The sequence below is a fragment of the Streptomyces gobiensis genome (assembly GCF_021216675.1).
GTDB lineage: Bacteria > Actinomycetota > Actinomycetes > Streptomycetales > Streptomycetaceae > Streptomyces > Streptomyces gobiensis.
Genome location: NZ_CP086120.1, coordinates 3,679,336 through 4,132,089 on the forward strand (window position 1 = coordinate 3,679,336; position 452,754 = coordinate 4,132,089).

434 protein-coding genes, 3 tRNA genes, 8 pseudogenes, 3 CRISPR repeat arrays and 1 riboswitch (2 of these 449 cut by a window edge) are annotated in these 452,754 nt (G+C 68.7%); of the genes and pseudogenes, 252 read left to right on the top strand and 193 right to left on the bottom strand.

Annotated features, from left to right (window positions below):
- Window positions 1-207: the 3' end of a LysR family transcriptional regulator gene (locus test1122_RS17210; protein WP_232270052.1), read on the top strand. Its footprint begins 756 nt before the window's first position; 207 of the gene's 963 nt are visible here — the last part of the coding sequence; its start codon lies off the left edge, out of view; its stop codon occupies window positions 205-207.
- Window positions 208-259: 52 nt separating this feature from the next.
- Here test1122_RS17210 and test1122_RS17215 read toward each other — a convergent pair whose 3' ends face one another.
- Window positions 260-1,012: an alpha/beta hydrolase gene (locus tag test1122_RS17215; protein ID WP_232270053.1), complete on the bottom strand. Its 753-nt coding sequence runs from the start codon at window positions 1,010-1,012 to the stop codon at window positions 260-262.
- A gap of 156 nt (window positions 1,013-1,168) precedes the next feature.
- On the opposite strand from test1122_RS17215, the gene test1122_RS17220 reads away from it, so the two are divergent.
- A complete protein-coding gene (locus test1122_RS17220; RefSeq protein WP_232270054.1) occupies window positions 1,169-2,338 on the top strand; it encodes an adenosine deaminase in 1,170 nt (389 codons plus the stop codon).
- 150 nt (window positions 2,339-2,488) lie between these two features.
- The gene (locus tag test1122_RS17225; protein WP_232270055.1) at window positions 2,489-2,839 is read left to right on the top strand and encodes an ATP-binding protein; all 351 of its coding nucleotides are present in this window, start codon (window positions 2,489-2,491) and stop codon (window positions 2,837-2,839) included.
- A gap of 492 nt (window positions 2,840-3,331) precedes the next feature.
- Here test1122_RS17225 and test1122_RS17230 read toward each other — a convergent pair whose 3' ends face one another.
- From test1122_RS17230 to afsQ1, 5 genes are all read right to left on the bottom strand, one after another.
- A complete protein-coding gene (locus test1122_RS17230) occupies window positions 3,332-3,529 on the bottom strand; it encodes a PspC domain-containing protein (RefSeq protein WP_232270056.1) in 198 nt (65 codons plus the stop codon).
- A 78-nt stretch (window positions 3,530-3,607) separates the two neighbouring features.
- Window positions 3,608-4,177, bottom strand: coding sequence for a VanZ family protein (locus test1122_RS17235; protein WP_232270057.1), 570 nt, complete (start codon window positions 4,175-4,177; stop codon window positions 3,608-3,610).
- A gap of 34 nt (window positions 4,178-4,211) precedes the next feature.
- Window positions 4,212-4,853 carry a hypothetical protein gene (locus tag test1122_RS17240; RefSeq protein ID WP_232270058.1) on the bottom strand — a complete coding sequence of 214 codons (642 nt, stop codon included), beginning with the start codon at window positions 4,851-4,853 and terminating at the stop codon, window positions 4,212-4,214.
- Window positions 4,850-6,379 carry a sensor histidine kinase gene (locus test1122_RS17245; RefSeq protein ID WP_232270059.1) on the bottom strand — a complete coding sequence of 510 codons (1,530 nt, stop codon included), beginning with the start codon at window positions 6,377-6,379 and terminating at the stop codon, window positions 4,850-4,852. Before test1122_RS17245 ends, test1122_RS17240 begins: the two co-directional genes overlap by 4 nt.
- On the bottom strand, window positions 6,376-7,053 hold the full coding sequence (gene afsQ1, locus test1122_RS17250) for a two-component system response regulator AfsQ1 (RefSeq protein WP_232270060.1): 678 nt from the start codon (window positions 7,051-7,053) through the stop codon (window positions 6,376-6,378). The genes test1122_RS17245 and afsQ1 overlap by 4 nt, the downstream gene beginning before the upstream one ends.
- Window positions 7,054-7,274: 221 nt before the next feature.
- Between afsQ1 and test1122_RS17255 the strand changes: the two genes are divergently transcribed.
- Window positions 7,275-8,066, top strand: coding sequence for a SigE family RNA polymerase sigma factor (locus test1122_RS17255; RefSeq protein ID WP_232270061.1), 792 nt, complete (start codon window positions 7,275-7,277; stop codon window positions 8,064-8,066).
- Window positions 8,067-8,241: 175 nt separating this feature from the next.
- Here the strand turns inward: test1122_RS17255 and test1122_RS17260 are convergent, their stop codons facing one another.
- Both test1122_RS17260 and test1122_RS17265 read right to left on the bottom strand, forming a co-directional pair.
- Complete coding sequence (locus tag test1122_RS17260) at window positions 8,242-9,126, bottom strand: LysR family transcriptional regulator (RefSeq protein ID WP_232270062.1); 885 nt, start codon at window positions 9,124-9,126, stop codon at window positions 8,242-8,244.
- 24 nt (window positions 9,127-9,150) lie between these two features.
- Window positions 9,151-9,774 carry a uridine kinase family protein gene (locus test1122_RS17265; protein ID WP_232270063.1) on the bottom strand — a complete coding sequence of 208 codons (624 nt, stop codon included), beginning with the start codon at window positions 9,772-9,774 and terminating at the stop codon, window positions 9,151-9,153.
- A 124-nt stretch (window positions 9,775-9,898) separates the two neighbouring features.
- On the opposite strand from test1122_RS17265, the gene test1122_RS17270 reads away from it, so the two are divergent.
- A complete protein-coding gene (locus tag test1122_RS17270) occupies window positions 9,899-10,270 on the top strand; it encodes a hypothetical protein (protein WP_232270064.1) in 372 nt (123 codons plus the stop codon).
- Between the two features lie 114 nt (window positions 10,271-10,384).
- Here test1122_RS17270 and test1122_RS17275 read toward each other — a convergent pair whose 3' ends face one another.
- The 3 genes from test1122_RS17275 to deoC are packed head-to-tail and all read right to left on the bottom strand — an operon-like array spanning window position 10,385 to window position 13,687.
- Complete coding sequence (locus test1122_RS17275) at window positions 10,385-11,269, bottom strand: aldehyde dehydrogenase family protein (RefSeq protein WP_232270065.1); 885 nt, start codon at window positions 11,267-11,269, stop codon at window positions 10,385-10,387.
- A complete protein-coding gene (locus test1122_RS17280; protein ID WP_232270066.1) occupies window positions 11,262-12,698 on the bottom strand; it encodes an aldehyde dehydrogenase family protein in 1,437 nt (478 codons plus the stop codon). Before test1122_RS17280 ends, test1122_RS17275 begins: the two co-directional genes overlap by 8 nt.
- Window positions 12,699-12,706: 8 nt before the next feature.
- Window positions 12,707-13,687: a deoxyribose-phosphate aldolase gene (gene deoC / locus test1122_RS17285; protein ID WP_232271950.1), complete on the bottom strand. Its 981-nt coding sequence runs from the start codon at window positions 13,685-13,687 to the stop codon at window positions 12,707-12,709.
- A gap of 91 nt (window positions 13,688-13,778) precedes the next feature.
- On the opposite strand from deoC, the gene test1122_RS17290 reads away from it, so the two are divergent.
- Window positions 13,779-14,411 carry a PH domain-containing protein gene (locus test1122_RS17290; protein ID WP_232270067.1) on the top strand — a complete coding sequence of 211 codons (633 nt, stop codon included), beginning with the start codon at window positions 13,779-13,781 and terminating at the stop codon, window positions 14,409-14,411.
- Here test1122_RS17290 and test1122_RS17295 read toward each other — a convergent pair.
- On the bottom strand, window positions 14,397-15,104 hold the full coding sequence (locus test1122_RS17295) for a GntR family transcriptional regulator (protein WP_232270068.1): 708 nt from the start codon (window positions 15,102-15,104) through the stop codon (window positions 14,397-14,399). The genes test1122_RS17290 and test1122_RS17295 overlap by 15 nt on opposite strands.
- A 131-nt stretch (window positions 15,105-15,235) precedes the next feature.
- Between test1122_RS17295 and test1122_RS17300 the strand changes: the two genes are divergently transcribed.
- The 5 genes from test1122_RS17300 to test1122_RS17320 all read left to right on the top strand — a co-directional run bounded on the left by test1122_RS17300 (window position 15,236) and on the right by test1122_RS17320 (window position 19,377).
- Window positions 15,236-16,495, top strand: a complete 1,260-nt coding sequence (locus test1122_RS17300) for an Nramp family divalent metal transporter (protein WP_232270069.1) — start codon at window positions 15,236-15,238, stop codon at window positions 16,493-16,495.
- A gap of 60 nt (window positions 16,496-16,555) precedes the next feature.
- On the top strand, window positions 16,556-17,365 hold the full coding sequence (locus tag test1122_RS17305) for a LamB/YcsF family protein (protein WP_232270070.1): 810 nt from the start codon (window positions 16,556-16,558) through the stop codon (window positions 17,363-17,365).
- Complete coding sequence (locus test1122_RS17310; RefSeq protein WP_232270071.1) at window positions 17,365-17,988, top strand: 5-oxoprolinase subunit B family protein; 624 nt, start codon at window positions 17,365-17,367, stop codon at window positions 17,986-17,988. Before test1122_RS17305 ends, test1122_RS17310 begins: the two co-directional genes overlap by 1 nt.
- Window positions 17,985-18,857 carry a 5-oxoprolinase subunit C family protein gene (locus test1122_RS17315; protein ID WP_232270072.1) on the top strand — a complete coding sequence of 291 codons (873 nt, stop codon included), beginning with the start codon at window positions 17,985-17,987 and terminating at the stop codon, window positions 18,855-18,857. Before test1122_RS17310 ends, test1122_RS17315 begins: the two co-directional genes overlap by 4 nt.
- A gap of 253 nt (window positions 18,858-19,110) precedes the next feature.
- A complete protein-coding gene (locus test1122_RS17320; protein WP_232270073.1) occupies window positions 19,111-19,377 on the top strand; it encodes a type II toxin-antitoxin system Phd/YefM family antitoxin in 267 nt (88 codons plus the stop codon).
- Between the two features lie 340 nt (window positions 19,378-19,717).
- Here the strand turns inward: test1122_RS17320 and test1122_RS17325 are convergent, their stop codons facing one another.
- From test1122_RS17325 to test1122_RS17335, 3 genes are all read right to left on the bottom strand, one after another.
- Entirely contained in the window at window positions 19,718-21,376 is a 1,659-nt protein-coding gene (locus test1122_RS17325) for a phospho-sugar mutase (protein WP_232270074.1), read from the bottom strand.
- Window positions 21,377-21,510: 134 nt separating this feature from the next.
- The gene (locus test1122_RS17330; RefSeq protein WP_232270075.1) at window positions 21,511-22,323 is read right to left on the bottom strand and encodes a purine-nucleoside phosphorylase; all 813 of its coding nucleotides are present in this window, start codon (window positions 22,321-22,323) and stop codon (window positions 21,511-21,513) included.
- Window positions 22,324-22,471: 148 nt separating this feature from the next.
- Window positions 22,472-22,909, bottom strand: coding sequence for a gamma-glutamylcyclotransferase family protein (locus test1122_RS17335; protein ID WP_232270076.1), 438 nt, complete (start codon window positions 22,907-22,909; stop codon window positions 22,472-22,474).
- A gap of 94 nt (window positions 22,910-23,003) precedes the next feature.
- Here test1122_RS17335 and test1122_RS17340 point away from each other — a divergent pair, with 94 nt between their 5' ends.
- A complete protein-coding gene (locus test1122_RS17340) occupies window positions 23,004-24,434 on the top strand; it encodes an NAD(P)H-quinone dehydrogenase (RefSeq protein WP_232271951.1) in 1,431 nt (476 codons plus the stop codon).
- Between the two features lie 343 nt (window positions 24,435-24,777).
- On the opposite strand, the gene test1122_RS17345 is transcribed toward test1122_RS17340, so the two are convergent.
- From test1122_RS17345 to test1122_RS17370, 6 genes are all read right to left on the bottom strand, one after another.
- Entirely contained in the window at window positions 24,778-25,611 is an 834-nt protein-coding gene (locus test1122_RS17345; protein WP_232270077.1) for a glycosyltransferase family A protein, read from the bottom strand.
- Window positions 25,612-25,689: 78 nt separating this feature from the next.
- On the bottom strand, window positions 25,690-26,466 hold the full coding sequence (locus test1122_RS17350; RefSeq protein WP_232270078.1) for an NAD-dependent epimerase/dehydratase family protein: 777 nt from the start codon (window positions 26,464-26,466) through the stop codon (window positions 25,690-25,692).
- Window positions 26,467-26,575: 109 nt separating this feature from the next.
- Window positions 26,576-27,571: an NAD-dependent epimerase/dehydratase family protein gene (locus test1122_RS17355; RefSeq protein WP_277879842.1), complete on the bottom strand. Its 996-nt coding sequence runs from the start codon at window positions 27,569-27,571 to the stop codon at window positions 26,576-26,578.
- A gap of 35 nt (window positions 27,572-27,606) precedes the next feature.
- Complete coding sequence (locus test1122_RS17360) at window positions 27,607-29,097, bottom strand: sulfotransferase family protein (protein ID WP_232270080.1); 1,491 nt, start codon at window positions 29,095-29,097, stop codon at window positions 27,607-27,609.
- Window positions 29,098-29,300: 203 nt separating this feature from the next.
- The gene (locus test1122_RS17365; protein WP_232270081.1) at window positions 29,301-29,678 is read right to left on the bottom strand and encodes a toxin Doc; all 378 of its coding nucleotides are present in this window, start codon (window positions 29,676-29,678) and stop codon (window positions 29,301-29,303) included.
- Between the two features lie 4 nt (window positions 29,679-29,682).
- On the bottom strand, window positions 29,683-29,931 hold the full coding sequence (locus tag test1122_RS17370; protein ID WP_232270082.1) for an antitoxin MazE7: 249 nt from the start codon (window positions 29,929-29,931) through the stop codon (window positions 29,683-29,685).
- Between the two features lie 446 nt (window positions 29,932-30,377).
- Here test1122_RS17370 and test1122_RS17375 point away from each other — a divergent pair, with 446 nt between their 5' ends.
- Both test1122_RS17375 and test1122_RS17380 read left to right on the top strand, forming a co-directional pair.
- Window positions 30,378-31,280, top strand: coding sequence for a TIGR01777 family oxidoreductase (locus test1122_RS17375; RefSeq protein ID WP_232270083.1), 903 nt, complete (start codon window positions 30,378-30,380; stop codon window positions 31,278-31,280).
- A 1,019-nt stretch (window positions 31,281-32,299) separates the two neighbouring features.
- Window positions 32,300-32,674: a VOC family protein gene (locus test1122_RS17380; RefSeq protein ID WP_232270084.1), complete on the top strand. Its 375-nt coding sequence runs from the start codon at window positions 32,300-32,302 to the stop codon at window positions 32,672-32,674.
- 456 nt (window positions 32,675-33,130) lie between these two features.
- Here test1122_RS17380 and test1122_RS26595 read toward each other — a convergent pair whose 3' ends face one another.
- From test1122_RS26595 to test1122_RS17410, 6 genes are all read right to left on the bottom strand, one after another.
- Window positions 33,131-33,484, bottom strand: a complete 354-nt coding sequence (locus test1122_RS26595) for an HNH endonuclease (protein ID WP_338423576.1) — start codon at window positions 33,482-33,484, stop codon at window positions 33,131-33,133.
- A 6-nt stretch (window positions 33,485-33,490) separates the two neighbouring features.
- Window positions 33,491-34,465, bottom strand: a complete 975-nt coding sequence (locus tag test1122_RS17390; protein WP_232270086.1) for a DUF222 domain-containing protein — start codon at window positions 34,463-34,465, stop codon at window positions 33,491-33,493.
- A gap of 440 nt (window positions 34,466-34,905) precedes the next feature.
- On the bottom strand, window positions 34,906-36,018 hold the full coding sequence (locus test1122_RS17395) for an ABC transporter substrate-binding protein (RefSeq protein WP_232270087.1): 1,113 nt from the start codon (window positions 36,016-36,018) through the stop codon (window positions 34,906-34,908).
- 76 nt (window positions 36,019-36,094) lie between these two features.
- On the bottom strand, window positions 36,095-36,301 hold the full coding sequence (locus test1122_RS17400) for a hypothetical protein (RefSeq protein WP_232270088.1): 207 nt from the start codon (window positions 36,299-36,301) through the stop codon (window positions 36,095-36,097).
- Between the two features lie 156 nt (window positions 36,302-36,457).
- Window positions 36,458-36,688 (bottom strand): hypothetical protein, encoded by a 231-nt coding sequence (locus tag test1122_RS17405; protein WP_232272090.1) that lies wholly within the window; start codon window positions 36,686-36,688, stop codon window positions 36,458-36,460.
- A complete protein-coding gene (locus test1122_RS17410; protein ID WP_232270089.1) occupies window positions 36,666-37,265 on the bottom strand; it encodes a TetR/AcrR family transcriptional regulator in 600 nt (199 codons plus the stop codon). The genes test1122_RS17405 and test1122_RS17410 overlap by 23 nt, the downstream gene beginning before the upstream one ends.
- A 74-nt stretch (window positions 37,266-37,339) precedes the next feature.
- Between test1122_RS17410 and test1122_RS17415 the strand changes: the two genes are divergently transcribed.
- Both test1122_RS17415 and test1122_RS17420 read left to right on the top strand, forming a co-directional pair.
- Window positions 37,340-38,170 (top strand): class I SAM-dependent methyltransferase, encoded by an 831-nt coding sequence (locus test1122_RS17415; RefSeq protein WP_232270090.1) that lies wholly within the window; start codon window positions 37,340-37,342, stop codon window positions 38,168-38,170.
- A 138-nt stretch (window positions 38,171-38,308) separates the two neighbouring features.
- Window positions 38,309-38,806, top strand: a pseudogene (locus test1122_RS17420) (type VII secretion integral membrane protein EccD); the annotation flags it as partial.
- 13 nt (window positions 38,807-38,819) lie between these two features.
- On the opposite strand, the gene test1122_RS17425 reads toward test1122_RS17420, so the two are convergent.
- On the bottom strand, window positions 38,820-40,046 hold the full coding sequence (locus tag test1122_RS17425; RefSeq protein WP_232270091.1) for a hypothetical protein: 1,227 nt from the start codon (window positions 40,044-40,046) through the stop codon (window positions 38,820-38,822).
- 603 nt (window positions 40,047-40,649) lie between these two features.
- On the opposite strand from test1122_RS17425, the gene test1122_RS17430 reads away from it, so the two are divergent.
- Window positions 40,650-41,588: a DeoR/GlpR family DNA-binding transcription regulator gene (locus test1122_RS17430; protein ID WP_277879843.1), complete on the top strand. Its 939-nt coding sequence runs from the start codon at window positions 40,650-40,652 to the stop codon at window positions 41,586-41,588.
- Window positions 41,589-41,662: 74 nt separating this feature from the next.
- Here the strand turns inward: test1122_RS17430 and test1122_RS17435 are convergent, their stop codons facing one another.
- Window positions 41,663-43,420: an acetyl/propionyl/methylcrotonyl-CoA carboxylase subunit alpha gene (locus tag test1122_RS17435; protein ID WP_232270092.1), complete on the bottom strand. Its 1,758-nt coding sequence runs from the start codon at window positions 43,418-43,420 to the stop codon at window positions 41,663-41,665.
- A 417-nt stretch (window positions 43,421-43,837) separates the two neighbouring features.
- On the opposite strand from test1122_RS17435, the gene test1122_RS17440 reads away from it, so the two are divergent.
- Entirely contained in the window at window positions 43,838-44,284 is a 447-nt protein-coding gene (locus test1122_RS17440; RefSeq protein ID WP_422396999.1) for a hypothetical protein, read from the top strand.
- Here the strand turns inward: test1122_RS17440 and test1122_RS17445 are convergent.
- From test1122_RS17445 to test1122_RS17455, 4 genes are all read right to left on the bottom strand, one after another.
- Window positions 44,281-44,919 (bottom strand): nucleoside triphosphate pyrophosphatase, encoded by a 639-nt coding sequence (locus test1122_RS17445; protein ID WP_232270093.1) that lies wholly within the window; start codon window positions 44,917-44,919, stop codon window positions 44,281-44,283. The two genes, test1122_RS17440 and test1122_RS17445, sit on opposite strands and share 4 nt — an antisense overlap.
- Window positions 44,920-44,940: 21 nt before the next feature.
- Window positions 44,941-45,069: a morphogenic membrane protein MmpB gene (mmpB, locus tag test1122_RS26600; protein WP_277879844.1), complete on the bottom strand. Its 129-nt coding sequence runs from the start codon at window positions 45,067-45,069 to the stop codon at window positions 44,941-44,943.
- A 558-nt stretch (window positions 45,070-45,627) separates the two neighbouring features.
- Window positions 45,628-45,831 (bottom strand): acyl-CoA carboxylase subunit epsilon, encoded by a 204-nt coding sequence (locus test1122_RS17450; protein ID WP_232270094.1) that lies wholly within the window; start codon window positions 45,829-45,831, stop codon window positions 45,628-45,630.
- A gap of 18 nt (window positions 45,832-45,849) precedes the next feature.
- Entirely contained in the window at window positions 45,850-47,454 is a 1,605-nt protein-coding gene (locus test1122_RS17455) for an acyl-CoA carboxylase subunit beta (protein WP_232270095.1), read from the bottom strand.
- Window positions 47,455-47,566: 112 nt separating this feature from the next.
- Here test1122_RS17455 and test1122_RS17460 point away from each other — a divergent pair, with 112 nt between their 5' ends.
- From test1122_RS17460 to hutH, 5 genes are all read left to right on the top strand, one after another.
- Window positions 47,567-48,439 (top strand): biotin--[acetyl-CoA-carboxylase] ligase, encoded by an 873-nt coding sequence (locus test1122_RS17460; protein WP_232271954.1) that lies wholly within the window; start codon window positions 47,567-47,569, stop codon window positions 48,437-48,439.
- A gap of 108 nt (window positions 48,440-48,547) precedes the next feature.
- Window positions 48,548-49,684: an adenylate/guanylate cyclase domain-containing protein gene (locus tag test1122_RS17465; RefSeq protein WP_232270096.1), complete on the top strand. Its 1,137-nt coding sequence runs from the start codon at window positions 48,548-48,550 to the stop codon at window positions 49,682-49,684.
- A 52-nt stretch (window positions 49,685-49,736) separates the two neighbouring features.
- On the top strand, window positions 49,737-50,567 hold the full coding sequence (locus test1122_RS17470) for an enoyl-CoA hydratase/isomerase family protein (RefSeq protein ID WP_232270097.1): 831 nt from the start codon (window positions 49,737-49,739) through the stop codon (window positions 50,565-50,567).
- Between the two features lie 248 nt (window positions 50,568-50,815).
- Entirely contained in the window at window positions 50,816-51,979 is a 1,164-nt protein-coding gene (locus test1122_RS17475) for a GGDEF domain-containing protein (RefSeq protein ID WP_232270098.1), read from the top strand.
- 59 nt (window positions 51,980-52,038) lie between these two features.
- A complete protein-coding gene (hutH, locus tag test1122_RS17480; protein WP_232270099.1) occupies window positions 52,039-53,592 on the top strand; it encodes a histidine ammonia-lyase in 1,554 nt (517 codons plus the stop codon).
- 356 nt (window positions 53,593-53,948) lie between these two features.
- Here the strand turns inward: hutH and test1122_RS17485 are convergent, their stop codons facing one another.
- A complete protein-coding gene (locus test1122_RS17485; protein ID WP_232270100.1) occupies window positions 53,949-54,224 on the bottom strand; it encodes an LAETG motif-containing sortase-dependent surface protein in 276 nt (91 codons plus the stop codon).
- Between the two features lie 104 nt (window positions 54,225-54,328).
- Between test1122_RS17485 and test1122_RS17490 the strand changes: the two genes are divergently transcribed.
- Both test1122_RS17490 and test1122_RS17495 read left to right on the top strand, forming a co-directional pair.
- Complete coding sequence (locus tag test1122_RS17490; RefSeq protein WP_232270101.1) at window positions 54,329-54,643, top strand: hypothetical protein; 315 nt, start codon at window positions 54,329-54,331, stop codon at window positions 54,641-54,643.
- A 219-nt stretch (window positions 54,644-54,862) separates the two neighbouring features.
- Window positions 54,863-56,107 (top strand): L,D-transpeptidase, encoded by a 1,245-nt coding sequence (locus test1122_RS17495; RefSeq protein WP_232270102.1) that lies wholly within the window; start codon window positions 54,863-54,865, stop codon window positions 56,105-56,107.
- Between the two features lie 91 nt (window positions 56,108-56,198).
- Here test1122_RS17495 and test1122_RS17500 read toward each other — a convergent pair whose 3' ends face one another.
- Complete coding sequence (locus test1122_RS17500; protein ID WP_232270103.1) at window positions 56,199-56,741, bottom strand: type 1 glutamine amidotransferase domain-containing protein; 543 nt, start codon at window positions 56,739-56,741, stop codon at window positions 56,199-56,201.
- 197 nt (window positions 56,742-56,938) lie between these two features.
- Here test1122_RS17500 and test1122_RS17505 point away from each other — a divergent pair, with 197 nt between their 5' ends.
- On the top strand, window positions 56,939-57,895 hold the full coding sequence (locus tag test1122_RS17505) for an SGNH/GDSL hydrolase family protein (protein WP_232270104.1): 957 nt from the start codon (window positions 56,939-56,941) through the stop codon (window positions 57,893-57,895).
- Between the two features lie 120 nt (window positions 57,896-58,015).
- Here test1122_RS17505 and msrA read toward each other — a convergent pair whose 3' ends face one another.
- On the bottom strand, window positions 58,016-58,681 hold the full coding sequence (gene msrA / locus test1122_RS17510) for a peptide-methionine (S)-S-oxide reductase MsrA (RefSeq protein ID WP_232270105.1): 666 nt from the start codon (window positions 58,679-58,681) through the stop codon (window positions 58,016-58,018).
- A 14-nt stretch (window positions 58,682-58,695) separates the two neighbouring features.
- Window positions 58,696-59,907 carry a hypothetical protein gene (locus test1122_RS17515; RefSeq protein WP_232270106.1) on the bottom strand — a complete coding sequence of 404 codons (1,212 nt, stop codon included), beginning with the start codon at window positions 59,905-59,907 and terminating at the stop codon, window positions 58,696-58,698.
- A gap of 32 nt (window positions 59,908-59,939) precedes the next feature.
- On the opposite strand from test1122_RS17515, the gene test1122_RS17520 reads away from it, so the two are divergent.
- Window positions 59,940-61,082, top strand: coding sequence for a cystathionine gamma-synthase (locus tag test1122_RS17520; protein ID WP_232270107.1), 1,143 nt, complete (start codon window positions 59,940-59,942; stop codon window positions 61,080-61,082).
- Window positions 61,083-61,101: 19 nt separating this feature from the next.
- Here test1122_RS17520 and test1122_RS17525 read toward each other — a convergent pair whose 3' ends face one another.
- The 3 genes from test1122_RS17525 to test1122_RS17535 form a co-directional block, all read right to left on the bottom strand.
- Window positions 61,102-61,338: a hypothetical protein gene (locus test1122_RS17525; protein ID WP_232270108.1), complete on the bottom strand. Its 237-nt coding sequence runs from the start codon at window positions 61,336-61,338 to the stop codon at window positions 61,102-61,104.
- Window positions 61,335-61,772: a sigma factor-like helix-turn-helix DNA-binding protein gene (locus test1122_RS17530; RefSeq protein ID WP_232270109.1), complete on the bottom strand. Its 438-nt coding sequence runs from the start codon at window positions 61,770-61,772 to the stop codon at window positions 61,335-61,337. Before test1122_RS17530 ends, test1122_RS17525 begins: the two co-directional genes overlap by 4 nt.
- Window positions 61,773-61,854: 82 nt before the next feature.
- Window positions 61,855-62,289 carry a MarR family winged helix-turn-helix transcriptional regulator gene (locus tag test1122_RS17535; RefSeq protein WP_232271955.1) on the bottom strand — a complete coding sequence of 145 codons (435 nt, stop codon included), beginning with the start codon at window positions 62,287-62,289 and terminating at the stop codon, window positions 61,855-61,857.
- A 255-nt stretch (window positions 62,290-62,544) separates the two neighbouring features.
- On the opposite strand from test1122_RS17535, the gene ilvA reads away from it, so the two are divergent.
- The 3 genes from ilvA (at window position 62,545) to test1122_RS17550 (ending at window position 65,734) form a co-directional block, all read left to right on the top strand.
- A complete protein-coding gene (gene ilvA, locus test1122_RS17540) occupies window positions 62,545-63,774 on the top strand; it encodes a threonine ammonia-lyase (protein ID WP_232270110.1) in 1,230 nt (409 codons plus the stop codon).
- 116 nt (window positions 63,775-63,890) lie between these two features.
- Window positions 63,891-64,880, top strand: coding sequence for an ATP-binding cassette domain-containing protein (locus test1122_RS17545; protein ID WP_232270111.1), 990 nt, complete (start codon window positions 63,891-63,893; stop codon window positions 64,878-64,880).
- Window positions 64,877-65,734: an ABC transporter permease gene (locus test1122_RS17550; RefSeq protein WP_422397001.1), complete on the top strand. Its 858-nt coding sequence runs from the start codon at window positions 64,877-64,879 to the stop codon at window positions 65,732-65,734. The genes test1122_RS17545 and test1122_RS17550 overlap by 4 nt, the downstream gene beginning before the upstream one ends.
- A gap of 513 nt (window positions 65,735-66,247) precedes the next feature.
- On the opposite strand, the gene test1122_RS17555 is transcribed toward test1122_RS17550, so the two are convergent.
- Window positions 66,248-68,305: a thioredoxin domain-containing protein gene (locus test1122_RS17555; protein WP_232270112.1), complete on the bottom strand. Its 2,058-nt coding sequence runs from the start codon at window positions 68,303-68,305 to the stop codon at window positions 66,248-66,250.
- A 161-nt stretch (window positions 68,306-68,466) separates the two neighbouring features.
- Between test1122_RS17555 and test1122_RS17560 the strand changes: the two genes are divergently transcribed.
- Window positions 68,467-71,757 carry a tetratricopeptide repeat protein gene (locus test1122_RS17560; RefSeq protein WP_232270113.1) on the top strand — a complete coding sequence of 1,097 codons (3,291 nt, stop codon included), beginning with the start codon at window positions 68,467-68,469 and terminating at the stop codon, window positions 71,755-71,757.
- A gap of 366 nt (window positions 71,758-72,123) precedes the next feature.
- On the opposite strand, the gene test1122_RS17565 is transcribed toward test1122_RS17560, so the two are convergent.
- Together test1122_RS17565 and mca are read right to left on the bottom strand one after the other, a co-directional pair.
- Entirely contained in the window at window positions 72,124-72,321 is a 198-nt protein-coding gene (locus test1122_RS17565) for a hypothetical protein (RefSeq protein WP_232270114.1), read from the bottom strand.
- Between the two features lie 4 nt (window positions 72,322-72,325).
- A complete protein-coding gene (gene mca / locus test1122_RS17570; RefSeq protein ID WP_232270115.1) occupies window positions 72,326-73,198 on the bottom strand; it encodes a mycothiol conjugate amidase Mca in 873 nt (290 codons plus the stop codon).
- Window positions 73,199-73,293: 95 nt separating this feature from the next.
- Between mca and test1122_RS17575 the strand changes: the two genes are divergently transcribed.
- From test1122_RS17575 to test1122_RS17590, 4 genes are all read left to right on the top strand, one after another.
- The gene (locus test1122_RS17575; RefSeq protein ID WP_232270116.1) at window positions 73,294-73,716 is read left to right on the top strand and encodes a DUF4307 domain-containing protein; all 423 of its coding nucleotides are present in this window, start codon (window positions 73,294-73,296) and stop codon (window positions 73,714-73,716) included.
- Window positions 73,717-73,858: 142 nt separating this feature from the next.
- Entirely contained in the window at window positions 73,859-74,356 is a 498-nt protein-coding gene (gene greA, locus test1122_RS17580) for a transcription elongation factor GreA (protein ID WP_232270117.1), read from the top strand.
- 174 nt (window positions 74,357-74,530) lie between these two features.
- Window positions 74,531-75,742 carry a pyridoxal phosphate-dependent aminotransferase gene (locus test1122_RS17585; protein ID WP_232270118.1) on the top strand — a complete coding sequence of 404 codons (1,212 nt, stop codon included), beginning with the start codon at window positions 74,531-74,533 and terminating at the stop codon, window positions 75,740-75,742.
- A 109-nt stretch (window positions 75,743-75,851) separates the two neighbouring features.
- Window positions 75,852-76,253, top strand: a complete 402-nt coding sequence (locus test1122_RS17590) for an SCO4983 family protein (RefSeq protein ID WP_232270119.1) — start codon at window positions 75,852-75,854, stop codon at window positions 76,251-76,253.
- 65 nt (window positions 76,254-76,318) lie between these two features.
- Here the strand turns inward: test1122_RS17590 and test1122_RS17595 are convergent, their stop codons facing one another.
- A complete protein-coding gene (locus test1122_RS17595) occupies window positions 76,319-78,145 on the bottom strand; it encodes a phosphoenolpyruvate carboxykinase (GTP) (RefSeq protein WP_232270120.1) in 1,827 nt (608 codons plus the stop codon).
- A gap of 301 nt (window positions 78,146-78,446) precedes the next feature.
- Here test1122_RS17595 and trhA point away from each other — a divergent pair, with 301 nt between their 5' ends.
- A complete protein-coding gene (gene trhA / locus test1122_RS17600; protein WP_232270121.1) occupies window positions 78,447-79,139 on the top strand; it encodes a PAQR family membrane homeostasis protein TrhA in 693 nt (230 codons plus the stop codon).
- Between the two features lie 121 nt (window positions 79,140-79,260).
- On the opposite strand, the gene test1122_RS17605 is transcribed toward trhA, so the two are convergent.
- Both test1122_RS17605 and test1122_RS17610 read right to left on the bottom strand, forming a co-directional pair.
- Window positions 79,261-80,826, bottom strand: a complete 1,566-nt coding sequence (locus test1122_RS17605) for an N-acyl-D-amino-acid deacylase family protein (protein ID WP_232270122.1) — start codon at window positions 80,824-80,826, stop codon at window positions 79,261-79,263.
- A 187-nt stretch (window positions 80,827-81,013) separates the two neighbouring features.
- A complete protein-coding gene (locus test1122_RS17610; RefSeq protein WP_232270123.1) occupies window positions 81,014-82,279 on the bottom strand; it encodes an alanine racemase in 1,266 nt (421 codons plus the stop codon).
- A gap of 229 nt (window positions 82,280-82,508) precedes the next feature.
- Between test1122_RS17610 and test1122_RS17615 the strand changes: the two genes are divergently transcribed.
- Window positions 82,509-83,372 (top strand): trypsin-like peptidase domain-containing protein, encoded by an 864-nt coding sequence (locus test1122_RS17615; RefSeq protein WP_232270124.1) that lies wholly within the window; start codon window positions 82,509-82,511, stop codon window positions 83,370-83,372.
- Between the two features lie 55 nt (window positions 83,373-83,427).
- On the opposite strand, the gene test1122_RS17620 is transcribed toward test1122_RS17615, so the two are convergent.
- Complete coding sequence (locus test1122_RS17620; protein WP_422397082.1) at window positions 83,428-84,477, bottom strand: chitinase; 1,050 nt, start codon at window positions 84,475-84,477, stop codon at window positions 83,428-83,430.
- 156 nt (window positions 84,478-84,633) lie between these two features.
- Here test1122_RS17620 and test1122_RS17625 point away from each other — a divergent pair, with 156 nt between their 5' ends.
- A complete protein-coding gene (locus test1122_RS17625; RefSeq protein WP_422397002.1) occupies window positions 84,634-85,932 on the top strand; it encodes an Nramp family divalent metal transporter in 1,299 nt (432 codons plus the stop codon).
- 22 nt (window positions 85,933-85,954) lie between these two features.
- On the opposite strand, the gene test1122_RS17630 is transcribed toward test1122_RS17625, so the two are convergent.
- Window positions 85,955-86,524, bottom strand: coding sequence for a hypothetical protein (locus test1122_RS17630; protein ID WP_232270125.1), 570 nt, complete (start codon window positions 86,522-86,524; stop codon window positions 85,955-85,957).
- 428 nt (window positions 86,525-86,952) lie between these two features.
- Here test1122_RS17630 and test1122_RS17635 point away from each other — a divergent pair, with 428 nt between their 5' ends.
- The 20 genes from test1122_RS17635 to test1122_RS17730 all read left to right on the top strand — a co-directional run bounded on the left by test1122_RS17635 (window position 86,953) and on the right by test1122_RS17730 (window position 105,524).
- Window positions 86,953-87,849, top strand: coding sequence for a hypothetical protein (locus test1122_RS17635; protein ID WP_232270126.1), 897 nt, complete (start codon window positions 86,953-86,955; stop codon window positions 87,847-87,849).
- Window positions 87,850-87,931: 82 nt separating this feature from the next.
- Window positions 87,932-88,630 (top strand): Flp pilus assembly protein CpaB, encoded by a 699-nt coding sequence (gene cpaB, locus test1122_RS17640; RefSeq protein ID WP_232270127.1) that lies wholly within the window; start codon window positions 87,932-87,934, stop codon window positions 88,628-88,630.
- Window positions 88,631-88,638: 8 nt separating this feature from the next.
- Window positions 88,639-89,901: a CpaE/TadZ family protein gene (locus tag test1122_RS17645; protein WP_232270128.1), complete on the top strand. Its 1,263-nt coding sequence runs from the start codon at window positions 88,639-88,641 to the stop codon at window positions 89,899-89,901.
- Between the two features lie 73 nt (window positions 89,902-89,974).
- On the top strand, window positions 89,975-90,406 hold the full coding sequence (locus test1122_RS17650) for a TadE/TadG family type IV pilus assembly protein (protein WP_232270129.1): 432 nt from the start codon (window positions 89,975-89,977) through the stop codon (window positions 90,404-90,406).
- On the top strand, window positions 90,406-90,801 hold the full coding sequence (locus test1122_RS17655) for a TadE/TadG family type IV pilus assembly protein (RefSeq protein ID WP_232270130.1): 396 nt from the start codon (window positions 90,406-90,408) through the stop codon (window positions 90,799-90,801). The genes test1122_RS17650 and test1122_RS17655 overlap by 1 nt, the downstream gene beginning before the upstream one ends.
- Window positions 90,802-90,834: 33 nt before the next feature.
- Window positions 90,835-92,172 carry a TadA family conjugal transfer-associated ATPase gene (locus test1122_RS17660; protein ID WP_232270131.1) on the top strand — a complete coding sequence of 446 codons (1,338 nt, stop codon included), beginning with the start codon at window positions 90,835-90,837 and terminating at the stop codon, window positions 92,170-92,172.
- A 54-nt stretch (window positions 92,173-92,226) separates the two neighbouring features.
- Window positions 92,227-93,168, top strand: a complete 942-nt coding sequence (locus test1122_RS17665) for a type II secretion system F family protein (protein WP_232270132.1) — start codon at window positions 92,227-92,229, stop codon at window positions 93,166-93,168.
- 14 nt (window positions 93,169-93,182) lie between these two features.
- Window positions 93,183-94,070, top strand: a complete 888-nt coding sequence (locus test1122_RS17670; RefSeq protein WP_232270133.1) for a DUF5936 domain-containing protein — start codon at window positions 93,183-93,185, stop codon at window positions 94,068-94,070.
- Window positions 94,071-94,125: 55 nt separating this feature from the next.
- Window positions 94,126-95,460, top strand: a complete 1,335-nt coding sequence (locus test1122_RS17675) for a sensor histidine kinase (RefSeq protein WP_422397003.1) — start codon at window positions 94,126-94,128, stop codon at window positions 95,458-95,460.
- A gap of 16 nt (window positions 95,461-95,476) precedes the next feature.
- Window positions 95,477-96,427 (top strand): response regulator, encoded by a 951-nt coding sequence (locus tag test1122_RS17680; RefSeq protein WP_422397004.1) that lies wholly within the window; start codon window positions 95,477-95,479, stop codon window positions 96,425-96,427.
- 236 nt (window positions 96,428-96,663) lie between these two features.
- Window positions 96,664-96,909: a hypothetical protein gene (locus test1122_RS17685; RefSeq protein WP_232270135.1), complete on the top strand. Its 246-nt coding sequence runs from the start codon at window positions 96,664-96,666 to the stop codon at window positions 96,907-96,909.
- Between the two features lie 5 nt (window positions 96,910-96,914).
- On the top strand, window positions 96,915-97,544 hold the full coding sequence (locus test1122_RS17690; RefSeq protein ID WP_277879909.1) for a pilus assembly protein TadG-related protein: 630 nt from the start codon (window positions 96,915-96,917) through the stop codon (window positions 97,542-97,544).
- A gap of 33 nt (window positions 97,545-97,577) precedes the next feature.
- Complete coding sequence (locus test1122_RS17695) at window positions 97,578-98,156, top strand: hypothetical protein (RefSeq protein ID WP_232270136.1); 579 nt, start codon at window positions 97,578-97,580, stop codon at window positions 98,154-98,156.
- Between the two features lie 5 nt (window positions 98,157-98,161).
- The gene (locus test1122_RS17700) at window positions 98,162-98,788 is read left to right on the top strand and encodes an OmpA family protein (protein ID WP_422397083.1); all 627 of its coding nucleotides are present in this window, start codon (window positions 98,162-98,164) and stop codon (window positions 98,786-98,788) included.
- 128 nt (window positions 98,789-98,916) lie between these two features.
- The gene (locus test1122_RS17705) at window positions 98,917-99,687 is read left to right on the top strand and encodes a hypothetical protein (protein WP_232270137.1); all 771 of its coding nucleotides are present in this window, start codon (window positions 98,917-98,919) and stop codon (window positions 99,685-99,687) included.
- A 535-nt stretch (window positions 99,688-100,222) separates the two neighbouring features.
- On the top strand, window positions 100,223-101,977 hold the full coding sequence (locus tag test1122_RS17710) for a Tox-REase-5 domain-containing protein (RefSeq protein ID WP_232270138.1): 1,755 nt from the start codon (window positions 100,223-100,225) through the stop codon (window positions 101,975-101,977).
- A gap of 13 nt (window positions 101,978-101,990) precedes the next feature.
- Complete coding sequence (locus test1122_RS17715) at window positions 101,991-102,719, top strand: Imm52 family immunity protein (protein WP_232270139.1); 729 nt, start codon at window positions 101,991-101,993, stop codon at window positions 102,717-102,719.
- Window positions 102,720-102,770: 51 nt separating this feature from the next.
- Window positions 102,771-103,232, top strand: a complete 462-nt coding sequence (locus test1122_RS17720) for a hypothetical protein (RefSeq protein WP_232270140.1) — start codon at window positions 102,771-102,773, stop codon at window positions 103,230-103,232.
- A 230-nt stretch (window positions 103,233-103,462) separates the two neighbouring features.
- Window positions 103,463-104,932, top strand: coding sequence for a hypothetical protein (locus tag test1122_RS17725; RefSeq protein WP_232270141.1), 1,470 nt, complete (start codon window positions 103,463-103,465; stop codon window positions 104,930-104,932).
- 16 nt (window positions 104,933-104,948) lie between these two features.
- A complete protein-coding gene (locus test1122_RS17730) occupies window positions 104,949-105,524 on the top strand; it encodes a hypothetical protein (protein ID WP_232270142.1) in 576 nt (191 codons plus the stop codon).
- 171 nt (window positions 105,525-105,695) lie between these two features.
- Window positions 105,696-106,578: direct repeats of the CRISPR family, unit length 29 nt; unit sequence GTGCTCCCCGCGCATGCGGGGATGGTCCC.
- Window positions 106,579-106,731: 153 nt separating this feature from the next.
- Here test1122_RS17730 and test1122_RS17735 read toward each other — a convergent pair.
- Both test1122_RS17735 and test1122_RS17740 read right to left on the bottom strand, forming a co-directional pair.
- Entirely contained in the window at window positions 106,732-107,052 is a 321-nt protein-coding gene (locus test1122_RS17735) for a hypothetical protein (protein ID WP_232270143.1), read from the bottom strand.
- A gap of 629 nt (window positions 107,053-107,681) precedes the next feature.
- Window positions 107,682-108,131: an ATP-binding protein gene (locus test1122_RS17740; protein ID WP_232270144.1), complete on the bottom strand. Its 450-nt coding sequence runs from the start codon at window positions 108,129-108,131 to the stop codon at window positions 107,682-107,684.
- Window positions 108,132-108,344: 213 nt separating this feature from the next.
- On the opposite strand from test1122_RS17740, the gene test1122_RS17745 reads away from it, so the two are divergent.
- The 5 genes from test1122_RS17745 to test1122_RS17765 all read left to right on the top strand — a co-directional run bounded on the left by test1122_RS17745 (window position 108,345) and on the right by test1122_RS17765 (window position 114,091).
- On the top strand, window positions 108,345-109,196 hold the full coding sequence (locus tag test1122_RS17745) for a helix-turn-helix domain-containing protein (RefSeq protein WP_277879845.1): 852 nt from the start codon (window positions 108,345-108,347) through the stop codon (window positions 109,194-109,196).
- Complete coding sequence (locus tag test1122_RS17750) at window positions 109,193-109,408, top strand: DUF397 domain-containing protein (protein ID WP_232270146.1); 216 nt, start codon at window positions 109,193-109,195, stop codon at window positions 109,406-109,408. The genes test1122_RS17745 and test1122_RS17750 overlap by 4 nt, the downstream gene beginning before the upstream one ends.
- A 125-nt stretch (window positions 109,409-109,533) precedes the next feature.
- Window positions 109,534-110,721: a CRISPR direct-repeat array (repeat unit 29 nt; unit sequence GTGCTCCCCGCGCATGCGGGGATGGTCCC).
- Between the two features lie 273 nt (window positions 110,722-110,994).
- Window positions 110,995-111,447 carry a VOC family protein gene (locus test1122_RS17755; RefSeq protein WP_232270147.1) on the top strand — a complete coding sequence of 151 codons (453 nt, stop codon included), beginning with the start codon at window positions 110,995-110,997 and terminating at the stop codon, window positions 111,445-111,447.
- Window positions 111,448-111,581: 134 nt separating this feature from the next.
- Entirely contained in the window at window positions 111,582-112,676 is a 1,095-nt protein-coding gene (locus tag test1122_RS17760; RefSeq protein WP_232270148.1) for an MBL fold metallo-hydrolase, read from the top strand.
- 191 nt (window positions 112,677-112,867) lie between these two features.
- The gene (locus test1122_RS17765) at window positions 112,868-114,091 is read left to right on the top strand and encodes a cation:proton antiporter (RefSeq protein ID WP_232270149.1); all 1,224 of its coding nucleotides are present in this window, start codon (window positions 112,868-112,870) and stop codon (window positions 114,089-114,091) included.
- A gap of 118 nt (window positions 114,092-114,209) precedes the next feature.
- Here the strand turns inward: test1122_RS17765 and test1122_RS17770 are convergent, their stop codons facing one another.
- The 3 genes from test1122_RS17770 to test1122_RS17780 form a co-directional block, all read right to left on the bottom strand.
- Window positions 114,210-114,530, bottom strand: coding sequence for a hypothetical protein (locus test1122_RS17770; protein WP_232271962.1), 321 nt, complete (start codon window positions 114,528-114,530; stop codon window positions 114,210-114,212).
- 217 nt (window positions 114,531-114,747) lie between these two features.
- Window positions 114,748-115,176 (bottom strand): VOC family protein, encoded by a 429-nt coding sequence (locus test1122_RS17775; RefSeq protein WP_232270150.1) that lies wholly within the window; start codon window positions 115,174-115,176, stop codon window positions 114,748-114,750.
- A 76-nt stretch (window positions 115,177-115,252) separates the two neighbouring features.
- The gene (locus test1122_RS17780; RefSeq protein WP_232270151.1) at window positions 115,253-115,543 is read right to left on the bottom strand and encodes a hypothetical protein; all 291 of its coding nucleotides are present in this window, start codon (window positions 115,541-115,543) and stop codon (window positions 115,253-115,255) included.
- Between the two features lie 287 nt (window positions 115,544-115,830).
- On the opposite strand from test1122_RS17780, the gene test1122_RS17785 reads away from it, so the two are divergent.
- A complete protein-coding gene (locus tag test1122_RS17785) occupies window positions 115,831-116,337 on the top strand; it encodes a DinB family protein (protein ID WP_232270152.1) in 507 nt (168 codons plus the stop codon).
- Between the two features lie 112 nt (window positions 116,338-116,449).
- Window positions 116,450-117,332: direct repeats of the CRISPR family, unit length 29 nt; unit sequence GTGCTCCCCGCGCATGCGGGGATGGTCCC.
- A 6-nt stretch (window positions 117,333-117,338) separates the two neighbouring features.
- Here the strand turns inward: test1122_RS17785 and test1122_RS17790 are convergent.
- Window positions 117,339-117,887, bottom strand: coding sequence for a CchlQ (locus test1122_RS17790; protein WP_232270153.1), 549 nt, complete (start codon window positions 117,885-117,887; stop codon window positions 117,339-117,341).
- Window positions 117,888-118,100: 213 nt separating this feature from the next.
- Between test1122_RS17790 and test1122_RS17795 the strand changes: the two genes are divergently transcribed.
- Window positions 118,101-119,081: a TIGR03557 family F420-dependent LLM class oxidoreductase gene (locus tag test1122_RS17795; protein WP_232270154.1), complete on the top strand. Its 981-nt coding sequence runs from the start codon at window positions 118,101-118,103 to the stop codon at window positions 119,079-119,081.
- A gap of 32 nt (window positions 119,082-119,113) precedes the next feature.
- Here the strand turns inward: test1122_RS17795 and test1122_RS17800 are convergent, their stop codons facing one another.
- The gene (locus test1122_RS17800; protein WP_232270155.1) at window positions 119,114-119,647 is read right to left on the bottom strand and encodes a GNAT family N-acetyltransferase; all 534 of its coding nucleotides are present in this window, start codon (window positions 119,645-119,647) and stop codon (window positions 119,114-119,116) included.
- A 213-nt stretch (window positions 119,648-119,860) separates the two neighbouring features.
- Between test1122_RS17800 and test1122_RS17805 the strand changes: the two are divergent.
- Both test1122_RS17805 and test1122_RS17810 read left to right on the top strand, forming a co-directional pair.
- Window positions 119,861-120,020: pseudogene (locus test1122_RS17805) on the top strand (cytochrome c biogenesis protein CcdA); the annotation flags it as partial.
- A gap of 85 nt (window positions 120,021-120,105) precedes the next feature.
- Complete coding sequence (locus test1122_RS17810; protein ID WP_232270156.1) at window positions 120,106-120,279, top strand: hypothetical protein; 174 nt, start codon at window positions 120,106-120,108, stop codon at window positions 120,277-120,279.
- A gap of 31 nt (window positions 120,280-120,310) precedes the next feature.
- On the opposite strand, the gene test1122_RS17815 is transcribed toward test1122_RS17810, so the two are convergent.
- A complete protein-coding gene (locus test1122_RS17815) occupies window positions 120,311-121,096 on the bottom strand; it encodes a slipin family protein (protein ID WP_232270157.1) in 786 nt (261 codons plus the stop codon).
- Window positions 121,093-122,436: an NfeD family protein gene (locus test1122_RS17820; protein WP_232270158.1), complete on the bottom strand. Its 1,344-nt coding sequence runs from the start codon at window positions 122,434-122,436 to the stop codon at window positions 121,093-121,095. The genes test1122_RS17815 and test1122_RS17820 overlap by 4 nt, the downstream gene beginning before the upstream one ends.
- A 266-nt stretch (window positions 122,437-122,702) precedes the next feature.
- On the opposite strand from test1122_RS17820, the gene test1122_RS17825 reads away from it, so the two are divergent.
- On the top strand, window positions 122,703-123,398 hold the full coding sequence (locus tag test1122_RS17825; protein WP_232270159.1) for an ester cyclase: 696 nt from the start codon (window positions 122,703-122,705) through the stop codon (window positions 123,396-123,398).
- Between the two features lie 120 nt (window positions 123,399-123,518).
- On the opposite strand, the gene test1122_RS17830 is transcribed toward test1122_RS17825, so the two are convergent.
- Entirely contained in the window at window positions 123,519-123,908 is a 390-nt protein-coding gene (locus test1122_RS17830; protein WP_232270160.1) for a nuclear transport factor 2 family protein, read from the bottom strand.
- Window positions 123,909-124,051: 143 nt separating this feature from the next.
- On the opposite strand from test1122_RS17830, the gene test1122_RS17835 reads away from it, so the two are divergent.
- Window positions 124,052-124,480 carry an OsmC family peroxiredoxin gene (locus tag test1122_RS17835; RefSeq protein ID WP_232270161.1) on the top strand — a complete coding sequence of 143 codons (429 nt, stop codon included), beginning with the start codon at window positions 124,052-124,054 and terminating at the stop codon, window positions 124,478-124,480.
- A gap of 90 nt (window positions 124,481-124,570) precedes the next feature.
- On the opposite strand, the gene test1122_RS17840 is transcribed toward test1122_RS17835, so the two are convergent.
- Window positions 124,571-125,293 (bottom strand): S1 family peptidase, encoded by a 723-nt coding sequence (locus test1122_RS17840; protein WP_232270162.1) that lies wholly within the window; start codon window positions 125,291-125,293, stop codon window positions 124,571-124,573.
- A 224-nt stretch (window positions 125,294-125,517) separates the two neighbouring features.
- Here test1122_RS17840 and test1122_RS17845 point away from each other — a divergent pair, with 224 nt between their 5' ends.
- Genes test1122_RS17845 through test1122_RS17855 form a run of 3 tightly spaced genes read left to right on the top strand, consistent with a single transcriptional unit; the run spans window position 125,518 to window position 127,903 of the window.
- The gene (locus test1122_RS17845; RefSeq protein WP_232270163.1) at window positions 125,518-126,315 is read left to right on the top strand and encodes a basic amino acid ABC transporter substrate-binding protein; all 798 of its coding nucleotides are present in this window, start codon (window positions 125,518-125,520) and stop codon (window positions 126,313-126,315) included.
- Entirely contained in the window at window positions 126,312-127,091 is a 780-nt protein-coding gene (locus test1122_RS17850) for an amino acid ABC transporter permease (protein ID WP_232270164.1), read from the top strand. Before test1122_RS17845 ends, test1122_RS17850 begins: the two co-directional genes overlap by 4 nt.
- Window positions 127,092-127,099: 8 nt before the next feature.
- Window positions 127,100-127,903 carry an amino acid ABC transporter ATP-binding protein gene (locus tag test1122_RS17855; RefSeq protein ID WP_232270165.1) on the top strand — a complete coding sequence of 268 codons (804 nt, stop codon included), beginning with the start codon at window positions 127,100-127,102 and terminating at the stop codon, window positions 127,901-127,903.
- 47 nt (window positions 127,904-127,950) lie between these two features.
- On the opposite strand, the gene test1122_RS17860 is transcribed toward test1122_RS17855, so the two are convergent.
- A complete protein-coding gene (locus test1122_RS17860) occupies window positions 127,951-128,466 on the bottom strand; it encodes a hypothetical protein (protein ID WP_232270166.1) in 516 nt (171 codons plus the stop codon).
- A gap of 150 nt (window positions 128,467-128,616) precedes the next feature.
- The gene (locus test1122_RS17865; protein ID WP_232270167.1) at window positions 128,617-128,979 is read right to left on the bottom strand and encodes a DUF192 domain-containing protein; all 363 of its coding nucleotides are present in this window, start codon (window positions 128,977-128,979) and stop codon (window positions 128,617-128,619) included.
- 118 nt (window positions 128,980-129,097) lie between these two features.
- Here test1122_RS17865 and test1122_RS17870 point away from each other — a divergent pair, with 118 nt between their 5' ends.
- Window positions 129,098-129,826 (top strand): prepilin peptidase, encoded by a 729-nt coding sequence (locus test1122_RS17870; protein WP_232270168.1) that lies wholly within the window; start codon window positions 129,098-129,100, stop codon window positions 129,824-129,826.
- 492 nt (window positions 129,827-130,318) lie between these two features.
- Here the strand turns inward: test1122_RS17870 and test1122_RS17875 are convergent, their stop codons facing one another.
- Both test1122_RS17875 and test1122_RS17880 read right to left on the bottom strand, forming a co-directional pair.
- Window positions 130,319-130,594: a hypothetical protein gene (locus tag test1122_RS17875; RefSeq protein ID WP_232270169.1), complete on the bottom strand. Its 276-nt coding sequence runs from the start codon at window positions 130,592-130,594 to the stop codon at window positions 130,319-130,321.
- A 338-nt stretch (window positions 130,595-130,932) separates the two neighbouring features.
- Entirely contained in the window at window positions 130,933-131,328 is a 396-nt protein-coding gene (locus test1122_RS17880; protein WP_232270170.1) for a hypothetical protein, read from the bottom strand.
- Between the two features lie 188 nt (window positions 131,329-131,516).
- On the opposite strand from test1122_RS17880, the gene test1122_RS17885 reads away from it, so the two are divergent.
- From test1122_RS17885 to test1122_RS17895, 3 genes are all read left to right on the top strand, one after another.
- Window positions 131,517-131,786: a winged helix-turn-helix domain-containing protein gene (locus tag test1122_RS17885; protein WP_232270171.1), complete on the top strand. Its 270-nt coding sequence runs from the start codon at window positions 131,517-131,519 to the stop codon at window positions 131,784-131,786.
- A 131-nt stretch (window positions 131,787-131,917) separates the two neighbouring features.
- A complete protein-coding gene (locus test1122_RS17890; protein WP_232270172.1) occupies window positions 131,918-132,739 on the top strand; it encodes a helix-turn-helix domain-containing protein in 822 nt (273 codons plus the stop codon).
- A complete protein-coding gene (locus test1122_RS17895; RefSeq protein WP_338423548.1) occupies window positions 132,691-132,933 on the top strand; it encodes a DUF397 domain-containing protein in 243 nt (80 codons plus the stop codon). Before test1122_RS17890 ends, test1122_RS17895 begins: the two co-directional genes overlap by 49 nt.
- Window positions 132,934-132,991: 58 nt before the next feature.
- Here the strand turns inward: test1122_RS17895 and test1122_RS26845 are convergent, their stop codons facing one another.
- The 8 genes from test1122_RS26845 to mgrA form a co-directional block, all read right to left on the bottom strand.
- Window positions 132,992-133,318, bottom strand: a complete 327-nt coding sequence (locus test1122_RS26845) for a SprT-like domain-containing protein (RefSeq protein WP_422397084.1) — start codon at window positions 133,316-133,318, stop codon at window positions 132,992-132,994.
- Window positions 133,319-133,594: 276 nt separating this feature from the next.
- Window positions 133,595-134,131 (bottom strand): hypothetical protein, encoded by a 537-nt coding sequence (locus test1122_RS17900; RefSeq protein WP_232270174.1) that lies wholly within the window; start codon window positions 134,129-134,131, stop codon window positions 133,595-133,597.
- Entirely contained in the window at window positions 134,128-134,544 is a 417-nt protein-coding gene (locus test1122_RS17905; protein ID WP_232270175.1) for a hypothetical protein, read from the bottom strand. Before test1122_RS17905 ends, test1122_RS17900 begins: the two co-directional genes overlap by 4 nt.
- Window positions 134,545-135,313: 769 nt before the next feature.
- Entirely contained in the window at window positions 135,314-136,702 is a 1,389-nt protein-coding gene (locus test1122_RS17910; protein WP_232270176.1) for an AAA family ATPase, read from the bottom strand.
- Entirely contained in the window at window positions 136,695-136,874 is a 180-nt protein-coding gene (locus test1122_RS17915) for a hypothetical protein (RefSeq protein ID WP_232270177.1), read from the bottom strand. Before test1122_RS17915 ends, test1122_RS17910 begins: the two co-directional genes overlap by 8 nt.
- 227 nt (window positions 136,875-137,101) lie before the next feature.
- The gene (locus tag test1122_RS17920) at window positions 137,102-137,341 is read right to left on the bottom strand and encodes a hypothetical protein (RefSeq protein ID WP_232270178.1); all 240 of its coding nucleotides are present in this window, start codon (window positions 137,339-137,341) and stop codon (window positions 137,102-137,104) included.
- A 281-nt stretch (window positions 137,342-137,622) separates the two neighbouring features.
- A complete protein-coding gene (locus tag test1122_RS17925) occupies window positions 137,623-139,236 on the bottom strand; it encodes a recombinase family protein (RefSeq protein ID WP_232270179.1) in 1,614 nt (537 codons plus the stop codon).
- Window positions 139,237-139,549: 313 nt separating this feature from the next.
- Window positions 139,550-140,593: an L-glyceraldehyde 3-phosphate reductase gene (gene mgrA / locus test1122_RS17930; RefSeq protein WP_232270180.1), complete on the bottom strand. Its 1,044-nt coding sequence runs from the start codon at window positions 140,591-140,593 to the stop codon at window positions 139,550-139,552.
- 176 nt (window positions 140,594-140,769) lie between these two features.
- Between mgrA and test1122_RS17935 the strand changes: the two genes are divergently transcribed.
- The 4 genes from test1122_RS17935 (at window position 140,770) to test1122_RS17950 (ending at window position 146,296) form a co-directional block, all read left to right on the top strand.
- Window positions 140,770-141,537: an isoprenyl transferase gene (locus test1122_RS17935; protein ID WP_232270181.1), complete on the top strand. Its 768-nt coding sequence runs from the start codon at window positions 140,770-140,772 to the stop codon at window positions 141,535-141,537.
- Between the two features lie 442 nt (window positions 141,538-141,979).
- Window positions 141,980-143,302 (top strand): RNA 5'-3' helicase PhoH2, encoded by a 1,323-nt coding sequence (locus test1122_RS17940; RefSeq protein WP_232270182.1) that lies wholly within the window; start codon window positions 141,980-141,982, stop codon window positions 143,300-143,302.
- A 671-nt stretch (window positions 143,303-143,973) separates the two neighbouring features.
- Window positions 143,974-144,687, top strand: coding sequence for an aggregation-promoting factor C-terminal-like domain-containing protein (locus test1122_RS17945; RefSeq protein ID WP_232270183.1), 714 nt, complete (start codon window positions 143,974-143,976; stop codon window positions 144,685-144,687).
- 166 nt (window positions 144,688-144,853) lie between these two features.
- Window positions 144,854-146,296, top strand: coding sequence for an AI-2E family transporter (locus test1122_RS17950; protein ID WP_232270184.1), 1,443 nt, complete (start codon window positions 144,854-144,856; stop codon window positions 146,294-146,296).
- Here test1122_RS17950 and test1122_RS17955 read toward each other — a convergent pair.
- Together test1122_RS17955 and test1122_RS17960 are read right to left on the bottom strand one after the other, a co-directional pair.
- Window positions 146,290-148,083 (bottom strand): alpha/beta hydrolase, encoded by a 1,794-nt coding sequence (locus tag test1122_RS17955; RefSeq protein ID WP_232270185.1) that lies wholly within the window; start codon window positions 148,081-148,083, stop codon window positions 146,290-146,292. The two genes, test1122_RS17950 and test1122_RS17955, sit on opposite strands and share 7 nt — an antisense overlap.
- A 424-nt stretch (window positions 148,084-148,507) precedes the next feature.
- Complete coding sequence (locus test1122_RS17960) at window positions 148,508-149,446, bottom strand: hydrogen peroxide-inducible genes activator (protein ID WP_232270186.1); 939 nt, start codon at window positions 149,444-149,446, stop codon at window positions 148,508-148,510.
- A gap of 160 nt (window positions 149,447-149,606) precedes the next feature.
- On the opposite strand from test1122_RS17960, the gene test1122_RS17965 reads away from it, so the two are divergent.
- Both test1122_RS17965 and test1122_RS17970 read left to right on the top strand, forming a co-directional pair.
- The gene (locus test1122_RS17965; protein WP_232270187.1) at window positions 149,607-150,161 is read left to right on the top strand and encodes a peroxiredoxin; all 555 of its coding nucleotides are present in this window, start codon (window positions 149,607-149,609) and stop codon (window positions 150,159-150,161) included.
- A gap of 6 nt (window positions 150,162-150,167) precedes the next feature.
- Entirely contained in the window at window positions 150,168-150,701 is a 534-nt protein-coding gene (locus tag test1122_RS17970; protein WP_232270188.1) for an alkyl hydroperoxide reductase, read from the top strand.
- Window positions 150,702-150,749: 48 nt separating this feature from the next.
- Here the strand turns inward: test1122_RS17970 and test1122_RS17975 are convergent, their stop codons facing one another.
- The 6 genes from test1122_RS17975 to test1122_RS18000 form a co-directional block, all read right to left on the bottom strand.
- A complete protein-coding gene (locus test1122_RS17975) occupies window positions 150,750-151,484 on the bottom strand; it encodes a 4'-phosphopantetheinyl transferase family protein (RefSeq protein ID WP_232270189.1) in 735 nt (244 codons plus the stop codon).
- A 97-nt stretch (window positions 151,485-151,581) separates the two neighbouring features.
- The gene (locus tag test1122_RS17980; RefSeq protein WP_422397005.1) at window positions 151,582-153,504 is read right to left on the bottom strand and encodes a SpoIIE family protein phosphatase; all 1,923 of its coding nucleotides are present in this window, start codon (window positions 153,502-153,504) and stop codon (window positions 151,582-151,584) included.
- Between the two features lie 13 nt (window positions 153,505-153,517).
- Window positions 153,518-154,216 carry a class I SAM-dependent methyltransferase gene (locus test1122_RS17985; protein ID WP_232270191.1) on the bottom strand — a complete coding sequence of 233 codons (699 nt, stop codon included), beginning with the start codon at window positions 154,214-154,216 and terminating at the stop codon, window positions 153,518-153,520.
- A gap of 77 nt (window positions 154,217-154,293) precedes the next feature.
- Complete coding sequence (gene fomD, locus test1122_RS17990) at window positions 154,294-155,010, bottom strand: cytidylyl-2-hydroxypropylphosphonate hydrolase (RefSeq protein ID WP_232270192.1); 717 nt, start codon at window positions 155,008-155,010, stop codon at window positions 154,294-154,296.
- A gap of 45 nt (window positions 155,011-155,055) precedes the next feature.
- Entirely contained in the window at window positions 155,056-156,450 is a 1,395-nt protein-coding gene (locus test1122_RS17995; protein ID WP_232270193.1) for a class II fumarate hydratase, read from the bottom strand.
- A 609-nt stretch (window positions 156,451-157,059) separates the two neighbouring features.
- Complete coding sequence (locus test1122_RS18000) at window positions 157,060-158,772, bottom strand: fumarate hydratase (RefSeq protein ID WP_232270194.1); 1,713 nt, start codon at window positions 158,770-158,772, stop codon at window positions 157,060-157,062.
- Window positions 158,773-158,883: 111 nt separating this feature from the next.
- Here test1122_RS18000 and test1122_RS18005 point away from each other — a divergent pair, with 111 nt between their 5' ends.
- Both test1122_RS18005 and test1122_RS18010 read left to right on the top strand, forming a co-directional pair.
- Window positions 158,884-159,492, top strand: coding sequence for a DUF1707 SHOCT-like domain-containing protein (locus tag test1122_RS18005; protein ID WP_232270195.1), 609 nt, complete (start codon window positions 158,884-158,886; stop codon window positions 159,490-159,492).
- Between the two features lie 125 nt (window positions 159,493-159,617).
- Window positions 159,618-159,971 (top strand): WhiB family transcriptional regulator, encoded by a 354-nt coding sequence (locus test1122_RS18010; RefSeq protein WP_232270196.1) that lies wholly within the window; start codon window positions 159,618-159,620, stop codon window positions 159,969-159,971.
- A 108-nt stretch (window positions 159,972-160,079) separates the two neighbouring features.
- Here test1122_RS18010 and glpX read toward each other — a convergent pair whose 3' ends face one another.
- Window positions 160,080-161,114: a class II fructose-bisphosphatase gene (gene glpX, locus test1122_RS18015; protein ID WP_232270197.1), complete on the bottom strand. Its 1,035-nt coding sequence runs from the start codon at window positions 161,112-161,114 to the stop codon at window positions 160,080-160,082.
- A gap of 201 nt (window positions 161,115-161,315) precedes the next feature.
- On the opposite strand from glpX, the gene test1122_RS18020 reads away from it, so the two are divergent.
- Window positions 161,316-161,828, top strand: coding sequence for a DUF4245 domain-containing protein (locus test1122_RS18020; RefSeq protein ID WP_338423578.1), 513 nt, complete (start codon window positions 161,316-161,318; stop codon window positions 161,826-161,828).
- 434 nt (window positions 161,829-162,262) lie between these two features.
- On the opposite strand, the gene test1122_RS18025 is transcribed toward test1122_RS18020, so the two are convergent.
- The 3 genes from test1122_RS18025 to xseA all read right to left on the bottom strand — a co-directional run bounded on the left by test1122_RS18025 (window position 162,263) and on the right by xseA (window position 164,410).
- The gene (locus test1122_RS18025; RefSeq protein WP_232270199.1) at window positions 162,263-162,856 is read right to left on the bottom strand and encodes a malonic semialdehyde reductase; all 594 of its coding nucleotides are present in this window, start codon (window positions 162,854-162,856) and stop codon (window positions 162,263-162,265) included.
- A 66-nt stretch (window positions 162,857-162,922) separates the two neighbouring features.
- Window positions 162,923-163,174, bottom strand: a complete 252-nt coding sequence (locus test1122_RS18030) for an exodeoxyribonuclease VII small subunit (protein WP_232270200.1) — start codon at window positions 163,172-163,174, stop codon at window positions 162,923-162,925.
- A gap of 21 nt (window positions 163,175-163,195) precedes the next feature.
- Complete coding sequence (xseA, locus tag test1122_RS18035) at window positions 163,196-164,410, bottom strand: exodeoxyribonuclease VII large subunit (RefSeq protein WP_232270201.1); 1,215 nt, start codon at window positions 164,408-164,410, stop codon at window positions 163,196-163,198.
- A 270-nt stretch (window positions 164,411-164,680) separates the two neighbouring features.
- Here xseA and test1122_RS18040 point away from each other — a divergent pair, with 270 nt between their 5' ends.
- The gene (locus tag test1122_RS18040) at window positions 164,681-165,667 is read left to right on the top strand and encodes a 4-hydroxy-3-methylbut-2-enyl diphosphate reductase (protein ID WP_232270202.1); all 987 of its coding nucleotides are present in this window, start codon (window positions 164,681-164,683) and stop codon (window positions 165,665-165,667) included.
- Between the two features lie 20 nt (window positions 165,668-165,687).
- Here test1122_RS18040 and test1122_RS18045 read toward each other — a convergent pair whose 3' ends face one another.
- A complete protein-coding gene (locus test1122_RS18045) occupies window positions 165,688-166,281 on the bottom strand; it encodes a DUF6542 domain-containing protein (protein ID WP_232270203.1) in 594 nt (197 codons plus the stop codon).
- Window positions 166,282-166,401: 120 nt separating this feature from the next.
- Between test1122_RS18045 and ychF the strand changes: the two genes are divergently transcribed.
- Window positions 166,402-167,490 (top strand): redox-regulated ATPase YchF, encoded by a 1,089-nt coding sequence (gene ychF, locus test1122_RS18050; RefSeq protein ID WP_232270204.1) that lies wholly within the window; start codon window positions 166,402-166,404, stop codon window positions 167,488-167,490.
- Between the two features lie 422 nt (window positions 167,491-167,912).
- Here the strand turns inward: ychF and test1122_RS26850 are convergent.
- From test1122_RS26850 to test1122_RS18070, 5 genes and pseudogenes are all read right to left on the bottom strand, one after another.
- Window positions 167,913-168,008: pseudogene (locus test1122_RS26850) on the bottom strand (RNaseH domain-containing protein); the annotation flags it as partial.
- Window positions 168,009-168,187: 179 nt separating this feature from the next.
- Window positions 168,188-169,546, bottom strand: a complete 1,359-nt coding sequence (locus tag test1122_RS18055; RefSeq protein ID WP_232270205.1) for a hypothetical protein — start codon at window positions 169,544-169,546, stop codon at window positions 168,188-168,190.
- On the bottom strand, window positions 169,543-171,534 hold the full coding sequence (locus tag test1122_RS18060; RefSeq protein ID WP_232270206.1) for a hypothetical protein: 1,992 nt from the start codon (window positions 171,532-171,534) through the stop codon (window positions 169,543-169,545). The genes test1122_RS18055 and test1122_RS18060 overlap by 4 nt, the downstream gene beginning before the upstream one ends.
- A complete protein-coding gene (locus tag test1122_RS18065; RefSeq protein WP_232270207.1) occupies window positions 171,531-172,325 on the bottom strand; it encodes a toll/interleukin-1 receptor domain-containing protein in 795 nt (264 codons plus the stop codon). The genes test1122_RS18060 and test1122_RS18065 overlap by 4 nt, the downstream gene beginning before the upstream one ends.
- A 324-nt stretch (window positions 172,326-172,649) precedes the next feature.
- Window positions 172,650-173,894 (bottom strand): helix-turn-helix domain-containing protein, encoded by a 1,245-nt coding sequence (locus tag test1122_RS18070; protein WP_232270208.1) that lies wholly within the window; start codon window positions 173,892-173,894, stop codon window positions 172,650-172,652.
- Between the two features lie 754 nt (window positions 173,895-174,648).
- Between test1122_RS18070 and test1122_RS18075 the strand changes: the two genes are divergently transcribed.
- Window positions 174,649-176,067, top strand: a complete 1,419-nt coding sequence (locus test1122_RS18075) for an ATP-binding protein (RefSeq protein WP_232270209.1) — start codon at window positions 174,649-174,651, stop codon at window positions 176,065-176,067.
- A 417-nt stretch (window positions 176,068-176,484) separates the two neighbouring features.
- Here test1122_RS18075 and test1122_RS26855 read toward each other — a convergent pair.
- Window positions 176,485-176,652: pseudogene (locus test1122_RS26855) on the bottom strand (type II toxin-antitoxin system RelE family toxin); the annotation flags it as partial.
- A gap of 180 nt (window positions 176,653-176,832) precedes the next feature.
- Between test1122_RS26855 and test1122_RS18080 the strand changes: the two are divergent.
- The 6 genes and pseudogenes from test1122_RS18080 to test1122_RS18105 form a co-directional block, all read left to right on the top strand.
- A complete protein-coding gene (locus test1122_RS18080) occupies window positions 176,833-177,570 on the top strand; it encodes a peroxiredoxin family protein (protein WP_232270210.1) in 738 nt (245 codons plus the stop codon).
- 306 nt (window positions 177,571-177,876) lie between these two features.
- Window positions 177,877-179,451, top strand: coding sequence for a S8 family peptidase (locus tag test1122_RS18085; RefSeq protein ID WP_232270211.1), 1,575 nt, complete (start codon window positions 177,877-177,879; stop codon window positions 179,449-179,451).
- 180 nt (window positions 179,452-179,631) lie between these two features.
- On the top strand, window positions 179,632-180,384 hold the full coding sequence (locus tag test1122_RS18090) for a GntR family transcriptional regulator (RefSeq protein WP_232270212.1): 753 nt from the start codon (window positions 179,632-179,634) through the stop codon (window positions 180,382-180,384).
- Window positions 180,385-180,537: 153 nt separating this feature from the next.
- Window positions 180,538-180,741: an SPOR domain-containing protein gene (locus test1122_RS18095; protein ID WP_232270213.1), complete on the top strand. Its 204-nt coding sequence runs from the start codon at window positions 180,538-180,540 to the stop codon at window positions 180,739-180,741.
- An 89-nt stretch (window positions 180,742-180,830) separates the two neighbouring features.
- On the top strand, window positions 180,831-183,278 hold the full coding sequence (locus test1122_RS18100; RefSeq protein WP_232270214.1) for a SpoIIE family protein phosphatase: 2,448 nt from the start codon (window positions 180,831-180,833) through the stop codon (window positions 183,276-183,278).
- Window positions 183,279-183,537: 259 nt separating this feature from the next.
- Window positions 183,538-185,256, top strand: a pseudogene (locus test1122_RS18105) (ATP-binding SpoIIE family protein phosphatase); the annotation flags it as partial.
- 52 nt (window positions 185,257-185,308) lie between these two features.
- Here the strand turns inward: test1122_RS18105 and test1122_RS18110 are convergent.
- From test1122_RS18110 to test1122_RS18125, 4 genes are read right to left on the bottom strand one after another with little or no spacing between them, the layout of a single operon-like run.
- Window positions 185,309-186,109, bottom strand: coding sequence for a succinate dehydrogenase/fumarate reductase iron-sulfur subunit (locus tag test1122_RS18110; RefSeq protein WP_232270215.1), 801 nt, complete (start codon window positions 186,107-186,109; stop codon window positions 185,309-185,311).
- Window positions 186,106-188,022 (bottom strand): fumarate reductase/succinate dehydrogenase flavoprotein subunit, encoded by a 1,917-nt coding sequence (locus tag test1122_RS18115; RefSeq protein ID WP_232270216.1) that lies wholly within the window; start codon window positions 188,020-188,022, stop codon window positions 186,106-186,108. Before test1122_RS18115 ends, test1122_RS18110 begins: the two co-directional genes overlap by 4 nt.
- Before the next feature lie 16 nt (window positions 188,023-188,038).
- The gene (locus test1122_RS18120) at window positions 188,039-188,860 is read right to left on the bottom strand and encodes a hypothetical protein (RefSeq protein ID WP_232270217.1); all 822 of its coding nucleotides are present in this window, start codon (window positions 188,858-188,860) and stop codon (window positions 188,039-188,041) included.
- Between the two features lie 47 nt (window positions 188,861-188,907).
- Window positions 188,908-189,195: a hypothetical protein gene (locus test1122_RS18125; protein WP_232270218.1), complete on the bottom strand. Its 288-nt coding sequence runs from the start codon at window positions 189,193-189,195 to the stop codon at window positions 188,908-188,910.
- A 269-nt stretch (window positions 189,196-189,464) separates the two neighbouring features.
- Between test1122_RS18125 and test1122_RS18130 the strand changes: the two genes are divergently transcribed.
- The 13 genes from test1122_RS18130 to test1122_RS18190 all read left to right on the top strand — a co-directional run bounded on the left by test1122_RS18130 (window position 189,465) and on the right by test1122_RS18190 (window position 207,096).
- A complete protein-coding gene (locus test1122_RS18130; protein WP_232270219.1) occupies window positions 189,465-191,567 on the top strand; it encodes an ABC transporter family substrate-binding protein in 2,103 nt (700 codons plus the stop codon).
- A 156-nt stretch (window positions 191,568-191,723) separates the two neighbouring features.
- On the top strand, window positions 191,724-193,595 hold the full coding sequence (gene typA, locus test1122_RS18135) for a translational GTPase TypA (protein WP_232270220.1): 1,872 nt from the start codon (window positions 191,724-191,726) through the stop codon (window positions 193,593-193,595).
- Between the two features lie 394 nt (window positions 193,596-193,989).
- Window positions 193,990-194,244 carry a helix-turn-helix domain-containing protein gene (locus test1122_RS18140; protein ID WP_277879848.1) on the top strand — a complete coding sequence of 85 codons (255 nt, stop codon included), beginning with the start codon at window positions 193,990-193,992 and terminating at the stop codon, window positions 194,242-194,244.
- A 425-nt stretch (window positions 194,245-194,669) separates the two neighbouring features.
- On the top strand, window positions 194,670-196,298 hold the full coding sequence (locus test1122_RS18145) for a peptide ABC transporter substrate-binding protein (protein ID WP_232270222.1): 1,629 nt from the start codon (window positions 194,670-194,672) through the stop codon (window positions 196,296-196,298).
- A 25-nt stretch (window positions 196,299-196,323) separates the two neighbouring features.
- Window positions 196,324-197,247, top strand: coding sequence for an ABC transporter permease (locus test1122_RS18150; RefSeq protein WP_232270223.1), 924 nt, complete (start codon window positions 196,324-196,326; stop codon window positions 197,245-197,247).
- Window positions 197,240-198,226 (top strand): ABC transporter permease, encoded by a 987-nt coding sequence (locus test1122_RS18155; protein ID WP_232270224.1) that lies wholly within the window; start codon window positions 197,240-197,242, stop codon window positions 198,224-198,226. The genes test1122_RS18150 and test1122_RS18155 overlap by 8 nt, the downstream gene beginning before the upstream one ends.
- Before the next feature lie 14 nt (window positions 198,227-198,240).
- Window positions 198,241-199,242, top strand: a complete 1,002-nt coding sequence (locus test1122_RS18160; RefSeq protein ID WP_232270225.1) for an ABC transporter ATP-binding protein — start codon at window positions 198,241-198,243, stop codon at window positions 199,240-199,242.
- Between the two features lie 203 nt (window positions 199,243-199,445).
- Entirely contained in the window at window positions 199,446-200,504 is a 1,059-nt protein-coding gene (locus test1122_RS18165) for an ABC transporter ATP-binding protein (protein WP_277879849.1), read from the top strand.
- A gap of 367 nt (window positions 200,505-200,871) precedes the next feature.
- Window positions 200,872-201,906, top strand: a complete 1,035-nt coding sequence (locus test1122_RS18170; RefSeq protein ID WP_232270226.1) for an ABC transporter permease — start codon at window positions 200,872-200,874, stop codon at window positions 201,904-201,906.
- Between the two features lie 99 nt (window positions 201,907-202,005).
- Window positions 202,006-203,808 (top strand): ABC transporter substrate-binding protein, encoded by a 1,803-nt coding sequence (locus test1122_RS18175; protein ID WP_232270227.1) that lies wholly within the window; start codon window positions 202,006-202,008, stop codon window positions 203,806-203,808.
- Between the two features lie 115 nt (window positions 203,809-203,923).
- Window positions 203,924-204,901, top strand: a complete 978-nt coding sequence (locus test1122_RS18180; RefSeq protein WP_232270228.1) for an ABC transporter permease — start codon at window positions 203,924-203,926, stop codon at window positions 204,899-204,901.
- A gap of 10 nt (window positions 204,902-204,911) precedes the next feature.
- Window positions 204,912-205,973 (top strand): ABC transporter ATP-binding protein, encoded by a 1,062-nt coding sequence (locus test1122_RS18185; RefSeq protein ID WP_232270229.1) that lies wholly within the window; start codon window positions 204,912-204,914, stop codon window positions 205,971-205,973.
- A gap of 13 nt (window positions 205,974-205,986) precedes the next feature.
- The gene (locus test1122_RS18190) at window positions 205,987-207,096 is read left to right on the top strand and encodes an ABC transporter ATP-binding protein (RefSeq protein ID WP_232270230.1); all 1,110 of its coding nucleotides are present in this window, start codon (window positions 205,987-205,989) and stop codon (window positions 207,094-207,096) included.
- Between the two features lie 58 nt (window positions 207,097-207,154).
- On the opposite strand, the gene test1122_RS18195 is transcribed toward test1122_RS18190, so the two are convergent.
- On the bottom strand, window positions 207,155-209,317 hold the full coding sequence (locus test1122_RS18195) for a S9 family peptidase (RefSeq protein WP_232270231.1): 2,163 nt from the start codon (window positions 209,315-209,317) through the stop codon (window positions 207,155-207,157).
- A 344-nt stretch (window positions 209,318-209,661) separates the two neighbouring features.
- Here test1122_RS18195 and test1122_RS18200 point away from each other — a divergent pair, with 344 nt between their 5' ends.
- From test1122_RS18200 to test1122_RS18215, 4 genes are all read left to right on the top strand, one after another.
- Window positions 209,662-209,856: a hypothetical protein gene (locus test1122_RS18200; protein WP_232270232.1), complete on the top strand. Its 195-nt coding sequence runs from the start codon at window positions 209,662-209,664 to the stop codon at window positions 209,854-209,856.
- 30 nt (window positions 209,857-209,886) lie between these two features.
- Window positions 209,887-210,768, top strand: coding sequence for an N-acetyl-1-D-myo-inositol-2-amino-2-deoxy-alpha-D-glucopyranoside deacetylase (mshB, locus tag test1122_RS18205; RefSeq protein WP_232270233.1), 882 nt, complete (start codon window positions 209,887-209,889; stop codon window positions 210,766-210,768).
- Window positions 210,765-211,145: a DUF6113 family protein gene (locus test1122_RS18210; RefSeq protein ID WP_232270234.1), complete on the top strand. Its 381-nt coding sequence runs from the start codon at window positions 210,765-210,767 to the stop codon at window positions 211,143-211,145. Before mshB ends, test1122_RS18210 begins: the two co-directional genes overlap by 4 nt.
- Before the next feature lie 76 nt (window positions 211,146-211,221).
- On the top strand, window positions 211,222-212,946 hold the full coding sequence (locus test1122_RS18215; protein ID WP_232270235.1) for a hypothetical protein: 1,725 nt from the start codon (window positions 211,222-211,224) through the stop codon (window positions 212,944-212,946).
- Window positions 212,947-213,533: 587 nt separating this feature from the next.
- Here the strand turns inward: test1122_RS18215 and test1122_RS18220 are convergent.
- Together test1122_RS18220 and test1122_RS18225 are read right to left on the bottom strand one after the other, a co-directional pair.
- Window positions 213,534-214,364, bottom strand: a complete 831-nt coding sequence (locus tag test1122_RS18220) for a transglutaminase family protein (RefSeq protein ID WP_232270236.1) — start codon at window positions 214,362-214,364, stop codon at window positions 213,534-213,536.
- A 60-nt stretch (window positions 214,365-214,424) separates the two neighbouring features.
- Window positions 214,425-215,435, bottom strand: coding sequence for a GNAT family N-acetyltransferase (locus tag test1122_RS18225; protein WP_232270237.1), 1,011 nt, complete (start codon window positions 215,433-215,435; stop codon window positions 214,425-214,427).
- Between the two features lie 114 nt (window positions 215,436-215,549).
- Here test1122_RS18225 and fdxA point away from each other — a divergent pair, with 114 nt between their 5' ends.
- Together fdxA and dapC are read left to right on the top strand one after the other, a co-directional pair.
- Window positions 215,550-215,876 carry a ferredoxin gene (fdxA, locus tag test1122_RS18230; protein WP_232270238.1) on the top strand — a complete coding sequence of 109 codons (327 nt, stop codon included), beginning with the start codon at window positions 215,550-215,552 and terminating at the stop codon, window positions 215,874-215,876.
- A 101-nt stretch (window positions 215,877-215,977) separates the two neighbouring features.
- Window positions 215,978-217,075: a succinyldiaminopimelate transaminase gene (gene dapC / locus test1122_RS18235; protein ID WP_232270239.1), complete on the top strand. Its 1,098-nt coding sequence runs from the start codon at window positions 215,978-215,980 to the stop codon at window positions 217,073-217,075.
- A gap of 102 nt (window positions 217,076-217,177) precedes the next feature.
- On the opposite strand, the gene test1122_RS18240 is transcribed toward dapC, so the two are convergent.
- Both test1122_RS18240 and test1122_RS18245 read right to left on the bottom strand, forming a co-directional pair.
- Window positions 217,178-217,663, bottom strand: a complete 486-nt coding sequence (locus tag test1122_RS18240; RefSeq protein ID WP_232270240.1) for an ATP-binding protein — start codon at window positions 217,661-217,663, stop codon at window positions 217,178-217,180.
- Window positions 217,664-217,962: 299 nt separating this feature from the next.
- Window positions 217,963-218,889, bottom strand: coding sequence for a VldE C-terminal domain-containing protein (locus test1122_RS18245; RefSeq protein ID WP_232270241.1), 927 nt, complete (start codon window positions 218,887-218,889; stop codon window positions 217,963-217,965).
- 38 nt (window positions 218,890-218,927) lie between these two features.
- Between test1122_RS18245 and dapE the strand changes: the two genes are divergently transcribed.
- Entirely contained in the window at window positions 218,928-220,007 is a 1,080-nt protein-coding gene (dapE, locus tag test1122_RS18250; RefSeq protein ID WP_232270242.1) for a succinyl-diaminopimelate desuccinylase, read from the top strand.
- 339 nt (window positions 220,008-220,346) lie between these two features.
- The gene (locus test1122_RS18255; protein WP_232270243.1) at window positions 220,347-221,084 is read left to right on the top strand and encodes an LOG family protein; all 738 of its coding nucleotides are present in this window, start codon (window positions 220,347-220,349) and stop codon (window positions 221,082-221,084) included.
- A 15-nt stretch (window positions 221,085-221,099) separates the two neighbouring features.
- On the opposite strand, the gene folP is transcribed toward test1122_RS18255, so the two are convergent.
- The gene (gene folP, locus test1122_RS18260) at window positions 221,100-221,960 is read right to left on the bottom strand and encodes a dihydropteroate synthase (protein ID WP_232270244.1); all 861 of its coding nucleotides are present in this window, start codon (window positions 221,958-221,960) and stop codon (window positions 221,100-221,102) included.
- 133 nt (window positions 221,961-222,093) lie between these two features.
- Between folP and test1122_RS18265 the strand changes: the two genes are divergently transcribed.
- Together test1122_RS18265 and test1122_RS18270 are read left to right on the top strand one after the other, a co-directional pair.
- Window positions 222,094-222,477, top strand: a complete 384-nt coding sequence (locus test1122_RS18265) for a DivIVA domain-containing protein (protein ID WP_232270245.1) — start codon at window positions 222,094-222,096, stop codon at window positions 222,475-222,477.
- Window positions 222,474-223,076 carry a DNA-3-methyladenine glycosylase I gene (locus test1122_RS18270; RefSeq protein WP_232270246.1) on the top strand — a complete coding sequence of 201 codons (603 nt, stop codon included), beginning with the start codon at window positions 222,474-222,476 and terminating at the stop codon, window positions 223,074-223,076. The genes test1122_RS18265 and test1122_RS18270 overlap by 4 nt, the downstream gene beginning before the upstream one ends.
- Here test1122_RS18270 and chcB read toward each other — a convergent pair.
- Window positions 223,063-223,851, bottom strand: coding sequence for a 2-cyclohexenylcarbonyl CoA isomerase (chcB, locus tag test1122_RS18275; RefSeq protein WP_232270247.1), 789 nt, complete (start codon window positions 223,849-223,851; stop codon window positions 223,063-223,065). The two genes, test1122_RS18270 and chcB, sit on opposite strands and share 14 nt — an antisense overlap.
- A gap of 268 nt (window positions 223,852-224,119) precedes the next feature.
- On the opposite strand from chcB, the gene test1122_RS18280 reads away from it, so the two are divergent.
- Entirely contained in the window at window positions 224,120-224,287 is a 168-nt protein-coding gene (locus tag test1122_RS18280; protein WP_191210935.1) for a DUF3117 domain-containing protein, read from the top strand.
- 115 nt (window positions 224,288-224,402) lie between these two features.
- On the opposite strand, the gene test1122_RS18285 is transcribed toward test1122_RS18280, so the two are convergent.
- A complete protein-coding gene (locus test1122_RS18285) occupies window positions 224,403-225,110 on the bottom strand; it encodes an O-methyltransferase (protein ID WP_232270248.1) in 708 nt (235 codons plus the stop codon).
- 152 nt (window positions 225,111-225,262) lie between these two features.
- Here test1122_RS18285 and sigE point away from each other — a divergent pair, with 152 nt between their 5' ends.
- From sigE to test1122_RS18310, 5 genes are all read left to right on the top strand, one after another.
- Window positions 225,263-226,060: an RNA polymerase sigma factor SigE gene (gene sigE, locus test1122_RS18290; protein WP_232270249.1), complete on the top strand. Its 798-nt coding sequence runs from the start codon at window positions 225,263-225,265 to the stop codon at window positions 226,058-226,060.
- Entirely contained in the window at window positions 226,057-226,875 is an 819-nt protein-coding gene (locus tag test1122_RS18295; RefSeq protein WP_232270250.1) for a zf-HC2 domain-containing protein, read from the top strand. Before sigE ends, test1122_RS18295 begins: the two co-directional genes overlap by 4 nt.
- Window positions 226,876-226,959: 84 nt before the next feature.
- Complete coding sequence (locus tag test1122_RS18300; protein ID WP_232270251.1) at window positions 226,960-228,498, top strand: S1C family serine protease; 1,539 nt, start codon at window positions 226,960-226,962, stop codon at window positions 228,496-228,498.
- Window positions 228,499-228,613: 115 nt separating this feature from the next.
- Complete coding sequence (locus test1122_RS18305; protein WP_232270252.1) at window positions 228,614-229,063, top strand: sec-independent translocase; 450 nt, start codon at window positions 228,614-228,616, stop codon at window positions 229,061-229,063.
- A 163-nt stretch (window positions 229,064-229,226) separates the two neighbouring features.
- Window positions 229,227-229,874: a hypothetical protein gene (locus test1122_RS18310; RefSeq protein ID WP_232270253.1), complete on the top strand. Its 648-nt coding sequence runs from the start codon at window positions 229,227-229,229 to the stop codon at window positions 229,872-229,874.
- A 321-nt stretch (window positions 229,875-230,195) separates the two neighbouring features.
- Here the strand turns inward: test1122_RS18310 and test1122_RS18315 are convergent, their stop codons facing one another.
- Entirely contained in the window at window positions 230,196-231,356 is a 1,161-nt protein-coding gene (locus tag test1122_RS18315) for an Mrp/NBP35 family ATP-binding protein (RefSeq protein ID WP_232270254.1), read from the bottom strand.
- Between the two features lie 157 nt (window positions 231,357-231,513).
- On the opposite strand from test1122_RS18315, the gene test1122_RS18320 reads away from it, so the two are divergent.
- Window positions 231,514-232,275 (top strand): hypothetical protein, encoded by a 762-nt coding sequence (locus tag test1122_RS18320; protein WP_232270255.1) that lies wholly within the window; start codon window positions 231,514-231,516, stop codon window positions 232,273-232,275.
- Window positions 232,276-232,290: 15 nt separating this feature from the next.
- Here test1122_RS18320 and test1122_RS18325 read toward each other — a convergent pair whose 3' ends face one another.
- Window positions 232,291-232,836 carry a ferredoxin reductase domain-containing protein gene (locus test1122_RS18325; protein WP_232270256.1) on the bottom strand — a complete coding sequence of 182 codons (546 nt, stop codon included), beginning with the start codon at window positions 232,834-232,836 and terminating at the stop codon, window positions 232,291-232,293.
- Window positions 232,837-232,964: 128 nt separating this feature from the next.
- On the opposite strand from test1122_RS18325, the gene test1122_RS18330 reads away from it, so the two are divergent.
- The 5 genes from test1122_RS18330 (at window position 232,965) to test1122_RS18350 (ending at window position 236,771) form a co-directional block, all read left to right on the top strand.
- Window positions 232,965-233,891 (top strand): DMT family transporter, encoded by a 927-nt coding sequence (locus test1122_RS18330; RefSeq protein WP_422397006.1) that lies wholly within the window; start codon window positions 232,965-232,967, stop codon window positions 233,889-233,891.
- A 9-nt stretch (window positions 233,892-233,900) separates the two neighbouring features.
- A complete protein-coding gene (locus test1122_RS18335) occupies window positions 233,901-234,497 on the top strand; it encodes a suppressor of fused domain protein (protein WP_232270257.1) in 597 nt (198 codons plus the stop codon).
- Between the two features lie 43 nt (window positions 234,498-234,540).
- A complete protein-coding gene (locus test1122_RS18340; protein WP_232270258.1) occupies window positions 234,541-235,179 on the top strand; it encodes a DUF6758 family protein in 639 nt (212 codons plus the stop codon).
- A gap of 78 nt (window positions 235,180-235,257) precedes the next feature.
- Window positions 235,258-236,103 (top strand): PHP domain-containing protein, encoded by an 846-nt coding sequence (locus test1122_RS18345; RefSeq protein WP_232271965.1) that lies wholly within the window; start codon window positions 235,258-235,260, stop codon window positions 236,101-236,103.
- 62 nt (window positions 236,104-236,165) lie between these two features.
- Window positions 236,166-236,771 (top strand): MarC family protein, encoded by a 606-nt coding sequence (locus tag test1122_RS18350; RefSeq protein ID WP_232270259.1) that lies wholly within the window; start codon window positions 236,166-236,168, stop codon window positions 236,769-236,771.
- Here the strand turns inward: test1122_RS18350 and test1122_RS18355 are convergent.
- Together test1122_RS18355 and test1122_RS18360 are read right to left on the bottom strand one after the other, a co-directional pair.
- Window positions 236,755-237,606: an alpha/beta fold hydrolase gene (locus tag test1122_RS18355; protein ID WP_232270260.1), complete on the bottom strand. Its 852-nt coding sequence runs from the start codon at window positions 237,604-237,606 to the stop codon at window positions 236,755-236,757. The two genes, test1122_RS18350 and test1122_RS18355, sit on opposite strands and share 17 nt — an antisense overlap.
- 571 nt (window positions 237,607-238,177) lie before the next feature.
- Window positions 238,178-239,584 carry a DEAD/DEAH box helicase gene (locus tag test1122_RS18360; protein ID WP_422397007.1) on the bottom strand — a complete coding sequence of 469 codons (1,407 nt, stop codon included), beginning with the start codon at window positions 239,582-239,584 and terminating at the stop codon, window positions 238,178-238,180.
- A 433-nt stretch (window positions 239,585-240,017) separates the two neighbouring features.
- Between test1122_RS18360 and test1122_RS18365 the strand changes: the two genes are divergently transcribed.
- Complete coding sequence (locus test1122_RS18365) at window positions 240,018-240,776, top strand: ferritin-like fold-containing protein (protein ID WP_422397008.1); 759 nt, start codon at window positions 240,018-240,020, stop codon at window positions 240,774-240,776.
- A gap of 7 nt (window positions 240,777-240,783) precedes the next feature.
- Here the strand turns inward: test1122_RS18365 and test1122_RS18370 are convergent, their stop codons facing one another.
- From test1122_RS18370 to test1122_RS18385, 4 genes are all read right to left on the bottom strand, one after another.
- Window positions 240,784-241,047: a hypothetical protein gene (locus test1122_RS18370; RefSeq protein ID WP_232271966.1), complete on the bottom strand. Its 264-nt coding sequence runs from the start codon at window positions 241,045-241,047 to the stop codon at window positions 240,784-240,786.
- Window positions 241,048-241,187: 140 nt separating this feature from the next.
- Window positions 241,188-241,415, bottom strand: coding sequence for a DUF3107 domain-containing protein (locus tag test1122_RS18375; RefSeq protein ID WP_232270262.1), 228 nt, complete (start codon window positions 241,413-241,415; stop codon window positions 241,188-241,190).
- A gap of 164 nt (window positions 241,416-241,579) precedes the next feature.
- Window positions 241,580-242,206 (bottom strand): TetR/AcrR family transcriptional regulator, encoded by a 627-nt coding sequence (locus test1122_RS18380; protein WP_232270263.1) that lies wholly within the window; start codon window positions 242,204-242,206, stop codon window positions 241,580-241,582.
- A gap of 121 nt (window positions 242,207-242,327) precedes the next feature.
- A complete protein-coding gene (locus tag test1122_RS18385) occupies window positions 242,328-242,567 on the bottom strand; it encodes a hypothetical protein (RefSeq protein WP_232270264.1) in 240 nt (79 codons plus the stop codon).
- 152 nt (window positions 242,568-242,719) lie between these two features.
- Between test1122_RS18385 and test1122_RS18390 the strand changes: the two genes are divergently transcribed.
- The 7 genes from test1122_RS18390 to moeZ all read left to right on the top strand — a co-directional run bounded on the left by test1122_RS18390 (window position 242,720) and on the right by moeZ (window position 251,162).
- Window positions 242,720-243,688 carry an alpha/beta fold hydrolase gene (locus tag test1122_RS18390; RefSeq protein WP_232270265.1) on the top strand — a complete coding sequence of 323 codons (969 nt, stop codon included), beginning with the start codon at window positions 242,720-242,722 and terminating at the stop codon, window positions 243,686-243,688.
- A 281-nt stretch (window positions 243,689-243,969) separates the two neighbouring features.
- Window positions 243,970-244,914 (top strand): DUF3152 domain-containing protein, encoded by a 945-nt coding sequence (locus test1122_RS18395; RefSeq protein WP_338423550.1) that lies wholly within the window; start codon window positions 243,970-243,972, stop codon window positions 244,912-244,914.
- A gap of 179 nt (window positions 244,915-245,093) precedes the next feature.
- The gene (locus tag test1122_RS18400) at window positions 245,094-246,986 is read left to right on the top strand and encodes a DUF3492 domain-containing protein (protein WP_232270267.1); all 1,893 of its coding nucleotides are present in this window, start codon (window positions 245,094-245,096) and stop codon (window positions 246,984-246,986) included.
- Window positions 246,983-248,119, top strand: coding sequence for a hypothetical protein (locus test1122_RS18405; protein WP_232270268.1), 1,137 nt, complete (start codon window positions 246,983-246,985; stop codon window positions 248,117-248,119). The genes test1122_RS18400 and test1122_RS18405 overlap by 4 nt, the downstream gene beginning before the upstream one ends.
- A 130-nt stretch (window positions 248,120-248,249) precedes the next feature.
- Window positions 248,250-249,167 (top strand): NAD-dependent epimerase/dehydratase family protein, encoded by a 918-nt coding sequence (locus test1122_RS18410; protein ID WP_232270269.1) that lies wholly within the window; start codon window positions 248,250-248,252, stop codon window positions 249,165-249,167.
- On the top strand, window positions 249,155-249,913 hold the full coding sequence (locus tag test1122_RS18415) for a spherulation-specific family 4 protein (protein ID WP_232270270.1): 759 nt from the start codon (window positions 249,155-249,157) through the stop codon (window positions 249,911-249,913). Before test1122_RS18410 ends, test1122_RS18415 begins: the two co-directional genes overlap by 13 nt.
- A gap of 70 nt (window positions 249,914-249,983) precedes the next feature.
- Window positions 249,984-251,162, top strand: coding sequence for an adenylyltransferase/sulfurtransferase MoeZ (moeZ, locus tag test1122_RS18420; protein WP_232270271.1), 1,179 nt, complete (start codon window positions 249,984-249,986; stop codon window positions 251,160-251,162).
- Window positions 251,163-251,434: 272 nt separating this feature from the next.
- Here the strand turns inward: moeZ and test1122_RS18425 are convergent, their stop codons facing one another.
- Window positions 251,435-253,045 carry an alpha/beta hydrolase gene (locus test1122_RS18425; protein ID WP_232270272.1) on the bottom strand — a complete coding sequence of 537 codons (1,611 nt, stop codon included), beginning with the start codon at window positions 253,043-253,045 and terminating at the stop codon, window positions 251,435-251,437.
- 111 nt (window positions 253,046-253,156) lie between these two features.
- Entirely contained in the window at window positions 253,157-255,838 is a 2,682-nt protein-coding gene (locus test1122_RS18430) for a flippase-like domain-containing protein (RefSeq protein WP_422397085.1), read from the bottom strand.
- A gap of 122 nt (window positions 255,839-255,960) precedes the next feature.
- Between test1122_RS18430 and test1122_RS18435 the strand changes: the two genes are divergently transcribed.
- The 5 genes from test1122_RS18435 (at window position 255,961) to nudC (ending at window position 265,041) form a co-directional block, all read left to right on the top strand.
- Complete coding sequence (locus tag test1122_RS18435; RefSeq protein ID WP_232271967.1) at window positions 255,961-256,299, top strand: MGMT family protein; 339 nt, start codon at window positions 255,961-255,963, stop codon at window positions 256,297-256,299.
- A gap of 209 nt (window positions 256,300-256,508) precedes the next feature.
- Window positions 256,509-259,766, top strand: coding sequence for an ATP-dependent helicase (locus test1122_RS18440; protein ID WP_232270274.1), 3,258 nt, complete (start codon window positions 256,509-256,511; stop codon window positions 259,764-259,766).
- Between the two features lie 47 nt (window positions 259,767-259,813).
- The gene (locus test1122_RS18445) at window positions 259,814-260,587 is read left to right on the top strand and encodes a hypothetical protein (protein ID WP_232270275.1); all 774 of its coding nucleotides are present in this window, start codon (window positions 259,814-259,816) and stop codon (window positions 260,585-260,587) included.
- 52 nt (window positions 260,588-260,639) lie between these two features.
- On the top strand, window positions 260,640-263,960 hold the full coding sequence (locus test1122_RS18450; RefSeq protein WP_232270276.1) for an ATP-dependent helicase: 3,321 nt from the start codon (window positions 260,640-260,642) through the stop codon (window positions 263,958-263,960).
- Between the two features lie 139 nt (window positions 263,961-264,099).
- Window positions 264,100-265,041, top strand: coding sequence for an NAD(+) diphosphatase (gene nudC / locus test1122_RS18455; protein WP_232270277.1), 942 nt, complete (start codon window positions 264,100-264,102; stop codon window positions 265,039-265,041).
- Window positions 265,042-265,191: 150 nt separating this feature from the next.
- Here nudC and test1122_RS18460 read toward each other — a convergent pair whose 3' ends face one another.
- From test1122_RS18460 to test1122_RS18475, 4 genes are all read right to left on the bottom strand, one after another.
- On the bottom strand, window positions 265,192-265,500 hold the full coding sequence (locus test1122_RS18460; RefSeq protein ID WP_232270278.1) for a hypothetical protein: 309 nt from the start codon (window positions 265,498-265,500) through the stop codon (window positions 265,192-265,194).
- Entirely contained in the window at window positions 265,497-265,856 is a 360-nt protein-coding gene (locus tag test1122_RS18465) for a WhiB family transcriptional regulator (RefSeq protein ID WP_277879852.1), read from the bottom strand. Before test1122_RS18465 ends, test1122_RS18460 begins: the two co-directional genes overlap by 4 nt.
- A 127-nt stretch (window positions 265,857-265,983) precedes the next feature.
- Complete coding sequence (locus tag test1122_RS18470; protein ID WP_232271969.1) at window positions 265,984-266,271, bottom strand: hypothetical protein; 288 nt, start codon at window positions 266,269-266,271, stop codon at window positions 265,984-265,986.
- 163 nt (window positions 266,272-266,434) lie between these two features.
- Window positions 266,435-268,657, bottom strand: coding sequence for an ATP-dependent DNA helicase UvrD2 (locus test1122_RS18475; protein WP_338423551.1), 2,223 nt, complete (start codon window positions 268,655-268,657; stop codon window positions 266,435-266,437).
- A 151-nt stretch (window positions 268,658-268,808) separates the two neighbouring features.
- On the opposite strand from test1122_RS18475, the gene test1122_RS18480 reads away from it, so the two are divergent.
- Window positions 268,809-269,051 carry a mycoredoxin gene (locus tag test1122_RS18480; protein ID WP_232270279.1) on the top strand — a complete coding sequence of 81 codons (243 nt, stop codon included), beginning with the start codon at window positions 268,809-268,811 and terminating at the stop codon, window positions 269,049-269,051.
- Window positions 269,052-269,085: 34 nt separating this feature from the next.
- Here test1122_RS18480 and test1122_RS18485 read toward each other — a convergent pair whose 3' ends face one another.
- Together test1122_RS18485 and test1122_RS18490 are read right to left on the bottom strand one after the other, a co-directional pair.
- Window positions 269,086-270,456 carry an ABC1 kinase family protein gene (locus test1122_RS18485; protein ID WP_232270280.1) on the bottom strand — a complete coding sequence of 457 codons (1,371 nt, stop codon included), beginning with the start codon at window positions 270,454-270,456 and terminating at the stop codon, window positions 269,086-269,088.
- 33 nt (window positions 270,457-270,489) lie between these two features.
- On the bottom strand, window positions 270,490-271,614 hold the full coding sequence (locus tag test1122_RS18490; protein ID WP_232270281.1) for a ThiF family adenylyltransferase: 1,125 nt from the start codon (window positions 271,612-271,614) through the stop codon (window positions 270,490-270,492).
- Window positions 271,615-271,819: 205 nt separating this feature from the next.
- Here test1122_RS18490 and test1122_RS18495 point away from each other — a divergent pair, with 205 nt between their 5' ends.
- From test1122_RS18495 to test1122_RS18510, 4 genes and pseudogenes are all read left to right on the top strand, one after another.
- Window positions 271,820-272,407 carry a M48 metallopeptidase family protein gene (locus test1122_RS18495; RefSeq protein ID WP_232270282.1) on the top strand — a complete coding sequence of 196 codons (588 nt, stop codon included), beginning with the start codon at window positions 271,820-271,822 and terminating at the stop codon, window positions 272,405-272,407.
- A 69-nt stretch (window positions 272,408-272,476) separates the two neighbouring features.
- Window positions 272,477-273,991: a TerD family protein gene (locus test1122_RS18500; protein WP_232270283.1), complete on the top strand. Its 1,515-nt coding sequence runs from the start codon at window positions 272,477-272,479 to the stop codon at window positions 273,989-273,991.
- Window positions 273,992-274,002: 11 nt separating this feature from the next.
- Entirely contained in the window at window positions 274,003-274,686 is a 684-nt protein-coding gene (locus test1122_RS18505) for an AIM24 family protein (protein WP_232270284.1), read from the top strand.
- Window positions 274,687-274,702: 16 nt separating this feature from the next.
- A pseudogene (locus test1122_RS18510) lies at window positions 274,703-275,452 on the top strand (AIM24 family protein); the annotation flags it as partial.
- Window positions 275,453-275,516: 64 nt separating this feature from the next.
- Here test1122_RS18510 and test1122_RS18515 read toward each other — a convergent pair.
- Together test1122_RS18515 and test1122_RS18520 are read right to left on the bottom strand one after the other, a co-directional pair.
- Window positions 275,517-276,056 carry an NUDIX hydrolase gene (locus test1122_RS18515; protein ID WP_232270285.1) on the bottom strand — a complete coding sequence of 180 codons (540 nt, stop codon included), beginning with the start codon at window positions 276,054-276,056 and terminating at the stop codon, window positions 275,517-275,519.
- Entirely contained in the window at window positions 276,053-277,498 is a 1,446-nt protein-coding gene (locus test1122_RS18520) for a zinc-dependent metalloprotease (protein ID WP_232270286.1), read from the bottom strand. The genes test1122_RS18515 and test1122_RS18520 overlap by 4 nt, the downstream gene beginning before the upstream one ends.
- Window positions 277,499-277,649: 151 nt before the next feature.
- Here test1122_RS18520 and test1122_RS18525 point away from each other — a divergent pair, with 151 nt between their 5' ends.
- From test1122_RS18525 to test1122_RS18540, 4 genes are all read left to right on the top strand, one after another.
- Window positions 277,650-278,759: an SDR family oxidoreductase gene (locus test1122_RS18525; protein ID WP_232270287.1), complete on the top strand. Its 1,110-nt coding sequence runs from the start codon at window positions 277,650-277,652 to the stop codon at window positions 278,757-278,759.
- Window positions 278,760-278,814: 55 nt separating this feature from the next.
- Window positions 278,815-279,276: a molybdenum cofactor biosynthesis protein MoaE gene (locus test1122_RS18530; RefSeq protein ID WP_232270288.1), complete on the top strand. Its 462-nt coding sequence runs from the start codon at window positions 278,815-278,817 to the stop codon at window positions 279,274-279,276.
- 194 nt (window positions 279,277-279,470) lie between these two features.
- Window positions 279,471-279,707, top strand: a complete 237-nt coding sequence (locus test1122_RS18535) for a hypothetical protein (RefSeq protein ID WP_232270289.1) — start codon at window positions 279,471-279,473, stop codon at window positions 279,705-279,707.
- 25 nt (window positions 279,708-279,732) lie between these two features.
- Window positions 279,733-280,827, top strand: coding sequence for a YlbL family protein (locus tag test1122_RS18540; RefSeq protein WP_232270290.1), 1,095 nt, complete (start codon window positions 279,733-279,735; stop codon window positions 280,825-280,827).
- 17 nt (window positions 280,828-280,844) lie between these two features.
- Here test1122_RS18540 and test1122_RS18545 read toward each other — a convergent pair whose 3' ends face one another.
- Entirely contained in the window at window positions 280,845-281,423 is a 579-nt protein-coding gene (locus test1122_RS18545) for a PPA1309 family protein (RefSeq protein ID WP_232270291.1), read from the bottom strand.
- 134 nt (window positions 281,424-281,557) lie between these two features.
- Between test1122_RS18545 and test1122_RS18550 the strand changes: the two genes are divergently transcribed.
- From test1122_RS18550 to test1122_RS18565, 4 genes are all read left to right on the top strand, one after another.
- Window positions 281,558-284,464, top strand: coding sequence for a UPF0182 family membrane protein (locus test1122_RS18550; protein WP_422397086.1), 2,907 nt, complete (start codon window positions 281,558-281,560; stop codon window positions 284,462-284,464).
- A gap of 44 nt (window positions 284,465-284,508) precedes the next feature.
- Window positions 284,509-284,582: transfer RNA gene (locus tag test1122_RS18555), tRNA-Met, on the top strand.
- Window positions 284,583-285,068: 486 nt separating this feature from the next.
- Window positions 285,069-286,796 carry a tetratricopeptide repeat protein gene (locus test1122_RS18560; protein ID WP_232270293.1) on the top strand — a complete coding sequence of 576 codons (1,728 nt, stop codon included), beginning with the start codon at window positions 285,069-285,071 and terminating at the stop codon, window positions 286,794-286,796.
- Between the two features lie 61 nt (window positions 286,797-286,857).
- Window positions 286,858-286,931 (top strand) — tRNA-Met (locus test1122_RS18565).
- Window positions 286,932-287,440: 509 nt separating this feature from the next.
- On the opposite strand, the gene test1122_RS18570 is transcribed toward test1122_RS18565, so the two are convergent.
- Window positions 287,441-287,860: a Fur family transcriptional regulator gene (locus tag test1122_RS18570; RefSeq protein ID WP_232270294.1), complete on the bottom strand. Its 420-nt coding sequence runs from the start codon at window positions 287,858-287,860 to the stop codon at window positions 287,441-287,443.
- Window positions 287,861-288,017: 157 nt separating this feature from the next.
- Between test1122_RS18570 and test1122_RS18575 the strand changes: the two genes are divergently transcribed.
- Window positions 288,018-289,484, top strand: coding sequence for a catalase (locus test1122_RS18575; protein WP_232270295.1), 1,467 nt, complete (start codon window positions 288,018-288,020; stop codon window positions 289,482-289,484).
- Window positions 289,485-289,796: 312 nt separating this feature from the next.
- Here the strand turns inward: test1122_RS18575 and test1122_RS18580 are convergent, their stop codons facing one another.
- Together test1122_RS18580 and hisN are read right to left on the bottom strand one after the other, a co-directional pair.
- Window positions 289,797-290,201 carry a CBS domain-containing protein gene (locus tag test1122_RS18580; RefSeq protein WP_232271971.1) on the bottom strand — a complete coding sequence of 135 codons (405 nt, stop codon included), beginning with the start codon at window positions 290,199-290,201 and terminating at the stop codon, window positions 289,797-289,799.
- 138 nt (window positions 290,202-290,339) lie between these two features.
- Window positions 290,340-291,134, bottom strand: coding sequence for a histidinol-phosphatase (gene hisN / locus test1122_RS18585; RefSeq protein WP_232270296.1), 795 nt, complete (start codon window positions 291,132-291,134; stop codon window positions 290,340-290,342).
- Between the two features lie 148 nt (window positions 291,135-291,282).
- Here hisN and test1122_RS18590 point away from each other — a divergent pair, with 148 nt between their 5' ends.
- Window positions 291,283-291,843: a TetR/AcrR family transcriptional regulator gene (locus tag test1122_RS18590; RefSeq protein ID WP_232270297.1), complete on the top strand. Its 561-nt coding sequence runs from the start codon at window positions 291,283-291,285 to the stop codon at window positions 291,841-291,843.
- 9 nt (window positions 291,844-291,852) lie between these two features.
- On the opposite strand, the gene rsgA is transcribed toward test1122_RS18590, so the two are convergent.
- From rsgA to test1122_RS18605, 3 genes are all read right to left on the bottom strand, one after another.
- Entirely contained in the window at window positions 291,853-292,845 is a 993-nt protein-coding gene (rsgA, locus tag test1122_RS18595) for a ribosome small subunit-dependent GTPase A (protein WP_232270298.1), read from the bottom strand.
- Window positions 292,846-292,858: 13 nt separating this feature from the next.
- Window positions 292,859-294,196 carry a 3-phosphoshikimate 1-carboxyvinyltransferase gene (gene aroA, locus test1122_RS18600; protein ID WP_232270299.1) on the bottom strand — a complete coding sequence of 446 codons (1,338 nt, stop codon included), beginning with the start codon at window positions 294,194-294,196 and terminating at the stop codon, window positions 292,859-292,861.
- A gap of 76 nt (window positions 294,197-294,272) precedes the next feature.
- Window positions 294,273-294,986 (bottom strand): M50 family metallopeptidase, encoded by a 714-nt coding sequence (locus test1122_RS18605; RefSeq protein WP_232270300.1) that lies wholly within the window; start codon window positions 294,984-294,986, stop codon window positions 294,273-294,275.
- A 405-nt stretch (window positions 294,987-295,391) separates the two neighbouring features.
- On the opposite strand from test1122_RS18605, the gene test1122_RS18610 reads away from it, so the two are divergent.
- Window positions 295,392-296,024 carry a DUF4328 domain-containing protein gene (locus test1122_RS18610; protein ID WP_232270301.1) on the top strand — a complete coding sequence of 211 codons (633 nt, stop codon included), beginning with the start codon at window positions 295,392-295,394 and terminating at the stop codon, window positions 296,022-296,024.
- 46 nt (window positions 296,025-296,070) lie between these two features.
- On the opposite strand, the gene test1122_RS18615 is transcribed toward test1122_RS18610, so the two are convergent.
- From test1122_RS18615 to test1122_RS18630, 4 genes are all read right to left on the bottom strand, one after another.
- Window positions 296,071-296,382, bottom strand: a complete 312-nt coding sequence (locus tag test1122_RS18615; protein ID WP_232270302.1) for a helix-turn-helix domain-containing protein — start codon at window positions 296,380-296,382, stop codon at window positions 296,071-296,073.
- Entirely contained in the window at window positions 296,379-296,753 is a 375-nt protein-coding gene (locus test1122_RS18620) for a type II toxin-antitoxin system RelE/ParE family toxin (RefSeq protein WP_232270303.1), read from the bottom strand. Before test1122_RS18620 ends, test1122_RS18615 begins: the two co-directional genes overlap by 4 nt.
- A 117-nt stretch (window positions 296,754-296,870) precedes the next feature.
- Window positions 296,871-297,071 carry a DUF397 domain-containing protein gene (locus tag test1122_RS18625; RefSeq protein ID WP_232270304.1) on the bottom strand — a complete coding sequence of 67 codons (201 nt, stop codon included), beginning with the start codon at window positions 297,069-297,071 and terminating at the stop codon, window positions 296,871-296,873.
- A gap of 10 nt (window positions 297,072-297,081) precedes the next feature.
- Window positions 297,082-297,933, bottom strand: coding sequence for a helix-turn-helix domain-containing protein (locus tag test1122_RS18630; RefSeq protein WP_232270305.1), 852 nt, complete (start codon window positions 297,931-297,933; stop codon window positions 297,082-297,084).
- A gap of 275 nt (window positions 297,934-298,208) precedes the next feature.
- Here test1122_RS18630 and test1122_RS18635 point away from each other — a divergent pair, with 275 nt between their 5' ends.
- From test1122_RS18635 to def, 10 genes and pseudogenes are all read left to right on the top strand, one after another.
- On the top strand, window positions 298,209-298,634 hold the full coding sequence (locus test1122_RS18635) for a hypothetical protein (protein ID WP_232270306.1): 426 nt from the start codon (window positions 298,209-298,211) through the stop codon (window positions 298,632-298,634).
- Window positions 298,621-298,803, top strand: a complete 183-nt coding sequence (locus test1122_RS18640) for a hypothetical protein (protein ID WP_232270307.1) — start codon at window positions 298,621-298,623, stop codon at window positions 298,801-298,803. Before test1122_RS18635 ends, test1122_RS18640 begins: the two co-directional genes overlap by 14 nt.
- A 30-nt stretch (window positions 298,804-298,833) precedes the next feature.
- Window positions 298,834-299,655 (top strand): SOS response-associated peptidase, encoded by an 822-nt coding sequence (locus test1122_RS18645; protein WP_232270308.1) that lies wholly within the window; start codon window positions 298,834-298,836, stop codon window positions 299,653-299,655.
- Complete coding sequence (locus tag test1122_RS18650; RefSeq protein ID WP_232270309.1) at window positions 299,655-300,290, top strand: alpha/beta hydrolase family protein; 636 nt, start codon at window positions 299,655-299,657, stop codon at window positions 300,288-300,290. Before test1122_RS18645 ends, test1122_RS18650 begins: the two co-directional genes overlap by 1 nt.
- A 236-nt stretch (window positions 300,291-300,526) precedes the next feature.
- On the top strand, window positions 300,527-301,216 hold the full coding sequence (locus test1122_RS18655) for a sigma-70 family RNA polymerase sigma factor (protein ID WP_232271972.1): 690 nt from the start codon (window positions 300,527-300,529) through the stop codon (window positions 301,214-301,216).
- A pseudogene (gene rsrA, locus test1122_RS18660) lies at window positions 301,213-301,509 on the top strand (mycothiol system anti-sigma-R factor); the annotation flags it as partial. The gene test1122_RS18655 and the pseudogene rsrA, both read left to right, overlap by 4 nt.
- 270 nt (window positions 301,510-301,779) lie before the next feature.
- Window positions 301,780-303,183: an HD-GYP domain-containing protein gene (locus test1122_RS18665; protein WP_232270311.1), complete on the top strand. Its 1,404-nt coding sequence runs from the start codon at window positions 301,780-301,782 to the stop codon at window positions 303,181-303,183.
- Between the two features lie 8 nt (window positions 303,184-303,191).
- Complete coding sequence (locus test1122_RS18670; RefSeq protein ID WP_232270312.1) at window positions 303,192-304,436, top strand: HD-GYP domain-containing protein; 1,245 nt, start codon at window positions 303,192-303,194, stop codon at window positions 304,434-304,436.
- Window positions 304,437-304,591: 155 nt separating this feature from the next.
- Entirely contained in the window at window positions 304,592-305,593 is a 1,002-nt protein-coding gene (locus test1122_RS18675; RefSeq protein ID WP_232270313.1) for a tetratricopeptide repeat protein, read from the top strand.
- A 67-nt stretch (window positions 305,594-305,660) separates the two neighbouring features.
- Entirely contained in the window at window positions 305,661-306,293 is a 633-nt protein-coding gene (gene def / locus test1122_RS18680) for a peptide deformylase (RefSeq protein ID WP_232270314.1), read from the top strand.
- Between the two features lie 6 nt (window positions 306,294-306,299).
- On the opposite strand, the gene test1122_RS18685 is transcribed toward def, so the two are convergent.
- The 7 genes from test1122_RS18685 to test1122_RS18715 all read right to left on the bottom strand — a co-directional run bounded on the left by test1122_RS18685 (window position 306,300) and on the right by test1122_RS18715 (window position 315,636).
- Window positions 306,300-307,457, bottom strand: coding sequence for a site-2 protease family protein (locus test1122_RS18685; RefSeq protein WP_232270315.1), 1,158 nt, complete (start codon window positions 307,455-307,457; stop codon window positions 306,300-306,302).
- 88 nt (window positions 307,458-307,545) lie between these two features.
- Window positions 307,546-308,571, bottom strand: a complete 1,026-nt coding sequence (locus test1122_RS18690) for a ribonucleotide-diphosphate reductase subunit beta (protein WP_232270316.1) — start codon at window positions 308,569-308,571, stop codon at window positions 307,546-307,548.
- Window positions 308,572-308,798: 227 nt separating this feature from the next.
- Complete coding sequence (locus test1122_RS18695; protein ID WP_232270317.1) at window positions 308,799-311,126, bottom strand: ribonucleoside-diphosphate reductase subunit alpha; 2,328 nt, start codon at window positions 311,124-311,126, stop codon at window positions 308,799-308,801.
- Window positions 311,127-311,251: 125 nt separating this feature from the next.
- A riboswitch (cobalamin riboswitch) is annotated at window positions 311,252-311,377 on the bottom strand.
- 54 nt (window positions 311,378-311,431) lie between these two features.
- A complete protein-coding gene (locus test1122_RS18700) occupies window positions 311,432-311,938 on the bottom strand; it encodes a GNAT family N-acetyltransferase (protein ID WP_232270318.1) in 507 nt (168 codons plus the stop codon).
- 272 nt (window positions 311,939-312,210) lie between these two features.
- Window positions 312,211-312,399, bottom strand: coding sequence for a CstA-like transporter-associated (seleno)protein (locus test1122_RS18705; RefSeq protein WP_232270319.1), 189 nt, complete (start codon window positions 312,397-312,399; stop codon window positions 312,211-312,213).
- Window positions 312,396-314,687, bottom strand: a complete 2,292-nt coding sequence (locus test1122_RS18710; RefSeq protein ID WP_277879853.1) for a carbon starvation CstA family protein — start codon at window positions 314,685-314,687, stop codon at window positions 312,396-312,398. Before test1122_RS18710 ends, test1122_RS18705 begins: the two co-directional genes overlap by 4 nt.
- A gap of 151 nt (window positions 314,688-314,838) precedes the next feature.
- A complete protein-coding gene (locus test1122_RS18715; protein WP_232270320.1) occupies window positions 314,839-315,636 on the bottom strand; it encodes a GntR family transcriptional regulator in 798 nt (265 codons plus the stop codon).
- Window positions 315,637-315,919: 283 nt separating this feature from the next.
- Here test1122_RS18715 and test1122_RS18720 point away from each other — a divergent pair, with 283 nt between their 5' ends.
- From test1122_RS18720 to test1122_RS18745, 6 genes are all read left to right on the top strand, one after another.
- Window positions 315,920-317,215: a sugar ABC transporter substrate-binding protein gene (locus test1122_RS18720; protein ID WP_232270321.1), complete on the top strand. Its 1,296-nt coding sequence runs from the start codon at window positions 315,920-315,922 to the stop codon at window positions 317,213-317,215.
- Window positions 317,216-317,429: 214 nt separating this feature from the next.
- Window positions 317,430-318,428 (top strand): carbohydrate ABC transporter permease, encoded by a 999-nt coding sequence (locus test1122_RS18725; protein WP_232270322.1) that lies wholly within the window; start codon window positions 317,430-317,432, stop codon window positions 318,426-318,428.
- Window positions 318,425-319,375, top strand: coding sequence for a carbohydrate ABC transporter permease (locus test1122_RS18730; protein WP_422397009.1), 951 nt, complete (start codon window positions 318,425-318,427; stop codon window positions 319,373-319,375). The genes test1122_RS18725 and test1122_RS18730 overlap by 4 nt, the downstream gene beginning before the upstream one ends.
- A gap of 9 nt (window positions 319,376-319,384) precedes the next feature.
- A complete protein-coding gene (locus tag test1122_RS18735) occupies window positions 319,385-320,935 on the top strand; it encodes a glycoside hydrolase family 3 protein (RefSeq protein ID WP_232270323.1) in 1,551 nt (516 codons plus the stop codon).
- Between the two features lie 45 nt (window positions 320,936-320,980).
- Entirely contained in the window at window positions 320,981-322,042 is a 1,062-nt protein-coding gene (locus test1122_RS18740; protein ID WP_232270324.1) for an SIS domain-containing protein, read from the top strand.
- An 853-nt stretch (window positions 322,043-322,895) separates the two neighbouring features.
- Complete coding sequence (locus tag test1122_RS18745; protein WP_232271975.1) at window positions 322,896-324,368, top strand: PAS domain-containing sensor histidine kinase; 1,473 nt, start codon at window positions 322,896-322,898, stop codon at window positions 324,366-324,368.
- A gap of 138 nt (window positions 324,369-324,506) precedes the next feature.
- On the opposite strand, the gene test1122_RS18750 is transcribed toward test1122_RS18745, so the two are convergent.
- Window positions 324,507-324,764, bottom strand: a complete 258-nt coding sequence (locus tag test1122_RS18750; protein ID WP_028427873.1) for a WhiB family transcriptional regulator — start codon at window positions 324,762-324,764, stop codon at window positions 324,507-324,509.
- A 317-nt stretch (window positions 324,765-325,081) separates the two neighbouring features.
- Entirely contained in the window at window positions 325,082-326,047 is a 966-nt protein-coding gene (locus test1122_RS18755) for a diacylglycerol/lipid kinase family protein (protein WP_232270325.1), read from the bottom strand.
- A gap of 96 nt (window positions 326,048-326,143) precedes the next feature.
- Between test1122_RS18755 and test1122_RS18760 the strand changes: the two genes are divergently transcribed.
- Window positions 326,144-326,578, top strand: coding sequence for a hypothetical protein (locus tag test1122_RS18760; RefSeq protein WP_232270326.1), 435 nt, complete (start codon window positions 326,144-326,146; stop codon window positions 326,576-326,578).
- Between the two features lie 18 nt (window positions 326,579-326,596).
- On the opposite strand, the gene test1122_RS18765 is transcribed toward test1122_RS18760, so the two are convergent.
- From test1122_RS18765 to test1122_RS18785, 5 genes are all read right to left on the bottom strand, one after another.
- Complete coding sequence (locus test1122_RS18765) at window positions 326,597-327,550, bottom strand: RNA polymerase sigma factor SigF (RefSeq protein ID WP_232270327.1); 954 nt, start codon at window positions 327,548-327,550, stop codon at window positions 326,597-326,599.
- A 38-nt stretch (window positions 327,551-327,588) separates the two neighbouring features.
- On the bottom strand, window positions 327,589-327,996 hold the full coding sequence (locus test1122_RS18770; RefSeq protein ID WP_232270328.1) for an ATP-binding protein: 408 nt from the start codon (window positions 327,994-327,996) through the stop codon (window positions 327,589-327,591).
- A 234-nt stretch (window positions 327,997-328,230) separates the two neighbouring features.
- Entirely contained in the window at window positions 328,231-328,725 is a 495-nt protein-coding gene (locus tag test1122_RS18775) for a GNAT family N-acetyltransferase (protein WP_232270329.1), read from the bottom strand.
- Between the two features lie 9 nt (window positions 328,726-328,734).
- On the bottom strand, window positions 328,735-329,613 hold the full coding sequence (locus test1122_RS18780) for a 1-aminocyclopropane-1-carboxylate deaminase/D-cysteine desulfhydrase (RefSeq protein ID WP_232270330.1): 879 nt from the start codon (window positions 329,611-329,613) through the stop codon (window positions 328,735-328,737).
- A gap of 31 nt (window positions 329,614-329,644) precedes the next feature.
- On the bottom strand, window positions 329,645-329,875 hold the full coding sequence (locus tag test1122_RS18785; RefSeq protein ID WP_232270331.1) for a hypothetical protein: 231 nt from the start codon (window positions 329,873-329,875) through the stop codon (window positions 329,645-329,647).
- Between the two features lie 113 nt (window positions 329,876-329,988).
- On the opposite strand from test1122_RS18785, the gene test1122_RS18790 reads away from it, so the two are divergent.
- Window positions 329,989-331,119: a methyltransferase gene (locus tag test1122_RS18790; protein ID WP_232270332.1), complete on the top strand. Its 1,131-nt coding sequence runs from the start codon at window positions 329,989-329,991 to the stop codon at window positions 331,117-331,119.
- 59 nt (window positions 331,120-331,178) lie between these two features.
- The gene (locus test1122_RS18795; RefSeq protein WP_232270333.1) at window positions 331,179-331,577 is read left to right on the top strand and encodes a four-helix bundle copper-binding protein; all 399 of its coding nucleotides are present in this window, start codon (window positions 331,179-331,181) and stop codon (window positions 331,575-331,577) included.
- Between the two features lie 33 nt (window positions 331,578-331,610).
- Here test1122_RS18795 and test1122_RS18800 read toward each other — a convergent pair whose 3' ends face one another.
- From test1122_RS18800 to sodN, 4 genes are all read right to left on the bottom strand, one after another.
- Window positions 331,611-332,054 (bottom strand): NUDIX domain-containing protein, encoded by a 444-nt coding sequence (locus tag test1122_RS18800; RefSeq protein WP_232270334.1) that lies wholly within the window; start codon window positions 332,052-332,054, stop codon window positions 331,611-331,613.
- A gap of 219 nt (window positions 332,055-332,273) precedes the next feature.
- Complete coding sequence (locus test1122_RS26860; RefSeq protein ID WP_422397087.1) at window positions 332,274-332,375, bottom strand: snapalysin family zinc-dependent metalloprotease; 102 nt, start codon at window positions 332,373-332,375, stop codon at window positions 332,274-332,276.
- Window positions 332,372-332,875: an SRPBCC family protein gene (locus test1122_RS18805; protein ID WP_232270335.1), complete on the bottom strand. Its 504-nt coding sequence runs from the start codon at window positions 332,873-332,875 to the stop codon at window positions 332,372-332,374. The genes test1122_RS26860 and test1122_RS18805 overlap by 4 nt, the downstream gene beginning before the upstream one ends.
- A 159-nt stretch (window positions 332,876-333,034) precedes the next feature.
- Complete coding sequence (sodN, locus tag test1122_RS18810) at window positions 333,035-333,430, bottom strand: superoxide dismutase, Ni (RefSeq protein ID WP_232270336.1); 396 nt, start codon at window positions 333,428-333,430, stop codon at window positions 333,035-333,037.
- A gap of 185 nt (window positions 333,431-333,615) precedes the next feature.
- Between sodN and sodX the strand changes: the two genes are divergently transcribed.
- Window positions 333,616-333,954, top strand: a complete 339-nt coding sequence (gene sodX, locus test1122_RS18815; protein ID WP_422397088.1) for a nickel-type superoxide dismutase maturation protease — start codon at window positions 333,616-333,618, stop codon at window positions 333,952-333,954.
- Here sodX and test1122_RS18820 read toward each other — a convergent pair.
- Window positions 333,876-334,487 (bottom strand): CGNR zinc finger domain-containing protein, encoded by a 612-nt coding sequence (locus tag test1122_RS18820; protein WP_232270338.1) that lies wholly within the window; start codon window positions 334,485-334,487, stop codon window positions 333,876-333,878. The genes sodX and test1122_RS18820 overlap by 79 nt on opposite strands.
- A gap of 89 nt (window positions 334,488-334,576) precedes the next feature.
- Between test1122_RS18820 and test1122_RS18825 the strand changes: the two genes are divergently transcribed.
- The gene (locus test1122_RS18825; RefSeq protein ID WP_232270339.1) at window positions 334,577-335,353 is read left to right on the top strand and encodes a class I SAM-dependent methyltransferase; all 777 of its coding nucleotides are present in this window, start codon (window positions 334,577-334,579) and stop codon (window positions 335,351-335,353) included.
- A gap of 324 nt (window positions 335,354-335,677) precedes the next feature.
- On the opposite strand, the gene test1122_RS18830 is transcribed toward test1122_RS18825, so the two are convergent.
- The gene (locus test1122_RS18830) at window positions 335,678-336,874 is read right to left on the bottom strand and encodes an NAD(P)-dependent malic enzyme (RefSeq protein ID WP_277879854.1); all 1,197 of its coding nucleotides are present in this window, start codon (window positions 336,872-336,874) and stop codon (window positions 335,678-335,680) included.
- Window positions 336,875-337,576: 702 nt separating this feature from the next.
- Between test1122_RS18830 and test1122_RS18835 the strand changes: the two genes are divergently transcribed.
- The 3 genes from test1122_RS18835 to test1122_RS18845 are packed head-to-tail and all read left to right on the top strand — an operon-like array spanning window position 337,577 to window position 340,327.
- The gene (locus test1122_RS18835) at window positions 337,577-338,512 is read left to right on the top strand and encodes an ABC transporter substrate-binding protein (protein ID WP_232270340.1); all 936 of its coding nucleotides are present in this window, start codon (window positions 337,577-337,579) and stop codon (window positions 338,510-338,512) included.
- 46 nt (window positions 338,513-338,558) lie between these two features.
- On the top strand, window positions 338,559-339,536 hold the full coding sequence (locus test1122_RS18840) for an amino acid ABC transporter permease (protein WP_422397010.1): 978 nt from the start codon (window positions 338,559-338,561) through the stop codon (window positions 339,534-339,536).
- The gene (locus tag test1122_RS18845) at window positions 339,533-340,327 is read left to right on the top strand and encodes an amino acid ABC transporter ATP-binding protein (protein WP_277879855.1); all 795 of its coding nucleotides are present in this window, start codon (window positions 339,533-339,535) and stop codon (window positions 340,325-340,327) included. Before test1122_RS18840 ends, test1122_RS18845 begins: the two co-directional genes overlap by 4 nt.
- A 65-nt stretch (window positions 340,328-340,392) precedes the next feature.
- Here test1122_RS18845 and test1122_RS18850 read toward each other — a convergent pair whose 3' ends face one another.
- The 3 genes from test1122_RS18850 to test1122_RS18860 all read right to left on the bottom strand — a co-directional run bounded on the left by test1122_RS18850 (window position 340,393) and on the right by test1122_RS18860 (window position 342,214).
- Window positions 340,393-340,803 carry a hypothetical protein gene (locus test1122_RS18850; RefSeq protein ID WP_232270341.1) on the bottom strand — a complete coding sequence of 137 codons (411 nt, stop codon included), beginning with the start codon at window positions 340,801-340,803 and terminating at the stop codon, window positions 340,393-340,395.
- Between the two features lie 326 nt (window positions 340,804-341,129).
- The gene (locus test1122_RS18855) at window positions 341,130-341,402 is read right to left on the bottom strand and encodes a DUF397 domain-containing protein (RefSeq protein ID WP_232270342.1); all 273 of its coding nucleotides are present in this window, start codon (window positions 341,400-341,402) and stop codon (window positions 341,130-341,132) included.
- Window positions 341,399-342,214, bottom strand: coding sequence for a helix-turn-helix domain-containing protein (locus test1122_RS18860; RefSeq protein WP_232270343.1), 816 nt, complete (start codon window positions 342,212-342,214; stop codon window positions 341,399-341,401). The genes test1122_RS18855 and test1122_RS18860 overlap by 4 nt, the downstream gene beginning before the upstream one ends.
- Before the next feature lie 84 nt (window positions 342,215-342,298).
- On the opposite strand from test1122_RS18860, the gene test1122_RS18865 reads away from it, so the two are divergent.
- The 7 genes from test1122_RS18865 (at window position 342,299) to test1122_RS18895 (ending at window position 350,675) form a co-directional block, all read left to right on the top strand.
- Window positions 342,299-342,598 carry a hypothetical protein gene (locus tag test1122_RS18865; RefSeq protein ID WP_232270344.1) on the top strand — a complete coding sequence of 100 codons (300 nt, stop codon included), beginning with the start codon at window positions 342,299-342,301 and terminating at the stop codon, window positions 342,596-342,598.
- Complete coding sequence (locus test1122_RS18870; RefSeq protein ID WP_232270345.1) at window positions 342,595-342,825, top strand: hypothetical protein; 231 nt, start codon at window positions 342,595-342,597, stop codon at window positions 342,823-342,825. The genes test1122_RS18865 and test1122_RS18870 overlap by 4 nt, the downstream gene beginning before the upstream one ends.
- Window positions 342,826-343,103: 278 nt before the next feature.
- Complete coding sequence (locus test1122_RS18875; protein WP_232270346.1) at window positions 343,104-343,664, top strand: phosphoesterase; 561 nt, start codon at window positions 343,104-343,106, stop codon at window positions 343,662-343,664.
- Window positions 343,661-345,214 carry an alkaline phosphatase D family protein gene (locus test1122_RS18880; protein WP_232270347.1) on the top strand — a complete coding sequence of 518 codons (1,554 nt, stop codon included), beginning with the start codon at window positions 343,661-343,663 and terminating at the stop codon, window positions 345,212-345,214. The genes test1122_RS18875 and test1122_RS18880 overlap by 4 nt, the downstream gene beginning before the upstream one ends.
- 203 nt (window positions 345,215-345,417) lie before the next feature.
- The gene (locus test1122_RS18885; protein ID WP_232270348.1) at window positions 345,418-346,380 is read left to right on the top strand and encodes a zinc-binding dehydrogenase; all 963 of its coding nucleotides are present in this window, start codon (window positions 345,418-345,420) and stop codon (window positions 346,378-346,380) included.
- Between the two features lie 150 nt (window positions 346,381-346,530).
- Window positions 346,531-347,913, top strand: coding sequence for a cellulase family glycosylhydrolase (locus test1122_RS18890; protein ID WP_422397011.1), 1,383 nt, complete (start codon window positions 346,531-346,533; stop codon window positions 347,911-347,913).
- 92 nt (window positions 347,914-348,005) lie between these two features.
- Entirely contained in the window at window positions 348,006-350,675 is a 2,670-nt protein-coding gene (locus test1122_RS18895; RefSeq protein ID WP_232270350.1) for a type 1 periplasmic-binding domain-containing protein, read from the top strand.
- Between the two features lie 8 nt (window positions 350,676-350,683).
- On the opposite strand, the gene test1122_RS18900 is transcribed toward test1122_RS18895, so the two are convergent.
- Genes test1122_RS18900 through test1122_RS18915 form a run of 4 tightly spaced genes read right to left on the bottom strand, consistent with a single transcriptional unit; the run spans window position 350,684 to window position 354,097 of the window.
- Window positions 350,684-351,742: an NAD(P)H-dependent flavin oxidoreductase gene (locus test1122_RS18900; protein WP_232270351.1), complete on the bottom strand. Its 1,059-nt coding sequence runs from the start codon at window positions 351,740-351,742 to the stop codon at window positions 350,684-350,686.
- Window positions 351,739-352,470, bottom strand: coding sequence for a CoA-transferase subunit beta (locus test1122_RS18905; protein ID WP_232270352.1), 732 nt, complete (start codon window positions 352,468-352,470; stop codon window positions 351,739-351,741). The genes test1122_RS18900 and test1122_RS18905 overlap by 4 nt, the downstream gene beginning before the upstream one ends.
- Window positions 352,467-353,336, bottom strand: coding sequence for a CoA transferase subunit A (locus test1122_RS18910; protein ID WP_232270353.1), 870 nt, complete (start codon window positions 353,334-353,336; stop codon window positions 352,467-352,469). Before test1122_RS18910 ends, test1122_RS18905 begins: the two co-directional genes overlap by 4 nt.
- Window positions 353,333-354,097 (bottom strand): enoyl-CoA hydratase family protein, encoded by a 765-nt coding sequence (locus test1122_RS18915; protein ID WP_232270354.1) that lies wholly within the window; start codon window positions 354,095-354,097, stop codon window positions 353,333-353,335. The genes test1122_RS18910 and test1122_RS18915 overlap by 4 nt, the downstream gene beginning before the upstream one ends.
- A gap of 79 nt (window positions 354,098-354,176) precedes the next feature.
- Between test1122_RS18915 and test1122_RS18920 the strand changes: the two genes are divergently transcribed.
- The 5 genes from test1122_RS18920 (at window position 354,177) to test1122_RS18940 (ending at window position 357,153) form a co-directional block, all read left to right on the top strand.
- The gene (locus test1122_RS18920) at window positions 354,177-354,920 is read left to right on the top strand and encodes an SDR family oxidoreductase (protein ID WP_232270355.1); all 744 of its coding nucleotides are present in this window, start codon (window positions 354,177-354,179) and stop codon (window positions 354,918-354,920) included.
- A gap of 67 nt (window positions 354,921-354,987) precedes the next feature.
- Window positions 354,988-355,881 carry an SDR family oxidoreductase gene (locus tag test1122_RS18925; protein ID WP_232270356.1) on the top strand — a complete coding sequence of 298 codons (894 nt, stop codon included), beginning with the start codon at window positions 354,988-354,990 and terminating at the stop codon, window positions 355,879-355,881.
- Window positions 355,882-355,981: 100 nt separating this feature from the next.
- The gene (locus test1122_RS18930) at window positions 355,982-356,257 is read left to right on the top strand and encodes a hypothetical protein (protein ID WP_232270357.1); all 276 of its coding nucleotides are present in this window, start codon (window positions 355,982-355,984) and stop codon (window positions 356,255-356,257) included.
- Entirely contained in the window at window positions 356,254-356,628 is a 375-nt protein-coding gene (locus test1122_RS18935; protein WP_232270358.1) for a fic family toxin-antitoxin system, toxin component, read from the top strand. The genes test1122_RS18930 and test1122_RS18935 overlap by 4 nt, the downstream gene beginning before the upstream one ends.
- Window positions 356,629-356,655: 27 nt before the next feature.
- Window positions 356,656-357,153 carry a GNAT family N-acetyltransferase gene (locus test1122_RS18940; protein WP_232271979.1) on the top strand — a complete coding sequence of 166 codons (498 nt, stop codon included), beginning with the start codon at window positions 356,656-356,658 and terminating at the stop codon, window positions 357,151-357,153.
- On the opposite strand, the gene test1122_RS18945 is transcribed toward test1122_RS18940, so the two are convergent.
- The 3 genes from test1122_RS18945 to test1122_RS18955 are packed head-to-tail and all read right to left on the bottom strand — an operon-like array spanning window position 357,137 to window position 359,733.
- A complete protein-coding gene (locus tag test1122_RS18945) occupies window positions 357,137-358,300 on the bottom strand; it encodes an acetyl-CoA C-acetyltransferase (protein ID WP_232270359.1) in 1,164 nt (387 codons plus the stop codon). The genes test1122_RS18940 and test1122_RS18945 overlap by 17 nt on opposite strands.
- 25 nt (window positions 358,301-358,325) lie before the next feature.
- Window positions 358,326-358,916, bottom strand: coding sequence for a TetR/AcrR family transcriptional regulator (locus tag test1122_RS18950; protein ID WP_232270360.1), 591 nt, complete (start codon window positions 358,914-358,916; stop codon window positions 358,326-358,328).
- A gap of 22 nt (window positions 358,917-358,938) precedes the next feature.
- A complete protein-coding gene (locus test1122_RS18955; protein ID WP_232270361.1) occupies window positions 358,939-359,733 on the bottom strand; it encodes an SDR family oxidoreductase in 795 nt (264 codons plus the stop codon).
- A gap of 101 nt (window positions 359,734-359,834) precedes the next feature.
- Between test1122_RS18955 and test1122_RS18960 the strand changes: the two genes are divergently transcribed.
- A complete protein-coding gene (locus test1122_RS18960) occupies window positions 359,835-360,956 on the top strand; it encodes an acyl-CoA dehydrogenase family protein (RefSeq protein WP_232270362.1) in 1,122 nt (373 codons plus the stop codon).
- Window positions 360,957-360,960: 4 nt separating this feature from the next.
- Window positions 360,961-361,908 (top strand): acyl-CoA dehydrogenase family protein, encoded by a 948-nt coding sequence (locus tag test1122_RS18965; RefSeq protein WP_232270363.1) that lies wholly within the window; start codon window positions 360,961-360,963, stop codon window positions 361,906-361,908.
- Between the two features lie 110 nt (window positions 361,909-362,018).
- Here the strand turns inward: test1122_RS18965 and test1122_RS18970 are convergent, their stop codons facing one another.
- From test1122_RS18970 to test1122_RS18990, 5 genes are all read right to left on the bottom strand, one after another.
- On the bottom strand, window positions 362,019-362,198 hold the full coding sequence (locus tag test1122_RS18970) for a DUF6104 family protein (RefSeq protein WP_232270364.1): 180 nt from the start codon (window positions 362,196-362,198) through the stop codon (window positions 362,019-362,021).
- A 105-nt stretch (window positions 362,199-362,303) separates the two neighbouring features.
- Window positions 362,304-366,143: a multifunctional oxoglutarate decarboxylase/oxoglutarate dehydrogenase thiamine pyrophosphate-binding subunit/dihydrolipoyllysine-residue succinyltransferase subunit gene (locus tag test1122_RS18975; protein ID WP_232270365.1), complete on the bottom strand. Its 3,840-nt coding sequence runs from the start codon at window positions 366,141-366,143 to the stop codon at window positions 362,304-362,306.
- A gap of 271 nt (window positions 366,144-366,414) precedes the next feature.
- The gene (locus test1122_RS18980; protein WP_232270366.1) at window positions 366,415-367,497 is read right to left on the bottom strand and encodes a HAMP domain-containing sensor histidine kinase; all 1,083 of its coding nucleotides are present in this window, start codon (window positions 367,495-367,497) and stop codon (window positions 366,415-366,417) included.
- Window positions 367,498-367,502: 5 nt separating this feature from the next.
- Window positions 367,503-368,267 carry a response regulator transcription factor gene (locus test1122_RS18985; RefSeq protein WP_232270367.1) on the bottom strand — a complete coding sequence of 255 codons (765 nt, stop codon included), beginning with the start codon at window positions 368,265-368,267 and terminating at the stop codon, window positions 367,503-367,505.
- 76 nt (window positions 368,268-368,343) lie between these two features.
- Entirely contained in the window at window positions 368,344-369,123 is a 780-nt protein-coding gene (locus tag test1122_RS18990; RefSeq protein ID WP_232270368.1) for a spermidine synthase family protein, read from the bottom strand.
- Window positions 369,124-369,262: 139 nt separating this feature from the next.
- Between test1122_RS18990 and test1122_RS18995 the strand changes: the two genes are divergently transcribed.
- A complete protein-coding gene (locus tag test1122_RS18995) occupies window positions 369,263-370,036 on the top strand; it encodes a rhomboid-like protein (protein ID WP_232270369.1) in 774 nt (257 codons plus the stop codon).
- Here test1122_RS18995 and test1122_RS19000 read toward each other — a convergent pair.
- From test1122_RS19000 to test1122_RS19020, 5 genes are read right to left on the bottom strand one after another with little or no spacing between them, the layout of a single operon-like run.
- Complete coding sequence (locus test1122_RS19000) at window positions 369,997-370,593, bottom strand: hypothetical protein (RefSeq protein WP_232270370.1); 597 nt, start codon at window positions 370,591-370,593, stop codon at window positions 369,997-369,999. The genes test1122_RS18995 and test1122_RS19000 overlap by 40 nt on opposite strands.
- Entirely contained in the window at window positions 370,590-371,990 is a 1,401-nt protein-coding gene (locus test1122_RS19005; RefSeq protein ID WP_232270371.1) for a hypothetical protein, read from the bottom strand. Before test1122_RS19005 ends, test1122_RS19000 begins: the two co-directional genes overlap by 4 nt.
- A complete protein-coding gene (locus tag test1122_RS19010; RefSeq protein WP_232270372.1) occupies window positions 371,987-372,769 on the bottom strand; it encodes an ABC transporter ATP-binding protein in 783 nt (260 codons plus the stop codon). The genes test1122_RS19005 and test1122_RS19010 overlap by 4 nt, the downstream gene beginning before the upstream one ends.
- Window positions 372,766-373,677: a zf-HC2 domain-containing protein gene (locus tag test1122_RS19015; protein ID WP_422397012.1), complete on the bottom strand. Its 912-nt coding sequence runs from the start codon at window positions 373,675-373,677 to the stop codon at window positions 372,766-372,768. The genes test1122_RS19010 and test1122_RS19015 overlap by 4 nt, the downstream gene beginning before the upstream one ends.
- Window positions 373,674-374,252 carry an RNA polymerase sigma factor gene (locus test1122_RS19020; protein WP_232270373.1) on the bottom strand — a complete coding sequence of 193 codons (579 nt, stop codon included), beginning with the start codon at window positions 374,250-374,252 and terminating at the stop codon, window positions 373,674-373,676. The genes test1122_RS19015 and test1122_RS19020 overlap by 4 nt, the downstream gene beginning before the upstream one ends.
- A 170-nt stretch (window positions 374,253-374,422) precedes the next feature.
- On the opposite strand from test1122_RS19020, the gene test1122_RS19025 reads away from it, so the two are divergent.
- Window positions 374,423-374,929 carry a MarR family winged helix-turn-helix transcriptional regulator gene (locus test1122_RS19025; protein ID WP_232270374.1) on the top strand — a complete coding sequence of 169 codons (507 nt, stop codon included), beginning with the start codon at window positions 374,423-374,425 and terminating at the stop codon, window positions 374,927-374,929.
- A 21-nt stretch (window positions 374,930-374,950) separates the two neighbouring features.
- Here test1122_RS19025 and test1122_RS19030 read toward each other — a convergent pair whose 3' ends face one another.
- Window positions 374,951-375,748: a protein phosphatase 2C domain-containing protein gene (locus test1122_RS19030; RefSeq protein ID WP_232270375.1), complete on the bottom strand. Its 798-nt coding sequence runs from the start codon at window positions 375,746-375,748 to the stop codon at window positions 374,951-374,953.
- A gap of 379 nt (window positions 375,749-376,127) precedes the next feature.
- On the opposite strand from test1122_RS19030, the gene test1122_RS19035 reads away from it, so the two are divergent.
- The 5 genes from test1122_RS19035 (at window position 376,128) to test1122_RS19055 (ending at window position 381,494) form a co-directional block, all read left to right on the top strand.
- Window positions 376,128-378,635 carry a sensor histidine kinase gene (locus tag test1122_RS19035; RefSeq protein WP_232270376.1) on the top strand — a complete coding sequence of 836 codons (2,508 nt, stop codon included), beginning with the start codon at window positions 376,128-376,130 and terminating at the stop codon, window positions 378,633-378,635.
- 76 nt (window positions 378,636-378,711) lie between these two features.
- Window positions 378,712-379,194, top strand: a complete 483-nt coding sequence (locus test1122_RS19040) for a roadblock/LC7 domain-containing protein (protein WP_232270377.1) — start codon at window positions 378,712-378,714, stop codon at window positions 379,192-379,194.
- A complete protein-coding gene (locus tag test1122_RS19045) occupies window positions 379,191-379,607 on the top strand; it encodes a DUF742 domain-containing protein (protein WP_232270378.1) in 417 nt (138 codons plus the stop codon). The genes test1122_RS19040 and test1122_RS19045 overlap by 4 nt, the downstream gene beginning before the upstream one ends.
- Entirely contained in the window at window positions 379,588-380,193 is a 606-nt protein-coding gene (locus tag test1122_RS19050) for a GTP-binding protein (RefSeq protein WP_232270379.1), read from the top strand. Before test1122_RS19045 ends, test1122_RS19050 begins: the two co-directional genes overlap by 20 nt.
- A 68-nt stretch (window positions 380,194-380,261) precedes the next feature.
- Complete coding sequence (locus test1122_RS19055) at window positions 380,262-381,494, top strand: styrene monooxygenase/indole monooxygenase family protein (RefSeq protein ID WP_232270380.1); 1,233 nt, start codon at window positions 380,262-380,264, stop codon at window positions 381,492-381,494.
- 4 nt (window positions 381,495-381,498) lie between these two features.
- On the opposite strand, the gene test1122_RS19060 is transcribed toward test1122_RS19055, so the two are convergent.
- The 6 genes and pseudogenes from test1122_RS19060 to test1122_RS19085 form a co-directional block, all read right to left on the bottom strand.
- Entirely contained in the window at window positions 381,499-382,635 is a 1,137-nt protein-coding gene (locus test1122_RS19060) for a C40 family peptidase (RefSeq protein ID WP_232270381.1), read from the bottom strand.
- Between the two features lie 176 nt (window positions 382,636-382,811).
- Window positions 382,812-383,702: a protein kinase domain-containing protein gene (locus test1122_RS19065; RefSeq protein ID WP_232270382.1), complete on the bottom strand. Its 891-nt coding sequence runs from the start codon at window positions 383,700-383,702 to the stop codon at window positions 382,812-382,814.
- 117 nt (window positions 383,703-383,819) lie between these two features.
- Window positions 383,820-384,086 carry a hypothetical protein gene (locus test1122_RS19070; RefSeq protein ID WP_232270383.1) on the bottom strand — a complete coding sequence of 89 codons (267 nt, stop codon included), beginning with the start codon at window positions 384,084-384,086 and terminating at the stop codon, window positions 383,820-383,822.
- Between the two features lie 10 nt (window positions 384,087-384,096).
- A pseudogene (locus test1122_RS19075) lies at window positions 384,097-384,204 on the bottom strand (TetR/AcrR family transcriptional regulator); the annotation flags it as partial.
- Window positions 384,205-384,412: 208 nt separating this feature from the next.
- Window positions 384,413-384,484, bottom strand: a tRNA-Arg gene (locus test1122_RS19080).
- 172 nt (window positions 384,485-384,656) lie between these two features.
- On the bottom strand, window positions 384,657-385,766 hold the full coding sequence (locus test1122_RS19085; RefSeq protein ID WP_232270384.1) for a ferritin-like domain-containing protein: 1,110 nt from the start codon (window positions 385,764-385,766) through the stop codon (window positions 384,657-384,659).
- A gap of 180 nt (window positions 385,767-385,946) precedes the next feature.
- On the opposite strand from test1122_RS19085, the gene test1122_RS19090 reads away from it, so the two are divergent.
- On the top strand, window positions 385,947-386,888 hold the full coding sequence (locus test1122_RS19090; protein WP_232270385.1) for an AurF N-oxygenase family protein: 942 nt from the start codon (window positions 385,947-385,949) through the stop codon (window positions 386,886-386,888).
- Window positions 386,889-386,946: 58 nt separating this feature from the next.
- The gene (locus test1122_RS19095; protein ID WP_232270386.1) at window positions 386,947-387,660 is read left to right on the top strand and encodes a TetR/AcrR family transcriptional regulator; all 714 of its coding nucleotides are present in this window, start codon (window positions 386,947-386,949) and stop codon (window positions 387,658-387,660) included.
- A gap of 277 nt (window positions 387,661-387,937) precedes the next feature.
- On the opposite strand, the gene test1122_RS19100 is transcribed toward test1122_RS19095, so the two are convergent.
- Together test1122_RS19100 and test1122_RS19110 are read right to left on the bottom strand one after the other, a co-directional pair.
- Window positions 387,938-388,150 carry a DUF397 domain-containing protein gene (locus tag test1122_RS19100; protein WP_232271981.1) on the bottom strand — a complete coding sequence of 71 codons (213 nt, stop codon included), beginning with the start codon at window positions 388,148-388,150 and terminating at the stop codon, window positions 387,938-387,940.
- 351 nt (window positions 388,151-388,501) lie between these two features.
- Complete coding sequence (locus test1122_RS19110) at window positions 388,502-389,041, bottom strand: bifunctional DNA primase/polymerase (RefSeq protein WP_338423579.1); 540 nt, start codon at window positions 389,039-389,041, stop codon at window positions 388,502-388,504.
- A 391-nt stretch (window positions 389,042-389,432) separates the two neighbouring features.
- Between test1122_RS19110 and test1122_RS19115 the strand changes: the two genes are divergently transcribed.
- Window positions 389,433-390,680, top strand: coding sequence for an NsdA family TPR-like regulatory protein (locus test1122_RS19115; RefSeq protein ID WP_232271982.1), 1,248 nt, complete (start codon window positions 389,433-389,435; stop codon window positions 390,678-390,680).
- Between the two features lie 6 nt (window positions 390,681-390,686).
- Here the strand turns inward: test1122_RS19115 and test1122_RS19120 are convergent, their stop codons facing one another.
- Complete coding sequence (locus test1122_RS19120; RefSeq protein WP_232270388.1) at window positions 390,687-391,610, bottom strand: aminoglycoside phosphotransferase family protein; 924 nt, start codon at window positions 391,608-391,610, stop codon at window positions 390,687-390,689.
- A gap of 181 nt (window positions 391,611-391,791) precedes the next feature.
- Between test1122_RS19120 and test1122_RS19125 the strand changes: the two genes are divergently transcribed.
- Window positions 391,792-392,055, top strand: a complete 264-nt coding sequence (locus test1122_RS19125; RefSeq protein ID WP_232270389.1) for a CopG family transcriptional regulator — start codon at window positions 391,792-391,794, stop codon at window positions 392,053-392,055.
- Window positions 392,052-392,465, top strand: coding sequence for a type II toxin-antitoxin system VapC family toxin (locus test1122_RS19130; protein ID WP_232270390.1), 414 nt, complete (start codon window positions 392,052-392,054; stop codon window positions 392,463-392,465). The genes test1122_RS19125 and test1122_RS19130 overlap by 4 nt, the downstream gene beginning before the upstream one ends.
- A gap of 35 nt (window positions 392,466-392,500) precedes the next feature.
- On the opposite strand, the gene test1122_RS19135 is transcribed toward test1122_RS19130, so the two are convergent.
- Window positions 392,501-392,962: a hypothetical protein gene (locus test1122_RS19135; protein WP_232270391.1), complete on the bottom strand. Its 462-nt coding sequence runs from the start codon at window positions 392,960-392,962 to the stop codon at window positions 392,501-392,503.
- Window positions 392,963-393,204: 242 nt separating this feature from the next.
- On the opposite strand from test1122_RS19135, the gene test1122_RS19140 reads away from it, so the two are divergent.
- Genes test1122_RS19140 through test1122_RS19175 form a run of 8 tightly spaced genes read left to right on the top strand, consistent with a single transcriptional unit; the run spans window position 393,205 to window position 401,278 of the window.
- Complete coding sequence (locus test1122_RS19140; protein ID WP_422397013.1) at window positions 393,205-393,555, top strand: NADH-quinone oxidoreductase subunit A; 351 nt, start codon at window positions 393,205-393,207, stop codon at window positions 393,553-393,555.
- Between the two features lie 2 nt (window positions 393,556-393,557).
- Window positions 393,558-394,679 carry a hypothetical protein gene (locus test1122_RS19145; RefSeq protein ID WP_232270393.1) on the top strand — a complete coding sequence of 374 codons (1,122 nt, stop codon included), beginning with the start codon at window positions 393,558-393,560 and terminating at the stop codon, window positions 394,677-394,679.
- A complete protein-coding gene (locus test1122_RS19150) occupies window positions 394,679-395,581 on the top strand; it encodes an NADH-quinone oxidoreductase subunit H (protein ID WP_232271983.1) in 903 nt (300 codons plus the stop codon). Before test1122_RS19145 ends, test1122_RS19150 begins: the two co-directional genes overlap by 1 nt.
- Window positions 395,582-395,584: 3 nt before the next feature.
- Window positions 395,585-396,157, top strand: a complete 573-nt coding sequence (locus test1122_RS19155) for an NADH-quinone oxidoreductase subunit J (protein WP_232270394.1) — start codon at window positions 395,585-395,587, stop codon at window positions 396,155-396,157.
- Window positions 396,154-396,459, top strand: coding sequence for an NADH-quinone oxidoreductase subunit NuoK (gene nuoK / locus test1122_RS19160; protein WP_232270395.1), 306 nt, complete (start codon window positions 396,154-396,156; stop codon window positions 396,457-396,459). Before test1122_RS19155 ends, nuoK begins: the two co-directional genes overlap by 4 nt.
- The gene (locus test1122_RS19165) at window positions 396,456-398,351 is read left to right on the top strand and encodes a proton-conducting transporter transmembrane domain-containing protein (RefSeq protein ID WP_232270396.1); all 1,896 of its coding nucleotides are present in this window, start codon (window positions 396,456-396,458) and stop codon (window positions 398,349-398,351) included. Before nuoK ends, test1122_RS19165 begins: the two co-directional genes overlap by 4 nt.
- 2 nt (window positions 398,352-398,353) lie before the next feature.
- A complete protein-coding gene (locus tag test1122_RS19170; protein ID WP_232271984.1) occupies window positions 398,354-399,856 on the top strand; it encodes a complex I subunit 4 family protein in 1,503 nt (500 codons plus the stop codon).
- A gap of 9 nt (window positions 399,857-399,865) precedes the next feature.
- The gene (locus test1122_RS19175; protein ID WP_232270397.1) at window positions 399,866-401,278 is read left to right on the top strand and encodes an NADH-quinone oxidoreductase subunit N; all 1,413 of its coding nucleotides are present in this window, start codon (window positions 399,866-399,868) and stop codon (window positions 401,276-401,278) included.
- 4 nt (window positions 401,279-401,282) lie between these two features.
- Here test1122_RS19175 and test1122_RS19180 read toward each other — a convergent pair whose 3' ends face one another.
- Entirely contained in the window at window positions 401,283-401,939 is a 657-nt protein-coding gene (locus tag test1122_RS19180; RefSeq protein WP_232270398.1) for an SCO family protein, read from the bottom strand.
- A 213-nt stretch (window positions 401,940-402,152) separates the two neighbouring features.
- On the opposite strand from test1122_RS19180, the gene test1122_RS19185 reads away from it, so the two are divergent.
- A complete protein-coding gene (locus test1122_RS19185) occupies window positions 402,153-402,431 on the top strand; it encodes an SHOCT domain-containing protein (protein WP_232270399.1) in 279 nt (92 codons plus the stop codon).
- Between the two features lie 119 nt (window positions 402,432-402,550).
- Here test1122_RS19185 and test1122_RS19190 read toward each other — a convergent pair whose 3' ends face one another.
- From test1122_RS19190 to test1122_RS19200, 3 genes are all read right to left on the bottom strand, one after another.
- The gene (locus tag test1122_RS19190) at window positions 402,551-403,198 is read right to left on the bottom strand and encodes a DUF305 domain-containing protein (RefSeq protein WP_422397014.1); all 648 of its coding nucleotides are present in this window, start codon (window positions 403,196-403,198) and stop codon (window positions 402,551-402,553) included.
- Window positions 403,195-403,842, bottom strand: coding sequence for a DUF3105 domain-containing protein (locus test1122_RS19195; RefSeq protein ID WP_232270400.1), 648 nt, complete (start codon window positions 403,840-403,842; stop codon window positions 403,195-403,197). The genes test1122_RS19190 and test1122_RS19195 overlap by 4 nt, the downstream gene beginning before the upstream one ends.
- A gap of 101 nt (window positions 403,843-403,943) precedes the next feature.
- Window positions 403,944-404,408: a hypothetical protein gene (locus test1122_RS19200; protein ID WP_232270401.1), complete on the bottom strand. Its 465-nt coding sequence runs from the start codon at window positions 404,406-404,408 to the stop codon at window positions 403,944-403,946.
- 189 nt (window positions 404,409-404,597) lie between these two features.
- Here test1122_RS19200 and test1122_RS19205 point away from each other — a divergent pair, with 189 nt between their 5' ends.
- Window positions 404,598-405,473 (top strand): F510_1955 family glycosylhydrolase, encoded by an 876-nt coding sequence (locus test1122_RS19205; RefSeq protein ID WP_232270402.1) that lies wholly within the window; start codon window positions 404,598-404,600, stop codon window positions 405,471-405,473.
- Window positions 405,474-405,500: 27 nt separating this feature from the next.
- Here test1122_RS19205 and test1122_RS19210 read toward each other — a convergent pair whose 3' ends face one another.
- On the bottom strand, window positions 405,501-406,502 hold the full coding sequence (locus test1122_RS19210; protein WP_232270403.1) for an acetylserotonin O-methyltransferase: 1,002 nt from the start codon (window positions 406,500-406,502) through the stop codon (window positions 405,501-405,503).
- A gap of 377 nt (window positions 406,503-406,879) precedes the next feature.
- Between test1122_RS19210 and test1122_RS19215 the strand changes: the two genes are divergently transcribed.
- The 28 genes from test1122_RS19215 (at window position 406,880) to test1122_RS19350 (ending at window position 440,262) form a co-directional block, all read left to right on the top strand.
- Window positions 406,880-413,164, top strand: a complete 6,285-nt coding sequence (locus tag test1122_RS19215; protein ID WP_232270404.1) for a non-ribosomal peptide synthetase — start codon at window positions 406,880-406,882, stop codon at window positions 413,162-413,164.
- Entirely contained in the window at window positions 413,161-413,901 is a 741-nt protein-coding gene (locus test1122_RS19220) for a thioesterase II family protein (protein ID WP_232270405.1), read from the top strand. The genes test1122_RS19215 and test1122_RS19220 overlap by 4 nt, the downstream gene beginning before the upstream one ends.
- A gap of 78 nt (window positions 413,902-413,979) precedes the next feature.
- Entirely contained in the window at window positions 413,980-414,375 is a 396-nt protein-coding gene (locus test1122_RS19225; protein WP_232270406.1) for a hypothetical protein, read from the top strand.
- A 104-nt stretch (window positions 414,376-414,479) separates the two neighbouring features.
- Window positions 414,480-414,920, top strand: a complete 441-nt coding sequence (locus test1122_RS19230) for an SPW repeat protein (RefSeq protein ID WP_232270407.1) — start codon at window positions 414,480-414,482, stop codon at window positions 414,918-414,920.
- A gap of 571 nt (window positions 414,921-415,491) precedes the next feature.
- Entirely contained in the window at window positions 415,492-415,923 is a 432-nt protein-coding gene (locus tag test1122_RS19235; protein WP_232271986.1) for a response regulator, read from the top strand.
- Between the two features lie 50 nt (window positions 415,924-415,973).
- Window positions 415,974-416,765 carry a DALR anticodon-binding domain-containing protein gene (locus test1122_RS19240; protein WP_232270408.1) on the top strand — a complete coding sequence of 264 codons (792 nt, stop codon included), beginning with the start codon at window positions 415,974-415,976 and terminating at the stop codon, window positions 416,763-416,765.
- A 16-nt stretch (window positions 416,766-416,781) separates the two neighbouring features.
- A complete protein-coding gene (gene lysA, locus test1122_RS19245) occupies window positions 416,782-418,173 on the top strand; it encodes a diaminopimelate decarboxylase (RefSeq protein WP_232270409.1) in 1,392 nt (463 codons plus the stop codon).
- Between the two features lie 104 nt (window positions 418,174-418,277).
- Window positions 418,278-419,570: a homoserine dehydrogenase gene (locus test1122_RS19250; protein ID WP_232270410.1), complete on the top strand. Its 1,293-nt coding sequence runs from the start codon at window positions 418,278-418,280 to the stop codon at window positions 419,568-419,570.
- A gap of 5 nt (window positions 419,571-419,575) precedes the next feature.
- The gene (thrC, locus tag test1122_RS19255; protein WP_232270411.1) at window positions 419,576-420,661 is read left to right on the top strand and encodes a threonine synthase; all 1,086 of its coding nucleotides are present in this window, start codon (window positions 419,576-419,578) and stop codon (window positions 420,659-420,661) included.
- Between the two features lie 270 nt (window positions 420,662-420,931).
- Complete coding sequence (gene thrB / locus test1122_RS19260; RefSeq protein ID WP_232270412.1) at window positions 420,932-421,873, top strand: homoserine kinase; 942 nt, start codon at window positions 420,932-420,934, stop codon at window positions 421,871-421,873.
- Between the two features lie 355 nt (window positions 421,874-422,228).
- Window positions 422,229-424,229: a transcription termination factor Rho gene (rho, locus tag test1122_RS19265; RefSeq protein WP_232270413.1), complete on the top strand. Its 2,001-nt coding sequence runs from the start codon at window positions 422,229-422,231 to the stop codon at window positions 424,227-424,229.
- 780 nt (window positions 424,230-425,009) lie between these two features.
- Entirely contained in the window at window positions 425,010-426,158 is a 1,149-nt protein-coding gene (locus test1122_RS19270; RefSeq protein ID WP_232270414.1) for an LCP family protein, read from the top strand.
- Between the two features lie 210 nt (window positions 426,159-426,368).
- Window positions 426,369-426,587, top strand: coding sequence for a 50S ribosomal protein L31 (gene rpmE / locus test1122_RS19275; RefSeq protein ID WP_232270415.1), 219 nt, complete (start codon window positions 426,369-426,371; stop codon window positions 426,585-426,587).
- 135 nt (window positions 426,588-426,722) lie between these two features.
- Window positions 426,723-427,793: a peptide chain release factor 1 gene (gene prfA / locus test1122_RS19280; protein WP_232270416.1), complete on the top strand. Its 1,071-nt coding sequence runs from the start codon at window positions 426,723-426,725 to the stop codon at window positions 427,791-427,793.
- Window positions 427,794-427,824: 31 nt separating this feature from the next.
- Window positions 427,825-428,706, top strand: coding sequence for a peptide chain release factor N(5)-glutamine methyltransferase (gene prmC, locus test1122_RS19285; protein WP_232270417.1), 882 nt, complete (start codon window positions 427,825-427,827; stop codon window positions 428,704-428,706).
- A 150-nt stretch (window positions 428,707-428,856) separates the two neighbouring features.
- Window positions 428,857-429,504: an L-threonylcarbamoyladenylate synthase gene (locus test1122_RS19290; protein ID WP_232270418.1), complete on the top strand. Its 648-nt coding sequence runs from the start codon at window positions 428,857-428,859 to the stop codon at window positions 429,502-429,504.
- A complete protein-coding gene (locus test1122_RS19295) occupies window positions 429,501-430,151 on the top strand; it encodes an arsenate reductase/protein-tyrosine-phosphatase family protein (protein WP_232270419.1) in 651 nt (216 codons plus the stop codon). The genes test1122_RS19290 and test1122_RS19295 overlap by 4 nt, the downstream gene beginning before the upstream one ends.
- Before the next feature lie 39 nt (window positions 430,152-430,190).
- A complete protein-coding gene (locus test1122_RS19300; RefSeq protein WP_232270420.1) occupies window positions 430,191-431,492 on the top strand; it encodes an MraY family glycosyltransferase in 1,302 nt (433 codons plus the stop codon).
- 399 nt (window positions 431,493-431,891) lie between these two features.
- Window positions 431,892-432,323, top strand: coding sequence for a Cg1360 family ATP-synthase-associated protein (locus test1122_RS19305; RefSeq protein WP_232270421.1), 432 nt, complete (start codon window positions 431,892-431,894; stop codon window positions 432,321-432,323).
- A gap of 250 nt (window positions 432,324-432,573) precedes the next feature.
- A complete protein-coding gene (gene atpB, locus test1122_RS19310) occupies window positions 432,574-433,407 on the top strand; it encodes a F0F1 ATP synthase subunit A (RefSeq protein WP_232271987.1) in 834 nt (277 codons plus the stop codon).
- A 95-nt stretch (window positions 433,408-433,502) separates the two neighbouring features.
- Complete coding sequence (gene atpE / locus test1122_RS19315) at window positions 433,503-433,736, top strand: ATP synthase F0 subunit C (RefSeq protein WP_232270422.1); 234 nt, start codon at window positions 433,503-433,505, stop codon at window positions 433,734-433,736.
- Window positions 433,737-433,778: 42 nt separating this feature from the next.
- Entirely contained in the window at window positions 433,779-434,324 is a 546-nt protein-coding gene (locus test1122_RS19320; protein WP_232271988.1) for a F0F1 ATP synthase subunit B, read from the top strand.
- Entirely contained in the window at window positions 434,321-435,145 is an 825-nt protein-coding gene (locus test1122_RS19325; protein WP_232270423.1) for a F0F1 ATP synthase subunit delta, read from the top strand. Before test1122_RS19320 ends, test1122_RS19325 begins: the two co-directional genes overlap by 4 nt.
- A gap of 94 nt (window positions 435,146-435,239) precedes the next feature.
- Window positions 435,240-436,811, top strand: a complete 1,572-nt coding sequence (gene atpA / locus test1122_RS19330; protein ID WP_232270424.1) for a F0F1 ATP synthase subunit alpha — start codon at window positions 435,240-435,242, stop codon at window positions 436,809-436,811.
- 2 nt (window positions 436,812-436,813) lie between these two features.
- Window positions 436,814-437,743, top strand: coding sequence for a F0F1 ATP synthase subunit gamma (locus tag test1122_RS19335; RefSeq protein WP_232270425.1), 930 nt, complete (start codon window positions 436,814-436,816; stop codon window positions 437,741-437,743).
- 2 nt (window positions 437,744-437,745) lie between these two features.
- A complete protein-coding gene (gene atpD, locus test1122_RS19340; RefSeq protein WP_232270426.1) occupies window positions 437,746-439,200 on the top strand; it encodes a F0F1 ATP synthase subunit beta in 1,455 nt (484 codons plus the stop codon).
- A gap of 85 nt (window positions 439,201-439,285) precedes the next feature.
- Complete coding sequence (locus tag test1122_RS19345; protein ID WP_232270427.1) at window positions 439,286-439,669, top strand: F0F1 ATP synthase subunit epsilon; 384 nt, start codon at window positions 439,286-439,288, stop codon at window positions 439,667-439,669.
- A gap of 140 nt (window positions 439,670-439,809) precedes the next feature.
- Window positions 439,810-440,262, top strand: a complete 453-nt coding sequence (locus test1122_RS19350) for a DUF2550 domain-containing protein (protein WP_232270428.1) — start codon at window positions 439,810-439,812, stop codon at window positions 440,260-440,262.
- Window positions 440,263-440,469: 207 nt separating this feature from the next.
- Here the strand turns inward: test1122_RS19350 and test1122_RS19355 are convergent, their stop codons facing one another.
- The 3 genes from test1122_RS19355 to test1122_RS19365 all read right to left on the bottom strand — a co-directional run bounded on the left by test1122_RS19355 (window position 440,470) and on the right by test1122_RS19365 (window position 444,115).
- A complete protein-coding gene (locus test1122_RS19355) occupies window positions 440,470-442,119 on the bottom strand; it encodes a glycosyl hydrolase family 18 protein (RefSeq protein ID WP_338423553.1) in 1,650 nt (549 codons plus the stop codon).
- 152 nt (window positions 442,120-442,271) lie between these two features.
- Window positions 442,272-442,880 (bottom strand): LuxR C-terminal-related transcriptional regulator, encoded by a 609-nt coding sequence (locus tag test1122_RS19360; protein WP_232271990.1) that lies wholly within the window; start codon window positions 442,878-442,880, stop codon window positions 442,272-442,274.
- On the bottom strand, window positions 442,772-444,115 hold the full coding sequence (locus tag test1122_RS19365) for a sensor histidine kinase (protein ID WP_232270429.1): 1,344 nt from the start codon (window positions 444,113-444,115) through the stop codon (window positions 442,772-442,774). Before test1122_RS19365 ends, test1122_RS19360 begins: the two co-directional genes overlap by 109 nt.
- Before the next feature lie 66 nt (window positions 444,116-444,181).
- On the opposite strand from test1122_RS19365, the gene test1122_RS19370 reads away from it, so the two are divergent.
- A complete protein-coding gene (locus tag test1122_RS19370) occupies window positions 444,182-444,958 on the top strand; it encodes an E3 ubiquitin ligase family protein (protein ID WP_232270430.1) in 777 nt (258 codons plus the stop codon).
- Window positions 444,959-445,066: 108 nt separating this feature from the next.
- On the top strand, window positions 445,067-445,609 hold the full coding sequence (locus test1122_RS19375; RefSeq protein ID WP_232270431.1) for a hypothetical protein: 543 nt from the start codon (window positions 445,067-445,069) through the stop codon (window positions 445,607-445,609).
- Between the two features lie 417 nt (window positions 445,610-446,026).
- Here test1122_RS19375 and test1122_RS19380 read toward each other — a convergent pair whose 3' ends face one another.
- Complete coding sequence (locus test1122_RS19380; RefSeq protein ID WP_232270432.1) at window positions 446,027-446,599, bottom strand: cob(I)yrinic acid a,c-diamide adenosyltransferase; 573 nt, start codon at window positions 446,597-446,599, stop codon at window positions 446,027-446,029.
- A 168-nt stretch (window positions 446,600-446,767) separates the two neighbouring features.
- Here test1122_RS19380 and test1122_RS19385 point away from each other — a divergent pair, with 168 nt between their 5' ends.
- From test1122_RS19385 to test1122_RS19395, 3 genes are all read left to right on the top strand, one after another.
- Window positions 446,768-447,616, top strand: a complete 849-nt coding sequence (locus test1122_RS19385; protein ID WP_232270433.1) for a 3-hydroxyacyl-CoA dehydrogenase family protein — start codon at window positions 446,768-446,770, stop codon at window positions 447,614-447,616.
- Between the two features lie 165 nt (window positions 447,617-447,781).
- Window positions 447,782-448,093 (top strand): STAS domain-containing protein, encoded by a 312-nt coding sequence (locus tag test1122_RS19390; RefSeq protein WP_232270434.1) that lies wholly within the window; start codon window positions 447,782-447,784, stop codon window positions 448,091-448,093.
- Window positions 448,094-448,273: 180 nt separating this feature from the next.
- Entirely contained in the window at window positions 448,274-450,766 is a 2,493-nt protein-coding gene (locus test1122_RS19395) for an ATP-binding protein (RefSeq protein ID WP_232270435.1), read from the top strand.
- 438 nt (window positions 450,767-451,204) lie between these two features.
- Here test1122_RS19395 and nucS read toward each other — a convergent pair whose 3' ends face one another.
- The gene (gene nucS / locus test1122_RS19400) at window positions 451,205-451,867 is read right to left on the bottom strand and encodes an endonuclease NucS (protein WP_232270436.1); all 663 of its coding nucleotides are present in this window, start codon (window positions 451,865-451,867) and stop codon (window positions 451,205-451,207) included.
- A 221-nt stretch (window positions 451,868-452,088) separates the two neighbouring features.
- On the opposite strand from nucS, the gene test1122_RS19405 reads away from it, so the two are divergent.
- Window positions 452,089-452,481, top strand: a complete 393-nt coding sequence (locus test1122_RS19405) for an SCO5389 family protein (RefSeq protein ID WP_232270437.1) — start codon at window positions 452,089-452,091, stop codon at window positions 452,479-452,481.
- Between the two features lie 80 nt (window positions 452,482-452,561).
- Here test1122_RS19405 and test1122_RS19410 read toward each other — a convergent pair whose 3' ends face one another.
- Window positions 452,562-452,754 carry the 3' end of an LLM class flavin-dependent oxidoreductase gene (locus test1122_RS19410; protein WP_232270438.1) on the bottom strand. Its footprint extends 872 nt past the window's final position, so 193 of the gene's 1,065 nt are visible here — the last part of the coding sequence; its start codon lies off the right edge, out of view — the gene reads right to left on this strand; it ends in the stop codon at window positions 452,562-452,564.

The following is a 452,754-nucleotide window of genomic DNA, read 5'->3' on the forward strand; positions in this document are numbered from 1 at the left end:
CTGCGGGGTCTGGTCGCCGCGGGGCTCGGCGTCGCGCTGCTCCCGCCACCCACCGTCTCCCGCCCGGGCGTGCGGGAGCTCACCGTCACCGCTCCCCGCGCGGTCCGTGAGATCGGCGTCGCCTGGCTCGACGGCCACCCCGACACGCCACCGGTCGCGGCCTTCAAGAAATTCCTGCTCAGCCGCCGTGGGCAACTGCTGGCGTGAGGAGCGGACGCTGGCGATGGCAGGCATCAAGACCCCGGCTGAGTAGGGGCCGCTAGCGCGGCCGCTGGCCGAAGCCCGCGGCCAGGGGCATGCGCAGGCCCAGCGGGGGCGGGGCTGCCAGGGCATCCTGGAGGGGACGGGAGAAGTCCCGGCCGCACAGCGTGCCCAGCACGAAGTCCATGGACAGCTCCAGGACTTCGGGGCGGCGATGGCGCAGGGCGTGCCGGTCCGTATGGACCTCAAAGCGGCAGACATCCGCGTTGATCTTCTTGGCCCGCTCCGCGAGCCGGTAGGAGAGTTCCGGGTCGGTGTGCCGGTCATCCGTGCCGTGGGCCAGCAGCACCTGGCGGCCGACGAGCTGCTCGACCGGTTCTTCCGTCGCCTCCGGGAGCCAGGGGGCCAGTGCGAGCACGGAGCTGACCGCCGGATGTCCGGCCGCTCGCAGCGCCGCCCGGGCACCCATATCCATTCCGGCCAGGCACACCGGTACGTCGCCGTAGCGCCGTACCACCTCGTCCACCGCCCAGGTGGTGTCCGCGACCGGGTGCGCCGCCTCGCCGTTCCACCCACGGCACCGGTAGTGGACGACATGGGCCAGCAGGGAGTCCTCGCCCGCCGCCCGCACCATCCGCCGGGCCAGCGGGCGGATGGCGGCCGTGGCCAGTAGCGGGGAGCCACGGCGGGTGGACTCGGGCTCACCGCCCGGGAGCAGAAGGACCACTCCGCCAACCGGGCTGTCCGCGCCGACCGTGCCTATGGGCCGCCCCAACCGTGCATCCCGAGCGGGCAACGCTTGCTGAGCCATGGGAAAACGATGGCAGAAGGGAAGGTATACGGAACGTATGAGGAGTCACTTTTTCGTATCGGTTCGTACTGCGGAAGGGGAACGCGTATGGCGGGGGGTGTCGCGTTCTCGTGAATCCTCTAGTGCGTCTACGCGCGTAGGGACTAGAGTACGGAGATGACGAGCGAGACCCTCAATACCCAGCCTTCTGAGGACCAGATCCGCCGCGCGCCCAAGGTCCTCCTGCACGATCACCTCGATGGCGGTCTGCGTCCGGCCACCATCGTCGAGCTCGCCCGCGAGACGGGCTATGACGGTCTCCCCGAGACCGACCCCGGAGCGCTTGGCGTGTGGTTCCGGGAGGCCGCGGACTCCGGCTCGCTGGAGCGCTACCTGGAGACCTTCACGCACACCTGTGCGGTGATGCAGACCCGGGATGCGCTGTTCCGGGTCGCGGCCGAGTGCGCGGAGGATCTGGCCGCCGATGGCGTCGTCTACGCCGAGGTGCGGTACGCGCCCGAGCAGCACCTGGAGAAGGGGCTGACGCTCGAAGAGGTCGTACAGGCCGTTAACGAGGGCTTCCGTGAGGGCGAGCGCCGCGCCCGGGCGGCCGGTTTCCGTATCCGGATCGGCGCGCTGCTCACCGCCATGCGGCACGCCGCCCGGGCTCTGGAGATCGCCGAGCTCGCCAACCGGTTCCGTGACAGGGGCGTCGTCGGCTTTGATATCGCGGGCGCCGAGGCGGGCTTTCCGCCCACCCGTCATCTGGACGCCTTCGAATACCTCAAGCGGGAGAACAACCACTTCACCATTCACGCCGGTGAGGCCTTCGGTCTGCCCTCCATCTGGCAGGCCCTCCAGTGGTGCGGCGCCGACCGGCTCGGTCACGGCGTCCGTATCATCGACGACATCAAGATCGCCGAAGATGGCTCGGTGGAGCTCGGCCGACTGGCCGCGTATGTGCGCGACAAGCGCATTCCACTGGAGCTGTGCCCGAGCTCCAATTTGCAGACCGGCGCGGCCTCCTCATATGCCGAACATCCCATCGGACTGCTGCGCCGTCTCCGCTTCCGGGCCACGGTCAACACCGATAACCGGCTGATGAGCGGCACCAGTATGAGCATCGAGTTCGGTCATCTGGTGCGGACCTTCCAGTACACGCTCGAAGACATGCAGTGGTTCACGGTCAATGCCATGAAGTCGGCGTTCATTCCTTTCGATGAACGTCTCGCCATGATCAATGACGTGATCAAGCCCGGCTATGCGGAACTGAAGGCCGAATGGCTCTTCCAGCAGACCGCCGCCGATCGCGCTATGACCAGCGATTCCTCCCGGTACCAGGGGTAGGGCGGGGAGAGCGCCCAAGGAAGCGAAGAAAATCGAAAAGTGGCCTGAAGTCAAAGACTTCCGACCGCGTTTCGGTGTTTGCTACTCATCCAAAAAACTGGCTACGTTCTCCGAGCTGCTCAAGCCACCACGACGAGGACGTAGCTGAAGATGAAGCAGGGAACGATCAAGACTCTCGGTGCCGCCGCCCTTGGCGCCGCCATGGCCACGGGTGCCGCGGGCACCGCTGCCGCCGCAAGCCCGGCCGACACCTTCGCGGAGATCGCGGGGCCGCAGAACATGGCCGTTGACCACAACGTCTCGGCGCTCCCTGACAGCGTCGCCCGGGGCGCTGGCGCCACGCAGGAGGTCATGGAGCAGGCCAAGGCGGCTGAGGAGACCACTGACCCGCTCTCCGAGGTCACTGGGCTGCTCGGTGGGCTTCCGACGCAGGGGCTTCAGGTCGGTGACCTTGCGCAGCTGCCGACGGACCAGCTGCCGCTTGGCGGGCTTCCCCTCTGAGTTTTTGATACGACGTTTTTGATACGACACCAACGGGCCGTATCCCCACCCTGGGGATACGGCCCGCCGGTGTGCGGCTGCGCCCGTGTGGCGGGGGCTTCGTCTGGCTGCGGGGTGCTGTGGGTGGGTTTCCCCAATTCCTGCCCCTTCCCGTAATCGGGGCTTCGCCCCGGGGCCCCGGGGTGGCCGGTGCGGGCCGGTGGCCGGGTGGCGGGTTTCCCCGTATCCCTCCCGTTTCCGGCTGTGCCGGTGTGCGGATCCATCGCGTGGCGGGGCTTCGTCTGGCTGCGGGGGTGCCGTGGGGGTTTCCCCGATCCCGCCCCTTCCCGTAATCGGGGCTTCGCCCCGGGGCCCCGGGGTTTGCCGGTGCGGGCCGGTGGGCGGGTGTTGTGCCCACCCACAGCCCCTCGCGGGGCTGCGAGTGCCCACAACAGGGGGTGGGGGTCTGGGGGCGGCAGCCCCCAGTTTCGGGGAGGGGTGGGATTGGGGCGTTTACCAGGTGGTGGGTTCCTCGTCTTGGGGGAGAAGGATCCACAGGGCGATGTACAGGATGAACTGCGGGCCCGGCAGCAGACACGAGAGGACAAAGATCACTCGCATCGCGGTCGGTGAGATTCCGAAACGGCGAGCCAGCCCGGCGCACACACCGCCGATCATCCGGCCTTCGCGAGGGCGGGAAAGTGTGGCCATGAACAACTCCTTCGCTTGACTCGAACCTCTTTCCGGCACAAATCAAACGTACGGCCTGCGGCCGCTGAAGGCCTCGGTCTAAGGGGCGATCTCGACCCTGGCGGTCCTCGGGGTACGACCCTGAGGCCGCTCCTTCGTACGGGCGGCGGTCCCGGTCCTCTGCGCCTGGTCCGCCCGGCGGAACCAGCCCCGTACCACGGGGTACAGCAGCAGATGAGCGAGCGCGACCCCGGTCACATGCAGCACCACCGAATCCACGTTGGCCATCTGTCCCGGCACCGGGGAGCGCAGTGCCGCAAGGCTCAGCGAGATCAGCCCGGCCGTGAACACCGTACGGGCGAAGGATCCGAGCCGGGAACCGAGCATCCCCGACACCATGGGCAGCAGCGCACCCAGCGGGGCGAGCAGCAGCAGATCCCCGCCGATGCTCCACAGGGCCTCGCGCGGGTCACGCGCCAGATCCGCCTGGATGGTCGCGAAGAGCTCCACATTCACCGGGTCGACCCATGGCACGGCCAGTGGCCGCAGCGTCAGCCAGCCGACGAACAGCAGATATCCGGCGAACAGTGCGAGACCTGCTGCCCGGATACGGAAGGCGGCGCGGCCGCCGGGACGATGACGCTGCACGGAGGGGAGGACGTCGCGCACCGGCGGTGCGGTTCCGTAACTTCCCTGGACGTCACTAGAACGGCACCCCGGCCGTCTCGGCCGCCTCGGTAGTGGTGCGCAGGGCGGTGCCGCACTCATAGAGCCGCAGCGATGTGGCGTCCTCGTCCGCGGGGCCGCCGAGCAGCACCTGGCGGTTCATATCGGCGAGCCGCGTCCCGGCGTAGCTGCATACGATCTGTGCGAGAGCGAAGGACGGCAGCCGGTCCGGCTGCTGGCTCAGCCGCAGCGCGCTCTTGTCGTCGCCCTCGGCGGGCTCGCTCACCCGCAGACCGTCCGGCACGGCGGTGATGAACCCCGCCTTCCGCTCCTCCTCACCGGGCTCGCGCCGCAACTCGTCGAGGAGCTTACGGGCCACCGTCAGCCGGGCCCGGGCGGAGTCGCTCCGGGGCAGCTCCACACGCCGTTCCACATCGACGACGCGCGAGCTGCACACCAGTGAGATCCGCACCTCCACCGCACCTGTGGTCTCCCCGGTCTCCCCGTTCGGCTCGGGCTGCCCGGGCTGCCTGGTTTCCGTATCCCCGCCACGCACCGCGCACGCCACCCGCGACGGTGCCGGCCCGGCGTCCACCGGCAGGCTGGTGGGCCGGATCCCGCATCCGGCAAGGGCGGCCACGGCGAGCGCGGTGGCCACCGTCATACGGGCAGTGGTCACCGTTCTTCTTCCTCCTCGTCGGAATCGGAGTCGGCGTCGTCGTTCGGTGCCACCCGCGACGCGTCGCGGGGCAGCCGCAGGGTGAAGACCGCGCCGCCCTCCGGTGCGTTACGGGCCGTGATCTCTCCGCCGTGGATATGGGCGTTCTCCAGGGCGATCGACAGACCGAGACCGCTGCCCTCCGAACGCGGCCGGGACGCGCTGGCCTTGTAGAAGCGGTCGAACACATGCGGCAGCACATCCTCCGGGATGCCCGGACCCTGGTCGGCGACCTCCACCGTCAGGCTGTCGTCCGCGGTCCGCACGGACACCCGCACCGGTGAGCCGCCGTGCTTGAGCGCGTTGCCGATGAGATTCGCCAGGATCACATCCAGCCGCCGTGGGTCGAGCCGCACCATGATCCCGCGGTCCGCGTCCAGCTCCACCGCGTCCAGCCAGGCGCGGGCATCGATACACGCCGTGATCTGGTCCGCGACATCCACATGGTCGAGCACCAGCCGGGCCGTCCCCGCGTCGAAGCGGGTGACCTCCATCAGGTTCTCCACCAGATCGTTGAGCCGACGGGTCTCGCTCACCACGAGCTGCACCGCGGGCGCGATCATCGGGTCGAGGTTGTCCTGCTCGTCCTCCAGCACCTCGGTCACCGCGGAGATCGCGGTCATCGGTGTCCGCAGCTCATGCGACATATCCGCGACAAAGCGCCGACTGGACTCCTCCCGGGTGCTGAGGTCGGCGACCCGCTCTTCCAGCGACTCCGCCGCCCGGTTGAACGTTCTGGACAGCTCGGCGAGCTCATCCGTCCCGGACACCTTCAGCCGGGTGTCCAGCTTGCCCTCACCCAGCCGCCGCGCCGCGTCGCCGAGCCGCTGTACGGGCCGTAGCACCGTCGAGGCCGCCGCCTGCGCCAGCAGCACGGAGCCGATCAGCGCCAGTCCGGTGGCGATCGCCAGCGACCAGGCCAGCGAGTTGAGGTCGTCCCGCTCCGGCTCAAGGGACTTCAGCATGTACCCGGTCGGACCGTCCCCGATGACGGTGGCGCCACCCACCAGATACGGGGTGTCACCCTGGGTGATCCGCTGCCAGTAGAGGTGGTAGGGCGCCGTATTGGCGGCATCCACCGGGCGCTCCTTGTTCACCGCCTCCTGCAGCTTCTTCGGCACCGCGGCCAGCGTGAACTTCTCACCGGAGGTCACCGCGCACGGCGCACCGTCCTCCTGCCGGTCGATGAGCACCACCTCGTAGTTCTGGGTGGTGTTCGCCATCGCCTCGGCGGCTTCCTTCAGCTGGTCGCATTCCGGCCGTGGCGGGAGGGTGCCCGCGTGATCGCCCAGCGTCTTGCGGAAGTCGTTCAACGCGGCGTTCTGCGCGCGGGTCAGCACCGCCTCACGGTTGATCCAGTACGCGATCCCCGAGGCCGCCACCGCGGCGGTCAGCGCCACCAGCGCGAAGACCACCACCAGCCGCAGCCGCAGGCTCGGCAGTATCCCGGCCAGCCAGCGCCGTACCCGGCTGGGCCGTCGGCTCACTGGGGTGTGTCCAGCCGATAACCGACCCCACGCACGGTACGGATCAGGGTCGGGGAAGAGGGCACGTCCTCGACCTTCGCGCGCAGCCGCTGGACACAGGCGTCCACCAGCCGCGAGTCACCGAGATAGTCGTGCTCCCACACCAGTCGCAGCAGCTGCTGCCGGGACAGCGCCTGACCGGGCCGTCGGCTCAGCTCCAGCAGCAACCGCAGCTCGGTGGGGGTCAGTTGCAGATCCTCGCCGTTCTTCGTCACCGTCATCGCCGAACGGTCGATGACCAGATTGCCGAACGCCGCCGCGTCATTGGACTCCCGCTCACCACGCCGCATCACCGCGCGGATGCGGGCATCGAGCACCCGGCCCTGCACGGGCTTCACCACGTAGTCGTCGGCGCCCGACTCCAGGCCCACCACCACATCGATGTCATCGCTGCGGGCGGTCAGCAGGATGATCGGCAACTGGTCCGTGCGCCGGATCCGGCGGCAGACCTCAAAGCCGTCGATTCCGGGGAGCATCACATCCAGCACGATCAGGTCGGGGCGCTGCTCACGCAGCAGTTTGAGGCCGTCCTCGCCGGACGCGGCGGTCACCACGCGGTGGCCCTGACGGGTCAGACCCATCTCCAGGGCGGTACGGACAGCGTCATCGTCCTCGATCAGCAACAGGAAAGGCACGCGCGCCATTCTGGCCCATCAGGCGGTACGGGGGCGAACCCCGCTACAGAGCAGAACCCCACATAACCCACCACCCACAGTAACCACAACGACTCTCGCCAACCCCGCAACCGGGTTCCGTGACAGCGCTGTGACAGTCGGGGGACCCAGTCATGAAACTGGCCGGGCAGTGTGTTGGTCACAAGGCAAGCGACGGGCTGGCTTTCCGAGGGAGGCGCGAGATGACCACACTGCACGGAACCAAGACCAGCGCAGTTCTGCACACGCGTCTGCACACCACTTCGGTTCCGGTCGCCCGGAGCGCGGAGAAGTCCGGTGCTGATGGGGGCACCTCCAAGCTTGGGGGAGGGCGGGGGTGCGCTCGCGGCACCGGGCGTCAGCGCCCGGCGTATATCGCCGCGGTGACCGATGGCGCAACAACGGCGGCCCGGGGGGACCGCCAGGGGGAGGGCGCGGACAGGGACGGAAGCCGCGAGGACGCGGTCTCCGAGGCGGAGTTCACCGCCTATGTACGTGAGCGCCGCGCCTCCCTGTACGCCACCGCCTACCACCTGACCGGTGACCGCTTCGAGGCCGAGGATCTGCTGCAGAGCGCGCTGTTCTCCACGTACCGCGCCTGGGACCGGATCAGCGACAAGGCGGCCGTCGGCGGCTACCTCCGCCGCACCATGACGAACCTGCACATCAGCGCATGGCGCCGCCGCAAGCTGAATGAGTACCCGACCGAGGAGCTGCCCGAGGCGCCGGCCGCCGGAGAGTACGACGCGATGCGCGGCACCGAGCTGCGCGCCGTTCTCTGGCAGGCCCTCGCGCGCCTTCCCGAGCTGCAGCGCACGATGCTGGTGCTGCGCTACTACGAGGGCCGTACGGACCCGGAGATCGCCGACATCCTCAGCATCAGCGTCGGCACCGTGAAGAGCAGCATCTGGCGCTCGCTGCGCCGGCTGCGCGATGACGAGGTACTGGCCTTCGGCCGGGACCAGGAGGAGTGCTTCGGCGAGCTGGTCGCCTGACGGCCTGCCGCACGGAGCCGGGGGAGCCGGGGGAGGAAGAAAGCGGGGCAACCCGAGGGAACAGGGGATAAGGGAATAAGGGGACAACGGGGGCGAGAGCGGGCACGGTCGGCCGGGGGGTCTGACCGGGCCCGCTCTCTCATGTATGCCTGGGCTGTCACTACGGGGCCCGCCCCTACCGGGCCGGTTCCCGGACCGGCCCGCCCAGCCGGACGTACGTGAGGAAGGCCCGCGCGTCGCGGTCCAGCGCCCGCCGGGCGTGCGCGATGCCGACCGGCCGCAGCAACGGCTGTACGAAGGACCGTATCTCCACCCGGTTCCCAAAGGCCCGTACCGCCGTATCCCGGTACCAGATCAGCGAGCCGTGCCCGGCGCTTACGGCGGTGACCCAGGCGAGCCGTTCATCCACCTCCAGCGCGGCCATCGGGCGCACCCGGAGCCGCCCGAACATCTCCTCCAGCTCCGTACGCCGCCCGGTGCCGGGCGTCGGCAGCACCAGCGGCAGCCCGTCCAGCCGGTCGAACGGCATCGGATCCGGCAGCCTGGTCCCCGTCGGCGAGATCAGCACCACCTCGCGCTCCTGCAAGGGAAAGCTGGCCAGCTCCTTGTCCACCGGCAGATCGACCAGCGCGAGCGCGCTGTCACCGTCCCGCAGCGACTGGGCCACCGCCTCCCGGCTGTCGTACTGGACCAGCCGTACCCGGACCCCCGGGTGCGCCTGGGTGAAGCCGGGCAGCAGCGCGGTCGCCAGGTCGATCGCGAGGGTGGGTGTCGCGGAGATGGACAGCGCGCCATGGCCACGCGCCGGGCTGATGTCCTCAATGGCGTCGACGGCGCTCAGCACGATCCGGGTCAGCCGCACCACCCTGGCCCCCTCCGGGGTCAGCTCCACACCACGGCCGGTACGGATCAGGAGCTCCACCCCCAGATCCCGCTCCAGGGCCTGGATCGCCCTGGAGAGCGCGGGCTGGGCGACATAGACGGCGGCGGCCGCGCCGGTGATCGAGCGGCAGTCGGCCACCGCCGCGAGATAGCGCAACTGCTGCAGGGTCGGGGACATGCGCGGAGGGTATTGCCCCGGTCGTCAAACCGTAAGCGCGCTGGCCTCCGCGATCCGGGCCAACGCCTCCTGTTTGCGACAGGGATAGGCACCCAGCGCGGCATGCCGCCGGACGATGGCCGGCTCCGCCCGCATCAGGCGCCAGCCCCGCCGCACCAGCACCGGTAGTGACTTACGCCCCTCCCGCACATCGCGGACCAGCCTTCGCCTGAAGGTCGTCGCCGGGCGCCCGCGCAGACACAGTGCGTCAGCGAGCAGCCCCAGCTCCTGGCAGCGTCCGGCGATCTCCGCGGCGAAGATCCCCTCCGCGATAAAAAGGGGCGAGCCGGCCAGCTCGATCTCGGCCCTTCCGACCCGGGCACTGGCCGCGATGTCATACACCGGCACGGTCGTACGCCCCGTCTCGCTCAGCTCCCGCACCGCCGCCACGGCGGCCTCGGCGTCCCAGGACCCGGGGGCGTCCCAGTCCGTATCGCCTCCGCCTCCGCTGCCGCTGGCTCCGCCCGCGATCCGCGGCAGCGAGGGGTCGTCCCCTTCCTTGTAGAAGTCGTCGAGGCGCAGCACGGGCAGGCCCGTACGGGCGGCGAGCGAGGACTTCCCAGAGCCGGAGGGGCCGGTCAGCAGGATCACGCGGGCGGTGTCGTTCACGAGACGCCATTGTCCCGCATTCAGCCGACCGGGTGACCCCCAGGGACTGGCGGCGTGACCTGCCGGGCGTGCTCAACTACTCTCCGAGTCCGCCCGATTACCTAGCGACCCTGGCAGGTGGCTCATGGCCTCGCACACCCGTCACGCCCGTCACACCCGTCACGCCCGCACCGGCACCCCGAAGCTGCTGCGCGCCGGACTCGCCCTCACCGCTGCGGGCGCGGCGGTCCTCGGCGGGGCCGGTGGGGCACACGCCGACATCATCAATCTCGATGACCCCGAGACCACGGTGGGCCATGCCCTCACCCCGCTGAAGCGACTGCAGCTCCACCCGCTGGCCAACACCGGCGTGGACCCCCTCGACAATGTGGTCGGCGCCCAGATCGCCGACTTCCAGCCGGTCACCAGCGGAGCGGCAACGGACCCCATCACCGGCGGCGGCACCCTGTCCGACCTCCCCCTCACCGCCGACGTAACCCGCCTGCTCCCCGGGTGACCGGGGGCACGTGCGAGCCCCGCTCCCCGGACGGCGGGGGAGCGGGGCGGTTTGTGCCGAGCACCGGCAGGACGAACGGCGTCGTAGAAGGAGCGCGTCAGTAGGAGGAGCGCGTCAGTAGGACGAGCCGGAGGCGCCCAGGCTGCCTGTGGGGTGCCAGACCGTCTTGGTCTCCAGGAAGGAGAGCATCCGGTCGGTACCCGGGTCGGCGGACCAGTCCGCGGCATGGGGCCGGACAACGCGCTTGAGGTTGTCCGCTGCCGCGATCTCCAGCTCCTTGGCCAGCTCCGGCTCCGCCCCCGCGAGGTCAATCGCGTTGACGTCCTGGTGTGCGGCCAGCGGGGCGCCGAGCTCGGCGGGCTTGCCGGACAGGATGTTGACCACGCCGCCCGGGAGATCGGAGGTGGCCAGCACCTCGCCGAGGGAGAGCGCCGGGAGAGGGGACTTCCGGCTGGGGACCACCACGGCGGTGTTGCCGGTGACGATCGCCGGGGCGATGACGGAGACCAGACCGAGGAAGGACGAGTCCTGGGGGGCCAGGACGGCGACCACGCCGGTGGGCTCCGGGGTGGAGAGGTTGAAGAACGGGCCCGCCACCGGGTTGGCGCCGCCCGCCACCTGGGCAATCTTGTCGGACCAGCCCGCGTACCAGACCCAGCGGTCAATGGCCGCGTCCACCTGGGCGGTCGCCTTGGGCTTGGACAGCCCTTCCGCGTCGGCCACTTCGGCGATGAACTGGTCGCGGCGGCCCTCCAGCATCTCGGCGACGCGGTAGAGGATCTGGCCACGGTTGTAGGCGGTGGCGCCCGCCCAGCCGCCGAAGGCCTTACGCGCGGCGACAACCGCGTCGCGGGCGTCCTTACGGGACGACAGGGGAGCGTTCGCCAGCCAGTTGCCCTTGGAGTCGGTCACCTCGTACACCCGCCCGCTCTCGGAACGGGGGAACTTGCCCCCGATGAAGAGTTTGTAGGTCTTCAGGACGCTGAGTCGGTCAGACATTGAGGTACGCCTCCAGACCATGGCGGCCGCCCTCGCGGCCGAAGCCCGACTCCTTGTAGCCGCCGAAGGGCGAGGTCGGGTCGAACTTGTTGAACGTATTGGCCCAGACGACACCCGCCCGGAGCTTGCCCGCCATCGCCAGGATGCGCGAGCCCTTCTCCGTCCAGATGCCCGCGGAGAGGCCGTAGGGGGAGTTGTTGGCCTTGGCGATCGCCTCATCGGGCGTACGGAAGGTCAGCACCGAGAGCACGGGGCCGAAGATCTCGTCGCGGGCGATCGTGTGCGCCTGTGTGACGCCGGTGAAGAGCGTGGGCGCGAACCAGTAGCCGGAGGTGGGAAGTTCGCAGGCAGGGGACCAGCGCTCGGCGCCCTCCGCCTCACCGGTCTCGGCGAGGGCCTTGATACGGGCCAGCTGCTCGGCGGAGTTGATCGCGCCGATGTCGGTGTTCTTGTCCAGCGGGTCGCCGATCCGGAGGGTCTGGAGACGGCGCTTGAGGGAGTCGAGCACTTCGTCGTGGACGGACTCCTGGACCAGTAGGCGGGAGCCCGCGCAGCAGACCTGCCCCTGGTTGAAGAAGATGCCGGTGACGATGCCCTCGACGGCCTGGTCGATGGGGGCGTCATCGAAGACGATGTTCGCGCCCTTGCCGCCCAGCTCCAGGGTGAGCTTCTTGTCCGTCCCCGCGAGCGTACGGGCGATCTCCTTGCCGACGGCCGTGGAACCGGTGAACGCCACCTTGTTGATGCCGGGGTGCGCCACCAGCTCGGCACCCGTCGAACCGTCGCCGGTGACGATGTTGACGACACCTTTCGGCAGACCCGCCTGACGGCAGATGTCCGCGAAGAACAGCGCGGAGAGCGGGGTCGTCTCGGCGGGCTTCAGAACGACCGTGTTGCCGGTCGCCAGCGCGGGGGCGATCTTCCAGGCCAGCATCAGCAGGGGGAAGTTCCAGGGGATGACCTGCCCCGCCACGCCCAGCGGCCGCGGATCCGGCCCGTAGCCCGCGTGGCCGAGCTTGTCGGCCCAGCCCGCGTGGTAGAAGAAGTGCGCGGCGACGAGCGGAAGGTCGGCGTCGCGGGTCTCGCGGATCGGCTTGCCGTTGTCCAGCGTCTCCAGGACGGCCAGCTCCCGGGAGCGCTCCTGGATGATGCGGGCGATTCGGAAGAGGTACTTGCCGCGCTCCGCGCCGGGCAGCGCCGACCACTTCTCGAAGGCCTTACGGGCGGCCTTCACCGCCGTGTCGACATCCTCCGGGCTCGCCTGGGCGACCTCGGAGAGGACCTCTTCGCTCGCGGGCGAGATGGTCTTGAAGACCTTGCCGCCGGTCGCTGCGCGGAACTCGCCGTCGATGAAGAGCCCATAGGAGGGCGCGATGTCGACGACCGCGCGGGACTCGGGTGCGGGTGCGTATTCAAAAGCCATTGCCATGGTGTGTCTCAGTCCACCGTTACGTAGTCGGGACCGGAGTAGCGGCCGGTGCGCAGCTTCTGGCGCTGCATCAACAGGTCGTTCAGCAGGCTGGAGGCGCCGAAACGGAACCATTCGTTGGTGAGCCAGTCATCGCCCAGCGTCTCGTTGACCATCACCAGGTACTTGATCGCGTCCTTGGTGGTCCGGATGCCGCCCGCGGGCTTCACCCCGATCTGGACGCCGGTCGCGGCGCGGAAGTCACGCACGGCCTCCATCATCAGCAGGGTGTTGGCGGGAGTGGCGTTCACCGCCACCTTGCCCGTGGATGTCTTGATGAAGTCGGCCCCCGCGAGCATCGCCAGCCAGGAGGCGCGGCGGATGTTGTCGTAGGTGGACAGCTCGCCGTTCTCGAAAATGACCTTCAGACGGGCCGCGTCTCCCTGCGGGCGCGCACACGCCTCCTTCACGGCCTTGATCTCCTCGAAGACCTGCATATAGCGACCGGCCAGAAAGGCGCCCCGGTCGATCACCATGTCGATCTCGTCGGCCCCGGCCTCCACCGCGTCCTTGGTGTCGGCGAGCTTGACCGGCAGCGCGGCCCGGCCCGCCGGGAAGGCGGTGGCGACAGAGGCGACCTTGACGTCCGGGCCACCGCCGCCCAGCAGGGCTTGCTTGGCGGTGGCCGCCATGTCCGGATAGACACAGATCGCGGCGACCTTGGGGGTGCCGCGGTCCGTCGGGTCCGGGTTGATCCCCTTGGCGCAGAGCGCCCGGACCTTGCCGGGCGTATCGGCCCCTTCGAGGGTGGTCAGGTCGATCATCGAGATGGCCAGGTCGATGGCGTACGCCTTCGATGTGGTCTTGATCGAGCGGGTGCCGAGGGATGCGGCGCGGGCTTCGAGGCCAACCGTGTCGACACCGGGCAGGCCGTGCAGATAGCGGCGCAGCGCGGAATCGGACGCGGTGGCGTCCGCCAGTGCGGGTACCGCCGTGGGCGTGGATGGCATGGTCACCAGCTGAGCATATCTACGCGCGTAGCGGCCTGTCATCCCCCCTGCCCTCATATCCGCATCGCCGCCGTCGGGCAGAATCGGGCGTATGACGAGTGAGCCGCCCACGTACGCCGACCGCTGCTATCGCTCCGGCGCCGCCCTGGCGGGAGGGGTACTGCTGCTCGCGCTGGCCGCCTGGCTGGGCGGTGACGCCATGATCCGTGGTGAGGGCCGTACGCCCGTAGTCGCGGCGGCGGCGATGCTCTTCGCAGTGCCGTTGGTCGTCGCCTTCACGTTGCGGCCCGCGGTCTACGCGGGCCCGGAGCGGCTGCGGATCCGTAACCCGTTCCGCACGGTCACACTGCCGTGGGCCACGGTCGACACCGTACGGGCGGGCTACTCCAGTGAGGTCATCGCGGACGGCAAGAAGTACCAGCTCTGGGCGATCCCGGTCTCCTTGCGCGACCGGAAGAAGGCGCAGCGGCACAATGAGCGGCTGGCGAGCGGGCGGCCCGGTGGGCAGCCCATGCGGGGGCTGCTCGGCATGAGGCATATCGAGGACAGCGCGACCGAGCGGAAGGCGCCGAGTGATGAGGCGGTCGCCGAGCTCCGTGAGCTTGCCGAGCGGCATGCCGACAGCACGGGCACGCCCTCCGCGCGCTGGGCGTACGAGATCCTCGCGCCGCTCGTGGTGGGCGGCATCGCCCTTGTCGTGATCCTCGCGTCAGTGCGCGGCTAGGAGCTGTTTCTCGGCGTCGTCGAGGTAGGCCGCGAGCGCGCGCTGTGCCCGGGTGACATCGTGGGCCTCCAGCAGGGTCAGGATCTCGCGGTTCCGCTTGACGTATGGCTCATGGAGCTTCCCTGGGTTCTCCACAACGTGGAAGACCAGGCGCAGTTCGGCGAGGAGCTGGCGCATGAGCTCGTCGATGCGCGGGCTCCCGGCGAGCGCGGCGATGGCCTGGTGGAACCGCACATTGGCGGTGCCGATGTCCGCTCCGCGCTGCTCGGCGGCGGCCCGTTCACCCTCCGCCACGGCCGCTCGCAGCGCGTGCAGCCGCTCGTCGCTCATCGCGTCGGCGGCACCCCCTACGGCGGCCGTCTCGATGAGCCTGCGGACCCGGAAGAGGTCGACGACGTCGGCCGTGGTCGGGGTGCGGACGAACACGCCCCGGTTGAGCTCATGTACCACGAGGCGTTCATGGGAGAGCAGCCGGAAGGCCTCGCGCAGGGTGTTCCGGGAGATGCCGAGCGCACCGCCGATGGCCTCCTCGGACAGTCGGGCGCCGGGCCGCAGCAGACCTTCGATGATCCGTGCCCGAAGGATCTCCGCGACCCGCTCGACGGTGCTGGTCCGGCCCAGCAGCGGCCGGTCGCCCGCCAGCTCGGCGAAGGCGGCTGAATCACCGGACTCCGCTGCGCGTGCTGCCACCACGGTTACCTCCCGCCGGACAGCCTACTCAAGAAAGGTTCTACGCAACCATTGCAGGATTGTTGAACGATCCTTACGTTGGGGTCTCAAAGCAGGTGCCTGGACGCGGTTTTCAACCAGTGAGGAGCCCCGCCATGAGCGAACCTGTCAGCCAAGTCAAGCCAACCGAGACGCAACGCCCCAAGCCCCGCAGGTTCGGACCGGGGCTGCTGGTCACCGCCGCCTTCATCGGCCCCGGGACGGTCACCACCGCGAGCATCGCCGGTGCCGACTTCGGCTTCGCGCTGGTGTGGGCGCTGGTGTTCTCCATCGGCGCGGCGATGGTGCTGCAGGAGATGTCGGCCCGCCTCGGGATCGTGAGCCGGGGCGGCCTCGGCGAGGCGCTGCGTACGACCTTCCGCCAACCCGTCGTGTCCTATGGCGCCATCACGCTGGTCGTGGTGGCGATCGCGTTCGGCAACGCGGCCTTCCAGACCGGCAACCTCACCGGCGCGGGCCTGGGACTTGAAGCGCTCACCGGGGCATCGCCACAGCTGTGGGCCGGGGTGGTCGGCATCACGGCCTTCGTCCTGCTGCTGACCGGCACCTACCGCCTGATCGAGGGCGCGGTGATCACCCTCGTCGTCGTGATGAGCGTGGTGTTCGTGGCGACGGCGGTGATCGTACGGCCGGATCTGACGGAGCTGTTCGGCGGGCTCGTGCCACAACTGCCCTCGGGCGCGACGCTTACGGTGATCGCGCTGATCGGCACCACCGTCGTGCCGTACAACCTGTTTCTGCACGCGAGCTCCGTACGGCAGAAGTGGACCGATGACACACCCGTCGACCGGGCGCTGACGGAGGCGCGCAGCGACACCTATCTCTCCATCGGGCTGGGCGGCCTGATCACCCTTGCGGTGATCACCACCGCGGCGACGGCCATGTTCGCCAAGGGGCTCCGCGTCGAGAGCGCCGCCGATATGGCCGCTCAGCTGGAGCCCCTGCTCGGACCGGCGGCCCAGGGCTTCTTCGCGGCCGGGCTGTTCGCCGCCGGTCTCACCAGCGCCATCACCGCACCGCTGGCGGCGGCCTTCGCGGTCAGCGGGGCGCTGGGCTGGCGGCCGGACCTGAAGTCCGCCAGGTTCCGTACGGTGTGGGCGCTGGTGATCCTCGCGGGCACGGCGTTCGCGGTGCTCGGCGAGAACCCGGTGGCCGCGATCCTCTTCGCCCAGGCGGCCAACGGGCTGTGCCTGCCGGTCATCGCGGTGTTCCTGCTGAGGGTGATGAACCGCCGCGATCTGCTCGGCGGCTACCGCAACAACCTCACCCGCAATGTGCTGGGCTGCGCCGTGGTGCTCATAGCCACCGGCCTCGGCCTCTTCAACATCCTGCGCGCACTCGGCATCGCGGGCTGACACGGGCTGACACGGGCCGACGCGGCTGCGCGGCTGACTACATCCGGAGCGAATTCCACCATGTCGAACAAGCGCGACAAGCACGATCGGCTCATCGATCGGCTCATCGATCTCAACTGCGATCTCGGGGAGGGCTTCGGCAGTTGGCGCATGGGTGACGACGACGCACTGCTGCCCCTGGTGACCAGCGCGAACGTCGCATGCGGCTTCCACGCCGGTGACCCGACCATCATGCGCCGGGTCTGTGAGCGCGCAGCCGCCGACGGGGTGACCATCGGCGCCCATGTGGGCTACCGGGACCTGGCCGGTTTCGGACGGCGGCGCATCGATGTCGACCCGGCCGAGCTCACCGACGAGATCCTCTACCAGATCGGCGCGCTCGACACATTCGCCCGGCTGGCCGGTGAACGGGTGGGATACGTCAAGCCGCACGGTGCGCTGTACAACACGGCCATGACCGATCCCGGCCAGGCAGGCGCGGTGGTGGAGGCGGTACGCCGCTACGATCCGCGCCTGCCGGTGCTCGGCCTGCCCGGCTCGGAGCTGCTGCGCGCAGCCGAGTCGGCGGGCCTCACCGGTGTGCCGGAGGCTTTCGCCGACCGCGCCTACTCCGCCGACGGGCAACTGCTCTCCCGCCGCCTCCCCGGCGCGGTCCTGCACGACCCCGAAGTGATCGCGGACCGCTGCGTACGCCTGGCCACCGAGGGGAAGATCGACGCCGTCGACGGTACGGCGCTCTCGGTGCCCGCGCGCTCCATCTGCGTACACGGCGACACACCCCAGGCCGTTGAGATCGCCCGCCGGGTGCGGCAGGGCCTGACCGACGCGGGCGTCGGGCTGGCCCCGTTCACGGGCCGGGCGGCGGCCTGATGCGCGTCCTGCCCTGCGGCGACCACGCGGCACTCGTCGAACTCGACGAGCCCCAGCAGGTCCTCAGCCTGTACACCACGCTGCGCCAGGAACCGCCCCACGGCACAACCGAGTTCGTGCCCGCGGCGCACACGGTACTCATCCGCTACGACCCGGCCCGTACCACCATCGACCGGCTGACCAGCGACGTGCGGCGCCTCGACCTGGCACATGCCGTACACACCACCGACCGGCTGGTGGAGGTCCCAGTCCGGTACGACGGCGATGACCTCGCCCAGGTCGCCCAGCTCACCGGAATGAGCCCCCGCGCCGTCATCGCCCGGCACCAAGCGAGCGACTACACCGTGGCGTTCTCCGGCTTCGCCCCCGGGTTCGCCTATCTCACCGGCCTCGACCCGGCGCTTCAGGTGCCGCGCCACGCCACCCCGCGTACCAGGGTCCCGGCCGGCGCCATCGCGCTGGCCGGGCAGTTCACGGCGGTCTACCCCCGTTCCTCACCCGGCGGCTGGCGCATCATCGGCCATACCGATCTGCCCGTCTGGAACCTCGACCACGATCCGCCGATGGCCCTCGCACCGGGCACCCGCGTCCGCTTTGTTGAGTTCGCCGGGGTGACCGCGTGATCGAGATCCTCATCCCGGGCCCGCTCACCACCATCCAGGACCTTGGCCGCCCCGGACTGGCCCACCTCGGCGTGGGCCGGTCCGGCGCCGCCGACCGGCCCAGCCTCCGCCTGGCGAACCGGCTCGTCGGCAACCCCGAGGGCGCCGCCGGGCTCGAACTCACCCACGGCGGTCTCACCGCCCGCTTCACCCGCCACACCCTTGTCGCCCTCACCGGAGCTCCCTGCCCGGCCCGCATCGACGGCCGCCCGGTGGATATGTACGCCCCGCTCTCCGCCGCCCCGGGCCAGCGGCTCCGTATCGGGCACCCGGCCCACGGACTGCGCACCTACCTGGCCATCCGGGGCGGCATCGACGTCCCGGAAGTCCTGGGCGCCCGGGCTACGGACGTACTGGCGGGTTTGGGCCCCGCCCCGCTGGAGCCCGGCCAGACCCTGCCCATCGGCACCACCGCACTCCCGCACCCCGCCATCGACCTGGCTCCCCAGTCCCCCTGGCCCGACCAGCCCGTACTACGGGTCACCCCCGGCCCCCGCGACGACTGGTTCACCCCCGGCGCCCTCACACAACTCACCTCGGCCGCCTACGAGGTCACCGAGCACAGCAACCGCGTCGGCCTCCGGCTCCGCGGCCCAGCCCTGCAACGCCGCGTCCCCCGCGAGCTGCCCCCCGAGCCGATGGTCCCCGGCGCCCTCCAAGTCCCGCCCGACGGTCAGCCTGTCCTCTTCCTCGCCGACCACCCGGTCACCGGCGGCTACCCGGTCATCGGCGTCGTCACCACCACCGACCTCCCCCTGGCCGCCCAGACCCGCCCCGGCCAGCACATCACCTTCCGGCTGTTCCGGGGACGAGGCCGAACACGCACCTGACGTCCGCCGGGCGAGGATTCCCCAATCCCGGCCCCTTCCCGAAACTGGGGGGCTGACGCCCCCCAGACCCCCGGAGCCCGGAGCCCGGGGCCGGGGTGCAAGCACCCGGTTCTGGGAAGGTGGGGACCTCCTGGGGCACCGCCCTGGGGGCACCGCCCAGCGTTAGCTGGGGGAGGTAGCTGGCCGGTAGCGGGCCTCCTGCGTACACAGGAATGCCGAGTACAGGAATGTCGAGAACTGTACAGTTCTCGACATGAGTGACACGTACTCCATGACTGAGGCTCGCGCGAACTTCGGCACGCTGGTGCGTCGGGCTGCCCATTCCCGCGAGCGCGTCGCCATCACCGACCATGGGCACATCGCGGCCATACTGATCAATCCACAGGAGCTCGCCGACCTCGAAGACAGCCTCGCTCTGGCCGAGTACCAGCTGGAGAAGACCACCGGCACGGTGACCACCGTCTCGCACGACCATGTGGTCCGCGAAGCCGAGGGCGAGCCCCGGGGCAACGCCGCGTGACCTACCGCGTCGAGTGGCGCGCGTCCGCCAAGCAAAAGATCAGACGCCGTGAACGCGCTTGCGCACAGCCCGCGTCCCACAGGTGCTCACGCGTACGGGTCACCTGACATGCTCCGCGTCCACATCGGCCGCCAACGCCTGATGTACGAGGTAGCCGATGCCGTGGTCAGCATCACCGTGATTCACATCGGCCGGATGCCCTGACACCTGAGGGACTTCCGGACCCGGGGGCTGGGGGCGACAGCCCCCAGTTTCGGGAAGGTGGGGCACCTCCTGGGGGCACCTCCCAGACGGAGTCTGGGGGAGGTAGCTGGGGGAGGGTTAGGGGAAAGCCCCGCCGTCAGATACCCGCGGCCACCGCGAAGTCGGACTTCAAGCGCGCCAGCACACCCGCCGCGCGCTCCCGCGCAGCGGAAAGCGCCCCCTCATCCGCCACCGGGACGACGACCTCCAGGTAGCACTTCAGCTTCGGCTCCGTCCCGCTCGGCCGGACGATGACCCGGGCGTCCACCTCGCCGGAGAGGCGATAGCGCAGACCGTCCGTCGGCGGCAACGCCTCGCTGCCCTCACTCAGGTCCTCCGCCGAGGTGACGGCCAGCCCGGCCAGCGAGACCGGCGGCGCCTCACGCAGCCGCCGCATCGCCGCCGCGATCAGCGACAGATCCGAGACCCGGACCGACAGCTGATCCGTCGCGTGCAGTCCGTGCTCGACGGCCAGCTCGTCCAGCAGACCGGTCAGCGACCGCCCCGCCGCCTTCAGCTCCGCCGCCAGCTCCGCGATCAGCAGTGCCGCCGTGATGCCGTCCTTGTCCCGGACGCCCTCCGGGTCGACGCAGTAGCCCAGCGCCTCCTCGTACCCGTAGCGCAGCCCCGGCACCCGGGCGATCCACTTGAAGCCGGTGAGGGTCTCCGCGTACCCCAGCCCCGCCGCTGCGGCGATCCGCCCCAGCAGCGAGGACGAGACGATCGACTCGGCGAACGTCCCCGTCGCGCCCTTACGCACCAGATGCGCCGCCAGCAGCGCGCCGACCTCGTCACCGTGCAGCATGCGCCAGCCGGTACCCGCCCCGCCGCCGTCCGGCACGGCCACCGCGCAGCGGTCCGCGTCCGGGTCGTTGGCGATGATGATGTCGGGCCGCACCGCCCGTGCCGTGGCGTACGCGAGGTCCATCGCCCCCGGCTCCTCCGGGTTCGGGAAGGCCACGGTCGGGAAGTCAGGATCGGGCTCGGCCTGCTCGGCGACGGCGACCGGCGCCGGGAACCCGGCGCGTACGAACGCAGCCGACACGGTGTCGCCGCCGACACCGTGCAGCGCGGTGTGCACCACCCGTACCTCGCGCGGCGACCCCTGAGTGAGGACGGTCTCCGCACGGGCCAGATACGCCTCGACGATCTCCTCGCCCAGGATGTCCCAGCCGCCCTCGGCCCGCGCCACATCGGCCAGCGAACCGATCGCCGCGATCTCCCCGGCGATGCCCGTATCGGCGGGGGGCACGATCTGCGAGCCATCGCCGAGATAGACCTTGTAGCCGTTATCGCGTGGCGGATTGTGGCTGGCCGTCACGGTGACGCCCGCCACCGCGCCGAGGTGGCGGATGGCGAAGGCCAGCACGGGCGTCGGCAGCGGCCGGGGCAGCAGCGCCGCCCGCAGTCCCGCGCCCACCATCACGGCGGCCGTATCGCGTGCGAAGTCCTCGCTCTTGTAGCGGGCGTCATACCCGATCACGACGAGCCCGCCGCCGTGGCCCTCCCGACGGAGGTATGCGGCCAGCCCGGCCGCGGCCCGGATGACAACGGCACGGTTCATCCGCATCGGCCCGGCGCCCAGCTCACCGCGTAGTCCGGCGGTGCCGAACTGCAGCGTGCCGGAGAAGCGGTCGGCCAGCTCGGCCGGGTCGCCCGGGTCGAGCAGCTGGGCCAGCTCCTCCCGGGTCTCCGGATCCGGGTCCTCGGCCAGCCACGCCCGGGCCTGTGCGATCACGTCATGGTGCTGCGTCACGCAATGCGCCTCTCACGAGCGGGCCCGGGTGAGCCCCGGGCCCCAGGGGGTCTGGGGGCGGAGCCCCCAGTTTCGGGAAGGGGAGGGGATTGGGGGATCGGGGAAAGGTCACCCCGCCACGGTCCAGGCGCGGCCTAGACCCGGCCGAGCACCTGCGCCAGCAGCGCCCCCATCCGCGCAGCGGAATCGCGGCCCGCCTGCAGGACCTCTTCATGGTTGAGGGGCTCGCCGGTCATCCCGGCCGCCAGGTTGGTGACCAGGGAGATCCCCAGCACCTCGGCGCCCGCCTCACGGGCGGCGATCGCCTCCAGCACGGTGGACATACCGACCAGGTCACCACCGATGGTGCGGATCATATTGATCTCGGCGGGCGTCTCATAGTGCGGGCCGGGGCACTGGACGTAGACGCCTTCCTCCAGCGACGGGTCGATCTCCCGGCACAGCGCACGCAGCCGCGGTGAGTAGAGATCCGTCAGGTCGACGAAGTTGGCACCGGCGATCGGCGAGGCGGCGGTCATATTGATGTGGTCGCTGATCAGGATCGGCTGGCCCGGCCGCATACCCTCGCGCAGACCACCGCAGCCGTTCGTCAGAACGATGGTCTTGCAGCCCGCGGCCACGGCCGTACGTACGCCGTGGGCGACAGCGGCGACACCGCGGCCCTCGTAGTAGTGGGTGCGGCCCAGAAAGACGAGTGCACGCTTGTCGCCGATCCTGTACGAGCGGATCTTGCCCGCGTGGCCCGCTACCGCGGGCGGCGGGAAGCCGGGCAGCTCGGTGACCGGAAACTCGTGCTCGGGCTCGCCCAGGGCCGCCGCGGCGGGGACCCATCCGGAGCCCATCACCAGGGCGACGTCGTGGCTCTCCGCGCCGGTGATCTCGCGCAGCCGGTCGGCCGCCGCGTCGGCGGCGCGGTGGGGGTCGGTGGGGATATCAGATGCGTTCACGCGATGAGGGTAGCCCTTTCTCGGCTACGCGCGTAGAAGGGATGCGAGAGTGCGGTGAAACCCACAAAGAAACGGCACCGCTCCTTGTGCCTTCGTACCCCGCCGCGCCCCCGCCGCGCCCCCGCCGCGCTCCCGCCGCGGGTCCCGGTCAGCAGGGCCGCTTGCGCAGCTCCATCACATAGTCGTGCGGCGCCCCCGCCGACTCCGCCGCATCGGCGATCTCGCTCAGGTAACGGGCCGAGGGCAGCCCGCCCTCGTAGCCGTTCAGGACGTAGACCCACGCCGCCTCGTCGCCGTCCAGCGTGTGCACTTTCATCCGCATTCGCCGGTAGATGTCCAGGCCGACACCTTCCCAGCGGTCCATGGATTCCTCGTCCATCGGCGCGATGTCGTACAGCGCGACAAAGACCTCCGAGCGCGGTGCCTCCACGATCGTCGCGAGCGCGCCTTCCCAGCCCATGTGCTCGCCACCGAAGGTGAGCCGCCAGTCAGTGATCCAGCCCGTGCAGCGCAGCGGGGAGTGCGGTGCACGGCGGGACATCAGCCGGGCATCGAGGTTTCCGGCGTATGCGGCGTAGAGCGACATGTGCACGAGGGTACGGGAGGGATGTACGGGTAAGGGGGTGACCGAAGTCCGCTTGCCGGGGGTCGGCGGGTGATCGAACGTTGCGTACGAGACACTGGAGTATGTGACTCGGATCGTGATTATCGGTGGCGGACCTGGCGGATACGAAGCGGCTTTGGTGGCCGCGCAGCTTGGCGCGGAAGTGACCGTCGTCGATTGTGACGGGCTGGGCGGGGCGTCGGTGCTGACCGACTGTGTGCCGTCGAAGACGCTGATCGCGACCGCCGAGGTGATGACGAACTTCGACTCCTCCTACCAGGAGCTGGGCATCACGGTCGGCGAGACCACCGCCGAGAACGGTGTGGGCGTGGACCTCGGCCGGGTCAACCGACGGGTGAAGCGGCTCGCGCTCGCCCAGTCGCACGACATCACCGCCTCCGTCACCCGCGCGGGCGCCCGGGTCATGCGCGGCCGTGGACGGCTGGAGCCGAACCAGGCGCCGGACGGTTCGCGCAGGGTTGTCGTACGGGCGGCCGACGGGACCGAGGAGACGCTGACCGCCGACGCCGTACTGGTCTGCACCGGTGGCCACCCCCGCGAGATCCCCCTCGCCCAGCCGGACGGCGACCGCATCCTCAACTGGACGCAGGTGTACGACCTCGACGAGCTCCCCGAAGAGCTCATCGTGGTCGGTTCCGGTGTCACCGGCGCCGAGTTCGCCGGGGCGTATCAGGCGCTGGGTTCCCGAGTCACCCTCGTCTCGTCCCGCGACCGCGTGCTGCCGGGCGAGGACCCCGACGCGGCGGCCGTGCTGGAGGACGTCTTCCGGCGCCGTGGCATGAACGTGATGGCGCGCTCGCGCGCCGCGTCCGCCAAGCGGGTCGGCGACCGGGTCGAGGTCACCCTCTCCGATGGCCGCGTCATCAGCGGCTCGCACTGCCTCATGGCCGTCGGCGCGATCCCCAACACCGCCCATATGGGTCTGGAGGAGGCCGGGATCAAGCTCAGGGAATCCGGGCACATCTGGACCGACAAGGTCTCCCGCACCACGGCCCCGGGCGTCTACGCCGCCGGTGACTGCACCGGCGTCCTCGCACTTGCCTCGGTCGCCGCCATGCAGGGCCGTATCGCGATGTACCACTTCCTGGGCGAGACCGTGGCCCCGCTGGACCTCAAGACGGTCTCGGCGAACATCTTCACCGACCCGGAGATCGCCACCGTCGGCTATTCGCAGGCCGATATCGACGAGGGCAAGATCGACGCCCGGGCCGTCAAGCTGCCCCTCCTGCGTAACCCGCGCGCGAAGATGCAGGGCATCCGGGACGGCTTCGTCAAGCTCTTCTGCCGTCCCGGTACGGGCATTGTGGTCGGCGGTGTCGTGGTCTCGCCCCGCGCGAGTGAGCTGATCCACCCGATCTCGATCGCCGTGGACAACAACCTGACGGTCGAGCAGATCGCCAACGCCTTCACCGTGTACCCGTCCCTGTCGGGCTCGATCGCCGAGGTGGCCCGGCAACTGCACACCCGTAAGACGGCCGCGGGCTAGGGCGGCTCCGACCCCCGACCCTCCGGCACCCCAGTTCCCCAGGGTGCCGATCCCCGTACACCAGCACCGGCCCAGGGCCGAGTGCCGGTACGGCGTTAGGTGGACGTAGCAGGTGAACGCCCTCCGAGTAGAGGCCGTACGCCGTCCTCTTCACCGAGCCATCCGGCTCGGTGAAGAGTAAGGACCCAGCACGCCTTCCGGCGTGCGGCCGTGATCGCGAAGGTTCCGCGGGTGAGCGAGCGGTCGGTGGAGCGGGAGTTGACCCGGGGGCCGGCGGCGCATGGCTGGAAGAACAGCGGTGGACTTCGCTGCGGACCAAGGCGGTAATCGCCCGGAAGTTCCTTTATTGGTTATCCAAACGGGCGTCACGAAGCTCCACAAAGGCCCTGCTATTGGAATGCCCACCCATGTAGTAATCGACAGTAGCCTGCCGACTGCACAGCACCGGTACTTCCTGTCGGACCAGCTCGCGACTGAAGGCCAGGTCCTCCGTGTAGCCAAGTCGCCGCTGCTCCCGCGAGAACCGTGTGGGGAACGGAATCCGCTCGTGAAGACTGGACCGGACCAGAAGCTCGCTCGTGTCGACCCCTCGGATCTGGTCACCGACACGAAGGGTATCCCGCATCACGCATGATCCTGGCTCGAATATCCCCAGGGCCCGTAAGCGCTCGTAGGACTGAGCGCGCTTGGCCGGCTCGCCGTACCATGGGTCTTCGCCGTCTGGGATGAGTTCCACGCCTTCCCTTGTGAGCAGGCGACGCCAGCTGTGGGCAGCCTGAGCTGCCGGGTTCGTCCACAGCACGTCCATCAGAGATCTGAGGTGGGTTGGGTGGAAGACGTTGTCATCGTCGAGATGGGCCACGTACTCCGCGTCGGCCATCTCGATTCCCCGGTTGCGTAAGTGTGCCAGACGTCCAACGACGTACTCCAGCTCCTCTTCCGGTACGTCAGCAAGATCGGATCGTCGCACATTGTGTATGGTCGCTTCAGGAAATCTGCCGCGCAACTTCTCGACATTTCTCGGATCGGCCAGGAAACGACAGTTATCTCCCAGCACAATGTGCCGGGAGGCCACGCCGACCTGGGCCTTAACCGACGCCATGGCGCGTATCAAACGGTCCGGACGGTTCTTGGTTGGCGTGACAACGCACACCTGTGGATTCTCTATCCGACCCATGAAGTCACCCTATACCACAGGGCGATTGACGACGAGTACCGCGTCATGGCGACCAGTCCGCAATAGCCGGGCCAGTCTTCATAGGTGCCGGAGCGTATATTCCGCACGGGTATGCGCGCCGCCTTGCAGAACGCTTTGGGCCGACTCTCCGTCGACCGCGATGCGGGACGCGAAGGACTCGGCATTGTCCATGGGCACATACCCCAGGTCCGCCCCGCTATCGGTGTCCCAGAACCGTCGGGTATTGGCGGAGACGGCATAGGCCGTCGCGAAGCGTACATCGCAGGCGGTGAGAGCCGCGCGGACGAAGCCAAGACCGTCGCGCGGGCTCAACCACGTGGACAGGTGTCGTCCTTCGCTCACCCGGTCCTGGAAGCTCCCGATGCGCAGGCACACCACCGACAGGCCGAACTTGTCCGCGTACAAGCGCCCGAGCGCCTCCACCGCGACCTTGCTCACCCCGTACAGACTGTCCGGACGCGTGGGCATCTCAGGTGTCACGGTCTCCAGGACCGGATAGAAGCCGGTCACATGGTTACTACTGGCGAGCACCACCCGCCGCAGCCCTTGCCGCCGCGCGCCCTCCAGCACGCTGAATGTCCCTTGGACATTGCTGTCCAGCAGATACGGCAATGGGGCTTCGTCAGGAATCCCACCCAGGTGTACCACCGCGTCCGCGCCTCGCAGGGCCGCTGTCACCGCTTCCGCGTCACGCAGGTCAAGCTTGTGAACATCTTCCGTGGGCGATTGCGCGGTGAGGCCGGCACGATCGATGAGTACCAGGCGGGACACCTCGTCGCGCAGACCGGCCCGTACCGCCGAACCGATCCGTCCGGCCGCACCGGTGACGGCCACCGTCCCAAGTCTCTTTGCCACAGAGGTCACTTTGCCGTACTTCACCTGGAACCAATCCTTCCCCCGCTGGCATCGCGGGGAAGACGGACGCCCCGCACGGACGGCCGCGCTATGAGCACAGGGCTTTGCCCGACCTGCCGGCAGACCGTTTGATCCACTCCATTTGGCGGGTCACTCCGGTCGTCAGGTCCACGCAGGGGCGCCAGGCCAGGAGCCTTCGCGCCTTGCGCGTGTCGGCCTGAGTCGTGCTCATGTCTCCTGGCTGCGGGGGCGCGGCAATGGTCCGTACCACCACCGTGGCTACTCGTTCGACGGTTTCCAGGAGCCCTTTGACGGACGTGCCGACTCCGCCACCGATGTTGATGACCTCGGCACAGGCAGGGGCTGTGGCCGCCGCCAGTGTCGCGGTGACCACGTCATCGATGTAGGTGAAGTCACGACGGTTTGATCCGTCGCCGAATATGTGCAGTGGGACCCCACTCAGCCCTGCCCGCAATGCTCTGCCGATCAGCATGTCGGTGCGCTGGCGTGGCCCGTAAACAGTGAAGTAGCGCAGTGCTACGACGCTGGTGGTGGCGGTGTGGCGCCGCGCGTAGGCGAGGCAGAGCTGTTCGGCGGCGAGTTTGGTGATCCCGTAGGGCGAGATGGGCCGGGTCGCGGTGTCTTCGCGGCAAGGGCCGTCGCCAGTCTGCCCGTAGACGCTGGAGGAGGATGCGAGGACCAGCCGGGGGACATGCTGTCTCTCGCATTCCGCCATCAGCCGCTGGGTGGCCAGCACATTGCAGTCGAGGTAGTCGGGGAAAGCCGCGCCCCAGGAAGGCCGGACACCGGGCAGCCCCGCGAGGTGGAACACGACATCCGCCCCCGCGACGGCCGGGGCCAGGTCGTGATGCAGCAGATCCGCGTGGAGGTAACGGAACGCGGGATGCCGCAGGCTGCTGCGGAGGTTGACGGCGGCGATCCCCCGGTCAGGCAGACGCCGGTCGACCCCGATGACCTGCGTGCCCTGGCGAAGCAGGGAGTCGGACACATGAGAGGCGATGAAGCCGGCAATGCCCGTGACCAAGGCGCGACGGGGCGCTTCAGGTAATGGGGCAGAGTCCATGAGTCCTCCGGTAGGTGGTGTGTACTTGGGCTCGCTCACTTCCGAGTGGCCATGTCATGGGAGGCGAGGGCGTGATTCCTGTCGGGTCTCTGCGACTGAAGGCCCATGTGGGGAAACGGGTCGGCGGGTGCTGCGCTGCCGAGGAAGGGGGCGAGCTTGTCCCATCCTTCGCCGCCGACGATGTCCAGTACGAGGAGGTCATCGGGTCGGCCGTCGAAGTAATCACGGACGGTGCCGACGTGCTCGTCGTAAACGCGCGATAGACGATCGGCGTTGAACTCGTAGCAACCGTAGACGGCCGCCTGCAGAAAGCGCCGGATTCCCATGGGGGCAGCCAGAGCACTGTCCGGCTCGCCGTAGGGCGAGCCGGACACGGAGCGGTCCCACCAGTGATTCTCGAGAGACGTCAGCCAGCTCCTCTTGTTCCGGACGGTCAGGATGAACTTCGCGCCGGGGTGGAGGGCGTCGAGTTCGCGGAAGCACGGGACGGTGGTGAGGTCGGCGAGGCCGTCGTAATGGTCCAGCAGCGGGAAGCGGCCGTCCCCCCGGGCCAGGGTGTTGAGCGAGGCCTGGTCGACGGGGTAGTGCGCGACGTCGTGGCCCAGCAGATGCAGCGCCATCCGCAGACTGCTGGTACCAGTGCGGGGCAGTCCCACGCCAAAGACCTTGCGCCGCTCCGCGCCTCGTCCCTGCGTGGGGCGGATACGTTCGCCCGCTTGCCGCACCTCTCGCATGGTCAGTGCGGGTCGTTCCGGCAGGTTCATCGCCCCGATCTCGCGGTGCGCCAGGTCCGGGAGGCTCTCGATGTACTTCTGGACCTCGGGCGCAGGTGAGCTCGGGGGAATATGTTCTCGGGCGTGCGCCACGGCGGCGCGGGCAACGTCGTAGTCCGCACCCTGGCCCCACCGCTCGATGGCCGCCTCGAATACGGGGCGGGAAGCCTCGGTACGGCTGCGGAGCTCCCGGAGGGCGATCTTGGCGAAGATGTGGTCGTAGCGCTGGAAATGATCGTGCAGGATGTGGGCGCCCCTGTACTGCACGCTGTCCTGAACACCGCGCAGTGCGAGGGACCGGCGGGTGCTCTCGGGACGCAGCATCCACCGGATGTCGTCCCTCGGCGGTTCGGTCCGCCGCATGCGCTCCACCACATCGATGCGCGTGATGTGCACTCCGCACGCAACGCGGCCCCGGAAGGGATCCTGGACATAACAGTCGACATAGGCGAGTTCGTTCGCGTCAAGAAACGGGCGCAGGTCTTCGAGGATGAGGCAGTCGGCGTCGAGAAACACCACATGTGAGGCGCCCCCGTGCCCGATCTCCAGCATCCGCTCGACGGCCCGCCAGAACGGGCGTACGTTGTCGACGATGTGCACCCGGTTCGGGCGCACATGCTTGATGGCCAGCGCGAGAGCCAGGTCGGTGGTGCGTTCCCCGACGGTGCGCAGTACGAGATTGACGCCGCGCCCACCAGAGGGCGAGAAATTGCCTTCCACGGTCCAGATCGTGCCTGTGGTCCCGGCGTTCATGCGGGCCCGCCTTCTCGTGTGACTTCCGGAAGCCTTTACCCGGGACCCCGCAGCCAACCGCCGATTTCCGGACTATCACCCCGCCCAGTCACAGCCGCCGCACAGGGGCCAGACTGCGGGTGCGACGGCCGACCCTCGCTGGCCCGGCGCCGTGCTCGGCGCCGCTGCGGCAAAGACAGACACCGCATGATTCCGGCCTGCCGCTAGGTTTTCCAGGATCTCAGGCGGTCTGCGATATCGAAAGCGGTGAGCCGCAGGGCGCGGATGTCGTTGATAAGGTCTCGCCACTGTTCGTACGACGCCTCCACGGTCTCGCCAGAGGCCTCGATGTACGCCACCGCGACGCCGTAGCCGAAGAATTCGTTGCGGGCGGGCAGCGGCCTCTGCAGGACGATTGTGTCGAGCAGCGCGGCGGCTCGCCAGTACGCGTCCGGGGCATCTACTTCCAGGCTTGGGGTATTCACCCGGTGCCGGGCGGTGGCAGCGACGAGGCCCGAGTAGTCGCGGACCGCGAGCTCCTTATGGCCGAGCAGGTCTTCCTGGCGGTCGAGGAGCCAACGGTGATCGATCAGCAATTCCACTTGATCAGGCCGCCCGGCGGGTGTTAGGGGCGGACGCGGGTGTGCCGCCGAAGTCACGGTCGAATGCGTCGGCGAAGCCGTCCCGTTCGATGGCAGTGCGGAATGCGACCGTCGCCCTGGTCAGGTGCTGCCGGTTCTCTTCTTCTCTGGACAACTCCGCAAGGAAAGAGCGCAGACTCATGCCGCGATCGGCGGCCAGAGCTGCGAGTCGGTTCTTCGTCGCTTCGTCGATTCGTACGCTGGTATCAGCCATGTGTCGAGTATGCACATCCGCATGCTTTCATGCATGCCTACCGTGGAGATTGGCACTGACCTGGCACTTTTCGATCGTTTCGCTGCTGTATTAATTGCAGTTCTGTCCACTTCGTGACGATATGGAATCCTTGCGGTGAAGGCCATGAAGTCGTGTCCTGCACTCCCAGTGTCCGCACAGCCAACGCATCGCTGAGCCGCTGAACGTGCGGGTGATGTGCGGGGCGTGGTTGTTGGTGTGGCGGCGCTGGCGTCTTCGGGAGCTGCCCGGCGAGGTGTTTGCCCGAATTAACCGGTTCCTCTTCAGGGTTCCTGAGGCAAGGCACCGGTGTCGCCCGGCAATGGCCGCCGTCATGCAGGTGTATGGCGGGTGCTCTAATGATGCGGCGATCGATCGAGCGGTGCGGGCCATCGAGCGATGCGGGCCATGGATGAGGGAGATGCGCTGTGCGGGTGGTACTTGCTGGTGGGACGGGTGCGCTGGGGCGACGTATCGCCGCCGACCTGTCCGCCCGCGGCGCCGAGACAGTGATCCTGACCCGTTCTCCCCGCCCTGGCGGTCGGTACCGGCAGGTGGCCTGGGACGGGGTCAGCGTGGGTCCGTGGGCGCGGGAGCTGGAGGGGGCGGCCTTGGTCAACCTCGCTGGCGAGCTGGTGGACCGCAGGCCGACAGCGGCCAACGTTGAACTGCTGACCCGGTCACGGGTGGAACCGACCAGGGCTCTGGCTCAGGCCGCGGCGACGCTGGACCAGCAACCCGCGGTGTGGATCCAGATGAGCACGCTGGCCATCTACGGGGACGGCGGCGATCGCGTCCTTGACGAAAGCGCGCCACCGGCTGACGACCCGCCGCAGATGGCGGGGGTCGCCCGCGCCTGGGAGGCCGCAGCAGCCGGTGTACCTACCGGCCGCCAGGTCGTGCTGCGCACTGGGATCGTCCTCGACCGGAACACCCCCGCGCTCGACCGGCTGGCCGGGCTCGTCCGCTGGGGTCTGGGCGGCCGGGTGGGCACTGGCCAGCAGTGGGTCAGCTGGCTGCACATCGCTGATCTCCTCGCCGTCATCCGCCTGTCGTTGGACGACCCCGCCCTGACCGGCATCTTCCACGCCACCAGCCCGAACCCGGTTCGCAACGCCGAGCTCATGGCTACGTTGCGGCAGGTTCTGCGCCGCCTACCGGCCCCGCCTGCACCCGCACCGCTGGTCCGTGTCGGCGCGGCCCTGCTGCGCACCGATCCGGCGCTGGCCCTGACCGGTCGCCGCTGTGTGCCCTCACGTCTGTTCGATGCCGGCTTCTCCTTCGCTCATCCCCACCTCAACCCGGCCCTGCGGGAGCTGCTGGCACCGTGAGCCCCCACCGGGGTCGCACCCGGCAAGCCCCATGCCCCCGGGTCCATGCAAGATGGCGATGGCGGCGGTGTGGGCGAGCGACGCAGTGACCGTGTCGGTGCTCAAGCCGTGCTACTCCGGCGAGCAGCCTTGTTGGACTGTCCAGTGCTGCAGATTCTCATTCCTCGATCATGACCAAAGGGACCTTCTGACTAGGCAGGTGGGGACGGAGTCCGTTCGGCTGGAGATGCAGGTGGCCTGCTCGTGGTCTCGGATCTTGGTCCATGTTCCCGCCCTGACGGTCTGGTAGACGGTCGTTGCGCTGCTGCGCTTCCAGGCGACGCGGTAGTCGATGCTGTAGGCGAAGGCGTCTACAGCGAGGCCGCTCCAGTTACCGCCGATGGACTCGCCGGGCATGAGGAGATCCGGGAACCCGCACTCGGTTCGATTCTCGTTCTCCCGAGTTCCACCGCCCCAGTTCCAGACGGTGCAGTCCCGCCCTGACGCTCCCAGGGCCGTGGTGTACCACATGTGCCGATCCTCGGCCTGGTTGTTCACACCCCCGCACAGCCACCCGGTGCAATGGTTCTTGGTGGACGCCGAGGGCTTGGCGTCCTGCGCCGACGCCGAGCTCCCCGTTACCGTCAGCCCCGCTACGAGCGCCAACGCGGCAGCCGCACCAGCTGCTCTCTTCCTGCACAGCCCCATTACGTCCCCCTTGCCTCATACCGATCTGCCGGGCGGCGCCCCCGGTATCCGCCTGATGCGGATACGGATGCCAGTGCAACTCTGGTCGCTTTCCCTCACGTTCTTCGGTGGGTGCCTGAACTCCCCTGTCTGCACGGGGACGCGATGTCTCTGCCCCTCGTATACGGGATCTACCGTGAAATTGGTTCATTTCACCCGTTGGTGTGGACGTTCTTGCGAACTGCTGAGGGATCCAGGCCCGCCGATCGCGGCGCCGGGCTCCTGAGCCCGCTTTTCCAGGCAGAGGGAATTCCGATGGACAGGCCCGGCGGGCCTGACCGATAGTGCGCCGCATGGCCTCTCTTGTACGACACCTCACCTTCGACTGCTCCAACGCCTACCGCTTGGGGCAGTTCTGGGCCACTGTCCTGGGCGGCTCGCTTGCCGCCGACGACTTCCCGGGAGACCCAGAGGCACTGGTCACGGCGCCGGGCTCAACGCTGCTGTTTGTGACGGTGCCGGATGCCAAGACTGTTAAAAACCGGGTGCATGTGGACCTGCAGCCACAGGACCGGTCGCGGGATGAGGAGGTGGAGCGCATTCTCGCGCTGGGCGCCACCGTCGTCGGAGATCACCGCAGGCCCGACGGGACCGGCTGGGTGACCCTGGCCGATCCCGAGGGCAATGAATTCTGCGTTGAGCGCAGTGCCGCCGAGCGGGCGCAGTGACCTCAAGTTGAGCTGGTACTGAGGGCAGGTTGTTCTGGTGTGCAGATGTGCGCCAGACCCTGCGCACCCCCACATAATCCGTCCGACACGACCTAGTCGGGGCGGCTTGGGTGGGGGGTTTACGTGACACGTGATGTGCCGTCTGCGGGTTTCGTGGTTGTGCGCGTGGCCTGGGGGCTGGCTACGGGAGGGGATGGGGTGGGTGGCTGTTCGGTGGTTGCGGTGTGCGGGCTGGTGGGTGGTTGAGGTTCACACCCCGGCGCCGTGGGAGTCGGGTGGGTGCCTGGTTCCGGATCTCGTGGGCACCGTGGCGGGCTGCTGCCGCGCTGTGGCTGGGGCCGGTGGGGGTCGCTCCGCTTTGTGACGGGTGCGTGGGGGTACGCCGTCCGGCTGCGGGTCTCATGGTGGGCGGGGGTGTCCGTTCTAATCGGCCAAGATCACGGTCGTGGTGGGGCTTTATGCGGCGTAGCTGTGGGGGTGGGTGGTGTAGTGGTGGCCGGTGGGGGCGGTCCAGGTGGTGTGGCCGGTGGTGGTGTCGCGTTGAACGGTCCATCCGGCGCGGTGTTTCAGGCCGTGGTGGCGGCGGCAGAGGGCGATGAGGTTTTCTGGCACGGTTTGTCCTCCTGCCTTCGGGTGGGTGTGGTTGAAGGGGTGGATGTGGTCCAGGTCGCTTCGGTGGGCGGGCATGTGGCAGGTGGGGAATTGGCAGTGCTGGTCGCGGGCGATGATGTGGCGTTCGACTTCTGCGGTGGGTTTGTAGGTGGTGGGATCGGTTTTGATGAGTTGTCCGGTTGTGGGGTGGATGAGCAGGCGGCGCTAGATGGAGCCGGGCTCGTGGGCCAGGGCGCGGGCCTGTCCGGCGGTGATGGGGCCGTAGCCCTTGAGCTCGGCGGGATCATTGCTGGCGCCGATGAGTGTGTCGAAGCTGACGGTGATCTGTAGGAGTGGTGCGGAGCGGCCTGTGGGGGCTGTCCGGTTCAACTGGACAAGATCACCGGGGGTTTGGGTGTTCCGGTTGACGAGGTCGACGAGGGCGTCGGCGCGGCGCTGGTCCAGTGTGCGTTCATCGTCTTCGGTTTTGATGGCCTGGGCGTGGGTGTCGATGGCGGCGTCCATGCGTGCGACGTCTTCGGCTGGGAGGTAGGCGTTCCACCAGGCCATGCCCTCCTCCGCCGGGGTGTGGGAGACCGCACGGTCCTCCCGTGCTCGCTGGTGGCGCTGATCGGCGCCTTCCGGGTCGGCTTTGAGTACCGCCCGGCGCAGCGCTTTGCGCGTCGCGGACACCGACTGTTCTGGCATGAGCGGGAGCGCCAGTGTTTCGACCCGCCGGGCGGCTTCCTCGGTGCAGTTGGCTGTCGTGTCGACCACGGCGTGGGCCTGCATGTAGTGAATCTTTCCTTCCTCAAGGAGATTCAGCGTGCGGTCGAAGATCCCGGTCAGTTCGCGGGCGTCACGCAGTCGGCTTGCGGCGCTGGTGTGCGAGAGCCGCAGGGCACAGGCCACGTGCTCGACGGTGGTCTCATAGTCCGCCCGCTCATCGCGGCGGCCGGGGATGCAGGGGAGGGGATCGTCCTCCAGCTGGGCCAGCACCCGTACTTGCTGGGCCTGGATCCACTCCGCGTGACGCTCAAAGGCCCGCAGCGCGTCGATCCGGCCCGCCCCGGAGAGCTGTCCGGTCTGCAGGATCGGCAGCATCGCGGCGGTCTCCGCCCCCACTGGCATCACCGCCAGATAGGCCGCCCAGTCATCGGCCGTCTCCGGATCAGCGACACCTACCGCGACAGCGCCCATGGCGCTCACCCCCCTCAACGCCAGCCCTGGGCTGGTGTATTGCTGCCTCCTATTATCTCGAACGTGACGTGAAGAACCCAGGTCATCACTCGAAAGTCACCCGAACGATAAGCTCCCTTTCCCGTCCCGGTGCCACTCGATGATCTTGTCCAGTTCACCCGGACACGTCCCTGCCAGCTGCCAGAACAGCCGCCCTGCCCGCAGTCGGACGGCGTACGGCGTCGGGGGTCAATGGAACCGTGGTTGGCGCTGAGATTGGTCTTGATGCCGGTCCGACTGCTGGCCCTCTCTGGGCTGCCCCGGGCTAGCGCCGGCTGTCGCGCGATAGTCTGAGAATGCGGTCGGGGCCCCGCCGCGAAGCTGAGACCCCGTATTAACACGTAGACAGGTAGACAGCCTCAAGTTCGGACAGATCTGGGCAGTCGGACCTCCGTGGTCTCTCAGCTGGCGTGAAGGGTCCGAAAGCGGTCGGGTTCCGCCGGATCTCGATCAACGACTTGGATTGGTGTCCAAGCCCATTGCCAAACGCTGATGCCTGGCGTGCGGGAGAACTGAATCTGCCCGCGGGTGCCTTCGACTGCAACGCGCGGCCAGGATTCGGCAGTGCGCGCCCAGTCCGCGCCGTGAGAACGCAGCACATCGGCGAGGACGGCGACCGTGTCGTAGCCCTCGAAGGCGACGAAGGAGGGCGCTTCGGCTAGCCGCTCGCGGAGGGCCGTCTCGACTCGTGCACCGAGTGGGCTGAGGCGCTCGGGCAGGTAGCGCAAGAACGGGATCGCGGCGCTGTCGTCGCCCAGCAACGTTGCCCATTCGGCGAATTCCGGTTGCCCGGCCGGAGCACCAATCATGATCTCGGCGAGGCGCTGGTCGCGGCGGACAGACTTGACGATCGACACTGCCGGCTCCGGGTGGCCGACCAGAAGAAGGAGGGCTGTCGCGCGATTGTCGACGAGTTCGTCGCACATGGCCGTGGGGGCGAGCGCGCGCATGTCGAGTTCGATGACGGTGCCGCCGCGTGGAGCGAGGTAGTCCCGCAGAATGCGGGCCCCAGATGCCCAGTAGACACTCGACTCGGCTGCTACGGCGATTCGGCTGTAGCCCGCGCTGAGGAGGAAGTCTGCGTAGATCTGCCAGCCGTGGGACTGCGCCGGGGCGAGGCGCGCAACCCATTCCGTTGGCTGTTCGGTGAGCGCGTCGAGAACCGCTGACGAGCAGAGGAACGGCAGGCCGAGGGCGTCGGCCCTGGTGGCAGCGGCGCGAGCGACGACGCTGTGATACTCCCCCGCCAAGGCAGCCACGCCCAGGCGAGCCAATTCATCTACGGCCGCCGCGGCCCTCTGTGGATCAGCCGCGGTGTCCCGGACCACCAGCTCGAGTGGTCTTCCGACGATCCCGCCGGCGTCATTGACTTCGCGAACAGCCAGCTCGAGTCCACCGAGCAAGTGTTGGCCTGCCTCGACCCAGCCAGGCCGAGTCAGCGGAACGAGAGCGCCGATCTGGACGGATGAACCGTCAGTCCGCTCCGCTCCAGGTGGCGATGGTGGCGCATTCATGCGTTGGCGTCTCCCAAGTGACGATTCGGTTGCAGCTTGCCCGGATCGCAGAGTGGCAAGGCCCGGTAGTACGCGTTCATCTCATCTCGCCGTGGCGGGCGCACCTGGGTACCATGCCGGACATTGCATCCACCACCATCGCCAACAGGCAACCGATTATTTGTTCGCTGAGCTGACAGGCTTCAAGAAGCCATCGTTTTCTGAAGATCCGGCGTTCAAGATCGAACGTCCGCGACACGCCTTCAAAAACTCCTTCAGAAACCTCGGGCTTCAACAACCCCACGGCCACCGTTTATTGAGAAGGTCCCGGGCATGAACGCGCCCCTGGAGCCCTCCGAACTCCTCACCCCCTCGCCCGCCCTGCGGAAGTCGTCCCAGGCCGGACAACCTGGGCAGGAGCTGGTGGTGGGCTTGACGTAGCCCTTCGGGAAGCGCGCCATCAGTTCACTCCGGCGGCAGCGACCGGCCGTCCCGGCGCTTGGGGATCACTGCCGGTCACGGCGGTCCCGGCACCAACCGCCGCTCGTTCCGTCTCCGCCTGTCCCGGGCGGCTGACCTTCTCCGGCTCGGGGATCAGCAGGTCGCCGATCTCGCAGTCGAAGGAGGAAGGACCCCCTGCCCGATCCCCGGACTTGCTGATGGGCCGTTCATCGCAGCGGTTCTTGCACAATGCCGGCGATGACCACAGTCACGACCTTGCGGATGGCTCCGGCCTTCGGTGGGGTGCCTTTCCGGTCGGCGAAGAGCATGTGTCCGGTCCCGATCAGCGTGGGTGCGAGGGTGTCGACGTCGGCATCCGCCGCGATGCGGCCCAGTTCGCGCTCGGCGGTGAGGTAAGAGGCGATCATGGCCGTAGCTTCCGTCAGTACCGGGATGCCGGTCGGCGTGGTCCGGCGGAGCCGGGCGCGTAGGTCATCCCGGGAGGTGACGAGGCCGACGATCGCCACGGCGACCGACCCGAACAGGTCCGTCAGGGCGCCGATGAGATTGTCAGCGACGGTGGCGGTCCCGGCGGAGTTGCGCAGGGCGGCGGCTTGGTTGTCGATCTGGGCGATACGGTCCAGCACGAGCTCGGCGAGGAAAGCGTCGAAGTCGGCGAAGTGCCGGTGCAGGACGCCCTTCGCGCAGGCTGCCTCAGTGGTGACCGCCCGGCTGGTCAGCGCGCTTGGCCCGTCCCGGAGCAGGACACGCTCGGCGGCGTCGAACAGCTGCTTGCGCACGTCGCGGATGACTACCCCCGTCGGCACCGTGCATCTCCTCCTTACTTTCCGTCGGCCCGTCCCGATTGACGAGTGGGCGCACGCCCATTCATAGTGGGCGCATGCCCACTATACCGCCGGAGCGAGCGCCTCTTTACGAACACGAGCCTCATGAACGCCGAGAGGTAGCGGAGTCGTTCGGCTCGGACGCCGAGCGCTATGACCGGGCCCGGCCCCGCTACCCCGAAGGCATGGTGGACCGGATCGTCGGCGCCAGCCCCGGCCCCGACGTCCTCGACGTCGGCTCTGGCACCGGCATCGCCGCCAGACAGTTCCAGGCGGCCGGCTGCAGGGTGCTCGGGGTAGAGCCAGACGCGCGGATGGCTGACCTGGCGCGGCAACTCGGGGGCGAGGTTGACGTAGCGACGTTCGAAGACTGGGACCCGGCCGACCGGGAATTCGATGCGGTCGTCGCCGGACAGTCCTGGCACTGGATCGACCCGGTCGCGGGAATGGCCAAGGCCGCGCAGGTGCTGCGCCCTGGCGGTCGGCTGGCGGCGTTCTGGAACATTTTCCAGTTTCCGCCCGACGTGGCGAAAGTCGTCGTTGCGGTCTGCCAGCAGGTGATGCCTGACGCGCCGTTCGACTTCCAGGCGATGACGAAGGGGTCCCTGGACGGGTACCAGGTGCTGCTCGCCAAGGCCGCCGACGGCATCCGAGAGGTGGGCGGGTTCGGTGAACCGGAGCAGTGGCGGTTCGACTGGGAGTGGACTTATACCCGGGACGCGTGGCTGGACCAGATGCCCACACAGGGCGCCTTCACCCGGCTCCCACCGGATAAGCTGGCGGAGGTGTTGGAGGGCGTCGGGGCCGCTATCGACGCGATAGGTGGCAGCTTCACGATGCGTTACGCCACGGTGGTCGTCACCGCGTCGCGAACCGGTTCCGCCTGACCCGGCTTTACGGCCTATCCACTGCTCGCCTGACTCGGCCTGCGCGGTGCCCCGCCGAGGCCCGCGCGAGGATCAACCCGGCCAGCATGTCGGTCTCGAACTACTCCAGCTCCTCCACCGAAGCCGGGACCGGTACTCACGCAGATCCCGTACGACAGCCAGCGCCAGGCGCGCCGGGGGCACGAGGTGCTGCTCGGGCTCGTTGGCGGCTGCTGCGTCGTCGTCCTCGGCGCCGTGGCCGTGCTCGGCTTCTCCGGCAGCGGCTGGGGGCAACTGCTCGCGCTCGCCGCCGGTCTGGCGATGCTGACGCGCGCCCGGCTGTTCCGCTACACGGTGCAGGTGGCCTGTGTGCTGACCGCCGGTCTGGGGGCGGTCGCCCTGCTGATCTTCGGGGTCGCGCTGGGCACACCCGCCGATGGTGCGCTGGGCATCCGTACGGTCTGGCTGGCGGTGGCCCTGGGCGGCGGGGCCGCGCTGCTCACGGCCATCGGACGGATCGTCCCGCGGGCCGGGGTGACGCCGTTCTGGGGACGGCTCCTCGATCTCGGCGAGGGGCTGCTCCTGCTGTTGCTCACACCCCTGGCGCTGGCCGTACTGGACGTTTACTCGGCCGCCCGGTCCATGACGAGCGGGTGACGCGCTGGCGCCTTCAGACTCTGGACACCGCCCCGCACTTCTCGGAGTCTTCCCCTTCCCTTTCCCCTTCTTCGAGTTCCTCCAGTTCCTCGAGCGGGCGGCTGCGGTCGTAGGGGTCCCTCGTCGGCCCGGTCGGACGGTCGCTGCCAAGCAGGTCGGAGGGGAATTCGGGATGCAGGAACCCGTCGCCGTCGTCGCAGGCGTGGTTGCCGAAATTCCCCCGGTACTCGATCAGCCAGATCTTGCCCGCCGCGCTCTGCTGCCCGGCGGGGCTCACCTGTACTTCGACGATCCTGCGGACGATCGTGCGCGTGACCTCGCCCGGATTCGCTACTTTTTCCACCGGGTAGGTGAAGGTGTAGTCGGCGCGAATGGCAGCATTGCCGCCCTCCGCCTCCTTTACCTTCATCCGGCCGCGCACCTTCACTGCCTCACCGACCAGCCGCACCTCCTCCGGGGCGAACCGGGAGACCCATGCGATCGGATCGTTCCGCTCACTCGGGTTCTTCAACGCCTCGCGCATGGAGGCGAGCTCCGGCTGCTGGGGATCGATGAGCGCCAGCGCTGCCTTGGGTCGGCCCCCGTTCAGCACGTCCGGGTCGAGGTTCGTCGCGACCAGGAACTCCTTGAACGTCTTCAGCCCCGCCTTGACCTCCGCCGCCGACACATTCCCGGTTCGCCGCGCCTTGGGCAGCTCGATCGCGTCCGCGCCGTCCGCCCAGCGCCGGGCGGGCGAACCGGCGAACGGCTCCTCCAGCGTCGGCGTATCGGGAGCCAGTTCGCCCGGCGGGGCGGTGGTCGGTGCCACGGTCTCGGCAGGCAGCGGCTCGTCCGCTCCACCAGCCAGGTTGAGCCCGTATCGCTGGTCAAGCAGCATCGTGGCGCCCCAACCGACTGCCGCCAGCGCCATGAGCCCGGCCAGCCACTTGCCCAGCCTGTGCTGCTTGCCGTTCATCTCCTGCCAGGCGGGTCCGGTCCGCCAGCCCTCCGGCTGCCAGGGCTCAGGCTCCCGCTTCCGACCCCAGCGGCGTTTGCGCTGCTGCCGCGCCACGGCCGCCTCGTCCGTCTGCCGCAGCCGTTCAGCCACCATCCGGGCCCGCGCGGAAGGCTCCTTGGGCGCGGCGGCGGCCCGTGCGCCGACCTCAAGGTCCCGCTGGAACCTCTCCCACTCCGGGTCCGGTATGGACGCTCCCTCCTCGGGGCCTTCGGACGCTCCGGACGAGGGCGGCTTGGCTGCCATGCTGTTGGTGCTCTCTCACTCTGTGCAGGTGGGCGGGTCCGGCCTCGCCGAGCGTCGAACGGACCGTCTGACCTGGCGACTTTAACCACCCGGACGTATGTGCGAGAGAACGGCTGAGTAACTCTTCGATCACCACTCCCCGTTATTCCGATGACCCTCACCAGCCTCAGAACGGGAGCGCTACCTCGGGCCCCGCGGCTGGCACCATGCCAACGGAGTCGGGAGACCAGGTGGGGAGCCGATTCGTCGTGCGAACAGAGGGCTGTGACTCGAATGGGGATCGGCAACCCCCTCGTTCGCCCTATGCAGATCCGCCGTGCGGCGGCTGGAAGACGCCGTACGGTTCCAGCTCGCCAGCCCCATCCCAGCTGCCGTCACTCGGAGTGGTTGAGGGCGACTTGGGTCAGCCCGCTGGCAGCCATGACGATGCCTTCGGCATCGCGCTGCCGACCCAGTAGCACACGACGCTTGGCTCGGCATCCCTACGGTCTGGCTGGGGTAGGTCGGTCTCGTATACCACGTTGAGGGTTCGAGTGTGAACAACTTCGGTTAATTGAGGCATTCTGCTGAAACCAGACGGTCGCTGGCGTTACTGTGAGTTTCGTGTTCGCTGCAGAACGTCGTCAGTTGATCCTCGAAATGGTGCGAGCCAACGGGGCCGTGTCGCTCCGTGAGCTCGCCCGCGTCGTCCAGACCTCCGAAGTGACCGTCCGGCGCGATGTCCGGGCGCTGGAGGCAGAAGGACTGCTTGACCGCCGGCACGGCGGTGCGGTCCTGCCGGGTGGCTTCACCCGGGAGTCCGGCTTTCCTCAGAAATCCTTGTCCGCGACCGCGGAGAAGACGGCTATCGCCGATCTAGCGGCCAGTCTCGTCGAGGAGGGTGAGGCCATTGTCGTCGGCGCCGGTACGACGACGCAGGAGCTGGCGCGGCGGCTCGCCCGGATCGCCGGGCTGACCGTTGTCACCAACTCGCTGCTGGTGGCACAGGCGTTGGCGCACGCCAACCGGGTCGAAGTCGTGATGACCGGCGGCACGCTGCGCGGCTCCAACTACGCGTTGGTCGGCAGCGGCGCTGAGCAGTCCTTGCAGGGGCTTCGCGTCTCCCGTGCCTTTATCTCCGGCAGCGGGCTCACCGCTGAGCGCGGGCTCTCCACCTCCAACATGCTGTCGGCGAGCGTCGACCGGGCGCTGGTGCAGGCGGCTGGGGAAGTGGTCATCCTGGCTGACCATACGAAGCTGGGCACCGACACGATGTTCCAGACGGTGCCCACGGATGTCATCACCCGGCTGGTGACGGATGAGCCGCCGGTTCAGGATGACCGGGCGGTGGCGGAGCTTCAGGCGTTGGCCGACCAGGGTGTCCAGATCGCGGCGGCCGGTCCCGGTCCGGTGCTGGAGGGTGGCGGGGGTGTTAACCGCCGCGAGGTTCCCCCGTTGCCGGGGCAGCGTCGTAACCATCCGCCGGGTGGGGGCGGTTCCGCGCCGCCGCTGCGGGCCGCGGCGGCGCCGGTCGCGGATCTGGCGCCCCGGCGGCGGCCGTAGGGGGTGTTTTCTCCCCTGGCTTAAAAAATCAAGCGCCGGAGGGGCTCGCAGTGAGCCCCTCCGGCGCTTGCGGGTCAGTCCTTGATCTCGCAGATCACCGTGCCGGAGGAGATCGACGCGCCGACCTCCGCGGAGAGGTCCTTGACCGTGCCCGCGCGGTGGGCGTTCAGCGGCTGCTCCATCTTCATCGCCTCCAGGACGACGATGAGTTCGCCCTCGGCGACCTCCTGGCCCTCCTCCACCGCGACCTTCACGATCGTGCCCTGCATCGGCGAGGCGAGCGCGTCACCGGACGCCGCCGAGGCGGACTTCTTCGCCGCCTTACGACGGGCCGGCTTCGCACCCCCGGCCACCGCCGCACGAGCCAGCGGCATGCCCAGGGAGGCCGGGAGGGAGACCTCCAGCCGTTTACCGCCGACCTCGACGACCACCGTCTCCCGGGTGCCCTCGTCCTCCTCTTCGGCTACGCCGGCACCGGCGAACGGCTTGATCTCGTTGACGAACTCCGTCTCGATCCACCGGGTGTGGACGCCGAACGGCTCCCGGGTGAAGGCCGGATCCTCGACCACCGTGCGGTGGAACGGGATCGCCGTCGCCATGCCCTCGACCTGGAACTCGGCCAGCGCACGGGCGGCGCGCTGCAGCGCCTGCCGCCGGGTGGCGCCGGTGATGATCAGCTTGGCCAGCAGCGAGTCCCAGGCCGGGCCGATGACCGAGCCGGTCTCCACGCCCGCGTCCAGCCGTACGCCGGGGCCCGCCGGCGGGGCGAACTTGGTGACGGTCCCCGGGGCGGGCAGGAAGTTACGGCCCGGGTCCTCGCCGTTGATACGGAACTCGATGGAGTGACCCCGCAGCGGCGGATCGTCGTAGCCCAGCTCCTCGCCATCGGCGATCCGGAACATCTCCCGGACCAGGTCGATGCCGGTGACCTCCTCGGTTACCGGGTGCTCGACCTGAAGCCGGGTGTTGACCTCCAGGAAGGAGATCGTGCCGTCCTGGCCGACCAGGAACTCACAGGTGCCCGCGCCGACATAGCCCGCTTCGCGCAGGATCGCCTTGGAGGCCCGGTACAGCTCGGCGTTCTGCTCATCGGTCAGGAAGGGGGCCGGGGCCTCCTCCACCAGCTTCTGGTGACGGCGCTGGAGCGAGCAGTCGCGGGTCGACACGACGACGACGTTGCCGTGCTGGTCGGCCAGGCACTGGGTCTCCACATGCCGGGGACGGTCGAGGTAGCGCTCGACGAAGCATTCGCCACGACCGAAGGCGGCGACCGCCTCACGTACCGCCGAGTCGTAGAGCTCCGGCACCTCTTCCAGGGTGCGCGCGACCTTCAGACCGCGGCCGCCACCGCCGAAGGCGGCCTTGATGGCGATCGGCAGCCCGTTCTCCCGCGCGAAGGTCACGACCTCCTCCGCGCCACTCACCGGGTCCTTGGTGCCCGCGACGAGCGGGGCACCAGCGCGCTGGGCGATATGCCGCGCCGCGACCTTGTCGCCGAGATCGCGGATGGCCTGCGGCGGCGGTCCGATCCAGATCAGCCCGGCGTCCAGCACGGCCTGGGCGAATTCGGCGTTCTCCGAGAGGAAGCCGTATCCAGGATGGATGGCGTCCGCCTCCGAATCGGCGGCTGCCTTCAGCACCTTGGCGACATCCAGGTAGCTAGCGGCCGGAGTGTCACCGCCCAGCGCATAAGCCTCGTCGGCGGCCCGGACATGTAGCGCGTCCCGGTCCGGCTCGGCGTAGACGGCTACGCTCGCGATCCCGGCATCCCGGCAAGCTCGGGCGACGCGGACAGCGATTTCGCCGCGGTTGGCGATGAGCACCTTGCGCACGATGACTCCCTCCTTGAAACAAGCTGAGTTTAGGTACTGGCGACACCGCACGCCGAGTCACCCAGCGGGGTGAGCTTGCCCACACGGAATGTAGCGGGACCCGCCGCCCCCTCCTCAATTCCCTTGTCGTCCCACGGTACGCCGGGTATTCGAGCCTGACTGGAGAGCCGGAATGTGGCCAAGGTCTCTGGATGCACTGACGACTGGTTCCCCCAGATTTTTGTGGAATCCCTACTAACGGGCAGAGGATTCTTTGCGGGTGGAGGGTGACCCCTCGGCGCGGTGCGGTTGACCCTCTTGCCGCTGGCATTACCCGCTAGTAACGTTCGCGGCCTGCGATACCGGCGGTAACGACGCCAGGGCGGCGTCTGGGCAAGGTCAGGGCAGCGTCAGGGCAACGTCAGGCAGGGGGGCGGGGTGGCGAACAGGAGACCGTTGGCCGTGGTGGCGGCCGTGGTGCTGATGCTCGAAGGGGTCCTCATCGCCCTGCTCAACTGGTTCCTTGGCATGGTCGTGGACAAGCAGTCCATGTCCCTGGCCGGGCTCGACCCCCATGTGATGACCCTCTCCACCTGGGTCGCCGGTGGCCTCTTCGGCGGCTATCTGGTGCTGTGCGGCCTGATCCTGCTCCGTACCGCCATACGTGACCGGGCACCGGGTGGCTTTCTCCGTACGGTGCTGGTCAGTTGTGCCGTGGTGCACGGGGTGCTCGGCGCGTTTTCGGTGGGTCTGGTGGGGTGGCTTGCCTTTGGCGCTGTGATGACTGTCCTGGGGCTGATTGTTCTGACGCTGTTGGCGTACGACAGGCCGGTCGGGACGGTCGGGGCGGTGAGGGCGGGGGCGGTTGAGCGGCTTCGTGGTTAGCACCAGAGGTCGGTGATGGATACGTCCAGGTCGGCCAGGAGGCGGCGGAGCAGGGGGAGGGAGAGGCCGATGACGTTGCCGTGGTCGCCCTCGATGCCTTCGATGAAGGGGGCCGAGCGGCCGTCGAGGGTGAAGGCGCCGGCGACGTGGAGCGGTTCGCCGGAGGCGACGTAGGCGGCGATCTCGGCGTCGGTCGGGTCGCCGAAGTGGACCGTCGTGGCGGCGGTGGCGGAGGCGCGGCGACCCGTTGCGGTGTCGATGACGCAGTGGCCGGTCTGGAGGATGCCGGAGCGGCCACGCATCGACTTCCAGCGGGCGGTGGCGTCCTCGGCGTCGACGGGCTTGCCCAGCGGTTCGCCGTCCAGCTCCAGGACCGAGTCACAGCCGATGACCAGGGCGTCGGCGGCCTCCGGGCGGGCGGCGACGGCCGCCGCTTTGGCCTCGGCCAGCGCCAGGGCCAGCTCACCCGGGGTGGGGGCGGTGAGGGCGTCCTCGTCGACGCCGCTGACGATCACTTCGGGGCGCAGACCGGCCTGCCTCAGGAGCCCGAGCCGGGCGGGGGACTGTGAGGCGAGGACGAGGCGGCGGGCGGGGGTGGGGCCGGGGGCGGGGTCAGGGACGGGGCGCGAGGTCATGGGGTCATCGTACGAGAGTGGTCACTTGACGCCGATGGCGATGGTCATCACCAGGATCATGATCGCTAGGATCCAGCCCGCTCGGCGTAGTCGCGCCTGGGCGGCGCGGAGCCGCTCCGAGGGGGTGTCGGAGGGGTCGGACCAGAGCATGTACTCAAGACTGCGACGCGTTTTGGTCGGGCGCCTGAGTACGCGTACTCAACTGGGTGCGCCGGAGGGGGCATCTCCCGCTTTCCGGTCGCACCGGTGTGCGGCTGCGCCGCGTGGCGGGGCTTCGCCTGGTTGCGGGGGTGCCGTGGGTGGGTTTCCCCAATTCCCGCCCCCTCCCGGCTGTGCCGATATGCGGCTCCGCCGCGTGGCGGGGCTTCGCCCGGCTGCCGGGGGGCCGGGGGTGGCTGTCCCCGTATCCCGCCCCTTCCCGGAAACCGGGGCTTCGCCCCGGGCCCCGGCGCTGGCCGGTGCGGGCCGGTGGCCGGTGTTGTGCCCACCCACAGCCCCTCGCGGGGCTGCGAGTGCCCACAACACCTCGGGGGCCTGGGGGCGGAGCCTCCAGTTTCGGGAAGGGGCCGGGTTAGGGGAATCCCTCCGCCGACAGCGGCGCTCAGCCACAACCACCGACGGACGGAGTCCGGCGCAGGCGGCCGAAGCTTGTGAGGCCCCCAGGGCCGAACAATGCGAGGACGCCGTCAAGAAGGGGAAGGGCGCCCCTCAGGCGGGCCAGAAGGTGGTGCGCCAGGCGTGGGGGCCCGGGTGGGGGAGGCGGCGCGGGATTACGCGGGCCGGGTCGGACCACTCGGAGGCGGGCCGGGAGCCGGGCGCCGCGGTGGCCGCCGCGGCCGCCCGCGCCTGAACCACCGCCAGTGCGGCGGCCAGCTCCTCGGGGGTCGGGTTGCCCCGGACAACCTTGATCATGTTCCGTCAGCCTCCTGGTCAGAGCGGGATGTTGCCGTGCTTCTTGGGGGGCAGCTGCTCCCGCTTGGAGCGCAGCGAACGCAGGCCGCGGATGATGTGCCGCCGGGTCTCGGCCGGCAGAACCACCGCGTCCACATAGCCGCGCTCGGCGGCGGCGTAGGGGTTGAGGAGGGTGTCCTCGTACTCCCCGGTGAGCCGTGCGCGCAGCTCCTCCTGCTGCTCCGGGGTTTCGGCGGCGGCCAGGGCCTTGCGGTGCAGGATGTTGACCGCGCCCTGGGCACCCATCACCGCGATCTGGGCCGTGGGCCAGGCGAAGTTGAGGTCAGCGCCCAGATGCTTGGAGCCCATGACGTCATACGCGCCACCGAACGCCTTACGGGTGATCACGGTGATCAGCGGCACCGTGGCCTCGGCGTAGGCGTAGATCAGCTTGGCACCGCGCCGGATGATGCCCTGGAACTCCTGCTCCGTGCCGGGCAGGAAGCCGGGTACGTCGACGAAGGTCAGAACGGGGACGTTGAAGGCATCGCAGGTACGGACGAAGCGTGCCGCCTTCTCGCTCGCGTCGATGTCCAGACAGCCCGCGAACTGCATCGGTTGGTTGGCCACGACGCCCACCGGGTTGCCCTCGACCCGGCCGAAGCCGGTGATGATGTTCGGGGCGAACAGCGCCTGGGTCTCCAGGAATTCGCCGTCGTCCAGCACATGCTCGATGGCGGTGTGCATGTCGTAGGGCTGGTTCGCCGAGTCCGGGATGAGGGTGTCGAGCTCACGGTCCCGGTCCGAGGTCTCCAGGTCCACGTCCTCCGGGAAGCCCGGGGGCTCGGAGAGGTTGTTGGAGGGGAGGTAGGACAGCAGGGCCTTGACGTAGTCGATGGCGTCCTTCTCGTCCCCGGCCATATGGTGCGCCACGCCGGAGGTGGCGTTGTGGGTGCGGGCGCCGCCCAGCTCCTCGAAGCCGACGTCCTCACCGGTCACCGTCTTGATGACATCCGGCCCGGTGATGAACATATGCGAGGTCTGGTCGACCATCACGGTGAAGTCGGTGATCGCGGGGGAGTAGACCGCGCCGCCCGCGCAGGGGCCCATGATCAGGGAGATCTGCGGGATCACGCCCGAGGCGTGCACATTCCGGCGGAAGATCTCCGCGAAGAGACCGAGGGCGACCACGCCCTCCTGGATACGGGCGCCACCGCCGTCATTGATGCCGATGACCGGGCAGCCGGTCTTCAGCGCGTAGTCCATCACCTTGACGATCTTCTCGCCGTACACCTCGCCGAGCGAGCCGCCGAAGATCGTGAAGTCCTGCGAGTAGACGCAGACCGGACGGCCGTCCACGGTGCCGTAGCCGGTGACGACGCCGTCGCCGTAGGGGCGGTTCTTCTCGATACCGAAGGCGGTCGAGCGGTGCCGGGCGAACTCGTCCAGCTCGGTGAACGACCCCTCGTCAAGCAGCAGTTCCACTCGCTCCCGGGCAGTGAGCTTGCCCTTCGCGTGCTGCTTCTCGACCGCGCGTGACGAGCCCGCGTGGGTCGCCTCCGTGGCTCGTTGCTGAAAGTCAGCGATCTTGCCCGCGGTGGTGTGGATATCTGGTGTACCTGGGGTGCTTTCCTGCTCGGACACGGGAAGCGGCTCCTACTCGTCCTCGGCGGCTACCGACTCGTAGCGTATCGGCGCGAGCACAAGTCGGCGGTGCGGCGTTGGCCACACCTAGGCTGGCGTTATGACCTCGAATATGCCTCCGAATGACGCTTCTGGCAGCCCCTGGTCCGATCTTGAGCGCCCTCCGCTGAACGCCGCCTCGCTGCGCCGCGCGCTGATCCGGCCGGAGGGCCTCTGGTCCGAGCTGGAGGTGGTCGCCGATACCGGCTCCACCAATACGGACCTGGTCGAACGGATCCGCAAGGGCCCGGTCGAAGAGGGCACCCTGCTCATCGCCGAGCAGCAGACCGCCGGGCGCGGCCGGCTGGACCGCCACTGGGACGCCCCCGCGCGCAGCGGCCTCTTCTTCTCCTTTGTACTACGGCCCGGCACGGGCATCCCGGCCCGGCGCTGGGGCTGGCTGCCGCTGCTCGCCGGGGTCGCGACGGCCACCGCGCTCGCCCGGACATCGGGCGTCGCCACGGCCCTGAAGTGGCCGAACGATCTCCTCGTCGATGTCGACGGCGAGGAGCGCAAGATCGGCGGCATTCTGACGGAGCGGATCGGGGACGCCGCGCACGGCACGGTGGTGATCGGCGTCGGGCTCAATGTCACGCTGCACGCCGATGAGCTGCCGGTCCAGAGCGCGGGCTCGCTGCTGCTGGCAGGTGCCCAGAGCACGGACCGCGATCCGCTGCTGCGCGCCGTACTGCGCTCGATCGAGGACTGGTACCGCAAGTGGCGGGACGCGGACGGTGACGCGGGGGAGTGTGGACTGCAGGAGACCTACGCGGCGGGCTGCGCGACCCTGGGCCGTACGGTACGGGCCGAACTGCCCGGCGGCCGCAGTGTGGAAGGTGAGGCGGTGGCGATCGACGGCGACGGACGGCTCGTCCTGGCGACCGGCAGCGGGGTGGAGCAGCCGGTCGACGTGGGGGACATCGTGCACCTCAGGACGCCTTCCTGACGTGAGCTAGGGCACATCTGCCGTATGGTGGAGAGCCATGGCGCGCGCGGTGGGCGCGGTGGTAGTGATCGGAAGGGCAGTGCGCAGGTACCTGGCAAGGGGCGGGCAGTGACCGCGGACGACTCGGATTTCCCGCCGAGCGAGGAGAGCGCTGAGGCCGGGGCTGACGCTGAGGCCGGGGCCGCAGCCGGAGCCGGTGCCGGAGCCGGTGGCGGGGCTGAGTCCGAAGAGGACCCGATGGCGCTCAAGGTTGAGCAGCTGATCCTCGGCTCGGAACGCCGGTACACGCCCTTCCAGGCCGCGCGGGCGGCCGATGTCCCCATGGAACTGGCGTCCCGCTTCTGGCGGGCGATGGGCTTCGCGGACATCGGCCAGGCGCGGGCGCTGACCGAGGCCGATGTGCTGGCGCTGCGGCGGCTCGCCGGTCTGGTGGAAGCCGGGCTGCTGAACGAGGCCATGGCGATCCAGGTGGCACGCTCCACGGGCCAGACGACGGCCCGGCTGGCGGAGTGGCAGATCGACTCCTTCCTGGAAGGCCTCACGGTGTCGCCGGAGCCCGGGATGAGCCGGATGGAGGTCACCTATCCGCTGGTCGAGCTGTTGCTGCCGGAGCTGGAGGAGTTCCTGATCTACGTCTGGCGGCGGCAGCTCGCGGCGGCGACCGGCCGGGTCGTACAGGCGCAGGACGACGAGGAGATGGTCGACCGGCGGCTGACGGTGGGCTTCGCTGACCTGGTGGGCTTCACCCGGCTGACGCGGCGGCTGGAGGAGGAAGAACTCGGCGAGCTGGTCGAGGCGTTCGAGACGACGGCGGCGGATCTGGTTGCCGCGCACGGCGGGCGGTTGATCAAGACCCTCGGCGATGAGGTGCTGTACGTCGCCGATGAGGTGGGTACGGCGGCCGAGATCGGCCTCCGGATGATCGAGACGCTGGAGAACGACGAGACGATGCCGGAGCTTCGGGTCGGCCTGTCCTTCGGGACGGTCACGACGCGGATGGGTGATGTCTTCGGCAATACGGTGAACCTGGCGAGCAGGCTGACGTCGATAGCGCCCAAGGACGCGGTGCTGGTGGACGGCGCCGTACGGAATGAACTGACGGCCGCCGGGGATGCGCCGGAGTCGGAGAAGGACTCCGACAGCGACGAGGGGACGTCCTACCGCTTTGCCCTTCAGCCGCTGTACCAGCGTCCGGTCCGGGGCCTGGGCATCGTCGAACCATGGCTGCTGTCCCGCCGGGCGTGAGCGTCGGCACCGCGTAGGGTGTGAGCGACCGTTAACTTGGTGGGAGGTCGCGATGACGCGGTACGGCGAGTGGGTTGAGGTCCGTAAGGGCGCGGACACGGGCACGGACGCGGAGGCGGGTACGGGCGCGGGCACATACGTGGCTGAGCTGGTGCTCGACCGGCCGAAGGCCATGAACGCCGTATCGACGGAGATGGCCCGCTGTATCGGGGAAGCGTGCGCCACGCTCGCCGAGGACCACGATGTCCGGGCCGTCGTGCTGACCTCCACCCACGAGCGGGCGTTCTGCGTGGGCGCCGATCTCAAGGAGCGCAACTCCTTCACCGACGCGGAGCTGGGCCGTCAGCGCCCGTACGCCCGCGCCGCCTACAACGGCGTACTGGAGCTGCCGGTGCCCACCGTCGCCGCCGTACACGGCTTCGCGCTCGGGGGCGGCTTTGAGCTCGCACTGTCCTGCGATGTGATTGTCGCGGACCGCACCGCGGTCGTCGGCCTGCCGGAGGTCTCCGTCGGCGTCATCCCGGGCGGCGGCGGCACCCAGCTGCTGCCGCGCCGCGTCGGCGCGGCCCGCGCCGCGGAGCTCATCTTCACCGGGCGCCGGGTGGCGGCGGCCGAGGCCCGCGAGCTGGGCCTCATCGACCAGCTGGTCGATGAGGGCGAGGACCGCGCCGAGGCGCTGGCCCTCGCGGCACGTATCGCCGCCAACTCCCCTGTGGGCCTGCGTGCCGCCAAGCGGGCGCTGCGCACCGGCTGGGGGATGGATCTGCCCGCCGGGCTGGAGGTCGAGGACGCGGCTTGGCGCACGGCGGCGTTCTCTGGTGACCGTGCGGAGGGGGTGGCGGCGTTCAACGAGAAGCGCAAGCCGGAGTGGCCGGGGGAGTAGGGGGTTCCCCTCCTCCCCTCTGCGGCTCCGCCGACTGGCGGGGCTTCGCCCCGGGGCCCGGGTGCCGGGGGTGGGTTTCCCCGTATCCCGCCCCTTCCCGGAAACCGGGGCTCCGCCCCGGGCCCCGGGGGTGGCCCGGTGCGGGCCGGTGGCCGGGTTGTGCCCACCCACAGCCCCTCGCGGGGCTGCGAGTGCCCACAACATCGCGCGTAGCGCGTAGTGGCGTTAAGGATCCTAATCTTGGGCGTATGGGAGATGACGCGCGGCTGAAGGCCGTGGTGGGTCTGGCGCAGGCCATGGCCGCCGCGCACACGCCACGCGAGGTTGCCCATGCCGCCGCGCTGGGGGCTCGGGCCGCGATAGGTGGCTCGTTCGCCGCGGTGTCCGAGTGGGACCGGGCCCGGGGGCGGCTGCGGGTGCTGGTCAATGTGGGGGAGCTGGCGCCGGGTGAGGAGACCTTCCCGGAGGATGAGTCGTATCCGGTGCACGACTTCCCGGAGATCACCGAGTTTCTGCATGAGCGCTGGGCGAACGGCGGCAGTGAGCCGCATGCCTGGGTGGAGGCATCGGAAGGGCCGGAATCAGGGGCCGGCGCGTACTTCCATCAGAGAGTGGCCGCGCTGCGCCGCCGGGGCCGGAGCAGCTGTGTGGTCGCGCCGGTCGTGCTGCATGGGCGGGCGTGGGGCGAGCTGTATGTCGCGCGTGGGCTCGGCGCTCCGGTGTTCGACCGCGACGACGCGGATTTCGCGACGGTGCTGGCCGCCGTGATCGCGGCCGGTATCGCGCAGAACGAGCGGCTGGAGGAGGTACGGCGGCTCGCCTTCACCGATCCGCTGACCGGGCTGGGCAACCGGCGGGCGGTGGATGTACGGCTCGATGAGGCGCTGGAGCGGTACCGGGCGGACGGCACCGTGGTCAGCCTGGTCGTCTGTGACATCAACGGGCTGAAGCGGGTCAACGACGAATACGGCCATGCGGCGGGCGACCGGCTGCTGGAACGCTTCGGCTCGCTGCTGTCGCTGTCCGGCGCGATGCTGCCGGGTGCGCTGGCGGCGCGGCTGGGCGGCGATGAGTTCTGTCTGCTGGCGGTGGGGCCACCGGCGGACGACGTCGTACGGGCGGTGAACGAACTGTGCCGCCGTGCGGGCAATCTGGGCCTGGGCGAGGGGGTGGCCTGCGGTGTCGCGTCGACGGGCGACCCGATCGGTCCATTGCCCTCGGCCCGGCGGCTGCTGCGGCTCGCGGATGCCGCGCAGTACCGGGCGAAGGCGGCACGGTCGGGGAAGCCGGTGGTCGCGGGGCGGGAGATCGTCCACCTCGCGGACGAGACTCCCCCGCCACCGGGCGACCGGCGCCGGTTCCGCGGGCGGGAGAGTGAGTTCCGGGGGCGTGAGGGCTGTGAGGGGCGGTAAGGGGCTGGGCCGTACGCTGCTCGTGACAGAACTAGATTCAGTGCCTAGGGTGCGTGAATATGGATATGCAGAGCACGGTGATAGTGGGGATGTCCGGAGTGAGCGCGGCGGACGTCGTCGCCGTCGCCCGTGAGGGCGCGCGGGTTGAGCTGTCGGCCGAGGCGCTGACCGCGGTCGGCGCGGCACGGCAGTTCATCGACGACCTGGCCGCCAAGCCGGACCCCGTGTACGGCGTCTCGACCGGCTTCGGCGCCCTGGCCGTCCGGCACATCAGCCCCGAGCTGCGCGCCCAGCTCCAGCGCAATATCGTGCGCTCGCACGCCGCCGGGATGGGGCCGCGGGTGGAGCGCGAGGTCGTACGGGCCCTGATGTTCCTGCGGCTCAAGACCGTCGCGTCGGGGCACACGGGAGTACGCCCCCAGGTCGTACAGACCATGGCCGATGTGCTCAACGCCGGGATCACCCCGGTGGTGCACGAGTACGGCTCGCTCGGCTGCTCCGGCGATCTCGCGCCGCTGTCGCACTGTGCGCTGACCCTGATGGGCGAGGGCGACGCGGAGGGCCCCGACGGCGCCGTACGGCCCGCTGGCGAGCTGCTGGCCGAGCATGGCATCGCGCCGGTCGAGCTGCGCGAGAAGGAGGGCCTGGCCCTGCTCAACGGCACCGACGGGATGCTCGGCATGCTCGTGATGGCCTGCGCCGATCTGGCGCGGATCTTCACCTGCGCGGACATTACGGCGGCGCTGTCGCTGGAGGCCCTGCTCGGTACGGAGAAGGTGCTCGCGCCCGAGCTGCACACGATCCGGCCGCATCCGGGGCAGGCCGTCAGCGCGGCGAACATGCTGAAGGTGCTGGCCGGGTCCGGCCTGACCGGTCACCACCAGGACGACGCGCCGCGCGTCCAGGACGCGTACTCGGTGCGTTGCGCGCCGCAGGTCGCGGGAGCCGGGCGGGACACCCTCGCGCACGCCCGGCTGGTCGCGGACCGCGAGCTGGCGGCTGCCGTCGACAACCCGGTCGTGCTGGCGGACGGCCGGGTGGAGTCGAACGGCAACTTCCATGGCGCGCCGGTGGCGTACGTACTGGACTTCCTCGCCATCGCGGCCGCCGACCTCGCGTCGATCGCCGAGCGGCGTACGGACCGGCTGCTCGACAAGAACCGCTCACATGGCCTGCCGCCGTTCCTGGCCGGCGACGCGGGCGTGGACTCCGGGCTGATGATCGCGCAGTACACGCAGGCCGCACTGGTCAGCGAGCTGAAGCGGCTGGCGGTGCCCGCGTCGGTGGACTCGATCCCGTCCTCCGCGATGCAGGAGGACCATGTCTCGATGGGCTGGTCGGCGGCGCGGAAGCTGCGTACGGCGGTGGACAACGTGACGCGGGTGGTGGCCGTGGAGCTGTATGCCGCCGCGCGGGCGGTTGAGCTGCGCGGGGAGGACGGGCTCACGCCCTCCCCGGCGGCGCGCGCGATCCTCGCGGCGGCGCGGGAGGCAGGCGTCGGGGGTGCGGGTGCGGATCGTTTCCTTGCGCCTGATTTGGCGGCGGCGGACGCGTTTGTGCGGGGCGGCGGGCTGGTGGCCGCGGCCGAGTCGGTGACGGGGCCGCTGGCCTAAGGGGGGGTGTCCCCTTATACCGCCCTTTCCGGCTGCGCCGGTGCCGTGCGTGGGTGGGGCTGGGTTTTCCCTCCGCCGCGTGGCGGGGCTTCGCCCGGGTGCGGGGGCGCCGTGGGTGGGTTTCCCCAATTCCCGCCCCTTCCCGGAAACCGGGGCTTCGCCCCGGGGCCCCGGGGTTTGCCGGTGCGGGCCGGTGGCCGGGTGTTGTGCCCACCCGTTCCGCCCCAGCGGAACGACTGCCCACAACACCGGGGGTCTGGGGGCGGCAGCCCCCAGTTTCGGGAAGGGGCTGGGTTAGGGGGATCCCTCCGCCGGCGGAGGGGCCGTCGCGGCAGCGACTGATGTCACTGACGCCGTTAAGAGGGGGAGGTGCGGCGTAGGGAGTGGGTTACCAGGCCCGCGCCCGCCGCCAGGAAGGCGATACCGCCGGTGATGTAGGGCGTCGTATCGAAGCTGCCGGTATCCGCGAGTTGCGGTCCCGTCCCGTTCTGGTCGGCGGACACGGACGTCGGGGGCGGTGTGACCTCGGTCTCCGCTTCATCCGTCGCGTTCGCGGACGGAACAAACCACAGTGCGCAGAGCAATCCCCCCGCGACAGCGGAGGTCACCAGTGGTCGGCGGTGTGCGGCCACTAGGGCCCCCTTCGTGCGGTGAAACGGCAGTGCGGAGGCCGATGTTAGCCAGCGCGGCGGGTCGTGGGGAAGTCCTGCCAGCTCTGCCGCTTACCCTCCGTGGCATGAGCGCAGAAGACACATCCCGATATGTCCGGCTTCAGGTCGAGCTGGTGCTCGAAGTCGCCGACGCCGCCGAGCTGGGCCGAGCCGCCCTTGAGCACATCGAGGGTGATGAGTTCATGCCGGATGAGGAGCGTGGTCACGCCACCACCGCGGTCAATGGTGACGCCGCCGAGGCCATCGCGTATCTCGTCGACCCTTTGGACCTGGTCAACGGTGTGCCCGGGGTCGAGCTCACCCAGGCCTCCTGGAGCAGCGAAACGATCGACTATGACCCGGACGCGGAGGACTGGCAGGTTGACGAAGATCTTCATTGAAGATCTTCATTGAAGGCCTTCAATAACGTATGAACCTGCGGATAGGCGCACATAACGCTTCTGAAATCGTGATCTCGAATGGGTGTCCTGGCCCACAGTTTTACGTAGGGTGGAACCGCGCTACCCCTCCCTCGCGTTCTCATACGTACAACTGTGACGCCACATGCCCGGTTTGCTCATGGGCTGGGGGTCGCTCGGGGAGCCAGAGCTCGGAAGCGTATGGAGAAGCGTGTGATAACGGCCAACAAGCGCCGCAAAGGCCTCGCGGTGACGGCTGCACTGCTCGGAGGCGCCATGTTCCTCACCGCCTGCGGCGGGGAGGACGGCTCCAGCAGGGGAGAGAGTTCGAACGAGGTCGACAAGGCGGCGGCCAAGAACTCCTCGGACGCGCACATATCCATTACGCCCAAAAACGGCTCCGACAACGTCGGCATCAACAATGACGTCAAGGTCACCGTCAAGGGCGGCAAGCTCCATCAGGTGACCATGACGGCCACCGAGGACGGCAAGGCCGTCGAGGGCGAGATATCCGCCGACGGCGCCTGGAAGCCTAAGGACCAGCTGGCGCGCGCGACCGAGTACAAGATCGAGGCTGCGGCCAAGGACAGCGATGGCCTTGAGACCACGCAGAACTCGACCTTCACCACCGTCTCCCCGGCCAACAGCTTCATCGGCTACTTCACCCCCGATGACGGTACGACCGTCGGCGTCGGAATGCCGGTCTCGATCAACTTCGACAAGCCGATCAAGAACAGGAAGGACGTACAGACCGCGATCGAGGTGAATACCTCCAGCGGCCAGGAGGTCGTCGGGCACTGGTTCGACGACAAGCGTCTTGACTTCCGCCCCGAGGACTACTGGAAGTCCGGCGCCAAGGTCGACGTCAAGATGGAGCTCGACGGCGTCGAGGGCGCGGACGGCATCTACGGCGTCCAGGACCGCGAATTCAGCTTTACCATCGGCCGCTCCCAGGTCAGCACCGTGGATGTGGCGGCGTACACGATGACGGTCGTCCGCGACGGCAAGACCATCAAGACCATCCCGATCTCCGCGGGCAGCAAGGAGAACCCGACCTACAACGGTCAGATGGTGATCTCCGAGAAGCACAAGGAGACCCGGATGAACGGTGCCACGGTCGGTTTCACCGATGACGACGGCAAGGGCGAGTACGACATCCCCGATGTGCCGCACGCCATGCGGCTGTCGACCTCCGGCACCTTCATCCACGGCAACTACTGGGGCGCCCCCTTCGGCTCCGGCAACACCAGTCACGGCTGTGTCGGCCTGAAGGACGTCAAGGGCGCGGACGAAAGCTCCACTCACGGCGCCTGGTTCTTCGACAACTCGATGGTCGGCGACCTGGTCGTGGTCAAGAACTCCCCGGACCGCAGCATCGCCCCGGACAACGGCCTGAACGGCTGGAACATGCCCTGGGCCGACTGGAAGGCCGGCTCGGCGGTCTGAGCTGAGCGGGCAGCGTTGTCCAAGGTTGCCCAAGTAGCTGAGCGGTGTGGGCGCCGTCTACGGACCTGGGGGTCCGGGGCGGCGCCCGCTGCTATGCGGCGATCTTGCTGAACTCCCTCAGGAATGCCTCGTCAAACGCCTTGAGGTCAGCCGGCTTCCGGCTGGTGACCAGGATATTGGGCCCGCCGTCACACACCACGACCTGCTCATTCACCCACTCGCCCCCGGCATTGCGGATGTCGGTGCGCAGGCTCGGCCATGAGGTGAGGCGGCGCCCGCGCACCACATCGGCCTCGACCAGGGTCCAGGGCGCGTGGCAGATCGCCGCGACCGGCTTGCCCACGTCAAAGAAGGCCCTGACGAAATCCACGGCATGGTTGTTCATCCGCAGCGCGTCCGGATTGGCGACCCCGCCGGGCAGCACAAGCCCGTCGTAGTCCTCTATCTGCGCCTCGGCCACCAGCCGGTCCACCGCGAAGGTGTCGGCCTTGTCGAGATGGTTGAAGGCTTGCACATCGCTGCTCTTGATGGACAGCACAGACGCCTCTCCCCCGGCTTGGGTCACGGCCGCCAGTGGATCGGTCAGCTCAATCTGTTCCACGCCTTCGTTTGCGACGAGAAAGGCAACCCGCACGTTCCTCACGTCCTTCCCGCGGCTGGCTGCTGCTCGGACCGGACAGGTTCCCCGCCTTCGTGGACGTATTCCCCCAGCTCCCGAGTAGCCACAGCGCGACCGTGTGGCGGCAGCCGGGTGGCCGGTTTCCCCCTACCGTCCTGCCCCGCTTCTGTGTTTCCTTGACGTGCCGACCTGGGGCTGTGGGGGAGTGAGTGATGAGGAAGCGCTGGCGGGGTGCGCTGCTGGCTGTATGCCTGCTGGCCCCAGCCCTGGTCCTGGCCTACGGCTGGACGCAGCCATCCACCTCGGCCCAGAGCACCCAGCCTCCCGAGGACGACCGCCCGGAGTACATCCCCAGCTCGCCCACCCTCCCGGCCTCGAAACCCTCGAAACCCTCCAAGCCCTCCAAGCCCTCCGCCGCACCGCACACGCCACGACCCAGCCGGGTGCTCTACCTGGGCGATTCCCTCGCCATGGAGTCCCAGAACGCGCTGGGCCAGTGGCTCCAGAAGTCAGGACAGACGTCGTACCGAAGCGCCCCGTACTCCGGTACGACGCTCTGCGACTATCTGGAGGGCAGACCGGCTGACTCCCTGGTGCCGGACAAGGACAAGGCGGCCGCCCTGGTCCGCACCTTCAAACCGGGAGTCATCGTGCTCCAGTTCTGGGGGAACTCCTGGGGCTACACCCCGTGCATGGACGAGACCCAGTCGGACACCCCCGCCTACTACGCCCGCTACGCGTCCGACGCGAGGGCGCTGACGGCCGAGATCGCCGCGTCCGCCAAACGGGCCGGAATTCCCCGCCCGAAGATCGTCTGGGTTCTCCAGGGCCCGGACGCCTTCAACCGGGACCGTGTCCGCAAGGTCAACGACCTCTACCGGTCACACGCCGCCGCCACCGGTGACCTCCTCGCCGACGCGGGCCGCCGGGTAAGCCCGGCGAACGACCGGTACACATACGCCCGGCAGCTCCCCTGCAACGCCTACGAGCGCACCCGGCCCGGCTACTGCACAGGCGACGTCACCCAACTCCACCGCGCCGACGACCCACTTCACTTCTGTCTGGCCCCCACCACCTCAACACCCAGGCCCTGCCCCCGCCCCTCCCCGGGCATTGACCGCTATACCAAGGCCATAGCGGACACGGTCACCGACTACCTCAGGGGATGACCAGGCGAGCGCGCTGCGGCTTGTGACACGGCTCAGCCGCCGATGGGGATGTTGACGCCGGACAGTCCGGCGCGCCGCCCAGCGGTCGCCGACTGGGCAGCGGTAAGCGTCTGTTCGCCGTCAGCCGTCTGCCGGGGCGATCCCCACCGGGCAGGAGACCCCCGTGCCGCCGATGCCGCAGTATCCGGCCGGGTTCTTGTCCAGGTACTGCTGGTGGTAGGGCTCGGCCGGGTAGAAGGGGCGGCTTTCGGCCGGGACGATTTCGGTGGTGATGTCGCTGTAGCCGTTGCCCGTCAGCATGCGCTGGTAGGCCTCGCGGGAGGCCTCGGCCTCCTTGTGCTGGGCGGGGGAGTGGGTGTAGATCGCTGAACGGTACTGGGTGCCGACGTCGTTGCCCTGGCGGAAGCCCTGGGTGGGGTCGTGGGACTCCCAGAAGAGCTTGAGCAGCTGGCCGTAGGAGACATGCGCGGGGTCATAGACGACGCGGACCGCTTCCGTGTGGCCCGTCAGACCGGAACAGACCTCCTCGTAGGTCGGGTTCAGGGTGTAGCCGCCCTGGTATCCGGCCAGGGTGGTCCAGACTCCGTCCCGCTGCCAGAACTTCCGTTCCGCCCCCCAGAAGCACCCCAGACCGAAGTCAGCGATCTGCAGGTGATCGGGGTACGGGCCGAGCAGCGGAGTGCCCAGGACCGTATGCCGGTCCGGGAGCGTGAACGTGGGGTCCGGTCGGCCCCTGAGGGCCTCCTCCAGGGAAGGGAGACGTTTCCTGTGGCTGCCGAAGATCATCGTTCCCTGCTCCCTCAGTACGCCGGAGGTGTCGCCGCCGGATTGCCACCCTGGCCCTCAAAGCCCGCTACCGCCAGCGCGCGGTAGGAGGCGTACTCCCCGGCCGGGTTGCCGCTGTTTACCCACGGTACGGCGCCGACGTAGCCGTCGACCATGCGCAGCGCCTCCATCGCCTCGTCGTAGCGCTCCGCGCGGACCAGGAAGCAGAGCAGCAGATGGACCACGTGGGGGCGTACCGGGTGGTCGTCGGCGACGCTGTCGACCGCGAACTCCGCCGCCTCGATGGCGTCCTCGACGACCTTGCTCTGGTACATCCCGCGCACCAGGTCGACCTCCGGGAGGTGGTCATAGACCGCGAAGAGGGGGAGCGCGGGAAGGAGACTGCCGGGCGGGGCACTGGCCGCCGCGCTCTGCGCGAAGCCGTAGGCCTCGTCCCGGGAGCCGTGCCATTTCTCCGACCAGTACGGCAGCGCGGCCAAGTGGGCGCCCATATGGGTCCGCGCCCGCCGGGTGACCTGGTGCCACAGGGCTTCGAAGTCCACCTTGCGGTAGCTCAGCGAGCGGGCGATGAACAGCTCGGTGATGTACGGCGTCGGGTCCGCGTCGGCCAGCCGGGCCGCCTCATGGGCGACGTTGCGGGCCTCTTCGAGGATGATCCGGTGGTCCGCCGAGCCGGGGTACGCCAGCGCCTGCCAGACCAGGAACTGCGCGTACACCTGCGCGCCGCCCGGGTCCTGCGGCTGCTCGGAGCGCCAGTTCCGCAGCCAGCGGGCGTCCTGCGGCTGTGCCCCAAGTGCCCCCTGTGCCCCCTGGGCCCCTTCCTGGGGGGCCTTGCTGAAGGAGATCCCGCTGCTGGCCGGCTCCGTGGTGTCCACGGGGACACCGGCCGCGCGGGCCTGTGCCAGCTCCATCGCCGCTGCGCCCGCCAGCGACTGCACCCGCTGCCAGCGCAGCTCGTAGTCGTCGCCGGTCAGCGCGAGCAGCTGGGCGACCGGGCGCCAGTCCTGGGTGCGCTGGGTCTCGTCCAGCGCCTCGACCAGCTCCGGGTCGGGCCCGGGCAACCGCACATCGAGCTCGTCGACCGGTACGAAACCGTACGCACGCTGGTCTTCGGACCGGCTCAGGCCCTGGGTGGCCGCCTTGACGGCCTTGCGGCGGCGCAGGTGCGGGATCACGAAGAAACCGAGGACGGCGCCGACCAGAATGAGGAACAGCAGGAACTCCATGGGTCCACGGTACGGCGCATTACGCTCGTGCCATGAGTCACCAGCATTTCGAGACCCTCGCCATTCACGCCGGACAGGAGCCGGACGCCGCCACCGGCGCCGTCGTCCCGCCCATCCACCAGGTGTCGACGTACAAACAGGACGGGGTCGGGGGGCTGCGCGGCGGCTATGAGTACAGCCGCTCCGCGAACCCGACCCGGACCGCGCTGGAGGAGAACCTGGCCGCGCTGGAGGGCGGCGGCCGTGGTCTCGCCTTCGCCTCCGGGCTGGCGGCCGAGGACTGCCTGCTGCGCACCCTGCTCACGCCGGGTGACCATGTGGTCATCCCGAATGACGCGTACGGCGGTACCTTCCGGCTCTTCGCCAAGGTCGTCGAGCGGTGGGGAGTGGAGTGGTCGGTCGCCGACACCTCCGACCCCGAGGCGGTACGGGCGGCGCTCCGGGACCGTACGAAGGTGGTCTGGGTGGAGACCCCGAGCAACCCGCTGCTCGGTATCACCGATATCGCGCAGCTCGCGGATATCGCCCGGACGGCCGGGGCCCGGCTGGTGGTGGACAACACCTTCGCCAGCCCATATCTGCAGCAGCCGCTGGCGCTGGGCGCGGATGTCGTCGTGCACTCCACGACGAAGTACATGGGCGGGCATTCGGATGTGGTGGGCGGCGCGCTGGTGACCGCGGACGCCGGGCTCGGTGAGGAGCTGGCCTTCCACCAGAACGCGATGGGTGCGATCGCCGGGCCCTTTGACTCCTGGCTGGTGCTGCGGGGCATCAAGACCCTCGCGGTGCGGATGGACCGGCACAGCGCGAACGCGGCGCGGGTCGCGGAGATGCTGGTCGCGCACGGGAAGGTGACCGAGGTCTTCTATCCCGGGCTGCCCTCGCACCCCGGGCACGAGACCGCGGCCAAGCAGATGCGGTCCTTCGGCGGCATGGTCTCCTTCCGGGTCGCGGGCGGTGAGGAGGCCGCGGTCGAGGTTTGCAACCGCGCCGAGCTCTTCACGCTGGGGGAGTCCCTGGGCGGTGTGGAGTCGCTGATCGAGCACCCGGGGCGGATGACGCACGCCTCGGCGGCGGGCTCGGCGCTTGAGGTCCCGGCGGATCTGGTGCGGCTGTCGGTCGGCATCGAGTCGGTCGACGACCTGCTGGCGGATCTGACGGCGGCGCTGCGGTAGGGGGCTCCGCCCCCGCTGGTCACCAGCTGAAGCCCGGTGGGGTCGCTGGGGCCGGTGGGGTGCGGACCGCCCAGACCGTGAGGGCGAGGACGGCCAGGCAGAGCAGGGCCCAGAGCGCGGCGCGGGCTGCGCGGCGGCGGCGCAGGAGCCGGTGGCCGCGCAGGGCCGCGCGGGCGGTCAGATCCGGGGGTACGGGCGGATGGGGGCCGTCCAGCAGGCGGCGGACCTGCTCCTCCTTACGGTCCGGCGGGCTCATCGGCTGCGCACAGTGGACACCGCCCGGGTGCACAACGTCCGGACCCGCTCGACCGGCAGCCCGAGCCCGGCGGCGGTCTGCTCCTCGGCGATGCCCTCATACAGCCGCAGCACCAGCACCAGCCGCTCCCGCGGGGTGAGCCGGCTGAGCGGCCCGCCGCGTGGACGCCGGTGCCGCCAGGCCGTACGCGCGAAGTGGGTGGCGAGCTCCTGGCGGGCGTGGTCGTACGGGTCCGCGCCACGCAGCCCGTCCCATGCCGCGTACGTACGGGACAGCGCCACCGTCAGCAGCCGCTCTGCGGCGGGGCAGGCCCGCCCGGGCGGCTCGGTCGTCAACAGCGCGGCGGCATGCAGCAGTCGGCCTGCCGCGCCCGCGACAAACGTTTCGAATTCCCGGGCGCGGCGGCAATCTTGGGCATCCCGCCGCGCTCCCACCCTGCTATAGGACGGCAGCGGACCGCAGCGGTCAAGAGGTCCCGAGGCTGGGAGGCTGCGACTCTACGACGACTCCAGGACGCTACGAAGGCGTGACCGATGACTGCAGTTCGGAGAAGGCGCTGTTGAAGCGCGTGAGGAGCGCGCAGAACGTATCGCGCTCCTCCTCCGACCAGTCCTCGGTCAGCAGCGCCATCAGCTCGCGCCGCGAGGCCCGCACCTGCTCCAGGCGGCTGGCGCCACGCGGGGAGAGCTGCAGGACGACGGCACGGCCGTCCTCCGGGTGCGAAGTCCGTTTGACCAGGCCGGAGTCGACCAGCGGTGCCACCTGGCGGGTCACCGTCGAGGAGTCGATACCCATACCGGCGGCGAGGGCTTTCACACCGGTCGGGCCATCCTGGTCCAGCCGGTTGAGCAGCAGATACGCGGCGCGGTCCATGGAGTTGCGGGCCTGGCCGACGCCGCCCAGCCGGGTCTGTTCGGCACGGCGGGCGAAGAGGGCGACTTGGTGCTGCATCGCGTCGAGAAGAGGGGCGTCCGGGCGGTCTGAGTGCTGCAGCTCGTTCTGGAGCTTGTTCTGGACCTTGTTCTGGGGGGCGTTCTGATCGATATCAGTCGTCATGTCCGGGTGCGTGGGCATGGCCGGGGTGCTCGCTTCTTTGGAAGTACGACGTGGGAACGGTTGAGAGGGTGAGGCACAGAGTACGCGGGTCGGGCCCGTCCCGTACCAGTGCTGCGAGAACCAGTGGGCCCGGGCTGCGAGACTGGCAACATGGTTGCCAGTGCCAGTGCCAGTGCCCGTGCCCTCACCGTCGACGACATCAGTCTCGCCCAGAAGACGCTCTCCGGGGTCGCCCGGATTACGGCGATGGAGGGCAGCCGCCATCTCACGCGGCTGGTCGGCGACCCGGTCCACCTCAAGTGCGAGAACCTGCAGCGCACCGGCTCCTTCAAGATCCGGGGCGCCTATGTCCGTATCGCCGCCATGTCCCCCGAGGAGCGGGCCCGCGGTGTGGTCGCCGCCAGCGCGGGGAACCACGCGCAGGGCGTCGCCCTCGCCGCTTCCCTGCTCGGGGTGAGCTCGACCGTCTTTATGCCGGTCGGCGCCCCGCTGCCGAAGCTCGCGGCCACCCAGGACTACGGCGCCGAGGTACGGCTGCACGGCCAGGTCGTGGATGAGGCGCTGCACGCCGCGCAGGAGTACGCGGCGGAGACCGGCGCGGTTTTCATCCACCCCTTTGACCACCCGGACATCGTCGCCGGGCAGGGCACGGTGGGGCTGGAGATCCTGGAGCAGTGCCCGGAGGTGCGCTCGATCGTCGTCGGGGTCGGCGGCGGCGGGCTCGCGGCCGGCATCGCGCTCGCGGTGAAGTCGCTGCGTCCCGATGTCAAGGTGATCGGCGTACAGGCGGAGGGCGCCGCGGCCTATCCGCCCTCGCTCGCCGCCGGGCATCCGGTGGCGCTGGACTCGGTGTCGACGATGGCGGACGGCATCAAGGTGGGACGGCCCGGCGATGTGCCGTTCAAAATCATTGGCGAGCTGGTCGATGAGGTCCGTACTGTTTCCGAGGACGCGCTTTCGAGTGCGCTGCTGCTCTGCCTGGAGCGGGCCAAACTGGTCGTCGAACCGGCGGGTGCCAGCCCGGTGGCGGCGCTGCTGTCCGAGCCGGAGTCCTTCGATGGACCGGTCGTCGCGGTGCTGTCCGGGGGCAATGTCGATCCGCTGGTGCTCCAGCGCACGCTGCGGCACGGCATGGCGGCGGCAGGGCGCTATCTGTCGCTGCGGCTGCGACTGACGGACCGCCCGGGGGCGCTGGCGGCGCTCCTGGGGGAATTGTCAGTGGCGGACGCTAACGTCCTCGATGTGAGCCATGTACGGACCGACCCACGGCTCGGGCTCACGGAAGCGGAGGTGGAGCTGCACCTGGAGACCAAGGGGCCGGAGCACTGCGTCGACGTAGCGGCGGCGCTGCGCAAGGCCGGTTACACCGTCATGGGGTGAAGGAACTCCCCGGTTGGTGAATAACGCGATGTATCGGGTCTTTACAAGGTGCCGTCTGCTGCGCTGTGAACTTACGATTCTTTCCTTTAATACCCCATAGCTTTGGGAGACCACACATGCCAGGCGCCATATACGCCGAAGGTCTGGTGAAGACCTTCGGCGATGTCAGGGCTCTGGACGGCGTTGACCTCGATGTCCCAGAAGGCACCGTGCTCGGCCTGCTCGGCCCGAACGGCGCCGGTAAGACCACCACCGTGCGGGTGCTCACCACCCTGCTGCAGCCGGACAGCGGCGCGGCGGTCGTCGCGGGGCTCGATGTCCTCAAGTACCCCAATGAGGTACGCCGTTCCATCGGTCTGTCCGGTCAGTTCGCGGCGGTCGATGAGTACTTGACCGGCCGGGAGAATCTCCAGATGGTCGGCCAGCTCTACCAGATGTCCGCGCGCGACGCGAAGAAGCGGGCCGGTGAGCTGCTGGAGCGCTTCAACCTCGCCGATGCCGCCGACCGCACCGCCAAGACGTACTCCGGCGGTATGCGACGGCGCCTCGACCTCGCGGCCGCGCTGGTCGTCAGCCCGCCGGTGATGTTCATGGACGAGCCGACCACCGGTCTGGACCCCCGTAACCGGCAGGGGCTGTGGGATGTCATCCAGGAGTTGGTCGCCGGTGGCACCACCCTGTTGCTGACCACGCAGTATCTGGAGGAGGCGGACCGGCTCGCCGATGACATCGCCGTCGTCGACCACGGCAAGGTCATCGCCCGGGGCAGCTCCGACCAGCTCAAGGCCCAAACGGGTGGCGAGCGGGTCGAGGTCGTCGTGCACGACCGTGAGCACATCCCCAGCGTCGAGGAGGTCCTGCACGGCCGGAGCCTCGGCAAGGGCGAGGTCACCATCGATCAGCACACCCGCAAGCTGACCGTGCCGGTCACCGGCGGCGCCAAGCTGCTGGCCGAGATCATCCGCGATCTCGACGCACGCGGTATCGAGATCGACGACATCGGGCTGCGCCGCCCGACCCTGGACGATGTCTTTATCTCGCTGACCGGTCACGCGGCCGAGGAGCGGGCGGACGACGAGGAAGAGACCGCGGAGGTTGCCAAGTGAGTGTCACAGCGCCCCGCAAGGTCATTGTCCCCAGGGGCGGCGGAGGCATCGGCCAGTCCGTTTCCGACTCCCTCATCGTCGCCAAGCGCAACCTCATCCGGATGCTCCGCATCCCCGAGGTCATCATCTTCGGACTGATCCAGCCGATCATGTTCGTGGTGCTGTTCAGCTATGTCTTCGGCGGTTCGATCAACATCCCGGGAGCCGGTCTTGACCCTGGTGCCTACCGCGAGTTCCTGATGGCGGGCATCTTCGCGCAGACCGTCACCTTCGCCACGGCGGGTGCGGGAGCGGGTATCGCCGAGGATATGCACAAGGGCCTCATCGACCGCTTCCGCTCACTGCCGATGGCGCGGGGCGCGGTCCTGACGGGGCGTACGCTCGCGGACGCGGTGCAGACCGCGCTCACGCTGGTGGTGCTGGCCATCGTCGCGCTGCTGGTCGGCTGGCGCGCGCACGACGGCATCCTGAAGGCGCTGGCCGCCTTCGGCCTGCTGCTGCTCCTCGGGTACGCCTTCACCTGGATCGGCGCGCTGATCGGCCTCACGGTCCGTACGCCGGAGGCGGCCACCTCCGGCGGGCTGATCTGGCTCTTCCCGCTGACCTTCATCTCCGTCGCCTTCGTACCGTCGGAGAACATGCCGACGTTCCTGCGGCATGTCGCCGAGTGGAATCCCTTCAGTGCGACGGTGATGGCGTGCCGCGATCTCTTCGGCAACCTGCCGGTGGGGTACGAGGCGCCGGCCGCCTGGCCGATGCAGCATCCGGTGATCGCCTCGGTGATCTACTCGCTCCTGATCATCATCCTGTTCCGCACGCTGGCAGTCCGCAAATACCGCTCCGCAACAGCCTGACGGGATACCTTCCCCGGCCCCACCCCTTCCCGGCTGTACTGATTTGCGGCTCCGCCGCGTGGGGGGGCTGCCGCCCCCAGACCCCCACCCCCCGGTTGTGGGCACTCGCAGCCCCGCGAGGGGCTGTGGGTGGGCACAACACCGGCCACCGGCCCGCACCCGGCCAACCCCCATGGGCCCCGGGGCGAAGCCCCGGTTTCCGGGAAGGGGCGGGAATTGGGGAAACCCACCCACGGCACCCCGCAGCCGGGCGGAGCGCCGCCACGCGGCGGAGCCGCATGTCGGTGCAGCCGGGAAGGTGGGGGCGCCTCCCAGCGGTAGCTGGGGAAGGGATACGGGCAACCCCACCCACGGCACCCCCGCAGCCGGGCGAAGCCCCGCCGCGCGGCGGAGCCGCATATCGGTGCAGCCGGGAAGGGGCGGGATACGGGGAAACCCGCCACCCCGGCACCCCCGCAACGGGCGCAAGCCGCGCCGCGCGGCGGAGCCGCACCGCGGTAGGCGGGACCCGGCTCAGCGGAGCAGGGCCTCCAGCACCTTGGGGTCCGCCGTAGGGGCGTCACACGTAAAGCCGCGGCACACATACGCCGCCGCCCGACCATCCAGCAACGGCCGGTCAGCCAGCAACGGCACACCCGTCTCCCCCGGCTCCCCGACCGCGACCGCCGCCCCCGGCGCCGCGCCCAGCAGCGCCGTGCGGTGCAACCGGTCGGTGGCCGGGTCACCGGCCGGGCCGATGACGGCGACCTCGCGGGGACCGTCCAGCGCGGCCTCGGCCACCGCCAGCCCCCAGCCGATGAACCGCGGCGCCCGCCCGCTCAGCGCCTTCACGACACCCAGCGCCCGCTCCGCTGCCTCCCGGTGGCGGCTGCTGCCCGTATAGGCCGCGTACGTCAGCAGCGCACCGGCCGCGGAGGTCCACCCGGAAGGGGTGGCGCCGTCGGTCGGGTCCTGCGGGCGGCGAATGAGCCGTTCAGCGTCGTCGGCGGTGTCATAGAGCGTGCCGTCCGCAGCGGTGAAGTGGCGGAGCACGGCATCCAGCAGGATCCCGGTGAGGTCCAGCCAGGGGGTCTCACCTGTGACGGAGTAGAGGGTGAGGAAGCCCTCGGCGACACAGGCGTAGTCGTCCAGCACACCCGCGCTGGGACCGGCGAGGCCCTCACGGGACGTACGCACCAACCGGCCACGGTCATCCGTATGCACCCCGACGAGCAGATCGGCGGCGGCCGTCGCGGCATCGACCAGATCCGGGCGGTCGAAGTACGCACCGGTCTCGGCCAGTGCCGCGATCGCGAGCCCGTTCCAGGCGGCGACGATCTTCTCATCCCGGCCCGGCCGCGGCCGCCGCTCCCGTGCGGCGTACAGCCGGTCCCGTACGGACGCGATTCGGTCGGCGTCCGCCAGGCCCTCCCGGTCGGGCAGCTGAAGGACCGACGCCCCTTCCTCAAAGGTGCCCTCTTCGGTGACGCCGAAGTACCGCGCGGCCAGCTCGGCGTCTTCCTCGCCCAGCGCCTTCCGAAGCTGCACGGGCGTCCAGGCGTAGAAGGCACCCTCCTTGTGCCGTCCCGCGCCTCCCGTGCCTCCCGCGCCGCCCTCCTCGTCCGGCACCGGGCTGTCGGCGTCCAGCGCCGAGGCGAAACCGCCCTGCTGGGTGCCCAGTTCCCGGACCATGAAGTCGGCCGTCTCCAGCGCGATCCGCCGCGCCTGGTCGGAGCCGGTGGCCCGCCACAGATGGGCGTAAACCCGACATAGCAGCGCATTATCATAAAGCATCTTCTCGAAGTGCGGCACCGTCCAGTCGGCGTCCACCGCGTAGCGGGCGAAGCCACCGCCGAGCTGGTCGTAGATGCCGCCCCGGGCCATCGCCTCGCAGGTCGCCTGCACCATCTGGAGCGCGCCCTCGGCGCCGGTGCGGGCGTGGTGCCGCAGCAGAAACTCCAGCACCATCGACGGCGGGAACTTCGGCGCCCCGCCGAACCCCCCGCGTACCGCGTCGAATTCCCGGGTCAGTCCCAGCAGCGCGGCGGCCAGATCATCGGCCCCGGGCTGCTGCGGGGCGTCGAAGGCGAGGGTGCGCCCGGCCAGGTCACGTACGATCCGCCCGGCGACCTCCGCGACCTCGTCCCGCCGGTCCGCCCATGCGGCCCGTACGCCCTCCAGCACCTGCCGGAAGGACGGCATACCGTGCCGGGGCGCGGGCGGGAAGTAGGTGCCGAAGTAGAAGGGCTCGCCGTCCGGGGTCAGGAAGACCGTCATGGGCCAGCCGCCCTGCCCGGTGGCGGCCTGCACGGCCTCCATATAGACGGAGTCGACATCGGGCCGCTCTTCGCGGTCGACCTTGATGTTGACGAAGTGCTCGTTCTGGTACGCGGCGGTCTCGTCGTCCTCGAAGGACTCATGCGCCATGACATGGCACCAGTGGCAGCTGGAGTACCCCACGCTCAGCAACACCGGCACCGCCCGCTGTCTCGCCTCCTCGAACGCCTCCGGCGACCAGGGCCACCAGTCGACGGGGTTGTCGGCGTGCTGCAGGAGGTACGGGGACGTCTCAGCGGAGAGTCGGTTGGCCATATCCCCATCCTGCCTGACTCGCCAGCGGGGAAAGCCCAGGGAACGCCGCGCGCCCAGCGATCACGCACGGTGACCCCTGCCGCGGCGCAGTTTCCCGGAAGGGTGTTAGAGATCCGCCAGAGGCGGAAGACTTGCTGCCACGGGTTGACGAAGGGGAACGTATGACGGGGGCGACGATGAAGCTGAACGAGGGTCATCGTGCGGCGGCGGAACAGGTGTTGGCGCAGGCGGTCGAGGAAGAGGTGCGGCGCTCCGGCGGGGCGACCGACGGGAGCGTGCTGTTCGCGCGGGCGCGGGCGGCGCTGGATGAGATGGCCGGGCGTGCGGGCGAGGAGTACACCGCCTACGCACGGGCGCTGGCCGCCGCCGCACCCGGGCGGCTCGCGGAACGGTTCACGGGGCGGGCCCTGGGCCCGGCTGTGGGCGCCGTGTGCGCCGCCGGAGTGGCGATTTTGCTCTTCGACCGGGGCCATGGCTTCGGGGACGCGGTGGGCGCCGCCATGGTGGTCGCCGTGGTGGGCGCGTTCGGAGCGCTGCTGCAGATTCTGATCGCCCATCTGTGGGCGGCCCAGCGGGGCGCCGGGGCGCACCATCAGCCCGGCGGTGTCGAGGCGTTACGGCTGGAGTGGCTGACGGCGCTGGAGGTGCGCGGCATACGGCCGTATCTGGAGCAGCAGCGCATGGTCGCCCCCCGGGCGTCACGCGGCGGCAGCGGCACCCGGCGGCGTACGCAGCCACAGCTGCGGGGCCGGGACCGCAGCGCCGCGAACCGCCGCCGGTCCGTACTGGAGCAGTCGTTCGGTCATCTCCCGGCCCCCGACGAGCCGTTCGCCGGACGCAAGGGGCAGCTCACGCAGATCGCCCAGTGGGTGCACCAGGCACGGGCCAGCACGCAGACCCAGCCGACCGTGGTGGTGCTGCACGGGCCGCCGGGGTCGGGGCGTACGACGCTGGCGGTCCGGGCCGCACATGAGCTCCGCGATCAGTTCCGTGGGGCCTGCCTGGTCGATATGCGTGGCGACACCCAGGAGGGGACGCCGCTGACCACGCGGGAGGCGCTGCTGCATCTGCTCAACCGGCTGGGCGCGCCACGGGAGCAGCTGCTGTTCCGGGAACGCCCGGCGCAGGACCAGAATCTGCGGCGGCTGACCGAGCTGTATCACCGGCATCTCGCCGGGCTGCCCGTCACCGTCGTACTGGATGACGCCACCGACGCGGAGCAGGTGGCCGCTCTGGTGCCGGGGCGTTCCGACAGCCTCATCCTGGTCACCGCGCCGGAACCGCTCCAGCTGCCGCCGGAGCTGCCCGCCTGGGTGCACCAGATGGAGCTGGGCGCGCTGGATACGGCGGGCGCGGAAGCGGTGCTGCGGGCGGCCGCCACGGAAGCGGCGGCTCAGCCGTCAGGACAGCACGCGTATGACCACGCGTATGACCGGATCCGCGAGCTGTGCGGCGGGCTGCCGTTCCCGCTGCGGCTCGTGGGGTCGGCGCTGTCGGCGGAGCGCGGCGCCTCGGCGGTGGCCGACGATCTGGCGGCGTACGGTCCCGTCGGCGCGCTGACCCCGATGCAGCGGACGCTGGCGCTGCGCTACGCCGACCAGTCCGAGCCGGCCCGGCGACTGCTGCGGCGGCTCGCCCTGGCCGGGCGGGCCAGCCTGGGCGCGGCGGCGGGGGCGGCGCTGCTGGCCACCGGTGAGCACGAGGCCGGGAGACAGCTGAAGGCGCTGGCCCACGCCGGGCTGATCCAGCATGTGCGCGGCGACCGCTACCGGCTGCACGGTCTGGTGCGGCGCTTCGCACTGGACCGGCTGCTGGACGAGGAGACCACCGAGGAGCGGGCCGCCGCGCAGGAGCGGCTGATCCACTCCTATGCGGAGCTGGCGGACTCGGTGATCCGGATGGTGGACGGCAAGACGTCGACGCGGGCGGATGAGTTCGGCAGCCATGGCTTTCCGTCGCTGGACGCGGCGCTGCGCTGGCTGGACGACGAGTCGAGCTTCATCACGGCGGCGCTGCGGCACGCGGATGAGGGCGTGGACCAGTCGGCTGTACTGCATCTGCTGGGCGCGCTGTGCGACTACTGCCTGCTGCGCGGTGATCTCTACCGGCTGGGTGAGCTGAATGAGCTCACCCAGGCCATAGACCAGGGGTTGCTGACCCGGTCCGTGCAGTGGCGCACCGGTGTCGCGGCCCGGCAGCTCGGGGAGCTGGACCGGTCGCACACGACCCTGGCCTCGGTGGTCAATCTCTATCTGGAGGCCGAGCACCCGGCGGGCGCCGCCCGCACCCTGCGCGAGCTGGGCATCACCCTGCACCATCAGGGGCAGCTGCGGGACGCCGCCGCCAAACTGAACCAGGCGCTGGAGCTACAGGCCCACGAGGGACTGCGCGGCGACCGGGCATGGACACTGCACGCGCTGGCAGCGGTCGAGCGGGACCGTGGCCGGGTGCCCGAGGCGATGGACATGCTGCAGGAGTCCCTCACCCTGCATCAGGAGAGCGAGAGCGTGCACGGCCAGGCGTGGGCGCACTACCACCTCGGCCAGACCCTGCTGCGCGGCGGCGAGGTGCCGGGCGCCGAGGCAGAGCTGCACCAGGCGCTGGAGGACTACCGCCGCACCCAGGACGGCCGTGGCCAGGCCTGGGCGCAGACTCAGCTGGCCCGGGCACGGCTGTACGCCGAGAACGTCGGGGACCCCACGGAAGCCGTGGAGCAGCTGCACGGCGCGCTGCTGCGGCACCGGGAGAACGAGGACGCGCGCGGCGAGGCGTGGACGCTGTACTACCTGGGCCTCGCACTGGAGGAGTCCGGTAACCGGGACAGCGCGGTGCAGGAGCTGGAACGGGCCCGGGCGAGCTTCAGCCGGATGCGGGACATGTACGGGCTGGCCTGTGCCCGGCACCATCTGGGCCGGGTCACCCGGGACCAGCGGGCGACCCGTACGGGTTCGCTGCACAACAGCGGCTTCGCGCGGCAGCTGCTGCAGGACGCCCGGACGGACTTCAGGCGGGCGGGGGTGGCGCACGGCGAGGCATGGTCATGCCTGGAGCTGGCGGTGATCGACGCGGGCAACGGTAAGCCGTCGCAGGCGCTGGAGCTGGTGGATGAGGCGCTGGGGCTCTTCTCGGCCGGTTACGGCGTCGAGCCGGGCGCCGTCCCGGACCAGCGGGGCGCCGACTGGGCCCGCTTCCTGCGCTGCACGCTGCTGCCCTTTGCCTCGCCGGGCGGCTCGGTGGTGGGCGTCGCGGTGGCCCAGGAGGAGCTGGCGGGGCTGCTGCGGGAGGGCCATCCGGCCCGGGATCCGGTGCTGGAGGACAGTGCGGAGGCGTATGCCCTGATGCTGGAACGGGGCATCGAGCCGGAGTCGGGGTGGCGGGTGTGGCAGCTGGGTATGGTTCCCAGCCGCCAGTCCCGGGACGTGATGGGCGCAGCGGGGCGGCTGCTTCCCTGACCCCGCGCCTCCCCGGCTGTGCCGGTATGCGGTTCCACCGCGCGGCGGGGCTTCGCCCCGGGGGTGGGGTGCCCGGGGTGGGTGTCCCCGTATCCCGGCCCTTCCCGGCTGTGTCGATATGCGGCTCCGCCGCGTGGCGGGGCTTCGCCCGGTGGCGGGGTTGCCGTGGGTGGGTTTCCCCTATGCCCGCCCCTTCCCGGAAACCGGGGCTTCGCCCCGGGCCCCGGGGTTGGCCGGTGCGGGCCGGTGGGCGGTGTTGTGCCCACCCGTTCCGCCCTGCGGAACGACTGCCCACAACACGGGTGGGGGTCTGGGGGCGGCAGCCCCCAGTTTTGGGAAGGGGTGGGTCAGGGGAAACCCACCCGGTCAGGGGTTCGGCTTCTCTTCGTCGAAGTCGACCTTCTGCATGTGGCGGTTCATGGACTTCATCAGAAACCAGACCCCCAGCCCCATCAGGGCGAAGACGATGAAGCCGAGGACGCCGGGCGTCACCTTGTTCTCGTCCAGCTCCTTCGCGAGCTGGACGAGCTCGGGCGCGTACGTCAGGGTCGCGGTGGCACTCATGGCGTCAATTGTCGCGGATGCCGGCGAAGAGGTCGTCCTCGGGTAGGGACGTATCCACGAGCGACCTCGCGAGCTCGTACTCCTCCGTCGGCCAGACCTCCTGCTGGACATCCATCGGCACCCGGAACCAGCCGCCGTCCGGGTCGATCTGTGTCGCGTGCGCGATCAGCGCCTTGTCACGGACCTGGAAGAACTCCGCGCACGGAATGTACGTCGTCAGGTCACGGTCCTTCTTCTGGAACTCGTCCCAGCGCTTGAGCCACTCCTCGTACGGCGAGTCCATGCCGCGCTCCAGCAGCGCCTCATGCAGGGCGAGGGTGCGCGGCCGGTTGAAGCCCTGGTTGTAGTAGAGCTTCTGCGGCTGCCAGGCCGGGCCCGCCTCCGGGTACCGGGAAGCGTCCCCCGCAGCGTCGAAGGCCACCATCGTGATCCGGTGGGTCATGATGTGGTCGGGGTGCGGATAGCCACCGTTCTCGTCGTACGTGGTCACCACATGCGGCTTGAACGTGCGGATCAGCCGTACCAGCGCGCCCGCCGCCTCCGCCACGTCCTGAAGGGCGAAGCAGCCGTCCGGCAGCGGCGGCAGCGGGTCGCCCTCGGGCAGTCCGGAGTCGACAAAGCCCAGCCACGCCTGTTTGACACCGAGGATTTCGCGGGCCTCGTCCATCTCCTTACGACGGACCTCGTGGATGTTGTCCTCGATATATCTGTCCCCCTGGAGCTTCGGGTTGAGGATGGAGCCGCGCTCACCGCCTGTGCAGGTCGCGACCAGCACATCCACCCCCTCGGATACGTACTTCGCCATGGTCGCCGCACCCTTGCTCGACTCATCGTCGGGGTGCGCGTGCACGGCCATCAGTCGCAGCTGCTCAGTCAAGACTCGATCCTCGTTAACTCGTCACCAAAGACGGCTTCTATAGTGACCGAACCAGCACCCTGATGTATTCCCTGTGACCCCTGAGGGACGTGACCATGGCTGACCTGCGCGGCAGACTGCCCGAAGGGCGGTACGGACGGCGTTCCGCCGGCGATGACGCGCGGGCGGACCGTACACTGAAGATTGTCGGCGGGGTGCTGGGTGCGGCCTTCCTGGCGATGATCGGCTGGTTCGGGATCTCGTATATCTCCGCCAGCAGCGACATCAGCGCGGAGCTGATCAAGTTCAAGGTTGTCTCGGACAACGAGGTGCAGGCGCACCTTGAGGTCCGTAAGGGGGCCGAGGTCAGGGGCGTCTGTGCACTGCGTGCGCTGTCTGCCGACAAGGCCGAGGTCGGCCGTAAGGACTTCGCCTTCGAGCAGCGCGAGAGCCGCGTCGACAGGGTCGTCACCCTGCGCACCACCGGTCGGGCGACCACTGCGGAGCTCGTCGGCTGTGAGCCAACGGGTGGCCGCTGAGGGTTAGCGCGGCTACACCCGCCCGGGAAGATGCAGCAGTCCGCCGCTCGGAATTGTTATGGTCGATGTTTCGCCCACCCATGGAGGCGCATCTTCTGGGTAGGGCGTTGCTTTATATCCCGAGTACCTGCGAGGAGCACCTGTGACCCAGACCAGCGACAACGTCACCTGGCTGACCCAGGAGGCGTACAACCAGCTCAAGGCCGAGCTGGAGTATCTGTCGGGTCCCGCACGCACCGAGATCGCCAAGAAGATCGAGGCGGCTCGCGAAGAGGGTGACCTGCGAGAGAACGGCGGCTATCACGCCGCCAAGGAGGAGCAGGGTAAGCAGGAGCTGCGGGTGCGCCAGCTAACGCAGCTGCTGGAGAACGCCAAGGTCGGCGAGGCGCCCGCGGACACCGGTGTGGTCGCCCCCGGCATGGTGGTCACCATCGCCTTTGACGGCGACCCGGACGACACCCTGACCTTCCTCCTGGCTTCACGGGAGTACGCGAGCTCGGACATCGAGACGTACTCCCCGCAGTCCCCGCTCGGTAGCGGCGTGAACGGCAAGAAGATTGGCGAGGACGCCGAGTATGAGCTGCCGAACGGCAAGATGGCCTCGGTGAGGGTCCTGGAGGCCAAGCCCTACCAGGGCTGATACGCCCGCTCATACGCAGAGCCCCCGGCTTGTTACAGCCGGGGGCTCTGCGTATCACGGTGCACGTCACGATGCGCGTCACGGCGACGGTCGGACACGGAAGTGTGGCGAGGCTGCCTCCACGTGGCGAAAAACACCAGGCGCTGTGCGTTACGCCGCCGTATCGTGGCCGCTATGCAGGTGATCCAGTCAACGAAGCTCGCAAACGTCTGCTACGAGATCCGGGGCCCGGTTCTCGAGGAGGCCATGCGGCTGGAGGCGGCGGGTCACCGCATCCTCAAGCTCAATACCGGGAATCCGGCGGCCTTCGGCTTTGAGTGTCCGCCGGAGATCCTGGAGGACATGCTGCGCAATGTCGCAGGCGCGCATGGCTACGGCGACGCCAAGGGGCTGCTCTCCGCCCGTCGCGCGGTGATGCAGCACTACCAGACGCGGGGCATCGAGCTTTCGGTTGAGGACATCTATCTGGGCAATGGCGTCTCCGAGCTGATCCAGATGTCGATGCAGGCGCTGCTGGACGACGGCGATGAGGTGCTGGTCCCGGCGCCGGACTATCCGCTGTGGACGGCGTCCGTCTCGCTGTCCGGCGGTACGGCCGTGCACTACCGCTGTGATGAGCAGTCCGACTGGATGCCGGACCTCGCCGATATCGAGCGGAAGGTCACCGACCGGACCAAGGCGCTGGTCATCATCAACCCGAACAACCCGACTGGCGCGGTGTACAGCGATGAGATGCTGCGCGCTCTGACGGAGATCGCCCGCCGCCACAACCTCGTCGTCTGCTCCGATGAGATCTACGACAAGATCCTCTACGACGGCGCCACGCACACCCCGACGGCCGCGATCGCCCCGGATCTGCTGACGCTCACCTTCAACGGTCTGTCGAAGGCGTACCGGGTCGCTGGCTACCGCAGCGGCTGGATGGCGGTCTGCGGACCGAAGGCGCACGCCGGGAGCTATGTCGAGGGCCTGACGATCCTGGCCAATATGCGGTTGTGCGCGAACATGCCCGCACAGCACGCGGTCGCCACCGCGCTGGGCGGCCATCAGTCGATCAATGATCTGGTGCTGCCGGGCGGACGGCTGCGGGAACAGCGCGATGTGGCGTACGACCTGCTCACCCAGATCCCGGGCGTAACCTGCGTCAAGCCGAAGGGCGCCATCTACGCCTTCCCGCGGCTCGACCCGAAGGTCTTCAAGATCAAGGACGACCGGGAGATGGTCCTTGATCTGCTGCGTGCGGAGAAGATCATGATTGTGCACGGCACCGGTTTCAACTGGCCGGAGCCGGATCACTTCCGCATTGTCACGCTGCCCGGGGAGAAGCAGCTGGCGGACGCGGTGACGCGGATCGGCACCTTCCTGGACGGTTACGGTCAGCACTGAGCCCGATCCGAGCCCGAGCCCGAGTCTGATCTGACTGATCCTGCTATGCACTACAACTTTAGACAGTGTCTAAGTTAGGATGGTCTCCTGAATATGCCAGGAGGCCTCCATGTATGAACCGATCCGCACCACATCGGTCTCCACCGACCATTTCCCGCAGCGCTCTCGTGAGGAAGAGCTGGACATCCGGCTTGCCGGACACCTCACCGCGCTGCTGACCGTGACCGATGAGCTGCGCGCGCTGACGCCCAGTGTGGAGCTCGATACCGCCGCACACCGGCTCGCCACACAGGTGGCCCGGCTCCGCGACGGGCGCGCTCCGCTGCGGGCTGATCCCACCGTGCGCAGCGGCTCCGCCGCGCACATTGAGTCGCTGCACCAGCGAGCGCACACCCTGGCGGGTAACGCGCTGGTGGTGGCCACGGCCCGGGAAGACATACCGGGCGAGGCGCTGGCGGCCGCCCGTATGGAAGCCCACGCGAAGGCGCTGGGCCTGCAGCCGAGCCCCTGACACCCTGACATCACTGCGCGCAGGGCCGGGTACGTCGCGTACCCGGCCCTGCGCGCAGAAGGTGATTACCCCAAGCGCTCCACCAGGGCGCGGTATTCGTCCCACAGCTCCTTCGGCGTGTGGTCACCGAACGTGTTCAGGTGCTCCGGCACCAGCGCCGCCTCATCCCGCCAGACGTCCTTGTCGACCGTCAGCAGGAAGTCGAGCTCGGCCTCCGAGAGGTCAAGACCGGCCGTGTCGAGGGCGCCCTTCGCCGGCAGGACACCGATCGGCGTCTCCACGCCCTCCGCCTCACCGTTCAGCCGTCCGACGATCCACTTCAGGACCCGGCTGTTCTCGCCGAAGCCCGGCCACACGAACCTGCCCGCGTCGTTCTTGCGGAACCAGTTCACGTAGTAGATCTTCGGCAGCTTCGCCGGATCCGCGTTCTTGCCGATCTTGACCCAGTGGGCCATGTAGTCGCCCATGTTGTAGCCGCAGAACGGCAGCATCGCGAACGGGTCACGGCGCAGCTCGCCGACCTTGCCCTCGGCCGCCGCCGTCTTCTCGGAAGCGACGTTCGCGCCCAGGAAGACACCGTGCTGCCAGCTGAAGGACTCCGTCACCAGCGGCACCGCGCTCGCCCGGCGGCCACCGAAGAGGATGGCCGAGATCGGCACCCCCTTGGGGTCCTCCCACTCCGGGGCGATGATCGGGCACTGCCCGGCCGGAACGGTGAAGCGGGCGTTGGGATGCGCGGCCGGGGTGCCGGACTCCGGCGTCCAGTCATTGCCCTTCCAGTCGGTGAGGTGGGCGGGGGGCTCCTCAGTCATGTCCTCCCACCACACATCACCGTCGTCCGTCAACGCGACGTTGGTGAAGACCGCGTTGCCCCACAGGGTCTTCATCGCATTGGCGTTGGTGTGCTCACCGGTGCCCGGCGCGACGCCGAAGAAGCCCGCCTCCGGGTTGATCGCGTAGAGCTTGCCGTCCTCGCCGAAGCGCATCCACGCGATGTCGTCGCCGATGGTCTCGACCGTCCACCCCGGGATGGTCGGCTCCAGCATCGCCAGGTTCGTCTTGCCGCACGCGCTCGGGAAAGCGGCCGCGACATACTTCGACTCGCCCTTCGGCGGGGTCAGTTTGAGGATCAGCATGTGCTCGGCGAGCCAGCCCTCGTCCCGCGCCATCACCGAGGCGATACGCAGCGCGTAGCACTTCTTGCCCAGCAGCGCGTTGCCGCCGTAGCCGGATCCGTAGGACCAGATCTCCCGGGCCTCCGGGAAGTGCGAGATGTACTTGGTCTCGTTGCACGGCCACGGCACATTCGCCTCGCCCGGCTCCAGCGGTGCGCCAACACTGTGCACGGCCTTGACGAAGAAGCCGTCGGTGCCCAGCTCATCCAGGACCGGCTGACCCATCCGCGTCATCGTGCGCATGGAGGCGGCGACATAGCCCGAGTCGGTGATCTCGACGCCGATGGCGGAGAGCGGTGAGCCGAGCGGGCCCATGCAGAACGGCACGACGTACATCGTGCGACCGCGCATCGAGCCCCGGAAGACGCCCTTGTCGCCGGAGAAGACGGCCCGCATTTCGGCGGGGTCCTTCCAGTGGTTGGTCGGGCCCGCGTCCTCCTCCTTCTCGGAACAGATGAAGGTGCGGTTCTCGACGCGGGCGACGTCCGACGGGTCAGAGGCGGCGTAGTAAGAGTGGGGGCGCTTGATCGGGTCGAGCTTCTTGAAGGTGCCCTTCTCGACGAGCTCCTCGCACAGGCGCTCGTATTCGGCTTCCGAACCGTCGCACCAGACGACCCGGTCGGGCTGAGTCAGCTCGGCGATCTCGTCGACCCAGGTGATCAGTTCCTGGTGCTGGGTGCGGGCCGGGGTGGTGGGAGCCGCAGTACTGCGCGCCACAATCGCTCCAAGGTTTGAGGGTTTTGTACGGATACAGGCACGTATATCCGCTGATATCCAGTTGTAGACGGTGTCCAGCTCAAGAGCTCAAGCTCGGCCCCTTGGGGGCTGCGACCCGGACGCTGCGGCGATGCTCATCCGGTGTCGACCACGCTCATCTGATCATGGCCCGCTCGCTCGTATGTGTCCAGTGGGCCCACAGGTGAGCATCACCACTCGGTGCTGGTGGCCCTGGTTACACCTCTGAGTCTCGGGGGTTAGCACCACCGTCTTACCTGCGCGGCGTCGGTAACCTGTGCGCATGACTGCCGCAGCGCCCGACCCCGAAGCTGGGTCAAAGCCCGCGATACCCCATCTCCACCTCAAGCCGCGACTGCGCGGCTGGCTGCATGCCGGGATGTTCCCGGCAGCGCTCGCCTCGGGCATCTTCCTCACCGCGCTCGCCGACTCCACCCGTGGCCGGCTGGCCTGCGCGATCTACACCCTGACCGCCTGCCTGCTGTTCGGCGTCAGTGCCCTCTACCACCGGGGCAACTGGGGCCCGCGCGCCAGCGGTCTGCTGCGCCGCCTCGACCACGCGAATATCTTCCTGATCATCGCGGGCACCTATACGCCCCTGACGATCCTGCTCCTGGATGGTGCCCGGGGACAGCTCCTGCTCTGGGGCATCTGGGCGGCGGCGGCCGCCGGTATCGCGTTCCGTGTCTTCTGGGTCGGCGCCCCGCGCTGGCTCTACACCCCCTGCTATCTCGCCATGGGCTGGGCCGCGGTGTTCTTCCTCCCCGACTTTCTGCGGACGGGCGGCCTCGCGGTGCTCATCTGTGTCGTGATCGGTGGCCTGCTCTACAGCGTGGGCGGCATCGTCTACGGCATCAAGCGCCCGAACCCATCACCACGCTGGTTCGGCTTCCACGAGGTTTTCCACTCCTTCACCCTGGCGGCCTTCGTGGTGCACTACGTAGGGATCTCGCTGGTCGCATACCGCCACGCCTAGGCGGTGGCCGCGTGGGTTTCCGGAGGGCTCGATTTTCGAGCCCGTCCGGCGTTTGAGGACCGGGGTCTGGGGCGGAGCCCCTGTTCCGGGAAGGGGCGGGTTAGGGGAGCCCCCCGCCCCGCTAGGCGCGGCGCCGTCGGACCGAGCGGCCCGCCAGCGCATCCGTCCGGCGGCCGTCCTCGATGGCGAGCCGGCCGCCGACCATGACATACGGGATCCCCGTGGGCAGCACGCGCGGCCGCGCGAACGTCGCACCCGCCCCCACCGTCTCCGGGTCAAAGAGCACCAGATCCGCCCGGTACCCCTCGCGCACCAGCCCCCGGTCCGCCAGCCGGAGCCGGGCGGCCGCCCGAGAGGTCAGATGGGCGACGCACTCCTCCAGCGACAGCACGCCCAACTCCCGTACGTAGTACCCCAGATACCGGGGGAAGGTCCCATACGCCCGTGGGTGCGGCTTCTCCCCCTGGAGGATGCCGTCGCTGCCCCCCGTATGCGCCCGGTGCCGCATGATCGCCTGAACGTTCTCCTCGTGACCGACATGCTGGAGGACCGTCGTACCGAGCTGGTCCTCGGTCAGCAGCCGCCGCGCCTGCTCAAAGGAGTTCAGCCGCCGCCCCACGAAGCGGGCCAGCTCCGGGTTGCCGGGGTGAGCGACGCCGGATACCTCGATCGTCCCCCACTCCAGGGGCACCCCATGGCACCCGTCGGCGCCCTCGACCTCCATGACATGCCGGATACGGGCGCATGTCCCGGCATCTCGCAGCCGCGCCAGTGTCGCCTCCGGCCCGCCCTCCGTCGCCCAGCTGGGCAGCAGCGCGGCGAGCGTGGTGCACCCCGGTAGATAGGGATACGTATCCAGCGAGATATCCGCCCCGGCGGCCAGTGCCTCATCCAGCAGCTTCAGCAGCTCCGGCGCCCGGTCCTTGTTCACGCCGAAGTTCATGGTCGCGTGCGCGAGATGGAGGGAGCAGCCCGCCTCCCGGGCCAGCGCGACCATCTCCGCGTACGCCTCCAGAGCTCCCGCGCCGTAGGAGCGGTGATGCGGGCAGTAGTAACCGCCGTACCCCGCCACTACCCGGCACAGCTCGGTGAGTTCGCCGTCCGAGGCGTACATTCCCGGGGTATACGTCAGCCCGGAGGAGAGCCCCACCGCGCCCTGCTCCAGCCCCTCGGCGACCAGCCGCCGCATCCTTCCCAGCTCCGCCTCCGTCGCGGGCCGGTCATCCCACCCCATGGCGAGCATCCGCACCGTGCCCTGCGGGATCAGATAAGCGGCGTTGACGGCGATGCCCTGGTCGAGCCGGTCCAGATACTCCCCGACGGTCCGCCAGTCGAAGTCGATATCGGCCCCGTCACCGTTCCAGCCGGTGATCGCCCGCCGCACCTCCGCCAGCGTCCGGTCGTCCACCGGGGCGTAGGAGAGCCCGTCCTGCCCGATGACCTCAAGCGTCACACCCTGCGCGAGCTTCGCGGAGTGGTCGGGGTCGCGCAGCAGCGCGAGATCGCTGTGCGCGTGCATATCGATAAAGCCAGGCGCGAGCACAAGCCCACCGCCATCCAGCACCCGCCCGCCCCTCAGCGGCCCCCCAATCGCCGCGATCCGCCCGCCCTCAATCCCCACATCGGCCCGATACGACGGCCCCCCACCCCCATCAACAACCCACGCCCCCCGAACAACAACCTCCACAACAACCTCCACCCCCCCCGTTGTGGGCACTCGGTCCGCCCGAGGGGCGGAACGGGTGGGCACAACACCCGGCCGCCGGCCCGCACCGCCCAACCCCGGGGGCCCCGGGGCGCAAGCCCCGGTTTCGGGAAGGGGCGGGCTTAGGGGAACCCCACCCCTGGGACCCCGCACCCCGCACCCCGCATCGCTAGAAGAACGTCCGGATGTAATCCGTAACCGCGCCGTCCTCCGCGACCAGCGGAATCAACTGCCACTTGTCAAAGATCGTGCACGGATGCGACATCCCCAGCCCCACCCAGTCACCGACCTCCAGCCGAACCCCCTCCCCAACCCGCAACCACCCATGCTGATCGGACAGCGCCGTGACCGCGATCCCATCCGCCCCCCGCACTGCCCCCGTCACCGCGTCCCGTACGACCTTCGCCTCCGGCAGATGAAGGTCATGCGCCGCATCCCGCTTACCCGCGTTGACGAACGCTTGCCCCGGCTCCGGCCGGGAGATGACCTGCGCCCACAGCGTGAACGCTGCCCGCAGACTCCCTTCCTCCGGCACCCGGTTGAACGGCGTCAGCTTCCGGTACTGCCCGTTGTCATGCGATACGTACGCCCCCGACCGCAACAGCCTCAGCACCGGCGCCGACAGCTGAGGCAGCTCCTCGAAGACCTCAGCCACCGCGTCAAACCACGCGCTGCCGCCCGCGCTGACCACCACCTCGTCCAGCCCCGCGAACCGCCCCGCCTTGTCGAAGTCCGCCGCCAGGGCGACCAGCCGCCGCAGCCACGCCGTCACCCGCTCCGGCGTGGCATCCGGCACCTCACCCTCGTACCCCGCGACGCCAACGAGCCGCAGCGTGGACACCGCGGCCACCGCGTCGGCGACCGCCGCGCACTCCGCCTCCGTACGCACCCCCGTGCGCGCCCCGTCGCCCGCGCCCAGCTCGACCACCACATCGACCGGCCGCGAGCCCCCCGCCGCCCGCAGCGCCGCGTTCATCAGCTCGACGCCCCGCACCGAGTCGACGTAACACACGAACCGGAACTCCGGATCGGCGTCCAGCTCACCCGCGAGCCAGCTCAGCGCCGCCGCGTCCACCAACTCATTGGCCAGGAAGATCCGCTGAACGCCGAATGCCCGGTAGACCCGCAGGTGCGCGGGAGTGGCAGCCGTAATGCCCCACGCTCCGCGCTCGATCTGCCGGGCGAAGAGCTGCGGTGCCATGGAGGTCTTGCCGTGCGGGGCGAAGGCGAGGCCGTGCCGCTCGGCGAACGTCTCCAGCGCGACGAGATTGTGCTCCAACGCCTCGGCCGACAGCGCGAGTACGGGAGTGGTGAAGCCGCCGGTGAAGAGATTGCGCCGCTCGGCGGCGAGCGCGCTCACGGTCATCCCGGCCGCGTCCGGCGGAAGTCCCTTGAAGCGGTAGTCGACGACCTCGTCGGCCAGGGTATTGGGCATGCTGCGACTCCCATGACTGCGTATACCGGTCAACGCTCTCCAGCATCCCTCCCCGCGGAAGGAGGGCCGACGTCTGCTCCCTCTTTTGGGGGTTTGTGCTGACCCGCTCTTAACTGGATCGGTCTACTATTCCCTGCTGGCCCGTTACTGACCCCTTCTCAGCACGTTCTCCTGTACCGATAATGCTCACGTCAAATCCGAATGACGGTACAGGAGAGGAACCCCCCACATGGTGCGCTCCGCACATAGACGACCTCTCATCGGCCCGCTCGCCGCCATGCTTCTCGGCGCGGCGGCGACCATGAGCATCAGCGTGACCCCCGCCGCCGCGGCCACCGCGGCGCCCACCGAAGCGACCGCCGCGCCCGGCTTCGAAGGGATCGTCGCACTCAGCAACTGCTCCGGCGCCGTCATCCGGATGCCGGACTCCAAGCCTCAGGACCCGGCCCTCGCGATGTCCAACGGCCACTGCGTCGAAGGCGGTATGCCCGGCCCCGGCACGGTGATGGTCGACAAACCCTCCAGCCGGAGCTTCAGCCTGCTGAACGCCGCTGGCGACAAGGTCGCCACGCTGAAGGCCACAAAGCTCTCGTACGCCACGATGACCGACACCGACGTCTCCCTCTACGAGCTGAACACCACCTACGAGGAGATGAAAGACAAACACCGCATCGACGCGCTGGAGCTCGACTCCGCCCGCCCCGCCGAGCGCATGGACATCGATGTGGTCTCCGGCTTCTGGAAGCGCGTCTACAGCTGCGCCATCGATGGCTTCGCCCATGAGCTCCGCGAGGGCGGCTGGACCATGAAGGACTCCATCCGTTACACCCCCGACTGCAAGACCATCGGCGGCACTTCCGGCTCCCCTGTGGTCAACAGGGCCACCGGCAAGGTCGTCGGCGTCAACAACACGGGCAATGAGAACGGTCGGCGGTGCACCCTCAACAACCCCTGTGAGGTCGACAAGGACGGCAACGTCACCGTTCGCCCCGGCATCAACTACGGCCAGCAGACGTACAAGATCACCCAGTGCGTCACCACGGGCAACAAGATCGACCTGACCCTTCCCGACTGCGCCCTGCCCAAGCCATAAGGCAAACCCAGCCCCTTCCCGGGCCCGGGAAGGGGCTGGACTGGGGGAGGAACCCCTACGGCAGCCCGTGCACATGCGGTCCGACCACCGAGGACCACGCGTTACCCGCAGTCGCGTCCCAGTTCGTGGACCAGGTCATCGCGCCCCGGATGCCGGGATACGTCCGTGACGGCTTGAACGACCCGCAGTTCTCACCCTTCGCCAGACAGTCCAGTGCGGCCGTCACCACACCCGGCGCGACATACCCCGAGCCCGCACCCCGCGTTGAGGCGGGCAGGCCCAGGCCGACCTGGGAGGCGTCAAGGCCGCCCTCCAGCTGGATGCAGGCCAGTGCCGTAAGGAAGTCCACCGTGCCCTGGCTGTAGACCTTGCCGTCACACCCCAGCATCGAACCGCTGTTGTAGTACTGCATATTGACGACCGTCAGGAAGTCCTTCACGGCCAGCGCCGTCTTGAAGTACTCGGTGTCCGTCGACTGCATATCGATCGTCTGCGGCGCCATCGTCAGCACCAGGCTGTCGCCCGCCTGCTGATGTATCGATGTGAGGGCCCGGGTCAGATACGTCGAGTTGATCCCGTGCTCCAGATCGATATCGACCCCGTCGAAGCCGTACTCATTCATCAGCCTGAGCGTGCTGCTGGCGAAGGCATCGGCGGAAGCCGGATCGTTGATGGTGACGTTTCCTTTCTCACCGCCGACCGAGATGATGACCGACTTGCCGTCCGCCTGCTTGGCCGCGATATCGGACGTGAAGTCCGCCTCGGAGTAGTTCAGCGCCGGATCGAGGTTGAACTCGATCTCACCGGCTGTCGCCGTCGAGTCGGCGAAGGAGACGGCGATGATGTCGTAAGCGTCCTGGACATCACGGATCTTCTGGACGGTCGCGCCGTTGTCGAAGTTCTGCCAGTAGCCCGTCACCGCGTGCTTCGGTACCGCCGAGATCTCCGGTACGTCCTCACTTGCCTGGGCCGTGCCGAAGGCCACCAGCCCACCGGCGGCCAGCGCCGCCGTGACGAACGATGCCAGCAGCCGGTTGCGCAGCCTGTGCTTTCCGTACTCGCCGTACCTGTGACCTGAATGTGCGCGTGCCACAACTTCCTCCAGCGTGGGGGTGTGGGGGTGTCGGGAGGGGAAACGCGGTGCCTTACAAGCTGGTCCAGACCAATGGGCATGTCAAGTCCCCGGACCGCATCCGCCCACCCCCGCACCCGGGACGAAGCCCCGGTTTCGGGAAGGGGAGGGCCAGGGGAGAACCCACCCGTGACCGAACTCAGTGACAGAGACGGCAGTCAGCAGGAATTACCACCCCTGGAGCCCGACCAACGCGTCCGCTGGCGCTCCATCGGCCCCGGCCTGGTCGTCGCCGCGACCGGCATCGGCGCCGGTGACCTGGTCGCCACCCTCATCGCGGGCAGCAAGTTCGGCTACAGCCTGCTGTGGGCCGTAGTCATCGGCTGCGTCATCCGCATCGCCCTCGCCGAAGGCGCCGCCCGCTGGCATCTGGCCACCGGGCGTACGATCTTCGAGGGCTGGCGCTCCATCGGCCGGTGGACCGGCTACTACTTCGGCGTCTACATCGTCATCTGGGGCTTCGTCTACGGCGCCACCGCGATGTCCGCCAGCGCGCTGCCGCTGACCGCGCTCTTCCCCGGCTTTGCCGACCTGAAGGTCTGGGGAGTCACGGTCGCCGTACTGGGCCTGCTCTTTGTCTGGTTCAACCGCTACGCGGTCGTCGAGCGTGTGATGACGATCCTGGTCGGCGTGATGTTCGTGATCGTCGTCGTACTCGCCGTGCGTGTCGTGCCCAGCGCGGGCGACGCCGCGGCCGGACTGGTGCCGTCCCTCCCCGACGGCTCACTGCTCTACACCCTCGGCGTGATCGGCGGCGTCGGCGGCACGATCACCATGGCCGCGTACGGCTACTGGGTCAACGCCAAGGGCTGGTCAACACCGGGCTGGATGAAGATGATGCGGCTCGACAACTCCATGGCGTACGTCGCCACCGGCATCTTCACCATCGCCATGATCGTTGTCGGTGCCGAGCTGCTGCACGCCACGAACATCACCCTCGCCGAGGGCAGCAAGGGCCTGTTGGACGTGGGCGACGAACTGGAACGCCGCTTCGACGCCCCCACCGCGAAGCTCTTCCTGATCGGCTTCTTCGCGACGTCCTTCTCCTCCCTGGTCGGCGTCTGGCACGGCGTGAGCCTGCTCTTCTCCGACTACGTGGCCCATATGCGCCGCGAGGTCACCAGCACGGAAAAGGTCGCCGAGGGCGTACGCGAACGCGCCCTCCCCTTCCGTGGCTACCTGCTGTGGCTGACCTTCCCGCCGATCGCCCTGCTCTTCCTGGACCGCCCCTTCGGCCTGGTCATCGCCTATGGCGTACTCGGCTCACTCTTCCTGCCGTTCCTCGCCGGAACCCTGCTGTGGCTGCTCAACCGCGAACAGATCCCCGCCCAGTGGCGCAATGGCTGGCTCAGCAACACGATGCTCGCCATCGCGGCGATCCTGTTCGTGGTCCTGTGCGTCGAACAGATCCGTACGCTGCCCTGGTGACCAGGGCAGCGCATGGAGGTAATCAGTTGTCGGTCCACCAGTAGCGCAGCTTGTTGTCCGAGTGGTTCCTGTTCTTCTTGTTGCCGATGTCGGCACACCAGGTGACGCGCTTACCACTGGTGTTCTTTGTGTTGGCACACGCCCGCATGTACCGGTTCTTCACACCGCGGCCGCTGTGCAGGTACCACTTGCTGGTGAGCTTCTGACCGTCCTTCTTGGCGGTCTTGAATCCGCAGCTCTGCCAGGTCCTGCCCTTGTTGTGGCTGATGTTGACCCAGACCCGGTCCCCCTTCCTGGCCTTGTTGATCCGCCCCACCGACCGGTCGTGGATCTTGCCGGTGGCCATCAGCAGGCTCCGGCCATAGCGCTTGGTGTAGCCGTCGTTGTACTTGGCCGTGCCCTTGCCCTTGCGGGACACGGTCTCCCAGAAGCCGGGGCCGTCGTAGCTCTTGTAGACGCAACTCGCCGAGGCGGCTGCGGCCTGCATCCCCTCCGATGCCGACGCTGCCCCGGCTGTCGCAGACCCGGGCGAGAAGGCCGTCAGCCCCGCCATCATCGCGGCGGCGGCCACCGTCGTCGCTGCGACCGTCATACCTCGCTTCATGGTTCCCCCGATCCAGACGCACCCCCGTGATGCGCTCACCTGCCGAACGTAAGCGGGGTGACTTGGCCCCTCAACAGGGGAGTAAGCAGCTGTTACCCGCATGTTGCCCAATGCGGACCGAATCGTCTCTTCCGCCGGGCGGCGCCGGGAGCGTGGTCACGGCAGCAGGGGCCTTCAGGGACACAGTGCGCAGGTCTGACTGAGGTGCGCGCCGAACTGATGCCCTGCTTCGGGGGACGTATGGACTCGTCGGACCCCCGATCTGTGGGTACATCGTGAGTGGCTGTGAGCCGAAGTCTGTTCTCTGGCGTGTAAAGGGTGGATATGGTGCAGTGGCGGCAACGCAGAGCAAGGCCTGAGGGTGGACCAACGCTGCGGGCCACTGGGGGAACGGCAGTTCTGAACGGGGAAACCACATGGCTACCGCGATAGCAGTCACCAGCGCTGAGCTGGTGCTTCCACCGCCCAACCGGCAGACGCCGACCGCATATGTCCTGACCCCGGCGGGTAAGCAGCCGTTTGATGCGGCGCTCACCGAGGTGAGGATGCTCCTGGAGCAGCACGAGTACCTGATCGTGCTGTGCCCGTCCCGGACCCCGGTTGCGGTCAGGCAGCGGCTGCATGCCGTCCGGTCCATCCTCGAGAGCGAACGGATTGCGGTATTCGAGACAGAACTGCCGCCGCTAGGCCTCGGTGTCCTGGCCCGACAGCTGGGCCAGTTGTCCATCGTTGGCTTCAGCCCCGGGGTCCTCGCCTCCGCGGCACGGCTGCTGTCCCACTACATCTATGCCGGTGCCTTGCTGAACTCGGTAGCCAAGCTCGACCGGGTCCCGGTCTCTCTCAAGTCACACGCCAAGTCGTGGGTGCCCGGCGTCCAGTTCGGCGTGGTCGCACACCCAGAACCACAGTTGGTCAAGATTGGCGGTGAGGAGAGCCTGGGGGGTCCCGGCTACGCGACAGTGCTCACCACTGCCAGTGGTCAGCTCACCTCTGACTGGGTCACCGGTACCTTGGCCCGGCAGTGGCGGGTGCAGGGCCTCGAAGGGGTCGCTCTGCCGCCGGAATCGCCCCGCTGGTGGGGGACGGGAAAGCTGATCGAGTTCGCCGCGCACATTCCGGACATTGGAGTGCTTTACCAGCTGGTTGGGTCAGTACGCCGAACCCCGTGCCACTGGTGTGGTCTGGAAGTCATCGGAGACCGTTGTGTGTTCTGTGCGGCTCCGATCGTGCCGTCGTCAGAGAACCAACTGGGCTCAGGTGCCGTCGTCGTCAGTCCCGGGGCTGCGTCACCCGGTCAACGTGGGGAAACGTAGCGGCCACCGCCGAACCATCAATCACAAGCGCCAGATTGTTCACCACTCCTTGTCCACGCCCTGAATGAGGTAGTCCACGATCATGAACTCACGCCAGCGCCGCGGCATCATCTTGCTGACACTGTCGATATTCCTGGCCTTTGCTGCTTTCGTGGGTGTGCTGTCGGTAGTCAGCGACGTGGAGTCAAAGGTGGGGCCTGAGGTGGCGGCGTATGAGCTGAGCAAGGACGTTGATGCCTACGCGGCGTTGGACGAGAGCGACGTGACCAAGGTGACCATGCCCAAGCGCTGGCTCTCGGCCAACGCGGTGACCGACCCGGAGGAGATCGCTGGCAAGATCGCGGTTAATCCGTTGAAAAAGGGCTCTCTGCTCCAGACGGACATGATGGCGGAGCGTCCCGAACTCAAAGACGGCGAGCAGGAGATCGCCATCATGATCGACGCCGCCACCGGCGTGGCAGGCAAGATCACCCCTGGGGCGACGGTCAATATCTACGCCACATTCAAGGACAAGAAAGACAACGAGCTTTCCCGGCTCTTGGTGAACAACGCTCGAGTGATCGATGTCGGGAAACTCACCGCGATCACCAAGGAAGGTGAGAACGAGCGGCGCGAATCCGAGGCCGTGCCGATCACGTTCGCCTTGGACACCACCGACACGCACCGGGTGTCGTTCGCAGAGTCTTTCGCGGTCAACGTCCGCCTGGCTCTGGTCGCACCCGGCAGCGATGCTGTCATCCCGGACGGCGAGCGCGACTACACCCTGAATGGGGACAGGTGAGGTAGCGGATGGTTACACGCATCCTCCCGGCCGTGGCGGAGCCCGATGCGGCTCGCTCCATGACTGCTCTGCTGGGCCAGCTGCCGGACGCGGAGCCCGCGCCGCCCGTCGGGGACTCGACCACCCTCGTCGACGCGCTCGGCCGACTCGCCCAGGAGTCCATCAACGACCTGCCCGAGGTCGTACTGGTACATGAGCGGATCGGCCCTGTGCCCGCGCTTGAACTCATTCGCGACATCGCGATGCGTTTTCCCGGGGTGGGCCTGGTCCTGGTCACCGTGGACGCCAGCCAGGCGCTGATCTCGGCGGCTATGGACTCTGGCGCGCGCGGTCTGGTCTCGCTGCCACTGAGTTACGATCAGCTGTCGGCCCGCGTCCAGGCGGCCGCTTCCTGGGCGGTCGCGGTCCGCGCGCACCTGAGCGACAACCCGCAGTTCGATGCTGGGCCCGGCGGCACCGTGGTTACCGTCACGGGTGCCAAGGGAGGAACGGGCGCCACCCTCACCTCGGTCCAGCTGGCCCTGGCCGCCTGTGCCTCCGGGCAGAGCGTCGCCCTGGTCGATATGGACCTGCAGGCCGGAGATGTGGCCTCCTACCTCGACGTCCGTTTCCGTCGCTCCATCGTCGACCTCGCGAGCATCAGCGACATATCACCGCGGGTGCTCCAGGACGCCGTCTTCGCCCATGAGACAGGGCTCGGGCTGCTGCTCGCGCCCGGCGAGGGGGAGCAGGGCGAAATGGTGAGTGACCGGGCGGTCCGTCAGATCGTCAGCGCGCTGCGCACCCGCTACCAGGTCGTCATCGTCGACACCGGTACCCATATGAGCGAAGCCAATGCGGCTGCCATCGAGATGGCGGATACCGCGGTGCTGCTGACCACCCTGGACGCCGTTTCGGTCCGGGCTGCCAAGCGCATGGTGAAACTGTGGCAGCGGCTGCAGATCCGCAAGGGTGAGGAGACCCTCGCCGTCGCCAACCGCTACACCCGCAGCTCTGAGATCCAGCCGTCGCTGATCGGCCAGATTGTGGGCTGCCACATCGCCAAGACGGCGATCCCGTCAGCCTTCAAAGAGCTGCAAGGCGCTGTGGACGCGGGCCGAATGCAGGACCTTGAGCCCAAGGGCGCAGTGAAGCAGGCACTCTGGGGGCTGGCCGGAGAGCTCGGTCTGATGACCGGCAAGCCGCTGCCGGACCAGGGGGGCAAGTTGTGGAGCGACCGCGGCGCCATCACCCTCCGTCGTAGTCGCAGGGGCGGCATCGGGCGGCGGTAGAGCATCACGGATACACGGACACACGGCGGCACGGCACGGCACGGACTAATCGATCCATTGGGGGAGCTGACCGATGAGGCACCGGATAGCGGATAGCGGGCGGCCCGCTGCGCCGGTCCGTCGCCGATATGACGGCGCCGGTGACGACAGGGGCCAAGCCTCCATCGAGTTCCTGGGCATCCTTCCGCTGATCCTGCTCGTACTGGTCATCCTCTGGCAGTGCGCGCTGCTCGGCTACACCTACACCTTGGCGGGGAACTCCGCGGACAAGGCCGCCCGCAAGGCCGCGGTCACACCCTTGCCGGAGCGACAGGAGGCATGCAGGGACGCCGCCGAGGACACACTTCCGCAGGTCTGGCGAAAGAACACCCGGGCGTCCTGCGTCGCACGGGATGGAGTGGTGCGGGCCACGGTCAATATGAAGGTTCCGGTGCTCTTCCCGGGCTTCGTCAATTTTCCCTTTACGGTTACCGGCACGGCCGGCTCGCCACTGGAGGCCAACTGATGCTGCGCTGCACGCTTCTCGAAAGGCACCGCCGACACCTCGCCGACCGTGACCAGCGTGGCCAGGCGTCCATCGAATTCCTGGGCTTCCTGCCGATTCTGCTGATCTTGGGCTTAGCCGTCCTCCAGCTCGGTATCGGGGCCTACGCCGCCCAGCAGGCCGGCACCGCGGCCCGTACCGCTGCCCGCACCGCCGTTCATGATGACCCGCAGCTCGCCTACGACGAGGCGGGCCGTCAGTCAATCAGTGGCTGGCTGGCGGGTAAATCGGACTTCACCCGGACCGGGGACGGCAGCGAGGTGACCGTGACTGCCAAGCTCACCATCCCTTCGGTCATCCCCGGCATCAAAGACTTCGGTGAGGCGGAGCGCTCCTCCACCATGCCGCTGCGCTGACTGAACACCTGGACCGCCAGAGGAGTTTCGGACATGAGCCTGAGGGCGCGTATCAGCACTCCCGAGGAGCAGAACTCGGGACGGGAGGACGGCCACCTGGTCGCCACCTACCGGGCCAAGCTGCTCGAGGAGATCGATCTCGCGGAGATGTCCTCGCTCCAGGCAGCCGAGCGCCGGGCCCGGCTGGAGCGGGTCCTTGGACACATCATCAGCCGCGAGGGTCCCGTCCTGTCCACCCAGGAGCGTGCCTCGCTCATCCGCCGCGTTGTGGATGAAGCCCTGGGCCTGGGCATCCTCGAACCGCTCCTGGAAGACGCCTCCATCACCGAGATCATGGTCAACGGCCCGGACCACATCTTTGTCGAGCGCGGCGGCCGGGTTGAGCAACTGCAGATGTGCTTCGCCTCCAACGAGCAGCTGATGCAGACCATCGAGCGCATCGTCTCCACAGTCAACCGCCGGGTGGATGAGGCCACTCCGATGGTCGACGCCCGTCTCCCCTCGGGCGAGCGGGTCAACGTCATCATTCCGCCGCTTGCCTTGAGCGGCCCCACGCTGACGATCCGCCGCTTTCCCCGGGCCTTCACTCTCCACGAGATGATCGGGCTCGGCTCGCTCGATGAGCAGATGCTGATGCTGCTGGCCGGTTTTGTCCGGGCCAGGTTCAACGTCATCGTCTCCGGCGCCACGGGCTCCGGCAAGACCACGCTTCTCAACGCCCTCTCTGGGCTGATCCCGGAGAGGGAGCGCATCATCACCATTGAGGACTCCGCGGAGCTGCAGCTCCAGCAGAGTCACGTCATTACCCTGGAGTCCCGGCCGCCAAACGTTGAAGGCAAGGGCCAGGTCAGCATCCGCGACCTGGTCCGCAACTCACTGCGTATGCGTCCCGACCGCATCATCGTCGGTGAGGTCCGGGGCGGTGAAACGCTCGACATGCTGCAGGCCATGTCCACCGGGCATGACGGCTCGCTGGCCACCGTCCACGCCAACAACGCCGAAGACGCTCTGATGCGACTGCAGACCCTCGCCTCCATGTCGGAAATCAAGATCCCCTTCGAGGCGCTCAAGGACCAGATCAACTCCGCCCTGGACGTCGTCGTCCAGCTGACCCGTTTTCCCGACGGCTCCCGTCGCGTCAGTGAGATCGCCATCCTTGATTCGCACGGCCGGGAGGACTACCGCATCGCGACGGTGTGCCGTTTCAACGCCCAGCCCATGGGGGGCGACCATGTCGTGCACGGCAAGTGGGAGTACCTCCCCATTCCACGGCGGGTAGCCGACCGGCTCTATATGGCCGGCGAGCCCGCTCCGCCCGCCTTCGGGGTCGCCCAGCACGCGTCCCAGCTCGCCACCCGGGAGGCCCTATGACGCTCCGCCTCCCTCCTTTCACTCCCAACTCATCAGGTAAAAGGCCCCGTACCCATGGATAATCTCGGCTTGCTCACCATCGGCGTGACGCTCCTCTCGGGCACGCTCGCCGTCCTCGGTGTGCACATGTACTCCACGGGCAAAGCACAGCGCCAGGCTTTGGTGGACCGGCTCTCGCACACCGGGCAGATAGCCATCCCCGCCGGCCGTCGCAAGCGCTTCACCGGGGTGGACCGGAAGCTGCGCGGCACCACGTTCGGCAAGAAAATCGAGACGAAAATCGCCACGACCGGTCTGGACATCACCCCCGGCGAGTTCTGTGTGTACGCGCTCGCGGGCGTCGCCGGGCTCTGGTTTGTCGCGCAGGCGGTCTTCGCCTCCTTCTTCGGCCCGCTCGCCGCCCTGCTCGGCCTATGGGGAGCCAACGCCTTTCTGAACTGGCAGCGGAACAAGCGGATCGACAAGTTCATCAACCAGCTCCCCGAGCTCTCCCGCATCCTCGCGAACGCCACTCAGGCCGGTCTGGCCCTGCGCACCGCCATCGGTATGGCCGCTGAGGAGCTGGAAGAGCCGGCGGGTGAGGAGCTGGGACTGGTCGCCAGCCGGCTCGCGGTCGGCCATTCCATCGATGACGCCCTGGGCGAACTCGCCGAACGGCTGCCATCGCGGGAATTGGTAGTACTCGTGACCACTCTCGTGCTGTCCAATCGGGCTGGCGGCACGGTCGTCAGCTCTCTGCGGAACCTCACCGAGACGCTGGAGGAGCGTAAGGAGACCCGGCGCGAGGTGAAGACCCAGCTTTCCCAGGTGAAGATCACCGGCTTTGTCGTCCCCGCGATGGGCTTGGGCGCCCTGCTCCTGCTGGACCGCGTCATGCCCGGCGCGCTGGACCGGATGTCCGCCAGCTTTATGGGTCAGGCCGTCATTGTCGCGGCGTTCGCGTTGTACGGCCTCGGGCTGTTCGCTCTACACCGTCTTTCCAAGATCGAAGTCTGAGAGGAGGTGGGACCATGGGACTTCTGCTCGCATTGACCATCGGCCTCTGCGTCTACTTCGCCTTCTACGGAATCCGGATGTACCGGACCGAGGCCAAGCTCCCGGGCGACCTCGCCGTTGCCCTGGAAGTCGGCTCCACCCGTACCAGCGCCGCCGGTTCGGCCATCGACCGGATGGGTATGCGCTTCGCTCCCGCCGTGCTGCGCATGATGGGCCCCAAACGGGTCGACAAGAAGCGTCGCCAGATCGATCTCGCGGGCAACCCTGGCGGTCTCACCATCGACCGCTACGCCGCTCGCCGGGCTGTCTATGGCTTCATTGGTTTTGGCGGTGCCTTCAACTTCCTCATCCGGGATCAGCTCTTCATCGCGCTGGTCATGGTGGCCTTCGGCCTCTTCTGGGTTGAGATCAGTATCTTCGCCGCAGTCCGCCAACGGAAAGAACAGATCGAGCGGACCCTCCCTGACTTCCTTGACGTGCTCGCCGTCGTCGTTTCCGCGGGGCTCAACTTCCGGGAGGCGCTGGAGCGGGTTTCCGAGAAATACCGGGGTCCATGGGCAGACGAACTCAAGATCACGCTGCGCCAGATGGACATGGGTGTCAGTCGTCGGCAGGCTTTCGAGGAGCTGCGCAGACGGAACGACTCCGAGCAGGTGGCGATGTTCGTCACCGCGTTGCAGCAGGGCGAGGAGCTGGGCGCCCCGATCGTCGACACCCTGATACAGATCGCCAACGACATGCGCCGGACCGATGCGCAGAATGCCCGCCGCCGAGCCGCCAAAGCCGTGCCCAAGTCCACGCTGATCATCACGATGTTCATGGTCCCGGCGACGATGCTTCTGCTCGGTGCGGCCTTCATCTTCGGCTCCGACATCGACTTCGGCAGCACCTTCGGAGACTGAGGTGCCGATGTTTGGACTGCGGGGGCAGCGGTATCGCGGCGATGGTGACGCCGCCATGACATTCCAGTGGGGACGCCTCACTCAGGGACAGGTGGCTGATCCCCCTCCCGGTTCCGCCACCGCGTCCGCACATGATTCCGCGCCCACACTCGCCATCCAGGTCAACGCGCTCCAGGCGCTGTGCCGCCAGGTCTTCGGCTTCCGGTTGGCGATGATCGCCATCGGCACCCCGACCGCCCTGGCGGGCGCGGCACCCGGGACGCCGTCCTACCTCGTCAGCGCAGCCGTGCTGGTCACCTTCATGGGCTCGTACGTCATGTTCCGGGACTGGGAGCGCTTCGGCCCGCTGCTGCTACGGCACCCGTCCTTGCTCGCGATCGACATGTTCTTCGGTGGCCTCCTCTTAGTGACGGCCACACCGGAGTCCACGCTCGGTTATGTCACGGTCTGCACGCCACTGCTGGCGGGCCTGGTATACGGCTGGCGCGGTGCCGGCTTCTTCGCCGCCCTCCAAGGCGTCATCGTGGCCATGGTCTACATCGCTGACGCCAAGCTGGACACGTCCTGGGCCAGCGCTTTGCTGCTGCCTGGCTTCTGCGTTCTGGCCGGCGTCATCGGCGTCACCCTGCGAAATATGATGCTCCGCTTCGGCATCGCCTCCCAGGCCCTCACCGAAGCGCGTGCGCGGCTCGCCGTGGCTGGCGCGGTAGAGGAAGAACGGGCCCGGCTGGCCCGGGAGATGCATGACTCGGTCGCCAAGACGCTCCACGGTCTGGCGCTGGCTGCGGATGGTCTCGCTGAATCCGCTGGCCGCATGGACCCCAGGACCGTCAAACACCAGGCTCAGCTTGTCGCTCGCTCCGCGCGCCGCGCCGCCGGCGAATCGCGTGAGCTGCTGGCTGATCTCCGGCGTGAGTCAGGCCTCGACGGTGGCGTGGACATCGTCAGCGAATTCGAAGCCAGAGCCACTGACTTCGGCAACCGCAGCGGGCTGCCGACCACCTTCCACCGCCTCAGCCCGGACCCGGTACCCCCAGTTCCGCACGCGGTGGCCCGTCATGCGCTGACCATCGCTTCCGAGGCGATGGACAACGCCTATCGCCACGCTGACGCCACCCGGGTAGCGGCCGGAATCGGGATCGTGCACGGCAACTTGAGGATGAGCGTCTACGACAACGGAAAGGGGCTGCCGCCGCACACCTCTCTTGACGACCTTAAGAAGACCGGCCACTTCGGCCTTGTCGGCATGGTCGAGAGAGCCCTGGGCATCGGCGCTCGCATTCGCATTGGCAAGGGACGCCACGCACTGGGCACCGAAGTGCGCCTGGACCTCCCGAGCTCTGTCTTCCAGCATCCAACGGCATCACCCCACTGCTCCCCACTAGTTTGAGAGGAGGTCGCGCCCCATGCCCGACAACGCGTCAATGAACTCCCCAGCACCTCAGCACGGGCCCACCCCACCCCCACTCCCCGAACCGGTAGCCGCATCGCCGCTGAAGGTGGTCGTGGCCGATGACAACCCGGTCGTCCGCGCGGGTCTCACCGCGCTGCTTTCCGGCCGCGACGAGATTCAGGTCGTCGCCGAGGCTGCCGACGGCCGCCAGGCGTTCGACGTGGCTCGGCAGCACAGTCCCGACGTCATCCTGCTCGACGTCCGAATGCCGGGCGTGGACGGCTTATCTGCCCTACCGCATCTGGTCCTTCTCGCACCTGTGCTGATGCTGACGTACAGCCGGGAGAGCGAGGTCGTCCATGAGGCGTTGCGCCTGGGCGCGGGCGGTTACCTGGTACACGGCGAGTTCACCGCCGACCAGCTCATCGCTGCCGTACGGGATGTCAAGGACGGCAAGGCGCACTTCAGCGCCACCGCTTCCAACACGTTGCTGGCGCAGATGCGCGGCGGGCCCCCGTCGGCCGGGCTTCATCCGCCCTCCGCCGACCCGAGCGGTGGACAGTACATGGCGTCGGAACCACCATCATCAGGTCACGCACATGCATACAGCCATCCCGGCCATAACCCCCGCCCGGGTGCGTCGGATCTTCAATCGCTCGTAAGAAGCTCAGCATTGAATCCGCCTCAGTTTCCTACGCACTCTTCGCAGAGGCAATCTTCTATGGCATCGTCTTCCCGTGAGCAGCAACCGAGGGGAGGGCGGTACGGCCTGAGCAGCCGGGAGGCAGAGATCATGGAACACATCGCAGCCGGGATGTCGAACGCCCAGATCGCCGCCACCTGCTTCGTCGCGGAGAAGACCGTCAAGAATCACATCAACCGCATCTTCACCAAGCTTCAAGCGGCCAGCCGCAGCGAGGCCATCGCGGTCTGGCTGGGCACAGTCCGAGGGGGGAACGACTGACATGACCAAGCTGGGGAGCAAGCGGGGCCCCATGCGGGCGGGCACCGTGGGCTTAGGGACCCAAATCCTGCTATGGGCCCGGGACTGGGCCCGCAGACCCATGCTGGGCACCTCCACTCCGGCGTACGTTTCTCACGTCGCCAGCGAGACCGGCCAGGAGGAAGCCGGAAGCGCGAACGGCGCAGAGGCTTACGCGTCGGCCGGGCAGCGGTCGGCCGAACTCGGAGGGGTACACCATGAACGACAAGATGCTGAAGGCCTACGCCAGCACCCGCGTCCACGCCAGCCACTGGGCGAAGACCGGCGTCGAGAAGTTCCAGAAGCGCTACGCACACCCGTTCGACCGCGGTCAGACCGCCCTGGAGTACCTGGGCATCATCATGGTGGTCGTCGTGATCATCGGCGCGATCGTGGGTACCGGAATCGGCGGCAAGATCACCCAGAAGATCAACGAGCAGATCGACAAGATCAAGGCTGGCTGATCACCCTGACTCGTACAGCTCGCGATCGAGGGCAGGCTTTCCCCATCTACATTGTGATGGTGGCGAGCCTGCTCTTTCTCGCGTTCGCTTTCTTCGCTGTGGGTCAGGCATCCGCCACCCGCAACGGGGCTCAGGGTGCGGCCGATGCGGCGGCGCTGGCGGCTGCCAAGGATGCTCGGGGGCAGCTTCGTAGCGGCTTTATCAACGCCATTGGCAACCCGGCCTCATGGCAGGGCTGGCTGAACGGCCAGGGGTTCCTCACCGCCTCGGCCTGTTCAGCAGCAGACCGCCTCGCGGATGCCAACGACGCCGACGTCCTCGACTGCGCACGGCAGGACTGGCCGGACCGTGGTTTCACTGTGGAGATCGAGACCCGCTACACAGTGGGCCGGTCGGTGATCCCCGGTACGGAGAACAAGAAGGCCACGGCCGAAGCCACGGCCGTGATCGAGCCGCGCTGTCGCTTCAAGGAGGACGAAGACGCGGACGAGGACGAGGAGAATCCGCGCTTTGAGTTCCGCTGTGATGGCGGCAAGCGCTGGATCATCGATCCAGGGGACGAGGATTTCGACCCATGGAAGCGGGGGGTCTTGCCCAGCGTGGCCGACCTCTTCTCCGTTCGGCTGGACGACTGATCGAGCGAACGACGAGTAAAGGAAGCATGCTTTATGAACATTTGGCGCACCAGGAAGGCTCGTAGGGGCGCGGCAGCGCTGGCGATGGCGGTCACTCTGGCGATCGGCGTGTCGGCCTGCGGTGGTGACGATGACAAGCCCCAGGGCAGCGATGCCTCGGAGCAGTCCAAGGGCGATGGTGGTGGGGAGAAATCAAAGCAGGATGAGCCGGACAAGATCCTTGCAGAGATCGAGGGCGATGAGGGGATGATCCTCACGATCAATGCCGTCACGCGAGATGCCAGCGGCTTTGTCACGGTCGACGGAAGGGTGAAGAACACCGGGAAATCGACCTACTACAAGACCACTGAGTGGGGTGGCACCGAGGAGGATCTTAAAGGCGGAGGTCAGTCTGTCGGCGGTGCCACTCTCATCGATAAAGCGGGTAAGAAGCGCTACTACGCTTTGCGTGACACTGAAGGGCGCTGTCTGTGCACTTCGGGGTTCACCCAGGTGGATCCAGGTAAAGAGATGAAGGTCTTCATACAGTTCCCGGCGCCGCCCAGCGAAACAAGGGAAGTAGACCTACAGTTTCCGACTTTCAAGACCACTACCCTGAAGATCGAGGGGTGAGTACCTTGACGAACGCCACCCCGATGCCTTTCGCCGCCGCAGTCACCGCCCTCGTGGTTCTTTTCTCGGGCGGTGCCCTAACCGCCACGGCTCATGCGGAAGATGGCCCGAGTTACCCGCCCGGAACTGAGCCCAACGACAAGGCACCCGTTGAGGTCGATGCCAACCACCCTGGGCTGAAGATGGTGGATGGCGCCAAGCTAGCCGAACCGAAGGTGCTCGACATCAAGATGATCGTGGAGGACGAGGACGGGGAGGAGGTCAAGGAGGAGTCCAATCAGGAGGTCAAGTTCCGTCTCCAATCCGAGGTTCTCTTCGGCAAGGACAGCGCCAAGCTGAACTCCAAGTCCCACGCCCGCATCAAGGAGATCGCCGAGGAAATCAACAAGCAGAACGCCTCGGAGGTCCGGGTCTTCGGTTTCACCGACAATCTCGGTTCGTACGAGCATGGCATGAAGCTCTCGAACAACCGGGCCAAGGCGGTCCACACAGAGCTCGTGAAGTCCATCGAAGGCAGCCCCACGTATCAAGTCAGGGGCTACAGCGAGGACTACCCAGTGGCCGACAACTCCACCGAAGAGGGCCGGAAGAAGAATCGCCGCGTGGAGATTTCCTTTCCCCGTGGTGAGTAGCCGGTGAGACGCCAACCTTCGCGCCTGTCTCCCCTGACTGGTTGGGGGCCCCGGACGGAGGCCACATCGCGTATGTCCCGTTACCGCCACCAGAGCGCACATTTACGAGCACATGGGAGCACCACGACATGAAGACACGCAGGGCGCGCCTCCTCCCCGTCGCCGCTTCCGTACTCGCGCTGGGCCTTGTGTCCGCCTGCGGCGGGTCGGGTTCCGGGGACGGGAACACCTCGGGCGATGCGAAGAACGACAAGGTGTCCTCGGCCCCGACAAAGGAGTCAGCCGCACCGGACGAAGACAGCCAAGCCGCACCGGCGAAGGCGTTGTCCGAGGGAGAGTTGAACAAGGCCGCACTCGCCACCGCGGATGTGTCGGGCTTCACCGTCAAGACGCCATCCAAGGAGGAAGTCTCCGGGGCGGGGGAGGAGAAGGCCAAGTCCCCTGAGTGCCAGCCGATCGCATCGGTAATCGGTGGTGTGCCGCAGCCCGAACCGAATGGGCTCGTCTACCGGCAGCTGTTGAGCACGTCCGAGGACGAAGACGCCGGCGGGCTGATTCTCTTCGAGATGCTGGCCGCTTATGAGCAGCGGTCCGCCGAGCGAATGCTGGGCGATCTACGCAAGGCCATGAAGGCATGTTCAGGCGGCTTCAGCACCACCAGTGCAGGCGAAACTAACAGGTACACCACGGTGAGGGAGCTCACCGCGCCTACCGGCGCGGATGACGCCCTGGCCTACGAGGTGGTTGGTGACCTCGAGGGCGACAAGGTTCCGTTGCTGTTCAACGTGGTTCGTTCGGGATCCACGGTGGCCATCTTCTACTCCATGAATCTCATGGATTCCTCCAAGGCCGAAGTCCCTAAAGCCGTGGTCACCGCCCAGATCAACAAGCTGAAGTAGCGGCATGGCATGGTCGGCCATGTGTCGCTGAGCCGAGGTTGTTCCCGCGCTGACGTTGACAAGGCTTCGGAGTGTCCCAGGAACACGGTGCCGACGCCTCCTCTCCGCCCCGGTGGTCACTCCTCGCCCTCGTATACTCTCTTTGAGTAATCCCTTGCAGTAGTGCTCGCTGTGCCGCGTCGGCCTCGCGCGGCAACTTGCCTACTGCGGAGAGGAATTCCCCTGCGTCGCAGGCCTGTTGGGCCTCACATTGGGCCCTGGGGCCCATGCGTCAGTCTGGTAATCCGACTAACCTCGCCGCATGGCTGGACACATACCCTCCCCGCGTCGGGTGGCGATGCCAAGCGCCCTGGTTGCGGCCAGAGTTGCGCTTTTTCTCTTGCTCGTATTGGCGTTCATCGATGCCTCGGGCAGTAACGCGGGCTGGGGGATGGTGTCCGCTCTGGCTCCAGGTGTGTCCGGAGCGCTACTCGCTGGTGGGATGCGGGTGGCACGCCGATGGGCGTGGTTAGGAGCGTACGTACTTCAAGGATTGGTGCTCGTCCAGGCACTGAATAACACGCGGGATGGTGTGTGGTGGGGGCCTGTTCAGCTTGTGCTGCCGCTGCTGGTTATCGTGCTGCTCTCGTTGCCGCAGGCACGGGCGTGGTTTGCCCTGCCGCGGGGCCGCCGGGCACGGCGGGCACGGGTGTCACCGGGTCGAATGTTCCAGTTGCGTCATCTGGAGCGTGGCCAGACGGCGCCAGAGTATGTCGGTCTGGTGCTTGTGGTGGTGGCGATCGTCGGTGGTCTCGTGGCTGTCGGGGTCGGGACGGAGATCACCAGCAAGATCAGCACCCAGATCTGCAAGCTGACGGGTGGCGGTGACTGCGGCGATTCGGGTGGCGGTGCGGACAAGCCTGTTGCCGACGGATCGAAGACCGGTGATGACCCGGACGAGGGCCCTGTACAGGCGAAGTCGCCGGAGGAAAAGGAGTACGAAGCCGCTAAGAAGGCCGTAGAGGATCTTGAGAAGGCGCTGGAGGCCGATAAGGAGAAGGCCAAGGAGGCCGCCAAGGCGCTGATGAAGATCCTCGCGGATGAGTTAGGGATCACGGCGGGTCTCGACTGTCTCTTGGAAGGGGACGCATCCGCATGCGGCGAGACGATCCTCAATATCCTGACGAGCTTGGTCGGTGGCGCGGTCGGGAAGCTGGCGGCGAAGTACGGGGCACCGTGGAAATGGAAGCAAGCCGCAGAGCTCGTCAAGAAGATCAAGAAGCACGGCGGTGATGTCGCCACCGGGCTCAAGGGGATCATTGACAAGTCCTCGAAGTTGAAGAAGGCGCGGCAGCGGCTCAAGAAGGCCGAGGGCGCGTGTAATCACAGCTTCTTGCCGGGCACCCCAGTTCTGCTGGCAGATGGCAGGCGCCCCGCGATCGAGGACGTGCGGGTCGGAGACCTGGTCACCGTCACCGATCCGAAACGCGGTTTGACCACCACGCGACCCGTCGCTGGCACGATCACGACCGAGGATGACAAGGACTTCACCCGTCTTACGGTCCGGGTGGGCGGTCGCACGACGGTGATCACCTCCACCGATACGCATCCGTTCTGGCTGAACGACCAGAAACGCTGGGTCGAGGCCAGTGACATCCGTGCTGGTGCCGAGCTGCGCACGCCGCAGGGAAACTCGCTGCCGGTCGTGAAGGTCAGCCAGTACGAAAAGCTGCAACGTACCCATGACCTGTCCATCGAGGACATCCAGACGTACTACGTCGAGCTGGGCGGCTCAGCAGCCCTCGTCCACAACTGCCCGGCCAAGAACCCGAACGACCCTAAGAACTGGAAAAAGCCTTCCTGGAACAAGGACCTCAAGAACCCGAAGGTCGGCGACAAGGATGGGGGAAACGGTGCGTGGGGTTCGAGGGACCGCAACCCGCCGTCCACACCGAAGAACGAGGCTTGGCTGCGTTACCAAGAGCAAATATCCGGAGTGAAGCGGGGCAAAGAGTACATTGTGAAGAGCCCAGATGGGGGACGCCCCGTCGAGTTCGATGGCTGGGACTCTAAGCGTGGGACGTTCCTGGAGGCGAAGAACGGTTACGGCGGCCAGGTCTCGAAGGCTGGGAAGCTCAACAAGTCCACGGCCGACACCTTCGCGAAGGAGGCCAGGCGACAGATCCGCGCGGCTGACGGCAAGCCGGTGGAGTGGCACTTTTCGAACCCGGAGGCAACGAAGGCCGCCAAGAAGTTCTTCCGCGACGAGGGTATAAACGTCAAGGTGATCCATACGCCGGTGAAGAAATAGGAGCGGAGACGCCATGTTGGACTTGGTGGTGCGTGGGTTCTGGGGGCCGCGGTCTGAGGGCCCTCTCGAGCTCGCTGAACGTTGGCTTGCGTTCCTGGAGAGGCTTCGGAAGCTTGATCCGGACACCTTCTGCGGCTGGCGTGAGGTGGCGGAGTCGGATGCCAAGGCTCCGGCCACCGCACTCGACCCGGTCGCGTTGGCTGCGTACATCACAGCAGCGAACCCTGAGCCCGACGCCCAGCAAATCGGATACCGGGCCACTGTGTGGACGCGGCAGGAGGGGCGACCCGAAGTCACCGTGAAGGTTACCGGAGGCGGGACCGCCGATAACGTTCCACAGAGTGTGGTGGTGAACCTGGAATTGATGGATGAGGACCACGAGGCACCACAAGCACGTCTTCTTCCAGAGGCGCTGGTCGCTCTCGCGGATGTGTGGGACGTCGACTGGGGGGACTTCTATGACGACGACCTTATGGATGCCGTGGAGGAAGCGTACGACCTGTCGAATTCCAGTCCGCGCTGCGGCCGGGCCGTGTATCTCTCCAGCGGCCGGAAGGCACTAGCCCCCGAGGACCTTCCCGGTCGGCGACTCGCCACCGGCCATGGCGGGGTGGTCATCGATTTGAGCGGGCCGAAGGGTGAGGCGCCGGTGACCGATACGGTGATCGCTGTGAACGGAGCGCTGCGCAACTCTGGAGCGCTGGAGGAGCTACCATATCCTATGGACCGGCCCAAGCTATGAGGTGGCCGGATGCCCGCGAACCCTCCAACGCGTGCGCGGAAGAGTCCTGTCATGGGTGTTGACCGGTATCTGCAGACAATTGATGAGCTTTGCCTGCTCCCCTTCGGGCTCTCGTGGGAAGAAGACGAGCCGTGGAGAGTAAGTGGTGATGACTTTTACATGGTGCCGCTGCGGATAAGCGACAGCTTTTCCTACCCGAACAACGATCCGGCTGTGTACCGCGCGGTGAGCGCGGAGTTCGAGCGGGAACTCGAAGAAATCGGCCGGGCTCTGGACAGCCGCTGGGGCGTCCACGAGCTGGTACCGATGTTTGGTTTCTATGAGCTGTATGTCGATCAGGAGCCGATACCGCGGCTCTTCCAACATCTATGCAACTTCGGATTCTTCGGCGATCTGCTGGTCTGGCGCCGAGAAGGGCGCTGGGTGGGACTCAGCGTCGGGCATGAGGACAAGGAACAGCCACTGGTGCTGTTCGCTGTTGTGAGTGGCTTGTCCGATGGACTCCCTGGCTGAGTACGTTGGTACAGCTTGGCCGCACAACGTGTGAACTGGTCCCGCGTTGACCTCTGCTTGATAGGGACCCTGGGTCAGTTCGCACCGTCTTTGCGACTGACAGTATCGGGCGAACCTAGGCCCGAAGTTGGGCCCCGGGGCCCATGCCGCAGAACAGCCTCTTCCGTACCGTCCTCCTCACCAGCCACCCGGGTGTCAGCCCCGGGGCCGGCGGAGCGGGGAGGGCAGTGATGTTAGGCGTGAGGGACTGGGGCCGGGACCGTGGGGCCACCGGGATGGAGTATCTCGGGATCATCATGGTCGTGGCTCTGGTCATCGTCGGCATCAGCGCCACCAGCGTCGGCCAGTCCGTCAACGAGAAGATCTACTGTGCCATCAGCCAGCTCACTGGCGGTGACTGCTCGACGGGGGATGCCGCAAAGCCGGATGAGAAGAAGACCGATGAAGATTACCGTCCGCTCTCCTGCCAGACGGCCAGCCGCACAGAGTCGGTCAGCAACGAGGCAAAGATCCTCTGGATCAAGGTCGGCGACAAGCACGACTTCAAGCTGGAGGAATTCAATGTCGAGGACGAGAACGGCAAGGTGGACAAGAAGTTCCACATGACCTTCGTGAGCGGGAGCAAGGCTGGACTCGAGTTCAAGCCCACCTTCGGTGGCAAGGTGAACACCGGGGACCGGGAATCGGGTGGTGCGTCGGTCTCTATCGGCGGCGGTCTGGAGATCTCCGATGGCAGCACATGGGTGTTCGACAGCGAAGAAGAGGCCATGCGGTTCAAGGACGACTTAGAGCGTCTGCACCAGGCTGAGGAGAGTACGTGGACCAAGCCGGGCTGGCGAGTCGTCCGCGACGGCTGGCGCGAGCATGTCTCCGGGTCGAACAAGGATCTCCGGAAGAAGCTTGAGAAGGAGATGGACTTAAAGCAGGTGAAGTTCCGGACAGTGGGCCTCGACGCCGGTGCGGAGGCCAACCTCGCCGGGCCCGCCATGGACGACGAGATCGCCGCTCAGATCGGTGGCAAGGTCCAAGTCTCCGGCTCCATCACCGAAACCGAGAACTGGGTTGACAACACCCACACCGCCACTTACGCCTTCGCTCTTGAGGGTGAGATGAAAGCTGAGCTCGAAGCCGGCGGCGCCAAGGCCGGGGCCTTCGCCGGACAACGGCGCAACGGTGCGATTGGTGTCACCCGGGACATGAACTCCGGTGAGCTGCGGAAGATCACCATCACCCGCACCGTGGACACCAAGGCCGGGGCGAGCGCCGGGGTGTCGGATGGCGAGGCCTCCGGCACCGGCAAGGGCACTGCCAAGGACACCGAGGTCATCACCACCACGCTGAAGATCCCGGAAGGGCCCGACGGCAACGCGATGCGAAAGACCGCTGAGGATTGGCTGAACGGCCCTGCCGAAGCCACCGAGCCGATCAAGACAGCTTTTGCCAGCCCCGCACCCGACGAGCGACCGGCTGACGACGACGCGTTCGGCCAGCTTCTCTTCGACCACGGCAAGACGAGCAAGGGGACCTATGCTTCGGTGGAAGACGCCGCCAGCTTCGGCTTCGAACTCAATGTCATGGCAGGGCTTGGATACAACAGGACCATTACCGAGACATCGGCCAGGATCATGTCAGGCGACTACCTTGCCGCCCCACGAGGTGACACTCGTACCTATCGGTCCAATGAACTCTGCTCTAAGTGACCCGAGAGGATCCGCCATGAGGACTGTTCGCCGAGCTGCCGCAGCCCTGGGCGCCACCGCTTTGGCCGCCGCTCTACTCGGTGGCTGTGGGCAAGGCGGCCAGGAGGACGGCGCCAATACAACCGACGATGGCGGAGGCAATGTTCTACGGGCCAAGAGCCTCTCCGTCAGCTATCCGGATGACTGGGAGGAGGTCACGCCCGGTGAGAACATCGATGCCATGGCGGAGCTGCGCAAGGACAGCGAATCGCTGGGCCGTATCTCTCTGAGGCTGGCTTTCGTCGATTCGGCACGCCCGCTGGGCGCGGCGAACTCGGCGGCGGCGACCTATATCTTCGGTGGCAGGGTGGAGAAGCGGTCACAGATCACGCTGGACGGCGTGGACGGCGAGGTGTGGCGGAACGACTACCCCACACGTGAGTCCCCCGGCGGGGAAGGCCTGGCTCCGAAGGGCGCGCTGATCGCGGGTACGGATGTGGTCGGCATGGACAAGGAGAACAAGCCCTTCCTGGTCCGTATCAACTACGTCTCCGGGGAGCTCTCCCCGGCCGAGGTCGAAGAGATCGTCAACTCCGTCACCCTCTCCGGCTGACGGTGCTGTCGCCCGTGTCGGCAAGGGCAGCTTGGAGCGCAGGTTGAGCAAGGCTTCCAAGCACTACCGCTCGGGGAGCCGTCGGGAGGAAGAGGAGTGCCTGAAATGTCTGAGTCTCGGAAAGTGCTCGAAAATCGTGCTCCGCCGTGCTAAACACACAGGTCATTCAGTGTGCTCCCCGCGGATGCGGGGATGGTCCCCTGCCTTCGGTTGCTGGGTGCACACTTGCCAGGTGCTCCCCGCGGATGCGGGGATGGTCCCGCCGGCCGCACCTCCGTGACCACGCGGCTCTTGTGCTCCCCGCGGATGCGGGGATGGTCCCAGCAGGCAGTACGCCACCAGCTCAATCCCGCTGTGCTCCCCGCGGATGCGGGGATGGTCCCAAAGAGGCGTTGCTGTGTGCATCTCAATGTGCGTGCTCCCCGCGCATGCGGGGATGGTCCCACCAACCAAGCCGCCGAGTCCGTGCCGCTCATGTGCTCCCCGCGCATGCGGGGATGGTCCCAGACTATTTCCGTGCATGTGGCGCTGGTGACTGTGTTCCCCGCGCATGCGGGGATGGTCCCGTGCTGGTCGATGGGGCGGTGCCGAGCTCCAGGTGCTCCCCGCGCATGCGGGGATGGTCCCGGTCTGTCGTGATGGACGCGTTGGCGGACCACGTGCTCCCCGCGCATGCGGGGATGGTCCCGTCGTACAAATCCGCATCCCACGGTGCGGGATGTGCTCCCCGCGCATGCGGGGATGGTCCCACCGTTACGTCTACCTTGGGCACTTCGTATCCGTGCTCCCCGCGCATGCGGGGATGGTCCCCTGTTCGCGTTCAATACCGAGTCCGGCGGCGAGTGCTCCCCGCGCATGCGGGGATGGTCCCTCCTGGGCGATCCGGGGACCGTACTGGAGATCGTGCTCCCCGCGCATGCGGGGATGGTCCCGGCTCCTCCGTCTCCCTCTCATAGCAGCGGGAGTGCTCCCCGCGCATGCGGGGATGGTCCCGCCACACCGAAGTCCCGGGCGACCTGCCGGGCGTGCTCCCCGCGCATGCGGGGATGGTGTCGGGCTGGCTCGGCCTCCGCTCCTCTCCGAGTGGCGCCTGCTGGGCCGAGCAGGGCTGTCCGACGGGCTGTTGGTGACTCTCGCCATCACAGCCTGACCACCAGCCCAGTGACCTTGGGCGGCCACTGCCCAGGCGGTGGCGCGGACCTTCAGGTCAGCTGCCGGACTCGTTGAGGAGCTGCTCACGGCGCTGCTTCCGCCCCCGGTAGATGGCCTGGGTCATCATCAAGATGGTGGTGAGCACGAGGAACAGGACGATGAGCGGGACCGGGTTCTCGACGCCCGTGGTGATGCTTAGCGCCCCGTTGTCTTTCTCCACCGTCTCGAAGATCAGCGCCCCGAATAACGCCTTCCGTTTGACGATCTCGTCAGTGCCCGTTGAGAACATGAGGGTGAGCAGGGTCACCGCTATGACGCCCAGCGTCAGCAGCGCGGCTCCTATGGCGGGCTTCACTACCGATCGTGCCTTGAACATTCCTTCTCCTCGACTCGCTTGTGTGGATTCCTTGTACCGCGTACCAGATGAACGCGACGGCCGCCCCGGCAAGGCAGCGCATCACCGCCCAGGGCGGGAGACTGAGCAGGCCCAGCCCGATCACTGACAGGCCCATAACGATGACGACCACGGACAGCCCCAGGAACATGGAGAACGGGACGGCTTCGGGTACGGGCTCGACTGTACGCGTGCTCACGCGTGCTCGGCTTGGTGCTGATCGACGGTGTCCACTGGTGCGCGAGGCCCGGCACGGTTGCCGCAGCGAGGTCAAGGCGGGCGTGCATGCTGAGGCTCACCTCTCCGTACGGGCGTACGCGGGACCAGTACAAGCGGGACTTGCCGTCCTCGTACAGTTGGCCGATCCCCGGCAGCTAGCGCTCCGTCGACTTCATGTTCCCCTGCCTGCGATTCGGGCGTTTTCAGAACCATGCTTGGTCATCCGGCACGACCGAGGCGGGAGTGAACACGATGCGGCCATCCTCGACGGCGCCCACGAGTTGGCCGCCTCTTCGAGGGGCGGGCCTTACCCTGTTGGGGCTCTCGCCAGTGAAGACTGACGAGAGCCCCGGCTCCATTTCAGGCGTCCTCGTGCATCTCGCCGTGCCTGCTCAGACGCACAGCTCGAACCAGACGACCTTTCCTTCTGCGGTGCCGTGGTAGTCGGTGTGGCCAAGGGGGTAGCGGCCCCATTTTCGGGAGAGGCGGTCGATGAGGTAGAGGCCTCGCCCGAAGGTGCCGTGGGTTGAGTAGAGGAGGGGGTCGGGAAGTTCGGGATGGTTGTCCCAGACGCTGACGCGGAGGACGCCGTCGCGTGCGCGGGCTCGGATGAAGACGGGGCCGTCGGAGTGCTTGACGGCGTTGGTAACCAGTTCGCAGGCCAGTAGCTCGGCGGTGTCGGTGACTTCGACTGTGAGGCCGTAGCCGGTCATTGCGGCGCGCAGGGTGGTACGGGCGATGCCGGGGGCGCGGGGGTTATTGGTGAGTTGGAGGCTGCACTCCCACTCGTCGGGCGGATCGCTCGACGGTTGGGTGGGTGCAGCGATGGCGGATGTGGCCAACTCTCTTCTCCTGTCGCGGGCGTGGCGTCGGGCGGTGGCTCTGTCGCCCCGCTGCGCGCGGGCAGGGCGATGCACTTCCGGGATCCCGGTGCCACGGTGAGTAGTGACGTGCGACTCACGGTAGGGGCTCGCGGTAGCTCTTGTCCATCGAATGCGTAGACTGAAGTCACCGACGGTAGATTGCTCGGTACCACGCATGGGAGGGATGGCTGGATGCCGCCGAGGGGAACCCCTACTGCTCGTCAGCAGCGATTGGGCTTTGAACTGCGTAAGCTTCGCGAGCGAGCAGGGATGTCAGCTACCGAGGCTGCTGCGCTCATGAGCCTCACTCAGTCCCGCGTCAGCAACATTGAGTTGGGACGTTACGGGGTAAGTGCCGACCGTGTGCGCATGTTCGCGCGCACGTACAAGTGCGGTGACCCGGCGCTCATCGATGCTCTGGCTGCAATGACGACTGGCCGGACTCGTAATTGGTGGGAGGAGTACCGCGATACGCTCCCTGCGATGTTGCTCGACCTTGCCGAGCTAGAGCATCATGCAGCCAGTATCCGCACTGCTCAGTTCACTCACCTTCCGGGCCTGCTGCAGACCGTAGACTACGCACGTCTCATCTTCCGGCAGAACATCCCCGAGCTGTCTCCGCCTGAGGTGGAGCACTTGGTCTCTCATCGCATCAAGCGACAGGGCATCCTCTACAAAGACGAGCCAACCCCAAACATCGCAGTCATCCATGAGGCTGCTCTTCGGATGCAGTTCGGTGGGCCGGATGTCATGCGCGAACAGCTCCAGCACATCGTCAAGATGGGCGAGCGAGACAACGTGACGGTACTCGTCATCCCCTTCTCAGCTGGGATCTTCCCGGGTACAGGGCAGACCGTGGTGTATGCAGAAGGTCCGGTACCGCAGCTGGACACCGTCCAGCTCGACACCGAACATGGTTCCGAATTCCTTTACGCGGATGCGCAGCTGGAGAGGTATCGAACCTTCATGGACCGATTTGAAGCCGCCGCCCTCGACGCCGACGCGTCAAGCGAACTCATCCATAGCATCATCAACAGCCTGTGAAAGGTCTCGTTGTGCCCCGCATCAACTGGCAGAAGTCGTCTTACAGCAGCCAGGCCAGCAACTGCGTCGAACTGGCTCCGGACCTCACACCCGGCGCTATCTATCTCCGTGAGTCGGATGACCCATCCACCGTCATAACCACCACCTCGGCTCGGCTGGCCGCATTCCTCACCGCTGCCCGCTCCGGCAAGCTCCGCCTGGAGGGTGGGTAGAGCAAGGCTTCCAAGCACCGTCGCTCGGGGAACCGTCGGGAGGAAGAAGAGTGCCTGAAATGTCTGAATCTCGGAAAGTGCTCAAAAATCGTGCACCGCCGTGCTAAACACACAGGTCAGGAAGTGTGCTCCCCGCGCATGCGGGGATGGTCCCTGCGGCGCCATCACCCACCACCATTGAGGAGTGTGCTCCCCGCGCATGCGGGGATGGTCCCGCGGAGCGGTTCATCGAGCTTGGAAGGCTCGTGTGCTCCCCGCGCATGCGGGGATGGTCCCCTCCCGCCGGATGTCTCCCCGGAGCTGTGGTTGTGCTCCCCGCGCATGCGGGGATGGTCCCCGTCGGCGCCACATTCCGACCGGTGAGGTCACGTGCTCCCCGCGCATGCGGGGATGGTCCCCGCCATGCCTGGCGGGCCCGCGGGATAGGGGGGTGCTCCCCGCGCATGCGGGGATGGTCCGCATGTCGGACACGCAGCCCAAGGTGACGCTGTGTGCTCCCCGCGCATGCGGGGATGGTCCCTCGACCTCCGCCGCCCGCATGCGGTCCCGTGCGTGCTCCCCGCGCATGCGGGGATGGTCCCCGCCGCCCTCAACCGTTGGCGAAAGCTCAGCGGTGCTCCCCGCGCATGCGGGGATGGTCCTGATCCGTGAGATCAAGCGCCGCGACCGGTACAGTGCTCCCCGCGCATGCGGGGATGGTCCCTCCATCGTCAATATCCAGATGGGCGGGGCCATGTGCTCCCCGCGCATGCGGGGATGGTCCCCGCGCCTGCCCCTGGCCCTGGATAAGCGCCCGGTGCTCCCCGCGCATGCGGGGATGGTCCCCCTCAGCCCTGGTCACGGTCTCCATGGACGTAGTGCTCCCCGCGCATGCGGGGATGGTCCCCGCGGCGAGCACGGTGCAGGTCCCCGGCGTGCGTGCTCCCCGCGCATGCGGGGATGGTCCCTCGGTGTCGACATCGGTCACCGCGGTGGTCAGGTGCTCCCCGCGCATGCGGGGATGGTCCCATTGATCCGGTGATCTCCTATGACGGTTTCGAGTGCTCCCCGCGCATGCGGGGATGGTCCCGACAAGGCGCCCCCAAGCCCCGTCTAGCTGAAGTGCTCCCCGCGCATGCGGGGATGGTCCCCGAAACGAAAGAGAGGTGGATCGTGAATCCATGTGCTCCCCGCGCATGCGGGGATGGTCCCCGCGACGCGAGGCCCCCGGCACGCAGGTACTCGTGCTCCCCGCGCATGCGGGGATGGTCCCGGGCGTTGAGCTGGTCGTAGAACGACTTCGGCGTGCTCCCCGCGCATGCGGGGATGGTCTCGGGCCCGTTGGGCGTCCGCTCTCCCAGGTGGCGCCTGCTGGGCTGAACAGGGCCGTCCCGACCGGCTGTCGGCGACTCTTGCCATCGCAGCTGACGACCCACCCAGTGATCTTTCCGGCTACACGTGCGTCCCCGGCCGTAGGACCTATGGCCGGGGACTCCAGGCCGATGTCTCAGGAGGGCCGCGTTCCTACGCTTTTGAGTGCGGCTGCTGGTCAGCGAGCCGCCGCGCACGGCTTCACAGCCGTGTTCGCCATGACGAAGGGGGAACCCGTGCCTGCCGACGGTCAGAGCCATATCCGTATCGCCCGCCCGTCTCGTGACCTCGTGGCGGTGGAGCGCTTCTGGAGCCGGGGACTCGGGCTGAGCGTGGTGTACCGCGCCGAGGGCGGCGAGCAGCCCGGGGAGCACGACCTGCTGATGCTGGGCTGGCCGGACGCGTCCTGGCACCTGGAACTCGTCCACGAAGCGGCCCGGCTTGTCGAACCGAGCCCGACCGATGAGGACCTCCTGGTGATCTACCTTGACGGGCAAGTCTCCGAGGAACTGGTGGCTCGTCTCGAAGGGCACGGCGGCAAGCGCGTACCGTCCCCCAACCCTTACTGGAACAGGTGGGGCGTCACGATCGTCGACCCGGACGGGTACCGTCTTGTGCTCTGTACGCGTGCGTGGCCCAGCGCGACGCCGCCACCTGGTGCGCCGACCGACGTGTTCGGCGGCATGTGAGCGAACTTGGACGATCCTCCCAACTTCCGCGCCACGGCCCGCTTCCTTTCGTAGGACTCGTTCATGCGTGTCGGCTGTTCGTGTTGCTCTACTTGTCCCCGCTCAAGCGACTGCTCGGCACGGAAGGGACCGTTATGCGCGTCTTTCGAAAAGCAACAGGGTTGACATCATTGAGTGATCGCGCGGTGGCCACGGCTCGTTCCGCGATTGACCGGCGGTCCTTGCTCGGAGGCTCCGTCGCACTCTCTCTCGGTCTTGTGGGCGGCTGCACAACCAAAAAGGAATCGGCGGCAGACGCAGCCGCCGCCGACAGTGGTACACCACCCGTGGTGAAGGTTTATCTTCTCGGCACCGGTGGGCCGGAGATGTCGACCACCCGTCAGGGGATATCGACGCTGATCGAGGCCAGCGGTCAGCGATTGCTGTTCGACGTGGGGCGCGGTGCCACACAGAACATGTACGAGTCCCGGGTGAACCCGAAGGACGTCACCAAGGTCTTTCTCACCCATCTGCACAATGACCATTACGAGGGCCTCGCATCTCTCTGGCTCAACCCGTGGTTCATGCTCAGCCGCAAGAAGAGCCTGGAGGTATGGGGGCCAGCAGGAACGACCGGGATGATCAAAGGCATGCGGGCCATGTACGAGCACGACCTGAATCAACGTTCGAACGACATCTTCAAGCAGGAGTACCTCGATATCCGCGTGCACGAGATCGAGCCGGGGGTCGCCTACGATGATGGCGGCATCAAGGTGACCGCCTTCACCGTCGAGCACAAGGACGGAAACCCTGCCTACGGCTACCGGTTCGACTACGCGGGCAAGTCCGTACTCCTGTCGGGCGATACCACCTATCACGAGAACGTCGTCTCGCACGGCGCGAACGTCGATGCACTGATTCACAACGTGATCGCATTCGATGAAGAGCTCACGAAATCAGGCAAGTTGAAGGTGGTTGAGGAGAAGCTCACCACACCTGAGCAAGCCGCCCGGGTGTTCTCCAAGGCACGCCCTCGAGTAGCGGTCTTCTCGCACATCGCGAAGAAGGGTCTGCACGGAGAAAAAGGAGACAAGGTCATCATGGACAGAACCCGGAAGGCGGGATACAGCGGTCCGCTGCACATGGGACAGGACAGGATGACCATCGAAATCGGCGACGACGTCAAAGTGAAGGCACCTGTCTCGACCAAGGGCCTGCCGGACCTGGACAGTCCCGAGGTCAAGCTCTGAGCGTGGACGGCTCCTGCTGACGAAGGGAGTCAGCAGTGAGCGAACGGGTGAGGGGCTGGACCGGGCGGGTGCTGCTGGAGTTGGCGGTTGCCCGGCCCGGCTCTCCCGCAGTGCCACTGGTTTCGGCCATCCGGGGGTTCCGGGCGACCGTATGGACATACCTGCGGTGGTGAACGGGCAATCGAACGGACATGTTGGACATTCTGCTGGTCGTTGCCGGCGCCCTCGCCCTCGTGGTGGCCGCGCTCTCCGCGCTCATCCAGCGCGCGCCACTGAGCGGGCCGCTGCTCGCCCTGCTGACCGGGATTCTTTTCGGCCCGGCGGTGCTGGGGGTCATCGACCTGCCCACCGTGGTGGAGGGACACAAGGAGTTGCACGAGTTCGCCCGCTTGCTGCTGGCGATCTCGGTGATGGCCGTAGCCTTGCGCTACCCGATCCTCGACGTGCGGTCTCGGGTGAGGCCGGTGGCCGTCCTCCTCGTCGCGGCCATGCTCGGGATGGCGCTGGTCACCACGGCGGTGTCAGCCGCTGTCCTGGGCGTCGGCCTCGGCGCGGCGGTACTGCTGGGAGCCGCCCTGTGCCCCACCGACCCGGTTCTGGCCACCAGCGTGGTCACTGGTGAGCCCGCCGAGAAGGGCATCACCGCCCGGACCAGACAGCTGCTCTCCCTGGAGTCGGGCGCGAACGACGGTCTCGCCCTGCCCCTGGTGCTCGCCGCCGTGGCGATCGCCGGGCCCCTCACCGGCACCGAGGCGCTGCTGGAGTCCCTGTGGCAGGTCCTGGGCGCCATCGTCCTGGGAGCGGTGGTGGGCTCGTTGGGCGGAAAGGTGCTGCGCGGCGCCGAAGCCAGGAGGACCGTGGAGTCCGGCCCCATGCTCATCTACACCCTGCTGCTGGCCCTGTTCGTGCTCGGTGCGGCCGGGGTGCTCCACCTCGACGGCATCCTGGCGGTCTTCGTCAGCGGTCTGGCCTTCAACGCGACGAGTTCGGCGAGTGAGCGCGCCGACGAGGACAAGATCGACGAGGCAGTCAACCGCCTCATGGTCCTGCCGCTGTTCACGGTCCTGGGTGCCATGATCCCCTGGCGGGAGTGGGGCGAGCTGGGATGGTGGCGCGGCCCTCTGCTGGTCCTCGGCGTGCTGCTGCTGCGCCGGCTGCCGGTCCTGCTCGCGCTCAAGCGGCCCCTTTCCCTGACCTGGCGGGACGCCGTCTTCCTGGGCTGGTTCGGTCCCATCGGCGTCTCGGCGCTGTTCTACCTGACCATGGAGGCTCACCGGCACGGCGCCGACCCCCTAGTACTGGCCGCCGGAACGCTGGTCGTCGCCGCCAGCACCGTCGCACACGGCATCACCACGGCACCCGGCCTGACCCTCTACCGCAAGAAGGCCGAGCGGGCTGGGGACACCACGCAATGAGCCTGCTGCCGGTGCTCCTCGGGTGGCGCCCTGGTCGCGGTCACCTGGCTGAACTGTCCCAGCGAGCTGCGCTTACTGATTACTTTCTCATGCATCTGGGATGCCTAGACACCGTTTCCTATGCGGTCCCGGGACCGTCGAGGAAGCGAAGCAGTACGGCGGCCTCCGCACGGAGCTGCGTGGCTCGGTCAGCGTGCGCGGGCGCAGTCAACTGCGCTGCAACGTCCAGCCGTACGGCGGCCTCGGCGCGCACGACATCCACCACGCCGCGCTCGCTCAGCTCACGCCGCGCTGCTTCGGTGACGCCCACACCAACCGGCGACTGCTCAAGGGCCAAGCCGCGGAGTTCAGCTTCGTCCACGGGCACCGCCTCGGCGTTGTCCAGTGCAGCGAGTGCTGCGCGCAGGGCGCTCACCGCGGCCTTGTCACGGGCGCGCATCGCTGCCGGCAGTGCTTGACGCATACGAAGACGTACAGACATACCGGTGACCTTATGGCGGCGGCCCTGGACCCACAACGCGATATACGTGCAGCATCAGGCTTACCGCCAACCGAGGCGCTACACCCCCGACAAGATCGCGAAGTCAGACTGGAGTACTAGGAGACCAGAGAGGTCCAAGGGAGGCGGCTCCCCACCTCGCCGACTCGGAGGATGCTCAGTCGAGACAGAACTCGTTGCCCTCGATGTCCTGCATCACGATGCACGAATCATTGCCGTCATACAGGAGTTGCACGCGTACCGCGCCGAGCGGGACCAGTCGTGCGCATTCGGCCTCGAGCGCGGCCAGGCGCTTTTCCCCCACGAGTCCGGTACCGACCCTCACGTCAAGATGCAGCCGATTCTTGGCGACCTTGCCTTCGGGGACGCGCTGAAAGTACAGTCGCGGGCCCACACCTGAGGGATCACTGCAGGCGAACCATGAACCCTGATCCTCGGAAGCCTGGGAGCGGTTGAAATCGTCCCAAGTGGCGAACCCCGCCGGTGGCGGCGGTACGACGTACCCCAACACCTCGCACCAAAAGCGAGCGAGACGCTCAGGTTCCGCACAGTCGAAGGTGACTTGGAACTGCTTGATCGATGACATCGGCGCACCATAGCAGGGGGGCTCTGTTGCTCATCTCCCGGCAGGAATCAGCACGTTGTCGGGAGGACGGTCCCTGCTAGCCGCTGCTGTGTCGTGCGGTCGCAGGGGTGAACCGATGTCGGTGCCTCTTGGGACGGGCACTTTGGACTCTGGGGCCGGTTGGTGTGTCGGGGGCTGTGCCGCCGGGGGTGCCCGGCATGTTGTCGGCGGTGTGGGCGGTGATGTTGTCGGTTGTGTTGTGGGCGCCGGTGGTGATGTCGGTGGGGGCGGCGTTGGCGGGTTGTTTGAGGGTGCCGGTGAAGTCGATCAGGTCGCCGTTGGGGATGAGGAAGGTGTTGTCGGCGGTCATGACGGAGCTCTTGGGCACGCCTGCTGTGGTGCCGTTGGGGAGGTCGATGGTGGTCTCGCCTGGGGCAGGTTGATGTCGTGGAGGGGTGCGGTGGGCGCGGCCGGAGCTCGCCGTATGGCTGCCGCCCGCGAGGGCTGCCGAGGTAACCAGGAGGCGGTGGACACAGCCTGGAAGAACGGGTCTCAGGGGTCGAACCCAATCTGCGGAGCCCGGCCGACGGCGTGACGGCTTACACGGCCGCGACGACTTTGGTGGCTCGCGCACACGGAGACTGTTACGCGTCTCGTTCTCGAAGGGAGTTACCAGTGACCGCCGAACGGATCGGCCCGCCCCTCGTCGCAGGTGAGCGGGAGATGCTGCGGGCCTTCCTCGACTACCACCGCGCAACGCTCGCTATGAAGTGCGACGGTCTCTCTGACGTGGATCTGCGGCGTCAGTCGATGCCGCCGTCGAGGCTCTCGCTGCTCGGCTTGGTGCGGCACATGGCCGAGGTGGAGCGCGTGTGGTTCCGCCGGGTGATCAACGGGGAGGATGTTCCGCTCGTGTGGTCGGACGAGGGCAACTTCCAGGTGGCGTACGACGCGAGTGCGGCTACGCGGTCGGAAGCGTTCGACGCCTGGCAGGCGGAAGTTGAGCACGCACGTCGGATTGAGAAGGATGCGGCGTCGCTTGATGTCACCGGCTTCCACCCCAAGTCGGGTGAGGAGGTGTCGCTCCGGCTGGTGATGCTGCATCTGATTCACGAGTACGCCCGCCACAACGGCCATGCGGACTTCCTGCGCGAGGGAATCGACGGGGCCGTCGGGGCCTGAACGAAGGAAACCCACCCGGTCAGGGGTCCCAGGCGCCATGCCTGGTATGCCCGATTCTCGGAAAGTGCTCGAGAATCGGGCCCCGTCGTGCTAAACACACAGGTCAGCTAGTGTGCTCCCCGCGCATGCGGGGATGGTCCCATTTGTGGATCGTGTCCGGCAAAATCATCGAAGTGCTCCCCGCGCATGCGGGGATGGTCCCTCGGTGGCAGGCTGGCCGTTCAGCTCGACGCCGTGCTCCCCGCGCATGCGGGGATGGTCCCACCGCCAAAGACAGAGCGGCAGTCCTCACGACGTGCTCCCCGCGCATGCGGGGATGGTCCCGCGGACAAAACCGGGATGGCGATGGCGGCTTAGTGCTCCCCGCGCATGCGGGGATGGTCCCGAAGTTACTGTCAAGCGCAGGGAAGGCAGTGAGTGCTCCCCGCGCATGCGGGGATGGTCCCAAGGCCAGCCGGGACACCGCACGCAGGGTCAAGTGCTCCCCGCGCATGCGGGGATGGTCCCCGCCCCAAAGCATTCATCAAAGGGGACGCGCCAGTGCTCCCCGCGCATGCGGGGATGGTCCCCACCACCGTGCAGGCCGGGGCTTCGACCCCGGGTGCTCCCCGCGCATGCGGGGATGGTCCCAAGGACGGCCGCCCGACCGGGCTGTGGGGCAAGTGCTCCCCGCGCATGCGGGGATGGTCCCGACGGCACGGTCGGGGGCTCCGGCAATCACAAGTGCTCCCCGCGCATGCGGGGATGGTCCCTCGTCGGCGATCATGCGGTGGGAGGGAAGCGGTGCTCCCCGCGCATGCGGGGATGGTCCCGAGCCACACGACAAGGTCAGGCCAGGGGAGGGGTGCTCCCCGCGCATGCGGGGATGGTCCCTCGGCCTCGACCTCGACATACAGGAACACGACGTGCTCCCCGCGCATGCGGGGATGGTCCCGGGCCAGGATTGGCCTCCCGCTGAAGGGCGGCGTGCTCCCCGCGCATGCGGGGGTGGTCCCTGCCGTTCACGTTCCCATGGTGACCAGTCCTTGGCATATCGGGCATCGGTCTTTGCCATCCCACTCACCCCACCCGAAAGCTGCGGGCGAAAGGGACCGGTTCTCAAGCTCTTTGCGTACAGCCACCCGGTAGGCCCAGACAGTGCTGATGTAGGGATGATAGGCGTCATGGAAGGCGGGTGATGTCTGCGAAGCCCCTGCCGCGACAACGCGCTGAAGATTGCGGAGCTGTTCGAACATCGCCTGTCCGGCGCTGGCGACGGCGGTGGTCGCGTCGATGAACAGTCTTTCGCGCAGTTCATAGATCGCGGCATCGCTCAGTGCCGCGCGAGTGGACGCGTCAAGGTCTCTTTCGGCGTCTGGGGCTTGGGCGATTTGGCGTAACCGTGTGTGGCACACCCCGGTGGCGGTGATGAACTCGATGTACACTGCCCGCCGCCGCGCCTTGACGCCGCGATCCTCTTCGTGACGACCACGCAGGTAGTCAGCCAGAACGGTGCCGGAAATGGCAATAAAGCCACCTGTGACCGTCGCGATGAGCGTCCCCCAGTTCATGTCTGCCCCCAGCAGCGATCAGGCGTCGGAGTCCGGGACTCTACGTATAGCTTTTCTTCCGGTGCCAGTGGGGCCCTTCGAACAGGTCGGTCACGCTCGCGGAGAGGCGGCGCATGCCGAGCTTCGACAGTCGGCGGTCACCGTTACGCGCCTGGTGAGGCGGGTACCTCTGCGCAGACGAATGGTTTGTGCGCGAGGAATGAGGAAGATGAGATGAAGGTTGGTTACAAGCTTGCTGCCGAATCTTTCAGTCCCGCTGAACTGATTCGACAGGCGGTCCTGGCAGAGCAGGCGGGCTTCGATTTCGTCGAGATCAGCGATCACTACCACCCCTGGCTCGACAACCAGGGCCATTCGCCCTTCGCCTGGACGGTGCTGGGCAGCATCGCGGCCAAGACCTCGCAGATCGAGCTGGCGACTGGCGTGACCTGTCCGACCGTGCGTTATCACCCGGCGATCATCGCTCAGGCTGCCGCCACCCTCGCCCTTGTCTCGGACGGGCGCTTCGTACTCGGAGTCGGCTCTGGCGAGCGGCTCAACGAGCACGTAACCGGTCAGGGCTTCCCGGGCGCCATCAGCACGCGGCACGAGATGCTCAGGGAGGCCCTGGAGATCATCCGGCTGCTGTGGCGCGGCGGCTACCGGTCGTACGAGGGCAAGCACCTGCGGCTTGAGGACGCCCGGGTCTTCGACCTTCCGGAGGAACTACCGCTGATCGCGGTGGCCGCGAGCGGCCCGGCGTCGACCCGGATCGCCGCGGAGCTCGGCGACGGTCTGTTCGCCACCGAGGACAAGCCGGAGATCGTCCAGCAGTACCGTGACGCAGGCGGCACCGGGCCCCGCTACGCGGAGGTTCCGATGGCCTGGGCACCCGACGAGCACACCGCGGCGAAGGCCGCCCGGGAGACGTCGCGCTGGGCTGTGACCGGGTGGAAGGTCATGAGCGAGCTGCCCAACCCGGTCAACTTCGACGCGGCGACCACGACCGTGCGCGAGGAGGACATCCTCGAGAAGTTCGCCTGCGGCACCGACCCCGCCCGGTACGTCGAGGTGGCACAGCAGTTTGTCGACGCGGGCTTCGACAGGCTGGTCATGCAGAACGCCGGGCCCGATCCCGACGGTTTCATCGACTTCTATCAGCGGGAACTTGACGGGTTGATCAGGCAGTTGCAGCCGACCAGGGCACGGGCCTGAACCACACGGCAGACCTCGGTCGCCCGGTTGGTTCACGCATGGAACTCGGTGAGATCGATGGTGTGGACGCGCAGCGGGAAGCCGTATACCGGGTGTGTCGTCTCGCGCTCCGGCACCATGCCGAGCTTGCGGATCACGTTCTCGGAGGCGGTGTCGCCCAGTCGGGTGATGCTGATGACGCGGTCGAGGCCGCGATCCTGGAGCGCGAACTCCAGTGTTGCCTGGGCGGCTTCGGACGCGTAGCCCTGGCCCCAGAAGGGTCGGCCGAGCCGCCAGCTGATCTCTACGGCGGGGAGCACTTCCGGCAGGTACTCGGGTACGGACAGGCCTACGAAGCCGATGAGCTCGCCCGAGGCCAGCAGTTCGACGGCGAAGAGGCCGAAGCCCTCCTCGTCCCATTCCTCCTCCCACCGCTCGATGTCTTCTGCCGTCTGGTCCAGGTCCTGGACCGAGCCGTCGCCGCTCAGGCGCATGACCTGCGGGTCTGCGTTGATCTCCGCCATGGGGGCGAGGTCATCGTCGTCCCAGCGGCGGAGGAAGAGGCGGGGGGTGCGGATCTCGGTCATGGGCCCATCCTGTCGGAGGGGAGGCCCCAGGGGTAATCGGTGCCCGACCGTGCTGCCGGTGCCACGTGGCGTGGGTCGGTGAAGACCAGCAGGATCTGCTCAGCCAGCTGCCCAAGTGGTTCGGCACTGCCGTCAGCTGAGCGCGCAGTTGTGGCTTGAAAGGGTGGGACCTGTCTCCGGCCGAGTTCGGCGCGGTCCGGTGCCGTACCCCGCCAGGCGAGTGCGGGGCGGGGTGCCTTTCTGATGGCCGTCTACTGTCTCGGGCTCGGGATCCCGTTCATCGCGGTCGCCGTGGCGTTCCGGCGTGCCCTTGGCGCCTTCGGCTGGATCAAGCGTCACTACGCGTGGGTGGCGCATCGGCGGCTCCCTCCTGCCGTACTGGTGTCCGACTGTGGTGTGTACGCTGTGCCGCTGGCCATGGGCCGCGATTGCCGCCAGGAACAGTGGAGGACACGAACATGAGCACAGCCGCCGCTCACACCGAGCATCCGCCCATCTACGGGGAGCTGGTGGATGAGTTCGGCGACGTTCCGGCGGATGTACGGGCCACTGCTGAGCGGGTGGTTCGGGAGGCCCGGGAAGCGGTGGCGTGGGCTGGGCGGGCGCGGACGGAGTCAGGGGCTGCGATCTAGACATGCGATCTAGACAGCGGTGTGGGGCGGTCTAGCCGCGTTCCACCCGGACGTTTCCCTCTCTGTCGGGGCGCATCATGTCGACGAGACGGAGGATCTCCATCGGCAGCGGGAAGATGAGAGTGGAGTTCCGCTCGGAGGAGATCTCGGCCATCGTGGACAGGATCCGCAGATGGAGGGCGGCAGGGTACCCTTCGAGCCGCTCGGCGGCATCCCGCAGCTGGCCGGCGGCCTCGAACTCGCCCTTGGCATGGATGACCTTGGCCCGCCGGTCGCGCTCGGACTCGGCCTGCCGGGCCATGGCGCGGCGCATGGTCTCCGGTAGTTCGACGTCCTTGACCTCAACCAGGGTGACCTTCACCCCCCAGGGATTGGTCACGTCGTCGATGATCTGCTGGAGACGCTGATTGATCTCATCGCGGTTGACCAGCAGTTCGTCAAGGTCCACCTGGCCGAGGATGCTGCGCAGTGTCGTCTGGGCGATCTGCGAGGTCCCCTTGACGTGATCTTCGATCGCCACAACGGAGCGGTTGGGGTCGACGACGTTGAAGTAGGTCACGGCATTGACCCGGACGGTGACGTTGTCCTTGGTGATGACGTCCTGTGGCGGGATGTCCATGGTGATGGTCCGCAATGAGACACGGACCAGGCGGTCGACGACGGGAATGATCAGGAATAGCCCAGGGCCCTTGGCGCCGATGATGCGACCCAGACGGAAGATCACTCCGCGTTCGTACTCGGGAACGATGCGTACGGACATCATGGCGAGCAGCAGAATGAACGCCACGGCGATGACGATGGCGAGCGTTGAGTTCATGGCTGGTCCTCCTCAGTAGGGCGCCGGGTCCCGGGCGGCTCGGCGCTTTCGACGACGAGGGTGAGGCCGTCGAGTCCCACGACCCTCACGTTCTGTCCCTCCGCAACGGGCATGTCGTCCTGGCCACGGACCTCCCACCACGCCCCGTCGAGGAACACCTGGCCGGTGGTGCCACTGGTGCGGCGGACCACCGCCTCCAGGCCCACCAGGGCCTCCGGGCCGCCCGTCGGTGGGCTGCGGCGGGCCCGCCAGGCGAGGCGGCCCGCGAGCAGCGTGCCGCCTCCCACGACGAGCGCGGTCGGCCACAGCACGGCGGGATTGACGCCGAGCTCACCACGGAAGAGGAAGATCCCGGCAAGCAGCAGTGACACCGTTCCCCCGGTGGCGAAGATGCCCACCCCAGGGGTGATCACTTCGCCGATGAACAGGGCCGCGGCCAGCAGAAGAAGCAGCAGTCCAGCGATGTTGAAGGGGAGCACGCTCAGCGCAATGAAGCCGAGGATGAGCAGGAGGGCCCCGGCGATACCTCCGAAGCCCATGCCGGGGTTGGCCAGCTCGTAGATGATCGCAAGTGTGCCGATCGACAGGAACAGAAACGCCAGCTCGGGGCTGGCCAGCAGCTGGCGCAGATCGCCGAAGAAACCGAGCTTATGGTCGACCACTCGCGCTCCGGCTGTGCGCAACGTCGTCTCGTCTCCCGGGGCGAGGAGCACCCGGCGCCCGTTCAGCTCGCGGAGAAGGGCGTCGCGTGAGGCCGCACGCACATCGGCCACCTCCATCCGCAGGGCCTCCTGGGCGGTGATCGCGGTACCCTCGCGCACCATGTCCTCGGCGAACTCGGTACTGCGGCCCCGTCGTTCGGCGATCGAGATGGCGAAGGCGGCTGCGTCGTTGACCACCTTCTCGCTGGCCTCTTCCCCTTCGCCGGTGACCGGGGTACCCGCCCCAAGGTGGGTGCCCGACGCCATCGCCAGGATGTGTGCCGACAGGCCGATATAGGCCCCGGCCGAGGCCGCGCGCGCACCGGACGGGGTGACATGGACGATCACCGGAATGTCCGCGCCGAGGAATACCTGGACGATCTCCCGGGTCGATGTCAGCAACCCCCCTGGGGTATCGATCTCGACCAGGAAGGCCGTATGGCCATCACGCTCTGCGATGCGCACCCCCTCCTTGAGGTGATCGGCGATCACCGGGGTGATGGTGTCGTCGACACGGGTCGCCAACACGGTCGGCGCCTGGGCCGCAGCCGTCGACGGAGCGGCTATCAGACAGGCGAGCGTGACCAGGAGCGTCCTGGCAAGGAGCCGGACCAGCGAGGAGGTGCGGCCTTGGGGCATGGGAGACCCCCTTGTCCCCGTCACGTCGAGCTGGCTGTATCGCGTCAGCGTGCGGTCCCTCGGCGGTGGAGAGAATCCCTGGCCCTCTCCGGGTACCCGGGTGGGCTGCGATGACGCCGTCCGTCGCGGGGGTGCGGGCTGAGGCTGGTCCCAGCTGCGGAGTGCGGAGTGGACCGCCCAGTAAGTGGTGACAAATCCGACATGCTGCTCTAATCGGGTACGGCCTGAAGAGGCCTTCAGGCCGTACCCGAGCGGCGGGAGACGCCATGACATTCGTGCAGGTCATCGACTGCAAGACCAAGCAAGTTGAGCAACTGAACAGGCTGATGGACGACTGGGTCGCGGCGACCCAGGGCAAGCGGACGGCGACCCACTCCATGCTGGGGCGGGACCGTTCTGACTCCACGCACATCGTGGAGATCGTGGAGTTCCCCTCCTACGAGGAGGCGATGAAGAACTCGAAGCTGCCCGAGACCGACCGGATCTTCCAGGAGATGGTGGCGGCCTGCGAGGGGATGCCCACGTTCACGGACCTCGATGTGATCCGGGACGAGCAGCTGAACAAGATGTCGGTCCGCACCTTCTTCGAGGAAGTGATCAACAACAGGAACCTCAACGCGGCGGACGAACTGTGTACGGCCGATTACCGGGAGCACGACACCGCCCTCTCCTCGTATGACCTCGGGCTCGCACAGGCCAAGGAGGAGAACCGGCAGATCCTCGAGGCGTTGCATCCCACGCTCACCATCGAAGGCATGGTCGCCGAAGGTGACATGGTGAGCGCGCGGATGTCCTTCAAGGGCCGTCATGTGGGCCCGTACCAGGGGCTGGAAGCCACCAACCGGGAAATCTCCGGGACCGGCCACGTCACCTTCCGCTGCGTCAGCGGAAAGATCGCGGAGAGCTGGTGGAACTGGGATGAGCTCGGGCTGATGCAGCAGTTGGGCGCCATCGAAGGGTAGGACGAGCGGGCGGGTGGCGTACGCGGCTCGTACGTGCCACCCGCCCCTTTCCGCTGCACCGATGCGATGTGCGGCTCCTCCCCCAGACTTCGTCCGGGGGGACCCCCAGCGTGGCGGGGGTCAGGACCAGAAGGTGTCGGAGGCTTCGATGTTCTCGGTGAACTCGTCGATGTCGCTGATCTTGCCTCCGGTGATGGTGAAGAGCAGCCCCTCGTGCAGTTCGATGCCCCGGTCCTGGCGCTCATAGCGGTTATGGGACACCGCCAGGACGTGTCCGCGTCCATCGGTGAGCATGGTGACCGGACCGAATTCCATGTTCTTTATCAGGTCGCCGAACTGGCGGTACATCTGGAGAACGGTGTCGCGGCCCTTGTAGTGGCCCGCCAGCGGATGCGTGCCTGGCACATGGTGCATAACGTCCGCGGTCATCATCGCGCCCGCGGCGTCCAGGTCCTTCATACACGCGTCCCACCACTGGCGTACCAGGGTGATGTCCGGGTGCTCGCTCATGGTGACTTCCTCCCTTCATCTTCATCATCTGCCGGGTCAGCGTGACTGTCCATGACAGCTGTGTGTTATCAATTCGACACAGTCAGTAGGGGGCGGAAGGATGGCGACCGTCGCCATCCGCGCATCCCCGGAAGGAATCACTCATGGCCGCCACACGCACCGCGAAGACGCACTGGGAAGGCAATCTGCTGGAGGGCAAGGGGACCGTTGATCTGTCCTCCTCCGGTATCGGCAGGTACGACGTGAGCTGGCCCGCCCGGACCGAGAAGCCGAACGGCAAGACCAGCCCGGAAGAGCTGATCGCTGCGGCCCAGTCCGCCTGCTTCTCGATGGCCCTCTCCCATGGGCTCGCCGGTAAGGGACACACGGTCGCGTCGATGGACACCCAGGCCGATGTCACCTTCCAGCCCGGGGAGGGCATCACCGCAATCGCCTTGAGTCTCCGGGCGAGCGTTCCTGGGCTGTCACGGGAGGAGTTCCAGGCCGCGGTGGAGGACGCCAAGGTCAACTGCCCGGTGAGCCAGGCGCTCGCCGCGGTCAAGAACGTCACCGTTGCTGCCGAGCTGGTCTGAGGTACGGGCCTACGGGGGCCAGGGTTGAGCCGTGACCCGCCTGGAGTCTGGCGCGGGTCACGGCTCTTCGGCTCGGCGCGTGGCTGAACCTCAGTAGCCGACCCTCAGCCGGTTCTCGGCGAGGATCGGTACGACCGGCTGGTAGAACGTGGTGCCTCCGGTGCGGCAGTTGCCGCTGCCGCCGACCAGGACTCCGATCGCGGCGTCGCGGGTGATGGCCGGGCCACCGCTGTCGCCGGGTTCCGCACAGAGGCTGGCCCGGATGAGTCCGTGCACGGTGCCCTCGGGGAAGGTGACCGACTGGTTCACCGCGACGATCGTGCCGCAGTGCCACCCGGTGGTGTTGCCGAAGCGGCAGAGTGACTCACCGACGACCGGCTGCTCCGCTCGGGTGATCCTGACCGCTCCGCTGCCGCTGCCACCCCTGATCTCACTGGGGTAGGAGAGGCCGGGGTTGGTGTAGCGGACCAAGGAGTAGTTACGGCCCGGGAAGTGCGCCACCTGGGTCACCCCCACCGGCACGGTCAGCCCCGGATCGGCGTACCACTGGGTGCCCGCCTCTCCGCAGCGGCCCGGCAGGATGCCGTAGAAGGTGGTACTGGTGGTGGAGTTGGTGGCGTCGGTGGCGTTGAAGCCTATGGTGCAGCGGCTGGCAGGGCCGGGTCCGCTGTAGAGAACATCCCCGCCGCGTACGGCTGGTGGCTCGGTCGCGGCAGCGGCGGGCGGCGCCGCCAGGGTGAGGGCCGCCAGCATGAGGCCGATGAGGCCTATGACGCCGGAGATGGCCGTGTGGACGGCGGTGCGGAGACTCATGGCGCCTCCTGTGGGGTGGTGGAGGGTGGGCGCGCCGTCATTGTGGTCGGGCCGGGGCGGGGCCGGGAGGGCGTGTTCAAGACATCCGGAGAACGGTGTCCGTTACCCGGTCGCAACCTTCGGAGCGGTTGCACGGCGTCTTCGCGGTGGCAGGATGCCCGGCACACCTTTCCGATCTTGTCGGGCTGTTGAACGTCGTTCGTCGCTGCTCCCCTGGAGGAACTGTGTCATCGCGTAAGCCCCTGCCTCTCATAGCCGCCGCCGCGTCCGTCGCGTTGCTGGCCACCGCCTGCTCCAGTACCAAAGCCACCGGTGAGGGTGGCGATGAGGTGCGGCTGGTCTCTTCCGGCAAGCTCATCACCTGCACTCATCTCCCGTATCCGCCCTTCCAGTTCAAGGAGGGCAAGAAGATCGTCGGCTTTGACGTCGACCTCATCGATCTGGTCGCCGAGGAGCTGAACGCCAAGCAGGAGATCGTGGATACGCCCTTCGAGGGCATCCAGTCCGGCGAGGACCTGAACGCGCGTAAGTGCGACCTCGCGGCCGCCGGAATGACTATCACCGAAGTCCGGGAGGAGAACCTTGACTTCTCCGATCCCTACTTCGCGGCCACTCAGGCGCTGATCACCAAGAAGGGGGCGCCATACGGCTCGCTGGCCGACCTCAAGGGCAAGAAGCTCGGTGTGCAGCAGTCCACCACGGGTGAGGAGTACGCGAAGAAGGAAGCGAAGGGCGTCACCACGGTCCAGTACGAGGACCTGGCGCTGCTCCTCACCGCGGTGAAGACCGGCAAGATCGCTGCGGGCATCAACGACAACGGTGTGCTCTTCGACTACGTCAAGCAGAACCCGGACACCGAAGTCCAGGCGGAGTTCGACACCGGGGAGGAGTACGGCTTCGCCGTACAGACCGGCAACGACGCACTGCGCAAGAAGATCAACGAGGTGCTGACGGCCGCCAAGGACGACGGCCGTTACGACAAGATCTATAAGAAGTGGTTTGGCACGGAGCCCAAGAAGTGACCCGCCGCCAGCGGGCGCGGCTGATACGCGGCGGCCAGTACGGCGTACTGGCCGCCGTACTGCTGGTGTTCGCGTTGGCCGCGGACTGGGGCGAGCTGCGCCGGGCCTTCCTGGATCTGGAGGTCGCCAAGGCCCAGTTCCCGGAGGTCATTACCACCGCGCTGGTCAACACCGTGATCTACACTGTGCTTGGCTTCTCCTTCGGGCTGACCCTGGGCTTGGTCCTGGCGTTGATGCGGCTGTCCCAGGTGCCGCCGTACCGCTGGCTGGCCATGGGCTATATCGAGTTCTTCCGCGGTGTGCCCGCGCTGCTGGTGTTTATCGCGCTGGGCTTCGGCGTGCCGCTCGCCTTCCAGGTGGCGATCAACCAGTACGTCACGGTGATGCTCGCCCTCGGGCTGGTCGGGGCCGCCTATATGGCCGAAACCATCCGGGCCGGGATTCTGGCGGTGCCCAAGGGGCAGAGCGAGGCGGCCCGTTCGCTGGGGATGTCGCAGTCCCGGGCGATGATCTCGATCGTGATCCCGCAGGCGTTCCGGATCGTACTGCCGCCGCTGGCCAATGAGCTCATCCTGCTCACCAAGGACTCCTCGCTGGTCTATCTGTTGGGACTGTCCATGACGCAGTACGAGCTGGCCAAGTTCGGGCGGGACGCGCTGAACCAGCATCGCAGCCTGACCCCGATTCTGATCGCGGGGCTCTTCTATCTGGCCATCACCATCCCGCTCGGCTATCTGGTGCGCCGGCTGGAGGCCCGTACGGCGAGGGCCCGGTGAGGGGCGGCATGGCGACGAAGGAGGCACAGGTGACCGGGGGCGACGAGGCCATACGTGATGAGGCCATACGTATCGAGGGGCTGCATAAGTCCTTCGGTGAGCTGGAAGTGCTTCAGGGCATCGACATCACCGTGCGGCGCGGCGAGGTGGTGTGCGTCATCGGGCCTTCGGGGTCGGGGAAGTCCACGCTGCTGCGGTGCGTAAACCTCCTTGAGGAACCGACATCCGGGACGGTGACGGTGGCTGGGACGGAGGTCACCGATCCGGATGTGGACATCGACCGGGTGCGGCGGCGGATCGGGATGGTCTTCCAGGCGTTCAATCTCTTTCCGCATCTGACAGCGCTGGAGAATCTGACGATCGCCCAGCGCCGGGTGCTGGGCCGGGGGAGGACAAAGGCGGAGGCCGTCGCCCGGCACAATCTGGAACGGGTCGGGCTCATCGACAAGGCTTCGGTGCATCCGGCCAAACTCTCGGGCGGGCAGCAGCAGCGGGTGGCGATCGCCCGGGCGCTGTCCATGGAACCGGAGCTGATGCTCTTCGACGAGCCGACCTCGGCGCTCGATCCAGAGCTCGTCGGGGATGTCCTCGCGGTGATGCGCACGCTGGCGGATGAGGGCATGACGATGCTGGTCGTCACCCATGAGATGAGCTTCGCGCGGGAAGTCGCCGACCGGGTGGTCTTCATGGACGGCGGTGTGATCGTTGAGGAGGGCGCACCGGAGCAGGTGGTCGGTGATCCGCAGCACGCTCGCACCCGTTCCTTCCTCGCCCGGGTGGTTGATCCGGCGGCCGCCGAACTGTCTGAGTAGCCGGGCTTCCCAGTGAGTTGCTCCGCTGGCTCAATCGCCTGGGACGGTCAGTCGGCGGCTGACCGCATCGCCGGTGACGGTCGCGTGAGGAAGAACGGGACCAGCAGCAATCCGAAGAACAGCAGGTGCGCGAGGAGTCCGAAGATCTGGAAGGGGAGGTGGAAACCCGAGAAGGCCCGGAAGAGAATCCGGCTCAGGATATGAAGGTTGACCACCCACATCGCCAGCCCATAGCCGACCGCGCCAGCCACCAGCACACGGACGGTGCGTAGCCGGGGCACCAGCAGCACCGCGAAGGCCATACCGAATCCCAGCGACAGCATGGTGTGCGTCACCAGCCCCACCATCGCTTCCGCCGGAGTCTGTACCGGCGCACTGGACGCATGAAAGACGGTCGCCATCATGTACAGCGGGGAGACCGCCGGCATGCCCAGGGCCACGGCGAACCACATGTGCGCCAGCAGGAAGGCCACACCGGCCACAAGACCGGCAGCCGCCCCGCGGGTCAGCAGACCGCCCGGGTCGAGCGGGCGTCGTCGCCCCACGCTGATCACGTCGGTCATGCGCGGCATGCGCAGAGTGCTTCCCATGCGACCCGGAACCCGGCCGCCTGTGGCGAGGATTCCCCTGCGGGGCAAGGGGGCGGCGGGTTCCTCACTGTGGGGGAACGAGGGCCGGGCGCGCGGCCGGTACACGAGAAGGTGTTCGCCCGGTCACGGCGCTGCTGGATACACGCTCACCCGTACGCCCGGGCGCAGGCCCCAGCCGCGCATGGCACCCGCCTCGGCCTCCAGGACATGGCGGGCCCGCAGGCGCGGAGCGCCCAGACGGCCCGGCGGCATCGTCCGCACGGACAGCACGCGCAGTTGCCGGTCGAGGTGGGCGACATCAATCGGGAAGCGCATCCGGAACGTATGCACACTGCCGGCCGGGGTCAGCAGCATCGCGCCGTCGATACCCTCCCGCCCCAACAGGCCGCGGGTGCGGGCGCGGTAGGAGGCCGCGATCTCCAGCGGCACGCTGGTACCGGCCACCCGGAGCGTCGCCGGGCCGTCCCGCCAGCGATCAGTCGGCATAGCTGTCCCCCGGATCCTGTACAAGTCGGTGAGCCCGTAAGGCTACTGGGGCCCGTGGGCCCAGGCCCTGGGCCCACGGGCCCATGCCGCGCCGGCAAGGGGTACGTACGCTCGGCCTGTGCTTCTGCCACTGATCGTTCTGGTCGCGGCGGCCTATGGAGCCGTCGCCGGGCTGTTTCTGCCGCGCCCCGCCTACCGGCTCGCCGTAGAGCCGGAGGAGACCTGGCGTGCGGAGTGCCCCGGCGGTCATCCGCTGCCCGGGTGGCTGGGACGGAGCCGGTGCGAAGGGTGCGCGGGGCAGGCGTACGGGCCGGGGGCGGCCGGGCTCGCCGTGCTGACCGCGGTGATCTGCGCGGCGCTGGCCGGTGCGGTGGGGGCGCGGCCGGAGCTCGCCGTATGGCTGCTGCTCGTACCGGGGCTGATGCTGCTCGCCACGGTGGACTGGCGGGTGCACCGGCTGCCGGATGTGCTGACGCTGCCGCTCGCCGGGGGAGCGGTGGCCCTGCTGGGGGCCGCCTCCCCGCTGCCGGGGGCGGGCGGCAGCTGGACGGGGGCGCTGCTGGGTGGGGCGGTGCTGAGCGGTGTCTACTTTGTGCTGTTTTTGATAAATCCGCGAGGTATGGGGTTTGGGGACGTCAAGTTGGCAATCACACTCGGGGTCGCTCTTGGGTGGTACGGCTGGGATGTGCTTTTCGCCGGAGCCTTCGCGGGCTTTCTCCTGGGGGCGGTGTACGGATTGTCCCTGGTCCTGGCGGGTAGGGCCGGGCGTAGGACGGCGATGCCGTTCGGGCCGTTCATGGTGGTCGGCGCGCTTGCGGGGGTGCTGCTCGGCGGACTCTCGGTGTGAAACCCGCCGCAGGTGCACAGAGCACCCCCTCGGAGGGGCTATGGTGGAAACCCCCCCCTCGGGCCGGTCCGTATCCCCCCCACGGACCGGCCCGCTTTTTTGTGTCGCCGTCGGCGTTGTTCCCCAACCCCGCCCCTTCCCGAAACTGGGGGCTGCCGCCCCCAGACCCCAAGTGTTGTGGGCACACAGACAGTTCATCATGGGGGGCAGCATCTGACCTGGGGAAAGGGCCGTTTCGGGGCCAGAATACCGCCTGGATACCGTTACCAAGCCGTGATGATGGGTGTCCGGTTCGTCACGGTCCGCGCATGGGAAGCGCCCCGGAGAGTCGAGCATCCGGGGCGCTGAGGGGCCCTGCCTCGGGTGCTGACCGTCCTAAGGGGGCACCTGAGGCGGGGGGTGTACTACGTCACCTGGTGACGTAGATGGGCATGTCGACCATGGAGCCGATGACGACGATGTTCGCGAGAGTCCACCCGCACCCGGACCCGGTCACCGCGTCTCCTCCTTGCTGCCGGACGCGGCGCGCGCGGCGGGCTGGTGGCAGTGACAGCGGCACGGCTCATAGCACACACCCTCAACGGTGGAGGTCCGCTCTTCCGCTTCCTCGCACTGCCGGTGGGTCCCGATCCTGCACTCATACGACCGGTACGGATTGCGGCTGACAGGCGCGGCGGCGTCTAGCGCGTCCGCCACCCGCGCGTCCCTGTCGACCCAGCGGAGCCCATATGCGTCCCGGTGCAGCCCCTTGTGACCGCGACCGAGCATGCACGGCACGCGCCCCCTACCCGCCGATGTGCCGGAGCTCGAACCGGGCCGATGTGCGGGGCATGGGTCGACCAGGCGGACGCTGCCAGAATCAAAGCCCCTGGTAGGCGCAGTGTCATTTGTTTTCTCATGCTCGGCATCCGCCGCGTCCGGGCCGCTGAACAGTTCCCGTAGGGCATCTGCGGCAAGGTCGACGCTGAGCGCTTCCGCCAGTTCCACGGTGCCGAACCACGATCGTCCCGCCGCGTCCTGGTGGTGCCATCCGTCGTGGCCGATGGGGAGCACGCACGCGTCAGATCCGGCACATGCCGGGGGGCGGGCTCCACAGTAGGAGGCAGTCATCGCGCACCACCCATGGCGTGAATGTCGCGGCGGTCGAGATCGATGCCCCAGTAGTAGGCGGCAACCAGGGCGGAGCGGCGTGCCCGATGGATGGCACTTTCTGACACAGGTACACCCTGCCAGTACGACGCCGGACAATAGGGCCGTACGGGGCTGGACGCGGGCAGGGGCGCCTTTCCGGCCGCGTCAGCCGCCGCGTCAGCCGCGTACGGGCTCTTATGGCGGGGCAGGGGCGCCACGCTCTGCCGGTGGTGGGTGGTGGCTACCGGCAGGTGGGTGACCGGCGCCGGGGTATAGCGCCGCTTCCCCCTTGCCGGGAGCACCACCGCCAGGATGGCCACCAGCACGGGGCTCAGTGCCCGGTCGACCGCATGCAGGATACGGTTGGTCATTGTCAGCAACTCCTCAGCAGTTGTTGGCCACGGCCCCGGGGATGTGAGCGCATCCGCCGGGGTTCTTCTGTGGCCTGGTTTTTGGTTGGAAGTCTTGACGCTACTACCCTTTGCGTCCCCATGCACCCCCATGATTGGGGACGCGTCCCGCCGATGCGGGATGTGAGGGTACGCGGCACCGTGAAGACATGACTGACTTGCCGCAGTACCTGTACATGGAGCTTGCGGACCGGATTGCCGCTGAGATCAAGGCTGGAAGTCCACCGGTAGGTGGTCGCCTGCCGGGCGAGCGTGAGATGACCGAGATCTACAGCGTGAGTATCGGCACGGTTCGGCGTGCCGTGCAGGAACTCCGTGACCGTGGATTGGTAGCCACACTCCCGATCAAGGGCACGTACGTGATCCGCGCCGAACCGCCCGCCACCACTGACCAGGACGACGACGCCAGTCGGGGTTAGCCGAGAATCGGACAACATGGGGGATGCCGTTCCTGTGGGTGATGAGTCAGTTACGAGACTCAACGACGGGGGTAGGGGCTCACCAGTGAGAGCGCGTCCCTAACTGGCATCTAGAAACGGGCGGTTGTGCGATGACAGAGCGGGATCAAGACGACAAGCTGACGGCGCGTCAAGTTCTCGGCAGTATGCTGCGGCATCTCAGGGAGCGCGCTGGTCTGTCGCTGAGGGACCTGGCGGCAGAGACGACGTACAGCTACTCGTACCTAGGTCGCGCTGAGACAGGCGATCAGCTCCCGTCTGACGCACTGGTCAAGGCACTCGACACACGGTTCGAGATGGGCGGGACGTTGGTCGAAATGCTCGACCTAGCTCGGGAAGGTTCCGTTCAGGAATACGGTCGCAAGGCTGCCGCTCGGGAGATGAAGGCCGAACGCATCCAGGTCTGTTCAAGCAGCCGGGTTCCAGGCCTACTACAGACCGAGGACTACGCACGCGCGATGTTCCGGACCACGCGGCCAAAAGCGCCACCGGAGTACTTCTCTGCGGCCGTGGCGGACCGAATGCAACGGCAACGAGTCTTCACGCGCGAGGAGCCACCGCCGTACTGGGCAATCATGGATGAAGCCGTACTAGCGCGCGCAGTCGGTGGTAGTGAAGTCATGGCGGCCCAACTCGCGCATATCGTGAAAACTGCGGAGAATCCTGACCTAACCATTCAAGTGATTCCGTATTCCCATGGTGCGTACCAGATGCTGGGAGGAAGCTTGACGCTCCTCACCGCGCCTAGCGGCTCGACCATCGCATACGTGGAAGGGTTCGCTACGGGCGAGTTGGTAGAGTCCCCTAAGCGAGTTGTAGAACTTACGCAGCACTTCGATATGGCACGTGGTATTGCACTGCCTGAATGCGAATCGCTGGCACTTATCCAAGATTATGCGGAGGGTTACCGGTGACCAATACTCCCGACTTTGAGTCGGCCAAGTGGCGCAAGTCCACGTATAGCGGTGGTCTTGAAAACGAATGCCTCGAAGTTGCTGACGACTTCCCCGGCGTGGTGCCGGTACGTGACAGCAAGCGTCCCGGGGGCCCCGTCCTGGTGGTCCCTGCCGCGTCATGGGCCGCGTTCGTCGAGCACGTGAGGGACTAGCGCAGACAGCAAAGAGCGCCCCTGTACCGGCCAGAAGGTGACCGGTACAGGGGCGAAGTTACAGGCGCCGTTGATATTGCGGCCAGTTGGCCAGGGTTGCCCGGCAAGGCGCCCTCAGGCCCAGCTCTTGCGACAGGCGTCGGGCATGCCGGGCGAAACGACGGCCGTGCGGCATGCACCACGGGCCGCACGCGACGTGAATTGACTCATGCAGTAGCACATCTCGGAGTCGCTGTTGCGCGGCAGGCGAGCCACCGGGGACCAGTGCTGCGGACACCCTCACCGTTGTCCAGGTGGTGTAGCCCGTAGTCATCGCCAGCGCACCGCACGGCAAGCCATGCACCCACATGAGCGTGACCACGGGCAGCCTCCCCGACCAGTGCATCGCGTCGATCTCCTGCCACACGGGGAGCAGTTCGCTACTCAGTGGGGTACCGCTTCGCCATCAGATCGCGCTGAAGCCGGACGTTGGCGGCGCCGGAAGAGGCAACACGGGCAGCACGTCGGCGAACCCTCGCGAGCTGCTGATGTTCAGCGACCCGCTCACGCACCCACCGAGCCCGCGCCTCGGAAAACTGAGAGCCGACCGGCGTTCCCCATTCCGGCGGGAATGAGCCCACGCCGCGTACACCGTCACCACGTTCGGTCTCCATGGAGGACATCACATCACCTCCGGTCCGGCCGGAATCTTCGCCTTGGGCGGGCCCGCGAGCTTGCCCACCACAGCGGCGGCGATCGAGCCCTCTTCGGCAGGAGTGACGTAAGCCAAGTTCACGTACGGTCCGGGCCGCTTGTGCCGTCGCTCGAACTGGGCACCGGCGTGCGCATACGCCGCGCCACGGGCCTCGGCGACCTCGGCAGGGGTAAGGCCACCCCACGCGCCGAACACGTCGCTCTTGCCCGCCCTACGCCGCCTCAACCGCGACTCGGCGGTGTCCGCAGCATCCTTCGCCGCTGCCGAACGGTCCCGCACCCACTCCTTGCACTGCTGCCGGATCTCGGCTTCCTTGATCCTGTGGTCATGGGCGGAGCGCAGCGACCCATTTACCAAGCTCCGAGCGTCGCCCACCGAGACGGACGGCCTTCCAGCCCAGTCATCGGCGACATGCACGCCCAATTCACGGCACTCGGCGATCAGGTCTGTTTTCTTCGGCATCCGCCCCGCGATCTCCACCAGCGTAATCATCTGTTCATTCATATAGCTTCCCCTTCGCTTGCCGTGCCGATTAGCAGTTCAACACGGCGTGCGGCGCGCCGTGCCCGGACTTCATCCAACTGGCTTTCGTCTTCTCCGGTCTCGCCCAGTTGGCCCATGACAACACCCAGTTCCCGGCACAGGCCCGGAAGGCTCGGCGGGTCACCGTCTATAGCCTTTGCCAGGCGCAGCGCAACCCTGCCCATAACCGTTTGCGCACCACCGGCAGGGCCGGGCGGCATTTTGTCTACGAATTCGGCCACCGCAGACGCCACCGACTCGCCCTCGATTGCCGCCACGCTGCGCGTATCGATTCCGGCATGACCACAGCGGTCTTCAATGCACAGCGTGTGGTCTCCCCGCCTGTGTGCACGAGAACGCCTGGAACGCAGCGCTTCACTGTCCGGTCCTTTCATCGCCTCCCCTTTCGTGCGTGACAATTCCCAGTGTGCCACGCAGAGATGGATACAGAAGAGTGGGCATGGGGTCTCCAGGACAGCCAGCATAAAAAACGATCGTGCTCCCCGCGCCTAGCCGCTCGCATTCGCGAGACCCTGGATGCTTTCACCAGTCCTGCGATGTCTTCAACGCCTTGACGATTGGTCCATTACTGCGTTCCTGGTTGCATGCCCTTCCGCACGCTTCACATCGTGCGTTGACTCCGTGACTTGGTCGCGTCGCGTGCGGATCGCATGGCTGATCAGGGCTGAGACTCGGCTCAAGGTGATCTGCTTCGCCTGCTCCCGTATGGCCGCACAGGTGGCATGTGTCGCCGTATATGGCGAACATGATGCGTCGTCTGGTCAAGCGAGGAATGAGAAGAATCCTGAATGGTGCAAGCTTGGGTGAGCCACACCCCCGGCACGCACCGCAGGCCTACATAGGGCCAGTATGCCGGGGGTGTCATACGGGCCTAGAAGGTACTGTGGTAGATGCTGGGCAGCTTTTCGCGGGGCCGCTCCAGGTGTTCGACCAGCTCCCGCGCTCGACCATGGCAAGCCGTTCGGCATCGTCGGCTCTATCGGTGTCATGGCAATTTCCTTCCTTCGACCAGCCATGGCTATGTCTCTGTGATCTTGCTGTGGCTATGTCTACGTCTATGTAGCTGTCGCTACGGCTACGGCTTTCGACTAGCGGGCCCTTTAATAGGGGCCCTAGCTGCTAGCCGAAGGATGCCCAGTTCGGCTAAGTGGGTTGGCTGAAGACGGCCGAACTAGCCGAAGCATCGTCCAAGGGTTCCGCTGGTCGAAGATAGGCGGTGTCCTTGCCCGCTCCCGTTTTCGTAAGAGTCCCCTGGTCACACAGTGTTTTGAGTGCGCTTTTCACGGTCGAGTCGGGCAAGTTGGTGGCCTCCATGATGGTGGCCTTGGTCATCGTTTGATTCGGCTCAAGGTCAAGAGCGATTAGCCGAACCTTGTCGTACGCCGTTGTCTGTGCGGCTACGACATCGGACCACCTAGCCGAAGCGACGACCAGCGACCGGCACTCCCGGTCGTCATGCTCGGCACCCTCTGGACGTCCGCATGAGTGCTGTTCGCACATCCGGATGTTCCAGAAGAGATCGTCCCGGTCGTCCTTCTGCTTCGTGATCTGTACCTTGGCGTAACGCTCGGTACCGGCCGTGCGCGCCATGTAGATGACGCTGTCTGCGGCGCCGTAGAGCGACCCGTGACCGCGCAGTACGTCGCCACCCTTGGTGGTGTGGTGAAGGGTGAGAATGCAGGCTCCTGTGGCCATCTGGATACGGGTCACAGCTTCGACGTACAGGCTCATCACCGACCCGTTTTCATCCAGGCCGGGAGTCACCCGGGACTGCGTGTCGATGATGACCAGTCCGGGGCGGATCTCGGCGCACACGTGCAGAATCTCGGCCAGCCACGCCTCCTCGGTGATCCGGATAGGCATAGTCAGGAAAGTCACCTTTCCCCTGAGAGGCTGGCCCGTCATAGCCTCCCAGGCGCGGACACGCTTTTTCATACCACCCGTACCCTCAGCAGCGATATACAGTACCGGCGCCTGAGTGGTGGGAATTCCCGACCATGCCAGCCCGCATCCCAGCGCGACGGACGCGGCGATATCAAGAGCAAGGAAGGATTTGTAACATCCGGGTGCTCCATAGAGCCATGCCAGGGAGTTCTTTGCCAGCAATCCGGGGGCGAGCCATTCAATAGGTGGGATCTTGTCGAGTTCTTCAGCGGTATACAGGGACGCGTCGATCTGAGCGCGAATGTCCCCTGCCTTCTCTGCCGCGTAGGCCGCCTTCACCTCGTCATGGAAGCGGAGTTCTTCTACTCCCCTCTCTTTCCGTTCGTTCTTTTTGTGTAGCTTGTCTAGTGCCTCAACATGTTCGGCACCAACCTCAGGAAAGTATTCTGCGTCAATGTCAGTATTGCCGATGAGAAGCTGGCGAACAACATCTCTTACGTTCTTGGGTGCTTTGAGAATAGCGCGTGTATAAACGGGCAGGGATTCGGCGATCTGTTCAGGGGTGAGGTTGATTACGGCTGGCTTGTGATCGACGTGATTGCATGGCTCGTACTGGTTGTGCTCCGGACATACGTTGCGCTCAGTCATCGCCACCACCGAGGAACATGAAGATCCCTTCTGGGGTGACGACGGCGACGCGTTCACCGGATGCCATGGCGGCGCGTAGCGTGTCGTGAGTGCCGCTGAGTTTGCCGGTCAAGACGGGGCATGTGGGGTCGTGGCTTACAGTCAGCCGCTGGACACCGTCAATCTGCTTCATACCGTGGCACCGGCTGTTGCAATGTGAGCAGCGATACTTGATCTTCCTGCGGGCCTTACGCCTGGCAAAATTAGACATGCGTCGATATCCTTTCTGTGCCTGTGTGATGTTGATTCAGTCGGACCAGATCCAGCTGACTCCCTTTTGACGGGCACCCCTATCCCTGGGGTGCCCGTCGCCTGCACTCTGTGGAGTTGTCAAAGATCGGTAAAGGTAAAAGGGGGATGTTAGGCCGCGCGACTGTCGTCCATCGACGGTGTGTCACTGACAGGCGGAAGCAAAGCCCGGAGCTTGTCTATCTGCTCGGGGGAAAGGGTGGGGGGATTGTCGATGACTTCCCGCATGCGCTCAGCAAGCGTGACGAATTTCAGTTCAGCCTTTTCGGCTGTCACGTCAGCGTAGGGATTCTGGCTGAGCTTTCCGCCCATACGGGAGCGCACCCGTGCTGCTTCAGGGGAGATTGGCATACGAGACCACCTTGTGTTCCAGCGGTGGATCTTCCACCGGGAAGCTAGAGCGCGGCTATCGCTCTAGGTAGGTCCCGCTCATCGCCTCTCCTATGCCGTGTAGTGTGAATTCGGGCTATGGCATAGCTTGGCGGGCGAAACCTACCCACCGCAAAGACCCCAGATCACAAAAAGCGCACGCTTGCGCTGGTCACGCCCGTAACTCAGGCAAACGTACGAGACGTAGGTCACACGAAAGCCCCAGCTCCCTTTACGGAAGCCGGGGCTCTGTCAGGCGTCGTCTACTGGTAGCGCACCACGATCCGCTCACCCACCGGCACACCGCGCCCCTTCATGACGCGCGTCTCGCCCAGCACCTCAGGGGTGAGGAGTAGCCGCAGCACCGTACGCCGTACCGACAGGGGTGCCGCTGCCCAGCGCTTGGCGATGTCCGGACCGGGCTTCAACTCGGCCAGCACAGCGGGCATACGGAGCGCCTGGGTCTGCGCCTCAAGTCCCCGGATTTCGGCGCGCATGTCGTCGATGGCCTGAGACTTGTACTCAATCTCGGACGGCTTACGGGGGCGCCAGTCCTCAAGTTCGCCCAGTTCCGCCCTCAGAGACTTGATCCGGTCTTCAGCGGCCTCGGCCTTGGCCTCATCCTTTGGAGTCGCCGAAAAGTCCCGGTACACCGCGTCACTGGCCAGATAGCGCAGCACCATACCGGGCTTCTCGGCCGTACCGATCAGCTCCATGTCGACAGGGTCTTTCTTGATCTCCACGCATCCGCGCGGACATACGAAGATCCCGCCGTTCCGGCTACGCACGCTGAGGGGGGTGGCTTCACCGTCGTCGGTACGGCAGTAGCCACACCGGAGGATGCGGCCAAGTTCGTGCTTCGGCTGCCCGGAGTCCGACGTACGGCGCTTCGGGTCGTTCAACCGTCGTTGCACCTCGTCAAAGACGCCCTTAGAGACGAGCGCGGGCCATGTGCCCTTGTAGAGCGTGCCCCTGTGATTGCGCGTGCCCTTGCCCTTGTCCTTGTCGTCTGGGTACTCGGCGTACACGACACGCTGGGCGATCTCGCGTAGCTGCTCGGGGCTGAACGGCTTAGGCTTCCCAGAGCCCGACTTACCGCCGCGCTTCTCACCCTTGTTCAAGATCCCCCGTGCCTTGAAGTCAGCGGCGATGGCGTACAGGGTGTGAGCCTTGGCCAGCCGATTGAACAACTCGGCGATGATCCCGCTCCATGACTTGTCGCCCCGTGCGGCGGGAGTCGGATCGGGCTCCCAGTTGATCAACTTGCCGTTGCGGGAGTCGTACACCGGCCGGTAGCCGTAGGGGCACTTGCCGTACGGGCGCCCTTGCTTGGCTGCCTTGTTCACTCCGCGCTGCACCCCTTCACTGATCTTGCCCCCTGCGTACTCGGCGTCTACGGCATCCTCTTGCAGGGTGCGCCGGTCACGGTTGTTGGACGGATCGTAGAGACGGCCATGGGTCGTGACGTAGACCCGCTTCCCCTTCTCTTCGAGTAGGTCAATCAGCGTGCACCACTCACCGGCCCTCCGGGAGCCACGGGCACTCTCGAAGATCACCAATACGTCGTCGGTGAAGGCGTCGGACTCCAGGTCGCTCATGAGCCGCTCGAAGTCGTCACGGGACTTCCCCTTGAAGTCGTCACGGGACTTCCCCTTGCGCTTCCAGGCTCCGATGTTGTTATCGGTATACGTCCCGGTGATCGTGATGGGCGGGTAGTGCTGCGCCGCCCCCTCGCGGTTGGCATCGCTCTGAGACTCGACCGAGTCACCGCGCCCCCGCTTGTCCTGAGATGCCCGGAGGTACTGGCGTCCGGTGAGCAGTGCCGGAACGGTAGCGGGGGCGGGTGCTGCGGTGAGGGTGTCGGCGTACGGCGTCATGGCGGGCTCCCGTGTGTCGAGTGCTGCTGTATCGACAACACTGCCCGGCAAGCCCCTTATTCCAAACTGTCTGCACTCGCAGCCCCGCGAGGGGCTGTGGGTGGGCACAACCCGGCCACCGGCCCGCACCGGACCAACCCGGGGCCCCGGGGCGAAGCCCCGGTTTCCGGGAAGGGGCGGGATACGGGGAAACCCACCCACGGCACCCCCGCAGCCGGGCGAAGCCCCGCCACGCGGCGGAGCCGCATACCGGCACAGCCGGGAAGGGGCGGGCATAGGGGAAACCCACCCACGGGGCACCCAGCCCCGCGGGTCAGCTTTCGCTGCTGCGGGCCCAGATATTCGCCCCGGGCGTCGAAACCGCGTAAGCATCGATCTCCGCCAGCTCCGCCGGCACCAGCTTCGGCCCACCCAGCGCCGCGACATTCGCCTCCAGCTGCGCCACGCTGCTCGCACCGATCAGCGCCGAGGTCATCCGCTCATCCCGCAGCACCCAGCTCAGCGCAAGCTGTGCCAGGGACTGGCCACGGCGCTCGGCGATGGCGTTCAGCGCGCGGAGCCGCCGCACGACCTCGTCCGTCAGCAGCGCCGGCTTCAGCGATATGCCCCGGGCGGCGCGTGATCCCTCCGGGATGCCCCGCAGGTACTTGTCGGTCAGCAGCCCCTGCGCCAGCGGAGCGAAGCAGATGCAGCCCATACCCTCCGCCGCCAGGGTGTCGAGGAGGCCATCCTCCTCGGTCCACCGGTTGATCATGGAGTACGACGGCTGGTGGATCAGCGCCGGTACACCCATCTCCCGCAGCAGCCGGGCCGCCTCACGGGTGCGCTCGGAGTTGTACGAGGACACCCCCACATACAGCGCCTTGCCCTGCTGCACGGCGGAGGCCAGCGCGCCCATGGTCTCCTCAAGCGGAGTGTCCGGGTCAAAGCGGTGCGAGTAGAAGATGTCGACGTAGTCGAGGCCCATCCGCTTCAGGGAGGCGTCGAGCGAGGACAGCAGATACTTGCGCGAGCCCCACTCCCCGTAAGGGCCCGGGCGCATCAGATAGCCGGCCTTGGTCGAGATGACCAGCTCATCCCGGTACGGCCGGAAGTCCCGCGCCAGCAGCTTGCCGAAGTTGGACTCGGCCGAGCCGGGCGGCGGTCCGTAGTTGTTCGCCAGATCGAAGTGGGTGACACCCAGATCGAAGGCGCGGCGCAGAATGTCGCGCTGGGTGGTGAGGGCGCGGTCATCGCCGAAGTTCTGCCACAGGCCCAGTGAGATGGTGGGGAGCTTGAGGCCGCTGCGGCCGGTGCGGCGGTACTCCATCGCGTCATAGCGGGAGTCGGTCGCACGGTAGTGCGAGTTGTCGTTCATGGTTCCCATTCTGGGGGGACCGGGGGCAAGGCCGGCCGGGGCCACCGGACACTCCGCACGCTGATGATCACCGGACTATCACGGACCTGTGACAGTTCCGGTGCGTCTCCGGCTCGTCCGGCTGTACGAACTCGCAGTAGGCTGCCTGAGGCTTGGGACAGCAGGAAAGGGCGGACATGAAGCAGAAGCTGCGTGACCTGGTGGTCCGGCTCTACTCCCACCGGGTGGAGGGCCGTCTGGACCCTGCCCAGGTACCCAAGCACATTGGAGTGATCCTGGACGGCAATCGCCGCTGGGCACGCGCGGCCGGGGGAACGACCGAGCAGGGGCACCGGGCCGGCGCGGAGAGGATCCAGGAGCTGCTGGGCTGGTGCGCCGAGACGGATGTCGAGGTGGTCACCCTCTGGCTGCTGTCGACCGACAATCTGGACCGGCCGGAGGAAGAGCTGACGCTGCTGCTCGGCATCATCGAGGACACGGTCCGCGATCTGGCCGCGGATGGACGCTGGCGCGTGCATCATGTCGGAACGCCTGATCTGCTGCCGGGCCGTACCCAGCGGGTGCTGAAGGAAGCGGAGGCGGTGGCCGGGGACCGGGACGGGATACTGGTCAATGTCGCCGTGGGCTACGGCGGGCGGCAGGAGATCGCCGACGCCGTCCGCTCGCTGCTGGCCGAGCGGGCCGAGCGGGGGGAAACGCTCGCCGACCTCGCCGAGAAGCTCGAAGTCGAGGACATCGCGGAACACCTCTACACCCGGGGGCAGCCCGATCCGGACCTGGTCATCCGGACCAGCGGAGAGCAGCGGCTCTCCGGCTTCATGCTCTGGCAGAGCGCGCACTCGGAGTACTACTTCTGCGAGGTCTTCTGGCCTGCCTTCCGTAAGGTCGACTTCCTGCGCGCCCTGCGCGACTACGCCGCGCGCCACCGCCGTTACGGAGGCTAGCTCCAGAAACCTGCCGCGGGGTGGACGCACCGTCGGTGGCTGGTGTGGGTGGTGGGTTGCCTTGCGGGGCTGACCCCGGAAACCTGCCGCGGGGTGGACGCACCGTCGGTGGTTGGTGTGGGTGGTGGGTTGCCTCGCGGGGTTGGGTCTGTGCGTCGTTAACGATCCCTGTTAATGATCTGTGTTAACGATCTGTTTTCCCGCCCGACCGCATATGCCATGGCATGCGGTCGGGTGATCGGGGGAATACCCCTTCCAGGCCGGCGTCCGGACCACGGGCGCTGGTTCTCGGGAGGCCCTTTGCTCACCACGGACGACCGCACGCACCGTGCGGAGGACGCGGAGGGCCGGCGCTCGGCCCGTGCAGAGGGTCGGAGCCCGGTCTCTTCCCCCGCGACGCCGAAGTCGCGTACCAACCTCTTCCGAGGGGGTTCGTCCATCCGTGGTGACCAGCAAGAAGCGCCGCGATAACGATCGGCGCACGTATGTCATCGACACCAGCGTCCTGCTCGCCGACCCGGCGGCCATGGCCCGCTTCGATGAGCACGAGGTTGTGCTCCCGGTGGTCGTGGTCACGGAGTTGGAGGCCAAGCGCCACCATCCGGAGCTGGGCTACTTCGCCCGTCAGGCCCTGCGGAGGCTCGATGAGTACCGCATCCGCCACGGGCGGCTGGACGCTCCCATTCCGATTGGAGAGGTCGGAGGAACGATTCGGGTCGAGCTGAACCACTCGGACCCCGGCATACTGCCCGCCGGTTTCCGGCTGGGAGACAATGACTCGCGCATCCTGGCCGTCGCGCGGAACCTTCAGGCCGAGGGGTACGACGTCACCGTCGTCTCCAAGGATCTGCCGCTGCGTATCAAGGCCTCATCCGTCGGTCTGCTCGCCGAGGAGTACCGCGCGGAACTGGCCATCACGGACTCCGGCTGGACCGGGATGAGCGAGCTGATCCTCCCCGGTGAGGACATCGACGAGCTGTTCGCGGCCGAGAGCGTGTTCGTGCCGGAGGCGGCCGACTTCCCGGTGCACACCGGGCTGGTGCTCCAGTCCGAGAAGGGCAAGGCACTGGGGCGGGTCACGTCCGAGGGGCGGATCAAGCTCGTCCGGGGCGACCGGGAGGCGTTCGGTATCCACGGGCGGTCCGCGGAGCAGCGGATCGCGCTGGATCTGCTGCTCGACCCAGAGGTCGGCATCGTCTCGATGGGCGGCCGGGCGGGCACCGGCAAGTCCGCGCTCGCCCTGTGCGCGGGACTTGAGGCTGTACTGGAACGGCGGCAGCACCGCAAGGTGATGGTCTTCCGGCCGCTGTACGCGGTCGGCGGCCAGGACCTCGGCTATCTGCCGGGCACCGCGGACGAGAAGATGAACCCCTGGGCGCAGGCGGTCTTCGACACGCTGTCCGCGGTGACCTCGCGTGAGGTGATAGAGGAGGTTGTGGCCCGCGGCATGCTGGAGGTGCTGCCGCTCACGCATATCCGTGGCCGGTCGCTCCATGATGCGTTTGTCATCGTGGACGAGGCCCAATCGCTGGAGCGGAACGTTCTGTTGACCGTTCTGTCCAGGATTGGGCAGGACTCCCGGGTTGTCCTGACGCATGATGTCGCTCAGCGCGACAATCTTCGCGTTGGGCGGTATGACGGCGTGGTCGCCGTCGTGGAGAAGTTGAAGGGGCACCCGCTCTTTGCTCATGTGACCCTTACGCGTTCGGAGCGGTCTCCGATTGCGGCGCTGGTGACCGAAATGCTTGAGGAGGGCCGGGTCTAACCTCTTTGTCACCCCCGCTGGGTGGCCCCCGGCGGGGTGGGGGCTGGCCCTGTGCCCGCCCCTTCCCGGCTGTGCCGATATGCGGCTTCCGCCGCGTGGCGCGGGGCTTTGCCCGGTTGCGGGGTGCCGGGGGTACGTTCCCCAATTCCCGCCCCTTCCCGGAAACCGGGGCTTCGCCCCGGGGCCCCGGGGGTTGGCCGGGTGCGGGCCGGTGGCCGGGTGTTGTGCCCACCCTCCCCCAGCTAACGCTGGGAGGTGCCCCCACGCCCTGCGGAACGACTGCCCACAACACTTGGGGAGACCCTTTGGTGTGCGGGGAGCCGTAGAGAGTAGTGGGGGGAGGGTCAACCGCGCTCGCTTTTCCGTAAAACGCCAGGGGCAAACGCGGTGTGACCTTTCCCACGTGGCACGGAATTGCCTCAACCCTCTTGCGTCCGGCAGGGTGTGGTTCCTGTCAGGCCCCGCATACGGCACACAGGCACCTCCAGGGGTGCAGTACCGCACAACTCAACAGCTAGCGCAGCCGTATGCCGCCCGAAGCACCACGCGGGATCCCCATATAGGGGACCCATCCGGGCCCGTACCTCCAGTGGCCAGTATGAGGAGGTCAGCGCCAGGGGCACGATTGCGCCCGCGGGGTCACTGACGCGGGCACGCTGGAAGGAAACCGTGTGACTCGGATTTCGGTCCGGGGATTCGCCGTAGCGTCCGCCACCGCGGTGACCACCGTCGGCGCCGTCGTCGGTGTGGCCTCGGGAAGCGAACAGGGCGCGGCCGACAAGGTCGAGGCCACTGCCGCTGACGCGACGCTCCTCGCAGACATACCCGCGGGTGGCAACACCCAGGTACAGACCGCGTCCTTGACGCAGCAGGCGGACGCGCAGTCCGACGCTGCCAACGCGGCCGCCAAGAAGTCCGCGGAGGAAAGCGCCCGTGTGCAGGCCGCCAAGGACGCGGCGGCCAAGAAGCAGGCGCTCGAGGAGGCGAAGGCCGCTGCCGAGAAGGCGGCCAAGGAGCGCGCGGAGCGTGAGGCCGCGAGCCGCGCCGCGGAGCGCGAGGCCGCCTCGGCGAGCTTCGCCCAGCAGGCCTCGTACAGCGTCGCCGACGTCAAAGCCATGGCCCAGCAGATCGTGGGCGGCGGCCAGTACCAGTGCTTCTCCAATATCGTGGAGCGCGAGTCCGGCTGGAACTACAAGGCCCAGAACCCGTCCTCGGGCGCCTACGGTCTCGTCCAGGCGCTGCCCGGCTCGAAGATGGCTTCGGCGGGCGCCGACTGGCGGACCAACCCGGCAACCCAGATCAAGTGGGGCCTCAACTACATGAACGACCGCTATGGCAGCCCCTGTGGCGCTTGGGAGTTCTGGCAGGCCAACCACTGGTACTAATGAGTCCGGTATCAGCCCGGAATCGGTCCAGACCTGCGTACGGTGCCCCCGCCCCCACTTGGGGGGTGGGGGCATCGCGCGTCTGACGGTAAGCAACCTCTGACCCCGGTAACGTCGTCCCCTGGTGGGAACGTCATCAGGTGCGAGCGGGGGCGAAGGAAGCGGGATGTCAAGACTTCAGCGGCTCAGGGCGGGGATGTCGCGTATGGGTGCGCGCATGGCCGAGTACCGGGCCCAGGCCGAGCGCGAACGCGATGAGCGGAAGCGCGAACGGCGGATAAGAGCAGAGCAGGAGACGGCCGAGGCGGCGCCCCCGCCGCCACAGGATCTCCCCTCGCCGTCCGAGAGACCGGAGCCCGCCGCCGTCATCCCGTGGGGCATGCGCGTCGCCGCCGAGGCGGGCTGGCGGCTGCTCGTCCTCGCCGGTGTCATCTGGGTGCTGATGCAGGTGCTCGCAGCGATCAGCCTGCTGATCATCGCCGTCTCGGCCGGTCTGCTGATCACGGCGCTCCTGCAGCCGACCGTCTCCCGGCTCAAGCGGTTGGGACTGGGCCGCGGCCCGGCGACCACCCTCACCTTCGTCGGCGGTTTCGCCGGCATCGGCCTGGTCGGATGGTTTGTCGTCTGGCAGGTCATAGAGAACGTCGACGACCTCGTTGAGCAGGTCCAGAACGGCATCGACGATCTGCGTCAGTGGATTCTCGCCAGCCCCTTCAAGGTCACCGAGGACCAGCTCAATGAGTACGCCGAAAATCTGAGCAGGTGGGTCGGTGAGCACAGCCAGGAGCTGACCAGCGCCGGGCTGGAAGGCGCCCAGTATGTGGTGACGTTCTTCACCGGTGCGGCGCTCGCCGCGTTCGTCACCCTCTTCCTGCTCTACGACGGCCGCCGTATCTGGCAGTGGGTTTTGAAGTTCGTGCCCTTCTCGGCACGGGAAGGTGTCGCGGGCGCGGGACCGCGCGCCTGGGTCACGCTCACCGGATATGTGCGCGGGACGGTGATAGTGGCTCTCATCGACGCCATTGGCATTGGCGTCGGCATCTATATCCTCGGCGTCCCCATGGCGGTGCCGCTGGCCGTCATCGTCTTTCTGTTCGCCTTCATCCCGATCGTCGGTGCGGTCATCTCCGGGGCGCTGGCCGTGCTGGTGGCCTTTGTCACCAAGGGGCTGGCTACCGCGCTGCTGGCGCTGGCCGTGGTACTGATCGTCCAGCAGATCGAGAGCCATGTGCTGCAACCGTTCATCCTGGGCCGCCTGGTGCGGGTGCACCCGCTCGCGGTGGTTCTCGCGGTGACCGGTGGCACGCTGCTCGCCGGTATCCCGGGCGCGGTGGTAGCCGTGCCGGTGGTGGCGGTGGCCAATACGGTCGTTACCTATCTACGTGCGTACGCCGAGCAACAGCATCCAACCGTCGGCGTCCTCCATGGCTCCACCGCCTCGGAGGTCTCCCCGGCCGTGCCGGCCCTGCTACAGGGCGAGAAGCTGCCCACCGGAGGGACGGCCGAGTCGGACTGCGGGGAGGAAACCCCGCGGCCCCCGGATGGTCCTGGTGGTCCTGGTGGTCCCGGTGGGTCCGGCAGTGCCGGAAGTCCGGGAGCCGGTCAGTAGGGCGCCTCGTGCGCCTCGGCGAAGGCCTTCAGCCGGAGCGTATCCGCGTCCGTCCAGCCCTTCGGCGGCGCCACCGCCGCCCAGCCCTCCACGGCGTTCGTACCGTAACGGTGGCCGTGGGGGGCCTCGACCCCGTAGGACGTCGCCAGATCCATGGACGTCTGCCAGAAGGTGACAAACGGGAACCAGTTCACCTCTTCGGTGACATCCGGTCCCACCGGTTCACGTAGCCACTCGGGGCGCTTGATCGCCAGATCCGGTGACCACCACACGATCGGATCCGAGGCGTTCTGGAGGTAGACCACCCTCGGCCTCTCCCATGGCGCGCCCTCGGGGAGCCGCAGATCCCGCTGCGGATACTGCGCGAAGCGCACATGCCGTCCGCGGTCGTAGACGGGCCGCCACACCGGGCTGCCCGGCTCCCGGCCCTGGGTGACCTGAGTCCAGATGGGGCTGTAGTTCGGTGGGCCGACCAGCAGTGCGCCATCGGCCTTGGCCAGCAGATCGTCGATCCCGTCGTAGGAGTCCTCGATCGCCGTAACGCCCATGCTCTCCCCGAAGACCACCAGCTGCGGCTGCTTGTTCTTCGGCCGCTCCGCCAGCTTGGCGTTCACGGCCGTGATCAGCTCCCGGGTGGCGCGCCCGGCTTCCTCCCGGTCCACGACGAACGACACCCAGCTCGGCAGATACGAATACTGCACGGCGACAATCGCCGTATCGCCGTTGTGCATGTACTCCAGCGGTTCGGCCGTACGGGGGTCCACCCAGCCGCTGGCCGTGGTCCCCGCGATGGCCAGCACCGAACGGTCGAAGGCGCCGGTCCGCTCCAGCTCCGCGATGGCCAGCTCGGCCTGCTCCGTGTACGACTCATGGCCCGCCCGGCCGACGTAGACCCGGATCGGGTCCATCGCGGGACGCTTGGTGAAGGAGCTGATCTGCTCCTTGCTGAGCACGCTGCCGGTGAAGTTCCGGCCCTGATAGCCCAGATCATCCCAGTGGATCAGGGACTCCGGGCTGCCTGAGACCAGGCGGGAGCCGGACTGGATGATGCCGTCCTTGGTGCTCTTGTCGGTGTTGGCCGCGATGCGGGAGGCGATGTCGACGACTCCCCGGTCGAAGATCACGTTCTTGGTGCCGAACACCACCAGCATCGCGCTGATCAGCAGCGCGGCGATAACCGCGACCGGCTGCGGCACAAACCGGAGCAGCAGCCGGGTCAGCTCCCGGGTGCCGACCCGTACGAACCGGGCCACCAGCAGCGCCAGCCAGCAGATCGCGGTCGCGATCAGCGCGATCATCATCGAGTGCCAGGTCAGCGTGGGCGGCAGCTCCTGGAGCTTGCGCAGCTCCCGCTGCATACGGGCGCTCTCCGACAGCAGCAGCACGGTCAGCAGCGGGCTGAGTACGAAATATGCCTGCCAGGCCCGCGCTCGTATCCGCTGCTGCGTCTCCTCGCTGGGCCGCCAGCGCACCACCATGGGAATGACCCAGCTCAGCAGGCAGCCCAGCGCGTAGCCGATTGCCGCCGTGATGCCGCCGATGACGCCCTGGAGATACCAGGGCCGGGGGACCAGGGAAGGGGTCAGCGACAGCCAGAAGAAGACGGTGGCGACCGTGGTCGCCGTCAGATCGGGCCACCGCCGCACCAGCCAGGTCTCATCGGGACGGTCCCAGTACGGTTTGCGGGCGATCTGAGCGGTGCGCTGGGCGACCCGCAGCACAAAGAGGAGGGCCGGGGCGCGCTGTGACTGGCTGACAGGGGCCCGTCCCCCCGCGGCATCCAGCATCAGCGCCTCTCCCGGGCCCATTGGTGCGACATCTGGCGTCACCGTAAACGATCTGACGCCACCTCCACTGACGCATCCTTCCGGAAGAGGGTTGCTTGGGGCTGGTTGGCTGAACCGCCCCCAGACCCCCACCATGTTGGGAGGTGCCCCCAGGGAGGTGCCCCCAGCCCCGCGAGGGGCGTGGGCCCGCCCTGCTGCGCACCCACCCACCGACACCAGCCACGACGCTCCGGCCCGCCCCGCAACGGAGCTCGCGACGCTTGGTGGGCACAACACCGGCCACCGGCCCGCACCCGGCCCCCGGGCCCCGGGCCCCGGGGCGAAGCCCCGGTTACGGGAAGGGGCGGGGTAGGGGAAACCCCGATACGGGCGGTGGTGCGTCCTCGGGTCGTCTTCGCCGATGAGTAACCGCCGAACGCAGCCGTTACGGGGCTATGCGGACCGGCAACGTGCTCAGGGCCTCCTTCAGGGAGGCTGCGAAGGTCTCGAACTCCTGCTGGCGGGCGGTGCCCGTGCGCATGGCCAGCGCGATACGCCGGGCGGGCACCGGTTCGGCGAAGTCACCGGTGGCGAGGAGCTCGCTGCGGGCGGTCTCAACCCGCAGTGCGGTACGGGGCAGCAGCGTCACACCCAGCCCGCCCGCCACCAGCTGGACCAGCGTGGAGAGTCCGGCCGCGCTCGTGGGCGCCGCCTCCCGGCAGATGTCCAGAGCCTGGTCACGCAGGCAGTGCCCCTCATCGAGCAGCAGCAGCGTCAGATCGCGCAGCGTCTCCCGGGGAATGTCGCGCCGCCCGGCCAGCTCATGGCCGGGCGGCATCGCCAGCACGAAGTCCTCGTCGAAAAGAGGCAGTTCGGTGACGCCGGGCGCGCCCAGCGGCACGGCGAGCAGCAGCAGATCGAGCCGTCCATGGGCCAGCCCGTCCAGCAGAGACGCCGTCTGCTCTTCATGGACCTGGAGGCCGAGCTGCGGATAGCTGCGCTGGACCAGCCGCAGCACGGTGGGCAGCAGATACGGCGCACAGGTCGGGATCACCCCGAGCCGCAGCGATCCGGTGAACGGGGCGCGGGCCGCCTCCGCCTCCTGTTGCAGTTCACCCACCGCGTCCAGGATCGTACGGGCCCGTACGGCAAGCCGCTCCCCGGCAGGGGAGAGCAGCACCTTACGGGTCGTACGCTCCAGCAGCTGCACGCCAAGCGTCTCCTCCAGCGCGGCGACGGCGCCGGACAGGGCGGGCTGGCTCATCCCGATCTCGGCCGCGGCTTCGCGGAAGTGCAGATGCTCGGCGACCGCCGCAAAGGCCCTGAGCTGGGAAAAACTGGGCTGGCGCGGTTTGCTCGCTACTTTGCTCGCTGCTTTGCTCACTGTTTTGCTCGCCGCCGTGGGCACTGATAGCTACCTCCGATCAACCACGCCGAGTCTAGCTATTTCTGCGATCAATGTGCGTTGTGACAGGGTGGTGCTCCGTCCAACCCTCAGGAAAAAGCCCCCAAAAAGGGACTTTCCTATGCTTCAAGGAGAGCGCGTGCTCACTGTCGGTGACCAGTTCCCCACGTTCGACCTGACCGCTTGTGTGTCGCTTGAGAGCGGCAAGGAGTTTGCCCAGATCGACCACAAGACGTTCGAGGGCAAGTGGAAGGTCGTCTTCTTCTGGCCGAAGGACTTCACCTTCGTCTGCCCGACCGAGATCGCCGCCTTCGGCAAGCTGAACGACGAGTTCGCCGACCGTGACGCGCAGATCCTGGGCGCCTCCGGCGACTCCGAGTTTGTGCACCACGCCTGGCGCAAGGACCACGACGACCTGCGCGACCTGCCCTTCCCGATGCTGGCCGACTCCAAGCACGAGCTGATGCGGGACTGCGGCGTGGAGGGCGAGGACGGCTTCGCGCAGCGTGCCGTCTTCATCGTCGACCCGAACAACGAGATCCAGTTCACCATGGTGACCGCCGGCTCTGTCGGCCGTAACCCCAAGGAGGTTCTGCGGGTCCTCGACGCCCTGCAGACCGACGAGCTGTGCCCCTGCAACTGGACCAAGGGCGAGAACACCCTTGACCCGGTCAAGCTTCTCTCGGGCGAGTGATCTGACGTGGCTCTCAACGACCTCAAGTCGGCGCTGCCCGACTACGCCAAGGATTTGAAGCTCAACCTCGGTTCGGTCATCGGCAACTCCGACCTGCCGCCGCAGCAGCTGTGGGGCACGGTGCTGGCCTGTGCGATCGCCTCGCGTTCACCCAGGGTGCTGACCGAGCTGGAGCCGGAGGCGAAGGCGAACCTGACCGCCGAGGCGTACACCGCGGCGAAGTCGGCCGCCGCCGTCATGGCGATGAACAACGTCTTCTACCGGACCCGCCACCTGCTGTCGGACGCGGAGTACGGCAACCTGCGCGCGGGTCTGCGGATGAACGTCATCGGCAATCCGGGTGTGGAGAAGGCCGACTTCGAGCTGTGGTCGCTGGCCGTCTCCGCCATCAACGGCTGCGGTATGTGCCTTGACTCGCATGAGCAGGTGCTCCGCAAGGCGGGCGTGGACCGCGAGACGATCCAGGAAGCGTTCAAGATCGCGTCCGTCATTCAGGCGGTCGGCGCGACCCTCGACGCGGAGGCCGTCCTTGCGGAGTAAGCGAGCGCGGTAAGAAACCACTCTCCCGTGCGCACCCCTGACCCAAGGTCAGGGGTGCGCACGCAGTTGTACGGGTTTGATCCGGTCGGCGGGCAGGGCGATGGCCGCCGACCACGGGGTGGGCATCGGCAGTTCCGTGACGGACCAGCGGACGGGGGTGTCCGCCAGCTTCGCCAGGTCCGGCACCGTGACGGTGACCGGGCCGGTCGTCAGTGGGTGGGCCTCGATCGCAGTGAGGTCCGTGGTGATGCCCACCCCGGCCGCCTTGAGCACGGCTTCCTTCCGGGTCCAGGAGCGCAGAAAGGCGCGGGTACGGTCCAGTTCCCGTGGCAGTGCCCGCAACCGCGCTGTCTCGGTGGGGGAGAGCGCGACGCTGCTGAGCTCGGCGACCGGGATTTTCCGGGACCGCTCCAGATCGACCCCCACCGGGGCGTCGGCGACCGCGAGCAGCCCGGCCCCCGAGCTGTGGGCGATGCTGATCCACCAGTCGCACTCCGGCGCCACCACTGTCGGGGGGCCATGGTCTGCCGATCCGCAGCCGGGGCAGGGGCGGCGTCCCAGCCGGAGCTCCGTGGGGGCAACTCCCAGCAGCGAGGCGAGGATACGGCGTACGGCGGCCCGGCAGCTGACGAATTCCCCGGCGTGCTGGGGCAGACGTATGCGGGCGGCCCGCAGCCGTTCGGCCTGGTTCAGCAAGGCGAGATCCGCTGGCCTGACGGTGTCCGCCGTATGCCACCACCAGACCTGTGCCGTATCGGTCGCGGGTGCCGTGGGTACGCTCATGCCGCAAGGCTAATTGGTCGTGGGACATGGCGGGTTGGCCGGTCTGGCCGGATCGTGATCCGGATCGTGACGAACCGTTTCCTCCGTGTGGAGAGGTTCAGGGCAACGGCAACTCGAACCAGACCACCTTGCCCGTCGACAACCGGGTCGCACCCCACCGCCGGGCCAGCCGGTTGACCAGATACAGCCCGCGGCCGCCCTCATCGGTGACCCTGGCCTGCCGCAGCCGGGGGAGCTGTGGCACATCGTCGCCGACCTCACAACGCAGTGAGTGGGTGCGCAGCAGCCGCAGGGTGATGGGGCGTTCGGCGTACCGGACCGCATTGGTGACGACCTCGCTCACCAGCAGCTCCACGGACTCCGTCAGCTCCTCCAGACCCCAGCGGGCCAGCGCCCGCCGGGCCAGTCGCCGGGCCTGCCCGGCGGTCTGGGCGCGCGGGTCCAGGTACCAGTACGCCACATCGCTAGGCGCGATCCCGTCGAAGCGGGCCGCGAGCAGCGCTATGTCGTCATCGCGATCGCCCGGCCCGAGGATGTCCAGCACCTCATCGCACAGTGGCTCCAGCGGCGGCGGGGTGTCCGGCCCGGTCAGCCGGGCGGTCTCCATCATCTTTTCCCGCAGCTGCTCTATGCCGGTCCACACATCCCGTTGCCGGGACTCCACGAGCCCATCCGTGTAGAGCAGCAGCGTCGCCCCCGCGGGTGCGTCCAGCTCTACGGCCTGGAAGTCCACCCCGCCCACCCCGATCGGCGCCCCGGCCGGTATGCGCAGCACCTCCGCGCGGCCGCCACGGTGCAGCATCACCGGCGGCGGATGACCGGCGTTCGCGATGATCATCCGGTGCGCGACCGGGTCGTACACCGCGTACAGACAGGTCGCCATCCGGTCCTGGCCCAGTCGCTGGGCCTGCTCGTCCAGATGGTGCAGCACCTCCTGCGGCGGCAGATCAAGCCCCGCCAGGGTCTGGGTGGTTGTCCGCAGCTGGCCCATGATCGCCGCCGAGGTCATGGAGTGGCCCATCACATCCCCGACGACCAGTGCGACCCGGCTGCCGGGCAAGGGGATCGCGTCGTACCAGTCGCCGCCGACCCGGGCCGACTCGGCCGCGGGCAGATAGCGGCTGGCGAGCTGCACCCCGGTCGGCCGCGGCAGCTGGTCGGGGAGCATGGTGCGCTGAAGCTCATCGGCGATGGACGCCTCACGGCCGTACAGCGCCGCCTTGTCCACGCCGAGTGCCGTGTGGGTGGCCAGCTGGGCGGCGACCAGCAGATCGTCCGGCTCGAACGCGTACCGGTCCGGGCGGCGCAGAAAGACCGCCGCGCCGATCACCCGGCGGCGCCCGCGCAGCGGGGCAAGAATCGCCCGGTGCCCGCTGGGCACATCACGGGCGGGGCCCAGGAGTTCCGGCAGCGCAGCCACGGCGGCGGGCGAGTCGCCGAAGACCGGGCGCACTCCGCGCAGCACTTCGGCCAGCGGCCCGCCGCTGCGTATCTCCGTCAGCTCGGCGGCCCCGGCTGACGGTTGCTCGGCCACGCCGCTCAGCAGCGGCAGCCGGGCACCCGGCGCGGGCACGTGCACCGTACCCTCCGGGTCCTCGGCGTGGCCCAGCAGCCGGTCGGTGCGGCGCAGCCGGAGCCGCACCGGGCCGATGGGCCTTTCATCGCCGACCGGCAGCGGGTCACGCAAGTAGACGAGGATCACATCGGCGAACGCGGGCACGGTGGACCGGCACAGTCCGAGCACGGTTTCGTCGAGATCGACGCCACGCGCGATCCGGCGGGTCGCGGCGCCCACGAACCGCAGCCGGTCGCCGCCGCGCCGGGTGTGCTCGCTGGCGCCGTTCCCCGCGCCCGGGCCGTCCTCCGGGCGCTCGGGCTCACGCACCCGGCTGTCCTCGGGCGGTACGTCGGCCTCCGCGCGGGCGTGAGGTATCGCCTTCTCGGCTGGTCGGGCCGCAGGCGGCCCGGCGGCCGACTGGTGGGGGGTCGTCGGATACTCCGTCACGCGTTGGGTTTCCATCCGTCCGGAGCTGCTAGGGGATTCGTCGACAGTGGATGAACAGCTGGATCTCAGGGGGCACATCGGTACTGGCAGGGGCGAACGCGAACGACTCCTCCCCGGTGATCTCGAAACGCGCGTCGCGTACGACCCGGCGCAAATCGTCCCGTAGATAGCCCGATACCCGGATCATGTTCCCCAGGAACGGAATGGAGTGGTCGTTAACATCCGCCTCGACCATCGCGATCGCCAACAAGCCCCCCGGTCGCAACTGCCCATGCAGCATACGCAGTGCGACGGGAATCTCCGCGCGGGGCAGCATCAACAGCGAGAAGAAGGCCGCGATGCCGTCGAACGGGCCGAGATCGTGCCGTTCCAGATCGGCGATGTCGATCCGCCGGAAGTCCGCGCCGGGCACATGGTCCCGGGCGAGCTTCAGCATTCCCTCCGACAAATCGACGCCGGTCACCTGATGCCCGGCGTCGGCAAGCTGACGCGCCGTAGGCAGCCCGGTGCCACAGCCGAGGTCGAGCACCCGGGATCCGGCGGGCAGTTCCCGCGCCAGCCACTCACCGGCCGCGAGCTGGCCTTCCTTGTGGGGGAAGGCGTCGTCGTAGTGGTCGCCGATCAGATCGAAGGCCTCGGCCTGTCCCGAACGGTCGATGGCCGACCGGTCGTAGCCGCTGTACCCGCTGTACCCGCCGAGGCTGATCTCTCCGTCCGTGCTGCTCATGACGTGGCTCCTCTCGCGGACCTATGACGGGCGCCAAGTCCATTGCTGTGCAGCTGAGTTGTTTACGGAGGTTGATCCTACGGTTCGTGAGGTGGGGGCGCATCAAGAGATACGCAGGAGATCTCTGTCCGGTCCCAGTCCCGGGGCAGCCGTGGCACCCGCCAGGACGGATCGGGCCGCCAGTGCTCCCAGCCGTCCGCGTACGGCGATCCCCACGCCCGGATCTCCGCCACGGCCGCCCGCCCCGCGGCCCGTACCTGACGGGCCTGCGCGGCGTCCATCAGCCCGGCCCGCTGCGCCTGGGCGAACTCGTCCTCGTCGCGCCACCGCCAGGTGCGGTCCGGGTAGACGTCGATGTCCAGGAAGTGGTCTTCCGAGTCCACCCCGCCCGACCAGCGGGTCCGAGGCTCCTCAAGGTTTACGTACCAGTTCTTGAACCGCCAGCCGCGCTCCCAGAACAGCCATACGGACCAGGGGTCGCCCGGTCGTGCCAGCTTCAGGACCCCCGTGCCGAACCAGCGGGACCGGGCGGTCGTCCGCGGCTTGGTGTACCGCGTGGCCAGCGGCTCCCGGTGCACAGGCGTGCCATCGGCGAGCTGCGGCTTCACACAGGTGGTCCCGGGCGCCATCCATACGGCGAGCAGGTCGGCGGTGTCCCGCACGACGGTCACGGGCCGGCAGATATGCGGGTCCGTCCGCCCGTTCGCCCGGTACCGCCACAGAATATGTGTACCAGGCGCCCATCTTCCCCCGGCGAGTCCGCCGATTTCTTCCTCTCGGATGTCCGCTGTCATCCACGGATTTTAGCCGCGCCCGCTGCCGTACGGCGGCGAGCGCCCTCAGGGCCGTGTCATGCGCAGGACATCCAGCGCCTCGTCGAGCTGGTCCAGCGTCAGCTCGCCGCGGTCCACATAGCCACCGTCCAGCACCGCCTCACGGATCGTCTTGCGCTCCGCGAGCGCCGCCTTGGCGACCTTGGCGGCGGCCTCATAACCGATGTACCTGTTCAGCGGTGTGACAACGGACGGTGAGGACTCCGCGTACTCACGGGCCCGCTCCACATCCGCGGTGATCCCGTCGACGGTCCGGTCAGCCAGCAGCCGGCTCGCGTTGGTCAGCAGCCGAATGGACTCCAGCACATTCCTGGCGAGCACCGGCAGCATCACATTCAACTCGAAGTTCCCGGCCGCCCCCGCTGCCGTGACCGTGGCGTCATTGCCCATCACCTGAGCCGAGACCATCAGTACCGCCTCCGGGATCACCGGGTTGACCTTCCCCGGCATGATCGAGGAGCCGGGCTGCAGATCGGGCAGCGCGATCTCGGCGAGCCCGGTGCGCGGGCCGGAGGCCATCCAGCGCAGATCGTTGGCGATCTTCGTCAGGCTGACGGCGATCGTCCGCAGCTGACCGGATGTCTCGACCAGCCCGTCCCGCGCGCCCTGCGCCTCGAAATGGTCACGGGCCTCCGTGAGCGGGAGCCCGGTGGTCCGTACGACCTCCGCGATCACGGCCGCCGCGAAGCCGGGCGGGGTGTTGATGCCGGTACCCACCGCCGTACCGCCGAGCGGAAGTTCGGCCAGCCGGGGCAGCGAGGCTTCCAGCCGCTCCACGCCGAAGCGCATCTGCGCGGCGTAGCCATCGAACTCCTGTCCCAGGGTGACGGGTGTGGCATCCATCAGATGCGTACGCCCCGACTTGACGACCTCGGCGAACTCTTCCGCCTTCCGGGTGAGGCTGGCCGCCAGATGGCTGAGCGCCGGGATCAGCTCCCCGACGACGGCGGCCGCCGCGGCGATGTGGATGGAGGAGGGGAAGACATCGTTGGACGACTGGCTGGCGTTGACATGGTCGTTGGGGTGCACCGGCGCTCCCAGCCGCTCGCTCGCCAGCGTCGCCAGGACCTCGTTCATATTCATATTGGACGAGGTGCCCGAGCCGGTCTGGAAGACATCCACCGGGAAGTGCTCATCCCAGTCGCCCTGGGCGACCTCATCCGCCGCCGCCGCGATCGCCGCCGCCATCTTGCCGTCGAGTACCCCGAGTTCGGCGTTGACCGTGGCGGCGGCCGCCTTGATCCGGGCCAGCGCCTGGATATGCGCCCGCTCCAGGCGCTGCCCGGAAACGGGGAAGTTCTCCACCGCGCGCTGCGTCTGCGCCCGCCACTTGGCGTGTGCGGGCACCCGCACCTCACCCATCGAGTCCCGCTCAATCCGGTAAGAAAGCTCATCGCTCATACCCCGAGCGTATGGCCACTCCCCGCCGGACTTCTCCCCTAACCCGACCCCTTCCCGAAACCGGGGGCTCCGCCCCCAGACCCCCACGTGTGTTGTGGGCACCGACCCACCCGAGTGTTGTGGGCACTCTCCCCCAGCTAACTCCCCCAGACTCCGTCTGGGAGGTGCCCCCAGGAGGTGCCCCCAGCCCCGCGAGGGGCGTGGGCCCGCCCTGCTACGCAACCACCCACCCACACCAGCCACGACGCTCCGGCCCGCCCCGCAACGGAGCTCGCGACGCTTGGTGGGCACAACACCCGGCCACCGTCCCGCACCGGGCCAACCCCGGGGCCCGGGGCGAAGCCCCGGTTTCCGGGAAGGGGCGGGAATTGGGGAACCCCACCCACCGCACCCCCGCAGCCAGGCGAAGCCCCGCCACGCGGCGGAGCCGCATATCGGCACAGCCGGGAAGGGGCGGGAATTGGGGAGCCCCACTCACGGCATCCCTGCAGCCGGGCGAAGCCCTGCCACGCGGTGGAGCCGCATATCGGTACGGCCGGGAAGGGGCGGGATCGGGGAAACCCCGCACCGGCCACCCCCGGGGCGCAGCCCCGCCACGCGGCGGAGCCGCTACGTGCTGCGTACCGGGATGCTGGTAACGAAGGGCTGCGCAGGACCCGGGTCAGTGAAGAAGTCGTTGCCCTTGTCGTCGACGACAATGAACGCCGGAAAGTCCTCCACCTCAATCCTCCAGACCGCCTCCATCCCCAGCTCCTCGTACTCCAGGACCTCCACCTTCTTGATGCAGTCCTGCGCGAGCCGCGCGGCCGGGCCGCCGATGGACCCGAGGTAGAAGCCACCGTGCGCCTCGCACGCGTCGGTGACCTGCTTGCTCCGATTGCCCTTGGCGAGCATCACAAACGACCCGCCCGCCGCCTGGAACTGCTCGACATACGCGTCCATGCGGCCCGCCGTCGTCGGACCGAAGGAGCCCGAGGCGTAGCCCTCGGGGGTCTTGGCCGGGCCCGCGTAGTAGACGGCGTGATCGCGCAAATACTGGGGCATCTCCTCACCCGCGTCCAGCAGCTCCTTGATCTTCGCGTGCGCGATATCGCGGGCGACGACCAGCGGGCCGGTCAGCGAGAGCCGGGTCTTGACCGGGTGCTTGGTCAGCTCGGCGCGGATCTCGTCCATGGGGCGGGTCAGATCGATCCGTACGACAGCGTCATCGGTGGCCCCGGCGGCGTCGGAGGCCTCGGCGGCCAGCTGCTCATCCGTCGTCTCGGGCAGGAAACGTGCCGGGTCGGTCTCCAGCTGCTCCAGGAAGACGCCCTCGGCGGTGATCTTCGCCTTGGCCTGGCGGTCGGCGGAGCAGGACACCGCGATGGCGACCGGGCAGGAGGCACCGTGCCGGGGCAGCCGGACCACGCGCACATCGTGGCAGAAGTACTTGCCGCCGAACTGTGCGCCGATGCCGATCTGCTGGGTCAGCTCGAAGACCTTCTCCTCGAGCTCCTTGTCCCGGAAGCCATGACCGGCCGGGGAGCCCTCGGCGGGCAGCTCGTCAAGGTAGTGCGCGGAGGCGTACTTCGCGGTCTTCAGTGCGTACTCGGCGCTGGTGCCGCCGACAACGATCGCCAGGTGGTACGGCGGGCAGGCGGCGGTGCCCAGCGAACGGATCTTCTCCTCCAGGAACTTCATCATGGCGGACTCGTTCAGCACGGCCTTCGTCTCCTGGTAGAGGAAGGACTTGTTCGCCGAGCCGCCACCCTTGGCCATAAAGAGGAACTTGTAGGCGTCGCCGTCCGTCGCGTACAGCTCGATCTGCGCCGGGAGGTTGGTGCCGGTGTTCTTCTCGTCCCACATGGTCAGCGGCGCCATCTGCGAATACCGCAGGTTCAGCTGCGTATAGGCGTCGTAGATGCCCAGGGAAAGCGCCTCTTCGTCGCCGCCCGAGGTGAGGACCTGCTGACCGCGCTTGCCCATCACGATCGCGGTGCCGGTGTCCTGGCACATCGGCAGCACACCGGCCGCGGCGATGTTCGCGTTCTTCAGCAGGTCCAGGGCCACGAACCGGTCATTCGCGCTGGCCTGCGGGTCATCGAGGATGCGGCGGAGCTGGGCCAGATGCTCGGGACGCAGATAGTGCGAGATGTCGTGCATCGCCTCGGCGGCGAGCTTGCGCAGCGCCTCCGGTGCCACCTTCAGGAAGGTCCGCCCGTCGGCCTCGAAGGTGCTGACCCCCTCCGAGGTGATCAGCCGGTAGGGAGTGGTGTCCTCGCCGAGGGGGAGCAGATCCGTGTAGGAGAACACAGGGCGGGCTGGGCGGGAGCTAGCAGCCATGGAAAGACTTCCTCTCGACGACAAACGCGCATCACAGGGTAGAACGCGGCGATCGGGACGAGCTTGTGAGGTTGGGCTCAGTTCGGTTCCCCTTCTGGCTACGCTGGCGCGGTGGACGAGATTTCTCAGGTGCGCGCCTCGGACGCGGACCGCGACCGGGTCGCCGACATCCTCCGAGAGGCCCTTGCGGAAGGGCGGCTGAACGCTGAGGAGCACGCCGAGCGGGTCGACGCCACCTATGCGGCGAAGACCGTCGGTGAGCTGGAGCCGCTGATCCGGGATCTGCCGACCGCACGCGGGCAGGCGCCCAGGCCGGAGCGGAGGGCGCCGCACTCCCCGGCCGGAGCGGCGGGGCGGAACCTGGTCGCGATCTTCAGCGGGGCCACCCGCAGGGGACGGTGGCGGGTCGGCGGCAGGACGAACGCGTTCGCCTGCTTCGGCGGCGTCGACATCGACCTGACCGAGGCACTCTTCGAGCAGCGGGAGACCGTCATCAACGCTACGGCGATCTTCGGCGGTATCGACGTCGTGGTTCCGGAGAACGTCACGCTGCGCGGCGCGGGCACCGGGATCCTGGGCGGTTTCGATGTGGCGTCCCAGGAGGCACCCGACCCGGACGCTCCGGTGGTCGTGGTGCGCGGCGTGGCGATTTTCGGAGGGGTTGATGCCAAGGCGAAGCGGGGCAAACGGATTCGTAATCTCCGTGAGCGTCGCGACTGAGCGCATAAGCGCGCGTACAGCGGGTAGAGGTCCGGGCATCGTCCTCTCGCACGGATACTCATGCGAACCTCCGTGCGCAGCGAGGCGGATAAGGGTGACTCCATCGCCGTCGTCAGGAGTAGACCGTGCTGCAACCGCCGCATCAGTCCCTGCAGGCCGCCGTTGTCCCCGCTCAGCGGCCACCGGCACGGGAACAAGCGGGGCCCTGGCACTCGGAGGCGGTCTGTCGCCGGGATGAGGCCGGGCTGTTCTTCGCTCCGTCGAAGGAGCCGACCGCGGCACGGCTCGCCAGGGAACAGGCAGCGAAACGGGTATGTGCTCGCTGTCCGGTCCTGGTGCAGTGTCGCGAGCACGCGCTGCTTCAACCGGAGCCGTACGGGGTGTGGGGCGGGCTGACCGCGGCCGAGCGCCGTGTGGTCCTGGCCCGTCGCCGCCGCCGGGAAGCCACGACCGCGGACCCGGTCCGGCGCATCGCCTGAGGGCTCCGCCCACCCGCCCCACTGTCCCGAGGAACGGGCAACGGGCGGGTGGGCCGGGAAAACCTGGCCAGCGGCCTGCTGTATCGGCCTGCTTTATCGCGATCGCGTCTATCGCGCGCGGTCGAAGTCGATCGCGCTGTACGCGCGCAGCTTCGACAGCTGGTGCGTCGAGTCGATCTGCCGGATTGTGCCGGACTTCGACCGCATCACCAGCGACTCGGTGAAGGCCGTCTCCGCGCGGTAGCGCACCCCCCGCAGCAAATCACCATCGGTGATGCCGGTCGCGACAAAGAAGACGTTCTCCCCGGAGACCAGATCGTCCGTGTGCAGTACACGGTCCAGATCGTGGCCCGCGTCAAGCGCGCGCTGACGCTCCGCCTCGTCCTTGGGCCACAGCTTGCCCTGGATCGTGCCGCCGAGACACTTGATGGCGCACGCCGCGATGATGCCCTCCGGCGTACCGCCGACGCCGAGCAGCAGATCGACACCGGTGCCCTCCCGGACCGCCATGATCGCGCCCGCGACATCGCCGTCCGAGATGAACTTGATCCGGGCGCCCGACTCCCGTACCTCCTTGACGATGCCATCGTGCCGTGGCCGGTCCAGGACCACGGCCGTGACGTCCTCCGGCGCGCAGCCCTTCGCCTTGGCGATCCGCCGTACATTGACCGAGGCCGGTGCGTCGATGTCGACGAACTCCGCGGCCTCCGGGCCGGTGACCAGCTTGTCCATATAGAAGACCGCTGAGGGGTCGAACATCGTGCCCCGCTCGGCGACCGCCAGCACGGACACCGCGTTGGCCATGCCCTTGGCCGTCAGCGTCGTCCCGTCCACCGGGTCGACGGCGACATCGCACTCCGGGCCCGTTCCGTCACCCACCCGCTCGCCGTTGTAGAGCATCGGCGCCTCGTCCTTCTCGCCTTCGCCGATGACGACGACACCGTTCATCGAAACGGTCGAGACCAGGGTGCGCATCGCCTTGACGGCCGCGCCGTCCGCGCCGTTCTTGTCGCCGCGCCCCACCCAGCGGCCGGAGGCCATCGCCCCGGCCTCGGTGACGCGTACGAGTTCCAGCGCGAGGTTGCGGTCGGGGGCCTCCGGGCTGACCTCAAGCTGGGACGGAAGGTGATGACTCTCGGACATCTGGACGCACCTTTCTGTGCGGCAGCGGGGAGAGGCAGCCGGACAGTCAAGACGGGTGAGGGTAGGTACGACCTTATCCGCACATCGACAAAGTGAGCAGTGGGCCCCACGCCTGAGCACTTCAATCGGCCACGGACTGGCGATACGGGGGCTCCGTCCGGGGCCGCCGCGAGCATGGGGGACGATGGGGGCGTGGCAACAATGCGTGGCAAGAAGACCGTGCGGGACATGATCCTGTCGATGGGCCTGATCGGCCTGGGCGCCTGGGTCCTCTATCTGTTCATCCCGCACGACGATCAGCAGGACCCGGTACGGGAGATCAGCTACCGGGCGGAGCTGGCGACGGCCGAGCGCGCGGCGCCCTATCCGGTGGCCGCGCCCAAGGGCCTGTCCGGGAAGTGGCGTGCCACCTCGGTGTACTACCGGTCGCAGAGCGACCACGGGGCCGTCTGGCATCTGGGCTTCATGGACCCGGGGAATGAGTATGTGGCTGTCGAGCAGGGCGACGCCGACCCGGCCAAGTTCATCGCCAAGGTCACGCACAAGGCGGAGGAGACCACCCGCACGGTTGCGGTGAACGGCCGGGACTGGGCTCGCTACGAGGGGCCGAAGTACGACGCGCTGGTACTGAAGGAGCCCGAGGTGACCACCGTGGTCACCGGCACGGCCCCGTTCGCCCGCCTGAAGGAAATGGCCACCGCGCTTCCTTCTTGACGGCGTCCTCGCATTTTTCGGCCCCGGGGCGCCTGCCGGGCTTCGGCCGCCTGCGCCGGACTCCGTCCGTCGGGTGGGTGGCTGGGCGCCGTTGCCGTCGGTGGGGATTCCCCTAACCCGGCCCCTTCCCGAAACTGGGGGCTGACGCCCCCAGACCCCCCACCCCGTTGTGGGCACTCGCAGCCCCGCGAGGGGCTGTGGGTGGGCACAACCCGGCCACCGTCCCGCACCGGGCCAACTCCGGGGCCCCGGGGCGAAGCCCCGGTTCCGGGAAGGGGCGGGAATTGGGGAAACCCACCCCGGCACCCCCGCCACCGGGCGAAGCCCCGCCACGCGGCGGGAGCCGCACACTGGCACAGCCGGGAAGGCGGGCCGGGCCCCGCCGCGCGGCTGCGGGGTGCCGCGTACCGGCGGGGGCACCCCGCAGCGCCGGGTCAGACCGTGGTGACCGCGTCCGCGTAGGACAACCGCGGCGAGCGTGGATAGAACGCATCCGCACCAGCCCGCCCAATATTGATCACGACCAGAGCCTTCTGCTTACCGTCGCCGAAGAACTCCTTGTTGACCCCGTCGAAGTCAAAGCCGGTCATCGGCCCGGCGGCCAAGCCCGCGGCGCGGATACCAAGGATGAAGTAGCCCGCCTGGAGCGTGGCGTTGAAGGTGCCCGCCTTCTCCCGCGCCTCCAGCTCGGAGAAGAAGGCGTCCTTGATGCCCGGCGCGGCCGGGAACAGCTCCGGCAGCCGCTCATGGAAGTCCAGGTCCACAGCGAGGATCGCGGTCAGCGGCGCGGTGCGGGTCTTGGCCCGGTTGCCCTCGGCCAGCTGCTGGACCAGGCGCTCACGGGCCTCGGGAGAGCGGACCAGAGTGATCCGCAGCGGCGACTGGTTGAAGGCGGTGGGGGCGAGCTTGACCAGGTCGTAGATCGCCTGGATCTGCTCATCGCTCACCGGCTCGTCGGTGAAGGTGTTCGCGGTATGCGCTTCGCGGAAGAGCAGATCCTGGGCGGCGGTGTCGAGGGCGAGACTCATAGGTACCTCATACTTCAGCGAGTAGTTCGAATTTGTACTACCACTCTAGAGGAAATCGATGAAACTTCAACTAACACCTTCACCCTGCCCCTCCCCTTCCTCTCCTTCCTCCCCCTCCTCCGTCAGAGCAGCGTCCAGCCGACGGCGGGCCCCCTCCAGCCAGTTCCGGCAGATCCCCGCAAGCTCCTCGCCGCGCTCCCACAGCGCCAGCGACTCCTCCAGAGTGGCGCCGCCGGCCTCCAGTCGCCGTACGACATCGATCAGCTCGTCGCGGGCCTGCTCGTAACCCAGCGTTGACTCAGTGTCCGTTTCGGTCATGTGCTCCACCTTATGTTCGGGTCAGACAGGGGGCGTGACCGTGACATGGAACTCGCCTTCGGCGACCCGGGCCCGTAGGGCCTCGCCCTCCGCCACCTCGGCCGGATCCCGTACGGCCGCACCGTCCGTGCGCTGCAGCACCGCGTATCCGCGCTTCAGCGTCGCGGCGGGCGACAGGGCGACCACCCGGGCCAGGGTGTGCTCCAGATCGGCCTCGGCCCTGTCCAGCAGATGCCCCAGCGTGCGGCGGCTGCGCCTCAGCAGCTCCTCGATCTGGTCCTCGCGGTCCTCCACCATCCGGAGCGGATACGCCATCGCCGGCCGGCTCATACACTCCTCAAGCCCGCGCTCCTGGCTGTCCAGATAGCCGGTCATACAGCGCAGCGCACGATCGCGCAGCTGCTGAATACGGGCCCGCTCCTCACCGACATCCGGGACCACATCCTTCGCCGCATGGGTCGGCGTCCGGGAGCGCAGATCCGCGACCAGATCCAGCAGCGGGGTGTCCGGCTCGTGGCCGATCGCCGATACGACCGGGGTCCGGCAGTCGGCGACGGCCCGCACCAGCTGCTCATCGGAGAACGGCAGCAGATCCTCGACGCTGCCGCCGCCCCGCGCCACGACGATCACCTCGACCTCGGGGTCGGCGTCCAGCTCCCGCACCGCTTCGATCACCTGTGGCACGGCACGCACCCCCTGCACGGCGACGTTGCGCACCGCGAAGCGGACAGCGGGCCAGCGCTGTTTCGCCGTCATCAGCACATCCCGTTCGGCGGCCGAGGCCCGGCCGGTGACCAGCCCGATGAGCTGCGGCAGAAACGGTATGGGCCGCTTCCGCTCAGCGGCGAAAAGCCCCTCCGCGGTGAGCGCCTTCTTCAACTGCTCCAGCCGTACGAGCAGCTCCCCCATGCCGACCGGGCGGATCTCGGCGGCCCGAAGCGAGAGCTGGCCACGCGGGGCGTACCACTCCGGTTTGCCATGCACGACGACACGGGCGCCCTCGCCGACGAGATCCGTGACCTTGTCGAAGACCTGGCGATAGCAGGTCACACTCAGCGAGATCTCATACGACGGATCGCGCAGCGTCATAAACACCACCCCGGCGCCGGGGCGACGGCTGAGCTGGGTGATCTGCCCTTCCACCCACACCGCGCCGAGCCGGTCGATCCACCCACCGATCAGCCGCGACACCTGCCCAACGGGAATCGGCGCCTCGGGCGACGTATTGAGAGCCATAGGTGCGAGGCTATCGGCCCACGCGGACAACTCCACGGGCCGCCAGGACGGCCGCCGCCGCGCCCGGCTCACGCGAAGGCCAGCCGCAGCTCAGCGCCACCGTCGTGCGCGGCCAGCCGCCGACGGCACCTGCCGCCCGCGCACCGAGCGCGATCGCGCCAGGTGAGAGGGCGCCGTAGCGTGCCCGACGTGCTACGGCCTGACCGGGGCATAACGCCCACCCTGCCGTACCGGATGCGCCCTCCGGGGGAGCCAGGCGGCGGCCTTACGATGGATGCCATGACTGCTACGACTGCCCGCCGGGTCCTTCTCGCCGCCCCCCGTGGGTACTGCGCGGGCGTGGACCGAGCCGTGATCGCCGTAGAGAAGGCGCTGGAGCAGTACGGAGCGCCGATCTACGTCCGGCATGAAATCGTCCACAACAAATATGTCGTGCAGACCCTGGAGAAGAAGGGCGCGATCTTCGTCGATGAGACGGAGGAGGTGCCCGAAGGTGAGATCGTGATCTTCTCCGCGCATGGGGTGGCCCCGGTGGTGCACGAGGAGGCCGAGCGCGGCAAGCTGGCCACGATTGACGCCACCTGCCCGCTGGTCACCAAGGTGCACAAGGAAGCGGTCCGGTTCGCCAGCGACGACTACGACATCCTGCTCATCGGCCATGAGGGCCATGAGGAGGTCATCGGCACCAGCGGTGAGGCGCCGGAGCACATCACCCTGGTCGACGGGCCGGGGGATGTGGAGAACGTGGAGGTCAAGGACCCGGAAAGGGTCGTGTGGCTCTCCCAGACCACGCTGTCGGTCGACGAGACCATGGAAACCGTGGACGCGCTGAAGGAGAAGTTCCCGAAGCTCATCAGCCCGCCCAGCGACGACATCTGCTACGCCACGCAGAACCGGCAGACCGCCATCAAGCAGGTCGCCGCGGAGTCCGACCTGGTCATTGTGGTCGGCTCCAAGAACTCCTCCAACTCCGTCCGGCTGGTCGAGACCGCACTCGCGCACGGCGCCAAGGACGGTCACCTGGTGGACAACGCCTCCGAGATCGATGAGGCCTGGCTGGAGGGCGTCTCCACGGTCGGTGTCTCGTCGGGTGCCTCAGTGCCGGACATCCTGGTCGAGGGCGTTATGGAGTGGCTGGCCGAGCGCGGCTACGCCGATGTGGAGGTCGTACAGCCGGTGGCGGAGCATATGCAGTTCTCCCTGCCCAAGGAGCTGCGCCGGGATCTGCGCGCGGAGGCCGCGAAGAAGGTGACGTGAAGAACGTGACGTAGCAGGGGTCACGCGGCAGCAGACCCCTGACGACGTGCCGCCCGTCTGCGAGCCACCAGCAACACCTTCCGTACGAGTGCGGTCAGCAGCGATGCCACGGTGCCGCCGTAGATCCACCCCGCGTTCATCGCGAGCGCCGTGATCAGGCCCATGGCCCGACTGCCGAAGCTGCCGGAGCCATCGCTGATAAAGATCAGCCCGGTGGTGAAGGCGATCGGTGCCGCGATCGGGGCGGTCAGCAGATCAGCAGGCCGCACCCACAGTGCGGTGGCGATGCTGACCAGCACAAAGCAGCAGCCGTACGGGGCCGGGGAGCCCCCCAGCAGCAACGCGTCGAGCCCGCCGAACACCATCATGAGCAGCACCGCGAGCAGCCCGCTGCCCAGCGCGGTGAGCCGGGGGCGCGGCAGCCGTGGGGGCATGGAGGCCGACCGGGACCGCGTGGGCCGCGCTGGCTGCCGTGCGCGGTAGCCGCCGGCGGTCTCCCGTGCCAGCGGCCGGGCCCGGGACCGGGGCTGACGCGTGGGCCGTGGCAGGGTCGCCTGCGGCGGTGCGGGCCGCCGTCGGCTGGGCTGACTGATGGGCGCGCTGTGTTGCTCCACCGCACTAACGTAGGGCGCCGACCGCCGGTCAGCGGGTGACGGACACGCCCCTGGGGACGTTTTAGACCCACGTAGACTGGTGGATCGGTCCACGCCCCTCCACCCAATGGAAGTCGCCACGTGTCGCTCACGATCGGAATCGTCGGCCTGCCCAATGTCGGCAAGTCGACTATGTTCAACGCCCTGACCAAGAACGACGTGCTGGCGGCCAACTACCCGTTCGCCACCATCGAGCCCAACATCGGTGTCGTCGGTGTCCCCGACCCCCGCATCCGCAGGCTCGCCGAGATCTTCGGCTCACAGCGCGAGCTCCCGGCCACGGTCAACTTCGTCGACATCGCCGGCATCGTCCGGGGCGCGAGCGAGGGCGAGGGTCTGGGCAACAAGTTCCTCGCGAATATCCGTGAGTCCGATGCGATCTGCCAGGTCATCCGGGCCTTCAAGGACGAGAACGTCGTCCATGTCGACGGGAAGATCTCACCCCGGGACGACATCGAGACGATCAACACCGAGCTCATCCTCGCCGACCTCCAGACCATCGAGAAGGTGCTGCCCCGGCTGGTCAAGGAGTCCCGGATCCAGAAGGACAAGCAGGCCACGGTCAAGGCCGTGGAGGAGGCCCAGGCCATCCTGGAGCGGGGCGACACCCTGTTCTCCGCCGGGATCGCCCAGGGCACCGAGAAGGCCGACGCCCTGCGCGATCTGCACCTGCTGACGGTCAAGCCCTTCCTCTACGTCTTCAATGTCGACGAGGACGAGCTGATCGACGAGGCCTTCAAGGACGAGCAGCGCGCCCTGGTCGCCCCGGCCGAGGCGATCTTCCTCAACGCCAAGCTGGAAGCCGATCTCGCCGAGCTGGATGACGAGGAAGCCCTGGAGCTCCTTCAGTCCGTCGGCCAGGACGAGCCCGGCCTGGCCACCCTGGCCCACGTCGGCTTCAACACCCTGGGCCTCCAGACCTACCTCACGGCCGGACCCAAGGAGGCCCGCGCCTGGACCGTCAAGCGGGGCGCCACCGCCCCCGAGGCGGCCGGTGTGATCCACACCGACTTCCAGAAGGGTTTCATCAAGGCCGAGGTCATCTCCTTCGACGACCTGGTCGAAACCGGCTCGGTCGCCGAGGCCCGCGCCAAGGGCAAGGCCCGGATGGAGGGCAAGGACTACATCATGCAGGACGGCGACGTGGTGGAGTTCCGCTTCAACGTGTAGCGGGCGCTGTATCACCACGTCGCTGACCTGGCGAACGTGCAGGTCAGGAGGGGTCCGGCCTTTCGGAGTCGGGCCCCTGGTTATTTCCCGTGCTGGGATGGTGCTGGGATACCTGACCCGTCGTCACCTGTCATCATCCCTGGTCATCCCTACCGTGCTGGGATTGTGCTGGGTTGCCGGTGAGGTCCCCGTGCTGGATCGCGGGCCATATCCCTGCGAGAGGGCGTGCGGGAGGTCTTGACGGGCCCGCGCTCACACCTTCTTCGTTCTTGCATTGCTTCTGTCAACGCATCCTTGGACTACTCGTCGGCGACTTCGTCTCCCCCCTCCTCGGGCGGCGCTGACCGCCGGTACTGGGGGGGGTGGTCGAGGTCGAGGTGTTTGGCTGCATACAAGGGGACCGGGTAGCGGGAGCGGTCGGACTAGGCGATGGTCTGGTGACACAAGCGCGCGGTCGCCCGTGCAAGCATCGTCCGGTCGACCCCATCACCCACACCAATCGGATAGATCTCGGTCGCCGTGACAGCCCATCACGGCGTCTTGAGCTCGTTCGTCTCCCACTCCCCCCTCCTCCCCGCCTTTGCCCGGGTCAGCGTCCCAACGAGTGATGGTCTTGCCCAGGTCTCAGGACAGGAAAGGGCTCCCCCGCCGCGGTGTGCGGTGAAGGGGAGCCTTGGAGAGCCGACCGCCTACCGGATCAGCTCCCGTCCTCGTCGTCCTCGTCCCATGTACGAGGTGCGGCGGGCCGGTGCGGGCTGTGCGAGGTGTCCCAGAAGTACGGAGGTGTCATGTCGTCCTCGCTCGTCTCCCCCCAGCCTTGGTTCCGTTCGCCCGCGCCGCTCTTCGCCGCCCCCGGCGTGAACCGGCCCGCGCCCGCGTCGGCATCCGGGTCAGCGGCCGCGTCGGTGAACGGAGAGCCCTCGGAGGCTGGGAAGGGCGGCGACCAGGGCCCCGTGGTGTCTCCCTCGCCCGAAGGCCCACCCTCCGGCCCCTCGCCCCCGCCCTCGTCGGGCGTCGGGAGAAGGGTCCGCCTGATCTCCTCGGCGGCCTCATCCAGCCCGGCCGCTTCCAGGCTCCGCACCACACGGTGCACGAACACCGTGTACTCGTCCATGTCCGGCTTCAGGCCCAGCGCCGCCAGCAACAGGAGCAGCCGATCCGAGACCCCTACTTCCTCCTCGCGGTCGAACATCCCTCCTCCCTGGCCGTCTCCGCCCCACAGCGGGCCCCCGACGGTCGCCTCGCTCCGCGCACCCGCGGGCGAGACGAGCAGGTGGCGGAAGAGCTCCGGCACCTCCTCGTCGTTGGCCGCCGCCGCGATCTGGGCGAGTGGGCCGATCATGTCGACCGCCTTCTCGATCTCGTTCTCGTGGCGGGCGAGCCACCACACCACCGCGCTGCCCGCGCTCTTGAGCACGTCGTCACCGAGGTAGCGCCGCTTGTTGCGCTCGTGCTGACGCTCGTACTCCCAGATCTCCTCGTCCTTGCGAAGGTCGTTCAACTTCCGCAGCCGCTCGTGGTCGGCGGGGGCGAGGCTCAGCGTCACATCGGCCGCCAGGGTCTCCACCCGTCCGCTCCGGTCCGGGAGCGGGACGCCCAGCTCACCCTCCAGGAGATACCGAGCGAAGCTCGCCCGGCCGGGCTCCTCGCGGCGGACGACCCCCAGGGCGCGGCTGACGATCGAGGACACGGCGAGGGCCGGGGAGGCGCTGTCGGACCGGTCGGCGTGGTCGGGGACCGGCCTCCACCACACGGTGGCGGAGAAGAGGAAGTCGTAGCCGTCCGCCGCGCTCGGCAGCGCCGCGTCGACCACCCGCGTCTCCTGGTACGGCTGCGCCGTCGGCGCCGCGGGCGGCTCAGGTTCCCCGGGCTCGTACGGGTCGGCCGACGCGCGGCCACCGCTGAGGACCGTCATCACGAGCAGCAGGGAGCCCGAGGCCGTGACCGTGGACATGAAGCCCCACAGCCACGCCGACCAGTGCAGGAGGTTTCCGAGCACAGCCGGTGCGAGGCCGCAGAGCGCGACGAACAGCAGGCTGGGAAAGCGGTGTTTCATCGTGCCTCTTCCGTGGTCCGTGGTCCGGCGCCCGTACGCTTCGTACTCTCCGTGCGGGCGTACTGCGCGTGGTCGATGTGCTGCCAGAAGAGGGCGGCGACGGCCGCCCGGGAGGAGTGGCGCGCGGTCCCCGCCCAGTCGCAGGCGATGGCGTAGAGGCGGTGGAGAGCGACCGCGCGGCCGCGCGTCGCCCCGACCATCACGCCCAGCGCCATCTCTCGCGTACTGTCACCCGCCACGGCGTTCAGCCAGCTACTCACCAGCGGGTTCCAGAGCTCCGTCGGCGGCTGGGAGAAAACCGTCTCCCAGCCCAGGAACAGGTCCGGCCACGGCGGCGGGTCCGGTGCCCGGTCGCTCCTCAACAGCTCCGTGAGCAGCCGGAGCTGGGGCTCCGCCCCGCGCGGCTCCCGACGCGTCCGGTCCCGCAGGCGGTCGATCAGCAGCCGGTAGAGCCGACGGTCGCGGCCGGCGAGGTCGAGAAGTGCCTCCCGGGCCTCGCGCGCCGCCTCGCCCTTCCGTACGGCGAGGTAGTGGAGTCGCACCATCGCCTGATCCGGGTGCGTCGCGCCGAGACTCTGGAGGCAGGCGGTGGTCAGGGCGCGGACGAGACCGTCCGACAAGGGGCTGGACCTCGCACACTTGTACATCCACCTGCGGAACCATCCCCCGAACCTCTCGTGGCTGAGACCGAGTTCGAGGGCCGCCACGGCTCGCGGGTCGCAGGACGCCCCGGTCGCGCTGTCCGCCCAGCGGACCACAAGGTCGAAGAGATGGTCGGGCCGCTCGACGGCCAGGGACCGCTCGCCGAAGCGGACGACGACGTTCATTCGGTCGTCGGTGGTCAGACCGCGGAGCCCGGCGGCATGGCCGATCCAGTTCCTGAGGTCGTCGCGCATCCCGGGGAAGTTCGCCCAGAAGTACGCCCGGACCGCGTCGGCGTAGGCCAGCCGCTTGAAGCGGAGCCGACCGTCCTGGTCCCGCTCGATCTCGAGCGCCTCCAACCGCTCCCCGAAGTCCGTCCGCGCGAGCTCGGTCGTCGCCTCCTCCTCGTGCCTCACCGTCCTCATCAGGCCGTGCCACGCCTCGTATACGGTGTCGGCTCGGGCCTCCTCGAACACCGCCGTCGCGAGCAGCAGGGCCCGGTCCGGCGTGGTGCGGACCGTGGCCACCTGTCGGCCCACCTCACCGGCCCGGTCGGTCACCGCGTGCATCGCCTGGTCGAGCCATCCCGCGAAGTCGGCGCCGAACCGGCCGCTGTCGCGAGCGGCCTTCACCAGCCCCGCGAGCCGCGCCAGTTCCCGCATGGGGGAGCGGTCGCACAGGCGCTGGAGGTCGGCGCTCCCCAGGTCCGCGGGGCGGAAGGCCATCCGGTCCATGCGGAGGTACCGGGTGACGACGGCGACGCCCCGGGGGCGCCCCAGCGTCACCGTGTGCGGTTCGAGGTCCGGCGCGTGGGCGTGCTCCATGCCCGATGGCAGGACGACGACCATGTGGGCCCCCGCCTTTTGGACCTGTGACCTGTGCACGGCCAGGCGGCGCTGGGCCTTGGCGTATGCCTTCTCGTCGGCGACCCCGGAGAGGTCGAGGAGGAAGCGGTCCCCCTCGCCGGGGGCGAGAGGGTCCTCGTCCTCGTCCTTGTCCGTGGCGGGAAGCTCCTCGAACCGGACCTCCTCCTCGTCGGCGCCGCCGTCCTCACTGAGTCCGTGCAGCAGCATGATCGCCGCGGCGCGGCGGCCGCTGCCGGGCGGAGCCTCCAGCAGCACCACCGAACCGGGCTTCTCCAGGCGGTCGGCCGCCACGCGGTAGCCCGCCGGCGGAACGAACCGGTCGGCCAGGCGCACCCGGTCCTCGCGGGCGATCCGGAGGGACTCGACCCCTCTGCGGATCATCCAGTCCGCGCCGACGCCGTAGAAGACGTACTGGGGCCCCACGCCGTTGTTCACCGGGCCACGCGGATCGTTGACGGTGACGCGGTCCTGCTCGGTCATCGTCCGTCGTCCGAGCGCCGGCGCTCGCGCTCGAAGCGCTGGTGGACCGTACCGCTGTTGTCACCCGCCGTGAACTGGACCCCGGTGTTGTCACCCTGGAAGTGGGGCGCGTTGTACTGGTGGCCCCGACCGGTGTTCACGGGCCCCTGCGGCTCGTTGACGAAGGTGCCGGACAGGTCTCCGTTGAGGTTTCCGATGCCCCCGCGCACGCGCTGCTCGACGTCGCGCGTCCGCATCCTGGTGTGCCCGCGCCCCTGGGCCGACTTCTTGCGGGACGTCGCCTCCGCCCGCTCCCGCGCCGCACGGGCGCCGCGGTCCACCGCGCCCAGTTCGGGCAGCAGCCTGGCGAGGGCGTCGCCGAGCGCCGTCAGGTCCGACTCGGCGTTGCGGTGGTCGAACCGCCTGTACTGGCAGTCCGCCAGCTCCCGCAGGTCGTCCGGGAGGACGGCACGGTCGATCCGCGTGGCCTTTCCGACGAGCACGGGGATCACCAGGATCCCGCGGTCGAGCGCGGTCTGGATCTCACGACGGGTCCAGTCCTGCTCGGCTTCGAGGGCGGGGCGGCCGTCGGCCCCCCGCACCTCCGCCCAGCGCGGGCCGATCACGGCGAGGAGCGCCTCGCACTCCTCCACCGCCCTGACCAGTTCCACCGGGAAGCGGTGTCCGAGCTCGATCGAATTGCTGGCGAAGAAGATTCGCTCGCCGCCGAACCGCCGGGCAAGCTCCCGAGCGATCATGGTCGCCGCGGATTCCTCGTCGCCTGTGCGGTAGTTGACGAAGACGTCGGGCATGAAGGTTCCCTTCGTGAGAGGAAGACGGAAGACGGGGGTGAATGGGTATGAGCGCGGGGACTGCGGACCGGGGCTCCGAGGCCCCGATCCACCCGGGCCATGAGGCCCCGACCGTGTGACGACATGGCGCGTCGACGGGAGGGCGTACGCATGGAGTTGCGCCGCCCGGCGCGTCACTGGTCGCCGGCAGCCCGAAGAAGCCGGGGTGCGGTGCGACGCGTCGGGCGGGGATCGGAGGGTCCCGCCGGGGATCGTGGGATCCGGAGGTACCGGGTAGTCCGGCGAGCCGGGCGGCTCGAGCCGGTGTCGGTGGTGGAGCTGGTGTCAGTCGTGCGCGGGGGCGAGTACCCGTGCCAGCGCCGGTTGCAGATCGCGTACGGCCCGGCTGCTCCGGAACCGGGAGAGTTCCCGCGCGAGACGCCGGACGTCGCTGTTCACCGTCGCCGAGGGCACGGCTGGCATCACCCCCAGGAGCTCCCCGGCGATCGTGCACGCGTGCTCGACCTCTCCGGAGGCGGCGTGGGCCAAGGACCTGCGGAAGCCGTACCGGGTGCGGGCGCGCAGCGCGTGCGGCGGGAGGCGGCGGCACTCCCGGTCGAGGGCCTCGGCGGCGGCCTTGGGGCGACCGAGGTCGTGCAGGCACCAGCCGGTCGTCATCGCTGCGGGGTCGCTCACGTGGGTGGTGCCGATCACGGGCTCGGCGCCGCTGCGGGCGTCGTCGCTGTCGAGTAGCTCCCGCGCGCTGTCGAGGCTGCGGAGGCAGTCGCGTTCGTCGCCGACGAGCGCGTGTCCCTGCGCCTCCCGCTGGGCCGCGAGTCCCCGTATGCGCGGCGGGAGTTCGTCGCTCTGGGCCCGGCGGGCCAGGGCGACGGTGCCCGCGGCGTCCCCGCCGTAGAGCGTGACCAAGGCGCGTCGCACGAGCGCGTAGGAACCGAGGTGCGGATCGCCCCCGGCGCGCGCCAGTTCGGCGGCCTCACCGGTCCAGCCGAGCGCCGCGCCGCTGTCCCCGGCCTCCTGGGCCATCCAACCGGTGAACTCCGCGAACCGCGACGCGAGCAGGAGCGCGGGGGCTCGAGTGGCGGACGGGGTGTCGGCGGCCAGCCCGGCGACCGTGCGCGTCTGCGTCTCCAGCAGGGGAAGCAGGATCTTCGGCGCGGTGGACTGGCCGAGCTTTCGTAGCTGGTCGAACTGCGCCCGGAAGGAGGGAAGGAGGGGGTCGGCGGCAGAGGACGCCTGACCGCCGAGTTTCAGGCCGAGGTCGATCAGCGACCCCGTACCCGCCGCGAGGACCGCCCGGCGCCCGACGAGCCAGAGGCTCGGGGTGGTGGGGCTTTCGGTGGTGTCCGAGTCGGTCTCGGGGCGGACGACCAGGCGCTGCAGCTCGCCGTTCGCGCCAAGGAAGGCGTCGCACCGCCGGGCCAGTTCGGGGGACGCGGAACGCTCCCCGCGCTCGACCTTGCTGAGGTGCCCCTTGTCGTAGTTGAGCGCAACGGAGAACTCGGTCAGAGTAAGCCCCGCTTCCTGTCGTAAACGGCGAAGTTCCGGGCCGAAACGTAGAGTTGTACTCATCATTAACCTCCCCTTGAACAGCGACCGTGAGAGCCGTGCGCCCTCACGGGGAACTTTCGTTCGACGTTCACTGATCGACACGAAGACCGACGGCGAACACCTGTCGTGACGGAGTCGTTGCGCTTCGCATCCGAGAGTGAGTTTGACACGAGGCGGGCCTCGAGAATCGGGGTTTGACGGGGTTGCCCGTTGCCTCTTCTGTTCTCCGTCTGTCCCTTGCCGTGACCGGAGTCGACCACGATCGGGGCAAGATGATCGAGAATGACAGGGGATGAGGCTCTGTCGATCGTGCCGCAGAGGGGACTGTAAATCGTTCGTTCGGTGTAACTCCTGACCAATGGGGATGCATCGATGACCAGTGACAACGTGACCGAGGCCGAGACGGTCGAGCCGCAGCAGGCGAAGGCCCCAGGCCGACGGCCTCCGACTGACTGGCGAGGGTGGGCTGGTTCAGCAGCTGACCAAGCGGCTGTTGGAGTCCGCGCTCCAGGGCGAGATCGCCGGCCGCCTCCTCGGCATCCACCTGGACAACGAAAGCGTGAACTTCGACAACGACGCTGGCATGGCCCTTGGTGGCGTCTCGTTCGCCGGGGATGCTGGCCTTGGCCCCTGCTTTGTGCGACCGGCCCAGTGTCGCACGGTCCTCGAAACGCAGGTCCATGACTTGTGATCGTGAGCGACAGCTGGCGAGGCTGCCTACTAATGTCTATGTTAGTAACGTTGTCGTTAGTATCATGCGTGGAGGTCGGCGGACATGGTGGACTTTGTAGGTCGTCGGCAGGAGCTGGCGACATTGGAGCGAGAGCTGCAGAAGGTGGCGGCAGGGGTTGGCGGGGAGCGGCCCGGTCGGTGCGTGATGTTGCGTGGGCGGCGCCGGGTGGGTAAGTCGCGGCTGGTCGAGCGGTTTGCGGAGCGCTCCGGGGCCCCGTTCTTGTTCTACGCGGCGACCGGTGCGTCCCCTAGGGATGATCTGGCACGGCTGGCCCGAGACGCCCAGGCGTCGACGCTGCCGCTGGCGCGGCTCGTGGCTGCCGCGCGGCCGGAGAGCTGGGATGCTGCGTTCGATGTGCTGGCCGCGGCGCTGCCCGTCGACCGGGCGAGCGTGCTGGTCATCGACGAGGTGCCGTACCTGATGGATGTCGACGGCGCCTTTGAGGGGATGCTGCAACGGGCCTGGGACCGGGTGCTAGAGACCAAGCCAGTGCTGCTGGTCCTCATCGGCTCCGATCTGTCGATGATGGAGGCTCTGAACAGCTACGGACGGCCCTTCCATCAGCGCGGCCGGGAGATGGTGCTAGGGCCGCTGAACCCCGCCGAGGTGGGGCGGATGCTCAGGCTGGATCCGGCGGAAGCCTTCGACGCCGCGCTGGTCACCGGCGGGCTACCGCTGATCTGTGCGGAGTGGCCGCAGGGTGCAGGGCTGTGGGATTTCCTCGGCGAGGTGCTGAGCGACCCGGTCTCGGCGCTGCTGGTGTCGGCCGAGCGCTCGCTGGCTGCCGAATTTCCCCCGCAGGCTCAGGCGCGTACGGTGCTGGCGGCTATCGGCAGTGGCGAGCGGACCTTCACCAACATCGCCCGTGCAGCCGGCGGAATCGGGGCCACGCCGCTGCAGCGAGCGCTGGAGCTGCTTGCGGACAAGCGGATCGTTGCTGCGGAACTGCCCGTATCGCTGCGTCCGTCGAAGGATCGCCGCTACCGGGTGACAGATCCCTACCTGAGGTTTTGGCTGCACCTGCTCGGCCCGTCCATGGAGGAGATCGAGCGGGGGCGGGGAGATCTGACCTTGGCACGCATCCGGGAGAACTGGACCAGCTGGCGCGGCCGGGCCGTCGAGCCCCTTGTCCGCGAGGCCCTGGCGCGGATACTGCCCGACGACCGGCTGCCCGCGGCCCCCGCAGTGGGGGGCTACTGGACCCGTACCAACGACGTCGAGATCGATATCGTCGGGGCGGACCGCGCCCCCATTGCCAAGGAGCTGCTCTTCGTCGGTTCCATCAAGTGGCTGGAGCAGTCGCCCTTCGACCGGCACGACCTGGCAGCCCTCCAACGGCACCGGGCCGCCCTCACTGGCGAACCTGTTCCAGTCGTGGCGGTCTCGCGCAGCGGAGTCGACTGTCCGGGACTCGATGTCGCCTACGGCCCCGACGATTTGCTGACCGCTTGGCCGCTGTGAGTGGCGGATGGCGGGCGAGGCACGGGAGTTGGTGAGGGTGATCAGGCCGCAGACGTTGCGGAGAAGCCTCTCAGACCTCGGCCCCTTGCCGGCGCTGTTGTGTAGCGTTGGCGATCCTGAGTCTTCTCGTACTTTGTCGCGGATCCCGTGCTCCCGCGGGCGAGCGGTGAGGAAGCGCAGGGCGGAGCTGGACAGGTCCAGCCCGGACAGGTAGACAAGCACACGAAGCCTCTGGTGGAGACGGTAAGTCCCAGGCCCCGGACAGCCCCGTAGACCCAGCGTGAAACACCGGTCACCGACCCACCGCCCCTGCTGCTGGATACTGGCTGGATCCGCAACGAATCTTCGGTGTCCTCGCAGGTCACGGCGCTGGCTCCGATGTTCCGCTTCAACGTGTGATGCTTTGCCTACTGCTCGTCAGGTTGGGCTCGCCCTTCTCCTGTCCGTCCGCCTGCCCGGCGTGAACACCCAGACGGCCAGGTCGCCGTTCTCGACGGTGTGGATGACGCGAGACTGACCAACCCGTAGGCGGCGGCGCTCTGGCTGGGACACGAGCGTGGTGGTGCTGAAGCCGAGCGGGCTGGTCGTCCCGGCCGGCCCGCTCGACGACGTCGGGCCGCCGTGCCTGGTGGGCGGCGCCCCCGACGTCGTGCTGGGTGATCGAGTCAAGCGATCACCGATTGTGTGGTTGTGCCGGCCGTCGTGGGCGGGCGTAGCGTCGAAGGTGGCGCTCTGTTTACGGCCACGCTGGCTGCGGGAGACACGATGACCGAATCGATCAGCAGCGACTTCGAACGCAAGGCGCGGGAGTACAACTACGAGCACTTCAGCCTGGCCGGCCGGAACCTGGACCGGCTGGAGGGGGTGCGGGAGGGCGAGTCGGCGCCGGACTTCACGGCCACCCGCCTCGACGGCAGCCGGGTGAGACTGTCGGACTACCGGGGGAAGATCGTCGTCCTGGAAGCCGGAAGCATCACCTGCCCGATGTACGAGCGGGGCATCGACCGCATGAACGCGCTGGCCTACCGGTTCCCCGACGTGGCCTTCCTGGTCCTTTACACCCGTGAAGCCCACCCGGGAGAAAACCTCGGCCCGCACCGCAGCATGGCCGACAAGACCGATGCCGCCCGACGGGTCGCGGACACCGACCGCGAGGGACGCACCATGCTCGTCGACGATCTGCAGGGCAGCGCGCACCAGCACTACGGGATGATGCCCAATACCGTGCACATCATCGACTCCCGCGGTGTGGTCGTCTTCCGGAGCATGTGGAACGATCCCGCCGTCGTCGAGCAGGCGCTCCGGCAGGTCCGGCAGGGCAGCGAGCCGAGCGCGCTCCGGCTGCGCTTCCGGCCGGCTCCGCCGCACGTCCTCTTCCGTGTGCTGCGCAGGGCCGGGTGGCAAGCGCTCCGCGACTTCGCTGTCGCCTTTCCCAAAGTGGCCTTGGAGCATCTGAAACCCTCCCGGGAGAGGAGCAGGCCGCGGGTGCGGCTCAGCCGTTGAGGGTTCGGCAGCGGAGAACGACGCGTGGGTCACGGGCTGTCCCGCTGCCGGGGCAGCTGTCTTTATGGCACCCGTCTTTATGGCGCCCGTGGCGGTCATGGCACTTACGGCATCCATCGGCCAATTTGCCGGGAAATACAGGGGATTGACCGGAATCCTGTGACCCCTTTGTGACAGATGCATGAAGTTGACGCATGCCTCTTGTGTGATTCCTATGGGTCCGCGAACCTTTCCGCTGACGGCACGCGGATGTCATGTTCGCGTCCGTTCCCCACATTGGCGCACCACCACGAGAAGGACCTCTCAATGGCAGTGATGCGTTCCTCCAGGCATAGATGGTCAGCCGCTGCAGTGGCGACAGCAGCGGCTGTCGCCCTCGGCGTCGGCGCCGCGATACCCGCGGTGGCGGCGGATGGTCCCGATGGCGTCATCCACAACGCTGGCGCTCCCGGATCGATCAAGGGCAGCTACATCATCACCCTCGATGAGGACGCGGCCGACGCGTCGTCTTCGAAGGGCAAGGCGCTCGCCAAGAAGTACGGTGCCAAGATCAACGACACCTATGAGGCCGCGCTCAACGGATACTCCGTCGAGCTGACGGAGAAACAGGCAAAGAAGTTCGCCGCGGACTCCGCGGTCGAGTCGGTCGTACAGGACCAGAAGGTCTCCCTCTTCGGCACCCAGCCCAGCCCGCCCTCCTGGGGGCTGGACCGGATTGACCAGCCGGACCTGCCGCTCAACAACAGCTATACCTACCCGGACTCGGCCGGTGAAGGCGTCACCGCGTACATCATCGACACCGGGATCCGCCACAGCCACCAGGACTTCGGCGGCCGCGCCAGCTTTGGCTATGACTACTGGAACAGCGGCGGCAACGACGGCAACGGTCATGGCACCCATGTCGCCGGTACGGTCGCGGGCTCGGCCTACGGCGTCGCCAAGAAGGCCAAGCTCGTTTCGGTGCGGGTGCTCGACAACAACGGCTCAGGCAGCATCGCCAGCGTTGTCGGCGGAATCGACTGGGTGACGCAGAACGCGAAGAAGCCCGCTGTGGCGAACATGAGCCTCGGCGGTGGCGCCAACAGCACGCTGGACCAGGCCGTCCGCAACTCCGTGGCCTCCGGTGTCACCTACGCCGTAGCGGCGGGCAATTCCAATGCCGACGCCTCGAACTACTCCCCGGCGCGGGTCGCCGAAGCGCTCACCGTAGCCTCCACGACCAGCACCGACGCCCGGTCGTCGTTCTCCAACTACGGGTCCAGCGTGGACATCTTCGCGCCCGGCTCATCCATCACCTCGGCGTGGAACACCAGCGACAGCGCGACCAACACCATCTCCGGTACGTCGATGGCCTCGCCGCATGTGGCGGGCGCCGCCGCGCTGGTGCTGGGTGACAACCCCGGCGCCTCCCCGGCCCAGGTCGGGTCGGCCATCGACTCCGCCGCTGTCACCGGCAAGGTCAGCAACCCCGGCTCCGGCTCCCCGAACAAGCTGCTGCAGGTGGGCGCGGGGGACCCCGGTGAGCCGGGTGAGCCCGGTGACCGCTTCGAGAACACCACCGACTACCCGATCCGGGACCACCAGACCACTGAGTCCCCGATCGACGTCAGTGGCCTCGCGGGCAACGCGCCGTCGGGTCTGCAGGTCGACGTGGACATCAAGCACACCTGGATCGGTGACCTGCAGGTCGACCTGGTGGCGCCGGACGGCACCACCTTCCGCCTCAAGGATTACCGCGATGGCGGCAGCGGCGACAACATTCAGAAGACCTACACGGTCAACGCCTCCTCGGTGACCGCCAATGGTGGCTGGAAGCTGCGGGTGCACGACAACGCGAGCTGGGACACCGGCTACATCGACAGCTGGGTGCTGCAGTTCTGACGAGTTCTGACGCCCTGTACGGTCTGTGACGAATAACGTTGGCCCCCACAGCCAGACTGTGGGGGCCAACACCTGTCTGAGCAGTAAGTCATCACATCGGGTGAATCTTTGGCCGTTCATTGCGGTTGACCACCGAGGGTTGCCAAGCTGTTGCTCACCGTCAACCTGTTGGGAGGACACGTGCCTTTCGGTGAGCAGCCCGCGTATTTGCGTGTGGCCGGGGACCTGCGGCAGAAAATCGTCGACGGCACGCTGGCTCCGCACTCGCGCCTCCCTTCACAGGCCAAGATCCGCGCGGAGTACGGCGTCTCGGACACGGTGGCCCTGGAGGCCCGTAAGGTCCTGATGGCCGAAGGCCTGGTGGAAGGCCGGTCCGGGTCCGGGACGTACGTTCGCGAGCATCCGGTGCCTCGCCGTATCGCCCGGACGGGATACCGGGCGGCCGGTGGCTCCAGCCCCTTCCGTCAGGAGCAGGCGGACGACCAGGTCAACGGCACCTGGGAGTCGCACAGTACGCAGGAGGAAGCGAGCCCCGTGATCGCGGCGCGGCTGGGGGTGGAGGCGGGGGACCGGGTGATGCGCACCCGCTATCTCTTCCGTGGTGACGGCGAGCCGTCCATGCTCTCCACCTCCTGGGAGCCGCTGTCCCTGACCGGCCGTACTCCGGTGATGCTGCCGGAGGAGGGGCCGCTGGGTGGTCAGGGGGTGGTGGAGCGGATGGCGGCCATCGACGTCATTGTCGACAACGTCGTGGAGGAGGTCAGCTCCCGGCCCGGGCTGGCCGAGGAGATGACGGCTCTGGGTGGTGTCCCGGGCCACGCCGTCCTGGTGATCGCGCGGACGTACTACGCGGGCGGCCGCCCCGTGGAGACGGCGGATGTGGTGATCCCCGCGGACCGCTATCGCATCGCCTATCACATGCCCGTCCGCTAGGGGTGTCCGTGGCCGGGGCATGGCCGAATCCGTGCCTCATTGTGCAAAGCCGAATGCGCTGAGTGAGGGTCGGGCGTAAGCTCGGGCATATGCGGAACGCGGGATCGTTAGGGATGGGACGGGGCGCACCACGGCGGCAGGTGGGGGCGCGTCATGAATGAGAATGCCACGCTGCCCTGGATGGTGATACGTCAGGACGACAACGGCAGTCGCTACCGGGTCGGCCGCTATGCCACGCGCGGGGAAGCGCAGACGCTGGTCGACCGGCTCGGCAAGAGGGTGCGGAGAGATGCAGAGGGGGGCGTGCGACGCTACGTGGTGGAGCGTTTGGGGCATACGAGCGGTGACCAGGGCTGACCGCGTGCAAAATCGGGTATGTGGGCTATTAGTCCAACTTCGCCGGAAAGTTCCGGCGGCGTGGCTACCCGAACAGGGACGTGGGCGGAGTGAGCGAGGCACCGGGCGCAGCAGATTCACTGCTCGATACGCTCCGCATCGGTGTTGTCATCCTCGACACCGGGGGCCGCATCCTGCTCTGGACCCCCGCCATCGAGGAGCTGCTCGGCTGGCGCGGCGACGAGGTCGCCGGGCACCGGTTTGTGGAGTTCCTTGAGGAGCCGGAGCGGGATCCCGACACCACGCGGCGGATTTACGGCGAGTTGCGGCATGGCCGGCAGTGGCGGGGGATCCTGCGCGGTAAGCACCGGGATGGCTATCCGGTCGAGATCGAGGCCCGGGCCATGCTCCTGGAGGACGCCGACAGCGAGCCCTTCATTCTGGCCAATGTCGTCGAGATCAGCAGACTGCGCGCGATCGAGCACAACCTCGCCGCCCTGGACGCTCTCTTTGACTCCTCACCGCTGGGCATCGCCCTCTTCGATGAAAAGAAACGTTTCGTGCGGGTCAACAAGGCGCTTGCCCGGCTCAATAAAACCCCGGTTGAGAAGCTGCTCGGCCGCACCGTCGAAGAAGTCCTGCCGGACTTCATGGCCAGGGAGATCTCCCAGGTCCAGTCCGCTGTACTGGCCACCGGACGCACGGTCGTCGACATGGTGATGCCCGCCCCCGACGGCAAGGGCTCCCGCTCGGTGTCGTACGGCAGGCTCACCGACCGCACCGGCCGAGTCCTCGGCGTCAGCTGCACCATCATGGACATCACCGAGCGCCGCGAGGCACTGGAGAAGGTCGAACGCGCCCGCCAGCGGCTCAAGCTCCTCGACGACGTCGGCGTCGCCCTCGGTGACCTGCTCGACGTACGGAAGATCTCCCAGGCGCTCGCCGAAGCCCTGGTGCCCCGCTTCGCCGACTACGCGGGTGTGATGCTGTTCAGCGCCGTCGCCTACGGGGATGAGCTGCCCCGTGGTGGCCAGCTCACCGGTGTCCCGCTGCTCCAGCTCGGCGTCGCCGCCAAGCGCACCGGCCCCAATGTCGAGCGGATGCTCCGGGTCGGCCAGGACATCGCCCTCGCCCCGGACTCCTTCTTCGCCACCGTCCTCGCCACCGGTGTCCCCCATCTCGCCGCCTCCCAGCGGGAGCTGCTGGCCGCGACCTACCCGGGAGACCCCAAGGTGCAGGCCGCCCTCGACCTGGGCATCCACTCGCTGATGGCCGTACCCCTCAGCGCGCGCGGCATTGTCCTGGGACTGCTGGTCATCAGCCGCGCCGAGCGCCGCGACCCCTTCGACCGGGACGATCTCGCCTTCACCATGGAGCTGGCCGGACGCGCCGGGGTCTCCCTCGACAACGCCCGGCTCTACGCCCGGGAGCGTGAGGGCGCCCTCATGCTCCAGCGCAGCCTGCTGCCCCAGCGGGTGCCCTCGCCGCCCGGCGTACGGGTCGGCTACCGCTATGTGCCCGGCAGCAGCGGCGCCGAGGTCGGGGGCGACTGGTTCGATGTCATCTCGCTGGCCGGCGGCCGGATCGCCCTCGTCGTCGGCGATGTGATGGGCCATGGGCTGCGCGCGGCGGCCACCATGGGACGGCTGCGCACCGCCGTGCGTACCCTCGCCGCACTCGATCTGCCCCCCGACGCCCTGCTGCGCCGTATCAACGACCTCGCCGACGACCTCGCTCAGGGCCCCGACGATCCCCTCATGGCCACCTGCGTCTACGCGGTCTACGACCCCTCCACCCGGCACTGCACCCTCGCCAGGGCCGGTCATGTGCCGCCCCTGCTCCTCACCTTCAGCACCCGGGCGGGCTGCTGGACCGCCGAACCCCTTGAGCTGCCCTCCGGCGCGCCGCTCGGTGTCGGCGGGGTCGCCTTTGAGTCAGCGGACTTTGAGATCGAGGAGGGCGCCGTCCTCGTCCTCTACACCGATGGCCTGATCGAGGCCCGGGACGAGGACATCAGCGAGGGCCTGGACCGGCTGTGCGAGCGGCTCTCCGGGGTACGGGGGGAATTCGATATCGAGGATGCCTGTGATGACGTCATCGCCATGCTGGGCGATGACGTCGCGAACGCCCCCGCCTCGGTGGACGATGTCGCCCTGCTGATGGCACAGCTGGGCGGTCTCCCCGAGGACAGCACCGCGTGCTGGTCGTTCCCAGCCGAGACCCGCGCGGTCCGGCAGGCCCGCACCGAGGTCCGCCGCACGCTGCTCGGCTGGGGCCTGGAGGCCATCAGCGATGAAGCGGAGCTGCTGGTCAGCGAGTTGGTCACCAATTCGCTGCGGTACGCACGCGGCCCTATCGGAGTACGTATGGTCCGTGGCAGTTCCCTGTTGGTCGAGGTCTCCGACCCACTGCCGGAGCCGCCCCGGGAGCGGGCCGCCGCGCTGGATGACGAGGGGGGACGGGGCATCCAGCTCGTCGCTCACTCCGCGCGGCGCTGGGGCACGCGGCATGGACCCATCGGCAAGACGGTGTGGTTCGAGCTGAGCCTCCCCGCGTAGCCCGGTTTTGGGAAGGGGTGTGGTTGGGGAAACTCCGCCTGGTTAGGAGAAGAGAGCAGGCAGTGCTAGGTGTGACACATGATGAGATGACCAGCGCTGGTTGTAGCAGAAGCGAGCAGCAGTCGGGCAGCTATCGGGAAGACCGTGCTCCGGAAGGCGCGGTCCTGCCAGACTGCCCGTAGGCTCGCGAGCTGGGAACGACGGGGAAGGGGCGGCGTTGAGCGAGATTCCGGTCGAGGCAGGCAAGCCCGACGATGTGCGCCGTGCCCTGGCCCTGCTGAACGCAGCGGGTGCTCGGATCGGTAACTCCCTCGACTTGGAGAAGACAGCGTGTGAACTGCTCGATGTCGCGGTGCCGCAGTTCTGTGACCACGCCTCGGTAGACCTCTACGAGGAAGTGCTCGCGGGCGATGAACCACGGCCCGGCAGCGGGGGAGAGGGCAGCGCGCCGCTGCGCCGGGTCGCCTTCGCCAGCGCCGTCGGGGACGGTTCGGACCCCGACACGGTTCCGCTGGGCTCCACCCACCGCTACGCCTTTGAGTCACCCTGCGCGATCGCCCTGCGCACCGCCCGGGTCAAGGCCTACCAGCCACAGGAGCCGGAGAGCACCTCCGCCTTCGGTACCGCCGTGCACTCCACCCTCGCCGTGCCCATGGTCGCCCGCGAACGGGTGCTCGGTCTGGTGCAGTTCTCCCGCGCGAAGGGCAGCGAGCGCTTTGGCGAGCGGGACGCGGCGCTGGCCGCCGAGCTCGCCGCCCGGGCCGCCGTCTGCATCGACAACGCCCGGCTCTACCGCCGCGAACACGAGCGCGCGCTGATACTGCAACGCAGTCTGCTGCCACCGGGTGACCCGGAAGCCGCCGGGCTCGACATCGCCTGCCGCTACCGCCCCGGTACCGCGGCGACGGAGGTGGGCGGCGACTGGTTCGACGTCATCGAGCTGCCCGGACACCGGACCGCCCTGGTCGTCGGTGATGTGATGGGGCGTGGGCTGCGCGCCGCCGTCGCCATGGGTGAACTGCGGACCGCCGTACGCACCTTGGCGCTGCTCGATCTGGAGCCCGCCGAGGTGCTGGAGGCACTGGACGAGATCGCCCGTGGCCTGGGCGACGCGCCGTGCACCCGCCGGGGCGGCGACGACCTCTCCGAGGTCTATCTGGCCACCTGCGCCTACGCTGTGTACGACCCGGTCTCCCGGCGCTGCACATTCGCCAACGCGGGCCATCTGCCGCCCGTTCTCGTTGAACCGGGGGAGCCCGCCCTGCTCCTTGAGGTCCCCAAGGGCGTACCGCTCGGGGTCGGTGGTGAACCCTTTGAGCAGATCGAGGTGGAGCTGCCGGACGGCGCGCTGCTCGCCCTCTATACGGACGGTCTGGTCGAGTCCCGCTACCAGGCGCTGGACGACGGTCTGCATGCCCTTCGTACGACGCTGTCCAGGCCGGTCAGCCCACTGGAGGACGTCTGCGATGACGTGCTCGGCGCCCTCGACACCCACCATGGCGAGGACGATGTCGCCCTGCTGCTCGCCCGGGTCCAGGGACTGTGCGCGGGCTCCGTGGGCGACTGGCGGCTGCCCGCCGAGCCGCGTTCGGTGGCCCGAGCCCGGGAGCTGGCTCGCCAGCAGCTGGCCGTCTGGGACTTGAACGATCTCGCCGATACGACTGAGTTGCTGGTCAGCGAGCTGGTCACCAATGCCCTGCGGCACGGCGAGGGCGAGATCCGGCTGCGACTGCTGCTGGACCGCACGCTCGTCTGCGAGGTCTGGGACGCGGCCCTGGTGCAGCCGCGCCGCCGTCGCGCCCGGGATACCGATGAGGGTGGCCGGGGCCTGCAGCTGGTCGGCCTGCTCTCCACGGGCTGGGGCAGCCGCCGTACGCCCCGGGGCAAGACGGTCTGGTTCGAGCTCGCCGTCCCCGACGGCGAACCCAAACCCCCGGACTCCATCGAAGCCCTACTGGACGCCTTCCCATCAATCTAGCCCCCGGTTGCGGGCACTCCGCCGGGGCGGAGCCCGCAACGCGGCGGAGCCGCTACGACCTGCGGCGCCGGATCTTGTTCCCCAGCCAGACCACCGGATCGTACTTGCGGTCCACCACCAGCTCCTTCATGGGAATCAACGCGTTGTCCGTAATCTTGATCCCCTCAGGACACACCTCAGTACAGCACTTGGTGATGTTGCAGTAGCCCAGACCATGCTCGTCCTGCGCAGTGGTCCGGCGGTCCATGCCCCGCTCCTCAGCCGCGTCCAGCGGATGCATATCGAGCTCCGCGATCCGCATGAGGAAGCGCGGCCCCGCGAACGGGGCCTTGTTCTCCTCATGGTCGCGCACTACGTGACACGTGTCCTGGCACAGAAAGCACTCGATGCACTTACGGAACTCCTGCGACCGCCCCACATCCTCCTGCTGCATCCGGTACTCCCCGGGCTGCAGCTCGGCGGGCGGCACAAAGGAAGGGATCTCCCGCGCCTTGGTGTAGTTGTAGCCGACATCGGTGACCAGGTCCCGTACGACGGGAAAGGCCCGCAGCGGTGTGACCGTGATGGTCTCGGCGCGGTCGAAGACCGACATCCGCGTCATGCACAGCAGCCGTGGCCTGCCGTTGATCTCCGCACTGCAGGAACCGCACTTGCCCGCCTTACAGTTCCAGCGGACCGCCAGATCCGGGGCCTGGGTGGCCTGCAGCCGGTGAATGATGTCGAGGACGACCTCGCCCTCGTTCACCTCGACGGTGAAGTCCGTCAGACCGCCGCCGTCCCTGTCGCCGCGCCAGACCCGGAAGTGCGCGTTATAGCTGGTTGTCGCTGCGCTGCTGCTCGCCGCTGTCGTCACTCGGTCGTCAGCTCCTCATCGGTGAGATACTTGACCAGCTCGTCCTTGTCGAAGAGTTCGAGCAGATCGTGCCGGATCGACTCCATCTCCCGGCGGCGCAGCGAGATCTTGCCGAGACCGTCGGCGTCCTCGGTGAGGGAGCAGACCAGATTGGCGCGCCGCCACTCGCGGTCCATTTCGGGGTAGTCATCGCGGGTGTGGCCGCCACGGGACTCGGTGCGGTTGAGCGCGGCACGCGCCACGCACTCGCTGACCAGCAGCATGTTCCGCAGATCGAGGGCCAGATGCCAGCCCGGGTTGTACTGCCGGTGGCCCTCGACACCGGCCCGCCGCGCCCGCAGCCGCAGCTCGGCCAGCTTGTCCAGGGCCTGACCCATCTCGGATTCCCGCCGGATGATGCCGACGAGATCGTTCATGGTCTGCTGCAGCTCCTGGTGGACCGAGTACGGGTTCTCGGCGGGCGTATCCGGCTCCGGTGCCTCCGCGCTGAACGGGCGCAGCGCCTCGGCTGCCGCCTTGTCGATCTGGTCCTGGGAGACCGTGGGCCGGTCGTCGCCGGTCAGGACCGCCGCGTGCTGGGCGGCGTAGAGACCGGCCCGGCGGCCGAAGACCAGCAGATCGGAGAGGGAGTTGCCACCCAGCCGATTGGAGCCGTGCATACCGCCCGCGACCTCGCCCGCCGCGAAGAGTCCGGGTACGCCGGTGGCCGCGGCCGTATCGGGGTCGACCTCCACACCGCCCATGACGTAGTGGCAGGTCGGTCCGACCTCCATGGGTGTCGCGGTGATGTCCACATCCGCCAGCTCCTTGAACTGGTGGTACATCGACGGCAGCCGCTGTCTGATCTGTTCGGCGGGCATCCGGTCCGACACATCCAGGAAGACCCCGCCGTGCGGGGAGCCACGCCCGGCCTTGACCTCGGTGTTGATGGCGCGGGCCACCTCATCGCGGGGCAGCAGCTCCGGTGGACGGCGGTTGTTGTCCGGGTCCTCGTACCAGCGGTCGGCCTCGTCCTCGGTCTCGGCGTACTTGTCCTTGAAGACCTCCGGGATGTAGTCGAACATGAACCGCTTGCCGTCGCTGTTCTGCAGCACCCCGCCGTCGCCGCGCACCGACTCGGTGACCAGGATTCCCTTGACCGAGGGCGGCCAGACCATCCCGGTCGGATGGAACTGCACGAACTCCATGTTGATCAGCGATGCCCCGGCCAGCAGCGCCAGCGCGTGTCCGTCGCCGGTGTACTCCCAGGAGTTCGAGGTCACCTTGAAGGACTTGCCGATGCCGCCGGTGGCCAGCACCACGGCCGGTGACTCGATGACGAAGAAGCGGCCGGACTCGCGGTCGTAGCAGAAGACGCCCGCGACACGCTCGCCCTCCTTGAGTACCCGGGTCACCGTGCACTCCTGGAAGACCTTCAGCCGGGCCTCGTAGTCGCCCGACTCCTGGAAGTCCTCCTGCTGCAGCGCGACGGTCTTCTGCTGCAGGGTGCGGATCATTTCCAGACCGGTCCGGTCACCGACATGCGCCAGGCGGGCGTACTCGTGCCCGCCGAAGTTGCGCTGGGAGATCTTTCCGTCCTTCGTACGGTCGAAGAGCGCTCCCCAGGTCTCCAGCTCCCACACCCGGTCCGGCGACTCCTGGGCGTGCAGTTCCGCCATCCGCCACTGGTTGAGGAACTTTCCGCCGCGCATGGTGTCGCGGAAGTGCACCCGCCAGTTGTCGCCCTCGTTGACATTGCCCATGCTGGCCGCGATGCCGCCTTCGGCCATCACCGTATGGGCCTTGCCGAAGAGCGATTTACAGATCACCGCGGTACGCAGGCCCTGCTCGCGGGCCTCGATGGCGGCCCGTAGCCCGGCACCGCCCGCGCCGACGATGACCACGTCCCACTGCTGTCGTTCCACCTGTGCCATTGCTCGTGCATCCCTCTCAGAAGAGCTGCGGATCGGTGAACGCCCCGGTCGCCAGCAGATAGACATAGAAGTCGGCGAGGGCCAGGCTGATCAGCGACGCCCAGGCCAGCTCCATATGCCGGCCGTTGAGCTTGCTGGTCCAGCTCCACAGCCGGTAGCGCACCGGGTGCTTGGAGAAGCTCCGCAGGCGGCCGCCCATGATGTGGCGGCAGGAGTGGCAGGAAATGGTGTATCCCCAGACCAGCACGATGTTGACCAAAAGGATGACCGTGCCCAGACCCATGTGCCCCCACTCGTACTCCGCGTTCCGGAAGCCGAGCAGGGCGTCGTAGCTGAGGATGACCGCGATCAGCGCGGCCGCGTAGAGGAAATAGCGGTGGCTGTTCTGCAGGATCAGCGGGAAGCGGGTCTCACCGGTGTACTTCTTGTGCGGCTCGGCCACCGCGCAGGCGGCCGGTGCGGCCCAGAAGCCCCGGTAGTAGGCCTTGCGGTAGTAATAGCAGGTCAGCCGGAAGCCCAGCGGGAGGACCAGGAAGATCAGGGCGGGGGACAGGGTCCACCAGTCGCCGAAGAGGGGAAAATTGGGTCCCGCCTTCATCGGCTGACAGTTCTCGGCGAGACAGGGTGAGTAGAAGGGCGAGACATAGGGCGCCGCGTAGTAGTGGGCGTTCGCGAACGCCCGCCAGGTCGCGTACACGATGAAGGCGAGCAGCCCCAGGGCGGTGACTCCAGGGGCGAGCCACCAGCGGTCGGTGCGCAGGTGCCCTTCGGCGATGGCGGGGCGCGCGCCCTCGCGCACACCGCCGGCCGGCGGTTCAGGTCGGGTGTCAGTGGCCAACGGGTTCTCCGGGGGAGGGGACGGGGACGGTGGACGGCGTCCCGCTGCTAAGGGGCGTGGTGGTCGCGGTGCCCGATTCCCTCGTCGTCGGTGTCGGTCCACAGCGAGCTCTTGTACGGATCGTCCGGAATGATGACCATCTCCGGCGGTGAGCCGGTGCGTGCCTGCGGTGCGGATTCGATGAGCAGGGCGATGCTCTCGCGCAGATGGTTCGCGTCCGTCCGCACCCGCCGGATCTCCAGTCCGCTGCCGACTTCCTGCTCCAATCGGTCCACGCGTCGTACGAGGTCGTCGATGCAACGCCGGGCCGCAGTCAACTCATCCTGCAATGTCATGACTTGCCCACCTCCGAAGGTGTGGCTGGGGGTGACCTTGGGAGTGTCGCGCGTCACACGGGCTATGGGAAGGGTGCCGCACCGGATTGCACCGCATGGGTGAGGCGGGGCGGCAGGCAGCGCCCAACCGGGTGGCTTATCGAGGCAGCCCGCCGTGTCGGCGAGCCGGTGTGTGACGGCTCACCTTCCATGGTTCCACATAGATGTGATGAGCCGCCGATGCCCCCAAAGGTGTACCGGGCGGGCGCCAGCTCCGGAGGTAAACAGCCATGCCAGGCGTGCCAGCCATCGACACCGCCGCGCGGCGCTGCGCGGCCGTACTCGCGGTGGGCCTTCTGCTCCCGCCCGTACTGGCCGGATGCGGCGGAAGCGAGGACACCAGCGAGGGCAAGAGCGGGGCGGCCCGCGACGTAGCGGTCACCGCCCGGGACCGGCTGGCCGACGGGGGCACCCTGCGCTGGGCGGTGGACGCGATGCCGGCCACCCTCAACGCGTTCCAGACCGACGCCGACGAGACCACGGACCGGATCGCGGACGCCACGTTGCCCGCCCTCTTCACCCTGGACAGCCGGGCCAAGCCGCAGCTCAACCGGGACTACCTCGAATCGGCTGAGGTGACGGAGCGGGAGCCACATCAGACGGTTGTCTACACGCTCAGCCCCAAGGCCCGCTGGAGCGACGGGAAGCCCATCGGCCTGGCGGACTTCCGCGCCCAGTGGAAGGCCCTGGGCGGCTCGAACAATGCGTACTGGACCGCGCGTAACGCCGGCTACGACCGGATCCACAAGGTGGAGAAGGGGGACAAGCCCCGCCAGGTGAAGGTCACCTTCGCCCGCCCGTACAGCGACTGGCAGTCCCTCTTCACCCCGCTCTATCCCAGGCCCGTGATGGGCAAACCCAAGGCATTCAACGACGACACCCGCACCAGGCTCGCCGTCTCGGGCGGCCCCTTCCGGCTCAAGGGCGGCAAGCTGGACCACAAGGCGGACGAGATCGCCCTGGAGCGCAACCCCAAGTGGTGGGGGCAGCCGGCGAAGCTCGATGAGATCGTGCTGACCGCAATCGACCAGAAGAAGCGGGGCAAGGCGCTCGCCCGGGGAAAGCTCGATCTCGCGGAGATCGAGCCACCGGTCATGAAGAAGATCGTGGCCGCCAGCGACCCCAGGAGAGACCCCGCCAAGAACCCCGCCGGGAACAACGAGGAAAACGAACGGAAGGGGGAGAAGAAGGCCCAGGCCGAGCGGAAGAAACTGCGCGGCTATGCCGTCCGCCGCGCCTACGATCCCGCTTACACCCAGCTGGCCCTCAACGGCGCCTCGGGGCCGCTCCGGGACGAGCGGGTCCGCCGCGGCATCGCCCGCGCGCTGGACCGCAAGAAGCTTGCCGAAGCCGCACTCGACCCGGCTGGTCTGCCCGGCAAGGCACTCGGCAGCCACCTGCGGATGTTCGACCAGGACGGCTACCACGACAACAGCGGCGCCATCGGCGAGGCGAGCAGGGAGTCGGCCTCGGCACTGCTCGCCGAAGCGGGCTGGCGGGGCGGCCCGTCCGTGGACTCCGGGCAGGGCGACGCCCAGGAGGACGCCAAGCGGGATGACTCAACCGGCCGCGCCCCCGTGTTCACCGCCCTCACCCACAGCGCCGCGATCGGCCATGCCGCCGTGCTGCGGCAGGTCGCTCACGCCGATGCCCGGGCGGCCAAGACGGCCGAAGAGAACTTCAGCGAGGACGCGGAGGAGCGGCTGAAGACCGCCAGAGCCTCGATGAAGAAGGCCGAGAAGGCCGAAGCCGCGCTCGGCGAGTTCCTGGGCGGGCTGCTGCGGGCCGAGGGCGGCCTCGTACGGAAGAAGGAGGGCAAGGAGCTGGAGCTGCGGATGGTGCTGCCCGCCGGTGACGGCTCCAAGGAGATCCGGCACACCGGCGAGCGGATCGTGCGGATGCTGGACAAGGTCGGCGTGCGCGCGAAGATCACCCAGGTCAGGGATGAGGCGTTCTTCAAGGACCACATCGCCTCCGGCGACTTCGACCTGGCCCTCTACTCCTGGCCCGCCAGTGCCTACCCCATCACCGACGCCCGGCCGATCTTCGCCAAGCCCGAGCCCGCCGCCGATGGCTCACTGCTCATCGAGCAGAACTACACCAGGGTCGGCACCGACCAGATCGACCACCTCTTCGAGCAGGCGGCGGGCGAGCTCGATGAGCGCGCCAAGCGTGATCTGATCAAGCGGATCGACGCCCGGGTCTGGGCCACCGCCGGTTCCATCCCGCTCTACCAGCGCCCCCAGCTGGTGGCCGCCGACAAGAAGCTCGGAAACGTCGGCGCCTTCGGCTTTGAGACCCCCCGCTACCAGGACATCGGCTACGTGAAGTAGCCAGCGATCACGCTCTGACCGGCCCGACGCGACCGTTGTCGGCTCGGGCCGTACCATGGAGGTTCAGGCCGTGGCGATAACGACAGGATCAGCCCGGCGGGCGCGCGACCACTCCGGTCGCGCCGCCATCCACGAACCCGGGAGAAGCGCCGCAGCATGCCCACGCGCCACGACATCCGTAACGTCGCCATCGTCGCCCATGTCGACCACGGCAAGACGACCCTCGTTGACGCCATGCTCAAGCAGGCTGGCGCCTTCGCCGCCCACCAGCTGGAGTCCGTCGACGACCGCATGATGGACTCCAACGACCTGGAGCGCGAGAAGGGCATCACCATTCTCGCGAAGAACACCGCCGTCAAGTACCACCCCAAGGACGGCGGCGACCCCATCACCATCAACATCATCGATACCCCGGGCCACGCCGACTTCGGCGGTGAGGTCGAGCGCGGTCTGTCCATGGTCGACGCCGTGGTGCTGCTGGTCGACGCGTCCGAGGGCCCGCTTCCGCAGACCCGCTTCGTCCTGCGCAAGGCGCTGGAAGCCCGGCTGCCGGTCATCCTCTGCATCAACAAGACCGACCGGCCCGACTCCCGTATCGCCGAGGTGGTCGACGACACCTACGCGCTCTTCCTGGACCTGGACGCGGACGAGGAGCAGATCGAGTTCCCCATCGTCTACGCCTGTGCCCGTGACGGCATCGCCTCGCTGACCCAGCCCGCGGACGGCTCCGTCCCGGCCGACAGCGACAGCCTGGAGCCCTTCTTCACCACGCTCCTGGAGACCGTCCCGGCCCCGACGTACGAGGAGGGTGCCCCGCTCCAGGCGCATGTCACCAACCTCGACGCGGACAACTTCCTCGGCCGTATCGCGCTGTGCCGGGTCCAGCACGGCACCCTGCGCAAGGGCCAGACCGTCGCCTGGATGAAGCGCGACGGTGAGGTACGCAGCGTCCGCATCACCGAGCTGCTGATGACCGACGCGCTCACCCGTAAGCCCGCCGAGGAGGCCGGCCCGGGCGACATCTGCGCGGTCGCCGGTATCGCCGACATCATGATCGGCGAGACCCTCGCCGACCCGGAGAACCCGGTCGCGCTGCCGCTGATCAAGGTCGATGAGCCGGCCATCTCGATGACCATCGGCACCAACACCTCACCGCTGGTCGGCAAGGGCGGCAAGGGCCACAAGGTCACCGCCCGGCTGGTCAAGGACCGGCTCGACAGGGAGCTCATCGGCAATGTCTCGCTGCGCGTGCTGCCGACCGAGCGCCCGGACGCCTGGGAGGTGCAGGGCCGCGGTGAGCTCGCGCTGGCCATCCTCGTCGAGACGATGCGCCGGGAGGGCTTCGAGCTGACGGTCGGCAAGCCCGAGGTCGTCACCAAGGAGATCGACGGCAAGGTACACGAGCCGATCGAGCGGATGACGATCGACGCCCCCGAGGAGCACCTGGGCGCGATCACCCAGCTGATGGCCTCCCGCAAGGGCCGGATGGAGACCATGACCAACCATGGCTCCGGCTGGGTCCGGATGGAGTTCATGGTCCCGTCCCGTGGCCTCATCGGCTTCCGGACCGAGTTCCTGACCGAGACCCGCGGCACCGGTATCGCGCACTCCATCTCCGAGGGCCATGAGCCGTGGTTCGGCGAGCTGCGCACCCGGCACAGCGGTTCGCTGGTCGCCGACCGGTCGGGGGTCGCCACACCGTTCGCCATGATGAACCTCCAGGAGCGCGGCACGATCTTTGTCGAGCCGGGCACCGAGGTCTACGAAGGCATGATCGTCGGTGAGAACTCACGCTCCGACGATATGGACGTGAACATCACCAAGGAGAAGAAGCTCACCAACATGCGCGCCGCCTCGGCCGACACCACGGAAAACCTGGTGCCGCCGCGGAAGCTCTCCCTGGAACAGTCCCTGGAGTTCTGCCGCGAGGACGAGTGCATAGAGGTCACCCCCGAGACGGTGCGTATACGCAAGGTGAAGCTGGACCAGCGCGAACGCGCCCGCGCCGCGTCCCGCGCAAAGCGCTGAGGCCTGTCAGACAACGCGATGAGGCGCGGTGCCCTTTCGGGGCACCGCGCCTCATCGCGTTATCGCGTCCGAGCCATCACCGGGGCAGCGTGGCCAGGCAAGCCCTTCCTCATATCTAGCTCAATTGCGTAGCAGCGGAGGTCCATCCTTCCCTAGATTGCAAGACTGACTGTCAACCCTGCGCGCGGGCAAGGCAGCAGGTGCTGCGCATAAGGCGGCTGGCCTGTGCAACCGGAACCCCTTGCTCAAGCGTCGCGGTTGATGACCAATACGGCTCACTATGACCATCTCCCTGGAGGAAGAAGATGAGCCAGTCTTACGGGGAACCCGGCCTTCCTGACCGCGTCAGAGTGCGCGTCGCGGGACCAGCCGGGCGTATGTCTTCGGGCAGGCGGTGCGTACGCGGCGCCTGGAGGTCGGCATGACGCAGAATCAGCTCGCTGCGGGGGCGGGCATGAGTCAGGCGGCCATCTCACGTCTGGAGCACGGCACATGCATACCGACGATTCCGCTGCTCACCAGGCTTGCGGAGGCGCTGGGCTCCAGCCTCAGCGTGTCAATCGGACCGACCGCGGAGGTGAAGGTCGTGTTCGGCGAGCGCCAGACCGCCGCGCCGGTCGCCGGGTGCGGAGCTGAACAGCTGCGCTGAGGGGGGTTGTGCCGTTCGGGGCGTCCCGGTGCCGTAGGCGCTGAGACGCCCCGGCGTCGTTGCCGGGACTGAAGTCATGCCAGTCGAGGCCGTTTGCGTGGATATCCGGGTGCCGTCCCTGGGTGGGCTCCGCCATGCCGGAGACCAGAGACCTCTGGGGCGCATCGCTGTCACGCCCCGGCTCCCCGTACTCCGTGTCGGTGATGAGGGCCCGGCCCGGCCGAGGGTGTGCAGAAGGGCAGCGGGGCGGCTCGCGGCATGGGCACCGCCTGAGCCCAGCCGACGAGGGTCATGAGCTTCCCGTCCGGCATATGGGCGGTTCTCTGTCACGAATCCGCACGGACGGGGGTCGTATACGTGCGGTGGGTGATCCACGAGGGTGTTATGGGGCCAAAGTGGAATTTTTGGGATCTGGGAGGCGCCTGATGCACGGAGCCACGCGCGTCGGCTGGGCCGTGGCTGGTGCGACGGCGATAGCTCTGGTGGCCAGCGCCTGTGGTGGAGGCGGCGGGGGCGACGCGGCCGGGGTGGTGCGCGCGTCCTGGGGGGACCCGCAGAATCCACTGGAGCCCGCGAACACCAATGAGGTGCAGGGCGGCAAGGTCCTGGACATGATCTTCCGGGGGCTCAAGCACTATGACCCCAAGACCGCCGAGGCGAAGAACGCCGTCGCGGACAAGATCGAGACGGAGGACAACCAGACCTTCACGATTACCCTCAAGAAGGGCTGGAAGTTCAGCGACGGGACAGACGTCACCGCCCACTCCTTCGTGGACGCGTGGAACTATGGCGCGCTGGTCACCAACAAACAGATCGGTTCGTCGTTCTTCCAGCACATTGAGGGATACGACGAGGTTCACCCGGCGGATGAGGGCGCCGAGCCGACCGCCAAGACCATGTCGGGTCTGACAGTGGAGGACAAGTACACCTTCACCGTGAAGCTCAAGGAGAAATTCACACTCTGGCCGGAGACCCTCGGATACACCGCGTTCGCGCCACTGCCCAAGGCGTTCTTCGACGATCACGATGCCTGGCTGGCGAAGCCGGTCGGAAACGGCCCGTACAAGGTGGACTCGTACACCAGGAGCCAGAGCATGCGGCTGTCGAAGAACGAGGCGTACTCGGGCGAGGAGAAGGTCAATAACGAGGGCGTCGAGCTACGGGTCTACACCGACAACAACACCGCCTACACCGACTTGCAGGCCGGGAACATCGACATCATCGACGATGTCCCGGCCTCGCAGCTCAAGAACGCGGAGCGGGATCTGGGCGGGCGCTACATCAACCAGCCGGCGGGCATCTTCCAGACCATCAACTTTCCCATGTACGAAGGCGCCTGGGGCAGTGGACGGGCGAAGAAGGTCCGGCAGGGCATCTCCATGGCGATCAACCGCAAGGAGATCACCGAGAAGATCTACTTCCGGACCCGCACCGCAGCCTCCGACTTCACTTCACCGGTGCTGCAGAAAGCCGGGGGGTACAAGAAGGGGTTGTGCGGCGATGAATGCACATACGACCCGGGGAAGGCCAAGGAGCTTATCGAGGAGGGCGGCGGGCTGCCGGGCGGGCGGATGACCCTGTCGTCGAATGTCGATACGGGTTCGCACCGCCAGTGGATGGACGCCGTCTGCAACAGCATCAACAACGCGCTCGGCCGGAGCAACGCGTGCACGGTCAACCCCGTCAGCACCTTCCCCGAATACCGCAGCAGAGTCACCGCCAAGAGGATGAAGGGCCCGTTCCGGGCTGGGTGGCAGATGGATTACCCGCTGATTCAGAACTTCCTTCAGCCGCTGTACTACACCAACGCATCGTCCAATGACTCCGGGTACAGCAGCGAAAAGTTCGACAGGCTCATCGATGAGGCCAACTCCGCCGAGGACGATGAGGAGTCCCTGGAGCTGTATCAGGAGGCGGAGAAGGTTCTTTCCGATGATCTGCCGGCCATCCCGCTGTGGTACCAGAACGGCACCGCTGGTTACTCGGACAGGATCGACAACGTCAGGCTGAACCCCTTCTCGGTCCCGGTCTACAACGAGATCACGGTCAACTGATCTCACGCTCTCCCGAGGAGGTCCCGTGGGGCGCTATGTCATCCGACGCCTGCTCCAGATGATCCCGGTGTTCATCGGAACCACCTTTTTGATTTTTGTGATGGTGCACGCGCTGGGCGACCCGGTCGCAGCGCTCTTCGGTGACCGCACCCCCGACCCTGCCACGGCCGCGCAGCTCCGCCGGGAGTTCAACCTCGATAAGCCGATGTGGCAGCAGTACCTGCTCTATATGGGAAAGATCTTCACCGGTGACTTCGGCACCGCCTTCAACGGCCAGCCAGTCACCCAGCTGCTGGCAGGCGCCCTCCCTATTTCCTTCCGGCTGATGCTTGTCGCGATGGGATTCGAGATCGTGCTCGGCATCACCCTGGGAGTGATCTCCGGGCTCCGCAAGGGCGGCAGTATGGATACCTCGGTACTGCTGATGACCTTGGTCGTCATCGCCATCCCGACCTTTGTCACCGGCGTGCTGGCGCAGTTCCTCTTCGGGGTGAAGCTGGGCTGGATCGACCCCGCCGTCAGCCCTGCGGCCCGCTTCGATGAGCTGCTGCTGCCAGGACTGATCCTGGCGCTGGTCTCCCTCGCCTACATCACCCGGCTCACCCGAACCTCGATCGCCGAGAACGCCCGGGCCGACTATGTCCGTACAGCCATCGCGAAGGGCCTGCCCCGGCGCAGGATCACCACCCATCATCTGCTGCGCAACTCACTGATCCCGGTGGTGACCTTCCTGGGCACCGATGTCGGCAGCCTGATGGCCGGCGCCTTGGTGACCGAGCGGATCTTCAACATCCAGGGCGTCGGATACCAGCTCTACCAAGGGGTGCTCCGGCAGAACTCGCCGACCGTGGTGGGCTTTGTGACGATCCTCGTGCTGGTTTTCCTGCTCGCCAATCTGCTTGTCGATCTGCTCTACGCCGTGCTTGACCCGAGGATTCGTTATGCCTGAGCCGCCCGAGCCGGACACCTCCGAGGCCCCCGGCGCGCCGGACTCCGCCGCCGCCATGGACCTGGCGACCGCCGAGGGCGAAACGGTGGAGGGCGGCAAAGGGTCCGGGGAGGAACCCCAGGAAGCCCCGGCGCGCGGTCTCTGGTCGGACGCCTGGCACGATCTGCGGCGCAACCCGATCTTCATCATCTCCGCGCTGCTGATCCTCTTTCTGATCCTCATCTCACTCTGGCCCAGCCTGCTCGCCAGCCGGGACCCCTTGAGCTGCCAGCTCGGCCGGTCCCTCGACGGCCCATCGGCAGGGCACTGGTTCGGCTTCGACACTCAGGGATGCGACGTTTATACGAGAACGGTGTACGGCGCCCGCGCCTCCGTCACGGTCAGCGTCTGCGCCACCCTTGGGGTCGCCCTCCTGGGTTCTGTCTTCGGCGGCCTGGCGGGCTTCTTCGGCGGTGTCTGGGACGCGCTGCTCTCCCGGGTCACCGACATTTTCTTCGGCATCCCGATCATCCTGGGCGCGCTGGTCTTCCTCGCCATGATCCCGGCTTCCGGCATCTGGCCGGTGGTCGGCGTCATCACCCTGCTGGCCTGGCCGCAGATCGCCCGTATCACCCGTGGCGCCGTCATCACCGCCAAACAGAACGACTATGTACAGGCGGCCAGAGCGCTCGGTGCCAGCAACACCAGAATGCTGCTGCGGCATATCCTGCCCAACGCCGTCGCTCCGGTGATCGTGGTCGCCACGATCGCGCTCGGCACGTATATCGCGCTGGAGGCGACGCTGAGCTTCCTCGGCGTCGGGCTCAAGCCGCCTACGGTCTCCTGGGGCGTGGACATCTCGAACGCTTCAGACGGCATGCAGTTCCGTAACGCCCCGCACATCCTGCTCTATCCGGCCGCCGCGCTGAGCATCACCGTGCTGGCGTTCATCATGCTCGGCGACGCGCTGCGCGACGCCCTCGACCCCAAGCTGCGTTGAGGAGTTGAAGTCGGATGAACCCGTTGCTGGACGTACGCGATCTGCACGTCGAGTTCCACACCCGGGATGGCGTCGCCAAGGCCGTCAACGGGGTCAGCTACCGCGTGGACGCGGGGGAGACCCTTGCGGTGCTGGGGGAGTCGGGTTCCGGGAAGTCGGTGACCGCGCAGGCGATCATGGGCATCCTCGATATGCCGCCCGGCAGGATCCCGCGCGGCGAGATCCTTTTCAACGGGCATGACCTGCTGACCATGTCCGCAGAGGATCGGCGCCGGGTACGCGGCGTCAGGATGGCGATGATCTTCCAGGATGCGCTGTCCGCGCTGAACCCGGTGCTGAGCGTGGGATATCAACTTGGCGAGATGTTCCGGGTGCATCAGGGGGCGTCCCGGCAGGAGGCCAAGGCGAAGGCCATCGAGCTGATGGACCGGGTCGGTATCCCGGCGGCGAGGGAGCGGGTGGGCGACTTCCCGCATCAGTTCTCGGGAGGCATGCGGCAGCGGATCATGATCGCGATGGCGCTGGCGCTGGAGCCGGACCTGATCATCGCCGATGAGCCGACGACGGCGCTGGATGTCACCGTGCAGGCGCAGGTGATGGAACTGCTGGCCGATCTCCAGCGGGAGTACAACATGGGGCTCATCCTCATCACTCATGACCTGGGTGTGGTCGCGGGCGTCGCCGACAAGATCGCGGTGATGTACGCGGGCCGGATCGTGGAAACCTCTCCGGTCAAGGAGCTGTACGCACGTCCCGCGCATCCGTACACCCGTGGTCTGCTCGACTCCATTCCCCGGCTGGACCAGAAGGGGCAGGAGCTCTACGCGATCAGGGGGCTGCCACCGAATCTGCTGCGGCTGCCGACGGGGTGCACGTTCCATCCACGCTGCCCCATGGCTCAGGACATCTGCGTCATGGACGAGCCGCCGCTGTATCCGTGCGCTGATGAGGGGGGCCGGGAGATGTGGGGGCGGGCGAGCGCGTGCCACTTCTGGAGGGAGCTGCTGCATGGCTGAGCCGGTGATTTTCCCCAACCCCGCCCCTTCCCGAAACTGGGGGCTCCGCCCCCAGACCCCCACCCGTGTTGTGGGCACCCGCCCGCACCGGCAAACCCCGGGCCCCGGGGCGCAGCCCCGCCACGCGGCGGAGCCGCAAATCGACACGGTCGGGAAGGGGCGGGATTGGGGAAGAACCACCGGCGAACGGCGGGAGGCGTCGCGTGACTGAGCCGGGCACGCTCGCTACGCCGGTGGACCTTGCGGGGCGAGGCGAGGTAATCCTCGAGGTCCGTGGGCTGGTCAAGCACTTTCCGCTGACCCAGGGCATTCTCTTCAAGAAGCAGATCGGCGCGGTCAAGGCCGTCGATGGTGTCTCCTTCACGCTGCGGGCCGGTGAGACCCTCGGCATCGTGGGGGAGTCGGGCTGTGGCAAGTCGACCGTGGCGAAGCTGCTGATGAGGCTGGAACAGCCAACGTCGGGTGAGATCCGGTACAAGGGCGAGGACATCAGCAAACTCTCCGGCCGCGCGTTGAAATCCGTGCGCCGCAACATCCAGATGGTGTTCCAGGACCCGTATACGTCCCTCAACCCGCGGATGACGGTCGGCGACATCATCGGGGAGCCCTTTGAGATCCACCCCGAGGTGGCCCCGAAGGGGGACCGTCGGCGCAAGGTGCGGGAGCTGCTTGATGTGGTGGGCCTGAACCCGGAGTACATCAACCGCTATCCGCACCAGTTCTCCGGCGGCCAGCGGCAGCGCATCGGCATCGCCCGCGGGCTGGCGCTCAACCCGGAGATCATCGTGGCCGATGAGCCGGTCTCCGCGCTCGATGTCTCTGTCCAGGCACAGGTCGTCAATCTGATGGAGCGGCTCCAGGACGAGTTCAACCTCTCCTATATGTTCATCGCTCATGACCTGTCGGTGGTCCGGCATATCTCCGACCGGGTCGGGGTGATGTATCTCGGCAAGATCGTGGAGCTGGGGACAGGCCGCGAGATCTACGAGCATCCGACCCACCCGTATACCCAGGCGCTGCTCTCCGCCGTACCAGTGCCCGACCCGGAGCTGAGTAAGCAGCGGGAGCGGATCGTCCTCAGCGGTGATGTGCCCTCACCCGCCGACCCGCCGTCCGGCTGCCGCTTCCGCACCCGCTGCTGGAAGGCGCGGGAACGGTGTGCCCTGGAAACCCCGCCGCTGGCCGTGCCGGAGCCGCTACGGTCGGCGGAGGGGCCGGTGTTGCACGACTCGGCCTGCTTCTTCGCGGAAGACAGAGCGTAGGCCGGTCAGCGCGGACCGGCCGGGACGACATGGCGCCCCGGCCGGGTATCACGGCACCCGCACGGCCGTACGTAGTTCAGAGTGCGTCGTTCGCATATCGGTGTTGCGTCAGTCATGTTGCGGACAAGTTAACAACTTTGAGTAGCTGATATATGCTTATGTCCGTTTCTCGGTGACCTTGTCAAGCACGCCCGGGGATCGATCTGTATAACCTTTGCTCAAGATGCACGCCAAGTACCCGCGGTACGACGGAAACCCTTGACTGCGCTGTGTGTTGATTGCAAGAGTCCGCTCATCCCACGGCACGTTCAGTGCCATCGAATGACCAACGGGTTCCGCCAAAAACAGAGCGCGGGGGCACAACGCGATGACCAGTCCATCCCAGGCTGCGCTGGCCGGGAACGACACCTCAAGTTCCGAGAGTTCGGTACCCCTTACCAAGGCAAAGGCCGACTCGGGGAGCGAGTTGACTGGCCGGTCACCCGGCCAGCTCATGTGGACGCGCTTCAAGCGTGACCGTACAGGTGTGGTCTCAGCCTGTGTAGTGATTTTCTTCTTCGCCATTGCCGCACTGGCGCCAGTCATCTCGTGGCTCTACGGCAAGGACCCGTACACCTTGTACGGGCAGGACAATTTCCTGCTGGATGACTTCGGTTACCCGCTCGGGGCCAACGGCGGCATCTCCGGCGATCACTGGTTCGGGATTGAGCCCGACCTCGGCCGCGATGTCTTTATGCAGCTGATCTATGGCATGCGGACCTCACTCTTCACCGCCGTGGGCGTGGCACTCGCGGCGGTGGCCACCGGTGTGCTGATCGGCCTGGTCGGCGGCTACCTGGGTGGCAAAACGGACTACTGGCTGGGGCGGCTGACCGACTTCATGCTGGCCCTGCCCAGCCAGCTCTTCCTCATTGCCACCATGCCCGTGGTGGTGGCGGTCTTCGTCAGTCCGGAAGACGAGACCCCCACCTATATCCGCGCGCTGGCGATCATCATTGTGCTCTGGTTCCTGGGCTGGATGGGGATGGCGCGGCTCATCCGAAGCCAGGTTCTCTCCCTGCGTGAACGGGAGTTCGTCGAGGCCGCCAGGGTCTCCGGTGCTTCACGCTGGCGGATCCTGCGCAAGGAACTGATCCCCAACTTGGTCACCCCGATCCTGGTCCAGGGCACCTATATGCTCCCGTCCGCGATCCTCAGCGTCGCCTTTCTCTCCTTTGTCGGCGTCGGCTATGTGGAACCGACTCCGGACTGGGGACGGATGTTCGCCATCGCTGGCCGGATCTATGAGCAGAACCCGACCTACATGTTCTTCCCGGGCGTCGCCATGGTGATCTTCATCGTGGCCTTCAACCTCCTCGGCGACTCCGTACGGGATGCGTTCGACCCCAAATCTGGACGCTGAGCGTCCACTTGAGAGGGGTGGCTGCCACCCCGCGCCGGGCAACCGGATGTGTCTGGCAGCGCCGACTGGAATCTATCGACAGGCAGGTGCATCAACGTCATGAGTCTGTTTCGTTCACGCAGAGCGCGCACGATAGTTGTCGCGCTCGCGGCTGGCTCGCTGGCTCTGACCGGCTGTAGCAGCGGCAGCGGCAACAATGGCGGCAAGGACAAGTCCAATACCCAGGACGACGCCCTCGTACAGTCGAAGCCCATTGAGTACGGCAATGCGAAGGATTCCACCGGTCCTGCCGAACCGGTCAAGGGTGCCAGAGATGGCGGCACCATCCGGGTCTACCAGGAAGACGACTTCTCTCATCTGGACCCCGGTCAGATTTACGTCAGCGACGCCGGTCTGCTCTCCCGTCTCATCCACCGGGGACTGACGCAGTTCCAGGAGGACGAGAAGGGCAACAAGAAGGTCGTCGGCGACCTCGCCACCAACGCTGGCGAGGAGTCCGACGAGGGCAAGACCTGGAAGTACACACTCAAGGACGGAATCAAGGACGAGGACGGCGACCCGATCACCTCGGCCGACGTCCGCCACTCGGTTGAGCGTCTGTACACGAAGTTCATCTCCGACGGCCCGGTCTATCTGCAGCAGTGGCTGTCCGGCGGGGGCACTAAGTACCGCGACGCACTGCCCGACGGTCCGTACAAGGGCGACCATCTGCCGGACTCCGTGCTGGAGACGCCGGACGAGAAAACCATCATCTTCAAGTTCAAGGAACCGCAGCCGGACCTGCCGCAGGCGCTCACCATGCCCGGCTACTCCGTCGTGCCCGAGAAGAAGGACACCAAGGAGAAGTACGACAGCGCCCCGAAGGCGCTGGGCCCCTACAAGATCGCTGAGTTCAAGCGCGGCAAGTCCATGAAGCTCGTCAAGAACAAGCACTGGGACGAGAAGACCGACTCGGTCCGTCACCAGTATGTCGACGGCTTCAACATCACCTTCAACCACGACCGTGCGGACCAGACCAAGCGTCTGCTGGCCGACCGTGGCGAATCCAAGAACGGTGTCCAGTTCAGCGGCTCGGTCGACTCGACGCAGGTGAAAAACGTCGTCGATGACCCGGAGGCGAGCAAGCGCACCGTGCGGGGCTACCAGCCCTACGTCTGGCAGCTGAACATGAACATGGACCGCATCAAGGACAAGCGGATCCGTGACGCGATCACTTACGCGCTGCCGAACGCCCAGATCCTGCGTCCCGATGGCGGCACTTATGGCGGTGAGCCCGCCGGCGGTCTGCTGGCCCCGACTCTTCCCGGCTATGAGAAGGGCTACGACCCCTACGGCAAGCTCGACAAGCCGAACGGTGACCCTGAGAAGGCGAAGAAGCTGCTGAAGGAAGCGGGCAAGGAGGGCATGAAGCTCACCTACGCCTACGCCAACGTCCCGCACCGGCAGCAGCAGGCCGTCATCATTGAGAAGGCCCTGGAGAAGGCCGGCTTCGACGTCCAGAAGAAGGACATCGACCAGGCCACCTGGTACGAGCAGGTCGGCAAGGTTGACAACAAGCTCGACGTCTACATGACCGGCTGGGGTCAGGACTGGCCGTCGATTTCCACTGTCATCCCGCCGGTGTATGACGGCGAGGAGATCCAGGACGGTGCGGCCAACTACTCGCACATCAACGACAAGCACGTGAACTCCGAGATCGTCCGGATCAAGAAGATCACGGACCCCGAGGAAGCCACTAAGGCCTGGATCAAGCTGCACAAGTACATCGTGGAAGAGGTCAACCCGGCCGCTCCCATGTACTTCACCAAGCAGCTGCAGATCTTCGGCTCCAACATCGGGGGCGCCCGCTACTCCACGGTGACGAGCTACATCGACGTCACCCGTTTGTACCTGAAGAAGTAACAGCTCAGCGATGGAACCCCGGGAGTGTGCGCGCGGCGGAGCGCACACTCCCGGGATCCACGTCGCTCTCCACCCCCCAGCCCCTCTCGCCGCCGTCTGAGAGCAGCGAACCGTCATGCTTCAATTCTTCATTCGCCGGTCGCTCGGCGCCTTTGTCATTCTGCTTCTGATCAGTGCCTTCACTTTCTTTATGTTCTTCGCGATTCCGCAGGATCCGGCTCTACTCGCCTGCGGGAAGAACTGCACCCCGGACGCACTGAAGATCATCCATGAGAATCTTGGTCTGGATAAACCGATCACGGTGCAGTACTGGCAGTTTATGTCGGGGATCTTCACCGGTCGGGACTTCGCCGTCGGGCACTGTGACGCCCCGTGCTTCGGGGTCTCATTCCGCAATAACGAGATGATCTGGGACACCATCATCGACCGCTTCCCCACGACGATTTCCCTCACCGTCGGCGCCCTCGTTGTCTTTCTGACCGTGGGTATCGGTGCGGGCATGATCGCCGCCTGGAAGAAGGGCACGCTGATCGACAAGTCCTTCAGTTCGGTCTCGCTCGTGCTCAGCTCGATGCAGATCTACTTCCTTGGGCCGATCGTTCTTGGCCTCCTCGTCTACAGCACGGGCTGGCTGGATTCGCCGAAGTATGTCCCCATCACCGACAGCCTCACGGGCTGGTTTATGGGGCTGCTGATTCCGTGGGTAGTGATGGCGACGATCTTCACCGCGAACTACACTCGTATGTCGCGCTCCACGATGATCGAGCAGCTACAGGAAGAGCATGTGCGCACGGCCCGGGCCAAGGGCATGTCCAGCCGCTATGTCTTCTTCCGCTACGCCTGGCGCGGTTCGCTCATTCCCATCGTGACGATTCTCGGCATTGACCTGGGGGCCCTCTTCGGTGGGGCGATCGTCACCGAATTCACCTTCCAGCTGGCCGGGATCGGCCGACTGGCTGTGGAGTCGGTACTCTTCAAAGACCTTCCGCTGACGATGGGTGTCATGCTCTTCAGCGCCGCCTTTATCCTGCTGTTCAACATCCTCGTGGACGCCTTGTACGCCTTCATCGACCCGCGCGTGCGCCTGGCCTAGGAGAACTTCCGTGACCACACTCACCACGACTGAGGACGTCCCGGCCCCGACCGAGTCGGAATCGTTTCTCTCGGTCCGCGACCTGCACGTTCAGTTCTCCACCGAGGACGGCATCGTCAAGGCGGTCGACGGTCTCTCCTTCGATCTCATGCGCGGCAAGACACTGGGCATCGTCGGAGAGTCCGGCTCCGGGAAGTCGGTGACCAACCTCTCCATCCTGGGTCTGCACAACCCCAAGAGCTCCACCATCACCGGTGAGATCGTGCTGGACGGCCAGGAGCTGACCGGGGCGAGCGAGAAGACCCTGGAGGGGCTGCGCGGCAACAAGATGGCGATGATCTTCCAGGATCCGCTGACCGCACTCTCCCCCTTCTACACCGTGGGCCGGCAGATCGCCGAGCCGTACCGTAAGCACACCGGCGCGAGCAAACGTGAGGCCAGGCTGCGCGCCATGGAGATGCTGGAGAAGGTGGGCATCCCGCAGCCGAAGCTGCGCGTGGACGACTATCCACATCAGTTCTCCGGCGGCATGCGGCAGCGGGCGATGATCGCCATGGCGCTCGTCTGCGATCCCGATCTGCTGATCGCCGACGAGCCGACCACCGCGCTGGATGTGACCGTTCAGGCGCAGATCCTCGATCTGCTCAGGGATCTGCAGCAGGAGTTCGGTTCCGCGATCGTCTTCATCACCCATGACCTGGGCGTCATCGCCAATGTCGCCGACGACATCATGGTGATGTACGCCGGCCGGGCCGTGGAACGTGGCACAGTCGCCGAAGTGCTACGGGCCCCGCAGCACCCGTATACCTGGGGGCTGCTGTCCTCCATGCCGCGGCTGGACAGCGATGTGAACGAGGAACTGGTCCCGATCCCGGGCAACCCGCCCTCACTGCTCAACCCGCCGCCCGGATGTGCGTTCCACCCGCGCTGCGGATTCACTGATGAGGTCGGTGGCAACCGCTGCACCGGCGACCGGCCGGATCTGCCGACTGGGCGTGGGGCTGCCTGCCACCTCACGACTGAACAGAAGCAGACCTTCTTCATCGAGCAGATCAAGCCCCGGCTGGGCTAGGGAGAAACCAGATATGAGTGACGAACTCGCCCTGACCGAGCCGCAGGACACCGTCCCGGCCAAGGATGAACCCCTCCTCAGTGCTGAGGGGCTGACCATGCACTTCCCCGTCTACGGCGGTTTTCCGTTCAAGCGGAAGGTCGGCGCGGTGCAGGCGGTCGACGGAATCGACCTGGATGTCTACCCCGGCGAGAGTTTCGGTCTGGTCGGTGAGTCCGGATGCGGTAAGTCAACGACCGGACGGATGCTGACCCGGCTGCTGGAGCCCACCGCTGGCACGATCAACTACCGTGGCCGTGACATCGCGCACGCCAGCCGCAAACAGCTGGCCCCCATCCGCTCCGAGATCCAGATGATCTTCCAGGATCCGTACTCATCGCTGAACCCGCGGCAGACGGTCGGCACGATCATCGGCGGTCCCATGGAGGTCAATGGGATCAATCCCCCCGGAGGCCGGGAGAACCGGGTCCGTGAGCTGCTGGAGATCGTCGGCCTCAATCCCGAGCACTACAACCGCTTTCCGCATGAGTTCTCCGGTGGCCAGCGGCAGCGCATCGGTGTCGCCCGGGCGCTTGCGTTGGAACCGAAGCTGATCATCGCGGACGAGCCGGTCTCCGCGCTCGATGTCTCCATTCAGGCCCAGGTGGTCAACCTGATGCAGAAGGTGCAGCGCGAACTGGGCATCGCGTTTGTCTTTATCGCCCACGACCTGGCGATCGTGCGGCACTTCTCGGAGCGCCTGGCGGTGATGTATCTCGGCAAGATCGTGGAGATCGGTGACCGGGACGCGATCTACAACGCGCCCCGTCACCCCTACACCCACGCACTGCTCTCCGCGGTGCCGGAAGCCAGTCTGGACGAGGGCGACGATGCATCAGAGCGGGAGCGCATCCGGCTCGCGGGCGATGTGCCCTCACCCATCGACCCGCCCTCCGGCTGCCGGTTCCGTACCCGCTGCTGGAAGGCGCAGGACAAGTGCGCGACGGAGGAGCCGCCGCTGGTGCGGATCTCCGGTAACCGTGAGCGTCACCTGACCGCGTGCCACTTCCCGGAGGACGGCACCACCGAAGCGCACGGCGACGCGGTCATTCTTGACCCGGCGCTTACCGCGCTGGAGAAGTAGCCGCCGCACGACCGCTGTGATGTGCCGCCGGACCGGCCGGGTCCGGCGGCACCCGCGTTCAGGCCACGCCCAAGGACCGCTTGAGGAAGTTCACCTGGAGCAGCAGCAGGTTCTCGGCGACCTGCTCCTGCGGCGTCATATGGGTCACCCCGGACAGCGGCAGGACCTCGTGGGGGCGGCCTGCGGCCAGGAGGGCCGAGGAGAGGCGCAGGGTGTGAGCGGCGACCACGTTGTCGTCGGCCAGGCCGTGGATCACCATCAGCGGGCGGTGCTGGTCGGCGGCGCCGGAGAGGCCCTCGTCGGTGACCAGGGAGTTGGCCGCGTACACCGCGGGCTGCTCCTGTGGGGTGCCCAGGTAGCGCTCGGTGTAGTGCGTGTCGTAGAGCCGCATATCGGTCACCGGGGCGCCCACCACTCCCGCGTGGAAGACATCCGGGCGGCGCAGCACCGCGAGGGCGGCGAGGTAGCCGCCGTAGGACCAGCCGCGGATGCCGACCCGGCTGAGGTCGAGGGGGTGGCTGGCGGCCAGCCCGTGCAGTGCGTCCACCTGGTCGTCCAGGGTGACGCGGGCGAGGTCATGGGCGATGGCCTTCTCCCAGCCGGGGGAGTGCCCCGGGGTGCCCCGGCCGTCCGCGACGATGACCGCGAAGCCCTGGTCGGCGAACCACTGAGAGGTGAGATACGCGTTGTGTGCGGCGGCTACCCGCTGGCCGTGTGGACCGCCGTAGGGATCCATCAGGACGGGCAGCGGTCCGTCGCTGTCCCGGTATCCGGTGGGCAGCAGTACGGCCGTGGGGATCTCCCGCTTGCCGGAGCGCAGGAGCTGCGGGCGGGCGGTGATCAGCGGGGTCTCGGCACAGGAGGGGATGACGTGGCCGTTCACCTCGGCGCGGGCGCCGGGGTGGTCGAGGGTCGCGGTCATGGTGACGACGGTGTCGCCGCCGCGTACCGCGGAGGCATAGTGCGGCTGGTCCGGGTCGGCGAGGCCGGAGAGCCGTTCGTAGCCGCTCCCGCCGCCGTCGCGGTCACCGGCGTACGCGGCTCGGTAGACGGCTACTTCGCCGACCGTCGCCGACGATGCCGTGAAGAGGACGTCGCGGTCGCCGATGTCCAGTACCGCGCGGACGTGGAGTGCGGCGTCGGTGAGCGTCCGGTCGCCGACGACCAGGGCGCGGGCGCCGCTCTCGTCGGAGATACGGACCAGCTTTCCGTCCGGCGTCCAGCCGGGCACCCCGGGGAAGAGGTCCAGCCACACGGGGTCCTTCTCGGTGTAGACGGTGGTGGTGGCGCCGGTCTCCGTATCGACCGTGAGGTAGAGCTGCTCGCGCTGGTCGCGGGCCTGTACGAGGAGCAGCGGCGGCCCGCCCGCCGACCAGTGCGCCGCGGCGAGGTAGGGGTAGGCCTCGCGGTCCCAGAGGACCTCGGTGCGGGCGCCGCCGTCGGCGGCGACCAGATGCAGGGTCACCTCGGCGTTGGGCGTTCCAGCGGCCGGGTAGGCCACCTCGGTGGGCCGCTCGTCCGGGTTGGCCGGGTCGGCGATCCACCAGCGCCGTACCGGGGTGTCGTCAACCCGGGCGATCAGCAGCCGGTCGCTGTCGGGGGACCACCAGTAGCCACGGCTGCGCTGCATCTCCTCGGCAGCGATGAACTCGGCCAGCCCGTAGCTGACGTTGGCGTTCTCGGGGGTGGCGAGCGCATGGTCGGCTTCGCCGTCCACGTCGACGATACGGAGCGTACGGTCGGCGACATAGGCGATACGGCGGCCGTCCGGGGATGGGCGCGGGTCCACCACCGGGGCGGGCGCCGGCAGTTCACGGGCCGTTCCCGCGCGCAGCTCGGCGGTGAAGAGCCGCCCGGAGAGCGCGAAGGCCGCCAACTCGACGGCGGCGTCCGTGGCGTAACCGACGACACCCGCGCCACCCTCCCGGCTCCGCTCGCGGCGGGCCCGCTCGGCGGCGGGAAGCTCCTCGGCGGCGCCGCTGAGGAGGGTGTCCGGGTCGGCCGCTGGATATTCCCTCCGGACGGCTTCCTTTCCGGTGGCTTCCCCGTTCTCCGTCAGGTCGTGCACCCAGAGCAGCTGGGCCCGGTCGATGCCGCCGCGGGAGCGGAGGAAGACAACACGTGACCCATCCGGCGCGACGGTGAAGGCCTTTGGGGCACCCAGGGTGAAGCGCTGGGTACGGGCGAGCTGGCGCGGGAACGTCAGGGAATTCTTCGGCATGGGCCGAGCGTACGGTGTGCGGTGTGTCGCACACCGTGGCGCTGAGGTTTTACGGCGGGTGCGGGCGGGGTATCGCGCGAGTGATGTCAGCAGGCGGATGGCAGGGTGATACGGCCTCCCGCGAACGCGCACGAGCGCGGCGCGGGCACTTCGGCCTTTCCGCCCGGTCGCCGTCGGCGTCGCCGTCGCCCATGCGCCCCGTCTGCTCCTGTGCACCGAACCGTGCCGACTCCCGGAAAGTTATGATCAGTTGCGTGCCGTGGATGCGCGGGCACGTAGCCCGTGGTATCCCCATGCCGTACGCCCTGTCCGTACCGACCGCACGTACTTGGAGGTGAACCGCCGTGGCACTCTCGATTTCGGCGGTGGTGCTGCTGGCGATTATCGTCTTCTTGCTGATCAAGAAGTCCGGGCTGAAGGCCATGCACGCCGTGGTCTGCGTATTGTTTGGGTTCTACCTCGCCAGCTCTTCCGTGGCTCCGACCATCAGTGATCTGACCACGAGCGTCGCCAATATGGTGGGTGGCCTGAAGTTCTGACCGGTGCCCGGTCGACGTAAGCTCGCTTCCATGACTGCGCACTCCACGCGCCCGGAACGCCGCCTGCTGCTCGTACACGCACACCCCGATGACGAGTCGATCAACAACGGCGCAACCATGGCCAAGTACGCCGCCGAGGGCGCCCAGGTAACCCTGGTGACCTGCACTCTCGGCGAGGAAGGCGAGGTCATTCCGCCCGAGCTCGCCCATCTGGCGTCCGACCGGGAGGACACGCTCGGCCCGTACCGCGTCAGCGAGCTCGCCGCCGCGATGCGCGAGCTCGGCGTCATCGACCACCGTTTCCTCGGCGGCCCCGGACGGTACCGGGACTCCGGGATGATGGGAACTCCGCAGAACGAACGGGGGAACTGCTTCTGGCGGGCGCCGGTGGACGAGGCGGCGGCGTACCTCGTGGAGATCATCCGGGAGACACAGCCACAGGTCCTGATCACCTATGACCCGAATGGCGGATATTTCCACCCGGATCATATTCAGGCACACCGCGTCGCTGTGCGAGCCGCTGAACTGGCCGCCGAGAGCGGCTTTCGCCCCGATCTCGGCGCTCCGCACCGGATCGCCCGGATCTACTGGAACTGTGTGCCGCGTTCGGCATTGAGCGCGGGCGCCTACGCCGCCAACCCCTTTCCGGCCACCGCGACACCCGACGATGTGCCGGGCGTTGTGGACGATGCCGAGGTGGCGGCCCGTATCGACGGTGGTGCGGCCGGTACGGCCGCCAAGGCGGCCGCGATGCGCGCACACGCCACTCAGATCACCGTGGACGACGCCTTCTTCGCGCTCTCCAACGAGCTGGGCCAGCCGATCCTGGGCACCGAGTACTACCGCCTGCCCGAGGGGGAGGCGGTAGCCGAGAAACCCGCCGACGATCTCTTCGCGGGGGTCGAACGGTGAACGTCGCACGTCTGGCTGGCTATACGGCTCTGGCCGTACTCGGTGTCCTGGTGGGCGTCTCGGGGACGCTCGTGCAAGGTGGCTGGTTTCCCGGCGGGCTGCTGCTCGCGCTGGTGGCCGCCGGTGGACTCTTCTACGGCGGAACGCTGCTGATGCGTACCCGGCTTGGGGCCGTGATCCCGGCGGCGGGGTGGGCGCTCACCGTACTACCGCTGGTCATGTGGTCCCGGCCGGAAGGGGACTTCCTGGTCACGGGGCTGAGTCCTGGTGTCTTCCTCTACGGCGGGGTGATCGCCGCTGTGATCTGCGCCACGCTGGCGCCCCCTGGGGAGTCACGATTCGGCGGTCTCGGGCACCCTGGCGGACGCCCCAAGTAAGGTGGGGCGCGCCGGCGAGCCGTACTCGCAACACCATCGAACGATGAGGCGGCGCATCCAACCGGGAGATCCTGCTTTGAGTCGTGAAACTGACAGCCCGTACCCGCCGGGGAACGAGCCGGACGAGCCAAAGACCGAGACAACGCTGACCACCCGGGTCCGGATCAACATCCCCGGTTCCCGGCCCATTCCGCCGGTCGTCATGCGTACGCCGGTTGGTGACGGCGAGGCCAGGGAGGGTGGCGTGGACTCGGGTGAGCGTGCTGAGGCGAGCACCCCCGACAACGGCTCGGGGAGAGCGAGTGCCAGCGGCTCCCGGGAGACCAGCTCCTGGTTCGCTCCGCGCAAGCCTCCGACGCCGCCTGGGGGTACGCCGACCGGCCAGGTGCCCCCCGCCGCTCCGGCCCCGCCGCCCCCGCCCCCGCCCCCACCCCGGGCCGCCTCGGATCCCCCGGCTCCGCCGCCGCCGTCCGCGCCGTCGATCCTTACGCCGCCCGCCGGGCCGACCAGCGGACCGGGCACCGGCGATATGCCGCTGCTGCCGCCCGAGTTCCGGATGAACGAGGAGCCGCAGGCCCACGCCCAGGCCCAGCAGCCCCCGGCCGCACCGCCCGTGCTGACCCCGCCGCCGGAACGGCTGGTCAGCGACACCTTGGCCAGCGGTATCCCGGTGGTGCCCTCGGCCGAGGACGAGGCGCGCATCGGTGCGTTCCCGACGGCACTGCCGCCCAACCCCGCCGCGCCGGAGTTCAACACCCCGGAGCCTGCCGCCGCGCCCGCGTTCAGTGACCGGGAGCCGCCCGCGAAGAAGGGCCGCTCCAAGCTGATGCTCTTCGGCGCCACCGCCGTTGGAGTGCTGGGTATCGCCTATGGCGCGGGTCTGCTCCTCGATCACGCGGATGTGCCCAACGGCACCACGGTGCTCGGCGTTGACATCGGCGGCTCCAGCAAGCAGGAGGCCGTCAACAAGCTCAACGCGGCGCTCGGCGACCGGGTGACCCAGCCGCTCACGATCGATGTCGGCGGCACCGAGAAGGAGCTCAAGCCCCGTATCGCCGGGCTGGCCCTGGACACCGAGACGACCGTACGCAATGCCTCGGGCCGGGACTACAACCCCATTTCCGTCATCGGCTCCCTTGTCGGCGGCAGCCGTGAGGCCGAACCGGCCTTCAAGGTTGATGACGAGAAGCTGAAGGCAGCGCTTCGGGATCTCACCTCGGACACCGGTGGCGGTGGCGCGGGCGGTACGGGTGATACGGGCGGTACGGGCGGTGCCGCCGGGGAGGGCATGGTCAAGTTCGAGAACGGCAAGGCCATCGCCGTCCCCGGCAAGGCCTATATGGCGGTCGACGCGGACAAGTCCGCCACGGAGGTCGATGAGGCCTACCGCGAGCGTGCGGCCACCGGCAAGAACGCGCCGATCACCCTCCCGGTGACCAAGCAGGAGCCCAAGGTCACCGAGCAGGAAATACAGCGCGCGATCAAGGAGTTCGGGGAGCCCGCGATGTCCGGGCTTGTCACGGTGAAGGCGGGTAACGCGTCGATCAGCTTCAGCCCGGAGAAGTCACTGCCGAAGTTTCTGTCGATGCGGCCGCTCAAGGATGGCAAGCTCGTTGACCACTATGACCTCGATGCGCTCAAGGCGCTCTATGGAAGCGTCTTCGACGGTGTCAAGGTCACCCGGGGGGACGGCAGTAGGACGCCGGTGACTCCGGAGGATGTGGCGGGGGCGTTGCGGTTGGTGTTGACGGAGACGGATCCGGCTAAGCGGGTCGGGGTGATCGAGCTGGATCCGCGGTAGCCCCTGGCGGGGCGGGTTCCCCTGTCCCGCCCCTCCTCGGCTGTGCCGGTGTGCGGCTGCGCCGCGGGGCGGGGCTTGCGCCCGGCTGCGGGTGCCGTGGGTGGGTGTCCCCATATCCCGCCCCTTCCCGTAACCGGGGCTTCGCCCCGGGGCCCCAGGGTTGGCCGGTGCGGCTGCGCCGCGGCTTCGGGGGGCCGTGGTGGGTGCCCCGTGTTCCGGCCCCTTCCCGGTTGTGCGGTGTGCGGCTGCGCCGCGTGGCGGGGCTTCGCCCGGCTGCGGGGGTGCCGTGGGTGGGTTTCCCCGTATCCCGCCCCTTCCCGGAAACCGGGGCTTTGCCCCGGGGCCCCGGGGTTGGTCCGGTGCGGGACGGTGGCCGGGTTGTGCCCACCAGGCGTCGCGAGCTCCGTTACGGGGTGGGCCGGAGCGTCGTGGCTGGTGTGGGTGGGTGGTTGCGTAGCAGGGCGGGCCCACGCCCCTCGCGGGGCTGCGAGTGCCCACAACACGGGGTGGGGGGTCTGGGGCGTTAGCCCTCAGGTTCGGGGAGGGGTGGGTTCGGGGAGAGTCCTGCGGACGGCCCGCAGCGGTGGTTAGTTCAGGCGGGCGCGGGCTGTGTGGGCTTCTTGGCGGATGGTTTCCGCTGCTTTGGGGTCCATTGGGGCGACCGTGTTCGCGTACTCCTCCAGTTCCGCCGCGCCGCCCAGGAAGTCGCCCCGGTCGACGAGGAGCCGGGCGCGTTCGTAGCGCAGCCGGGCCGGGTGGTGCGGGAGGAGCAGGGACAGCTCCACCGCCCAGAGCTGGACGTCCGTGCGTTCCGGGCGGGCCGCCGCCCAGGCGCGGATATTGCCCAGGATCCGCAGCACGATCTCCAGCGGATCCGCCGGCCGTAGCATCGTCTCCGACAGCGTCGCCCCCGTCGCCCCGGCGACCAGCAGCTCGACGTCGTGCTCGGTGAGCAGCCGACCGCCCGCGAAGGGGTCGACGAGGACATGATCACCGGTTGGATCGCCGAACCCCACGATGAAGTGGCCCGGCAGCGCGACCCCATAGACCGGTGCGCCCGCACGTCGGGCGACCTCGATCCACACCACGGACAGCAGGATCGGCAGCCCGCGCCGCCGCCGCAGCACCTCGCTGAGCAGCGAGGACTCCAGCCGCCGATAGTCGGCCGGGGTGCCGTGGAAGCCCTCCTGCTCACCAAGGAGCCCGGTCAGCGCGCGGGCCCAGGCCGCTGGAGTCCGCTGTGTGGCGAAGGGCAGCATCCCGGTCAGCCGGTCCAGTTCGACCTGCGCGCTGTCGATACCGTGCTCACCCGCTTCCGGGTCGGCCTCGGCGTTGATGAGCAGACAGAGCAGGGCGAGGTCGGGCCGCTCGGCGCGCGCGGCCTCCGCGAAGCGTTCCCGTGCCGTCTTGCTGTCCATGTACCGAGCCTTGTCAGTGTGGCCTTGTAGTGCGGCGTAGTGCGGCGTAGTGCGGCCTTGTCAGTGCTGGGGAGCCCGCCAGTGGTGGTAGGCGTGATGCGTGGCGAACCCCATCCCGTCATAGAGGGCGCGCGCACCCTCATTGTCGGTCTCTGCTTGGAGATAGGCGGCGGACGCTCCTTCGTCCAGCGCCTTACGGGCGAGCGCGGCCATCACCGCGCTGGCCAGCCCCTCCCGGCGGCGCGCCGGGTCGACCTCGACGGCGGTGAATCCGGCCCAGCGGCCGTCCACCACACAGCGCCCGATCGCAGCGGGCGGGCTGCCGGGCTCCTCACCCGGCACTGTCGCGAACCATACGGAAGGGCCGCCGCACAGCACCCGCAGAACGTCCGGCCCCGGCTGCCGGAAGCGCTGATAGCGGCGTAGCCAGGCATCGCCGATGGAACGGCTGAGCATGACCTGGGCGGTGCCGTCGTCCCGGTCCGCGAGCTGGGCCAGCCCGGCGATCCGTATCTCGGCGGTCGTCTCCCGTACCCAGCCGCGTTCGGCCAGCTCGGCGGCGAGCCGTTCATCCGTGTCCTCGGCTCCGGTGCTGAGCTGGATGTACGCGGGCAGCCCACGTACCGCGTACCAGTCGATGACCTGGGACAGCGCCTCGTCGAGGGGCACCCCGGGCGAACCCAGCGGCAGCACCGAGTTGGCGCGCCGGGTGAACCCGCCGGAGGCGCGCAGCTCCCAGTCCCCGAGCCGCTCGCTCTCCGCCGACGGCCAGGCCCGTGCCGCGACCCGCGCCAGCTCACGGGCGCCCGCAGCGGGCAGCCCCCGGCGCCGTGCCGGGGTGGCGGGAACGACCTTGCCCGCTACCAGCCGCGCTTCCGCGAGCCGGACCGCTACGCCGTCGCGCCGTGTGATACACAGCACACCGTGCGTCCACGATGTGAGCACACCGACCGTGTCGGTGAATTTCCCGGAGTGGTCTCCGGCTCCGGTCAAACTACGCACCGAGACACGTTTCCCCACGTCATCGGGGGTAATACGGATCTCAAGGCGTCCGCTCATGGTGAATTCCACGGTTCTGCTAGACCCTCCTGTTCGTCTGGTGCCCAGGAATGGCGATACTAGATGTGGGCATCGACGACGCCGCGCTCCCGCGCGAGATGAGCCCTACCGAGGAGGAACGACAGCGTGACCTACGTCATCGCGCAGCCTTGTGTCGATCTGAAGGACAAGGCCTGCATCGAGGAGTGCCCCGTCGACTGCATCTACGAGGGCCAGCGGTCCTTGTACATCCACCCGGACGAATGCGTCGACTGCGGGGCCTGTGAGCCGGTCTGCCCGGTCGAAGCGATCTTTTACGAGGACGACACTCCCGAGGAGTGGAAGGATTTCTACAAGGCGAACGTCGAGTTCTTCGATGAGCTCGGTTCGCCCGGTGGCGCCAGCAAGCTCGGCCTGATCGAGCGCGATCACCCCGTCATCGCCGCGCTTCCGCCGCAGGAGCACGACGAGTGAGCCAGCCGCGAGTGAATCAGCTGCGCTAGCCGCACCCGGTCCCGTATGGCAGACGCTGTACGGGACCGCGGTCTTTGTCAACGAGAAAGCGAGTCAGCCCCGTGCCCCCCGTCTCCTCCCGGCTGCCGGTCTTCCCCTGGGACCGCCTGGAGCCGTACAAGACGACCGCCGCCGCGCACCCGTACGGCATCGTCGATCTGTCCGTCGGTACGCCCGTGGACCCGGTCCCGGAGCTGATCCAGCGGGCGCTGGCCGGGGCGAGTAACCGGCCCGGCTATCCCACCGTGTGGGGCACCACCGAGCTGCGTGATGCGATCACCGGCTGGTGTGAGCGGCGGCTTGGGGCGCGCGGTGTCGAGCACACCAATGTTCTGCCGGTCCTCGGCTCCAAGGAGCTGGTGGCCTGGCTGCCGACCCAGCTGGGCCTGGGCCCGGGGGACCGCGTGGCGTATCCGCGGCTGGCCTATCCGACATACGAGGTCGGCGCGCGGCTGGCCGGCGCCGAACCGGTGGTCTATGACTCACCGACCGAGCTGGATCCTGCCGGGCTGAGGCTGCTCTGGCTCAACTCCCCGTCCAACCCGACGGGCCGGGTGCTGGCCAAGGAGGAGCTACGGGAGACGGTGGCCTGGGCCCGGGAGCACGGGGTGCTGGTCTTCAGCGATGAGTGCTACCTCGAGCTCGGCTGGGAGGCCGACCCGGTTTCCGTGCTGCACCCGGACGTCTGCGGCGGCAGCTTCGCGGGCCTGGTCGCGGTGCACTCGCTCTCCAAGCGCTCCAACCTGGCGGGCTACCGCGCGGCGTTCATCGCCGGTGACGCGGCGGTGCTCGGCGAGCTGCTGCAGATCCGTAAGCACGGCGGAATGATGACGCCCGCACCGGTGCAGGCGGCCACCGTGGTCGCGCTGGGCGATGACGCTCATGTCGTACAGCAGCGGGAGCGCTACGCCGCGCGCCGTTCCGCGCTGCGTGGGGCGCTGGAGCAGCAGGGCTTCCGCATTGAGCACAGCGAGGCTTCGCTGTATCTCTGGGCGACCCGGAATGAGCCCTGCTGGGACACGGTCGGCGAGCTGTCCAAGCAGGGCATCCTGGTCGCTCCGGGCGACTTCTACGGCCCGGCCGGTGAGCGGTTCGTACGGGTCGCCTTCACGGCTACGGACGAGCGGGTGGCCGAGGCGGTGCGGCGGCTGAACAGCTGACCGGGACAGCGACAGCTGACCGGGACAGCGGAAGGGCTCCGGGGACGGTGAGTCCCGGAGCCCTTCCGCTGAACGTGCTGGCTGGTGGTGCTGGGGTACGCGTCAGAGCGGGATACCGGCGACGGTGCCGCCGCCCTGGCCCAGCGAGGCGGTGCCCACCGCGTCGGTCGGCACCGCGTCGGCCACGTCGGTCGGCAGCCCGTCGACCGACAGGTTCTCGGTGACGGTCCGGACGGCCTTGCCGGGCAGATTGCTGACGTTGGCCTCGCCGGCGGCCTCCTGCACAAGCGGGAGGGCGGACTTGCCCAGGCTGCCCGCGACCTGACCTGCGGCCGGGACGCCGTGCCTGACTACCTCGCTGCCGACCTCCCCGGCCACGACGCTGGTGGTCTGTGCCGTTTCATCAACGGTGTTGCCCAGCTGGTCACCGTCCGCCTTCTCCACAGTCTCCAGTGCGCCCAACCCGCCCAGCTGCGGAGCCGGCGGGACATCCACGGCATTGGCCGACCCGGCGGCCGCACCGACGACGGAGACGGCGCCCGCGGCTGACAGCAGGGCGCTCTTAGCGATCCGGCGCGTGAGGGACATGTTGCTCCTTTGACGGAGAGGTGTATTTCGGGACTCCGGGGCAGTGCCCGGTCAGACGCAGTGCCTATCGCGTCGGATGCCCGGAAAGTTGCGGCCCGCGCAGGTAAAGGATTGGCAATGCGTCGCATCATATGGGTAGGGCAAAGTGGGCAATCGGTGCAGCGTGCTGAGTCGCTCAAGGGCGGTAGAACCCAGTAGGGACAAGGGTTGTGACGGTTGCGGGAGCCGCCTGCGCGGGGGAGGGGGCCGAAGTCAGCCTGCCGTGTGGGAAAGTGACTCCTTCGAGGTAATCCGCCGGGCTACCTCGCCAGTGTGAGGCGTACTTCCGTGCTTGCTGAACTATCGTTTTTTCGCCAGCCGTCAGCGGAATTCCGGGCGTCCCAGACGAGCTTTCCGTAAGAGATGCGTTCGATGCCCAACTCGGACGCGTTGGCCAGCGCCCAGTGCGCCAGCTCCCAGCCTCGCCGGGACGTGCCGGCCGGTCCCGCCTTGGCGTTATCGGCGGACCGCGCGGTCGCGCGCACCGGGATCGATATGACACCCGACGGCGCGCTACGGCCCGCGCTGGTCCCGCTGTCCGTGGGCAGTACGTCCTCGCCGAACTCCCGTGTGAGCTTCTGGCGGACCCGGGCCGTGTCGCCCGGCCGTGGTTCGCCGCTGCCGGTGCAGTTGAGCGTGGCGGCCCGGCGACCGGTGAGTGCGGCGGTGAGCTGGGCGGCCCGTGGCTCATGCTTGGCGTACGCCTGCGGGAAGCCGCTGAGCTGCACCTTCTGGGCGGCGACGGTGAGCGGGAGCCGGGTGTAACCCGGGATCTCCACCAGGTGGTCATAGAACTTCCCGGCCGAGTAGACCGGGTCAAGGATCTGCTCGGCCGAGCCCCAACCCTGGGAAGGGCGCTGCTGGAAGAGGCCGACGGAGTCGCGGTCGCCGTAGTCGATATTGCGCAGCGCCGACTCCTGCAGCGCGGTGGCCAGCGCTATCGTCACCGCCCGCTCAGGCAGTCCACGGGAGGCGGCGACCGCCTGGATGGTCGCCGCGTTGCGCGCCATCTGCGGCTCGATCTCATACGGCTGCTCGCCGTCCACCCCCCGCACCACACAGCGGGGCGGGCCGTGCTCGGTGGACTTGTAGTGCACCACCAGGTAGCCGACGAGCCCGAGCAGCACAACGCACGCGCCGACGGTCCGCGCCCGCCGTCCGCCCCCTTTCGCCTGCCGCTTTGCCATGCCGCAACCTTATCGGTGGCCCCGGTAGGCTCATCCGCATGGCGCCGAACAAGCTCGACCTCCAGCAGGATGCCGCGCGGCTCACCGCGCAGCTCGTCGACTTCCCCTCGGAGAGCGGGGACGAAAAGGCCCTTGCGGACGCGATCGAGCAGGCGCTGGGCGGGCTACCGCATCTCACCGTGCTGCGGCACGGCAACAACATCGTCGCCCGCACCGAGCTCGGCTGCGCCGAGCGCGTCATCCTCGCCGGGCATATCGACACCGTGCCGATCGCGGCGAATGTCCCGTCCCGGCTCGATGAGCACGGGGTGCTGTGGGGCTGCGGCACCTCGGATATGAAGTCCGGTGTGGCCGTACAGCTGCGGATCGCCGCCACGGTTCCGGAACCGAACCGCGATCTCACCTTCGTCTTCTACGACAACGAAGAGGTCGCCGCCCACCTCAACGGTCTCGGCAAGGTCGCCGCGGCCCACCCCGACTGGCTGGCCGGGGACTTCGCCGTGCTCCTCGAGCCCTCCAGCGGCGAGGTCGAGGGCGGCTGCCAGGGCACGCTCCGGGTGCTGCTGCGCACGGAGGGCCAGCGTGCCCACTCCGCCCGCAGCTGGATGGGCGAGAACGCCGTCCACGGCGCCGCCCCGGTCCTGGCGAAGCTCGCCGCGTATGAGCCGCGCCGGGTCCTCATCGACGGCCTCGAATACCGCGAGGGCCTCAACGCGGTCCGTATCGAGGGCGGTGTCGCGGGCAACGTCATCCCGGATGTCTGCACGGTGACCGTCAACTACCGCTACGCCCCTGACCTCACCGGTGAGCAGGCCCTCGCACATGTCCGCGAGGTCTTCGCGGACTGCGGGGTGGCGGAGCTGACCGTAGACGATCACTCCGGTGCGGCCCTCCCGGGCCTGAACCACCCGGCGGCGGCCGCGTTTATGGCGGCGGTCGGCGGCACGCCCCAGCCGAAGTTCGGCTGGACGGACGTCTCCCGCTTCAGCGCGCTGGGGGTTCCCGCGGTGAATTACGGGCCGGGGGAGCCGAATCTGGCGCACAAGGTGGATGAGCGGGTGGAGACGGGGCAGGTCCTGCGCTGTGAGGCCCGCCTGCGCTCCTGGCTGACCGGGTAAGCCATGCGCGGCTCCGCCGCGGGTGCCGGGGCTTCGCCCGGTTTGCGGGGGTGCCGTGGGTGGGTTTCCCCGTATCCCGCCCCTTCCCGGAAACCGGGGCTTCGCCCCGGGGCCCGGGGGTGGCCCGGTGCGGGCCGGTGGGCGGTGTTGTGCCCACCCGTTCCGCCCTGCGGAACGACTGCCCACAACGGGGTGGGGGTCTGGGGGCGGCAGCCCCCGGTTCCGGGGAGGGGTGGGAATTGGGGAGTCCCCCGGGGCGGGGTTTCGTCCGGAATTCTGTTGAACGTCACTTCCGCCTGCGTACGCTTGCCGAAAGATCGAAGCCGGAGGGAGCACAATATGGGCAGCTCGGCGGATGAGCGGAAGCTCCAGGAGCAGCGGCTGGGGCCGGTGGTGCGTCGCCGTGGGCAGATGCAGCCCGGGACCACGGACCAGCGACTGCTGGACACGGTCGGCCCTTCCGACTTCATCCACAAGGACCCGTGGCGGGTCATGCGGATCCAGTCGGAGTTCGTCGAAGGCTTCGGCGCGCTCGCCGAGGTCGGCCCCGCAGCGAGCGTCTTCGGCTCCGCCCGTACGCCGGTGGGCACCCCGGAGTACGAGACGGGCGTAGCCATTGGCCGGGCGCTGGCCGAGGCCGGATTCGCGGTCATCACCGGCGGTGGGCCAGGAGTCATGGAGGCCGCGAACCGTGGCGCCTACGAGGCGGGTGGCACCTCCGTAGGGCTCGGTATCGAGCTGCCCTTTGAGCAGGGGCTCAACAAGTACGTCGATCTCGGGGTCAACTTCCGGTACTTCTTTGTGCGGAAGACGTGCTTTGTGAAGTATGCCCAGGGTTTTATCGTTCTCCCCGGCGGCCTCGGCACCCTGGACGAGCTCTTTGAGGCGCTGACCCTCGTACAGACACGGAAGGTCACTCGCTTTCCGATCGTTCTCTACGGCTCGGAGTACTGGGCGGGTCTGCTCGCCTGGCTGCGGGACACCGCCGTGGGCGGGGGCAAGCTCACGGCCAGGGATCTGGAGCTGGTACACCTCACCGACGATGTGGATGAGGCGGTCGAGCTGATCACCAAGTAGGTCCTGCGCAGGTCCCTACGCCAGTCCCCGGCGGGCCACCGCCGGGGGCCGGTGGCCCGCGATGGCGGCGACCATCTCCAGCACCTGCCGGGTCTCGGCGACCTCATGCACGCGGTAGACGTGGGCGCCGAGCCAGGCGGAGACGGCGGTGGTGGCCAGCGTGCCGGTCAGCCGTTCCTTGAGTGGTTTGTCCAGGGTCTCGCCGACGAAGTCCTTGTTGGACAGGGAGACCAGCACGGGCCAGCCGGTCGCCGCCATCTCACCGAGCCGACGGGTCGCCTCCAGCGAGTGCCGGGTGGACTTCCCGAAGTCATGCCCCGGATCGATCAAGATCGCGTCGCGCCGTACGCCGACGTCGACCGCGCGTTCCGCGAGTCCGACGGTGACCCGCAGGATGTCGGCCATGACGTCGTCATACGTCACCCGGTGCGGACGTGTGCGCGGCTCCGCGCCGCCCGCGTGGGTGCAGACGAGGCCCACGTGATAGCGCGCGGCGACCTCGGCGAGCCGCGGATCCACGCCGCCCCAGGCGTCGTTGAGCAGGTCGGCCCCGGCCTCGCAGACCGCCTCGCCGACCTCGTGCCGCCAGGTGTCGACGCTGATCACCACATCGGGGTACCGCCTGCGCACCTCGGCGACAAACCCGACCGTGCGACGTACTTCCTCCTCGGCGGAGACCTCCTCACCGGGACCGGCCTTGACCCCGCCGATGTCGACGATCGCGGCGCCCTCGGCCACCGCCTGCTCGACGCGGGCGAGTGCGGGCTCATCGCGGAAGGTGGCGCCCTGGTCGTAGAAGGAGTCCGGTGTCCGGTTCACGATCGCCATGATCACCGGCTCATGCTCCCCGAACTCTCGCCGTCCCAGCCGCAGCATCCGCCGTCCTTTCCTCTGCCGACCGTTCTGCGTTCTACGCTCTGCGCTCTACAGCCGACCCTATGCCGGATCCGCTGATGGTCAGTGGGGCATGGCACGATCGGGGAGAACGTTTACGACGGACTCCGGGGAGATGGCCGTGTTCTGGTTTCTGCTGATCGCGATGCTCGTGGTGGTCGCCACGGTCACGCTGGCCGTCGTGGGGAGCGGTGACGGGACCGGTCACACGGTGAGCGGGGGGCTGGCCGACGTAACGCCGGACCGGCTGATGGCGACGCTCCCGGTGAACCGGCCGGTGGGGCGTGCGGATGTGGAGTCGTTGCGGCTGCCGCTCGCGCTGCGGGGGTATCGCATGGCCGATGTGGACGAGGTGCTCGACCGGCTCGGCGCCGAGCTGGCCGAGAGGGACGCGCGCATCGCTGAGCTGGAGTCCGCGCTCGCGGGTGCGCAGGCCGCGGCCATGGGGCGCACGGACTTCTTCAAGGCGCCCGGCGCGGCCGGGGAAGCGCAGCGGTGAGCGGCGCGCTGGCGGGCCCGGACGGACGGCTCCGCTGCCCATGGGGAGCGGAGCCGGAGGACTACGCCGCGTACCACGACACCGAGTGGGGCCGCCCGGTACGGGGCGACAACGCGCTGTATGAACGGCTGTGTCTGGAGGCCTTCCAGTCCGGGCTCTCCTGGCTGACGATCCTCCGGCGCCGGGAGGGCTTCCGGGCCGCCTTCGCGGGCTTCAAGATCGCCGAGGTGGCGGCGTTCACGGAGGCCGACCGCGAGCGGCTGCTCGCGGACCCGGGCATCATCCGCAACCGCGCCAAGATCGACGCGGCGATCGGCAATGCGCGGGTCCTCGCGGGATGGGGTGAGGGCGAGCTGGACGCCCTGCTCTGGTCGTATGCGCCGCCGCCGCGGTCCGTCCGCCCGGCTCCGGTCACGCTGGCCGATGTCCCGGCCAGCACCCCGGAGTCCTCGGCGCTCGCCAAGGAGCTCAAGAAGCGCGGCCTCCGCTTTGTCGGGCCCACCACGGCCTATGCCCTGATGCAGGCCTGCGGCCTGGTCAACGACCACGTGGCCACCTGCGACTTCAGGGACAGCAGCGTTGGGCTCAGCGGCCGGTGAACTTCGGGGTCTCCTTTTTGACGAACGCCTCCACCGCGATCTGGTGGTCCTCCGAACCGCCGGCGCGGAGTTGAAGCTCGCTCTCCTTGGCCAGCGTGTCGGCCAGCGAGTGGGACGCCCCGTAGGCGAGGGACTCCTTGATCGCGGCATACGCGGCCGTCGGACCCTCGGCGAGCCGACGTGCCACCGCCGCCGCCTCGGCGGGCAGCTCGTCCGCTGGGACCACCCGGTTCGCCAGGCCCAGCTCCAGCGCCTCCGGCGCCTTCACACTGCGCGGGAAGAGCAGCAGGTCGGCGGCGCGGCTCGGACCCACCAGACGTGGCAGGGTCCAGGACATGCCGGAGTCGGTGGACAGGGCGACACCGGCGAAGGAGGTGTTGAACGCGGCGGTGTCGGCGAGCACCCGGTAGTCCGCCGCGAAGGCGAAGCCCGCACCCGCACCCGCCGCGACGCCGTTCACGCCCGCCACGACCGGCTTCGGCATGGTGGCGATGGCCAGGATGATGGGGTTGTAGTGCTCGTCAACCGTGTTCAGCGCGCCACCGCCGCTCATCTGAAGCGCGCTGATGTGCTCCTTGAGGTCCTGTCCCACGCAGAAGGCCCGGCCGCTGCCGGTCAGCAGCACAGCCCGTACCGCGGGATCCTCCGCCGCCTGCCGGAGTGCGTCCCGCAGAGCGACCTTCGCCTCGGTATTGAGGGAGTTCATCGCATCCGGGCGGTTCAGGGTGACGGTCGCGAGACCCTCGATTACGTCATAGATCACGGTGTCGGCCATGGGGCACAGCATGACGGAGATCGCCGGGGTCCGACATACGGGCGAGGATGTGACCTGCGTCAAATCAGCCAGGGGCGCGGATGGCGCAGTATCGCAGCTCGATCGCCGAATTGGGTGGTTTTGCGCGAGCGCGTTGCAGAGTAGATGCAGACCGATGTTGGTCTTTGGGTCATGGCATGCGGGATAATGACTGAGAAGCAATGTGTTCGATGCCGGTGACACCTGGGTTGTCGGCTGCGATGAGCTGGTTTCAGGAAGGGGAACGAGCATGGCGGCCATGAAGCCGCGGACGGGCGATGGCCCGCTCGAGGTGACCAAGGAGGGGCGGGGCATCATCATGCGCGTTCCGCTCGAAGGCGGTGGGCGACTCGTCGTCGAGCTGACCCCAGATGAAGCGGTCGCACTCGGTGAGGAACTGAAGAAGGTCTGCGACTGATCTCAACACCGGCGCCTCAGCAAGCCGTAATAAATCCGCTGTCCCCGGAGCGTCCCCACGCCCCGGGGACAGCGGCGTTTCCGGTCCTGGTGACAAGCCCCCTCACCGGACACCCCTATCGCAGTTCGCGCTTGACGGCGCAGAGCAGGCCGTCGCCCACCGGCAGCAGCGAGGGCAGCAGTGACGCGCTGTCCCGGACCGTGCGCAGCAGTTCACGCAGCCTCAGTACCTCGGCCGGCTGCGCGGCGGAATCGATGGTGCGGCCATCCGCGAAGACACCCTCAAAGCAGACCAGACCGCCAGGCCGCAGCAGGCGCAACGATTCGCCGAGATAGTCCAGGCACTCCATCCGGTCGCCATCACAGAAGACGAGGTCATAGCCGCCGTCCGCGAGCCGGGGCAGCACATCGAGCGCACGGCCCGGGATAAAGCGGGCCCGGTTTCCGGCGAAGCCAGCCGCGCGGAAGGCCTGGCGGGCGAACTGTTGCCGTTCCGGTTCGATATCAACGGTCGTCAGCACACCGTCGGGCCGCATTCCGTGCAGCAGATGAATTCCGGAGACCCCGGTTCCGGTGCCGATCTCCGCGACGGCCTTGGCATCCGTCGCGGCGGCCAGCAGCCGCAGCGCCGCACCGGTTCCATCCGACACCGAGCGCAGCCCTGCCTCCCGGGCCCGGTCACGGGCCCAGCTCAGCGCGACGTTCGCCGCGTTCTCGCCGCTCACAGCGCTCTCGGCGCCGTACGCATCGGCGAACGCCCAGCTCGTCTGCCGGTTGCCGGTAATTTCCCTCTCCTGTCCCCGTGGACCCCCTGGACTACGCATCCGTGACTGTATCCGCTGCCATGGGAACCCGCTGATGGGACCGCGCGTTGAAATGACTGGACAGCTGTGAGCGGTCGCGGGGGGCCTGGCAGATGACACAGGACCAAAAGCAGGTTAAAAATGCTTATCCGGAGCTAACGGGCGAGGTGGCTATGGTAGGGACTCCACTGGACACCACCAGAGCCAACAGGGGAGGTGCGGCTTCGACCAGTGACCGAGGGGTGCTCAGGCGCTTCCGCCGGTCTTTCGTCAAGCCAACATCCGTGACCTACACCGCTGACCGCAGCCATGCCACCGACACCGCGTCCTCCGCGGCCCCGTCAGTTCCGACGGCGACCGCGACCTTCTCCACCGATGCGGACAGTAAGGCGTGGACCCCTCCTTCCTGGGAGGAGATCGTCAGCACGCACAGCTCACGGGTGTACCGCCTCGCGTATCGACTGACCGGAAACCAGCACGACGCCGAGGATCTCACTCAGGAGGTCTTCGTCCGGGTCTTCCGTTCGCTGTCCACCTACACCCCCGGCACCTTCGAGGGGTGGCTGCACCGCATCACCACCAATCTCTTCCTGGACATGGTGCGGCGTAAGCAGCGGATCCGTTTTGACGCGCTCGGGGATGACGCCGCCGAGCGGCTGCCGAGCCGTGAGCCCTCACCACAGCAGCACTTCAACGACACCCACTTCGACGCCGATGTGCAGCAGGCGCTGGACACCCTCGCGCCGGAGTTCCGGGCCGCGGTGGTGCTCTGTGACATCGAGGGGCTGTCCTATGAGGAGATCGCCGCGACGCTCGGCGTGAAGCTCGGCACGGTCCGCAGCCGTATCCACCGTGGCCGTTCCCATCTGCGTAAGGCGCTTCAACATCGCTCGCCCGAGCACCGCGCTGAGCAGCGCGCGCTGGCGGCGGTGGCGGCCGGGGCGGGGGCGGGAGAGGGCGGTACCGAGTGAGTGCCACAGCCGAGCAGCATCTGGGTGACCGTCTCGCGGCACTGATCGACGGTGAGCTGGGCCATGAGTCCCGGGAGCGCGTCCTCGCCCATCTGGCGACCTGCCACAACTGCAAGGCGGAGGCGGACGCCCAGCGCAGGGTCAAGAGCGTCTTCGCCGATACGGCGCCGCCCGGGCCGTCCGATGGACTGCTCGCCCGGCTTCAGATGCTGCCAGCGGGCGGTGATGACCGCACCAGCGCTGACCCCGCCGGACCGGAAGGTCCGGCGGGGTCCGGCTGGGGCTTCTCGTATCTGCCGTCCGGCAGCGTGCTCGCGCCACAGCGTGGCTTCCGTATCCATGAGGCGGACCGTGCGGCGGCCGCCCGGCGGGCCAGCCGCCGGTTCGCCTTCGCCGCGGCGGGCGCGTTCTCACTGGCTGCCGTCGCCATCGGCGGCGCGCTGAACACCTCGTCCTCCGGTGGCTCCTCGGTCTCCGCGGCCGGCGGGCCGAGCGCCAGTCCGCTGCGTACGGCGGCCACGGGCGTGGACCACCGCACCGAGCGCCGTGGCTCCGGGGGGCTCACCGCCCAGGGAGAGCGTGCCGTTCAGCCGCCGCTGACACCCACGGGAAACGGCGCGGCCATAGCGCCGACTGGCGGTCACTACCTCCCGCTGCTCGGCTCCGCCGCCATGCTGCACCCGCCTCTCATACGGTCCGCCTACCCGGCCGAGCGTGGGATGCGGCTGACCCCGGCCCCGGTCTACACCCGGCCGCCGCAGACGCCGGAACCGACTCCGGCAGCCACCCCCATGGGGTCCACACCGAACCGCTGACCTCCCGGCCCCCTGCGCGCCGCGCCGCTCACCTGGTTGAATCTGTGCGGCGGTGCGGGCACGCGGGCGAAGCATGGGGAGAGCATGGACAAGGCGAAGGCCACGGGGATGAAGCCGAAGTGGTGGAGCCGCCCACATCGGCCGGCTGACGCGGAGCCGGAGCAGCCGGCGACGGAGGACCCCGGCCGTGACGACCAACCGTCGCCGAAGCCCCTCCACGGCGAGGACCCGTACGGCACTCCGCCGTACGGCGGCCCGGGCCCCTGGGCGCCGGCGCCACCGGTGCAGCATCCGCACGCCACGCCGCCGCGGGGCGTACAGCTCCCGCCCTCGCTTCCGTCCGGGGCGCCACAGTCCTCGACGCCCGCGCACGGCACCCCCCTGCCCGCTCCCGGGCAGCAGTCCGTACCACCCGCGCAGCCGCCGTCGTGGCAGCGGTACGACCCCTGGGCCGCCCCGCCGGAGCCCGGATCCCAGCACACGCTGCCGGGCGGGGAGAACGGTGCGGGGCGCCGGGGGCGCCGCCAGGGCATCATCGCTGGGGCGATCGCGCTGGCCCTGGTCGCGGGCGTGGCCGGTGGCGTGGTGGGCGCGTACCTCGAGCGCACCGGCGGCCTGGGCGCGGTGACCCTGCCCCAGGCACCCGCCGAGGACGCGAAGCGGACCAGCGACAGCGTCGCCGGTATCGCCGCCGCGACCCTGCCCGGTGTGGTCACGCTGCATGTGCGGGGAGGGGGAGAGCAGGGCACCGGCACCGGCTTTGTGCTGGACCAGCGGGGGCACATCCTCACCAATCACCATGTGGTGGGCCCGGAGAGCGCGGACGGCCGGATACAGGTCACGTTCAGCGGTGGTGAGACCGCGACCGCCCGGGTCATCGGCGGGGACAGCGGCTATGACCTCGCGGTGGTGAAGGTGGACGGTATCGCCGGGCTGAAGCCGCTGCCGCTGGGGAATTCCGACTCGGTACGGGTCGGCGACCCGGTCGTGGCGATCGGCGCCCCCTTCGATCTGGCCGGAACGGTGACCTCCGGAATCATCAGCGCGAAGGAGCGCCCCATCACCGCGGGCGGCCAGCGGGACGGCAGCGACATCAGCTATGTGAACGCCCTGCAGACCGACGCCCCGATCAACCCGGGGAACTCCGGTGGCCCCTTGGTGGACGCCAAGGGCCGGGTGATCGGGATCAACAGCGCCATCCGGGCCGCCACTAGCGGCTCCGGCGTGCCCGGTGACCGGCCGGGCGGCTCCATCGGACTCGGCTTCGCCATCCCGATCAACCAGGGCAAGCGGGTGGCGGAAGAACTGATCAACACCGGCAGGGCGACCCACCCGGTGATCGGTGTCAGCCTCGATATGTCCTACACGGGCGATGGTGCCCGGGTCGGCACCCCGGACGGTGTGGACGGCCCGGCGGTGGTTCCCGGCGGCCCCGGCGACAAGGCGGGGATTGAGGAAGGCGACATCATCACCGCGGTCGACGGAGTCCGGGTGCGGGGCGGCGAGGAGCTGATTGTCAGAATCCGCAGCCACCGGCCCGGCGACCAGCTGGAGCTGACAGTTGAACGGAGCGGCGAGGAGCAATCCATCGAGGTGACTTTGGGCACGGCGAGTGATGAATGACCGCACTTGATGAGGGTTATTCAGCTGGGCGACTCCCGCCCGTGGGTGAGGTGCGGGTACCGTGAGTTCCGGACTCTGGCTGATTGGGTCACAGACGTACTGAGGGAGCGGCAAGGTGTTCTTGGATATAGGACCCCTCGAGCTGGCTGTGCTCATCATTCTTGCTGTGCTCATCTTCGGGCCCGAGAAGCTGCCCAAGATGATCCAGGATGTCGCCTCGTTCATCCGCAAGGTCAAGAACTTCTCGGACAGCGCCCGGGATGACATCCGTTCGGAATTGGGCCCGGAGTTCAAGGACTTCGAGTTCGAGGATCTGCACCCGAAGAAGTTCGCGCAGAAGCACCTCCTCGACAATGACGAGCTGGGACTCAAGGAGATACGTAACGGCTTCGATGTCCGCAAGGAGCTGGCTGAGGTCACGGACGCGGTGAACATCCGGGAGACGGGCTCGGCGCCGGAGCCCGGTGGTGCCCCCGGGGGGCCATCTGGCGGTACGCCCGACCTGCGCAAGAGGGACGCACCGGCCAGAACCGAGCTCCCGCCTTTTGACTCGGATGCCACCTGACGCCCACTGGTACGCCCCCTCGGCACGCCCCGTGACCCCGCCCGATCTTCCGGCATGCCCAACACGAGCGGTCCGGGTAGCTATCCTCCCTGTGTCCGGGGTCGGGCCGTCCGAAGGGGGGCAGGCCGCCCACGACACAGGGCAATGAGGAGGCTTCGCGCATATGGAGACGACGAGTCGGGCAGCGGCGCAGGAATGCGTTCAGGTCCCGCGCGCTCCACGCCGCGCGGTAGACGGCTATCTGATGGCCGGCTTTCCGTGGTACGGCCTGGATGAGGCTTTCACCGGGCCACGCTGGCTCATGCAGGTTGGATCGGCAGCGGACGGGACCGTGGAGCACGGCTCCACGGGGCATGGCGAGGAGCCCTCGCTCCGGGTGGAAACCAGCCCGGACAACCAGCGCTTCGCGGTGGTCGTGACGGTCGCCAGCCGCCCCGTGCGGCGCAGTGCGGACGGCACCGGGGTCCTGGAGGCGACATCCGTCTCCTCGGCGGCCTGGCTGGCCGGTTCGGGGCTGCTGTCCTGCACCTGGCCCACGCAGATGGACCGTGGGCTGCGGCAGGACTGGCTGGACCAGCAGACCGCGCTCGCCTGGGACCTCGCGGACAGTCTGGGCGGCGATGCCTGGAACACGCTGTCGCTGCCGGTGGATGGGGCGCCGACTGACTTCCACTACCGGGAGTCGGAGTACGGATGGGTGCTTGCCGGGTCTGCGGGGGAAGGGGTGCATCTTGGGGCGTACGGGCGTGGGATGAGCGCGTACGGTCTGGGGTTCTCGGTGATCAAGGACATCACCGAGTACGAACACTGAGCGGGGCACCCCCGGCACGTTGTCTTGACGGCTGAGCACCATTGCCGGGTGCCGGTGGGGCTTCCCCGATCCCGCCCCTTCCCGAAACTGGGGGCTCCGCCCCCAGACCCCCACAGCGTTGTGGGCACTCGGTCCGCCCGAGTGTTGTGGGCACTCGCAGCCCCGCGAGGGGCTGTGGGTGGGCACAACCCGGCCACCGGCCCGCACCGGGCCAACCCCGGGGCTCGGGGCGAAGCCCCGGTTCCGGGAAGGGGCGGGCATCGGGGAAGAGCCCCCACACAGCGGAGCCGGAAAACCGGTGGAGCCGTGGCTGTCTGCGGGTCAGAACTTGTTTCGGGGGGTCAGGCCCAGGGACATGCCCTGCAGGCCACGCTGGCGGCCACCAAGCTTCCCCGCGACGGCGCGAAGCGCCGCGCCCGCCGGGCACTCGGGGTCGGTCAGCACCACCGGCTTGCCCTCGTCGCTGCCCTCCCGGAGGCGAACGTCAATCGGGATGGAGCCAAGGAGTGGCACCTGGGCGCCCGTCGTCTGCGTCAGGCCGTCGGCAACCCGCTGGCCGCCCCCCGTGCCGAAGACGTCGACCATCTCATCGCAGTGCGGGCACGGCAGCCCCGACATGTTCTCCACCACGCCGACGATCTTCTGATGGGTCTGCACCGCGATGGAACCGGCCCGCTCGGCGACCTCCGCAGCGGCCTGCTGCGGGGTGGTGACCACCAGAATCTCGGCGTTGGGCACCAGCTGGGCCACCGAGATGGCGATATCGCCGGTACCGGGCGGCAGGTCGAGCAGCAGCACATCCAGGTCGCCCCAGTAGACATCGGCCAGGAACTGCTGCAGCGCACGGTGCAGCATCGGGCCGCGCCAGACCACCGGTGCGTTGCCCGGTGTGAACATACCGATCGAGATGACCTTCACACCGTTCGCCGACGGCGGCATGATCATGTCCTCGACCTGGGTGGGGCGGCGGCCCTCCGTGCCCAGCATCCGGGGAACGGAGTGGCCGTAGATGTCCGCGTCCACAACGCCGACCTTCAGCCCGTCGGCGGCCATCGCCGCCGCGATATTGACGGTGACGGAGGACTTGCCCACCCCGCCCTTGCCGGAGGCCACGCAGTACACCCGGGTCAGCGAGCTCGGCTGGGCGAAGGGCACCTCGCGCTCGGCCTGGCCGCCGCGCAGCGAGGCCGCCAGCTCGCGCCGCTGCTCATCGCTCATCACATCGAGCTCGACCTGGACACCGGTGACGCCCTCGACACCCTGGACCGCCTCGGTCACCCGGGAGGTGATCGTCTCGCGCATCGGGCAGCCGGAGACGGTGAGATAGACCGCCACGGCGACCGCGCCGTCCGCCGCGATCTCGACGGATTTGACCATGCCCAGATCGGTGATGGGGCGATTGATCTCAGGGTCGTTCACCGTTGCGAGCGCGGCGCGCACCGCTTCCTCAGTGGGAGCGGTGCGGTACGTGTCGGTAGCCATACCCCCGATGGTACGGCGAGCGGGCGGCTCCCCCGAAGGGGCCCGGAAGCGTTCTCGGTCACTCAGCGGCGCGGGCACCGGGCCACTTCGCCGTGGCGCGCCTGGCCACGGGTAAGGTGCCGTTGCCATGCCGCACGCCCTGGGAGGAAGAGCTGACGTGACCGTATTCGCCCGCACCCGGAGTGCGGCTCTTGCGGGGGCGATCTGTGCGGGCCTGACGGCCGTGCTCGTGGGGTGCGGAGGCGGTGAGGAGGACCCCGACGAGGGCACCAACGGCCTCGGCAAGCTCTCCGCCCCGAAGATCGAGCGCAAGGCCCGCCAGGCCGCTGAGTCCGCGGACGCGGTACGGCTGTCGGGCAGCGTGGTCAGCAAGGGGCACACCTACCGGCTCGACATGCGGCTCAAGGACAACGGCGGGGTGGGTGAGGTCTCCACCAAGGGCGGTTCACGCTTTGAGCTGCTGCGGGTCGACAAGGATCTCTATCTGAAGGCCGACGCTGACTTCTGGGTCCACCAGGAGCAGGGCGGCAAAGAGCCCTCCAAGAGCGACCGGGAAGCGGCCCGCAAGCTGGAGGGCAAGTATGTGAAGGTCCCGCCCGGTGACCCCGCGTACAAGCAGCTCAGCGGCTTCACCGAGATGGAGATCCTGCTGGACGGGCTGCTCACCCTGGAGGGCAAGCGGGAGACCGGCGACCGGAACGAGGTCAGCGGTGTGAAGACCATCCAGATTCAGGCGGGCCAGGGCAGAGGTGGCACGCTGGAGGTCTCGCTGATCGGCACCCCGTATCCGCTGCGGCTGGAGCGCGGTGGCGGCGCGGGAGCGGTCGAGATGGCCGACTGGAACAAGGAGTTCTCGCTGCGGGCGCCGAACAAGGACCAGATCGTCGACTACGGCAAGCAGATCGCCGCGTCCGACTAGCGTCCTGGCGTCCGGCTAGCGCTTCTTACGGCTCCGGCCCAGCAGCTTCGGCAGCCCCGCCGGGATCGGGCGGCGGGTCGTAGCGCCGGTCGGCAGCGGTGCCGCGGCCGTCGGCCCGTCCGGCATCGCACCGGGTTCCTGCAGCGGATCGCCCGCGGGCTCCAGCCGCAGCACCCGGCACTCCCGGGCCCACCGCTCGGTCACCGTCTCGGAGTCCGGGGCGTTCAGCCGCTTGCCCTTGAGCTCAGCGGCCGCCGCCTCCCAGGGCTCGCTGCCCGGCGTCAGCTCCACCACCCGGGCGGGCCATACGATCAGCCGTCCGCCCTTGTCCTTGCTCCGCGCGGTGACGGTGGCCGTACCACCGTCGATGAGCCCCAGCGCGGCCAGCGGCTGCTCCTGCGGGCCCTCCCCGACCAGACACACCGCCCCGTCATGCCATACGTGCCACAGCGCCCGCGCCGGGCCCTCGGGCCCGCGCACCCACACCAGCGCGGACTTCTTCGCGGACTCCTCGATGAGCGCCCGTGTGAACAGAGGAGGCTTCTCAGCGGCGTCGGTCATATGCAGACCCTACCGCGCGGCGCTGTCCCGGAGACTGGACAGTCAGTACCTCAAGGCCAGTACGCGCCTTACGCTATGGGACCGCAGCTCGACCCTCCCCAGAGCCGTGCCCCATACGAGGAGCGCCTGTGCGTACCGCTGAGCAGCACGCCGCCCTGCCCGTCCCGACGGCGCCGCCCACGCCTCGGGGCACCGGTGTGGACCTCTTCCTGCTCGCGATCGCCATCTCCGGTATCTCCCTCTCCGCACCGCTGATCGCGGCCACCGCCGCCCCCGCTCTGGCCATCGCCTTCTGGCGCAACGCCATGGCGGTCGGCGCGCTGACTCCCCTGGCGCTCATACGGCACCGGGGCGAGCTGCGGACCATGAGCCGCCGCACGGTTCTGCTCGCCGGGGCCGCCGGTGCGCTGCTCGCGCTGCACTTCGCGCTCTGGCTGCCCAGCCTCCATATGACCTCGGTCGCCTCCTCCACGGCGCTGGTGACCACCACCCCGATCTGGACGACGCTCCTGCTGCGCATACGCGGTCATCGGCCGCCCGCCATGGTCTGGGCGGGCACGGCGGTCGCCTTCGCCGGTGTCATCCTGCTGACCGGCGTCGACCTCTCCCTCTCACCACGCGCCCTCGCCGGTGACGCCCTCGCCCTGGCGGGCGGTATGGCGGCGGCCGGCTATGTCCTCATCGGCGCCGAGGTGCGCCGTACGGTGTCCACCACCGCGTACACCTTCCTCTGCTACACGACGACGGCCGTGCTGCTGCTCATCACCTGCGTAGTCGCCGGAGCAGACCTCGGTGGCTACAGCGGTGCGACCTGGCTCAAGCTCGCGGTGCTCACCGTCGCCGCCCAGCTGCTGGGCCACTCCCTGCTCAACCGGGTCGTCCGGGGCCTGGGCCCCTCCGTGACCTCTACGGCGATTCTGCTGGAGACCCCGGGCGCGGCCCTGATCGCGGCGCTCTGGCTGGGCCAGACCCCGCCCGTGGTCGCGTATCCCGCACTGGGCGTGATCCTGCTCGGGCTGCTCCTCGTCATCAGAGGCAACCGCGCCGGATCATAGACTCATCGCATGACTCGCGTTCTCGAACTGGTCGAAGCCCGGCTGCGCTCAGCTCTCGGCGAGCCCGACGCCCGGGCCGCGGTGACCTTCGTGGGGACCGACCGGATCGAGGTGCTGCGCTTCGTCGACGCGGATGTGGTCCGCTACGCGACCCTGGGCATGTCCGCGTCCCCCATGACCGACCCCACCTCCGCCCTCGCCGACCCCGACCGCGGGCCCCGTGCTGAGCTGGTGCTCTCCCTGCGAGCTGTGCCCCGGGAGGCGGCCGAGACCGACAAGGTGCTCCGCCCGCTCGCCGTACTCGCCGCCTCCCCGCAGGTGGAAGGCGTCGTGGTGGCCCCCGGCGCGTCGCTGGATATGGGGGAGCCGCTGTGGCCGGGGGCGCCCTTCAGCTCCGTACTGGTGGCCGAACCGGGCGGCCTGGTGGCGGACTTGGAACTCGACGCTCCGCTCGACCCGGTGCGTTTCCTCCCGCTCCTGCCGATGACCCCGAACGAGGCCGCCTGGAAGCGCGTACAGGGCGCGCGGGCACTGGAAGAGCGCTGGCTCACCCAGGGCACGGACCTGCGTGACCCGAACCGAAGGTCCGTACCCCTGACCGGGTGATCGTCCTTGACGCGGGGCCCGCGGGGTAGGACCGTGGTGCCTCATGAGGGGCGAACCCAGTTGCCCGAAGTGCGGTGGCAGGGTCAGGGCGCCCGGCCTCTTCGCCGATACCTGGCAGTGCGATGTGCATGGCACGGTGTATCCGCTGCAGCCTGTGATCCCGCCCAGTGTGGAAGCACTCGGCGTCGTGGTGAACCGCACCAAGGTCCCGGTGTGGATGCCATGGCCGCTGCCGGTGGGCTGGCTGTTCACCGGCGTGGTCAGCGCGGGCGACGACCGCAGCGGTGGCCGGGCCACCGCCGTGGCCTGCTCGGGCCCCGGCCCGCTCGGCGGCCCCGGTGAGCTGCTGCTCGTCGCCGAGGAGCTGGGCGTGGGCCTCGGCGCCCGGTACGCCGGAATCCCCGGTCCGGACCCCGGGCCCCACATGGTCGTGGACAACCCCCCGCAGGCCAAGGTGCTCGCCGCTGGCCGCCCCACCCCGCTGTGGCTCGTCGGCGGCAGCCCCGATGACCGCGCCGTCTTCGCGGGCGAGGCCTGTGGGCTGTGGCTGTGGGCCATTGTCTGGCCCGAGAAGGCCGGGCTGCTGCTGTACGACGAGCTCGTACTCACCGATCTCCGTGAGGCGGGCGCCGAGGTCGAGCTTCTCCCCTGCGGGGCCGTCTCTCCCCGCATCCTGTCCTGATGGAGCACGCACAACCGGCGGTCAGACGACGGTTAGACTGAATCGGTCCCACGTCCCTGACCCTATGGAGCTGTGCCTGTGCGTATCGATCTGCACACCCACTCCACCGCGTCAGACGGTACGGACACCCCCACCGAGCTGGTCCGTAACGCGGCGGCCGCCGGTCTTGACGTAGTCGCGCTGACCGACCATGACACGGTCGGAGGTCACGCCGAGGCCATCGCGGCGCTGCCCGCCGGGCTCACCCTGGTCACCGGAGCGGAGCTCTCCTGCCGCCTGGAGGGCGTGAGCCTGCACATGCTGGCCTATCTCTTCAACCCCGATGAACCCGAGCTGGCCCGCGAACGTGAGCTGGTCCGGGACGACCGGCTGCCGCGAGCCCAGGGCATGGTCGCCAAGCTCCAGGAGCTCGGCGTCCCCATCACCTGGGAGCACGTCGCAGCCATCGCCGGGGACGGTGCGATCGGCCGCCCGCATATCGCCACCGCCATGGTCGAGGCGGGCGTCATCGAGACCGTCGCGGACGCCTTCACCCCCGAGTGGATCGCGGGCAATGGCCGTGCCTACGTCGAGAAGCACGAGCTGAACCCCTTTGACGCCCTCCGTCTCATCAAGGGCGCGGGCGGCGTCGCCGTCTTCGCGCACCCGCTCGCCGCCAAGCGGGGCGAGTGCGTACCGGAGAGCGCCATCGCCGAGCTGGCCGCCGCCGGACTCGACGGCATCGAGGCCGACCATATGGACCACGACCCGGCCACCCGGACCCGGCTGCATGGCATCGCCGCCAACCTGGGCTTGCTGGCCACCGGTTCCAGCGACTACCACGGCAGCCGCAAGACCTGCAGCCTCGGCGAGCACCTCACCGCTCCCGATGTCTACGCCGAGATCGCCGCCCGCGGATCAGGAGCGGCTCCCATCACCGGCTGACTCCTTCCGCTGACCTCTTCCGTTCACCCCCTTCCGCTCATCCTCCTCCGCAAGGCATCACTGTGTTCGACGTCGCCGTCTTCGGGTCCCTCTTTGTCACGCTTTTCGTGATCATGGACCCACCGGGTATCACCCCGATATTTCTCGCCCTCACCTCCGGGCGTCCCACCAAGGTCCAGCGCCGGATGGCCTGGCAGGCCGCGCTGGTCGCCTTCGGTGTCATCACGCTCTTCGGTATCTGCGGCAAGCAGATCCTCGACTATCTGCATGTGTCGATGCCCGCGCTGATGATCGCCGGTGGTCTGCTCCTGCTGCTCGTCGCCCTCGATCTGCTCACCGGCAAGGCGGAACAGCCGACACAGACCAAGGAGGTCAATGTCGCCCTTGTGCCGCTCGGTATACCACTGCTCGCCGGGCCCGGCGCCATTGTCTCCGTCATCCTCGCGGTACAGCGGTCGGAAGGCGTCGCCGGTCAGATCTCCGTGTGGGTGGCGATCGCCGCGATCCATCTCGTTCTGTGGCTGACGATGCGGTACTCGCTGCTGATCGTCCGCCTGATCAAGGAGGGCGGGGTCGTCCTCGTCACCCGTCTCTCCGGCATGCTGCTGTCCGCCATCGCGGTACAGCAGATCGCGAACGGTGTCACCCAGTTCATTCAGGGCAGCTAGCCCAGAATGACGCCAGGGCGGCCGCCGTCTCGAACGGCCGCTCCACATTGGGGGAGTGGGCACCCCCTGCGATCACCGTACGGTGGGCGTGCAGACGCTCCGCCATATCGTCCATCAGCGTCACCGGCCAGGCGTAGTCGACCTCGCCGGAAATCACATGCTTCGGCAGTGCTACGGCCGCCAGCTCGGCCACCCGGTCCGGTTCGCTGATCAGTTGATGACCGGCGGCGGTCAACTGCGCCGGGACATTGGCGAGCCACCGCTGACGGAGGAAGCCCCGGACCTCTGGGGGCGTGGTCTCATCGGCGGCTTCCGGTGGGTCGAGGTCGCGCATGGCCTGCCATACCGCGGCCATGTCCATCACCGGCAGGGCGCCCAGCAGAAGCTTCACCCGCTCCTGCTGGGACGGCGATACGGCACCGGGGCCGCTGCTCAGCAGAGTGAGCGAGCGAAAGGGGGTCGCGTCCCGGAGTACGGCGGCGCGGGCGATGAGCCCGCCGAGTGAGTGCCCCAGAACATGCACGGCGCCGCCGAGCGCGGTGGCCTGGGCGAGTACGTCCTTCGCCAGCTCGGCCTGTGCGTAGGCGCCTTCGTCCGGTGGGCCGCCGGACTCGTACTGGCCGCGGCCGTCCACGGCTACGACCCGGAAGCCGGCCTGCGCGAGGGGTGAGAGCAGCGCTATGAAGTCCTCTTTGCTGCCGGTGAAACCGGGGAGCAGCAGGGCGGTGCCCCGCTGTGGCTCGCCGGCCTCGTGGACGGCGAACTCGCCGCGTGCGGTGGGCATTCGGTATGCGCGGGCGCCCCGCGGTAGGGCTAGGGTCGGCGGCTTGCTCATGCGGTGACGTTATCGCGGCTGCCCGGCCCGCGGCCCCGCCTTACGCCGCCGGCTTTCCCGCCGTGTGGCGGGGCACCATACCCAGCGGGCACGCAGGCCAGCCCCGTTGCCGGGCCCCGCCCGCGCAACCACCCCGCTCCCGGGCGCCGTGGGTGGGTATCCCCGGGGCTTCGCCCTTCCCCAGTTCCCGGCGCCCCTTCCCGGTTGTGCCGGTGTGCGGCTGCGCCGCGTGGCGGGGCTTCGCCCGGCTGCGGGGTGCTGTGGGTGGGGTTTCCCCGTATCCCGCCCCTTCCCGGAAACCGGGGCTTCGCCCCGGGGCCCCGGGGCGGCCGGGGTGCGGGACGCCGGTGTTGTGCCCACCCACAGCCCCTCGCGGGGCTGCGAGTGCCCACAACACCTCGGGGGTCTGGGGGCGGAGCCCCCCAGTTCTGGGAAGGGGCTGGGTTAGGGGACTCCCTCAGGCGCTGGGGGCACCTCCCAGCCCGCCAGGGCTAGGGGGAGGCCGAAGCTTGTGAGGCCCCCTAGGGCCGAACAATGCGAGGGCGCCGTTAAAGAGGGGAGGGCGCCGTTCTCAGGCCTCGGGCTGCTGGCGGGTGGCGGCGGCGCCGGAGCGGGTGCGGCGGCGACGGCGCGGCTTGCGGGCAGGCTCCTCACCGGTCGCCGCAGCCTCCGGCTGCGGCGGCTGGGGGGAGCCGTCCAGGGCCGCCCCGCCGCGGGTGCGGCGACGCTGACGCGGGGGACGGACGCGCTGCGGACGCTCCTCGGCCGGCTTGGCCTTCCGGCGGCCCGGCTCACCGAGGTCTTCGACCTCCTCCGCCGCGAGCCCGGCCCGTGTCCGCTCCGTGCGCGGCAGGACACCCTTGACGCCCTCGGGGATGCCCAGCGCCTCATAGAGGTGAGCAGACGTGGAGTACGTCTCCTCCGGGTCGGGGAACGAGAGGTCCAGCGCCTTGTTGATCAGCTGCCAGCGTGGGATGTCGTCCCAGTCGACGAGCGTGACGGCCGTACCCGAAGCACCTGCCCGGCCGGTACGGCCGATGCGGTGCAGATAGGTTTTCTCGTCCTCGGGGGTCTGGTAGTTGATGACGTGCGTGACGCCTTCCACATCGATGCCGCGAGCGGCGACATCGGTGCAGACCAGCACATCGACCTTGCCGTTGCGGAAGGCGCGCAGCGCCTGCTCTCGCGCGCCCTGGCCCAGGTCGCCGTGGACGGCACCCGCGGCGAAGCCACGGCGGGTCAGCTGCTCGGCGATATCGGCCGTGGTCCGCTTGGTGCGGCAGAAGACCATCGCCAGCCCGCGGCCCTCGGCCTGCAGGATGCGGGAGACCATCTCCGGCTTGTCCATGGAGTGGGCACGGAACACATGCTGGGCGGTGTTGGCCACGGTCTGGCCCGCGTCATCCGGCGCGGTGGCGCGGATGTGCGTCGGCTGCGACATGTACCGCCGCGCGAGCGAGATGACCTGGCCCGGCATGGTCGCCGAGAAGAGCATGGTCTGGCGCTTGGCCGGCAGCAGCTGGAGGATCTTCTCGACATCGGGCAGGAAGCCGAGGTCGAGCATCTCATCGGCCTCGTCCAGGACGAGCACCTTGATCTGCGAGAGGTTCAGCTTCTTCTGGCCTGCCAGGTCGAGCAGTCGGCCGGGGGTGCCGACAACGACATCGACGCCCTTGCGCAGGGCGTCGACCTGAGGTTCGTACGCGCGGCCGCCGTAGATGGACAGTACGCGGACATTGCGGACCTTGCCGGCGGTCAGCAGGTCATTGCTCACCTGCTGGCACAGCTCACGGGTGGGGACGACCACGAGTGCCTGCGGGGCGTCGGTCAGCTCTTCGGGCTTGGCCCGGCCGGACTCGACATCCGCGGGGACGGTGACGGACTCCAGGATGGGCAGACCGAAACCCAGCGTCTTGCCGGTGCCGGTCTTGGCCTGGCCGATGACATCCGCGCCCGTGAGGGCGACGGGGAGGGTCATCTCCTGGATGGGGAAGGCGGTAGTGATGCCGACGGCCTCAAGGGCCTCGGCTGTCTCGGGAAGGATCCCAAGCTCTCGAAACGTAGTGGACAGGATGCTTGCCTCTTCTGTGAGACGCGACACAAGGCGGCGAGGCGGGTCGTACCGCGCCTGCGTGTCATACGTGGCGCGGGACCACTAGCTCTCGCTCAAGCGCTCATACCGCGCGAGCGGTCCCTCACATCTAGGGAGGGCGGTCTGGTCGGAGCCGATCGTGCCACCGACCGGGCATCCGCATACGAGAACCCGTCGACGCTCGGCGGGCCTATATCACTGTACCCCGGATCCGTGCATGTGTACCGGGGCAATTGTTCTGTACGAGTTCGCCCGGGCGGTGGCCACGGGCGCGTCAGCGCCAGCCTGGGGGCTTCCGTAGCAGGTCGGGCGGGCTATTGTGCGCAGCATGGAGACGCCTGACACGCCTGATACACCTGACGAGACCGCAGCGGATACCCACACGGGGATCGCCGCCCAGAACTGGAGGGAGGCATCCGCCGACCCACGGTACCGGGCGGCGGTCGTGGATCTGCTGGGTGCGTTGGCCTATGGCGAGCTCGCTGCCTTCGAGCGGCTCGCGGAGGACGCCAAGCTGGCGCCGACGCTCGCGGACAAGGGAAAGCTGGCGGCGATGGCCTCCGCCGAGTTCCACCACTTCGACGCCTTGCGGAAGCGGCTGACGGAGATCGAGGTCGATCCGGCGGAGGCGATGCAGCCGTTCGTGGCGTCGCTGGACGAGTTCCACCGGCAGACCGCACCCTCGGACTGGCTGGAGGGTCTGATCAAGGCCTATGTGGGCGACTCGATCGCCTCGGACTTCTACCGCGAGGTGGCGGCCCGGCTGGACTCCGACACCCGCGCGCTGGTGCTGGGGGTGCTCGATGACACCGGGCACTCCAGCTTCGCCGTGGAGCGGGTACGTGCGGCGATCGAGGCCGACCCACGGGTCGGCGGGCGGCTCGCACTGTGGGCGCGACGGCTGATGGGTGAGGCCCTGTCGCAGGCCCAGCGGGTCGTCGCCGACCGGGACGCGCTCTCCACCATGCTCGTGGGCGGGGTGGCGGACGGCTTCGATCTCGCGGAGGTCGGCAAGATGTTCTCCCGTATCACCGAGGCCCACACCAAGCGGATGGCCGCGCTGGGCCTGGCAGCCTAGGCCGGCGTCAGCGGCTGGCCGGGGCGATCCGGGGCTTGGCGTCGAGCAGCAGCGAGACCAGGGCCGCCGCGACGCCCACGGCCAGCAGCATGGTCGTCAGCAGATGACCGGGGCCCAGCACGGCCCGAGTGATCAGCCCGCCGAACACGGCCGCGACCGGGCCGGTGGCCAGCACCAGCCGACGGTTCGGGAACCGGTCAGGCAGCCAGCGCAGCGCGGCGCAGGCGATGGCGAGTCCGAGGACCGCGGAACCGAGCGCTTCCCCGAGCATGGGCACCTCCGAGCCTCCACCAACCCCTTGGGCAAATCGGACTTCCCGGTCCTACCCCGGAGACCCGGCGCGCGAAACGGCGGCCGGGAGGATTCATCTCCCGGCCGCCGTTTATGGCCTGAACGGTGGTGTGGTGTGCCTCAGACCGCGCCAAATCCCACCTTGTGTGCTGACGTCTCACCGATGTCGACGTACGCCAGCCGGTCGGTCGGCACCAGGACCTTGCGGCCGCGTTCGTCCACCAGGCTGAGCAGGCCTGTCTTGCCGGTCAGCGCCTCAGTCACGGTGCGCTCGATCTCTTCGGCAGTCTGCTTGCTCTCCAAAGAGAGCTCGCGGGGTGCGTGCTGCACGCCGATCTTGACCTCCACGGCTATGTCCCTCCGACGGTCAGTGCGGTGCGCGGCCAACCGCGCGGTACGACCACACATTAGCCCGCTCTGCGGACGGGTAGCCGCGCGTATCGCCACGCCGGGAGCGAACAGAGCCCCACCCATGGCCAGCGGGGGCCAGCGGGGTCGGCAGGCAGGCCGGGTTACTCGTGCAGGGGGAACCCGGCGATACCGCGCCAGGCCAGCGATGAGATCAGCTTCGCGGCCGCGTCCCGGGGGATCCGCTGGCCGGCGCCGAGCCAGAAGCGCGCGGTGATCTGGGCCAGACCGCACAGACCGACCGCGAGCAGCATCGCCTCGTCCTCGGGCAGCCGCGTATCCTCGGCGATCACCTCGCTGACCGCCTCCGCACAGTCCAGGCTGACCTTGTCGACGCGCTCGCGCACGGCGGGCTCATTGGTCAGATCGGATTCGAAGACGAGCCGGAAGGCGCCGCCCTCATCCTCGACATAGGCGAAGTACGCGTCCATCGTCGCCGCGACCCGCTGCTTGTTGTCGGTGGTTGAGGCGAGTGCCGCCCGCACCGCCTGCAGCAGCGCGTCACAGTGCTGGTCGAGCAGCGCCATATAGAGGTCGAGCTTGCCGGGGAAGTGCTGGTAGAGGACCGGCTTGCTGACGCCCGCACGGTCGGCGATATCGTCCATCGCCGCCGCGTGGTAGCCCTGCGCCACAAAGACTTCCTGCGCGGCTCCGAGCAACTGGTTGCGTCGTGCCCGGCGTGGCAGGCGCGTGCCTCGTGGGCGCGCCTCGGTCTGCTCGATGGCTGTCACGCCGCCTCCCTGAATCGTTCCGCACGCGGTCTGCGCTGCGCCCGCCATCGTACTTTTGGGTAACTCACTTGTGCGCTGTGCGGGCGCAGTTTTTCATCCTTTGGACACCAGCCCGGGTGATTTAACGGTATTCATCCTCATTGGTCTCCACAATTCGTGTCTGTTCGACAACATCCGCCGGGTTCGCGGAGTCCAGCTCGTTACCCTTCACCTCCGCGTCGCGCTCGGGCACCACATCGGCGTGCTGCTCGGCGGCGTCGGCTTCGGGTGCCTCGGGGTCGGCTACGGGAGCCTCGTCTTCTTCAAGGACTTCTTCAAGGACTTTTTCAAAGGTTTCCGGGTCAGTGGGATCTACTGGCATGATGGCTCCCTTTCCCAGGTGACCGCCCCCTAGTCCTGGCGGTCTGCGGACCCTTCTCACCGCCGAGCCTATGGGGGATCGCCGCGACCCGCGAGGTGGCTTGTGACGGCGAACACACGAGCGCCAGCGTGATCGACTTGTAACATCGGTCCATGGCTTCCACCGATCAGCCGGGGATCCGGACCGTCGCGCCGCCTCTTGTGCCACTCACCGGGCCCAGAGTCGGTGACGGCGAGACCCTGCGCTCGGTGACGCTGCCCGGACTGACGCTGTCGGTCCGGAGCCGGACGCCACCGCGGGAGGGGCTGCCGCCCGCGCTTTATGTGCACGGGCTGGGCGGCTCCTCGCAGAACTGGTCCGCGCTGATGGAGCAGCTCGCCGCGGATGTCGACGGTGAGGCCGTCGATCTGCCCGGTTTCGGCGACTCCCCGCCGCCGGACGACGGCAACTACTCGGTGATCGGACACGCCCGGGCCGTCATCCGCTATCTCGATGCCAGCGGCCGGGGGCCCGTGCACCTCTTCGGCAACTCGATGGGTGGCGCGGTGGCCACCCGGGTCGCCGCCGCCCGGCGCGATCTGGTACGCGTCCTGACCCTGATCTCGCCCGCGCTGCCCGAGCTGCGGCTGCAGCGCACCGCGATGTCGACCGCCCTGCTGGCGGTGCCGGGCGCCACCCGGCTCGTTGAGCGGATGACCAGGGACTGGACGGCCGAGCACCGCACCCGCGAGCTGCTGGCGCTCTGCTACGGCGATCCGTCGCGGGTGTCCCCGGAGAGCTTCGCCGACGCGGTGGCGGAGTACGAACGGCGGCTGCGGCTGCCATATTTCTGGGATGCCCTGTCCCGGTCGGCGCGTGGTGTCGTCGACGCCTATACCGTGGGAGGACAGCACTCCCTGTGGCGGCAGGCCGAGCGTGTGCTCGCCCCGACGCTGCTGGTGTACGGCGGACGGGACCGGCTGGTCTCCTTCCGTATGGCGAGCAAGGCGAGCAAGGCGTTCCGCTGCTCCCGGCTGCTGACGATGCCGGACGCGGGGCATGTGGCGATGATGGAGTATCCGGAAACGGTGGCAGGTGCCTTCCGTGAGCTGTTGACCGACGTTGCTACGGGCAGGAGTTGAGGCGACGCGTGGGACGCCATAGCCGTCGGCGCGGGACATCCCCCGATGACACATCTCCGATACCCACGACGCGTGACGCCCCCGACCGGGCGCCCCAGGGGCGTGCACCCCAGGGCGCCGGTCCCCCGACCGCGCCCCGTGGTGTGCCGCAGGTACGGGGCGGTCACCCACAGCGCCCTGAGCCGGTCGCTCCGCCCCCCGGGCCGTACCGCTTCGCGGGCGGGCGTCCCAGTGGCGGGATTCCGGGGCAGCGCCGTGAATCCGGGCCACGGCGGGAGTATGTGGAAGCCTTCGAGGGGCTCGACGACGATGTGTTCGCGGCAGGCGCCCCCGAGGCCCCTTCCGCCGGGAAGCCCCCCGCTGCTCGTACCGCGGCCCAGGAGCCGCCGCCCGAAGAGCCCGGCCGGCGGGATGACTTCGCCAAGGGCCGACGGGGCCGCACGGTGACCGGGATTGTCGCGGCGGCGATCGCGACCGTACTGGCGGCCGTGGTCGCCGGCCAGATGGCCACGGAGCGGCGCGAGGACCCTCCCAGCGCCGGTGGCGTGGACCGCACGGACCCCGGCAAGGAGTCGCAGGCGGACGGACGCCCGGGGCCCGCGGAGCCGCCGGGGGCCCTCCCGATGACGTATGAACAGCAGATGGCCCAGATCTTCCAGCTGGACCCGAAGCTGAAGGGTTCCGGGAAGCTCAGCGCCGTCGCGGGGCACGACAAGGCGCCGGGAAGCGGTCAGAAGCTGACCTACCGGGTGGATATCGAGGACGGCATCGGGCTGGACGGCAAGCTCTTCGCGGAGGCCGTACAGAAGACGCTGACCGATAAACGGAGTTGGAGCAACGACGGCGTTCGTACGTTTGAGCGGGTGTCCTCCGGTCCGGTGGACTTTGTGATCACGCTGGCAAGTCCCGCTACGACCGCCGTCTGGTGTGCCAAGTCCGGACTGGACACCACCGAGGACAATGTCTCCTGCGACTCGGCGGCCACCGAGCGCGTCATGATCAATGCCTATCGCTGGGCGCGGGGCGCCGAAACCTTTGGCCCCGAGAAGATGCACCTCTACCGGCAGATGCTCATCAATCACGAGGTGGGTCACCGGCTCGGCTTCGGCCATGTCGGCTGTCCCCGGGATGGTGCGCCGGCCCCGGTGATGATGCAGCAGACGAAGTTCCTGACCACCGGCGACGCGACCTGCCGACCCAACGCCTGGCCCTTCCCCAAGGGGTGACGGTACGGGGTTGACAACCCCCCTAGTACAGGGGAACGCACAACCGGTGCAAAAGTCACGGTTGTTCACCCCTTCCGGTGGTGCGATGGACAACCGTCCATCATCCCCCCATATCCCGCGCATACCGTCTTGCCGCAACGCCACACCGGTGGCTCATAGGGAAGGTCGGGGGTGCATTCATGCGCATTGCACTACTTACAGAGGGTGGCTATCCGTATGCGCGTGGTGAGTCGGTGGTGTGGTGCGACCGACTGGTGCGCGGGCTTGGCGACCATGAATTCGACGTATGCGCGCTGAGCCGCAGCAAGCGGCAGCAGGAGGGCGGTTGGCAGGAGCTGCCGCCCAATGTGCTGCGCGTGCGCACCGCGCCGCTGTGGGGCCCGCCCGATGCCGGGGGCGCGGAGGAGAGCCGTGGCTACGGGCGGCGCGAACGGCGTCGGTTCGCGGAGCACTTCGGTGAGCTGGTGGCGGCCGTCTGCGAAGAGGGCGCCGAGGCGGACCGTTTCGCCAGCGGGTTGTACGGGCTGGCCGAACTGGCCCGGGACCATGGCGGGCTGGCCACCGCGCTCCGCTCGGAACAGGCGGTCCGGATTCTGGAGACCGCCTGCCGGGCGCCCGGCGCGCTCCGGGCCGTACGCGCCGTACAGGTGGCCGATCTGCTCGCCGTCACCGAACGGCTGGAGCGGGCGCTGCGCCCCCTCTCGCTGGACTGGTACGAGCCGCGTGGCGCCGAAGAGGGCGAAGGCGAGCTCGATCCGGGGCTGGCCGGGGCGGATCTGTGCCATGCCGTCGGCGGTGGACCCGCCGCGCTGCCGGGGCTGCTGGCGAAGCGGACCTTCGGGACCCCACTGCTGATCACCGAGTACGGTGTGCGGCTGCGCGAGCACTATCTGGCCAGCGCCGGGCACGCCGTCGCCCCGTCAACGGCGGGCGCGCCCGTACGCTCCCTCCTCGCCTCCTTCCAGGGGCTGCTCGCCCGGGAGGCCTACCGGCAGGCCGAGGTGATCACCCCCGGAAACACCCACGCCCGGCGCTGGCAGGAGCGCTGCGGCGCCGACCGTGGGCGGCTGCGGACGATCTATCCGGGCATGGACGCCGCGCCCTTCGCGACGGTCGAGGAGGACACCGGCGCGGGGGAGTCCAGCCCCACCCTGGTGTGGGTGGGCCGGATCGAGCCCACCAAGGATCTGATCGCGCTGCTGCACGCCTTCGCCGAGGTCCACCGGGCCGAGCCGGGCGCCCGGCTGCTGATCGTGGACAGCAAGCAGCAGGGGCCCGGCCAGCACGACCGCGACGCCCAGCACGATCGTGACACCCAGCACGATCGTGACACCCAGCACGATCGTGACACCCAGCACGATCGTGACACCCAGCACGATCGTGACGCCCAGCATGATCGTGAAACCCAGCGCGATCGCGACGCACAGGGCGACAGCTATCTGGCGCACTGCCGGGCGCTGGCCGCCCAGCTCTTCCCCGACGAGGCCGCCGACGCGGTGACGGTGGGGGACAACCCGGTCTCCTTCGAGGAGGTCGGCAGCCCGGTCATCCCGCGGCTTGAGGACGCGTACGCGATGAGCAGCGTCGTACTGCTCTCCAGCGTCGTGGAGGGCTTCCCGGTCTCGCTGGTGGAGGCGATGTTCTGCGGCCGCGCCACGGTCTCCACGGACGTCGGCGCGGTCTGTGAGGTCATCGGCGGCACCGGTCTGGTGGTGCCGCCGCGCAATCCGCGTGCGTTGGCGGACGCCTGCCTCGCGCTGCTGCGCGACCCGGAGCGCCGGGCCCGGCTGGGCGCGGCGGCGCGGGCACGGGCCCTGGAACTCTTCACCGTCGAGCAGAACGTCGCGGCGTTCCACGGCGTCTATCTGGAACTGATCTCCCGCTGCCCGGCCCGCGAGGATGTCCGGCCCTTCGGCCGCCCCGCCGAATCCCATGTGCCGGGCCGCTGGGCGGGCGGGCGACGCTCCCACCCGCCCAGCGGCTACGTCCCGGACGCCGCCGCTGTACGCGCCCCCAGCTGGGCCCGCCCAGTCGGGGTCGGAGCCACCGGCCGGAAGGAGGACGCGGGATGAGCACGATGTCCACCCCCCGCCGGGGGCCCGCCGACCCCGTACGCGCGCTGATGCACCGGCACCGGGAGCTGTGCGAACGGGCCGTGGACCCGCTGGAGATCGCCGCCGGCCTGGAAGCGCACGGCGTGACCGACCGGACGGCCGCGCGCTTCAAACATCGCGATGTCTTCTCACTCGCCGAGGAGCTGTACGCCCGGGTGCCCCGGGCCGAGGGCGAGTTGGCGCCGCGCCCGCGACCCGCGCCAGTGCGGCGCAGCCCCCTGCGGGCCGCGCTGTGGCTGCTGCCCGGCGCGCTGTGCGCACTGACCCTGGCCGTGCTCTCTCTCCTCGGGCGGACCGCACCAGCCGTGTGGTGGGCGGTCGCCCTGAGCGGAGCGGTCCTCGTACTGGCCGCCGTCCGGCTGTGCTTGCGCGGCATCCAGGGCATCGTTCTGTCCTGGTGCACCGCGCTGTGCGGCTGCTGGCTGATCGGATACGCGCTCATCGGGGACTGGCTGCTGGCCGGACTCCTGGCCGGCGGCCCGGATTCGCTGGACCTGCCCGGGATGACGCGGGCCTGGGCGCCGCTGAGCCTGGCCTTCGCGGTCGCGCCCGCCGCCTGGTGCGCGCGCTGGTTCGCGGTACGGGCCAGGCTCCGGCTGGCGTCCAGCCGGAGCCTGGGCGAGTTCGCATCCCGTACCCGGCCACTGCTGGCGGCGGCCGTCGGACTCTTCACGGCCGCACTGCTCACCGTGCAGCTGGCCGTCCGGCTCGCCGTTGACGAGGCCGGGACAGCGCCGGTTCCAGCGGCAGGTCCGGCGGTCAGCGGCCACCTCGACAGCGGCTCCGTCGCCATCGCCGCGCTCGGCATGCTGCTGTTCACCGCGCTGCTGCTGGCCACCCATGGCTTTCCGCAGGCCGTCACCGCCGGACTGGGAGCCGCCTGCGCCCTCGAGGCCATGGCGCTCGGCGCCGTGCTCGCCGCCCGGCTGCCCGGACTCGACCCGCTCGCCCGCCCCGTGGAGCTGGCGGTCGCCGGCTACGGGTCCGCCGCCGTCCCCGCGGTGGCCTGCACCGCCGCCGCTCTGGCCGCCCTGGCCTACGCCGCCACCGCCCTCACGGGTGCCTCAGCACACCACCGGGAGCCGCGGTGACCGCCGCGGCTCCGCTCGCACCGTACCCCGCAGCGGGATTACGGACGCGGTTCCGATACCGACAAGGAGCGACACCAATGACCGTTCAGCGCGCCACTGGCGTCTCCGTACGACCGGGGGAGGGGGCACGATGAGGGTGCTGCTGCTCGGGGCCAACGGGTTCCTCGGCCGCTATGTCGCCGACCGGCTGCTCGCCGACCCCGCCGTCCAGCTCACCGCGCTGGGCCGCCGCGATGACTCCGATGTGCGGTTTGATCTGTCCACCGGCAGCCCGGGGGCGCTCACCCGCTTCCTGGACGCGGTACACCCCGGCGTGGTCATCAACTGTGCCGGCGCCATCCGTGGCGGCGCCCGCGAGCTGACCCGGCACAACACCGTGTCCACCGCCACGGTCTGTGAGTCCCTGCGCCGCAGCGGCTGCGGCGCCCGGCTGGTGCATGTCGGGTGTGCCGCCGAGTACGGCCCGTCCCAGACCGGCTCCTCGACCGGCGAGGACGCCACGCCACGGCCCGGCGGACCGTATGGCGTCAGCAAGCTCGCCGCCACCGAGCTGGTGCTCGGCTCCGGCCTGGACGCCATCGTGCTGCGGGTCTTCTCCCCGGCCGGGCCCGGCACGCCCGCCGGAACACCGCTGGGGCGGCTCGCCGAGGCGATGCGGCGGGCGATGCAGCAGGGCGACCGGGAGCTCAAGCTCAGCGGGCTCGGCATTCAGCGGGACTTCGTCGATGTCCGCGATGTCGCCCGGGCGGTGCACGCGGCCTCGCTCTCGGCCGCCCAGGGCATCGTCAATATCGGCACCGGACGGGCCGTACGGCTGCGCGACGCGGCCGCCGTGCTCGCCCGGGTCGCGGGCTTCACCGGCGCCATCCATGAACTGGATGAGCCCCATCTGGGCGCGGTCCCGGCCGCGCCCCCGTATCCGGACGGCTGCGGCGTCTGGCAGCAGGCGGACGTACGGACCGCGCGGGACCGGCTGGGCTGGCGGCCGCGTATCGGCCTGGAGGAGTCCCTGGCGGATATCTGGATGGAGGCGGCATGTCGCATCTGAAGGTTCCCCGCACCCCCACGACCGGCCGGCTCGGCGTCGGCGTGCCCGGCTACGCCCACCCGATGCTGGCGCCCGTGGAGTGGGCCGAGCTCAGCCGCCCCGGCGTGCCGCTGCACTGGGCGGTGCTCAAGGTCTCCATGGGTGCGGGCGGCCCGGGGACCCGTCCGGATCCGTACTGCCGGGCGGCGACGATCCCGCTGCGGGACGCGGGGGTGCGGGTGCTGGGCCATCTCGATCTGCGGCTGGGTACCCGGCCGTTCGGCGAGGTCGTCTCCGACGCGCACCGCTTTCTCGACTGGTACGGCGTGGAGGGGTTCTATCTCGACCGTGCCCCGACCGAGCGCTCCGGGCTGCCGGAGGTCCGCCGGACGCTGACCACCCTGCGGGCGCTGGGCGAGAGTGTGCACCACCGGACCCTGCTCGTCCTGGCCCCTGGCACACACCCTTATCCGGGGTACGCGGAGGCCGCCGACCAGCTGGTGACCTTCCGTGGGGCGTGGCCGGACTACCGCTGGTCACAGGTGGCGGAGTGGACCGCGAACTATCCGTCGGACCGCTTCTGCCATCTGGTGCACGGCGTCCCGCGGACCCATCTGGAGGAGGCCCTGCGCATCGCCCGCTGGCAGGGCGCGGGGACCGTCTACTTCACAGACCGGATGAAGCGGGACGGAACCGACCCTTGGGAGGCATTGCCCGGCTTCTGGGACGAAATTGTCTCGCGGATCGGACTCGGTGTCTCGGAATGAGATAGGGCGTGGCAGTGTTACGCAGAGAACAACCGTACGTACGCCGACCAACCCCATTGCTGAGGTCCACGTGTCGCTGCCACCCCTGGTCGAGCCGGCTGCCGAGCTCACCGTCGACGAGGTCCGCAGGTACTCCCGCCACCTGATCATCCCGGATGTGGGGATGGACGGGCAGAAGCGGCTGAAGAACGCCAAGGTGCTCTGTGTGGGCGCGGGCGGTCTCGGTTCGCCCGCACTGATGTATCTGGCCGCTGCCGGTGTCGGCACGCTCGGCATCGTGGAGTTCGACGAGGTCGATGAATCGAACCTGCAGCGTCAGATCATCCACAGCCAGGCGGACATCGGCCGCTCCAAGGCCGAGTCCGCCAAGGACACGGTGCTGGGCATCAACCCGTACACCAACGTCCAGATTCACGCGGAGCGTCTCGACTCCTCGAATGTGATGGACATCTTCGCCCAGTACGACCTGATCGTGGACGGCACGGACAACTTCGCCACCCGCTATCTGGTCAACGACGCCTGTGTGCTGCTGAACAAGCCGTATGTCTGGGGCTCCATCTACCGCTTCGACGGTCAGGCCTCGGTCTTCTGGAGCGAGCACGGCCCCTGCTACCGCTGCCTCTACCCGGAGCCGCCGCCGCCGGGCATGGTGCCGTCCTGCGCCGAGGGCGGCGTGCTCGGTGTGCTGTGTGCCTCGATCGGCTCCATCCAGGTCAATGAGGCCATCAAGCTGCTCGCCGGGATCGGTGACCCGCTGGTCGGCCGTCTGATGATCTACGACGCGCTGGAGATGACCTACCGCCAGGTCAAGGTCCGCAAGGACCCGGAGTGCGCGGTCTGCGGCAAGAACCCGACCGTGACCGAGCTGATCGACTACGAGGCATTCTGCGGTGTGGTCTCCGATGAGGCCCAGGAGGCCGCGGCTGGGGCGACCATCACCCCGCGGCAGCTCAAGGAGTGGATCGACGAGGGCGAGAGCATCGACATCATCGATGTCCGTGAGCCGAACGAGTACGAGATCGTCTCCATCCCCGGCGCCCGGCTGATCCCCAAGAACGAGTTCCTGATGGGCGGCGCCCTGCAGGACATGCCGCAGGACAAGAAGATCGTCTTGCATTGCAAGACGGGTGTCCGCTCCGCGGAAGTTCTCGCGGTCCTGAAGAACGCGGGCTTCGCCGACGCGGTCCATGTCGGCGGCGGCGTCATCGGCTGGGTCAACCAAATCGAACCCACGAAGCCCATCTACTAACCGCGGCGGGTTTCCCCTAACCCACCCCTTCCCAAAACTGGGGGCTGCCGCCCCCAGACCCCCAACCCCGTTGTGGGCACTCGCAGCCCCGCGAGGGGCTGTGGGTGGGCACAACCCGGCCACCGGCCCGCACCGGCCACCCCGGGGCCCCGGGGCGAAGCCCCGGTTCCGGGAAGGGGCGGGATCGGGGAAACCCACCCACAGCACCCGCGGCGGAGCCGCGTATCGGTTACAGCCGGGAAGGGGTCCGGGGCGGCAGCCCCGGACAGGGGTCACGACTCGCAGGTGGACCCATCCGCCGGCACCTTGCCGCCCAGCAAGTAGTCATTCACATGCCGCCGCACACACCGGTCACCACTGTTGTACGCGCCATGCCCCTCACCCTCATACGTCAGCTCCACCCCGACGTCCTCACCCAGCTGCTTCGCCATCTTCGCCGCCCCCTCATACGGCGTCGCCGGATCCCCGGTGTTGCCGATCACCACGATCGGCTCAGCCCCCTCCGCGCTCACCCTCGGCCGGTCCGTTTCGCCCTTGAACGGCCAGCCGTGGCACTGGGCCATGCCCCAGGCGGTCAGCTGGCCGAAAACCGGTGATGCCTTCTCGAACTCGGGCAGCCTCCGCTTGATGTCCGCCAACGTGTAGCGCTGCTTGTCGTCAGCACAGGAGATCGCGGTCAGCGCGGCCTGGCTGTTGTCGTATGTCCCGTCCTCGCGACGGCCGTTGAGCAGATCGCTCAGACGCAGCAGCATCGTGCCGTCGTTGTCGTTCATGGCCTCCTGAAGGCCCTCGGTCAGCAGCTGCCAGAAGTCCTGGGAGTAGAGCGACAGCGCGACACCGGAGGCCGCCAGCGAGCCGTTGAGCTCGCGGCCATCGGGGTCACGCGTCTTCAGCGGCTTCTTGTCGAGCCGTTCCAGCAGATCGGCGATCTCCTTCTCGCCCTTCGCCGGGGTCTGCCCGACCGGGCACTGGCCGTCGTCATGGCAGGCCTCGAGGTAGTTGGTCAGCGCCCGCTGGAAGCCCTTGGCCTGCCCGAGGTTGCTCTCCGCGGGCGTCTGGGTCGGGTCCACCACCGCGTCGAAGACGGCGCGGCTGATTCTCGCCGGGAAGAGGTGGGCGTAGACGCCGCCCAGCTCGGTGCCGTAGGAGATGCCGAAGTAGTGCATCTTCTCGTCGCCCAGAACCTCCCGCATAAGATCCATATCGCGGGCGGTATTGGCCGTGGTCAGATACGGCAGCACCTTGCCGGAGTTCTTCTCGCACGCTCTGGCGTACTTCCGCTGCTCATCGAGGGTTTCGCGCGCCTCCGCGTCATTCTGCGGCAGCCTGGCGGACTGGTAGTACTCATCCAGCTCCTTGTCGCTCAGACACCGCACCCCCTCGCTGCGGCCGACCCCGCGTGGATCAAAGCTGACCAGGTCGTAGCGTTTGTTGAGTTTTTCGTAGTCCTGGCCGGCGGCGGGCAGTGTGGCGACCCCGGAGCCGCCCGGGCCGCCGAAGTTGAAGATGAGGGAGCCGATCCGGTCCTTGCCCTTGGCTTTGGTCCTGGCCCGGATCATGGCGATGTCCATGGTGTCGCCGTCCGGCTTCGCATAGTCGAGCGGCACCTTGAGCGTCGCGCACTCCCACGGCACACCGCCCGGCATCGGTTCAGGGGTACCGTCGGCACCCTCCTCGAACTCCGGATCTTTCTGACAGCCGGCCCACTTGAGCTTCTGACCGGTCAGCTTTCCCGGCAGCGCGGCGGTGGGGCTGGCGTACGGCGGATGACTGGCTGTCTGCTTCGCCTCCTCACCACCGCTCCCGCCGCACCCGGCGACGGCACCGACAGTGAGAATCGCGACGGCGGCGAGGGCCCTGGTCCTCTGGGCGGCTGCGGACATGGCGGCTCTCCCTGTGGTGGTGGGAATGTCATCGTCGGTGCGGCCGAGCCGACCGCGCCTGCTGTACGCGGCGTATGGGTGAAGCCCGGGACCGGCCTGCACGGGACCGGCCTACAGCGCGCCCTTGCGGGTCAAGTGGGTGAAGGACAGCCAGCCCGGGAGGACCGGCAGCCAGAAGGTCATCAGCCGGAAGAGCAGCACCGCCGGGGTGGCGACCTCCTTGGGAGCGCCCAGAGCGATCAGTACGGCGATCATCGCCGCCTCCACCGCGCCCAGGCCGCCGGGGGTCGGGGCGGCCGAGCCCAGCGCGTTCCCCGCGAGGAAGACCACCGCGAGGGTGGCGTAGCTCATCTCGTAGTCGAAGGCGCGGACCGATGCGTCCAGGCACATCACGAAGGCCAGGGTCATCAGCAGCATCCCACCGATACCGGCGAGCAGCTTCTGCGGGCGCTGGACCACATCCAGCATCCGCGGGATGACACCCGCGAAGAGCGAACGCACCCGGGTGACGATGAACTTCCGCAGCGCCGGGACCGCCGTGGCGATCAGCGCCAGCACCGCGGCCGTCAGCAGACCCGCCATCACCGTGCGGGACGGGGTGAGCGTGGGGGTGCGTTCCGTACCGGTCACATAGCCGAAGGTCAGCAGCAGCAGAACGTAGCTCCCCAGGCCGAAGAGCTGGGAGGCGCCGACGCTGGCGACCGCGTGCCCCGGGCGTACCCCGGACCGCTGGAGAAAGCGGGTGTTGAGGGCGACGCCGCCGATCGCGGCCGGGGCGACCAGTTTGACGAAGGACCCCGCGACCTGGGCCAGGACGGTGCGCAGATACGACACCTTCTCGGGCACAAAGCCCAGCAGGCTCATCGCCGCGGCGAAGTAGGTGAGCGCGGAGAAGACCAGCGCGAGGACGACCCAGCGCCAGTTGGCTCCGGCGACCACCTGTCTGAGGTCCACATCGGAGAGCTGGGACAGCAGGAAGTAGGCGGCGAGCGCGCCACCGATGAAGCTCACCAGGGTGCGTGGCTTGACCCGCTCCAGCCGGGCGGGCTCTATCGGGGCCTGCGGCCGGATCCGCAGCACCTCATGGCGGATCTGGGCCAGCAGATCCTCTTCGCGGGCCTCCTCCAGGGCCTCGTCCACGGCGCGTTTCTCGGCCCGTATGGTCTTGCGGTCCGCCTCCAGCCGCTCGCCACGGGCCTCGCGGGCCTCCTTGTTGGCGCGCGCGGCCGCCAGGACCGCCTCGCGCTCCCGTTCGGCGCGGTCCTTGGCGAGCTTGCGCAGGAAGGTACGGGTGCTGCGGCTGAGCGCGATGGGCTGCAGCAGCGGCAGGCTGTCGGCGACCGCGTCCGGGCCGAGCACCTCGACCGCCGAGGAGACCGCCCGCTCGGCGCCGACCCGCAGGCCGAAGGTGGTCAGCAGCTGGGCGACGTCCATCCGCAGGATGAGGTCACCGGCCGCGATCTCGCCGCCGCGCAGATCGGTGAGGAAGACCTCGCCGGAAGGAGCCACCACCACCGCGTCTCCGGTCAGTCTCCGGTGGGCGATCCGCCGCGACTGGAGCGACTTCACCTGCTGCCAGGTGGCCCGCATCAGCTCATCGGTGACCTCCTCGTCCGACAGCGCGTCAAGGGGGCGGCCGCCGATGTGCTCGTAGACGAGCATCACCGCGTCGGGGCCCAGCTCGGAGGTGGCGATCAGCTTGGGGGCGTTCGACCCGGCCGCGATGGCGGCGTAGGCGAGCAGCGCCTCCTGCTCCAGCGCCTGGCGCAGTGATTGCAGGTTGCGGCGCTGGTTGATGCCGCGCAGCACGAGGCGGCGCCAGGCGCGGTAGAAGTAGCCGTGTGCCTGCTGTTCGCGGTCGACGATGGTGACATCGAGCAACGGGGTCTCGCCGTCGGCGGCAGTGGCGGAGCCCTCCTCCAGGGTGACCAGATAGCGGCGGCCCCGGTCGTTGCCGTCCTGTCCCTCGGGCGTCGTGGGCTCCTCGGCGCGTACCGCGCTGATCGGTCTGAAGCCCACCCGCCGCAGTCCGGTGAGGAGGTTCTGGCCGGTCGGACGGACATTCGGGGAGCCGACCGCGTACAGCGTGCCGTAGGCGACGGTCCAGCCGATCAGCACCGTGAGGACGATGGCGAGCGTGGTCATATAGCCGCTGATCAGGACGGAGGAGGCATCCGCCAGCAGCACGACCCAGAGCAGCACCCGCCAGCGTGGCCGCCGGGCCATGCCGACGGCCGTCATATACGCGATGACCGGACCGAGGTAGTTGTGCACCGGATCGGTGAGTCCGCCGGCGGGCGACTGTTTGGTGAGCGCGTCCTGGATGGCCCCGGGCGCGAGTTGGGTCACCCACAGCGCGGCGGTGAGCGAGACCCCGTGGGCGAGCACGGCGGCCAGGACACCGTCGGCGATCCGCAGCCCATCGCGTTTGATCAGCCGTTCGATGGCGAAGGCGACCGGGACGATCAGGACCGCGATGCTGGAGACCAGGCCCAGGACCTTGATGAACAGCGGGGGCGCCTGCCCGGTGCCCTTCTCGATGTCCTGCTCAAGGCCGGCAGTGGTGCCATGCGCGAAGTAAGCGATGCCGAGAACGATGGCGATGGCGAGGCTGCCGACCAGCAGGCGCAGCAGATCCGAGGGACGGTGCACCCGGGCGGCGAGCAGCGGTTCATCGCCTTCGAGCTGGTCGGCGCGTGCGCTGTTCGCGGGCTGGAAGGCGTCAGCGGGGCGGGTCTCCTCCCCTGGAGACTCCCCGCCCTGCTGCTCGTACTGCTCTTCTCGGTCTCGTATCACGCGTCACCACCCGGATGATGGTGGCATGCGGGGGTGGCGCATGGGTGCATGAGGGCGCATTTAAGAGGAGTCCGGCAATCTTGTGCGCCCTCGGCGGACTGTCGGTGGCGTACGGCACCATGGCCGCCATGGATGAGCTGCCTGAGTACGCCGAGCGGGTCCTGGAGGTCGCGGAGCTCATTCCGCCGGGCCGGGTGATGACCTACGGGGATGTCGCGGAGTGGCTGGGGGAAGGGGGACCCCGCCAGGTGGGCCGGGTGATGGCGCTCTACGGCGGGGCGGTGCCGTGGTGGCGGGTCGTACGCGCCGACGGGGTGCTGCTGTCCGGGCACGAGCTGCGCGCCCTCGACCACTACCGCGCCGAAGGCACGCCGCTGCGCGAGGCGTCCCGCGCGGCCGATGGCAATCTGCCGCGCCTGGACATACGGCACGCTCGCTGGGACGGGGGAGATAGCTGACCACCCGGTACGACTGCTCACACTCACCAGCTTCCGCTATGGCGCCGCGCCGTATGCGGTGAGCCGTCCGTACGGAGTACCAGAGGGCGTACAGGAGAGACGCGCTGCGCCTCGGGTGCCGCGTGGCGTACCGTCGGCAACACCCAGAACAGACCCCAGGACCGGCGATCCACGTGCATTCCTCCAAGAAGTCCGATAGGTACCGTTTGGTGCGCACCCCGCCGGGCCCGCCGAGTCTCCCTGCCTTGGACGCACCACAGCGCGCTGTGGTTGAGCATGACAATGGACCACTCCTGGTACTGGCGGGACCAGGTACCGGCAAGACCACCACACTGGTGGAGGCCGTCGCCGAACGGGTCCGGCGTGGCGTCGACCCAGAGCGCATCCTCGTGCTCACCTTCAGCCGTAAGGCAGCCGTGCAGCTACGCGACCGGATGGCCGCCCGGATTGCCGGAACAGCTCCCCAGGCGACGACGTTTCACTCCTACTGCTACGCCCTCGTACGCGCCCACCAGGACGCCGATCTCTTCGCCGAGCCGGTACGGCTGCTCTCCGGACCCGAGCAGGACCTCTACATCCGGGAACTGCTGGCCGGACAGCTGGAACTGGAGCGCGAAGGGCGGTCCAAGGTCCGCTGGCCGGATGAGCTGCGCGGCTGTCTGACGACGCGCGGCTTCGCGGACGAGGTCCGCGCGGTGCTCGCCCGCAGCCGGGAGCTGGGTCTCGGCCCGGACTCCCTGGGCGCCTTCGCGGCACGTATCGGCCGCCCCGACTGGTCGGCGGCCGCCGGTTTCCTGGCCGAGTACCTCGATGTCCTCGACACCCAGGGCGTCCTGGACTACGCCGAGCTGGTGCACCGCGCGGTGCTGCTGGCCGAGCGCGGCGGGGTGTACGGAGCCGGGCTGGACGGTTCCGCGTACGACGCGGTCTACGTGGACGAATACCAGGACACCGACCCCTCCCAAGTACGCCTGCTGCGCGCCCTGGCGGGCGGCGGCCGCACCGTGGCCGCCTTTGGCGACCCCGACCAGTCGATCTACACCTTCCGTGGCGCGGACGTGAACGGAATCCTCGACTTCCCCCGCACCTTCCGCCGGGCTGACGGCGCCGAGGCACCGGTCGTGGTCCTGGGCACCAACCGCCGCTCCACCGCGCCACTGCTGGCCACCACCCGTGAGCTCACCCGCCGCATGTCCCTGCCCCGCCTCCCGGTGGACGCGGTACGCGCCCACCGCGCCCTCACCGCGGTCCGGCCCGGCGGCCGGGTCGAGGCGTACACGTACCCGACCCCGGGTGCCGAGCTCGACAACATCGCCGACATCCTGCGCCGCGCCCACCTCGAAGACGGCACCCCCTGGTCCGATATGGCCATCCTGGTCCGCGCCGGCGACCGTACCCTCCCCTTCCTCCGCCGGGCCCTCACCTCCGCGGGCGTCCCCGTCGATGTCTCCGGCGACGACCTCCCGCTGCGCCACGAGCCCGCGGTGGCCCCCCTGCTCACCGCCCTCCGGGTGGTGGCCCAGTCCGTGGCCCCGGGGCCCCCGGCGACCGCCGCCCCGGAGGAGGACGCCGCCCCGGAGGAGGACGCCGCCCCGGAAGGGCGGGCGTGGCTCGATACCGGGACCGCGCTGACCCTGCTCGCCTCACCGCTGGGCGGCATGGACGCCGCCGACCTCCGCAAGCTCGGGCGGGCGCTCAGGGACGAGGAGCGCGCCGCGGGGCAACCCGTGCCACGGCCCTCCGATGAACTGCTCGCCGAGGCGCTTGCCGAGCCCGAACGGCTGGTGGCGCATGACCCGGCATACGCCCGTGGCGCCCAGCGGCTGGGGCTGCTGCTGCGCAAGGCCCGCGAACTGCTCGCGGGCGGCGGCACCGCCGAACAGGCGCTGTGGGAGCTGTGGGACGGCACCCCATGGCCCCAGCGGCTGGAGCGCACGGCCCGCAGGGGCGGCGCCGCGGGCCGTAACGCCGACCGGGATCTGGACGCCGTATGCGCGCTGTTCGAAACCGTCACCCGGGCCGAGACGCGCACCGGCGGCCGGGGCGCCCTCAACTTCCTGGAGGAGCTGGACGCCCAGGACATCGCCGCCGACACCCTCGCCGGGCGGGCGGCGCGCCCCGACGCCGTACGGCTGATGACCGCCCACCGCGCCAAGGGGCTGGAGTGGCGGCTCGTCATCATCGCCGGGGTCCAGGAAGGCCTCTGGCCCGACCTGCGGCGCCGGGGCTCGCTGCTGGAGGCCGACCGCATCGGCCGCGATGGACTCGCCGAGCCGCTGACCCCCGGCGCCCTCCTCGCCGAGGAGCGCCGGCTCTTCTACGTCGCCGCCACCCGGGCCAGAGAACGGCTCATCGTCACCGCCGTCAAGGCGGCAGCGGACGACGGTGATCAGCCCTCCCGCTTCCTCACCGAACTCGGCGCCGAACCCAAGGACATCACCGGCCGCCCACCCCGCCCGCTCTCCGTCGCCGCACTCGTCGCCGAGCTGCGTGCCACCACCGTCGACCCCGACGCCACCCCCGCGCTCCGGGACGCCGCCGCCCAGCGGCTGGCCAGGCTCGCCGCCCTCCGCGACGACGACGGCAACGCACTCGTCCCGGCGGCGCACCCGCACCGCTGGTGGGGTCTGGATGAGCCGACCCGCTCCGGGACGCCGCTGCGGGACCGCGACCGGCCCGTCACCCTCTCCGGCAGCGCGCTGGACCAGCTCGCCAACACCTGTTCCCTGCAGTGGTTCCTGGGCCGCGAGGTCAAAGCGGATACGCCCGCCACCGCCGCCCAGGGTTTCGGTAATGTCCTTCATGTGCTCGCCGATGAGGTCGCTTCCGGCACCACACCCGCCGACCTGACCGTTCTGCTGGAACGGCTCGACTCCGTCTGGGACGCGCTCGCCTTCGAAGCGCCCTGGAAGTCCCGTCAGGAGAAGGAGAGCGCCCGGGCCGCCCTGGAACGCTTTCTGCGCTGGCATGTCATGGAGCGCGGCGGCCGCCGGACCATCGCCACGGAGCACGGCTTCGACGTCACCCTGGAAGCCGGTGAAGTCCAGGTGCGTATCCGCGGCAGCGTGGACCGTATCGAGCGGGACACGGACGGCCGGGCCTATGTCGTCGACTTCAAGACCGGCAAGTCCAAACCCACCGGACCCGAGGTCGCCCGCCATCCCCAACTCGCCGTCTACCAGCTCGCGGTGCGTGAAGGCGGCCTGGACACAGCACCCGCCGAGCCCGCCGGGGCCGAGCTGGTCCACCTCCGGCTGGGCGCCGCCAAGAAGGACGGCGGCGATGAACTCCCCGCCGTCCAGCGGCAGGAGGCCCTGGCGGGAGACTGGGTCGGGGATCTCCTGGCCACCGCCGCGGGCCGGGTCCTGGACGAGCGCTTCACCCCGTCGCCGGGCCAGCACTGCACCCACTGCACCTTCCGCACCGCGTGTAGTGCACGCCCGGAAGGGCGGCAGATCATAGAGTGAAGTGACCTCTCTCAGCCGGGCAACGCATGGTGTAAGGGGAAAATCACGTGGCAGTGAAGAACAGCGTGCTGGCCGCCGCCGTTTCCGTGGTAGTCCTGAGCCTTGCCGGCTGCTCGAGCGGCGGTGGAGCCGACGGCGAGAAGAAGGACGAAGGGGAACGGGCCGAACAGACCGGGCAGGCAGATCTCGCCAGCAGGCCGGCCGAGGAGATCCGCGATACCGCGGTCAAGGCGATGAAGTCGGCGAAGTCCTTCACCGCCGAGGGGACCATCACACCGGCTGACGAGATCCTGACCATGAAGGTCAGCGTCAGCGACGCGCAGTGCACGGGCAGCGCTGAAACGGGTGATTCGGGCGGCTTTCAGATGCGGGGGAAGGACGGCGCCTACTACATGAAGCCGGACAACGCGTTCGTCGAAGGGAAGCTGGCCGCCTTCCTGCCGGAGGCCGCCAGACAGGCCAAGGGAAAGTGGCTCAAGTTCAAGGGCGACAACCAGTTCGGGCTCTGCGACAAGAACACCATGGTGGACAGCCTCATGCAGACCCCCGGGAGCAACGGCTCCGGCCTCAGGAAGGGCAAGCCGGCCAAGCTGGACGGCACCCCGGTCATTCCGGTCACCAGTGAGGACAAGAAGAGCGGCAGCACCGTCACGTTCTATATCGCCGATGACGAGGCCAAGCCCTACATCCTGAAGCGGGAGGTCGAGGCCAAGGACGGAGACAAACCCGGCACCGTGACCTTCAGCGACTTCGGCAAGGCGGTCAAGGCGGAGACTCCGCCGAAGGACCAGACCGTGGACGTCGGCGGGCTGGGCCGCTGACGACCGAAGCCGATGCCGCCGTTGTCGGCGCAGGCCGCTAGCGTGCTCTCCCGTGGCATCACCGCTCAACGACCCCGGGCAGCTCAAAGAGCTCCTGGGCATCCCCTTCACCCCCGAGCAGCTGGCGTGTATCACCGCACCGCCGGCTCCGCAGGTGATTGTGGCCGGAGCCGGGTCCGGTAAGACGACCGTGATGGCCGCCCGAGTCGTCTGGCTGGTCGGCACCGGACAGGTCGCCGCCGACCGGGTGCTCGGCCTCACCTTCACCAACAAGGCAGCGGGCGAGCTCGCCGAGCGGGTCCGCAAGGCGCTGATCCGGGCCGGGGTCATGGACCCGGACCCGGACCCGGCCGGTCCGCAGGAGTCACCGGGCGAGCCGGTGATCTCCACCTATCACGCCTTTGCCGGGCGGCTGCTCAAGGAACACGGGCTACGGCTGGGCATCGAACCCACCGCCCGGCTGCTCGCCGACGCCACCCGCTTTCAGCTCGCCGCGTCGGTGCTGCGCGGCGCCCCCGGCCCGTATGAGGCGCTGACCAAGACCATCAGCGCCCTGGTCGAGGACCTGCTCGCGCTGGACGGCGAGCTCTCCGAGCACCTGGTTGAGCCGGCCCGGCTGCGCACCTACGACACCGAGCTGCTGGACCTGCTGGAGAGCGGTGAGGTACGGCTCACCAACGCCGCGATGCGCAAGGTGCCCGAGGCCGCGCGTGGCCGCCGCGAGCTCCTCGGGCTTGTCGAGGAGTACCGGAGCCGTAAGCGACAACGCGACCTGCTCGACTTTGGCGACCAGATAGCCCTGGCCGCGCGTCTCGCCCGGGACCGGCCCGAGGTGGGCCGGATCCTGCGCGAGGAATTCTCCGTGGTCCTCCTCGATGAGTACCAGGACACCTCGGTCGCCCAGCGCATCCTCCTCGCCGGGCTCTTCAGGGACGGCACCGGGCATCCCGTCACCGCCGTCGGCGACCCCTGCCAGGCCATCTACGGCTGGCGCGGTGCGTCCGTCGCCAACCTCGATGAGTTCCCCCGCCACTTCCCGCACGCCGACGGCACCCCCGCCCGCCGCTTCGCGCTCAGCGAGAACCGCCGCAGCGGCGGCCGTCTGCTGGAGCTGGCCAACGAGCTGGCCGCCCCACTGCGCGCCCGCCACCAGGGCGTCGAGGCGCTGCGCCCCGCCCCCGGCGCCGAGCGCGACGGCCTCGTCCGCTGCGCCCTGCTGAACACCCACGCCGAGGAGCTCGACTGGCTCGCCGACTCCCTCGCCCATCTGGTCCGTACCGGCACCCCGCCCGGCGAGATCGCGGTGCTCTGCCGCAGCGCGGCCGACTTCGCCGAGATCCAGGGCACGCTCGTGGCCCGGGACGTGCCGGTCGAGGCCGTGGGGCTCTCCGGGCTGCTGCATCTGCCGGAGGTCGCCGACCTCGTCGCCATGTGCGAGGTGCTTCAGGACCCGACCGCCAACGCCTCCCTCGTCCGGCTGCTCACCGGCCCCCGCTGGCGTATCGGCCCCCGCGACCTGGCCCTGCTCGGCCGACGGGCCCGGCTGCTGGTCCACTACGCCCCGGACGAGCCAGACCCGGACGCCGACCGCCGCCTGGCCGCCGCCGTCGAAGGCACCGACCCGGCCGAGGTCACCTCACTCGCCGACGCCCTCGACACCTTCCTGGAGTCCGACGGCTACGACGACGGGCTGCCCTTCTCCGCCGAGGCCCGTGTCCGGTTCGCCCGGTTCGCTACGGAGATACGCGAGCTGCGGCGCTCGCTCGCCGATCCCCTGATGGACGTCCTGCACCGGGTGCTGGCCGCCACCGGACTGGAGATCGAGCTGTCGGCCTCCCCGCACGCGCTGGCCGCCCGCCGCCGCGAGACGCTGGGCAAGTTCCTCGACATCGCCGCGGGCTTCACCTCCCTCGACGGCGAGACGACGCTGCTGGCCTTCCTCGGCTTCCTGCGTACCGCGGCCCAGTACGAGAAGGGGCTCGACAGCTCGCTGCCGGGCGGCGAGAACACGGTGAAGGTGCTCACCGCGCACAAGTCCAAGGGCCTGGAGTGGGACGTCGTCGCCGTCCCCGGCCTGGTCGCGGGCCAGTTCCCCAGCGAGCGGGCCCAGGACTCCTGGCTCACCCAGCCCAAGGTGCTGCCGCACGCCCTGCGCGGCGACGCGGCGACCCTCCCGCAGATGGGGGAGTGGACCGCGCAGGGCCGCAAGGACTACGACGCGGCGATGAAGCACCACCAGTCCACCGAGGAGCTGCGCCTGGGCTACGTCACCTTCACCCGCCCCCGCTCCCTCCTCCTCGCCTCCGGCCACTGGTGGGGCCCCTCCCAGAAGAAACCCCGCGGTCCCTCCGCCTTCCTGGACGCCCTCCGCGCTCATGGCGAGGTGGAAGCCTGGGCCGATCCCCCGCCGGACGGCGCCGAAAACCCCTCCCTCACCCACCCCACCACCGAACACACCTGGCCGCTCCCCCTGGACGAGCCCGCCCTGACCCGCCGCCGCACCGCCGCCAACGCGGTGCTGGCGCACCTGGACGGGGTGCCCGAGAACTTCGTGCCCGAGAACTTCGTGCCCGAGGAGGCCGTGCCCGAGGAGGCCGTGCCCGAGGAGCCCGTGCCCGAGGAGCCCGTGCCCGAGGAGCCCGCCGACGGCCTCTCGCCCGAGGAGGCACGGCTCACCGCGTCCTGGGACCGGGACCTGGACGCCCTCGCCGGGGAGCTGCGGCGCGCCCGTGAAACGGTCCGCGAAGTGCCCGTACCGGCGTCCCTCACCGCTACCGAGCTGCTCCGCCTGGCCGCCGACCCCGAGCAGTTCGCCCGCGACCTGGCGCGCCCCATGCCCCGCCCGCCGCAGCCCGCCGCAGCCCGCCGTGGCACCCGGTTCCACGCCTGGGTGGAGTCACGCTTCGAAGAGCTCGCGCTGCCCATGCTCGGCCCCGACGAGCTGCCCGGCGCCGAGGACGGTGTGGAGCTCACCGACGAGCGGGACCTCGCCACGCTCAAGGAGGCCTTCAGCCGCACCTCCTACGCCCACCGCACCCCCTATCGAGTCGAAGCCCCCTTCCAGCTCCCCCTCGCGGGCCGGGTCATCCGGGGCCGTATCGACGCGGTGTACAAGTCCCCGGACGGGGACGGCTTCGAGATCATCGACTGGAAAACCGGACGCGCTCAGCGTGCCGACCCCCTCCAGCTGGCCATCTACCGGCTCGCCTGGGCCGAGCAGCACGGGCTGCCGCTGACCGCCGTATCCGCCGCCTTCCTGTATATCCGCAGCGGCGAGCTGATCCGCCCCGACGACCTGCCGGACCGGGCCGGGCTGGAGCGGCTGCTGCTCGACGGGCGGACGGATGCACCGGACCCGGACGACGGCGGATAGGCTCAAGAGCATGAGCAGCACCCCGGACAGCGCCGTCCGCACCCCCGCCGCGGACCCGGACCTGGAACGGCCCTGGGCCCTGACCCCGCTTGACAGCGCGATCCGAGCACTGGCACACGCAGGGGAGTAGGGAACAGCAGTGACCACCTGGACCGACCACGCCGCCCACCCGCCGCTCTCGCTCACCGGCGACGGCGGCATCGACCGCGGCGCCCACAACCGGCTGGATGAGGCCTGGCTGGCCGCAGCGTGGAGCCACCCGACGACTCGCTGCTTCGTGGTCTCCGGCGGCCAGGCGCTGGTGGTGGACACCGAGGACGGTGGCACCGAGCTGGTGACGATGCCCTCCTTCGACGCCCCGTTCACCGAGGCCCACCGCTACTTCCTCGGTACCGACGCGGACGGCGTGCGCTACTTCGCGCTGCAGAAGGACGCCCTGCCGGGCCGGATGGACGACGACGCCCGCCCCGCCGGACTGCGCGAGGCGGGGTCGCTGCTCTCCGAACGGGACGGCGCGCTCCTCGTGCACGCCGTCGCCCTGGAGAACTGGCAGCGCCTGCACCGCTTCTGCTCACGCTGCGGCGAGCGCACGGTCATCGCGGCGGCCGGACATATCCGCCGCTGCCCGGCCTGCGGCGCCGAACACTACCCGCGCACCGACCCGGCCGTGATCATGCTGGTGACCGACGACCAGGACCGCGCCCTGCTGGGCCGCCAAGTGCACTGGCCCGAGGGCCGCTTCTCCACACTGGCGGGCTTTGTCGAGCCGGGGGAGTCCATCGAGCGCACCGTTATCCGCGAGGTGTTCGAGGAGGCGGGCGTGACGGTCGGCGAGGTCGAGTACATCACCAGCCAGCCCTGGCCCTTCCCCTCCAGCCTGATGCTGGGCTTTATGGCGCGCGCCACATCCCCGGACATCCAGGTGGACGGTGAGGAGATCGAGGAGGCCCGCTGGTTCTCCCGCGACGACCTGCGGTTGGCGATCGAGTCCGGCGAGGTACTGCCCCCCACCGGCATCTCCATCGCATCCCGCCTGGTCGAACTCTGGTACGGCAAGCCACTGCCCAAGCCGAACCCGTAACCACAGGAAAGGCCGGCGTACGCGTCACAGACGTGCCCGCGGTGCGGGACCGTGCACGCGGACTCCACCAAGAGCAAAGCGAAGTCCGCGTGCAGGCACGCGGATACCGCGAGCACGCCGACGCCCCCTAACCCAGCCAAGGGCTGGATGTCACTGCATCACGGCCATGGCCAGTGCGCGGCGGGCGCGCAGCGAGGCGCGCTCGGCCTTGCGCTGCATCCGGCGGGCGTTGATCAGCCGCTGGGCCACACGTTGGGAGTCGGCCCTGCGCAGTTCGTCATGCATTCGGGCCCTGGCCAAGGTTTCTGGCATGAGTTGCATTTCGCGGTTCCTGTTCTGTGGTGAGCCGGTCTCTTCGGGCCGGCTGCGAGCGGGGGTGTCGAAAGTGGAGTCGTGCATCGGGTCCTGCTTCATGGGTCCGTACGGGGACGGATGGTCGATCGTGCCGGGGGTGTTCATGCCGTGACCGGGTTCTTGCGCGGGCGGCCACGCGGCCGCTTCCGGGGAACCACAACGCCTTGGACGAACAGCTCGCCGCCCCAGACGCCCCAGGGCTCGCGCCGGTCCTTGGCGCCGGTGAGGCAGGCCTCACGCAGCGGGCAGGTCTGGCAGAGCGACTTGGCGTACTCGACATCGGCGGGCGACTCAGCGAAGAAGACTTCGGGGTCGTAGCTGCGGCAGGGCACGGCAACGCCGAGGCGGTCGATGGCGTCGTCCAGCTCGGTGAGCGTGGTCAGGGGGGTCAAGGAATCCTCCGAGGTATCAGGCGGGTTCAGGTCGGTCTTGGGTGACGGGGTGTGCGTCTGCGTCTGCACTTGCTGTCTTCCTCGTCTGTCGTCGTCGGTCCGGCTGGTGGCCGGGCTGGCTTGGGGCAAAACAGAAGGGCCGCGGATCCCTGTGTGGGTTCCGCGGCCCTCGAAGGTGCCGACCTGATCTCGCCGATCAGGCTGGATCTCTCCAGGGGTCAGGCCCACGGAAGGCCCACATCAGGTGGTGCTGCGTCTTCTGGCGTCCTTCGCCGGCATCCGCCGCCGCGATGGAGACGGCATAGGCGTTCGCCTGTGCCGCCGCTGCTACCGCGGATGCCTTGGTCGGTCGCTCATTGCCGAAGCGCTCATTGGTGCAGCGCTCATGGGCAACGGTGGCTCCGGGCAGGCCGGTGCCGTTAAGGCGGGAGCCGAGCAGGCAGGTGGCGACGACCGAGCGGTCGGTCATTTTGGTGGTGGTCATGAAGTCGATCACTGGTCTCGCCTCCTCTCGGCGTCTCGGAGGGACCGGCCGAGGCTGGTCCCGAAGATGTTCAGGGTTCAGTACAGCATGGAAAAGGTGAAGCGAGAAAGCCCCGCCCTCTCCACGTCTGGAAGGCTATGAGGCTTCCTTGGGCCCGCGCAAACTATTTTTGCCCTTGGTTCGTAACAACCTGTGTGACAGGTACTGGAGTTCCCTCTTCCTCTTGGTCCACAAGCTCCTCACCTGCGCAGAGCGCCAGTACATCGGCGCCGAACCGCTGGAGCTTACGGGTCCCCACGCCGGGAATCCGGGTCAGCTCGGCCTCGTTGTCCGGCACCGCCTCAGCGATGGCCATCAGGGTTTTGTCGGTGAAGACGCAGTAGGCGGGCTGCCCCAGCTGACTGGCTTGCTCCGAGCGCCACTCACGCAGCCGTTCATACAGCTCCTCGTCGAGGTCGGAGGGGCAGCCCTCACACCGCATCAGCTTCATCTCACCCGCGTCGGTCAGAGTCCGCCCGCAGACCCGGCACTTCACCGGCCCGCGCTGCTTACGTGAGCGTCCGCCGCTGCCCCGCTCAACACCGCCGCTGCCACCGGCCGTACGTGCGCCGACGGCCGCTGAGCCGGGCCGCAGTCCGTTCAGAAAGCGGCTTGGGCGACGCCCCGCCCGGCCGCCGGGCGAACGGGCCAGCGCCCAGGAGAGGGCGAGATGGAACCGGGCCCGGGTGACCCCGACATAGAGCAGCCGCCGTTCCTCCTCGACCTGCTCATCCGTCTTGGCGTAAGTGATCGGCATCATGCCCTCGGTGAGGCCGACCAGGAACACCGCGTCCCACTCCAGGCCCTTCGCCGAGTGCAGCGAGGCGAGAGTGACCCCATCGACGGCGGGAGCGTGCTGGGCGCTGACCCGCTCGTCAAGCTCGGCGACGAGATCGGCGAGCGTCGCACGCGGCCTGGCCCGGGCGAAGTCCTCAGCGAGCCGGGCCAGCGCCGCCAGGGACTCCCAGCGGTCGCGGACCGCGCCCGAACCGGCCGGGGCCTGAGACTGCCAGCCCTTGGTGCCAAGGACCGCACGCACCTGCGAGGGCAGATCGACGGCGTCGTCCAGCAGCGCATCGTTGCCACCCGCCCTTGCGGCGCCACGCAGCGCGACCGCGGCCTCACGCACCTCGGGCCGTTCAAAGAAGCGCTCGGCCCCGCGCAGCTGGTAGGGCACCCCGGCGTCGGCGAGCGCCTGCTCATAGACCTCGGTCTGTGCGTTGATGCGATAGAGCACCGCGATCTCGCTCGCGGCGACGCCGGAGTTGATCAGCTCCCGGATCCGCCGCGCGGTGCCCTCGGCCTCGGCTGGCTCATCGGCGTACTCGGCGTAGACCGGCTCCGGACCCGCGTCGCGCTGCGACACCAGCTCCAGCCGGTGCTCGGCGGCCCGGCCACGGGCCTGCGAGAGCAGACCATTGGCAAGGTGCACCACCTGCGGCGTGGAGCGGTAGTCGCGGATCAGCTTCACCAGGGTCGCGTCCGGGTGGCGGGTGCGGAAGTTCAGCAGGTGGTCCGGGGTCGCTCCGGTGAAGGAGTAGATCGTCTGGCTGGCGTCCCCGACAACACAGAGGCTGTCCCGGTCGCCGAGCCACAGGTCCAGCAGCCGCTGCTGGAGCGGGCTGACATCCTGGTACTCATCCACGACAAAGTGCTGGTACTGCTGCCGCACCTGCTCGGCGATGTCGTGCCGGTCCTGCAGGATGCCGACGGTCAGCAGCAGTACATCCTCAAAATCGATCGTCGCGCGGTCCCGCTTGAGCTGTTCATAGGTGGCGTAGATCCCGGCGATCTCGGCGGGGTCGCGGGGGGCGTCCCGACCTGCTTTCACCACCGCGGCCGGATAGTCCTCGGGCACGGTCTGGGTGACCTTGGACCACTCGATCTCACCGGTGACATCCCGCAGCTCGCTGCGGTCGAGCCTGATCCGGGACCGGGCCGCGGCCTCGTTGACCAGCGCCACCTTGCGCTCCAGCAGCCGGGGCAGCTCACCGCCGACCGCCTTGGGCCAGAAGTACTGAAGCTGGCGCAGCGCGGCGGAGTGGAAGGTACGCGCCTGGACACCGCCCGCGCCCAGCTGGCGCAGCCGCCCGCGCATCTCACCTGCCGCACGGTTGGTGAATGTGACGGCAAGCACACTCGCGGGCGGCAATATCCCTGCCCGAACCCCGTAGGCGATCCGGTGGGTAATCGCCCGGGTCTTGCCCGTACCGGCCCCGGCCAGCACACACACCGGTCCGTGCAGGGCCGTCGCCACCTCGCGTTGCTCGGGGTCAAGCCCGTCGAGCACCGCGTCGGCGGAGTCTGGCACCGGCGGGAACAGAGGGGAGTGCGTTGCTGCTGTCACACGGCCATGCTGCCAGGTCCGGTGAGGCGGCCGAGGCCGCTGTCCACAGGCGAGCGGAGTTGGTCGTATGAATACGGGGGAATGGATCGCGAACGGAACATGTTCCCTCACTGGCACACGACCGGCCACGGACAAAGGAGCGCGAGACCCCATGGTGGGAACCGTAACGATGTACAGCACGACCTGGTGCGGCTACTGCCGTCGGCTCAAGGGCCAGATGGACCGCGAGGGGATCACGTATAACGAGATCAATATCGAGCAGGATCCCGCGTCGGCGGCCTTCGTGGAGAAGGCGAACGGCGGTAACCAGACGGTACCGACCGTCCTTTTTCCTGACGGTTCCACCCTGACCAATCCCTCCCTGGCCCAGGTCAAGGAGAAAGTCAGCGTCTGACCCCGCGTCCTGCTGTTGGCTGGCCTGGGTGCGCTCAGGCCGAGGTCTCCACCATCTCGGCCTCGCCGTCCGTGTCGTCACCCATATCGGTGTCCTCCGGCAGGAAGCCCGGCACCCAGGCCTCCAGCTCATCGCGCAGCCGCACCGTGGCCCCCAGCTGGCACAGCACCCCTATCGTGCTGAGCGTGACCCGGTGGATCAGCAGGTAGGCGGGTGGCAGATTGAGCTGCTTGCCCAACTGGTGTGCCGGTGAGCGGAGATCGGCGACCCGCGCCGCCTGCTCGCGCATCCACTCCCGGGCGAAGGTGAACTCCGCCACCCGCACGGGCTCGATGATCGGCATCAGATAGTCCAGTACCGTCTCCGGGTCCAGCTCTATCGCCGTCTTGACGAACCCCTCGTCGCACAGCAGCGCGTAGACCTCATCGGCCTCGCCGTCCAAGGTCATCCGCAGGGCGGTGCCGATGGTTGGCGGCAGCCCCTCAGGAAGTCGGTCAACGGTGCCGAAGTCCATGACGCCCAGCCTGCCATCCGCCAGCAGCCGGAAGTTCCCCGGATGCGGATCGGCGTGCAACAGCCCTGTGCGCGCTGTGCCGGAGAAGAGGAAACGGGCGAGCAGCTGACCGGCCTGGTCCCGCTCCGGCTGCTCACCGTCCCTGATCACCTCAGCCAGTGGCACCCCGTCGAGCCACTCGGTCACCAGCACCTGATCACACTGGTGCACCACGTCTGGCACCCGCACATCCGGGTCACCGGCGAACTCCGCTGCGTACGCCGACTGTGCCTGCGCCTCCAGACCGTAGTCCAGCTCCTCCGAGACCCGGTCCCGCAGCTCCGCGATGAGCGGCTTGATGTCCATCCCCGGAATCAGCGGGCCCAGCACCCGGGCGAACCGGCTCAGCTGACCGAGATCCGACAGCAGCGCCTCCCCGGCGCCCGGATACTGCACCTTTACCGCCACCTCGCGTCCGTCATGCCAGATGGCCCGGTGCACCTGCCCGATCGAGGCCGCGGCGGCGGGCTTGTCCTCGAACTCCTCGAAGAACTCCCGCCAGTCCTCGCCCAGCCGCTCCGCGAGTACGGAGTGCACGGTGCCGGTCGGCATGGGCGGTGCCGCTTCCTGCAGCTTGGTCAGTGCGGCACGGTAAGGCCTGGCCAGCTCCTCGGGCAGCGCCGACTCAAAGACGGACATCGCCTGCCCGAACTTCATCGCACCGCCCTTCAGCTCACCCAGGACCTTGAAGAGCTGTTCCGCGGTGCGCTGTTGCAGCTCCTGGCCGACCAGCTCCGCCGAATACCCCCCGATCCGCTTGCCCAGGCCCCAGGTCGCCCGGCCCGCGAACCCAAGTGGCAGCGCAGCCAGCTTGGCGGTACGGGTGACGGCCTTGCGGGGTAGATCTGACATGCGGCCCCTCCAACTCCCAGACAGCACAAGCGGCTAAGACGCCATTGTCACCTGAGGTGCCTCCTCCGCCGAGGGGATATTGACAGTTCCCGGCGAAGCGGCACCACACGGGCACTCGCTATACGGTCGCATCACCTCCTCCTCGCGGCGCAGCCCGGGCAGGATGAACGCCGTCCGAATCCCCGCTCCCGGTGTGCCGTCCCCGTCAAGAAAGCTCAGCGCGTACGAGGCGGCGGCCCCCGCGACAACCGTCGCCAGCGCAATATCACAGGCGGGCACCCCGGGCCGGCGCGCGGAACGCCACTGCCCCACCATCAGTGGCCACGATGGCTCCCGCGCGGCGCGGCCCCGCAGCAGACACTCGGCGCACGCACTCACTCCTGGGAGCACCAGTGGCCCCACAAAGCCGGTGCTCTCGACCACCCCGGTATACAGATGCGGCTGCCCCGCAGCGATCAGCTCCCCCGTCGCGGCCGGATCCGGCGCGTAGGCGGCCAGGCCGTCGCGCGGCGCGAACACCACCAGCCCCAGCCCCCGAGCCGGGCCGCCGGGCCGCCCGCGCTCTTCCCTCGGCGGCCGGGACCAGGGAGCCGCACGCCGCACCGCCTTACGTATGGCCGAGACCCTGCGCTCCCCGGTCTGCCCGGCGGCGATCCCACCCGGCGCCGTGTCGCAGGCCGTGACACAGCCACCGTCGACCACATCCACCTGCCCCACCCCGGCCGCCGAGAGCAGCGCGGCCAGCGTCGCCCCCACCCTGCCGCCGCCCCGCACCTGCACCCGGGCCGTCCGGCGGGCCGCCAGCCGACGCACCGCACCGCCGGGCTCCGGATGCAGCACCGACAGCGACGCCAGATCTGGCCGCAGCCGGTCGCCCACCTGCGCCGCGGCCCGGCGAGCCGCCGCGGCGTCGTCGAGCAGCCCGGCCCGGGCGAGCCGCTCCATCAGCCGGTCCGCCGCGTCCGCCCCCAGCCCGATCGCTTCGGCGGCCTGTCTGAGCTGTGCCAGATTCCGCGTCCCGTCCAGCAGGTCAAGAAAGCTCCCTGTCGCGGTGTCCACCGGGTCCAGCACCACCGCGTGCGCGGGAGCCACGCCGTACTGCACCGCCCGCCGGTCCCGCCAGCCACGACGCAGCGCGGGCTTGATCATCGGATACATGCTCGCCCCTCCGGTCCTGCCGGCCCTCCCCGGGCCGGCTCTTCTGCGAACCGCTCCCAGCATGCTCCCGGGCTCCGAACACCGCCCTAAGTTATCCACAGGCAGTGGATGATAGTCGTACAACCGGTGCACACGGTGGAGTGTTTCCCCCGCCATCCCGCCCTGCGGCGGGACTTCCCAGGGCGCCAGCGGGTAACGTCGTGGCGTGCCCGCCGAACCGCTGAACAGCACCAGTCAGCCGCGCCGCACTCGGGAAACGGGCGCGGCGCCGACCAGTCCGGTCGAGGTGCGGCGCAGCACGCGGCGGCGCCGCACCGTCTCCGCCTACCGCGAGGGCGACCGCACCATCGTGCTGCTTCCCGCCCGGATGTCCGCAGATGAGGAGCGGCGCTGGGTCGGGGTGATGCTGGACAAGCTCGCCGCCCAGGAAAGCAAGCGGATGCTCGGCGACAGTGAGCTGGCCGAGCGTGCGGTGCACCTCTCCGACCAGTACCTGGACGGCCGTGCCCGCCCGGCGTCCGTCCGCTGGGTCACCAATCAGAACACCCGTTGGGGCTCGTGCACGCCCGCTGAAGGCAGCATCCGGCTGTCACACCGGTTGCAGGGCATGCCGGAGTACGTCATCGACTATGTGCTCCTCCATGAGCTGGCCCATCTGCTGGTGCCCGGGCACGGACAGCGCTTCTGGCGGCTGCTGGACGGCTATCCGCGTACCGAGCGGGCGCGCGGCTTTCTGGAGGGCGTCGCCGCCGCCGACCGGCTGCCGCACGTTCCGGCTGCCCGGGGTGACTGAGCTGTCGTAGTGACCCGTTAGCCTGACGCGGCACAGCTTCAGCAACGGGATGGGGGACGGTCGTTACGTATGGCCAGGGATTTCCAACGCGGCCACAAGGCCAGGCTCAGTGATCTGACAGCAGGCACGGATCTGTATGTGGGTGTGCGGATCGACGCTCCAGGACTGACCTTCGACATCAGCTGTTTCGGCCTCGACGCCGATGAACGGCTGTCGGACGACCGGTATTTCATCTTCTTCAACCAGTCGAAATCACCCGAGGGAGCGATTCAGCTGCTCGGCGCGCAGGCGGGCGACACCGAATCCTTCCGGGTGACGTTCGACCAGATACCGTCGGCCATCCAGAAGCTGTCCTTCACCGCGGCCATCGACGGCCCCGGGCAGATGTCGCAGATAGGCCCCGGCTACCTCCGAATAGTCGCGGGCGGTGAGGAAGTAGCGCGATACGCCTTCACCGGTTCGGAGTTCAGCACCGAACGGGCCGTGATGCTCGGCGACTTCTATGTCAAGGACGGCTGGCGCTTCGCCGCGGTCGGCCAGGGCTTCGACGGCGGTCTTGAGGCCCTGCTGAGGAATTTCGGCGGTGAGGTCCTGGAGGAGAAGCCGCAGCCCCAGCAGCCGAGTGCCCCAGCGCCCGGCTTCGCTCCTCCCGCCGGTCCCGCCCCGGGCTTCAGCCCGCCGCCGAGCACTCCCGTGCCGCACCATGCGGCCCCGACGATCGCCGCGCCGATCTCGCTGCCGTCCCAGCCCCAGCCCCAGCCGCCTCAGCCCCCTCAGCCGTCCCAATCCCCTCAAACGTCCCAGCCCCCTCAGCCGTCCCAGCCATCGCCGCCACCCCAACCGCCTCAGCAGCCCATCACGTCACCCCAGGGGCCACCGCAGCCCCCTGCTGCCGCGGCCTACGGCGTCCCGCAGGGCGGCGGCGCCGGACTCGGCGTCACCCTGGAGAAGTACCGCGAGGTGCCGGTCGGCCAGCGATGGACGCTGCAGAACGGCCAGCTCGCCCGGGCCGACCTCGGCATCGACCCGCAGCCCGTGCTCGCCCGCCAGGGCAGCATGGTGCTCTACCAGGGCAAGGTTGACTTCAGCTACAAGGGCGCGGGCTTCCGCGGCCGGATCGTCGGCAACACCACTGGCCAGCAGCTGGAGCTGATGCGCTGCACCGGCAGCGGTCAGGTGTTCTTCGCCGAAGAGGCCAGCTACCTTCACCCCATCGAACTCCAGGGTGACGCCATCTGCGTCTCCGCCGAGAACGTCCTGGCCTTCGACGAGTCGTTGCAGCACGAGGTGCGCCGTATCGAGGGCCATGGCATCCCCGGCGGTGCGCTGTTCACTCTGCAGTTCCACGGCACCGGCACCGTCGTCGTCAAGACCCAGGGCACCCCGGTGGTCCTCCCGGTCACCCCGACGACCTTCGCGGACGCCGACGCCGTGGTCGCCTGGTCGGCCGCCACCCAGGTGATCGTCACCAGCCAGGTGCGGCTGCGCCGCCAGGCCTATCCCGGCCACAGCGGGGAAAGCGTGAACCTTCAGTTCCGCGGCGCTCCCGGCAACTTCATCGTCGTCCAGCCCTACGAGGTCTGAGGGAGCCCATCATGAACCAGCAGCCGATCACGGGCTTCGCCCCGACCCCGCCCGCGCAGCGCATGGAGAACCACGGCAGCAATATCCTCAAGGTCGCCATGGCCGGCGGCCAGGACCTCTACGCCCGCCGTGGGTCGATGGTCGCCTACGAGGGCTTTGTGCAGTACGAGCCCAATCCGCCCGCCGTCCGCCAGGCGGCCTCCCAGTGGCTCACCGGCGAGGGCGCGCCGCTGATGCGCTGTCACGGCGACGGACTGCTCTATCTGGCCGACTACGGCGCCGATGTGGTCGTCCTCAACCTCACCAACGACAGCCTCTCGGTCAATGGCAGCAACATCCTCGCCTTTGACGCTCATCTCCAGTGGGGTGTTGAGCGGGTCAAGGGCATGGCCAAGTTCGCCGGTCAGGGCCTGTTCAATGTCGCCGTCTCGGGCACCGGCTGGGTCGCTCTGACCAGCCGTGGCACCCCCGTGGTGGTCGACTGCGGCCGTGGTGAGGACGAGACATATGTCGACCCGGACGCGCTGATCGCCTGGTCGACCCAGCTGCGGATGAAGGGCAAACGCAGCTTCAAGGCGTCCTCGATGATCGGCCGTGGCAGTGGCGAGGCCTATCAGCTGGGCTTTTCCGGCCAGGGCTTCGTCGTCGTACAGCCCAGTGAGGACAGCACCGACCGCCTCCGGGCGCGCGGCTGAGAGGAGCAAACCCACCATGCAGAGCCCGCTTTTCGGTCACACCGAGGTCCAGACTCAGGACCGCTACACGCTCCAGAACGACAAGATGCTGCGCGTCCTCCTCGAAGGACATGAGGATGTGCTCGCCCGTAAGGGCAGCATGGTCGCCTACCAGGGCATGATCGAGTTCGACGGTGAGTACCGCACGCCCGCACAGCACCACGCCCACATGATGACCGGCGAGGTCCTGGATCTGATGCGCTGCTCCGGGCAGGGCACCGTCTACTTCGCCAATCTCGCCCAGGCCGTCCATATCGTCGATGTCGACCATGATGGACTGACCGTCGACAGCGACTATGTCCTGGCGCTCGACGCCCATCTGCACTGGGACGTCATCAGCGTCGACAGCCAGTACGGCATCTCCGGCTCCGGCAAGTACAACCTGGTCATCTCCGGCCAGGGCAAGGTGGCGCTGATGACGTCGGGCCAGCCGCTGATGATGCGGGTCACCCCGGACACATATGTCAACGCCGACTCTGACGCGGTGGTCGCCTGGTCAACTTCACTACGGGTGCAGATGCAGGCGCAGACCAGTTCCTCGGGCGTGTGGCGGCGGCGTGGCCAGACGGGCGAGGGCTGGGAGCTCAGCTTTATGGGCCAGGGCTTCGCGCTCGTTCAGCCCAGTGAGCAGCTGCCACCGCAGAACGCGGTGATCGGTCAGGGTGTCCGTGCCCAGTTCGGGATGGGCGGCCAGGGGGCGCACGGCATGAACCCCGGCAACGCCTGGGGCGCCGGGCCTGGCGGGCACGGTGGTGGGTCTGGCGGCCACGGTGGCGCGCCGGGCAGTATCTTCACGAACTGACGCCGAGGAGGGCGCGGGTGCGGTCCAGCAGGCGTACAACGGAGTCATCGGCCACGGACGCCACCTCGTCATAGCCGAACCAGCGCAGCTCCAGCGACTCCTCGCTGATCGCCGCCTCGGCGCCCTCCGGCGCGATCGCGGCGTACTGCACATCCAAGTGCCAGGCGCACGGCGTCAGATGCCGGTCCAGGCGCACCGGCCCACCGGACAGCAGGGTCAGTCCCGCGATCCCGGACTCCTCGGTGGCCTCCCGTAGCGCGGCGCCGGCCAGCGTGGTGTCCTCCGGCTCACAGTGCCCGCCCAGTTGCAGCCACATACGCAGCTTCCTGTGCAGTGTCAGCAGTACGCGGTCACGTGTCGGGTCCACGACCAGTGCGCTGGCGGTCAGATGGCCCTCCGTACAGGCCTTCCACATGCCATGGGGGTGCGCGGCGAGGTGGTCGCCGTACTCAAGCCGCAGCGCGTCCTGCCGCTCGTCCGGTGCGGGCCACTGCTTGAGTACCCGGGCCGCGTCCTCGCGCAGGCTCACTTCTCGCCGTCGCCCCCGTTGTCGTCCTTGTCCGCGTCGTTCTCCGCGTTCTTGTCGAGTCCGGGCTTCCCGCCGCCCGCCGCGTCGCCGAGCATCTTGTCCAGCTCCGAGAAGTCCAGCTGTTCGCGGTGGACAAAGCCATCCGGGTCATCCAGATCCGCGCCGGTCGGCAGCATGTCCGGGTGCGCCCACAGCCCGTCGCGGCCCTCGGTCCCCCGGGCATCGGCCAGCGAGGCCCACAGCCGGGCCGCGTCCCGCAGCCGACGGGGCCGCAGCTCAAGGCCGATCAGTGTGGCGAAGGTCTGCTCGGCCGGGCCACCGGAGGCCCGGCGCCGCCGAAGCGTCTCGCGCAGTGCGCCCGCCGATGGCAAATGCGGCTCAGCGGCGGCATGCACCACCGCGTCCACCCAGCCCTCGACCAGTGCCAGGGCCGTCTCCAGACGGGCCAGCGCGGCCTTCTGCTCCGGGGTGTCCTCCGGCTGGAACATGCCCTGCTGCAGCTTTTCCTGCAGCTCCTCCGGGCGGGAGGGGTCAATCTGCCCGACCACATCCTCCAGCTTGGCGGTGTCCACCTTGATGCCGCGTGCGTAACCCTCGACCGCACCGAACAGATGCGAGCGCAGCCACGGCACATGGGCGAAGAGCCGCTGGTGCGCCGCCTCGCGCAGCGCGAGATACAGCTGCACCTCCTCCTGCGGTACGCCAAGGCCTGCGCCGAACGCCGCGATATTGACGGGCAGCAGCGCCGCCTTCCCGGCCGGTCCCAGCGGCAGCCCGACATCGGTCGAGCCGACCACCTCACCGGCGAGCACACCGAGGGCCTGTCCGATCTGGGTGCCGAACATCGCGCCGCCCATGGAGCGCATCATCCCGAGCAGCGGGCCCGCCATGGCCTGCATCTCCTCGGGCAGCACATCGCCCATGGCCGCCCCGACCCGCTCGGCGACCGGGTCCACCAGGTCGCGCCACACCGGCAGCGTCGCCTCGATCCATTCGGCGCGGCTCCAGGCCACCGCCGAGCCGGAACCGGAGGGCAGCGAGGTCACACCGTCGAGCCACAGATCCGCGAGGCGTACGGACTCCTCCACCGCCGCCTGGTCCTGCGGGCCGACACTGATGTCCTTGGCACCTTCCGGGGCGCCCTGTGCGACGGTCTGCCGGGCGATGTCCTTGGCCATGTCCCAGTTGACCGGTCCGCCCTCATAGCTCAGCATCTGTCCGAGCCGCTGGAATGCGGCGCCCAGATCATTCGGGTCAACACCACCGGGCCCGCCGCCCAGCGAGCCGAACATCGCGGCAAGCGGGTTGTCGGCGCCCCCCTGGCCGCCGCCGAACCCGAACGGGTCCTGGCCCTGGCCGCCCTGGCCGCCCTTCTTCTCGCCGTTGTCGCCGTCGTCCGGCTCCTCCGGCGGAAGGCCGAATCCGAATGGGGTGTCACTCACGGGGGTTCCTCGGCTCTGTGCGGTGGGTCTGGTGGGCTTGGACAGTGGACAGGTGCACTAATCGAGAGGCATTACCTCCAGCCTAGACACCTGTCAGGCAGGATGGGGGGCCTGCGCACGCCGTACCAGAAACAACCACTGGAGAAGCCCGGTGAGTTCCCAGGAGTCGAACGTTCGCGCAGCGCGAAACGGCGCTGCACGCCCCGTCATCGCGGTCACGGGCGCCGCCTCGGGGGTTGGTGCGCTGTTGACCCGGCGGCTGGCCGCCAGCGAGGAGGTCAAGCAGGTCATCGCGCTGGATGAGCGGCGAGGCGACATCAGCGAGGCCCATTGGCACATTCTCGATGTGCGCGACCCGGCCATCGCGGAACGGCTGCGCCGGGACGGTGAGCCGGTCGATGTCGTGGTGCACCTCGCCCTTGATCTTGACCTGGAGACGGACCCCATCGCCCGTACGGCCTACAACGTACGGGGCACCCAGACGGTCCTCACCGCCGCCGCGGCCGCCGGTGTCCGCCGGGTGGTGCTCTGCACCTCGGCGATGGTCTACGGGGCGCTGCCGGACAACGATGTGCCGCTCGCCGAAGACGCTGAGCTGCGGGCGACCGAGGACGCCACCGGTGTCGGGGACCTGCTGGAGATCGAGCGGCTGGCCGAGCGCGCGCCCCGGGCTCACCCCGGCCTCAATGTCACGGTCCTCCGTCCGGCCATCCTGGTCGGCGGCACCGACACCGCACTGACCCGGTACTTCGAGTCACCGCGACTGCTGGTCGTCGCGGGCTCCCGCCCCTGCTGGCAGTTCTGTCATGTGGAAGACCTGGCCAGTGCGCTGGAGTACGCGGCGCTGGAGAAGGTCGACGGTGAGCTGACGGTGAGCTGTGACGGCTGGCTGGAGCAGGAGGAGGTCGAGGAGCTGTCCGGCATCCGCCGGATGGAGCTGCCCTCGGCTGTCGCGCTGGGCGCGGCCTCCCGGCTGCACCGCCTGGGCCTCACTCCGTCCCCGGCGGGGGACCTGGCCTACACCATGAATCCCTGGGTGGTCAGCGGCAGCAGGCTGCATGACGCGGGCTGGCGGCCGGACTGGACCAACGAGGAGGTCCTGGCCGAGCTCCTTGAAGAGGTCTCCGGCCGCCATACGGTCGCGGGGCGCCGTCTGGGCCGCAAGGACGCCGCCACCACCCTGGGCGCGGCGGGCGCGACCGTTGCCCTGGTCGGTACGGCCGCTCTGGTCCGCCGGGCCCGGAAGCGCCGCGGCCTGTGACCGTCGTGAACTGGGGTTGTTCCGAAAATAGGATGGGTACGGCAGCATGAGTCCCATGGCACAGACGTACGACCACCCTGGCGAGCAGGCGGCGACCGACCCGATCCGGCTGCTGGCCATCCGTGACACCCCGCTCTCCCTCGATGAGGTCTTCACGGCCGTCGGCGATGAGGCCGCGGGCGGCACCGCGCTCTTCGTCGGCACCGTGCGTAACCACGACGGCGGCGCGGATGTCGACAAACTGGGCTACTCCTCACATCCCACAGCCGAAGCTGAGCTGCGCCGTATCGCCGAGAAGGTGGCGGCTGACTTCCCGGTGCGTGCGCTCGCCGCTGTCCACCGAGTGGGGGACCTGACGGTCGGCGATCTGGCCGTGGTGGTAGCTGTCTCCTGCCCGCACCGTGCCGAGGCCTTCGAGGCCTGCCGCCGCCTGATCGATGACCTCAAGCACGAGGTCCCGATCTGGAAGCACCAGACCTTCTCCGACGGCACCGAAGAATGGGTCGGGGCCTGCTGAGCACTCCGCCGCGCGGGTGATGACCGGCTGCCCGCCGGGAGTGCCCGCATGCGGGCACTGGGGAACGGGCCGGGGTTGCTGAATGTGTATCTCCCGGTTGCGGAACGTATGCCCGCACCGGACCGTTGACTTCTCAGATGGTTAATTTGTCCACCTGCCAGTGGCGGTGGTGGCGAAGGGCCGGGAGGTTACGAATGGCGGCGCTGATCTGGTTGCTGATACCCCTGTTGGCCGGCGTGATAGCCACGGTCTGGGCCAGTTGGGCCATCCGGCAGCACAGTAAGTCCGGTAGCGGCGATGTCGCCGGGGTCGCCGGGTATGACGCGTTCCGTAGCGTGATGGAGAGGTCCGCGATGGAGAAGTCGCGAAACCCGGGCGACGCCACCATGGCCCACATATCCTCGGACGGACCGTCCCGGACAGCCGACTGACCGGTCCGTCCCGTACTGTCGTGGCATGTCACGCCGCCATGCGACGATCCTCACTTCCACGCTGCTGCTCATAGGCATGCTCTGCGCCGTGGTGCTGATCCGGGTGCCGTACTCCGAGCTCTCGCCCGGGCCCACGGTGAATACTCTCGGTGAGCACGGCGGCGATCCGGTGCTCAATATCAAGGGCAAGAAGACTTATCCCACTTCGGGCCATCTCAATATGACGACGGTGCGGGTCACCAGCGCCGACTACCGGATGAGCCTCGCTGAGGCGCTGTATGGCTGGCTCTCCGACGAGTCCGCGGTCGTTCCGCACAGCACCCTCTACCCCGAGGGCAAGACCGCCGAGGAGGCGGAGGAGGAGAACGCCGAGGAGTTCACCCAGTCTCAGCAGAGCGCCAAGGTCGCGGCGCTGAAGGAGCTGGGCATCCCGGTCCCCACCCGGACGGTTGTCGCCTCCGTGGTCAAGAACAGCCCCGCCGAGGGCAACCTTCGCGCCGGAGACGTCATCAAGGCCGTGGACGGCAAGCCGGTGGACAAGCCCGGCGATGTCGCTGAACTGGTCACCCGGCACAAGCCCGGCGAGAATGTCATCTTCACCGTGGTTCCGGCCAAGGCGGCGGAGGCCGCCGAGAAGGCCGGTGAGGACCCGGCCGGGGCCGCCACCAAGAGGGTGTCCATCACCACCACACAGGCCAAGGACGACAAGCGGGCCATCGTGGGCATCCAGGCCGGGACCGCTCACACCTTCCCCTTCGAGATCGACATCAAGCTCGCGGATGTGGGCGGGCCCAGCGCCGGGCTGATGTTCGCGCTCGGCATCGTCGACAAGCTCACACCGACCGAGCTCACTGCCGGAACGTTTGTGGCGGGCACCGGCACCATTGACGCGGCGGGCACGGTCGGCCCGATCGGCGGCGTACAGATGAAGACCCTCGCCGCCCGCGAGGCGGGGGCGAAGTTCTTCCTCACCCCGGAGGCCAACTGCCCGACCGCGGCCGAGCAGAAGCCCGAGGGCCTGACGCTTGTCAAGGTCGGCACGATGGATGGCGCGATGAAGGCGCTCAAGGACATCCGTGATCAGAAGACGGATGACCTGCCGGTGTGCACAACGAACTGACGCCCGCAGAGCCCGGTTCAGTCAACGAAGGTCGCTGCCAGGGCGTCGGCCAGGCCGGGTACGAGGTTCGAGCCGGTCAGGACCTCCGTGGTGGCGTCCTTCTCCCGGAGGCGTACGGCCGACTCCCGGGAGCCGTCCCGGAGCACCGCGACAGTCAGCCGTACCTCCTGCCGCTCTGGGTGCTCGGCGACCCACTTCGCCAGCTGCGCCTCATCCAGGTCGTCCGGAACGGATGCCTCCGCCGACGGCGGCAGCATCAGCCGCTCCACCGTCATGGCACAGCCGATGACCGGGTCCGGCCAGGCGATGGTGGCCAGGAACTCATCCAGGGCGACACCGGCGGGCAGCTCATCCTGCTCCACCGGGGTCAGCGAGGTAGCCGCCGGGCCCTGCTCTTCCTTCTCATCGAGCTCATCGAGCCCGAGCTGACTGGCCAGCGCGGGCTCCTGTGTGCGTAGCTGTGCGGTGTCGACCAGGGCGAAAAGTCGTGCGGGCTGGTCCCAGCCGAGCCCGGCCGTGTACTCGTCGATCTCGAGTACGGCACGGGTGAGCGGGGAGGACGCGAGAGGTGTGCCGTCAATAGGGAGGTTGCTCATGCCTCATATCGTGCCTTCAATGACCCCGGAAACGGGAACTGAGTAAAGCTTGAGTAAGTTGACTCAGTGGGGCCTAGTATGCGGGGCCAGCTTCATCCATATCGATCTTCGAGGTGCGCACCTTGGCTTTCCAGATGCCGGACCGGGGCTCCGGAGGCCCCACCGGGCCACGGATCAGCGTCGGCCGACCCTCCAGGCGCGCCAAGACCCTGCTGTTGACAGCAGGTGTACTGGCCGTGTTGGCCATGCTCTTTGTCATGTTTGCCGGGTTCTGGACCGATTGGCTCTGGTATCGCTCGGTTAACTACACGTCGGTCTTCACCAAGACACTGTGGACGAAGATCGGCATGTTCGCCGTCTTCGGTGTCCTGATGACGCTGGCTGTCGGTTTCAATATCTGGCTCGCCCACCGGCTGAGGCCGCCGCTGAGCGCGATGTCGCTGGAGCAGCAGAACCTTGACCGGTATCGCGCGGGCATCGCCCCCTACAAGAAGTGGGTGCTGCTCGGTGTCACCGCGCTGGTCGGTCTGATCAGCGGCGCCTCCGCGGCCGGCCAGTGGCGCACCTGGCTGATGTGGCTGAACGGCACACCGTTCGGGCAGACGGATCCGCAGTTCAACAGGGACATCTCCTTCTTCGCCTTCGATCTGCCCTTCTACCGCTTTCTGCTGAGCTTCGGCTTCGCGGCGGCGGTGCTGTCGCTGATCGCCGCGGCTCTGGTGCACTACCTCTACGGCGGCCTGCGGATCACCACCCCCGGCGCCCGCGCCACCTCCCAGGCCACCGGGCACCTCTCGGTGCTGCTCGGTATCTTCGTCGCACTCAAGGCGGTGGCCTACTGGCTCGACCGCTACGGCCTCGCGGTGAAGTCCAGCGAGATCCGTGGCACCACCGACTGGACCGGTCTGCGGTACACCGACGCCAACGCGTACCTTCCCGCGAAGACGATCCTGTTCATCATCGCCGCGATCTGTGCGGTGCTCTTCTTCGCCACCCTCTGGCGGCGCACCTGGCAGCTCCCGGTGATCGGTTTCGGTCTGATGGTGCTCTCGGCGATCCTGATCGGCGGGCTCTACCCGGCGATCGTCCAGAAGTTCCAGGTCGAGCCCAATGAGCAGGCCAAGGAATCGCCGTATATCCAGAAGAACATAAAGGCCACTCGGCAGGCCTATGACATCGACGACGCCGATGTGCGGGACTACAAGGGCACAAGCGATGCTGGGAGCAGTAAGCTCCGCGCGGCCGCCGACACCACCGCCAGCCTGCGGCTGCTCGACCCGAACGTTGTCTCCCCCACCTTCCAGCAGCGCCAGCAGGTGCGTGGCTACTACGGCTTCCCGGCCACGCTCGATGTGGACCGTTACAAGAACAAGGACGGCGAGGAGCAGGACACCGTCGTCGGTCTCCGTGAGATCAATATCGGCGGCATCCCGGACCGGAACTGGATCAACGACCACTTCAAGTTCACCCATGGCTTCGGCATGGTGGCCGGTAAGGGCACCGAGGTGGACAACGAAGGCAACCCGCTCTTCACGGAGAGCAACCTTCCGCCGACCTACTCACTCGCGGGCAAGTACCAGCCGCGGATCTACTACGGAGAGCAGACCAACCAGTACTCCATCGTCGGCGGCCCGCAGAAGGAGCTCGACTACGCGGACGACGAGGGCGAGCGGACGTACTCGTACACCGGTAAGAGCGGCGTCGCCCTCTCCGGTCCGGTCAACCGTGCGGCCTACGCGCTGACCTTCGGTGAGCCGCGGATCCTCTACTCCGGCGCGATCGGTGAGGGTTCGCGGGTCCTGTACAACCGGACCCCAAAGGAGCGTGTCGAGGCGGTCGCCCCCTGGCTCACCATCGACGGCGACCCGTACCCGGCGATCGTGAACGGCAACATCCAGTGGATCGTGGACGCCTACACCACCTCCAACGGCTACCCCTACTCCTCGCGGACGACCCTCGGGGAGACCACGCAGGACGCGCTGACCGACGGCCAGCGCTCGGTGATCGCCCAGCAGGACCGGGTCAACTACATCCGGAACTCCGTCAAGGCGACGGTGGACGCGTACACCGGCGATGTGAAGCTGTACGAGTGGGACACCAAGGACCCGGTGCTGAAGACCTGGCGGAAGGCCTTCCCGGGAACGGTGGAGCCGAAGAGCAAGATCAGCGATGAGCTGATGGACCACCTGCGCTACCCGCAGGACCTCTTCAAGGTGCAGCGAGAGCTGCTGCAGCGCTACCACGTCACCGACGCCGCTCAGTTCTACAGCGGCAGCGAGCGCTGGCAGATCCCGGATGACCCGACGCACAAGGGCAACCCGGTCCCGCCGTACTACCTGAGCATGAAGATGCCGGACCAGAAGGAGCAGGTCTTCTCCCTGACCACCACCTTCAACCCGAACAGGCGTGAGACGCTCGGCGCCTTCATGGCGATCGACGCGAACGCCAAAAGCAAGGAATACGGCAAGATCCGAGTCCTGAAGCTGCCGTCGAACACCACGGTGCTCGGCCCTCAGCAGGTGCAGAGCAAGTTCAACTCCGATCCGGAGATCGCACGGGAGATCAACATCCTGCAGCGTGGTGACTCCGAGGTCGAGTACGGCAATCTGCTGACCGTGCCACTGGAGGGCGGCCTGCTCTATGTCGAGCCGGTCTATGTCCGTGGTGCCGGCACCAACTATCCGCGTATGCGGAAGGTGCTGGTCACCTACGGCGAAGAGATCGCCTTCAAGAACACCCTTGAGGAGGCGCTGGACGATGTGTTCGGCGTCGAGCCCGACGAGGAAACCGACACCGGCGAGAGGGAAGAGACACCGGCGGAACCGGAAGAGGAGACCACCCCTCCCGGCGACGCACCGACGCTGACGGAAGCCCTCAAGGAGGCGCAGGACGCGTATGAGGCGGGCCAGCGGGCGCTCCGGGACGGCGACTGGGAGGCCTACGGCAAGGCCCAGAAGGACCTCCAGTCCGCTCTGAACGACCTTGAGGAAGCGCAGCAGGGCGCTGGCGGAGGCGATGACAAGGGCCGTAAGGAAGAGTGAACGGATGCCCCTCCCGCGCCGTGGTAGTGTTAACCACACAACGGCGCGGGGTGGAGCAGCTCGGTAGCTCGCTGGGCTCATAACCCAGAGGTCGCAGGTTCAAATCCTGTCCCCGCTACTGAAGACGAAGGCCCGGATCCAAATGGATCCGGGCCTTCATCGTTCGTTGGTCACTCATTCCCCTTCCCGATTTCCCTCTCGCGAATTCCCTTTCCCGAAGACCGCTGAGCGTTTCATCCCGTACGCAGGCGGCCAGGAGTCAAGGCCTGGCGACCAGCTCTTCTGTCCTGCCTGCCCTGCAGGCAACCGCTGCGGGACATGGAACACAAACACGGGACACACGGGCGTACGGACACCTTTCTGGTGTATATCAACCACGCCGGGTTGACGGCGGTTCCATCGCGGACGCCGCACGCGGCGGGACCTCAACCGCCCGTGCCCAGGCGGTACTTGGCTCTCTCGGGCTGACCCTCGGTGCGGGGCTCTCTGGGGACGTTTGTGCGGGGAGTTTGAAGTCCCGTCATGTCGGGAAGTCGACAAACCGCTGAAGTGACCTCACTGGCTGCGGTATACCAGGTGTACGCGGGTTGCAGGTGGTGCGACGATGGACCTTATGGGGGACAAGGCGAGGCTTGACGATGCAGGCTGCCCGGACGCCCATGACGTCCAGGACGTAGCCGAGGTCGCGGTCGCGGCCGAGAATGGTGATGTAGCGGCGATGAGCGTGCTCGGGGCCGCGCTGCTGCGCCGAGGCGATCTCGACGGTGCCGAACCGCATCTGCGCGCCGCCATCGCCGCCGGAGACCGGGCCGCCGCCAACAATCTGGGTGTGCTGCTGCATCAGCGCGGCTGCGCCGAGGAGGCCGCCGGCTGGTGGCGGATCGCCGCCGTCGCCGGTTCGGCCGCCGCGGCGCACGCACTCGGCCGGTACCACCGCGAGCGCGGTGATGAGCCCGCCGCCGACTACTGGCTGCGGCAGTCAGCGGAGTCCGGCCATACGCTCGGTGCCTACGCGCTCGCCGATCTGCTCGATCACCGGGGCGACGAGGGCGCCGAGCAATGGTTCCGTACCGCCGCCGAGCGCGGTCACCGGGAAGCGGCCTACCGCGTCGGCATGCTGGTGCTGCGCGGCGGTGAGGCGAGCGGTGCCGCGGAGCGCGCCGCCGTCCAGGCCGAGCACTGGTTCCGGCAGGCCGCCGCACGTGGGCACCGGCGTGCCGCGCTGCGGCTCGGCACGATCCTGGAGGAGCGTGGCGAGCTGCGTGAGGCCGGGCGCTGGTATCTGATTTCGGCCAACGACGGTGAGGCCCAGGCGGCCTGCGCACTCGGTTTCCTGCTGCGGGACGCGGGCAACGAGGAGGCCGCCGAGCAGTGGTGGCGCCGCGCCGCCGACGACGGGGACGGCAACGCCGCCAACGCGCTGGGCGCGCTGTACGCCGACCGTGGCGAGCGGCAGGCCGCCGAGCGCTGGTACCGCAGGGCGCTGGACGCGGGGGACATCAACGGTGCCTTCAACCTCGGCCTGCTCTGCGCCGGGCAGGGCCGTACGGCGCAGGCCGAGCACTGGTACCGCCGCGCTGCCTACGCGGGGCATATCGAGGCCGCCAACGCGGTCGCCGTACTGCTGCTGCAGCGCGGCGACCCGCAGGGGGCCGAGCCGTGGTTCTCCAAGGCCGCCGAGGGCGGCAGCGTGGACGCCGCGTTCAACCTTGGCATCCTGCACGCGGGCCGCGGTGAGGACGCGCTGGCCCTGCAGTGGTACGAGCAGGCCGCGGCATCCGGCCACGCCGAGGCCGCGCTCCAGGTCGGTATCGCCCTGCTCCGTGAGGGCGACGCACACACCGCCGAGGGCCATCTGCGCTGTGCGGCGGACGGTGGCAGTGTCGAGGGTGCCTTCCGGCTCGCCTCGCTGCTGGAGCGGCAGAGCCCGGAGGGCAAGGAGCATGAGGAGTGGTACGAGCGTGCGGCGGAGCAAGGGCACCGGCGGGCCCAGGTCCGGCTCGGCATGTGCGCGGCCGCCCGTGGCGATGTCGTGGAGGCCGCGCACTGGTATCGCACCGCGGCGGAGGCGGGCAGCCGTAATGGTGCGTTCAACCTCGGGTTGCTGCTCGCCCGGGAGGGGAGCGAGCCGGAGGCCGCGCTGTGGTGGACCCGTGCCGCGGAGGCGGGGCACGGCCGGGCCGCTCTGCGGCTCGCCCTGCTCACCGCGCGCCGGGGCGAGCTGGCCGAGGGGCAGCACTGGTGCGCCCGTGCGGTTGAGCTGGGGCCTGTCGAGGTCGCTGAGCGCGCTGCCCGGCTGAGTGAGGCCCTGCATGCCGAGCTCACCGCCTGACCATGCGTGATCATGAATTTGCGCTGGTCGTCGCCCTGTGGTTAGAGTAGAAGAACAACGGCGCGGGGTGGAGCAGCTCGGTAGCTCGCTGGGCTCATAACCCAGAGGTCGCAGGTTCAAATCCTGTCCCCGCTACTAACGCCGAAGGGCCCGGATCCAAGATCCGGGCCCTTCGGCATACCCGGACGCGAGTGCCCTTCCCGGTTGCGGGGGTCGCCCCTTCCCGGCTGTACCGGTCTGCGGCTCCGCCGCGCAGCGGGGCTCCCGCCCGGGTGCGGGGTGCCGTGGGTTGGTGTCCCCGTATTCCGCCCCTTCCCGGCTGTGTCGATGTGCGGCTGCGCCGCGTGGCGGGGCTTCGCCTGGTTGCGGGGGTGCCGTGGGTGGGTGTCCCCGTATCCCGCCCCTTCCCGGAAACCGGGGCTGCGCCCCGGGGCCCCGGGGTGGCCGGTGCGGGCCGGTGGCCCCATGTTGTGCCCACCCACAGCCCCTCGCGGGGCTGCGAGTGCCCACAACACTGTGGGGGCCTGGGGGCGTTAGCCTCCAGTTTCGGGAAGGGGCCGGGTTAGGGGAATCCCTCCGCCGGCAACGGCGCTCAGCCACCACCGACGGACGGAGTCCGGCGCCGGGGGCGCCGTTAAGAACCGTTAAGCAGAGGTGGCGCAGGTTGGGCAGAGGCCCCGGTAGGTGACGGTCGCCTCGGAGACGGTGAAGCCGAAGCGTTCCGCTTCGGGAAGCGCGGCGATGGGATCGCCCGCCGGGTGCACATCACGGATGGTCCCGCACCGCGCACACACCAGGTGCTGGTGAGTGTGGTGCGCGTTCGGGTCGTACCGCTTCGCGCGGCCGTCCGTGCTCACCTCAATGACCTCGCCGATCGCGACGAGCTCACTCAGCGTGTTGTAGACCGTCGCACGTGCGATCTCCGGCAGCAGCTCCGCCGCACGCGCGTGCACCTCATCGGCCGTGTAGTGGACGTGATCCCCGTTGAGGACCTCGGCAACGACTCGCCGCTGAGCGGTAAGCCGCCAGCCGCGATCGCGGAGCCGTTCCAGCAGGTCACTCATCAATCCCACCCATCGTTCAGGTAGACCCAGCTTAGCAGTGGGTCACTCTATGGCCAGACGTTGTACGGCCTTTATGCCTGTCTTGACTTAGACATAGTCTAAGGTAGGCTCGGGACTCGGCGAAAGCCAAGGGACAGGACAGAGCGCAGGAGGCGTAGTGACTGCTCAGAGTGAGACCACTGGACCGCTGACCACGGAAGCCGGTGCGCCGGTCGCGGACAACCAGAACAGCCAGACGGCGGGCGTCGGCGGCCCGGTCCTGGTCCAGGACCAGCTTCTGCTGGAGAAGCTCGCCCACTTCAACCGGGAGCGCATCCCGGAGCGGATCGTGCACGCCCGGGGTGCCGGCGCGTACGGGAAGTTCACCGTGACCGCCGATGTCACCCAGTACACCCGGGCGAAGTTCCTCTCCGAGGTCGGCAAGGAGACCGAGACTTTCCTGCGCTTCTCCACTGTCGCGGGCAACCTCGGTGCGGCGGACGCGGTGCGTGACCCGCGTGGCTTCGCGCTGAAGTTCTACACCGAGGAGGGCAACTACGACCTCGTCGGCAACAACACGCCGGTGTTCTTCATCAAGGACGCCATCAAGTTCCCCGACTTCATCCACACCCAGAAGCGCGACCCGTACACCGGCTCGCAGGGGGCGGACAACGTCTGGGACTTCTGGGGCCTGTCGCCCGAGTCCACCCACCAGGTGACCTGGCTCTTCGGTGACCGTGGCATCCCGGCCTCGTACCGCCATATGAACGGCTACGGTTCCCACACCTTCCAGTGGAACAACGCGGCCGGTGAGGTCTTCTGGGTCAAGTACCACTTCAAGACCGACCAGGGCATCAAGACCCTCACCCAGGAAGAGGCTGACGTCCTGGCGGGCAAGGACCCGGACAGCCACCAGCGCGACCTGCGGGAGTCCATCGAGCGTGGTGACTTCCCGACCTGGACCGTGCAGGTGCAGATCATGCCGGCGGCCGAGGCGGCCAACTACCGCTTCAACCCCTTCGACCTGACCAAGGTCTGGCCGCACGAGGACTACCCGCCGATCGAGATCGGCAAGCTGGAGCTCAACCGCAATCCGGAGAACATCTTCGCCGAGGTCGAGCAGTCGATCTTCTCCCCGCACCACTTTGTGCCGGGTATCGGTCCGTCTCCGGACAAGATGCTCCAGGGCCGTCTCTTCGCCTACGGCGACGCCCACCGCTACCGCGTCGGCATCAACGCCGACCATCTGCCCGTCAACCGTCCGCACGCCACCGAGGCCCGTACGCACGGCCGGGACGGCGTGATGTACGACGGGCGCCACGGCCGTACGAAGAACTACGAGCCGAACAGCTTCGGCGGGCCCTTCCAGACCGACAAGCCGCTCTGGGAGCCGACGACGACCACCGGCATCACCGCCGATCTCCCGGCTCCCTCGCACGCCGAGGACGACGACTTCGTCCAGGCGGGCAACCTCTACCGGCTGATGTCGGAGGACGAGAAGGAGCGCCTGATCAACAACCTCGCGGGCTTTATCTCCAAGGTCTCGCGGGATGACATCGCCCAGCGGGCCATCGAGAACTTCCGCAAGGCGGATGAGGACTACGGCAAGCGGCTGGAAGCCGCGGTCCAGGCTCTGCTCGGCTAAGCCACAGCCACTGGTGGAGTGGCTGCTCAGACCGCGGCAAGCGGTTGAAGAACCGCGGTCCAGGCCCTGCGCGGTTGATCGAGTGCTTGCCGCTTAGCCCGGAGGGGCCGGAAGCCAAGGGGCTCCGGCCCCTCCGGCGCATCCCAGTGCCAACCGCCTATGTTGTGGGCACTCGGGCCTCCCCCAGGCTTCGTCCGGGGGGACCCCCAGAGGGGCGTGGGGGCACCTCCCAGCGTTAGCTGGGGGAGGGTGGGCACAACGCCGCCCACCGGACCGCACCGGCCCCCAGGGGCCCGGGGCGAAGCCCCGCGCCTACGCGGGGACCGGCTCTGCGGGCTCCTCCCGGTTCCCCATCCAGCACCGCACGATGTCGCGGACCGAGACAATCCCGACCGGTTCACGGTCGCCCAGAACTATCAAGTGGCGAAAGCCGCCGCGGGTCATCGCCGCGGCCGCTTCGTCCAGCGTCCAGTCGGGTGCGGCGAAGACCACATCCGTCGTGGTGTGGGCATGGGCACTCTCCTGGTCAGGGTTCTGCCCGGCGCCCAGAGAGTTGAGGATGTCGCGCTCGGTCAGAATGCCGAGGCCGCTGTCGTCCGGATCAAGGACGACCGCCGCGCCGACCCGGCGGGCGGCCATCAGCTGAGCGGCCTGGCGGAGCGTATGAGCCGGGCCGATGGTGAGAACCACGGTACTCATGGCGTCGCGGACGAGGATGGGCATGATCGCGTGCCACCTCCTTGGCGGAATGGCGGGCAACGGCGGGGTCCGCTTGAGAGTGAATTCACAACCTCACAAGCGGGCGAGCCTTTATGTTCACACGCGACCGGGGGCACAACAAGGGGCCCGTCGGGGCTACCCGCGTAGGTAGTCCAGCAGCTCCTCGTGCAGCAGACCGTTCGACGCCGCCGCGTCCCCGCTGTGCGGCCCCTCACGTCCGTCGAGGCCGGTGAAGGTGCCACCCGACTCCTGCACGATCACCGCGTTCGCGGCCATGTCCCACAGCGACAGCTCCGGCTCCGCACACATGTCCACCGATCCCTCGGCGACCATCATGTACGGCCAGAAGTCGCCGTAGGCCCGGGTGCGCCAGCAGTCCCGGGTCAGCTCCAGAAAGCCGCCCAGCTTGCCGCGCTCCTCCCAGCCGGTCAGTGAGGAGTACGCGAAGGACGCGTCCTGGATCCGCCCGACCCGCGACACGTGCATCCGGGTCGCCGAGGACAGACTGCGCCCGGTGAAGGCGCCGCTGCCCTTCGCGGCCCACCAGCGGCGGTTCAGCGCGGGCGCCGATACGACCCCGACCACCGGCCGGTCGCCGCCCTCGCACCGATCCATCAGGGCGATCAGCGTGGCCCACACCGGCACCCCGCGCACATAGTTCTTGGTGCCGTCGATGGGGTCGATGACCCAGCGCCGTGGGCCGCTGCCCTCCATGCCGTATTCCTCGCCCAGCACGGCATCGCGTGGCCGCGCACGCTGCAGCTGGCTGCGGATCAGCTCCTCGGCGGCCTTGTCAGCCTCGCTGACCGGCGTCATATCGGGTTTGGTCTCGACCTTGAGGTCGAGCGCCTTGAATCGCTCCATGGTTGTGGCGTCGGCGGCGTCGGCCAGCACATGGGCTAGACGCAGATCATCGTGGTAGTCCGGCATGAGCGAACAGTATCCAGTGCGTACAAGCCGGGCCACTGGGCCATACCTAGGTGGGTGTGTCCTAGGTCTGTCCGGGGAGTGTCTTGACACCAAGTGGCGGCACGTCAATTCTGTGCCGCAGGGCCGCTGTCGGGCTCGGGAGGGAAATATGCCCACTGCGCGTGAGTCCCTGCTGACCGCTGCCCAGACCGCTCTCGACGGCAGGCCGTGGACCACCGTCCGTATGGTCGATGTGGCCGCCCTGGCCGGAGTCTCGCGGCAGACCCTCTACAACGAGTTCGGCTCCAAGGAGGGCCTTGGCGCCGCGCTGGTCAGGCGCCGGGTCGAGATCTTTGTGGAGGGCGCGGCCGAGGCCACTTCGACCGCGCGCCGCGATGGCGCCGACCCCTCGGTGTGCTGTGCGTCGGCCGCCGTGTGGATGCTGCACCGGGCTCGTGAAGAACCACTCGTCCGGGCCGCCCTCACCGGCTGCTGGAGCTCCCGGCTGCCGCTGCCCGACGGACCGCCGGAGCGGCTGCTGGAGCGGCTGTGTGACCGTATGGTCCTCGCGCTGGCGGGAGAGGGGCTGCGGATACGCCGGGCCTGTGAGTCGGGGCTGCGGCTCGCGCTCTCCTACGTTGTCGCACCACCCGCCGAGCCGGAGGCGGCCGCACGGGTGGCCGACGCGGTCAGCGCACTGCTGGAGCGGCCCGCCCCGGCGGCGGGCTGAGCCGGTCGGTCAGTCACCCTCGCGGCGCTCCCGTGTCGACAGCAGACGGCGCAGTGAATACAGCCGCGCCGGGTCGGCGTGGCCCTCGGCGACCCAGGCGTCCAGGGCGCAGTCCGGCTCGTCGTGGCTGCAGGCGCGCGGGCAGCCTTCGGTGCCCGGCTCCAGATCGGGGAAGGCCTGGATGACGCGGGAGGGGTCCACATGGTTCAGCCCGAAGGAGCGCAGCCCCGGGGTGTCGATGACCCAGCCTTCCATGTCCGGCAGTGGCAGCGCGAGCGCCGAGGTGGTGGTGTGGCGGCCGCGCCCGGTGATCACATTGACCTCCCCGGTGGCCCGCTGGCGCTCCGGGACCAGATTGTTGACCAGAGTGGTCTTGCCCACCCCGGAGTGCCCGATGAAGGCAGTGATCCGGCCGGTCAGCAGCGCCCGTACCTCATCCGTGGGCTCCTCGCGGTTGACGGCCACGGCCCGGACCCCCAGCGGCTCGTAGCTGGCCAGCAGCGATTCGGCCGGTGCCAGGTCGGACTTGGTGAGCACAAGCAGCGGCTCCAGGCCCGCGTCATAGGCGGCCACCAGGCAGCGGTCGATCAGCCGGGGCCGTGGCTCCGGATCGGCGAGCGCGGTGACGATCGCCAGCTGATCGGCGTTGGCGACGACAACTCGCTCAAAAGGGTCGTCGTCATCGGCCGTACGCCGTAGCACGGAGACCCGCTTCTCGACCCGGACGATCCGCGCCAGAGTGTCCTTCTCCCCGGACAGATCGCCGACGACCGCGACCCGGTCACCGACCACCACGCCCTTACGCCCCAGCTCCCGGGCCTTCATCGCGGTGATGGTGCGGTCTTCCACCAGACAGGTGATCCGCCCCCGGTCGACGGTCAGGACGAAGCCCTCGGCGGCGTCCTCGTGCTTGGGGCGGATGTGGGTACGCGGACGGCTGCCCCTGCGGCCCGGGCGGACCCGGATGTCGTCCTCATCCGTGTGCTTGCCGTAGCGACGCATGGCGCGAGCCCTCTCAGGCTCTCTCACCGAGCATGCCGTGCCAGAGTTCGGGGAAGTCCGGCAGGGTCTTGGCGGTGGTGGCGATGTTCTCCACCGCGACATCCGGGACCGTCAGGCCCAGCAGCGCCCCGGCGGTGGCCAGCCGGTGGTCCTCGTAGGTATGGAAGGTGCCGCCGTGCAGCGTGCGGGGGCGGATCAGCAGCCCGTCGGCGGTCTCGGTGACATCGCCGCCGAGGCCGTTGATCTCCTTGGTGAGCGCCGCCAGCCGGTCCGTCTCATGCAGCCGCAGATGTGCCACGCCCCGCAGTACCGACTCGGAGTCGGCCAGCGCCGCGACCGCCGCGATGCCCGGGGTCAGCTCACCCACATCGCTGAGGTCCACGTCGATGCCCTGGACCTTGCCGGTGCCGGTGAAGGTCAGCCCACGCTCGTCCAGCTCACAGCTGCCGCCCATGGCGGTGAAGATCTCCCGCAGCGCGTCCCCGGGCTGGGTGGTGTGCGCGGGCCAGTCCGGGATGGTGACCCGGCCGCCGGTGATGAGCGCGGCGGCGAGGAAGGGCTGCGCGTTGGAGAGATCCGGCTCCACCACGAGATCACGGCCGAGCAGCGCGCCCGCGGTGACCCGCCACACATTGGGCTCGCCCCCCGACTCCGGGGTGTCCACCTGGGCGCCGGCGGCGCGCAGCATGTCCACCGTCATCCGGATATGCGGCATCGACGGCAGGACGCCCCCGGTGTGCCGCACCTCGACGCCCTGGTTGAAGCGCGGGCCGGAGAGCAGCAGGGCGCTGACGAACTGGCTGGAGGAGGAGGCGTCGATCTCCACCGGGCCGCCGGTGAGTGAGCCACCACCGTGCACGGTCATCGGAAGCGCGCCGCGTCCGTCGTCATCGACCCGGGCGCCGAGCGCGCGCAACGCGTCAATGACGCCATGCAAAGGACGCTCATACGAGCGGGGGTCGCCGTCAAAGCGAATGGGTCCGTCAGCCAATGCGGCGACGGGCGGCAGGAAGCGCATCACGGTGCCCGCGTTGCCGACATCGACCGTGGCCGGGCCGTGCAGCCCGGCGGGGATGACCCGCCAGGCGTCGCCGCCGAGGCCGGGATCGACCACCGCGGCGGAGCTGCTGTTGGGCAGGGCCTCGATGCCGACCCCGAGCGTGCGCAGCGCCTCGGTCATCAGCAGGGTGTCGCGGGAGCGCAGTGGGCGGCGGATCCAGCCGGGCTCGGCGGCGAGTGCGGCGAGGACAAGTGCGCGGTTGGTGACCGACTTCGATCCGGGCACGGTGACGGTCGCGTCGACGGGGCCGGAGGCGAGCGGCGCGGGCCAGAGAGCGGTGTTGTCGGTCATGGCCTTTACTTTAGTGGCTCGCCCGGGGTGAGCTTCTTGATCAAAAGAGCGGAAACCGGACTGAAACAGATCGCTGCTAACGGGCGAGCAGCCAACGGCCGCCGCCGATCAGTGAACAGAGCGCGACGGTGTGAAAGAACAACAGCCAGGCGCCCGCGGGCACATTGGTGAGCCGGTGGAGCTGATCGGCGTCCGAGTCCGGCGCCCCACCCCGGCGCCGCTTGCCCTGCAGCTCAAACACGGGACGTACGCCCCCGAGCAGCAGAAACCAGACCACGCCATAGGCGAAAGCCGCCTGGACCTCCGGACCGGTCAGCCAGGAGACCAGGAAGAACGCGGCCCCGGTAAGAACGACGGTCAGTGCCCCATACGCATTACGGATCATCACCAGCATCGCCAGCAGCAGCGCCGTGGCTCCCCACAGCGGCAGGGTGATGTGCCCCGCGACCAGCAGCCACGCCCCACCCAGCCCCAGCAGGGAGGGCGCCGTGTACCCGGCGGCGGCCGTCAGCACCATGCCGATCCCCGTCGGCTTACCCCGCGAAACGGTCAGCCCGGAGGTATCCGAATGCAGCCGTATCCCCTGGAGCCGCCGCCCGGTCAGCAACGCGATCAGCCCATGCCCGCCCTCGTGCGCGATGGTCACCGCGTTCCGGGTGATCCGCCAGGACGGCCGGGCGCCCACCACGGCGAGCGCCACCAGCCCGGTCGCGATGACCAGCCACAGCTCCGGATCCGGCTGCGTCCCGAGAACGCGGTCCCATATGTCGGCTATCTTCTCAGCGTTCATGGCTCCCCTTGCTCCCCCTGCCCCGACACAGACGGCCTTGAGCCTAAGCGCCGAGGAAGGCTGCCGGGGAATGACGCCCGCGGTCGCCGTACGGCTCCTTCCGTGGCCGGATGGTTACGAGATCGCTCCCGTTGCACGTACAACCTTTTTCGATGGTGACGAGCGTCACTGGGCTGTTTGGGAACCGATCACGGATGTCCGTTTTCGGGCCTGGCCGTTTCGGTGACCTTGGGCATACGTTCTGCCGTCAACTGTCCTTACGGGATCTTCTATGTGTCTGAGGTGTGGTTCGTGGCGGGGGGCTTTGCCGTCGAGGGGCCGGGGCTGCCGGGGCCTCCATGGGCGTCGACGCGGAGATTGGCGGTCGCTGTCACGGTGCTGTTGGGGGTTTGCATCGTGGCGGATGTGTTCGCGATCTTCGCCGCGTCCCAGGTGCATATGGTGATGAGCGATGTGCATGCGGGTCGGTGGGATGCGGTCACCGACGAGCGGCTGGAGCAGGCGGACATTCTCTATGTGGTGGCGAGCTGGGCGCAGATGACGGCGTTGGCAGCCGCCGGGGTTGTCTTTCTGAAATGGTTCCACCGGTCCCGGGTCAACGCGGAGATATTCGATCCGGAGGGTCACCGGATGAAGCGTGGCTGGGCTATTGGCGGTTGGTTCGTGCCGGTAGTGAACCTGTGGTTCCCGAAGAAGATCGCCAATGACATCTGGGATGCCAGCACGCCTCCCGGTCCGGACGGTACGGTGCGACCTCGCGTGTCGGTGGGGCTGCTCAACGGATGGTGGGCACTGTGGATTGCCGGACTCGTTTTCGGGCGGGCAGCTTCCCAGCGATACAAGAAGGCCGAGGATGCCCACGAGATCATAGGGGCGGTGAACACCTGGCTTATCGCGGACGGGGTTGGGATCCTTGCGGCGGCGTTCGCCATCGGCTTCGTTCTCAAGCTCACCGCCATGCAGACGGAACGGGCCGCCCACCACTTCGGACACGCCCACGCGTCTGCTTCACCAGTAGTCGGCGCTGGCTCCAACTGAGGTTCAGGGTGGGCGAGGGTTCCGCACCTTTGCGCCTGCGAGGGTCCTATGCGGGGTGAGGTGTGAACTCGACGTGGGTTTCTTCGGGGTCGATGGACAGGTCTAGTTTGGCGTCCAGGGCTTCGGCGAGTGTTCTGAGCAGGCGCAGTGTCGGTACGGTGGCTCCGCCTTCGATGTGTTCGATGTCGGCGGTGTTCATATCGGCACGCCGAGCGAGCTCACCTCGGTCAATGCCGAGTTCGATACGTCGGTCGTAAACGGCCTGCCCGAGTGCGATGGCGGCCCCGGCTTCGATGTAGGTGAGGCTTTCCCGGTGGTCGTCCGGGATGCGCCAAGTGGTGTGGTACCCCTTGCTCATGGCTGCTCCTCGAACGTGCGGTGATAGGTCTCGTGGGCTGGCGGGTGTTCCGACTCGCACTCTTTCTGTTTCCGGACGGCCTGCTGGAGCTGTGCTTCTTCGCGCATACGGGTGTCGTGGAAGACCGTGAGCAATACGATGCGGCGATCGGGTGCCAGCCAGTACGGGATGCGTACGGTATCGGTCCCCAGGACGAAGCGGAGTTCCCGCAAGGAACCGCCGAGGTGCCGTGAGAACGGTTCACCGAGGGTGGTGGGCTGGGCGGCCAAGTGGTCGGCTTGGCGTTCCGCTGTTCGGTAGAGCGTTCGAGGCAGGGTGCCCAGCCACTCCGCCACATCCGGTTCGAGTTCGATCTCCCAGCGGTCGGTCATGTTTGAGAGCGTAGGGATCTTAGGCAAGCGGAGCCCGGTGGTGAGGGGGTGGTTCCACCTTGAGGGTGATGCGCTGCTCGCTGTGCTCGGCCGTCTGCGGGAACTGACGCCGTTCGGTCAGGCTCGGGGGAGCGGATTCAGGGTGCCGTGGCGGGCGGCGGTGATGAGGGCGGTGAGGGCGGTGGGGGTGGTGGTGAGGATTTGGTCGGGGTGTTCGGTTTCGCGTAGGTGTGGGGTGCCGGTTTCGTCGTAGCCGAGTTGGAGGCAGGCGTTGCCGCCACCGCCGCAGAACGGTTCCTGCCAGGTGATCTCGGACATCGATAACCTCTCAGAGAGTGCGGGCGATGTTGTGGATGAAGTCTCTGGACGCCTTTTCGTCGAGCGATGCCTTCTCCATGCCGTCCAGTAGCTGGCGGTAGTTGGCAAGTTGCATCTGGGCGTCGATGAAGATGGAGCCGTATGAGGTGTCCAGCTGGACGGTGTCGAGCTGGGGCACGGTGCCCTGGGCATACAGCACCGTCTGTCCGGCACCCGGGAAGCCTCCGGCGGAGAAGGGAACCACGCGCAAGGTGATGTGCTCGCGCTCGCCCATCTCCAGCAGGTGCTTGAGCTGGTCCAGGGCGGTGTCGCGGCCGCCGAACCGCATACGCAGTGCGGCCTCATGGATGAGTGCCTCGTACGCCGGTGGGTTTTCCCGGTCGAGGAGGGTGCTGCGTTTCGCGCGGTGAGCGACACGGAGGTCGATCTCATCCGGTGGAAGTTCGGGGATGACGATGTCGAACACGGCTCGTGCGTGCGCCTCGGTCTGCAGCAGGCCGGGAATGTGCGAGGTCAGCGCATTGCGCAGGCGAACTGCGTGCCATTCGAGTTCCGCGATGTCCAGGAAGAACGCGGGCAGTTCGCCGCGGTACTCCTCCCACCAGCCTTTGCTGTGGTCCTGGGCGAGGTCGGCCAGAGCGTCGATGAGCGCAGTGTCCGGGCATTTGTAGTTGCAGGCGAGTGTGCGCACGCGGGCGGGACTGATGCCGAAGCGGCCTGCTTCGGTGTTGGAGATCCGGGTCCGGTCGACACCGAGCAGCGCGGCGGCCTCCGTCGCGGACAGGCCTGCCTGCTCGCGCAACTGGCGCAGTGCGGCGCCCAGTCTGCGCTGGCGGATCGTTGGGTTGCTCCGCGGTGGCATACGTCCCCTCCTTGCGACTGCTGCTTAGTCTGCCGACGGCGGCTGACTAGATCCACCGAGTAGCACAGGGAATCCGGCGAAGAGGTAGCACACGGGTTCCGGAATCCACTACCGTCAGTGCTGTAAGTCTCACGCACGGCGTTGCCGGATGTGTGCTGCGCGAGCATGCCCGACCGCTCCCTGGGGGCGGGTGTGCCCGCGTCCAGGGAGGCAGGGCACGAGCGCCCGCCGCGCGAGGACTCCAACACCACTGAAACGGAATGGAGTTACCGCGCATGACTACTACTCTACGTCCGCCCGTCGAGGACGTCGCCTATTCGTTCGGGCTGCCCGGCGGCGCGCTCTGCGTGCCGGTTGTGCAGCATGCCGTCTCCGCCCTGCTGGGGCGGCATGGGCTGGCCTGCATGGCGGGGTTCGCCGGGTGGGCTACCGGGGAGCTCCTGGGGGCCGCGTGTCAGCAGGGCCCGGACCAGCGGGTCAGCTTCTACGTGCGGTGGCGCTTCGGGGCGTTGCGGCTGACCGCTTTTGATCAGCACGCTGCCGGGGAGGCCTCGCGGCGTGGGCGGCTGGTGCGGCTGGACGCCGGTGTACGGGTCTTCGGTGGGACCCTCGCCGTGGCGCCGGCCGGGCCGCCGCTGGGTGGGACCCGGACCTGGGTCAGCCTGCCGCGTGAGGGGGTGCGGTCAGGTGCGTGCGTATGAGGCCCGGCTGACGATCGCCGTCTACCGCGTTGATCCGGAGACCGGTGAGCGCCGGACCGTACGGCCCGAGGTCACGTATCGGGGCGATGCGACCGCGGTCTACGGGCTCGGGCCGGCCTGGCCGCCCTGCCGCTGCACCCGATGCGCGGATGACGGGGTACGCCGGTAGCGGGAGCCGTCCCGTGGCAGTGTGGCACTTATGTGCGGTAGGTATGCGGCGAGTCGGCGGCCCGAGGATCTGGTCACGGCGTTCGACGTACAGAAGTGGGAGCCCGCGGAGACGCTGGCGCCGGACTGGAACGTGGCACCGACCAAGGAGGTGTACGCGGTCCTTGACCGGCCGGTCAAGGGGGCCGAGGACAGGACCCCGGTGCGGCAGCTGCGGGTGTTGCGCTGGGGGCTGGTGCCGTCGTGGGCCAAGTCACCCGACACCGGGGTAAAGATGATCAACGCCCGGGCGGAGAGCGTCCATGAGAAGGCCGCCTACCGGCGGGCGTTCGCGGCCCGGCGGTGTCTGCTGCCCGCCGACGGGTATTACGAGTGGCTTACCGCGAAGGGCGAACTCGATCTGGAGCAGCAGGGGAAGCGGAAGCGGACGCGTAAGCAGCCGTACTTTGTCACTCCGGCCGATGGGTCGGTGATGGCGTTGGCCGGGCTCTATGAGTTCTGGCGCGACCCGGGCTTGCCGGGCGACGATCCGAAGGCCTGGTGGGTGACGTGCACGGTGATTACGACGGATGCCGAGACGACGCCGCTGGTCGGGGCTGAGGAGGAGGGGACCGGGCCGCGGTGTCTGGCGGATATCCATCCCCGGATGCCGGTGGCGCTGCCCCGGGAGAGCTGGGACGCCTGGCTAAATCCGGGGCACAGCGATGAAGCGGAGCTGCGGGCGCTGCTGGCAGATCTGCCGCCCGGGCGGCACCGGGCGTATCCGGTGACGACGGACGTCAGCGATGTCCGTAACAACTCGCCGGAGCTGGTGCGCGAGCTGGAGGCTCCGGAAGAGGGCACGCTGTTCTGATGAGCGTGACGAAGAGCGAGATCGTGGCGACCCCGGCGGGTGACGCCCGGATCGCCTGGCACCGGGCGGCGGCGGGGGCGGAGCTGGTGCTGGCCCTGGGCCATGGCGCCGGAGGAGGGATCGAGGCGCGGGATCTGCAGGCCCTGGCGACCACACTGCCGGCCCACGGCGTCACCGTGGCGCTGGTCGAGCAGCCCTGGCGGGTCGCCGGGAAGAAGGTGGCGCCCGCCCCGAAGACCCTGGACGCGGCCTGGCTGGCGGTGTGGCCCGCGCTCGAGAAGGAAGGCGCACCGGTCGTCTCGGGTGGCCGCAGCGCCGGGGCCCGGGTGGCGTGCCGCACCGCGCAGCCGCTGGGCGCCCGGGCGGTGCTGGCGCTGTCCTTTCCCCTGCATCCGCCCGGCAAGCCGGAGAAGTCCCGCGCCGAGGAGCTGGCGCTGGCCACGGTGCCCACGCTGGTCGTGCAGGGCGGACGTGACCCTTTCGGGCGGCCCGCGGAGTTCCCGGGCGGTACCGAGATCGTCGAGGTGCCGCACGGTGATCACGGCTTCGCGGTGCCGAAGAAGGCGGAGATCAGCCAGCAGGACGCACTCACCCTGATCACTGATTCCGTGATCAGTTGGCTGAACCGGGAATGAGCCGTCTGGGGCGCGTGTTGTGACAGAACGCCGGTACGACACCAGGAGCACGAGGAGAGGGAGCCGCCCCCATGGGTTCTGTCGCTTGCCCGCAGCGTCCCCAGGCCGCTGACCTGGACTGGGCCACGCTGGCACTGGCCGGTGCCACAGAGATTCAGGCGGCGGATGGACTGGATCGTCGTCTATCCTCCGATTCGAGCGGGTCCGCTCTCGCAGTCGTCAGCGTTACGGAGGAGGTGGGTCCGGTCGCCGGGACCGAGGACGGTACGGAGAACGCGCCGCAGGAGACCGAGCCGCAGGAGACCGATGGAGAGCGCAGCGCGCGCTTTGAGCGTGACGCGCTGGGCTTTCTTGACCAGATGTACTCCGCCGCGCTCCGTATGACGCGTAACCCCGCCGACGCCGAGGACCTCGTGCAGGAGACCTACGCGAAGGCGTACGGCTCGTTCCACCAGTTCCGCGAGGGCACGAACCTCAAGGCGTGGATGTACCGCATTCTGACCAATACGTTCATCAACTCGTATCGCAAGAAGCAGCGTGAGCCCCAGCGCAGCGCTGCCGAGGAGATCGAGGACTGGCAGCTGGCGCGCGCCGAGTCGCATATGTCGACCGGGCTGCGCTCCGCCGAGTCGCAGGCCCTCGACCATCTGCCGGACTCCGATGTGAAGGAAGCTCTCCAGGCCATCCCGGAGGAGTTCCGCATCGCCGTCTATCTCGCGGATGTTGAAGGCTTTGCCTACAAGGAGATCGCCGACATCATGGCTACGCCCATCGGTACGGTGATGTCGCGGCTGCACCGGGGGCGCCGGCAGCTGCGCGGCATGCTGGAGGACTACGCGCGCGACCGTGGGCTGGTGCCCGCGGGGGCGTCGGCTGGATCGGGGGAGTACGACGAGTCGCACAACCGGAAAGGCTCGGGTTCATGAGTTGCGGAGAGCCGCACGAGACGGACTGCTCTGAGGTCCTCGACCATCTCTATGAGTACCTGGACCAGGAGATGCCCCACATCGACCGCGAGAAGCTGGCGGAGCACTTCGACGAGTGCTCACCCTGCCTGGAGAAGTACGGTCTGGAGCAGGCCGTGAAGAAGCTCGTCAAGCGCTGCTGTGGCCATGACGATGTGCCGACCGACCTGCGCTCCAAGGTGATGGGCCGGATCGAGCTGATCCGCGCCGGGGAGACCGTGCCGGATCAGGCCGTGCTCGACACCGCGCTCGAACCGGGATACACCCACGGCGCTCCGGACACCGCTCCCACCGAGCCCGCCGATGACGCGACCGGCTCCTCACCAGTGGCCCGGAAGAAAGCTCTGTGAAGAACGCTGCGTGAAGAAAGCTCTCCGAAGGGCGATCTCTAACGCAGGAGTTCGGCCCGCAGTCACCCGAAGGGGTTAATCCGGCTGGCTCATGCGAGCCAATCTGCGAATACGCCCTCTTATACGCCTGCCGCACTTCTATTCTCCCCATCCTGGGACGGGTGAGGAGACGTCATGCGGGGACGGCCGCTGCCATGGGGCGCACGGGTGTATATCGGCTGCGCCGTGTTCGCGGCCGTTGGCTGCACTGTCCCCGTGCTCCCCGCCACATACGACGCCGCCACGTACGACCCCGCAACCGTCCCATGGCCCCTCGCCGCCCTGCTGGCCGCCCTCTACGCCGGATGCGAGTGGCTGCCCCGCTGCCCTCTGATGCGCCACCGGGTGCCCCCCGGCCTCGGCTCCTTCTTCCCGGTCCTGCTCGCTGCCGCCCTGCTGCTGCCCCCGGCCGCCGCCCTGCTGGTCCCCGTGCCCGGCGCCCTCCTCGGCCGCGCCGCCGACGCACACCCCCACGCCGCCGCCCGCCGTATCTGGCACGCCGCCCAGCTCGCTCTGGCCGTCTGCGCGGCCGCCCATACGCACCTGCTGCTCGGCGGCGAGCCCGCGCTCGCCCAGGCCGACTTCCCCGCTGTCCTGCTGCCCGCGGCCGCCGCCACACTCGCCTTCAGCGTTGTCCTCACCGCCCTGGACGGCGGCATCCTGATCGCCGCCGAGCGCTATTCGGCCCGCACCGCCTGGCGCGGCCAGCTGCCCCGTTCCCTCGCCCCGCATCTGGTGCAGGGGCTGGCCGGGCTGATGATGGCCGTACTCTGGCACAGCCCGTACGGGGCGCCCGCCGCGCTCTGTGTGCTGCTGCCCATGTACATCGGCTGCTGGGTCTTCGCGCAGTACCACCGGGAGCGCGCCGCCCACCAGGCCACCATCCGCGCCCTGGTGCAGGCCGTCGACATCAAGGACAGCTACACCCGTGGCCACAGCGAACGCGTGGGCCGCGCCTCCGCGCTGATCGCCCATGAGCTGGGCATGGACGACGAACGGCTCGAAGCGCTGCGCTTCGCCGGGATTCTGCACGATGTCGGCAAACTCGGTGTCCCCACCCGGATCCTCCGCAAGGACGGGCCGCTCACCCCGGAGGAACGCCAGGCCATCGAGCTGCACCCCGAGTACGGCCATGAAGTGGTGCGCGGCATCGGCTTCCTGGGCGAGGCCCGTGCGGCGATCCTGCACCACCATGAACGGCTGGACGGCAGCGGTTACCCCTATGGCCTGCGCGGCCGCCAGATCCCCGAGTTCGCCCGGGTCGTCGCCGTCGCCGACGCCTTTGACGCCATGACCTCCACCCGCAGCTACCGCCGTGCCCGCCCCATCCGGGACGCCATCGCCGAGCTGAAGCGCTGCGCGGGCACCCAGTTCGACCCCCGGATGGTCCGCGCTCTGACCCGTGCCCTCCACCGGCGGGGCTGGTCCCCCGTAGTCACCGGCGATGAGGCCGGCGGAAACGTCCCGCCAGCGGCCGGCGCCGTAGCGGCCGCGGAAAGCCGGGAACAGGCCCTCGACGCCACCGGGCCGCATCCATGACCCCACCGATGAGCCGAACCGTCGCCATCACCTATGCCGCGGCGGCCGCGCTCACCGCCACCGCGCTCGGCTGGACGCTCTGGCAGGGTCTGCGCCAGCCCGCCATCGCCCTCGCGTTCGGGCTGCTCATCGCCGTTGGCGAGACCGTACGCGGCGCCCTGCCCGGAGACCGGGAGTCCGCGCCGCTGGGCGCCGCCGGGGCGCTCGCCTACGCGCTGCTGGGGGAGGCGGGCGGCGAGCCCACCAGCCATGGGGTGTTGCAGGTCATCGCGGTGACCGTGGCCGCCTCACTGGTGGGCCTCGCCCCACAGGTCGCGGTCGGCCGGGCGCCGTCCCTGGACCAGGCGGCCCGCCGGGTGCTCACGGTCGGCTTCGCGGCCACCTGCTTCCAACCGCTCTACACCACCGGCACCTTGGCCCAGTGGCTCGGCACCGGCCCGTACCACGTAGTCGTGTTGCTGCTCATCCTCCTCCTCACGGTGCTCTGCGACGCCGTGCTGACCGCCGCGCTCGCCCGCGCCCGCACCGGCTGGCCCTACGGCCCGCTGCTGCGCGACGAGCTGCGGGCGCTGCTGGGCATCGGCACGGCGATCTGTGCGACCAGCGTGGTGATCGCGCTGGCCGTGGCGGTGGCCGGGCTGTGGGCGCTGCCGGTCTTCTGCGTGCCGCTGCTGCTGACCCAGCTCTCCTTCCGCCGCTACGCCGCCTCGCAGGCCACCTACCGGCAGACCATCGCCTCACTGGCCCGCGCCACCGAGGTCGCCGGGTACACCCCGCACGGTCATGCCCGCCGGGTCGCCGAGCTCAGCCGGGCGACCGGCCGTGAGCTGGGGCTGTCCGAGGCCGAACTCACCGTCTTGGAGTACGCCGCCCTGATGCATGACATCGGCCAGCTCTCCCTCCTCGATCCGGTCCCCGGCGGTGCCACGGAGCCGCTGGACCCCGCCGAGCAGCGCAGGATAGCCCTGCTGGGCGGGGCGGTGGTGCGGCAGACCGGGGTGCCCGCGGAGGTCGCCGTCATCGTGGAGCGACAGGCTGACCCCTACCGTGAACAGCCGCTTACGGCCCGTATTGTCCGCACGGTCAACGCCTACGAGGACCTGGTGCGGGCCGCCCCCGGCAAGGCCCCGACCGAGCCCGTAGAGTGCCCGCTGCAGGCCCTGGAACAGCTGAGACTCGCCACCGCTTATGACCATGACCCCCGTGTTGTGGAGGCGCTGGCCCAGGTCGTCTCGCGCGGTCCGGCGGGCTGACGCAAGCTGGCCCTGTGCGAGCCCTTATCGGTCCAACCTACGGGTAATGAGCGGCCCCCCGAGCGGGCATGGTTGGATGCGAGGAGAAGGACCGCACAAGGCGCCCGCAACCGGGCAACACCGTAACCAACAGGCGGGAATCAGGCGGGATCATCGTGAGGATCTTCGGCAGGGCACGGCACCGGCCATCCACCGACTGGCGGCTGGCCACTGACCGTGCTTTCACCCTCATCGGAGACGGGCGGTACGAGGACGCGGGCGCGCTGCTGACCCGCGCCGCCGACCTGGAGCCGTGGCTCTCTGAGTCCTGGTTCAATCTGGCGCTGCTGCACAAGTTCCGGCACGACTGGGAGCAGGCCCGCGCCGCCGGGCTGCGCGCCGTCGCCCTCCTTGACCGGGCGGCCGGGGCCCCTGACTGGTGGAACGTCGGTATCGCCGCCACCGCTCTGCAGGACTGGCCGCTGGCCCGCCGTGCCTGGCAGGCGTACGGGCTGCGGGTGCCCAGCACCCCCGGCGACCCGGGCGCGACGGCGGAGCCGACCGGTATGGAGCTGGGCAGCGCGGCCGTACGGCTCTCCCCGGAGGGCGAGGCCGAGGTCGTATGGGGCCGTCGGCTGGATCCGGCCAGGATCGAGGTGCAGTCCATCCCGCTGCCGTCCTCCGGGCGCCGCTGGGGCGAGGTCGTGCTGCACGACGGTGTCCCGCACGGCGAGCGCACCGTCTCCGCCGGGGGCGCCCCCTCGGCCTACCCGGTCTTCGACGAGATAGAACTCTGGGCACCCTCGCCGGTGCCCACCTGGGTGGTGCTCCTGGAGGCCGCTACCGAGGCCGACCGGGACGCCCTGGAGCGGCTGGCCGCAGACGCGGGCTTCGCCGCCGAGGACTGGTCATCATCCGTGCGGCTGCTGTGCCGCTCCTGTTCGGAGTCCCGGATGCCCACCGACGAGGGTGATGGCTCCGCCCGCCAGGATCCGCATGATCACAGCGTGCCCGGGCACCCCGGGCCGCTGGGGCATGTGACCCCGGGAGATCTGTGGATCCCGGAGCGCGAGTGCGGCCTGGCGGCCCCCGCCGGGCTGGTCCGTGGGCTGCTGGACGGCTGGGTCGCCGACAGCCCGGACACCCGCGAGTGGCGTGATCTTGAAGAGGTCTGCTGAGCCGGTCGCGGGAAGCCCCGTACCCTGTAGGGCGACGCATCAGGTTGTGAGGAAGGCGTACGGCGGAATGGCCCAGCAGCAAGAGACCAAGTCGGAGCCGTTCGACGAGTTCATCGTCGACACGGAGGACTGCGAAGCGCGCGAGCAGGCATACCGCGCGCGCGGCACCGCCCGCCCCATCACCGTCGTCGGCAATCCGGTGCTGCACAAGGAGTGCCGGGACGTCACCGAGTTCGACGACGAGCTGGCCAGGCTGGTCGACGACATGTTTGCCTCGCAGCGCGCCGCCGAGGGCGTGGGCCTGGCCGCCAACCAGATCGGTGTGGATCTCAAGGTCTTCGTCTACGACTGCCTGGATGACGAGGGCGTCCGGCATGTGGGCGTCGTCTGCAACCCGGTTCTCGATGAACTCCCCGCCGAGCGCCGCATGCTGGACGACAGCAACGAGGGCTGCCTCTCCGTTCCCGGCGCCTACGCCTCGCTCGCCCGCCCGGACTACGCGGTAGTCCGCGGCCAGGACGCCGAGGGCAAGCCGATCGCCGTGCAGGGCACCGGGTACTTCGCCCGCTGCCTCCAGCATGAGACGGACCACCTCTACGGCTACCTCTACATCGACCGGCTCTCCAAGCGGGAGCGCAAGGAAGCCCTCAAGCAGATGGCCGAGGGCGCCCCCCGCTATGAGACGGTCGCCAACGACTGAGTGGCCTTACGGGGGTGTCCGGCGGGCCGCGCCTTCGCGGGGCAGCGTCGACATCAGCCAGGCGATCGCACGGTTGATATCCGAGGGCGAGACGATCCCCACGAGCCGGCCGCCGTCGTCGAGAACCAGCACACGGCCTCCGGTATCGCCCTCCATACGCGGCAGGATGTCCGCGACGGAATCCGCCGGGCCCGCGGTGAGGGTCTCCGAGAGCGGCAGCATGATGTCCCCGATCAGGGCCGACTCCCGGCCCTCGGCCACCACTTCACGGACCCGGTCCAGGGTCAGCAGGCCCACCGGGGTGTCCTCATCGACGACCGGGAACGACTGGTGCCGGTATCCGGCCGGGGGATCCCGCAGAAAGTCCTCGAGCCGGAGACCGGGCGGCGCCACGACCGGATCCGGGCTCATGACATCCCGGACCGGCACCCCGGACAGCACATCGCGTACCTGCGCCTGGCTGGCCTCCGCGGTGGCCGCCGCCAGGATGAACCCGCCGATCAGCACCAGCCACAGCCCGCTGAAGGCCGCCCCCAGCAGTACCGCGTACAGCCCCAGGAGCATCAGCGCCCAGCCCATGACCTTGCCCGCTGTACTGGCCCCCTGGACCGCGCGCAGCCGGTCGCCCGTACGCCACCACAGAAACGCCCGCAGCAGTCGGCCGCCGTCCAGCGGCGCGGCCGGGAGGGAGTTGAACAGCGCCAGCAGGATATTGATCCCCGCCAGCCAGGCCACCGCCTCGGTCGCCAGCGTGACCCCCGTCAGCCCGGCCAGCAGCCAGGCGAAGCCCGCGAAGATCACCCCCAAGGCCAGGCTGACCAGCGGTCCCACCCCGGCGATCCGCAGCTCAGCACGTGGATTCGGCGCCTCCTGCCCCATCCGGGCGACCCCACCGAAGAGCCACAGGACGATCCCCTCCACCGGGACGCCATAACCCCGCGCCACCACGGCGTGGGCCAGCTCATGGGCGAGAAGCGATCCGAAGAACACCACGGCGGTGACCAGCCCCACGGCGATGTACAGCGGCCAGGGGTGTCCGGGGTGGGCGGCTGGCAGCCGCCCACCGGCGAGCCCGAGGGCGATCACCGTGAAGATGAACAGCACGGACCAGTTGACCCCGATCCGTATCCCGGCGATATGACCCAGGGCGAATGACTCACGCATGCCGCACGCTGTACCCGCTGCTCAGCGCCCTACACCGGGAGGAGACACCGGGACGGGACACCGGGACGGGACACCGGACAAGCGGTGCTCAGAACTCGTCGTCGAAGGAGACCGAGCCCTCGACCGCCATCTGGTAGGCGGAGGCGCGGCGCTCAAAGAAATTGGTCAGCTCCTGGACGTTCTGCAGCTCCATGAAGGAGAAGGGGTTCTCCGAGCCGTACACCGGGGCCAGTCCGAGCCGGGTCAGCCGCTGATCGGCGACGCACTGCAGATACTCGCGCATCGACTCGGTGTTCATCCCCGGCAGCCCATCGCCGCACAGATCGCGGGCGAACTGCAGCTCGGCCTCCACGGCCTCCTGGAGCATGGCCGTGACCTCCTTGCCCAGGGCATCGTCGAAAAGATCGGGCTCTTCCTGACGGACGGTGTCGACCACATGGAAGGCGAAATCCATATGGCAGCTCTCATCCCGGAACACCCAGTTGGTGCCGGTAGCGAGGCCATGCAGCAGGCCGCGCGAGCGGAACCAGTAGACGTAAGCGAAGGCGCCGTAGAAGAACAGTCCCTCAATGCAGGCAGCGAAGCAGATCAGATTGAGCAGGAAACGACGGCGGTCCGCTCTTGACTCCAGCCGGTCGATGTTCTCGACCGAGTCCATCCACTTGAAGCAGAACTGTGCCTTCTCCCGGATGGACGGGATGTTCTCCACCGCTGCGAACGCCTCGGTGCGCTCATCCGGGTCGGGGAGATAGGTGTCCAGCAGGGTCAGATAGAACTGAACATGCACCGCCTCCTCAAAGAGCTGCCGCGACAGATACAGCCGTGCTTCGGGGGAGTTGATGTGCTTGTACAGGGTCAGCACCAGGTTGTTCGCCACGATGGAGTCGCCGGTCGCGAAGAAGGCCACCAGGCGGCCGATCATGTGCTGCTCGCCCGGCGAGAGCTTGGCGAGGTCGGTGACATCCGAGTGGAGGTCGACCTCCTCCACGGTCCAGGTGTTCTTGATCGCGTCCCGGTACCGGTCATAGAAGTCCGGATACCGCATGGGCCGCAGAGTCAGCTCAAAACCGGGATCGAGGAGGTTCTTGGTACGGGGTTCAGAAGCGGTAGTCATCAGGATCTCTCGTGAGTATGTGATTCGGTGGGGGGCTAGCGCCCCCAGACCCCCGAAGTGTTGTGGGCACTCGGGCCGCCCGAGGGGCGGCACGGGTGGGCACAACACCCGCCCACCGGCCCGCACCGGCAAACCCCGGGGGGCCCGGGGCGAAGCCCGCCACGCGGCGGAGCCGCATATCGGTACAGCCGGGAAGGGGCGGGGCTGGGGAAAGGAACCCGCCGTTGCTACTGGCAGGACTCGCAGGACTCCGGGTTCTCCAACGAGCAGGCATCAGCCTGCCGCACAGAAACCGCACTGCTACGCGCCGACTGCGCAATCCGAGTAGCCGGCCGCGACCGCAGGTAATACGTGGTCTTGATACCCCGCTTCCACGCATACGCGTACATCGAACTGAGCTTGCCAATCGTCGGCGCCGCCATAAACAGGTTCAGTGACTGGCTCTGGTCGAGATAGGGAGTCCGGGCCGCCGCCATATCGATCAGCGCCCGCTGCGGGACCTCCCACGCGGTGCGGTACAGCGCCCGCACCTCCTCCGGAACGCCGGGCAGCTCCTGTACCGAGCCATTGGCCTCGCGCAGCCCCTCCCGGGTCCGCTCGTGCCAGAGCCCCAGCCGCTTCAAGTCCTCCACCAGATAGGCGTTGACCTGCAGAAACTCCCCGCTGAGCGTCTCGCGCTTAAAGAGGTTGGAGACCTGCGGCTCGATGCACTCATAGACACCCGCGATCGACGCGATGGTCGCGGTCGGCGCGATGGCCAGCAGCAGCGAGTTGCGCATACCGGTCTTGGCGATACGGGCCCGCAGGGCCGCCCAGCGCTCGGGCCAGCTGGGCTGAGCGTCACCGTAGTGGTCGGGGTGCAGCACACCGTGCGCCGTCCGGGTGGACTCCCAGGCCGGATGCGGGCCGTGCCGCTCGGCGAGATCCGCGGAGGCCTCGTAGGCCGCGAGCATGATCCGCTCGGAGATCCGGGTGGACAGCGCCCTGGCCTCCGGTGAGTCAAAGGGCAGCCGCAGCCGGAAGAAGACATCCTGCAGCCCCATCAGGCCCAGACCGACCGGGCGCCAGCGGGAGTTGGAGCCGCTGGCCTGCTCGGTCGGGTAGAAGTTGATGTCCACCACCCGGTCGAGGAAGGTCACGGCCGTACGGACCGTGGCGTCCAGCCGCTCCCAGTCCATGTCCCCATCCGGGCCCAGATGCGCGGCGAGGTTGATCGAGCCCAGATTGCACACCGCCGTCTCGCCATCGTCCGTCACCTCCAGGATCTCGGTGCAGAGATTCGAGGAGTGGACCACATGGCCCGGCTCGGCGGTCTGGTTCGCGGTGCGGTTGGCGGCGTCCTTGAAGGTCATCCAGCCATTGCCGGTCTGCGCCAGGGTGCGCATCATCCGGGCGTACAGCTGGCGCGCCGGGATGGACTTGATGGCCAGCCCCGCGGCCTCCGCCTTCCGGTACGCCGCGTCGAAGTCATCGCCCCACAGATCCACCAGCTCCGGCACATCCACCGGCGAGAACAGCGACCAGTCAGCATCCGCCTCGACGCGGCGCATGAACTCATCCGGGATCCAGTGCGCGATATTGAGGTTGTGGGTGCGGCGGGCCTCCTCCCCGGTGTTGTCCCGCAGCTCCAGGAACTCCTCGATGTCCGCGTGCCAGGTCTCCAGATAGACACAGGCCGCGCCCTTGCGACGGCCGCCCTGATTGACCGCGGCGACCGAGGAGTCGAGGGTGCGCAGGAACGGGACGATGCCATTGGAGTGGCCGTTCGTCCCGCGGATCAGCGACCCTCGGGCCCGGATCCGTGAGTACGACAGGCCGATACCACCGGCGTGCTTCGACAGCCGGGCGACCTGGTGGTAGCGCTCATAGATGGAATCCAGCTCATCCAGCGGCGAGTCCAGCAGATAGCAGGACGACATCTGCGGGTGGCGGGTGCCGGAGTTGAAGAGGGTGGGGGAGGAGGGCAGGTAGGCCAGCGTGCTGGTGAGCCGGTACAGCTCGGCGACGTCGGCCAGTGCTCGCTCGCTGTCGTCCTCGGCGAGCCCGCAGGCCACCCGCAGCAGGAAGTGCTGTGGGGTCTCGATGACCTGGCGGGTCATCGGATGCCGCAGCAGATAGCGGGAGTGGACGGTACGCAGTCCGAAGTAGCCGAAGCGGTCATCGGCGCCCTCGGCCAGGGCCCGCTCGACCAGCGCGTCCAGCGCCGCCGCATGGGTCCGTACGAACTCGGCCGTACGGTCCGCGATCAGCCCTTCGTGGTGGCCCACCGCCACCGACGCCGAGAAGGACACCGCGCCCTGGCCGGCGGCCTCATCCCGGATGGCGAGGGTCAGCAGCCGCGCGGCGAGCCGTGAGTACTGCGGCTCATCGCCGATCAGCCCGGCGGCGGCCTCGGTGGCCAGCGACCGCAACTCCGCTTCGTCCGACCCGGCGTTGCGGCCGCGCAGCGCGGCGGCCGCCACCTTGCCCGGGTCGGTGGCGGGCAGATCGGCAGTGAGATCGGTCAGGGTGCGCAACAGCACCGCTGATACGGGCTCCGCGGGTGCGATGGTCACGGGACGGGCTCTCCCTCGCTCGGCAGGGGCCACGAGGCTGGTGCGCGGCGGGGCGCGTACGGGCGTGCCGCAAGCAGAGCGGAGCACACCACGCAGCGTCCACCGGCCCAACCCGCGAGGCCCGGACGTATTCGATACCGTCGGCAGGTCTTCGGACTCGCGAAGGCGCATGGAAGCACCCATCGCATACCGTTGCGGGACAGTTCCGGATTCGCACCGGATTCCCCTGCGGCGACAGCGAGGACGAGCATACATCTAGTGGCGCGTGGGTCATGCACCCCCATATGTTGTGTCCGGTATACGCGTTAGGTTGACAAGTCCAGCTCGAACGTCCACAGCCTGAATCCCGGCAGCGGCTCCCAGTCCCGCTCCGGGGTACGGACAAACCCCAGCCGCCCGTACAGCCGGTGGGCCGCGTGCATGCCCTGCTGGCTGGAGAGCACCAGCCGGGTCAGCCCGAGCCCCCGCGCCCGGCTGACGCATGCCCGCACCAGGGCCTCCCCGGCCCCCCGGCCGCGCCCCTCGGGCCGTACCGCCAGCATCCGGAACTCACCTTCGCCGGGCCGGGCGATATCGGCGTACTCCCCGCCCTCAGCGACGAAGGCGACCGTACCCAGCAGCTCGTCGCTGCGGCTGTCCGCGGCCACCAGCACCTCGGCGTGCTCCGACCGCCGCCGCGTGTCGCGCAGTTCGGCGAGATAGGGGTCGGCTTCCCCGAAGTCGAGCAGGCCGTCACCCAGATACGCTTCGGCGGTCAGCTCCCCAATCTCATCCAGCTCCTCGGAGCGGGCCACTCTGATCACGATATCCATGCGCCCAGTGTGAACGAGGGTGCGTTCCCCACCCCCCGCTCCTTCCCGAAACTGGGGGCTCCGCCCCCGGCCCCCAAGTGTTGTGGGCACTCGCAGCCCCGCGAGGGGCTGTGGGTGGGCACAACCCGGCCACCGGCCCGCACCCGGCGAACCCCGGGGCCCGGGGGCGTGAGCCCCGGTTACGGGAAGGGGCGGGATACGGGGACACCCACCCACGGCACCCCGGGAACGCAGCCCCCACGGGGCCGAGCCAGGGGACCCCCGGCGGCCACTCAGCAGCAGCGGAACCCCTCCCGGGGATCCCCGTCGCGGCGGTCCATGCGGCGCCGCTCAAATTCCCCCCGGCTCACCACCACCGCCCCGGGACGCTCCCGCCGCACCCGCTCCGCATACCGCTCATACGCGGTCTCGCCGGTGAACTCACGCACGTACCACCACAGTCGCCCGATACTCAGCGTCACGGCCGGATCTCCTCCCGCTCCTCCGGGACACCGCCGCCGGGTCCCAGGCCCGCGGCCTCCAGCTCGGCCTTCTCCTCCCTGGTCGGGAAGAGCCCGGCCGGGGCGATCAGCTTGGACTCCTCATACGGCGCCTCATTGAGCTCGATGCCCTCAGGGCTCCGTACCGCCTTGACGCACACCCGCACCGCGTCAGCGATGACCACCACGATCAGCAGCGCGAACACCGCCGACAGCGTCCCCTGGACCGTGGTATTCGTAACGATCGTCTGCAGATCCGCCAGCTCCTGGCCGCTGAACTGGCCCGAGTCGATCTTCTCCTGGGCCTGCGCCCGCTGGCTGAAGAACCCGACGCGCGGGTCGCCGGAGAACACCTTCTGCCAGCTCGCGGTCAGCGTGACCGTGGCGTCCCAGGCCAGCGGGACCGCCGTGATCCAGGCCCACTTGAGCCGTCCGGACTTGATCAGAAGGACCGTACACACCGTCAGGGCAACTGCGGCCAGCAGCTGGTTGGAGATACCGAAGATCGGGAAGAGCTGGTTGATGCCGCCCAGCGGGTCATGGACACCGACCCAGAGGAAGTAGCCCCAGGCCAGCACCACCAGCGCGCTGGTGAAGTAGACGCCGGGGAGCCAGCCGACCTGCCGGAACTTCCCCAGCACCGGCTCGGCCCTGCCGAGCGCGTTGCCCAGGCCCGGTGGCATCCACGCCGCCTGCCGGGCCGCCCGGACCACGGGCTGGGTGTTGCCCACCATCTCCTGGAGCATAAAGCGGCCGACCCGGGTGCCGGAGTCGATCGCGGTCAGGATGAACAGCACCTCAAACATGATGGCGAAGTGGTACCAGAAGGCGATCATCCCGGAGCCGCCGATGACGCCCGCGAAGATATGTGCCACGCCCAGTGCGAAGGTGGGCGCACCGCCCGTACGGGAGAGAATCGAGCCCTCTTCCACCTGCCGGGCCGCCTCGGCCAGTTGGCCGGGTGTGAGGGTGTAGCCCCAGCTGGTGATGGTTTCCGAGGCGGACTGCAGGGTGTCACCGATGACGGCGGGCGGGGCGTTCATCGCGAAGAACAGCCCGGGGTCGAGGATGCAGGCCGCGGTCATCGCCATCACGGCGACCGAGGACTCCATCAGCATGCCGCCGTAGCCGACCATCCGGACCTGGGTCTCCTTCTGGATCATCTTCGGGGTGGTGCCCGAGGAGATCAGGGAGTGGAAGCCGGAGAGGGCGCCGCACGCGATGGTGATGAAGACGAAGGGGAAGAGCGAGCCCGCGAAGACGGGGCCGTCGCCCCGGGTGGCGAAGTCGGTGACGGCATCCATCTTCAGCGTGGGCAGGGTGACGACGATGCCGAGGGCCAGCAGACCAATCGTCCCGATCTTCATAAACGTGGAGAGGTAGTCGCGGGGAGCGAGCAGCATCCACACCGGCAGCACGGAGGCGACAAAGCCATATATCACCAGCCAGATGACCAGTGTGCTCTTGTCGAGCGTGAAGACGCCGGCCCAGCTGGATTCGGCGATCCAGCTGCCCGCGGTGATGGCGAGCAGCAGCAGCGTGATGCCGATCAGTGAGACCTCGGCGACCCGGCCGGGCCGGATCCAGCGCAGGTAGATCCCCATGAACAGGGCGATCGGAATGGACATCGCGGTGGAGAAGGTGCCCCAGGGCGACTCGGCCAGGGCGTTGAGCACCACCAGCGACAGCACCGCGATCAGGATGATCATGATGGCGAAGACCGCGACCAGCGCCGCGATACCGCCGATCGGGCCGATCTCCTCGCGGGCTATCCGGCCGAGCGACTTGCCATTGCGGCGGGTGGAGAAGAACAGGACCACCATGTCCTGTACGGCACCCGCGAAGATCACCCCAACGATGATCCAGATGGTGCCGGGGAGATAGCCCATCTGGGCGGCCAGCACCGGACCGACCAGCGGACCGGCCCCCGAGATGGCGGCGAAGTGGTGCCCCAGGAGCACCCGGCGGTCGGTTGGGTGGAAGTCGACCCCGTCGTTGAGGCGTTCGGCCGGGGTGGCGCGGGTTTTGTCGGCCTTGAGCACCCGGTAGGCGATAAAGCGGGAGTAGAAGCGGTAGCCGATGGCGTACGAACCCAGCGCGGCGGCCACCATCCAGGCGGCCGACACCTCCTCGTCCCGGGAGAGCGCGAGCATGGCCCAGCCGAGCGCGCCCACCAGGGCGACCGCCGTCCAGAGGACGACGGTCTTCGGAGCGGGACTCCCGCGTCTCGGTGTGGCGTCCGGGGCGGGGGGTGCTGCGGGCTCGGCCATGCTGCGGCTCCGTTCCTGCTGGTGATCTCCTTCGGTAACGCGCGGGAAAACTTAAGGCAGGGCTTGGGCGGCCGTCACTAGGTCGGCCACAACCCGGGGGAGGAACGGTCGACTTGTGCGCCGAGCGGCACTCGGCGCACCGCGTTTGTGCCTATGCCTCGGGGCGTTGCAGCCGCGCCACAAACTTGTAGCGGTCACCCCGGTAGACCGAGCGCACCCATTCGACCGGCCGGCCCTCCCGGTCGAAGGAGTGCCGCGACAGCATCAGCATCGGCAGCCCGACATCCGTGCCGAGCAGCCCTGCCTCACGCGGGCTGGCCAGCGAGGTCTCGATGGTCTCCTCGGCCTCCGCGAGGCGGACGCCGTAGACCTCGTACAGGGCCGTATAGAGCGAGGTGTACTTCACCAGGCTGCGGCGCAGTGCGGGAAAGCGCTTCTGGGACAGATGGGTGGTCTCGATGGCCATCGGCTCGCCGCTGGCGAGCCGCAGCCGCTCAATACGGAGCACACGTGCCCCGGTGGGGATGTCGAGCAGCCCGGCCAGCCGGTCATCGGCGGTGATGTAGCCGATATCGAGCAGCTGGGAGGTGGGCTCCAGCCCCTGCGCCCGCATGTCCTCGGTATAGGAGGTGAGTTGCAGCGCCTGGGAGACCTTGGGTTTGGCGACGAAGGTGCCCTTGCCCTGGATACGCTCCAGCCGCCCCTCGACGACCAGCTCCTGGAGTGCCTGGCGGACCGTGGTCCGGGAGGTGTCGAACTCCGCGGCCAGGGTGCGCTCCGGCGGCACCGGGGTGCCGGGCGGCATGGTCTCGGTCATCTCCAGCAAATGCCGCTTCAGGCGGTAGTACTTCGGTACGCGAGCGGTGCGCGCACCGCCGTTCCCGTTGTTGTTCCCAGCCTCGCCCGCGGCCGTCGTGGCGGCCGGGGCTGCGCCCCCGTCGGTCCCCATGGCACGCCTTCCCGACTCATGTCGTGCTGCCGTCACCGGCTCCTCCGTACGTAGCGGCTCACATGGTGGCACGGCCCTCGCCCAAGGTGGGCGCCCAGCTCAGGTGTCGTTCCGGTAACGGACCCCACTGCCCTTCTTATACACCCTTGACACCCCTATAGGTCTAGGCCAAGCTGCGGACACTGGTCTACACCATTAAAGACCAATCCCAGCCCCACGGGCAGTACCTCGGCGTATGTCTCCGCGGCGGGCGGGAGTTTCTGGCATCTCCGAGGAGGGTGACGTGAAGCGCAAGCTCATAGCGGCGATCGGTGTCACAGCGATGATGGCCGGTGTCGCGGCCTGTGGAGCGGACAGCGGCAACGCGTCCAAGGATCCGAAGGAGCGGGACGAAACGCTCACCGTATGGCTGATGAACGACGCGGAGAGCACCTGGCCCGAGCTGGTCAAGGACGTCAACGCGCAGTTCAAGAAGAAGTACCCGAACGTCAAGGTCAAGGTGCAGTACCAGCAGTGGGGCGACAAGGCCAAGAAGCTGGACACCGCCCTCGGCGGTACCAAGTTCCCCGATGTGGTGGAGCTCGGCAACACCGAGACCATGACCTACATCCTCAACGGCGCCCTCGCCGAGATCGACCCCAAGAAGTACGACAACTCCGACACCTGGATCGAGGGCCTGAAGGACACCTGCACCTTTGAGGGCAAGCAGTTCTGTGTCCCCTACTACGCGGGCGCCCGGGTCGCGATCCTCAACACCGAGATGTTCGACAAGGCCACCGGCTCCAAGGAACTGCCGCAGACCGAGGCCGGGCTGAAGAAGGCGCTCGCCAAGGTCCAGCAGAAGTACGGCTCCGACCCGGCGTTCTCCTCGCTCTATCTGCCCGGCAGGTACTGGTACGCGGCGATGTCCTACGTCGCTGCCTACGGCGGCCAGATCGCCGAGTACGACGAGGGCAAGAAGGAGTGGAAGGCCACGCTCAGCAGCCCCGAGGCACAGCGGGGTATCAAGCACTTCGTCGACCTGGTCAAGACGTACAACAAGGCCGACAAGACCAAGGACGAGCAGGACCACGCCAATGTGATGGCGAATGAGAAGGCCGCTCTCCTCTACGGCAATGGCTGGGAGGCCGGCAGGGTCGTCGAGGGCGAAGAAGGCAACCCCAAGCTCGACGGCAAGATCGCGACGGCCGGTATGCCCGGCCCCAACGGCAAGCCCCTGCCGTCCTTCATCGGCGGCTCCGATCTCGCGGTGATCGGCAAGTCCAAGGTCACCGACCTGGGTGAAGAGTGGATCGCCATGTTCACCAGCGAGAAGTCCCAGGAGGTGCTCGCCTCCAAGAACATTCTGCCCAACAACACCAAGCAGCTTGAGCCGCTGAAGTCGAACCCGGAGACCGCTCCGATCGCCAACGCCGTGCCGGACGCCTGGTTCACGCCGATCGCTCCCGGCTGGACCGCCGTCGAGACCAAGCTGATCCTGCCCAACATGCTCCTCGACATCATCAAGGGCACTCCGGTGGAAGAGGCCACCAAGAAGGCCGACCAGCAGATCGACGATCTGATCAACAACGAGGCCTGACGCAGCGGGTGACGCAGCGATGCGCACGGGCGGGGCCAGCCGAAGGCCCCCGCCGTGTGCGCCCCTCTGACGAAGAGAGCGAGTGACTCCGCTTCCCCACCTGAAGGAGGGGAGCTTCCAACCCGAAGGTTGCGGCCACAGGCCAAGGAAGCGATTCCCCCCTCGGCTGAAGCCGGGGGTTCCCTCGCCAGGAGACTGATGGAAGGTCAGCACAGTGACTGCTGCCGACACACAAGCCGCCGATCCCCCGGTAGCCGGGCCACGGGATCCCGGCGGCAGCGGCCCGCGGCCGCCCCGGGACGGTGTCCGGCCCAGCAAGAAGACCACCGGCGCGCTGCTGCCCTATCTGCTGATCGGACCCGCGATCATCGCGATCGGCGCGGTCTTCGCGTGGCCACTGGTCAAAACCGTGGTCATGTCCTTCCAGGACATGGGCCGCAGGGAGCTGTGGAGCGGCGAGACCCCGCCCTGGGTCGGCTTCGCTCAGTTCACCCATATCCTGGGCGACTCCCAGTTCTGGGCCGTCACCTTCCGGACCGTGGTCTTCATGGTCGTATGTGTCACCGCGACCATGGCCTTCGGCCTGCTCATAGCCCTGCTGATGCAGCGGCTGTCCACCTGGGTACGGCTGCTGCTGACCGGAGCGCTGGTCGCCGCCTGGTCCATGCCGCTGCTGGTGGCGACCTCGATCTTCCGGTGGTTCGCCGACTCTGACTACGGCGTGGTGAACAGCCTGCTCAGCAAGGTTCCCGGGGTGGATTTCCAGGGGCACAACTGGTTCCTCAACCCCTGGCAGGGGTTCACCATTATCGCCGCCGTGGTGATCTGGGGGGCCATCCCCTTTGTGGTGATCACGCTCTATGCCGCGCTCACCCAGGTGCCCAAGGAGCTGGAGGAGGCCGCCCAGCTCGACGGCGCAGGGCCGCTGGGCGTCTTCCGCAATGTCGTCTTCCCGGTGATCAAGCCGGTCTTCCAGATGATCGCCACGCTCTCGGTCATCTGGGACTTCAACGTCTTCGGCCAGGTCTTCCTGATGCGCGGCAACAAGCCGGAGCCGGAGTACGAGCTGCTGGGCATCTACTCCTTCCAGAAGGCGTTCAGCAGCTCCTCGTTCAGCCAGGGCACCGCCATCGCGCTCATCACCGTGCTGCTGCTGTCCGGTGTGGCCGTGTACTACCTGCGTCAGCTGCTCAAGACGGGAGAAGTCGAGTGACGACCTCCACCCCCGCCACCCGCGAGACCGAAGCCCGCAAAAAGGCGACCGCCCCCGAACGGGCTGTCCGGCCGGATCGTAAACCGGGCCGCAAGCCGGACTGTAAGCCGGGCCGTAAACGGGGCCGCGAAAAGAACCGCCTCGGCTATAACATCCTGGGCCTGATCACCTTTGTGGTGATGGCCTTCCCGGTGTACTGGCTGCTCGTCAGCGCCTTCCGCCCGAACCGCGAGATCCGCAGCTACGACCAGCCGCTGTGGCCCAACTCCATTACCTTCGACAACTTCGTACGGGCCACCGAGACCCGGTTCTTCTGGACCGCGATTCAAAGCAGCCTGATTATCTGCGTCACCTCGGTGCTGGGTGCCATGCTGATCGGCACCATCGCGGCCTTTGCCATCGGCCGCTTCAACTTCATCGGCCGCAAGCCGTTCATGATGGTGCTGATCATGGTCCAGCTGCTGCCGCCGACCGCGATGCTCATCCCCATCTACGTCCAGCTCAACGCCATGGGCGCACTCAATGAGTACTGGGGTGTGATCGTCGTCTATCTGGTGTCGGTACTGCCCTTCACCACCTGGATGATCCGTGGCTTCGTCATCAACGTCCCCAAGGAGCTGGAAGAATCCGCGATGGTGGACGGCTGTACGCGGATGGCCGCCTTCTGGCGGGTGATTTTCCCGCTGCTCGCTCCCGGTCTCGCGGCGGCCTCCATTTTCGCGCTGATCACCGCGTGGAACGAGTATCTGTTCGCTTACATCCTGATGCAGGACAACGACAAATACACACTCAATGTGTGGCTGATGAACTTCACCACTGACCGCGGCACCGACTACGGAGGGCTGATGGCCGGGTCCGTGATGATCGCTGTTCCTGTCGTGATCTTCTTCATGATTGTCCAGAAGAAGATGGCGGCGGGCCTCACCTCCGGCGCAGTGAAGGGATAGCGCACGCCCATGACGACTCTCGTCCGCGAATCCGACACCCTCACCCGGGACGCCCTCGCCGTCCTCCAGCCCGGTTTCACCGGCACCGCGGCCCCCACCTGGCTGCTGCGGAGACTCAGTGAAGGGCTGGCCTCCGTCGGCCTGTTCGGCCGGAACATCGAGTCGGCGCGGCAGCTCGCCGCGCTCACCGCCCAGCTGCGCGCCGTACGCCCCGATGTGCTGGTGGCGATCGATGAGGAGGGCGGCGATGTCACCCGGCTGGAGGCGCGCACCGGCTCCTCCTTCCCCGGCAACCTCGCACTCGGCGCCATCGACGACCCGGCACTGACCCGGGATGTCGCCCGCGAACTCGGCCGCCGCCTTGCCGACTGCGGGGTCAACCTCAACTGGGCGCCCTCCGCGGACGTCAACTCCAACCCGGACAACCCCGTCATCGGCGTCCGCTCCTTCGGCGCTGACCCGCGGCTGGTCGCCCGGCACACCGCCGCGTATATCGAGGGCATGCAGTCCGTGGGGGTGGCCGCCTGCACCAAACACTTCCCCGGGCACGGCGACACCAATGTGGACTCCCACCACGATCTGCCGTGTATCGACGCCGACCTCAGTACCCTTCATGCCCGCGAACTGATCCCCTTCCGGGCCGCGGTGGCCGCCGGGACCAAGGTCGTGATGAGCGCCCATATCCTGCTGCCCGCGCTGGACTCGGTGCTGCCCGCGACGCTCAGCCCCGCCGCTCTGACCGGACTGCTGCGTGCGCCGGTGGGCGAGGGCGGCCTCGGCTTTGCGGGCCTGATCGTCACCGACGCGGTGGAGATGAAGGCCATCGCCGACACCCATGGCATTGAGCGCGGCACCGTGCTCGCGCTCGCCGCGGGCGCCGACGCCATCTGCGTGGGCGGCGGGCTGGCCGATGAGGACACCGTGCTGCGGCTGCGCGACGCGCTGCTGCGGGCCGTACGCGCGGGCGAGCTGTCTGAGGAACGGCTCGCCGACGCCGCAGCACGGGTACGCGCGCTCGCGCGCTGGACGGCGGCGGAAGCGAGGGCGGGGGCCCCGGCGGGGGAAGGGGGCGCGCCCGCCCCCGACGTCGGACTGACCGCCGCCCGCCGCGCCCTGAGCATCACCGGCCTGGACGGCTGGGTCCCGCTGACCGAGGGCCCGTATGTCGCCGCCTTCACACCGGTGGCGAACATCGCCGTCGGTGCCGAGACCCCCTGGGGACTCGCCGTCGAGCTGGCACAGCTGCTGCCCGGCAGCGAAACCGGTGCCTACGGCCGGCAGCAGGCGGCGGAGCACGGTATTTCTGCAATGATCGCAAATGTGCTCGGGGCCGCGGCGGACCGTAGGATCGTCGCAGTGGTCCGCGACGTCCACCGCCACCCCTGGATGGCCGACGCGTTGGATGCCCTGCTCGCTGCCCGGCCCGACACGGTTGTGGTGGAGATGGGTGTCCCCCAAGCGCCGCCCTCCGGTGCACTGCACATCGCGACCCATGGCGCCGCCCGCGTCTGCGGCCGGGCCGCCGCGGAGGTCATCGCCGGCCAGGGGGCCGACGGCTGATCTTCCGTGGACCGCACGCAATACAGCCAACTGGAGGCACCCAGCATGTCCGCAGCTGATCGCCCGGCGACAGGTCGGATCATGTCCGGCGAGATGGCCGAGCAGCCCGCCGTACTGCGCCGCATCCTTGACGAGGGCGCACCGAAGATCCGTGAAGTCGCCGAGCAGATCGCGGCCAGAAACCCCCGCTTCGTACTGCTCACGGCGCGCGGCACATCCGACAACGCCGCGCTGTACGCGAAGTATCTGCTCGAGGTCCTGCTGGGCAAGCCCTGCGGGCTCACCTCCATGTCCACCACCACCGCGTACGAGGCCAAGCCCGACCTCACCGACTGTCTGGTGATCACGGTCAGCCAGTCCGGTGGCTCCCCGGACCTGGTCGCCTCCACCCAGGCCGCCCGGGAGGCCGGTGCGATCACTCTCGCGGTGACCAACAACGCCGACTCCGCCCTTGCCGCGGTCAGCGAGTTCCACATCGACGTTCTCGCCGGGCCGGAGAAGGCGCTTCCGGCGACAAAGACGTACACCGCCGAGCTGCTGGCGCTCTACCTCTTCGTTGACGGTCTGCGCGGGGGCGACGGCGCGGAGAACGCCAGGGCGCTGCCCGAGCTCGCCGAGCAGATCCTCGGCCGTCAGGCCGAGGTCAAGGAGCTCGCGGGCCGCTACCGCTTCGCCGAGCGCATGGTGCTCACCTCCCGTGGTTACGGCTATCCGACCGCCAAGGAGGCCGCGCTGAAGCTGATGGAGACCAGCTACATCCCGGCGCTCTCCTACTCCGGCGCGGACCTGCTGCACGGACCGCTGGCGATGGTCGACAATGTCTCGCCGGTCATCGCGATCGTCACCGACGGCAAGGGCGGTGATGCGTTGCAGCCTGTGCTCGACCGCCTCAAGGACCGTGGCGCGGATCTGGTCGTCATCGGCCCCAAGCCACAGGTGGACGGGGCCTCGGCGGGGTTTGTCCTGCCGACTGAGGGGGTCGGTGAGGAGCTTCAGCCGATCTTGGAGATCATCCCGCTGCAGATGCTGGCCTATGAGGTCACGATTGCCCGCGGGCAGGACCCGGACGCGCCTCGCGCGCTGGCGAAGGTCACCGAAACGCATTAGGCGTGGCCTGCTGCGGCAGTCTGCGACGCTCCGGGCCAACCCCGCAATGGGGCTCCCGGCGCTTGGTGGGCGCAACACCGCCCACCAGCCCGCGCTGTGAGAGCCGAGGCGCCAGCGTCACGCCCCCGATGGGGGTTTCCGTCCCGGCTGTGCCGGTGTGCGGCTGCGCCGCGTGGCGGGGCTTCGCCCGGCTGCGGGGTGCTGTGGGTGGGTGTCCCCGTATCCCACCCCTTCCCGTAACCGGGGCTTCGCCCCGGGGCCCCGGGGTTTGGCGGGTGCGGGCCGGTGGCCGGTGTTGTGCCCACCAGGCGTCGCGAGCTCTGTTGCGGGGTGGGCCGGAGCGTTGTGGCTGGTGTGGGTGGGTGGTTGCGTAGCAGGGCGGGCCTACGCCCCTCGCGGGGCTGGGGGCACCTCCCTGGGGGCACCTCCCAGCGGTAGCTGGGGGAGAAGTCTGGGGGAGAGTGCCCACAACACGGGGAGGGGGTCTGGGGGCGTCAGCCTGCGGTTTCGGGGAGGGGCGGGACAGGGGAGTCGGACCCCGCGGCAAGACCTGGACGCACTTCGGGCCGCGGCGCCTGGACGGGACCCTCAACCCGTCCGGCACCGCAGCCCGGAGCGATCGGAGACCCCGGCGCAGTCAGGGCAGAGAGCGCCGTGAGCCTCGCTCTGCCCTCCTGTGCGGGGAGGGCAGAAGTCTGCTTCTTTATTCTGGACTAGACCAATCTGGTCTGTCTATGCCTTGAATGGACTTCTTGCCGCAACAGGGCGGCTGGGGTTGATTCTTGCGCACAGGAGCGCGGAGGCATAGACGTAAGCCCCATCGGCCGCCGGTTAGGCTCGCTGTGTGCCCTCTATGAACGATCTCGTACGCCAGCACACCGCCCTCGGGGAGTCCGATCTCGAGTGGTTGCATCTGCTGGTCTCCGAGTGGCAGCTGCTCTCGGACCTCTCCTTCGCGGATCTGGTGCTGTGGGTGCCTACCCGTGACGGCACACGCTATGTCTCCGTAGCCCAGATGCGTCCCAACACCGGGCCGACCTCCTACCAGGACGACATGGTCGGCCATCTGGTGCCACGCGGTCGCCGCCCGCTGCTCGACTCGGCGCTCGACGAGGGCCGTATCGTCCGTGAGGGCGATCCGGAGTGGCGGGAGGAGGTCCCGGTCCGGGTCGAGTCGATCCCGGTCCGCCGTGAGGGGCGGGTGCTGGGGGTGATCGCCCGCAATACGAACCTGCTCACCGTGCGTACGCCGAGCCGACTGGAGCTCACCTACCTCCAAAGCGCCTCCGACCTGGCCCAGATGATCGCCGCCGGTGCGTTCCCCTTCCCTGGCGAGCAGGTCGATATGGACGCCTCACCGCGCGTAGGTGACGGCCTCATCCGGCTCGACGCCGAAGGCCTCGTCCAGTACGCGAGCCCCAACGCGCTCTCCGCCTATCACCGTCTCGGCCTGGCCGCCGATCTTGTCGGCATGCATCTCGGCCAGGCCACCGCCGAGCTGGCGCCCTCCCGTGGGCCGGTCGATGAATCACTGGTCAAGCTCGCCAGTGGCTGGGCACCGCGCGAGGCCGAGATCGAGGGCAACGACTGTGCCGTCCAGCTGCGTGCCATCCCGCTCAAGCCCAAGGGCACCCGGATCGGCTCGCTCGTCCTGCTGCGTGATGTCACCGAGCTGCGCCGTCGGGAGCGCGAGCTGATCACCAAGGACGCCACCATCCGGGAGATTCATCACCGGGTGAAGAACAACCTCCAGACCGTCGCCGCCCTGCTGCGGCTCCAGGCGCGGCGGATCGGTTCGGAGGAAGGGCGGGAGGCGCTGGAGGAGGCCGTCCGCCGGGTCGGTTCGATCGCCATCGTCCACGAGACACTGTCCCAGAACCTCGATGAGCGCGTTGAGTTCGATGAGATCGCCGACCGGGTGCTGGCGATGGTTGCGGAGATCTCCCCGGGCAAGGTGGCGGGACGGCGTACGGGCCGCTTCGGGATTCTGGACGCCGAGATCGCGACCCCGCTGTCGATGGTGCTGACCGAGGTGTTGCAGAACGCTCTGGAGCACGGCTTCGGGCCGGGCGACCACGGCACCGTTGAGGTCGGCGCGGTGCGCGGCGGGGGAGCGGGCCGGGAGGCGCGGTTGCTGGTCACCGTGCAGGATGACGGCAAGGGCGTGCCGGAGGGCTTCGATGTCCGGAAAGCGGGCAATCTGGGGCTGCAGATCGTACGGACCCTGGTGGAGGGTGAGCTCGGCGGGACCTTTGACATGGTGCCCGCTCCCGAGCGCGGTACCCGGGTCATCTTCGACATCCCGGTGGCGCCGCAGAAGCGCTGAGTACGAAAGCGCTGAGCCCCGGTTCGTAAGACGGTCCAGCAGACGGTCTTACGAACCGGGGCTCAGCGCTGACGTTGCGGTGCGCACTCGGGGGCACTGCGCGCTGCGACTCGGGGCAGCAGGTGGCGGGGCTGGGCGTCAGGCAGTGGCCTTGCGTGCCCGGTTGCGGGCGGCGCGGCGCTTCATAGCGCGGCGCTCGTCCTCACTGAGGCCACCCCACACACCGGAGTCCTGGCCGGACTCAAGAGCCCACTGCAGGCACTGCTCCATGACGGGGCAGCGGCGGCAGACGGCCTTGGCTTCCTCGATCTGCAGCAGCGCAGGACCAGTGTTGCCGATGGGGAAGAAGAGCTCGGGGTCTTCTTCGCGGCAAACGGCGTTGTGACGCCAGTCCATGGCTGCTCCATCTCCTGTGTGATCTGGTGATGCTTGTGAATGTGAACGCTTTCACGAATCCCCTCGCAAGTGAAGGGGTCACCGATCGACTGTGATGCGGGTCCCATTGGGGTGATAGAGGGGATTCAGGCTCTCAAGGGGGTCCACGGAAGGGACCGTCCCGATCGCCATGAAGAGACTCGCAAACCTCGGCGGCGGATACAACCCCTTCTGGCAAGTTTTTTTTGATTCCTTGGTGTCGCTTGGCTCACAGCCGTACTTCTAGTGGGTGGAAGCTGGCCTAAACGTTCGAGTAGAAGGACTTTAGGCCCTTCCGCTTACACAATCACACGCAGTGCACGGCGAACGCCTGTGAAGGTCACGTTCGTACGCAGCCCTAGGTGGTCACCGTCCATCTGAAAGGGCAGTGGAACCTGTGAATGCAAGGTGAAGTCCGTGAGGTCGTGAAGTGAGACGGCGTGCTTGCCGCGCGGCCCGCGCTCAGGTGACGAAGTCAGCAGCTGAGCCCCATAGCGGGTGACCGCGGCGGGGGAGAGCCGGGCGAGTCCGAGCACATCGAGGGCCGTGTCGAAGGACGCCTCCGGAGCGGCGTACACCGGGCGATTGCCCAGGTAGGTCCAGGGAGCGGTGTTACAGACTATGGACAGCACAAGCTGTTCGACGGGCTCCTCGCCGGGCCGCTCCAGTGTGATCGTGCCACGCCTGCGGTGCGGTTCCATGAGGAACTGCCGCATCACCTGACGTACATACAGCGCGTGAGTCGAACGCTTGCCCCGCTCCCGCTGCTGCTCGACCCGTCCTACCACGCCCGCGTCAAAGCCGAAGCCCGCGCAGAAGGTGAACCAGCGCGCGGGCACCTCGGCGTCCTCGGTGTCCGGGGTCCCGGCCGCCAGACCGAGGCCGATGGTGCGCTCGCTGCGCGACTCCAGCGCGTCCAGCAGCGCGCCCGTGGCCTCCACCACATCGTTGGGCAGTCCGAGCGCGCGGGCGAAGACATTGGTGGAGCCGCCGGGCACCACGGCCAAGCGAGGGAGGGCTGGGTCGGGGCCCCGGTGCAGCAGGCCGTTGACCACCTCGTTGACGGTGCCGTCGCCACCGAGCGCGATCACCAGCTCGGTCTCGCCCCCCTCCGCCGCCTGCCGGGCGAGGTCCCGGGCATGGCCCCGGTACTGAGTGGTCGCGACCTCCAGCTTGAGGTCGCTGGCGAGGGCGTGCGTGAGCACATCACGTGTACGCGCACTGGTGGTGGTTGCTTTCGGGTTGACCACGAGAAGTGCGCGCATGGAGTGCAGGTTACCTAGCGAGGGCGGAGCCGCTCACCCCCTGGCATGGCTTCACGGGGCCCCGCCCCGTAATACGGCTCCCGCTACCCTGACGGGGTGAGTACGGAAACCTCTGCCGCCGCTGGTCCTGCCGAGACCGCCCGCCCGACCCGGGTCACCGTCGCCGCCGCGCTGGTCGGCCTGCAAGGGATCGTGGTGGCCGGGCTCGGGGTGTGGATGCTGGCGCTGCTGCTGACCGGAGACCGGCCGGACAGCGTGACGCAGGCCGCCACGGGGGCCGTGACCGTGCTGGCGCTCGCCGTGCTGCCGCTGGCGGCCGCCCGTGGGCTGTGGCGGCTGCGCCGCTGGAGCCGCAGCCCGGCGATCTTCCTACAGCTGCTGTCGCTGCCGGTGGGATGGCAGATGGGCAACAGCGAGGGCGCCTGGGTCGCGGGCGGGCTGGCGCTCGCCGCCGTCGCCATCGCCGTACTGGTCTGTCTCTTCCACCGGAAGGCCGCCGACTCGCTCGGGATCGCCGGGCGGGACGCGTAAGCCTCGCTCCTCGACGGCTCACTCCTCGACGAGGAGCTTCTCGCGGAGCTGTGCCAGCGTGCGGGCCAGCAGCCGGGAGACATGCATCTGGGAGATGCCGACTTCCTGGGCGATCTGCGACTGGGTCATATTGCCGAAGAACCGCAGCAGCAGGATTTTCTTCTCCCGTGGCGGCAGCTCCTCCAGCAGCGGCTTGAGCGATTCGCGGTACTCCACGCCCTCCAGCGCGTCATCCTCCGCGCCCAGGGTGTCCGCGACCGCCGGGGACTCATCGTCCGTATCCGGCACATCGAGAGAGAGGGTGCTGTAGGCGTTGGCTGACTCCAGCCCCTCCAGGACATCTTCCTCGGAGATCGACAGCCGCTGGGCCAGCTCATGCACCGTGGGCGCGCGGCCGTGCTGCTGAGACAGCTCGGCGGTCGCGGTGGACAGGGACAGCCGCAGCTCTTGCAGCCTGCGCGGCACCCGTACCGCCCAGCCCTTGTCACGGAAGTGCCGTTTGATCTCGCCGACAACCGTTGGGGTCGCATAGGTGGAGAACTCCACACCACGATCCGGGTCGAACCGGTCCACCGACTTGATCAAACCGATCGTGGCGACCTGGGTCAGATCGTCAAGCGGCTCACCACGGTTGCGGAAGCGCCGTGCCAGATGCTCGACGAGCGGCAGATGCATCCGCACCAGGGTGTTGCGCAGCTCAGCTCGCTCCGGTGACTCCTCCGGGAGCTTGCGCAGCTCTATGAACAGGGCCCGGGCGCCACTGCGGTCGTGCGGGTCCGCAGCGCTGTGGCTGTGCTGCCCGTACTGGCCCTGCGTGTGCTGCTGCTGGTCCATGGCGTCCGCCCGCTCTGCCTGCTCCACTCGCTGACTCGGGTCGGCCGGATGCGGCCGGGCCTGCTGCTCCGGGATCGCCGTCGGGTCCGTCGCCACCTCATGACGGCCCACCGGCGCCTCACGCTCCAGGTCGTTCATACCGGCCCCCTCGTCCCGTGCTGGCCCTCTGGCATCGCTCACGATGCTCCGGGGTCAGCGCCACGCTTCTTGTGCAGGCTGATGCTGACCGTGCGGTCCTCGGCGACTGTTGAGTCGACCTCGCCGGCCAGCGCGGAGAGCACCGTCCAGGCGAAGGTGTCGCGCTCGGGAGCACGGCCGTCCGTTGTGGGTGCCGAGACCGTCACTCTCAGTGAGTCACCGACCAGCTTGAAGACACAACTGAGCACACTTCCGGGGACGGCCTGCTGGAGCAGGATCGCGCACGCCTCATCAACCGCGATGCGCAGATCCTCGATCTCATCGAGGGTGAAGTCCAAGCGTGCCGCGAGGCCGGCGGTGGCCGTACGCAGCACGGATAGATAGGCACCCGCTGCGGGCAGCCGGACCTCGACGAAGTCCTTCTCCCCACCTACGATCTGGGACACCCTCACCTCCAAGGTGACACAACTGGTTGAGCTGCCACGAACGCCGGGCCGTCGCCCCTGTCACGGGGGCTAACGGACCGGCGCGGCAGATAGTTCGCCTGCGACGCTATCGCGATCCGTGGCATGCTGTCGCCCGGATGGAGGCCATGGCACCCCATACCGTTAAGGTCACCCATAGTAAACATATGGGCACTGTCTGTGGCTAGGGGTTGAGCGAGGCCAATTCCATAAGAATTACGCAGCGTTGCCGTCCGCGGTTCCCGCGAGCTCCCGGAGCGGCCGGCCGGTGAGCCGGAAGACCGTCCACTCGTCCATGGGCTCAGCCCCCAGCGACTTGTAGAAGCCGATCGAGGGCTCGTTCCAGTCGAGCACCCACCACTCGAAGCGTTCATAGCCGTGCTCCACACAGATCCGGGCGAGCGCCGCGAGCAGCGCCCTGCCATGGCCCGCGCCGCGCGCCTCGGGGCGGACGTAGAGATCCTCCAGGTAGACGCCATGGGTGCCGGTCCAGGTGGAGAAGTTCCGGAACCAGAGTGCGCAGCCCACCGGGCCGCCGCCGCTGTCGTCCTCGGCTATGAGAGCGAAGACGGCCGGGTGCTCGCCGAAGAGCGCGTCATGCAGCTGCCGTTCGGTGGCCTGGGCATGCTCCAGCGCGCGCTCGTACTCCGCGAGTTCACGGATCATGTCCCGGATCGCCGGGACATCGGCGGGGGCGGCGGCTCGGATCATGGGGAGAGGTTAACCGGTGATGACGGCGGCAAGCGTGGTCCCGGCGGGGAAGGCGCCCTCTTCGGCGAGTGTGGTGAGCCCGTAGAGCATCTTGGCGACATAGACCCGGTCCAGGGTCAGGCCGTGGCGCTGCTCGAAATCGGCCGCGAACTCCGTCAGCTCCGGGGTCGTACGGGCGTAGCCGCCGCAGTGGAACCGGTCCTCCAGCGACCAGTCGCCCCGTGGGCCGCCGAAGGCCTCGCGCTGCAGCCGCTCGACCTCGGCGTGCAGAAACCCGCCCTTGAGGACGGGGAAGCCGATCACCCGTGGCCCGTCGGCCGCCAGCCCGGCCAGCGTGCCACCGGTGCCGCAGGCGAGGGCGGCCACATCGGCGTGGCCGTGCAGCTCGGCGCCGAGGGCCGCGCAGCCGCGCACCGCGAGTGCGTTGCTGCCGCCCTCCGGTATGAGGAAGAAGTCACCGAACCGCTCCCGCAGCTCCGCCGCGTATCCGGGGTCCGCGCGGCGCCGGTACTCGGCGCGGGCGGTGAAGTGCAGCCGCATGCCCTGGGTGCGGCAGTGCGCGAGGGAGTCATTGAGCGGGCGGTCGGCCAGCTCATCGCCCCGGACTATGCCGATGGTGGCCAGCCCGAGCAGCCGGCCCGCCGCGGCGGTGGCGCGCAGATGGTTGGAGTAGGCACCGCCGAAGGTGAGCAGAGTGCGCTGGCCGCCCTCGGTGGCGGCCCGCAGATTGGGGGCGAGCTTGCGCCACTTGTTGCCCGGCAGCGCCGGGTGTATGAGGTCGTCCCGCTTCAGCAGCAGCCGCAGCCCCCGCCGGGTGAACCGCTCGTCCGCCGCCTCCTGGAGCGGTGCGGGCAGACGCGGGGCGAGGGCGGCGAGCGACGGGGTCATACCCCGATTGTCCTGCTACTCCGGGGAGGCGTTACCGCAAAAACGCGTCGCCGTTCTTCTCGATGTGCTGGTCCAGCTCGCGGAGGTGCTGATCCACCGCCTGCTGGGAGCCCCGGCCGCGCTGCTGTGCGTAGTACGCAGAGCCGAGCCTGCGCAGCAGCTCCTTGCCCTCCCGCTGGGCCTGGACCTCCTCCACCTTCTCCTTGCCCTGGGCAAGACCGCGCTGTGCCTGTTCCCTGGCCCGGTCGAAGAACCCTGCCATGGTCTGTCTCCCTCGCGTCGCTGGTGCCCTGAGCGTCAACGTATCCCGGGCCGGCCAGGTTCCGGATGGAGGCACGAAGGGGCGCGTGGCTCCCGGCGCCGTACAGTCCTGGCATGGACGCACTTCCCCTCGACCCCTCCGCGCCCCCGGTCCGCTGGCGCTCGGAGTCAGCGGCTCCGCCGCCGAAGAAGGTGGTCGAGGCCGATGACCGGATGACCGCCGACGCCGCCTTCAAGCTCGCCTGTGAGGGCACCGCACTGCTGTGGCGTGGTGACTTCCAGGGTGCCCGCCAGCTGCTGAACGCCATGGGGCGCCGTGCCGACCGCCGCAGGCGCAAGCCCGCGGCGACGCCGCGCGAGGCCTTCCATCTGCACCGGCAGGCGCAGGGCCAGCGCTCCCGGATCCTCGGCATGCTGCTGGTGCCTGTTGAGGCGGGGTATGTGATCCCGCTGCGCCGGGCGCCCGAGGTGCGGGAGGCGTGCGAGCAGGCGTACGGACCGTACGGCCCGGACAGCACGCCGTTCGCCGTATCACTGCGCGAGCTGCTCGGGGTGATCGGCGCGTATGAGTGGCGGCGCAAGGGGGTGGCCGTCCCGGCGCTCGGCGGTGACCGTATCCATCCGTACTACGGGGTGTTCTCGCCGGTCCGGGGGGAGTATGTCGATCTGGTGGCGCAGGCGCCGCTGCCCGAAGACAACGCGCTGGCCTATGACATCGGCACCGGTACCGGGGTGCTCTCCGTGGTGCTGGCGCGTCGCGGTGTCCAGCGGGTGGTGGGCACCGACCAGGACGCCCGGGCGCTGGCCTGCGCCCGGGAGAACGCCGAACGGCTCGGCGTCGCCGACCGGGTGACGGTCGTCGAGGCGGACCTCTTTCCGGTGGGCCGGGCCCCGCTGGTCGTCTGCAACCCGCCCTGGCTCCCGGCCAAGCCCACCTCGCCGCTGGAGCAGGCCGTATACGACCCCGGCAGCCGGATGCTGCACGGCTTCCTGACCGGGCTCGCGGACCATCTGGAGCCGGGCGGCGAGGGCTGGCTGATCCTCTCCGACCTCGCCGAACATCTCGGACTGCGCCCCCGCGAAGAGCTCCTTGACCTCTTCAGGACCGGGGGACTACGGGTGGTGGACCGCCTCGACGCCCGCCCGGTCCACCCGCGCGCCACCGACCCCGAGGACCCCCTCCATATGGCCCGCGCGGCGGAGGTCACCTCGCTATGGCGGCTGGCGGCGGCCCAGCCGAAGTGACCGGCATACCCGGCGCGCGGCATGGGCACCCGGACCGGGACCCAGAGGGAGGCAAGCCCATGCCCGTACGCGAGATGACCGAGAGCTACCCGATGGAGATCAACCTCGACCGGGATCTGATCTCCGATACCGTCCAGGTGCTCATGGAGTGCGCGCAGGCGTGCACCGCGTGCGGCGACTCCTGTCTGAGCGAGATGGAGATCGGCGAGCTGGCCAAGTGCATACGTACCGATCTGGACTGCGCGGATATCTGTGAGACCACGGCCCGGGTGCTGTCCCGGCACACCGGCTACGACGCGAACCTCACCCGGGCACAGCTTGACGCCTGTATCCAGGCGTGTACCAGCTGCGCGGACGAGTGCGAGCGCCATCCCCGCCATGACCACTGCCGGATCTGCGCGGAGACCTGCCGCCGCTGCGCCGAGGCCTGCCGGACCATGAACGAGGTGATCAGCTGACCGCACCGCCAGCCCGGCCCGGCTGCCTTGCCGCTATGACCAGCCAGTGAGCAACACCTCGTGGCCGCCTGTGAGATACCGGGCGATGGCGCTGCCGGTCGGCTCCACCGAGTCCGCAGGAACGGCATCGGCGGCCACCCACCGCACCTGGCTGTGCTTGGCGGGCTCGGCGTTGACCAGCTCGCCGGACCAGGTGTGCGTAACGAAGACCACGGTGAGATAGCCGCTGGGCGCCTCGGCCCCCAGCGCGCCGTGCACCACATGGGCCAGCCGGAGATCGGCCGGATCAACGACCAGGCCGGTCTCCTCGCGGAGTTCCCGGACGGCGGTCTTGGTGATCGGCTCGCCGGGCTCGCTCTTGCCGACGGGGAGGTCCCACTTGCCCTGCGCGAACTTGGCGCCCGGGCCACGCTGGAGAAGCACGACGCGGTCGCTCTCCCGGTCGTGCACGATCACGGCGGCGACCAGAAGCGACATAGATGCCGTGGCGGGCGGGAGCGCGGGCTGGGGAGCGGGCTCGGGCAAGGGAGACCCTTCCGTTCGATCACTGCGCTTGCTGCGTTCGCTGCGTTTGCTGCGGCTGATCGTACGATCCTTTGGCCTTCAGCATCCTCCGGATTTCACCGCCCCACGACGGGTAGGGGGCCTCAGCGGGGCTTGGTGAGCGCTTACTTATCGAAGGCGGGCACGCCTGGATCAGCGCTGGTTCGGATACGCGTTGGTGCAGGACGGGCCTGGACCGTCACCCGACGCCAAATCGCGGCACGGGCCGGGTAGTTGCCAGCGGACCTGGCTCAGCCCTGCACCCGGCCACCGAACTGTGCCTCGTACTCCTTGAGCAGCTGCGACTGCCGTTTACCCACCGGCGTCTTTGGCTGCTCCCCGGCGAGCGTGGACTTCAGCATATCCAGGCAGATATGCCAGCCCGCCGCGTTCCGGACAGCCCACTCCCGCCCCTGGAAGCTATTGGTGAAGATGACGCGGCACTTCTCGCCGCCCTCGCCCGCCGCTTCAAGCTCAATACGGATCGGGTCGCCGTCCCAGGTGAACTCGAGCACCCGCGCGGGCTGCACCTCGGTGATCGTCCCCATGGTCGGCGGATCGTCATCCCCCTCGAAGGTGAACGTCATCGACTCGCCTGCCGCCAGCTCGTCATAGGCGATCCGCGCCGGGAACCAGCCGGCCAGCCCGTCGGGCTCGGTGACGGCCGCCCACACCTCCTCCACCGGGTGCCGGTACACCCGCTCGAAGCGCAGGGTGTGCCGGTCGCCTTCGCTGTGCAGGGTCGTTGTCCCCATCGTCATCTCTTCCGTGCGGCGGTGCGAACGGCACAGCCTACTGCCGTCACCTGTGCACCTTGAGCCGCGCGGGTGAATGGCCCGGCCGATACGACGACCGCGCCCGTACCCGGTGGGGAACGGACGCGGTCGGCGGGAAACCGGAACAAAACGGGCTGTTCAGGCCTTCTTGGTCTCCCAGAAGATCTTGTCGATCTGGGCGATGTAGTCCAGGGCCTTCTGCCCGGTGGCCGGGTCGGTCGACCCCTTGGCCGCGCTCAGGGCCTTGAGGGCGTCGTTCACCAGCTGGTGCAGCTCCGGGTACTTCTCGAAGTGCGGGGGCTTGAAGTAGTCGCTCCACAGGACCGAGACGTGGTGCTTGGCGAGCTCCGCGCGCTCCTCCTTGATGGTGGTGGCCCGCGACCGGTAGTGCGAGTCCTCGTTGGCCTGGTACTTCTCCTGGATGGCCTTGACCGACTCGGCCTCGATGCGGGCCTGGGCCGGGTCGTACACACCGCAGGGGAGGTCGCAGTGAGCGCTGACCTTCACCGTTGGGGCGAACAGACGGGAAAGCATAGAGCTGTCCTTCCTCGTGATCGTCTTCTCACGTGCGAGATTACTCCCTGCGGGGAACCTTTTCGCGTGTGGCCCCTAGGGATTAGGGCGAAAGTCTGAGGTTGGACTGGGGCCACTGGAGGAACAGACCGGAGGCGACTTCAGTGCTGGGGCGTATCGGACTGGCCGAGGTGTACAACCCGTCGATGGTGCCGACGCTACGGCCCGGGGACCGGTTGGTGCTGCGGTACGGGGTGCCGGTGCGGCCGGGGCATGTCGTGGTGTTGCGGCACCCGTTCCAGCACGATCTGCTGATCGTCAAGCGGATCGTGGGACGGCGCCGGGGCGGCTGGTGGGTGCGGGGGGACAATCCGTACGTGGAGAACGACAGCCGGGAGTTCGGTGTCGTACCGGACGAACTGGTCGTAGCCCGGGCATCCGTGCGCCTGCGGCCGCCGCGGGAGGGTCAGCGGTCGGTCGGCTCCGCGCTCGGCTGGGCCTTCTCGGCGGTGCGGCCGCTCTCCAGACGTTTGCGGGCCCGGTAGGCGGCGACATTGGCGCGGGTCGCGCAGCGGTCCGAGCAGTAGCGCCGGGAGCGGTTGGTCGATGTGTCGAGATAGGCGTTGCGGCAAGGGTCGGCCTGGCAGATGCCGAGCCGGTTGACGCCGAGATCGGTGAGGCTGAAAGCCAGCCCCATACAGGCGATGGCGGCATAGCCCGCGGTCGCGGTGGCCGGGTTCTCGGCCAGGTGCATATGCCACTTGGGCTTGTCGTCCTTGTCCCGGTGTTCATGGCCGGAGATCTGCGGGCTGGTCGGGTACTCCATCAGCAGGGCGTTGAGCAGGTCCACGGCGCGTACCTCATCGCCCTCGGCGGCCGCCGTGAAGACCGCGCGCAGCCGGGTCCGTACGGCCCGGAGCCGGGTCACATCCGCCTCCGAGGCCCTGCGCGCGGTCTGCTGGTTGGCGCCGAAGAGCCCGCGTACGGCTTCGACGGAGGTGAGCGTGTCCTCCCCCCGTACCGGCTGTTCGGTGTTGACCAGCCGCACGGCGAAGTCGGCGTAATAGGTCAGTTCCACTTGTAGTCCTTACGGCGGCGAGTTAGGGTCAAGGGCGAGGGGGTAAGGGGCTCTCTTCGTTCCAGCCTATTACGTACGGAGGGGTAATCATGACGGACACCACCACACACGTGGACTGGCAGGCCTGGCAGAGCAGTTGGGACCGGCAGCAGGAGTGGTACCTCCCTGATCGCGAGGAGCGCTTCCGGGTCATGCTCGACACGGTCGAGGCCCTGGTGGGCCGCGAGCCGCAGGTGCTCGATCTGGCGTGTGGCACAGGCAGTATCTCGGACCGGGTGCTGGGACGTTTCCCCAAGGCGCGATCCACCGGCGTCGATCTCGATCCGGCCCTGCTCGCCATCGCGCGGGGGCACTTCGCGCGCGATGACCGGGTGGAGTTCATCAGCGTGGATCTGCGGGACCCCGAGTGGGCCGGGAAGCTGCCCCACCGTGCGTATGACGCGGTGCTCACCGCCACCGCGCTGCACTGGCTGCGCACGGACGAGCTGGCCACGCTGTACGGGCAGCTCGCTGGTGTGGTGCGGGACGGCGGCGTGTTCCTCAACGCCGACCATATGCCGGATGGTGCCACGCCTTGCATCAACGCGGCTGCTCACGCGTTCGACAAGGCGCGGCGGGAGCGGGAGAAGGCCACGGGGAGGCAGGACTGGATCGACTGGTGGCAGGCCGCCGCCGGGGACCCGGCGCTGGCCGGGGTGGTGGCCGAGCGCTTCAAGATCTTCGGTAACCCGGCGGACGGCGACCACGATGACGGCGAGATGCAGTCGCCGGGCTGGCACATCCGGGCCTTGCGGGACGCGGGGTTCGCGGAGGCGCGGACGGTCTGGGCGTCGCCGCAGGACACGATGGTGCTGGGCCTGCGTTAGTACGGCTACCACCGCGCGGCGGAGAGGCGCCGGGTGTGTGGGTGGGTCGGTGCCGCGGCGGGGTACCTCCTCGGCGCTCGCGCGTGGTCCAGCTCCGTGCGGGGCCCGGCGACAGCGCTCGTCGCCTGCGGGGGCACGCCCGCCGCGGCCCCTTCGGCCGTCGCGCGGCTGCGGCCCGGCGGGGGCGTCTGTCGGGACGGCCGGAGGGGGTCGTGCCGGGCGTGCCCCCGCAGCGGACGAGCGCTGTCACCGGGTACATGTACGGAGCTGGACCACGCGCGAGCCGCGAGGAGGTACCCCGGCGCGACCCCCGACCCCACCCACCTAGCGGCGGGCGACGCCCTCCTTGCGGGCTGCGGCCGCCACGGCCGCGGTGACCGCGGGGGCCACCCGTTCGTCGAAGGGCGACGGGATGACCTTGTCCGCGCTGAGCTCATCGGCGACGACGGCAGCCAGCGCCTCCGCCGCGGCGAGCTTCATGCCCTCGGTGATCTGGGACGCCCGGACCTGGAGCGCGCCCGCGAAGATGCCGGGGAAGGCCAGCACATTGTTGATCTGGTTCGGGTAGTCGCTGCGCCCGGTGGCGACGACAGAGGCGTACTTCTTCGCCACCTCGGGGTGGATCTCCGGCGTCGGGTTCGCCATCGCGAAGATAAACGCGCCGGGCGCCATCTTGGCGACCGCGGGCTCAGGCACCGTACCGCCGCTGACGCCGATGAAGACATCGGCGCCGTCCAGTGCGGATTCCAGGGAGCCGGAGAGTCCCGCCTGATTGGTGAAGCCCGCCAGCTCGCGCTTGACGTCGGTGAGGTCTTCGCGGTCCTGCGAGACGATGCCCTTGCGGTCACAGACCGCGACATCGCCGATGCTGGCCTCAACCAGGATCTTGGCGATGGCCACACCGGCGGCGCCCGCGCCGGAGATCACGGCACGGAGCTCGCCGAGTGGGCGGTCGCTCAGCCGCGCAGCGTTACGCAGCGCGGCGAGCGTCACGATGGCGGTGCCGTGCTGATCGTCATGGAAGATCGGGATGTCCAGGCGCTCCTGGAGCCTCCGCTCGATCTCAAAGCAGCGCGGGGCGGAGATGTCCTCCAGATTCACACCGCCGAAAGAGGGCGCGAGCCGGACCACGGTCTCGACGATCTCGTCGGTGTCCTGGGTGTCCAGCGCGATCGGGACCGCGTCAACGCCACCGAACTGCTTGAACAGGATGGCCTTGCCCTCCATCACGGGGAGGGATGCCTCCGGCCCGATGTCACCGAGCCCGAGCACCGCGCTGCCGTCCGTCACGACCGCGACGACCTGGGACTTCCAGGTGTAGTCATGAACGAGCTCCGGCTGCTCCGCAATGGCGCTGCACACCTTTGCCACACCCGGTGTGTACGCCAGGGACAGGTCATCCGCATCCCGGACCGGCACGGTCGCCTGGACCGCCATCTTGCCGCCCCGGTGCAGAGCGAACGCCGGATCGATAGCGTCCTCATCCAGCTCACTCTGCGGATTGACGATCTCCGCTGCCACTTTGTGACCCCTTTTTCCTATATATGCCGAGGGTATCGCTGCCCTGTTGAGCCGCGGGCGGGTACCACGTCCGCTTCCTGTTCGGTGGATGGCCACCGTCCAGGGGGAGGTACGGACGCCGGGCGCGCCGCACACGCGCCCTGGGTCCCCGGGTGAGGGGTGTAACTGCCCTTTGTACCGGATGAGGGCTACCGCGTACGAGTCACTTTTGACACATGGACAAAGACTGGCGGACATGCGGTCACCACAGCTTGGGGCAATGCTGTGTATAGCGGTCCAAAATGGGTTTAAGTGCCAGGTGCGGACCTTCGGTAGGAGGGGGGAGGTGTGGGGCCGCCGCCTGAACCGCGCGGCAACAGATCACTGGAAAAGGCGTGAAGCACGCAATAAATCGCACGTCAGGCGCAAGGAAGTCGGCTTGTCGGGCCTGTCGAGGCGCCCGTAGCTTCTACATCAACCCGCAGCCACCAGGAGCGGGACCCGCTCCCCACTGCTCGGCGGCTCTGTTCAGGACATGGCAGATGGCCGAGGCAATGTCCGCTTACCGGTATCTGTTATCCGATTTTGACATCGCAGGCTCCCACCGGGGTGCGTTCCGGATGGCAAGATTCCCACATCACCCTCATCGCACATGGTTGCGACACTCGAATGTATGTGACTCGCTTCACTTACTGCTCTCGCATTTTTGCAGGAGGAACCACGATGACCGCCAGCACAACCTCCCGCCCGTCCGCGCGACGACGCCTTGCCGCGGTCGGAGCTATCGCGGTCACTGGCGCCCTGCTGCTCAGCGCCTGCGGCGACCAGACCGAGGGCGGCGGGGGCACGCAGAAGGCCAAGAGCTCCGACGCCCCGCTCTTCGACAAGCTGCCGAAGAAGATCCAGCAGGCGGGCGTCATCAAGGTCGGCTCGGACATCGCTTATGCGCCGATTGAGTTCTATGACGAGAAGAAGCAGGTCACCGGGATTGATCCCGATATCGCCAAGGCGATGGGTGACGTGCTGGGCGTGGAGTTCAAGTTCGCGAACGGCACTTTCGACCAGCTGGTCCTCGGTATGAACACTGGCCGCCATGACATCGTGATGTCGGCGATGACTGATACCAAGGAGCGCCAGCAGGGCGCCAGCGAGGACGCCGAGGGCGGCGCCGACTTCGTCGACTACTTCAAGGCCGGTTCCGCCATCCTGGTGGCCAAGGGCAACCCCGAGGGCATCAAGACCCTCGACGATCTCTGCGGCAAGACCGTCGCGGCGCAGCGTGGCACCGCCAACGAGACGCTGGTGAAGGACCAGTCGAAGAAGTGCGACAAGAAGATCAAGCCCTTCGTCTCCGACGAGGACACGGACTCGATCACCCAGCTGCAGACCGGCCGGGCCCAGGCCGTGGTCACGGACTTCCCGGTCGCCCTCTACAACGAGCTGACTGCCGGCGGCGGCAAGCTCTTCGAGGTCGTCGGCGACCAGATCGACGCTGCCCCGTACGGCATCGCGGTCAACAAGAAGAACAAGGAGCTGCGGGACGCCCTGCAGGCCGCGGTACAGGAGATCATCGACAACGGTGAGTACGCCAAGGTCCTGAAGAAGTGGAACGCCGAGACGGGCGCCATAGAGAAGGCCACCGTCAACGCGGGCAAGTGACTCTCGCCGGACATCCCCTCAACCGACGATTTAAGGCAACACTCCTGTGACCGAACCACACGACAAGGTCCCCGCCGCCGATGGCGGCGGCGGGACCACCACCCCTGTGGACCTCCCAGCTGACATTCCTCCCGAGGCGATCAAGGCCATCCCGGTCCGGCACTACGGACGGTGGATCAGTGCCGCCGTCGTGGTCCTCCTGCTGGCCTCGCTGGCCTACGCCTTTGTCACCGCCAAGATCGACTGGGGCGTAGTCGGCGAGTACCTGACGAACGAGTTCTTCGTCAAGGGCGCCGCGATGACCCTGTGGATCACCGTGCTCTCCATGGTGCTCGGCGTCGTACTGGGCATGCTGCTCGCCGTGATGCGGCTATCACCCAATCCGGTGCTCAACAGCGTGGCCTGGGGCTACATCTGGTTCTTCCGTGGCACCCCGGTGCTGGTGCAGCTCTTCCTCTGGTTCAACCTGTCGCTCATCTTCGAGTATCTGGACCTCGGGTTCATCTACAAGAACGAGATGATCGACGTCATGACGCCCTTCCTGGCCGCGCTCCTTGGGCTCGGCCTCAACGAGGCCGCGTATATGGCGGAGATCGGCCGAGCCGGTATTCAGTCCGTGGACCGGGGGCAGACCGAGGCGGCTCACGCGCTGGGCATGAATAACGGCAAGACCATGCGGCGTATCGTGCTGCCGCAGGCCATGCGGGTGATCATTCCGCCCACGGGCAATGAGTTCGTCAATATGCTCAAGACCTCCTCGCTGGCCTTCGCTATCGGGCTCAACGAGCTCTTCCTGGCCGGCCGGAACCTCGGGTCCCGCACCCTGGCGGTGATGGAGTCCCTGATCGTGGTGACCCTGTGGTACCTGCTGCTCACTACACTGTTCAGCATCGGGCAGTACTACCTGGAGCGGTACTTTGCCCGTGGCGCGGACCGGGAACTGCCCCCGACGCCGCTGCAGCGCATTAAGGGGCAGCTCACCTCGTTCCGTACGCCGAGCAAGGTGGGAGGTACCACCGTATGAGCGCCGATCTGGGCAAGCAGTCCAGCAGCAAGCACGCCATGGTGAAGGCGGAAGCTGTTCACAAGTCCTTCGGCCTGGTTGAGGTCCTTAAGGGCATCGATCTGGAGGTCGCCCCGCAGGAGGTCTTCTGCCTGGTCGGCCCGTCCGGCTCCGGCAAGTCCACCTTCCTGCGGTGCATCAACCACCTTGAGAAGATCAATGCGGGTCGGCTCTACGTCGACGGCCATCTCGTGGGCTACCGCCAGAAGGGCGACAAACTCTACGAGATGAAGGAGAGCGAGGTCGCCGCCCAGCGCAAGGACATCGGCATGGTGTTCCAGCGCTTCAACCTCTTCCCGCACATGACGGCGCTCGAGAACGTCATGGAGGCGCCTGTTCAGGTCAAGGGCGAGACCAGGGCGGTCGCCCGGGAGCGGTCGAGGAAGCTGCTCGACCGTGTCGGCCTCGGTGACAAGACCGGGAACTACCCGGCCCAGCTCTCCGGCGGCCAGCAGCAGCGCGTCGCGATCGCGCGGGCGCTGGCGATGGAACCGAAGCTGATGCTCTTCGACGAGCCGACCTCGGCGCTCGACCCGGAACTGGTCGGTGAGGTGCTTGACGTCATGCGCGACCTCGCCGAGTCGGGTATGACGATGATCGTCGTTACCCATGAGATGGGCTTCGCCCGTGAGGTCGGTGACTCGCTGGTCTTCATGGACGACGGTGTGGTTGTTGAGGCTGGACACCCGCGCGATGTGCTGACCAATCCGCAGCACGAGCGGACGAAGGGCTTCCTGTCGAAGGTCCTGTAAGTCCCTACAGTGAAGGTAGGGGTGTCCTCAAGAGAGTTGGACGCCCCTACCTTCATGTTCCTGTGCTAGCGGCCCGAAGTGTTCCCGAAGACGATAACGCCCTGCATCTTGTTGGGTCCATTAGCGCCATTTCGTGCCACTATCTGGATTGACATGGCGCGATTCTCGGTAACATTGAAGTTGCACCAGGTGTAGCCGTTGTCCGCTCCATTGGAGTCGTGGCACTCCCTGTACTCGTTTGTCCCGCCAACTCTGATCTCGGCCACGGCCCGGAGGCCGTCACGTGTGATGTCTGCGACCCTGACCCTGTCTCCGTCGGAGTAGAAGCACCCCATGCCTTCGGGCGCGAAAGGCTGAGTGCAGAACTCAGTGATCTTAGCGGCGGCGTGAGCCTGCGGTCCCATGACTAGGATGGCGGCCGCCGAGATTGCGCCTACTGTCGCTATGTTCAGACAGCGCTTTGCTGTTCTCCTCATTCGGTCCCTCTCCCGTTTTTAGCGGCCCGAAAGCAACATGTTCCGTCTCGGGGTGCGTGCTTGTTCAACTCGGGGAGAGAGGAGGGGAAGGCTATTCAGGTCGCAAACCTAACAAAGCGCCTGCTCCTTGTACTCGTTGATCCCCGTGCTGCTTCAATGACGCAGTGCCTGTGATGGTCAAGTGCCGTCGGTGGTCGAGGAGATTCTCTGCCCGTGTGGCAGCGGATGTCAAACAGATTGGGTAGTGGGTTCCTTTATTGATTCCGCCACTAGGCAGGGCCTAGTTGATAAAATCCGCGACTCACGCGGTATGCCTGCTAAGGGAATTATGGTCTGGTAGCCGATGGGTTGGCGGGCGTGTAAGCGGCGGTGTGGGATATGAAGGCCGACCAGGCGGGAGCGGGGAAGGTGAGTTGGGGGCCGGGGGTGTCCTTGGAGTCCCGGACGTGGATGCTGTGGGGACAGGTGGCTATCTCGACGCAGGCGCCACCTTCGTCGTTGCTGTAGCTGGACTTGCTCCAGGAGAGGGCGACTTCGACGCAGGCAGAGCCTTCACTGTCGCTGTAGCTCGACTTGAACCAGGCCAGCTCGGTGCTCATAGGTCGTCCACCATTCGCTCGATGAAGTGCAGGGACTCTTCAGTGCAGAGGGCCTCTTCGCGGATCTTGCCATAGCGCTGGGTCAGCGTGCTGACCACAGTCGGGTCGGAGGTGAACTGGCTCACCCCCTGGCCATCGGCGAGGGAGAAGTGCTCGTGTTCCTCGGTCTCCAGGAGCACCATTGGGCCCTCGAGCGCTGCGGGCATGGCCCGATTGAACGGCAGCACCTGGAGTGACACATTGCGCAGTTGTGTCACCTCCAGCAGGTGAAGCAGCTGACGCTTGTGCGCCTCGCTGCCGCCCACTGGAGTACGCAGGATGGCTTCGTAGACGACGAAGCTGAAGGCCACCGGGTTCTTGCGGGTGAGGAGCTGCTGTCGCTCGAGGCGGGCCGAGACCCGTTCGTCGACCCACTCGACATCCTTTGGCGGAAAGTGACTGCCGATCAGCGCCCGTACGTACTCCTCGGTCTGCAAGAGGCCAGGAACGAGTAGGGATTCGTACCACAGCAGGCCGATGGCCTCGGCCTCATACCTCATGTAGTCCTGTGACCGCGATGGGAACTTTTCCCGCCGAAGGTACTGCTTCGCCGCGCGCAGCAGCCCGTTCGCCTGGAGTAGATCATCTGCCACATCCAGCAGTCTCGGTGTTGGCATCCGGACGCCCTGCTCCATCGACTTGACGGTATCGGGCGAGTACCCGGCCGCGTTGCCCAGTTCCTCGCGTGTCACCCCCGCGTTCGTGCGCCACATCTTGAGCTGGTTGCCTCCGTACCGCCAGGCCATCGGCGGCTGGGAGTTATTGACTGACACAACAGCCCCACCTTCCCGATACACCACCGCGTGTATCGACTCAGTTACTCCCGACGGTAGCCGTGCGCCAGCACCTTATGAGCCATGAACAGCAAGATTGACCACCTCATCCGCCGCTGTGCCGCGTGGGTGGGGGGCCGATTCCGGCGTGACGCTCGACCGCCCGCACTGCCCGCGTTGTTGGTGCCGTACCCGGTGCGCCGGGCCCTCTACGTCGTGCCCCGGGGTGCGCGGCTGCCGCAGATCTTTGACGGGGACGCGACGCCGCTCGTTCGCCCGTATCTCATTGCCCATGAGGAGCGGGAGCGGCGCATCGCGATGGCTCCGGGGGTGGGTGTGGGGCCGTGGTTCATTCCCGATATGTCGGTGGTGGAGGCGTGGTGAGCGCCGATAAGTACCTCTGTGGTGCCCGGCGGCCGAAGTGGCAGGAGACGTCGCCGTTGGTCGCGTCTCGGCTGCCCTGTGTTCTGGAGGAGGGGCACGGTGAGGCTCATCAGGATGCGATGGGGCAGACGTGGATGGTCACCACTCCTGAACTGGTCTTCGCGCTCGGGGTGCTCTTCGCTTCTGAGGAGTTGCGGAGGCTCTTGGGCGGAGAGGGCGCCCTGTGATGTGGCTGCGGGTGTACCGGGTCCGTTCCGATGGCAAGCGGGTGGTGGTCCGGCAGTGGCGGGAGGTGAAGCCGCCGGAGGGGCCGCCTGTTGAGTGTTTTCCGTTTCCGCCGTGCCGGTGTCCGCGCTGCCGGGGCAGACGGCAGCGCGGTACCGCGTAGGGCGGGGAGTGTGTTGTCTGTACAAGTGTCATTCGTTTGTTGCTCTTTACCCATGGTTCAGCCGGGTCCGCTGTGATGTGCTGCGCACACCATCGACCACCAGGAGGCGGAATCCCTGTGAACCTTGTCGTGAACGGAGATGCCGAGAGCGGACCGGGAGGGACGGCGGAGCCCGTCAACTCGGTCCCGGGCTGGAGCATTGAGGAGGGCGCGCCCGCGCTTATCCGGTATGACCTCGGTGGGGGCTATCCGACGCCGTCCGATCCCGGGCCGCCGCAGCGTGGCAGCCGGTTCTTCGGGGGTGGGAACTCCCCGCGTACCGCGCTGGTTCAGGACATTGAGCTGCCCGGCCGCCGGGCGGTGGACGCCGGGAAGGTGCGGTTCACGGCTACCGGGTGGCTGGGTGGATATGCCGGGCAGCAGGACGGGGCCCGGCTGTCCGTGGAGTTCCGGGACGGCAAGGGCACGCCGGTCGCCCTTGCCGTGCTGGGGCCGGTGACGGCCGGGGAACGGGGCAACCGGACCGGGTTCGTGAAGCGCACCGCCCGGGCCGCCGTGCCGCCGGGTGCGCGCACCGCGCGGGTGCTGCTCGTCTTCACCCGGACCAGCGGCACGTCCAACGACGGCTACGCGGACGGGATATCACTCACCCTGACGGCTGCTGGAGGCCCGGCATGAAGCTCAATCGACGTGACCTGCTCAAGGCGGCGGGAGCCGCAGGCGCACTGGGTGTCGTCTGGCCGCTGAGCGCCGGGCTGTCCCCGGCCCAGGCCCGGGAGGCCGCCGAGGCGCTGGGCGCCGACTATGACCCGGCGCCGTTCACGCTCGGGGTGGGCTCGGGGGACCCGATGCCCACAGGGGTGGTGCTGTGGACGCGGCTCGCGCCCGAACCGTTCGCCGAACAGCAGCCGCTGGCGGAGGTTGTTGAGGTCGGCTGGGTGGTGGCCGAGGACCGGGAGCTGCGCAAGGTGGTCGCCCGGGGCACCACCTCCGCGTCGGCGACGCTTGGGCACAGCGTGCATGTGCCGGTCGGCGGGCTGCGCGCGGGACGGCACTACTGGTACGCGTTCACGGCGCTCGGGAAGACCAGCCGGGTGGGCAGGACGAAGACGGCTGCGGTCGGAGCGGTGCCCAAGGTACGGTTCGCCGCTGCCAACTGCCAGGCTTTCCATGATGGTTATTACGCGGCGTTTCGGGGGATCGCGCGTGAGGAGCTGGACTTCGTCGTCCATCTGGGGGATTACATCTACGAGCACGGTCCGGTCGGCGGTGATCATGTCCGTGATCACAATGGGCCGCCGACCTTTACCCTCGCCGATTACCGGAAGCGGCACGCGCTCTATAAGGGCGATGCGTCGCTGCGCGAGGCGCATGCCGCTCATCCGTGGTTCCTGACCTGGGACGACCATGAGGTGGTCAATGACTACAGCAGCAGCGGTGAAGGCGCGCCCCTGCTGAAGCGCCGGGCGGCCGCGTATCAGGCCTGGTATGAGCACATGCCACACCGTGACGGTGGCGAGTCGGCGCTGCCCGATCCGGTCATCCACCGGGCCCGCCGCTGGGGCGATCTGCTGGAGCTGACCGTGCTGGATCTGCGCTCGTACCGGTCGGCGCAGAATCTGCCGGACGGCACGATCCTGGGTGGCGGGCAGAAGGGCTGGCTCAAGCAGGGCATCGACCGGGCCCCGGACGCCTGGCACTGCTGGGCCAACTCGATCATGCTCAGTCAGCTGCGGTCGCGGCCGGGTGGCTCATATATGTTCACCGATCAGTGGGATGGCTTCCTGGCGGAGCGGAAGGAAGTGCTGAGCTACGCGCATGACGCCGGGCTGGAGGATCTGGTGGTGATCACCGGGGACTGGCACTCGGCGTTTGTCGACGACGTCCGGCCGGATTATGACGATGTCTCGTCGCCCGTGATCGGGACGGAATTCACCGCCCATTCGGTGACATCCGGGGCGTACAGCGCGGAGTGGAACAAGACCAACGGTCCGCTGATGGGTAAGGGCAATCCGCATCTGCAGTACTTCGAGGGCAATCGCTACGGCTACGACGTGTACGAGGTCACCCCGGAACGTTGGTCCACCCATATGCGGGTGATCGGCGACCGGCGGGACCCGCACTCGCCGGTGTCCACCCTGACCACGTTCCACGTGGACCGGGGCACAGTGGGCGCGTACGAGGACCCGGCGACGAAGGACTCCCCGGCGCAGTACCGGCGCGACTGAGGCAGTCGGGCGACGGCGGGAGGGGACGGGGTGGGGTGCCCCCGCAGGCGACGCGCACGGCGGTGCCGGGTGACGTGACGGTTCCGGGCTCCGTGCGAGCGCCGAGGAGGTACCCCACCCCGGCACCGAGCCACACCGCAGCGGGGCAACTCACACCCCGCTGTGGTTCCGCCCCGCCCCTACTGCGGCGTAGCGTCTGAATCATGTTTGCTGCTTACGCCGCCCGCATCGATCGGGATCAGCCGCTGAATGGACTGGAGCTTGGGGAGCGCCCGGAGCCGGACGTTCCGCCCGGCTGGACCACCGTCAACGTCAAGGCGGCCTCGCTCAACCATCACGATCTGTGGTCGTTGCGCGGGGTCGGCCTTGGCGAGGAGTCGCTGCCGATGATCCTTGGCTGTGACGCGGCCGGGGTGGACGCCGACGGCAACGAGGTCGTGCTCCACTCCGTGATCGGACAGACCGGGCATGGGGTGGGGCCGCGCGAGCCACGGTCGATTCTCACCGAGAAGTATCAGGGGACCTTCGCCGAGCGGGTGGCGGTGCCGCAGTGGAATGTGCTGCCGAAGCCGAAGGAGCTGTCGTTCGCGGAGGCCGCCTGCCTGCCGACGGCCTGGCTGACCGCGTACCGGATGCTGTTCACCAACGCCGGGGTACGCCCCGGGGACAGCGTGCTGGTTCAGGGCGCCGGCGGCGGCGTGGCCACCGCGGCGATTGTGCTGGGCGCGGCGGCCGGGCTGCGGGTCTTCGTCACCAGCCGGGACGAGGCCAAGCGGGCGCGGGCCGTGGAGCTGGGTGCCGAAGAGGCCTTTGAGAGCGGGACGCGGCTGCCGCAGCGGGTGGACGCGGTGATTGAGACGGTGGGCGCCGCGACGTGGTCGCACTCGGTGAAATCGCTGAAGCCGGGCGGGACGTTGGTGATCTCTGGGGCGACCAGTGGGCCCAATCCGCCCGCCGCTGAGCTGAACCGGATTTTCTTCCTGGAGCTGAAGGTCGTCGGCTCGACGATGGGCACCAAGGAGGAGCTGGCCGGTCTGTTGAGCTTTTGTGCGGCGAAGGATGTGCGGCCTGTGATCGACTCCACGTTGCCGCTGGACCGGGCGCGGGAGGGGTTCGAGAAGATGGCGACCGGCGACCTCTTCGGCAAGGTCGTCCTCACGGTCTGAGCCGGGTTTCCCCAGTCCCTCCCCCAGCTACCTCCCCCAGACCCCCGAGTGTTGTGGGCACCCGGGCCTCAACCCCCCAGGGCGGAGCCCTGGTTTCGGGGAGGGGTGGGGCTGGGGAAACAACTACCTGACGGGGAGTCAGGAGTTGTTATGCGGGTCGGTTGGAGTGCGACGCTTGTTGCCATGGCGCTGGTGCTGGGGTTAGCCGCACCGGCGCCCGCTGTGGTGGGGGAGATACCCCGGCTCACCGATGAGCGGGGGCGGACGCTCACCTTGCGGGGCTGGAATGTGGAGGACAAGTCGGGGCGGGGAGCGGACGCGCTCGCTGCGATTACCGAGAAGCACTTCCGGGATATGTCGGCGCAGGGGTTCAACTTCGCCCGGTTGCTGGTCTTCTGGGATGATCTGGAGCCCCGGCAGGGCGCGTACAGCGAGCGGTATCTGCGGAAGATCGAGCGGGTGCTGGGCTGGGCCCATACGTACCGGATCAGGGTGGTGCTTGACGCGCATCAGGATGTCTACGGGCCAGCATTCGGTCGGCATCGGGGCGTTCCGGAATGGGCTACCCGGACTGATGGGCTGCCGTATGAGCCGAATCCGGATGACTGGTTCTCGGAGTACTTTCAGCCCGCCGTGCAGGCCGCTTTTGAGCATCTCTATGAAGATGACGATTTGCGGCGGGCGCAGGCGCGGATGTGGGGGGTGCTTGCCGAGCGGTTCGCTGGACACCCCGCCGTTCTCGGCTACGACCTGATGAATGAGCCGATGGGCAAGCTCCGGGAGGGCGAGGATCTGCCGACCGCCGCACGCCGGATCGAAGCGGAGCAGCTGACCCCGATGTATAACCGCCTGGCGAAAGCGGTGCGCCGGCATGACCGGGACAGCTGGCTGTTCATCGAGCCCACCCCGATCGTTGGTGAGGGTGTGCCCACCGGGCTGGGAAAGATCGACGACCCGAAGGTGGTGTATGCGCCGCATCTTTACAACACGGCGATGGAGGGTGGCGCGGACTACGACCCCGATGCGGGCTGGCTTGAGGCGTATGAGGCTGCGGTTGCGCGGTATCCGAGGGAACACGGCGTCCCTGTGGTGATTGGCGAGTGGGGGCCGTTGCATAGCGACCAGCCCAATATGGGGCGGTTTTATGCTGATGTTCTGGCGTCCATGGGGCGTTACAGCTCTGGGTGGGCGGGCTATGTGTGGTGCTACGGCGGGGGATACTGCGCGGTGGGGGAGGACGGTCGCTGGCGTACCAATAAGGGGGCAACGGCCCGGCCGTACGCGCCTGCCGTCGCGGGTACCGTCCGTACGGACGACTATGACCCCGCGACGGGCGTCTACCAGCTGACTTATGAGCCGGGCCAACTTGGCGTCACTGAGCTGTCCTTGCCGCCGTCCCCTGATGGCTGGCGGATCGACGTACAGGGCGCCGCGCTGGCCTGGCCCCGGAGCGTACCGGCTGGGCAGCGTGGCACGGTGACGGTGCTCGCGGCAGTGCGGGCCGGTCTCCCCGTGACGGTGACTGCCCGCTGACGGAGGGCAGGAACCCTTGTTGGCGGGGGTTCGTGAGGGTATGAACGAGCTCTCGGCAACTGCAGTCTCGTTCGGGGGGAGCTGATGGTGCTGTGACGACGTCACCTGACGACGGAATTCCGCCCTTGGAGGGCCTGGACGACTTTCTGAGGGCCTTCGACGCTGCCGTCGTCGAACCGCCCAGGGCACGCACCTGCGCATCGCTCGTACTCATCGCCCAGGAAGGCGCCGGAACCGAGGCCCTGCGGATCGTACGGGCCCTGCGTGAACGGTGCATCGACAGCGAGGACCGTCCACTCGCCCCGGTCGCACTCTGCCCGCCCAGGGGACAGCGGCCGACCACCGGTCAGGTCCAGTTCTATGAATCCATTGTCGATGGACTGCGGACGACAAAGCCCGGCGACATCGGCAGGCTGACGTTCCGTGACTACGCGCTGATGCGGACCGTCGTCGAGGCGTCCCTGACCGGCCGTGGCGCGGACGGCAAGGCCAAAGAGCTGCGCAAGCAGCTGCACCGGGCACGCTTTCCGGCCCGGCCCGGTGGGCCGCCGCCGCTGGACGAGGTGCTGCCCTGGTTCGGCAAGCTGCTGCTGTGGACCTGGGGCCGGGCCGTCCAGCCGCTGTTCAGCTGGCGCACCGACCGCCGGATGATGCGCGGCTGGTTCGGCCCCTGGGCACAAGTCGCCTTGCGAGCCAAGCAGGAGAGCTTTTTCCAGTCGGCGCATCAGCTCTCGCGCCAAGGGCAGCTCCATACGCCCGAACATATTGACGCGGTACTGACCAGGGCCCTGCTGGCCGATCTGGACCGGGCGCTCCGGCGCCGCTGGTGGTCTCCATGGCGCCGACGCCGCACCGCCCGCTGCGTCCTGCTGCTCGCCGAGCCGGATGGGGACAGTGGCCAGGTCCGTGGCTTCCTCGCCGCGTACACCAAGGCGGTCCGGCAGTGCCCCACCACGGGCACGGTCCTGGTGGCCCGTACCCGTGCTGGAACGCCCGACGAGCTGGGGGTGCGGGTCGATGACTCGTTCACCGCCGTCGCCGCCTCACTGGCCGATAAAACCCATGAAACCCATGAAGCCGGTGCCACCGGCCCACTGCGCGCCGGGGCTGTACGGGTCGGCACGGGGCAGCCCGGGGCCGATGCTGTCGCGGACTGGCTGAAGGACCACCCGAAGATCCCGGACCGGGAGGGCCCGAGCCGTTCGCCGCGCGCTGCGGCCGTCGTCCAGTCGGTCGCCATGGTGGCCGTGCTCACCCTGCTGTACAGCGGTGCGGGATTCCTCGGGGCGCCGCTGCCGTTGTTCGAAGACGCCAACCGCCCATGCCCCGAGGGACAGTTCGAGGCCGCCGACGGGCATGGCTGTCTGGGGCTGAGTGACGGCAGCGAGCCGTTCGCGGGGGCCTCTGGTGAGTACAACGAGCTGCTGGACATGATCCGGGAGACCAACGCCGAGGTGACCGAGCTCGCTGAGCGGGGACAGGAGATCCGTACGATCGTGCACTTCGAGCCCTTTACCGACGGGCAGACCTTCAGTCAGCTGGTGGAGGCCGGGGTGCTTCCCGAGCTGCGTGGGCTGGCGCTCCAGCAGCGCGAGGCGCTCAGGGAGGCACGGAACAACGACAAGAAGGTCGGCATCCGGGTGCTGCTGGCGAACAGCGGGCCGCTGTTCGAGGAGGGGGAACGGGTCGCCGAGCTGATCGTGGCCTGGATGGCTGAGGAACGGATCGTCGGCGTCGTGGGGCTTGGCCAGAGCAGGCTGGGGACGAAGCGAGCGATCAAGGTGCTGGACCGTGCGAGTCTGCCGATGATCAGCACATCGGCGACGGCGGACGAGATGACCGAGCAGTCCCCGCAGTACTACCAGATCGCGCCCGGCAACCGGCGCGAGGCCCGGGCGGCGGTCTCCTTCGTCAAACACCAGGAGTTCGTGACGCTGCCCGACGGCAGCCGCCGTCGGGCCAAGTCCACGGTTGTGGTGCACGATCCACACGACCCCTACAGCAGTAACCTCAGCGCGGATTTCGAGGCGGAGTTCAGGAAGGAGGTCGGTGGAAAGGTAACGATGGTCGACTACTCGCCGGACAGCGAAGCCGTGTCGAGTTCGGTGACCGACCTCGCCCGGAGGGTGTGCGGCGCGCTGCGGGCAGAGCCTGCGACGATGGTGTTCTGGGCGGGCCGGGCCCGGGAAATGCTCGCCTTTCTCGATGAGTTCCGCAAGAGTCCCGACTGCGACGCCATAACCGTTCTCGGCGGAGACGACCTGACCAACTCACTCATCAAGGAGGAGAATCCGGTCGCTACCTATCGCGAGCTGACCTTGCACCATATGGCCCATGCGGTGCCGGGGATCGACCGGCCGACAAACGAGGTCAGCACCTTTGTGGAGCGCTATCAGAAGCAGTTCGGCGCCGACGATCTCATCGTGAATGACGGCCATCCGGCGCTCGGCTGGGACGCTCTGAAGGTGCTCTCCCATGCGGTGAACCTCGCCCGTAGTACCTCGCACGACCCCGACTTCGACAAGTCGACCGTGTCGTCCAAGCTCCGCAGCAGCGACAACACCATTCAGGGCGTCACGGGAGTGCTTGACTTCTACTCCGCCGGACGGTCGGTGCCGATACCCCGGGACAAGCCAATCTATGTCATCGAAGATGCCAGGAGCGGACCCCATATCGCCCTCAAGTGCGGCAATTTCGGAGTCGGTGCCGAGCAGACGAAATGGGGCTCGCCGAAAGCGAAATACCCCTGCCCGCGCGACTGACCGCTGGGTCATCGGGATGCGATACGGGCGAGTGCGGTGCGCGCCTCGTTGGTGGTGCGCTCCACGACCTCCTGGCAGCTCGGCAGGTCGTCGATGAGGCCCGCCACCTGGCCGGAGGCCATGACGCCCGTGTCCGTACGCCCGTCCACCATGGCGGCTTTGAGCAGCATGGGGGTGTTGGCGGCCAGCAGGAGCTGGCTGAGGGTGAGGTCCTTGCCGTGGCGCAGGGTGCGGGCGTCCTGGAGCAGTTGACGCCAGGAGAGACCGGTGTGTTTCTTGAAGGCTGCGGCGTGGCGCAAAGCGTGCAGGAGCTGGGTGGTACGGCCGGAGGATTCCAGGGTGGCGACCATCTCGCTGCGGAGCATCCGGTGTGGCAGGCCGTCGACCTTGGTGGTGACGGTGATGTCCGTGACGGCGGCGGCCAGATAGCGCTGCTTCACCGGGTCCGGGACCGTGGACTCCCTGGTGAGAAGGAAGCGGGTGCCCATCGCCACGCCCGCCGCCCCGTAGCAGAGCGCCGCTGCCAGGCCACGGCCGTCGAAGAAGCCGCCCGCCGCGATGACCGGGATATCGACGGCGTCGACTACCTGGGGGAGGAGGACGGTGGTGGCGACCTGGCCCGTATGGCCGCCGCCCTCGCTGCCCTGGACGATCAACGCGTCCGCGCCCCAGGCGGCGACCTTCTGGGCGTGCCGGACCGCGCCGACGGAGGGGATGACGAGGACGCCCGCGTCGTTGAGGCGGGCGATGAGGGCGGGAGAGGGGGCCAGGGCGAAGGAAGCGACCTTGACGTTCTCATCGATGAGCAAACGGACGCGGTCGGCGGCGTCGGAGGCGTCCGCGCGAAGGTTGACGCCGAAGGGGGCGCCGGTGCGTTTCCTTACTTCACGGATGGCGTCCCGGAGGTGGGGCAGCGTCATGGTCGCGGAGGCGAGAATGCCGAGGGCGCCCGCGTTGGCGGCCGCCGAGACGAGCCTGGGGCCCGCCACCCAGCCCATACCGGTCTGGACGATGGGGGCGCGGATGCCGACCAGCTCGGTGAGGGGGGTCTTCCAGGCGATCTTCAAGGCTTCACCTCGCGGTTGCGGGTGGTGTCGGGGTCGATCACCTCGCGGATGAGGTGGAGTTCGGCCGGGGTCGGGTCCCGGGTGTACGGGATGTCGGGTGGGAGGCACAGGTCGAAGCCGGTCTGTGTCCGGACGTGCTCGGCTGTGACGCCGGGGTGGACGCTGGCGATTCGGATGCGGTGGTCCGGGGTGTCGAAGTCCAGGACGGCCAGGTCGGTGACGATGCGGCGCAGCTCATGGAAGCGGGTCGCGGAGGGGCCCGCCTCGGCGGCGCGCCGGTAGCCGACGCCGCTCACCATGTCGACCTGCTCGACGAAGACCCGGGGGGAGTGCCGTGGCACCCAGTACGACACCGGGTTGTTGAGGGTGTTGATGGGCGCACCACGGGAACCGAGCAGCTGGCGGGTGGGCCGGGACCAATCGCCGATACAGGAGATGTTCTGGTTGCCGTACCGGTCGAGCTGGCTGGCGCCCATCATGACGTGCCGTTTGCCGCCCGCGACCATCGCCAGATGCTTACGGTACGGCAGCCACCCCTCGACGCTCTGCCCGTCCGGGCCGATGAGCAGCGCTTCGCCGTCGGTCATCAGCAGGTCGGAGCTGAAGGTGCGCCGGGCCAGCAGCGCGCCCAGGCGGGGGATGGTGCCCATGGGGGCGGCCAGGATCTCGCCGTCGCCGCGCCAGGCTTCGGCGCAGGCGATCACACAGTACTCGGCCCGGGTGATCATCGCTCCTCCCTCCCGTAGAGACGGTGGCTGGCGATGGCGCGTTGGTAGTCCGTCTCGCTGCCGGTCAGAAAGCGCTCGGCGAAGACGCGCCACTCGGCGGGGTCGGCGGCGGCCTTGGCGTAGGCCCGCTGGAAGGGCTCATCCCGTTCGTAGTCGGGGGCGCAGCTGGTGAAGTGCGCGCCGCGCGGGGCGTGTACGACGCCGGTGACATTGTGGCGGCTGAGGAGCAGGGTCTGGGGGCCGGAGGTCCCGAGCAGATCGCCTGGCTCGACCAGCTCTTCGCAGGAGACATAGGTCCGCTGGGCGGCCTCCGAGAAGAGGTCGTCGAAGTAGGGGTCGGGGCCCAGATACTGGGCGTTGCCGAGCTGGTCGGCGCGGTTGAGGTGGACGAGGGCGACGTCCATGTGCAGGGCGGGGACAGCCAGTAGTTCTTCGTGGTCGTCATAGGGGGATGTGACCGTGCGGAGGCGGGGGTTGGTGCGCGGGATATCGGAGCCGAGGCCGGCGCGGATCGGCATGAAGGGCAGCCGGTGGGCGGCGGCGGTCAGCGCCCACATCAGCATGGCCTCGTCGAACTCTTCGAAGGCGAAGGCCGCTTGTTGGCGGGCGGCTCGGAAGTGCGGTTCGAGGGGGATGGAGTCGAGGGTGACAAAGGGGGCGATGAGCTTGCTGATCCGGCCCTCGGCGGCGAGCAGTCCGATATCGGCGCCGCCGTAGCTGATGACGGTGAGGTCTTTGACGTCGGTGCGCAGCAGGGCACGGATGAGGGCCATGGGTTTACGGCGCGATCCCCAGCCGCCGATACCGAGGGTCATGCCGGGCTCGATCTGGGCGGCGACCTCATCCAGGGTGAGGACCTTGCTCATCTGCGTTCCCCCTGCGATGCGAAGGCGTCGCGGTGCCGGTCGGCGACGCCGGAGAGGCTGGCCTCGAAGGTGAAGCCCTGCTCATAGCGGTAGCTGCGGCGAACGTCGATGGGGTCGATGCCGTTGATGGCCTCCTTGGCGAGGCGCAGCAGACAGCCGTCCTTGGCGGCGATCTGGCTGGCCAGCTCCAGGGCGGTGTCGAGGAGATGGCCGGGATTGTCGACAAGTCGCCAGAGTGCGCCATGGCGGTCCAGCTCCCGGGCGGTGAGGCGTTGCCCGGTGTAGTAGAGGGTGCGCATCAGATGCGGGGGCAGCAGCCGGGAGAGGTGGGTGGCCGCACCGAGCGCGCCCCGGTCCAGCTCGGGCAGGCCGAAGGTGGCGTCCTCGCTGGCGACGATGGCGTCGGCGTTGCCGATCAGGCCGATGCCGCCGCCCAGGCAGTAGCCGTGTACGGCGGCGATGACCGGTACCTCGCACTCGTAGACGGCGGCGAACGCCTCGTAGCAGCCCCGGTTCGCGCCGATCAGGGCGGTGTGGTGCTGGGTGTGCTGGTCGCGCTGTAGCTCCTTGATGTCGACGCCCGCATTGAAGCCCCGTCCGGTGGCGGTCAGCACGGCGGCGCGGACGGACTGATCGCGGCCTGTGGCGCGGAGCGCGTCGGCGAGCTCGTACCAGCCCGCTACCGGGAGGGCGTTGACGGGCGGGTAGTCGACGGTGACGACGGCGACGCCATCGAGGGGGCGGGAGGTGGAGACACCCATGACTGGATCAGCTACCTTTCCACCTAACGTTTGTTTGGTGGACGATAGCAGCGGACACCGGGCCGGGGAAGGTGAGTCGATGACCGTCGCAGTCGTCACGGGCGGCACACGTGGGGTGGGCGCCGGGATCGCGCGGGCGTTTCAGCGGGCGGGTGCCGATGTGGTGATCTGTGCCCGGCGGCCGCCCGGTGAGCCGGTCGGGGACGCGCGCTTTCTGCCGCTCGATGTACGGGACGCGGGGGCGTGCGAGGAGCTGTGCGGGCGGGTGGCCGCCGAGCACGGTGGGCTTGATGTCCTGGTCAACAACGCGGGCGGAACGGGCTTTCGGCTGGCGGCGGAGGGGGAGGCGGCGCGGCACGCCCGCGTGGTTGAGCTCAATCTGATCGCGCCGCTGGTGATGTCGCGGGCCGCCTACGCGGTGATGCGGGGGCAGTCGGGGGGCGGCTCGATTGTGATGATCGGGAGCGTCAGCGGCTCCCGGCCCTCGCCGGGTACGGCCGCCTATGGGGCGGCGAAGGCGGGGCTGGCCCACCTTGCCCGCTGTCTGGCGGTCGAGTGGGCGCCACGGGTGCGGGTGAACACGGTGGTGCTCGGCATGGTGCGGACGGAGCTGGCGCATCTGCACTACGGCGATGAGGCGGGGGTTGCGGCGGTCGCCGGGACGGTTCCGCTGGGGCGGCTCGCGGAGCCGGAGGAGGTGGGGGAGGCGTGTGTCTTCCTCGCGTCGGAGCGGGCGCGGTATGTGAGCGGGGCGGCGCTGGAGTTGCATGGGGGCGGGGAGCAGCCTGCGTTTCTGGGGGCGGCGACGGTGGAGCGGGGGTAGGGGGTGTTCCCCGGTCCCGCCCCCCTGGCGGAACGACTGCCCACAACGGGTTAGGAGGAGGTACGTGATGGAAGGTCGGGTTGTTGTTGTTACTGGGGGAGGGCGGGGGCTTGGGCGGGCGCATGCGCTTGCGTTCGCGCGGGAAGGGGCGAAGGTCGTCGTCAACGATCTCGGGGTCGCTCTGGACGGGGGTACGGACGCGGTCAGCCCGGCTGAGCAGGTCGCCGGGGAGATACGGGAGCTGGGCGGGGAAGCTGTCGTATCGCGGGATGACATCGCGGACGGCGAGGGCGCGGCCCGCCTCGTCCGCACCGCGCTGGAGGCGTTCGGGCGGCTGGACACGCTGGTCAACAACGCTGGGTTTCTGCGGGACCGGATGCTGGTCAACCTGGGGGAGGAGGACTGGGACGCCGTCATCCGAGTGCATTTGAGAGGGCACTTCCTTCCCATGAAGCACGCCGCCGCGCACTGGCGGGCGGAGGCGAAGGCGGGGCGTATGCCGCAAGCCCGGATCGTCAACACCAGCTCGGGGGCCGGCCTGCTGGGCAGCGTCGGGCAGGGCAACTACGCCGCCGCCAAAGCCGGGATCGCAGCGCTGACGCTGGTCTCGGCGGCGGAGTTCGGGCGGTACGGGGTCACGGTCAACGCCATCGCACCCGCTGCCCGGACGCGGATGACGGAGCGGACGTTCGCCGACACGATGGCCGCGCCGGGCGAGGGGTTCGACGCGATGGCACCGGAGAACGTCTCACCGCTGGTCGTCTACCTCGGATCGGCGGCATCGCACGGAATCACAGGCCGGGTCTTCGAGGTGGAGGCGGGAAGGGTGACCGTCATGGACGGCTGGCGCCGCGCCGCGCAGGCGGACAAGGGCGCCCGCTGGGAGCCGGAAGAGCTGGACGCCACGGTGCGCGAGCTCCTTGCCAAGTCCCCGGACCCGGAGGCTGTTTACGGAACGTGACTGCGTGACCCCGCTCATCATTTCAGTAGTGAAGTGTGATGAGCGGAAGGTGAAGATGAGCGCTCGACTGGTGGATGACTGCACTGCTAGCTTTGCAGCCATGGAGATGAAGACGGTGACTATAAGGCTGCGTGCGGATGAGCTCGACCGGGTGCGCCGTCGGGCGGAAGCGCAGGGTAAGAGCCTTCAGGCGCATATGCACGACACGCTGCTTGCTGAGTCCATTGAGGCGGACCGGAAGCTGCGCAAGTCCGTGCGGGAAGGCGTCGAACGGTATGCGGAGGCATTCGCCGAGACGGATCTAGAGAACGACCGGCGTCTCGCCCGTATGCGGGAGGCTGCCCGGGGCATGGAACGGGAGCCCGGCGAGTGGTGACCCCCATCGACCTGCCCCAGCTGCTGTCTGTCGCCGAAACGCTGCCCAGGGATCCCCAGGTCGATGACCTGGGGATGTTGACCTGCGCCTGTGATCGCATGTCGGCGGTCGCTCTGGAGCGTGAGGTATATCCCACTCTCCGCTACAAAGCGGCCGCGCTGCTGGAGCAGTTGGCCCGGCATGACGCTCTTGAACACAGCAACAACCAGTTCGCGTGGCTGGCAGTGCGGGAATACGCACGGATCAACGGCTACCGGCTGGAGGCCGAGCCAAAGGAGGCTCTGGCTCTAGTGCTGGGTGTTCGAAACTATGAGGTCACGATGCGGGAGAGTGCCAGGACCCTTTCCTCCTGGTGGCAATCGATCGATTGACAAGAATTAGTTGTGCCCATGAGGACAATGGTCCGTGTGAACTGGACGATTGCCCCTGCACCCGTCGACGGCCCCGAGGCCTTCGACATGCTTCGCTCCTACTACGCGGATATCGTCGGCCGCTACTACGGGCGTGCCGCGACCGAGCGGGAGGTCGCCGAGGCGATGGCCGATGAGCCCAGCGGAGTTCTGGCCCCGCCCACCGGGGAGTTCCTGTTCGCCCGGCAGGACGGCGAGCCTGTCGGGTGCGCTGGGGTGCGGCTGCTTGAGCCGGAAATCGCCGAGTTGGCCCGGGTGTTCGTCCGGCCGGGACGGCGCGGTGCCGGGGGTGGTGCGGCGCTGCTTGCCGCTGCGGAGAAGGCGGCCCGGGGGCTGGGTGCGGTGGTGGTGCGGCTGGATACCCGGCGGGATCTTGTGGAGGCGCGGGCGATGTACGCCCGGCATGGGTACGCCGAGATCCCGCCGTACCATGACGGCCCCTACGCGGATCACTTCTTCGAGAAGCGGCTCACAGGCGTTCGATGATGGTGACGTTTGCCTGGCCGCCGCCTTCGCACATGGTCTGGAGGCCGTAGCGCCCGCCGGTGCGCTCCAGTTCATGGAGGAGCGTGGTCATCAGCTTGGTGCCGGTGGCGCCCAGCGGGTGGCCCAGGGCGATCGCGCCGCCGTTGACGTTGACCTTGTCGGGGTCGCAGCCGGTGTCCTTCAGCCAGGCGAGGACGACCGGGGCGAAGGCCTCGTTGATCTCGACCAGGGCGATGTCGTCGAGCGTCATACCGGTTTTCTTCAGGGCGTGTTCGGTCGCCGGGATGGGGGCGGTGAGCATCCGGATCGGGTCATCCGCGCGGACCGAGAGGTGGTGGATGCGGGCGCGTGGGGTGAGCCCGTGGTCGCGTACGGCCTGTTCCGAGGCGAGCAGCAGGGCGGAAGCGGCGTCGGAGATCTGGGATGAGACGGCGGCGGTGAGGCGGCCGTTCTCGATGAGGGGGGCGAGGGAGGCCATCTTCTCCAGGGAGGTGTCACGGCGGGGGCCCTCATCGACGGTGTGGTCGCCATAGGGGGTGATTTCCCGCTTGAAGCGGCCCTCGTCGATGGCCTGGAGTGCACGTTGGTGTGAGCGCAGCGCCCAGCGCTCCATGTCCGCGCGGCTGATCCCCCACTGCTGGGCGATCAGCTCCGCGCCGTAGAACTGGCTCACCGGGGTGTCGCCGTAGCGGGCTCGCCAGCCCTTTGAACCGGCGAAGGGGCCATCGGTCAGTCCGAGTGGTTCGACGGCCCGGTTGCTGGCGTAGGCGATCGGGATCTGCGACATGTTCTGGACGCCGCCCGCGACTACGAGATCCGCGGTGCCGGACAGCACGGCCTGGGCGGCGAAGTGCACGGCCTGCTGGGAGGAGCCGCACTGGCGGTCGACCGTCACGCCCGGGACATGCTCGGGCAGCCCGGCCGCCAGCCAGCAGGTGCGGGCCACATCGCCGGACTGGGGGCCGACCGTATCGAGGCAGCCCAGGATGACGTCCTCCACGGCGGCTGGGTCCGCGCCCGAGCGGGTCATCAGGGTCGTGAGGACGTGGGCGCCCAGATCAGCGGGGTGGGCGGTCGCCAGTGCTCCGCCGCGCTTGCCGACCGGGGTGCGGACGGCTTCGACTATGTAGGCCTCACTGTGGGTCATTGGGCTGCTCCTTGGGTCAGGTGGGTCAGGTGGCGATTCCGTCCAGCACCATCGCGGTGTAGTGGTCGGCGATCTGCTCGGCGCTCTTGCGGCCTTCCGGGCGGTACCAGGTGGCGGCGACCCATACCGTGTCGCGGACGAAGCGGTAGGCGATGGGGATATCGAGATCGGCTCGGAAGGTGCCGTCCGCCACGCCCCGTTCCAGGGTCCGGGTCCAGAGCTTCTGGAAGTTCTCCTGGGATTCGGTGAGGTAGGAGAAGCGGGGCAGCGCGGCGAGGTGGCGGGCTTCCTTCTGGTAGATGGCGACTGCTGGGCGGTGCCGGTCCATCTGCCGGAAGGACTCGATGACCAGCCCCTCGAAGGTGGCGCGTGGGTCGAGCTCGGCGTCCACGATGCGCTGATAGCCGTCCCAGAGGTCGGAGAGGAAGCCGCTCAGGATCTCGTCGGCCATCGCCTCTTTGGAGTCGAAGTGGTAGTAGAGGCTCCCGGCGAGCATCCCGGCCCGTTCCGCGATCGTACGGACGGTGGTCGCGTTGTAGCCCTGCTCGGCGAAGACCTCAGCGGCGGTCGTCAGCAGCTCGGCGCGGCGGGGTGCGGGGTGTTTCGTGGGAGCCATATGACTATTCTCCGCTCTCCGCTCACGCTCGCTGGCTGCTGACGGAGATCGTTTCGCCGGTCATGTACGAGGAGTAGTCGCTCGCCAGGAAGGCGATGACATTGGCGACCTCCCAGGGCTCGGCGCAGCGGCCGAAGGCTTCGCGGGTGGTCAGCTCGTCCAGCAGTTCCGCACTGGTCACCTTGGCGAGGTTGGCGTGCATGGCGAGGCTCGGGGCGACGGCGTTGATACGGACGGAGAAGTCGGCGGCCTCCAGGGCGGCGCAGCGGGTCAGCGCCATGACGCCCGCCTTGGCGGCGGCGTAGTGTGCCTGGCCGCGCTGGGCGCGCCAGCCGATGACGGAGGCGTTGTTGACGATGACGCCGCCGGTGGGCTGCTCACGCATGATGCGCAGGGCGGCGCGGGTGCAGCGGAACGTGCCGTTCAGGGTGACATCGAGGACCTTGGACCACTGCTCATCGGTCATCTCGGCCAGCTCCGCGGTACCGCCGAGCCCGGCGTTGTTGACGAGGATGTCGAGCCGCCCATAGCGGTCGGTGGCGAGCTGGAGCAGGGCCTGGACCGCCGGCTCCTGGGTGACATCGCAGGGCAGTGCGGCGACTCGGGCGGCGCCGAATTGTGCGGCCAGGGACTGTTCCGCTTCCTTGAGGCGGCGCTCGTGGGCGTCGCCCAGCACCACGGCGGCGGCGCCCTCCTCCAGCAGACGGCGGGCTGTCGCGCCGCCGATGCCGCTGCCCGCGGCGGCGGTGACCACGGCGGTGCGGTGGGCGAGCAGGCCATGGGCGGGGACGTATGGGGGTGCTGTGGCGGCGGCCATTCGGCTCTCCCCTCGTGAACCCTCTCGTGACCCTCTCGACGGGGTGTCTAGGCCACGTTAACCTACCAAACACTTGTTAGGGGAGAGGAGGGGAGGCGTGGATGGACTTGGAGTTCAGCGCGGCCGAGGAGGGCTTCCGGGCTGCGGCCCGGGGCTGGCTGGCGGAGCATGTGCCTGCGGAGCCGCTGCCCTCCCTGGAGACCGAAGAGGGATTCGCCGCCCACCGGGTCTGGGAGCGCACGCTGTTTGACGGGGGCTGGTCGGTGGTCTCCTGGCCCGAGGAGTACGGCGGGCGGGGCGCCAGCCTGACCGAGTGGCTGATCTTTGAGGAGGAGTACTACGCGGCCGGTGCGCCCGGCCGGGTCAGCCAGAACGGCATCAGCCTGCTGGCCCCTACGCTCTTCACCCATGGGACCAGGGAACAACTGGCCCGCATCCTCCCGCCGATGGCCTCCGGCGAAACGGTCTGGGCACAGGCCTGGTCGGAGCCGGAGGCGGGCAGCGACCTCGCCTCGCTGCGTTCCACGGCCGTACGGACCGAGGGCGGCTGGCTGCTCAGCGGACAGAAGACCTGGTCCTCGCGGGCCGCCTTCGCCGACTGGGCGTTCGGGCTGTTCCGCAGCGACCCGGCGGCCGGGCGGCACCGTGGGCTGACGTATCTGATGTTTCCGCTGGACGGGGACGGGGTGACGGTCCGGCCGATTGGGCGGCTGGACGGCAAGCCCGCGTTCGCGGAGATCTTTCTCGACGAGGTCTTCGTCCCGGATGAGGATGTCATCGGCGAGGTGGGGCAGGGCTGGCGCGCGGCGATGTCCACGGCGGGCAATGAGCGCGGGCTGACGCTGCGTTCACCCGGCCGTTTCATGGCGGCCGCTGAGCGGCTTGTCGCGCTGTGGCGGGAGAAGGCCGACCCGGGTGACACGGGGATGCGGGACCGGGTCGCCGATGTGTGGGTCAAGGCGCGGGCGTATCAGCTCGCCGGATACGCGGCGGCGTCGGGGAAGGGCATCGACCCCTCCATGAACAAGATCTTCTGGTCTGAGCTGGATATCGAGCTGCATGAGACCGCCCTTGATCTGCTGGGTGCGGAGGGCGAACTCGGGGAGGGCGACTGGGCGGAGGGCTGGATCTTCTCGCTCGCCGGGCCCATCTACGCGGGCACGAACGAGATCCAGCGCGACATGGTCGCCGAGCGGGTGCTCGGCCTGCCGAAGGGGCGCTGAACCGATGGACTTTGTGCTGGACACCGAGCAGCGTGCCTACGCGGATTCGGTGCGGCGGCTGCTGGCCGACGGCGAGCCGGTGAAGGCCGCCCGTGCCTGGGCGGCGGGGGAGACGGGCCCCGGGCGGGAGCTGTGGCGGGCGCTGGCCGGGACCGGGCTGCCCGCGCTGGCGGTTGCCGAGGAGCTGGGTGGGGTGGGGCTGCGGCCCGCCGAACTCGCGGCTGCCTTTGTGGAGCTCGGCCGTGCGGGGGCGCCGGGGCCGCTGGTGGAGACGGTGGCGGTGGCTTCGGTCCTGGGCTCGGAGGTGGCTTCGGGGGCGGGGGAGGGGGTGTTGCTGCCGGGTGTTCTTGCGGGGGAGGCACTCGTGACGGTTACCGATGGGCCGTACGCCGTGGACGGTCACACCGCTGACGCCGTGTTCGCTCTCGACGGTGACACGCTGCGGCACGCTGGGGTGACCGGACCGGTGCGGGCTTCCCTTGATCCGGTGCGGCGGTTGGCTTGTTGCGTGGCTGGGGAGGTGGTGGTGGGCAGCGAGGCGTCTGGGCTGCGGCCGCTGGCCATGCTCTGCGCTGCGGCGCAGGCGCTCGGGGTGGGGCGGGCGCTGCTGGACGCGAGCGTGGGGTATGTGGGGCGGCGGACCCAGTTCGGTCGGCCGGTCGGCTCCTTTCAGGCGGTGAAGCACCGGCTGGCGTCGGTGGCCATGGAGCTGGAGTTCGCTGAGCCGCTGCTTTACGGTGCGGCCGTTGCCGTGGGTGGACGGGAGCTGCCCGCCGCGAAGTTGGCTTGTGGGCGGGCGGCGTATGGCGCGGCTCGCGCCGCGTTGCAGGTGCATGGGGCGGTTGGGTACGCGGATGAGTGCGATGTGGGTCTGTGGATACGTAAGGCTCGGGCGTTGCGGGTGGCTTGGGGTGGGGCGGCGGAGTGCGGTGCGGCTGTGCTGGGCGGGTGAGCTTCCCCTACGCCCGCCCCTTCCCGGCTGTACCGATATGCGGCTCCGCCGCGTGGCGGGGCTTGCGCCTCGGGGCCCCGGGGGGTTGGCCGGTGCGGGACGGTGGCCGGCTACTCGTCGTCCTCGTCCTCCAGCCGCGCCAGCCATGTCGCGAGCCGCTCGACCGGTACCTCGAAGTCCGGGTTGAGGTCGACGAACGTCCGCAGCTGCTCGGCCAGCCACCCGAGGGTGACCTCCTCCTCGCCGCGCCGGTTCTCCAGCTCTTCGATGCCGCGGTCGGTGAAATACACGTGGTGCTCCGGGTCGGTGTCTTCCGTACAAGACGCGTACAAGATGCGTACAACCAAGAAAGGTGGGGTCCGGGCCGTGGCCCGGACCCCACCTTACGGCGATCCTCAGAGGTCGAAGACCTCGTTGATCAGCTCCTGCTGCTCCTGCTGGTGCCGCTTGGCCGAGCCGACCGCCGGGGACGAGGACGACGGACGCGAGACACGGCGCAGCCGGTCGGCGTTCGGGACCGGGTCCGAGCCGATGATCAGGTCCAGGTGGTCCACCAGGTTGAGGGCGATGAACGGCCACGCGCCCTGGTTGGCGGGCTCCTCCTGGGCCCACAGGAACTTCTCGGCGCCGCTGTACTTCGCCATCTCGGCCTGGATCTCCGGACCGGGCAGCGGGTAGAGCCGCTCCAGCCGGATGATCGCGGTGTCCTTGAGGCCGCGCTTCTGCCGCTCGGCGTTCAGGTCGTAGTAGACCTTGCCGGAGCAGAAGACGACCTTGCGGACCTGCGCCGGGTCGACCGACCCATCGCCGATGACCGGGCGGAAGCCGCCGCTGGTGAACTCCTCCGTCTTGGAGGCCGCTGTCTTGAGCCGGAGCATCGACTTCGGGGTGAAGACGACCAGCGGCTTGTGGTGCGGGTTGTGCACCTGCCAGCGCAGCAGATGGAAGTAGTTGGACGGCAGCGACGGCATGGCGACCGTCATGCTGTTCTGCGCGCACACCTGGAGGAAGCGCTCGATCCGGGCCGAGGAGTGGTCCGGGCCCTGGCCCTCGTAGCCATGCGGCAGCAGCAGCGTGACGCCGGAGGTCTGGCCCCACTTCTGCTCGGCCGAGGAGATGAACTCGTCCACGATGGTCTGCGCGCCGTTGACGAAGTCACCGAACTGTGCCTCCCACATCACCAGCGCCTCGGGGCGGGCCAGTGAGTAGCCGTACTCAAAGCCCATCGCTGCGTACTCGCTGAGCAGCGAGTCATAGACGTTGTACCGCGCCTGGTCCTCGGTGAGGTAGAGCAGCGGGGTGTAGTCGTTGCCGGTGTTCTGGTCGATGAGCACCGCGTGCCGCTGGCCGAAGGTGCCACGGCGGGAGTCCTGGCCCGCGAGCCGGACGGGGGTGCCCTCCATCAGCAGCGAGCCGATGGCCAGGGTCTCGCCCATGCCCCAGTCGATCGTGCCGTCCTCGACCATCGCCATCCGGCGCTGCAACTGCGGCATCAGCCGCGGGTGGACGGTGATCCGGTCGGGGATGTTGACCTGCGAATCGGCGATCCGCTTGACGACCTCCTGGCTGACGCCGGTCTCCACCGCGACCGGGAAGTCCGGCTTCGGGGCGGGGACCTCGGTCGGCGCCGGGTGCGAGATGGCCTCGCGGACCTCGGTGAAGACCTTCTCCAGCTGGCCCTGGAAGTCCTGGAGCGCCTGCTCCGCCTCCTCCATGGTGATGTCGCCACGGCCGATCAGCGACTCGGTGTAGAGCTTGCGCACCGAGCGCTTCTTGTCGATCAGGCTGTACATCCGCGGCTGGGTGAACTGCGGGGCGTCGCTCTCGTTGTGACCGCGGCGGCGGTAGCAGACGAGGTCGATCACGACGTCCTTGTTGAACGCCTGGCGGAACTCGAAGGCGAGCCGTGCGACACGGACCGCGGCCTCCGGGTCATCGCCGTTGACGTGGAAGATCGGTGCCTCGATCATCCGTGCGACGTCGGTGGAGTACATCGACGAGCGGGCGGACTCGGGCGCCGCCGTGAAGCCGACCTGGTTGTTGATGACGATGTGCACGGTGCCGCCGCAGCGGTAGCCGCGCAGCTGCGACATGTTCAGGGTCTCGGCCACCACGCCCTGGCCCGCGAAGGCCGCGTCACCGTGCAGCTGGACCGGCAGGACGGTGAAGTCCGTACCGCCCTTGCCGATGATGTCCTGCTTGGCGCGGGCCACGCCCTCGACGACCGGGTCGACGGCCTCCAGGTGGGAGGGGTTGGCCGTCAGCGAGACCTTGATCTGCTCGCCGTCCAGGCCGGTGAAGGTGCCCTCGGCGCCCAGGTGGTACTTCACATCGCCGGAGCCGTGCATCGACTTCGGGTCGAGGTTGCCCTCGAACTCCCGGAAGATCTGCGCGTACGACTTGCCCACGATGTTCGCGAGGACGTTGAGGCGGCCACGGTGGGCCATGCCGATGACGACCTCGTCCAGCCGCGACTCGGCAGCCGAGTCGAGCACGGCGTCCAGCAGCGGGATGACGGACTCGCCGCCCTCCAGCGAGAAGCGCTTCTGGCCGACGTACTTCGTGTGCAGGAAGGTCTCGAAGGCCTCCGCCGCGTTGAGGCGGCGCAGGATGCGCAGCTGCTCCTCGCGCTCCACCTTGGCGTGCGGGCGCTCGACCCGGTCCTGGATCCACTTGCGCTGCTTCGGGTCCTGGATGTGCATGTACTCGATGCCGGTGGTGCGGCAGTACGAGTCGCGCAGCACGCCGAGGATGTCACGCAGCTTCAGCATGGACTTGCCCGCGAAGCCGCCGACCGCGAACTCGCGCTCCAGGTCCCACAGGGTGAGCCCGTGCGAGGCGATGTCCAGGTCGGGGTGCTTGCGCTGCTTGTACTCCAGGGGGTCGGTGTCGGCCATGACATGGCCGCGTACCCGGTAGGAGTGGATCAGGTCGAAGACCCGGGCGGCCTTGGTGACCTCGTCGTCGTGGGAGACGTCGATGTCGCGGTTCCAGCGGACCGGCTCATAGGGGATGCGCAGCGCCTCGAAGATCTCGTCGTAGAAGTCGTTCTCGCCGAGAAGGAGCTGGCTCATGATCCGCAGGAACTCGCCGGAGGCGGCGCCCTGGATGACCCGGTGGTCATAGGTGCTGGTCAGCGTCATGACCTTGGAGACGCCGAGCTTGTTCAGGGTGTCCTGGGAGGTGCCCTGGAACTCCGCCGGGTACTCCATCGCGCCGACGCCGAGAATCAGGCCCTGGCCGGGCATCAGCCGGGGCACGGAGTGCACGGTGCCGATGCCGCCGGGGTTGGTGAGGGAGGCGGTGACTCCGGTGAAGTCCTCCATCGTCAGCTTGTTCGCGCGGGCGCGGCGGACGATGTCCTCGTAGGCCTGCCAGAACTCGAAGAAGGTGAGTGTCTCGGCCTTCTTGATGGCGGCGACGACGAGCTGCCGGTCGCCGTTGGGCTTCACCAGGTCGATGGCGAGGCCCAGGTTGACATGCGGCGGCTTGACCAGGGTCGGCTTGCCGTCCTTCTCGGCGAACGAGTAGTTCATCGAGGGCATCGCCTTGAGCGCCTGCACCATGGCGTAGCCGATGAGGTGCGTGAAGGAGACCTTGCCGCCACGGGCGCGCTTGAGGTGGTTGTTGATGACGATGCGGTTGTCGAAGAGCAGCTTCACCGGCACCGCGCGGACGGATGTGGCCGTCGGCAGCTCCAGCGAGGCGTTCATGTTCTTCGCCACGGCGGCGGCCGGACCACGGAGCGGAACGACCTCGGGACCGGCCGGGGCCTGCTCAGCCGCCTTGCCGCCCTTGTCGGCCCTGTCGGTCTTGGCGACCGTGTCGGCCTTGGCGGCGGCCGGTGCCGGCTTGGGCGCGGGCTTCACCGGGGCCTGGGTGGCCGCCTGGGGCGGCGGAGTGGGCTGGGGGGCCGGGGGCTTCGCCGCGCTCGTGGCGGGCTTGCCGGGTGAGGCCGGGACCTGCGTCGGCGTTCCGGCGGGGGCTGGAGTGGCAGCCGGGGCGGCTCCCTCCGCGGCGGCGGGCTTCGGCGGTGCCGCGCTCGTCGTCTTTCCCGGCTTGTAGTCGGCGAAGAAGTCCCACCAGGCCCGGTCTACCGAGTTCGGGTCCTGGAGGTACTGCTGGTAGATCTCGTCGACGAGCCACTCATTGGGTCCGAATCCGGCGGCAGGGTTCTTCCCTTGCCCGTCCTGATCAGTCGAGATGCTCGAGGTCTTCGGGGACTGTGACGACACGGCGGCAACCGCCCTCTTCCGCTTCACAAGGTGGTGGACAGCGGAAATCAAGGCTACGCCTCTGAGGCCGTTCGGTGCAGTCCACACCCGCCTGGCGTCGCGTAAGTCACATTGGAGGGGGTGTTTCAGTCGTGAGTTTGGCGGGAAACAAACGAGGTTTTGCGCCGTTCGGGAACAGCTCCAGGCGGCTACGGCGCTCGGCTGCCGCAGCCGTTCCCTGTTCACGCGGGTGTCACCCTGCGGCGGGATCGGGTCTGCTTTCGAGCCTACGTCAATCCGGCAGCCGACCCAGACCCGGGAGGGTGACGCGCATCCGGCAGCCGCGAGGTGATTCAGCCACCCTGATCCGGCCCCCGTGCAGATCGACCGCCCAGCGCGCGATGGCCAGCCCCAGTCCCGTACCGCCGTCCTGCCCCGCCTTCGCCGTGGCCGTCCGGCTGAAGCGCTCGAAGACCAGATCGCGGTCGCACTCCGGGATGCCCGGCCCCTCGTCCTGCACCTCCAGCTCCAGCCCCTGCGGCTGGCTCCCGGGCCGGGCCCGGACGGTGACCCGGCCGTGCGGCGGGCTGTGCTTGACCGCGTTGTCTATCAGGTTGGCCATCACCTGATGCAGCCGCTCCACATCCGCGTGCGCGGTCAGCTCGGGAGGCGAGACATCCAGATGCAGATGGACATCGGTACGGGAGTGGGCGGGGCCCTTGGCCGTATTCGCCTCCCTCAGCACATTCGCCAGATTCGGCCACACCTCGAACCGCCGGGCGTGCAGGGGGACGACGCCATGGTCGAGCCGGGAGAGATCCAGCAGATGCTCGACCAGCCCGCTCAGCCGCTCCGTCTGCCGCAACGCCGTGCGCATGGTCTCCGGATCGGCGTCCGAGACCCCGTCCACCACGTTCTCCAGCACCGCCCGCAGCCCCGCGATGGGGGTCCGCAGCTCATGCGAGACATTGGCGACCAGCTCCTTGCGGTGCCGGTCGACGGCCTCCAGATCGGCGGCCATCCGGTTGAAGGTGGCACCGAGCTCGCCCAGCTCGTCCCGGCGGTCGAAGCGCACGCGTCGCGCGTAGTCGCCGCGCGCCATCGAGCGCGCGGCGTCCGTCATCTCATCCAGCGGCGCGACCAGACCGTGCGCCACAAACTGGGTGATCAGCAGCGAGGCGATCACCGCGAAGATGGCGATCACCCGTAGCTCTATCGCCGAGTGAAAGGCGACAAAGATCAGGAAGGTAGTGATAATCACCGAGATGATCACCAGCGCCCCGAGCGCGGCCTTAACCGACCGGTAGGGATCGATCGGCCGCAGACCCTCCCAGGCCCGCTCCCAGAGCGTCCGTCCCCCGTCGCCTACGCTCACCCCGCTCAGACTCCGTCGGCAGCTGGGGCCGGGGTCTCCAGGGCGTAGCCAACGCCGTGCACCGTACGGATCCGCTCCGCGCCGATCTTCCGGCGCAGCGCCTTGATATGGCTGTCGACCGTGCGGGTCCCGGAGGCGTCCGCCCAGTCCCACACCTCCGCGAGCAGCTGCTCACGGGAGAGCACGGCGCGCGGCGAGTGCGCCAGGCACACCAGCAGATCGAACTCCGTCGGCGTCAGATGCACATCCTGCCCCGACACCCGGACCCGCCGCTGGGCGTGGTCGATCTCCAGCTCGCCCAGCCGCAGGCTGCCCCCGCGGGGGATGGCCGCGGCCAGTGCCGCCCGCTCCACCCGGCGCAGCAGTACATGCACCCGGGCCGCCAGCTCCCGCATGGAGAACGGCTTGGTCATATAGTCGTCCGCGCCGACCCCGAGCCCGACCAGCATGTCGGTCTCATCGTCCCGGGCGGTCAGCATCAGCACCGGCAACGGCCGCTGCGACTGCACCCGGCGGCAGACCTCCAGGCCGTCAAAGCCCGGCAGCATCACATCCAGCACCAGCAGATCCGGCTGCCACGCCTCGGCTGTCTCCACCGCGGCCGGACCGTCGCCCGCCGTCTGCACCATGAATCCCTCGGCCCGCAGCCGTACGGCGATGGCCTCGACGATCGTCGGATCATCCTCCACCACCAGGATGCGGCGCTGCGCGCCCGGAGTGGCCGCCGTGCCGCCACTACCGTGGATCTGCGCTGTGTCTCTGTGCTCCATACGCCCGCCCTGTGTGTCCTGTGCCGATCCCGTGGAGATGCCTGGCAGCAGCGTAAGGGGCAGCTGTGCGCTGCGGCTATGCCGGTTTAGCCGCGAGGTGAACCACGTCGGGGACGCCTCGGGCAACGGCGATTTCTTCCGTCCGTACCCTCCGGAATCCGATATTCCGCAATGCTTCCTCAAATGCCCCGGACGGCTGTGCGGACCAGACGGCGAGCACTCCGCCCGGGGCCAGCCGGGCGAGGCAGTCGGCCAGCCCGGCCGGGGAGTAGAGGGAAGCGTTGTCCTCGGTCACCGTCCAGTCGGGGCCATTGTCGATGTCCAGACAGAGCGCGTCATAGCGTGTGCCGGCGGTCCGTACATAAGAGACCAGATCGGCGCAGATGATCTCGGTGCGCGGATCGGCCAGCGCCCCGGCGGAGATCTCAGCCAGCGGCCCCTCACGGTGCCAGTCGATGATCGCCCGTTCCCGCTCGACCACCGTGATCCGCCCCCAGCGGGGCTCGGCGGCCGCCTCCGCGAGTGAGAAGCCGACGCCCAGTCCGCCGATCAGCACCGAGGGCCGCCGTGGCCCCGCCCGGTCGCCCAGCTGGTTCAGCTTGTCCTGCTGGTCCAGCTCGCCCAGCGCGGCGCGGACCAGCAGCCGCTCGGAGCGGCCGTCGGAGGTGTCCATGAGAAAGCAGCCATTGGCGATGATCTGCAGCACTCCGCCATGGCGGCGCAGCACCACTTCGCCATACGGGCCGTCCCGTCGCTCCAGGACCCGGGGCGCGTCGACGGGGTCATGCGGGTCATGTGAGGAGCCATGCGAGGGGTCATACGAGGGGTCATACGAGGGGTCATACGAGTGGAGCATGCGTCCGCATTCAATCACCGGTCACCACCCGGCGGTACTCAGCCAGTTGACAGGCGCGCCATGGAACACGGACATTGGCGGAGACCGGATGATCCGGATGGCTGAGTGGCTGCCGCCCGGGAGCGGAAGGAGCCGGGCAATGCGTACCTGGGCACGGACGGCGCGCGCGGACACGCCTACGCTGGTGCGCCCTGCCATGCCACGGCAGTCAGCGTCACTCCGGTTCGGCCGCGACGGCGGCGACGAACGGCCCGGCCCGGCGCCGGTCGCCCCGCACACCCATCTGATACGGCTGCTGCCCACCCCGACCGGGACCCCCTTCACCTTTGTCTACGGCCTCATCCTGGTCGCCACCACGGTCCTCACCCGTGTCGCCGACCCGGCAGCGGTCAGCCGGTGGCTCGCCGGTTCCAGTGCGCATGTGGAGAACCTGGCTCAGGAGCCGCTCTTCGTACTGGTCGCCAGCGCGCTCTTCTACGCGGGCCCGCTGCTCTCCCCCTTCGCGGTCGGCTTCATTCTTGTGCTGACCGCCCTGGAGCGCCGTATCGGCGGCTGGCGGACGGCCGCAGTCTTCGCCGTCGGCCATCTGCTGGCCACCCTCGCCACCCAGCTCACCGTGGCAGCCGCCGTAGCACTCGGCCATCTTCCGGAGTCCTCGCTGACCCGCTTCGACTACGGCATCAGCTACGGCGTACTGGCCTGCACCGGTGGACTCGCCGGGGTGCTCCGGGCGGTCTGGCTGCGCTGGCTGCTGCTCGCCGCGGTCGGCACGATGGTCATCTCCGATCTGGTCTCGCTGACCGATCCCCTGACCAACTGGGGCCACCTCATCGCCCTGCTGACCGGTATCGCCCTGTGGCCGCTGCTCCGCCGCTACCAGCGGCGCGGCTCAGCGGCACCGCGCAGCGCGTAGAGCACCCAGCCGAGCACGAAAGCCGCACCCGCCGTCCACCACGCCGCCGTCTGCGGGCCCGGCTGCGCCAGCCACGCCCATACGGCGGACCCGCCGACCGGCCACCGGCCCACGGTGAGGAGGGCCGCGCCCGCCCATGCGAGCATCGGCAGCCAGCTGAGCCGGGCACCGAGCACCACCGCCGCCCCGGCGGTCACCCCGGTCGCGCCGACTACGTTGCGCACCATCACCGCCGCCCCGAGCTCATCCGGGCGCTCCCGTGCGGCCAGCGCGAGCAGGGCAGCGGCCAGCGCTGTCAGGGCGAGCAGCTGCGCCGACCGCAGGGCCACCCAGGGCCGTACCGCCGTACGGTCCAGCTCCGGGCTGTGCTGGTGCAGGCTCACCCCGATCGCCGCCGATACGGCCAGCGGGGCGAGTGCGGTCACCGGCAGCGGGGCACCGGGGCCGAGGAAGGACGAGCCGGCGAGCCACTCAGCGCACCAGGCGGCCAGCAGCGCGCCGACCGCCAGGGCGGCGAGGGTGGCGGGGAGGGCACGGGAGTGGGCGTAGAGCATCATGGCGCGCTCACCTTCCTGGTGTCGCAGGCGCGGGTGGCGTTGAGGAATTCGCCGAGCCAGGCGTCGCGTTCGCCCTTGGACATGGCTGACAGCCGCTTTCTGACCCGCACATACTCCGGTTTGGCGCGCTCGGCCTCCGGATTGAGGTGGCCGAAGTGCTTGTCCCAGACCGGGTCCGGGGCCAGCCAGTGCACTACGGCGTCGGCGACCGGGGTGCGGGCGTACTGGTCCGCGTCCGGGGCGGCTTCACATCCGGGTGGGAAGACAGCGGCCGCAGCGGCGTTGAGGGCGAAGTTCTCTTCGTTGATCAGCCGGTTGCGCTCGAAGTAGTGCTCCGTGAACTCGGGAAGCCGCACCTCTCCGGGGCCGAGCGCATGCGGTCCGCTGACGAAGCGGACCGGAGCACCGGGGACGTTCCGCAGCTTGGCCCGCAGATCCGCCATCCCGGCAGCGATGCCCGGCAGCTTCTTTCCGTGCACCCGGCTCACACATATCCGCGGGGTGCCGTCATCGCAGACCGGGGCCGCCGCGGCCGGATCCGGGCGCCACAGCCCGTCCCCGGTCTGCACCAGCAGCACCGCCCCGGCCGCCGCGATGGCCAGCGGCACCAGCGCGGTGGCCCGGCGGCGGGCGGCGTATGCCAGCAGCGCGGCGGCGGCCAGCCCGCCCGTCCAGGCCATCGCGGCCGGACCGAACCACCACACCGGCTGGTCCCAGCGGTAGTAGTGGTCTTGGACCGGGCTGAGCACGGCGAGGTCCGACGCGTCGTACGCGAGCCGGAACAGCGCCAGATAGGTGCACAGCGCGAGCAGCGGAGCGGCCGCCCGCCAGGGCATCAGCCGCCCTGCGACAAACCCCAGCAGCCCCAGCGCGGCCAGCGCCACCGCGTCCGCCGCGAGCAGTGAGAGGAACGGGCCGCCCGCGCTCGCGTACGGCCAGGTCATCAGCGCGGTCACCACCGCAGCCAGCAGATATCCGACGACCGGCCACACCATGGTGGGCGCCGCCGCGGCCAGCGTCCGGCGCAGCCGGGAACCGGGCAGGGCGGCCAGCAGATCGCCGGTGCCCCGGCGCCGCTCCCGGCCGCCCTGCCAGCATCCCGCGGCGACCGCGACGGGACCGGCGAGCAGCATGGCCGCCAGCCGGAGCATGATGCTGGTCTCACCCCACTGGCCCTGCCAGCTGCCCGCCTTGTCGAGCATGCCCGCGCACAGGACCGCGGCGATCAGCAGGCCGCTCAGCGGCCCGAGGCCCCGCCGCAGCTCGGTGCGGAGTGGATGGGGTGTACGGGGCGGGTGGGCCCCTGCCGTCCCCTGTGCGGCAGGGGCCCCTTTCGCCGGGACGTTCGCCGGGACATTCCCCGGGACGTTCTCGGGGCCCGTCACCGGGGCGTTCACTGGACCACCGACCGGGCCGTGGTCCGGTGTTCACGCAGCGCGGCGGTGTAGCCACGCTCGATCGGGCTGCCGCCCGAGCCCGCCGCTGAGCCGGCCGTACGCTCGCCGAGCGCGGTGAGCTCCGCCGTTGTGCCCCGGTAGGCGACCCGGCCGCTGTCCAGCAGCGTCACCTCGTGGCACGCCGCCGTCACGTCCTCGACCAGATGGGTGGAGACGACCACGGTGGACTCCTCGCCCAGCTCCCGCAGCAGCGCGCGGAACTCGACCCGCTGTTCGGGGTCGAGCCCGGCGGTCGGCTCGTCGAGCAGCAGCAGCGCGGGGTCGTTGACGATCGCCTGGGCGATCCCGACACGGCGCACCATGCCGCCGGAGAGGGTACGGATCTTGGTGTCGAGACGGTCCGAAAGGCCGACCCTGGCCACCGCCCGTTCCACAGCGGCGGCCGCGGTGGAGCCCGGTATCTCCTTCAGCCACGCCATATAGGCGGTGAACTCCCGCACGGTGAACCCCGGGTAGTAGCCGAACTCCTGCGGCAGATAGCCGAGCCGCCGCCGTACAGCCGTGCGGCCCCGGTGCCCGGCGATGTTCTCGCCGAGCAGCTCGACCGTGCCATCGGCGGGTGCGCAGACCGTGGCCAGCACCCGGACGAGGGAGGTCTTGCCCGCGCCGTTCGGCCCGAGCAGCCCGTGCACCCCGGTGCTCAGGGTGAGGTCGACCGCGTCGAGTGCGGTCGTTTTGCGGTGGCGGACGGTCAGTCCGCTCACGGTCACGCTGGTCATACGCGCTCCACATAGTCGAAGGAGGTACGGCGCACGGCGAGCAGCACCGTGCAGACGGCGGCGGCCGCGGCCCAGCCGCCCTGCGCCGCGGGCCCGCCCAGCAGCCCGCTGAGGACGTCGGCCAGTTGGCCCGCCGGGGACCGGGCGGGGTGGCCGGGACCGGCCGGGGCGAAGAACTTGGTGCCGACCACCAGCAGCCACCCCGCGCCGACCACGGCCGAGCCGGTCCAGCAGCCGGTATACGAGCCAAGCGCGAGCGCCGCGAGGGTGAGAGCGAGCCCCGGCAGCAGCCAGGCCGCGAAGGCGGGCCCGCCCGCCACGGATGGCAGCAGCAGCGCGGTGAGCGACAGCAGCGGCACGGTGAAGCCGAGTACGGCCCCGGTACGCAACAGCAGCAGCCGCAGTCCGCCGCCCGGCGTCGAGGCGGCCAGCTCGTGCAGCGGGTCGGTGTGCCGTCCGTACGACAGGGCGACGCCCAGCACCGGTAGCACCGGGGCGATCGCCAGCAACAGCGGGCGGGCGCCGTCAATCCCGGCCAGCCGCGCGAGCCCGACGGCCAGCGCCGCGGCGGACACCATCGCCAGCAGCCACCCCCGGCGCAGTGCGGGCCCGGCGGCCCAGGCGGTACGGGCGGTACGGGCTGTACGGGCGAACCGCCCGACCGCAGCCGGTCGCCCCCTGGCCCCGGCGCCGTCCAGTACGGCGGACCGTACCTCTGCGAGTACCGGGGCCGCCGGTCCCGCCGCGACGGCGGCGGAGACGTGCCCCGCGCACTCGGTACAGGACTCCAGATGCTTCTCGACCGACCAGCAGTCGGTCTCCGGCAGTGAGCCATCGGCGTAGCCGATGGCCTGCGCGGTGCTGAGGTGCCAGTTCATACGGTGCCGGTTCATACGGTGCCGGTTCATGCTGTGCCTCCCAGCGGGTGGGCGGGCGTGCCGAGCGCGGTCCGCAGCTCGCGGCGGGCGCGCATGGCGCGGGTTTTGACGGTGCCCTCGGGGATGCCGAGGAGCTGGGCGGCCTCCCGGGTGGTGAGGCCGTCGATCACCGTGGCGCGCAGCACGGAGCGCAGTTCGGGGGAGAGCCGGTCGAGGGCGCTGCCCAGCTCGCCATAGCGGAGCCCACCGAGAACCTGGTCCTCGGCGGACGGCGTCACGGCGACCGGAATGGGCGTCTCCGCCGGGGCGGTCTCGGGCGTACGCGTGGCGGCGCGCCGGGCGTCGACCAGCCGCCGGGCGGCGATCGTCCACAGCCAGCCGCCCGCCTCCCCGCTGCCGCGGTGCCGCGCCGCGGAGCGCCATACCGTGACGAAGGTGTCCTGCAGCACCTCACGCACGGTCTCGGGGTCGCCGCAGCGGCGGGAGAGCCGGGCGTGCAGCCATCCGGCGTGCCGGTCGTACAGCGTGCCGAGTGCTTGGTCGTCGCCCCTGGCGACGGCGCGCAGCAGCGCCGCGTCGCTGTCGCTCTCGGATGGTGCCCCCATGGGCCGGAACAGTCTCACGCCCTCTCTATCGCCAAGGAGAGCGGCACCGGTTCACGGTGTGGGCGTGCCACGATGGATATGCGCGTAGATCCACGAGGCGGAACAGGGTTGGAATGCTGCCGTTGGTCTATGCCTGAGAAATACTGGGAGAACTGCGGCAATGGCCGCGGATGGCAGAGAGTTTCCTGGCATGGAAAGCGGGAAAGGGCGCTGACGTGCATAAGGCTGGGACCGAAGATGACGGCCCTGAATTCCTGGATCTCGAAAGGGAGTTGGCGGTATTTCTCCGCCGTGCCCGGGCCTCCTCCGGGGAGCTGGCCCGTGAGGTCCATCCGGATCTCGAGCCCGCCGCCTATGGTCTGCTGCTCCGGCTTGAGGACGCCGGGACACAGCGTGCCACGGATCTTGCCGGGTACTTCGGTGTAGGCAAGGCCACGATGAGCCGCCAGCTGCGGGCGCTGGAGGCTCTGGGGCTGATCGCCCGCAGCCCCGACCCCATCGATGGCCGGGCGTCGCTGGTGCAGCTCACCGAGGAGGGCCGGAACCGGTTCAGCCGGGTCCGGCGCGCCCGCCGGGAGCAGTACGTCCGTAAGCTGGCGACCTGGGACCGGGCCGAGATCGCCGAACTGGCGCGGCTGCTGCATCAGCTCAACGCCCTCAGCGGCACCGAGGAGTAACCCACCCCGCAGCAGGTGCCGCTACAGCTCCACCAGCAGTGCCGTGGCGTCGTCGTGGGGCTTGCCGCGGGGGAAGCCGGCGCCGGCCGGATCGGCGGCCTCCGCCGCCCGTACCCGGGCGATCAGCGCATCCGGCCCCTCCTTGCGCAGCAGCGCGCACAGCGCCGCCCAGTCACCCAGCCGGAAGACCTCGGTCCAGCGGGCCGCGCCATCCGTGAGCGCGGCCAGCGTACGCACCTGGGTACGTGGCGTGGTGCCGGTCACCGCCCGCTCGGCGACGGCCGGGTCGGCTGCTGCCGTATGGAAGCCGTCCGCCACATTGCGCAGCGCCTCGATCCGGGCCGCCCGCTCGGCCAGCGGCAGTCCCCGTAGGGTGGGCCGCAGCTCATCCAGCCGGGGGTCGAGAACCGGTGTCACCGCACCGTCCGGGGACTCGATGAGCAGCGCCGAGTCGGAGAGCACCAGATGCTCGGCGACGGCCTCGTTCCAGCGCGCCATGACCACGGTTGCCTGGGGAGTGCGGACGTGAAAAAGGTCACAGGTTGAGGCATGGCTCGCGGAGGTACGCGCGATCGCCTCCGACAAGCACTGGGAGAGCGTCATATCCCGCCGCGAACCGGACAGTTCGAGCAGCGCACCGCCCAGCCGGGCGACGTACCAGGGCACTCCGTGCACACAGCCGTCGTGCCCCGCTGGCGGAGTCACCCCGTCCAGCACCACCAGCGTGCCGCCCAGTCCTGACGCGGGCAGCGCCGCCCCGGCGTAGTCCTCGTTGGGCATATGGGGATCACCGGGCTCGGTGGCCAGCTCGACGCGCATACGAGAAGTCTGCCTGAGCCGCGTCACCCGGTGCCGGAGGCAGCACTCGGTCACCGGGGTTGGACCGGACCAGTGCCCGGCGATGACTCTGCTTCGCCGGAGATCTACCGGAATTGACGCCTCCGCGAAACTGCGGGCGGGCATCTTGCCACGCACCGGTGAGGGTTTCCAACCCTGGGCAATGGCGCCGCCTGGCCCTCCCCACAACCGGAGTTGTACACCGATCCGTAGTGATGTTCACTCCTTCGAGTGGCCCGGCAGAGGAAGGCCGTCCACCCCGTTTAGGCACTGGAAGGGTCGGTTGCCGTAAATGGGGCGGAGTCGAACTCTTGCCGCACACAGTTGGACTGTCGCCGTCCGGGCACGCCGGACCGGCGGGATGAGATTGCGAGCGCGGGTGGGGAAGAAGCGACTTCGGGGCACCGGCCAGGACGAGCAGGGCGCCACGTCCGGCACCCGTGTGCCCCGTGCGCGGGTACGTAACCGGCTCCTCGCCTCGGTCGTTCTGTGCGCCGTCGCCGTGCTTGCCGCCGGTGCCCCGGGCGTCGCCAACGCCTCCCGGGACCTGTCCGAATCCCAGGACCTGGTCGACCGGGCCGAGGTCGGCCAGCGCGCCATCTCCCTGGCTCACGCGCTCGCCGATGAGCGCGATGATGTCGTCCGCTATATCGCCGCGGGCCGCACCACACGCGAGGGCGTCGGTGTGAGCGAGCCCCAGCGCAGCCGCGTCGACCGCAAGGCCGCCGAGCTCCGCGAGAATGTCCCCGGCAGGGTGCGCGAACTACTGGACCGGCTGCCCGCGATGCGCCAGGAGGCCATCGCCGGAGACGGCGGGTCCAGCCAGGCGTACAAGGCGTACACCAAGACCATCCAGGCGCTCGGCGCCATCCCCGAGGCCAACGCCCGCGCCCTGCCCCGCCGCGCCGCCAGCGGCACCGCCGCCGCCCTGCCGGACCTGGGCCGCGCCGTTGAGCAGGCCTCGGCCAGCCGCGGTCTGCTGCTGGCCGCCCTCGCGGCGGGCGGCAGCCAGCCCAAGCTCACCGCCGCCGCCCAGCAGGCGTACACCCGTGAGCAGGCGGCTCTGGCTGACTTTGAGCAGACCGCACAGAGCCCTGCCCGCGACTCCTTGGCCAAGACGGTCAACGGCACCGATGTCGCCATCGCCGAGGCCTATCTCAACCGGCTGACCGCCCAGCCCCGTCTCGGCGTGCCCGCCCGCGGCGTCAGCCGGGAGCGCGTGGACACCACGCTCTCGGCCCGGATCGACCGGATGCGCGGTGTCCAGTCCTCGCTGGCCGGTGCCGAGCTGACGCGCCTTGAGCAGCTGCGCGACGAGGATGTGACGGCGCTTCAGCTGCGTCTGGCGCTGCTTGGCGCCTGTCTGCTGCTCGCCGTGGGCATCAGCGTGCACATCGCCCGCTCCATGGCCCGGCCGCTGGCCGCCGTACGGCTCGGGGCGCAGCGGGTGGCCGCCGACCCGGCGGGCGAGGAACCGGTCAAGTACATCGGGCGCGAGGACGAGTTCGCCGATGTCGTCCGGTCGGTCAATGAGCTACGGGAGCTCGCGGCCCGGCTGCAGCAGCGCGCCAGCGAGGCCGAGGCCGACAACACGTACCTGGTGGGGACCAAGGACCGGCTCGCCGCCGAGCGCGAACGGCTGCGGCAGGAACAGAGCGCGCTGCGTGACAAGCTCGAATCGCTGCACAGCGCGGTGCATGGCACCTTCGTCCAGCTCGCGCTGCGCAATCTTGGCCTGGTCGAGCGGCAGCTGGCTCTCATTGAGTCGCTGGAGGAGAAGGAGGCCGAGCCCGATCAGCTCGCCACTCTCTTCAAGCTCGACCATATGGCCACCCGGATGCGGCGGCACGGGGAGAACCTGCTGCTGCTCGCCGGAGCCGAGCACTCCACCAGCCACCACCCCGGCCCGGTGCCGCTGCTGGACGTACTACGGGCCGCGATCAGCGAGATAGAGCGCTATGACCGGGTGGAGCTGGCGTCACTGCCGCCACACGCTCAGGTCTCCGGCTTCGCCGCCGACGATGTCAGCCATCTGGTCGCCGAACTGCTGGACAACGCCACAGCCTTCTCGCCGCCGGACGCCGAGGTCCAGCTCTCCGGGTGGCTGCTGGAGAACGGCGAGGTCATGCTCTCCGTACAGGACGAGGGCATCGGCATGACCACCGAGCGGCTGGCCGAGCTCAACGCCCGGCTGGGCGAGCCCGACGCCCAGGGGCCGCCCTCCTCGGACGGTTCGGACGCGCTGGGCATGGGCCTGTACGTAGTGGCCCGGCTGGCCGCCCGGCACGGTATGCGGGTACAGCTGCGTGAGCAGAAGCAGGGCGGCGTCGCGGCCGTGGTGGTGCTGCCGCGTGCCCTGCTGCCCGACCGCCCGGCGCCCGGTCCCATGACGGGCGGCACGGCGCTGGCCGATGCGGCGCCCGCACTGCCGGGCTCGGTGGCGGAGGCCAACTCCAATACGCTGCCGTGGCGCACGTCGCGCAGGGCCGTGCCGGAGCCCGTGCTCATCGCGCCCGATGAGCACGGCCGGGCCGGGGAGGACGTCACCCCCGCCGCGCCGGAGCCGGAACCAGAGCACGAGCCACAGCACGAGCCAGAGCATGAGCCGCAGCGCGAGCCAGCGGTCGCTGAGCGGCGGATCACCGACAAGGGGCTGCCCAAGCGCACCCCGAAAATCACCGAACCCATCCCGGAGCCACGAGAGCGGGGACAAGGCGTCAACGCCGAGGAGCTGCGCAGGCGGCTCGGCGGCTTCCAGCAGGGTGCCCGGGACGGGCATCGGGACGCGGCGGCCGAAACCGCCACCCCCCAGAGCGCGCAGGAACCGCTGGAGGACCGCGCGACCCATACGGCCGGGGGTGCCCCATGAGCACGTACGTCAACGCCGAACTACCGCACACGTCCTCCCAGATGCCCGTGTCGGGGCTTCCCGGTAAGGAGAGCAGGTGAACGCGTCCACCACCGCGCACTCGCACAGCAGCGAAGCGAGAAATCTGCGCTGGCTGCTGGCGAATCTGGTCGATGAGGTGCCAGGCGTACGTTCCGTCGCCGTGGTCTCCTCGGACGGGCTGCTCCTGCTCACCTCCGACCCCGCACAGGCCGGCCGGGAGCGCAAGGAGACCAGCAGCGGACCCAAGGGGTCCAGCGCCGACCTCGCCACCATCGTCTCCGGCCTCGGCTCGCTCACCATCGGCGCCGCGAAGCTGATGGACGCCGGAGACGTCAAGCAGACCATGGTCGCGATGGACGAGGGCAGCCTCTTCGTCATGTCGATCAGCGACGGCTCACTGCTGGGCGTCCACGCCACCCCCGACTGCGATATGAGCGTCGTCGCCTACCATATGGCGCTCTTCGTCGGCCGGGCCGGCCATGTCCTCACCCCCGAACTCCGCACTGAACTGCGCAAGTCGATGGAGCTGGACCAGTGACCCCGCACTCTCCGCTGCCCATACGCCTGCCCGAGGAACGCAAACCCGCGCGGGTGCGCCCGTACTCGCTCACCGGTGGCCGTACCCGCTTCGGCCATGTGCTGCTCGTGGAAACCTTCGTCGCGGCCATCGAGGCCCCTGAGGAGCGGCGCGAGCTGCCCCCTTTTGACGGGACCGGGCTGCGCGACCGCGTGATGCCGGAGATGCGGGCGATCGTCGAGCTGTGCCGCCGGATGCGCTCGGTCGCGGAGATAGCCGCACTGCTGCGGATGCCGCTCGGTGTGGTGCGGGTCCTGCTCAGCGATCTGGCTGACCAGGGCCGTATCCGTGTTTATGGCACCGGCCGGGAGACGACCGGACGTCCCGACCGCGCACTGTTGGAGAGGGTGCTGGGTGGACTTCGCAGGCTCTGACACCGAAACCCTTCAGGAGTGGCAGAAGGACCGGGGCCGCGCCCCTATCGCCACCAAAATCGTGGTGGCGGGCGGCTTCGGCGTCGGCAAGACAACGTTTGTCAGCGCGGTCTCCGAGATAGAACCGCTCACCACCGAAGCGCTGATGACCCAGGCCAGCGAGGAAACGGACGACCTCGCCGCCACCCCGGAGAAGAACACGACCACGGTCGCCATGGACTTCGGCCGGATCACACTCGACGCCGATCTGGTGCTGTATCTCTTCGGCACCCCCGGCCAGCAGCGCTTCTGGTTTATGTGGGACGACCTGGTGCGTGGCGCGATCGGGGCGATCGTCATGGCCGACACCCGGAGGCTGGAGGACTGTTTTCCGGCGCTCGACTATTTCGAGAGCTGTGGCCTGCCGTATGTGGTCGCCGTCAACCACTTTGAGGGGACGGCCTATTACGAGGTCGACGATGTACGGGAAGCGCTTTCGGTCCCGGACCGGGTGCCGGTGGTGATTATGGATGCGCGCAACCGCGTCACGGTCATCGACTCGCTCATGGCCCTGGTCGGCCACGCGGTGGAGCTCACCCCCGCATAAACCGACCTGAGCCCGTCTGAGCTTTTCTGAGCCGTCTGACCTGTCTGATTACGCAGAGGAGATCCGTCTTGCGGAAAATACTCATCGTTGGAGCCGGTCAGTCCGGGCTTCAGCTCGCGCTCGGCCTGCAGGCCCAGGGCTATGAGGTCACCGTGATGTCCAACCGCACGGCGGATGAGATTCGCGGCGGCCGGGTCATGTCCACCCAGTGCATGTTCGACCAGGCGCTCCAGCATGAGCGCGACCTTCAGATCAACTTCTGGGAGAGCCAGGCCCCGCGTATCGAGGGCCTGGGCGTCTCGGTCGCCGCGCCGGACTCGTCCCGTGCCATTGACTGGCTGGGGGACCTGGACGGCTATGCCCAGTCCGTTGACCAGCGGGTGAAGATGGCGGGCTGGATGGAGACCTTCGCACAGCGGGGCGGACAGCTGGTCATACACGGTGCGGCCGTCTCTGACCTGGACTTCTTCGCCCGTACCTATGACCTGGTGCTGGTCTCGGCGGGCAAGGGCGAGCTGGTGTCGATGTTCGGCCGGGACGCCTCGCGCTCTCCGTACGACGCTCCGCAGCGTGCGCTGGCCGTCTCCTATGTACACGGTCTGGGCCCGCGCCCCGAGCACCCGGAGACCGAAGGGGTCCGCTGTAACCTGGTGCCGGGCGTCGGTGAGCTGTTCGTCATGCCGTGCCTGACCACCTCGGGGCGGTGCGACATCCTCTTCTGGGAGGGCGTACCGGGCGGGCCGCTCGATGCCTTCCAGGGCGTCAAGGACCCGGCCGAGCATCTGACCAAGACGCTTGAGCTGATGGAGAAGTTCACGCCCTGGGAGTACGCGCGGGCGACCAATGTCGAGCTGACGGACGCACAGGCCACGCTGGCCGGGCGCTACGCCCCGACGGTCCGTAAACCCATCGGCCGGCTGCCCGGCGGCGGCGCGGTGCTGGGGGTCGCCGATGTGGTCGTCGCCAATGACCCCATTACCGGCCAGGGCTCCAACTCCGCCGCCAAGTGCGCGGCTTCCTACCTGAGTTCGATTCTCGAACACGGCGACAAGCCGTTCACCGAGGAGTGGATGCAGTCGGCATTCGACCGCTACTGGGAGACCGCCCAGCATGTCACCAAGTGGACCAACGCGATGCTGGGGCCGCCGCCGGAGCACGTCCTGAACCTGATCGGCGCGGCGGGACAGCTCCAGCCGGTCGCTGACCGCTTCGCGAACGGCTTCAACGACCCGGCCGACTTTGAGGACTGGTTCTACGACCCGGCCAAGGCGGACGCGTATCTGGCCTCGGTCTCGGCCTGACCGTTCAGCCCTCCCGGGGCGCGTCGGCCGAGCCGTATCCCGTGTCGTCGCCGTCCGCCGCGTCCGCGGGGATCTCCGGCGGGGTGTAGTCGCGCAGCGGCTGCGCCCCGCCGTCCGGCCGTACCGCGCCGAGGACCGGATTCGCGGCGACGGGCGACACCTTCACCTTCGCCCCGGGCCGTGGCGCCTGCACCACCTTCCCGTCGCCGATGTACATCGCCACATGAGTGGCGTCCTTGAAGTACACGACCAGGTCCCCGGGCCGCAGCTTTCCCAGCGGCACCCGGGGCAGCTGCCGCCACTGCTCCTGACTGGTCCGAGGAATCACCTGGTCCGCGCTCGCCCACGCCTGAGAGGTCAGCCCGGAGCAGTCGAAGGAGTCCGGCCCCTGCGCACCCCACATATACGGCTTGCCGAGCTGCTCCAGCGCGTACTTCACCGCCCGCTCACCGCGCGCCGACGGCGCCCGTACGTCGCGCAGGCTCAGCAGCCCGGTGGCGAGGAACTTCCGCTGTGAGCTGTCGGCCTGCCGCTGCTCCAGCTGACGCAGCCGCGCCAGCTGGTCCTCACTCAGCGAGGCGAGCAGCTTCGTCACCTCGTCCAGTCGTTCCCGAACGGTGTCGCGCTTGTCCCGCTGCTCCTCGGCGAGCCTGTGCTGCCGGTCCAGGGCCCGGCGTGCCCGGCTGATCGTCCGGTCCAGCCGCCGCTCGCCGCCGGTGAGCTTCCGTACCGTCACCGCCCGGTCATGGGCGATCCGGCGGAGCAGATGGCCGTGGCTGAGCGCCTTGTGCGGATCACGGCTGAGCAGCAGCCGCAGATAGGGGGTGAGCCCGGCTGTGCTGCCCCGGTACTGCTGCCCGGCGAGCCGCGCCGCGTCCGCGCGCTCCGCGTCCAGGCGGGCGCGGGCGTCGGAGAGCTGCCTGGTCAGCTTGGTCACCTCGGTACGCTGGCTCTTCAGCTTCTCATGGGCGGCGTTGTACGCCTCGGTTGCCGCCCCGGCCTCCTGGTACCGGCTTCGCAGCTCGGCGAGGAGCTCGCTCACCGGTCTGTCCGGTCTGTCGGCGGGCAGGGGCGCGGCCACGGCCGGGACCGCGACCGGGGCCCAGGACAGGGCGAACGCCGCCACCGTAGCCACACACATGGACCGCGCCACCCGGCCCCGGCCTTGACCTCGGCCTTGACTCCGGCCTTGAATCCGCATCGCTGACATCCAGTCACCTCCGCCTCTAGCAGGTGATCGTGACAGGACATCTGAGAGATGGTCGTATTATGCGTGCGGACGTGCTCGGAATCGTGCAGGAAAGTCACCCTCTTGGCTCATCCGGATCCGAAGCCGAACCCGGATCTGAAGCCGGATCCGAAGCCGAAGCGCCGCCTCCCGCTCAGCGCCCGCGCGGCTCGTTCAAAGGTGCCGATCTCATACAGCCAGGCCTCCGGCAGCCACTCCGCCGCCGGGCGCCCGGCGCTCTCCTCCAGATCGAGGAAGCGAGCGAGCGCTCCCGGCGCCGGCCGGGACTCGGGCGTCTTGTGCAGACAGGCCAGCAGCGTCGGCCGCAGTCCCTCCGGGACCCCGGTGAGATCCGGGTCCTCACGGGCGGCGGGCAGCAGGCTGGTGGTGAACGGCTGATGGGCGCTGGCGGCGAAGACCAGCAGGGCGCCCAGCTCGAAGATGTCGTCGGCCGGTTCCTCACCGCTGGCGGGCATCCGGGCCAGCCCCAGCCCGCAGTCGACGACACGGGGCGGGCCGCCGGTGAGCAGCGTGCTGCCAGGCCGTAGATCACGGTGCGCGACACCGGCCGTATGCAGGGCGGCCAGCGCCTGGGCGACGGCGCCGCCGAGTGTCCGCACGGCATGCTCCGAGAGCGGACCGTAACGGGATACCAGGTGCCCCAGGGACCGTCCCGGGACGAACTCGCTGGCGATCCAGGGCCGCTCGCTGTCCAGCTCACAGCAGAGCGGGCTGGCGAGATACGGACTCGGCTGCACTCTCCGCAGGTCGTGCCGTAGCCGGGCCCGCAGCTGCCGGTCGCGAATGAGCTCGGGGCGCAGCGCCCGCACCGCCACGGTGCGCTTCCGGCCACCACGTCGCACGGTGCCCCGGCCGAGGTAGACCGTACCCGTACCGCCGCCGCCCAGCATGCCCAGCAGCCGGAAGGGACCGAGCTGCCGAGGGTCGGCAGGGCTGAGTCCGGTCATCCCATCTGTCACGGTGGGCAGACTAGGCCCACACGGTCCGTCAGCGGGCAGCGCGCGTCATAACTACTGAACTTCTCCCCATACAGGACCAGACCAAGGTGGGGAAGATTCCTGAAGGTTCCAGAAGGTTCAAGAAGATGTGCTCCACGGCCACTTGGGGCCGCCACGCGGCTTCCCCTCCGGGTCGTACACATATTTCCAGCCACGCGGCAGTCCGAGCCGCTTGCTCACACCGGCGGGCTCCAGCCGGTAGACGTAGACGACCGGACTCCCCCCGTCCGGGTCCGGTACGGGGATCTCGTATCTCTTCGGTGGCCGTCCGGTCGGGCCCAGCAGCACGGGCAGAACCCGCCCGTCCATCGGCCCGCCGACGAACGGCGTCTCTTCGCTTCTCACCGGGCCAGTCTCACAGCAGATGAGCGGCGTTGCCGACGACCGGCAGCACCCGGCGGGCCAGGTCACCCACCGGCCCGTCCGCCCGCGCGGTCTGCGGATCCCGGGCGGCGGTGGCGCTCGGCTACGCGAGGTGTCTCGATGGACGGGACAAGATCGCCCCCTTCGGCTTTTCCAGGGCTGACCTGGGCAGACGTCCTTAAGATCCTGTCCACGAACAGTCCACGTGCCCCGAGATACCACCGCTCCGGGTGGCATACGGCTGCACATACACGAACCGCATCCAACGTTTCCGCTGGTCACAGGACGTTTGAGTACTTCACAGTGAGTGCCCCCGGCAGGACTCGAACCTGCGCACACGGCTCCGGAGGCCGATGCTCTATCCGCTGAGCTACGGGGGCGTTCCGTCGCTCCCGGCGACGACATGAGAAACCTTACCAGCTTCCCGGAGGTGGCCGTGAACAGGGTTTTCTGGTCAGGTGCGCCCGCCGGGACCGGGGGCTAGCAGGCGGGGTGGGAGGGCTACGTAGGCGGAGATGCCGCTGCCGGTTGAGGAGGGGCCGCCGACGGGCCTCAGTCGGCTGCCGCGCCCTGGGCGATGGCCTCGGCGACCTCCGCTGTGCGTTCTGCTTCTTCCGCCGCGAAGCGCTCCGCGTCGAGCTTCTCGGCGATTTCCTCGTCCTCGGCCATCAGCAGGTCCAGATTGGCGTCGCCCAGTTCAAAGACGCCCATGTCGACGTAGGCGCGCTGCAGGCGTTCGCCCCAGAGGCCGATGTCCTTTACGCAGGGGACGATGCGGCTGAAGAGAAGCTGGCGGAAGAGTTTCAGATACTCTGACTGCTCGCTGAAGGCATCGGCTTCCTTGGCCGATATACCGAAGTGCTCCAGCACTTCGGTTCCCTTCAGCCGGTCGCGCATCAGATAGCACCCCTCAATGACGAATTCCTCGCGTTCGCGGAGTTCCGCCTCGGACAGCTGCTTGTAGTAGTCGCGCAGAGCCATGCGGCCGAACGCGACATGGCGTGCCTCGTCCTGCATGACATAGGCGAGGATCTGTTTGGGCAGGGGCTTGTCGGTCGTATCGCGGAGCATGCCGAAGGCGGCCAGGGCCAAGCCTTCGATCAGAACCTGCATGCCCAGATACGGCATATCCCAGCGTGAGTCGCGGAGGGTGTCGCCGAGCAGGGACTGGAGGTTGTCATTGATCGGGTAGACCATCCCGACCTTCTCATGGAGGAAGCGGCTGTAGATCTCCGCGTGCCGGGCCTCGTCCATGGTCTGGGTCGCGGAGTAGAACTTGGCGTCCAGATCCGGAACTGATTCGACAATACGGGCTGCGCAGACCATCGCCCCCTGCTCGCCGTGGAGGAACTGGCTGAACTGCCAGGAGGCGTAGTGACGGCGGAGTTCGGACTTGTCCCTTTCGGTGAGTTTGGACCAGTACGGGGTGTCATACAGCACCAGCGCCTCATCCGGGACGCCCAGTGGGTCGTAAGGGTCGACCTCCAGGTCCCAGTCGATGCGTTTGGTGCCGTCCCACTGCTTGTCCTTGCCCTTCTGGTAGAGGGCGAGCAACCGGTCGCGGCCATCGTCATATTCCCAGCTGAAGCGGGCCGCACCGGAGGCGGGCACCTGCCACTGGGGGTCTCCCGGGTCTTTCGCGTACAGCTCATGCGTCGGCATGGGTGCCTCCTGGCGCTGCGGAGTCCCGCACATGGATGGGTAGTTGGCAGGCTCACACGGCTGTTACCGCCTGGTCAACAAGTTGCGCACAGGGGATTGACGAGCTTGCTGACACAGAGTCTTATAAGGGGCGTGAAGAATGTGACCGCCGGTAACCCCCACCTGTGAGGTGCCTCAGCCATGACGACCGCCCCAGATTTCGCCGACGAGAAAACCGTGCTGCGGGATGCGCTCGGCCTGCTCAAGGACCGTGAGCAGGTGGCCGAGCGGCTGCTTGACTCCTCCCGGAAGCACTCCTTCGACCCGGACAAGGAACTGGACTGGGACGCGCCCTTTGAGGAGGGCAAGTGGTTCTGGCCGCCGGAGCTGGTCTCCCTCTACGACACCCCCCTGTGGCAGCGGATGTCCGAGGAGCAGCGGATGGAGCTGGCCCGCCACGAGGCGGCCTCGCTCGCTTCGCTGGGGATCTGGTTCGAGATCATTCTGATGCAGCTGCTGGTGCGGCACATCTACGACAAGTCGCTGGTTAGCGCGCATGTGCGGTACGCGCTTACGGAGATCGCCGATGAGTGCCGTCACTCGATGATGTTCGCCCGGCTCATCACCAAGGGCGGCGCTCCGGCCTACCCGGTCAGCAAGCTCAACCACAACCTTGCCCGGGTGCTCAAGACCGTCTCCACCACTCCCGGCTCCTTCGCCTGCACGCTGCTCGGCGAGGAGATCCTGGACTGGATGCAGCGACTGACCTTCCCGGACGAGCGGGTCCAGCCGCTGGTGCGCGGTGTCACCCGGATCCATGTCGTCGAGGAGGCCCGGCATGTGCGGTACGCCCGCGAGGAACTGCGCCGCCAGATGGTGCGGGCCCCGCGCTGGGAGCAGGAGCTGACCCGGATCAGCTCGGGCGAGGCGGCGCGGGTCTTCTCCATCGCCTTCGTCAACCCGCAGGTGTATACGAATGTGGGGCTGGACAGGCGCGAGGCCGTCGCCCAGGTGCGGGCGAGCGGTCACCGCCGGGAGGTCATGCAGACCGGCGCGCAGCGGCTCACCGATTTCCTGGACGAGATAGGTGTGCTGCGGGGCATAGGCCGCAAGCTGTGGAAGAGCTCCGGGCTGCTCGCTTGAGGGCCGCGGCCCCCGGGGGGCGCCACCCCGCAGCAGAGCACCGGGTTACGCTCCAGGCATGACCCTCCCCGCGTACCGACGGCTCAGCGTGGCACAGCGGCGTGGTCAACTGATCACCACCGCACTCGGTCTTTTCGCACACCGCGCGCCCGAGGAGATCTCGCTCGACGATGTCGCCACAGCGGCCGGGGTCTCCCGGCCGCTGGTTTACCGCTACTTCCCCGGCGGCAAGCAGCAGCTGTACGAGGCGGCGCTGCGCACCGCGGCCGATGAGCTGGAGCAGTGCTTCGCCGAGCCCCAGTCGGGGCCGCTGACCCGGCGGCTGTCGCGCGCCCTGGACCGCTATCTCGCCTTCGTCGACGAGCATGACGCGGGCTTCACCGCGCTGCTTCACGGTGGCAGTGTCGTTGAGACATCCCGTACGACGGCGATAGTCGATGAGGTCCGGCGGGCCGCCGCTGAGCAGATTCTCCTCCATCTCCAGGTGCCGGAGCCGGGACCGCAGCTGCGGATGATGGTCCGCACCTGGATATCGGCAGTGGAGGCCGCCTCGCTGATCTGGCTGGACGAGGGCAAGCAGCCACCGCTGGACGAGCTGCGCGACTGGCTCGTCGACCACTTTGTCGCGGTACTGACCGCCACCGCCGCCCGGGATCCGCAGACCGCGCGGGCGGCCGAGGCCGCGCTCGCCCTGGAGCGGGCGGACGGGCCGGTGGGTGACCTGGCCCGCCGGGTGCTGCCGGTCGTCAGCAACGCCGCTCATCTGCTGTGAGACCGGACCGGCCCACCAGCTGCGCAGGCAGCAAAGAGCCCCGTCATGCGCCACGGGGCGGCGCACGACGGGGGCGGAACGTACCGGCTCAGTGTTCCCGTGGCCGGTACGGCAACTGTGTGGCCTTACCCCGCCACGGCTCCGGCCCCGGACACGGAGGGGGCTTCGGAGGGGCTACCGGTTCGCCACACGGAAGGCAGAAGGCCCAACCCGTTTCTGGGTCCGCCTCGCACTCAGCGTGGCAGCGCGGGCACTTCTGCATTGGCGGCCTCTCAAGTCATGCCGTGATGTCGTACTCCCCGGCCTTCACGGCGTCGGCGAAGAGCGCCCACGACTCCGCTGTCATGGTAACGACGGTCTCGGGGGCGCTGGTGTCGCGCAACGCCACTACGCCGGGCACGTTGGTGGCTACCTCTGGGCAGTTGTTGACCCCGGAGCGGGGGCGGCACGCGGACACACCGACGAACTCAAACGCGGGTCGTTCAGTCATGTGCTCTTCCTTCCCTTGTTCTGCGGGGAGTCGGTCCCCGCGCCGTTGTGCGCAACCCGCCCCGATCACTCGGCCTGTCCAGGGCTTTTCGCTGATCGGGGCGGGGGCTTTTGGGTTATTCCTCACGCGCCGGAGGAGTTCGGCAAGTCGATCCGCCGTCTCCGGAGACACACAGCCCAGGTCAATGAGCTCCAGACCGAAGGCATTGAGGTCTGCGCGCAGGTAGGGGAACTGGTCTTGCACCCGGCTTCGATCAGGACGTCTCGCAGGGATGCGACGGCGTTGCGGGCGGCATACCACTCGTGGCTGTCGACCGGGGACCAGTTCGTGGCGTCCCGGGTCGGATCGGTGTCACCGGGCACGGGTCGCCCCCGGCTCAGGGTGTTCGGGACGGGCGTGCTCCTGGCCGTATCGCTCCGCACGAGCGACAAGCGAGGACGCGGCGACGAACATGGCTGCCAGAGCGGCGATCCGGGCGGGGTTGGCTTCCGGTCGGCGCATGGGCGCGCAAAGCCAGGTGTAGCGGTCTCCGCTTAGCGGCATCGGGCCGGGCACGACCACCACCGATCCCGTGGACAGGTACCGGTATTGCGGGGGCTCTTGGGTTTCACACTTGACCATCCCTCTGAATCGGCCCAGCGAATTGGAGGGCAGGAAGAACCCGACACGTCGCGATCCCCAGTCGACTGAGACCGGGCCGAGTGGCATGCATCGCCGGTCGATTTGGTCGAAGGTCTCCAGGCCGATGCGCTGTTCCAGTACGACCAAGTCGAACAGTCGGCCAGTAGGCAGGGCGTACGGGCGTCGAGGATCCTCGGCCCACTGTGCGCGGCAGTCTGCGGGATCGTCGGCAGCTGCGGACAGCCACTGCATGCCGCGTCGGGTCATCATCTGCACCAGAGCCCACCTCGTTCGGTCCACCCAGCGGCCGGGTTGTGCCGCTGTGAATCGAGCATCTGCCGTAGGCCCCTGAGCTGGGCAGATGACGACAGATGACGAGAGGCGACCCCGGCACGCTGCATCCGTCACCTCGCGTCACCCCACAACGGGCTGCCGGAATCGTTTGATCGGTTTCCGCGCGAGTTGCCGACTCCGTACAGTCATCAGAGACGGAGAACCGCCCGATGCCGGGGCAGGGGTGAGGACGACGAAGCCGGTACAGATGAGGGGCTCACAGCTTCGAGATGCCCGCAAGGAACTTGGCTGGGGACAGTTACGTCTCGTGAGCGAACTTCGCCGGGTGGCCGTGCAGCGAGGCGAATCGCTGCCAGCCGATGCCAGCGTGAAGCGGCGCATTGCGAGTTGGGAGAACGGGCACAGCACGCCGGATGAGTTCTATGGCGGTCTGCTCGCCACCGCACTCGGCAGGAGCCCTGCGGAATTGGGCCTTGCGATGGAGAGTGACGGACAACAACCACTGTCTCCTGGCTATCCAGCAAGTCCAGAAGCGGCGGTCACCACCGTTGAGCAGTTGTGGCGCGCGGACCTACGTGACTACGAGTCCTTGATGGATTCGGAACCGTCCGAGCCGGCTTGGGACGAAGCATCGGTTCGATGGCTGGTAGCGCCAGAACCCGCACCCATGCCAAGCCAGGGGGGTGCAGGTCCACGCGTAGGGCTGGCCGACGTGGCAACCGTCAAGACGACGAGCGACATGTTCGCGCAGCTCGATGACCGGTTCGGTGGTGAGCATGCGCGGCACGCACTCATCCAGTACCTGAGCAGGCACGTGGCCACGCTGCTCGCTGGCCAGTACACCGAGTCGGTAGGCAGAGCACTCCTTGCCACGGTTGCCGAGTCGACCTTGCTCGCCGCATGGATGTCGTACGACTCCGGGCATCATGGACTGGCCCAGCGGTACTTCATCCAGGCGTTGCGTCTGGCTCAGGACGGCGGGGACCGTCGACTTGCCGGAAGCATCCTGTCGGCCATGAGCCACCAGGCCACGTTCCTGGGACGCTTCGACCACGCCGCCACGCTGGCCCGAGCTGCCCGAATGGGGATCTCAGGGGTGGCGACGCCGACCCTCAACGCTCAGTTCCATGCGATGGAGGCCCGCGCGCTGGCCCGCACCGGTGACAACCGGGCGTGCGAGCTGGCGTTGTCGGAAGCTACGCGAGCGCTGGATGGTCGCAACAGTGGCGACGAGCCGGAGTGGATCACGTACTTCGATGATGCGGAGTGCGCCGCTGAGGCCGCACACTGCTTCCGGGACGTCGATCACGCCCGCCGGGCCGTCGAGCACGCGGAGAACGCCATGAGCGGGACCCACGTCCGCAGCGACTTCTTCGCCACCGTCGTACTCGCTGATGCTCACGTCCGAGCTGGTGATCTCGAAGAGGGGTGCCGGGTGGCACTCGATGCTCTTGACCTCGGTGCTCAGCTCAAGTCGGCCCGCTGCGTCAGCTACCTTGCCGAGTTCCGCCAGCGTCTCGTAGCGGTAGGGCAGTCGTCCGTGCTGGACGACTTCCAAGAGCAGGCGGGGGAGCATCGCATGTGGCTCGCGGCCGAACATCGAGCGGAGCGGTAGCTGCTCTCAGAACGGTTGCCAGTCGCGCCGACTGCCATCTGTCCGCAGCGCGCGAAGGCGGCGGGAGAACTCCTCCGCCGAGCGGGGATCAGTCGTGACCTTGTGGCCGAGCCAGATGGTCATCATCAGTTCGCGCAGCTCAGCCAAGGCTGGGTATCCGGGCCAGTTCATGAGGTCGAAGCCGTAGTGGAAGACGAAGGACTCGTACTCCGTTCGGGTGTGCCAGCCGAAGCGGTCGTAGTAGAGCGCGGTCAGCACGAGGTCCCACTCGCGCTGGGCCAGCGCGAAGCCGTCCAGGTCGATGAGGATGGCTCGGCCGCTGTGGTCCCGGATGGCGTTGCCGACGTTCGCATCACCGTGCGTTATGCCGAACGGTAGGACGAAGTCGAGCTTGTCGTACGCCTTGAGCAGGTCGGATGCCCGCTGTTCCAGGAACGTGCGATCGTCCGCAGAGACGCCGTCGAGGCCGCGAAGTGACCGCCACGTCTTGGCGGCGGGGTCGAAGTACGGAAGGCCCAGCGACTCCGGTCCCTCCAGCCAGTGCAAGCGCCGTAGAAGGTCGGCCAGTTCATCAAGGCTGGCGTACTCGCCCCGGTCCTGCGCGTTCTCCCAGAAGGTGACGACGCGCCCGCCAACGAGTAGGGGCTGTTTGACGTCCGGCAGGACGCGCATGGCGGGGAAGCTCTCAGCGGCGAGCCAGCGCGCCACCCGTACGGCACGGTCCATCTGGTCACGTACGGCGGGGTCACGGGCGATGCGCACGACAACGGGGGAGGAGGCGAGCCGATATACCGCGTTCGATCCGAGCCGCAGCAGTTCGGCGCCGGTAGGGTCGAGGCTGGCTGAGCGACACGCTTCTGTCAGCACCGCTCCTGCGCTCTCAGCCGTGAACCCTGTTGTGCTGTCACGTTCCTCATCGCTCCGGGCCATGTCATCGACGCTACCGCCCGGCAGCGGCGCCCCGACGGGCGGTCTACGTGGCGATGGCCTGATGATCACGCGCGCCTGGCGTGGCGGCTTAACACCCAGGTCAGCGCACACACGCGCACTGGGCCTCCAGCGGTTGGCGATCTTGTCTCGTTAGCGGAGTATCAGCGGTAGCATAGACAGCATGAGTGAGCCTACTCAGAAATACTCGATCACCATGCCCCGTGACATCGCGGAAGCCGCTCGCGCCCGTAGCGGTCCCTCCGGGCTGTCCGCGTACGTCGCTGCGGCCGTCGCCCGGCAGATCGAGCGGGACAATCTCAACGAGCTCATCGCAGTCGCCGAGGCCGAGCATGGACCCATCACTGAAGAAGAGATCCAGGCCAGGCGTGAGCAGCTTCAGCGTGCCCGCGAGCAGCAGCGGCCCTCCGGGACGAGCGCCGCGTGACACGCTCCACCGCCGTACCGGGCGGCACGCTGGTCCTCGATAGCGAGGGGCTGGCCAAGGCCGTACTGCGCGACCGTGAGGTCACCGGGTGGCTCGCCCTGGCCCGGGCGGACGACGCACGCGTTGTCACCAGCGCGGCCACCCTCGTCGAGGTGATCCACCCAAGGATCAAACGCCCGGCTCTCGAATGGACTCTGTCCCGTATTGTCGTCGAGCCGGTTACGGAGTCCATCGCCCGCCACGCGGCGGCACTCCTCGCCGATGCCGCCCTGCACGGACACAAGTACGCCATTGATGCCATGCTCTGCGCCACCGCCCTGGCAGCTCCCGGACCCGTTACCGTGCTTACCTCCGATCCCGAGGACCTCACCACCCTCTGCGGGGGGCTTATCACCGTGATCAAGACCTGACGCCCCGTCAGTGAATTCCGCTTCACCCACCGCTGTCAGCTGGTCAGGTCGTGGATCCTGACGTAGAGGTCGTTCGCTGATTCGGCCAGTTGGCCGGCGTGACGGGCTTGTCTGGACGTCACCACTCTCTTTTCCGTATCGGTGGACTCCGGTGCGTAGACGGCAGCCGAAGCCTGGTCGTAGCTCGAGTAGACATCGATGAGCAGCGCCTCAAGCTGCGGACATTTCAGTGCCACATACGGGCGCAGCTCCTTGATGCTGTTCCGGGCCTCCAGCCCGCCCGAGGCCGACCACCAGGCCGCATCGCGATACTCGTCCGCTGCCTCGTTACCGAGGCGCCGCAGCCTGAGGGCGTGATCACTCAGCTTGAGCAGCTGCTCTTTGAGCTCTCGCTGTGACCTTTCCCGGCGCTCCAGCCAGTAGACATAGAGACCTGCTGGGCCGCCCAGGATCCCAAGAACTCCGCCGATACCGCCCAGCCAATCCGTCGCCGACATGCCATGACTCTCTGTGACCCTCGGCATCGCTGCACGTCTGCAGAGGCCGAACGGGGCAACGCATACGCCGGGACGGATGGGGAAACACGGCATGCGGTGCTGAGCCTGCGCGGAAGCGGGTGTTTGGGCTCCGGCTCGGGCAACGGGGTGACATCCGGTGGGTGCGGCACCGGATGACAGCGGTGAACGGGCGTCGGACTGTCACGCTTCGTCAGGGCCGTTGCGAGAGGGTGGAGGTGCGTGTGAGCGAGTTTACGGATGTGGGCGTCATGCTGGGGCTCGCCGTTGGAGCGGTCGTGGGGCTGCGCCTGCTGCACCGGTTGACGGCCATTCGGGCGACGCCGCTGCTCAGCGGGCCCTTTTTGTCCGGGGCACGTCCCGAGGAGCATGCGGTGTCGCGGTTCCATGCCCGGTGGTATGTGTTGACGCTGCTGTTCCTGGCCTTCGATGTCGAGATGCTGTTCATGTATCCATGGGCGGTCGTCGTCGCTGAGATGGGGGCCGGGGCCGTCGTGGAGATGTTCGCCTTTCTCGGCCTGCTGATGTGCGGTGTCCTCTACGCCTGGCGGGAGGGCGCCCTGCGGTGGGCCTGAGCATGGCCTGGTGGTCCGGTCTGCCGGAGCGGCTGGCGGGGTGGGCCGCGAGCCGTCCGCATGTGCTGCCGGTGGTGTGTCCGGGCGCCACGGAAGTGCGGCTGGAGGCCGAAGCGGTGGTGGCGGCGCTGGGCGGGCGGCTGGTTCCGACGCCGGCCGATGCCGATGTTCTGCTGGTCATCGGGGAGCCGTCGGCGGAGCTGCGGGCGGCTGCCGATGAGGTGTGGGCTCAGCTGCCGGGACCGCGTGTGCGGGGACAGGTGGTGCGGCCCGGCCAGGTGGGTGAGGTGCTGCGGGGGCTGCTGCCCGCGCTCGCCGACCGTCGGCAGGTGGCCGAAGCCGCCGGGCGGGACGATGCGTGGCAGCCGAGCGGGACGGATATGCCGGGTGGGTTGCCGATGGCCGACCGGGGTGAGGACCGGGACGGGCTGAAACTGGACGTACTGCGTGTGCCGTTGGGGCCGGTGCTGCCGCACTGGCCGGCGGGCCTGGTCATCGACACCCTGCTGCAGGGCGATGTGGTGCAGCGGGCCCATGGCCGGGTGCTCGCCTCGGCAGGGACGGGTGGCCCGCCGTACTGGCGGAGCGGCCGGGAGGCCGCGATGGGCGACCGGCGACGGGCGGCCTGCCATCTGGACTCGCTCGGGCGGCTGCTGGCCGTGGCGGGCTGGGCATCGGCCGCGCACTCGGCCGGGCGGCTGCGCGACCGGCTGCTCGCCGGGGAACCGCAGGCGCGGGTCAGGCGCGGATTTCTGGCGTGGCGGCGGCGCGTTGAGCGCTCGCGGCCGCTTCGCTGGGCGACCGATGGGCTCGGGGTGCTTGACGCCGGTCACGCGGCCCGCCTGGGGGTTGACGGCCCCGCCGCCCGGGCGGGGCCCCCGTATGACGCGACGGCCCGCTGGCGGCAGTGGCTTGCGGAGACGGACCGTCTGCTGGCCGGTGAACCGGCTCCGGAGGACGGCGGTCCGCGTGGGCGGCCCGATCGCGGGGCGCCACCGTCCCGGGGCCTGCTGGCGGCGGCGGTTGAGCTGATGCCGGGGCTGGATCTCACGGCGGCCCGGCTGCTGGTGGCGAGCTTCGACCCCGATACGGATGAGCTGGCCCCGGGGGAGGGGGTGCGGTGATGGTCACCGGGGCCCCGGCCTGGGCGGTCTTCCCCGCCGGCGCCGCGCTGCTCGGCACGGCCCTCGTGGGGGCCGTACTCGATGGCGCCCTTGACCGCCGGTGGGATCGTCCGCTCGCCGAGGTGGTGCGGCTCTTGCGGCAGCGCGGTCGGCGGACGGTGGCGGCGGACCAGCTGCTGTGGCGGGTGGGGACGGCCGGGCCGCTGGTCGTCGCTCTGCTGATGGCCGTGGTGGTGCCGGTCGGCGGGACGGTGGTGGCGGATCTGCCGGTGGGGATCGTGTGGTTCAACGCCATGGACGTTGTGCTGTGGGCGGTGGTGTGGCTGGCGGGGTGGGGGCCCAACAGCGTGCATCCGCTGGTCGGTGGCTACCGGTTTCTCGCCCAGGCGCTGAGTTACGAACTGCCGCTGATGTTCGCCCTCACCGCACCGGCGGTGGCGGCACAGAGCCTGCGCGTGGGCGAGGTCGCCGTGGCTCAGCGCGGACTGTGGTACGCCGTGTGGATGCCGGTGGCCTTTGTGGTGTTCGTGGGATCGGTGGCCGCGTTCAGCATGTGGGGGCCGTTCGGTTATCCGGTGGGCCGTGATGCCGCCGGTGGTGTGCTGGCCGAGGCGGCCGGGGTGGACCGTCTGCTGCTGCTGGCCGGCCGGTACGCGCTGCTGGCCGCCGGGTCGGGTATGGCGGTCGCGCTGTTTCTGGGCGGCGGTGCCGGGCCCTGGCTGCCCGGCTGGGCGTGGACGGTGGTGAAGACGCTGGTAGTGCTCGCGGCGCTGATCGTGGTCCGTGGGCGGTTGCCCGCCGTGCACCCGGAGCGGCTGGCCCGTATCGGATGGCTGGTGGCCCTGCCCGCCGTGCTGGCGCAGGTGCTGGTGGTCTCCGTCGTCGTCGTGGTGAGGGGATGAGGCGTGGTGCAGCTCGCCCTGTTCTGTCTGTTCGCCGTTGTCGCGGTCGCCTCCGGTGTGGCGGTGTTCCGGGTGGATTCCATGGCCCGGGCGACATACGCCCTGGCCCTGTCGTTCGTGGCCGTGGGCGCGGTACTGCTCCTGCTGGATCTGGCCTATCTGGGCGTGGTCACGGTGCTGATGATGGTGATGGAGATGGCCATTATGGCCGTATTCATGATCATGTTCATGATGAATCCCGGCGGGCTCATGCCGATGTCCATGCTGCACAACAAGCGTGGCGCCCTCGCCCTGTCCGCCGTCGTCTTCCTCGCCCTGGGCGCGGGCGCGCTGCTCCTGCCGTGGCCCAAGCGCCGGGGTACCGCGCCCGCCGACCCCACGCAGGCCGTGGGCGAAGCGCTGATGGGTCCCAAGATGCTGGTGATGATGGGCATCGGTGCGGTGCTGTTCACCACCATCGTGGCGGCCCTCGTCCTGGCCTCCGCCCACGGCCGGTACGACCACGGCCCGTACGACCGCGGAGGGTCCGGAGCGCGCCAGCCGCAGGACCGGACCACGGCGGAGGACGGGACATGACGCTGGAGCTGTTGCTGCTGCTGGCCGCCGCCCTGTTCGCGGTGGGGCTGTTCGGAGCCTTGAGCCAGCAGTCCGTGGTGATGGTGATGATGGGCCTGGAGCTGATGCTCAACGGCGTCATCGTGGCGGGGGCCGCCTTCTGGTACTTCCTGGCCCCGGCGAACGCGGACGGGCAGGTACTGGTGCTGCTGGTCATCGCGGCCATGACCGTCGAGATGGCCATGGGCTTCGCCGTGGTGACGCTGCTGTTCCGCGCCAAGGACGTGGATACGACCGATATGGCAGCGGAGCTGAAGCGATGAGCGCGGCACATGGGGCGGACGCCGTGCTGTGGGCCATGGTCGCGCTGCCCGCCGTCACCGGCGGACTCCTCGCCCTGTCCGGCGGCCGTCCACGACCTCACCGGGCAGGCCCAGCGGCCCCCGGCACCGGCCGGGCCGCGCCGGTCATCGCCCTGGTCACGGCGGCGGTGACGCTCGGACTGGCCCTCACCGCCGCGCTGACCCGGCCGTCCGTACAGGCCCCGTTCCTGGCAGGCGGGCCACTGGCCCTCAGCGTTGACGGTCTGTCCGCTCTGGTGGTGGTGACGGTGGCCACCGTCAGCCTGCTCGTCCTCGCCTTCGCCGCGGCCGATGTATCCGTCGAACGGCCCCGCTTCTTCGGTCTGATGCTGCTCTTCACGGCCGCCGTCCTGGTCACCGCTACGGCGACGACGCTGACCGGGCTGCTGCTGGCCTGGGAGATCATGGGCGCCGCCTCATACGCGCTCATCGCCTTCCGCTGGCGCGAGAACGAGCCCGTGGCGGCGGGCGCCACCGCGTTCCTGACGACCCGGGTGGCCGACCTCGGGCTGTATCTGGCAGCCGGGGCCGCCCTGGCCGCGGACTCCGGTGCCATTCCCGCGCTGTCCCTGGGCGGCCTCGCGGCCCTGGAAGGCCCCTGGCTGCACCTCGCGGCCGCCGGTGCCCTGGTCACCGCTCTGGGCAAGGCCGCACAACTGCCCTTCTCCTTCTGGCTGTCGAAGGCCATGCTCGGGCCCAGCCCCGTCAGCGCCCTGCTGCACTCGGCCGCCATGGTGGCCATGGGCGGCTATCTGCTGCTGCGGCTGCGGCCACTGCTGGAGGCCGCCGGATGGGCGGCGCCCGTGGCGGCGTGGGCCGGTGCGCTCACCGCACTCGGTCTCGGTGTGGTCGCCCTCGCCCAGCGGGACCTCAAGCAGCTGCTCGCCGCCTCCACCAGCGCCCAGCTCGGCTTTGTCGTCCTGGCCGCCGGTACGGGGAGTATCGCGGGCGGCACCGCCCACTTCATCGCCCACGCGGCCGTCAAGTCACTGCTGTTCCTCGCGGCCGGAGCCTGGGTCTCGGCACTGGGAACGCAGCATCTTCCCGCCCTGCGCGGCGCCGCCCGGCGGCAACGGGCGGTAGGGGCTCCGTTCACCGTGGCGGCGCTCGCCCTGGCGGGGGTGCCGCCCCTGTCGTTGTGGGCCACCAAGGACGAGATCCTGGCCGCCGTCGACTCCCCGGCCCTGTACGGGGTGGCGCTGGCCGCCGCGCTGCTCTCGGCGCTGTATGCGGGCAAGGCCATCGGATTCGTACTGCGGCCGGCCCCGGGCCGCCCTCACCCAGGGCAGCGCGAGGGCAGGCGGGCCCGGCCGCTGGAGGCCGGACCGCTGATGCCGCTCGCGCTCGGCGCCGCCGTACTGGGCCTCCTCGCGCTGCCCCCGCTGAGCCAGTGGCTGAAGGAAACCGTCGGCGCTGTCGCGGAGCCGTCAGCCACGTTCAGCACCATGCTGGCCACCGCCGTGCTGGCCCTGGCGGGAGCCGCGAGCGCCGCGCTGCTCGCCCCGCGCCTTCCCGAGCCCCCCTGGGCACATGCCTGGCTGCACCTGGAGAAGGGGGCTCACGCGGCGGCCGTACAGCCCGCCCTCGCCCTGGCCCGCTTGCTCGCCCGGTTCGATGACGCGGTGCTGGACCGCGCCGTCATGGCCGCCGCCGTAGCCGTCCGCCGTCTGTCGTCCTGGTGCGCGACCTCCGACCGCCGCGGGGTCGACGGCCTCGTACGGGGCATCGCCCTCGGCACCCGGCGCCTTGGCGATCTGGCCCGCCGTCCGCAGACCGGGCAGCTGCACCAGTACTACGCCCAGGCGGTGGCCCTGCTCGTCGCGGCCGTCGCCCTGCTTCTGCTGCTGAGGTGAGCATGCTCTCCCTGACCGTCTTTCTCCCACTCGCCGCCGCCGTGGTGCTCATTGTCTGGCGCGGACTTCCCGACACCGCCGTGCGCTGGACCTGGGTCGCCGTGTCCGCCGCCGAACTCGCTGCGGTGGTCTATCTGTGGGTCACCTACCAGGGGCCGGACCTCGGCCACGAAACCAACCGCCCCTGGATCCCCGGCGCCGGTTCCGGCTACCACATCGGCGTCGACGGCCTCTCGCTGCCACTGCTGGCCCTGACCGCCGTCGTCTTTCTGGCCTGTGCCCTGTACTCGCTGCGCGGCCAGCGTGACATCCGCCGCTTCGCCGCGCTCTTCCTTGCCCTGGAGACCACCAGCCTCGGCCTGTTCGCCGCCGCCGACCTCATCCTCTTCTTTCTCTTCTTCGATCTGTCCATCGTCGGCATGTACTTCGTCATCGCCGGCTGGGGCCATGGCGAGCCCGCCCGCTCGGCCCTGAAGTTCTTCCTCTACACCTTCCTCGGCTCGCTCGCCCTGCTGCTCGGCTTTATCGGCCTGTACGCGGCCTCCTCGCCGCACACCTTCGACATGGCCGAACTGACCCGCCGCCCGCCGCTGGAGGACGGTGGCCCGGCCGGCGCCCTGGTCCTGCTCGCGATCGCCATCGGCCTGGCGGTGAAGACGCCGACCTTTCCCTTCCACACCTGGCTGCCCCCGGCCCACACCGACGCCCCCGCCGCCGGGTCCGCCGTACTCGCCGCGATCCTGCTGAAGATGGGCACCTATGGGTTCGTACGGATCGCCATGCCGGTGCTGCCGGGCTCCTGGCGCCGCTACGCGCTGGCCTTCGTCGTCATCGGCGTCATCTCCGCGCTCTACGGCGCCCTGGTCGCCCTCGCCCAGACCAGCTTCAAACGCATGATCGCCTACACCAGCGTCAACCACATGGGGTACATCCTGCTCGCGCTCGGCGCCGCCGGTCTCATCGCGCAGTCCGACGCCCAGGCCCGTTCCGTCGCCGTCACCGGAGCGGTCGTCCAGATGGTCAGCCATGGCCTCATCACCGGCGCTCTGTTCCTGCTCTCCGGCATTCTGTGGGACCGCGGCGGCACCTATGAGATGGACTCCTACGGCGGACTGGCCGGACCCGCGCCGCGGTTCGCCGCGTTCACGGCCATCGCGGCCTTCGCCAGCCTCGGCCTGCCCGGGTTCAGCGGGTTCATCGCCGAGTTCCAGATCTTCGCCGGCAGCCTCGGCTCGGCACCGGTCGCCACGGCCCTGGCGCTGCTGGGCATCCTGGTGACCGCCGGCCTGTTCCTGTGGGCGCTGCACCGGCTCTTCCTGGGCCCGGCGCGTCACCCCCGGGCCGCCGTCCGCGCCGTCCCCGGTGTGCTCGATCTGCGGCCCGCCGAGACCTGGGCGGTCGCGCCGCTGCTCGCCCTCGCCCTGGCCATCGGCGTCTTCCCCCGGCTGCTGCTCGACACGGTCGATCCCGCCGCCCGGACGGCCGTCGAGCTGGTGGCCCGGTGAGTTGACCGTATGCGCATGGACCCGCTCGCCCTCGTCCCGGAACTCTGCCTGCTGCTCGGCGCCGTCGTCACCCTGCTCAGCGGCTCCTGGCTGCCCCGGCACCGCCAGTGGATCGCGGGGCTGCTGGCCGGGAGCGCCCTGGCCGCCTCACTGACCGCCGCAGCGGTCCTGGCCGCCGGGCCGGACCGTACGGTCTACGCGGGCACCTACGCGCTGGACGGGGCCACCGACGCGGCCCGCGTCATCGTCCCGGCGGCCGCGCTGCTCGTGCTCGCCCTCTCGGCGGGGCGCGTACGCGGTGACCGGCGCGAGAGCGAGTTCTCCGTCCTGGTCCTGCTGGCCTCGCTCGGCAGCGTGCTGCTGGCCGGTGCCTCGGATCTGCTGGTGCTGGCCGTCGCCTATCTGCTCGCCTCCATTTCCCTGTACGCGCTGGTGGGCTGGGGCCGTGACCAGAACGGGGCGGAGGCCGCGCTGAAGGTCTATCTGCTGGGGGCGCTGTTCGGCATCACCATGCTGCTGGGCGTCGCTTTCCTCTACGGCCTCGGCGGGGCCACCGCCTACGCCGCCCTCGCCGATGGGCTCGCCGGCGCCCCCGCGGGAGCCCTCGCGGCGGGCACGGTGACCCTGCTGGCCGGACTGCTGTTCAAGGCGGGCGCGATTCCCGCGCACTTCTGGGTGCCGGACGCCGCAGCCGGGGCGACCGTACCGGCGGCGGCCTTCCTCACGACGGTCCCCAAGATCGGCGCACTGATCGCCCTGTACCGGGTGCTCACGATCCTGCCCGGCGCCGCTCTCGACTGGCGTCTGCTGGTCGCCGCCCTCGCCGCCGCGAGCATGACGCTGGGCAATCTGGCCGCGTTCGCCCAGACCGATCCCCGGCGGCTGCTCGGCTACTCCACGATCAGCCAGGTCGGCTACCTCCTCATGGCGGTCGCCGTCGCCGCCCGCCCCGACGCCCTGCGCAGCCTGCTCTTCTACCTCGCCGCATACGCGGTGACCAACCTCGGCGCCTTCGCCGTCGTCGCCGCGCTGCCGGCCCTGCGCACCCTGCGTTCCTACAGCGGCCTGGGCAGCCACCACCCCTGGCTCACGGGCGCGCTCGTGGTCTGCCTCCTCGGCCTGGTCGGCACCCCGCCCACGGCGGTCTTCATCGGCAAACTGACCGTGTTCTCCGCCACCTGGAGCGGCGCCATGCCCTGGCTTGTCGCGGTCGCGGCCCTCAACACCCTCGCCAGCCTCTTCTACTATCTGCGCTGGATCGCCCCGGCGGTCACGCCCGGCAGCCACGGACCCGCCGGAGCCGGGGCAGCGGCGGACCACTGGGCAGGCGGCACCGCGGTCGCCGCCGCGGCGGCGACCCTGGTGCTCGGGGCAGGCGCTGGCCTGGTGCTCCCCTCCCTCAGCGACGTCCTCACCCGATGACGACTCACGGCACCTGTCCCTTGAGAAGCTTCGGGAGGTCCTTGGCGTAGTGGTCGGCGGTGGTCTCCCCGCCGCTGTAGATCACATGCGCCTTGTTGTCCTTCGGGGAGAAGGCGAGCACCGTCTTGCCGTGCGCGGAGACGACATTGCCTTCCTTGTCCTTCGTCGGCTCCTCGATGCCGATGCCCACACTGCGGGCGGCGGCCTGAATGGCGGAGAAGTCACCGCTGAGGCCGATGAAGTCCGAGTCTCCGGCACTGGGCAGCCATGTGCCGAGCTCCTGGGGGGTGTCCCGTTCGGGGTCGGTGGTGACGAAGACGACCCGGAGCTTGTCCTGCTCGGCCTTGGACAGCCCCTGGTACGCGATCGCGAGGTTGCTCACGGTCAGCGGACAGGCGTCCGGGCAGTGGGTGTAGCCGAAGTAGAGCAGGGTCAGCCGGTCCTCGGTCTCCGCACGCAGGTCGAACTTCTTGCCGTGAGTGTCGGTGAGAACCAGATCCGGCTTGCTGAACGGCTGATCGAGTACGGTCGCGGGCTTGTCCGGTCCCGCGGTGGCGTCGGTCGAGAAGAGCGGCACCTCCTCAGTCCCGGCGCCGCAGGCGGTCAGGGTGAGCGCGGCGACCGCGGTGAGCGCGGCGACGAACAGGGTGGGCTTGCGCATATGTACGTCCCCCCGGGAGCGGTAGCGGTGAGGCACGTATGCCTGACGTCCGGATGGAAAACTAAGCTGGTTAGGTATTAGCGTGTGGAGTCTACGGCAGACCGATGCCGGCGCCGCGCCCGCCCCGTCCAGGCATCGTCTCCCGTGCGGTGGGTAGTCGGAGAAACCAGGAGCAGCCTTCTCGGCAGCGCCCGGGAGGAGGGCGGAGAGACCATGTGCGGCTGGATGAACGGCATGATGGGCGGGGGCATGGGCCCCTGGATGATGATCGTTTGGTGGCTGGGCGTCCTCATCTTCCTCGCGCTTGCCGTCACCGGGCTGGTCTGGCTGGTCCGCTCCCTCACTGGCGGGCCGGGCGCGCGCAGGCCCGCCGACCAGGAGACCAAGCCCGCCGACCAGGAGACACCGCGGGAGATCCTGCGGCGGCGCTACGCTGCCGGGGAGATCGATGAGGACGAGTACCTGCGGCGGCTCTCTGGGCTCGACCAGTGATGACCGACCTCTGAGGCATCCCACGCGGGCGTGCGGCCACCGCTCGCAGCGGTGGCCGACCTGGTGAGTGGCAGACCGCAGGGGGCGGTGGCCGCGTGGGCTACCGCCCCCTGCTGAGGTTATTCCTGGGTGCTCCCGCCGCGGGCCTTGACCATGTCGGCCATGAGCCGCATCTCCGAACGCTGGCCACGGACCATGCCCTTGGCCAGATCCTTGATCTGCTCGTCCTCGGCCAGATCGACGGCGCCCTGGGCCATATCGACGCCGCCGCGGTGGTGTGCGGTCATCAGCTTCAGATAGAGCACCTCGGCGGCCTGGCCCTTGGCTTCACGCAGCTTGTCCAGCTGGGTGTTGGTGGCCATGCCCGGCATGAGGGAGCCATCCTTCGGCTCGTACTCCCCGGTCTCCTCGTGGTGAGGCATCCAGGCCATCGGCGGCTTCCGTGAGACCGTCGGCAGCCCCCAGACCTCCAGGCGGCCCAGGAGCATGCCACGCTGGTTGGCCTGGGTGTTGATGATGTCGTAGGCCAGGCGACGCACCTCCTCGTCCTCGGTGCGGTCGCGCACGAGGAACGACAGGTCCACGGCCTGCTGGTGGTGGACGGCCATATCCCGGGCGAACCCCGCGTCCGCCGAATCCGCGCTGGGCACCCCCGGATCCGCCTCCGGAAGGTTCTTCACCACGACCAGGGCGAGGACCACCAGCCACAGGCCGACGAAGGCAGCACCTCCGGCCAGCCACCACCGGCGTGACAGGGACGCGCTCACTCCATGCTCCCGCCGGAGCAGGTGGCGCCCTTCTCGGGGGTCTGCTCACCCTGGACGTACTTGTCCAAGAACTGGTCCACGCGTGGGTCCGACGCCTTGTCCACCTCCAGTTGGTGGCCCCAGGCGGTCAGGGTGATCGGGGAGGACTGGTCCTTGTACGGGCTCAGGAACGTGTACGAGGTCTTGGCCACCCGGTCCTTGAGGGACTCGACATCGGCCTTGGCCGCCTTGTCGTTGTGGGTGATCCAGACGGCGCCGTGCTCCAGGGAGTGGACGGCGTTCTCCTCCTTGATCTCCTTGGTGTACACCTTGGCGTCACAGTCGGCCCAGATCGGGTGGTGTTCGCCGCCCGCCGCCGGGCTCATCGGGTAGTCGACCTGTGTCTGGACATGATCCTGGCTCAGGTCCTCCCAGGTTTTCACTCCCCGCACCGGGGCGGCCTTCGCCGCCTCCTTGGCCTGCTGCGCCTCATTGGCGGAGGACCACAGATACCAGCCGCCACCGAGCGTGGCGGCCAGGACGGCGGTGACGGCGGTGATGGTGATGATCTTGTTGCGGCGCTCGCGGGCCTGCTCAGCGCGGCGCATCTCGTCTATGCGGGCGCGGCGGGCCGCGGCCTTGGACTGCTTGTTGGCGGAACCCATGGGGATGTCCTTCTGCTTCGTCTCTCTGCGTACGGATCGGAGCGCGGGGACCGGAGCCAGCTGTACGCACCCTTGTGCGTACACACTCCGGCTGCCGTGCTCTACACCCGCAGCAGCTGCAGAAGGTGGAGATCCGGCGGTCGGGGCGCTGGCCCGCCGGGAATCGAGGCGGTGGCCGGGTGCGCCGATGAGGCCGGTACGGAGACCTGTCCACCTTCCGGGATACCCCATGGACCGGCATGAGGCGAGGTATCGCGGACGCCGTCCGGCACGGGCAGCCCGCAGTGCCGGGGACTGTCCTCCCGTACGCACTCTTCACACGGGACCTGATCAGCCGCGTGAGGCCCCGCGACGGTGTGACCGACCGTGCTCACCGCCGCATACGGGGCTGGTGAACCCGGTTCCGTATCCGAGGGCTGCGGAGCGGCCACGGCGGCCCCGCACATCAGCGCGGCCGAGGCCAGGGCCGTCAGCACGATGGCCAGCAGACGGGCGACCAGCCCCCAGGGGCCGCGCCCGATGGCGGACCCGGTGTCTACGGACCCGGCCGTGCCGGACTGGGCCATACCGGTCACTCCTGCTACCTAAGCCTCATAGGAATAAAAGTGAACTTACCAGATACTCAGTTTCCGGCCGGAGGTGATGGTCACGCGCCCCTCAGCTCTCCGAAGTAAATTAGGTTATGGTGCGCCGGGCCGGACCCGTGTCGGCCACGGCCGCCCCCATACGCATCTCAGCCGCGCCAGAGGACCCTGATGACCTTCCGCTTCCGCACTCCCACCGCAGCTGTCGCAGTCCTGCTCGCGGCGGTCCTGACCGCCTGCTCCAGTGACTCCGGCGGCTCAGATGAGGGCCATGACCGCACCCGCGATGGCTCCGACGCTGTCTCTGTCAGTCACATCCATGGGCTGGGTATCGATCCCGCTGACGGGCGGCTCTATGTCGCCACACACCATGGTGTGATCGCCGTGGACAAGGACGGCGACGCAGAGCGTGTCGGCGATCAGTCCGACTACATGGGCTTCACGGTGACCGGCGAGTCCACCTTCCTCGGCAGCGGCCACCCGGAGGAGGGCAGCGGTGAGCCCGCTCACCGTGGCCTGATCAAGAGCACGGACGCGGGCAAGACCTGGAAGACCCTCTCCCTGGGCGGCGAGGCCGACTTCCACGCCCTGGAATACGCCCACAACACCGTCTACGGCTATGACAGCACCCGCGGCCAGGTCCGCGTCAGCAAGGACGGCAAGCGCTGGGACGACCGCGCCAAGATCCCCGCGATCGACCTCGCCGTCAGCCCGAAAAACCCCGGCCTGGTGCTGGCCACCACCCAGCAGGGCGTCGCCAAGAGCACCAACGGCGGCAACACCTTCGCCGAAGGCGCCGGACCCACCCTCGTCTTCATCTCCTGGGCAGCCACCCCGGACGCTCTCTACGGCATCGACCCCCATGGCGCGGTGCACCGCAGCACCGACAACGGCAAGACCTGGAAGAAGACCGGTACCGTCCCCGGCGGCGGACCCCAGGCTCTCACCGTCATCGACGCCAAGCACGTACTCGCCGCCACCGAGAACGGCGTCTATGAATCCCGCGACGGCGGCAAGACCTTCACCGAGCGCCTGTCGGCCTCGTAAACCAGCGGCAGCGCCTCACCGGAGCCACTACTTCGTCGCCACCAGAAGTGGTGAAGGGGCGAGTACGTCAACGGCCTCGACGGAGCGGAAGCCGGCATCGGTCAGCCAGGTCCGGTAGTCGCGCATCGTGAAGACGTCGCCGTCCTGGGAGAAGAGAAGCAGATCCGTCGCGGCGAAGACCAGTGGGATGTCGGGGCCGGTGCGGGTGTCGTCGGGGATCATGTCGCCGATCAGCAGGGTGCCGCCGTCGCGGAGGGCCGCGTAGGACTTCTCGATCAGCCTGCGGCCCCAGTCGGGCCCCTCCGTGTGGACGATGTAGCCGAGGGTGACCAGGTCGTAGCCGTTGCCGAAGGGCACCTCGCGCAGGTTTCCGCAGATGTGCTCGTAGCGGTCGGCGACGCCGAAGCGTTCGGTGAACGTCCTGGTGACGGCGGTGACCTCGGGGTGGTCGACCGTGGTCACCCGCACCTGAGGCAGGTCCAGGGCGAAGGCGAGTGACCAGGCGCCGGAACCGGCCGCCACGTCCAGCACCCGGCGGATGCCGGCGCGGGTGTGCTGCGGCAGTGCGGCGACTGCGGCCCGGGCGGCCCCGAAGCTCATCGGGAACCACGCCGAGACAAGCTGCGGGAAGTGCTCGCGGCCCGCGCTCTCCTCCTCCCACCGGGCGGTCGGTTCTCCTGAGCGGACCACATCGGTCAGTCGCGGCCACTGGTCCCACAGCGCCCGGGTTTCATGGCACATGTCGCCCAGGTAGGACGGGGAGTCGCGGACAAGGAACCGCCGGGAGACGGCGGTGAGTTCGTACGTTCCGCCCTCCGACTCCAGATAGCCGAGGCCGGTCAGGGCGTCGAGGATACGCCGGACGCCGCGCGGCGCCGCACCGGCGGCCGCCGCGGCCTCCTCCGCGGTGCGCGCCCCGGCCGCGAGGTGTGAGAAGAGGCCCAGCTCAACGGCGGTGATGAGGACCTGTGTCGCCCGTGGTGCCCATAGATCGTCGATGATCTGCTCCGGGGTGACGAAAGCACTCATCTCACTCGGCACGGTCGGGCCTTCCCTTCTGGCTCTGCGGGGCCGCTGTCGCGGTGCGGCCTAGGGGGTGTCTGGTGGATCTCCGCGGCGTCGCGACGCCTGGCACGCACGCTCGCTGCGTTGTCGTCGGTCGCCAACCAACCAGGTTGGCTTCCTCCTCCGCTTTGCGATCGCACGCACCAGACGCCGCTCCTCCCTCCACGGAGATCCACCAGACACCCCCTAAGTGTCCATAAGGCGGCTGCTGAACCACCGGACTGGGCGGTCCGTATGATATCCGCCGGTCTCCTTCACCCTTTGGGGGGAGGTAAGTTGACGCCGACTCAGGCCAGCTCCGGCCGGTAGTTTCCGCACCGTCGAGATTGGGATGAAAGAGCATGACCGCCAACACCCCGCACGACGCCGGTCTCCCCGCGGCGGGCCTACTGGAGATCCTTCGGGGCCGGGTTGAACGGGACCCGAAGGGCACCGCGTTCACCTTTCCCTCCTTCGACGAGCGCACCGGCCTGGAACTGCCCGCCACGCACCTCACTCGTGGGGAACTCGACAGCCGGGCCCGTGCCGTGGCGGCGACCCTCCAGGCGCACGGTGCGGGGAACGGGCGGGTCCTGCTGCTGCTTCCACCCGGACCGGACTTTGTTGTGGGCCTGTTCGGCTGCCTGTACGCGGGTGCGTGCGCTGTAGCGTGCGCACCGCCCAAGGCCGGGCCCGGCACCGGGCAAGGCGAACGGTTTGTGCAGATCGGCCTGGACGCCGAGGTCGCCGTGGTGGTCGCCCAGCGCGACCGGGCCGCGGGGCTGCGCCGGGCCTGGGCCGGCGGCGGCGCCCCGGCGGCGGCCTGGATCGAGACCGACAGCCTCGGCGGCATCGGCGGCACGGTGGGCACAGACGGCACAGATGGTGAGGCCGCGTCCGCGGATCTGTGGGTGCCGCCCAGGATCGACGGCCGTGATCTCGCCCTGATGCAGTACACCTCCGGGTCCACCGGGGCTCCCAAGGGCGTCATGGTTTCGCAGGACGGTCTGCTGGAGCAGCTCCGGGTCTTCCGTGAGCTGGCCGAACTCCCCGACGGCGCTGATGTCGTCACCTGGATGCCCGTCTACCACGCCCTCGGCATCGCCGGGACCGTGACCATGTCGCAGTTCACCGGCGGCCGTTGCACGCTGCTGACGCCCGACGACTTCATCGCCGAGCCCTTCCGCTGGCTCAAGGCGATATCGGACGCATCAGCCCCGGTATTCAGCTGTGGGCCCAACTTCGCCTATGACCGCTGCGTCGAACGGATCACCCCGGAGCAGCGGGCCCAGCTCGACCTCAGCAGGTGGCATTCCGCTTTCAACGCCGCTGAGCGTATCCAGCGCCGCACCATCGACGCGTTCACCCGCACCTTCGAACCGCACGGCTTCCGCCGCGAGGCGTGGTTCCCCGGGTATGGGCTCACCGAGGTGACGCTGGGCATCAGCGGGCGCCGCGGCCCCGAGCCGCTGGTCCTCACCATGGACGCGGCCGCCCTGGAGCAGGGCAGGGCCGAACCGCTCGGCACTGACTCCGCCGCCCGTTCCACTGACCGCTCCGCCGAGCTGGTCGGCTGCGGGGTACCGCATCCGCGGGTGCGGATGCTCGTCGTCGACCCCGGGACCCGCACCGAGTGCGGCCAGGGCGAGGTCGGCGAGATATGGATCGCGGGCCAGGTGGTCAACCAGGGCTACTGGCGGCGCCCCGAACAGACGGAGGAGGCGTTCTCCGGCCGGCTGGCCAATGGCGAGGGCCCCTTCCTGCGCTCTGGCGACCTCGCGTTCCGGCACGGCGACGAGGTCGTGGTGTGCGGTCGGCTCAAGGAGCTGATCATCATCCGGGGCCGCAATATCCACCCGCAGGACGTGGAGGCCGCCGCCCGCCGGGCACACCCCGCTCTCGCGACCGCCCCGGCGGCGGCGTTCTCCGTCGACGCCGCGGAGGGCGAGCGACTGGTCCTCGTCCAGTCCGTTGAGAGCTCCGCTGAGGACGCCGGTGACCTGGATCTCGCGGCACTCGGCGCGGAGGTCCGCGCCGCCATCGCGGCCGAACAGGACGTCGAGGCGCACGCGGTGGTGTTCGTGGCGCCCGGCGATATTCCGATGACCGGGAGCGGAAAGATCCGCCGTACCACGTGCCGACAGGCCTACCTCGACGGAGAGCTCAAGCCCCTGCACACCGCCGCCGCGTCCGCCGCGCCCGCCGCCCCACCGGATGCCGCGGCGCAGGCCACCAGCCCGCTGCGGGACATGGTCCGCGGCCTCCCCGCGGAGCTGCGCGGTCATGTGCTGGCCGCGGAGGTCCGCCGGCGTATCGCCGCCCTCCTCGGCGCGGACCCGCACACGGTACCGGGGGACCGGCCGCTGATCGGCCTGGGCCTGGAGTCGCTGCGCACCGTCGAACTCCGCTACGGCCTCACCCGTGACTTCGGGGTGGCCCTGCCGATGGCCGGCTTCCTCCGGGGCAGCGTCGCCGATGTGGCCGGCAGTATCCTCCACGGCCTGGAGGGCGACGGGCCGCAGGCCGCGTACATCGCTGCCTGGCCCGCGCTGGCCGCCGACCCCGCGGCCCGCCATGAACCCTTCCCCCTGACCGAGATCCAGCACGCGTACCTGGTCGGCCGGGGCAGTGCGTACGACCTCGGCTCCACCTCCGTACACCTCTACACCGAATACGACTGCGCCGAGCTGGATCCCGTACGGCTGCGGCGGGCGCTGGACGCGCTGGTGCGGCGCCACGAGATGCTCCGGGCGGTGGTGTCCTCGGACGGCAGTCAGCGCATCCTGCCCGAGACGGGCGAGGTGCCCGTCATCGAGTACGACCTGCGAGGCGCGGGCACCGACCGCCTTGACGCACATCTCGGCGAGCTCCGCGAGGAGCTGAGCCACCAGGTGCTCCCCCTGGACGCCTGGCCGATGTTCGACATCCGGGTCACCTGGATCGAAGGCACCCGGGCCCGCGTCCATGCAGGCGTCGACCTGCTGATCGCCGATGTGGCCAGCATCCGGCTGTTCTTCCTTGAACTGGGCGATCTGTATGCCGACCCGGATGCCCAGCTGCCTCCACTGGAGGTGTCCTTCCGTGACTATGTGATCGCCGCTCAGAGCATCCGCGGCACCGAGGCGTACGAGAAGTCCAGGGCGTACTGGCTGCAGCGGACCGGGACGCTGCCGCCGAACCCGCGGCTGCCGCTGGTCGCCACCGGTCTGCCGGCCGGCCGCAAACCCCTCCGGGGGCGCCGTCACGCACGGCTGGACGCCAAGAGCTGGGCCCGCGTCAAGGAGCGGGCGGCGGCCCGGGGCCTGACCCCCTCCGCCGTACAGCTCGCCGCCTATGCGACCGTGCTCGGCACCTGGTGCCGGACGGGCCACTTCACCCTCAACGTCCCGCTGTTCAACCGGCATCCGCTGCACCCGGACATCGACCGGATCATCGGTGACTTCACCTCCGTGACCCTGCTGGAGGTCGACCTCCGCGCGGGCGGCGGCTTCAGCGCGCTGGCCGAACGCATCCAGCGGCAGCTGTGGCAGGACATGGACCACCGCTTCTTCAGCGGTGTGGAGGTCATCCGCGAGATCACCCGCGAGCGTGATGTGCCGGCCGCGGCCTTCTCCGCCGTCGTCTTCGCCAGCGCCCGTGAGCAGGGCCGCGACCAGGAGTTCAAGCAGGGTGAGGTGGGTGCGAACTGGCTCGGCGAGACCGTGTACGCGGTGTCGCAGACGCCGCAGGTGCTGCTTGACCACCAGGTGTACGAGGACCGCGGCACCCTGACCTACAAGTGGGACGCGGTGGAGGCGATGTTCCCGCCCACCGTCCTGGATGAGATGTTCAGCGCCTACGACCGGCTGCTGCACGCCCTCGCCGAAGACGAAGCCGAGGACGGGGACGGGGACGAGGGCGCCTGGGGCCCGGGCGGGGTGGATGTGCTGCCGGAGCCGCAGCGGCGGCTCATCGAAGCGGCCAACGACACCGCCGGTGAGATACCCGAGGGGCTGCTGTGCACCGCCGTCGCCGAGCAGGCGCTGGCCCACCCCTCCCGTACGGCCGTCATCGCCCCGGACCGCAGCATCGGCTACGGCGACCTCTACCGGCACGCCTGCCGGCTCGCCCGGCGCCTGCGCGGCCTCGGGGCGGAGCCGAACCGGCTCGTCGCGGTCGCCATCGGGAAGAGCGTGGAGCAGATCGTCGCGGTCCTCGCGGTGCACCTCTCGGGTGCCGCGTATCTGCCGGTCGACCCGGAGCTGCCGCCCGCCCGGCAGGACTGGCTGCTGGAGCACTCCGGGGCCGCCCTGGTGCTCACCCCGTCCCCGGGCCCCGACCGCCGCTGGCCCGCCGGGGTCACCGGGCTCCCTGTCGACCTGGAGTCGGCCGACGGGGACGACTCCCCGCTGGCCCCCGTGCAGCAGCCGGGCGACCTCGCCTATGTGCTGTACACCTCGGGGTCGACCGGCACCCCCAAGGGCGTCGCCGTGTCGCACCGGGCGGCGCTGAACACCATCGCCGACTTCACGGAGCGCTGCGCGCTGACCCCTGAGGACCGCGTTCTGGGCCTGTCCGCCCTCGGCTTCGACCTCTCGGTCGCCGATATCTTCGCCGTGCTGGGCAGCGGAGGCGCGCTGGTGCTCCCGGAACCGGAGGCGACCGCCGACCCCGCCCGCTGGCTGGAGCTCATGGCCGAGCACCGGATCACCCTGTGGAATTCGGTCCCCGCCCTGCTGCGGATGCTCGTCGAGCACCTGGGGAACCCGGCTGGCGGTGACGTGAGCGGCCGACCCGCCCACCCCGGTCTGGCGGCGCTCCGCGAGATCTGGCTCTCCGGCGACTGGATACCCGTCGACCTGCCGGGCCGTATCCGCGCCGCCGCGCCCGCCGCCCGGATCACCGCGGCGGGCGGGGCCACCGAGGCGGCGATCTGGTCCGTGGCCCATGAGGTCACCGCGGCCGACGCCGAGCGCGACTCGATCCCTTACGGCACGGCCATGCGCAACCAGACCATGGAGGTACTCAACGACCGGCTGGAGCCCTGCCCGGTGGGGGTCACCGGTGAGATATGCATCGGCGGCAGCGGACTGGCCGACGGCTACTGGCGGGACCCTGAGCGCACCGCGGAGTCCTTCATCACGCATCCCCGCACCGGGCGGCGGCTGTACCGCACCGGAGACCTCGGCCGGTGGCTGCCGGAGGGCGAGATCGAGATCATCGGCCGGGAGGACTTCCAGGTCAAGATACGCGGGCACCGTGTCGAACTCGGTGAGATCGAGGCCGCGTTGCTCCGCCAGGACGAGGTCCGTGCGGCCGCTGTCACCGTCATCGGCGGCGAACGCGAGGGCCGCCGCCTCGCCGCGGTAGTCGTACCGGACGCGCCGGAGGCCCGGGAAGCCGCCGCCGGGCACGAGGCGTACCGTGAAGCGCTCGGCGATGTCCTCACCGACCCCTTGGAGCGGCTGGCCTTCACGGCACGCCGTCCCGGGCTGCGTACCGACCTCGAAGGGACCGTCCACGCGTTGCCCGCCGCCGCACCGCGCACCGAGCCGGTGCCGCCGCGCGCCAGCCGCCGGACCTACGGGGACGGCCTGGTTCCCCTGGCCGCGCTCGCCCGGATGCTGGAGCCGTTGCGCGCGGACGAGACGGACACCGGCCCGAAGTACCGCTATGCCTCGGCCGGTGGTCTGTACCCCGTACAGACCTACCTCTATGCCGCCCCCGGCCGGATCGACGGGCTCGACGGCGGCACGTACTACTACGACCCGCGGCAGCACCGGCTGGTGGCGGTGGTGCCGGACGCCCAGCTCGACACCGCGGTCCACGCGCCGGACAACCACGGGATGTTCCGGAACTCCGCCTTCTCCGTCTTCTTCACCGCCCGGCGCGCTGCCGTCGAGCCGATGTACGGCAAGCGGGCGCGCGACTTCTGCCTGCTGGAAACGGGCCTGATGACGCAGCTGCTGGACGACGCCGCACCGGCGTACGGGATCGGGCTCTGCCAGGTGGGCGTCATCCACGCCACGGACGGGCTGCGCCGGGCCCTGGCCCTCGACGAGGACAGCGAAGTACTGCACGGCCTGCTCGGCGGCGCCCTCACCGCCGGCAGCGCCGACAGCGACCCTGCCCCGGAGCCCGTCCGGTTGCCCTTGGGCGAACTCCTCCGGGAGCGGCTGGCAGCGCTGCTTCCCGCTGCTCTGGTGCCGGCCACGTTCACCGAGGTGGAGCGGCTGCCGCTGACCCCCCGCGGCAAGCTGGACCGGGGCGCGCTGCGCAGTCTGGCCGAGGATGCGGCCAGAACCGGCGGCGGCGAGGGCGGCATCGGCGGCGACGGTGAGGCCAAGACCGGTACGGAGGCGAAGATCCTCGCGATCCTCCGTGCCGAACTGCGGCATGACAGCATTACCGTCCACGACCGCCTCCTCGACATCGGAGTGGACTCCGTGGTCATGGTCCGCCTCCACCGCGCCATTCAGACGGCGCTCGACCACCCGTTCCCGCTCGTGACGATGTTCGAGCAGCCAACGGTCCGGCACCTCGCCGATCACATCTCCGGAGCTGCCGGGGGTGCGGGGGCACAGCCCGCGCAGACCCCGGCCGACGCGGCATCCGGTGGGGTACGCGCGCAGACCCGGCGCGGCCGGGCGCGGCGGCGCCGGACATGACGGGCAAGACCGTGGCGCCCGGTAAGTCACTCCGGCTGTTCTGCCTGCCCTACGCGGGCGGCTCAGCGCGCCTGTTCCAGGACTGGCGGTACGCGCTCCCCGACTTTGTCGAGGTGTGCCCGGTCGAGCTGCCCGGCCGTGGCACCCGCTTCGGCGAGCTCCCGTACACCCGGCTGGAGCCGCTCGTCGACGATGTGCTGGACACTCTGGAAGAGCACCTCGATGAAGAAGGCCCCGGTCTGCCCTTCGCGCTGTTCGGCTACAGCTTTGGATCGGCCGTGGCGTTCGAGGCCGCCCGCCGCCTGGAGGCGGCCGGGCGGCGCCCCGCCTGCCTGGCGGTGGCGGCCTTCCGTTCCCCCGGGGCCTCGCCCCCGCGCGTGAAGGCCTCGTCCCTGCCCGACGCGGAGTTCCGCCGACTCCTGCGGGAGCTGGGCGGCACTCCGCGCGAGCTGCTGGAGAACGACGCGTTCATGGAGCTGATGCTCCCGGTCATCAAGGCCGACTTCTCGATCGCGGAGTCCTATGGGCACCGTTCCGGCCCGCCGCTGGACTGCCCCATCGTGGCCTTCGGCGGCGAGGAGGACCCGCTCATCGGCATGGCCGAGGTCAGGACATGGTCTCGGCACACGGCCGCGGGATTCTCGCTCCGCCCCATCCCGGGGGACCACTTCTTTATGCACAGCCACCGTGAGCTGCTGCTGAAAGAGCTGGCTACGGAACTCGCCACCCACCGCTGAGGGCTGGGCCCCTGGGCCCTGGGATAACCGGTGCCCATGCCTATGCACCGGCGCGTTCTGCGGGAATACTGCCGGGCCATGACGCTCACGGAACAATGCATTACCGAGGAACAGTTCGAGGAACTCCTCGCCGACGACTCCATAGCCATCGTCCACCGGACGCTGTGGCTGCTGCTGTGGGAGGGCGAGCTACGGGTGCTGGACCTGCTCTCCTGCGATGTCCGCGATGTTCACTTCGAGGAGAGAAGGGTGAGCCGGGCATCCGGGAAGGCGGTGTCGGAGGGGGTGGACTTCAGCGAGCGGGCCGCCGCGCTCCTGGCGGAGCTGACCCGGGGACGGGACAGCGGGCCCCTGTTCGCCGTGGGGGAGCGGGCGCTGAGCTGGGAGGCGGTGGTGCGGACGGCCGGTGAGCACGGGCACGCCATCCATGCGTTCCGGGCGGGCGGGAAGCTCCACCGGACCGACTCGGAGTAGCTCTCTGCGATATCAAAGGGTGCGATACAGAAGGTTATGCGAGCGATTCGGGGTAAGCCGGATATAGGGAGACAGATACGAGCCAATTGAAGGAGGCGGCCGAAATGACCGCGCCGACGTCTGGCATTGAAGAGCATCCTGACCTGGTGACCCTGCGCGCCCGCTATGCGAGGGCAGCCGCAACGCCCACCGCTCAGGGGCTGGAAGTTCTGACCCTGCTCACCGGCGTCTACCTGGCGGCTTCACCGTGGATCGTGGGCTTCAACGCCTTCCCGACACTGGCCGTGAACAATCTGATCACCGGTATCACTCTCGCGGTGCTCGGCTTCGGCTTTGGTGCGGCCTACGAACGCACCTACGGCATGAGTGGGGCGGCAGGCCTCATTGGTGTCTGGACGATCATCGCCCCGTGGGTTGTCGCAGGCAATGTGGCCACCACGGCCACGATCATCAACAACGTGATCCTCGGTGGTCTCGTTGTCATCCTCGCGACGGCGACCGGTGCGCTCGGCAAGGCGAGCAGCAGTCGTCGCAGGCAGGGCTGACGGCTGCTTCGTCAGTCTCCCGGGCCGACCCGCGTGACCGTGTCGGCCCGGCGTGCGGAGGCGCCCGCGTCGAGCCAACGGTGCAGCAGGGAAACCGCTTCCCCGCGCCGGACAGGGTTGGGTTCCTCTAACCCCGGCCCCTTTCCGGCTGTACCGATGTGAGGCTCCGCCGCGTGGCGGGGCTCCGCCCGGCTGCGGGTTGCCGTGGTGGGTGTCCCCGTATCCCGCCCCTTCCCGTAACCGGGGCTTTGCCCCGGGGCCCCGGGGTTGGCCGGGTGCGGGCCGGTGGCCAGGTGTTGTGCCCACCCGTTCCGCCCCAGCGGAACGACTGCCCACAACACGGGTGGGGTCTGGGGGCGGCAGCCCCCAGTTTCGGGAAGGGGCCGGGTTAGGGGAACTCCCACCGCCAGCGACGCCCAGCCACCCCCACCGTCGAGAGGTGCGAGGGCGCGCCGTCAAGAAGAGGGGCGTATACGGCCCGTATGACCGGCGTCATGGAAGCGAGGGGCAGAAACAGGCAAAACCCGGACGCAGCCGGTGGTGCACCCATACTCTTTAGTATGTGGCTGGTATGTCCGGCCGGGTCCTTGTCGTGGACGACAACAAGGTCATCCGGCAGTTGATCAGGGTCAACCTTGAGCTAGAGGGCTTCGAGGTCATGACCGCGGCCGATGGTGCCGAATGTCTGGACGTCGTTCACCACGTCCGGCCCGATGTCATCACACTCGATGTCGTCATGCCCCGGCTCGACGGCCTGCGTACCGCCGAGCGGCTGCGCGCCGATCCGCGGACCCGGCACATCCCGGTGGCGATCATCAGCGGCTGCACCAAGCTCGGCGTCGAGGAAGGCGTGGCCGCCTTCCTCGCGAAGCCCTTCGAACCAGTTGAGCTGGTCCGCATGGTGCGGCGGCTGCTCTATGGCGGCGGCCCCCGGAGCGACCACCCCGCGGCGCCATTGCCGTCCGTGACGGACGGTGCGGAGTCCGTGGTCAGACGTTCCTAGGGACGAAACCTGCTGGCTTTCCCCCGCCCCCTCTCCCATACGCTTGTTCCGTGACCCCCGCCCAGCTCTCGCGCACCGTCCTGCACACGCTGCGCCGTGCCGTCGAAGACGGGGAGCTGCCCGCGGCGGTCCGGACCCCCGAAAAGGTCACGCTCCGCAGGCCGCCGCACGGCGACGCCGACTACGCCTCCAACCTCGCCCTGCGGCTTGCCCCCGCCCTGGGCCGTCCCGCCCGCCAGATCGCGGAAATCCTGCGGATCAGGCTGGCCCAGCAGCCGGGTATCGCCCGGGTGGAGGTGGCTGGAGCCGGTTTCCTCAACATCACCGTGCGGGCGGCCGGGCGGACCGCGGTCGTACGCGAGGCCATAGCGGCCGGGCGGCGCGCACAGCCCGCCGCGCTGCCCGAAGACCCCGCCCGGGACGCCGCGCGCTGGGCGGCCGTCACCGGTCACCCCGTGACCTGCGAGCGGCGTGACAGCCAGCCGCTCTTCCGGGTCCAGTACGCCCACGCCCGCACCCGGGCACTCCTCACCAACGCCCGTGACCTGGGCTTCGGGCCGGAGCCCGGCTCCTACGAGACCCCGGCCGAGGCAGCGCTGATCGCCCTGCTGGCCGACTCCGGCCGGATCAGCGAACACGGCACCCCCGACCGCCTCGCCCGGCAGCTGGAAGCGGTCGCCGAGGCCTTCTGCGACGTTCACGACGTCCACCCCATCCTGCCCCGCGGTGACGAGAAACCCCGGGCCGCCCACCGTGCCCGCCTGGCCCTCGCCGAGGCCACCGGAGCGGTGCTGGCCGGCGGCCTGACCCAGCTCGGCATCAGCGCACCGAACCATCTCTGAGGGGATTCAGAGCACCATGAGCCGTTCCGCCCACCCCGCCGGGCCCCGTCACGCCGATGTGCTGCCCGAGGGGCATTACACAGCGCCGCCCGCCGATCTCAACGCCCTGGATCCACGCGTCTGGGCCCGTACGGTCGTACGCGACGACGACGGCGTCGTCAGCGTCGGCGGCCTGACCGTCAGAGAACTCGCCGAGGAGTTCGGCACCCCGGCCTACATCCTGGACGAGGACGACTTCCGTTCCCGGTGCCGGGCCTGGCGCGAGGCCTTCGGCGCGGACGCGGATGTGTTCTACGCCGGGAAGGCCTTCCTCTCCCTCGCCGTCGTCCGCTGGCTGCATGAGGAAGGCCTCAACCTGGATGTCTGCTCCGGCGGTGAGCTGGCCACCGCGCTGGCGGCCGGAATGCCCGCCGAGCGGATCGCCCTGCACGGCAACAACAAGAGCAATGAGGAGATCCAGCGGGCCGTGGAGGCCGGGATCGGCCGGATCGTCCTCGACTCCTTCCAGGAGATCGCCCGGGTCGCCCATATCGCCCAGCGACTGGGCAAGCGCCAGCCGGTACTGATCCGGGTCACGGTGGGCGTCGAGGCGCACACCCATGAGTTCATCGCCACCGCCCACGAGGACCAGAAGTTCGGCCTGCCGCTCGCGGGCGGGCAGGCCGCCGAGGCCGTACGCCGGGTGCTGCGGCACGAGTCGCTGGAGCTGACCGGCATCCACTCACACATCGGCTCCCAGATCTTCGACACCTCCGGCTTCGAGGTGGCCGCTCACCGGGTCGTCGGGCTGCTGCGGGAGATCCGCGATGAGCACGGTGCCGAGCTGCCGGAGATCGACCTCGGCGGTGGCCTGGGCATCGCGTACACCCCCGAGGACGACCCACGGGAGCCGCACGAGATCGCGAAGTCGCTCGGTGAGATCGTCACCCGTGAGTGTGAGTCCGCCGGCCTCTCGGTGCCCCGGCTCTCGGTGGAACCGGGCCGGGCGATCGTTGGACCGACCGCCTTCACCCTCTACGAGGTCGGCACCGTCAAGCCGCTGGAGGGGCTGCGGACATACCTCAGCGTCGATGGCGGGATGTCCGACAACATCCGTACCGCGCTCTATGACGCGGAGTACACGGTCTCCCTGGTGTCCCGTGCCTCCGAGGCCGAACCGATGCTGAGCCGGGTGGTGGGCAAGCACTGCGAAAGCGGAGATATCGTCGTGCGTGACGCTTTCCTCCCCGCCGATACGGCTCCGGGTGACCTACTCGCGGTGCCCGCTACCGGCGCGTACTGCCGCTCGATGGCCAGCAACTACAACCACGCGCTGCGCCCGCCCGTCGTCGCGGTCAAGGACGGCGTGGCCCGGGTGATCGTCCGCCGTGAGACGGAGGAGGATCTGCTGCGGCTGGATGTCGGGTAAGAGACAACTTCTGAGAAAGCCGTTTCACATACTGGACCGGGGAGGGAATCTCCGGGTCTGTACGTGAGACTTGGACTACCGAGAATGACGAAAAGTGAGGTCAGATGATGCGTACGCGTCCGCTGAAGGTGGCGCTGCTGGGCTGTGGGGTTGTCGGCTCAGAGGTGGCGCGCATCATGACGACGCACGCGGATGACCTCGCTGCCCGGATCGGCGCCCCGGTCGAGCTGGCCGGGATCGCCGTCCGCCGCCCTGGCCGGGTCCGCGAGGGTGTGCCCGAGGAGCTGATCACCACCGACGCGACCGCCCTCGCCAAACGCGAGGACATCGACGTCGCGGTCGAGGTCATCGGCGGCATCGAGCCCGCCCGCACCCTCATCACCACCGCCTTCGAGCATGGCGCCAGTGTGGTCTCCGCCAACAAGGCACTGCTCGCCCAGGACGGCCCGGCCCTGCATGAGGCGGCCGACAAATACGGCGCGGATCTCTACTACGAGGCCGCCGTCGCCGGCGCGATCCCGCTGGTACGCCCGCTGCGCGAGTCGCTGGCGGGCGACAAGGTCAACCGTGTCCTGGGCATCGTCAACGGCACCACCAACTTCATCCTGGACCGGATGGAGTCCAGCGGCGCCGGATACTCCGAGGCGCTGGACGAGGCCACCGCCCTGGGCTACGCCGAGGCCGACCCGACCGCCGATGTCGAAGGCTTCGACGCCGCCGCCAAGGCCGCCATCCTCGCCGGGATCGCCTTCCACACCCGAGTCGGTCTGGACGAGGTGCACCGCGAGGGCCTCACCGAGGTCACCGCCGCCGATATCGCCTCCGCCAAGCGCATGGGCTGCACGGTCAAGCTGCTCGCCATCTGCGAGCGGGCCGCCGACGGCAAGTCCGTCACCGCCCGCGTCCACCCGGCGATGATCCCGCTGTCCCACCCGCTCGCCTCCGTGCACGAGGCGTACAACGCGGTCTTCGTCGAGGCCGAGGCAGCCGGCCAGCTGATGTTCTACGGCCCCGGAGCGGGCGGTTCGCCCACCGCTTCGGCCGTCCTCGGCGATCTGGTGTCCGCCTGCCGCAACAAGATCAGCGGAGCCAGGGGACCGGGCGAGTCGGCCTACACCCAGCTGCCGGTGAGCCCCATGGGCGAGGTCGTCACCCGCTACCACATCAGCCTGGACGTCGCCGACAAGCCCGGTGTGCTGGCCCAGTGCGCCATGGTCTTCGCCGAGCACGGGGTCTCCATCGACACCGTCCGGCAGCAGGGCAAGGACGGAGAGGCCTCGCTGGTCGTCGTCACCCACCGCGCTCCCGACGCCGCGCTCAGCGCGACCGTTGAAGCGCTGCGCAAACTGGACACCGTACGCGGCGTCGCGAGCATCATGCGGGTCGAAGGGGAATGAGAGACATGTCCGCCACTATCAACGCCTACGCTGTCACTCATCAGTGGCGGGGCATCATCGAGGAGTACCGCGACCGGCTGCCGGTCAGCGAGACGACCCCGGTAGTGACCCTCCGTGAGGGTGGCACTCCGCTGGTGCCCGCCCAGGTGCTCTCCGAGCGCACCGGGTGCGAGGTGCACCTCAAGGTCGAGGGGGCCAACCCCACCGGTTCCTTCAAGGACCGGGGCATGACCATGGCCATCTCCAAGGCGAAGGAGAACGGCGCCCAGGCCGTCATCTGCGCCTCCACCGGCAATACGTCCGCCTCCGCCGCCGCCTACGCGGTACGCGCCGGAATGGTCTGCGCCGTGCTCGTTCCGCAGGGCAAGATCGCGCTGGGCAAGATGGGCCAGGCCCTGGTGCACGGCTCGAAGATCCTCCAGGTCGACGGCAACTTCGACGACTGTCTCACCCTCGCCCGCGGGCTGTCCGAGAACTACCCGGTGGCGCTGGTGAATTCGGTCAACCCGGCCCGTATCGAGGGCCAGAAGACCGCCGCCTTCGAGGTCGTCGACATGCTCGGTGACGCTCCCGACATCCACGTCCTGCCGGTCGGCAACGCCGGGAACATCACGGCCTATTGGCGGGGCTACCAGGAGTACGCCGCCGATGGCCCCGCCGCCCGTACGCCCCGGATGTGGGGATTCCAGGCCTCCGGCTCCGCGCCGATCGTCCGCGGCGAGCCGGTGAAGGACCCGCACACCATCGCCACCGCGATCCGGATCGGCAACCCCGCGTCCTGGACGCAGGCCGAGCGGGCCCGGGACGAGTCCGGCGGCCTCATCGATGAGGTGACCGACCGTCAGATCCTCGCCGCCTACCGGCTGCTCTCGGCCCAGGAGGGCGTCTTCGTGGAGCCCGCCTCAGCCGCCTCCGTGGCCGGGCTGCTGAAGGCCGCCGAGGAGGGCAGGATCGACCCTGGGCAGCGCATTGTCTGTACGGTCACCGGCAATGGCCTCAAGGACCCCGACTGGGCCGTCGCGGGCGCACCGCAGCCGGTTACCGTGCCGGTTGACGCCGCTGCCGCGGCCGCGCGGCTCGGTCTCGCGTGAACCACCTGCTACGGTCTTGTCAGCTTCGTCGTCTGGTTGTTGACTGCATGCGACTGTTGACTGCACAGGCCACATAGGAGCACGGGCGGAGTACGACACGCATCGTGCGCCTCCTGTGCGCCCTATGTCGCCAGTGAACCTTCCTTCGATAGGCTGTTACTCATCCCCACCCGGTGCGCGCGCATGTGCCACGGGTCTAGGAGCCGGTCCGGCAGGTGCCGCGGTGTCCGGGGAGTTGCTCGCAAACCAACCAAGGAGAGTCATCGAGCGATGGCCGGTCCAGCGTTCCGCGCCGCCGCCGTCCGGGTGCGCGTCCCTGCCACCAGCGCCAATCTTGGCCCCGGCTTCGACGCCCTCGGCCTGGCGCTGGGGCTCTATGACGATGTGGTGGTCCGCGTCGCCGAGTCCGGGCTGCATATCGACATCGCGGGCGAGGGGGCCGACACCCTGCCCCGGAATGAGGACCATCTGCTCGTGCGCTCGCTGCGTACGGCCTTCGACCTGCTCGGCGGCCAGCCTCGTGGTCTGGAGGTCGTCTGCGCCAACCGCATCCCGCACGGCCGCGGCCTGGGCTCCTCCTCGGCCGCGATCTGCGCGGGCATAGTCGCCGCCCGCGCGGTGACCACCGGTGGCGCGGAGAAGCTGGACGACACGGCGCTGCTGGAGCTGGCCACCGAGATCGAGGGCCACCCGGACAATGTCGCCGCCTGTCTGCTCGGCGGATTCACCCTCGCCTGGACCGATGGCGGCGCCGCCCGGGCGATTAGAATGGAACCTGCGGATTCCATCGTTCCGGTGGTCTTCGTGCCCGCGAAGCCGGTACTGACCGAGACCGCCCGCGGACTGCTTCCACGTACGGTCCCGCATATCGACGCGGCCGCCAACGCGGGCCGGGCCGCGCTTCTCGTAGAGGCGCTGACCAGGCGTCCTGAGCTGCTGCTGCCCGCCACCGAGGACCGGCTGCACCAGGAGTACCGTGCTCCGGCGATGGCCGAGAGCGTTGAGCTTGTGAACCGACTGCGCGCCGATGGCGTCCCAGCAGTCATCTCCGGCGCGGGCCCCACGGTCCTCGCGCTGGTGGCACCACCTATGACCAGCGCGGCCGAGAAGGTCGCACAGGCCGCGGGAGAGGGGTGGGCCGCGAACCGGCTGGCCCTGGACTCCGCGGGAGCCAGTGTGCTGCCGCTCACCGGCGCCAGCACCGGGCAGTGACGCGATTGCCGGTAATGGAGAGGGGGAATGTTTGTTGGATCCGGTAGTGTTAACCTCAAGTCTGCACTCGCAGCCGCATTGGTGCGGTGCACAGTGTCCCCATCCGGGACCACCCCCTCTTCCGGGAGCTTCCCACACTGTCTGAGCAGCCTGCCGAGCAGTGTCGACCACGCTCCGGAACCGGCGCGACCGACGTACGTCATCCTCTCGCGCCACTCAATGAACTGATTCCTCCGCCGTACGCACAGGCGGGACCACCGCCCCGGCACGGTCACCGAAACAAGGACCGCAGCCGGACAGCACAACCGGTCGCCGAGCCAGACAGGCCGACGTCCGCTCCAGGGAAGGACCCTTCGTGAGCGACACCACCGATCTGATGGGCGTGAACGCCGACGCGCCTGCTAAGGACGCTTCTGCCGCGCCTGCCTCTGGTGCTGCCTCCGGCACCGCCGGACGGCGGCGCCGTTCCGGCACCGGCCTTGACGGCATGGTCCTGGCGGAGCTGCAGCAGGTCGCTTCCAGCCTCGGAATCAAGGGCACCGCGCGGATGCGGAAGAGCCAGCTGATCGAGGTCATCAAGGAGAAGCAGGCCGGGGGCTCCGGCGGTACGGACACCGCCAAGCCTGCCGACGCCGAGACCAAGCCGAAGCGCCGGGCCACCTCACGGGCCCGTACGGGTGACGTGACCGCGGATGCCGCGACCGGCGAGAAGCCGGCCGCCCAGCAGCAGATCGACATCCCCGGCCAGCCCGCCAGCGATGAGGCCCCCGCGACCGGCCGTCGCGCCAAGGCCGCCGACAAGAGCGCCGCCGCTGAGAGCAAGGCCGAAGGCAGGGCCGACCGCAAGGCAGACGCCTCGGCGGCCGTCAAGACCGACGCCAAGACCGAGGCCAAGAGCGAGGTCAAGTCCGAGACCGGCACCGCCGACACCAAGGCGGAGGCCGCCGAGGGCAGGACCGACGCCGCCAAGGGCGAGGGCAAGCAGCAGGACCGCCAGCCCAAGCGTGACCGCCAGCGTGACCGCCGCAAGGGCGGCGACGGTGGCGGCGGCGGTGGCGGCCAGGGCCCGCAGGGCGGCCAGGGCGGCGGCCAGCGCCAGAGCCGTGACGAAGACGACTTCGAGGGGGGCCGCCGGGGCCGTCGCGGCCGCTACCGGGACCGCCGGGGCCGTCGTGGCCGCGAGGACTTCAACGAGCCGCAGGTCTCCGAGGACGATGTCCTGATCCCCGTCGCGGGCATTCTGGACATCCTCGACAACTACGCCTTCGTCCGGACCTCCGGCTACCTGCCGGGCCCGAACGACGTCTATGTCTCCCTCGCCCAGGTCCGTAAGAACGGCCTGCGCAAGGGTGACCACGTCACCGGCGCGGTCCGCCAGCCGCGTGAAGGCGAGCGGCGCGAGAAGTTCAACGCCCTGGTCCGGCTCGACTCGGTGAACGGCATGACGCCCGAAACCGGCCGCGCCCGCCCGGACTTCTCCAAGCTCACCCCCCTGTACCCGCAGGACCGGCTGCGGCTGGAGAGCGACCCGGGCGCGCTGACGACCCGGATCATCGATCTGGTCGCGCCCATCGGCAAGGGCCAGCGAGGACTGATCGTGTCGCCGCCGAAGGCCGGCAAGACCATGATCATGCAGGCGGTGGCCAACGCCATCACCCACAACAACCCCGAGTGCCACCTGATGGTCGTCCTCGTCGACGAGCGGCCCGAAGAGGTCACCGACATGCAGCGGTCGGTCAAGGGCGAGGTCATCTCCTCGACCTTCGACCGCCCCGCCGAGGACCACACCACCGTCGCCGAGCTGGCCATCGAGCGCGCCAAGCGCCTGGTCGAGCTGGGCCACGATGTGGTCGTCCTGCTGGACTCCATCACCCGCCTGGGCCGCGCCTACAACCTCGCGGCTCCCGCCTCCGGCCGGATCCTCTCCGGCGGTGTCGACTCGACCGCGCTCTACCCACCGAAGAGGTTCTTCGGCGCCGCGCGGAACATCGAGGACGGCGGCTCGCTGACCATCCTGGCCACCGCGCTGGTGGAGACCGGCTCGCGGATGGACGAGGTGATCTTCGAGGAGTTCAAGGGCACCGGCAACATGGAGCTCAAGCTCGACCGGAAGCTCTCCGACAAGCGGATCTTCCCGGCGGTGGACGTGGACGCGTCCGGCACCCGTAAGGAAGAGATCCTGATGGGCAGCGATGAGCTGGCCATCGTCTGGAAGCTCCGTCGGGTACTGCACGCGCTGGACCAGCAGCAGGCGATTGAGCTGCTGCTGGACAAGATGAGGCAGACCAAGTCAAACGGCGAGTTCCTCATGCAGATCCAGAAGACCACCCCGACCCCGGGCAACGGCGGCGACTAGTCTTTAACGCCGCTCTCGCACTGGTCGGCGCCTGGGGCGCCTCTCAGGCTTCGAGCCGCTGCGCCGGACTCCGTCCGGCGGTGGTGGCTGAGCCCCGTCGGAGCTCACACGGGCGCGTACCCCTAGGGGTACGCGCCCGTCGGCGTTGTCCCCAGCCCCGCCCCTTCCCGTAACTGGGGGCTGCCGCCCCCAGACCCCCACCCCGTGTTGTGGGCACTCGCAGCCCCGCGAGGGGCTGTGGGTGGGCACAACCCCGGGCCACCGGCCCGCACCGGCCAACCCCCGGGGCCCCGGGGCGAAGCCCCGGTTTCCGGGAAGGGGTGGGTATTGGGGAAAGCCCACCCCAGACGGGCAGCAGCACCCCCCTGCGCGGCGGAGCCGCATATCGGTGCAGCCGTGAGGGCGGGGGCGCCCGGGCGTGGGGCAGCGCCCCCGCCGCAGAGCCGCACCGTCAAACCCCGGGGGCCCGGGGCGAAGCCCCGCCACGCGGCGGAGCCGCATATCGGTACAGCCGGGAAGGGGCGGGTATAGGGGAAACCCCACCCGGGCGCCCCGGCGGTGAGAGCTTGGCCACACGGGGCTGCCGGACCGCACCCCGCGGACGCGACCGCTCCGGAGCGCGTCGTCGCAGGCAGAAGGGGGCAAGACGCCCCCGTACGCCGCCTAACCGACTCTTGATCGTTTATCGGGACCTCATAACCGTTTGTGCAACCCTTCGGCGGAACTCGACGTCTAACGGACGTATTGCCGGAGAGCAGGACTGAGCCACGAGGTACACAGATGGCGGACGAGAGCACCAGCGATCGGGCGGCCAGGAGCCGCTCCGGTGTCATACGCGCCACCGGACGCCGCCGTAAGCGCCGAACCGCACGGCAGCGGGCGCTGCGCATCACCGCCTGGACAGTGGCGGGCGGGCTCCTCGTCGGCGGCGCCGGTCTCGGATACGTCTACGTCAAGCTCAACGGCAATATCTCCGGCGTTGACATCAACGCCGCCCTCGGCCCCGACCGGCCGGAGGACATACCCAACGGCTCCCTGGACATCCTCGTCCTCGGCTCCGACTCCCGCAGCGGCGACAACGCCAAATACGGCCAGGACGAGGGCGGCGCCCGCTCCGACACCGCGATGATCGTCCACATCTACGAGGACCACAAAAGTGCCAGCGTCGTCTCCATACCCCGCGACACCCTCGTCGACCGCCCGGCGTGCGAGGCGAGCGAGGCGAGAGAGGCGAGAGAGGCGAGAGAGGGCGGCAGCGTGCCGCCCGCCCGGCGGGCCATGTTCAATGAGTCGTACCAGCTCGGCGGCCCGGCCTGCGCCGTCAAGACCGTCGAGTCGATGACCGGCATCCGGATGGATCACTACATGGAAGTCGACTTCACCGGCTTCGAGGAGCTCATCGACACCCTCGGTGGCGTGGAGATCACCACCACCAAGGCGATCCACGACAAGAGCAGTCACCTCAATCTGGACCCGGGCACCCACACCCTGGGCGGTGAGCAGGCGCTCGGCCTGGTCCGCACCCGCAAGGGCGTCGGCGACGGCAGTGACCTGGGCCGTATCCAGCTGCAGCAGGCCTTTGTGAAGGCCCTGATCGACCAGATCAAGAACGTCGGGGTGCTCAGCAACCCGAAGAAGCTTCTCGACCTCGCCGATACCGGCACCTCGGCGCTCACCACCGACTCCGACCTCGCCTCGGTCAACTCCCTGACCGGCCTGGCCAAGGTGCTGCGGGGCATCGGCTCCGACGACATCAACATGGTGACCCTGCCGGTGGCCTACGACCAGAACGACCCCAACCGGGTGGTGCCGCTCCCGGCGCAGTCCCGCCAGGTCTGGCAGGCGCTCAGGGCGGACCAGCCGATACCGGAGTCCGCTACCAAGGACTCGGCCGGCGAGGAGACCGACGCCCACGGCCTCGTACGCTGACCGGAACATCACTGGTCAGGGGCCTTCGGGGCGCACCCCGGAGAAGCAACCACCCACGGACATCAGCCACCGACCCCCCGGCCCACCCCGGAATAGGGCTCCCCCGTTTTGGGAGGTACGGCCAGTAGTGGCAAACTGGTACGTCGGCCCCGGTTCACGCACGGCAATCCCGCCCAGCGACCCGGCGCCCTCCCGAACCTAGGAGACACCTTGAAGCGCGATATTCACCCGGAGTACGTCGAGACCCAGGTCAGCTGCACCTGTGGCGCCTCGTTCACCACCCGTAGCACCGTTTCCGAGGGCGCTATCCGCGCCGACGTGTGCTCTGAGTGCCACCCGTTCTACACCGGCAAGCAGAAGATTCTCGACACCGGTGGCCGCGTGGCCCGCTTCGAGGCGCGTTTCGGCAAGAAGGCTGGGTCCAAGTAGCGACCCCACAGCGCCGGTTCCCGGTCGCCCCTCCGGGCGGCGCGGGACCGGCGCTTTGTCGTCCCAGGCCATGTCCCACCCGTCCCGCTTGGCCCAAGCCCCGCGCCCATCCCTTCTTCCAGTGAGGAACCCCCGATGTTCGAGGCGGTCGAGGAACTGATCGGCGAGCACGCCGACCTCGAGAAACAGCTCGCCGACCCCGCGGTCCACGCGGACCAGTCGCATGCGCGCAAGCTCAACAAGCGCTACGCCGAGCTGACCCCGATCCTCGCGGCCTACCGCGCCTGGAAGCGATGCGGTGACGACGTCGCCACGGCCCGTGAGCTCGCCGTGGACGACCCCGACTTCATTCCGGAGGTCAAGGAGCTTGAGGCACAGCAGGAGGAGCTGACCGAGAGGCTGCGGCTGCTGCTCGTCCCGCGTGACCCCAGCGACGACAAGGACGTGATCCTTGAGATCAAGGCCGGTGAGGGCGGCGACGAGTCCGCGCTCTTCGCCGGTGATCTGCTGCGGATGTATCTGCGCTACGCCGAGCGCCAGGGCTGGAAGACCGAGCTCATCGAGGCCACCGAGTCCGACCTCGGCGGCTACAAGGACGTCCAGGTCGCGGTGAAGACCAAGGGCCAGCGCGAGCCCGGGCAGGGCGTATGGGCCCGGCTCAAGTACGAGGGTGGCGTTCACCGCGTCCAGCGGGTCCCCGCCACCGAGTCCCAGGGCCGTATTCACACCTCCGCCGCCGGAGTCCTCGTCCTCCCCGAGGCGGAGGATGTCGATGTGGAGATCAACCCGAACGACCTCCGTATCGATGTCTACCGTTCCTCCGGTCCCGGCGGCCAGTCGGTGAACACCACTGACTCCGCGGTCCGTATTACCCACGAGCCCACCGGCATCGTGGTCTCCTGCCAGAACGAGAAGAGCCAGCTTCAGAACAAGGAACAGGCCCTGCGCATCCTGCGTGCCCGGCTGCTCGCCGCCGCGCAGGAGGAGGCCGAGAGGGAGGCGTCCGACGCCCGCCGCAGCCAGGTCCGTACGGTCGACCGTTCCGAGCGCGTACGCACCTACAACTTCCCGGAGAACCGGATCTCGGATCACCGGGTGGGCTTCAAGGCGTACAACTTGGACCAGGTGCTCGACGGCGAACTCGACCCGGTGATCCAGGCGTGCGTCGACGCCGACTCCGCTGCCAAGCTGGCTGCGGCCCAGTAAACGCTCGTACGGGACGGGTGGGAAGAAGACCATGCAGCAATCTCCCGGGGGGCGACCCCCGTACCCCCGAGGACTTCTTCTGGCCGAGGTGGCACAGGCCACCCAGCGGCTGGCCGACGCCGGTGTGCCCTCCCCGCGTTTTGACGCGGAGGAGCTGGCGGCGTTCGTTCACGGCGTCAAACGCGGTGAGCTGCACCGCGTCGCCGACGCCGACTTCGATGCCCGGTACTGGGAAGCCATCGCCCGCCGGGAGGCGCGCGAGCCGCTGCAGCACATCACCGGCCGCGCCTTCTTCCGCTATCTCGAACTGCAGGTCGGCAAGGGCGTCTTCGTGCCACGCCCGGAGACCGAGTCCGTGGTCGGCTGGGCGATAGACGCCGTACGTGCCATGGATGTCGCCGAGCCGCTGATCGTCGATCTGTGCACCGGTTCCGGCGCCATCGCCCTCGCGCTCGCCCAGGAGGTGCCGCGCTCCCGGGTGCACGCTGTCGAGCTGGACGAGGGCGCCCTGCTCTGGGCCCGCAAGAACATCGAGGGCTCCCGCGTCACTCTGCATCCGGGTGACGCGCTGACCGCCCTCGCCGAACTGGACGGCCAGGTTGACCTGGTCATCTCCAATCCGCCCTATATTCCACTCACGGAATGGGAGTATGTCGCTCCGGAGGCCCGCGACCACGACCCACAGCTGGCGTTGTTCTCCGGGGAGGACGGACTCGACTTCATCCGCGGTCTTGAGCGCACCGCTCATCGGCTCCTGCGCCCCGGTGGGGTCGTTGTCGTTGAGCACGCCGACACCCAGGGCGGTCAAGTGCCGTGGGTGTTCGCGGAGGCCCGCGGCTGGGCCGACGCCGCGGATCATCCAGATCTGAACAACCGGCCCCGCTTTACTACAGCCCGCAGGGAGGTGCCGTAAGTGACTCCGCCGTTCCGCGCTTAGACACGGGGTGGCTTCCCCCCTCAGCCCGACGGCTGGGGCGAGGTCAAGCCCTGACCTCAATCCGAAGACAGATGGCCATCGTATGAGGACTGCGACACTTCCGCAGCCAGTTCAAGGAGGATTCCGATGGCACGGCGTTACGACTGCACCGAAGCGACCGACCGCAAGACCGGCCTGCGCGAGGCCGCCTCAGCCGTCCGCCGCGGTGAGCTCGTCGTACTGCCCACGGACACGGTCTACGGCATCGGCGCCGACGCCTTCAGCCCGGATGCGGTGGGCGATCTGCTGGAGGCCAAGGGCCGTGGCCGCGGTATGCCCTCACCGGTGCTGGTCGGCTCCCCGAACACCCTGCACGGCCTGGTCACCGGCTTCTCCGAGCTGGCCTGGGAGCTGGTGGACGCCTTCTGGCCGGGCGCGCTGACCCTGGTCGCCAAGCACCAGCCGTCCCTCACCTGGGACTTGGGCGAGACCCATGGCACCGTCGCGATCCGTATGCCGCTGCATCCGGTCGCGATCGAACTGCTCAGTGACGTCGGCCCGATGGCGGTGTCCTCCGCCAACCTCACCGGATACCCGGCCCCGCAGACCTGCGACGCCGCACAGGACATGCTCGGCGACACGGTCGCCGTCTACCTCGACGGCGGGCAGACGCCGGACACCGTGCCCTCCTCGATCGTCGATGTCACGGGCAAGGTACCGGTTCTGCTGCGGGCGGGCGCCATCAGCGCCGATGAGCTGCGCAGGGTCGTACCTGATCTGAAGGAGGCCAGTTGACCGCGCCCGAAGGGCGTGGCATACCGGCAGCCAGTACTGGGCGGGCCTTCCGTATCCTCCACGTCTCCACCGGCAACGTCTGCCGCTCGCCCATCACCGAGCGGCTGACCCGTCATGCCCTGACGGACCGGCTCGATGGCAGGCTCTCCGGCGGACTGATCGTCGAGAGCGCGGGCACCTGGGGACATGAGGGTGCCCCCATGGAGGAGCACGCCGCGACCGTCCTCACCGACTACGGGGCCGACCCTGCCGGGTTCCTCGGCCGGGAGCTGCTTGACGAGCACGTCATCCGCGCCGACCTGGTGCTGACCGCCACCCGGGACCACCGGGCGCAGGTGATCTCGATGGGGCACTCGGCGGGTCTGCGCACCTTCACGCTGAAGGAGTTCACCCGGCTCGTACGGGCCATAGACCCCGCGACACTGCCCCACCCGGAGGGGGCGGGCGGCGTGGCGGAGCGCGCCCGCGCACTGGTCCAGGCGGCGGCCGCGCTGCGCGGCTGGCTGCTGGCGCCCAGCGCCGAGGCGGATGAGGTTTACGACCCGTATGGCGCGCCCATCACGTACTTCCGTAGCGTCGGTGAGGAGATCCGCACCGCGCTCGACCCGGTGGTCACCGCGCTCACCGGGGTGCCGGCCCGGGCGTAGGCTGTGGGCCTGAACTGCTGAGAGACCTCTGGGGAGCCCGTGCGTGAGTATCTGCTGACGTTGTGCGTCACGGCTGCGGTCACTTATCTCCTGACCGGGCCGGTACGGAAGTTCGCCATCGCGGCGGGGGCGATGCCGGAGATCCGGGCGCGCGATGTGCACCGCGAACCTACGCCCCGGCTCGGCGGCATCGCGATGTTCGGCGGGCTCTGCGCGGGCCTCCTGGTCGCCTCCCAGCTGGCGAACATCGGTGGCGTATTCACGCTTTCCGATGAACCCCGGGCGCTGCTCGCCGGTGCCGGGATCATCTGGCTGCTCGGCGTCCTCGACGACAAGTGGGGCGTGGACGCGCTGGTCAAGCTCGGCGGCCAGATGATCGCCGCCGGTGTGATGGTGTGGCAGGGCCTCACCATTCTCTGGCTGCCGATCCCGACCGTCGGAATGGTCGCCCTGACCCCGCTGCAGGGCACGCTGCTGACCGTCGCGCTGGTCGTCGTCACCATCAACGCGGTGAATTTCGTGGACGGCCTGGACGGCCTCGCCTCCGGCATGGTCTGTATCGCCGCCGCGGCGTTCTTTATGTACGCCTACCGCATCTGGTACGGCTACGGAATTGAGGCCGCCTCGCCCGCGACGCTTTTCGCGGCCGTGCTGATGGGTATGTGCCTCGGTTTCCTGCCGCACAATATGCACCCGGCCCGTATCTTTATGGGCGACTCCGGTTCGATGCTCATCGGCTTGGTGCTCGCGGCCGGTGCGGTCTCCATTACCGGCCAGGTCGACCCGGACGCCCTGCGGCTGTTCGACGGCTCCGAAAAGGCCGCCGTGCATGCGATGGTGCCGGTCTACATTCCGCTGCTGCTGCCGCTGACGATTATCGCGGTCCCCATGGCCGACCTGGTGCTCGCCATTGTCCGCCGCACCTGGAACGGCCAGTCGCCGTTCGCCGCCGACCGTGGCCATCTCCACCACCGGCTGCTGGAGATCGGGCACTCGCACAGCCGGGCCGTCCTGATCATGTACTTCTGGTCAGCGCTGATCGCCTTCGGCGCGGTGGCCTTCTCCGTGCGCTCCTCCAGCCTGGTCATCGTCCTCGCCATCATGCTGCTGAGCGCCATCGGCCTGGTCATCCTGCTGCTGCCCCGTTTCACCCCCCGCGTCCCGACCTGGGCCCAGCGCATCGTCCCACCCCGCTACCGGCACAAGCCGGAGCTGGCGGAGACCTCCGAAGCGGAACAGGCCAGAAACGCAGCCGCCCGCGCCGCAGGCCTCAACGGCTCCACGGCGGCGGGGGAGCGGCACCGTTTCACCGCGCCTCGGAAGGCCGGCAGCCGCCGGTAGCGAATATGCGGGGAAAACTGTGCTCGCTTTCTGACCGGCTGCCTGACTGGAATAAGTTCCGGCTGTGCGTTTCTTGGCTGGGAATAGACGTGCGGGGCTAAGTAATGACCCTCTCGTCTAAAACAGGCTAAAAACCGACAAGTCGGTGTTCGCTTGGGCGGTCACCGACTTGTGTTGTGGGTCAGCTCACCGATGAGCTGCGTACCTCTCAGGTGTGACCGTCAGCACACCAAGTAGGTAAAGACCTCATCAAATAGTTTGTGATACCGTTCACGAGAACCGGCGAGGGAGTCGGCGGGCCGCAGTGCGACGGTCTCCCGCTCAGCGTGCTCACGCAGCCGGGATACGCTCACCGCTGACGAGTTGTCTCAACCCCGTACCTCCGCTGGAGCAGTATTCATGCAGTCGAACGACGCCCGGATCCTCCGTGGCGCCGCGATCCCCACCGCCTGCGTCGGCTTGGTCGGCGTACTTGTCGGTGCGGTGACGGCCGGTGCCTCGGGTGCGATTGGCGCCGCGATTGGCGCGGTGCTGGTCCTCGCTTTCTTCGGTGCCGGCCTCTATGGGCTGAGCCGAGTGGGGCAGCGCTGGCCCGAACTGTTCCTCGGAGCTGGCTTCCTGGTCTATACGACCCAGGTCATCGTGATGTTCATCCTGCTGCGGGTCTTCCGCGACGCCACGTTCATGGACGGGCGGGTGTTCGGCTTCACTATGGCCGCCGGTGTCTTCGTCTGGCTCGCTGGCCAGGCATGGACCCACACCCGGACCAAGACGTTCTATGTGGAGCCCGACACCGCCAAGACTCCGGTTGATTCGGAGTCCCGCGCATGAGTGTTGTTCGCGAATGCGCCGATGGTAGGGGCGATATAAAAGCCCCCTCGGTGGACTGCTATGGTCCGACGCCGAGAGTGTGGCGAGCAGTGGAACGTGCGCTGTGCGGGACAGCGTCGCGTGCTCCCCGTCTCCTTGTGGGCCGCCCTGCCGTTGAGCCGGTCGTCCTGTTCTCCCGCGATACCCAGTCCAGTGCCGCTCCGTGGCCGCGTGCCACGCCGACACATCGAGGTAGCCGTACCTATGCGTCATATCGAAGGAGCTCGCGGTGAGTAGTGACCAGTTGCTCGCCTTCGAGACCGACTGCCACCTCTTCCAGGGGTGCGGCTTCGACACTGTGACCCCGAGCGTGTGGTCGTTCATCTTCGACCCGATCTTCACCATCGGACCGGTCGAGTTCAACAAGCCGATGCTGCTGGCGATCATCGGCACGATCGCCATCCTGAGCTTCTTCTGGGCCGCGTTCTCCAAGCCGAAGGTTGTGCCGGGCAAGCTCCAGATGGTCGCCGAGGCCCTCTATGAGTTCGTACGCCGTGGCATCGCCCGAGAGGTGATCGGCAAGAAGGGCGAGCCGTTCGTCCCGCTGCTGGTCTCGCTCTTCTTCTTTATCTGGATGATGAACCTCTGGGCGATCATCCCGGTGGCGCAGTTCCCGGTGACCTCGGTCATCGCGTATCCGGTTGGTCTCGCCCTGGTCGTCTGGGTCACGTATATGACGGTGACCTTCCGGACGAACGGTTTCGTCGGCGGCATCCGGAATCTCTGTGTACCCGGTGGGCTGCCCAAGCCGATCTACGTCATCCTGACGCCGCTCGAGTTCGTCTCGAACGTCTTCGTCCGGCCCTTCACGCTCGCCGTGCGACTCTTCGCGAACATGTTCGCGGGTCACATCCTGATCCTTATCTTCACGATCGCGACCTGGTACATGCTCGGCACCGTGCTCGGCACGGTCTACGCCACGGGGTCGTTCCTCCTGACGGTGGTCATCACCGTCTTCGAGTTGTTCATCCAGGCTCTCCAGGCGTACGTCTTCACCGTGCTGACCGCCACCTACCTCTCCCAGGCGCTCGAAGAAGCGCACTGAGAGGCCCGTGAGACCACAGCCACCACCCCAGCTCCAACCCAACAGACGTCCGGTGGACCAACCCCCACCGGCCCACCAAGAGAAGGAACCACGGAATGTCTGCTCTCGAGACCCTCGCGGCTGTCAATGGCAACATCGGCACCGTTGGCTACGGCCTGGCCGCGATCGGCCCCGGTATCGGCATCGGCATCATCTTCGGTAACGGCGTGCAGGCCATCGCCCGCCAGCCCGAGGCCGCCGGCCTCATCCGCCAGAACATGCTGCTCGGCTTCGCGGTGATCGAGGCCCTGGCCCTGCTCGGTTTCGTCGTTCCGTTCATCCACGGCTGACCGGTCCGCACATAGCCGTATCCGACGGAAAGGTCCATCATGATGTTCCTCCTGGCAGCGGGAGAGCCGCAGAAGCCGCTCACCCCAGTTCTGCCCGAGATCGTCATCGGCCTGCTTGCCTTCGGCATCGTCTTCTTCGTCTTCTACAAGAAGCTCCTCCCGGCCATCAACAAGGCCCTGGACGAGCGTCACGAGAAGATCGAGGGAGGCATTGACCGGGCTGAGGCACTGCAGGCCGAGGCGCAGCAGACGCTCGATGAGTACCGCGAGCAGCTGAAGGACGCCCGCCACGAGGCCGCGCGTCTGCGTCAGGAGGCCAAGGAGCAGGGTGCCGCGCTCATCGCTGAGATGCGTGCGGAGGGTCAGCGGCAGCGTGAGGAGATCATTGCCGCCGGTCACACCCAGCTTGAGGCCGACCGTAAGCAGGCAGCGCTGTCGCTGCGCCAGGACGTGGGCAAGCTCGCCACCGACCTGGCCGGCAAGCTGGTCGGCGAGTCCCTTGAGGACCACGCCCGGCAGAGCCGCACCATCGACCGTTTCCTCGATGACCTCGAGGAGAAGGCCGAATCCTCTGGGGTCGCCCGATGAATGGAGCGAGCCGCGACGCACTGGCTGCCGCCCGGGAGCGACTCGACGCGCTGACGGACAACACGTCCGTCGACGCGGCGAAGCTCGCCGACGAGCTGGCCGCCGTTACCGCGCTGCTCGACCGCGAGGTGTCGCTGCGTCGGGTCCTGACCGACCCGGCGCAGTCCGGCGAGGCCAAGGCCGAGCTGATCGGACGCCTGCTGGGCAGCCAGGTGGGGGGCGAGACCGTGGATCTCGTCTCCGGCATGGTCCGCTCCCGCTGGTCGCGCTCGCGCGAGCTGGTGGACGCGATCGAGCAGCTGGCGGACATCGCCGACCTGATCGCCGCGGAGCGTGACGGAAGTCTCGATGATGTCGAGGACGAGCTGTTCCGGTTCGGCCGGATCGTTGCTTCTTCGGCTGAGCTGCGTGCCGTCCTCAGCGGCAAGGCCGTCGACGGCGCCTTCAAGACCGCCCAGAGCGACCTGCTGCACCGGCTGCTCGGGGGCCGCGCCAAGCCGACCACCGAGCGGCTTGTGGTCCGCCTCGTCGGTCACCCCCGAGGACGTAGCCTGGAAGGTGGGCTGGAGACCCTCTCCAAGCTCGCCGCGGAGCGGCGGGACCGGTCGGTCGCCGTCGTCACCTCCGCGGTGCCGCTCAGTGACGGGCAGAAGCGTCGCCTGGGCGACGTACTGACCCGGCTGTACGGGCGCCAGGTGCACCTGAACCTCGATGTGGACCCTGAGGTCCTCGGCGGGATCTCGGTGCGCATCGGTGACGAGGTCATCACCGGCACCATCGCCGACCGTCTCGAACAGATCGAGCGGCGGATGGCTGGCTGAGGCCGGTCACAACCAACTCAACAAGCAGAACTTAGCGGCCCGAGTTGGGCCGTAGTACAGACTTCGGGCCCAACAAGGAGAGCAGGGAACCCAGATGGCGGAGCTCACGATCCGGCCGGATGAGATCCGGGATGCGCTGGAGAACTTTGTCCAGTCGTATACGCCGGACGCGGCCTCGCGCGAAGAGGTCGGGACGGTCAGCGTTGCCGGCGACGGCATCGCGAAGGTCGAGGGGCTGCCCTCGGCCATGGCGAACGAACTGCTGAAGTTCGAGGACGGCACCCTCGGCCTCGCCCTCAACCTTGAGGAGCGCGAAGTCGGTGCGGTTGTCCTCGGCGAGTTCAGCGGCATCGAGGAGGGCCAGCCGGTGCGCCGCACTGGCGAGGTGCTCTCTGTCGCGGTCGGCGATGGCTACCTTGGCCGTGTTGTCGACCCGCTGGGCACCCCGATCGATGGCCTCGGTGAGATCGAGACCGACGACCGTCGCGCCCTTGAGCTGCAGGCACCCTCGGTCATGCAGCGCAAGTCGGTGCACGAGCCGATGGAGACGGGTTACAAGGCCGTCGACGCCATGACACCGATCGGCCGCGGCCAGCGTCAGCTGATCATCGGTGACCGGCAGACCGGCAAGACCGCGCTCGGCATTGACACGATCATCAACCAGCGCGACAACTGGCGCTCCGGCGACCCGAACAAGCAGGTCCGCTGCATCTACGTCGCCATCGGCCAGAAGGGCTCCACCATCGCGTCCGTGCGCGGTGCGCTGGAGGAGGCCGGCGCCATGGAGTACACGACGATCGTCGCCGCTCCGGCGTCCGACCCGGCGGGCTTCAAGTTCCTCGCCCCCTACACCGGCTCGGCCATCGGTCAGCACTGGATGTACCAGGGCAAGCACGTCCTGATCATCTTCGATGACCTCTCCAAGCAGGCCGACGCCTACCGCGCCGTCTCCCTGCTGCTGCGCCGCCCGCCGGGCCGTGAGGCCTACCCGGGTGACGTCTTCTACCTGCACTCCCGGCTCCTGGAGCGCTGCGCCAAGCTCAACGAGGACATGGGATCCGGCTCGATGACCGGTCTGCCGATCGTCGAGACCAAGGCCAACGACGTCTCGGCGTTCATCCCGACCAACGTCATCTCCATCACCGACGGCCAGTGCTTCCTGGAGTCCGACCTGTTCAACGCGGGCCAGCGCCCGGCGCTGAACGTCGGTATCTCGGTCTCCCGAGTCGGTGGCTCCGCGCAGCACAAGGCGATGAAGCAGGTCTCCGGGCGGCTCCGCGTCGACCTCGCCCAGTTCCGTGAGCTGGAGGCGTTCGCGGCCTTCGGCTCCGACCTGGACGCGGCCTCCAAGGCCTCGCTCGAGCGTGGTCAGCGGATGGTCGAGCTGCTGAAGCAGCCGCAGTACGCGCCGTACGCCACCGAGGACCAGGTCGTCTCCATCTGGGCCGGCACCACCGGCCTGATGGACGATGTGCCGGTCGCGGACATCCGCCGCTTCGAGCAGGAGCTCCTGGAGTTCCTCGGCCGTGAGCACAAGGACCTCATGACCAGCATCCGTGAGGGCGGCAAGATGTCCGACGACACCCTGCAGAAGCTGGGCGGCGCCGTCAACAGCTTCAAGCAGCAGTTCGAGACCGCGGACGGCAAGCTCCTGGGCGAGGGCTGAGCATGGGTGCCCAGCTCCGGGTCTACAAGCGGCGGATCAAATCCGTCACTGCGACCAAGAAGATTACGAAGGCGATGGAGATGATCGCCGCCTCGCGCATCGTCAAGGCGCAGCGCAAGGTGGCGGCCTCCACTCCGTACGCCGACGAGCTCACCGCCGCGGTCACCGCGGTGGCGTACGGGACGGACGTCAAGCACGCCCTGACCACCGAGGTGGAGAACCCCAAGCGGGCCGCGGTGCTGCTCATCACGAGCGACCGTGGTCTGGCCGGTGGGTACTCGAGCAACGCCATCAAGGCGGCTGAGCACCTGACCACCCAGCTCACGACCGACCGCAAGGACGTCGACACCTACATCGTGGGTCGTAAGGGCGTCGCGTACTACAACTTCCGTGAGCGCAAGATCGAGCAGTCCTGGACCGGTTTCACGGACAGCCCGACCTACGCGGATGCGAAGGCCGTGGCGACCCCGCTCATCGAGGCCATGCAGCGGGACACCGCTGAGGGCGGCGTCGACGAGCTGCACATCGTCTTCACCGAGTTTGTCTCGATGATGACGCAGAACCCGGTCGAGCGCCGGATGCTGCCGCTCACCTTCGAGAGGACGGCCGAGGAATCGGCCAAGGTCTTCGTGGGCGCCGAGCGTCTCCGGCCGCTGTACGACTTCGAGCCGTCGGCGGAGGAGGTCCTTGACGCCCTGCTGCCGAGGTACGTCGAGAGCCGGGTCTACAACGCCCTGCTGCAGGCCGCCGCCTCCGAGCACGCGGCCCGTCGCCGGGCGATGAAGTCGGCGACCGACAACGCGGAAGATCTCATCAAGTCGCTCACGCGGCTTGCCAACGCGGCCCGCCAGGCCGACATCACCCAGGAAATCAGCGAGATCGTCGGTGGCGCGAGCGCGCTGGCTGACGCGACCGCGGGGAGTGACCGATAACTATGACCACCACTGTTGAGACGGCCCCCGTGACTGGCGGGGCCACCGGCCGCGTCGCGCGGGTCATTGGTCCGGTCGTCGACGTGGAGTTCCCCGTCGACGCCATGCCGGAGATCTACAACGCGCTGACGGTCGACGTCGCCGACCCGTCCCAGGACGGCAAGACCAAGACCCTGACCCTTGAGGTCGCGCAGCACCTGGGCGAGGGCATCGTCCGCGCGATCTCCATGGAGCCCACCGACGGTCTGGTCCGCCAGGCCTCGGTGACCGACACCGGCGAGGGCATCACCGTCCCGGTCGGCGATGTCACCAAGGGCCGGGTGTTCAACACCCTGGGCCGGATCCTGAACGAGCCGGAGGCCGAGTCCGAGGTCACCGAGCGCTGGCCGATCCACCGCAAGGCCCCGGCCTTCGACCAGCTCGAGTCCAAGACCGAGATGTTCGAGACCGGCCTGAAGGTCGTCGACCTGCTGACCCCATATGTCAAGGGCGGCAAGATCGGCCTGTTCGGTGGTGCGGGCGTCGGCAAGACCGTCCTCATCCAGGAAATGATCATGCGTGTGGCCAAGCTGCACGAGGGCGTTTCCGTGTTCGCCGGTGTCGGCGAGCGCACCCGTGAGGGCAACGACCTGATTGAGGAAATGGCCGAGTCCGGCGTGCTGCCGCAGACCGCGCTGGTCTTCGGTCAGATGGACGAGCCCCCGGGCACCCGTCTGCGGGTCGCGCTGGCCGGTCTGACCATGGCGGAGTACTTCCGCGATGTGCAGAAGCAGGACGTGCTGTTCTTCATCGACAACATCTTCCGCTTCACCCAGGCCGGTTCCGAGGTCTCCACGCTGCTCGGCCGGATGCCCTCCGCGGTGGGCTACCAGCCGAACCTGGCCGACGAGATGGGCGTCCTCCAGGAGCGCATCACCTCGACCCGCGGTCACTCGATCACCTCGATGCAGGCGATCTACGTCCCCGCGGACGACCTGACCGACCCGGCACCGGCGACCACGTTCGCGCACCTCGACGCGACGACCGTGCTCTCCCGTCCGATCTCCGAGAAGGGCATCTACCCGGCGGTGGACCCGCTGGACTCGACGTCCCGGATTCTGGACCCGCGCTACATCTCGCAGGAGCACTACGACTGCGCCTCGCGCGTCAAGGGAATCCTGCAGAAGTACAAGGACCTCCAGGACATCATCGCCATTCTCGGTATCGACGAGCTCGGCGAGGAGGACAAGCTCACCGTCCACCGCGCCCGCCGTATCGAGCGCTTCCTGTCGCAGAACACCCACGCGGCGAAGCAGTTCACCGGCCTCGAAGGATCGGATGTTCCGCTGGACGAGTCCATCTCCGCGTTCAACGCGATCGCGAATGGTGACTTCGACCACTTCCCGGAGCAGGCGTTCTTCATGTGCGGTGGCCTGGATGACCTCAAGGCCAAGGCCAAGGAGCTCGGCGTCTCCTGACGCGACTCCCGGTGCGGGGCGGGTCCGCCCGCCTCGCACCGCACGCACCCTTTATCCTGTGAAAACCCCAGTTTGAGGAGCCACTGTGGCTGAGCTGCACGTCGAGTTGGTCGCCGCCGACCGCAAGGTCTGGTCGGGCGAGGCCAGCCTGGTCGTCGCGCGCACCTCGTCGGGTGAGATCGGTGTCATGCCCGGCCACCAGCCGCTGCTCGGTGTGCTGGCGTCCGGCCCGGTTACCATCCGTACAACCGGTGAAAGCGGCGAGGGCACGGTCATCGCCGCTGTGCACGGCGGCTTCATCTCATTCGCGGAGAACAAGCTTTCGCTGCTCGCGGAGATCGCCGAGCTGTCGTACGAGATCGATGCCGAGCGTGCTATGCGTGCGCTTGAGCAGGCCAAGGCGGACCAGGACGCCGCCGCCGAGCGGCGTGCCGATGTCCGGCTGCGGGCTGTGGCGGTCGCGCGCTGAACAGCCCGTACGTAGACGAAACTCAGCCGCGGATGGCCCCGGAGCGTTGCTCCGGGACGGTCCGCGGCTGAAGCCATCATTGGTGCGGTCCGCGCAGAGCGCGCGGCACGCAGGGAACAACGCGAGGAGGTCGGTGAAAGATGGTCCTCGCTCTGCTGCTGTGCGGACTGTTCCTTGTGCTGGTGCTGCTGGCGCTCTTTGTCTTCGGACTGCGTCGGCGGCTGATCCAGCGGCCTGGTGGGACCTTCGACTGCAGCCTGCGCTGGGCTGTGTCCGAGGCCGAGGCTGCTGACTCCAAGGGCAAGGGCTGGAGCTATGGGGTCGCCCGCTACAACGGTGACCGGATCGAGTGGTTCCGGGTCTTCTCCTACGCTCCCCGCCCACGGCGGATCCTGGAGCGGGAGGCGATCGAGGTGCTGAAGCGGCGTACGCCGTGCGGTGAGGAGGAGCTGGCGCTGCTGTCGGATGCGGTGGTGCTGGGTTGTCTGCACCGGGGGACCCGGGTGGAGCTCGCCATGAGCGAGGACGCGCTGACCGGTTTCCTCGCCTGGCTGGAGGCGGCCCCGCCCGGCCAGCGGGTCAACGTCGCGTAGGGGGCTTTCCCCTGACCCTCCCCTTCCCGAAACTGGGGCTCCGCCCCAGACCCCGGTCCTCAATCGCCGGACGGGCTCGAAAATCGAGCCCGTCCGGCGATTGAGGACACATTTCGGGAAGGTGGGGGCACCTCCCAGCGGTAGCTGGGGGAGGGTCAGGGGAACACAGCCCGGAGAGGCGGGGCGGACCGCCTCCCCGGGCGCGGGCTAGGAGAGCCCGTTGTGGATGGCGGTGATCAGCTCACCGTTCGCCGTGTCACCGCTGAACTCCCAGAAGAACGCACCGCCCAGCCCCTGCTGCTTGGCATAGCTCATCTTGCCGCCAATGGTGCCGGGAGTGTCATAGCTCCACCACTGACTGCCGCAGTGCGCATACGCCGTCCCGGCAACCGTGCCATTGGCCGGACAGCGGTTCTTGAGGACCTTGTAGTCCTCAATGCCCTGCTCATACGTGCCGGGAGCCGGACCGCTCGCGCTGCCGCCGGGGGCGCTCTGGCTGACGCCGGTCCAGCCACGCCCGTAGAAGCCGATGCCGAGCAGCAGTTTCTTCGCCGGGACGCCCTTGGCCTTGAGCTTCTGGATGGCAGCGTCGGAGTTGAAGCCATCCTGTGGAATGCCGTCGTACGACCGCAGCGGGGAGTGCGGGGCCGTTGGGCCCTGCGCCGCCCAAGCGCCGAAGAAGTCGTACGTCATCACGTTGTACCAGTCGGTGTACTGGGCCGCTCCGGCATAGTCCGCCGCGTCGATCTTGCCGCCGCTGGAAGCGTCGGCGGTGATGGCCGCGGTCACCAGCTGATTGCCGAACTCGGCGCGGAACGCCTGCATCATGTTCCGCATCACCGCCGGGCCGCTGCTGTCACAGCTCAGCCCGCAGGCGTTGGGATACTCCCAGTCCAGGTCGATCCCGTCGAAGACATCCGCCCAGCGCGAGTCATTGACCAGTTCATTGCAGGACTTGGCGAAGGCGGCAGGGTTCTTCATGGCGTCACCGAAGCCGCCGGACCAGGTCCAGCCGCCGAAGGACCACAGGATCTTGATGTGCGGGTACCTCTGCTTGAGCTTCTTGAGCTGGTTGAAGTTGCCGCGCAGCGGCTGGTCCCACGTATCGGCCTGGCCGTCGACGCTTTCGGCGGCGGTGTAGGCCTTGTCTATGGCCGCGTAGGAGTCGCCCATGGTGCACTTGCCGCCCTGGACATTGCCGAAGGCGTAGTTGATGTGGGTGAGTTTGTCCGCGGAGCCGCTGGTGACCAAATTCTTGACGTGGTAACCGCGGTCGTAGACACCCCACTCGACGAAGTAGCCGAGGTTGATGTGGTCACCACGGGGGCCACCCGGGTCACCGGGATCTCCTGGATCTCCCGGATCACCGGGGTCACCGGGGTCACCGGGGTCACCGGGGTCACCGGGGTCGCCGGGGTCACCCGGTTCTCCCGGGTCACCTGAGCCATCGCAGGGGGCGCCATTGAGCTTGCACCGGCTCGGTTCTCCGCCGCCCGAGCCGATGAAGCCGAAGCTGACGCTCGCACCGGGGGCGAGAGTGCCGTTCCAGCTCTTGTTCTTCGCGGTGAAGGTGCTGCCCGAGCTGGTGATGTCGGCGTCCCAGTGGGAGCTGACCGTGGTGCCCGTGGGGAAGGTCCACTCGACGGTCCAGCCGTTGAGGGTGGTGGTGCCGGTGTTCTTCACCGTCCACTTGCCCTCGAAGCCGGAGCCCCAGTCGGAGGACTTGGTGTACGTCGCTGTCGCGCTGGCGGCCTGGGCTGGGGAAGCCAGACCGACGAGTGCGGCAAGGGGGAGGGCCAGCGCGACGGCTGTCGCGACAACCCGGCGTCTGATGCGTCTTACGGTGCCTGATCTCAAGGGGTGCTCCTCGAGCCTGAGGTCCGGAAACCCGGAGAGGAATGGGGGACCTGCGCCGCCGTGCGAGCATGCGTGAGGCCACGCTCACCGCAGTTGCCCGGGAGCGTAAGGAGGTCCAGACCTTTGGTCAATAGGTCTGGACCAAATTGGTTTCAGTTCCCCGCAACGCCCCATTCACGGGCGTGTACCGCGGCCTGCGTCCGGCTTTTCAGGCCGAGTTTGCCCAGCACCCGGCTGACATGTGTCTTCACCGTGGCCTCCGCCATGGTGAGGGACGCCGCGATCTCCGCGTTGGAGAGCCCTTCGCCCAGGCAGCCAAGCACCTCCCGCTCCCGCGAGGTGAGCGAGGCCAGCTCCGGCGGCGCGCTCGCGGCAGCGGGATTCGCGGCTCCCGGGGCCGCGAACTCACGGATCAGCCGACGGGTCACCGCCGGAGCGATCAGACCCTCACCGCGCGCCACCGTCCGTACCGCCTCAACCAGCGACGCCGCGTCGGTGTCCTTGAGCAGAAAGCCCGCCGCACCGGCGCGCAGCGCTCCGAAGACATACTCATCCAGATCGAAGGTGGTCAGCACCAGCACATCCGCCAGCTCCTCCGTTACCACCGCGCGCGTGGCCGACACACCGTCAAGCCGTGGCATCTGGATGTCCATCAGTACCAGATCGGGCCGCAGTTCACGGGCCAGCCGGACCGCCTCCGCACCGTCCCCGGCCTCTCCGATGACCTCGATCCCCGGGGCGTTACGGAGAATGAGGACCAGCCCGGCCCGTACGGCCGACTGGTCCTCGGCGACCAGAACCCGGATCGCCATGTGCGCTGAGATCCTTCTTCCAGGGGGAGTACGGCCCGTACGAGCCAACTGCCGTCGTGCGGGCCGGCCTCGAACTCACCGCCCAGAAGCTCCACCCGCTCCCGCATCCCGATCAGCCCGGCGCCCGAGCCCGGCGCGCGCGGGCCTGGACGTACGCCGAGCGGGCTCATCACACGGACCGTCAGAGCATCCTCCCGGCACAGCCGCACGGTGACCTCCCCGGGTGCCGCGTGCTTCAGCGCGTTGGTGAGTGATTCCTGCACCACGCGGTAGGCCGTCAGCTCGATTGGCGCGGGCAGCGCGGAAGCACCGCCGACGTATGTCTCATCCCGCAGGACGAAGCTCAGCCCGCTGGCGACACCGCTCGTACGGACCTGCTCCACCAGCGAGCTCAACCCCGCGAGGGTCGGTGCGGCGCTGGGCTCGTCATCACCGCTCGTATCACGGAGGATGCCGATGAGGCGGCGCATCTCGGCCAGCCCCTGGACGCTGTTCTCCCGGATCACCGAGAGCGCGTCCCGGGCGGTCGCGCGGTCGTCCAGCGACTGGGCCGCCGTGGCGTGGATGGCGATCGCGGACAGATGGTTGGCCACCAGGTCATGCAACTCCCGGGCCATCCGGGCGCGCTCAGCGGTGACCGCCTGGGTGCGGTCCATCTCGGCGAGCAGCGCGGTCTGTTCGGCGCGCAGCCGCTCGGCGGCGGCGGCGTTGCGATGGTCCCGGATAATGATCGCGGTCCATGCGGGAGCGACCGTGATGAGCCCGCAAACGGCACCGAGCAGCAGTGCGTCCGGTTTACGGGAGGCGGCCAGCGTGCCGATGGTGACGGCCACCGTGAGGGCGACGCTCACCGGCAGCACGGCGCGGGACAGCCGGGGACCGCCGTAGAGCACGGCCGCGTAGACCACATCGGTGAACAGCACGATCGTCGCCAGCAGCGATCCCGTGAGCGTGTCCCCCACCAGCGCGGCCACGGCGATCCCCAGCGCCCAGGGCTGGCCGGTCCGCCGCCCCAGCACGGCCACGCACATCACCACGAGCGGAATGAGCACCAGCGCCCCGTGTTCCCGGCCCAGCACCGGATTGCTGTAGAGCCCGAGCACCCACAGCAGCAGCCCGCTGAGCAGCCCGGCGACGGCGATCAGCACATCGGCGCGATGGGGGCGGGGAAAGGGGCACCGCATGGCCCTATCTCAGCATGCCGACGGTAGAGTCGCGCCGACGAAGCGAAGCAACTCAGGGGGATATCCATGGTCTGGGTCGGCCTCATCGGCTTGGCGGTGGCGGTGGTGTGCGGATATCTGGCATGGGTCGCGAACACGCGTATCCGCTCGATGGAGAGCACTGAGACCCTGTCGGTGAGCGACCTCAGGGCGCTGCGCTCGGCGGCCGTGGAGGCTGCCGGTGAGGGGCAGTTCCGCTACCGCTGCGAGGTTGTCGGTGCCGCCCGGGAGCACAAGAACGGGGCGTTGAGCTCCGAGCTGGAGAAGGTCGACTGTGTGTGGCACAAGCACAAGGTCACTCACAAGTACGAGGAGATCACCCGGGACAGCAAGGGCAGGCGGCAGCGCAGGACTCGGAGCGAGGTGGTCTCCCAGCACTCCAGCCCCACCGCCTTCTTCGTCGAGGACGCCACCGGCAAGGTCGTGATACGCCCCGGCAAACACGACGTCATCGGGGCGGAGAAGGTGCTGGACCGCTTTGAGCAGCACCACGGCGACCGTGGCGGCCAGCTCAAGATCGGCCCGCTCACGCTGGGTTCCTCCCGCGGTGGCACGATCGGCTACAAGCACGAGGAGTGGGTGGTCCGTTCCGGCCGCCAGCTCTTCATCCATGGCGAGGCCAGCGACGCGGGCGGCGGCCTGTCCATCGGTGCCCCAGCCGAGGGCGGCGTCTTCATCATGTCCACCAAGCCCCAGGATGAACTGATCCGGGGCGAGAACAACAAACTCCTGGGCTTCGGCATCGGTGCGGGCGCAGCCGCCCTGACGGGCGTGGTCTTTCTGATCCTCAGCTTTCTCAGCTGAGCCCGGGCCCCCGGAGTACATCGAAAGTCGCAGCAGCGGTTCGTCATCGGCGACGACGAACCGCGGCGTATCGGCGGAGACGCTGGAGGGGAGTGAGAGGAGCTCCCCTTGATCATCGGCCTGATCATCGCCGCTGAGATCGGCTTCTGGGTGCTGCTGGCCGCCGGACTGAGCCTGCGCTATCTGGCGAAGATGCCGCGCCTTGGAGCAGCGGTGCTGCTCTGTGAGCCACTGCTGGAGGTGGTGCTGCTCATCGCCACCGCCATCGAGCTGAAGGGCGGCGCGGCACCGGGCTGGCGGCATGGCCTGGCCGCGGTGTACATCGGCTTTACGGTGACCCATGGCCACTACATGATCAAGTGGGCCGACGGTCACGTCGCCCACCGCCTCGCGGGAGGCCCCCCGCCGGTCAAGCCACCTCGCTACGGGATGGCGCGGGCCCTGCACGAGTGGAAGATGGCCGCCCGCGCGGTGGGCGCCGCGGCGATCGCCGCGGCGCTGCTTCAGGCCGCCGTCCGGTACGTCGGCGCCGCGGACCAGATCGTGCCGCTGCGCGACTGGCAGACGAAGATGGCCCTGGTCGCCGTGATCAGCGTGATCTGGGCGCTCACCTACACCCTGTGGCCCAAGAAGTCCCCCGCCAACGCATAGCGAGCGCGCCTGGCGTGCCCCCAACCCCGCCCCTCCCCGAAACCGGTGGCTGCCGCCCCGGGGCCCCCGAGTGTTGTGGGCACTCGGGCCGCCCGAGGGGCGATGGGGGTACCTCCCAGCCCGTTCAGGGCCTGGGGGAGGGTGGGCACAACACCGGCCACCGGCCCGCACCGGGCCCCCGGGGCGGAGCCCCGCCGCGCGGCGGAGCCGCATGTCGGTACAGCCGGGAAGGGGCGGGATTGGGGAACCCCCACCCCCGTGCCGGGGCGGAGCCCCGCCACGCGGCGGAGCCGTATATCGGTGCAGCTGGGAAGGGGCGGCATGGGGGAACCCCCACTCCCGCCGCCGGGGCGGAGCCGTATATGGGCGGGCATAGGGGAGGCCCACACCGCGCGGCGGAGCCGCGGGAGACGGGGCTCAGCGGTTCTCGCCGGGCACCCACAGGATGTCGCCGAGCTCCTTGTTCGCCGTGCGGGCCAGAATGAACAGCAGATCGGAGAGCCGATTGAGATAGGTCGCCGCCAGGGGATTCATCGTCTCGCCGTGCTCCTCCATGGCTCCCCACGTGGCGCGCTCAGCGCGCCGCACCACCGTGCAGGCCTGGTGCAGCAGCGCGGCGCCCGGCGTGCCCCCGGGCAGGATGAAGCTGCGCAGCTTCTCCAGGTGCTTGTTGAAGCGGTCACAGTCCGCTTCCAGCTTGTCGATGTAGCTCTGCTCAACCCGCAGCGGCGGATACTCCGGATTCTCCGCCACCGGGGTGGCGAGATCGGCACCGACATCGAAGAGGTCGTTCTGTACCCGGATCAGGACCGTCCTGACCTCCTCGGGGAGCTCGCCCAGCGCGAGGGCCACCCCGATGGCGGCGTTGGCCTCATTGGCGTCGGCGTACGCGGCGATCCGGGAGTCCGTCTTGCCGGTGCGGCTCATATCGCCCAGCGCGGTGGTGCCCTTGTCGCCGGTACGGGTGTAGATGCGCGTCAGATTGACCATGCTTCGAGCCTAATGCGCTCAACTGCGCAAGGCGGCCCACGGAATGGCGCCTTCCGGTGTGATGTCCATCAGGTGAGACGTGACGCGCATCTCTTCAGCGCCCACCGATCGCTCACGGGCGCTAAGGTCCGCCTGAGAGCGACCTACGCCCGCAGGGAGGAAGAGCACGTGGCCAAGAAGCTTGCCGTCATCGGGGCCGGACTCATGGGATCCGGTATCGCACAGGTCTCCGCCCAGGCTGGCTGGGACGTGGTGCTCCGGGATGTCACCGATGAGGCGCTGGCCCGTGGCAAGGGCGGGATCGAGGCCTCATATGCGAAGTTTGTCGCCAAGGACAAGCTGACGGCCGCGGACGCTGAGGCCGCACTCGCCCGTATTGTCACCACCACCGATCTGGAGGCCGCCGCCGACGCGGATGTCGTCGTTGAGGCGGTCTTCGAGAAGATCGAGGTCAAGCAGGAGATCTTCCGCACCCTCGACGGGATCGTGAAGGACGAGACCATCCTGGCCTCGAATACCTCCGCCATCCCGATCACCAAGATCGCGGCCGCCACCCAGCGCCCCGAGCAGGTCGTCGGCACCCACTTCTTCTCGCCGGTGCCGATGATGGCCCTCTGTGAGCTGGTGCGTGGCCTCAAGACCAGCGATGAAACCCTCGCTCGCGCACGGGAGTTCGCGGAGAGCGTGGGCAAAACCTGTATCGTCGTCAACCGCGATGTCGCCGGTTTTGTGACGACCCGTCTCATCACGGCGCTCGTCGTCGAGGCGGCGAAGCTGTACGAGTCCGGAGTGGCCACCGCTGAGGACATCGACATCGCCTGCAAGCTGGGCTTTGGCCACGCCATGGGCCCACTGGCCACCGCCGACCTCACCGGGATCGACATCCTGCTGAACGCCACAGACAACATCTACACCGAGTCCCAGGACGAGAAGTTCGCCGCCCCCGAGCTCATGCGCCGCATGGTGGACGCGGGCGACATTGGCCGCAAGAGCGGCGAGGGCTTCTACCAGCACTGACCCGCACCGACCCAGCACCAGTCCAGCGACGACATGGCTCACCCGTAGGGGTGAATTCCGTATCGGTTCGAGTACGGACGGCAACTTCACTGCCGGAGCGGCAGTCAGTTGTGGTGAGACATTCAGACACGAAGGTTCACGCGACGCACTTTCCGGGGAGCGCATATGCACATCAGGGGCGACCACGCCGAGATGGTCGTCGGGGGCCGCCTCGACGTCCGCAGCGCTGCGGACGCCCGCACTGTCCTGCACACCGCCGTCGACTCCGGACAGGGGGACCTCGTGCTGGATCTCGCGGGGCTGGACTCCTGGGATGCGACGGGCCTCGGTGTGATCATGGGTGCCCACCGGCGGGCGGGCCGGTGTGGGCGCCGGCTCGTCCTGCGGGACGTACCGCCGCAGATGCAGCGCCTGCTGGTGGCTACCCGGTTGCATCGCATCCTGGCCATCGAGGGCGGAATCCTCACAAAGCCATGACGATTCCGGCGGCCTTCCCCGGCCCCGGCTTTGGTGACACTGGACGAAGGTCTAGGGTTCGGTTCACTGTCACGAGGGGCGCATGGACTGCGCCGCCGACGGGCACCGGACCAGAAGCGAAGGCGAGCGTGCGGACAGCCCGGGAGAGCTGAGCACGCACCGCATCTGGGGGCTTTGAGCATGGACCCGAACAGCCAGGGACCGGAGAACCAGGACAGCAACGACGGCCGGCATAGTCAGGACAGCGGAGCGCTGGCCAGGACTGTGCAACTTGTCGCCGGTGACTTCCTGCTGACCGTCAACCCTGTCGACGGCAGCGAGATCGAGCCATATCCGCCGGGCGACGTACCCGATGTGCCACGGCGGCATGGGCCCGAAGGCCCAGACGGGATTCAGCGCGCCACCGGGCCGCTCACCCTGGTGGAGGAAGCGGCGGTCGATATGCCGCTGCTGGAGCGGGAAGAGGAACGCGAGCGGCTCGCCCGGCTGCTGGCGCGCGGCCGTTCCGTCCGCGTCACCGGACCCTCGGGATCGGGACGCACCGCCCTGCTGGACGCGGTAGCCGCCGACTGTGCCGGGCTGGCGCCGGACGGCGTGGTGCGGCTCAGCGGCTACCACCGCACCCCCACCGACCTGCTCCATGAGCTGTTCGCCGCGGTGCACCAGGCCACACTGCACCGTCCCGGCCGTGATCTGCTGCTGGACAGCCTGCGCGGAGTCGGCGCGGTCGTTGTGCTCGACGACATCGAGTTCGGCGGCGCGGCCCTCGATGAGCTGCTGCACGCCACCCCGGAGTGCGCCTTCCTGATCTCCGCCACCCCGGATGTCGCCGCCCCCTCGGCGGACTCGCACCTCGAAGAGGTCTTCCTCTCCGGCCTCAGCCGCACGGCCTGTCTTGAGCTGCTGGAGCACGGTGTGCGGCGGCCGCTGGGCAACGATGAGTCCGACTGGGCAGCCGATCTGTGGTTTGAGTCCGAAGGGCTCCCCCTGCGCTTCGTACAGGCCGGGGCGCTGCTGCGGCACCGGGACGCGCGGCGGGCCGAACCGGATGCGGCACCGCTGCCCGCACTGTCGGTCGCCGCTCTCAACGCTGAGGAGGTGGCCGCCGGGCTCTCCCCGCTGGCCCGTGGGGCGCTGCGGTTCGGTGTCGCGCTCGGTGGTGAACTGCCGCACCAGTCGCATCTGCCCACGCTCCTGGAGGAGTCGGGCGCGGACAGCGCGATGGCCGAGCTGACCGGCGCCGGGCTTGCCACCGCCGCCGGAGCGCACTACCGGCTGGCGGCCGGAGTGGCCAGGCAGCTGACCGCCGCGGGATACGGCGAGGACGCCACCGCTCTGGCACAGGCCGCCGCGCGGCACTACGCCTGGTGGGTCGGGCACCCCTCCATCACCCCGGAGCGGGTCGCCGTCGAGGCCGATACGGTTCTGGCCGCCGTCCAGGGCGCCCAGCGGGGCGGCCACCCGAGCGCCGCCGTACTGCTGGCGCATACGGCGGCTCCCGTCTTCGCGGCGGCACTGCGGTGGTCCGCCTGGGAGCGGGCGCTGCGCAGCGGCCAGGAGGCGGCGCGGCTCGCGGGTGAGGTGGCCGAAGAGGCATACTTCCACCATGAGTTGGGTGTGCTCGCGCTGTGCACGGGGAATCTGGAGCGGGCGCGGGCCGAGCTGGAAGCCTCCATAGGGCTGCGGGGTGTGCTGGCCGACCGCCGGGGCGCGGTGGCTGGGCGCCGGGCGCTGGCCCTCGTCGCGGACCTCTCCGGCCCGCAGGCCGGGGTAGGGCGCACCGCGGCGGAACCCCCCTCGCCCGAGTTGCCGGACTCCCGGAGCGAGGAGCCGGCGTCACCGCCCGGTGGGCTGACCCCGCCGTTGGGTGACGCGTACGAGGCGGACACCCTGATCTCCGGGGAGAGCGCGGGAATCGGCGACTACGGCACCGGCGGCGAACGCCGCGCCACCCGGCGGCTGATGATCACCGGGGCCCGGCGCAATGTGGTGGCCGCCAGCGCGGGTGCCCTCCTGGCAGCCGTGCTGGGCACGGTGGTCACGCTCGGCAACGCCTCCAACGGTGATGACGATCAACCGGACCGGGTGAAGCCGGACCGTTCTGCCTCGGAGCAGGACGGTGACGACGGCCTGACCGCGGACCGGCCGTCGCAGGACGCGACGAGAAGTCCGAAGCAGCCGAAGCCGAGCAGCGGCGCACCGGACGCCTCCCACCGGGCGGGCACCTCGGCCTCGGGCAGCGCGGGCAGCGGGACGCCGGGCGACAGCCACTCATCGCCCAGCCGGACGTCCGGCGGCGGCTCTTCCGGTGGTGGCTCCGCCACCGGCGGGACGTCTGATGGCGGTACGACGTCTGGTGGCAGCACATCGGGTGGTGGCACGTCCGGTGGCGGTTCGACCGGTGGTGGGACGTCCGGCGGCGGTTCTTCCGATGGCGGGCCCAGCGATTCACCGAGCGAGCCCGAGGAGTCGAGTGAGCCGAGCCCTCCTGAGGGTTCGGACGATCCGAGCGGCTCGGATGAACCTACCGAAGAACCGGGGGGTACGGATGGTCCATCGGCGGGTACTTCGGACACCGCGAGTGGGCCTGCGCCGACCGATTCGGCGGCGCCGGGCGGTGATTCTGCGGACGGCTCCTCAGAGCCGGCCAGTGGCTCGCCGACCGTCGCCTAGCGCGGCTGCCGCGCGGCGGGGCTCCGCCCCGGCTGCGGGGGTGCCGGGGTGGGATTTCCCCAATTCCCGCCCCTTCCCGGCTGTGCCGATATGCGGCTCCGCCGCGTGGCGGGCTCCGCCCCGGCTGCGGGGTGCTGTGGGTGGGGTTCCCCGTGTCCCGCCCCTTCCCGGAAACCGGGGCTTGCGCCCCGGGCCCCGGGGTGGCCGGTGCGGGCCGGTGGCCGGTGTTGTGCCCACCAGGCGTCGCGAGCCCCGCTGCGGGGTGGGCCGGAGCATCGTGGCTGGTGTGGGTGGGTGGTTGCGTAGCAGGGCGGGCCCACGCCCCTCGCGGGGCTGGGGGCACCTCCTGGGGGCACCTCCCTGGGGGCACCTCCCAGCGGTAGCTGGGGGAGGAGTCTGGGGGAGTTAGCTGGGGGGAGAGTGCCCACAACACGTGGGTTAGAAGAGGCGGAGTTTGTCGTCTTCGATGCCGCGTAGTGCGTCATAGTCGAGGGCGACGCAGTCGATGCCTCGGTCCGTGGCAAGGACACGGGCCTGCGGCTTGATCTCCTGAGCCGCGAACACGCCCTTGACGGGAGCCAGATGGGGATCGCGGTTCAGCAGCTCCAGATAGCGGGTGAGCTGTTCGACACCGTCGATCTCGCCGCGTCGCTTGATCTCGATCGCGATGGTCGTGCCCTCGGCGTCGCGGCCGAGGATGTCCACCGGGCCGATGGCAGTGGGGTATTCACGCCGAATCAGCGACCAGCCCTCACCAAGGGTCTCCATCCGGTCCGCGAGGAGCTCCTGAAGGTGCGCCTCCACCCCGTCTTTGATCAGTCCGGGGTCGACGCCGAGCTCGTGCGAGGAGTCGTGCAGGACCTCTTCCATGGTGATGATGAGCTTCTCGCCCGCCTTGTTCACCACGGTCCAGATGCTGTCTTCCCCCTCCTTGAGGGTGCACGGTGGGGACATCCAGTTGAGGGGTTTGTAGGCCCGGTCGTCAGCATGGACGGAAACGGAACCATCGGCCTTCACCAGGATGAGCCGAGGGGCCGAGGGGAGGTGGGCGGTGAGCCTGCCGGCGTAGTCCACGGAGCAGCGGGCGATGACGAGACGCATGGTCCGTCACGCTACTCGACATCCAGCTGTCGGCGCGATTCGCCCCTGCTTCTCCCCGTTCATTCGTGGCCGGTTGTGTGCGTGTTCGTATGGTGGGTGGCCGTCAAGGGCTCTACCGTTAGTAGCGGGGGCGTCGCCGACCGAGAGCGTGTGACGATACGGCGGGGCCTCCTGTCCCGTCCGTGAGACCCCGCTGACAGGGGTCGCGAGAGGAGAACCCCATGTCGCTCGACGTCTCACCGGCCCTCCTGGAACAGGCCGAGCGAGGCGAGGTGGACGAAGCGGAATTCGTCGACTGCGTCAAGAACTCCCTCCCCTACGCATGGGAGATGATCAGCTCTCTGGTGGCCCGGCTCAAGGTCGACGGTGGGGAATTCGCCGACAACCAGACACCGCCGCCGGACGAGCAGGCACGTGGCCAGTTGCTCCGTGCGATGGCGAGCGACGCCATCCGAGGAGCCCTGGAGCGGCACTTCGGGGTGCGGCTCGCCTTTCAGAACTGCCACCGGGTCGCGGTCTTTCCGCTGGATGCCTCTGTGGATGACCGGCTGAAACGCTTCACTTCCATCCGTGGTCAGCTGCTCAACCAGTCACCGCTCCTTCGCGACTGCTGAGCGGCAAGGCCCTTGCGCCTGAACCGGCGTTGCTCTCGCAGAGGTGGTTGCTCGCTGCTGGGGTTGCGCAATTGATGGGCTTAGCGAAGATCACCAAGTGCTGCCGTTCCCGGCTGGGTGCCGAGGAGCGGCAGCACTTCGCTGCCCAGCCGTTTGATGTTCAGCTCGGTGGCGGCCAGATCCCCGGAGCCCTCGACCAGCAGGGCGAATCGCTGGATGCCGGTCCGCTCGGCGGTGGCGGCGAGTCGCTCGGCGCACAGTTCAGGGGTTCCC

Excerpts from the sequence above, each read along its gene's own strand:
- test1122_RS17215 (WP_232270053.1), bottom strand. The coding sequence starts at position 1,012 with ATGGCTCAGCAAGCGTTGCCCGCTCGGGATGCACGGTTGGGGCGGCCC.
- test1122_RS17220 (WP_232270054.1), top strand. The coding sequence starts at position 1,169 with ATGACGAGCGAGACCCTCAATACCCAGCCTTCTGAGGACCAGATCCGC.
- test1122_RS17225 (WP_232270055.1), top strand. The coding sequence starts at position 2,489 with ATGAAGCAGGGAACGATCAAGACTCTCGGTGCCGCCGCCCTTGGCGCC.
- test1122_RS17230 (WP_232270056.1), bottom strand. The coding sequence starts at position 3,529 with ATGGCCACACTTTCCCGCCCTCGCGAAGGCCGGATGATCGGCGGTGTG.
- test1122_RS17255 (WP_232270061.1), top strand. The coding sequence starts at position 7,275 with ATGACCACACTGCACGGAACCAAGACCAGCGCAGTTCTGCACACGCGT.
- test1122_RS17260 (WP_232270062.1), bottom strand. The coding sequence starts at position 9,126 with ATGTCCCCGACCCTGCAGCAGTTGCGCTATCTCGCGGCGGTGGCCGAC.
- test1122_RS17270 (WP_232270064.1), top strand. The coding sequence starts at position 9,899 with ATGGCCTCGCACACCCGTCACGCCCGTCACACCCGTCACGCCCGCACC.
- test1122_RS17275 (WP_232270065.1), bottom strand. The coding sequence starts at position 11,269 with ATGTCTGACCGACTCAGCGTCCTGAAGACCTACAAACTCTTCATCGGG.
- test1122_RS17280 (WP_232270066.1), bottom strand. The coding sequence starts at position 12,698 with ATGGCAATGGCTTTTGAATACGCACCCGCACCCGAGTCCCGCGCGGTC.
- deoC (WP_232271950.1), bottom strand. The coding sequence starts at position 13,687 with ATGCCATCCACGCCCACGGCGGTACCCGCACTGGCGGACGCCACCGCG.
- test1122_RS17290 (WP_232270067.1), top strand. The coding sequence starts at position 13,779 with ATGACGAGTGAGCCGCCCACGTACGCCGACCGCTGCTATCGCTCCGGC.
- test1122_RS17300 (WP_232270069.1), top strand. The coding sequence starts at position 15,236 with ATGAGCGAACCTGTCAGCCAAGTCAAGCCAACCGAGACGCAACGCCCC.
- test1122_RS17305 (WP_232270070.1), top strand. The coding sequence starts at position 16,556 with ATGTCGAACAAGCGCGACAAGCACGATCGGCTCATCGATCGGCTCATC.
- test1122_RS17310 (WP_232270071.1), top strand. The coding sequence starts at position 17,365 with ATGCGCGTCCTGCCCTGCGGCGACCACGCGGCACTCGTCGAACTCGAC.
- test1122_RS17320 (WP_232270073.1), top strand. The coding sequence starts at position 19,111 with ATGAGTGACACGTACTCCATGACTGAGGCTCGCGCGAACTTCGGCACG.
- test1122_RS17335 (WP_232270076.1), bottom strand. The coding sequence starts at position 22,909 with ATGTCGCTCTACGCCGCATACGCCGGAAACCTCGATGCCCGGCTGATG.
- test1122_RS17345 (WP_232270077.1), bottom strand. The coding sequence starts at position 25,611 with ATGGGTCGGATAGAGAATCCACAGGTGTGCGTTGTCACGCCAACCAAG.
- test1122_RS17355 (WP_277879842.1), bottom strand. The coding sequence starts at position 27,571 with ATGGACTCTGCCCCATTACCTGAAGCGCCCCGTCGCGCCTTGGTCACG.
- test1122_RS17360 (WP_232270080.1), bottom strand. The coding sequence starts at position 29,097 with ATGAACGCCGGGACCACAGGCACGATCTGGACCGTGGAAGGCAATTTC.
- test1122_RS17370 (WP_232270082.1), bottom strand. The coding sequence starts at position 29,931 with ATGGCTGATACCAGCGTACGAATCGACGAAGCGACGAAGAACCGACTC.
- test1122_RS17380 (WP_232270084.1), top strand. The coding sequence starts at position 32,300 with ATGGCCTCTCTTGTACGACACCTCACCTTCGACTGCTCCAACGCCTAC.
- test1122_RS17390 (WP_232270086.1), bottom strand. The coding sequence starts at position 34,465 with ATGGGCGCTGTCGCGGTAGGTGTCGCTGATCCGGAGACGGCCGATGAC.
- test1122_RS17395 (WP_232270087.1), bottom strand. The coding sequence starts at position 36,018 with ATGAATGCGCCACCATCGCCACCTGGAGCGGAGCGGACTGACGGTTCA.
- test1122_RS17415 (WP_232270090.1), top strand. The coding sequence starts at position 37,340 with ATGCCCACTATACCGCCGGAGCGAGCGCCTCTTTACGAACACGAGCCT.
- test1122_RS17425 (WP_232270091.1), bottom strand. The coding sequence starts at position 40,046 with ATGGCAGCCAAGCCGCCCTCGTCCGGAGCGTCCGAAGGCCCCGAGGAG.
- test1122_RS17445 (WP_232270093.1), bottom strand. The coding sequence starts at position 44,919 with ATGACCTCGCGCCCCGTCCCTGACCCCGCCCCCGGCCCCACCCCCGCC.
- mmpB (WP_277879844.1), bottom strand. The coding sequence starts at position 45,069 with ATGCTCTGGTCCGACCCCTCCGACACCCCCTCGGAGCGGCTCCGCGCC.
- test1122_RS17450 (WP_232270094.1), bottom strand. The coding sequence starts at position 45,831 with ATGATCAAGGTTGTCCGGGGCAACCCGACCCCCGAGGAGCTGGCCGCC.
- test1122_RS17460 (WP_232271954.1), top strand. The coding sequence starts at position 47,567 with ATGCCTCCGAATGACGCTTCTGGCAGCCCCTGGTCCGATCTTGAGCGC.
- test1122_RS17470 (WP_232270097.1), top strand. The coding sequence starts at position 49,737 with ATGACGCGGTACGGCGAGTGGGTTGAGGTCCGTAAGGGCGCGGACACG.
- test1122_RS17475 (WP_232270098.1), top strand. The coding sequence starts at position 50,816 with ATGGGAGATGACGCGCGGCTGAAGGCCGTGGTGGGTCTGGCGCAGGCC.
- hutH (WP_232270099.1), top strand. The coding sequence starts at position 52,039 with ATGGATATGCAGAGCACGGTGATAGTGGGGATGTCCGGAGTGAGCGCG.
- test1122_RS17490 (WP_232270101.1), top strand. The coding sequence starts at position 54,329 with ATGAGCGCAGAAGACACATCCCGATATGTCCGGCTTCAGGTCGAGCTG.
- test1122_RS17495 (WP_232270102.1), top strand. The coding sequence starts at position 54,863 with ATGGAGAAGCGTGTGATAACGGCCAACAAGCGCCGCAAAGGCCTCGCG.
- test1122_RS17505 (WP_232270104.1), top strand. The coding sequence starts at position 56,939 with ATGAGGAAGCGCTGGCGGGGTGCGCTGCTGGCTGTATGCCTGCTGGCC.
- msrA (WP_232270105.1), bottom strand. The coding sequence starts at position 58,681 with ATGATCTTCGGCAGCCACAGGAAACGTCTCCCTTCCCTGGAGGAGGCC.
- test1122_RS17515 (WP_232270106.1), bottom strand. The coding sequence starts at position 59,907 with ATGGAGTTCCTGCTGTTCCTCATTCTGGTCGGCGCCGTCCTCGGTTTC.
- test1122_RS17520 (WP_232270107.1), top strand. The coding sequence starts at position 59,940 with ATGAGTCACCAGCATTTCGAGACCCTCGCCATTCACGCCGGACAGGAG.
- test1122_RS17525 (WP_232270108.1), bottom strand. The coding sequence starts at position 61,338 with ATGAGCCCGCCGGACCGTAAGGAGGAGCAGGTCCGCCGCCTGCTGGAC.
- test1122_RS17535 (WP_232271955.1), bottom strand. The coding sequence starts at position 62,289 with ATGCAGCACCAAGTCGCCCTCTTCGCCCGCCGTGCCGAACAGACCCGG.
- ilvA (WP_232270110.1), top strand. The coding sequence starts at position 62,545 with ATGGTTGCCAGTGCCAGTGCCAGTGCCCGTGCCCTCACCGTCGACGAC.
- test1122_RS17545 (WP_232270111.1), top strand. The coding sequence starts at position 63,891 with ATGCCAGGCGCCATATACGCCGAAGGTCTGGTGAAGACCTTCGGCGAT.
- test1122_RS17555 (WP_232270112.1), bottom strand. The coding sequence starts at position 68,305 with ATGGCCAACCGACTCTCCGCTGAGACGTCCCCGTACCTCCTGCAGCAC.
- test1122_RS17560 (WP_232270113.1), top strand. The coding sequence starts at position 68,467 with ATGACGGGGGCGACGATGAAGCTGAACGAGGGTCATCGTGCGGCGGCG.
- test1122_RS17565 (WP_232270114.1), bottom strand. The coding sequence starts at position 72,321 with ATGAGTGCCACCGCGACCCTGACGTACGCGCCCGAGCTCGTCCAGCTC.
- test1122_RS17575 (WP_232270116.1), top strand. The coding sequence starts at position 73,294 with ATGGCTGACCTGCGCGGCAGACTGCCCGAAGGGCGGTACGGACGGCGT.
- test1122_RS17585 (WP_232270118.1), top strand. The coding sequence starts at position 74,531 with ATGCAGGTGATCCAGTCAACGAAGCTCGCAAACGTCTGCTACGAGATC.
- test1122_RS17590 (WP_232270119.1), top strand. The coding sequence starts at position 75,852 with ATGTATGAACCGATCCGCACCACATCGGTCTCCACCGACCATTTCCCG.
- trhA (WP_232270121.1), top strand. The coding sequence starts at position 78,447 with ATGACTGCCGCAGCGCCCGACCCCGAAGCTGGGTCAAAGCCCGCGATA.
- test1122_RS17610 (WP_232270123.1), bottom strand. The coding sequence starts at position 82,279 with ATGCCCAATACCCTGGCCGACGAGGTCGTCGACTACCGCTTCAAGGGA.
- test1122_RS17615 (WP_232270124.1), top strand. The coding sequence starts at position 82,509 with ATGGTGCGCTCCGCACATAGACGACCTCTCATCGGCCCGCTCGCCGCC.
- test1122_RS17630 (WP_232270125.1), bottom strand. The coding sequence starts at position 86,524 with ATGACGGTCGCAGCGACGACGGTGGCCGCCGCCGCGATGATGGCGGGG.
- test1122_RS17635 (WP_232270126.1), top strand. The coding sequence starts at position 86,953 with ATGGCTACCGCGATAGCAGTCACCAGCGCTGAGCTGGTGCTTCCACCG.
- cpaB (WP_232270127.1), top strand. The coding sequence starts at position 87,932 with ATGAACTCACGCCAGCGCCGCGGCATCATCTTGCTGACACTGTCGATA.
- test1122_RS17645 (WP_232270128.1), top strand. The coding sequence starts at position 88,639 with ATGGTTACACGCATCCTCCCGGCCGTGGCGGAGCCCGATGCGGCTCGC.
- test1122_RS17650 (WP_232270129.1), top strand. The coding sequence starts at position 89,975 with ATGAGGCACCGGATAGCGGATAGCGGGCGGCCCGCTGCGCCGGTCCGT.
- test1122_RS17655 (WP_232270130.1), top strand. The coding sequence starts at position 90,406 with ATGCTGCGCTGCACGCTTCTCGAAAGGCACCGCCGACACCTCGCCGAC.
- test1122_RS17660 (WP_232270131.1), top strand. The coding sequence starts at position 90,835 with ATGAGCCTGAGGGCGCGTATCAGCACTCCCGAGGAGCAGAACTCGGGA.
- test1122_RS17665 (WP_232270132.1), top strand. The coding sequence starts at position 92,227 with ATGGATAATCTCGGCTTGCTCACCATCGGCGTGACGCTCCTCTCGGGC.
- test1122_RS17670 (WP_232270133.1), top strand. The coding sequence starts at position 93,183 with ATGGGACTTCTGCTCGCATTGACCATCGGCCTCTGCGTCTACTTCGCC.
- test1122_RS17675 (WP_422397003.1), top strand. The coding sequence starts at position 94,126 with ATGACATTCCAGTGGGGACGCCTCACTCAGGGACAGGTGGCTGATCCC.
- test1122_RS17680 (WP_422397004.1), top strand. The coding sequence starts at position 95,477 with ATGCCCGACAACGCGTCAATGAACTCCCCAGCACCTCAGCACGGGCCC.
- test1122_RS17685 (WP_232270135.1), top strand. The coding sequence starts at position 96,664 with ATGAACGACAAGATGCTGAAGGCCTACGCCAGCACCCGCGTCCACGCC.
- test1122_RS17695 (WP_232270136.1), top strand. The coding sequence starts at position 97,578 with ATGAACATTTGGCGCACCAGGAAGGCTCGTAGGGGCGCGGCAGCGCTG.
- test1122_RS17705 (WP_232270137.1), top strand. The coding sequence starts at position 98,917 with ATGAAGACACGCAGGGCGCGCCTCCTCCCCGTCGCCGCTTCCGTACTC.
- test1122_RS17715 (WP_232270139.1), top strand. The coding sequence starts at position 101,991 with ATGTTGGACTTGGTGGTGCGTGGGTTCTGGGGGCCGCGGTCTGAGGGC.
- test1122_RS17720 (WP_232270140.1), top strand. The coding sequence starts at position 102,771 with ATGGGTGTTGACCGGTATCTGCAGACAATTGATGAGCTTTGCCTGCTC.
- test1122_RS17725 (WP_232270141.1), top strand. The coding sequence starts at position 103,463 with ATGTTAGGCGTGAGGGACTGGGGCCGGGACCGTGGGGCCACCGGGATG.
- test1122_RS17730 (WP_232270142.1), top strand. The coding sequence starts at position 104,949 with ATGAGGACTGTTCGCCGAGCTGCCGCAGCCCTGGGCGCCACCGCTTTG.
- test1122_RS17735 (WP_232270143.1), bottom strand. The coding sequence starts at position 107,052 with ATGTTCAAGGCACGATCGGTAGTGAAGCCCGCCATAGGAGCCGCGCTG.
- test1122_RS17745 (WP_277879845.1), top strand. The coding sequence starts at position 108,345 with ATGCCGCCGAGGGGAACCCCTACTGCTCGTCAGCAGCGATTGGGCTTT.
- test1122_RS17760 (WP_232270148.1), top strand. The coding sequence starts at position 111,582 with ATGCGCGTCTTTCGAAAAGCAACAGGGTTGACATCATTGAGTGATCGC.
- test1122_RS17765 (WP_232270149.1), top strand. The coding sequence starts at position 112,868 with ATGTTGGACATTCTGCTGGTCGTTGCCGGCGCCCTCGCCCTCGTGGTG.
- test1122_RS17770 (WP_232271962.1), bottom strand. The coding sequence starts at position 114,530 with ATGCGCGCCCGTGACAAGGCCGCGGTGAGCGCCCTGCGCGCAGCACTC.
- test1122_RS17775 (WP_232270150.1), bottom strand. The coding sequence starts at position 115,176 with ATGTCATCGATCAAGCAGTTCCAAGTCACCTTCGACTGTGCGGAACCT.
- test1122_RS17790 (WP_232270153.1), bottom strand. The coding sequence starts at position 117,887 with ATGAACTGGGGGACGCTCATCGCGACGGTCACAGGTGGCTTTATTGCC.
- test1122_RS17795 (WP_232270154.1), top strand. The coding sequence starts at position 118,101 with ATGAAGGTTGGTTACAAGCTTGCTGCCGAATCTTTCAGTCCCGCTGAA.
- test1122_RS17800 (WP_232270155.1), bottom strand. The coding sequence starts at position 119,647 with ATGACCGAGATCCGCACCCCCCGCCTCTTCCTCCGCCGCTGGGACGAC.
- test1122_RS17810 (WP_232270156.1), top strand. The coding sequence starts at position 120,106 with ATGAGCACAGCCGCCGCTCACACCGAGCATCCGCCCATCTACGGGGAG.
- test1122_RS17815 (WP_232270157.1), bottom strand. The coding sequence starts at position 121,096 with ATGAACTCAACGCTCGCCATCGTCATCGCCGTGGCGTTCATTCTGCTG.
- test1122_RS17820 (WP_232270158.1), bottom strand. The coding sequence starts at position 122,436 with ATGCCCCAAGGCCGCACCTCCTCGCTGGTCCGGCTCCTTGCCAGGACG.
- test1122_RS17825 (WP_232270159.1), top strand. The coding sequence starts at position 122,703 with ATGACATTCGTGCAGGTCATCGACTGCAAGACCAAGCAAGTTGAGCAA.
- test1122_RS17830 (WP_232270160.1), bottom strand. The coding sequence starts at position 123,908 with ATGAGCGAGCACCCGGACATCACCCTGGTACGCCAGTGGTGGGACGCG.
- test1122_RS17835 (WP_232270161.1), top strand. The coding sequence starts at position 124,052 with ATGGCCGCCACACGCACCGCGAAGACGCACTGGGAAGGCAATCTGCTG.
- test1122_RS17840 (WP_232270162.1), bottom strand. The coding sequence starts at position 125,293 with ATGAGTCTCCGCACCGCCGTCCACACGGCCATCTCCGGCGTCATAGGC.
- test1122_RS17855 (WP_232270165.1), top strand. The coding sequence starts at position 127,100 with ATGGCGACGAAGGAGGCACAGGTGACCGGGGGCGACGAGGCCATACGT.
- test1122_RS17860 (WP_232270166.1), bottom strand. The coding sequence starts at position 128,466 with ATGACCGACGTGATCAGCGTGGGGCGACGACGCCCGCTCGACCCGGGC.
- test1122_RS17865 (WP_232270167.1), bottom strand. The coding sequence starts at position 128,979 with ATGCCGACTGATCGCTGGCGGGACGGCCCGGCGACGCTCCGGGTGGCC.
- test1122_RS17875 (WP_232270169.1), bottom strand. The coding sequence starts at position 130,594 with ATGCTCGGTCGCGGTCACAAGGGGCTGCACCGGGACGCATATGGGCTC.
- test1122_RS17880 (WP_232270170.1), bottom strand. The coding sequence starts at position 131,328 with ATGACCAACCGTATCCTGCATGCGGTCGACCGGGCACTGAGCCCCGTG.
- test1122_RS17885 (WP_232270171.1), top strand. The coding sequence starts at position 131,517 with ATGACTGACTTGCCGCAGTACCTGTACATGGAGCTTGCGGACCGGATT.
- test1122_RS17890 (WP_232270172.1), top strand. The coding sequence starts at position 131,918 with ATGACAGAGCGGGATCAAGACGACAAGCTGACGGCGCGTCAAGTTCTC.
- test1122_RS17895 (WP_338423548.1), top strand. The coding sequence starts at position 132,691 with ATGCGAATCGCTGGCACTTATCCAAGATTATGCGGAGGGTTACCGGTG.
- test1122_RS26845 (WP_422397084.1), bottom strand. The coding sequence starts at position 133,318 with ATGCACTGGTCGGGGAGGCTGCCCGTGGTCACGCTCATGTGGGTGCAT.
- test1122_RS17900 (WP_232270174.1), bottom strand. The coding sequence starts at position 134,131 with ATGAATGAACAGATGATTACGCTGGTGGAGATCGCGGGGCGGATGCCG.
- test1122_RS17905 (WP_232270175.1), bottom strand. The coding sequence starts at position 134,544 with ATGAAAGGACCGGACAGTGAAGCGCTGCGTTCCAGGCGTTCTCGTGCA.
- test1122_RS17910 (WP_232270176.1), bottom strand. The coding sequence starts at position 136,702 with ATGACTGAGCGCAACGTATGTCCGGAGCACAACCAGTACGAGCCATGC.
- test1122_RS17915 (WP_232270177.1), bottom strand. The coding sequence starts at position 136,874 with ATGAAGCAGATTGACGGTGTCCAGCGGCTGACTGTAAGCCACGACCCC.
- test1122_RS17920 (WP_232270178.1), bottom strand. The coding sequence starts at position 137,341 with ATGCCAATCTCCCCTGAAGCAGCACGGGTGCGCTCCCGTATGGGCGGA.
- test1122_RS17925 (WP_232270179.1), bottom strand. The coding sequence starts at position 139,236 with ATGACGCCGTACGCCGACACCCTCACCGCAGCACCCGCCCCCGCTACC.
- mgrA (WP_232270180.1), bottom strand. The coding sequence starts at position 140,593 with ATGAACGACAACTCGCACTACCGTGCGACCGACTCCCGCTATGACGCG.
- test1122_RS17935 (WP_232270181.1), top strand. The coding sequence starts at position 140,770 with ATGAAGCAGAAGCTGCGTGACCTGGTGGTCCGGCTCTACTCCCACCGG.
- test1122_RS17950 (WP_232270184.1), top strand. The coding sequence starts at position 144,854 with ATGTCAAGACTTCAGCGGCTCAGGGCGGGGATGTCGCGTATGGGTGCG.
- test1122_RS17955 (WP_232270185.1), bottom strand. The coding sequence starts at position 148,083 with ATGCTGGATGCCGCGGGGGGACGGGCCCCTGTCAGCCAGTCACAGCGC.
- test1122_RS17975 (WP_232270189.1), bottom strand. The coding sequence starts at position 151,484 with ATGAGCGTACCCACGGCACCCGCGACCGATACGGCACAGGTCTGGTGG.
- test1122_RS17980 (WP_422397005.1), bottom strand. The coding sequence starts at position 153,504 with ATGGAAACCCAACGCGTGACGGAGTATCCGACGACCCCCCACCAGTCG.
- test1122_RS17985 (WP_232270191.1), bottom strand. The coding sequence starts at position 154,216 with ATGAGCAGCACGGACGGAGAGATCAGCCTCGGCGGGTACAGCGGGTAC.
- fomD (WP_232270192.1), bottom strand. The coding sequence starts at position 155,010 with ATGACAGCGGACATCCGAGAGGAAGAAATCGGCGGACTCGCCGGGGGA.
- test1122_RS17995 (WP_232270193.1), bottom strand. The coding sequence starts at position 156,450 with ATGAGCGATGAGCTTTCTTACCGGATTGAGCGGGACTCGATGGGTGAG.
- test1122_RS18000 (WP_232270194.1), bottom strand. The coding sequence starts at position 158,772 with ATGGCTGCTAGCTCCCGCCCAGCCCGCCCTGTGTTCTCCTACACGGAT.
- glpX (WP_232270197.1), bottom strand. The coding sequence starts at position 161,114 with ATGTCCGAGAGTCATCACCTTCCGTCCCAGCTTGAGGTCAGCCCGGAG.
- test1122_RS18020 (WP_338423578.1), top strand. The coding sequence starts at position 161,316 with ATGCGTGGCAAGAAGACCGTGCGGGACATGATCCTGTCGATGGGCCTG.
- test1122_RS18025 (WP_232270199.1), bottom strand. The coding sequence starts at position 162,856 with ATGAGTCTCGCCCTCGACACCGCCGCCCAGGATCTGCTCTTCCGCGAA.
- test1122_RS18030 (WP_232270200.1), bottom strand. The coding sequence starts at position 163,174 with ATGACCGAAACGGACACTGAGTCAACGCTGGGTTACGAGCAGGCCCGC.
- xseA (WP_232270201.1), bottom strand. The coding sequence starts at position 164,410 with ATGGCTCTCAATACGTCGCCCGAGGCGCCGATTCCCGTTGGGCAGGTG.
- test1122_RS18040 (WP_232270202.1), top strand. The coding sequence starts at position 164,681 with ATGGATGCCATGACTGCTACGACTGCCCGCCGGGTCCTTCTCGCCGCC.
- test1122_RS18055 (WP_232270205.1), bottom strand. The coding sequence starts at position 169,546 with ATGAAACACCGCTTTCCCAGCCTGCTGTTCGTCGCGCTCTGCGGCCTC.
- test1122_RS18060 (WP_232270206.1), bottom strand. The coding sequence starts at position 171,534 with ATGACCGAGCAGGACCGCGTCACCGTCAACGATCCGCGTGGCCCGGTG.
- test1122_RS18065 (WP_232270207.1), bottom strand. The coding sequence starts at position 172,325 with ATGCCCGACGTCTTCGTCAACTACCGCACAGGCGACGAGGAATCCGCG.
- test1122_RS18070 (WP_232270208.1), bottom strand. The coding sequence starts at position 173,894 with ATGAGTACAACTCTACGTTTCGGCCCGGAACTTCGCCGTTTACGACAG.
- test1122_RS18075 (WP_232270209.1), top strand. The coding sequence starts at position 174,649 with ATGGTGGACTTTGTAGGTCGTCGGCAGGAGCTGGCGACATTGGAGCGA.
- test1122_RS18080 (WP_232270210.1), top strand. The coding sequence starts at position 176,833 with ATGACCGAATCGATCAGCAGCGACTTCGAACGCAAGGCGCGGGAGTAC.
- test1122_RS18085 (WP_232270211.1), top strand. The coding sequence starts at position 177,877 with ATGGCAGTGATGCGTTCCTCCAGGCATAGATGGTCAGCCGCTGCAGTG.
- test1122_RS18095 (WP_232270213.1), top strand. The coding sequence starts at position 180,538 with ATGAATGAGAATGCCACGCTGCCCTGGATGGTGATACGTCAGGACGAC.
- test1122_RS18115 (WP_232270216.1), bottom strand. The coding sequence starts at position 188,022 with ATGGCACAGGTGGAACGACAGCAGTGGGACGTGGTCATCGTCGGCGCG.
- test1122_RS18125 (WP_232270218.1), bottom strand. The coding sequence starts at position 189,195 with ATGACATTGCAGGATGAGTTGACTGCGGCCCGGCGTTGCATCGACGAC.
- test1122_RS18130 (WP_232270219.1), top strand. The coding sequence starts at position 189,465 with ATGCCAGGCGTGCCAGCCATCGACACCGCCGCGCGGCGCTGCGCGGCC.
- typA (WP_232270220.1), top strand. The coding sequence starts at position 191,724 with ATGCCCACGCGCCACGACATCCGTAACGTCGCCATCGTCGCCCATGTC.
- test1122_RS18145 (WP_232270222.1), top strand. The coding sequence starts at position 194,670 with ATGCACGGAGCCACGCGCGTCGGCTGGGCCGTGGCTGGTGCGACGGCG.
- test1122_RS18155 (WP_232270224.1), top strand. The coding sequence starts at position 197,240 with ATGCCTGAGCCGCCCGAGCCGGACACCTCCGAGGCCCCCGGCGCGCCG.
- test1122_RS18160 (WP_232270225.1), top strand. The coding sequence starts at position 198,241 with ATGAACCCGTTGCTGGACGTACGCGATCTGCACGTCGAGTTCCACACC.
- test1122_RS18170 (WP_232270226.1), top strand. The coding sequence starts at position 200,872 with ATGACCAGTCCATCCCAGGCTGCGCTGGCCGGGAACGACACCTCAAGT.
- test1122_RS18175 (WP_232270227.1), top strand. The coding sequence starts at position 202,006 with ATGAGTCTGTTTCGTTCACGCAGAGCGCGCACGATAGTTGTCGCGCTC.
- test1122_RS18180 (WP_232270228.1), top strand. The coding sequence starts at position 203,924 with ATGCTTCAATTCTTCATTCGCCGGTCGCTCGGCGCCTTTGTCATTCTG.
- test1122_RS18190 (WP_232270230.1), top strand. The coding sequence starts at position 205,987 with ATGAGTGACGAACTCGCCCTGACCGAGCCGCAGGACACCGTCCCGGCC.
- test1122_RS18195 (WP_232270231.1), bottom strand. The coding sequence starts at position 209,317 with ATGCCGAAGAATTCCCTGACGTTCCCGCGCCAGCTCGCCCGTACCCAG.
- mshB (WP_232270233.1), top strand. The coding sequence starts at position 209,887 with ATGACTGCGCACTCCACGCGCCCGGAACGCCGCCTGCTGCTCGTACAC.
- test1122_RS18220 (WP_232270236.1), bottom strand. The coding sequence starts at position 214,364 with ATGGACAGCAAGACGGCACGGGAACGCTTCGCGGAGGCCGCGCGCGCC.
- test1122_RS18240 (WP_232270240.1), bottom strand. The coding sequence starts at position 217,663 with ATGTCCCTCACGCGCCGGATCGCTAAGAGCGCCCTGCTGTCAGCCGCG.
- test1122_RS18245 (WP_232270241.1), bottom strand. The coding sequence starts at position 218,889 with ATGGCAAAGCGGCAGGCGAAAGGGGGCGGACGGCGGGCGCGGACCGTC.
- dapE (WP_232270242.1), top strand. The coding sequence starts at position 218,928 with ATGGCGCCGAACAAGCTCGACCTCCAGCAGGATGCCGCGCGGCTCACC.
- test1122_RS18255 (WP_232270243.1), top strand. The coding sequence starts at position 220,347 with ATGGGCAGCTCGGCGGATGAGCGGAAGCTCCAGGAGCAGCGGCTGGGG.
- folP (WP_232270244.1), bottom strand. The coding sequence starts at position 221,960 with ATGCTGCGGCTGGGACGGCGAGAGTTCGGGGAGCATGAGCCGGTGATC.
- test1122_RS18265 (WP_232270245.1), top strand. The coding sequence starts at position 222,094 with ATGGCCGTGTTCTGGTTTCTGCTGATCGCGATGCTCGTGGTGGTCGCC.
- chcB (WP_232270247.1), bottom strand. The coding sequence starts at position 223,851 with ATGGCCGACACCGTGATCTATGACGTAATCGAGGGTCTCGCGACCGTC.
- test1122_RS18280 (WP_191210935.1), top strand. The coding sequence starts at position 224,120 with ATGGCGGCCATGAAGCCGCGGACGGGCGATGGCCCGCTCGAGGTGACC.
- test1122_RS18285 (WP_232270248.1), bottom strand. The coding sequence starts at position 225,110 with ATGCGTAGTCCAGGGGGTCCACGGGGACAGGAGAGGGAAATTACCGGC.
- sigE (WP_232270249.1), top strand. The coding sequence starts at position 225,263 with ATGGTAGGGACTCCACTGGACACCACCAGAGCCAACAGGGGAGGTGCG.
- test1122_RS18300 (WP_232270251.1), top strand. The coding sequence starts at position 226,960 with ATGGACAAGGCGAAGGCCACGGGGATGAAGCCGAAGTGGTGGAGCCGC.
- test1122_RS18310 (WP_232270253.1), top strand. The coding sequence starts at position 229,227 with ATGGAGACGACGAGTCGGGCAGCGGCGCAGGAATGCGTTCAGGTCCCG.
- test1122_RS18315 (WP_232270254.1), bottom strand. The coding sequence starts at position 231,356 with ATGGCTACCGACACGTACCGCACCGCTCCCACTGAGGAAGCGGTGCGC.
- test1122_RS18325 (WP_232270256.1), bottom strand. The coding sequence starts at position 232,836 with ATGACCGACGCCGCTGAGAAGCCTCCTCTGTTCACACGGGCGCTCATC.
- test1122_RS18335 (WP_232270257.1), top strand. The coding sequence starts at position 233,901 with ATGACTCGCGTTCTCGAACTGGTCGAAGCCCGGCTGCGCTCAGCTCTC.
- test1122_RS18340 (WP_232270258.1), top strand. The coding sequence starts at position 234,541 with ATGAGGGGCGAACCCAGTTGCCCGAAGTGCGGTGGCAGGGTCAGGGCG.
- test1122_RS18355 (WP_232270260.1), bottom strand. The coding sequence starts at position 237,606 with ATGAGCAAGCCGCCGACCCTAGCCCTACCGCGGGGCGCCCGCGCATAC.
- test1122_RS18360 (WP_422397007.1), bottom strand. The coding sequence starts at position 239,584 with ATGACCCTCCCCGTCGCCCTCACGGGCGCGGATGTCATCGGCCAGGCC.
- test1122_RS18370 (WP_232271966.1), bottom strand. The coding sequence starts at position 241,047 with ATGCTCGGGGAAGCGCTCGGTTCCGCGGTCCTCGGACTCGCCATCGCC.
- test1122_RS18385 (WP_232270264.1), bottom strand. The coding sequence starts at position 242,567 with ATGCCAGTAGATCCCACTGACCCGGAAACCTTTGAAAAAGTCCTTGAA.
- test1122_RS18390 (WP_232270265.1), top strand. The coding sequence starts at position 242,720 with ATGGCTTCCACCGATCAGCCGGGGATCCGGACCGTCGCGCCGCCTCTT.
- test1122_RS18400 (WP_232270267.1), top strand. The coding sequence starts at position 245,094 with ATGCGCATTGCACTACTTACAGAGGGTGGCTATCCGTATGCGCGTGGT.
- test1122_RS18405 (WP_232270268.1), top strand. The coding sequence starts at position 246,983 with ATGAGCACGATGTCCACCCCCCGCCGGGGGCCCGCCGACCCCGTACGC.
- test1122_RS18410 (WP_232270269.1), top strand. The coding sequence starts at position 248,250 with ATGAGGGTGCTGCTGCTCGGGGCCAACGGGTTCCTCGGCCGCTATGTC.
- test1122_RS18415 (WP_232270270.1), top strand. The coding sequence starts at position 249,155 with ATGTCGCATCTGAAGGTTCCCCGCACCCCCACGACCGGCCGGCTCGGC.
- test1122_RS18425 (WP_232270272.1), bottom strand. The coding sequence starts at position 253,045 with ATGTCCGCAGCCGCCCAGAGGACCAGGGCCCTCGCCGCCGTCGCGATT.
- test1122_RS18435 (WP_232271967.1), top strand. The coding sequence starts at position 255,961 with ATGGCCGCCATGGATGAGCTGCCTGAGTACGCCGAGCGGGTCCTGGAG.
- test1122_RS18460 (WP_232270278.1), bottom strand. The coding sequence starts at position 265,500 with ATGAACACCCCCGGCACGATCGACCATCCGTCCCCGTACGGACCCATG.
- test1122_RS18470 (WP_232271969.1), bottom strand. The coding sequence starts at position 266,271 with ATGACCACCACCAAAATGACCGACCGCTCGGTCGTCGCCACCTGCCTG.
- test1122_RS18480 (WP_232270279.1), top strand. The coding sequence starts at position 268,809 with ATGGTGGGAACCGTAACGATGTACAGCACGACCTGGTGCGGCTACTGC.
- test1122_RS18485 (WP_232270280.1), bottom strand. The coding sequence starts at position 270,456 with ATGTCAGATCTACCCCGCAAGGCCGTCACCCGTACCGCCAAGCTGGCT.
- test1122_RS18490 (WP_232270281.1), bottom strand. The coding sequence starts at position 271,614 with ATGTATCCGATGATCAAGCCCGCGCTGCGTCGTGGCTGGCGGGACCGG.
- test1122_RS18500 (WP_232270283.1), top strand. The coding sequence starts at position 272,477 with ATGGCCAGGGATTTCCAACGCGGCCACAAGGCCAGGCTCAGTGATCTG.
- test1122_RS18505 (WP_232270284.1), top strand. The coding sequence starts at position 274,003 with ATGAACCAGCAGCCGATCACGGGCTTCGCCCCGACCCCGCCCGCGCAG.
- test1122_RS18530 (WP_232270288.1), top strand. The coding sequence starts at position 278,815 with ATGGCACAGACGTACGACCACCCTGGCGAGCAGGCGGCGACCGACCCG.
- test1122_RS18535 (WP_232270289.1), top strand. The coding sequence starts at position 279,471 with ATGGCGGCGCTGATCTGGTTGCTGATACCCCTGTTGGCCGGCGTGATA.
- test1122_RS18540 (WP_232270290.1), top strand. The coding sequence starts at position 279,733 with ATGTCACGCCGCCATGCGACGATCCTCACTTCCACGCTGCTGCTCATA.
- test1122_RS18545 (WP_232270291.1), bottom strand. The coding sequence starts at position 281,423 with ATGAGCAACCTCCCTATTGACGGCACACCTCTCGCGTCCTCCCCGCTC.
- test1122_RS18550 (WP_422397086.1), top strand. The coding sequence starts at position 281,558 with ATGCCGGACCGGGGCTCCGGAGGCCCCACCGGGCCACGGATCAGCGTC.
- test1122_RS18560 (WP_232270293.1), top strand. The coding sequence starts at position 285,069 with ATGGACCTTATGGGGGACAAGGCGAGGCTTGACGATGCAGGCTGCCCG.
- test1122_RS18570 (WP_232270294.1), bottom strand. The coding sequence starts at position 287,860 with ATGAGTGACCTGCTGGAACGGCTCCGCGATCGCGGCTGGCGGCTTACC.
- hisN (WP_232270296.1), bottom strand. The coding sequence starts at position 291,134 with ATGCCGGACTACCACGATGATCTGCGTCTAGCCCATGTGCTGGCCGAC.
- test1122_RS18590 (WP_232270297.1), top strand. The coding sequence starts at position 291,283 with ATGCCCACTGCGCGTGAGTCCCTGCTGACCGCTGCCCAGACCGCTCTC.
- rsgA (WP_232270298.1), bottom strand. The coding sequence starts at position 292,845 with ATGCGTCGCTACGGCAAGCACACGGATGAGGACGACATCCGGGTCCGC.
- aroA (WP_232270299.1), bottom strand. The coding sequence starts at position 294,196 with ATGACCGACAACACCGCTCTCTGGCCCGCGCCGCTCGCCTCCGGCCCC.
- test1122_RS18605 (WP_232270300.1), bottom strand. The coding sequence starts at position 294,986 with ATGAACGCTGAGAAGATAGCCGACATATGGGACCGCGTTCTCGGGACG.
- test1122_RS18615 (WP_232270302.1), bottom strand. The coding sequence starts at position 296,382 with ATGAGCAAGGGGTACCACACCACTTGGCGCATCCCGGACGACCACCGG.
- test1122_RS18620 (WP_232270303.1), bottom strand. The coding sequence starts at position 296,753 with ATGACCGACCGCTGGGAGATCGAACTCGAACCGGATGTGGCGGAGTGG.
- test1122_RS18625 (WP_232270304.1), bottom strand. The coding sequence starts at position 297,071 with ATGTCCGAGATCACCTGGCAGGAACCGTTCTGCGGCGGTGGCGGCAAC.
- test1122_RS18630 (WP_232270305.1), bottom strand. The coding sequence starts at position 297,933 with ATGCCACCGCGGAGCAACCCAACGATCCGCCAGCGCAGACTGGGCGCC.
- test1122_RS18635 (WP_232270306.1), top strand. The coding sequence starts at position 298,209 with ATGACTACTACTCTACGTCCGCCCGTCGAGGACGTCGCCTATTCGTTC.
- test1122_RS18645 (WP_232270308.1), top strand. The coding sequence starts at position 298,834 with ATGTGCGGTAGGTATGCGGCGAGTCGGCGGCCCGAGGATCTGGTCACG.
- test1122_RS18650 (WP_232270309.1), top strand. The coding sequence starts at position 299,655 with ATGAGCGTGACGAAGAGCGAGATCGTGGCGACCCCGGCGGGTGACGCC.
- test1122_RS18665 (WP_232270311.1), top strand. The coding sequence starts at position 301,780 with ATGCGGGGACGGCCGCTGCCATGGGGCGCACGGGTGTATATCGGCTGC.
- test1122_RS18670 (WP_232270312.1), top strand. The coding sequence starts at position 303,192 with ATGAGCCGAACCGTCGCCATCACCTATGCCGCGGCGGCCGCGCTCACC.
- def (WP_232270314.1), top strand. The coding sequence starts at position 305,661 with ATGGCCCAGCAGCAAGAGACCAAGTCGGAGCCGTTCGACGAGTTCATC.
- test1122_RS18685 (WP_232270315.1), bottom strand. The coding sequence starts at position 307,457 with ATGCGTGAGTCATTCGCCCTGGGTCATATCGCCGGGATACGGATCGGG.
- test1122_RS18690 (WP_232270316.1), bottom strand. The coding sequence starts at position 308,571 with ATGACTACCGCTTCTGAACCCCGTACCAAGAACCTCCTCGATCCCGGT.
- test1122_RS18700 (WP_232270318.1), bottom strand. The coding sequence starts at position 311,938 with ATGGATATCGTGATCAGAGTGGCCCGCTCCGAGGAGCTGGATGAGATT.
- test1122_RS18710 (WP_277879853.1), bottom strand. The coding sequence starts at position 314,687 with ATGGCCGAGCCCGCAGCACCCCCCGCCCCGGACGCCACACCGAGACGC.
- test1122_RS18715 (WP_232270320.1), bottom strand. The coding sequence starts at position 315,636 with ATGGGGACCGACGGGGGCGCAGCCCCGGCCGCCACGACGGCCGCGGGC.
- test1122_RS18735 (WP_232270323.1), top strand. The coding sequence starts at position 319,385 with ATGACGACTCTCGTCCGCGAATCCGACACCCTCACCCGGGACGCCCTC.
- test1122_RS18740 (WP_232270324.1), top strand. The coding sequence starts at position 320,981 with ATGTCCGCAGCTGATCGCCCGGCGACAGGTCGGATCATGTCCGGCGAG.
- test1122_RS18745 (WP_232271975.1), top strand. The coding sequence starts at position 322,896 with ATGAACGATCTCGTACGCCAGCACACCGCCCTCGGGGAGTCCGATCTC.
- test1122_RS18750 (WP_028427873.1), bottom strand. The coding sequence starts at position 324,764 with ATGGACTGGCGTCACAACGCCGTTTGCCGCGAAGAAGACCCCGAGCTC.
- test1122_RS18755 (WP_232270325.1), bottom strand. The coding sequence starts at position 326,047 with ATGCGCGCACTTCTCGTGGTCAACCCGAAAGCAACCACCACCAGTGCG.
- test1122_RS18765 (WP_232270327.1), bottom strand. The coding sequence starts at position 327,550 with ATGAACGACCTGGAGCGTGAGGCGCCGGTGGGCCGTCATGAGGTGGCG.
- test1122_RS18775 (WP_232270329.1), bottom strand. The coding sequence starts at position 328,725 with ATGATCCGAGCCGCCGCCCCCGCCGATGTCCCGGCGATCCGGGACATG.
- test1122_RS18780 (WP_232270330.1), bottom strand. The coding sequence starts at position 329,613 with ATGACCCCGTCGCTCGCCGCCCTCGCCCCGCGTCTGCCCGCACCGCTC.
- test1122_RS18785 (WP_232270331.1), bottom strand. The coding sequence starts at position 329,875 with ATGGCAGGGTTCTTCGACCGGGCCAGGGAACAGGCACAGCGCGGTCTT.
- test1122_RS18790 (WP_232270332.1), top strand. The coding sequence starts at position 329,989 with ATGGACGCACTTCCCCTCGACCCCTCCGCGCCCCCGGTCCGCTGGCGC.
- test1122_RS18795 (WP_232270333.1), top strand. The coding sequence starts at position 331,179 with ATGCCCGTACGCGAGATGACCGAGAGCTACCCGATGGAGATCAACCTC.
- test1122_RS18800 (WP_232270334.1), bottom strand. The coding sequence starts at position 332,054 with ATGTCGCTTCTGGTCGCCGCCGTGATCGTGCACGACCGGGAGAGCGAC.
- test1122_RS18805 (WP_232270335.1), bottom strand. The coding sequence starts at position 332,875 with ATGGGGACAACGACCCTGCACAGCGAAGGCGACCGGCACACCCTGCGC.
- sodN (WP_232270336.1), bottom strand. The coding sequence starts at position 333,430 with ATGCTTTCCCGTCTGTTCGCCCCAACGGTGAAGGTCAGCGCTCACTGC.
- sodX (WP_422397088.1), top strand. The coding sequence starts at position 333,616 with ATGGTGCCGACGCTACGGCCCGGGGACCGGTTGGTGCTGCGGTACGGG.
- test1122_RS18825 (WP_232270339.1), top strand. The coding sequence starts at position 334,577 with ATGACGGACACCACCACACACGTGGACTGGCAGGCCTGGCAGAGCAGT.
- test1122_RS18835 (WP_232270340.1), top strand. The coding sequence starts at position 337,577 with ATGACCGCCAGCACAACCTCCCGCCCGTCCGCGCGACGACGCCTTGCC.
- test1122_RS18845 (WP_277879855.1), top strand. The coding sequence starts at position 339,533 with ATGAGCGCCGATCTGGGCAAGCAGTCCAGCAGCAAGCACGCCATGGTG.
- test1122_RS18850 (WP_232270341.1), bottom strand. The coding sequence starts at position 340,803 with ATGAGGAGAACAGCAAAGCGCTGTCTGAACATAGCGACAGTAGGCGCA.
- test1122_RS18855 (WP_232270342.1), bottom strand. The coding sequence starts at position 341,402 with ATGAGCACCGAGCTGGCCTGGTTCAAGTCGAGCTACAGCGACAGTGAA.
- test1122_RS18865 (WP_232270344.1), top strand. The coding sequence starts at position 342,299 with ATGAACAGCAAGATTGACCACCTCATCCGCCGCTGTGCCGCGTGGGTG.
- test1122_RS18880 (WP_232270347.1), top strand. The coding sequence starts at position 343,661 with ATGAAGCTCAATCGACGTGACCTGCTCAAGGCGGCGGGAGCCGCAGGC.
- test1122_RS18885 (WP_232270348.1), top strand. The coding sequence starts at position 345,418 with ATGTTTGCTGCTTACGCCGCCCGCATCGATCGGGATCAGCCGCTGAAT.
- test1122_RS18890 (WP_422397011.1), top strand. The coding sequence starts at position 346,531 with ATGCGGGTCGGTTGGAGTGCGACGCTTGTTGCCATGGCGCTGGTGCTG.
- test1122_RS18905 (WP_232270352.1), bottom strand. The coding sequence starts at position 352,470 with ATGATCACCCGGGCCGAGTACTGTGTGATCGCCTGCGCCGAAGCCTGG.
- test1122_RS18910 (WP_232270353.1), bottom strand. The coding sequence starts at position 353,336 with ATGAGCAAGGTCCTCACCCTGGATGAGGTCGCCGCCCAGATCGAGCCC.
- test1122_RS18915 (WP_232270354.1), bottom strand. The coding sequence starts at position 354,097 with ATGGGTGTCTCCACCTCCCGCCCCCTCGATGGCGTCGCCGTCGTCACC.
- test1122_RS18920 (WP_232270355.1), top strand. The coding sequence starts at position 354,177 with ATGACCGTCGCAGTCGTCACGGGCGGCACACGTGGGGTGGGCGCCGGG.
- test1122_RS18925 (WP_232270356.1), top strand. The coding sequence starts at position 354,988 with ATGGAAGGTCGGGTTGTTGTTGTTACTGGGGGAGGGCGGGGGCTTGGG.
- test1122_RS18930 (WP_232270357.1), top strand. The coding sequence starts at position 355,982 with ATGGAGATGAAGACGGTGACTATAAGGCTGCGTGCGGATGAGCTCGAC.
- test1122_RS18940 (WP_232271979.1), top strand. The coding sequence starts at position 356,656 with ATGGTCCGTGTGAACTGGACGATTGCCCCTGCACCCGTCGACGGCCCC.
- test1122_RS18945 (WP_232270359.1), bottom strand. The coding sequence starts at position 358,300 with ATGACCCACAGTGAGGCCTACATAGTCGAAGCCGTCCGCACCCCGGTC.
- test1122_RS18950 (WP_232270360.1), bottom strand. The coding sequence starts at position 358,916 with ATGGCTCCCACGAAACACCCCGCACCCCGCCGCGCCGAGCTGCTGACG.
- test1122_RS18955 (WP_232270361.1), bottom strand. The coding sequence starts at position 359,733 with ATGGCCGCCGCCACAGCACCCCCATACGTCCCCGCCCATGGCCTGCTC.
- test1122_RS18960 (WP_232270362.1), top strand. The coding sequence starts at position 359,835 with ATGGACTTGGAGTTCAGCGCGGCCGAGGAGGGCTTCCGGGCTGCGGCC.
- test1122_RS18965 (WP_232270363.1), top strand. The coding sequence starts at position 360,961 with ATGGACTTTGTGCTGGACACCGAGCAGCGTGCCTACGCGGATTCGGTG.
- test1122_RS18985 (WP_232270367.1), bottom strand. The coding sequence starts at position 368,267 with ATGGAGCACAGAGACACAGCGCAGATCCACGGTAGTGGCGGCACGGCG.
- test1122_RS18990 (WP_232270368.1), bottom strand. The coding sequence starts at position 369,123 with ATGCTCCACTCGTATGACCCCTCGTATGACCCCTCGTATGACCCCTCG.
- test1122_RS18995 (WP_232270369.1), top strand. The coding sequence starts at position 369,263 with ATGCGTACCTGGGCACGGACGGCGCGCGCGGACACGCCTACGCTGGTG.
- test1122_RS19000 (WP_232270370.1), bottom strand. The coding sequence starts at position 370,593 with ATGATGCTCTACGCCCACTCCCGTGCCCTCCCCGCCACCCTCGCCGCC.
- test1122_RS19010 (WP_232270372.1), bottom strand. The coding sequence starts at position 372,769 with ATGACCAGCGTGACCGTGAGCGGACTGACCGTCCGCCACCGCAAAACG.
- test1122_RS19015 (WP_422397012.1), bottom strand. The coding sequence starts at position 373,677 with ATGAACCGGCACCGTATGAACCGGCACCGTATGAACTGGCACCTCAGC.
- test1122_RS19020 (WP_232270373.1), bottom strand. The coding sequence starts at position 374,252 with ATGGGGGCACCATCCGAGAGCGACAGCGACGCGGCGCTGCTGCGCGCC.
- test1122_RS19025 (WP_232270374.1), top strand. The coding sequence starts at position 374,423 with ATGGCAGAGAGTTTCCTGGCATGGAAAGCGGGAAAGGGCGCTGACGTG.
- test1122_RS19030 (WP_232270375.1), bottom strand. The coding sequence starts at position 375,748 with ATGCGCGTCGAGCTGGCCACCGAGCCCGGTGATCCCCATATGCCCAAC.
- test1122_RS19035 (WP_232270376.1), top strand. The coding sequence starts at position 376,128 with ATGAGATTGCGAGCGCGGGTGGGGAAGAAGCGACTTCGGGGCACCGGC.
- test1122_RS19060 (WP_232270381.1), bottom strand. The coding sequence starts at position 382,635 with ATGTGTGTGGCTACGGTGGCGGCGTTCGCCCTGTCCTGGGCCCCGGTC.
- test1122_RS19085 (WP_232270384.1), bottom strand. The coding sequence starts at position 385,766 with ATGCCGACGCATGAGCTGTACGCGAAAGACCCGGGAGACCCCCAGTGG.
- test1122_RS19090 (WP_232270385.1), top strand. The coding sequence starts at position 385,947 with ATGACGACCGCCCCAGATTTCGCCGACGAGAAAACCGTGCTGCGGGAT.
- test1122_RS19095 (WP_232270386.1), top strand. The coding sequence starts at position 386,947 with ATGACCCTCCCCGCGTACCGACGGCTCAGCGTGGCACAGCGGCGTGGT.
- test1122_RS19100 (WP_232271981.1), bottom strand. The coding sequence starts at position 388,150 with ATGACTGAACGACCCGCGTTTGAGTTCGTCGGTGTGTCCGCGTGCCGC.
- test1122_RS19110 (WP_338423579.1), bottom strand. The coding sequence starts at position 389,041 with ATGATGACCCGACGCGGCATGCAGTGGCTGTCCGCAGCTGCCGACGAT.
- test1122_RS19120 (WP_232270388.1), bottom strand. The coding sequence starts at position 391,610 with ATGGCCCGGAGCGATGAGGAACGTGACAGCACAACAGGGTTCACGGCT.
- test1122_RS19125 (WP_232270389.1), top strand. The coding sequence starts at position 391,792 with ATGAGTGAGCCTACTCAGAAATACTCGATCACCATGCCCCGTGACATC.
- test1122_RS19135 (WP_232270391.1), bottom strand. The coding sequence starts at position 392,962 with ATGTCGGCGACGGATTGGCTGGGCGGTATCGGCGGAGTTCTTGGGATC.
- test1122_RS19145 (WP_232270393.1), top strand. The coding sequence starts at position 393,558 with ATGGCCTGGTGGTCCGGTCTGCCGGAGCGGCTGGCGGGGTGGGCCGCG.
- test1122_RS19150 (WP_232271983.1), top strand. The coding sequence starts at position 394,679 with ATGGTCACCGGGGCCCCGGCCTGGGCGGTCTTCCCCGCCGGCGCCGCG.
- nuoK (WP_232270395.1), top strand. The coding sequence starts at position 396,154 with ATGACGCTGGAGCTGTTGCTGCTGCTGGCCGCCGCCCTGTTCGCGGTG.
- test1122_RS19165 (WP_232270396.1), top strand. The coding sequence starts at position 396,456 with ATGAGCGCGGCACATGGGGCGGACGCCGTGCTGTGGGCCATGGTCGCG.
- test1122_RS19170 (WP_232271984.1), top strand. The coding sequence starts at position 398,354 with ATGCTCTCCCTGACCGTCTTTCTCCCACTCGCCGCCGCCGTGGTGCTC.
- test1122_RS19175 (WP_232270397.1), top strand. The coding sequence starts at position 399,866 with ATGCGCATGGACCCGCTCGCCCTCGTCCCGGAACTCTGCCTGCTGCTC.
- test1122_RS19180 (WP_232270398.1), bottom strand. The coding sequence starts at position 401,939 with ATGCGCAAGCCCACCCTGTTCGTCGCCGCGCTCACCGCGGTCGCCGCG.
- test1122_RS19185 (WP_232270399.1), top strand. The coding sequence starts at position 402,153 with ATGTGCGGCTGGATGAACGGCATGATGGGCGGGGGCATGGGCCCCTGG.
- test1122_RS19195 (WP_232270400.1), bottom strand. The coding sequence starts at position 403,842 with ATGGGTTCCGCCAACAAGCAGTCCAAGGCCGCGGCCCGCCGCGCCCGC.
- test1122_RS19200 (WP_232270401.1), bottom strand. The coding sequence starts at position 404,408 with ATGGCCCAGTCCGGCACGGCCGGGTCCGTAGACACCGGGTCCGCCATC.
- test1122_RS19205 (WP_232270402.1), top strand. The coding sequence starts at position 404,598 with ATGACCTTCCGCTTCCGCACTCCCACCGCAGCTGTCGCAGTCCTGCTC.
- test1122_RS19210 (WP_232270403.1), bottom strand. The coding sequence starts at position 406,502 with ATGAGTGCTTTCGTCACCCCGGAGCAGATCATCGACGATCTATGGGCA.
- test1122_RS19215 (WP_232270404.1), top strand. The coding sequence starts at position 406,880 with ATGACCGCCAACACCCCGCACGACGCCGGTCTCCCCGCGGCGGGCCTA.
- test1122_RS19220 (WP_232270405.1), top strand. The coding sequence starts at position 413,161 with ATGACGGGCAAGACCGTGGCGCCCGGTAAGTCACTCCGGCTGTTCTGC.
- test1122_RS19225 (WP_232270406.1), top strand. The coding sequence starts at position 413,980 with ATGACGCTCACGGAACAATGCATTACCGAGGAACAGTTCGAGGAACTC.
- test1122_RS19230 (WP_232270407.1), top strand. The coding sequence starts at position 414,480 with ATGACCGCGCCGACGTCTGGCATTGAAGAGCATCCTGACCTGGTGACC.
- test1122_RS19235 (WP_232271986.1), top strand. The coding sequence starts at position 415,492 with ATGTCCGGCCGGGTCCTTGTCGTGGACGACAACAAGGTCATCCGGCAG.
- lysA (WP_232270409.1), top strand. The coding sequence starts at position 416,782 with ATGAGCCGTTCCGCCCACCCCGCCGGGCCCCGTCACGCCGATGTGCTG.
- test1122_RS19250 (WP_232270410.1), top strand. The coding sequence starts at position 418,278 with ATGATGCGTACGCGTCCGCTGAAGGTGGCGCTGCTGGGCTGTGGGGTT.
- thrC (WP_232270411.1), top strand. The coding sequence starts at position 419,576 with ATGTCCGCCACTATCAACGCCTACGCTGTCACTCATCAGTGGCGGGGC.
- thrB (WP_232270412.1), top strand. The coding sequence starts at position 420,932 with ATGGCCGGTCCAGCGTTCCGCGCCGCCGCCGTCCGGGTGCGCGTCCCT.
- test1122_RS19270 (WP_232270414.1), top strand. The coding sequence starts at position 425,010 with ATGGCGGACGAGAGCACCAGCGATCGGGCGGCCAGGAGCCGCTCCGGT.
- prfA (WP_232270416.1), top strand. The coding sequence starts at position 426,723 with ATGTTCGAGGCGGTCGAGGAACTGATCGGCGAGCACGCCGACCTCGAG.
- prmC (WP_232270417.1), top strand. The coding sequence starts at position 427,825 with ATGCAGCAATCTCCCGGGGGGCGACCCCCGTACCCCCGAGGACTTCTT.
- test1122_RS19290 (WP_232270418.1), top strand. The coding sequence starts at position 428,857 with ATGGCACGGCGTTACGACTGCACCGAAGCGACCGACCGCAAGACCGGC.
- test1122_RS19305 (WP_232270421.1), top strand. The coding sequence starts at position 431,892 with ATGCAGTCGAACGACGCCCGGATCCTCCGTGGCGCCGCGATCCCCACC.
- atpE (WP_232270422.1), top strand. The coding sequence starts at position 433,503 with ATGTCTGCTCTCGAGACCCTCGCGGCTGTCAATGGCAACATCGGCACC.
- test1122_RS19320 (WP_232271988.1), top strand. The coding sequence starts at position 433,779 with ATGTTCCTCCTGGCAGCGGGAGAGCCGCAGAAGCCGCTCACCCCAGTT.
- test1122_RS19325 (WP_232270423.1), top strand. The coding sequence starts at position 434,321 with ATGAATGGAGCGAGCCGCGACGCACTGGCTGCCGCCCGGGAGCGACTC.
- atpA (WP_232270424.1), top strand. The coding sequence starts at position 435,240 with ATGGCGGAGCTCACGATCCGGCCGGATGAGATCCGGGATGCGCTGGAG.
- test1122_RS19335 (WP_232270425.1), top strand. The coding sequence starts at position 436,814 with ATGGGTGCCCAGCTCCGGGTCTACAAGCGGCGGATCAAATCCGTCACT.
- atpD (WP_232270426.1), top strand. The coding sequence starts at position 437,746 with ATGACCACCACTGTTGAGACGGCCCCCGTGACTGGCGGGGCCACCGGC.
- test1122_RS19350 (WP_232270428.1), top strand. The coding sequence starts at position 439,810 with ATGGTCCTCGCTCTGCTGCTGTGCGGACTGTTCCTTGTGCTGGTGCTG.
- test1122_RS19365 (WP_232270429.1), bottom strand. The coding sequence starts at position 444,115 with ATGCGGTGCCCCTTTCCCCGCCCCCATCGCGCCGATGTGCTGATCGCC.
- test1122_RS19370 (WP_232270430.1), top strand. The coding sequence starts at position 444,182 with ATGGTCTGGGTCGGCCTCATCGGCTTGGCGGTGGCGGTGGTGTGCGGA.
- test1122_RS19380 (WP_232270432.1), bottom strand. The coding sequence starts at position 446,599 with ATGGTCAATCTGACGCGCATCTACACCCGTACCGGCGACAAGGGCACC.
- test1122_RS19390 (WP_232270434.1), top strand. The coding sequence starts at position 447,782 with ATGCACATCAGGGGCGACCACGCCGAGATGGTCGTCGGGGGCCGCCTC.
- test1122_RS19395 (WP_232270435.1), top strand. The coding sequence starts at position 448,274 with ATGGACCCGAACAGCCAGGGACCGGAGAACCAGGACAGCAACGACGGC.
- nucS (WP_232270436.1), bottom strand. The coding sequence starts at position 451,867 with ATGCGTCTCGTCATCGCCCGCTGCTCCGTGGACTACGCCGGCAGGCTC.
- test1122_RS19405 (WP_232270437.1), top strand. The coding sequence starts at position 452,089 with ATGTCGCTCGACGTCTCACCGGCCCTCCTGGAACAGGCCGAGCGAGGC.